This is a genomic window from Halalkalibacter suaedae, from assembly GCF_017939705.1.
In the GTDB taxonomy this organism is placed as follows: Bacteria; Bacillota; Bacilli; order Bacillales; family Bacillaceae_D; genus Halalkalibacter; species Halalkalibacter suaedae.
This window is the reverse complement of sequence record NZ_JAGKSQ010000003.1, coordinates 228,231-557,583: the sequence shown is the minus strand read 5'-3', so window position 1 is coordinate 557,583 and position 329,353 is coordinate 228,231. Positions and strand designations below refer to the sequence as shown.

Annotated in this window: 346 protein-coding genes, 4 tRNA genes, 1 other RNA gene, 3 pseudogenes, 4 riboswitches and 3 other annotated features (1 of these 361 running past the window's edge); of the genes and pseudogenes, 267 read left to right on the top strand and 87 right to left on the bottom strand. The window is 38.2% G+C overall.

From position 1 onward, the window contains the following. Positions 1–256: 256 nt before the first annotated feature. Positions 257–1,447, bottom strand: coding sequence for a DUF418 domain-containing protein (locus J7W16_RS10340; RefSeq protein ID WP_246879934.1), 1,191 nt, complete (start codon positions 1,445–1,447; stop codon positions 257–259). 89 nt (positions 1,448–1,536) lie between these two features. On the opposite strand from J7W16_RS10340, the gene nfsA reads away from it, so the two are divergent. From nfsA to J7W16_RS10320, 4 genes are all read left to right on the top strand, one after another. Next, on the top strand, positions 1,537–2,262 hold the full coding sequence (gene nfsA, locus J7W16_RS10335) for an oxygen-insensitive NADPH nitroreductase (RefSeq protein WP_210597210.1): 726 nt from the start codon (positions 1,537–1,539) through the stop codon (positions 2,260–2,262). 88 nt (positions 2,263–2,350) lie between these two features. After that, positions 2,351–3,523 carry a pyridoxal phosphate-dependent aminotransferase gene (locus J7W16_RS10330; RefSeq protein ID WP_210597209.1) on the top strand — a complete coding sequence of 391 codons (1,173 nt, stop codon included), beginning with the start codon at positions 2,351–2,353 and terminating at the stop codon, positions 3,521–3,523. A 271-nt stretch (positions 3,524–3,794) separates the two neighbouring features. Further along, complete coding sequence (gene sinI / locus J7W16_RS10325) at positions 3,795–3,914, top strand: DNA-binding anti-repressor SinI (protein WP_210597208.1); 120 nt, start codon at positions 3,795–3,797, stop codon at positions 3,912–3,914. A gap of 107 nt (positions 3,915–4,021) precedes the next feature. After that, positions 4,022–4,360 carry a helix-turn-helix domain-containing protein gene (locus J7W16_RS10320; protein ID WP_210597207.1) on the top strand — a complete coding sequence of 113 codons (339 nt, stop codon included), beginning with the start codon at positions 4,022–4,024 and terminating at the stop codon, positions 4,358–4,360. Between the two features lie 47 nt (positions 4,361–4,407). Here the strand turns inward: J7W16_RS10320 and J7W16_RS10315 are convergent, their stop codons facing one another. Both J7W16_RS10315 and J7W16_RS10310 read right to left on the bottom strand, forming a co-directional pair. Further along, positions 4,408–4,620, bottom strand: a complete 213-nt coding sequence (locus J7W16_RS10315) for a helix-turn-helix domain-containing protein (protein ID WP_210597206.1) — start codon at positions 4,618–4,620, stop codon at positions 4,408–4,410. A 15-nt stretch (positions 4,621–4,635) separates the two neighbouring features. After that, on the bottom strand, positions 4,636–5,016 hold the full coding sequence (locus J7W16_RS10310) for a hypothetical protein (RefSeq protein WP_210597205.1): 381 nt from the start codon (positions 5,014–5,016) through the stop codon (positions 4,636–4,638). Positions 5,017–5,327: 311 nt separating this feature from the next. Here J7W16_RS10310 and J7W16_RS10305 point away from each other — a divergent pair, with 311 nt between their 5' ends. From J7W16_RS10305 to J7W16_RS10140, 35 genes are all read left to right on the top strand, one after another. Beyond that, a complete protein-coding gene (locus J7W16_RS10305) occupies positions 5,328–6,038 on the top strand; it encodes a YveK family protein (protein ID WP_210597204.1) in 711 nt (236 codons plus the stop codon). Next, a complete protein-coding gene (locus J7W16_RS10300; protein ID WP_210597203.1) occupies positions 6,028–6,696 on the top strand; it encodes a CpsD/CapB family tyrosine-protein kinase in 669 nt (222 codons plus the stop codon). Before J7W16_RS10305 ends, J7W16_RS10300 begins: the two co-directional genes overlap by 11 nt. A gap of 262 nt (positions 6,697–6,958) precedes the next feature. After that, the gene (locus tag J7W16_RS22190; protein ID WP_283246038.1) at positions 6,959–7,093 is read left to right on the top strand and encodes a hypothetical protein; all 135 of its coding nucleotides are present in this window, start codon (positions 6,959–6,961) and stop codon (positions 7,091–7,093) included. Between the two features lie 18 nt (positions 7,094–7,111). Next, positions 7,112–8,929 (top strand): polysaccharide biosynthesis protein, encoded by a 1,818-nt coding sequence (locus J7W16_RS10295; RefSeq protein ID WP_246879933.1) that lies wholly within the window; start codon positions 7,112–7,114, stop codon positions 8,927–8,929. A 22-nt stretch (positions 8,930–8,951) separates the two neighbouring features. After that, positions 8,952–9,845 carry a UTP--glucose-1-phosphate uridylyltransferase GalU gene (gene galU, locus J7W16_RS10290; protein WP_210597201.1) on the top strand — a complete coding sequence of 298 codons (894 nt, stop codon included), beginning with the start codon at positions 8,952–8,954 and terminating at the stop codon, positions 9,843–9,845. Between the two features lies 1 nt (position 9,846). Further along, positions 9,847–10,995, top strand: a complete 1,149-nt coding sequence (locus J7W16_RS10285; protein ID WP_246879932.1) for a glycosyltransferase family 4 protein — start codon at positions 9,847–9,849, stop codon at positions 10,993–10,995. Then, positions 10,980–12,080, top strand: coding sequence for a glycosyltransferase family 1 protein (locus J7W16_RS10280; protein ID WP_210597200.1), 1,101 nt, complete (start codon positions 10,980–10,982; stop codon positions 12,078–12,080). The genes J7W16_RS10285 and J7W16_RS10280 overlap by 16 nt, the downstream gene beginning before the upstream one ends. A 10-nt stretch (positions 12,081–12,090) precedes the next feature. Then, complete coding sequence (locus tag J7W16_RS10275) at positions 12,091–12,987, top strand: glycosyltransferase family 2 protein (protein WP_210597199.1); 897 nt, start codon at positions 12,091–12,093, stop codon at positions 12,985–12,987. 14 nt (positions 12,988–13,001) lie between these two features. Then, positions 13,002–14,069, top strand: a complete 1,068-nt coding sequence (locus J7W16_RS10270; RefSeq protein ID WP_210597198.1) for an EpsG family protein — start codon at positions 13,002–13,004, stop codon at positions 14,067–14,069. A 16-nt stretch (positions 14,070–14,085) separates the two neighbouring features. Then, positions 14,086–14,247 carry a YwzD family small protein gene (locus J7W16_RS10265; protein ID WP_210597197.1) on the top strand — a complete coding sequence of 54 codons (162 nt, stop codon included), beginning with the start codon at positions 14,086–14,088 and terminating at the stop codon, positions 14,245–14,247. Beyond that, positions 14,244–14,858: a sugar transferase gene (locus tag J7W16_RS10260; RefSeq protein ID WP_210597196.1), complete on the top strand. Its 615-nt coding sequence runs from the start codon at positions 14,244–14,246 to the stop codon at positions 14,856–14,858. The genes J7W16_RS10265 and J7W16_RS10260 overlap by 4 nt, the downstream gene beginning before the upstream one ends. Next, complete coding sequence (locus J7W16_RS10255; RefSeq protein WP_210597195.1) at positions 14,855–15,505, top strand: acetyltransferase; 651 nt, start codon at positions 14,855–14,857, stop codon at positions 15,503–15,505. Before J7W16_RS10260 ends, J7W16_RS10255 begins: the two co-directional genes overlap by 4 nt. Further along, entirely contained in the window at positions 15,480–16,646 is a 1,167-nt protein-coding gene (locus J7W16_RS10250) for a DegT/DnrJ/EryC1/StrS family aminotransferase (RefSeq protein WP_210597194.1), read from the top strand. Before J7W16_RS10255 ends, J7W16_RS10250 begins: the two co-directional genes overlap by 26 nt. Before the next feature lie 12 nt (positions 16,647–16,658). Then, entirely contained in the window at positions 16,659–17,390 is a 732-nt protein-coding gene (locus J7W16_RS10245; protein ID WP_210597193.1) for a glycosyltransferase family 32 protein, read from the top strand. A gap of 15 nt (positions 17,391–17,405) precedes the next feature. Beyond that, complete coding sequence (locus J7W16_RS10240; protein ID WP_210597192.1) at positions 17,406–18,359, top strand: glycosyltransferase family 8 protein; 954 nt, start codon at positions 17,406–17,408, stop codon at positions 18,357–18,359. Positions 18,360–18,381: 22 nt separating this feature from the next. After that, positions 18,382–19,581 (top strand): glycosyltransferase, encoded by a 1,200-nt coding sequence (locus J7W16_RS10235; protein WP_210597191.1) that lies wholly within the window; start codon positions 18,382–18,384, stop codon positions 19,579–19,581. 11 nt (positions 19,582–19,592) lie between these two features. Continuing rightward, a complete protein-coding gene (locus J7W16_RS10230; RefSeq protein ID WP_210597190.1) occupies positions 19,593–20,630 on the top strand; it encodes a glycosyltransferase family 2 protein in 1,038 nt (345 codons plus the stop codon). Further along, positions 20,627–21,808, top strand: a complete 1,182-nt coding sequence (locus J7W16_RS10225; RefSeq protein ID WP_210597189.1) for a glycosyltransferase — start codon at positions 20,627–20,629, stop codon at positions 21,806–21,808. Before J7W16_RS10230 ends, J7W16_RS10225 begins: the two co-directional genes overlap by 4 nt. Before the next feature lie 26 nt (positions 21,809–21,834). Further along, on the top strand, positions 21,835–22,953 hold the full coding sequence (locus J7W16_RS10220; protein ID WP_210597188.1) for a polysaccharide pyruvyl transferase family protein: 1,119 nt from the start codon (positions 21,835–21,837) through the stop codon (positions 22,951–22,953). Continuing rightward, positions 22,950–24,125, top strand: a complete 1,176-nt coding sequence (locus J7W16_RS10215) for a glycosyltransferase (protein ID WP_210597187.1) — start codon at positions 22,950–22,952, stop codon at positions 24,123–24,125. The genes J7W16_RS10220 and J7W16_RS10215 overlap by 4 nt, the downstream gene beginning before the upstream one ends. A gap of 19 nt (positions 24,126–24,144) precedes the next feature. After that, a complete protein-coding gene (locus tag J7W16_RS10210; RefSeq protein WP_210597186.1) occupies positions 24,145–25,305 on the top strand; it encodes a glycosyltransferase in 1,161 nt (386 codons plus the stop codon). A gap of 39 nt (positions 25,306–25,344) precedes the next feature. Beyond that, entirely contained in the window at positions 25,345–27,132 is a 1,788-nt protein-coding gene (locus J7W16_RS10205) for an ABC transporter ATP-binding protein (protein WP_346726917.1), read from the top strand. Positions 27,133–27,207: 75 nt separating this feature from the next. Beyond that, a complete protein-coding gene (locus J7W16_RS10200) occupies positions 27,208–28,290 on the top strand; it encodes an acyltransferase family protein (protein WP_210597185.1) in 1,083 nt (360 codons plus the stop codon). A 61-nt stretch (positions 28,291–28,351) separates the two neighbouring features. Beyond that, positions 28,352–29,383: a UDP-glucose 4-epimerase GalE gene (galE, locus tag J7W16_RS10195; RefSeq protein WP_210597184.1), complete on the top strand. Its 1,032-nt coding sequence runs from the start codon at positions 28,352–28,354 to the stop codon at positions 29,381–29,383. A 3-nt stretch (positions 29,384–29,386) separates the two neighbouring features. Beyond that, positions 29,387–29,896 (top strand): type II secretion system protein, encoded by a 510-nt coding sequence (locus J7W16_RS10190; protein WP_210597183.1) that lies wholly within the window; start codon positions 29,387–29,389, stop codon positions 29,894–29,896. 205 nt (positions 29,897–30,101) lie between these two features. Next, positions 30,102–32,039 (top strand): asparagine synthase-related protein, encoded by a 1,938-nt coding sequence (locus J7W16_RS10185; protein WP_210597182.1) that lies wholly within the window; start codon positions 30,102–30,104, stop codon positions 32,037–32,039. Positions 32,040–32,055: 16 nt separating this feature from the next. After that, entirely contained in the window at positions 32,056–32,190 is a 135-nt protein-coding gene (locus tag J7W16_RS10180) for a paeninodin family lasso peptide (RefSeq protein ID WP_210597181.1), read from the top strand. 283 nt (positions 32,191–32,473) lie between these two features. After that, positions 32,474–33,397 (top strand): phosphoenolpyruvate carboxykinase (ATP), encoded by a 924-nt coding sequence (locus J7W16_RS10175; RefSeq protein WP_210597180.1) that lies wholly within the window; start codon positions 32,474–32,476, stop codon positions 33,395–33,397. After that, complete coding sequence (locus J7W16_RS10170; protein WP_210597179.1) at positions 33,394–33,690, top strand: lasso peptide biosynthesis PqqD family chaperone; 297 nt, start codon at positions 33,394–33,396, stop codon at positions 33,688–33,690. The genes J7W16_RS10175 and J7W16_RS10170 overlap by 4 nt, the downstream gene beginning before the upstream one ends. A 14-nt stretch (positions 33,691–33,704) precedes the next feature. Continuing rightward, on the top strand, positions 33,705–34,187 hold the full coding sequence (locus J7W16_RS10165; RefSeq protein WP_210597178.1) for a lasso peptide biosynthesis B2 protein: 483 nt from the start codon (positions 33,705–33,707) through the stop codon (positions 34,185–34,187). Beyond that, positions 34,180–35,343, top strand: a complete 1,164-nt coding sequence (locus J7W16_RS10160; protein WP_210597177.1) for a nucleotidyltransferase domain-containing protein — start codon at positions 34,180–34,182, stop codon at positions 35,341–35,343. The genes J7W16_RS10165 and J7W16_RS10160 overlap by 8 nt, the downstream gene beginning before the upstream one ends. Then, positions 35,340–37,130, top strand: a complete 1,791-nt coding sequence (locus J7W16_RS10155) for an ABC transporter ATP-binding protein (protein WP_210597176.1) — start codon at positions 35,340–35,342, stop codon at positions 37,128–37,130. The genes J7W16_RS10160 and J7W16_RS10155 overlap by 4 nt, the downstream gene beginning before the upstream one ends. Positions 37,131–37,194: 64 nt before the next feature. Further along, positions 37,195–38,097 carry a metallophosphoesterase gene (locus J7W16_RS10150; protein WP_210597175.1) on the top strand — a complete coding sequence of 301 codons (903 nt, stop codon included), beginning with the start codon at positions 37,195–37,197 and terminating at the stop codon, positions 38,095–38,097. Positions 38,098–38,226: 129 nt separating this feature from the next. After that, positions 38,227–38,370 (top strand): paeninodin family lasso peptide, encoded by a 144-nt coding sequence (locus J7W16_RS10145; RefSeq protein ID WP_210597174.1) that lies wholly within the window; start codon positions 38,227–38,229, stop codon positions 38,368–38,370. 59 nt (positions 38,371–38,429) lie between these two features. Further along, positions 38,430–39,035, top strand: coding sequence for a hypothetical protein (locus J7W16_RS10140; RefSeq protein ID WP_210597173.1), 606 nt, complete (start codon positions 38,430–38,432; stop codon positions 39,033–39,035). A gap of 116 nt (positions 39,036–39,151) precedes the next feature. Here the strand turns inward: J7W16_RS10140 and sinI (J7W16_RS10135) are convergent, their stop codons facing one another. Then, positions 39,152–39,328: a DNA-binding anti-repressor SinI gene (gene sinI / locus J7W16_RS10135; protein ID WP_210597172.1), complete on the bottom strand. Its 177-nt coding sequence runs from the start codon at positions 39,326–39,328 to the stop codon at positions 39,152–39,154. Between the two features lie 17 nt (positions 39,329–39,345). Then, positions 39,346–39,430: riboswitch (cyclic di-GMP riboswitch) on the bottom strand. 231 nt (positions 39,431–39,661) lie between these two features. Between sinI (J7W16_RS10135) and J7W16_RS10130 the strand changes: the two genes are divergently transcribed. Beyond that, a complete protein-coding gene (locus tag J7W16_RS10130) occupies positions 39,662–40,285 on the top strand; it encodes a fumarylacetoacetate hydrolase family protein (RefSeq protein ID WP_210597171.1) in 624 nt (207 codons plus the stop codon). 118 nt (positions 40,286–40,403) lie between these two features. On the opposite strand, the gene J7W16_RS10125 is transcribed toward J7W16_RS10130, so the two are convergent. From J7W16_RS10125 to J7W16_RS10110, 4 genes are read right to left on the bottom strand one after another with little or no spacing between them, the layout of a single operon-like run. Beyond that, positions 40,404–42,827, bottom strand: coding sequence for a glycogen/starch/alpha-glucan phosphorylase (locus J7W16_RS10125; protein WP_210597170.1), 2,424 nt, complete (start codon positions 42,825–42,827; stop codon positions 40,404–40,406). Next, positions 42,763–44,253 carry a glycogen synthase gene (locus tag J7W16_RS10120; RefSeq protein WP_210597169.1) on the bottom strand — a complete coding sequence of 497 codons (1,491 nt, stop codon included), beginning with the start codon at positions 44,251–44,253 and terminating at the stop codon, positions 42,763–42,765. Before J7W16_RS10120 ends, J7W16_RS10125 begins: the two co-directional genes overlap by 65 nt. 10 nt (positions 44,254–44,263) lie before the next feature. Then, the gene (gene glgD, locus J7W16_RS10115; protein WP_210597168.1) at positions 44,264–45,367 is read right to left on the bottom strand and encodes a glucose-1-phosphate adenylyltransferase subunit GlgD; all 1,104 of its coding nucleotides are present in this window, start codon (positions 45,365–45,367) and stop codon (positions 44,264–44,266) included. A gap of 19 nt (positions 45,368–45,386) precedes the next feature. After that, positions 45,387–46,541, bottom strand: coding sequence for a glucose-1-phosphate adenylyltransferase (locus tag J7W16_RS10110; RefSeq protein ID WP_210597167.1), 1,155 nt, complete (start codon positions 46,539–46,541; stop codon positions 45,387–45,389). A 259-nt stretch (positions 46,542–46,800) separates the two neighbouring features. Between J7W16_RS10110 and J7W16_RS10105 the strand changes: the two genes are divergently transcribed. The 3 genes from J7W16_RS10105 to J7W16_RS10095 all read left to right on the top strand — a co-directional run bounded on the left by J7W16_RS10105 (position 46,801) and on the right by J7W16_RS10095 (position 49,720). Continuing rightward, complete coding sequence (locus tag J7W16_RS10105; RefSeq protein WP_210597166.1) at positions 46,801–47,499, top strand: DUF2225 domain-containing protein; 699 nt, start codon at positions 46,801–46,803, stop codon at positions 47,497–47,499. Between the two features lie 102 nt (positions 47,500–47,601). Further along, a complete protein-coding gene (locus J7W16_RS10100) occupies positions 47,602–48,060 on the top strand; it encodes a chemotaxis protein CheX (protein WP_210597165.1) in 459 nt (152 codons plus the stop codon). Positions 48,061–48,175: 115 nt separating this feature from the next. After that, positions 48,176–49,720, top strand: coding sequence for a bifunctional GNAT family N-acetyltransferase/carbon-nitrogen hydrolase family protein (locus J7W16_RS10095; RefSeq protein ID WP_210597164.1), 1,545 nt, complete (start codon positions 48,176–48,178; stop codon positions 49,718–49,720). A 645-nt stretch (positions 49,721–50,365) separates the two neighbouring features. Here J7W16_RS10095 and J7W16_RS10090 read toward each other — a convergent pair. Beyond that, positions 50,366–50,542, bottom strand: a complete 177-nt coding sequence (locus tag J7W16_RS10090; RefSeq protein ID WP_210597163.1) for a hypothetical protein — start codon at positions 50,540–50,542, stop codon at positions 50,366–50,368. Positions 50,543–50,721: 179 nt separating this feature from the next. Here J7W16_RS10090 and J7W16_RS10085 point away from each other — a divergent pair, with 179 nt between their 5' ends. The 6 genes from J7W16_RS10085 to J7W16_RS10060 all read left to right on the top strand — a co-directional run bounded on the left by J7W16_RS10085 (position 50,722) and on the right by J7W16_RS10060 (position 60,414). Beyond that, the gene (locus J7W16_RS10085) at positions 50,722–51,255 is read left to right on the top strand and encodes a FixH family protein (RefSeq protein WP_210597162.1); all 534 of its coding nucleotides are present in this window, start codon (positions 50,722–50,724) and stop codon (positions 51,253–51,255) included. Positions 51,256–51,411: 156 nt separating this feature from the next. Continuing rightward, positions 51,412–53,148, top strand: a complete 1,737-nt coding sequence (locus J7W16_RS10080) for a phospho-sugar mutase (protein WP_210597161.1) — start codon at positions 51,412–51,414, stop codon at positions 53,146–53,148. Between the two features lie 423 nt (positions 53,149–53,571). Further along, a complete protein-coding gene (locus J7W16_RS10075) occupies positions 53,572–54,975 on the top strand; it encodes a SpoVR family protein (RefSeq protein ID WP_210597160.1) in 1,404 nt (467 codons plus the stop codon). Between the two features lie 428 nt (positions 54,976–55,403). Then, positions 55,404–57,158 carry an ABC transporter ATP-binding protein gene (locus J7W16_RS10070; RefSeq protein ID WP_210597159.1) on the top strand — a complete coding sequence of 585 codons (1,755 nt, stop codon included), beginning with the start codon at positions 55,404–55,406 and terminating at the stop codon, positions 57,156–57,158. Between the two features lie 14 nt (positions 57,159–57,172). Next, positions 57,173–59,011: an ABC transporter ATP-binding protein gene (locus J7W16_RS10065; protein ID WP_210597158.1), complete on the top strand. Its 1,839-nt coding sequence runs from the start codon at positions 57,173–57,175 to the stop codon at positions 59,009–59,011. 203 nt (positions 59,012–59,214) lie between these two features. Continuing rightward, positions 59,215–60,414: an aminotransferase-like domain-containing protein gene (locus tag J7W16_RS10060; protein WP_210597157.1), complete on the top strand. Its 1,200-nt coding sequence runs from the start codon at positions 59,215–59,217 to the stop codon at positions 60,412–60,414. Positions 60,415–60,908: 494 nt separating this feature from the next. On the opposite strand, the pseudogene J7W16_RS10055 reads toward J7W16_RS10060, so the two are convergent. The 4 genes and pseudogenes from J7W16_RS10055 to J7W16_RS10040 all read right to left on the bottom strand — a co-directional run. Further along, positions 60,909–61,318: pseudogene (locus J7W16_RS10055) on the bottom strand (transposase); the annotation flags it as partial. A gap of 333 nt (positions 61,319–61,651) precedes the next feature. Continuing rightward, positions 61,652–63,031 (bottom strand): sodium-dependent transporter, encoded by a 1,380-nt coding sequence (locus J7W16_RS10050; RefSeq protein ID WP_210597156.1) that lies wholly within the window; start codon positions 63,029–63,031, stop codon positions 61,652–61,654. 143 nt (positions 63,032–63,174) lie between these two features. Further along, positions 63,175–63,552 (bottom strand): hypothetical protein, encoded by a 378-nt coding sequence (locus J7W16_RS10045; RefSeq protein ID WP_210597155.1) that lies wholly within the window; start codon positions 63,550–63,552, stop codon positions 63,175–63,177. Then, positions 63,549–63,854 (bottom strand): antibiotic biosynthesis monooxygenase family protein, encoded by a 306-nt coding sequence (locus J7W16_RS10040; protein ID WP_210597154.1) that lies wholly within the window; start codon positions 63,852–63,854, stop codon positions 63,549–63,551. Before J7W16_RS10040 ends, J7W16_RS10045 begins: the two co-directional genes overlap by 4 nt. 97 nt (positions 63,855–63,951) lie before the next feature. On the opposite strand from J7W16_RS10040, the gene iadA reads away from it, so the two are divergent. From iadA to J7W16_RS10025, 3 genes are all read left to right on the top strand, one after another. Continuing rightward, on the top strand, positions 63,952–65,124 hold the full coding sequence (gene iadA / locus J7W16_RS10035) for a beta-aspartyl-peptidase (protein ID WP_210597153.1): 1,173 nt from the start codon (positions 63,952–63,954) through the stop codon (positions 65,122–65,124). Between the two features lie 93 nt (positions 65,125–65,217). Beyond that, a complete protein-coding gene (locus J7W16_RS10030) occupies positions 65,218–65,427 on the top strand; it encodes an alpha/beta-type small acid-soluble spore protein (protein WP_210597152.1) in 210 nt (69 codons plus the stop codon). A gap of 72 nt (positions 65,428–65,499) precedes the next feature. Beyond that, positions 65,500–65,745: a hypothetical protein gene (locus tag J7W16_RS10025; protein ID WP_210597151.1), complete on the top strand. Its 246-nt coding sequence runs from the start codon at positions 65,500–65,502 to the stop codon at positions 65,743–65,745. A 32-nt stretch (positions 65,746–65,777) separates the two neighbouring features. Here the strand turns inward: J7W16_RS10025 and J7W16_RS10020 are convergent, their stop codons facing one another. The 4 genes from J7W16_RS10020 to J7W16_RS10005 form a co-directional block, all read right to left on the bottom strand. Further along, complete coding sequence (locus J7W16_RS10020; RefSeq protein WP_210597150.1) at positions 65,778–66,878, bottom strand: ABC transporter ATP-binding protein; 1,101 nt, start codon at positions 66,876–66,878, stop codon at positions 65,778–65,780. 104 nt (positions 66,879–66,982) lie between these two features. Continuing rightward, complete coding sequence (locus J7W16_RS10015) at positions 66,983–67,870, bottom strand: PucR family transcriptional regulator (RefSeq protein ID WP_210597149.1); 888 nt, start codon at positions 67,868–67,870, stop codon at positions 66,983–66,985. A gap of 466 nt (positions 67,871–68,336) precedes the next feature. Then, positions 68,337–68,513 (bottom strand): hypothetical protein, encoded by a 177-nt coding sequence (locus tag J7W16_RS10010; protein WP_210597148.1) that lies wholly within the window; start codon positions 68,511–68,513, stop codon positions 68,337–68,339. 73 nt (positions 68,514–68,586) lie between these two features. After that, a complete protein-coding gene (locus J7W16_RS10005) occupies positions 68,587–69,054 on the bottom strand; it encodes a hypothetical protein (RefSeq protein WP_210597147.1) in 468 nt (155 codons plus the stop codon). 113 nt (positions 69,055–69,167) lie between these two features. On the opposite strand from J7W16_RS10005, the gene J7W16_RS10000 reads away from it, so the two are divergent. Together J7W16_RS10000 and J7W16_RS09995 are read left to right on the top strand one after the other, a co-directional pair. Next, positions 69,168–70,310 carry a DUF445 domain-containing protein gene (locus J7W16_RS10000; RefSeq protein WP_246879930.1) on the top strand — a complete coding sequence of 381 codons (1,143 nt, stop codon included), beginning with the start codon at positions 69,168–69,170 and terminating at the stop codon, positions 70,308–70,310. Between the two features lie 90 nt (positions 70,311–70,400). Continuing rightward, positions 70,401–70,754 carry a YlbF/YmcA family competence regulator gene (locus J7W16_RS09995; protein WP_210597146.1) on the top strand — a complete coding sequence of 118 codons (354 nt, stop codon included), beginning with the start codon at positions 70,401–70,403 and terminating at the stop codon, positions 70,752–70,754. 141 nt (positions 70,755–70,895) lie between these two features. Here J7W16_RS09995 and J7W16_RS09990 read toward each other — a convergent pair whose 3' ends face one another. Continuing rightward, positions 70,896–71,081: a hypothetical protein gene (locus tag J7W16_RS09990; protein ID WP_210597145.1), complete on the bottom strand. Its 186-nt coding sequence runs from the start codon at positions 71,079–71,081 to the stop codon at positions 70,896–70,898. Positions 71,082–71,237: 156 nt separating this feature from the next. Here J7W16_RS09990 and J7W16_RS09985 point away from each other — a divergent pair, with 156 nt between their 5' ends. The 9 genes from J7W16_RS09985 (at position 71,238) to J7W16_RS09945 (ending at position 79,807) form a co-directional block, all read left to right on the top strand. After that, positions 71,238–72,080, top strand: a complete 843-nt coding sequence (locus J7W16_RS09985; protein ID WP_210597144.1) for an HAD family hydrolase — start codon at positions 71,238–71,240, stop codon at positions 72,078–72,080. A gap of 208 nt (positions 72,081–72,288) precedes the next feature. After that, positions 72,289–74,139, top strand: a complete 1,851-nt coding sequence (locus J7W16_RS09980) for an LTA synthase family protein (RefSeq protein WP_472924497.1) — start codon at positions 72,289–72,291, stop codon at positions 74,137–74,139. A 131-nt stretch (positions 74,140–74,270) separates the two neighbouring features. Beyond that, positions 74,271–74,540 carry a hypothetical protein gene (locus J7W16_RS09975; protein WP_210597143.1) on the top strand — a complete coding sequence of 90 codons (270 nt, stop codon included), beginning with the start codon at positions 74,271–74,273 and terminating at the stop codon, positions 74,538–74,540. Between the two features lie 26 nt (positions 74,541–74,566). Further along, positions 74,567–75,337, top strand: a complete 771-nt coding sequence (gene yidC / locus J7W16_RS09970) for a membrane protein insertase YidC (protein WP_210597142.1) — start codon at positions 74,567–74,569, stop codon at positions 75,335–75,337. A gap of 300 nt (positions 75,338–75,637) precedes the next feature. Continuing rightward, positions 75,638–76,057 carry a hypothetical protein gene (locus J7W16_RS09965; protein WP_210597141.1) on the top strand — a complete coding sequence of 140 codons (420 nt, stop codon included), beginning with the start codon at positions 75,638–75,640 and terminating at the stop codon, positions 76,055–76,057. 265 nt (positions 76,058–76,322) lie between these two features. After that, entirely contained in the window at positions 76,323–77,009 is a 687-nt protein-coding gene (locus J7W16_RS09960; protein WP_210597140.1) for a response regulator transcription factor, read from the top strand. Beyond that, positions 77,006–78,400, top strand: a complete 1,395-nt coding sequence (locus J7W16_RS09955; RefSeq protein ID WP_210597139.1) for a sensor histidine kinase — start codon at positions 77,006–77,008, stop codon at positions 78,398–78,400. Before J7W16_RS09960 ends, J7W16_RS09955 begins: the two co-directional genes overlap by 4 nt. Before the next feature lie 109 nt (positions 78,401–78,509). Beyond that, the gene (gene yhaM, locus J7W16_RS09950; RefSeq protein WP_210597138.1) at positions 78,510–79,469 is read left to right on the top strand and encodes a 3'-5' exoribonuclease YhaM; all 960 of its coding nucleotides are present in this window, start codon (positions 78,510–78,512) and stop codon (positions 79,467–79,469) included. A gap of 59 nt (positions 79,470–79,528) precedes the next feature. Then, the gene (locus J7W16_RS09945; protein WP_210597137.1) at positions 79,529–79,807 is read left to right on the top strand and encodes a sporulation YhaL family protein; all 279 of its coding nucleotides are present in this window, start codon (positions 79,529–79,531) and stop codon (positions 79,805–79,807) included. 37 nt (positions 79,808–79,844) lie between these two features. Here J7W16_RS09945 and J7W16_RS09940 read toward each other — a convergent pair whose 3' ends face one another. After that, positions 79,845–80,846: a peptidylprolyl isomerase gene (locus J7W16_RS09940; RefSeq protein ID WP_210597136.1), complete on the bottom strand. Its 1,002-nt coding sequence runs from the start codon at positions 80,844–80,846 to the stop codon at positions 79,845–79,847. Positions 80,847–81,024: 178 nt separating this feature from the next. Between J7W16_RS09940 and J7W16_RS09935 the strand changes: the two genes are divergently transcribed. Together J7W16_RS09935 and J7W16_RS09930 are read left to right on the top strand one after the other, a co-directional pair. Further along, on the top strand, positions 81,025–81,111 hold the full coding sequence (locus J7W16_RS09935) for a YjcZ family sporulation protein (RefSeq protein ID WP_210597236.1): 87 nt from the start codon (positions 81,025–81,027) through the stop codon (positions 81,109–81,111). 94 nt (positions 81,112–81,205) lie between these two features. Then, positions 81,206–81,289: a YjcZ family sporulation protein gene (locus tag J7W16_RS09930; protein WP_210597235.1), complete on the top strand. Its 84-nt coding sequence runs from the start codon at positions 81,206–81,208 to the stop codon at positions 81,287–81,289. Positions 81,290–81,552: 263 nt separating this feature from the next. On the opposite strand, the gene J7W16_RS09925 is transcribed toward J7W16_RS09930, so the two are convergent. After that, positions 81,553–81,732 carry a hypothetical protein gene (locus J7W16_RS09925; protein WP_210597135.1) on the bottom strand — a complete coding sequence of 60 codons (180 nt, stop codon included), beginning with the start codon at positions 81,730–81,732 and terminating at the stop codon, positions 81,553–81,555. Between the two features lie 137 nt (positions 81,733–81,869). Here J7W16_RS09925 and J7W16_RS09920 point away from each other — a divergent pair, with 137 nt between their 5' ends. Beyond that, positions 81,870–82,460 (top strand): YpmS family protein, encoded by a 591-nt coding sequence (locus J7W16_RS09920; protein ID WP_210597134.1) that lies wholly within the window; start codon positions 81,870–81,872, stop codon positions 82,458–82,460. Between the two features lie 42 nt (positions 82,461–82,502). Here the strand turns inward: J7W16_RS09920 and J7W16_RS09915 are convergent, their stop codons facing one another. The 3 genes from J7W16_RS09915 to J7W16_RS09905 all read right to left on the bottom strand — a co-directional run bounded on the left by J7W16_RS09915 (position 82,503) and on the right by J7W16_RS09905 (position 84,311). Next, on the bottom strand, positions 82,503–83,042 hold the full coding sequence (locus J7W16_RS09915) for a DUF3267 domain-containing protein (protein ID WP_210597133.1): 540 nt from the start codon (positions 83,040–83,042) through the stop codon (positions 82,503–82,505). Between the two features lie 179 nt (positions 83,043–83,221). Next, positions 83,222–83,812, bottom strand: a complete 591-nt coding sequence (locus J7W16_RS09910) for an HTH-type transcriptional regulator Hpr (protein ID WP_210597132.1) — start codon at positions 83,810–83,812, stop codon at positions 83,222–83,224. Between the two features lie 154 nt (positions 83,813–83,966). Then, positions 83,967–84,311 carry a YtxH domain-containing protein gene (locus tag J7W16_RS09905; RefSeq protein WP_210597131.1) on the bottom strand — a complete coding sequence of 115 codons (345 nt, stop codon included), beginning with the start codon at positions 84,309–84,311 and terminating at the stop codon, positions 83,967–83,969. 75 nt (positions 84,312–84,386) lie between these two features. Here J7W16_RS09905 and J7W16_RS09900 point away from each other — a divergent pair, with 75 nt between their 5' ends. Further along, a complete protein-coding gene (locus J7W16_RS09900; protein ID WP_210597130.1) occupies positions 84,387–84,578 on the top strand; it encodes a hypothetical protein in 192 nt (63 codons plus the stop codon). A 37-nt stretch (positions 84,579–84,615) separates the two neighbouring features. Here the strand turns inward: J7W16_RS09900 and serC are convergent, their stop codons facing one another. Both serC and J7W16_RS09890 read right to left on the bottom strand, forming a co-directional pair. Beyond that, entirely contained in the window at positions 84,616–85,692 is a 1,077-nt protein-coding gene (gene serC / locus J7W16_RS09895) for a 3-phosphoserine/phosphohydroxythreonine transaminase (RefSeq protein ID WP_210597129.1), read from the bottom strand. A 140-nt stretch (positions 85,693–85,832) separates the two neighbouring features. Then, positions 85,833–86,267: an HIT family protein gene (locus J7W16_RS09890; RefSeq protein ID WP_210597128.1), complete on the bottom strand. Its 435-nt coding sequence runs from the start codon at positions 86,265–86,267 to the stop codon at positions 85,833–85,835. A gap of 321 nt (positions 86,268–86,588) precedes the next feature. On the opposite strand from J7W16_RS09890, the gene J7W16_RS09885 reads away from it, so the two are divergent. Genes J7W16_RS09885 through J7W16_RS09875 form a run of 3 tightly spaced genes read left to right on the top strand, consistent with a single transcriptional unit; the run spans position 86,589 to position 89,311 of the window. Next, positions 86,589–87,332: an ABC transporter ATP-binding protein gene (locus tag J7W16_RS09885; RefSeq protein WP_210597127.1), complete on the top strand. Its 744-nt coding sequence runs from the start codon at positions 86,589–86,591 to the stop codon at positions 87,330–87,332. Further along, positions 87,329–88,537 (top strand): ABC transporter permease, encoded by a 1,209-nt coding sequence (locus J7W16_RS09880; RefSeq protein WP_210597126.1) that lies wholly within the window; start codon positions 87,329–87,331, stop codon positions 88,535–88,537. Before J7W16_RS09885 ends, J7W16_RS09880 begins: the two co-directional genes overlap by 4 nt. A 21-nt stretch (positions 88,538–88,558) precedes the next feature. Further along, a complete protein-coding gene (locus J7W16_RS09875; protein ID WP_210597125.1) occupies positions 88,559–89,311 on the top strand; it encodes an EcsC family protein in 753 nt (250 codons plus the stop codon). Positions 89,312–89,662: 351 nt separating this feature from the next. On the opposite strand, the gene modB is transcribed toward J7W16_RS09875, so the two are convergent. The 3 genes from modB to J7W16_RS09860 form a co-directional block, all read right to left on the bottom strand. Continuing rightward, the gene (gene modB / locus J7W16_RS09870; RefSeq protein ID WP_210597124.1) at positions 89,663–90,322 is read right to left on the bottom strand and encodes a molybdate ABC transporter permease subunit; all 660 of its coding nucleotides are present in this window, start codon (positions 90,320–90,322) and stop codon (positions 89,663–89,665) included. Continuing rightward, a complete protein-coding gene (gene modA / locus J7W16_RS09865) occupies positions 90,322–91,074 on the bottom strand; it encodes a molybdate ABC transporter substrate-binding protein (RefSeq protein ID WP_210597123.1) in 753 nt (250 codons plus the stop codon). Before modA ends, modB begins: the two co-directional genes overlap by 1 nt. Before the next feature lie 143 nt (positions 91,075–91,217). Continuing rightward, the gene (locus J7W16_RS09860; protein WP_210597234.1) at positions 91,218–91,934 is read right to left on the bottom strand and encodes a cytochrome c biogenesis CcdA family protein; all 717 of its coding nucleotides are present in this window, start codon (positions 91,932–91,934) and stop codon (positions 91,218–91,220) included. Positions 91,935–92,198: 264 nt separating this feature from the next. On the opposite strand from J7W16_RS09860, the gene J7W16_RS09855 reads away from it, so the two are divergent. The 6 genes from J7W16_RS09855 to J7W16_RS09830 are packed head-to-tail and all read left to right on the top strand — an operon-like array spanning position 92,199 to position 96,608. Then, positions 92,199–92,585: a LiaF transmembrane domain-containing protein gene (locus J7W16_RS09855; protein WP_210597122.1), complete on the top strand. Its 387-nt coding sequence runs from the start codon at positions 92,199–92,201 to the stop codon at positions 92,583–92,585. A gap of 15 nt (positions 92,586–92,600) precedes the next feature. After that, the gene (locus J7W16_RS09850; RefSeq protein WP_210597121.1) at positions 92,601–93,248 is read left to right on the top strand and encodes a PspA/IM30 family protein; all 648 of its coding nucleotides are present in this window, start codon (positions 92,601–92,603) and stop codon (positions 93,246–93,248) included. A gap of 59 nt (positions 93,249–93,307) precedes the next feature. Further along, positions 93,308–94,165 carry a DUF4097 family beta strand repeat-containing protein gene (locus tag J7W16_RS09845; protein ID WP_210597120.1) on the top strand — a complete coding sequence of 286 codons (858 nt, stop codon included), beginning with the start codon at positions 93,308–93,310 and terminating at the stop codon, positions 94,163–94,165. 22 nt (positions 94,166–94,187) lie between these two features. Then, on the top strand, positions 94,188–94,931 hold the full coding sequence (liaF, locus tag J7W16_RS09840; protein WP_210597119.1) for a cell wall-active antibiotics response protein LiaF: 744 nt from the start codon (positions 94,188–94,190) through the stop codon (positions 94,929–94,931). Beyond that, positions 94,928–95,998 carry a sensor histidine kinase gene (locus tag J7W16_RS09835; protein ID WP_210597118.1) on the top strand — a complete coding sequence of 357 codons (1,071 nt, stop codon included), beginning with the start codon at positions 94,928–94,930 and terminating at the stop codon, positions 95,996–95,998. Before liaF ends, J7W16_RS09835 begins: the two co-directional genes overlap by 4 nt. Continuing rightward, on the top strand, positions 95,976–96,608 hold the full coding sequence (locus J7W16_RS09830; protein ID WP_210597117.1) for a response regulator transcription factor: 633 nt from the start codon (positions 95,976–95,978) through the stop codon (positions 96,606–96,608). Before J7W16_RS09835 ends, J7W16_RS09830 begins: the two co-directional genes overlap by 23 nt. Before the next feature lie 702 nt (positions 96,609–97,310). On the opposite strand, the gene J7W16_RS09825 is transcribed toward J7W16_RS09830, so the two are convergent. Beyond that, on the bottom strand, positions 97,311–97,769 hold the full coding sequence (locus J7W16_RS09825) for an antibiotic biosynthesis monooxygenase family protein (RefSeq protein WP_210597116.1): 459 nt from the start codon (positions 97,767–97,769) through the stop codon (positions 97,311–97,313). Positions 97,770–97,902: 133 nt separating this feature from the next. On the opposite strand from J7W16_RS09825, the gene J7W16_RS09820 reads away from it, so the two are divergent. Continuing rightward, a complete protein-coding gene (locus J7W16_RS09820) occupies positions 97,903–100,050 on the top strand; it encodes a transglycosylase domain-containing protein (RefSeq protein ID WP_419095827.1) in 2,148 nt (715 codons plus the stop codon). Between the two features lie 20 nt (positions 100,051–100,070). Here the strand turns inward: J7W16_RS09820 and J7W16_RS09815 are convergent, their stop codons facing one another. Further along, positions 100,071–101,291 (bottom strand): EAL domain-containing protein, encoded by a 1,221-nt coding sequence (locus J7W16_RS09815; protein ID WP_210597115.1) that lies wholly within the window; start codon positions 101,289–101,291, stop codon positions 100,071–100,073. Positions 101,292–101,571: 280 nt separating this feature from the next. On the opposite strand from J7W16_RS09815, the gene hemE reads away from it, so the two are divergent. From hemE to hemY, 3 genes are read left to right on the top strand one after another with little or no spacing between them, the layout of a single operon-like run. Beyond that, the gene (gene hemE / locus J7W16_RS09810) at positions 101,572–102,606 is read left to right on the top strand and encodes a uroporphyrinogen decarboxylase (RefSeq protein ID WP_210597114.1); all 1,035 of its coding nucleotides are present in this window, start codon (positions 101,572–101,574) and stop codon (positions 102,604–102,606) included. A gap of 14 nt (positions 102,607–102,620) precedes the next feature. Beyond that, positions 102,621–103,553: a ferrochelatase gene (hemH, locus tag J7W16_RS09805; protein WP_210597113.1), complete on the top strand. Its 933-nt coding sequence runs from the start codon at positions 102,621–102,623 to the stop codon at positions 103,551–103,553. Between the two features lie 6 nt (positions 103,554–103,559). Then, positions 103,560–104,990, top strand: a complete 1,431-nt coding sequence (gene hemY, locus J7W16_RS09800; RefSeq protein WP_210597112.1) for a protoporphyrinogen oxidase — start codon at positions 103,560–103,562, stop codon at positions 104,988–104,990. 708 nt (positions 104,991–105,698) lie between these two features. Here the strand turns inward: hemY and J7W16_RS22185 are convergent. Then, positions 105,699–105,830: a hypothetical protein gene (locus tag J7W16_RS22185; RefSeq protein ID WP_283246037.1), complete on the bottom strand. Its 132-nt coding sequence runs from the start codon at positions 105,828–105,830 to the stop codon at positions 105,699–105,701. Between the two features lie 132 nt (positions 105,831–105,962). Further along, positions 105,963–106,097, bottom strand: a complete 135-nt coding sequence (locus J7W16_RS09795; protein ID WP_210597111.1) for a YrzI family small protein — start codon at positions 106,095–106,097, stop codon at positions 105,963–105,965. 606 nt (positions 106,098–106,703) lie between these two features. Between J7W16_RS09795 and J7W16_RS09790 the strand changes: the two genes are divergently transcribed. The 4 genes from J7W16_RS09790 to pheA all read left to right on the top strand — a co-directional run bounded on the left by J7W16_RS09790 (position 106,704) and on the right by pheA (position 110,073). After that, on the top strand, positions 106,704–107,234 hold the full coding sequence (locus J7W16_RS09790; RefSeq protein ID WP_210597110.1) for a Spo0B C-terminal domain-containing protein: 531 nt from the start codon (positions 106,704–106,706) through the stop codon (positions 107,232–107,234). A gap of 11 nt (positions 107,235–107,245) precedes the next feature. Continuing rightward, positions 107,246–108,529 carry a GTPase ObgE gene (gene obgE, locus J7W16_RS09785; protein ID WP_210597109.1) on the top strand — a complete coding sequence of 428 codons (1,284 nt, stop codon included), beginning with the start codon at positions 107,246–107,248 and terminating at the stop codon, positions 108,527–108,529. Between the two features lie 217 nt (positions 108,530–108,746). Beyond that, positions 108,747–109,193, top strand: a complete 447-nt coding sequence (locus tag J7W16_RS09780; RefSeq protein WP_210597108.1) for an ACT domain-containing protein — start codon at positions 108,747–108,749, stop codon at positions 109,191–109,193. Between the two features lie 13 nt (positions 109,194–109,206). Beyond that, positions 109,207–110,073, top strand: a complete 867-nt coding sequence (gene pheA, locus J7W16_RS09775) for a prephenate dehydratase (RefSeq protein ID WP_210597107.1) — start codon at positions 109,207–109,209, stop codon at positions 110,071–110,073. Between the two features lie 57 nt (positions 110,074–110,130). Here pheA and J7W16_RS09770 read toward each other — a convergent pair whose 3' ends face one another. Next, on the bottom strand, positions 110,131–110,667 hold the full coding sequence (locus J7W16_RS09770; protein WP_210597106.1) for a transcription repressor NadR: 537 nt from the start codon (positions 110,665–110,667) through the stop codon (positions 110,131–110,133). Positions 110,668–110,680: 13 nt separating this feature from the next. Next, a complete protein-coding gene (locus J7W16_RS09765) occupies positions 110,681–111,802 on the bottom strand; it encodes a cysteine desulfurase family protein (RefSeq protein WP_210597105.1) in 1,122 nt (373 codons plus the stop codon). 144 nt (positions 111,803–111,946) lie between these two features. Between J7W16_RS09765 and nadB the strand changes: the two genes are divergently transcribed. From nadB to yajC, 12 genes are all read left to right on the top strand, one after another. After that, entirely contained in the window at positions 111,947–113,491 is a 1,545-nt protein-coding gene (nadB, locus tag J7W16_RS09760; RefSeq protein ID WP_210597104.1) for an L-aspartate oxidase, read from the top strand. A gap of 26 nt (positions 113,492–113,517) precedes the next feature. Beyond that, on the top strand, positions 113,518–114,360 hold the full coding sequence (nadC, locus tag J7W16_RS09755) for a carboxylating nicotinate-nucleotide diphosphorylase (protein ID WP_210597103.1): 843 nt from the start codon (positions 113,518–113,520) through the stop codon (positions 114,358–114,360). After that, positions 114,357–115,460: a quinolinate synthase NadA gene (gene nadA, locus J7W16_RS09750; protein WP_210597102.1), complete on the top strand. Its 1,104-nt coding sequence runs from the start codon at positions 114,357–114,359 to the stop codon at positions 115,458–115,460. The genes nadC and nadA overlap by 4 nt, the downstream gene beginning before the upstream one ends. Positions 115,461–115,991: 531 nt before the next feature. Beyond that, positions 115,992–117,017 (top strand): SafA/ExsA family spore coat assembly protein, encoded by a 1,026-nt coding sequence (gene safA, locus J7W16_RS22435; protein WP_210597101.1) that lies wholly within the window; start codon positions 115,992–115,994, stop codon positions 117,015–117,017. 142 nt (positions 117,018–117,159) lie between these two features. After that, positions 117,160–117,948: a hypothetical protein gene (locus J7W16_RS09740; protein WP_210597100.1), complete on the top strand. Its 789-nt coding sequence runs from the start codon at positions 117,160–117,162 to the stop codon at positions 117,946–117,948. A gap of 200 nt (positions 117,949–118,148) precedes the next feature. Next, complete coding sequence (locus J7W16_RS09735; protein WP_210597099.1) at positions 118,149–118,679, top strand: intercompartmental signaling factor BofC; 531 nt, start codon at positions 118,149–118,151, stop codon at positions 118,677–118,679. 151 nt (positions 118,680–118,830) lie between these two features. Then, on the top strand, positions 118,831–119,430 hold the full coding sequence (gene ruvA / locus J7W16_RS09730; RefSeq protein ID WP_210597098.1) for a Holliday junction branch migration protein RuvA: 600 nt from the start codon (positions 118,831–118,833) through the stop codon (positions 119,428–119,430). 19 nt (positions 119,431–119,449) lie between these two features. After that, the gene (ruvB, locus tag J7W16_RS09725) at positions 119,450–120,448 is read left to right on the top strand and encodes a Holliday junction branch migration DNA helicase RuvB (protein ID WP_210597097.1); all 999 of its coding nucleotides are present in this window, start codon (positions 119,450–119,452) and stop codon (positions 120,446–120,448) included. Then, positions 120,445–120,660, top strand: a complete 216-nt coding sequence (locus J7W16_RS09720; protein WP_210597096.1) for a DUF2905 domain-containing protein — start codon at positions 120,445–120,447, stop codon at positions 120,658–120,660. The genes ruvB and J7W16_RS09720 overlap by 4 nt, the downstream gene beginning before the upstream one ends. 67 nt (positions 120,661–120,727) lie before the next feature. Further along, positions 120,728–121,753, top strand: a complete 1,026-nt coding sequence (gene queA, locus J7W16_RS09715) for a tRNA preQ1(34) S-adenosylmethionine ribosyltransferase-isomerase QueA (protein WP_210597095.1) — start codon at positions 120,728–120,730, stop codon at positions 121,751–121,753. Positions 121,754–121,771: 18 nt separating this feature from the next. Next, on the top strand, positions 121,772–122,911 hold the full coding sequence (gene tgt, locus J7W16_RS09710) for a tRNA guanosine(34) transglycosylase Tgt (RefSeq protein WP_210597094.1): 1,140 nt from the start codon (positions 121,772–121,774) through the stop codon (positions 122,909–122,911). A gap of 32 nt (positions 122,912–122,943) precedes the next feature. Beyond that, positions 122,944–123,207, top strand: a complete 264-nt coding sequence (gene yajC, locus J7W16_RS09705; protein ID WP_210597093.1) for a preprotein translocase subunit YajC — start codon at positions 122,944–122,946, stop codon at positions 123,205–123,207. A 439-nt stretch (positions 123,208–123,646) separates the two neighbouring features. Here yajC and J7W16_RS09700 read toward each other — a convergent pair whose 3' ends face one another. Beyond that, positions 123,647–124,027 (bottom strand): TIGR04086 family membrane protein, encoded by a 381-nt coding sequence (locus J7W16_RS09700; RefSeq protein WP_210597092.1) that lies wholly within the window; start codon positions 124,025–124,027, stop codon positions 123,647–123,649. A gap of 162 nt (positions 124,028–124,189) precedes the next feature. On the opposite strand from J7W16_RS09700, the gene J7W16_RS09695 reads away from it, so the two are divergent. Together J7W16_RS09695 and J7W16_RS09690 are read left to right on the top strand one after the other, a co-directional pair. Continuing rightward, positions 124,190–125,479 (top strand): ArsB/NhaD family transporter, encoded by a 1,290-nt coding sequence (locus tag J7W16_RS09695; RefSeq protein ID WP_210597091.1) that lies wholly within the window; start codon positions 124,190–124,192, stop codon positions 125,477–125,479. A 79-nt stretch (positions 125,480–125,558) separates the two neighbouring features. Continuing rightward, positions 125,559–126,095 carry a YetF domain-containing protein gene (locus tag J7W16_RS09690; RefSeq protein WP_210597090.1) on the top strand — a complete coding sequence of 179 codons (537 nt, stop codon included), beginning with the start codon at positions 125,559–125,561 and terminating at the stop codon, positions 126,093–126,095. A gap of 40 nt (positions 126,096–126,135) precedes the next feature. Here J7W16_RS09690 and spoVB read toward each other — a convergent pair whose 3' ends face one another. After that, positions 126,136–127,707, bottom strand: a complete 1,572-nt coding sequence (spoVB, locus tag J7W16_RS09685; protein ID WP_210597089.1) for a stage V sporulation protein B — start codon at positions 127,705–127,707, stop codon at positions 126,136–126,138. Between the two features lie 115 nt (positions 127,708–127,822). On the opposite strand from spoVB, the gene J7W16_RS09680 reads away from it, so the two are divergent. The 14 genes from J7W16_RS09680 (at position 127,823) to J7W16_RS09615 (ending at position 143,337) form a co-directional block, all read left to right on the top strand. After that, positions 127,823–128,308 (top strand): COG2426 family protein, encoded by a 486-nt coding sequence (locus J7W16_RS09680; RefSeq protein ID WP_210597088.1) that lies wholly within the window; start codon positions 127,823–127,825, stop codon positions 128,306–128,308. A 14-nt stretch (positions 128,309–128,322) separates the two neighbouring features. Further along, the gene (locus J7W16_RS09675) at positions 128,323–128,610 is read left to right on the top strand and encodes a post-transcriptional regulator (RefSeq protein ID WP_210597087.1); all 288 of its coding nucleotides are present in this window, start codon (positions 128,323–128,325) and stop codon (positions 128,608–128,610) included. An 86-nt stretch (positions 128,611–128,696) separates the two neighbouring features. Further along, complete coding sequence (gene secD, locus J7W16_RS09670; protein ID WP_210597086.1) at positions 128,697–130,001, top strand: protein translocase subunit SecD; 1,305 nt, start codon at positions 128,697–128,699, stop codon at positions 129,999–130,001. Further along, positions 129,991–130,935, top strand: a complete 945-nt coding sequence (secF, locus tag J7W16_RS09665; protein WP_210597085.1) for a protein translocase subunit SecF — start codon at positions 129,991–129,993, stop codon at positions 130,933–130,935. Before secD ends, secF begins: the two co-directional genes overlap by 11 nt. A 118-nt stretch (positions 130,936–131,053) precedes the next feature. Further along, the gene (locus J7W16_RS09660; protein WP_210597084.1) at positions 131,054–131,968 is read left to right on the top strand and encodes a cation diffusion facilitator family transporter; all 915 of its coding nucleotides are present in this window, start codon (positions 131,054–131,056) and stop codon (positions 131,966–131,968) included. A 16-nt stretch (positions 131,969–131,984) separates the two neighbouring features. Further along, complete coding sequence (locus tag J7W16_RS09655) at positions 131,985–132,287, top strand: LapA family protein (RefSeq protein ID WP_210597083.1); 303 nt, start codon at positions 131,985–131,987, stop codon at positions 132,285–132,287. Between the two features lie 65 nt (positions 132,288–132,352). After that, positions 132,353–134,707 carry a single-stranded-DNA-specific exonuclease RecJ gene (gene recJ, locus J7W16_RS09650; protein ID WP_210597082.1) on the top strand — a complete coding sequence of 785 codons (2,355 nt, stop codon included), beginning with the start codon at positions 132,353–132,355 and terminating at the stop codon, positions 134,705–134,707. A gap of 1 nt (position 134,708) precedes the next feature. Next, on the top strand, positions 134,709–135,224 hold the full coding sequence (locus tag J7W16_RS09645; protein ID WP_210597081.1) for an adenine phosphoribosyltransferase: 516 nt from the start codon (positions 134,709–134,711) through the stop codon (positions 135,222–135,224). 151 nt (positions 135,225–135,375) lie between these two features. Beyond that, a complete protein-coding gene (locus J7W16_RS09640; protein WP_210597080.1) occupies positions 135,376–137,562 on the top strand; it encodes a RelA/SpoT family protein in 2,187 nt (728 codons plus the stop codon). Positions 137,563–137,743: 181 nt separating this feature from the next. After that, entirely contained in the window at positions 137,744–138,181 is a 438-nt protein-coding gene (gene dtd / locus J7W16_RS09635; protein WP_210597079.1) for a D-aminoacyl-tRNA deacylase, read from the top strand. A gap of 70 nt (positions 138,182–138,251) precedes the next feature. Beyond that, on the top strand, positions 138,252–138,428 hold the full coding sequence (locus J7W16_RS09630; RefSeq protein WP_210597078.1) for a hypothetical protein: 177 nt from the start codon (positions 138,252–138,254) through the stop codon (positions 138,426–138,428). A 54-nt stretch (positions 138,429–138,482) separates the two neighbouring features. Further along, positions 138,483–138,714, top strand: a binding site (T-box leader). A 72-nt stretch (positions 138,715–138,786) separates the two neighbouring features. Further along, positions 138,787–140,067: a histidine--tRNA ligase gene (gene hisS / locus J7W16_RS09625; protein WP_210597077.1), complete on the top strand. Its 1,281-nt coding sequence runs from the start codon at positions 138,787–138,789 to the stop codon at positions 140,065–140,067. Between the two features lies 1 nt (position 140,068). Then, the gene (gene aspS / locus J7W16_RS09620) at positions 140,069–141,856 is read left to right on the top strand and encodes an aspartate--tRNA ligase (RefSeq protein ID WP_210597076.1); all 1,788 of its coding nucleotides are present in this window, start codon (positions 140,069–140,071) and stop codon (positions 141,854–141,856) included. A gap of 57 nt (positions 141,857–141,913) precedes the next feature. Continuing rightward, positions 141,914–142,025: riboswitch (SAM riboswitch) on the top strand. 82 nt (positions 142,026–142,107) lie between these two features. Further along, positions 142,108–143,337 (top strand): homoserine dehydrogenase, encoded by a 1,230-nt coding sequence (locus J7W16_RS09615; protein ID WP_210597075.1) that lies wholly within the window; start codon positions 142,108–142,110, stop codon positions 143,335–143,337. On the opposite strand, the gene J7W16_RS09610 is transcribed toward J7W16_RS09615, so the two are convergent. After that, positions 143,314–143,628, bottom strand: a complete 315-nt coding sequence (locus J7W16_RS09610; RefSeq protein WP_346726916.1) for a hypothetical protein — start codon at positions 143,626–143,628, stop codon at positions 143,314–143,316. The genes J7W16_RS09615 and J7W16_RS09610 overlap by 24 nt on opposite strands. A 203-nt stretch (positions 143,629–143,831) precedes the next feature. Between J7W16_RS09610 and J7W16_RS09605 the strand changes: the two genes are divergently transcribed. Then, entirely contained in the window at positions 143,832–144,593 is a 762-nt protein-coding gene (locus J7W16_RS09605; protein ID WP_210597073.1) for a tRNA threonylcarbamoyladenosine dehydratase, read from the top strand. Positions 144,594–145,473: 880 nt separating this feature from the next. Here J7W16_RS09605 and J7W16_RS09600 read toward each other — a convergent pair. Beyond that, positions 145,474–146,100, bottom strand: coding sequence for an RsfA family transcriptional regulator (locus J7W16_RS09600; protein ID WP_210597072.1), 627 nt, complete (start codon positions 146,098–146,100; stop codon positions 145,474–145,476). A 224-nt stretch (positions 146,101–146,324) separates the two neighbouring features. On the opposite strand from J7W16_RS09600, the gene J7W16_RS09595 reads away from it, so the two are divergent. Both J7W16_RS09595 and J7W16_RS09590 read left to right on the top strand, forming a co-directional pair. Beyond that, a complete protein-coding gene (locus J7W16_RS09595) occupies positions 146,325–147,632 on the top strand; it encodes a replication-associated recombination protein A (protein WP_210597071.1) in 1,308 nt (435 codons plus the stop codon). 98 nt (positions 147,633–147,730) lie between these two features. Then, positions 147,731–148,924 (top strand): chromate transporter, encoded by a 1,194-nt coding sequence (locus J7W16_RS09590; RefSeq protein ID WP_210597070.1) that lies wholly within the window; start codon positions 147,731–147,733, stop codon positions 148,922–148,924. Positions 148,925–149,147: 223 nt separating this feature from the next. Here J7W16_RS09590 and J7W16_RS09585 read toward each other — a convergent pair whose 3' ends face one another. Continuing rightward, positions 149,148–150,407 carry a hemolysin family protein gene (locus J7W16_RS09585; RefSeq protein ID WP_210597069.1) on the bottom strand — a complete coding sequence of 420 codons (1,260 nt, stop codon included), beginning with the start codon at positions 150,405–150,407 and terminating at the stop codon, positions 149,148–149,150. 148 nt (positions 150,408–150,555) lie between these two features. Between J7W16_RS09585 and J7W16_RS09580 the strand changes: the two genes are divergently transcribed. The 22 genes from J7W16_RS09580 to J7W16_RS09480 all read left to right on the top strand — a co-directional run bounded on the left by J7W16_RS09580 (position 150,556) and on the right by J7W16_RS09480 (position 170,738). Beyond that, positions 150,556–151,803 carry a hemolysin family protein gene (locus tag J7W16_RS09580; protein WP_210597068.1) on the top strand — a complete coding sequence of 416 codons (1,248 nt, stop codon included), beginning with the start codon at positions 150,556–150,558 and terminating at the stop codon, positions 151,801–151,803. Between the two features lie 293 nt (positions 151,804–152,096). Then, on the top strand, positions 152,097–152,762 hold the full coding sequence (locus J7W16_RS09575; protein ID WP_210597232.1) for a YczE/YyaS/YitT family protein: 666 nt from the start codon (positions 152,097–152,099) through the stop codon (positions 152,760–152,762). Continuing rightward, a complete protein-coding gene (gene cymR, locus J7W16_RS09570; protein ID WP_210597067.1) occupies positions 152,695–153,114 on the top strand; it encodes a cysteine metabolism transcriptional regulator CymR in 420 nt (139 codons plus the stop codon). Before J7W16_RS09575 ends, cymR begins: the two co-directional genes overlap by 68 nt. A gap of 19 nt (positions 153,115–153,133) precedes the next feature. Continuing rightward, positions 153,134–154,285: a cysteine desulfurase family protein gene (locus tag J7W16_RS09565; protein WP_210597066.1), complete on the top strand. Its 1,152-nt coding sequence runs from the start codon at positions 153,134–153,136 to the stop codon at positions 154,283–154,285. Positions 154,286–154,301: 16 nt separating this feature from the next. Further along, complete coding sequence (gene mnmA / locus J7W16_RS09560; protein WP_210597065.1) at positions 154,302–155,402, top strand: tRNA 2-thiouridine(34) synthase MnmA; 1,101 nt, start codon at positions 154,302–154,304, stop codon at positions 155,400–155,402. A gap of 36 nt (positions 155,403–155,438) precedes the next feature. Next, complete coding sequence (locus tag J7W16_RS09555) at positions 155,439–156,095, top strand: tetratricopeptide repeat protein (protein ID WP_210597064.1); 657 nt, start codon at positions 155,439–155,441, stop codon at positions 156,093–156,095. A 5-nt stretch (positions 156,096–156,100) separates the two neighbouring features. Beyond that, positions 156,101–158,392 carry an SF1B family DNA helicase RecD2 gene (gene recD2, locus J7W16_RS09550; protein WP_210597063.1) on the top strand — a complete coding sequence of 764 codons (2,292 nt, stop codon included), beginning with the start codon at positions 156,101–156,103 and terminating at the stop codon, positions 158,390–158,392. Between the two features lie 50 nt (positions 158,393–158,442). Further along, complete coding sequence (locus tag J7W16_RS09545) at positions 158,443–158,913, top strand: PRC-barrel domain-containing protein (RefSeq protein ID WP_210597062.1); 471 nt, start codon at positions 158,443–158,445, stop codon at positions 158,911–158,913. A gap of 15 nt (positions 158,914–158,928) precedes the next feature. Then, positions 158,929–159,117, top strand: coding sequence for a hypothetical protein (locus tag J7W16_RS09540; RefSeq protein WP_210597061.1), 189 nt, complete (start codon positions 158,929–158,931; stop codon positions 159,115–159,117). A gap of 26 nt (positions 159,118–159,143) precedes the next feature. Continuing rightward, positions 159,144–159,275, top strand: a complete 132-nt coding sequence (locus J7W16_RS22180) for a hypothetical protein (RefSeq protein ID WP_283246036.1) — start codon at positions 159,144–159,146, stop codon at positions 159,273–159,275. A 96-nt stretch (positions 159,276–159,371) separates the two neighbouring features. Beyond that, on the top strand, positions 159,372–160,436 hold the full coding sequence (locus tag J7W16_RS09535; protein WP_210597060.1) for an AI-2E family transporter: 1,065 nt from the start codon (positions 159,372–159,374) through the stop codon (positions 160,434–160,436). A 43-nt stretch (positions 160,437–160,479) separates the two neighbouring features. Beyond that, positions 160,480–160,683 (top strand) — a binding site (T-box leader). Positions 160,684–160,775: 92 nt separating this feature from the next. Then, entirely contained in the window at positions 160,776–163,415 is a 2,640-nt protein-coding gene (gene alaS, locus J7W16_RS09530; protein ID WP_210597059.1) for an alanine--tRNA ligase, read from the top strand. A gap of 95 nt (positions 163,416–163,510) precedes the next feature. After that, a complete protein-coding gene (locus tag J7W16_RS09525; RefSeq protein WP_210597058.1) occupies positions 163,511–163,783 on the top strand; it encodes an IreB family regulatory phosphoprotein in 273 nt (90 codons plus the stop codon). After that, on the top strand, positions 163,780–164,199 hold the full coding sequence (gene ruvX / locus J7W16_RS09520; RefSeq protein WP_210597057.1) for a Holliday junction resolvase RuvX: 420 nt from the start codon (positions 163,780–163,782) through the stop codon (positions 164,197–164,199). The genes J7W16_RS09525 and ruvX overlap by 4 nt, the downstream gene beginning before the upstream one ends. A gap of 16 nt (positions 164,200–164,215) precedes the next feature. Beyond that, entirely contained in the window at positions 164,216–164,509 is a 294-nt protein-coding gene (locus J7W16_RS09515) for a DUF1292 domain-containing protein (RefSeq protein ID WP_210597056.1), read from the top strand. A 97-nt stretch (positions 164,510–164,606) separates the two neighbouring features. Continuing rightward, positions 164,607–165,770, top strand: coding sequence for an endolytic transglycosylase MltG (mltG, locus tag J7W16_RS09510; RefSeq protein ID WP_210597055.1), 1,164 nt, complete (start codon positions 164,607–164,609; stop codon positions 165,768–165,770). 71 nt (positions 165,771–165,841) lie between these two features. Then, positions 165,842–166,477, top strand: a complete 636-nt coding sequence (locus J7W16_RS09505; RefSeq protein WP_210597054.1) for an O-methyltransferase — start codon at positions 165,842–165,844, stop codon at positions 166,475–166,477. 16 nt (positions 166,478–166,493) lie between these two features. After that, positions 166,494–167,426: a peptidase U32 family protein gene (locus J7W16_RS09500; RefSeq protein ID WP_210597053.1), complete on the top strand. Its 933-nt coding sequence runs from the start codon at positions 166,494–166,496 to the stop codon at positions 167,424–167,426. Between the two features lie 20 nt (positions 167,427–167,446). Further along, a complete protein-coding gene (locus J7W16_RS09495) occupies positions 167,447–168,709 on the top strand; it encodes a peptidase U32 family protein (protein WP_210597052.1) in 1,263 nt (420 codons plus the stop codon). Further along, complete coding sequence (gene udk, locus J7W16_RS09490; protein ID WP_210597051.1) at positions 168,709–169,344, top strand: uridine kinase; 636 nt, start codon at positions 168,709–168,711, stop codon at positions 169,342–169,344. Before J7W16_RS09495 ends, udk begins: the two co-directional genes overlap by 1 nt. Before the next feature lie 123 nt (positions 169,345–169,467). Then, positions 169,468–169,947: a transcription elongation factor GreA gene (gene greA / locus J7W16_RS09485; RefSeq protein WP_210597050.1), complete on the top strand. Its 480-nt coding sequence runs from the start codon at positions 169,468–169,470 to the stop codon at positions 169,945–169,947. A 191-nt stretch (positions 169,948–170,138) separates the two neighbouring features. Continuing rightward, positions 170,139–170,738 carry a YrrS family protein gene (locus J7W16_RS09480; protein ID WP_210597049.1) on the top strand — a complete coding sequence of 200 codons (600 nt, stop codon included), beginning with the start codon at positions 170,139–170,141 and terminating at the stop codon, positions 170,736–170,738. Between the two features lie 696 nt (positions 170,739–171,434). Here J7W16_RS09480 and J7W16_RS09475 read toward each other — a convergent pair. Further along, complete coding sequence (locus J7W16_RS09475) at positions 171,435–171,641, bottom strand: DUF2536 family protein (protein WP_210597048.1); 207 nt, start codon at positions 171,639–171,641, stop codon at positions 171,435–171,437. A 97-nt stretch (positions 171,642–171,738) separates the two neighbouring features. On the opposite strand from J7W16_RS09475, the gene mtnN reads away from it, so the two are divergent. From mtnN to J7W16_RS09460, 3 genes are all read left to right on the top strand, one after another. Continuing rightward, positions 171,739–172,434, top strand: a complete 696-nt coding sequence (gene mtnN / locus J7W16_RS09470) for a 5'-methylthioadenosine/S-adenosylhomocysteine nucleosidase (protein WP_210597047.1) — start codon at positions 171,739–171,741, stop codon at positions 172,432–172,434. 89 nt (positions 172,435–172,523) lie between these two features. Next, a complete protein-coding gene (locus J7W16_RS09465) occupies positions 172,524–172,751 on the top strand; it encodes a YrhC family protein (protein WP_210597046.1) in 228 nt (75 codons plus the stop codon). A gap of 134 nt (positions 172,752–172,885) precedes the next feature. Beyond that, complete coding sequence (locus J7W16_RS09460) at positions 172,886–174,382, top strand: MDR family MFS transporter (protein WP_210597045.1); 1,497 nt, start codon at positions 172,886–172,888, stop codon at positions 174,380–174,382. A gap of 5 nt (positions 174,383–174,387) precedes the next feature. Here J7W16_RS09460 and J7W16_RS09455 read toward each other — a convergent pair whose 3' ends face one another. Beyond that, positions 174,388–174,999: an NUDIX hydrolase gene (locus tag J7W16_RS09455; RefSeq protein WP_210597044.1), complete on the bottom strand. Its 612-nt coding sequence runs from the start codon at positions 174,997–174,999 to the stop codon at positions 174,388–174,390. A 598-nt stretch (positions 175,000–175,597) separates the two neighbouring features. On the opposite strand from J7W16_RS09455, the gene J7W16_RS09450 reads away from it, so the two are divergent. The 5 genes from J7W16_RS09450 (at position 175,598) to sigK (ending at position 181,221) form a co-directional block, all read left to right on the top strand. Continuing rightward, positions 175,598–176,743: a M20 family metallopeptidase gene (locus J7W16_RS09450; protein WP_210597043.1), complete on the top strand. Its 1,146-nt coding sequence runs from the start codon at positions 175,598–175,600 to the stop codon at positions 176,741–176,743. Positions 176,744–176,818: 75 nt separating this feature from the next. Next, on the top strand, positions 176,819–177,586 hold the full coding sequence (locus J7W16_RS09445) for an MHYT domain-containing protein (protein ID WP_210597042.1): 768 nt from the start codon (positions 176,819–176,821) through the stop codon (positions 177,584–177,586). Beyond that, complete coding sequence (locus tag J7W16_RS09440; protein ID WP_210597041.1) at positions 177,583–178,857, top strand: putative bifunctional diguanylate cyclase/phosphodiesterase; 1,275 nt, start codon at positions 177,583–177,585, stop codon at positions 178,855–178,857. Before J7W16_RS09445 ends, J7W16_RS09440 begins: the two co-directional genes overlap by 4 nt. Before the next feature lie 121 nt (positions 178,858–178,978). Next, positions 178,979–180,292 carry a protoglobin domain-containing protein gene (locus J7W16_RS22620; RefSeq protein WP_210597040.1) on the top strand — a complete coding sequence of 438 codons (1,314 nt, stop codon included), beginning with the start codon at positions 178,979–178,981 and terminating at the stop codon, positions 180,290–180,292. A 221-nt stretch (positions 180,293–180,513) separates the two neighbouring features. After that, positions 180,514–181,221: an RNA polymerase sporulation sigma factor SigK gene (gene sigK / locus J7W16_RS09430; RefSeq protein WP_210597039.1), complete on the top strand. Its 708-nt coding sequence runs from the start codon at positions 180,514–180,516 to the stop codon at positions 181,219–181,221. Positions 181,222–181,364: 143 nt separating this feature from the next. Here the strand turns inward: sigK and J7W16_RS09425 are convergent, their stop codons facing one another. The 4 genes from J7W16_RS09425 to pssA all read right to left on the bottom strand — a co-directional run bounded on the left by J7W16_RS09425 (position 181,365) and on the right by pssA (position 184,781). After that, entirely contained in the window at positions 181,365–182,504 is a 1,140-nt protein-coding gene (locus tag J7W16_RS09425; RefSeq protein WP_246879926.1) for a histidine kinase N-terminal domain-containing protein, read from the bottom strand. 157 nt (positions 182,505–182,661) lie between these two features. Next, on the bottom strand, positions 182,662–183,540 hold the full coding sequence (locus J7W16_RS09420) for an SDR family oxidoreductase (protein ID WP_210597038.1): 879 nt from the start codon (positions 183,538–183,540) through the stop codon (positions 182,662–182,664). Positions 183,541–183,753: 213 nt separating this feature from the next. Further along, positions 183,754–184,029 (bottom strand): HU family DNA-binding protein, encoded by a 276-nt coding sequence (locus J7W16_RS09415; protein WP_210597037.1) that lies wholly within the window; start codon positions 184,027–184,029, stop codon positions 183,754–183,756. 212 nt (positions 184,030–184,241) lie between these two features. Continuing rightward, a complete protein-coding gene (gene pssA / locus J7W16_RS09410) occupies positions 184,242–184,781 on the bottom strand; it encodes a CDP-diacylglycerol--serine O-phosphatidyltransferase (RefSeq protein WP_210597036.1) in 540 nt (179 codons plus the stop codon). A gap of 98 nt (positions 184,782–184,879) precedes the next feature. On the opposite strand from pssA, the gene J7W16_RS09405 reads away from it, so the two are divergent. Further along, complete coding sequence (locus J7W16_RS09405; RefSeq protein WP_210597035.1) at positions 184,880–185,650, top strand: phosphatidylserine decarboxylase; 771 nt, start codon at positions 184,880–184,882, stop codon at positions 185,648–185,650. A 39-nt stretch (positions 185,651–185,689) separates the two neighbouring features. Here J7W16_RS09405 and mnhG read toward each other — a convergent pair whose 3' ends face one another. The 7 genes from mnhG to J7W16_RS09370 are packed head-to-tail and all read right to left on the bottom strand — an operon-like array spanning position 185,690 to position 191,447. Next, positions 185,690–186,055: a monovalent cation/H(+) antiporter subunit G gene (gene mnhG, locus J7W16_RS09400; protein ID WP_210597034.1), complete on the bottom strand. Its 366-nt coding sequence runs from the start codon at positions 186,053–186,055 to the stop codon at positions 185,690–185,692. Further along, a complete protein-coding gene (locus tag J7W16_RS09395; protein WP_210597033.1) occupies positions 186,033–186,317 on the bottom strand; it encodes a Na(+)/H(+) antiporter subunit F1 in 285 nt (94 codons plus the stop codon). The genes mnhG and J7W16_RS09395 overlap by 23 nt, the downstream gene beginning before the upstream one ends. A gap of 1 nt (position 186,318) precedes the next feature. Beyond that, positions 186,319–186,795 carry a Na+/H+ antiporter subunit E gene (locus tag J7W16_RS09390; RefSeq protein WP_210597032.1) on the bottom strand — a complete coding sequence of 159 codons (477 nt, stop codon included), beginning with the start codon at positions 186,793–186,795 and terminating at the stop codon, positions 186,319–186,321. A gap of 3 nt (positions 186,796–186,798) precedes the next feature. Further along, entirely contained in the window at positions 186,799–188,283 is a 1,485-nt protein-coding gene (locus J7W16_RS09385) for a Na+/H+ antiporter subunit D (protein WP_210597031.1), read from the bottom strand. Then, positions 188,276–188,617: a Na(+)/H(+) antiporter subunit C gene (locus tag J7W16_RS09380; protein ID WP_210597030.1), complete on the bottom strand. Its 342-nt coding sequence runs from the start codon at positions 188,615–188,617 to the stop codon at positions 188,276–188,278. The genes J7W16_RS09385 and J7W16_RS09380 overlap by 8 nt, the downstream gene beginning before the upstream one ends. Beyond that, on the bottom strand, positions 188,617–189,039 hold the full coding sequence (locus tag J7W16_RS09375) for a Na(+)/H(+) antiporter subunit B (RefSeq protein WP_210597029.1): 423 nt from the start codon (positions 189,037–189,039) through the stop codon (positions 188,617–188,619). Before J7W16_RS09375 ends, J7W16_RS09380 begins: the two co-directional genes overlap by 1 nt. Beyond that, positions 189,039–191,447 carry a Na+/H+ antiporter subunit A gene (locus tag J7W16_RS09370; RefSeq protein ID WP_210597028.1) on the bottom strand — a complete coding sequence of 803 codons (2,409 nt, stop codon included), beginning with the start codon at positions 191,445–191,447 and terminating at the stop codon, positions 189,039–189,041. The genes J7W16_RS09375 and J7W16_RS09370 overlap by 1 nt, the downstream gene beginning before the upstream one ends. 284 nt (positions 191,448–191,731) lie before the next feature. Between J7W16_RS09370 and J7W16_RS09365 the strand changes: the two genes are divergently transcribed. Further along, positions 191,732–191,953, top strand: a complete 222-nt coding sequence (locus J7W16_RS09365; protein ID WP_210597027.1) for a hypothetical protein — start codon at positions 191,732–191,734, stop codon at positions 191,951–191,953. Between the two features lie 48 nt (positions 191,954–192,001). On the opposite strand, the gene J7W16_RS09360 is transcribed toward J7W16_RS09365, so the two are convergent. After that, positions 192,002–192,142 (bottom strand): sporulation histidine kinase inhibitor Sda, encoded by a 141-nt coding sequence (locus J7W16_RS09360; protein WP_210597230.1) that lies wholly within the window; start codon positions 192,140–192,142, stop codon positions 192,002–192,004. A 427-nt stretch (positions 192,143–192,569) separates the two neighbouring features. Here J7W16_RS09360 and J7W16_RS09355 point away from each other — a divergent pair, with 427 nt between their 5' ends. Genes J7W16_RS09355 through J7W16_RS09315 form a run of 9 tightly spaced genes read left to right on the top strand, consistent with a single transcriptional unit; the run spans position 192,570 to position 198,482 of the window. After that, positions 192,570–193,085, top strand: coding sequence for a YqeG family HAD IIIA-type phosphatase (locus J7W16_RS09355; RefSeq protein ID WP_210597026.1), 516 nt, complete (start codon positions 192,570–192,572; stop codon positions 193,083–193,085). 2 nt (positions 193,086–193,087) lie between these two features. Further along, the gene (gene yqeH, locus J7W16_RS09350) at positions 193,088–194,197 is read left to right on the top strand and encodes a ribosome biogenesis GTPase YqeH (protein WP_210597025.1); all 1,110 of its coding nucleotides are present in this window, start codon (positions 193,088–193,090) and stop codon (positions 194,195–194,197) included. Positions 194,198–194,216: 19 nt separating this feature from the next. Beyond that, positions 194,217–195,065: a shikimate dehydrogenase gene (gene aroE / locus J7W16_RS09345; RefSeq protein WP_210597024.1), complete on the top strand. Its 849-nt coding sequence runs from the start codon at positions 194,217–194,219 to the stop codon at positions 195,063–195,065. Next, on the top strand, positions 195,059–195,349 hold the full coding sequence (gene yhbY, locus J7W16_RS09340) for a ribosome assembly RNA-binding protein YhbY (protein ID WP_210597023.1): 291 nt from the start codon (positions 195,059–195,061) through the stop codon (positions 195,347–195,349). The genes aroE and yhbY overlap by 7 nt, the downstream gene beginning before the upstream one ends. Before the next feature lie 13 nt (positions 195,350–195,362). Further along, positions 195,363–195,938 (top strand): nicotinate-nucleotide adenylyltransferase, encoded by a 576-nt coding sequence (locus J7W16_RS09335; RefSeq protein ID WP_210597022.1) that lies wholly within the window; start codon positions 195,363–195,365, stop codon positions 195,936–195,938. Then, positions 195,928–196,506 carry a bis(5'-nucleosyl)-tetraphosphatase (symmetrical) YqeK gene (gene yqeK / locus J7W16_RS09330; RefSeq protein WP_210597021.1) on the top strand — a complete coding sequence of 193 codons (579 nt, stop codon included), beginning with the start codon at positions 195,928–195,930 and terminating at the stop codon, positions 196,504–196,506. The genes J7W16_RS09335 and yqeK overlap by 11 nt, the downstream gene beginning before the upstream one ends. 7 nt (positions 196,507–196,513) lie before the next feature. After that, positions 196,514–196,864 carry a ribosome silencing factor gene (gene rsfS / locus J7W16_RS09325; protein WP_210597020.1) on the top strand — a complete coding sequence of 117 codons (351 nt, stop codon included), beginning with the start codon at positions 196,514–196,516 and terminating at the stop codon, positions 196,862–196,864. Then, entirely contained in the window at positions 196,864–197,736 is an 873-nt protein-coding gene (locus tag J7W16_RS09320; RefSeq protein ID WP_210597019.1) for a CvfB family protein, read from the top strand. The genes rsfS and J7W16_RS09320 overlap by 1 nt, the downstream gene beginning before the upstream one ends. Then, positions 197,733–198,482 carry a class I SAM-dependent DNA methyltransferase gene (locus J7W16_RS09315; protein WP_210597018.1) on the top strand — a complete coding sequence of 250 codons (750 nt, stop codon included), beginning with the start codon at positions 197,733–197,735 and terminating at the stop codon, positions 198,480–198,482. Before J7W16_RS09320 ends, J7W16_RS09315 begins: the two co-directional genes overlap by 4 nt. Positions 198,483–198,524: 42 nt before the next feature. On the opposite strand, the gene comER is transcribed toward J7W16_RS09315, so the two are convergent. Together comER and J7W16_RS09305 are read right to left on the bottom strand one after the other, a co-directional pair. After that, on the bottom strand, positions 198,525–199,364 hold the full coding sequence (comER, locus tag J7W16_RS09310; RefSeq protein WP_210597017.1) for a late competence protein ComER: 840 nt from the start codon (positions 199,362–199,364) through the stop codon (positions 198,525–198,527). A 94-nt stretch (positions 199,365–199,458) separates the two neighbouring features. Next, complete coding sequence (locus J7W16_RS09305; protein ID WP_210597016.1) at positions 199,459–199,713, bottom strand: DUF2533 family protein; 255 nt, start codon at positions 199,711–199,713, stop codon at positions 199,459–199,461. 60 nt (positions 199,714–199,773) lie between these two features. Here J7W16_RS09305 and J7W16_RS09300 point away from each other — a divergent pair, with 60 nt between their 5' ends. The 3 genes from J7W16_RS09300 to J7W16_RS09290 are packed head-to-tail and all read left to right on the top strand — an operon-like array spanning position 199,774 to position 203,328. Then, positions 199,774–200,391 (top strand): helix-hairpin-helix domain-containing protein, encoded by a 618-nt coding sequence (locus tag J7W16_RS09300; RefSeq protein ID WP_210597015.1) that lies wholly within the window; start codon positions 199,774–199,776, stop codon positions 200,389–200,391. 58 nt (positions 200,392–200,449) lie between these two features. Further along, the gene (locus J7W16_RS09295; RefSeq protein WP_210597014.1) at positions 200,450–201,034 is read left to right on the top strand and encodes a ComE operon protein 2; all 585 of its coding nucleotides are present in this window, start codon (positions 200,450–200,452) and stop codon (positions 201,032–201,034) included. Next, positions 201,031–203,328, top strand: a complete 2,298-nt coding sequence (locus J7W16_RS09290) for a DNA internalization-related competence protein ComEC/Rec2 (RefSeq protein ID WP_246879925.1) — start codon at positions 201,031–201,033, stop codon at positions 203,326–203,328. Before J7W16_RS09295 ends, J7W16_RS09290 begins: the two co-directional genes overlap by 4 nt. A 59-nt stretch (positions 203,329–203,387) precedes the next feature. Here the strand turns inward: J7W16_RS09290 and J7W16_RS09285 are convergent, their stop codons facing one another. Beyond that, positions 203,388–203,525 carry a YqzM family protein gene (locus J7W16_RS09285; protein ID WP_210597012.1) on the bottom strand — a complete coding sequence of 46 codons (138 nt, stop codon included), beginning with the start codon at positions 203,523–203,525 and terminating at the stop codon, positions 203,388–203,390. 368 nt (positions 203,526–203,893) lie between these two features. Between J7W16_RS09285 and holA the strand changes: the two genes are divergently transcribed. Beyond that, positions 203,894–204,928, top strand: a complete 1,035-nt coding sequence (gene holA, locus J7W16_RS09280; RefSeq protein ID WP_210597011.1) for a DNA polymerase III subunit delta — start codon at positions 203,894–203,896, stop codon at positions 204,926–204,928. Positions 204,929–204,944: 16 nt separating this feature from the next. Here holA and rpsT read toward each other — a convergent pair whose 3' ends face one another. Next, a complete protein-coding gene (gene rpsT / locus J7W16_RS09275) occupies positions 204,945–205,208 on the bottom strand; it encodes a 30S ribosomal protein S20 (protein ID WP_210597010.1) in 264 nt (87 codons plus the stop codon). 173 nt (positions 205,209–205,381) lie between these two features. On the opposite strand from rpsT, the gene gpr reads away from it, so the two are divergent. From gpr to deoC, 15 genes are all read left to right on the top strand, one after another. Beyond that, positions 205,382–206,500 carry a GPR endopeptidase gene (gpr, locus tag J7W16_RS09270; RefSeq protein ID WP_210597009.1) on the top strand — a complete coding sequence of 373 codons (1,119 nt, stop codon included), beginning with the start codon at positions 205,382–205,384 and terminating at the stop codon, positions 206,498–206,500. Positions 206,501–207,577: 1,077 nt separating this feature from the next. Beyond that, positions 207,578–208,750, top strand: a complete 1,173-nt coding sequence (locus J7W16_RS09265; RefSeq protein WP_210597008.1) for a stage II sporulation protein P — start codon at positions 207,578–207,580, stop codon at positions 208,748–208,750. Positions 208,751–208,765: 15 nt separating this feature from the next. Continuing rightward, the gene (locus tag J7W16_RS09260) at positions 208,766–209,104 is read left to right on the top strand and encodes a DUF3679 domain-containing protein (protein ID WP_210597007.1); all 339 of its coding nucleotides are present in this window, start codon (positions 208,766–208,768) and stop codon (positions 209,102–209,104) included. A gap of 537 nt (positions 209,105–209,641) precedes the next feature. Next, on the top strand, positions 209,642–209,779 hold the full coding sequence (locus J7W16_RS09255; RefSeq protein WP_210597006.1) for a hypothetical protein: 138 nt from the start codon (positions 209,642–209,644) through the stop codon (positions 209,777–209,779). 10 nt (positions 209,780–209,789) lie between these two features. Then, the gene (gene lepA / locus J7W16_RS09250) at positions 209,790–211,610 is read left to right on the top strand and encodes a translation elongation factor 4 (RefSeq protein WP_210597005.1); all 1,821 of its coding nucleotides are present in this window, start codon (positions 209,790–209,792) and stop codon (positions 211,608–211,610) included. Between the two features lie 76 nt (positions 211,611–211,686). Next, positions 211,687–212,844: a radical SAM family heme chaperone HemW gene (gene hemW / locus J7W16_RS09245; RefSeq protein WP_210597004.1), complete on the top strand. Its 1,158-nt coding sequence runs from the start codon at positions 211,687–211,689 to the stop codon at positions 212,842–212,844. 96 nt (positions 212,845–212,940) lie between these two features. Then, positions 212,941–213,972 (top strand): heat-inducible transcriptional repressor HrcA, encoded by a 1,032-nt coding sequence (gene hrcA, locus J7W16_RS09240; RefSeq protein WP_210597003.1) that lies wholly within the window; start codon positions 212,941–212,943, stop codon positions 213,970–213,972. A 79-nt stretch (positions 213,973–214,051) separates the two neighbouring features. After that, positions 214,052–214,606, top strand: a complete 555-nt coding sequence (gene grpE, locus J7W16_RS09235; RefSeq protein ID WP_210597002.1) for a nucleotide exchange factor GrpE — start codon at positions 214,052–214,054, stop codon at positions 214,604–214,606. 48 nt (positions 214,607–214,654) lie between these two features. Beyond that, a complete protein-coding gene (dnaK, locus tag J7W16_RS09230; RefSeq protein ID WP_210597001.1) occupies positions 214,655–216,490 on the top strand; it encodes a molecular chaperone DnaK in 1,836 nt (611 codons plus the stop codon). A gap of 161 nt (positions 216,491–216,651) precedes the next feature. Further along, positions 216,652–217,761, top strand: coding sequence for a molecular chaperone DnaJ (gene dnaJ, locus J7W16_RS09225; protein ID WP_210597000.1), 1,110 nt, complete (start codon positions 216,652–216,654; stop codon positions 217,759–217,761). 33 nt (positions 217,762–217,794) lie between these two features. After that, positions 217,795–218,730, top strand: a complete 936-nt coding sequence (gene prmA, locus J7W16_RS09220) for a 50S ribosomal protein L11 methyltransferase (protein ID WP_210597229.1) — start codon at positions 217,795–217,797, stop codon at positions 218,728–218,730. A 14-nt stretch (positions 218,731–218,744) separates the two neighbouring features. Next, a complete protein-coding gene (locus tag J7W16_RS09215; protein WP_210596999.1) occupies positions 218,745–219,497 on the top strand; it encodes a 16S rRNA (uracil(1498)-N(3))-methyltransferase in 753 nt (250 codons plus the stop codon). Between the two features lie 4 nt (positions 219,498–219,501). Next, positions 219,502–220,851, top strand: a complete 1,350-nt coding sequence (gene mtaB / locus J7W16_RS09210; protein WP_210596998.1) for a tRNA (N(6)-L-threonylcarbamoyladenosine(37)-C(2))-methylthiotransferase MtaB — start codon at positions 219,502–219,504, stop codon at positions 220,849–220,851. Positions 220,852–221,745: 894 nt separating this feature from the next. Beyond that, positions 221,746–222,420: a chromosomal replication initiator protein DnaA gene (locus tag J7W16_RS09205; RefSeq protein ID WP_210596997.1), complete on the top strand. Its 675-nt coding sequence runs from the start codon at positions 221,746–221,748 to the stop codon at positions 222,418–222,420. 161 nt (positions 222,421–222,581) lie between these two features. Continuing rightward, positions 222,582–223,256 carry a deoxyribose-phosphate aldolase gene (deoC, locus tag J7W16_RS09200; RefSeq protein WP_210596996.1) on the top strand — a complete coding sequence of 225 codons (675 nt, stop codon included), beginning with the start codon at positions 222,582–222,584 and terminating at the stop codon, positions 223,254–223,256. Between the two features lie 47 nt (positions 223,257–223,303). Here deoC and J7W16_RS09195 read toward each other — a convergent pair whose 3' ends face one another. Together J7W16_RS09195 and J7W16_RS09190 are read right to left on the bottom strand one after the other, a co-directional pair. Further along, positions 223,304–223,663 carry a protein YmzB gene (locus tag J7W16_RS09195; protein WP_210596995.1) on the bottom strand — a complete coding sequence of 120 codons (360 nt, stop codon included), beginning with the start codon at positions 223,661–223,663 and terminating at the stop codon, positions 223,304–223,306. A gap of 149 nt (positions 223,664–223,812) precedes the next feature. Beyond that, on the bottom strand, positions 223,813–224,235 hold the full coding sequence (locus J7W16_RS09190; protein ID WP_246879924.1) for a MarR family winged helix-turn-helix transcriptional regulator: 423 nt from the start codon (positions 224,233–224,235) through the stop codon (positions 223,813–223,815). Positions 224,236–224,527: 292 nt separating this feature from the next. On the opposite strand from J7W16_RS09190, the gene J7W16_RS09185 reads away from it, so the two are divergent. Further along, a complete protein-coding gene (locus J7W16_RS09185; protein WP_210596994.1) occupies positions 224,528–225,076 on the top strand; it encodes a hypothetical protein in 549 nt (182 codons plus the stop codon). Between the two features lie 99 nt (positions 225,077–225,175). Here the strand turns inward: J7W16_RS09185 and J7W16_RS09180 are convergent, their stop codons facing one another. After that, positions 225,176–226,099 carry a Na/Pi symporter gene (locus J7W16_RS09180; RefSeq protein WP_210596993.1) on the bottom strand — a complete coding sequence of 308 codons (924 nt, stop codon included), beginning with the start codon at positions 226,097–226,099 and terminating at the stop codon, positions 225,176–225,178. Positions 226,100–226,315: 216 nt separating this feature from the next. On the opposite strand from J7W16_RS09180, the gene rpsU reads away from it, so the two are divergent. The 26 genes from rpsU (at position 226,316) to J7W16_RS09050 (ending at position 250,318) form a co-directional block, all read left to right on the top strand. Next, positions 226,316–226,489: a 30S ribosomal protein S21 gene (gene rpsU, locus J7W16_RS09175; protein WP_003323311.1), complete on the top strand. Its 174-nt coding sequence runs from the start codon at positions 226,316–226,318 to the stop codon at positions 226,487–226,489. A gap of 18 nt (positions 226,490–226,507) precedes the next feature. Next, complete coding sequence (locus J7W16_RS09170; protein ID WP_210596992.1) at positions 226,508–226,951, top strand: GatB/YqeY domain-containing protein; 444 nt, start codon at positions 226,508–226,510, stop codon at positions 226,949–226,951. Positions 226,952–227,119: 168 nt separating this feature from the next. Continuing rightward, entirely contained in the window at positions 227,120–228,463 is a 1,344-nt protein-coding gene (locus J7W16_RS09165) for an NfeD family protein (RefSeq protein WP_210596991.1), read from the top strand. Positions 228,464–228,475: 12 nt separating this feature from the next. Further along, positions 228,476–229,477 carry a flotillin-like protein FloA gene (floA, locus tag J7W16_RS09160; RefSeq protein ID WP_210596990.1) on the top strand — a complete coding sequence of 334 codons (1,002 nt, stop codon included), beginning with the start codon at positions 228,476–228,478 and terminating at the stop codon, positions 229,475–229,477. Between the two features lie 38 nt (positions 229,478–229,515). Beyond that, on the top strand, positions 229,516–230,025 hold the full coding sequence (locus tag J7W16_RS09155; RefSeq protein ID WP_210596989.1) for a hypothetical protein: 510 nt from the start codon (positions 229,516–229,518) through the stop codon (positions 230,023–230,025). Positions 230,026–230,167: 142 nt separating this feature from the next. Next, the gene (gene yqfC, locus J7W16_RS09150; RefSeq protein WP_210596988.1) at positions 230,168–230,458 is read left to right on the top strand and encodes a sporulation protein YqfC; all 291 of its coding nucleotides are present in this window, start codon (positions 230,168–230,170) and stop codon (positions 230,456–230,458) included. Positions 230,459–230,493: 35 nt separating this feature from the next. Further along, positions 230,494–231,684: a sporulation protein YqfD gene (gene yqfD, locus J7W16_RS09145; RefSeq protein ID WP_210596987.1), complete on the top strand. Its 1,191-nt coding sequence runs from the start codon at positions 230,494–230,496 to the stop codon at positions 231,682–231,684. Positions 231,685–231,689: 5 nt separating this feature from the next. Further along, positions 231,690–232,661 (top strand): PhoH family protein, encoded by a 972-nt coding sequence (locus tag J7W16_RS09140; protein WP_210596986.1) that lies wholly within the window; start codon positions 231,690–231,692, stop codon positions 232,659–232,661. A 94-nt stretch (positions 232,662–232,755) separates the two neighbouring features. Next, positions 232,756–234,936 (top strand): HD family phosphohydrolase, encoded by a 2,181-nt coding sequence (locus tag J7W16_RS09135; protein WP_210596985.1) that lies wholly within the window; start codon positions 232,756–232,758, stop codon positions 234,934–234,936. Beyond that, complete coding sequence (ybeY, locus tag J7W16_RS09130) at positions 234,933–235,400, top strand: rRNA maturation RNase YbeY (RefSeq protein WP_210596984.1); 468 nt, start codon at positions 234,933–234,935, stop codon at positions 235,398–235,400. Before J7W16_RS09135 ends, ybeY begins: the two co-directional genes overlap by 4 nt. Beyond that, entirely contained in the window at positions 235,384–235,776 is a 393-nt protein-coding gene (locus tag J7W16_RS09125; protein WP_210596983.1) for a diacylglycerol kinase family protein, read from the top strand. The genes ybeY and J7W16_RS09125 overlap by 17 nt, the downstream gene beginning before the upstream one ends. Positions 235,777–235,835: 59 nt before the next feature. Continuing rightward, positions 235,836–236,573, top strand: coding sequence for a DUF502 domain-containing protein (locus J7W16_RS09120; RefSeq protein WP_210596982.1), 738 nt, complete (start codon positions 235,836–235,838; stop codon positions 236,571–236,573). Next, a complete protein-coding gene (locus tag J7W16_RS09115) occupies positions 236,566–236,967 on the top strand; it encodes a cytidine deaminase (protein ID WP_210596981.1) in 402 nt (133 codons plus the stop codon). Before J7W16_RS09120 ends, J7W16_RS09115 begins: the two co-directional genes overlap by 8 nt. Beyond that, on the top strand, positions 236,957–237,868 hold the full coding sequence (gene era / locus J7W16_RS09110; protein WP_210596980.1) for a GTPase Era: 912 nt from the start codon (positions 236,957–236,959) through the stop codon (positions 237,866–237,868). The genes J7W16_RS09115 and era overlap by 11 nt, the downstream gene beginning before the upstream one ends. A 290-nt stretch (positions 237,869–238,158) precedes the next feature. Continuing rightward, positions 238,159–238,302, top strand: coding sequence for a YqzL family protein (locus J7W16_RS09105; RefSeq protein WP_210596979.1), 144 nt, complete (start codon positions 238,159–238,161; stop codon positions 238,300–238,302). Positions 238,303–238,344: 42 nt separating this feature from the next. Continuing rightward, complete coding sequence (gene recO, locus J7W16_RS09100; RefSeq protein ID WP_210596978.1) at positions 238,345–239,112, top strand: DNA repair protein RecO; 768 nt, start codon at positions 238,345–238,347, stop codon at positions 239,110–239,112. A 38-nt stretch (positions 239,113–239,150) separates the two neighbouring features. Continuing rightward, positions 239,151–239,329, top strand: a binding site (T-box leader). A gap of 78 nt (positions 239,330–239,407) precedes the next feature. Continuing rightward, positions 239,408–240,298 carry a glycine--tRNA ligase subunit alpha gene (gene glyQ / locus J7W16_RS09095; protein ID WP_210596977.1) on the top strand — a complete coding sequence of 297 codons (891 nt, stop codon included), beginning with the start codon at positions 239,408–239,410 and terminating at the stop codon, positions 240,296–240,298. Beyond that, positions 240,291–242,372, top strand: coding sequence for a glycine--tRNA ligase subunit beta (gene glyS / locus J7W16_RS09090; protein WP_210596976.1), 2,082 nt, complete (start codon positions 240,291–240,293; stop codon positions 242,370–242,372). The genes glyQ and glyS overlap by 8 nt, the downstream gene beginning before the upstream one ends. A 36-nt stretch (positions 242,373–242,408) precedes the next feature. Continuing rightward, on the top strand, positions 242,409–243,218 hold the full coding sequence (locus J7W16_RS09085; RefSeq protein WP_210596975.1) for a pyruvate, water dikinase regulatory protein: 810 nt from the start codon (positions 242,409–242,411) through the stop codon (positions 243,216–243,218). 523 nt (positions 243,219–243,741) lie between these two features. Beyond that, the gene (locus J7W16_RS09080) at positions 243,742–244,230 is read left to right on the top strand and encodes a YaiI/YqxD family protein (RefSeq protein ID WP_246879923.1); all 489 of its coding nucleotides are present in this window, start codon (positions 243,742–243,744) and stop codon (positions 244,228–244,230) included. Positions 244,231–244,283: 53 nt separating this feature from the next. Then, a complete protein-coding gene (dnaG, locus tag J7W16_RS09075) occupies positions 244,284–246,071 on the top strand; it encodes a DNA primase (RefSeq protein WP_210596974.1) in 1,788 nt (595 codons plus the stop codon). A gap of 43 nt (positions 246,072–246,114) precedes the next feature. Continuing rightward, a complete protein-coding gene (gene rpoD, locus J7W16_RS09070; protein ID WP_210596973.1) occupies positions 246,115–247,236 on the top strand; it encodes an RNA polymerase sigma factor RpoD in 1,122 nt (373 codons plus the stop codon). Positions 247,237–247,363: 127 nt separating this feature from the next. After that, entirely contained in the window at positions 247,364–247,891 is a 528-nt protein-coding gene (locus tag J7W16_RS09065) for a hypothetical protein (RefSeq protein WP_210596972.1), read from the top strand. A 146-nt stretch (positions 247,892–248,037) separates the two neighbouring features. Next, positions 248,038–248,415, top strand: coding sequence for a cytochrome c550 (gene cccA, locus J7W16_RS09060; RefSeq protein ID WP_210596971.1), 378 nt, complete (start codon positions 248,038–248,040; stop codon positions 248,413–248,415). Between the two features lie 77 nt (positions 248,416–248,492). Further along, on the top strand, positions 248,493–249,203 hold the full coding sequence (locus J7W16_RS09055) for a tRNA (adenine(22)-N(1))-methyltransferase (protein ID WP_210596970.1): 711 nt from the start codon (positions 248,493–248,495) through the stop codon (positions 249,201–249,203). Continuing rightward, positions 249,200–250,318 carry a Nif3-like dinuclear metal center hexameric protein gene (locus J7W16_RS09050; protein ID WP_210596969.1) on the top strand — a complete coding sequence of 373 codons (1,119 nt, stop codon included), beginning with the start codon at positions 249,200–249,202 and terminating at the stop codon, positions 250,316–250,318. Before J7W16_RS09055 ends, J7W16_RS09050 begins: the two co-directional genes overlap by 4 nt. Positions 250,319–250,904: 586 nt before the next feature. Here the strand turns inward: J7W16_RS09050 and J7W16_RS09045 are convergent. From J7W16_RS09045 to vrrA, 3 genes are all read right to left on the bottom strand, one after another. Beyond that, the gene (locus J7W16_RS09045; RefSeq protein WP_210597226.1) at positions 250,905–251,846 is read right to left on the bottom strand and encodes a 4-hydroxy-3-methylbut-2-enyl diphosphate reductase; all 942 of its coding nucleotides are present in this window, start codon (positions 251,844–251,846) and stop codon (positions 250,905–250,907) included. Between the two features lie 125 nt (positions 251,847–251,971). Next, entirely contained in the window at positions 251,972–252,466 is a 495-nt protein-coding gene (locus J7W16_RS09040) for a CarD family transcriptional regulator (protein ID WP_210596968.1), read from the bottom strand. A 125-nt stretch (positions 252,467–252,591) separates the two neighbouring features. Continuing rightward, positions 252,592–253,182 (bottom strand): VrrA/YqfQ family protein, encoded by a 591-nt coding sequence (gene vrrA / locus J7W16_RS09035; RefSeq protein ID WP_210596967.1) that lies wholly within the window; start codon positions 253,180–253,182, stop codon positions 252,592–252,594. A 198-nt stretch (positions 253,183–253,380) separates the two neighbouring features. Between vrrA and J7W16_RS09030 the strand changes: the two genes are divergently transcribed. Together J7W16_RS09030 and J7W16_RS09025 are read left to right on the top strand one after the other, a co-directional pair. Beyond that, positions 253,381–254,736, top strand: a complete 1,356-nt coding sequence (locus J7W16_RS09030) for a DEAD/DEAH box helicase (protein WP_210596966.1) — start codon at positions 253,381–253,383, stop codon at positions 254,734–254,736. 21 nt (positions 254,737–254,757) lie between these two features. Further along, positions 254,758–255,654 carry a deoxyribonuclease IV gene (locus J7W16_RS09025; RefSeq protein ID WP_210596965.1) on the top strand — a complete coding sequence of 299 codons (897 nt, stop codon included), beginning with the start codon at positions 254,758–254,760 and terminating at the stop codon, positions 255,652–255,654. Positions 255,655–255,750: 96 nt separating this feature from the next. On the opposite strand, the gene J7W16_RS09020 is transcribed toward J7W16_RS09025, so the two are convergent. Next, on the bottom strand, positions 255,751–256,014 hold the full coding sequence (locus J7W16_RS09020; RefSeq protein WP_210596964.1) for a DUF2624 family protein: 264 nt from the start codon (positions 256,012–256,014) through the stop codon (positions 255,751–255,753). 166 nt (positions 256,015–256,180) lie between these two features. On the opposite strand from J7W16_RS09020, the gene J7W16_RS09015 reads away from it, so the two are divergent. Then, positions 256,181–257,287, top strand: coding sequence for a two-component system sensor histidine kinase NtrB (locus J7W16_RS09015; protein ID WP_210596963.1), 1,107 nt, complete (start codon positions 256,181–256,183; stop codon positions 257,285–257,287). Positions 257,288–257,412: 125 nt separating this feature from the next. Here the strand turns inward: J7W16_RS09015 and J7W16_RS09010 are convergent, their stop codons facing one another. Both J7W16_RS09010 and J7W16_RS09005 read right to left on the bottom strand, forming a co-directional pair. After that, positions 257,413–259,527 (bottom strand): RNA degradosome polyphosphate kinase, encoded by a 2,115-nt coding sequence (locus J7W16_RS09010; RefSeq protein ID WP_210596962.1) that lies wholly within the window; start codon positions 259,525–259,527, stop codon positions 257,413–257,415. A 67-nt stretch (positions 259,528–259,594) separates the two neighbouring features. Then, entirely contained in the window at positions 259,595–261,142 is a 1,548-nt protein-coding gene (locus tag J7W16_RS09005; RefSeq protein ID WP_210596961.1) for a Ppx/GppA phosphatase family protein, read from the bottom strand. 167 nt (positions 261,143–261,309) lie between these two features. Between J7W16_RS09005 and J7W16_RS09000 the strand changes: the two genes are divergently transcribed. From J7W16_RS09000 to J7W16_RS08980, 5 genes are all read left to right on the top strand, one after another. Then, complete coding sequence (locus J7W16_RS09000) at positions 261,310–262,074, top strand: metal ABC transporter ATP-binding protein (RefSeq protein WP_210596960.1); 765 nt, start codon at positions 261,310–261,312, stop codon at positions 262,072–262,074. A 3-nt stretch (positions 262,075–262,077) separates the two neighbouring features. Then, positions 262,078–262,932 (top strand): metal ABC transporter permease, encoded by an 855-nt coding sequence (locus J7W16_RS08995; protein ID WP_210596959.1) that lies wholly within the window; start codon positions 262,078–262,080, stop codon positions 262,930–262,932. After that, positions 262,925–263,767: a metal ABC transporter permease gene (locus J7W16_RS08990; RefSeq protein WP_210596958.1), complete on the top strand. Its 843-nt coding sequence runs from the start codon at positions 262,925–262,927 to the stop codon at positions 263,765–263,767. Before J7W16_RS08995 ends, J7W16_RS08990 begins: the two co-directional genes overlap by 8 nt. Then, positions 263,767–264,180: a Fur family transcriptional regulator gene (locus tag J7W16_RS08985; protein ID WP_210596957.1), complete on the top strand. Its 414-nt coding sequence runs from the start codon at positions 263,767–263,769 to the stop codon at positions 264,178–264,180. Before J7W16_RS08990 ends, J7W16_RS08985 begins: the two co-directional genes overlap by 1 nt. A 75-nt stretch (positions 264,181–264,255) precedes the next feature. After that, positions 264,256–264,477, top strand: a complete 222-nt coding sequence (locus J7W16_RS08980) for a DUF1540 domain-containing protein (RefSeq protein WP_210596956.1) — start codon at positions 264,256–264,258, stop codon at positions 264,475–264,477. Between the two features lie 46 nt (positions 264,478–264,523). Here J7W16_RS08980 and J7W16_RS08975 read toward each other — a convergent pair whose 3' ends face one another. After that, positions 264,524–265,099 carry a hypothetical protein gene (locus J7W16_RS08975; protein ID WP_210596955.1) on the bottom strand — a complete coding sequence of 192 codons (576 nt, stop codon included), beginning with the start codon at positions 265,097–265,099 and terminating at the stop codon, positions 264,524–264,526. Between the two features lie 161 nt (positions 265,100–265,260). Between J7W16_RS08975 and J7W16_RS08970 the strand changes: the two genes are divergently transcribed. Further along, positions 265,261–265,728: a DUF4190 domain-containing protein gene (locus J7W16_RS08970; protein ID WP_210596954.1), complete on the top strand. Its 468-nt coding sequence runs from the start codon at positions 265,261–265,263 to the stop codon at positions 265,726–265,728. Positions 265,729–265,791: 63 nt separating this feature from the next. Here the strand turns inward: J7W16_RS08970 and ispG are convergent, their stop codons facing one another. Together ispG and J7W16_RS08960 are read right to left on the bottom strand one after the other, a co-directional pair. Next, positions 265,792–266,901 carry a flavodoxin-dependent (E)-4-hydroxy-3-methylbut-2-enyl-diphosphate synthase gene (ispG, locus tag J7W16_RS08965; RefSeq protein ID WP_210596953.1) on the bottom strand — a complete coding sequence of 370 codons (1,110 nt, stop codon included), beginning with the start codon at positions 266,899–266,901 and terminating at the stop codon, positions 265,792–265,794. A gap of 118 nt (positions 266,902–267,019) precedes the next feature. Continuing rightward, positions 267,020–267,376: a hypothetical protein gene (locus J7W16_RS08960; protein WP_210596952.1), complete on the bottom strand. Its 357-nt coding sequence runs from the start codon at positions 267,374–267,376 to the stop codon at positions 267,020–267,022. Between the two features lie 109 nt (positions 267,377–267,485). Here J7W16_RS08960 and J7W16_RS08955 point away from each other — a divergent pair, with 109 nt between their 5' ends. From J7W16_RS08955 to J7W16_RS08945, 3 genes are all read left to right on the top strand, one after another. Beyond that, a complete protein-coding gene (locus J7W16_RS08955; RefSeq protein ID WP_210596951.1) occupies positions 267,486–268,718 on the top strand; it encodes an MFS transporter in 1,233 nt (410 codons plus the stop codon). 109 nt (positions 268,719–268,827) lie between these two features. Next, complete coding sequence (locus tag J7W16_RS08950) at positions 268,828–269,700, top strand: DUF1002 domain-containing protein (RefSeq protein WP_210596950.1); 873 nt, start codon at positions 268,828–268,830, stop codon at positions 269,698–269,700. 127 nt (positions 269,701–269,827) lie between these two features. Beyond that, positions 269,828–270,457 (top strand): NfeD family protein, encoded by a 630-nt coding sequence (locus J7W16_RS08945; protein ID WP_210596949.1) that lies wholly within the window; start codon positions 269,828–269,830, stop codon positions 270,455–270,457. A 65-nt stretch (positions 270,458–270,522) separates the two neighbouring features. Here the strand turns inward: J7W16_RS08945 and J7W16_RS08940 are convergent, their stop codons facing one another. Beyond that, the gene (locus J7W16_RS08940; RefSeq protein WP_210596948.1) at positions 270,523–271,299 is read right to left on the bottom strand and encodes a DUF1189 domain-containing protein; all 777 of its coding nucleotides are present in this window, start codon (positions 271,297–271,299) and stop codon (positions 270,523–270,525) included. A 248-nt stretch (positions 271,300–271,547) separates the two neighbouring features. Here J7W16_RS08940 and J7W16_RS08935 point away from each other — a divergent pair, with 248 nt between their 5' ends. The 9 genes from J7W16_RS08935 to J7W16_RS08895 all read left to right on the top strand — a co-directional run bounded on the left by J7W16_RS08935 (position 271,548) and on the right by J7W16_RS08895 (position 278,800). Next, positions 271,548–273,170 carry a Na/Pi cotransporter family protein gene (locus J7W16_RS08935; RefSeq protein WP_210596947.1) on the top strand — a complete coding sequence of 541 codons (1,623 nt, stop codon included), beginning with the start codon at positions 271,548–271,550 and terminating at the stop codon, positions 273,168–273,170. 389 nt (positions 273,171–273,559) lie between these two features. Next, positions 273,560–273,634: transfer RNA gene (locus J7W16_RS08930), tRNA-Asn, on the top strand. Positions 273,635–273,638: 4 nt separating this feature from the next. Next, positions 273,639–273,712, top strand: a tRNA-Met gene (locus J7W16_RS08925). Between the two features lie 18 nt (positions 273,713–273,730). Beyond that, positions 273,731–273,807: transfer RNA gene (locus tag J7W16_RS08920), tRNA-Ile, on the top strand. A 10-nt stretch (positions 273,808–273,817) separates the two neighbouring features. Continuing rightward, a tRNA-Ser gene (locus J7W16_RS08915) sits at positions 273,818–273,907 on the top strand. Positions 273,908–274,264: 357 nt separating this feature from the next. Then, positions 274,265–274,873 carry a superoxide dismutase gene (locus tag J7W16_RS08910; protein ID WP_210596946.1) on the top strand — a complete coding sequence of 203 codons (609 nt, stop codon included), beginning with the start codon at positions 274,265–274,267 and terminating at the stop codon, positions 274,871–274,873. Positions 274,874–275,065: 192 nt separating this feature from the next. Next, entirely contained in the window at positions 275,066–276,349 is a 1,284-nt protein-coding gene (locus tag J7W16_RS08905; RefSeq protein WP_246879945.1) for an MFS transporter, read from the top strand. 73 nt (positions 276,350–276,422) lie between these two features. Then, a non-coding RNA gene (ssrS, locus tag J7W16_RS08900) (6S RNA) lies at positions 276,423–276,603 on the top strand. Between the two features lie 91 nt (positions 276,604–276,694). After that, the gene (locus tag J7W16_RS08895; RefSeq protein ID WP_210596944.1) at positions 276,695–278,800 is read left to right on the top strand and encodes a peptidoglycan D,D-transpeptidase FtsI family protein; all 2,106 of its coding nucleotides are present in this window, start codon (positions 276,695–276,697) and stop codon (positions 278,798–278,800) included. Between the two features lie 54 nt (positions 278,801–278,854). Here the strand turns inward: J7W16_RS08895 and J7W16_RS08890 are convergent, their stop codons facing one another. Together J7W16_RS08890 and J7W16_RS08885 are read right to left on the bottom strand one after the other, a co-directional pair. Then, positions 278,855–279,304, bottom strand: coding sequence for a hypothetical protein (locus J7W16_RS08890; protein ID WP_210596943.1), 450 nt, complete (start codon positions 279,302–279,304; stop codon positions 278,855–278,857). Position 279,305: 1 nt separating this feature from the next. Then, the gene (locus tag J7W16_RS08885; protein WP_210596942.1) at positions 279,306–279,680 is read right to left on the bottom strand and encodes a DUF6115 domain-containing protein; all 375 of its coding nucleotides are present in this window, start codon (positions 279,678–279,680) and stop codon (positions 279,306–279,308) included. Between the two features lie 333 nt (positions 279,681–280,013). Here J7W16_RS08885 and J7W16_RS08880 point away from each other — a divergent pair, with 333 nt between their 5' ends. The 10 genes and pseudogenes from J7W16_RS08880 (at position 280,014) to J7W16_RS08835 (ending at position 289,589) form a co-directional block, all read left to right on the top strand. After that, positions 280,014–280,637: a DUF4912 domain-containing protein gene (locus tag J7W16_RS08880; protein WP_210596941.1), complete on the top strand. Its 624-nt coding sequence runs from the start codon at positions 280,014–280,016 to the stop codon at positions 280,635–280,637. A gap of 10 nt (positions 280,638–280,647) precedes the next feature. Next, positions 280,648–283,407 carry a 1,4-alpha-glucan branching protein domain-containing protein gene (locus J7W16_RS08875; RefSeq protein ID WP_210596940.1) on the top strand — a complete coding sequence of 920 codons (2,760 nt, stop codon included), beginning with the start codon at positions 280,648–280,650 and terminating at the stop codon, positions 283,405–283,407. A 17-nt stretch (positions 283,408–283,424) separates the two neighbouring features. Further along, positions 283,425–284,117: pseudogene (locus J7W16_RS08870) on the top strand (nucleotidyltransferase family protein); the annotation flags it as partial. A gap of 70 nt (positions 284,118–284,187) precedes the next feature. Next, complete coding sequence (locus J7W16_RS08865; RefSeq protein ID WP_210596938.1) at positions 284,188–284,817, top strand: hypothetical protein; 630 nt, start codon at positions 284,188–284,190, stop codon at positions 284,815–284,817. Between the two features lie 262 nt (positions 284,818–285,079). Then, positions 285,080–285,229 (top strand): 50S ribosomal protein L33, encoded by a 150-nt coding sequence (gene rpmG, locus J7W16_RS08860; protein WP_034624960.1) that lies wholly within the window; start codon positions 285,080–285,082, stop codon positions 285,227–285,229. Positions 285,230–285,294: 65 nt separating this feature from the next. Beyond that, a complete protein-coding gene (locus J7W16_RS08855; protein ID WP_210596937.1) occupies positions 285,295–285,855 on the top strand; it encodes a 5-formyltetrahydrofolate cyclo-ligase in 561 nt (186 codons plus the stop codon). Further along, on the top strand, positions 285,852–286,634 hold the full coding sequence (locus J7W16_RS08850; RefSeq protein WP_210596936.1) for a DUF92 domain-containing protein: 783 nt from the start codon (positions 285,852–285,854) through the stop codon (positions 286,632–286,634). Before J7W16_RS08855 ends, J7W16_RS08850 begins: the two co-directional genes overlap by 4 nt. 11 nt (positions 286,635–286,645) lie before the next feature. Beyond that, entirely contained in the window at positions 286,646–287,662 is a 1,017-nt protein-coding gene (locus tag J7W16_RS08845; protein WP_210596935.1) for a ThiF family adenylyltransferase, read from the top strand. Positions 287,663–287,728: 66 nt separating this feature from the next. Continuing rightward, on the top strand, positions 287,729–287,932 hold the full coding sequence (locus J7W16_RS08840; RefSeq protein ID WP_210596934.1) for a sodium:proton antiporter: 204 nt from the start codon (positions 287,729–287,731) through the stop codon (positions 287,930–287,932). A 127-nt stretch (positions 287,933–288,059) separates the two neighbouring features. Then, entirely contained in the window at positions 288,060–289,589 is a 1,530-nt protein-coding gene (locus J7W16_RS08835) for a rhomboid family protein (RefSeq protein WP_210596933.1), read from the top strand. Here J7W16_RS08835 and J7W16_RS08830 read toward each other — a convergent pair whose 3' ends face one another. Further along, positions 289,590–290,465 (bottom strand): hypothetical protein, encoded by an 876-nt coding sequence (locus J7W16_RS08830; RefSeq protein ID WP_210596932.1) that lies wholly within the window; start codon positions 290,463–290,465, stop codon positions 289,590–289,592. A 121-nt stretch (positions 290,466–290,586) separates the two neighbouring features. On the opposite strand from J7W16_RS08830, the gene J7W16_RS08825 reads away from it, so the two are divergent. Further along, positions 290,587–292,053 carry a spore germination protein gene (locus J7W16_RS08825; RefSeq protein ID WP_210596931.1) on the top strand — a complete coding sequence of 489 codons (1,467 nt, stop codon included), beginning with the start codon at positions 290,587–290,589 and terminating at the stop codon, positions 292,051–292,053. Positions 292,054–292,641: 588 nt separating this feature from the next. On the opposite strand, the gene J7W16_RS08820 is transcribed toward J7W16_RS08825, so the two are convergent. Continuing rightward, entirely contained in the window at positions 292,642–293,037 is a 396-nt protein-coding gene (locus J7W16_RS08820) for a YueI family protein (protein WP_210596930.1), read from the bottom strand. A 91-nt stretch (positions 293,038–293,128) separates the two neighbouring features. Between J7W16_RS08820 and J7W16_RS08815 the strand changes: the two genes are divergently transcribed. The 13 genes and pseudogenes from J7W16_RS08815 (at position 293,129) to J7W16_RS22285 (ending at position 303,186) form a co-directional block, all read left to right on the top strand. Then, entirely contained in the window at positions 293,129–293,641 is a 513-nt protein-coding gene (locus J7W16_RS08815; RefSeq protein WP_210596929.1) for a hypothetical protein, read from the top strand. Between the two features lie 19 nt (positions 293,642–293,660). Further along, entirely contained in the window at positions 293,661–293,855 is a 195-nt protein-coding gene (locus J7W16_RS08810; RefSeq protein ID WP_210597225.1) for a YqgQ family protein, read from the top strand. Between the two features lie 9 nt (positions 293,856–293,864). Beyond that, positions 293,865–294,827, top strand: coding sequence for an ROK family glucokinase (locus tag J7W16_RS08805; protein ID WP_210596928.1), 963 nt, complete (start codon positions 293,865–293,867; stop codon positions 294,825–294,827). A gap of 67 nt (positions 294,828–294,894) precedes the next feature. Beyond that, complete coding sequence (gene aspA, locus J7W16_RS08800; protein ID WP_210596927.1) at positions 294,895–296,313, top strand: aspartate ammonia-lyase; 1,419 nt, start codon at positions 294,895–294,897, stop codon at positions 296,311–296,313. Positions 296,314–296,584: 271 nt separating this feature from the next. Beyond that, positions 296,585–297,709: a YqgU-like beta propeller domain-containing protein gene (locus tag J7W16_RS08795; RefSeq protein WP_210596926.1), complete on the top strand. Its 1,125-nt coding sequence runs from the start codon at positions 296,585–296,587 to the stop codon at positions 297,707–297,709. Positions 297,710–297,763: 54 nt separating this feature from the next. Next, positions 297,764–297,868, top strand: a riboswitch (TPP riboswitch). Positions 297,869–297,937: 69 nt separating this feature from the next. Further along, positions 297,938–298,564 carry a thiamine phosphate synthase gene (thiE, locus tag J7W16_RS08790; protein WP_210596925.1) on the top strand — a complete coding sequence of 209 codons (627 nt, stop codon included), beginning with the start codon at positions 297,938–297,940 and terminating at the stop codon, positions 298,562–298,564. A gap of 4 nt (positions 298,565–298,568) precedes the next feature. Next, the gene (thiS, locus tag J7W16_RS08785) at positions 298,569–298,766 is read left to right on the top strand and encodes a sulfur carrier protein ThiS (RefSeq protein ID WP_210596924.1); all 198 of its coding nucleotides are present in this window, start codon (positions 298,569–298,571) and stop codon (positions 298,764–298,766) included. A 3-nt stretch (positions 298,767–298,769) separates the two neighbouring features. Next, positions 298,770–299,546 carry a thiazole synthase gene (locus tag J7W16_RS08780; RefSeq protein WP_210596923.1) on the top strand — a complete coding sequence of 259 codons (777 nt, stop codon included), beginning with the start codon at positions 298,770–298,772 and terminating at the stop codon, positions 299,544–299,546. Between the two features lie 26 nt (positions 299,547–299,572). Next, on the top strand, positions 299,573–300,682 hold the full coding sequence (thiO, locus tag J7W16_RS08775) for a glycine oxidase ThiO (protein WP_210596922.1): 1,110 nt from the start codon (positions 299,573–299,575) through the stop codon (positions 300,680–300,682). 14 nt (positions 300,683–300,696) lie between these two features. Beyond that, positions 300,697–301,515, top strand: a complete 819-nt coding sequence (gene thiD, locus J7W16_RS08770) for a bifunctional hydroxymethylpyrimidine kinase/phosphomethylpyrimidine kinase (protein ID WP_210596921.1) — start codon at positions 300,697–300,699, stop codon at positions 301,513–301,515. A gap of 1 nt (position 301,516) precedes the next feature. Beyond that, complete coding sequence (locus J7W16_RS08765; protein WP_210596920.1) at positions 301,517–302,083, top strand: hypothetical protein; 567 nt, start codon at positions 301,517–301,519, stop codon at positions 302,081–302,083. A gap of 14 nt (positions 302,084–302,097) precedes the next feature. Further along, positions 302,098–302,775 (top strand): annotated as a pseudogene (locus J7W16_RS22290) (DUF1385 domain-containing protein); the annotation flags it as partial. Between the two features lie 75 nt (positions 302,776–302,850). Beyond that, positions 302,851–303,186, top strand: a complete 336-nt coding sequence (locus tag J7W16_RS22285) for an MTH1187 family thiamine-binding protein (RefSeq protein ID WP_346726919.1) — start codon at positions 302,851–302,853, stop codon at positions 303,184–303,186. A gap of 413 nt (positions 303,187–303,599) precedes the next feature. Here the strand turns inward: J7W16_RS22285 and J7W16_RS08755 are convergent, their stop codons facing one another. From J7W16_RS08755 to J7W16_RS08745, 3 genes are read right to left on the bottom strand one after another with little or no spacing between them, the layout of a single operon-like run. Next, positions 303,600–304,034, bottom strand: a complete 435-nt coding sequence (locus J7W16_RS08755) for a GNAT family N-acetyltransferase (RefSeq protein ID WP_210596918.1) — start codon at positions 304,032–304,034, stop codon at positions 303,600–303,602. 7 nt (positions 304,035–304,041) lie between these two features. Further along, the gene (locus tag J7W16_RS08750; RefSeq protein WP_210596917.1) at positions 304,042–304,554 is read right to left on the bottom strand and encodes a YjcG family protein; all 513 of its coding nucleotides are present in this window, start codon (positions 304,552–304,554) and stop codon (positions 304,042–304,044) included. A 15-nt stretch (positions 304,555–304,569) separates the two neighbouring features. Further along, a complete protein-coding gene (locus tag J7W16_RS08745; protein ID WP_210596916.1) occupies positions 304,570–305,307 on the bottom strand; it encodes an esterase family protein in 738 nt (245 codons plus the stop codon). Between the two features lie 136 nt (positions 305,308–305,443). Between J7W16_RS08745 and J7W16_RS08740 the strand changes: the two genes are divergently transcribed. Then, a complete protein-coding gene (locus J7W16_RS08740; RefSeq protein WP_210596915.1) occupies positions 305,444–305,629 on the top strand; it encodes a hypothetical protein in 186 nt (61 codons plus the stop codon). Between the two features lie 77 nt (positions 305,630–305,706). On the opposite strand, the gene msrB is transcribed toward J7W16_RS08740, so the two are convergent. The 6 genes from msrB to J7W16_RS08710 form a co-directional block, all read right to left on the bottom strand. Continuing rightward, a complete protein-coding gene (msrB, locus tag J7W16_RS08735) occupies positions 305,707–306,141 on the bottom strand; it encodes a peptide-methionine (R)-S-oxide reductase MsrB (RefSeq protein WP_210596914.1) in 435 nt (144 codons plus the stop codon). Between the two features lie 11 nt (positions 306,142–306,152). Then, positions 306,153–306,683 (bottom strand): peptide-methionine (S)-S-oxide reductase MsrA, encoded by a 531-nt coding sequence (gene msrA, locus J7W16_RS08730; RefSeq protein WP_210596913.1) that lies wholly within the window; start codon positions 306,681–306,683, stop codon positions 306,153–306,155. A 67-nt stretch (positions 306,684–306,750) separates the two neighbouring features. Further along, positions 306,751–307,236: a hypothetical protein gene (locus J7W16_RS08725; protein ID WP_210596912.1), complete on the bottom strand. Its 486-nt coding sequence runs from the start codon at positions 307,234–307,236 to the stop codon at positions 306,751–306,753. Between the two features lie 303 nt (positions 307,237–307,539). After that, entirely contained in the window at positions 307,540–307,716 is a 177-nt protein-coding gene (locus J7W16_RS08720; protein ID WP_210596911.1) for a YvrJ family protein, read from the bottom strand. A gap of 1 nt (position 307,717) precedes the next feature. Next, entirely contained in the window at positions 307,718–307,933 is a 216-nt protein-coding gene (locus J7W16_RS08715) for a DUF2922 domain-containing protein (protein WP_210596910.1), read from the bottom strand. Between the two features lie 25 nt (positions 307,934–307,958). Then, positions 307,959–308,168, bottom strand: a complete 210-nt coding sequence (locus J7W16_RS08710) for a DUF1659 domain-containing protein (RefSeq protein ID WP_210596909.1) — start codon at positions 308,166–308,168, stop codon at positions 307,959–307,961. Positions 308,169–308,326: 158 nt separating this feature from the next. Between J7W16_RS08710 and J7W16_RS08705 the strand changes: the two genes are divergently transcribed. From J7W16_RS08705 to J7W16_RS08655, 11 genes are all read left to right on the top strand, one after another. Next, entirely contained in the window at positions 308,327–310,018 is a 1,692-nt protein-coding gene (locus J7W16_RS08705) for a BCCT family transporter (RefSeq protein WP_346726915.1), read from the top strand. Between the two features lie 128 nt (positions 310,019–310,146). Then, a complete protein-coding gene (locus tag J7W16_RS08700; RefSeq protein ID WP_210596908.1) occupies positions 310,147–310,467 on the top strand; it encodes a hypothetical protein in 321 nt (106 codons plus the stop codon). A gap of 150 nt (positions 310,468–310,617) precedes the next feature. Next, complete coding sequence (locus J7W16_RS08695) at positions 310,618–311,097, top strand: spore coat protein (protein ID WP_210596907.1); 480 nt, start codon at positions 310,618–310,620, stop codon at positions 311,095–311,097. A gap of 163 nt (positions 311,098–311,260) precedes the next feature. Further along, positions 311,261–312,106 carry a manganese catalase gene (locus J7W16_RS08690; RefSeq protein ID WP_210596906.1) on the top strand — a complete coding sequence of 282 codons (846 nt, stop codon included), beginning with the start codon at positions 311,261–311,263 and terminating at the stop codon, positions 312,104–312,106. Positions 312,107–312,232: 126 nt separating this feature from the next. Continuing rightward, complete coding sequence (locus J7W16_RS08685; RefSeq protein WP_210596905.1) at positions 312,233–312,976, top strand: FixH family protein; 744 nt, start codon at positions 312,233–312,235, stop codon at positions 312,974–312,976. Between the two features lie 256 nt (positions 312,977–313,232). Continuing rightward, positions 313,233–313,385, top strand: coding sequence for a hypothetical protein (locus J7W16_RS08680; RefSeq protein WP_210596904.1), 153 nt, complete (start codon positions 313,233–313,235; stop codon positions 313,383–313,385). 242 nt (positions 313,386–313,627) lie between these two features. Next, complete coding sequence (locus tag J7W16_RS08675) at positions 313,628–314,467, top strand: transporter substrate-binding domain-containing protein (RefSeq protein WP_210596903.1); 840 nt, start codon at positions 313,628–313,630, stop codon at positions 314,465–314,467. 33 nt (positions 314,468–314,500) lie between these two features. Next, the gene (locus tag J7W16_RS08670) at positions 314,501–315,157 is read left to right on the top strand and encodes an amino acid ABC transporter permease (protein WP_210596902.1); all 657 of its coding nucleotides are present in this window, start codon (positions 314,501–314,503) and stop codon (positions 315,155–315,157) included. Continuing rightward, entirely contained in the window at positions 315,150–315,872 is a 723-nt protein-coding gene (locus J7W16_RS08665) for an amino acid ABC transporter ATP-binding protein (RefSeq protein WP_210596901.1), read from the top strand. The genes J7W16_RS08670 and J7W16_RS08665 overlap by 8 nt, the downstream gene beginning before the upstream one ends. A 138-nt stretch (positions 315,873–316,010) precedes the next feature. Then, on the top strand, positions 316,011–316,979 hold the full coding sequence (locus J7W16_RS08660) for an aromatic acid exporter family protein (RefSeq protein ID WP_210596900.1): 969 nt from the start codon (positions 316,011–316,013) through the stop codon (positions 316,977–316,979). Between the two features lie 37 nt (positions 316,980–317,016). Next, positions 317,017–317,532: a L,D-transpeptidase gene (locus tag J7W16_RS08655; protein WP_346726914.1), complete on the top strand. Its 516-nt coding sequence runs from the start codon at positions 317,017–317,019 to the stop codon at positions 317,530–317,532. Positions 317,533–317,785: 253 nt separating this feature from the next. On the opposite strand, the gene prli42 is transcribed toward J7W16_RS08655, so the two are convergent. Then, on the bottom strand, positions 317,786–317,875 hold the full coding sequence (gene prli42 / locus J7W16_RS08650) for a stressosome-associated protein Prli42 (protein WP_210596899.1): 90 nt from the start codon (positions 317,873–317,875) through the stop codon (positions 317,786–317,788). A gap of 169 nt (positions 317,876–318,044) precedes the next feature. Between prli42 and J7W16_RS08645 the strand changes: the two genes are divergently transcribed. Further along, positions 318,045–319,163: a M20/M25/M40 family metallo-hydrolase gene (locus J7W16_RS08645; RefSeq protein WP_210596898.1), complete on the top strand. Its 1,119-nt coding sequence runs from the start codon at positions 318,045–318,047 to the stop codon at positions 319,161–319,163. 91 nt (positions 319,164–319,254) lie between these two features. Here the strand turns inward: J7W16_RS08645 and J7W16_RS08640 are convergent, their stop codons facing one another. Further along, positions 319,255–319,443, bottom strand: coding sequence for a hypothetical protein (locus J7W16_RS08640; RefSeq protein WP_210596897.1), 189 nt, complete (start codon positions 319,441–319,443; stop codon positions 319,255–319,257). A gap of 139 nt (positions 319,444–319,582) precedes the next feature. On the opposite strand from J7W16_RS08640, the gene J7W16_RS08635 reads away from it, so the two are divergent. The 7 genes from J7W16_RS08635 (at position 319,583) to J7W16_RS08605 (ending at position 326,615) form a co-directional block, all read left to right on the top strand. Further along, on the top strand, positions 319,583–320,773 hold the full coding sequence (locus J7W16_RS08635; protein WP_210596896.1) for a DNA polymerase IV: 1,191 nt from the start codon (positions 319,583–319,585) through the stop codon (positions 320,771–320,773). Positions 320,774–320,839: 66 nt separating this feature from the next. Then, the gene (locus tag J7W16_RS08630) at positions 320,840–323,359 is read left to right on the top strand and encodes a S1 domain-containing protein (RefSeq protein WP_210596895.1); all 2,520 of its coding nucleotides are present in this window, start codon (positions 320,840–320,842) and stop codon (positions 323,357–323,359) included. Next, the gene (locus J7W16_RS08625; protein WP_210596894.1) at positions 323,356–323,649 is read left to right on the top strand and encodes an EscU/YscU/HrcU family type III secretion system export apparatus switch protein; all 294 of its coding nucleotides are present in this window, start codon (positions 323,356–323,358) and stop codon (positions 323,647–323,649) included. Before J7W16_RS08630 ends, J7W16_RS08625 begins: the two co-directional genes overlap by 4 nt. A 59-nt stretch (positions 323,650–323,708) precedes the next feature. After that, the gene (gene fliS, locus J7W16_RS08620) at positions 323,709–324,137 is read left to right on the top strand and encodes a flagellar export chaperone FliS (protein ID WP_210596893.1); all 429 of its coding nucleotides are present in this window, start codon (positions 323,709–323,711) and stop codon (positions 324,135–324,137) included. A gap of 12 nt (positions 324,138–324,149) precedes the next feature. Next, positions 324,150–325,601 (top strand): flagellin N-terminal helical domain-containing protein, encoded by a 1,452-nt coding sequence (locus J7W16_RS08615; protein WP_210596892.1) that lies wholly within the window; start codon positions 324,150–324,152, stop codon positions 325,599–325,601. A gap of 126 nt (positions 325,602–325,727) precedes the next feature. Next, complete coding sequence (locus J7W16_RS08610) at positions 325,728–326,165, top strand: YaaR family protein (protein WP_210596891.1); 438 nt, start codon at positions 325,728–325,730, stop codon at positions 326,163–326,165. Between the two features lie 12 nt (positions 326,166–326,177). Further along, positions 326,178–326,615 carry an SRPBCC family protein gene (locus tag J7W16_RS08605; RefSeq protein WP_210596890.1) on the top strand — a complete coding sequence of 146 codons (438 nt, stop codon included), beginning with the start codon at positions 326,178–326,180 and terminating at the stop codon, positions 326,613–326,615. Positions 326,616–326,996: 381 nt separating this feature from the next. Here J7W16_RS08605 and J7W16_RS08600 read toward each other — a convergent pair whose 3' ends face one another. Continuing rightward, positions 326,997–328,100: a 5-methyltetrahydropteroyltriglutamate--homocysteine S-methyltransferase gene (locus J7W16_RS08600; protein WP_419095823.1), complete on the bottom strand. Its 1,104-nt coding sequence runs from the start codon at positions 328,098–328,100 to the stop codon at positions 326,997–326,999. 148 nt (positions 328,101–328,248) lie between these two features. Beyond that, positions 328,249–328,360: riboswitch (SAM riboswitch) on the bottom strand. A gap of 95 nt (positions 328,361–328,455) precedes the next feature. Next, positions 328,456–329,353: the 3' portion of an NADPH dehydrogenase NamA gene (namA, locus tag J7W16_RS08595; RefSeq protein WP_210596889.1), read on the bottom strand. Its footprint extends 122 nt past the window's final position; the window shows 898 of its 1,020 coding nt (coding positions 123–1,020); the start codon falls outside the window, past its right edge — the gene reads right to left on this strand; it ends in the stop codon at positions 328,456–328,458.

Below are 329,353 nucleotides of genomic sequence, written 5' to 3'. Positions count from 1 at the left end.
TTTCGATTATTCTTCATGTGGGATCCTCCTTTATGTGTGTTTGTTTTGACGACATCCGCATCATATCGGAGGATCCTTTTCTTTTCAAGAGGGGCAAAACTAATACGACAGGAATGCTCCTGCGGGATGAAAAGCCAAGGGTGAGACCCCGCAGGCGTAGACGAGGAGGCTCACCGGCTTCCCGCGGAAAGCGTAGTATATTTCAGGAGCGGTATCCGTGCACATTATATGGCTTGGGTTTACTGCTTAATGTTAATTATCGTTTAAGTTTTGGTAGCTTTAAGTAGGTGCAGGCTCTCCAGAACCACTCAAATGGACCAATATAAAATGCTTTCAACCATAAACGACTTACGATGATTTGAATAAAGAAAAATCCGAAGACAAGTAGGACACCAGAGAAGTACCCGATCTTTCCGAATAGATCTAGTCCATAACCATAGAATATACTCGTAAAGACGATCGATTGCATTAGATAATTTGTAAGTGATAATCTTCCTACATAGGCTAGCGGTTGTAGCAGCTTATTACCTTTAGGAGTGGTTGCAAGTAAAGCAATGCTACTTGCGTAAAACATCGCAACAATTGGCCCGCCAATCATCGAGTGAAGGGTTTCGGTTTGGATGTTACTGTTGATTAAGAAGGCTAGTTTACAAGGGAAACCAACTAGTAAGGTAATCCACCAAATTCTCTTAATTAACCCTCTATACTTATTGGGATCCTCTAACCATTTTTTTCTGGCGACAAATGCTCCAAGAAGAAACATACCGAGAACGCTGATCATTGCAGAGACCAACGTTATTATTTCACCAAGAAGCCCCATGCCAAGCGGGTCTGTACTTTCTCTAAAGGAAACGACCTCACTATAACTTCCTTGACTTAGCACTTCTTTTTCTTGGACCGAATACGACATCAACTGTTCATCAATTGAAGCAGTGTATTCATCCTCTCCTGATGAAGTAATAGACATTGCCATAAGTGACAGTAGGATAATTGACCAAATCAGTAAGCCCTTATCCTTAAGCTTTAAAAAGAAAAAGAGAATAAATCCACTTATTGCATAGGTGAAAAGGATATCACCGTCCCAAATAAAGAGACCATGAACGTAACCGACTATTAGGAGTATTAGCATTCTACGCCAATATATCGGTGCATAATGCAATTCTTGCTGTAATAACCTTTCCTTAAGTAAGACCATTCCATATCCAAATAGAAAAGAAAACAGGGTATAGAAACTTGCTTGTGCAAATAAAACAATAAACATTTCAGCTAGTCGATCAATCATTCCAAGTGGATAAAAAGAATGAATATCGGGATTTAAAAAGAGTCCAAATTGAAAATGCATACTATTTGCGAGTAGAATTCCTAAGAGGGCGAGCCCTCTCATCATATCAATTGCCTCAATACGTTTTTGCTCCAATACTGGGGCGGCGTTCATTTTTTTTGTCATAGACGTTCTCCTTTACAAATACTCTCTAATTATTGTAAGTTACTGTTAACACAATCACAAGAATTACAGGAAAAAAAAGGAGATTCATAATGATAGAATTAATAAAGAGTCATCGATCGATTCGTGCTTTTAAAGAAAGCCCGTTAACTGATAATCAAATTGATCTTATTACAGAGTCTGGGCAATGGGCTCCAACATCCCATCATGTTCAAGCGTATAGCATTCTTGTTATTAAGGATGAAGAAAAGAAGAAACAATTAGCGGCTCTAGCAGGTAATCAAGTATATGTAGAGAAATGTCCAGTATTTTTCGTTATTTGTGCTGATTTCTATCGTCTAAAGCAAGCAAGTGAAAAGCATGATCAGCCGTTTGAAGTAGGAGAGCAAGAGCAAGTATTAGTTGGTAGTATTGATGCCGCATTAGTTGCACAGAATATGTTACTTGCTGCTCGTGCACAAGGGCTTGGTGGTGTAATGATTGGCGGGATTCGTAATGATCCAGAAGCTATCTCAACTTTGTTAGAGTTACCACAATATACGTTCCCTGTTATGGGATTATGTGTTGGTTATCCAGATCAAGATCCAGATCAAAAACCAAGGATGCCAAAGCGGGCTGTTATCCACGAGGAACGCTATAATCAAGAAATCATAGGGGAAGCTCTTGAGGAGTATGATCAAACAATATCTTTGTACTATAGTGAACGTACAAATGGCAAAAGAAAAGATACATGGACAGAGCATATGGCCCATCACTTTTCTACACCGAAACGCAAAGAGGTTGGGAATCATATGAAGAAACAAGGATTCTTAAAATAATAGTTGATCTAATGAAAAAGAACTAAGGGAGTGTCCAAGAGGTATGTTGGCCTTAGGGGCAGCTCCCTTTTTTAGAGGTGAACTGAATATGAAAACATTTGAATTTTCGAATGCACTTGATCGATTGCCTGAACAATTTTTTGCGAAGTTAGTGAATAAGGTAGCAGAAGTAAAGAAAAGACATGATGATGTGATTAATTTAGGACAAGGAAATCCAGATCAACCCACTCCGAAAGAGATTGTAGAACAGCTCAAGAATGCTGCCGATAATCCACTTTACCATAAGTATCCTCCTTTTAGTGGCTATCCATTTTTAAAAGAGGCAGTGAGAGATTATTATAAAAGGGAATTCAATGTAACTGTAGATCCAGAGTCAGAAATTGCAATATTACCAGGTACTAAAACGGGTCTAGTTGAAATTAGTCAGTGCCTATTAAATAAAGACGATCTTGCACTTGTACCTGATCCTGGCTATCCTGATTATTGGTCCGGTATAGCACTTGCAGGAGCGAAAATGCATGAAATGCCTTTGGAAAGTGATAACGACTTTTTACCAAACTTCAATAACATTCCGATAGATGTTTGGGAAAGAGCTAAGTTAATGTTTCTGAATTATCCTAATAATCCAACGGGGGCTATTGCGACAAAAGAATTATTTGAAGAAACGATTCAACATGCAAATGAGCATAATGTTTGTGTTGTTCATGACTTTGCTTACGGAGCCATCGGCTTTGACGGAAAAAAGCCACTTAGTTTTCTTCAGTTCGCTGGAGCAAAAGAAGTTGGAGTTGAGATGCTGACATTGTCCAAAACGTATAATATGGCAGGATGGCGTGTCGGTTTTGTTGTTGGGAATCCCAGTGTAATTAAAGCGATTGAACTTTTGCAGGAACACTATTATTGTAGTCTTTTCGGTGGCATTCAAGAGGCGGCAGCTTATGCATTGAAAGCAGACCAAGAGAGCGTCAGCAAGTTGGTTGATATGTATGATCAAAGAAGAAAAGCTTTGGTTGATGCAGCACATACAATCGGCTGGAAGGTTCAAGCCCCCAAAGGATCCTTTTTCGCCTGGTTTCCTGTTCCTAACGGTTATACATCAGAGGCATTTGCCGACCTTTTGCTAGAAGAGGCTAGGGTAGTTGTTGCACCAGGTATTGGTTTTGGTAAGCACGGAGAAGGATATGTACGTATTGGTCTGTTATGTGAGGAAGAGTTGCTTCGTGAAGCAATGGATAGAATTGGAGCTTTGAAGCTTTTTTAGATAAATAGAAACCTCTGGTAGATGGAGGTTTCTATTTATTTTGTTCTTTATAAGAAACAAAGGAAACAAGAGAAAAAAAGTGAAAATGAGAGCAAATCATGAATTAGTACATGATTTCTCTAATAAGTAAAGTTTTCAATTATGAAAGAACATACTATAATCACCATAAGTTCTTTAAAAAGAACAGTGTTTGAGTGAAAGAAGACAATACAGAACCTTATTACATACATCTCTTTCATTTGAATATTAAAACTAGAAGGTGAGAATATTGATGGATAAGAAGGACTCTGTTGATTACGAATGGATAAGGCTTTTTCTAGAAGCAAAGGAATTAGGACTAACGGTGGACGAAATTAAAGATTATTTTTATAGTCAAACCTCTAAGACATAAAGTACATAAAGTTTCGAGTATCTACAATAAGCAGGGAGACTTATTTACAGAACATTCTATACCCTGCTATAATAGCAGTAACACGTCAGAGAGGAAAAGGTAACGAGATGATAGGAGAGCAAGTTAAAAGGTATAGACTTGAGAGAGGTTTATCTTTATCCGAACTAGCGGAAAGAGCAGGAGTGGCTAAATCATATTTAAGTTCGATCGAGCGAAATATTCAATCGAATCCATCTATTCAATTTCTTGAAAAAGTTGCAGCTGTTTTAGGTGTTTCAGTTGAAACATTGTTGAATATAGGACAAAATCAAGATCAAGCTCAGCTTGATGAATCGTGGATGGAGCTTGTAAAAGAGGCTATGAATTCCGGGATTAGTAAGGAACAATTCCGTGAGTACTTGGAATTTAACAAATGGCGAAAAAAACAACCTGATATTGATAACTAAAAAATTCCCCCTTACTATTAAATGTAAAGGGGATTTTTGTATCTAATCTATTGCTTTACTTCGTGCATTGATTCAAGTAAGGTGATGAATTCGATATTTAGTGCTTCTGAGATTTTTTTTAAGACGATAATACTTGGATTTTTCTGTAAACCACGTTCAATATAACTAATATAAGATTTAGATACTCCAGAAACCTGAGCTAGTTCATTTAAAGACATACCTTTACTTTTTCTCAGATCTCTTATGCTCCTTCCGTTCATGAACGAATCCCCTTCTTATTCAATTTTATTAAAAGCTTGGCTTTCATGGTACTTTTGCAAATAGCGTTTATGATGGGTAACCAATTCTCCTTGCAGCATAGGTCGTTTATTGAGGATATAAGTAAGTTCATAGAGACTAGCCTTTCCTTGATCTGACTTAAGTATTGACGTAATATTTCCGAATAATTCTAAATCTGTTTTATGTATTTTAACGCAGATCCGATAGATAACAGATTCTAGTAGAGGAAATTTTAAATCACTAACAAAAATGATAGAACTGCTTGAGAAAGTCAGTACTCTTACAATTGAAGTCTTAGAACAGGCTTCCTTTTGATTAATACTATGGATGTTTAGCTCACCATCAAGAGGTTCTCCATAGAACTCAGCTATATACACCAAATACACATCCTTTCTTTTGTTCTCTTTAAAGAACATTGTATCTGTTTTGTTCTTTATAGTAAACAAATAATCAGAAAAAATCCTTTATAATGAATTGATTGTCCTATTAAAATGTAATTACATACTATATTTAGACATTTATAGGTCTATAGGTTCGGTTTTTATTTATTGAATTAAACTATTGACACGTTCTTTATAAAGAACTAAAATGAAATAAATTAAGACGTGTGCAAGATACATTAAGGAGTCAGTTTTTTTAAAATTTTATGTGCTTTATTAAGAACAAAAATCAAAAGTGGGTGAATAGATTGGAACAAGAGGGCAAAGAAATTGAAATCAAAAAGATGATTATAGTATTAAAGAAATATTTTTGGGTTATCACGGTGTTTACGATTCTTACAACTTCGGCAGGGTTGATCTATAATTATCTTTCTAAACCAACACCACTCTATGAAGCATCTTCGAGGATTATCATTCATGAAAGTACAGACCTAATAAATACGCTTAAGGTAGTTATTAAAGAGCCTCCGATTCTCGAAGCGGTTATCAATGATTTATCTTTGAATCAATCAGTTGAATCACTTAGTAGTCAAATTAGGGTAGAGAGTGTTGAAAACTCTCGAATTGTTAAGTTGACCGTCAGTCATCCGAATCCAGAAGAAGCTGCACTCATTGCAAACACATTAGCGAATGTATATAAGCGTGAGATCGCTACAATTCTAAACTTTAATAATGTAGATCTTTTTGCTGAAGCAATTGTTAAGGATGGTCAACAACCAATTAATCCACAAACAAATCGAATTGTTTTTATAAGCTTTATGTTTGGTCTAATCGTTGGGATTGGCTTCGTTTTTCTACTTGATAGTCTGGACAATCGGTTGAAAACTGTTAGGGATATTGAGAGATTATTAGAAGCACCAGTACTTGGAACAGTCTCAAAAATCAATAATAAAAGTATAGAGAAGAATAAAATGAAGCAAACTGCTGCTCAATTAAGAGGTGAGACTATTGGTTCTTAATATGTTTTCAAGAAGAAATGTTAATGTAGTTTCTGATCACTTTAATGCAATCATAACTGAAGAGTACAACCGAATTAGGACAAATATAGAATTTTCTTCAATTGAAAATAATTGTCGCTCAATAGCGATTACCTCTCCAACTAGAGGAGAGGGAAAATCAACCACGGCGACAAATATAGCTTATTCATTAGCAAGAGAGGGAAAGAAGGTTTTACTGATTGATGCAAGTATTAAAACTCCAATGCTAAATATGTTCTTTAGAATTAAAAATACATTTGGACTCACTAATATTTTGGCTGGTCAAAAATTATTAGAAGAAGTCATTAATCAAACAGAAACGAATAGATTACACCTTCTTACAAGTGGTCCTATCCCGCTCAATACTGAAAAATTATTTAAGTCAATGCTTATGGATAAATTAATGGAAGAAGCTAAGGGGAAATACGACTTTGTGATTATCGATACGCCAGGTATTCTTGAAGACCCAGATACAAAAATTCTAGCTAACCGTTCTGATGGGGTCATCTTAGTCGTTAGAAATCGTAGGACAGAAGATGTATTAGCATTAGAAGCAAAAAAAGCCTTAGAAATAGCGAATGCAAAGTTTTTAGGTGTTATTTTAAATGGGAAACGCTCGACGAAAATATTTAAAGGTTAATCTGTCTTTTTTTTGAACATTATGTTCTTTATTGAGAACGCGTTAACTTTGTTAAGAATATATTAATTTATTGAATTGGTGATGCCTACTTACCATTATAATAGCAGGCACTCGATCATGCTGTGGGTTGTAAGACCTTAGATGCTTGTCATCAAAAGTGTGGTGTGAGGACGGGTTGAATGCCCATTATTTATTTAAGTATTTTACCGATTCAGTTAGACTGGGTCGTTAAAATACTTAAATAAATAAAGGAGTGTGTTAGATGAATCTAGACAAATATCCCAAATCAATTAGAAAGGCAGTTCGGTATATCAAGCAAGATGCGACAAAGGAACAACTAGAAGAGTTAAAAAAGCTACTAGACTATGCGATAGAAATTAGAACAATGCGTCTATAGATGAATGGAGGGAAGAAGTTGGCTTATCAACAAAGGTTACCTTTACTAATTATTATAGATTCTATTCTTATCCTATTAACCGTCCTTTTAAGTAGCTACCTTGTTCATGATACATACTTTACTACACCGGCTATCATTACTGTAAGTGCACTATTACTTAGTCATCATATTTTTTCATTTGGATATAAGTTATACAAAAAAGCTTGGGAATACGCTAGCATCGGAGAGCTAATTATTATTTGTAAAATCGTGACTTTTTCTGCGGTTTCTGTTGCAATCTCTCAGCTACTATTCACTCAAGAACTGCCCATTCGATTTCTTGTAAATACTTGGATTCTCCACATACTCCTAGTTGGGGGTTCGCGTTTTTGGTGGAGAGTTGTTCGGGATACTTATATGTCGACTGGAGAAGAAAGGGTTAGAACGTTAATTATTGGTGCAGGTGCAGCTGGTACGATGGTCGCTCGCCAGCTACTTAATAATGCGAATTCACTTCACCCGGTAGCATTTATTGACGATAACCACCGCAAACATCAACTTGATATTTTGGGGATTCCTGTATTTGGCGGCATCAAAAAGATCAAAGATGCTGTGGATAGCCTGAGCATAGAACATATCGTCATTGCCATTCCATCATTAAGTAAAAGACAATTAAATTACATCTTTCAAGAGTGTGCCAAAACATCAGCTCGGACACAAATTTTGCCGATGCTTGAAGATTTAGTCACAGGTAAAGTATCTGTAAATCAGTTTAGGGATGTGCAAGTGGAGGATCTATTAGGAAGAGAACCAATTGAATTAGATAGTAAAACGATATCTGAATCGATTACAGACAAAGTCGTTCTCGTTACGGGTGCAGGAGGCTCGATTGGGTCGGAGATTTGCCGTCAAGTCTCAGCATTTTCGCCAAAGAAGCTAGTATTACTTGGACATGGTGAGAATAGTATTTACTCGATTGAGATGGAGCTAAAGGAGCGTTATAAGCATACTGGTATTGAATTTGTGACGGAGATTGCTGATATTCAGGATGTCCAAAAAATGAATATTATTATGGATCAGTATAGGCCAAATCTAATCTATCATGCAGCGGCCCATAAGCATGTCCCTTTAATGGAACGTAATCCCGAAGAGGCGATCAAAAATAATTTAATCGGCACAATGAATGTAGCTCAAGCAGCAAGTTGGAACAATGTTGAGACATTTGTGATGATCTCCTCCGATAAAGCAGTGAATCCAACGAGTGTGATGGGGGCGACGAAGCGTTTGTCTGAAATGGTAATTCAGAAAATGGATCAAACGAATCAAACTAAGTTCATTACGGTCCGATTCGGAAACGTCCTTGGAAGTCGTGGGAGTGTTATTCCTTTGTTTAAGAAACAAATTGAAAAAGGAGGTCCAGTCACCGTAACACATCCTGATATGATTCGTTACTTTATGACGATTCCAGAGGCATCAAGGCTTGTCATCCAAGCAGGTAGCCTAGCACAGGGTGGAGAAACCTTCGTTCTCGATATGGGTGATCCGATTAAAATCGTCGACTTAGCGAGAAACCTCATTAAGCTCTCTGGTCATTCGGTTGACGAAATAGGAATTGAATTTACTGGGATGAGGCCTGGTGAGAAACTATTTGAAGAGTTATTAAATGAAAATGAAGTTCATGAAGAACAAATTCACCCGAAAATTTATATCGGTAAAACATCAGATCTATTTATTGATGAGATTGAAGAGTTGATCGTAACGTTTTCACTTATGGATAAGAAATCATTACGAGAGAGTATTGTTGGCTTAGCGAATCGCAAGAAAGAACCAAAAGAGGTTCTTTCAATATCAAGTTAACTAGCAAAAGGAGTGGGGAAATTTGAAAGTCAAAAAAGCAATTATTCCAGCAGCGGGGCTTGGAACTCGTTTTCTACCTGCAACGAAAGCTATGCCAAAAGAGATGCTACCAATTATTGATAAGCCGACAATTCAATATATTGTTGAAGAAGCCGTGAATTCAGGAATTGAAGACATTATTATCGTTACAGGTAAAGGAAAACGAGCAATTGAAGATCATTTTGACCATTCATTTGAATTAGAACAGAATTTGCTAAGTAAGGGGAAGATTGAATTATTTAATGAAGTCCAAAAATCTTCAACACTTGTGGATATTCATTACATCCGGCAAAAGGAGCCAAAAGGACTCGGGCATGCAATCTATTGTGCTAGAAAATTTATCGGAAATGAACCATTTGCTGTGTTATTAGGAGACGATATTGTTGATTCAGAGACACCTTGCTTAAAGCAGTTAATGAATCAGTTTGATCGTTACCAATCTTCTATACTGGGAGTTCAAACCGTAAGTGATGAAGACGTGTCACGCTACGGTATTGTTAGTGGTCAGAAAATGAGTGACCGTTTTTATAATGTAGATGGGTTGGTAGAAAAACCAAATCTTAATGATGCTCCATCTAATCTCGCGATACTCGGTCGTTACATTCTAACACCGAAGATATTTAAAATCCTCGAGAATCTTAAACCAGGTGCAGGTGGCGAAATTCAATTAACAGATGCCATCGCTAAGCTTAATGAATATGAAGCAGTATATGCTTGTGATTTTGAAGGAACGAGATATGATGTAGGGGAAAAAATGGGTTTCATCCAAACCACAATTGAATTTGCTCTGAAACATAATGAGTTAAAATACGATCTACTTAACTACTTGACAAAGGTTATGGAACGAGAAGTGATTAAATCAGTAAAGGGTGAATAACTTGGTGAAGAAGGTACTCTATTGTGCAACAGTTGACTATCATTTTAGCGCCTTTCATTTACCTTATATGCAATGGTTTAAGGAGCAAGGCTGGGATGTTCACGTAGCCGCAGCAGGTAATAATGAGTTACCTTTTACAGATAAAAAATTTACTATACCAATTCACCGATCGCCATTTAAACTCTCAAACTTCAAAGCATATAAGCAATTAAGAACTTTGATGAAAGAACATGACTATGACATCATTCATAGCCATACGCCACTAGGTGGAGTAATAGCAAGACTTGCAGCTCGCAAGGCACGAAAACAAGGGACGAAGGTCATCTACACCGCTCATGGTTTTCACTTTTGTAAAGGAGCACCCTTACTTAATTGGTTAGTCTATTATCCGATTGAGAAATATTTATCAAAGGATACGGATTGCCTAATAACAATTAATTCAGAAGATTATCAGTTAGCTAAAGATCACCATTTTAAAGCGAAGAAAATCAAGCATATTAATGGTGTCGGAGTCGATACCGAACGTTATAAACCAGTCAGTGAGAAGGGAAAGGAAGAAGCCAAACGCAAATTTGGGTATCAAGCTTCTGATTTCCTCTTGATTTATGCAGCAGAATTCAATAAAAACAAAAACCAGCAGCTTCTTATAAAAGCACTGGCTAGAGTAAAAGACGAGCTCCCTGTAGCTCGTCTTTTGCTTGCTGGAGAAGGTCCATTAAAAGAGCAATGTCGAGAATTAGCCGAAAACCTTGGTATAGAAGATCGAGTCGAATTTATGGGCTTTCGACATGATCTAGAACATCTCTTGCCTGCTTGTGATCTTGCTGTTGCTTCAAGCTTACGTGAGGGGTTGCCTGTGAATATTATGGAGGCAATGGCCTGTGGCCTGCCGGTTGTTGCGAGTCAGAACAGAGGTCATCGTGAGTTAATAGCTGAACGAAAAAATGGATTTTTGGTGGATCCTTATGATGTGGATGGTTTTGCGAGCAGGCTGGAAAAGGTTTACTTTCTGAAGCAGCTACGATATCAGTTGGGGGCAGGGAGCTTGGTGAAGGTGAAGGAGTATTCTATACAAAATACATTAAATCAAACAACTGCTACTTATAAGTCGTATATGGAACAGGAGGAACTAGGGTGGGCAGTCCAGTAAGGGTGTTACATGTCGTTGTCAATATGAATCGAGGCGGTGCAGAAACCCTTCTCATGAACCTTTATCGAAACATGGATCGTTCAAAAGTGCAATTTGACTTCTTGACTTGTAAGGAAGGTCTGTTTGATGAGGAGATAAAGGGAATGGGTGGAATTATACACAGAATTCCATATGTTACAGATAAGGGGCATTTTGGGTATATTAAGGCACTATCACAGTTCTTTGAAAAATACTCAAATTATCAAATCGTACATTCTCACATGGATAAGATGAGCGGATTCGTCTTACAGGCCGCGAAAAAAAACCAAATCCCTGTACGAATCGCACATAGTCATAATACGAGTAGCGAGGGGAGTCTACCAGCTAGACTCTATAAATGGTATGCAGGTAAACATATCACCCCTAATGCTACCCATTTTTTAGCTTGTTCTCAGATGGCTGCAGATTGGTTGTTTGGCAATAAAAGAGATGTAATAATCGTTCAAAATGGGATCGAAACAGAGAAATTTATCTTTTCTTTACAGGTTCGTCAGCAGATACGATGTGAGTTAAATCTTGATGACAAGTTTGTCATTGGGCATGTGGGCCGATTTAATCATCAAAAAAACCACTTATTTCTATTAGATCTCTTTAAAGAGGTTTTAGACCGCATCCCTAATGCCGAACTTGTATTAGTTGGAGATGGAGATTTAAAAGGGGAAATTGAATCAAAAATAAAGGCTTTAAACATCCAAGACCAGGTCCGATTACTTGGTGTTCGAAGTGATATTGAACGATTGCTACAAGGTTTCGACCTTTTTGTCTTTCCATCTTTACATGAAGGCTTACCAGTGACGCTAATAGAGGCACAGGGTGCTGGACTGCCATGTGTAATCTCAGATGTTATCTCTAGCGAAGTTGATATGGGAGAGCAATTAGTTCATTATTGCTCATTGAATGAACAATCAACCTGGATAAGAAGGATTGAATTACTGTCATATGAGGTTAATCATACAAGAGTAAATGCGACTCAATCACTAACAAACAAAGGTTACGATATAAAAAGTACAGCGGTGTGGTCACAAGGTTTTTACTCTGCTATATAAGAGGTGGGTTATGAAAAAGATAACGGTATTTACACCAACGTTCAATCGCGCCTATTGCTTAGGAACATGTTATGAAAGTTTGAAAAATCAGACAAACAAAGAGTTCGTTTGGCTAATTATTGATGATGGTTCCACTGATAATACAAGAGAGCTAGTAGAAGAGTGGATTTCAGAAGACTTAGTAGAGATTAACTATCATTGGCAAGAAAATCAGGGTATGCATGGAGCCCATAATACAGCCTATGAATTAATTGAAACGGAGTTAAATGTATGCATTGATTCAGATGATTACATGCCGCTTGATGCAATCGAAAAAATACTAGCCTTTTGGTCGATACATGTTAGCGATAAAGTAAGTGGAATCATTGGATTAGACTCGTACACAAACGGTGAAATAATTGGTACGAAATTGCCCGAGAACCTTGATAAATCAACGTTATTTGATTTATATACAAAGCATGGAATCACTGGCGATAAGAAATTGGTTTATCGGACAGAATTAACCAAACAGTATCCTTATCCTGTTTTTGAGAATGAGAAATACGTTGGATTAGCTTACAAGTATTATAAATTAGATCAAGAATATGAGTTGTTGTTAATGAATGAAGTCCTTTGTGTCGTTGAGTACCTGGAGGACGGTTCATCTTTAAATATGTTAAGGCAATACAGGAAGAATCCAAAAGGTTTTGCTTTCTATAGACAAGAACTAATGAAACTCCCTTATGCGAACCAAGTTTATAAGTTTCGACAAGCTATACATTACGTTTCGAGTAGTTTGTTGATGAGGAATATTCACTTTATAAAAGAAAGTCCTAATAAACTCTTAACCGTGTTAGCCGTACCCTTTGGAGTAGTGTTGTATTCTTATATTCGATTAAAAACAAAGGATGTAGTAAAAGTGGTATAGGAAAGGAATTAGCAATGACTATTCTTTATTTAAATCTTGCTCTTGTTTTTATTTTTTCACTAACTGCAAGATATTTTGCTGTGCCAGTGACGGTAACTGACTCAATGTCAATTGTGAAACCGAGTAAGTTTTGGATTATGTTAGGTCTGCTCTCATTAGTATTAGTTTCGGGCTTACGGAACACAATTGGAGATACATACTTTTATATGCATGCATATGAAATACATGATTTCACTTGGGATAGAATTCTGAATAACAAAGATATTGGTTTTGGTATCCTTCAAATGATCCTTCAGCAATTTTCCGAAGATGCACAGGTTATGATTTTTGTTACTGCACTTATTACAAATGTACTAATCGTTTTGACGTTGTACAAATATGCTAGATTAATTGAAGTGGCGTTATATGTCTATGTCACAAGCGGATTGTTTCTAGTGTCAATGAATGGAATAAGACAGTTTCTAGCGGCTTCAATCGTGTTTGCAGCAACAAAATATATCTTTGAAGGTAAGTGGAAGAGGTTTATGTTAGTTGTTCTTTTTGCTTCAACTTTTCATCAAAGTGCTCTTATTTTAATTCCTATTTATTTTTTAGTAAGAAGAGAGGCATGGACAAAATTAACCTTTATGCTTCTAGTAGTAGCCGTGTTAATCGTATTGGGCTATAACCAGTTTACACAATTACTCTTTTCAGCTATTGAAGATACACAGTATGGTCATTATGTAGGCTTTGAAGGGGAAGGGGCTAGTGTAATCCGAATAGCTGTTAGTGCAGCACCGCTAGCTCTTGCTTTTTTGGGTAGAGAAAAATTACGTGAGCTTTCTCCAAAAAGTGATTATATCGTTAATTTAAGCTTATTGAACCTGCTATTTATGATAATTTCCTCCCAGAATTGGATATTCGCACGCTTTACTATTTACTTTGGTTTATACCAGCTTGTATTAATTGCTTGGATTGTGAAACTATTCAAAGAGAAGGATCAAAAGCTAATCTATATAACTATCCTAATTTCTTATTTCATTTACTTCTTTTATGAGCATGTTATCTCTTTAAATATCTCGTATAGAAGCCCATATTTATAGGCAAGGAGAAAGATTGATGAACCAACCTGTTAACTTGAATCAAGAACAATTCAAACAAATTCTGTTAAATGTTTATTCTAAAGCTGATGATGACCAAGTGAAGCTTGAGGATGTGATGAACGAGATTAGACGCGACTTATTAATCGCTATTAGTACTGAAATGGGGGTGGGAGGATGAAAAGATCTTTCGATTTAATTGTATCTCTAATCTGTAGTTTATGTCTCATGCCTTTCGCTATCTTAATCGCTACCGGTATAAAAATAAAACTAGGATCTCCAATCTTATTTAGACAACAACGTCCTGGATTAAATGGGAAACCATTCTATCTTTATAAGTTCCGAACAATGTCTAACGAACGAGACAAGAATGGAAACCTATTACCTGATGATAAAAGACTGAATTCGTTTGGGCTTTTTTTAAGAAGATATAGCATAGATGAGATTCCTCAACTGCTAAATGTCATTAGAGGGAAACTTAGCCTAGTTGGCCCCAGACCCTTATTGATGGACTATTTACCTCTGTACACAGAGGAACAAAGAAAGAGACATCAGGTTCGACCAGGTATTACAGGGTGGGCTCAGGTAAATGGTCGTAATATGATTTCGTGGGAAGAGAAATTTGCTTTAGATGTCTGGTACGTAGAGAATCGCTCCTTTTTCCTAGATTTAAAAATAATATTCCTTACTGTTTACAAGGTGCTCAAATCTGAAGGGATTAGCCAAGAAGGGAATGTAACGATGGAACCGTTCAAGGGGTTACAATCAAAGGCTAGTGGTGGTTCAGAATGAAATTAATTTTAATTGGTCAAGGCGGACATAGTAGGGTTGTCGAGGAGACTGCAGATCAGCTAAATATTGAAGTGATAGGGTATTTAGATGATAAATACTCTTTTTTTGATTTGGAAAATGATAAATATATTGGCCCAATTCATTCTGTGCCTAAACTGATTGACTTATATAGCGATATTAAGTTTCTAATCTCAATTGGAAACAATGTTGTGAGAAAAAGGATAGTTGAGAGACTTAATCTTTCTGATACCTATTATCTAACATTAATTCATCCAACGGCTGTCATTAGTCGTTCAGCAGAGATTGGAGCCGGTACTGTCGTAATGGCTCAGTCAATAGTACAGACAAATGCCAAAATTGGCCAACATGTCATTATTAATACAGGTTCAGTTATTGAGCATGACAATCATCTAGGTGATTTTGTTCATCTATCACCAAACGCCACATTAACTGGGGGGGTATCTATTGAAGAAGGCGCGCATGTGGGTGCAGGAGCTACAGTGATTCCGAATGTAGGTATAGGATCGTGGTCTGTAGTAGGTGCGGGGGCTACAGTTATTAATAACGTTCCTAACAAATGTACGGCAGTAGGAGTTCCGGCAAAAATCAAAGTGAAGGAAGATGATACTTTTGTCCAACATCAATAAAAATAAAATCTACCTCTCTCCACCACACATGACAGGAAAAGAGGCAGTTTATATTAAAGGTGCTTTCGATACCAACTGGATTGCACCAGTTGGACCACATGTCGATGCTTTTGAGAAAGAGTTAGCAGATTATGTTGGAGTTAAAGGAGCGTTAGCGGTCAGTTCAGGAACGGCAGCGATTCATTTGGCTCTTTCTTTATTAGGAGTAAAACGGGGAGATGTTGTGTTCTGCTCAACATTAACGTTTGTTGCTAGTGCGAATCCGATACTTTATCAAGGAGCCCAACCAGTTTTTATTGATTCAGAGCCTGATACATGGAATATGTCACCACAGGCTTTGGAGCGAGCATTGATTGATTCAGCCTTAGTTGGAAAATTGCCGAAAGCAGTTATTGTAGTCAATCTCTATGGTCAGAGTGCTAAGATGGATGAAATTCTTGCGCTTTGTCATCAGTACAACGTGCCCATGATTGAGGATGCGGCTGAATCACTAGGTTCTAGCTATAAGGGGAAACCTAGTGGGACTTTTGGAGACTTCGGTATTTACTCGTTTAATGGGAATAAAATCATTACGACCTCTGGTGGAGGAATGATTGTTTCCAATAGTCAAGAAGTCTTAAGTCAAGCCCGTTTTTTAGCAACTCAAGCACGCGATCAAGCTGAACACTATCAACATAGTCAAGTTGGTTATAACTATCGCCTAAGTAATATCCTGGCGGGGATTGGTCGAGCTCAGTTAGAAGTCATTGACGAACGAGTTAATGCTAGGAGAGAGGTATTTAATCGCTATCATAATGAGTTGTCGTTTTTACCAGGTCTTTCATTCATGCCGGAACTTGAACAAACGTTCTCCAATCGTTGGTTAACTGCGATTTCGATAAATGAAGAACAATTTGGTGCTAGCTCAAAAACACTTTTAAGTGCGATGGCGGAAGAAAATATTGAAGCAAGACCAGTATGGAAACCGATGCATTTGCAACCACTTTTCAGGGAGTGTCCATTCTATCAGCATAGCAATGAAGATATCTCTAGTCCTTTATTTCATACTGGTATATGTCTACCATCAGGTTCTAATCTAAGTGAAGAGGATCAATTGCGAGTAATTAATTGCGTTAAGAAAGTAGCGAAAATCAAAGTTTAAGAGGAGCCTGTAATGGAGCAGAAGATTCCAAAGACTATTCATTATTGTTGGTTTGGTGGAAAAGAAAAGCCTCCTATTGTAAAAAAATGTATTGCTAGTTGGCGAAAGTATTTAGTTGGTTATGAGATAAAAGAATGGAATGAAGAGCTATTTGATATGAATGCGAACCAGTATGTTCAAGAAGCGTTCCAAGCTGGTAAATTTGCTTTCGTAAGTGATTATGTGAGAGTACATGCTCTCTATTACGAAGGTGGAATTTACTTAGATACCGATGTTGAGGTCTTTAAATGCTTTGATGATCTCTTGCATCATGATTCGTTCTGGGGATTTGAGCAAGAAAATTTTATAGCGACTAGTACAATAGGTGCAGCACCAGGTAATGCACTAATTAAAGAGTTTCTTGATTCTTATGAGAATAAAACGTTTTTGAATGGGGACGGAAGCTTTGATCAATTGACGAATGTGGCTATTATTACGGAGATGCTTGTAAAACAAGGACTTAAAAAGAACGGACAACAACAAACGTTAGAGAATCTAGGTGAGTTTTATCCACAAACGTATTTTTCTCCTTATGATTATATTAATTGTAGAAAGAGCATCACAAAACATACATACTCCATTCATTATTTTTACAAGAGTTGGCTTCCAATTAATTCAAGGATAAAAGGGTATATGAAAATAGCTCTATCTAAAATTATTGGTGGAGAGAATATTCTAAGAGTTCGCAAATTAATACAGAAATAATGTGGAGGAATAAACATGAAAATGGATGTTGTGTACTCTAGTGATGATCGATATGCACAGCATGTTGGTGTATCAATGGTCTCGTTGTTTGAAAAAAACCCTCACTTTAAAGAGATTAATATACACCTAATAGAAAACCAAATATCGTTGGTTAATAGAAAAAAGTTAAGATCTATCTCTGAAGAATACAATAGATCATTAACCTTTCTAAGTTTTCAAGATTTTTCAAGTGAACTAGACTTAAATATGGAACATTCAATATCGATTAGTGCTTATGCAAGATTGTTTGCTACTAGAGTTGTAGAAAAAGATATAGATACACTTCTCTACTTAGATTGTGACACGATCATTAATACAAACTTAGATGAGCTTTTCACATTAAATATAAAAGACTATTATGTAGCTGGTGTAGAGGATACAGTAAGCCCTGAAACAAAAAAGAAAGTTGGTTTAGATAGTCAAAAACGGTATATCAACTCGGGAGTCATGTTAATAAACTTGAAAAAGTGGAGAGAAGAAGGTATCGAGGGAAAGTTTATTAATTTTATCAACTATTACAAGGGAACTGTATTTCATCATGATCAAGGCGTTATAAATGGGGTTTTGAGCGATCAGTTACTGATCCTACCACCCAAATACAATGCTATGACCCCAATCTTTACGATGACACGAAATGAAATGATCGATTATTACAATCTTAAAGATATCTATAATGAGGAAGACTTAGAAAGGGCTAAAACTAAACCGGCAATCATCCATTATACCCCTGCATTCGTAAATAGACCATGGATAAAAGGCTGCAATCATCCATTAACTTATAAATATCAACAGTATTTAGAGATGACTCCTTGGAAAGGTACTCAATTGGAAAAAGACAATAGAAAACTACCAGAAAAGGTTGTGGCTTTTATTTTTAACCATTTACCATTCAAAGTAGCAAGGGGTGTAAGTAGACTTATTTTTAGTTAACCAAACTTTTGGGGGATTTCTTATGAAAAAAAGGATCTTAATTAGTATGTATTCAATGAACATTGGTGGTGCCGAAAGAAGTTTAATTGGACTGCTAGAGAGCTTTGATTATGAGTCATATGATATTGATCTGTTTTTGTATAGGCATGAGGGAGAATTTTTGTCTTTTATTCCAAAACAGGTGAATTTATTACAGCCAATAAAACAGTATACGACGTTTGAAAGACCAATTAAAGACGTGATAAAAGAGGGACATATCTACCTAGGAAGTGCTAGAATCCTAGCCAAAATTAAAGCGAATTTGAAAAATACTGGATTAAAGAAAGAACAAAGAACGTATAAGCAGATGCAATATACGTGGCATTATTCGATGCCAGCTTTGCCTAAACTAAACGTACACTATGATATTGCCATAAGTTTTTTAGGACCTCACAATTTCATCTTAGAAAAGGTAGAAGCAAAAATGAAATTGGGTTGGAGTCATACCGATTATTTTACTATTGTACATCCTGATAAACCGTTAGATGAAAAAATGTGGACACAGCTCGATTATATTGTAAATGTATCTAAAGATTGTCACACATCTTTTCTGAAGGTTTTTCCTGATTTAGAATATAAATCAATCGTGCTTGAAAATATTATTTCTTCTACTTTTGTAAAGAGACAATCTAATGAGGATGTAGGAGATGCAATACCAGAAGATGATTCCATAAAGATCTGTTCAGTGGGGAGGTTTTCCAACCAAAAGGGTTTTGATCTAGCTGTAAAGGCCTGCAAACAAATCGTTCAAGAAGGTTTTGATGTTAAGTGGTTCGTAGTTGGGTATGGTGGAGAAGAGCAGTATATCAAAGAATTAATCAGAGAAAACAAGTTGGAGGATAAGTTTATACTACTTGGGAAAAAAGTAAATCCCTATCCTTATATAAAAAAGTGTGATATCTATTGTCAACCATCTAGATACGAAGGCAAGGCTGTAACGGTTAGGGAGGCCCAAATTCTAGGGAAACCGGTGTTAATTACAAACTACCCGACTGCAAACAGTCAATTAGAGCATGGGATTGATGGATATGTCTGTGATTTATCAGTCGAAGGAATCGTAGACGGCTTAAAAACATTATGCCAAGACGTAAATTTGAGAGAGAGTCTAGCAGGGAACTGCTTACAAAGGGATTACAGTAATGGTTCTGAAATCAATAAGCTATATCAATTTGTTAACAGTTAATGGAGGTATGGATGACCCCTAAAGTAAGTGTCATAATTCCAGTTTATAATTGTGAAGACTATTTATCTGATTGTTTAGATAGTATTTTGAATCAAACATATGAAAGTATAGAGATTATTATTATTGACGACGGTTCAACTGATTCCTCAGGTCGTATTATTAGTCATTATAAGCAAATAGACCAGCGTATCATCCATATAGTTCAAGAAAATAGTGGTCCATCCGCGGCCCGTAATAAAGGGATTTCTGAATCAAAAGGTACTTACTTAGTATTTGTCGACTCGGATGATACAGTTGAAACCAATTATGTCGAGATGTTGTTGAATGAAATGCTAGCTTCTAATGCAGATTTAGTGTGTTGTGGATATATGGATTTCTCGAAGACAGGTGTGATTAAACATAGCGATTTCAAACTCCAACATCATCATGTCTTGCAAACCGATATGATGGAAATGGTCTGCCAAGGTACTGGAGGTGTATTGTGGAGCAAGATATTTAAAAGGAAAATTATCGAGAACAATCAGTTGAAGCTGGATCAAAACCTCTTTATGTGCGAGGACTTGGTTTTTGTTCTACAGTATGTCACTCATTGTCAGTCCTTTGCGTCGATACCTAACTACCTATATAAATACAATAGACTAAATCAAGGAAGCATTAGTTCTAATGTCTCTGCTGCTTATATCCAGAATTTTATTACAGTTTGGACATATATTGAGGAGATCTTTCATTCCGTTGGGGGTAGCACCCGAATGAAGGCAATCTTAGCGGAAAAAGTTCAACAAATAACGATTACACTAATTGAACTGCATAGTAAAGAGTTAAGAGAAAAAGGATTTAAAAAAGTCACTGTTAATATTAAGGAGTTATTGAGCAATCCCTATATTAATGCGTACAAGGATGCATTCTCAACAAAAAAGTATCTTTATAAACCTTATATCTTTCTAATCAAACATCAATCTACTAGCTTACTAATCATTTACTCCGTCTATATTAGTTATCTAAAAGAGGTTAAGCAGAAATTAACCCACAGGGAGAAAGTGACTATATGAAAAAGAAACTATTATTTGTTATTGATTCACTGGCAATTGGTGGAGCAGAAAAGAGTTTAATGTCGTTATTACATGTCATTGATGAGAAAAAGTTTGAAATTGATTTGATGGTTTTTAAAAAGGGTGGAGAGTTAGAAAAGTTCCTACCAACCTATGTTAATTACCTACCAATGATAGATTATTTTAACTTTCTAAAAAGGGAAAGTGGAGCTTGGCCAAGCAAGTTTTACTACTACAGGTTTAAAACATCGTTAAACCTAAGAATAAATAACATTAAAAAACTCCCATTACATAGTGAGCAGGTTGTATACAACAGCATCGGGAAAATTATGAATCACCCTGTAGACAGAATATATGATATCGCAATTGCCTACAGTCAGGGTATGCCAACGTATTTTGTAGCAAATAGAGTCAAGGCATTAAAGAAAATGGCTTGGATAAACACCGACTACGTTAATACTCTTTATGACCATAATTTTGATTATGATTCATATAAACGAATAGACAAGATCATAACCGTATCAATGAACACGAAAGACTCTGTTTCAAAAATTAGAGAAGAGTATGTGAATAAAGTCGAGTTAATTCTTGATATCGTTGACCCAGCTATGATTGATCAGATGGCAAGCGAAGGTCAAGTTGAAGAATTTGATAGGTCGACAGTGAACATTCTAACGGTTGGGAGATTAGAGTCTGTTAAAGCGTTTGATAAAGCTATAAAAGTAGCCAAAATGCTAAAAGATGCTGGGTACTATTTCAACTGGTTTGTGGTTGGGGAAGGTTCTGAACGTAGTAGGCTGGAAGAATTGATTATCACATACGGTCTGCAAAATAACTTTTACTTGCTGGGAAAAAAACTCAATCCTTACTTATATATGAGGAACTGTGACATTTACGTTCAAACATCTATTAAAGAAGGGTTTGGTCTTACTGTAAGTGAAGCAAAAATCCTGAAAAAGCCAATTGTGTGTACGAACTTTCCAACAGCCAAGGAAATTATCACTCATAGAATTGATGGACTAATCGTAGAACACGATTTAGATAGCATCTATGATGGTATTAGAACGTATATGGAAGATAAGGATTTACTTAAAAAAATAAAAGCACAACTCCATGCTACAAACCCCTATGATACAACAAAAGAAATTAATAAATTTTATCAATTAATTGAAAGTTAAAAGCAAATCAATGGAGGTGAACGGAATTGAAAAAAGTATTTGTGGATATCTATCTTCAGTTCAATCTTGGAGATGATTTATTTCTAGATATACTTGCCCAACGCTATCCGAATAGTGAATTTACCGTTAACTATCTTGGGAAAAATTATGATCGGTTCATCTCTAAGTACGGTAATGTATCCAGAAGAACGTATACACTATTTAACAAGATTGAGCAGAGGTTGAAGCTAAAGGACTCTATTACGAACTATGATCAAGTCGCTGAAGAACACGATGCGTTACTCTTTATCGGCGGATCCATTTTTAGAGAAGAAGAGTACCATGAATCACTCTATCGTGATAGGTTGAAAATGATCACTGAATTCAAGATACGACATAAACAAGTGTTCATTCTGGGAGCTAATTTTGGCCCTGTAAAGACAGAGAAGTTTCTAAACGATTATAAACAACTTTTTGAGATGTGCGATGACATTTGTTTCAGGGATCATTATTCTTATAGTCTCTTTAAAGACATCCCACAAGTCAGGTATGCACCAGATATTGTTTTTCAAATGGATACTAGCCAATTCAGCAATTCTTCAAAGAACGATAGAATAGGATTCTCCGTTATCGATGTCAATCACAAGAACGGATTAGCAAGGTACGAGGATGAATACATAGACAGCTCTGTAAAGGCGATTGAGACATTAGTAAGGAATGGGTATGAGTGTTGTTTAATGTCCTTTTGTGAAATAGAAGGGGATTTAGACGTAATAGACAAGATTCAATCTAAGCTTACGGATGAAGTAAAAAAGAAAGTGATTGTCTATGAATATGAAGGGAATTTAGAGGAAGCTATTACGTTGATAGCTTCTTTTGCATTGTTTGTAGCTGCTAGGTTCCATGCAAACATACTAGCCATGAAACTGGGAGTTGGGTTAATGCCTGTTATTTACAGTGAGAAAACAGTAAATATGCTGCAAGATAACGAATTTGCAGATGTTATGGTTACTATGGAGAATCTTCAGTTGCAGCACAGTGATGCTGTCATTAGGAAGGCTTTTACTAACATCTTAAAGGTTGATATGTTGGCGAAAAGTGCATCTGAGCAATTCCAAGAATTAGATCTCTTATTAAAGAGCAATAAGCTATCAGGTGTTATATGAAGAAAATTATCTTTATGCTAATCAATATGAATGTTGGTGGAACGGAGAAAGCATTACTAAATCTGATATCAGAGCTTGATCAAGACGATTATGAAGTTACGATCTTAATGTTAGAGAGGTATGGAGATTTCCTACCTTATATTCCTAAACATGTTCAAGTAGAGTACGTAAATGATTATCAAAATATTAAACAAGAATATGAGAATCCACCTAAGGAAGTAGTATCTTCCTACCTGAAAAAAGGCAAAGTTCTGCAAGCGATTAGTCTACTAAGTATCTACCTGTTATCAAAAATAAAAAAAGATAGAAGACCTTTCCTAAACTACTTATTAAGGAATGAACCAGTTCGAGAAAAGAGTTATGACATAGCAGTTGCTTATGCTGGACCAATGGATTTAATCTCAAATTTTGTCTTAACAAAGATAAATGCCAAGAAAAAAATTCAATGGATTCACTTTGATGTAACAAAAATAGGCTTCAATGCAGCAGTAGAATCAAAGCTATACGAAAAATTTAATCGGATTTATACTGTTTCAATTGAAGGGCGAGAGAAATTAACTAAAATGATTCCAAGAATTACTGGCAAAACAGAAGTATTCAGAAATGTGATTTCACCGGAAATGATTATAAAACAGGCTAAAGAAGGTGTGGGTTTCACAGATCAATATGAGGGCATAAGGATATTGACTGTTGGCAGATTGACAGGAGAGAAAGGTCAAGATCTCGCCATTAAGGCATTACGTCTTTTGGTGGATAACGGATACCTAGTTAGATGGTATTGTCTAGGGGAAGGGAATTCAAGAGGAAAGTATGAGAGTTTAGTAAAGCAAAATGGTCTAGAAGATCATTTTGTTTTTTTAGGTTCTAATCCTAATCCTTACCCGTATATGGATCAATGTGATATTTATGTGCAGCCGTCTCGACATGAAGGGTTTTGTATTACTCTGGCAGAGGCAAAATGTCTGAGAAAACCTATAGTGACTACTAATTTTACAGGAGCGAAGGAGCAAATTAGGGATCAAGAGACAGGATTAATTGTAGACGTATGTGACGTGCAAATCTTCAAGGCGATCAGAACTCTAATTAAAACACCACACTTAGGTAAAACGTTTTCTACAAATATTAACAATGATTTTATAGACAATGAAGAACCAATGAAACATCTAATCTAGTTTGATGGAGGCGTGGTGATTGAAAAAGGTCGTTGTGGTAACAAGAAGAATGATCATGGGTGGAATTGAGAAAGCGTTAATTTCAATGTTAGATTCTATGCCAAAAGATCAGTATGATATTACCTTACTTGTGATGGGTATGGGAGGAGAACTAATAAATGATATACCAAGCCATGTAAAGGTGCGCTGTATATTCGGTGAAGGTCACTCAACCATAGACAAAATCTGGCGGAATGTTAAAAGAGGAAATATTAATTATGCTTATAAAATTGGAAAGTACAAACTACTTTCCAAGAAAGCAAAATCCGTTTTTGAACAAGAATTGTATTTATCTAAAATGCTACCCACATTACAAACCGAGTATGATATTGCAATAGCATACCATACTCCAGCTTCGTTTCCGGTCGTGTATGTGATGGATAATATAAAAGCCAAAGTGAAAGCAGCTTGGATACATAGTGATGTTACTCAATATAAGACAGAGTTAGTTCCTTATAAAAGCTACTATGAAAAGTATGACAAAGTTTATTGTGTCTCGAAATATGCTGAAGAAAGATTCGTTCATTTATATCCCACTCTCACTTCAAAAACAAAGGTTTTTTATAACATTCTCGATAAAGAAAAATGTGAATTACAGGCCAATACGAATAGTGGGTTTTCGGATAATTTTGATGGGTTTCGAATACTGACAGTTGGAAGATTAACGGAACAAAAGGGGCAGGATATTATTCCAGCTATACTCAAGGAATTATTATCCAAAGGGTTAAACGTAAGATGGTACTTAATAGGTGAGGGTGAAAATAGACAGCTTATTAATTCCATCATCGAGAAAAACAACCTACAGGAACATTTGATTCTTTTAGGGACTGTTCATAATCCTTATCCTTACTATAAAAAGTGCGATTTATATGTACAGCCATCTAGGCATGAAGGATATTGTATTACCTTGGCTGAAGCAAGAATATTTAATAAACCAATAGTTACTACAGATTTTGTAGGTGCAAGAGAGCAGATCATCCACGGTAAGACAGGGTTAATTGTACAATTTAATCATTTAGATTTAATTGAAAACATTGTAAAGGTATTAACTGATGTTGAGTTAGCTTATGAATTCCAAAGAAATTTAGCGAATGATAGTAACAATCGGTGTTTGAATTTAAATGATTTGCTCCAAGTCTAAAGTGATACTGTAGAAATTGATGATAAAGGTGTGGGAAGTGTGAATGAATATAAAAAGTTATTCATGTTTTTAAACAGGAAAGAAAAGAAAAAGATGTTTATCCTCTTTGCAATGATGATTGTAGCTGCGATTTTTGAAACGCTAGGAATCGGTTTAATTGTTCCTATTGTTGCTATCATTACCAATCCTAATATTATTAGCGAACAACCTCTTCTAGCTTTCATTTACAACAGTATGAACCTTTCGTCCTACACCATCTTCATTATAGTGTCAGTAATATTTTTACTATTTGTATTTATTTTAAAAAATCTCTATCTACTATTTTTTAATTATATGCAGTTTAAAATTATCCTTAATCTTCAAGTGAAAATATCCCGTGAACTATTTAATAAATATTTAACAAAGCCATATGTATTCCACTTACAGCGGAATACTGCTGATTTATTGCGTAATGTAAATGATGAAGTTCCTAAAGTCTCTCAGGGAATCCTTCTTTCTGGATTTCAACTAGCAACGGAGATCCTAGTTACTATTTTTATTCTAATATTGCTTTTGACTACTGCCCCTCTTGCTACATTAGCTGTAATTGTCATTTTAGGAGGCAGTGTTGCATTATTTTTTATGATTTTCCGAAAGAAGATTTCAAAATTAGGCGTTGAACTACAAAAAGTAAATGGGAGAATAATCAAATGGGTGAACCAAGGATTAGGGGCTAGTAAAGAAATAAAGGTACAAGGAAAAGAAAGTTTTTTTATTAACGCGTATACAGAACAAAGTCAACTAAAAGCAAATAATGGACGTTATTATAAAATGTTAGAACAAGCACCAAGGTTATTTATTGAATCCTTACTTGTGTCTACCGTTTTGGTTACCATGCTGATTATTATTTTAAGAGGTACAGATACTGAGCAGCTTATATCAACGATGGCGCTATTTGCCATGTCTGCATTCAGATTAATGCCTTCGATAAATCGCGTAATGGGACTAATTACAACGATTAAATACAGCAAGCCAGCGTTAAAGGTTGTATATAATGATTTATATACTGAAAGTGACTTAGAGATTAATCAACTTAATTCCAGCAGTGAATCAGAAGTTACAAGAAAAGCATTTTTACAATCAATTGAACTAGAGAACGTTTCCTTTAGTTATCCTAATCAAGAACGTTCTACGATAAGTGATGTTTCATTAACAATTCCAATAGGCAGTTCTGTAGCGTTTATTGGTGAATCAGGGGCAGGGAAATCAACAATTGTTGATGTCATCCTTGGTTTATTAACTCCACAAAAAGGACGTATCTTAGTAGATAAGAAAAATTTAAATGATCAAAAATCAATATGGCAGCAAAGAATAGGGTATATTCCTCAATCTATATTTCTAATAGATGATACTATACGTGGGAATGTCGCATTTGGTATCGAAAAAGACCGGATTGATGATGAAAATGTTTGGAGAGCATTGGAGCAAGCTCAACTGAAGGATTTTGTAATTGAGCTTCCAGATCAGTTAGAGACTTCGGTTGGTGAAAGAGGAGTTAGACTTTCTGGTGGTCAAAGACAACGAATTGGTATTGCAAGAGCACTTTATCACAATCCAGAAATTTTATTTATGGACGAGGCAACCTCTGCTCTTGATAACGAAACAGAAACGGAAATAATGAAATCAATTGACAATTTAAGGGGAGAGAAGACCTTAATTATTATTGCCCATAGATTAAGTACAATCAAGAATTGTGATAAAGTATTCCACATTCAAGATGGGCACCTAGTTGCTACTGAAAAAAATAATAATGAAAAGGATGCGATAGTAAGACAGATAGTAAATTAATTCATAATAAAATGAGGAACCAACGTCTACAATGACGTTTTTTTTTATGTGCAATAAAAAGGAAGGAGTTAAGGCATGGAGTTATCAAAAGACGAAACAAAAATCCTAAAAGGCTTTGCGATTATGTTTATGGTATTACTTCATCTCTTTTGTAGAAAAGACATTGATGGTTATTACAATTCTTTTTTCATGATAGGAGATATACCGATTGAATATTACGTTGGTTTATTCGGAGATGCTTGTAGACCCATCTATTTATTTGTCACGGGATATGCTTTTTATACTGTATTTTTAAGTAGAAGTGTAGGAGCAAGTTTTAGGAAAAATCTAATGCGTATTTTTAAACTGTTCATTAACTACTGGATAGTTTTATTTTTGTTTCTGCTAATTGGTTTTGCTGTTGGGAAAGGGGATTTTTTTGTAAGTATTTGGAGATTTATTTTAAGTTTTACGCTGATTGATTATTCTTATAATGGTGCGTGGTGGTTTTTACAAGTTTATATAATAATAGTTTTACTTTCACCATTTCTTATAAACTTAACTAAGAAATCTCGATTTATCTATTTGTTTCTCATCTCAGGAAGTATTTACTTTACTAGTCATTTCCAAGTTCACCGTGGAATTTTTGATTTAGCGTTACCTCAGGATGTAGAGAAATTACTATTTTTGTTAGGGACCTCTCAATTTTCTTTCCTAGTCGGAGGTTTATTTGCAAAGTATAAGATCATTAGTAAATTAAGGATTAAAAGTCAACATATCAGGTTTAAAAATATGTTAGGAATTACAGGGATAGTCGGACTTGTAATTTTTCACGGTTTCATTGAGTCTGCAATTATCGCTCCCATAAATGCAGTTGGTTTTATCTGTCTGTTTACACTTATGAACAAAAGTGTTCAAGCAAATAACTTCTTAGGCTACCTCAGTAGTCATTCAACTAACATATGGCTAACGCATATGTTTTTTTACATTACATTCTTTAAAGATCTAACATTCATGTCGAAAAACCCTGTGATCATTTTCATTTGGCTCATGTTTATGTGCATCGTCACTTCTCATTTAATTAAACTTATTTACAATCCTATATCAAGTGCCATTGATAGAAGGGTGGAGCAGAGACAAATTATGCTCAATAAGGATCGTAGTTTGAAAGCTGTTTAAAATCCAAAACACTAAGGAGCATCCAGCATCTGGGTGCCTATTTATTATGGGAGGAATATTAATGCAAATCCTAGTAACAGGTGGTGCCGGCTACATCGGCTCCCACACTTGTATCGAATTATTAAAGGCAGGCTACGAGGTAATCGTGGTCGATAACCTATCAAACAGTAAACCTGAAGCCTTGGAACGGGTTTGTGAAATAACAGAAAAGGATCTAACCTTCTATCAAGTGGATTTATTAGACAAAGAGGGTCTTAGCAAAGTGTTCCTTAATCATGACATTGATGCCGTAATTCACTTTGCGGGACTGAAAGCTGTGGGTGAGTCAGTCGAAGTACCATTAAAGTACTATTTTAACAATTTAACCGGGACATTTATTCTATGTGATTTAATGGAGAAATTCAGTGTGCGTAACCTGGTATTTAGCTCATCAGCAACAGTTTATGGTGCAACTGATCAAGTTCCACTACATGAGGAACTACCGCTACATGCAACAAATCCATATGGCAGAACAAAGGTAATGACTGAGGAAATTTTACGAGATCTCTGTGTAGCAAACAACGACTGGAGTATTGCAGTGTTACGCTACTTTAACCCTGTTGGTGCACATAATAGCGGATTAATTGGTGAGGATCCTAATGGTGTACCTAATAACCTGCTTCCCTATATCTCACAAGTCGCAGTTGGCAAGTTAGAAAGGTTGAATGTCTTTGGGAATGACTATACGACACCTGATGGGACCGGGGTAAGAGACTATATTCACGTAGTTGATCTAGCGCGTGGACATATAAAAGCACTTGAGAGGCATCTGAATTCAACTGGAATTGAGGCTTATAATCTCGGCACGGGAGAAGGATATAGTGTTCTGGAAATGATACGTACGTTTAAGGAAGCTTCGGGACAAGAGATTCCTTATCAAATTGTTGAACGGAGAGAAGGGGATGTGGCGATTAGTCTAGCGAATCCTCATAAAGCGAATCAGATGCTTAATTGGTCTACACAATATGGACTGCATGAAATGTGTCGAGATGCCTGGCGCTGGCAGAAGAGTCATCCGAATGGGTTTGCCTCGAAGAAGGTTTCACGAGCATAATCCATGTTGAGCAAGCAATTGAATAGAGGTATAACACTGTCAGAGCTTTTAATGTCTATCTCTTGTATAGGTATTGTTATAATCGTTTTATTTCCAGTTGTCTCAAATACGGTTGCAGAAATGAATGATTCTCTTACGAATGTTAGTATAGGTCAAATTGAATCAGCTATTTCTATGTACGAATTAGAAAACGCAAGCTTACCATTAGGTGGTGAAGTAGTCATTAGAGAGTTGCCTGAGAATTTCAAGGATTCTTTGATGAAGCAAGTTGCAGAGAACTCAGAACTAGAGGGAGAGGAACTAGAAGTAGTTATCGATGAATTGTTAGGTAACGTCCATAAAATCAATGTGGATCAACTTACAAACTATGTTTCTGATACCTCGCTACTAAATGAGATAGTTCTAGTTGACTCATCATCCAAAATACTTTCTAGGTGTATGATTAAGGTGGAAAATAGCAGAATACTTAACATTGAAAACACGAAATTTAAGAATGGATGTTATATAGAGTGATGTTATTTAGAAGGTTGATGAATATTTTTATTACATGATTGACATTACCAGTTCTTGGTGTAAAATTAAAATTAATCCGTTCTTTAAAAAGAACACAACCTCTAAATCGTTCTTGTAAATAATTTTATAAGATCAGTGCATTTGGTGTATTTTTTTTTATATTATTGTTCTTAATTAAGAATTTAGGTCTTGAAGGAGGGGGAGTATGAGTGCAATAGTTGGTATTTATCATTCTAATCGTTCATCTGTACCAGTTGATCATTTAACCAAAATGATGAACAGTTTAGCCCAGTTTCCTGCTAATGATCTGAAATCCTGGAACAATAATAATATTTTTTTAGGATGTCTATCACAATGGATCACACCTGAATCGATAGAAGAACCCTTACCTTTTTTTGATCACGAGAGGGAAACGGCTATCACAGCCGATGCGATTATTGATAATCGTCAGGAACTGTATGATTTGTTGGGGATTGACCGTGGGCTTGGAGCAACTATGCCAGACAGTCAATTGATTTTACTTAGCTACTACAAGTGGGGCGACGAGTCTCCGAAACATTTGATTGGTGACTTCGCTTTTATGATATGGGATAAAAGAAAGAATAAATTATTTGGTGCAAGGGACTTTTCTGGTGGTAGAACACTCTATTATTTCAAGAACCAACAACAATTTGCTTTTTCAACAACGATTGAGGCCTTACTTTCTCTCCCATACGTGAAGAGACGATTGAATGAAACATGGTTAGCTGAGTACTTAGCTATTTCATCAGTGGTAGATAGTGTTGATACTAGTATTACGCCTTATATGTATATAAACCAGGTACCGCCATCTCATAGTATCACTGTAATTGGAGAGACGATTAAATTAACTCAATATTGCATGCTGACTGACGATAAGCAATTAATCCTTCATTCTGACGACGAATACGTAGAGGCATTCCAAGAAGTTTTTCAGAAAGCTGTAGATTCCCGTTTGAGAACACATCATAATGTTGGTGCTGATTTGAGTGGGGGATTAGACTCTAGTTCCGTTGTAAGCTTCGCAGCAAAAACATTAAAAGATCAAAATAGAAAATTACAAACGTATAGTTATATTCCAACAAAAGAATTTATCGATTTTACTCCAAAACAATTAATGCCAGACGAGAGGCCTTATATTCAATCGACGGTTAATTATATTGGAGGTATTCACGCTCAATACTTAGATTTTGAGGGGAAAGATTCCTATTCGGAAATTGATGAGTTTTTAAACATTTTAGAGGGTCCTTACAAGTTCTTTGAAAATTCATTTTGGTTAAAAGGAATCTTTGAAAAAGCGAATGAACAAAACGTTGGAGTGTTGCTAAATGGTGGGAGAGGTAATTTCACCATCTCTTGGGGCCACGCGTTGAATTATTATGCCGAACTTCTAAAGAAAATGCGGTGGATCCATCTTGTAAGAGAGTTAAATCAATACAGCAAAAACGCTGGAGGAGCTCGATTACGTAGACTTCCTATGCTCACTAATCTAGCTTTTCCATTCACCAAAAAATTGTACTCTTCAACGGTTACATACCCATTTCCAACTCTGATTAATGCTCAATTTGCTCTAAAGCATGATGTGTATAGCAAACTTAAACAGTATGGATTAAATAATACGGGGTGGTTCTCTTCCGATAATATCTATGAACTCAGAAGAAGACATTTTGAGGATATCTTCCATTGGAATTCTACAAATAGTTTCGCAGCGAAGCTATCACTTCGCTATGGGTTATGGAAGCGTGACTCTACAAACGATCTACGAGTTATAAAGTTTTGTTTATCCGTTCCAGAAGAACAATGTGTGCGAAATGGGATGGATCGGGCCCTCATTCGAAGGGCAACTAAAGGCTATTTACCAGATAAAGTACGCTTAAATCAACGAATACGAGGCGTACAAGGAGCTGATTGGGTTGAACGTATGAAGCCTCATTGGAAAGCCTTTATTGATGAGGCAGAACGTATGACTAAAGATAGTGGTGTTATGGACTTTTTGGACGAAGCGGTTATCTACCACGCCCTTTCAAAGGCTAAAGACGGTCCACTCTCAGATCATGCTACTGATCCAGATTACAGGGTTTTAATGAGAAGTGTAATTGTATCTAGATTTATTCATCAATTTTGAAAGGAGGTGATTAATGATGAAAAAGCATTGGGAAAAACCAGTTTTAGAAGTCCTTGAAATTAATATGACAATGTCAAATCCACATAGTGGGAATAATCTGGATCAAACATACGAAGATGGTACCCCTAGAGATCAGTTAACTTGGAGTTAGGTGTAATCATTATACGGGTTGCAAATACTAGACAGTAGGTTAGATTAGACTCTCAATGGGTATGAAGAAAGGCTTCAATCATAGAGAGTCTAGTCACTCTATGGATTACCCGGAGAGCTAGAATCGAGGGTAGCCCTTTATTTTTTGTTCATTATTAAGAACGGTACTTTTTGGAAAAGAGGGCACTAGTATCTTATCTTAAAGAAGTTAGTACATAAGACTCCTTTATATCGTAAGCAACATAAGGGAGGCGAAAGAATTTGATAAGTAAGGGGGAACCCAAATGACCGAAGTAAAAACGTACACAGCATTTGGATTACATATTTTAAGTGAAATTACACTACCTGAGTTGGTTCAGACCAACCAACATGTGTCACGAGATATTGTTATTAGGGAAAACGACTTACGATCCCTATGGCACGAACTAGCACAGCAAAATGAGTATTTTCACATTCAGCAAGATTTCATTTTATTTCACGTCCCTAATGTGGCCATTTTTCAAATGAAAAATGGAAACGAAATTCTAGTGTCACCTATGAGTGAGGCGGATCCAGACCAAGTTCGTCTCTATATCCTAGGAACCTGTATGGGTGCAATCTTACTTCAGAGGAAAATCCTTCCACTACATGGTAGTGCCATTATGATTGACAACAAGGCTTATGCAATTGTGGGGAAATCGGGTGCTGGAAAATCAACCTTAGCCTCTGCTTTTTTAAATAGAGGGTACTACTTACTTAGTGACGATGTGATACCGGTAACGCTGACCGAGCATAATACGCCAATTGTGACACCGGCATACCCCCAACAAAAATTATGGCTCGAAAGTCTTAATCAGTTCGGAATGAAATCGGATGGCTATCGGCCCATCATAGATCGTGAAACCAAATTTGCTATCCCAGTTTCAACACAGTTTGCAGATCAACCTGTTCAACTTGCAGGGGTTATTGAGCTTGTCAAAACGGATAACAATGAAATTGAGTTTAAACCAATTCGTAACCTAGAGCGACTTCAGACCTTGTTCACTCATACTTACCGAAAATTCTTCGTTACTCCAGCTGGACTAATGGAGTGGCATTTTGATATGACAGCTAAAATGGTCAACAAAATTGAGATGTATCAATTAAGACGACCTGAAGCGCGCTTTACAGCTCATGAGTTAACCGATCTAATTCTATCAACAGTTTCAAAGGAGGAAAAGGCGTTATGATTAAAAACCAAGTGATTACGATGAATACGGGTATTAAACAAAGTGCAGGGAACATCGTCTCAGATATGGACGGGGAAAAAGTAATGCTGAGCATTCATAACGGTAAGTACTATAACCTCGGTGAGCTTGGTGGTGAGATTTGGGAATTGGTGAAGGAACCAACTTTGGTTAGGGATATCGTGACTACACTTCAGTCTCATTATGAAGTTGAATCATCGATATGTCAGGAGCAAGTAATTACTTTCTTGAGTCAGTTAATTGATGAGGGACTTATGGAAATTGATACCCCTTAACGGAGGAGGACCGTATGAATGTTCTTAGGAAATTGAAATCATTCTATCATTTATCAAATGACTTTAAGGGGCTCTTACTAGAAGCCTATCTTTACCTAGCATGGGCACGGATTTTAAAGTTACGTAAATTTGGAAAAGTAGCTACATCCTTAGGTACACAAATGATGGAAACCTCACACTTGTTTGATCCAGACAAACGACGAGTGATGAAGGAGGTTTCACTGGCTATTCATATGATGAGCACATATACATTCTGGGAAAGTCAGTGTTTGGTTAAGGCGATTACGGGGATGAAAATGCTAGAGAAACGCGGGATTGAAAGTACTTTATATTTAGGAACAGCCAAGGACGAGAAGGGTGAATTTGTGGCACATGCGTGGTTGCGGAGTGGGCCATTCTATGTTTCAGGTTCAGAAGGCATGGAGAAGTTTACGGTTGTCGCTACATTTGCAAAGGAAATTAGTGCGAAAAAGATAGAAGGAGAACAGTATGGATAACACTTTTAAGTTAGATAGGATTCCAAAAGAATTAAAGCTTATCTTTGCTTTGTTAGAGGATAGAACACCCTCTATCGGCATTGACATTGACTGGGAGCTTTTTCAGACCCTTTCCATCCACCATCGTGTTTTTCCGTTGCTGCATGCCAAAGTAAAGCAGGTTGCTGATCGTTTTCCAGTTCGTTTATTACAATGGTTCGAGCGACGTTACAAACAAAATACGTTCAAGATGCTTCGGTTAAGTGCTGAAATGGAATGCATTAGTAATCTATTCTTGGCTCAGAACATCAAGACCCTTTTCCTAAAAGGGCCGGTTCTTGCTCAGGACCTGTATGGAGATCTATCCCTTCGAACGTCGAGTGATTTAGATTTCTTAATTCCAATTGAACACCTGCCACAAGCAGAAGAATTGCTTGTCTGCGAGGGGTATGAGAAGGATGATTATATTGAGACAGTCTTAAATGACTGGCGCTGGCGGCATCATCATGTGACATATGTTCATCCAGAGAAAGGGATAAAGGTCGAGATTCATTGGCGTCTACATCCAGGTCCAGGGAAAGAACCGAGATTTCACGAGTTGTGGGAGCGGAGAAAGAAGAGTGTTCTAACGAGTTCGCCTGTATATTTATTAGGTAGAGAGGATCTATTCGTATTTCTTGTCGCTCACGGGGCACGGCACGGCTGGTCACGCCTTCGTTGGCTAGTTGATATTAGACAAATGATGGAGATGGAGATGGATTGGAAAAGGGTTTGTCAGTTATTTTTCACCTATCATCATCCTCATCTTGGGGGGCAGGCGATTAGACTTGCTTCTTGTTTGTTAGATGCGAAAGTGACAGGCGAAATGAATCCCCTTCTGACAAAACGGTCAGTAAAACTAGCCAATCAAGCTATTTTTTATTTGGAAGATATGATTAACCTTCATACCGATCCCGTGCCCAAAGACGTATCTAGCTACCATGCTCGTCATCTTTTTGCTCTAATGTCATTTAATCAAAAGGTGTTGCATGTTCTTTGCTTGCTTCACCCATTACCAGAAGATACAGATACATTGCCACTACCAAAATCCTTGCACTTCCTGTACTTTCCTCTACGCCCGCTGTTATGGGGATGGAGGAAGACAAGGAAGAATGAAATATCAAGGGGGCTCTCATGAAAGATATTCTCTATTTCTTAAAACAAATTCACACATATTCTGGAAAAGTCCTCTATATCAATATGATTGCGATGGTCCTAATTGGGTTACTAGATGGGATTGGGATCTTGCTGCTCATTCCGATCATTAATATGACAGGGATTGTCAACTTTAATGCGGAAGGAACTTCTCTAGAGCGGGTGTTACAGTTTCTCGAAAATATCCCCTCTACTGTTGGATTACCGGTTATTCTAGGTACTTACGTCATGGTTGTGATTTTCTATCATCTTGTTGAAAGGCAGATCACCATCCGCAATACCAAGATCCAACATGGATTTTTTCGGTATATACGCGTAGAGACATATGAGGCACTTCTTCATGCAAATTGGAATTTCTTTATTAAAAATCGTAAATCGGACCTGGTCAATTTGTTAACTGTTGAAATTGCGAGATCGAGTGCAGGGACTCATTCCTTTTTGCAATTTATAGCCTCGCTTCTTTTCACCTTCATTCAAATTGGGCTCGCCTTGTGGCTATCTCCTAGTATTACGCTGTTTGTTTTACTATGTGGGTTAGTGTTATTGCTATTTAACCGTAAGTTCCTTAAACATTCTCTTGCGTTAGGAAATAGGAATTATATTCTCGGAAAAGAGTATATCGGAGGGATCACGGACCAAATTAATGGCATTAAAGATATTAAAAGCAATACATTGGAGGAATCCCGTCTACACTGGTACAAAGGGATTACGAAAAGGATGGAGACTGAACAAGTTCAATACACAATCTTAAAGACGACGTCACAGTTTTATTATAAGATTGCTTCAGCCGTTTTTATGGCTCTTTTTATCTTTCTTGCGGTTCAACTGTTCAATGCGCAGACTGCACAATTGATGATCATCGTCGCTATTTTTTCACGGTTGTGGCCAAGGGTTGCTGGGATTCAAGGTTCCCTAGAGCAAATTGCCACAACGCTTCCTTCATTTAAAGCAGTTAAAGCCATGCAGCATGAGTGCCGAGTAGCGAGGGAGTTTGATCAGGTTAATCAGTCAACGGTTAAGCCAATGCCAGTCAATCAGGAGATCCAATGCCAGTCGATCTATTTCAGATATATTGAATCTCAATATGCCCTGCAAAACATCAATCTCTCTATCCCAGCCAATCATATGACGGCATTTGTCGGTAAGTCAGGTGCTGGGAAAAGTACGTTAATTGATCTTCTGATGGGTCTTAATCAGCCAGAACGAGGACAGCTCTTAATAGATGGTGTTCCGCTTACAAGTGACAATTTAGTTTCCCTTAGACAAGCGATTAGCTATGTGCCCCAAGATCCATTTTTATTTAATGCTAGCATCCGAGAAAACCTTAAGCTGGTGGTTCCGAATGCAACGGAAGCTGAAATATGGGAAGCGTTGGAATTTTCATCCGCTGCTGAATTTGTTCGTAAACTGGCGGATGGGTTGGATACGCTTATTGGGGATCGTGGGATTAAACTGAGTGGTGGAGAACGCCAGCGTATTGTATTAGCTCGTGCGATTTTGCGTAATCCATCTATTCTTGTATTAGATGAAGCAACAAGTGCACTTGATACGGAGAATGAGGCGAATATCCAAGCGGCACTGGAACGCTTAAAAGGAAAAATGACTATTATAGTGATTGCACACCGACTGTCGACGATCCGTAATGCGGACCAGGTTGTTGTGTTAGAGGATGGACAAGTGATTCAACAGGGAGGATTTACACAGCTGGCGGAAGAAAAAAGGAGTGTGTTTAGCAATTTATTGCAGAATCAGATGAAGGCGACGTTGTAGGGATTTTGTTATAAAAGGGTGGTCCATATTTTGGGCTAACCCTTGTATTAGGAGGGGGTTTGCAGTGAAGAAGAAATGGAGAAGAAAAAGAATCATGTTGCTTTTAGTAGTATTTGTTGTTCTGATTTTATTTACAGTATGGGACAATCAACGGGTTGTGATTGTAGAGCAAGAAATAGTGCTAAAAGACCTTCCGGAAGAGTTTGACGGTTTTACGATTATGCAGGTTACAGATTTGCATGAGAAAGAATTTGGGGAGAAGCAGAATCGGTTAATTGAAGCTATTGAGTCAATCGATTATGACATGCTTGCTTTTACCGGTGATCTATTAGATGACAGTCGGAGTTTAAATTACCCCGTGGTTTATTCTCTTATAGAAGGATTGCAGCAGAAAGAAAATGCCTTTTACATCCCAGGTAATGCCGACCCTACTAATTACATAAGAGTTGGTGATAGATTTGAAAAGAATGAATTTGCTCAAGGGCTGGAGAAAAGAGGCGTTCAGTTGCTAGAGGGAATTCAATTCATCAAGAGAGGAGACTCAAGTCTTTTCTTTACTCATTTTGATGAGTCGGTATTTCCTGCAGATCGTGTAGAGGCGATTAACCAGTTAGATGATAATGAGACGTTGATTGCTCTTAATCACTATCCGATTGTTGACATAAGAATGGACCACCTTGCAAATGATCGCGGTATAGAAATGGGGAAATATGATCTCCTTATTGCGGGACATTATCACGGTGGCCAACTCCGTCTTCCCTTTCTAGGTGCTTTCTTTGTTCCAGAGGCATGGTACGAGCGTAGTGGGCTATTCCCTCCGCAAGACCGGGTTAAAGGGTGGTGGGAGTATCGCGGCGTACAGCAATATGTAAGTGCCGGGCTGGGTACGAGCGATGCGATTTCTTTTTTGGCCTTTAGACTTTTTAATCCTCCGGAGATTAATAAGATAGTACTTAGGCGAGGGTGAGGTTGGTTGTCCTGTTCTAGAGGGAAATTACTAGTCTGGGTAAATACTAAAATAATATTGACAATTTCTAGAAATGGTGAGAATATGAAGCTATGTTCTCAATTAAGAACAAGAGAGGGGTTTGAAGCTTTGAAGAAAGATTGGAAGCAACCTGCATTGGAAGTACTGGATGTTAGTGAAACGATGAAGTTTTGGTCACCACCTAAAAACGGTGGGGGGATCAGTGGAGATGATAGTGGCGGTGATGGCAGTGGTGGAGGATTTGGTAGTTAATAGTTAACAAGAAAACTCCTTGCAGTATGCAGGGGGTTTTCTTGTAGGAGGCAATTACTATGTATGAAATCGTACGAACAAAAAAGCAACAAAGGCAATTCCAAAATACCTGGGAATTTTTCTGTGAAAAATACGGCTGGATGAATGATCCCTATGCTAGTAACGGAATTCGCTACAATATGATTCTTCCACGTGAACACCTATTCAGAAGTAAACAAGTCATAGGTACGGTTGAATTTATTCCATATGATCCGGCTAATCCCAGTAGTACAGTGGTAGGAAGAAGTCACTTTATTGAGCAGTCCGAAATAATTACACATCAAAAGCGAGTCTGGGAGATTGATAAAATATGCATTCATGAGCACTATCAACGCCAAGGACATTTCTCAACGATATTGCAAATTTTCTATGACCATGCCTTGAAACACGACCCTAAATACTATATAGGATTGATGGAACAACGGTTCTTTCGGATGACTCGAATTGCCTTTGGTTTAGCAGTTGAACAGAAGGACGACACTTTTATAGGTCCAACTACATCGTTAGTACCGGTGTGCCTAGATATAGAAGGAATAATGAATGATACCGAGACCTTGAAAAGACTTTTGAAGATAGAGGAGGTTCATTTCCCTCCTACCAGGAAGCCGGGGTTAACAAGGGTTTAAAGCAACATATCTTTTGAGAAGTAATTAGTTAACATAAGTATGATTAAAGAAGAAAGTAAAAAAGAGTGACCATCTGAGATAATGGATCACTCTTTTTTTATAAATACGATTGTTTGTTAGAGGAATTGTTTCAGTGGATTTACCATTTGTATTTGTAAAGTATGATTGTTAGTTTGTTTGAGGAATTGCCTAATTTCATCTGGAGATAAACCAATTTCTTTTGCTTCTAATAATAATTCTTCCCATTCACGCTCATTGACTTCATTAAAATCATGGGATCGTACAGACAACATTCGGATTCCTCCATCTTTTCGGTAACCCAGCCATCATAGTGTATGTACCTTAGATCTGTGGTTTTGCGTCCTTGCTTTTCAACAAGTTTGCCCTTTTTCTTAATTTTCAGTAATTTAGAAAAAGAAGATCATTCACGATACAAATCGTTATTTATCTAAATAAATCATACCATAATTAATATGAGACGATTAGCATTATCATTCCAATTTTTCCGACAGGTCTCAACAAAAAATAAGAAATTATTTAGGTTGCTAAAAAGGGATATTTTTAAGTGTACAGCAGGTAAATAGGTCCCTATTATCGAAAGTTACTTACGTGAAGGGAGGTAACATATGTTGATCGTTCCTAAAAATATTTATTGTATAGGTCGTAATTATGCAGAGCATGCGAATGAGCTCGGAAACGATATACCTGACCAACCACTGCTTTTTTCAAAGCCAACGCATGCTTACGTTGAAACAAGCAATCAGATAATCAATTTACCTACTAATCAAGGTGAAATTCATTATGAAATTGAAATGGTGTTACATGTACAACAAAAGGTTAAGAAAGGTGACCTAGTTGAGGATGTAGTCAGTCATATGGCACTTGGTCTTGATTTAACTCTGCGTGATGTGCAGACAGAATTAAAGAAGAAGGGTCATCCGTGGCTACGAGCAAAGGGATTTAAGAATTCGGCCATCGTGACTCCATTTTGGATATTTGAGGGTAATGATGATTGCTACAATCACGATTTCTCTTTTGTTATCAACGACAAGATTGTCCAAGTTGGCAATATAAAAAACATGCTGTTTCCTTTTCAAACGATAGTTGATGAATGCCAAGAGAGTTTTGGTCTGGGCAGCGGCGATCTAATTTTTACTGGAACCCCACAAGGCGTTGGTCCGCTTAGAAGTGGTGATTGCTGCCAATTGTATTGGGGGAATGAGTTAAAGGGAAGCTTCATTGTAGCTTAATGGAAGACATCAATTAAATATTGGCATTAGCAGAATCGTCGCTTGCCTTTTATGAGAATAAGACTCATAAAAGGCATTAAATGCGACGGCTTAGCTTATTGGTTAGAGAATCGTATTTCTATCTCTGTGGTTTGATGTTCCAAATGTCTTTCGCATATTGTTGGATGGTGCGATCACTAGAAAAGTAACCTGAATGTGCTATATTAATGATGCTTTTTTGCAGCCAGCTTGATTGATTACGGTATGTTAATTCAACAGCTTGTTGTGCAGAAATATAACTATCAAAATCTTTTAATACGAAATACTCATCATTATTGAAGAGCAAGGAATAGAAAATGTCCTTAAACTCGACGTCATCATTTGAGAAATGCTCATTAACAAGAAGATCCATTATTTGTTTAATTCGTGAATCATTATTGTAGTAGTCTCTTGCCCGATAATCGCCTCGGTGCTGATGGCTAAAAACCTCTTCTGAAGATAGACCGAATGTGAAGATGTTTTCTGCTCCAACACGTTCTCGGATTTCGACGTTTGCTCCATCTTCCGTACCGATTGTCAAAGCCCCATTCATCATTAGTTTCATATTACCAGTTCCTGAGGCCTCTTTACTTGCCGTTGAAATTTGTTCACTAACGTCGGCAGCCGGAATAATCCGCTCTGCTAAACTTACCTGATAATTTTCCATGAATACAACTTTTACTTTGTCGCGGACATGGGGGTGATTATTTACCTTCTCTGCTACAGCATTTATTAATTTGATAACATGCTTAGCAAAGGTATAGCCAGGAGCTGCTTTCGCTCCAAAGATAAATGTTCTAGGGTAAAGGTCGAGAGAAGGATTCTCGATGCATTGATTATACAGATAAATAATGTGAAACAAATTTAATAATTGTCGTTTGTAGCCATGAAGGCGTTTAATATGAACATCTACGATTGATTGGTCATTTATCGTGATTCCATATTGATCTTTAATAAAGGTCGCTAATTTCTTTTTATTCTCATGTTTAACCTTTGCTATATTTTCTTGAAGCTCTGGGTTTGTAGCAAACGACTGAAGATTTTTAAGGAATTCGGGCTTCTTTATCCATTGATCGCCAATTGTCTTTGTGATTTCATCTGCTAAATCGGGATTAACATTTAGCAGCCAACGACGATGGGTAATCCCATTTGTTTTATTATTAAAACGATCAGGATAGACGATATTAAATGGCTTCATTACCCTGTTTTTTAGGATGTCTGTATGTAGTCTTGCTACACCATTAATACTGAAGCTTCCCACCATGGCCAGGTGAGCCATGTGAATATTCCCATAGGAAATAATGGCCATTGCTGGTATCTGCTCTCTTAATTCGGGAAAGTCAAACCAGAGCATTTTACAAAAACGTTCATTAATCTCATGAATGATCATATAAAGTCTTGGGAAAAGATCCTCGATCATAGCTTCTGGCCACTTTTCAAGTGCTTCACTTAATGTTGTATGGTTGGTATAAGCGACGGTCTTTTCAGTGATTTTCCAAGCTTGCTCCCAACTAAGTCCTTCGTCATCAAGTAAAATTCTCATCAGTTCAGGAACGATTAAGCTAGGATGGGTATCGTTAATCTGAAGAACAATTTTTTCAGGAAGTAAATCAAAGCATTTATATTGTTTTTTAAATCGTCTTAAGATACTTTGAAGTCCAGCTGAGACAAGAAAATACTGCTGCTTCAACCTTAATATTTTGCCCTCGTAATATGAATCATCTGGATAGAGGAATTCAGAAATTTTCTCTACCGAACGCTTGTAGTCTAAATAGTGATAATAGTCATGACCTCGACTGGAGTTGAAATGGAAATGGTTTGTTGTCGATTCGGCACTCCATAGTCTAAGTGTATTGACGGTCTTATTTTCAAAGCCAACAATTGGAACATCATATGGAATGGCTAGCACACGTTCATAATCGTGATGATGAAAGACTAATTTATCGTCCTCATACGTTGTTTCAACTGTCCCACCAAATCGAACTTCAATTGCTTTTTCTTCACGTTTCGTCTCCCACATATATTCATCACGTAACCAGTTGTCAGGTAATTCAACTTGATGTCCGTCTACAACCTTTTGCTGAAATAGTCCATATTTATAACGAATCCCCATCCCATGACCAGGTAGTTGCAGGGAGGATAGTGAATCAAGAAAACATGCGGCTAGCCGACCGAGTCCACCATTACCAAGTCCCGCATCAAGCTCCTCGTGAAAGACTTCTTCTGGATTAAAACCCATTGAGCTTAATGTGTCTTTATATAAATCCAATTCCCCAGCGTTTAGTAAATTTGTCTCAACTAAGCGACCAAGCAAAAACTCCATTGAAAAATAATAGACCTGTTTACTTTCCGCTTCGACGTATTTTTGCTGAGTTGTTTGCCAATTCGGATGAATGGATTCTTTCATGAGCAAGCATATTGATTGGAACACTTCCTTATTAGTCGCTTCGTCTACGGTCTTACCGAAGGACGAGAGTAGCTTCTCTGTAAGCAGTGGAGCTAATGTCTGGACGGTCATCGTCATGAAGATTTCCCTCATTTCCTAGTGTAACTTTTTTATAGAGTTCTTCGTATTTAGAAGCTGAATGCTGCCAGTTTAGCTTTGTTTGATAAATATTGGCGAGAAGGGTGTTGCGATGGTCTGGATTGTTATAAATCGATATGGCATAACGGATAACGTTATAGAAATCATCAGCATTATAGTTTAGAAATGAAAACCCATTTCCTGTTCCTTCGAATTCATTGTACGGTTGGATGGTATCTTTTAGACCACCAGTTTCACGAACGATTGGAACTGTTTCATAACGTAAGGCAATCAGTTGACTTAATCCGCATGGCTCGAATCTTGAAGGCATTAAAAAAAAGGTAGAGGCTGCATATAGTCTTCGTGCGGTTGATTCATTAAATGTACAAAGAAAGCGGAAATGATCTGGATATCTTTGAGAGAAAGAATGGAATTGTTCTTCAAATTGACTATCACCAGTTCCCATCACGACAAGTTGAATATTTTCGTGCATTAACCGATCAATGATATGTGTAAATAGATGAAGGCCTTTTTCTTCAACCAAGCGACTAATTAAAACAAGCATTGGCTTTTTAGGATTTAATTCAAGATGTAATTCTTCCTGAATAGCTAATTTGTTCTGTTCCTTACATAGAGGGTCATTTGAGTAGTTGGTCGGTAGTGTAGGATCACTTAGTGGATCAAATAACTCATCATCAATACCATTAACAATACCTGCTAGTTCATGGCTCCGTTGTTTAAGTAACTGATCTAACCCTTCTCCGTAATAAGATGATTGCACTTCCTCGGCATAGGTCTCACTAACCGTTGTTAGCCAATCTGAATGAATGAGTGCGGACTTCATAAAGTTGATTGCCCCGTTCATTTCAACTCCGCCTAAATGATAGGAGTCAAGATGGATTAGTTCGTCAAAGATAGAAAGAGGGAAGATACCTTGATAACGTAAATTATGAATGGTAAATATCGTTTTTATTGGCTTAGGATAAGCACCTGCTTTTATATAAGCAGGTATTAGTCCAGTTTGCCAATCATGGCAGTGGATAAGGTCTGGTTCTAGATTAAGATAGTCAAGAGATTGAAATATGGCATGAGTAAAATAGATATATCGTTCCGCATCATCGTATTCCCCATAAAGTGAATTTCGGTTGAAATAGTATTGATTATCAATAAAATAATAAGTTACCTGTTCACTTTGGAGTGAATAAAGACCGCAATATTGCTTTCTCCATTTCACAAATACATCAAAGGATCCCTCAAATACTAATTGACGGTCGATATCATCTGGTAGGGAACGGTGTTTAGGTAAAAAAACAGTAAGGGAATGCTTTTTCTTTGCTAATGCCTTTGGTAGGGAACCAATAACATCTGCTAATCCACCTGTCTTGAAAAACGGGGCACATTCGGATGCGGCCATTGTAATATTCATGATAACCTCCTCATATGACTTTGCGCTTTGCCAACAAGTAAGGATACTCTGCGACACCAACAATCGTCCGATTTACAGAAATAATACTGTCCTTGTCTATAATTGAATTTTCAACTAGAGCACCTTGATGAATGTCACATCTCTGCATCACTATCGAATTACGGATGACAGCGTCCTTGTGTACATGCACCCCACGAAAGAGAATACTATTTTCGACTGTTCCTTCGATTACACATCCATTTGCAATAAGGGAATTGTGGACATAGGATTGTCGATAACAAGTTGGAGCCTCATCCTTTACTTTTGTATAAATAGGTCTTAATGGTGTGAATAATTGTTGGAAATGTTCTGGTTTTAGTAAATTCATGCTGTGCTTGTAATAGCTCTCAATTGAATTAATTAAAGCATGGTATCCCGTATAGGCGTGCCCACGAACGACAAGGCGGTCTAAGTTTCCGAAAATACCATCTAGCAGAAGATGTTCTTTTTGTCTCGCAATACAATTATCGACGATTTCCATAAGTAATTTTTTTCTAATGATAAACATGCCCATATAAAGGTTTGAATTGGTCGCATCATTCGTGATCGCTGTAACTAATCCATCGCTATCAATCTCTAGCTTCTTTTCATAACGATGTTCACTATCTAATTGAGCTGTAGGATGATAGATCATTGTTACGTCAGCACCTGTATCTAGATGCTCTCGTAATATATCTTGATAATTAATCGAACAGATATGCTGGGTTCCTGTGATAAGAACGTAATCAGCAAATCCTCTATCAAAAAAGTCACGATTATTATGAAAATGCTGCAATTCACCCTTAGATAAGTCGGTTGGATCATTCCAATCTGGGGGTAAGATGTAAAGACCTCCGCGTTTACGGTTTAAGTCCCATGACTTTCCTGTGTCAAGATGATCCAAAAGGGATCTGTATTTTTGGCGTGTAAACACGGCAATATCTTGAATACGAGAGTGAACCATATTTGATAAAACAAAATCAATGATGCGGTAGCGTCCTCCAAAAGGTACTGCAGCACCACAGCGGAAATAAGTTAACTCCTTTAGCAAATCTTGTTCACCATCTAAATGAATGACGCCCATTAATCGATTCATAATTCCATTCCTCTCCAATTCAATTACTATTAGTTAATGCAGTGCAATACTTGTTAATGGTTTCTTTATCTATAACGATAATCTCGGATTCTGAATGAATCACAGTGTGATCAGGTATTAGCACTCCTTCCGTAACAATGACCTTATCAAGGGACACATTTGTGCCAATGGTTACATTCGGCATAATAACTGAATGGGAGATGGAACTATTTAAACCAATTTCCACTTGGTGAAACAAAATTGATTGGTGGAGATGACCTTTAATTATACATCCTTCATTTACTAAGGAGTTGGTGATCGTTGCATCTGGATAAAGATAATGCGGGGCTGGATTGTGATTTTTTGTGTAAATACGCCAATAATGATCGTGAAGCTGTAAAGAGGGGTTTTCATTTAGTAGGTCCATGTTTGCTTCCCAAAAGCTTTCAACTGTTCCTACGTCCTTCCAGTAACCAGAGTATGGATAGGCGAATAATTTACGTTTGTCAGCAAGCATTGCTGGGATAAGGTCCTTGCCAAAATCATGACTGGAATTGCTGCTTGCATCATTTAATAAATAGGATTTTAGAAACGACCAGTTGAAGATGTATATGCCCATTGAAGCCAGTGTGCTCGTTGGCTGCTGGGGTTTTTCCTCGAACTGCGTAATAACACCGTTATCTTCTGCATGCATAATTCCAAATCTCTTTGCTTCTTCTAATGGAACGTCTATCACGGATATCGTTGCCTCCGCATTTCGTTCCTTATGATAATCGAGCATCAAGCTATAATCCATTTTGTAAATATGATCGCCGGATAAAATCAGAACATATTCGGGGTCGTGGCGATCAAGAAAATCACGATTTTGAAAAATAGCATCAGCTGTACCTGAATACCATGAACCGCCTTTTTTCTCTTGAAACGGAGGGAGTATTGAAAGACCACCATTCATACGATCCAAATCCCAAGGTGTTCCAATGCCAAGGTGAGAATTCAACTCAAGCGGTTCATACTGTGTTAATACACCAACGGTTTCAATTCCTGAATTTATGCAATTACTTAATGGAAAGTCAATAATTCGATACTTACCACCAAAGTAAACGGCAGGCTTCGCAATTTTTTTTGTTAAATTCCCTAAACGCTTACCTTCTCCACCCGCGAGTAACATGGCTATACATTCTACTTTTTTGTCCATTGCGACAGCCCCCGTCATAATCAAATAATTGTAGGGACATTCTTAGCTAATAAAGAATTCCCGCTTGCTAGTCTTAAAAACATACCTATGTGTATGAGAGTGTATACGCTTACCATTCTTAAATGGTTAAAATATAGGTATATATAACTAATAAAAGGGTTAGCGATATATTAAATCGGGAATGAATAAAAAAAAGCCTAGTCCTATTAGGTACTTTTAGACTAAAATAGAAGTAAATCCATTAGACTAGGTGATAAACATGAATAATGAGATAACACCACTCTATGATAAAAATGTCATTTGCTTATTATGTAGTACTTCATTTAACACAAAGAAAATTCGCTCCCGCTTTCTAAGAGTGGAAACCACTCACAGTGATTTTTTTACAGAATATAAAAACAATCAATTGAATCCTATTTTCTACGAAGTTGCAGTATGTCCGAATTGCGGATTTTCATCATCTGATACATTTTCCTCTGACATGTCAGAGGAGTCACGTCAAAGTCTAAATCAACAATTCACTAGTTGGAAAGAACAGGATTTTGGTGAAGAAAGAAATCTTGAAGATGCCATTCATGTAACGAAGCTTGCGATTTTAAGTGGAATGTTAAAGAAGGAGAAGGCGATCGTGATGGCTGGCCTCTGTCTGAGACTTGCCTGGATGCATCGATTGAGCAATGATTGGGAGCAGGAGAGTAGATACCTACTGCAGTCGATAGATCAATACAAAAAATCATATTCACAGGTTGATTATTTGCAAACAACAATGACTGAGATGAAAGTTTTGTACTTAATTGGGGAACTCCTAAGAAGAGTCGGAAAAGAACAAGAGGCCGTTCAATATCTTTCACGTGTTGTCCAACACAAGCATAAGCATACCGACCCGAAAATTGTAGAGATGGCAAGGGAGCAATGGTACGAAATGAGGGAAAACGACAAAGAACGACGTTTTTCTTGATATTTCTCACATAGTGTTTTCTTTTTATGGTAAACTATAAATAATTTTAGATGCACTTCGTCCAGTCAATACGCTGTACGATAGGCTTTGGGGGAATACACTGTGAATGTCATTCATGTTAATGCAATATGTCGAGCAACAAAAGAAATCCTCACAAGTCACTTTGGTCTAGATGTTACTCTACTTAGTCCGAGTGCAGGAACAGGTACAATTCCTTCTGATCAAGTTGCCGTTATTCTGGGTGTTAAAGGACAACTTACAGGTCAAATTGTCTGCACGTTCTCAAAGGATACAGCAAAGAAACTAGTTGGAGTTATGATGGGTGGCATGCAAATTGATGAATTAGATGATATGGGCTGGAGTGCGGTTCAGGAGTTCGGCAATTGGGTTGCCGGAACAACTGCTACAGAGCTATCTAAAGAATCATGTATCATTGATGTAACAACACCTATTATCAATGAGGGAGAATCTAGATTACATTCTAAGAACCCTTTTGTATCTGTACCAATTAGTACTGCAATTGGAGATATTCGTATTCATATTGCAGTGAAGGAAGAATAGTATGACAAAACCACCTAACAAGGTGGTTTTTATTTTTTGATAAGGGTTATCTATTGTTCATTTAATTGGAAAAAGGGTAAACTTCAAAAAGGATACTTAAAAAGGAGTTAAGCATATGTCCAAAAAAATAGATGTTTCAAAATTTGAGAAAAAGATGACGATTAGAAATATTGAAGCAACTGATTTTGATGAAATTATTGAAATGCAGAAGCTTTGTTTCCCGAATATGGAACCTTGGGAAATCGATCATCTTCAAAGTCATATTGATATTTTCCCAGAGGGTCAATTCTGTGTAGAATATGACGGGAAAATTATTGGTTCTTGTTCTAGTTTGATTATTAATTTTGATGAGTATGATGATCAGCATACTTGGGATGAAATAACAGATAATGGCTATATTACAAATCATGATCCAGAGGGATATAATTTATATGGAATCGAGGTTATGGTTCATCCAGAATACCGTCGAATGAAGATTGGACGTCGTTTATATGAAGTTCGAAAGGATTTAGTGCGTGAATTGAATCTGAAAAGTATTATTATTGGTGGACGCATTCCTAACTATTTCAAGTTTGCAAAGGAAATGACCCCAAGACAATATGTTGAAGAAGTTACCATTCATAATATTTATGATCCAGTTCTGACATTTCAAGTCATGAATGGTTTTACACTGAAACGTATTAATCAGAATTATCTAGAGGATGATAGAGCTTCACTTCGCTATGCAACTCTAATGGAGTGGAATAATATTGATTACCGTACAACGTCGCCTAAGCGTCAGTTTAAGACATCTTTCCCTGTAAGGATTACTACAATTCAATATGAAATGAAAAAAATCTCATCATTTGATGACTTTGCAGTTCAATGTGAGTATTACACTGATGTAGCGGCAAGTTATAATTCAGATTTTGCGGTTTTTCCTGAAATTTTCACACTGCAGCTTCTTTCCTTTCTTCCAGAGAAAAGCCCAAGTCTGGCGATTAGACGACTTACTGAGTTTACCGAAGATTACTTAGATTTATTTACTCATTTGGCTGTCAAATATAATGTAAATATTGTTGGTGGTTCTCACTTTGTTGAAGAAGAAGGTAAGATTTACAATATTGCTTATTTATTTAGACGTGATGGAACGATTGAAAAGCAGTATAAGCTACACATTACCCCGAATGAGCGTAAATTCTGGGGAATTACAGGCGGCAACAATGTAAATGTTTTTGATACTGACTGCGGCAAAGTCGCTATTCAGATTTGCTATGACATCGAATTTCCAGAACTTGCACGTATTGCTGTTGATAAAGGGGCAAATATTATCTTTACTCCGTTCTGTACCGATGATCGCCAAGGGTATCTGCGTGTTCGTTATTGCTCTCAAGCACGTGCAATTGAAAACCAAGTGTACACTGTATTATCTGGAACAGTTGGAAACTTAACGGATGTAGAGAATATGGATATTCAATATGCACAATCAGGAATTTTTAGTCCTTCTGATTTCACATTCCCTCGCGATGGTATTGTTGGAGAAGGGCAGGCAAATATCGAAACCGTTGTTGTCGGAGATGTTGATCTAGAAATATTAAGACGTAATCGACGTGCAGGAAGCGTAAATCAACTGCGTGATCGCCGTCACGACATTTATCAAATTCATTACAAAAATAAGTAACAGAAACAAGAACAGAATGTCTTATTCTTTTTAAAGCGTAGGAGAAAAGGCTGGGACAAAAGTGATTTAACTAATAGAAAATCCGAACAATATAGTTGGCTGATGTAAACCGCTCCTGAAATATACTTCGCTTTCCACGGGAAGCCGCTGAGCCGCATCACGCTACGCCTGTGGGGTCTCACCTGTGGCTTTTGCATCCCGCAGGAGTCTACGTATATTTCATACGCTACGTAATTGCTTTATTCGGTATTTCAGTTAGACACTTTATATCCCAGCTTCTTTTTTGCTATTTATTAGTCTATTTGAGGTGGTAAGGCAACGGGACTAGTATTCGTACAGGTTGCTAACTGCTGAAATATTGCTATTTTAAGGCGGTATTATCGAAAAAACTGGTCAGTTATCCCTTGCTTTTGCTAGTATAGGGATTCCTAAATGAAGAGTATATTTTATTTATCCTCTATTATAGCGGACGGGATGGGTGGGCCGACTCCTGCAGGAAATAAGGGCAAAATGGAAATCCACCGGCACAGCCGGTTAGTTCCATGCCCTCCGGCTGGTGCTGCCCCCCATCCCGGGAGCGGATTCAAAGCTCTATCACCGCAATTGTCTAAGAAAAAAAGAACAGGGAAGCCTGTTCTTTTTTTCTTAGACGCCCATTTTACGTCTTGAATTACTCGGTTTTTTCGTTTGTTGACTCTTCAGCTGCTTTGTATTTGTGTTATTTCCCATTGGATTGCCAACCTTTTGTTTTTTCTTTGCTAGCAATTGTTTAGCCGCATCCACTTGACTTAGCTTTTTTGGTGCTTGTTCATTTTCACTCATATTTTCCAGACTCCTTTGTGTACGTATTCCTCCATTATAGATTATGTGTAACCATTAAGAAAGTAGTCATCCTTAAAAGATTTACCTTAAAGAGGTATCATCATATAACTTTTTTCGACATTCGTGTTTACCGTCACTTAAGGCTGGAAAGGATGTTGAAGACAACAAGGAGTGGTATGATGAAACCAGAATATAGAACGAGCCCAAGTTATAAGTTTGTAACTATTTATTTTTTAGTAATCCCTATATTTTGTGTACTAGGATTCTTAATTGTCTCATCCTACTTTTATGATGATGAGCTTGTAACGAATTGGAAAATGACATTTGCTGGTGAGGATCAAACGTTTCATACAGGGGAGGCAACAGATTTTCAGTTGTTTCTGGAAAATGAATTTGGCGAAGCGATGAATTCAGCTAGTATTTCTGTTGTTTTTGATCGACCAGAAACAGTACATCAGATTGAAAGGACATTGCATCCACTGCAAAATGGTTTATACGAAACGGAAGTTATTTTTTCGATACCTGGACAATGGATTGCTATGATTGAGGCTAAAGAAGGCAATTTAGTTTATCGAAACCAAGTTATATTTCAAGTGGATGGAGAAATTATTTCCGATGTTGATCGTGATCCCTCAGATCAATTTAATCTAGATCAACCGTTACCAGATGATATTGAATTACTATTGGACCAAATGACTAATTTTTCTCGATAAAATTGAGCCGGTTTAGGAAACTCTCCTTAACCGGCTTTTGTAATTATACTCCTTTTTTTGATGACATATGAGAAAGGTATTAATCATTCTTCAGAAAATGATATAATAGTAAAGATTGTATGGATTATCCATTGATGAATTTTAAGGAGGGCTACAATGAGCTGGCAAGTCCAATATGAAAAATGGTCAAGCTTCTCTGCACTTGAAGCTGAGTTAAAGAGGGCACTTGAAGATTTAAAAGGAAATAATGAACGAATAGAGGATTGCTTTTATAAAGACTTAGAATTTGGTACTGGTGGGATGCGTGGAGAGATCGGACCAGGAACAAATCGCATGAATACATATACGATACGCCGAGCGGCTGAAGGTTTAGCACGTTATATTGAATCAAAAGGAGAGGAAGCTAAAGCACGTGGTGTTGCGATTGCATTTGATTCTCGTCACAAGTCTAAGGAATTTGCTTTAGAAACAGCATTAACCTTAGGTAAACATGGAATTCAATCATATGTATTTCATGAATTACGTCCAACACCAGAGCTCTCATTTGCAGTAAGGTATTTAAATGCCTTTGCGGGTATTGTCATTACAGCAAGTCATAATCCACCAGAATATAATGGATTTAAGGTTTATGGAGATGATGGTGGTCAGTTACCGCCAGGACCTGCAGAAGAATTGGTATCTTTCGTGAATTCAATTGAAAATGAGCTTGAAATCGAAGTGGCCAATGAGCTTGAATTAAAAGGGGCTCAACTTTTAAAGATTGTTTCTGATGAAATTGATGAAGCTTACAATACTGAATTACAATCGATTCTTGTTAATAAAGAAATGATCTTAGAAAGTGGTAAAGATATAAAGATTATCTTCACCCCACTACACGGAGCAGCCAATATTCCCGTTAGGAGAGCGTTGGAAACGAGTGGATTTCCTGATGTAACAGTTGTAGCAGAGCAGGAATTACCTGACCCGAACTTCTCAACTGTAACTTCTCCTAATCCTGAGGAACATGCAGCGTTTAAGCTGGCGATTGGATATGGTGAAGAACATGATGCTGATGTCCTCTTGGCAACAGATCCAGATGGTGACAGAGTCGGAGTAGCTGTTAAGGATAATGAAGGAAAATACGTTGTACTAACAGGAAACCAAACAGGTGCTTTAATGCTAGACTATTTACTTACTCAGAAGAAACAACAGCATATCTTACCTGAAAATGGTGTTGTCCTTAAAACAATTGTTACATCTGAAATTGGGAAGGCAATTGCCGATCAGTATAACTTAACTACTGTTGATACCTTAACTGGGTTTAAATTTATTGGTGAAAAAATCAAAGAATACAATCAAACAGGTCAGCATACCTTCTTATTTGGTTACGAAGAAAGTTATGGCTATCTTATCGGGGATTTTGTTCGTGATAAGGATGCAGTTCAAGCTTGTTTGTTTGCGGCAGAGCTTGTTACTTATTATAAGACTCGTCAAATGAGTCTTTATGACGGTTTAATGGAGCTCTTCCAAAAATACGGATACTATCAAGAGGGATTAGAGTCTTTGACACTAAAAGGAAAAGCTGGGGTTGAAAAGATTCAGGAGATCTTAGCGACATTCAGAGAAAATCCTCCTACAAAGATGGGGGATGAAGCAGTTATCTTGGTTGAGGATTATCAAACAGGAGAGGCGTTACAATTAGAAACAAATCAGAAACAGAGGATTGATCTTCCACAATCCAATGTACTAAAATACAAGCTTGCAGACGGATCGTGGTTCTGTATACGCCCATCAGGAACCGAACCTAAGGTGAAGTTTTATTTTGGTGTTAGTAAAGAAACACTTGAAAAAAGCCAGGAGGCTCTTGAGCAATTAAAGGCCTCGGTTATGGAACAAGTAAATGAGTTAATCTAATTTTTGAGCAAGAGACTCGGACAAAAGTAATTTAACTTAGAAAATCGAAACAATGATAGTGGGTGGACCTAAACCGCTCCTGAAATATACTTCGCTTTCCGCGGGAAGCCGGTGAGCCGCATCACGCTACGCCTGTGGGGTCTCACCTTTGGCTTTATCATCCCGCAGGAGTCTACGTATATTTCATCCGCTATGTGATTGCTTTGTTCGATATTTCAGTTAGATACTTTAATTATGTCCGAGTCTTTTTTTGTCCCTTGTTATAACTGCACGAAACCTGACCAAGACGAAACTGTTTTTATAAAGTTGGAGTGGTAGACTACATGAATGTTTTTTATCAACAGTGAAATAACAAGCATACCTATCATGATTTACGTTTTCCTCTCATAAATTAAGAGAAAGCAAGTTTTAGGAGGGGTTCGGATGTCATCAGATTGGAAACAGCTTGAGCGTTCAATTGCTGAAATTACCGAGATTGCTGAAGGGTTCGGTCTTGATTTTTATGAAATGCGATACGAAATATGTCCTGCTGAAATTATCTATACATTTGGTGCATACGGAATGCCTACGCGTTATAGTCATTGGTCATTTGGAAAGCAATTTCATAAGATGAAGCTACAATATGACTTTGGATTAAGCAAAATTTATGAGTTGGTTATTAATTCAGACCCTTGCTATGCGTTTTTGTTGGATAGTAATTCACTTATTCAGAATAAATTAATTGTTGCTCATGTTCTTGCTCATTGTGATTTCTTCAAGAATAATGTTCGATTTTCCAATACGAGAAGAGATATGGTTGAAAGTATGAGTGCAACTGCTGATCGAATTGCACATTATGAACATGTTTACGGAAAAGAAGAGGTCGAGAACTTCCTTGATGCTGTCTTAGCTCTTCAAGAGCATATTGATCCGAGCATTGTTAGACCTAAGCTTGACTGGACACTTGATGAGCATCCAGAACTGATATCGAAAAGGAAAACAGGATATGAGGATTTATGGAATTTAGATGCAAAGCCTGAACCAGCAAAACCGAAGGAAAGAAAGAAGTTTCCTCCTAATCCAGAAAAGGATATTCTCTTATTTATTGAAGAGTATAGCAGGGAACTTGAGCCATGGCAGCGTGATGTGTTGACAATGATGAGAGAAGAAATGCTCTACTTCTGGCCTCAGCTAGAGACTAAAATAATGAATGAGGGCTGGGCCTCATACTGGCATGCACGGATACTCAGAGAAATGGATTTAACTAGTGAGGAAACCATTGAGTTTGCTAAGCTAAATGCGGGAGTCGTTCAACCATCAAAAACAACGATAAATCCCTACTATCTTGGATTAAAAATATTTGAAGACATAGAGGAACGTTATAATAATCCGACAAAGGAAATGCAGGAAAGACAAGGTGTCAAACCTGGTAGTGGCAGAGAAAAGATGTATGAGGTTCGCGAGATTGAATCAGATCTTTCCTTTATCCGAAACTATTTAACTAAAGACCTTGTTATGCGAGAGGATATGTACCTGTTTCAAAAACAAGGTGGTGATTATAAAGTTGTTGATAAGGAGTGGGAAAATGTCCGTGATCAGTTAGCTCTTTCACGAGTGAATGGAGGTTTTCCTTATCTAGTTGTAACAGATGGTGATTATTTAAAAAATGGAGAACTTTATATCACTCATAATTATGAAGGGACTGAACTAGATGTAGGCTATCTAGAAAAGGTTCTGCCATATTTACATCAGCTGTGGGGAAGATCGGTTCACATCGAATCAATTGTCAATGAAAAGGCGATTGTCTTTGTATATGATGGTAAAAAGGTTCATCGAAAATATCTGTAATCAACGTTCATTTTCAAAAAAGAGGTTGTACAAAAGTGATTTAACTAATAGAAAAATCGAACAGTGATAGGTGGCGGTCGTAAATCGCTCCTGAAATATACTTCGCTTTCCGCGGGAAGCCGGTGAGCCGCATCACGCTAGCCTGTGGGGCCTCACCCTTGGCTTTTTCATCCCGCAGGAGTCTACGTATATTTCATCCGCTACGTGATTGCGTTGTTCGGTATTTCAGTTAGACACTTATGTTCAAACCTCTTTTTTTATGTCATGAATGCTTCATTTCGTCATATACTAAAGACTATGAAAACGATTAATTGGTTATTGACTACCAATAGTAGTAGGGTTATGATAAAGATTCATGTGAAATAATCATTCGGGACTCTAAATAGTTTGTCTAGAGTTTGAGAATGTACATAAAATGAGGTGATATTGTGGATACATTTAAACGTTTGAAGGAGTTTTATTTACCGTATAAGTCTTATTTTATTTGGTCTCTTCTTGCTTTATTTATTGTAACAGGGATGACAGTTTTATATCCAGTCATACTAGGCTTTACGATTGATGAGGCAATTGAAGGAGAAAGGTACGAATTAATTCCATACTTAGTTCTTGCAATTGTTGTAACGATGGGGATAAAAGGTATAGCCGTTTATATTCATCAGTATTTAGGAGATATGTTTGGCATTAACTCTGTTTATAAGCTACGCAACCGGCTTTATAAAAAGTTGCAGTTTTTACCTTTTCGCTATTATGACAACGCGAAAACGGGGGACCTGATGTCGCGATTAACAGGGGATGTTGAAACCTTTCGCTTCTTCTTATCCTTTGGCTGTGCTCAGTTAGTCAATCTTGTGTTGCTAGTCGGGTTCAGTATGGCTGTTATGTTTTACTATTCTGTCCCATTGACTCTTGTCACAATGGTTACATTACCTTTTCTAGCTATTGTTGTTTCGAAATTTGATAAAAGAGTTCATCCAGGCTTTCAAGGCATTCGAAAGTCTTTGGCAAAATTGAATACAAAGGTGCAAGAAAATGTAAGTGGGATGCATACGGTAAAGGCTCTTTCGCAAGAGGATGAAGAAATTAACCGTTTCTCAACATCAAATGAAGACTATCGCAAGAAGCATATTGATATCTCAAAAATTTGGGGGAATTACTTCCCGCTAATGGAATTGCTCGGCAATCTTTCTGCGGTTCTCCTATTAGCGTATGGTGGGTACTTAGTTATCCAGGGGAGCATCCAACCAGGGCAATTAATCGCTTTTTTCAGTCTCGTTTGGTTTATCATCGGTCCAATTATGAATTTAGGGTTTATTATTAATATGTTTTCTCAATCAAAGGCATCAGGAGAGAGACTGCTTGAGATTTTAGACGAAGAAGATCGTCATGACCCTGCGGAAGGTCGGACAATTATTGAAGGTGAATTTGTTGGGGAAGTAATCTTCAAGGATGTTGCTCTTACCTATGGAAATAAAGAAAGAGCTGCCTTATCTGATATAACTTTTGAAGCGACAAAAGGAAAGACGATTGGACTTGTCGGAGCAACCGGTTCTGGGAAATCTAGTATTATTCAATTAATTACAAGATACTATGAGCGAAATGGTGGAGAGATCCTTATCGATGGACGTTCGATTGATGAATATTCGTTAAAGGAATTACGTGAACAAATCGGCGTAGTTCTGCAAGAGACGTTCCTCTTTTCTTCCACGATTCGTGATAACCTAGCATATGGTCGTCCAGATGCCTCCATGGATGAAATTATCGAAGCAGCAAAACGGGCTGACGCACATGAATTCATCTCACAATTACCTAATGGATATGAAACAGTGCTCGGAGAACGTGGACTAGGATTATCAGGAGGTCAAAAGCAAAGAATTGCGATTGCCCGTGCGATTATTATGGACCCTAGTATTCTAATCATGGATGATGCGACTAGTGCTGTTGATATGCAGACAGAGGTGAAAATACAGGAAGCGTTCCGTGAAGTGATGAAAGGCAGAACAACGTTTATTATTGCTCACCGTATATCTTCTGTAAAGCAGGCAGACGAGATTCTTGTCCTTGAAGATGGAAAGATTGTGGAACGTGGTTCGCATTCAGAACTCTTAAACAATGAAAATGGTCAGTACCGTAGAATCTATGATATTCAAAACCAAGATCAAGAATATGTACTTCAACAGGCATAGGAAGGAGGAATAATATGAATCAAGCAGAAACTCAAGCACAAACAAAGAAAAGATCTCGTTTTCATTACACCGTCGAACAAATAATTGATAAGCCATTTAACTGGTCGCAGTTGATTCGGTTATTCAAGTACATGAAGCCTTATGCACTAACAACGTTACCTAAAACCATTATTGCTATGCTTATTGTAACGGCTGTTAGATTAGCTGTTCCTATCTTCATAGGAGTTCTAGCAATGGATTATGCAATCAAGCCGGGGAATGTAACCCTAATGTACTGGTTTGCTGGTATTGTTCTAGTCATGTATTTGATTTCGTGGGTTGCGAACGTTTTTCGAATTAGGTGGATGAATGAAATCGGGCAAAATATGATCTATGATATTCGGACAGATTTATTTAATCATATCCAACGCCTGTCCCATCGGTTCTTTGATCAGCGCTCAGCTGGATCAATCCTTGTGCGTGTGATTAACGACGTAAATTCAATGCAGGATTTATTCACTAATGGTGTCGTTAACTTGATTATGGATATTGTTATGCTTGTGGGGATTGTTATTATTTTATTTACACTTAGTCCAGAGCTTGCGATCCTCGTTTTAATTGTTGTTCCAATTATGTTCTTCATTTCAACAAAATTAAGACGTGACATTCGTCGCTCGTGGCAAAATGTACGTATTAAGCAATCCAAGTTAAATTCACACTTAAATGAAAGTATTCAAGGAATTCGTGTCACTCAAGCATACGCACAGGAACATGAAAATATGGAGTTTTTTAACGGTGTAAACACTGAAACATTTGAAAGCTGGAAGGAAGCAACGAAGAAAAATGCGATCTTCCGTCCTTTCGTTGAAATGTCTAGTGCAATTGGAGCGGTTGTTTTAATTTGGTATGGTTCAACATTAATTCAATCCGATACAAGTTCACTGACATTAGGTGTCTTTATTTCCTTTGCTTTCTACTTAGGAATGTTCTGGGAGCCCATTTCTAGGCTCGGTCAGGTGTACAATCAATTACTTGTTGGGATGGCCTCATCAGAGCGTATCTTTGAATTTCTAGATGAGAAACCATCCGTTCCAGAAAAAGATAACGCACAAAGAATAACGGAAGTTAAGGGAGAGGTAAAATTCGAGGGGGTTGAATTTTCCTATGATGATTCAAGAAAAGCCCTTCATCAAATTGATTTAACGTTTGAGGCTGGTACTACTGTTGCCTTAGTCGGTCACACTGGTTCTGGTAAATCAACGATTGTTAATTTAATGAGTCGATTTTATGATCCGACAAAGGGCCAGGTGCTCTTAGATGGGGTTGATTTAAGAGATCTTAACCTTGATGATCTTAGAAAAAATGTAAGCTATGTCTTACAAGACACCTTCATTTTTGCTGGTACAATTATGGATAATATTCGTTTTGGTAAGCCAGGAGCTACAGATGAAGAAGTTGTTGAGGCAGCCAAAGCAATTGGTGCACATGAATTTGTGATCAAGCTTGAAAAAGGGTATGATACGGAAGTTGAAGAAAAAGGTAATGTATTATCAGTTGGTGAACGTCAGTTACTGTCTTTTGCTCGTGCTTTATTAGCGGATCCACGAATCCTAATTCTTGATGAAGCGACAGCTAGCATTGATACTGAAACGGAGCTGAAGATTCAAGAAGGTCTTAAGAAGCTTTTAGCAAACCGGACAGCAGTGATGATCGCACATCGTCTTTCTACCATTCGTGATGCTGACAAAATTGTTGTGCTAGAACAAGGTAATATTCTTGAAGAAGGAACACACGATCATCTAATGCAATCACAAGGAGCTTATTATCAGTTAGTTAAGTCGCAATATGCGGCAATGATGGAGCCAAGAAACTAGATACAGTCGGTTCTAATGAGTATTCAATGTGGAAAGGGTAGGATCGTGCGAGAAAGGAGCACATTCTATCCTTTTCTTCTTATATTCAGAAATTAAAAGGCTTGGTTATAAAAGGAATTGTTGTTAGGTTGATTGACATTTCATTAGGATGGAGTAGTATAATATATAATATTCTAAATTTTAGTACAATTGAGGTGCTTGTTATGAGATATGCTTTTGCCGATCGAGTTCGTCATCTACAATCCTCGGCTGTTAGAGATATTTTAAAAATTGTTGGAAAAGGAGATGTCATTTCATTTGCTGGTGGTCTGCCAGATGACGAAATGTTTCCAATGAAAGGAATTGAAGAGGCGTTTTCTCGTACATTTCAATCCGGAAAAAAATCTTTGCAATATGCTGAAACGGAAGGGTATCGTCCGTTAAGGGAAGCGATTATTGAGCGAATGGCTCGCAAAGGAATTAAAAGCTATTCTGCGGATGAAATGCTTCTAACGACAGGGTCACAACAGGCAATTGATTTATTTTCTAGAATTATGTTAAGCCCTGATGATATTGTTTTGACAGAGGATCCTACGTACTTAGCTGCCTTACAAGTGTTCAAATCATACGAGGCGAAAGTGATTGCAGTTGATTCAGATGACGATGGGATGCTTCCAGATGATCTAGAACAAAAGTTAAAACAATACAAACCTAAATGTGTCTATGTTGTCCCGACGTTCTCTAATCCAGCTGGGAGAGTCTGGTCATTAGAACGAAGAAAGACGCTTATCGATTTGGTCCATAAGCATAATGTTGTCGTGTTTGAGGATGATCCATATGGTGAACTTCAGTTTCTTGAAAACGAAACGTATACTCCATTAGCTGCGTTAGATGATGGTACGCATGTGTTATATACAAGTACATTTTCTAAAACAGCGGTACCTGCTCTCCGGACAGGTTGGATTGTAGGTCCATACCAAGTGATTCGAATGATGTCTCAAGCAAAACAAGCGAATGATCTTCATTCTAATTCACTAGCACAGCAAGCCCTATATCAGCTGTGTCGCCATTTTGACTTAGATGGTCATATTGATCACCTTATTGAAGTGTATAAAGGGCGTATGGAAATAATGGTGAAGTGTCTTGAAGAAGCCAATGTACCTGGGTTAAAGTTTGTCAAGCCAAAAGGCGGTATGTTTCTTTGGTTGGAGGTAGATGAATCGTTAGACATGGCTAAATTATTACCAGATGCAGTTTCACGTGGGGTTGCATTTGTCCCGGGCGAACCATTTTATGCTGGGAAACCAAAGAAGAATACAATGCGTTTGAATTTCACACATGCTACTCCTGAGAAAATCGAGAAAGGGATCACCCTTTTGGGGGAACTGCTAAAGGAAGTTATGGCAAAACAGGCAGTGAAGTAATTTAGGAGAAAGGGTATCTGTAAGTGGTGACAGATATCCTTTTTTAGATTTTGATTTTTCTATATAACAAAGAAGAAAGTGAGACAAAAGTGATTTAACTAATACAAAATCCGAACAATGATAGTTGACAGACGTAAGCCGCTCCTGAAATATACTTCGCTTTCCGCGGGAAGCCGGTGAGCCTCCTCGGCTACGCCTGTGGGGTCTCACCCTTGGCTTTTGCATCCCGCAGGAGTCTACGTATATTTCATCCGCTACATGACTGCTTTGTTCGGCATTTCAGTTAAACACTTTAGTTATGTCCCAGCCTCTTCAGACCGTAGACAAAACGCCTTTGAGAAAATGCCTCTCAAAGGCGTTTTTACGTAATTCCTTCTATTTTCAGTTGGTGGCACTTGAGGATGGGTGTTCCTCCAGTGCCAGTTGGCTAAGTACATGACAGCGAAAACAAGCATCGCCTGCATTGAATTTTTTCCAACCCTTTTAGGTTGGTCCAACGCATTTCGAAGAATGCGGTAAAAGATCTGTTCAAACACATCACTTTCCCGAAATCTGTGAGCATAATTCTTTCCAAAGGTTGAGAAGTGAGGGATTTTATTCTCGGATCCAAATCCTAAAAACCATCGATAAGCCACATTGGTTTCAATTTTTTTAATGGCTTGACCCATCGACCGAATACCAAAGACATATTGAATAAAGAGCATTTTCACTAAAACAACTGGATCGATACTAGGATGTCCTTTGTAGGAGGATAAAGATCTTTTACCAAATCATAGATGAAATCAAATTCCATAGAGTGATCTAATTTACGAACAAGATGGTCGTCGGGGAATAGTTTTTAAATCCAAACCATCTCCATTTGCATCCGTTTATCTTCCAATTTTTTTTGGACATCATAACCCATTCACCATAGTCTTATTTTCAATCATAATTATAGAAAAAAAACTATAAATTGTCCCCAATTTACTTCGTATAAGGGATCGTTCAAGAGGAAGTAGATTCCCATGTCTCCTCTAAAAAAGCGGACGGGATGGGGGCCGACTCCTGCAGGAGGGGAGGGCAGGTGGAAATCCACCGGCGGAGCCGGTTAGTTCCACGCCCGCCGGAGGGTGCGTGCCCCCATCCCGGTAGCGGATTCAAAGCGACTTATCTTGGCCATTCCTTTCAACTACAAAAAAGCCTGTCGACTGTCTCGCTTTTGCGAGACTTTGTCGACAGGCTGCTTCTTGGTCGTCTATTAACCAAATAATCCAATAGAGCTTAAGAATACTAAGACAATTGCAATAGGTGCGAGGTAGCGTAAAAGGAAAAGCCATGTGAGGCCAAGTCCTGTATGACCAAAATCTGAATCACGTAATGCATCGGCTTTCTTAATACCCCAACCCATGAATAGAGCAATGATTAATCCTCCAAGTGGAAGGAAGATATTAGATGCGATAAAGTCAACTGAATCAAGGAAGCCTCTGTCTCCAATAATCTTGAAATCAGCCCAAACCCCATTGCTTAATGACGATGGGATTCCAAGTAAAAAGATAATTCCACCAATGATGACAGCTGCCTTTCTACGAGACCACTCGAATTTCCGCATAAAATAGGCTACGGCAACTTCTAGTAACGATACAGCTGATGTTAAAGCAGCAGCTGCCAATAAGAAGAAGAATAAAAGACCGAAAATACCACCGCCAGTAAAGCTATCAAATACATCCGGCATAACCACGAATACTAAACCTGGACCAGAAGCTGGATCAATTCCAAAAGCAAAGACAGCAGGGAAGATCATGATACCAGCAATGATTGCAAAAAGAGTATCAAGTGTAGCTACGCTTGCCGCTGCCCCTGGGAGCTTTTCTTTATCTGATAAATAACTACCGTACGTAATAAGTGCACCCATACCCAAGCTTAATGAGAAAAATGCTTGCCCTAGGGCTGCGAGATAAATGTTAGGATCGGCTAATGCAGACCAGTCTGGTGAAAATAAAAATGCTAAGCCTTGACTTGCTCCACCTAATGTTAAACCATAAATTGAAAGAACAATAAGTAATATACCTAATAATGGCATTAAAATTTTGTTTGCACGTTCAATTCCTTTTTTGACCCCTACATAGACAATTGCTACTGTTAAGACCATGAAAATAGCTTGCCATAAGAGTGGGAAAGAATTATTTGAGATAAATCCACCAAAGAATGCTTCATACCCTTCTTCAGGTGCTGTCCAAAAGTTACCAGTTAAATAATTAACGAAGTAATATAAAATCCAACCTGCAATAACAGCATAAAAAGATAAAATCATAAATGCAGCAGCAACACCCATGAGTCCTGCTATTTTCCATGGTTGACCTGGTCCTAATTTTCCTACTCCTGTCGAGAGTTTTTCAAATGAACCAACGGCATCACTTTGTGCTTTGCGACCGATTGTGAATTCAGCCATTACAACTGGTAAACCGATAAGGATAATCATTGCAATATACACAATAAGAAAAGCTGCACCGCCGTTCTCACCCGCGACATAAGAAAATCGCCAAACGTTCCCCAGTCCAACTGCTGAGCCCATTGCTGCTAAAATAAACCCAACTCTGGAAGCCCATTGCTCACGACCTGGTTCTTGTTTTAAAGCCATATCGTTTCCCCCTTTAAAATAGTTTCACGGTCTAATATATCATATTTACTATTTGTTGAGTAGTGAATAGTATATATTTTCTAACAATTCGAAAAAATAAAGCCTGTAAATGAGCCACTAATTGTATCGATGAGTTGTACAAGTTAATCTGTATTTTCTCCCTTGGGGCTATTTATCAAATCAATAGCAGCATCTAAATATTGAGAAAAGCGTTCAACAGTTTCCTCTTCCAAATTTCCTTTGATTGCTATTTGGATAAACCTAAAGTTATCGATGAGGTGCTCAGAACTCATTCCTCTTTTTACTAATATATTATTTAGCCATAGTGCATAATCGGTGAAAATTCGAGGTTGATTCAGATGGTCTGCTGTTTCAAGATAATGAAAATGATGGACATTGTCTTCTTTACATTTGATTTTTCCTCGATCACCGAAAACTTCTTCAATTTCAGGATATTTATTGTATATTTGTATGACTACCTTATCAATGATGCTATGATATCGTTCGGCATTAAAGGTCATTGGGCAACAACCTCGTATTGATGAACTTCTGGAATGATGTTAGCTAATTCTTGATCTGGATAATTCTTTTCAAGCTCATGAATTTGTTTGAATTGCTCGCTCCGAATCCACCTCAGATAATCTTGTTTGCTATCCCATTCAATTTGAACGGTTAATTCGCCTAGCTTTTTGGAATTCTGTAATAGTCGGAACTGCCGAAATCCTTGAGCTTGGTCAACAAGTTTTGAGCGGTTTCTGTAGATTTCAATTACTTCATTGGCTTTTTCTTTTGGAACACGAAACGTAGAGTGTACAATAAACATATCAATTCTTCTGTCCTTTCTTTATGGATGTTTTTCTATTTTAGCATTCTAAAAATAATTATTAAATAAATTAAAGGTAAGCTATGGAGGGTCTAACATGTTGACGTTAATAAAAAATGGTAAGGTTTATTCACCAACGTATATTGGAAAAAAGGATATTCTTCTCTCTGGAGAAAAAATCATTGCAATTGACGATGTGATTGAGTTAACGACGTCAGTAAATCATCTAGTCATTGATGCAACTGATAAGATTATTGTCCCAGGTTTCATTGATAGTCATGTCCATATTATTGGAGGTGGAGGAGAAGGGAGTTACAAGACTCGAACGCCTGAACTAATGCTTAGTCAAGCTACAAAAGCTGGAGTCACAACAATTGTTGGTGTGATCGGAACAGACGGTACAACGAGAACGATGCCTGATTTAATTGCAAAAGCAAAAGCACTAAAGGAAGAAGGAATTAGCTGTTACGTCCATTTAGGTTCATATCAGCTCCCCATCAATACTTTAACAGGAACCATTCAAAGCGATTTTATCTTAATAGAAGAAATTATTGGAATAGGTGAAATTGCAATTGCTGATCATCGTTCCTCTCAGCCGACATTGCAGGAAATCAAACGAATTGCGGCAGAAGCTCGTGTAGGTGGGATGCTTTCTGGGAAAGCAGGGATTGTAAATATACATGTTGGTGATGGTCGTAGTCATTTACATATATTAAATGAAATTGTCAAAACAAGTGATATTCCAATTACGCAATTTGTACCAACACATATTAATCGGAATTCAGAATTATTTTGGGAGGGAGTAAAGTTTGCCAAGCAAGGTGGCTTTGTCGACTTCACAACAAGTACCATTCCAAAGTTTCTTGAAGAGGGCGAAACAAAATGTAGCTCTGGATTAAAAGTAATGCTTGAAGAAGGAGTGTTGATAGATCAGATTACCTTTACTTCTGATGCACAGGGGAGTTTACCTCATTTTGATGAATCAGGGCATTTGATTGGTTTGAAAATTGGAGAGATTGGTACCTTATTTAATGAAGTACGAGAAGCTGTCATGGTAGAAGGAATCCCCTTGGAGAAAGCTCTTCAGGTAATTACGAAAAACCCAGCAAAGATATTAAATTTAAAAAATAAAGGAGAAATAGTTGTTGGGAAAGATGCAGATTTAGTGTTATTGGATGAGAAAGAGTTATCAATTGAGACAGTAATCGCAAAAGGGAACGTCATGATTGATAAGGGACGAGCGGTTGTAAAAGGAACATTTGAAACATAAGAAGTACTTGATTTTCATATTTTACCAATAATCTTTTGCACATAATTAAAGTGAAACTAACCACACTATAAGTACACAAGGAGGTGAGACAACATGGCAAGCAACAACAGCGGTAACTCAAACCAACTTCTTGTACCTGGTGTACAACAAGCTTTAGATCAAATGAAGTATGAAATTGCTTCTGAATTTGGTGTACAACTTGGTGCCGATGCTACTTCTCGTGCAAACGGGTCTGTAGGTGGAGAAATCACTAAGCGTCTTGTTCAGATGGCTGAACAACAAATGGGTGGAACACAACAATAATTATATAACTGGAATGAAGGGGTGAGTACTGCTCACCCCTTCTTTTTAAATGATCTAATAGGGGGCGTAAGCATGGGGATGTGTCCTGTTTGTAATGGTATGGCTCAGATAGATGTCCATTGTCAACAATGTCAGCAACCATTAATTGATTATGGTCGAACGATGGACTATGGTGAAAAATATGATGCCTATCTGCCCATTGATTTAAAAAAGGAAAATGATAGTATTCCAGATGACCTAATTAATGAACAATGTCCACATTATGTAACCTGTACGAATTGTCAACAAACGTCAATCTACTTGATAAATGAGCAATGAAAAAAGCGCCCAAGAATAGGCGCTTTTATAAATTATTTTGTAATAACAAGCTCTGAATCTTTATCAAAGAAATGAGCTTTATTCATATCAAGAGCTAATTCAACAGTTTGACCACTGTCGATGTCTGTACGAGAATCAATTCGTGCAACAAGATCTTGACCAGCAACGCTAGAATAGATAATTGTTTCTGCACCCATTAATTCAGCTACGTCAATTTTAGCTGTTATTTTAGTTTCTGGTGAACCTTCTAAGAAAATCAATTCATCATGAACTGACTCTGGACGAATACCAAGAATTAGCTCTTTGCCGTCATAGCCCTTAGACTTCAAGAAAGAAAGCTTACCAGCAGGAACCTTAACCTTTACGTCACCGATATTGAAGAATTCTCCTTGAAGAGTTCCTTGTAAGAAGTTCATTGATGGTGAACCGATGAAGCCACCAACGAATACGTTAGCAGGGTTGTCATACACATCTTTCGGTGTACCAACTTGTTGAACAAGTCCTGCTTTCATGATAACGATACGAGTTGCCATCGTCATTGCTTCTGTTTGGTCATGTGTTACATAGATCGTTGTTGCTTGTAAACGCTTATGAAGCTTAATGATTTCAGAACGCATTTGTACACGTAATTTAGCATCAAGGTTAGATAAAGGCTCATCCATTAAGAATACTTGTGGATCACGAACGATTGCACGACCTAAAGCAACACGCTGACGCTGACCACCTGACATAGCCTTAGGCTTACGATCAAGCATTTCTTCAAGGCCAAGAATCTTAGCCGCTTCAGTTACACGACGGTTAATCTCATCCTTTTTGAATTTACGAAGCTTTAAACCAAACGCCATATTATCATACACATTCATATGTGGGTAAAGTGCATAGTTCTGGAAAACCATCGCAATATCACGGTCTTTAGGAGCAACTTCATTCATACGCTTTTCGCCAATGTATAAGTCACCTTTAGAGATGTCTTCAAGTCCTGCGATCATACGAAGTGTTGTTGACTTACCACAACCAGATGGACCTACGAAAACGATAAATTCTTTGTCTTTAATGTCAAGATTGAAGTCTGTAACAGCTGTAACATCACCATCATATATCTTATAAATATTCTTTAAACTAATGTCTGCCATTTGTAAAACCTCCTCTTAGTAATTAATGAAATTGTAACCCTTTTCATTAAATAAGGATATGGCAAGCTTGCACAAAAAAATGTAAGCGTTTTTGTGCAAGATTACTAGGATCGTTGGTCAAGTAATAAAAGAGCTATGTACATCAGCGTGGCTTGTGGGAATTGTCTTAAATCAAAAGTTGTCCTTTCCATGTATTTATCAATCCGGTATTGCAAACTGTTACGATGCATATGAAGTGTTTTCGCGGCAGCAGAAATATTTAAATTGTGTTCAAAGTAAACCGCAATGCTTTTCAAAAACTCCTTATCATCACGAAGGTCGTCATCAATCAGACGTGACAGAAATAGTTTGCGTTGGTCCGTTGGAATAGATTGCAACAGAAAATAGGGTACCGCTTCATGTTCAAAAAAGACGCGACGTATGACTTTACTATCGATAATAGCTTCTAGACAAGCATTTTCCCATGAAAATTGACTTAGAGATTGAGTGGCTACATGTTTAGTACCAACTAGTAATGTAATATCAACATAAAAATCTGATGAAATCGCTTGGTTTATACTATGAAAATCAGGGAGTTCCTCTTCTATGCTTACATCGACAATAATCATGCCTCTTGTCGGTGTTGTCCATAGCATCATTATTGGGGAACTAAATATGCTTTCCCATACATCGCGGAAAGAATTATAATCTTCAATTCGCTTTTCAAGAGAAAAGTGGATGAACTGGACCCATTTAGGATCATTTGGTTGGTTTCCTTGTGCGAACAAGTAATCTGCCCATTTCTTTTCGCTAGCTAGTTTCGGTCTTTGAATCGATTCATATGGATTAAAAAGCATCTCAAGTAATATCATTTCTTTCTTTGTTAACTTTGCCTTTAGAAAGCCTATTGGATTATGATGCTCATCTTCTAACCACAGAATTTCGTCATCTTTGCTATGATCTGTTTCTTTTACAATGACATCTTCAAATTGTTTTATTAGATTTTCATTCAAAGTAAACTTCTCCTTATGCTTAAGCTATTAGAGATATTATAGCAAATGTAGGAATGGAACCGTATAAAAAGAGAGTAACTAAAATTAAGTTTAATGAGGATGAAAGCTTTCTTTGTAGTAGTAATGGTTCCTAGGTGAGGTGCTTCGATTTCGCTACCGGGATGGGGGGGCACGCTTTCCGCAGGAGGGCATGGAACTAACTGGCTCTGCCAGTGGATTTCCATTTGCCCTTATTTCCTGCAGGAGTCGGCCCACCCATCCCGTCCGCTAGTTAGGCCTATTTAAAACTTTCTCCACCTATATGACAGAGCTGATAGCTTCTTCATAGTATAGATGATACGTTTCGCTATAGTTATGCTGTCAAAGAATTAAGAGGTTACCAAACCTTACGAAAAGGCACCTTTGATTTTCAAAGGTGCCTTTCTATAGAAGAAAGTAACTTTTTTAGTTCTTAGTTTGATCTTAATTACTTCTGTTCTCGTGGTGGGTCTTCTTGTTCTAGTTTTCCTCTGGACTCTTCAATGAGACCTGCATCATATTCATGAACCGTGCCACCGCCTAATCCTTCATTGATCATGCGATCAACATCAACAAATGCTTTTGCTCTAGAATCTTGGTCGGGTCCTTTACTTGGTTTAGCCATATTCGAGTTCACGTCCTTTTACTCATTTTATATAATATTAGCTTAACTCAATAATGGCTGTATTATGCAAAGACTAAGCTTCTTGCTCAATCACATCACGTGTATCCCAGTGCCCGCCTCCAAACCAAAGATAGGCATCTCCGTCTGCACCTTGCACATAAGCGAAGCAAACTAGACCTGCTTCTAATGCAACTTTGATTTTCTGTTCTTGATCATACCTAATCTTTGTATAACAAACGCCTAATTCATCAAGTAATGAAATAAATAGTCTTGTTTGAATTTGTGTATGGGCGTATCTCGGGGAGACTAAGATAGAAGAGTAGGTTGTACCATAATCTGATACGGCAGCAACTGCAACAATTTTCCCTTCCCAAAGGGCTAACTGTATACTTGTACCTGGCTGAGTGAGATCCTGTCCTTTTAAATGAAATAGCCATTTATGTGTGGAACGCTTCTGACAACTATCGTAACGTTTTACGAATTGGAGTAGTGGTCTTCGGTATTTTTCCCATTGATCATTTGAAAGTGAAAATAATTTCATTTAAAAGACCTCCTTCATATATGTTAGAACTGAAACTAGCGAGGAAAAAGGACGTATCGTATACTATGTGATAAATGCCTATTTTGTGAATGGGAAATCAAGGAGTGACAAAAATGCAAACAACAATACTAATGATAACTTTTATGGTAGTTATTGGAGCAGCCATTGGCGGAGTGACTAACTCTCTCGCTATTAAAATGCTTTTTAGACCTTATACGGAACGAAGAATTGGAAAATGGCGTGTTCCGTTTACGCCTGGTTTAATTCCAAAGCGACACGACGAGTTAGCAATGCAGCTTGGAAAGATGGTTATCGACTATTTAGTAACGGCAGAAGGTTTAGGGAAAAAGATACAAAGTCACACATTTGTGACAGGAATGAGCGAGTGGATTGAAAATCAAGTTAGATCACTGATGAAAAGTGAGTTAACTGGTGGGGAGTTAATCGAAAAAGAATTTGGACTCGCTAATCCCAAAGCATTGCTACAAGAAAAATCAACGAAACTAATTACGAGTAGTTATCGAAACTTTATCCTTACTAACCGTGAAAAAACAATGGAACAATTGATCCCTATGTCTTTACAGCAAAAAGCAGTTGCCCAAATTCCATCTATTACTACTTATGTACTAGAACGTGGTGAAGTCTTTCTGAAAAGTGAGGAAGGAAAAGAACGTTTGAGTGTAATGATTGATCGTTTTCTTATGCAAAAAGGAACAATCGGTAATATGGTTTCAATGTTTTTAGGGAATGATCGATTAGTGGACAAGGTTCAACCAGCATTGGTCAAATTTTTGCATGATGAGGAAACAAACAAACTCGTACAACAGCTTCTAGAGAAAGAATGGAATAAATTAAAACAAATCAAATTTTCTGAGATAGAGAAACATCTAAATGAAGAAGAAGTGATTACAATTCTGACAAATACGATTGAGGGAAATTTATCTGTTTTTGATTGGTTAGATCAACCGATTCGAGATTGGGCTGGAACATACGAGAATGATGTAATTAATAAGGTGATTCCAAAAGGCGTGTCCTTTCTTGTTTCCTTTTTATCTAAAAATTTAGAAGCTCTGCTTAAGCATATTCACTTAGATGAAATTGTTCAAGAACAAGTCCAAACATTTTCGGTTGAACGATTAGAAGAACTAGTTCTATCAATATCAAAAAAAGAATTTAAAATGATTACTTATTTAGGTGCCCTTCTCGGCGGGGTTATTGGATTATTCCAAGGTTTTATTGTGATCTTATTAGGGTAGTATATTAATTAGGATGTGTTTGCAAAAGATGAAATGTAGTAGTGAACATGTTATAGTCGTTAGGATACTTAATTGAGGGGGACATACATAATGTCAAATATTCATGATAAGGCACAAGAATTAAAACGTACTCTAGCAGAGAGTGAGGAATTCTCTACATTAAAATCACTCCATGAACAAATTGCTGCGGATGAAGTTGCGAACAAGATGCTAGAGAATTTCAGACAATTACAATTAGACTTACAGCAAAAACAAATGCAAGGTATCCAAATTACTGAGGAAGAAGCACAAAAAGCACAACAACAGTTTGAGCTTGTACAGCAACATGATTTAATTTCTAAGCTGATGGAAGCAGAGCAACGTTTGAGTGTAATCATTGGCGATGTAAACAAAATCATTACAGAACCATTGGAAGAAATTTACGGTAACCCTGATCAACAATAGTACTAATAACAAAGAGCTTGTCGACTGTGTCGACAAGCTCTTTGTTATTAAGTCATGTAAGGACGCTACGACTCAGCCTACGGGGGATGTGTGTTGGCTAAAAACCGTATTGTCTTATACCGTGGTAGGTAAATATAACGATTAGCTTGAAACCTTCTTCTTAATGACCATAGCTAGATGAAAGATAAGACCAACAACTAATCCAAGTAAGGTTGCTCCAAGTAAACTCATCATAATCGTATGGCCATCTTTGTTTACAAATTCGACCGAGGACAATAGGATGAAAAATGCAATTGGTAACATATAATAATTCAGTGTTTTTTTCATAATTTACTCCTTATTCACTGTATGACAAAAGTATAAAGAAACTTCAAGGCAACGTCTAGTTCTATTAAGTGAGCATCTTTCATAAGATGAGAAGAAAGAGCAAGCCTATGTTAAAAAGCTGCTCAGATGGACAACTGAGAAGGGGGACTTACAAGAATGTCATACAAACTATTAGCCCTGAACATTGATGGAATCATACCTAAGTCTAACGCTAGAATAACGAAACAAACGAAGGATGCTATTGAATATGTGAAGAGTAAGGGAGTTTATGTAACATTAGCAACTTCAAGACCTTTTCAATCCGCACAAAAAATCGCAAAAACGTTAAAGGTTGATGACTGTTTAATCACAAGTGATGGAGCTTTTATTGCCGCGGATGCAGAAAATCCGATCTTTGTCAGAAGAATTAAAGAAGAAAAAGCCTTACAAATCGTCGATTTACTCGAGCAGTACGAATGCCATATTAGAGTCATGAACGAATCTTATTCAATTGGCAATAAAGTGAGACAAAGAAATCACCTTATCGCCAAGATGACAATTGGGGTTGGGGATCCACTCTTTTATCCGATCAATTTTGTCGATTCAATTAGTGAGCAAATGATTGAAGAACCGATTGCTCCATCAAAAATTCAAGTTCAATTCTTTAATGAACAGGAACAGAAGAAAGCAATGGAGCATTTAGCAAAGATCATAGTTGGCGTTAGATTTCTCCCATCAGCTAACGGTCGAATTGATATAGTTAGAACAGGTGTCTCTAAGGCAAGAGGTTTACAAGTGTTAGGACAGAATCTAGGCATAGCGGCTGACCAGATGGTTGCAATCGGTGCACAAGACAATGACGTTGAAATGATTAATCAAGTAGGACTTGGAGTAGCGATGGGGAACGCATCTTTATCTGTTAAGGAAGCTGCAGATTGGTTAACTAGATCTACTGAGCAAAATGGAGTGTCTTATATGATTAAGGAAGTGTTTCGCAAGCAACTGCGTGTAAATATATAGAAAATAGGAAATATGTTCATTCAATTAATTACTTATAAACATAGACGAAAAATATATAAATGAGTTAATATTTTAATGATCACAAAGGTATATTCTTGTGGTCATTTTTCTTTGTGTTTTTTTTGTAAAACTATGTGAATCTGTTGACTTATATAAAGAAAGGATTAAGATTAATTAAGAATATTTAAAGAACGAAAGGGGTTAGAATGTGACTAACATTAAACGATTCTTTGCCGAAGAAAGAATGACTTGGTTAGTCGTATTTTTTTTGTGGATAAAGACTTACCTTGTTTATAAACTGTACTTTAATATACGTTCAGAAAGCATTTTTCAGGAACTGTTACTATTTATAAATCCACTTAGCTCAACTTTGTTTTTGATTGGTATTTCATTCTTCTTCAAAGATAAACTAAGAAAAATAATGATCGTTGCCTTAAGCATTTTGGGAACGACTATTCTGTACATTAATGTATTATTTTTTCGCTTCTTTAATGATTTTCTAACACTACCTGTTTTCTTCCAAACGAGCAATGCACAGGATGTCCAGGGAGGAATAACAGAGTTAATTAAGTTTACTGATCTTTTCTTAATGGTTGATATCGTTTTAATCGTTTATCTCCTTACTAAACATTCGATTAGTGGAATGAAAATTTATAAACGTCCAGCACTAGTAGTGATGGCTTTATCAGTTGGAATCTTTGTACTAAATCTCGGTCTTGCCCAAATTGAGAGACCACAATTGTTGACAAGATCCTTTGACCGGGAACTATTAGTTAAGAATATCGGGATCTTAAATTTTCATGTGTATGATGCGGTCATCCAATCACAAACGAAAGCACAGCGCGTATTTGCAGATGGATCAGAAATAAATGAAATTGTTCATTATCGCCGAGAACAATACAAAAAACCAGATATGGGTTTTTATGGTTCAATTGAAGGGAAGAATATTATTGTTCTTTCATTAGAGTCACTGCAGGACTTTGTGATAAATGAGAAAGTGAACGGAAAAGAAATCACTCCTTTCCTTAATGACTTAATTGATGAAAGTCTTTATTTTGAGAACTTCTATCATCAAACAGCTCAAGGGAAAACATCTGACTCTGAGTTTTTGGTTGATAACTCGTTATTTGGGCGTGACAGTGGGGCTGTCTTTTTTACACATTCCGGTAATGAATATCAAGCATTACCAGAAGAATTGAGGGAAAAAGGCTATTACACATCGGTCATGCATGCTAATAACAAGAGCTTTTGGAATCGTGATTTGATGTATCAATCACTAGGCTATGATCAATTTTTTGATATCAATTCATATGAGGTAACAGAAGAGAATTCCATTGGATGGGGCTTAAAGGATGCTGATTTCTTTGAGCAATCTATTGATCTACTGAAACAACAGCCACAACCGTATTATACAAAATTCATTACATTAACAAATCACTTTCCATTTGAATTAGGAGAAGAAGATCGTTTTATTGATGAATTCAATTCAAGCAGCGGTACTGTAAATCGTTACTTCCCAACAGTACGCTATATGGATTATGCGGTTGAACAATTCTTTAAGCAAATGAAAGAAGAAGGAATGTATGAAAACTCAGTTTTTATTCTTTACGGCGACCATTATGGAATTTCAGATTATCATAATAAAGCAATGGCTATGTATTTAGGAAAAGAAGAGATTACTAATTTTGACTCTATTCAATTACAAAAAGTTCCGTTGATTATTCATATTCCAGGTACTGATCCACAAACAATTGAAACAGTATCGGGTCAAATTGATTTAAAGCCGACCATACTTCATTTACTTGGAATTAATACTAAGGAGAATATTGAATTAGGTTCCGATTTACTTTCGCCTGAACGGGATTCTTTTGCAGTTCTTCGCGATGGAAGTTTTATATCTGATGATACTGTGTATACAAAAGGAATCTGTTACGACAAAGATAGTGGATTAGAAACAGAAAGTAGTCAATGTGAGCCTTATTTTGAAAGAGCGACATTAGATTTACGTTACTCAGACCAAATTGTATTTGGCGACTTACTTCGTTTCTATGATCGGTAAAATCAAAGAAGTGCTCTAAGGTCAGAAAGGATCTTAAGGGCACTTTTTTATGCAATAGATCCCATTTGAATTTATATAGCGGTATGATACAATGATTGCACTATCGAATGGAATTGAGGGGGTGGATAAGTTTGGTTGAAATTCTTTTTGATATGACGGCTCTTTGGCTTAGTGTGAGTTTGACTGTTTTACTAGTAGCGGCCTTTACAACGGCTATGCTAGTGACTGAGTGGGATCTTAGAGCAGAATGGCAGCATAATAACCGTCAGCAATCTCATATGTCTGAGAACAAGCCTCATCTTATCCATCATCTGATTACATGGTTTAAACCGAAGATTCCATCCCGTTCAGATCATTGTAATGATGATGAGAAGCCTCGCCCGTTTGTTATACAAATGTAATAACAACAAATGGGGAGGATATAAAATTGAAAAAAAAGTATATTTTTGTTTTGATTGCTTTACTTGTTTGCTTACTATCAGCATGTGGTGTTGAACAAACGCCTATTAACTCTGAATCAGCAGGTGTTTGGAATCACTTTTTTGTGTACCCGCTGTCTTGGCTACTTATCTTCGTTGCTGAGCATCTCTCAGGAAGTTATGGTTTATCGATTGTCATTGTGACAATTGCAATTCGCTCACTTTTGTTACCACTGATGCTTAAGCAACAAAAGAGTACAAGAGCGATGCAAGCATTGCGTCCGCAAATGGAAGAGCTTCAAAAGAAGTACAAAACTGCTGCTGGGAAAGCAGATCCTCAGAAACAGCAGGAAATGCAGAAGGAATTAATGGGCTTGTATCAAAAGAACGGTGTGAATCCACTAGCTGGTTGTATGCCAATGTTTGTACAATTGCCAATCCTAATGGCCTTTTACTACGCGATTATGAGAACAGAGGAAATTGCACTTCATACTTTCCTTTGGATGGATTTAGGGCAACCAGATCCTTTTTATATCATTCCACTTGTTGCTGGTATGACAACGTTTCTACAAGTAAGAATGTCCGCAGTTGAAGGCAATGATCAAATGAAGGTACTAATGTATATTATGCCTGTAATGATTATTATCGCAGGTGTGAATTTACCATCAGCATTATCGTTATACTGGGTTATTGGTAATTTGTTCATGATTATCCAGACATATTTCTTTGTTACACGCTTTAAGCAAAAACAAGAAATAATGACTAATCAACATATTTAGTCAGAGTAGACTCTCTTATTAGAAAGTCTCAGTCTGTCGACACAGACTCGCAAAGGCGAGACAGTCGACAGGCTTTTTTGTAGTTAATAGAAAGGCCGTGATGTCGATTCGAATTCGCTACCGGGATGAGGGCACGCACCCTCCGGCGGGCGTGGAAATGAGGCCACTGAAAAAGGTGTGATTTTTACTTTTTTTAGTGGCCTTGAAATCACTTTTGTCCCAGCCTATATTTTTTTGTAGACATTCACCTATAGACGTTTCGCTGCATAAAATGCAACGAAAAAGAAGGAGGAGACTACAATGTTATCTCATCATGATTCGATGAAACACCAATGTCAGCAGCACTTAAATAAACCGGTACATTTGAAAGTGAATGGACAGTTTGACTATCAAGGGATTATTGAGCATGTTGATGACGAGAATGTTTATATCATCATGCCACTCGATGACACAGGGCAACAATTTGACCTAAATCAAAATACGACATTAGACCAACAACATCATTCCTCATATTCTGATGCTTATTACCAATTCCCTCAACCTACATTAGCAAGGGGAAATGATGAACGTTTTGCATACCCTGGTTATTATCCATACCCAACTTTTCAACCATATCCTTTTTATCCTCCATACCCTTATGGTTATTTCCCTCCACGACCAAGAGGATGGGGAAGACTCATCTTACCTTTGGCAGCTTTAACAGCGATAGCAGCACTATAACTCTTCTTTTAAAGGGGAAGATCCTTATTGTTCAATTAACAAGCAGGATCTTTTTTTGTATTAACCAATAAGTTCGACATATTCACCGGGAAATAACTCGAATAAGGCAATGAAAAAAGGAATTGTTGTTCCAATAGATAAAATATGTTAAAGCATGTAATTATCATGGTATTTAGAGTGAAGTTTGTCATCTGTCTCGTGTCTATCCGCAAAATAAGATACAATATATTAAAATACATATGATCGGTAAAGGGAGGCAAAAAAGATGAATGATTATCTTGTCTATTTAGTAGAGGATGAAGAAAATCTTTCTGAAGTTTTAAAAGCCTATTTAGAAAAAGAAGGCTGGAAAATCAAAGTATTTAATGATGGGGATCAAGCTAAAGAATCGATTAAGGACAAGCCCCATTTATGGATATTGGATATTATGTTACCTGGAACGGATGGGTACCAGCTTTTAAAAGCGATAAAGGAAGAGTCTGACACACCTGTTATTTTCATTTCAGCACGTGATCAAGATTTAGATCGAGTACTTGGACTTGAAATGGGAAGTGATGATTATTTGGCTAAACCATTTCTGCCTCAAGAATTAATTATACGTACTAAGAAATTACTTAATCGAGTGTATGGTGTTACATCACAGGAACTTAAGAAAATCGAATTAAATCGTTATTCAATTGATCCTATGGCAAGAATTGTCACTGACGATGAGGTAACAAATGATGAAGCGATTATTGACTTAACTACGAAAGAAATGGATTTAATTCTATTGTTAACGGCAGATGTAGGTAAAGCTTTTTCAAGGGAAAAGATTATTGAGCACGTATGGGGAGATAATTACTTTGGTTCGGAAAGAGCTGTCGATGATGTAGTGAGACGAGTACGGAAGAAAATGCCACGTATTCATCTTGAAACATTATATGGATATGGCTATAGGATTTTATCTTCATGATTAAGGTGAATTTAACGCAACGAATCTGGCTTGCGTTTATCTCTTTAATTTTCCTTGTAGGTCTGTCTATCATTATTATTTATCCAATTTGGATAGAGGGGACACTCACTGAAGAGACATACCGAATCATTGAACAGGAGCAAAGAAGATATGCTTACCCACTAATTGATCTGATTGATCCACCTCGAAATGAGCTTGATTTTATCGAAAGGCGTGAAGCGGAACGTTCAGTTGGTCATTTTTTCATTGATACTTTCGGTCAAACGGCGGAAGGGGGTCCGTCACCACCACCTCCAGAAGTATTCACAGAGATGGCTGAAAATGCCTATTCCCAACAGGAAGTTCGGGGTAGGTATGAAATTCAATATGGTGGGGCAACTGTGTTTTATGTGATTCTCAAATCAAAGTCATCTGATATCTTTCATATTTCTTATATGTGGGATACGTATCGTGATCAAATGGTTAATCGTTTATGGGAGAGACTTATTTATATTCTGCTTTTAACATGTGCGTTAAGTCTATTGCCTGCGATGTGGCTAAAGCATTATCTGAGTCAACCTTTGTTTGTTCTAGGTAATCACCTTGAACAAATTGCTAATAGAGATTGGAAAGAGCCATTAGTCTGGAAGGGTGATAAAGACTTTGAACGGTTAGCAAGTCAATTTGAGAAAATGAGACAAAATTTGAATTTATATGATCGTTCCCAAAAAACATTTATTCAACATGCCTCCCATGAATTAAAAACGCCGATAATGGTCATAAAAAGCTATGCACATTCTGTTAAGGATGGCATACTACCTAAAAACGACCTAGGAAGTACAATGGATGTCATTATTGAAGAAGCTAATCGGATGGAGCGTCGAGTCATTGACATGCTCTATTACACTAAATTAGATTCATTAAAAGAAGAAACACCAAAGTATGAGGACATCATATTTGGCGAGATTGCGTTTCAAATTGAAGAACGCTTTCGAGTGCAAAGGGAAGATGTAAAGATCTTCATCAAAGGTGCGGAGATCAAGCTACAAGGTGATCGTGAACAGTTGGAGGTTCTATTAGAGAACTTAGTTGAAAATGCCCTTCGTTATGCGATAGATGCCATTTGGATTACCGCCCAAAAGGAAAATGATATTGTTACAATCTCAGTTGAAAATAATGGTGAATCGATACCAAAACAAGATTTGCCACAGCTATTTAACCCTTTCTACAAAGGAAATAAAGGTAAGTTTGGTTTAGGTCTAGCGATTGTTAAACGTATAGCTGAACTTCATGGAGCGATTCCACAGATCGAAAATACCGAAAAGGGAGTAAAGTTTATTATAACTTTACCTAATAAGGATTCTAAAGGTGAGGGCATTAGGAGAAAGAGGCAATCAAGTAAAAAGGTGTAGCGATGGTCTAAAAACTGTTGCACGCCTTTTTTCTGCTGATGCAATGATACTCTCTCAAAATGATCCTATGTTATAATTAATGATAGATTAATAGTGAGGTGGCGGTAAAATGGGAAAAGGCATTCGTTTTCAACAAGTGGGAGATCGTGTTGAGACGTATTACTTAATTAAAACAGCGACAAAAGGAGTTGCAAGTAATGGCAAGCCTTTTTTAACATTAATCCTATGTGATCATACGGGTGATATTGAGGCTAAGCTCTGGGGATGCTCTCCTGATGATGAGCTCGCTTTTTGTAGTCAAGTCATTGTCCATCTTCAAGGAGAGATATCTGAATACCGTGGGCGTTTACAAATGAAAATCAATAGTATCCGTCCAACGACAGCAATGGATCAAGTGAAGGTAGCTGATTTTATCCGTTCAGCACCAATATCTCCAGATGATATGCTTGAGGAGATAACTCATTATATTTTTGAAATGGAAAACGCAAATATTCAACGAATTACGCGTCATTTAGTAAAGAAACATCAAAAGGCTTTTCTAGAATCACCGGCTGCGACAAAAAATCATCATGAATTTGTCTCTGGTTTAGCTTATCATGTTGTAAGCATGCTAAAGATTGCTAGAAGCTTAAGCGAACTGTATCCTTCATTAGATACTGATTTACTTTATGCTGGGGTTATCCTTCATGATCTAGGGAAAGTTCGAGAACTATCTGGTCCTATAGATACATCGTATACATTAGAAGGGAAATTATTAGGCCATATCTCAATCATGGTGAATGAACTTACAGCAGCAGCTAGTGAGTTGAAAATTGAAGGAGAAGAGGTCCTGATGCTCCAGCATTTGATTCTTAGCCATCATGGTAAGGGAGAATGGGGAAGTCCAAAAGTACCTGTCATTCGTGAAGCTGAGATGTTACACATGATTGATAATATTGATGCAAAGATGAATATGATGGATCGTGCATTGGAGCGAGTTCAGCCTGGTGAATTTTCAGAACGTATCATGGCAATGGATCAAAGGAGTTTTTACAAACCGAGCTTTCATGAACCTCCTTTAGATGTTTAGTTCTATTTTGAGATGCTTGTACATATAGTTAAGTATCAGAACAAGCATGGAGGGATATTATGAAACGTGGATATAAGAATAAAAAGTTAGCTTTGGGATTATTAATGATTCTTGTTTTAGGATTTATTGTGACGCAAACCTCTCTTGGCTCTCTACTAATCTCAAGTCCGTGGTGGGTTTACTTTGTCCTTGCTGGAATTGTCGCAAGTGGTTATTTAGCAGTCAAATATACTCTTGAAGACCATGAAAGTGAGCAAGAGTGGATCGAACAAGAAGGAAATGTGTATATGGAACGTCTTGAGAAAGAAAGACAACAAAGACATGTTGAACGAAGCTAACAAAAAAGAAGCCTTTGGTTAGGCTTCTTTTTTTTGGTTATTCATTTTCCGTTTCAACTTCGGTCTCCGTCTCCGTTTCAGTCGCTGGAGCGTCACCCTCAGTCGCTGGTGTTTCACCTTCAGCGGCAGGTGTTTCTGTTTTGAATAGATCAGAGAATTGTTCATCTTTAATTTCAATATCTGCTTCTTTCATTAACTCAGCAAGAATTTGTTCTTGAGTTTTTGATTGTTCTTGAACAAGCTTCTCTCTAATTTCTTCTTGAACATCTTCGAAAGCTTGTTCAGTACGCTTGTTTAACTTAATAACGTGAAATCCGTATTGAGATTCAACAGGTTCACTGATTTCACCAACTTCTAAAGCTACTGCTGCGTTAAAGAATGGTTCGACCATAGCACCTTTTTTAAATGCACCAAGATCGCCTCCATTGGCTGCAGATCCAGGGTCTGTTGAAAGTTCTTCTGCTAGTGCAGCAAAGTCTTCTCCTGCTTCAAGTCGGTCTAAGACAGCTTGTGCAGCTGCTTCGTCCTCTACAAGAATGTGACTAGCTTCTAATTCAATAAACTCGTCCGTATTTTCATCATAGTATGTTTGAACATTTTCATCGGTTACTTCTACACCTTCAGAGCCTAATTTCTTTAGCGCTAATGGAGGAAGAACGTATTCGTCAACAAATTCATCCATTGATTCAAACTCTAATTGGTATTCTGTTTTAAGTACTTCTAAAATATCCTCATCATTTTCAGTACCGAAATTAGTCTGAAACTCAGTTCGGAAAACTTCTAGTTCAGCTTCAATTTCTTCTTCAGAAATTTCTACAGTTTCAATCGCCTCATCTAAAACGCGACGTTGAACCATATTACTGAGTATGTTACTTCCTCCTTGAGCTTTTAATTCTTCAACAAATTCGGCTTCTGTTATGCTTGTCCCATTTACAGTTGCAATTACTTCAGTGTCGTCTTTTGCTCCATCTTCATTGTTACATGCAGCAAGTGCAGTTAGACAAGCTAAACCAATTGCAGCTATCATACGTTTTTTCATTTAGTTCACTCCTCAGCTATCTAGCTCATGTTTACCTTGATTACTATACCACATTTTTAATAATGAGAGAAAGTCTTTCACAAATTTTGTATATATCACAAAGAACTGGGGATTTGCCTAGAACGTAACTAGTAAAAACGCATAGGATATCTTAACAATTGTAAGAGGAGGTGTTCTTATGTCTCACACATTTCACGGTGGTGGATTTTCGTTAATTGTTGTGTTGTTCATTTTATTAGTCATTGTAGGTGCTGCGTGGCTATAATGGATAGCTGATCAACATTTCTTAATGATAAGAAGCCAAGGGAAGAGACGAACACCGTCTTTTTCCTTGGCATCAATAAAGGGAGGTAACTATTATGTCTCACACGTATTCAAATGGTTTCGCTTTGTTAGTTGTGTTATTTATCCTTTTAGTAATTATCGGGGCAACTTGGATGTAACGCACTGTACTTGAAAAAAAAGGCTGGGACAAAAGTGATTTAACTAATAGAAAATCCGAACAATGATAGTTAGCGGACATAAACCGCTCCTGAAATATACTTCGCTTTCCGCGGGAAGCCGGTGAGCCTCCTCGTGCTTGCTACTCGGGGGTCTCACCTTTGGCTTTATCATCCCGCAGGAGTCTACGTATATTTCATCCGCTACGCAATTGCCTTGTTCGGTATTTCAGTTAGTCACTTTAGTTATGTCCCAGCCTCTTTTATTATGTAAAAAGAATTTTTACATAAGTGGATGTAAGTAAGATCGTAATTAGAATGTTAATCGTTCTAAAAAGCTTTGGTTGTTTATCCGACGGGATATCACGCTTATTACAGAGTGCATCCGTCATCGAATTAATAACATACAATATAAATATCGCAAATAATATGGTGAAGAAGACCATGCACTTGCCTCCTGACGAGCAATGATAGTTAAACTTTATCAAAATTTAACAAAAAAAGATAGAACTATGCTCAATGTTTTGTTTGTTAAATTGTCCCTTTCCAATTAAAATAGTTTGTAATGGAATAGAGGTGTAAAATGAAGAGTAAACAAAATAAGTGGAAGATTGCCTTTTTTAGTTTAGTTTCATTCATTGTATTGTTACTGGTTCTTATTTTTCTTCTTGTTAGAAATTTTCTTCCAAATGTAGAAGAGGAGTCCTTTATTTCTAGGGAACCAATAGAGAAAGAGGCATCATTTCTCATTCAAACAGATAAAGACAAGCTAAATCAGTTAATTGCTAGTAGGATTGAGCAAGCTCCAAGTGAGGTGCCTTATATGGTTGAGCTCATGGAAGAAGACGTCCAGTTCCGTTCAACCTTTTCCATTCTCGGACAAAATATTCCCGTCACAATTAATTTCAACCCTGAAGTTGAACAAAATGGTGACTTATTACTTTCTGTTCAGTCATTTACGTTAGGCTTTCTTCAGCTGCCCGTTGACAGAGTATTGATGATTATGAACGAGTATTTAAGTCTTGAAGATTGGATTGAGATTCTGCCTTCTGAAGAAGCGGTAATTATAAGGGTCACTGATATTCAAATAAATGAGAAGGATACAATGTTTGTTCGTTTCCAAACATTTGATCTTGAGAATGATGTTATTGAATTAGAAATGATTCTTGAATAATAAAAGGTCCAAGACAGATTCATGTCTTGGACCTTTCGTCTGTTATATTTTTCTTAGAAGGATGTTAAAGCCTTCTGAATGCTTTTCAACTAAACATCGTTTCGGTGCTTTAAGTATATAAGAAATATAGACAATATCAAAAAAGACCAAGCCAAAATGAATTGAAGTTAAAATTGAAATATAGGCAATATACATTGGATACATTGTTGAAGCCAATGCACTAGCCGAGGTAATGATAAGTCCAGGCATAAATAATGTAGCTAGATAAAGGCTTTTGGATAATGGTCCCTTTATTTTAATTGTTAGTAATGGGAAGAAATAACTCCGGTCTATTTTTAAAATTGCCTTTTTTCCACAGATCCATAGTGGAAGCAGGTGAAGTAGTTTATGAGAAAAAACTAATAAAATAATACTAAGCAAAATAGAGTGAAAGCTAATTTCAATTAATTTCGGTGTTTTAATAATACTGCTAATGACTAGGTAATAAAAAAGAAATGAAAATAATATTGTACAGCCAGAATAAATTATTAGGCGCAATGTTCCGTAGTCACGTGAAATTCTGATTGTTTTCCAACAATTCATGACGGCACCTCCTCAACAATTGATAAATTTACTCTCATTTTGAGAAGAATGCAATAGGTTTTACAAAAATAAAATGATTCGATAAATAGTAAAATTCTTGACAACCTAAAAATTTGTATTCTAAAAAGGGTTTTGACAGTTTCCTTACGAAAATAAAAATAAAAAAGAGCCTAGTTTACCTAGGCTCCTTCACTTGAATAGTCTTCTTTCGGAATAGACTGAAGCTTCTTCAGCTGTCCATTTTCTTCTTGGAAATCATCGTCAAATTTTAAAAGAGTTTCTTCAAACATATCAATAAAATCTGAGCCATAAATATGACGAAGCATACTGGTGATTTCTGAGAACTCTGGGAATTTCCCGTAGAGATCTTTGATAGGGAGAGCCCCCTTGAAAACACCATATGTATCAGGGTGGTAGGCTTCAAGCGTTTGTAGGAATAACGATTCTCCGTCAGCTGTCAATTTCACATACGTGTTTCGTTTGTCATTTTCCTTTTTTGAAAATAGAAGAAGACCTCTATCTTCGAGCTTTTTTGAAAAGTTAAACGCTGTTGAAACATGCATCACTCCATATTTAGCAATATCTGAAATTGAAGCTCCGTCTAAGTGATAGGCAATCCAAAGGATATGATGTTCGTTAATGTTTAAGTCAAAAGGTTTAATCCAGGTTTGCCAATCTTTTTCAACTGATTTCCACAAGGCCTTACTTAATTGCGCTACTTTATGGCTGAACATTACAGATTGTTTTAAAGAGTTTAAAGGCTGATCCATTTTTCTCCCCCTATCGATACGTTCTCTCTTTCTTATTCGTACTTAAATGAAATATTATTTTCGAATATTTTTTCTCTTCTATATTATGACAAGAAAACAGTAAAAAGGAAAGAGAAAAATGCCCATATTTTAAAATTTTAGAATATTTATTTTTTTATAATGCATCCTTTGATTTTTCAATGTTTTCTTGAAGTGCGTTCAAATCAGCTTTGAGTTGAGAAAGGTTTGGTTCAATATCTTGCTTCCATTTATGAATGGATTGACTAGTTTCCTTTCCGACAGCTTTAAATTGATCCTTGCTAACAGTTAGTGTTGCTTTAAATTGATCTGACGTAGTCAATGTTGATTGATGGAATTGGTCGATTAATTGACTAAGATTAGTCATATTTTTACGAAAGCGATATTGAATGTCTTTTCCGGAGGTAGGTGTTGTTAATAAAGTAAGTGCACCAGAAATAATTGAGCCAGTAATGAATCCTGTAACTAGGGATTTTTTCATGTTGAACCATCCTTTCATTATTGTTCTATATTTCCTTAGTAAACCATATAGATTAAGGATAAGGGGGGAAGCTGAATGGAGGCGCTCATTTTATTCTTGATTTCTATTTGCTTGTTAACGACGTATGGTTTGATTTATGTTGCGTCTCGTTTAATTAAAGAAAGAAGGAAAGAGCTTAACGATCCTTTTTATCGTATATCCTTGCTGTTTTTGGCTATTTTAGTCGCTAGTGGTTCATGTGCAGCTGTTCTTATCATTTATTCATAAAAGTGGTTAGGAGCTAAAGTCCTAACCACTTAATGACTTACTTTCGATAAGCATTCATAAATTCACGAAGTTGTAAACAAGCTTCAACGGGTACGGCATTATAAGTAGATGCACGACATCCGCCAACAGAGCGATGACCATTCAATCCGACGAAGCCAAATTCCTTCGCTTGTGCAAGGAATTTCTTATTGTCTTCTTCAGTCGGTAGATTGAACGTAATGTTCATTAAAGAACGAGCTTCCTTATCAGCATGTCCGGTATAGAAGCCGTTACTTTCATCGATTGCGTCATAGATTAGTTTTGCCTTTTCGATATTCTGCTTTTCAATTGCGTTAACCCCACCTTGTTCCTTTACCCATCTTAATACTTGGTTAAGCATATAGATAGAAAATGTCGGAGGCGTATGATATAGAGAATTAGATTCTGCATGTGTTTGGTATTTAAGCATTGTTGGTACATGTGAGACGTCTTCATTAAGTAAATCTTCTCTAATGATGACGACTGTTACTCCAGAAGGCCCTAGATTCTTTTGAGCACCAGCATAGATGATCCCAAATTGCTCAACGTCGATTGGGCGACAGAGAATATCACTTGACATATCAGCAATTAAAGGTGCGTGTGAGATGTCAGGAAAGTGGGACCATTGTGTTCCGTAAATGGTATTATTCGATGTTAAATGGACATAGGCATCATGCTCATTCATCTGAAGTGATGATAGATCAGGAATCGAACGGTAGCCATTTTCTTTTGTTGAGCCACCAATGGTTGTTTCCCCGATTAACTTAGCTTCTTTTAATGCTTTCTCAGACCAAGACCCAGTTAAAAGATAATTTCCAACCTTGTTCTCTTTAAGAAATTGAATAGGAATCATCGAAAACTGAAGACTAGCTCCTCCTTGTAGGAAAAGGACTTTATAGTTATCTGGAATCTTTAGTAATTCCTTCAGACTATCAATCGCCTCTTGGTGAACAGCCTCATATTCCTTGCTTCGATGACTTAATTCCATTACAGACATGCCAGTATTAGCAAAGTTCAAAAATTCCTCTTGTGCTCGTTCAAGTGCAATTTTTGGTAAAGCAGAAGGTCCAGCATTAAAATTATAAACAGCTTTCATAGTCTCTCGTCTCCTTTTTCTCTCTATAACTCATCAGAGGGCAATTTTTAATGAGAATATCGTACCATAAATTAGAAGATAATTGCCGTTGTTTTTTTGTTTTTTCAGAAAGTTTTATTTTTTTGGAATGGTAGCTGTTTTTAATCTTTAATAAATGATGAAATAGCCTTTGCTGACTCTTGTAATTCTTCTTGGGTATAGTCAGAACCGTGCTCTTTCCAAACAGCTCCGTAACCGTCTCCTTTTCCGTACCTTGGTATTAAATGGATATGATAATGGAAGACCGTTTGTCCGGCATCTTCACCATTGTTATTAACCATGTTCAATCCAATTGGCTGATAAGCCTTCTTAAGCCCTTTTGCGATCTTGGGTACGACTGAAAATAGTTGACTTGTCTCTAATGACGGTAACTCAAAAATGTCTTTATGATGATTTTTAGGAATGACTAGCGTATGACCTTTTGTTACTTGACTAATATCGAGGAAGGCAAGAACGTGGTCGTCTTCGTAAACCTTTGCTGATGGAATTTCCTCTTTGATAATTTTACAGAAAATACAATTTGAATCATGTACCATAATGAAATCATCCTTTCTTTTCCCATATTTTTCTTCCCTCACTATACCGAGTAAATAATGGAGATGCAAGTTGTTGGGAATTCACAAGATCGTTGATTCCGTGCAAGGATTAACATGATATACTGACTTTATTGACGTGCAATTTTGAAAGAATAACGAGCTAACATTTGAATGAAGAATTGAAGGGTATATGAAAAGCCGTTTTCTGTTGTTTGCAACAAAACGGCTTTTTCTGTCGAACATAGATAGGCTTTGTCGGGAGAGTAGAGAAATAGCCGAACTTTTTGGTAAGATAAACAAAAGAAGGAGTTGTAAAATAAAATGACAAAAGTATTAAGTATTGAAGAGCTGACCGGTGGTTATCAACCGAAAAAGCCTGTTCTACATAGTGTGAACTTCTCTGTTAATAAGGCGGAGATAGTAGGGTTAATTGGCCTAAACGGTGCAGGGAAAAGTACAACAATTAAGCATGTTCTTGGTTTATTACAACCAGAAAAAGGTCAAGTACGGATTAATGATATAACATTGCAGGATGACTTACATACATATCGACGATCATTTGCTTATATTCCAGAAACACCAATACTATACGATGAATTAACATTGTGGGAACATTTAGAGCTAACAGCACTTGCTTATGGTATTGATATCGATACATTCGAGAAACGAGCAGATGTGCTATTAACTGAATTTAGAATGCAAAAGATGAAACGGTGGTTTCCTAGTCACTTTTCAAAAGGAATGCGACAAAAGGTTATGATTATGAGTGCTTTTTTAGTAGAACCACCTCTCTACATAGTTGATGAACCTATTGTCGGACTTGATCCGATTGGTATTCAGTCTTTTCTTAATTTACTTGAGAAAATGAAGAAAAGTGGTGCGGCAGTACTTATGTCTACACATATCCTAGCAACTGCAGAAAGACATTGTGATCGCTTTATTATTTTACATGAAGGTAAGATCGTATTAGAAGGGACCTTAGCCGAGATGCGAGCAAAGCTTAATATGGCTAATGCGACACTTGACGACATCTATATCGAAATGACAAAGGAAGAACGCGTATGAAGGACGGTATGACATTATGGCGTACAAGAGTTAGTGCTTACTGGAATGAAGCGATCCGCTATTTAAGATTAATTGGTAATAGTGGATTTCTTTTTACTGTGTACGTTCTTATTATAATTGGTAGTTATTATTATAGTTTGTTATTGGATTGGCTGCCACCAACGTTCCCAGCACTCTGGATTTTCGTATTTGTTTTCGGACATTTCTTAACGAGAAGTGGGGTTAGGACTTTTGTTAAGCAAGGGGATGTCGTTTTTTTATTGCCATACGAATCTAAATTAGGCGATTATTTTCGTGCCTCTAAATGGTACTCAATTGCATTACAAAGTGGGGTTTTAGTTCTTGTTCTAGTTGTCCTCTCACCCTTCTTTAATCAATATTTAACTGAAGAAGCTGGGCCGATTTTATACGTGCTGCTGATGATAATCATTTCAAAGGTGTGGAATGTGTTTGCTAGTTGGGAAGAACAGCGCTTCCAGCATCCGGCTGAAAGACAATCGCATTTCCTTTTACGAGCGTTCATCAACCTTGTTTTTACCTTTTTACTATTTTCAGGTGCACATATTCTCTTGATTTTATCGATATTTATACTGAAGGTGCTCCTCTTCATCTTCTACTATTCAAAAATAGCTAAGAAGTTTACGTTGAAATGGGAGCATTTGTTGGATGTCGAACGCGGGATGCTTTTATTCTTTTACCGAATTGCGAATGCTTTCACTGATGTTCCACAGCTTAGAAACAAAGTAAGAGAGAGAAGATATTTGAATTGGTTCTTACAGTCAACAAAGCCAAGTCCAACCGTTTATCACTATTTATTTGCTCGGACATTTATACGTGCGAATGATTATGCAGGAATTTACCTAAGGCTCACTTTGATTTCTGCTGTTATTTTAATTGCTTTGCCAAGCGGTTGGCTACAACTTGCTGTTTTCTTATTATTTATGCATATGATTGTTGGTCAGCTTTCTACAATTTGGTATCATTATGACACTCATGGATTAATTGATATTTATCCAGTTGATCAACAAGTGAAGATTGATGCATTGACACAGTTAAGTTTTAGATTATTGCTTATCACAATGGCTCTTCAATTCGGAGTGTTACTTGTTACTTCAACTTGGATAATTGCTGCCTTAACACTTATCATTGGAGTGTTCTATAGCTACGTTGGTAGTCATACTCTCATTCATAAAAGAAGAAAGTGAGTGGCTTAAGGAGTGGAACGTATGTATGAAGATCAAGCAAGAGAACAGGTTATCCGTTGGAAAAGAAAAGTGACGAAACGCAGGTCAATGGTAGGCAGGTATGCTAATGGACTGCAATCAAAAATGAATCACCTTATACCTGAGAAGATGCATACTGTGGTTACTGCGAGTATTAAGAAAATGGTTCACGCGACCTTACTTGGTTCAGAATACACAATGAAAAAGCAGCCTGATGTCGCTAAAAGTTTAGAAGAGCGAGATGAAAAAGCAAAGACTTTGTTAAAGTCCTATAAGCGGACGGCTGCTATTGAAGGTGCAGGAACTGGGGCAGGAGGTTTATTGCTCGGAATGGTTGATTTTCCATTACTCCTCAGTATCAAAATGAAGTTTCTCTTTGATACAGCCTCTGCTTATGGGTATGATGTTCGCGACTACCGCGAGAGATTATTTGTCCTGTATCTATTTCAGTTAGCATTTGCAAGGGATGAAAAGAGACTAGAGTTAATTGAACGCTTGGAACATTGGGAACAAGAGAAAGAATTGCTTCCTGAAAAAGAAGTCTATTTGGCTGAAATTGATTGGAAGACATTCCAACTTGATTATCGTGATTATATTGATCTGGCAAAAATGTTTCAATTAATCCCTGGTATTGGAGCTATTGTTGGAGCGACAGCTAATTACCGATTTCTAGAAATACTAGGGGAAACAGCGATGAATGGATATCGAATTCGTTGGCTTTCTTCATACATGAGGGAAACAGATCTAAAAGGATAATAAACAAAAAACGCCTAAGGGCGTTTTTTTTGAGGTTCGAAGTAAATTTTTTGTGCTAAGAATTTAATAAAGAAAAAGACGGTTTATAGTTGACTACTTTTTTTATCCAAAAAGTTTTACTATTCTCTTGATATTTACTGTGAAGAGCAGAGAATTCGATCTTTCCTTTCATCAAAGCGGACGGGATGGGTGGGCCGACTCCTGCTGGAAGAAAGGGCAGGTTGAAATCCACCGGCAGAGCCGGTTAGTTCAACGCCCTCCGGCGGGTTTGTGCCCCCCATCCCGGTAGCGCGTTCGAAGCGGATTTGTACAGCCTTTCTCTATAAATGCCAATAACCGCCTATCTTTTGTTTATCCTTTATTAAACCATCTATGAATTGCGTAAAGAAATAATACAGTTGAAAGAGTTAAGATGATCACCATTATATGAGCGTCCATCATTCGGTCAGCCTGAACAGCATCATAAATAGCAATCGAAAGTGTTTGTGTCTTACCAGGGATATTTCCTGCAACCATTAAGGTGGCTCCGAATTCCCCCATTGCTCTGGCAAAGCCCAGTATGACTCCTGCTAGTACCCCTTTATAGGATAAAGGGATTATGATATGTACAAACACCTGAAACGGACTTGCCCCGTCTAATTGTGCAGCGTCTATTGTTTTGCGGCTTATCGATTCGAACGAAGCCTGGATGGGTCTGATTAATAACGGTAAAGAAGCAATCGTTGCAGCAATGACAGCCGCCTTCCAAGTGAAGATAATCGGTTGTCCTGTTAAGTTTTCGATCCAATCTCCTAAAGGACTATTTCTACCAATAAGTAAAAGCAAGTAATAACCTAATACAGTTGGAGGTAGGATCAGTGGGATTGTAATGATGATCGAAAGAAAGTCTGTTAATGCATTTTTCTTAAATGCAAACCACCATGAAAAAAGAATACCTAGTATAAATGCAATAAAGGTTGCGATTGTTGCAACTCTAAGTGATATGAGTAGTGGTGGAATAATTGTATCCATTATGGTGTATCAAACCCATACGATTTTAAGATTTCTTGGCCTTTAGAGCTAATAATGAAATCAGCTAGTTGTTTACTTAGCTCAGGTTGTTCCGATTGCTTCGGGATTGCTAGTGCTTGAAGGATTGGTTTGTGGTTCGCTTCATCAATTAGCTCATAGTTAAATTCTGCTTCATTCATTAGCGACAACGCAATAAACCCAACATCAGCATTTTCGGACTCAACAAATTGATAAGCTTGTCGGATATTCTCAGCAAAGACAAGCTTTGGTTGAATCTCTTCCCAAATTCCCCATGACTCTAATGTTTCTTTTGCTGCTTTTCCATATGGAGCATGTTCAGGATTAGCGATGGTGATCGTCTTAGTGTTAGGATCTAACAGAAAAGACGAATCTATTTTTTGTTCATTTGAATCCGCGGCCACAAGCACCATTCTCCCAATTGCATAATATTCCTTTGAGTTCGCGTCAACCGCATCTACTTCTATTAATTTATCTATGTATGATTCATGTGCTGCCGTAAATAAGTCGAAAGGGGCCCCCTCTTGAATTTGCTGTGTTAAAAGCCCTGTTGAACCGAATGTATATTCAATCTGGATTCCAGTCTCTTTTGTAAATTCATCCCCGATTTCAGTTAGTGCATTGAATAGGTCTGAAGCAGCTGCGACATAGAGAGTTTGTTCCTCATTAGTACTCTCACACCCGCTGATCAGGATGAAAAAAACAAGTAATCCTAAAAAGTGTTTCCATTGCATACTAAATTGCCTCCTGTATCTTCTCTAAAATATGAAGAGAGTCCACTAGAAAAGAATATCTTTTTCAGTGGACTAAAGATAGATGAACTGTTTTTGTTACAAGTTAGGAGACCTACTTATTCGAAAAACAGCCTTTGACTTTATTATATATTGAACGGGACATAGCGGACGAGGTAGGCCGTTATTAGATTGAAATATCCTGTGAAAAGCATAACCCCTAATATGACCATAACGACTCCACTGCCTTTTTGAATCGTTGGTAACCATTTATTAATCTTCCTCATTTTATCAAGAGACCTTGACCATAGCAGGGCGACTAAAACAAAAGGAATGCCAAGTCCAATTGAATAAATGAGTAGTAGGAAGATTCCAGACCACATCGTTTCAGCACGACCAGCGAGAAGAAGAATGGAAGAAAGGGCAAGACCAATGCAAGGAGACCATCCAGTTCCAAATAGAAAACCAACGAGAACAGAGTTAGTAAAACTGGTCGTTTTTTTTGGTTTAACCGATAGACGCTTTTCGCTCATTAACATACGGATGGAGATGACACCCATCATTTGAAGTCCAAACACGGCAATGATAATTCCACCAATTTGTTCAATAAGCTGTCGATTTCCCCAATATAATTGTCCAATGAAAGTCGATGAAACACCTAGTAAGAGAAAAATAAGAGTGAAGCCAATAACAAAACCAATACTTCTCGATAAGATCAACTTTCGATCAGCATTTACTTGGTTATTGGCGATATTGGTACCAGTTAGTTGAGCTAAATACGCTGGAACTAATGGAAAGATACATGGCGATAAAAATGAAACAACACCAGCAAAAAAAGCCAACCAAATCGTGACTTCCATAATGAATACCTCCCTTGCTCGTTATATTCGGACAATCATTCTAGTCTATTCTAGAACAACTTGATTGTATGAATCAATTTTTATGTAGTCCATTCTATTATAGCTGATCCTCGTTAAATAAGAAGTATCTCTAGTTATTGTTCACGGAAAGGTCATAAGACTTAGATGGTTCTCAGTCTTAAGGAGGAGTGAAAACCAATCTTAGGTGCCTCTTCAAGAAATAATCTAGCCATTACAATAAAGATAATTAAAGAAGGAGGAAATAGTATGAAACAACCTGTAAAAAAATTAGGTGGATTTTTATTCATTCTAATTGGTGTAACTGTTTTGTTAGGGCTGATCGGCATTCATCTCGGAAGTATTGTTGGCTTGGCGATTGGATCTTGGTTACTTTATTGGGGGTACTCAAGATCTCAAGAAAAAGAAAGGTGGACATTATCTAGTATCGTACTAGTAGCAGTTGGAGCCTTGATCATTTTTGGAGGATTAGGTGGTGTCGCAAGTCTACTATTCGGTATCTTGCTTGTCTATGCTGGGTACAAGTTAATTAAGCCGGAGAGTAGTCAATTAATTGACGAGCAAAGTCAGCATGGATCTTTGTCCACATATGATGTTCTAGATGATGAGATTGAAAAACTACTTGGGAATAAATAAGAGGAGGAACAATTAATGATAATGAAAAGAGTTAATCAATTTGTGAAAGCGTATGTGAATGAAGGACTAGAAAAGCTGGAAGATCCTGTTATAATGGTGAAGCAATATATGCGTGACATGCAGGAAGCGATCCATAAGTCAGTAGAACAAATTAAGAAACAAGAGGCTCTTTCGCTTACTTTAAAATCAAATCTTGATTTGACAGATGAGCAAATTCATCGACGAGACCAGCAGGCAAAAATTGCAGTTGAAAATGACAACGATTTATTAGCAAAGAAAATTATTTCTAATAAGAATGAAGCCATTGCCCAAAAGATACGTTACAAGGAATTGCTGCAAAGGAACGAAGAACAGCTTAAAGTGAAGAAAGTCGAATTAGACCAACTGCAACAAAAGTACAATCGTCTTAAGGATCGAAAACTTGAATTGGTTATGAGGCTTGAAGCAATTAAATCAGTCCAGAAACTAGAAAAGCAAACAGTAAGTAACGGTTCACTAATGAAAACAACAGTTGAGAGTGAATTTGATAAATGGGAAGATTTGGTTAATGATCTTGAAGGCAAGTGGGGGAAATCAGCAGACCCTGAAAAAGAATTACAAGTAGATGAGAAGGTTGAGGAAGAATTAACTCGATTAAAAGAAGAATTAAAAAAAGCCAATTAATAAGGAAGTAGGTTAACGTAATTTAACGTTAACCTACTTTGTCTAAGAGGAGAATGTATGTGAAAGTTCTATTAGGAATTCTTTTAATTGTTGTCGGTGTCGTCATTTTCTTTTGGAATGCACCTATCTCTATCTTGACTTCGACTAAAACGACCGATCGCTTAGTTTCTGAAGATATGGAGGGTATAAATGAAATCAACTTATCAAGCACATCTGTTGATTGGGTGTTTGAAGATGGTGATGAGAATCTTGAAGTCGAGTTAGTTAATCCTACTGATAAAATCAATGTAAATTCATTAAAAAATAACCAACAGTTAAAAATTGAAATAAAAGAGAAATCTCGTTGGTTTTCTTTTGACTTTTCACCTAGTAGAACAAAAGCTATTGTACGAGTACCGAAAAGCTACAAGGGAAAGGTTGAAATTACAACTGTATCAGGAGATATAGATTTCAAACAACTAAATCAAGTAACATCAATGAAAGCTAGAACTGTATCAGGAGATATGGAAGCAAAAAAGCTAATAGTAAAAGAGGACTACATCGTGAATACAACTTCTGGTGATCTCTCTATAGACGAAATTGATGCGAAGGTAATTAAAGCAGAAAGTGTGTCAGGAGAGATGAAGATCGAGCAGATAACAGGCAAATTAGATCTGTATTCAGTATCTGGTGACCTCCTTATTGGATTGGCACATGAAAACAAAGAAATGAAGATAAAGACCGTTTCTGGTGAGGTGGACGTAATGATTCCCTCTGCTAATGCTAATTTGACTCTTAAAACAGTATCAGGGGATTTACGTGTTTCGCAGGATATGAAAAATCAAGATATTCAAAATAAGCGAATATCGGGTATGATAGGGAAGGGCGATTACGCCTTACAAATCTCAACAACTTCAGGAGATATCATAATCAGATAATACAGGGGAAAGGAGCGGGCACATGAGAAAGCAGACATTATTTGGAATAATCCTAGGCATCATTGGACTCAATATCTTATTTAACTCAATCAATCTCTCCGTTGGATCCTTTGTTGCACCGCTCATTTTTTTTGTTTTAGCCATGTTTTTCTATCAAAGAAAACATACATTTTTGAGCCTGATATTTTTTATTATTAGTGCGAGCATTCTTTTTGATATGGTTCTTAATCTGAACTTTTTTTCTATTCTTATTTCTGCGGTAGTTATCTACTTTGGTGTTCGGCTACTTAAATCAAGCAAAAACAAAGAAGAAACGATTGAAGAGCGAAAGCAGTCACGAAATGATCAGCTAGATCAAGAAGAGCATCAAGATTATTCGACTTCCTTTGATAATGATACGCCAATTGTTCGTAAGAGTTTAATAGGAGAAGTCAATTACAGTAAATCATTTGAATTAAAAGATATGACTATATGGAACGGTATAGGCGAAGTTCGCATAGACCTATCTAGAGCAATTATTTCAGAGGGAGAGACTGTTATCATTGCTCAGGGACTAATTGGTGAAATTCACTTTTTTATTCCCGATGACCTCGCTGTTTCTATTCAAGCTTCAACTATGGTTGGAGAGGTAGCATTGCTTCATGAAAAGCACGGAGGAATTAATCAACAGCTTAGCATTACAACAAAAGGCTATAAGGAAGCTCCCCGCAGGGTAAAGTTAGTTCTATCGATGGCGATTGGTGAAGTAAAGGTACGTGCATTATGAAGAAGCGTCTAGCTCGTTTGCAGTGGCAGTTTATTCGTCATAATGTAGTTGCAACATTCCTCATTTCGTTTTTTATCCTATTCTTAATCACTTATCAAGATAAACGTGGTCTGTTATTGGTTATTGACCTAAAACTTGCAGGAATCCCATTACTTTTTTGGTTCCTTGGCGTCATTATCATTACTGGGATGATCAGTGGCTATATTCAAGCGGTCCCACTTAGAAGAAGAATTGAGCAATTGGTGCATGCTGCTGCCCGCTTTGAGAGAGGCTCCTTTTCACATCATGTTGTGATTGAAGGTGATGATGAGGTAACTGAATTAGCTGAACGAATGAACCGAATGGCTAAGAATATTGAGGAACAAGTGGCTTCTTTACAAAGACTTTCTGCTGAAAGAGCAGAAATGCAGGATACCGTTAGGAAGGCAGCTGTTACGGAGGAGCGCCAGCGCTTGGCGAGAGATTTACATGATGCTGTTAGTCAGCAATTATTTGCGATTTCAATGATGACGGCTGCAACGAAGCTTCAATTGGAAGAAAGAAAAGACCCGGCTACTGAACAGATGGCTATGGTTGAAAATATGGCAAATCTGGCCCAAGCCGAGATGAGGGCACTCCTACTACATCTTAGACCTGCTCATCTAGAAGGAAAGAATTTAAAAGAGGGTTTACAGCATTTGTTTAACGAAATGCATAAGAAATATGATATATCGGTCCAGATTCATTATGAGGAAGATGTATTCATTCCAAAAGGGATTGAAGACCAATTATTTCGTATGGTACAGGAAGCGATTTCGAATGTGTTACGACATGCAAAGGCAACTCAGCTAGAGTTCCAATTAAAGCAAACACCTCAAGAGCTAAAGGTGAAAGTAATCGATGATGGTATTGGGTTTCATGAGAATGATCTTAGTCAGAGCTCTTACGGGTTAGAGACGATGCGAGAGAGAATGAATGAAATAGGTGGAACGTTACATATTGTGTCGGTTCCGAACAAAGGAACGCAAATAGAGGCAAATATTCCAATCACTTGGGGGAAAAATAATGATCCGAATAGTACTCGTTGATGATCATGAAATGGTAAGACTTGGATTATCGGCATTTTTGTCGACACAACCAGATATGGAAGTCGTTGGTCAGGCAAGCGACGGTGAGGCAGGCGTTAGGATAGTAGTTGAGCAAAAACCAGATGTCGTGTTGATGGATTTGGTGATGGAAAAGATGGATGGAATTGCTGCAACCTCTAAGATTATGCAACAGGTAACTGATGTGAAAATAATTGTGTTAACAAGCTTCATTGATGATGAAAAAGTGTACCCAGTCATTGAAGCAGGTGCTTTTAGTTATTTATTAAAGACATCCTCTGCGACCGAGATTGCTGAGGCGATCAGAAGTGCAGCTAACGGTGAACCGGTCTTAGAAGCGAAGGTCACCAATAAAATGATGGCACGTATGAGAGGTCAAATAGAGAAGCCTTTACACGATTGCCTGACACCTCGTGAGTTCGAAGTATTACTCTTAATAGGAGAAGGAAAGAGCAACCAAGAAATTGCAGATCAACTCTACATAGGAATCAAAACAGTAAAGACACACGTCAGTCATATCCTTCAAAAGCTACACATGGATGATCGGACTCAAATGGCTGTGTATGCACATAGATCTGGATTAGTTGAGTAACACCATGCGTGAAACCGCATGGTGTTTTAATTTATTAATAAAAAGAGGTCCCTTACAGAACTAAAGTGTCTGACTTTCCGAATAAAGCATTTATTTATAAATAGAAGAATGTGGGATCAAAAAGCAAAAGGCGAGACCACAAAGAGTGGAGGAGACCACTGATAAACGTTATTTTTGAGTCTTTGTTTGGAGTGAAAAATAGGGAGTCAGGCATCTAGTCTATTAAATTCTTCTGAATGCAAGTATAAGCCATTTTTCTTTATTGAATTTTCATCACAAAAACGTCTACTTGTTCAGTCGCGTTAAAATCAAACGAGTCTTGACCAGAGGCATTGCAGACTACTTCTTTTCACCCAGAAAGTTTTATTATTCTCTTGAAATTCACTGTAAAGAGCGGAGAAAATCTATCTTACCTTTCACCTTTCATCAAAGCGGACGGGATGGGCGGGCCGACTCCTGCAGGAGGGAAGGGCAGGTTGAAATCCACCGGCATAGCCGGTTAGTTCAACGCCCGCCTGCGGAAAGCGTGCCCCCCATCCCGGTAGCGTGTTCGAAGCGACTTTTACGGCCACTCTTTAAATGCCAATAACCTGTCGGCCGCCTCGCTTCACGAAACTTGGTCGACAGGCTGAAAGTTTGATGATACCCAACTTTTCACCGCTAACTGTTTATGTTCAGGTTTAGGGTTAGTTCAACATATAATTAAAAAGAATACGTTGTGACAAATGACGGACGCGGGAAAATAGACGTTTGTAACCCAGCAGAAGTCCCACGATTTTTGTGAGCATTCTTGTAAGAGTTAGACTCTTGCCAGTTTTTAAATGATTGCTCATCATCCCAAATCGTAACAACAACATAAGTGTCATCATCTAACGGTCGTAGGATTCGAATCGTTTGAAAGCCTGGTTCTGTTTCAACAAGACCTGCCCGATTTTTGAAACGTTCTTCAAATGTAGCTCGTCCCTCTTCTGTAACGGGGATATTATTCATGACCACATAGCCACTAGCCGGAAGTTCCCCAGTCGAACTGAAGATCTCATAGTTCTTTGCAGTTGGATGTTCAATAATAGCTTCTACATAAACCAATATGTCATCATTATTCTTCATCAAGATGCCTTCATCGAGTGACGCGTGCTCTTCTAGAATTGTTGCTTGCTTCATTCTTTAATCCCCCTATGTTAAAATTTTGGTTGAAACGTTTAGCTCGTCTCGTTCGTATTTAGAGTTTATCGTATCTAAAAGATTAGTTGCAAATCTGAAGCACGGTTTTTGTTTTAAAAAGGAGGGGTTTTACATAAAAACTAAAAAGAAAATTTTACTTGGCATCGTTGTTGGTTTAGCCCTCATATTATTAGGACTACTTTTTTATTTTATTATTTTATTAACAGGCCAATATGTGATTGATGAAGAAAAGCTAGTAATGAAGACAACAACCTCTCTGGTTAGTGAGGATGGTGTCTTAATTACCCAACTGTTTGAGGAAAATCGTGAGCTCGTTTCAATTCAATCTATTCCGTCACATGTCCAGGAGGCGTTCGTAGCTATTGAGGATTCTCGTTTTCGGGAGCATCAAGGGATAGATATTCGTTCAATTGGAAGGGCCTTATACAGAGATATTGTTGCTCGCCAAGCTGTAGAAGGTGGAAGTACGATCACACAGCAGTTAGCTAAGAATGTTTTCTTAACCAATGAGAAGACGTTATTACGCAAAACAAAAGAAGTAGCAATCGCAATGAATCTAGAAAGACGCTATAGCAAAGATGAGATTTTAGAAATGTATTTAAATCAAATTTACTTCGGTCACGGAGCATATGGTATTCAAGCTGCGGCAGAGCTCTATTTTAATAAGGATGTAAGTGAATTGTCGATTGAAGAAGGAGCTCTATTAGCGGGCCTTCCAAAAGCACCTAACTCTTACTCGCCTTTTAATGATCTTAATAAAAGCAAGCAGCGACGTGATCTAGTTTTGACAGTTATGCAAAGACAGGGATATTTAAATGCGGAGGAAATGGTTCGGTTACAAGGAAAGACCGTTGCGATTGAACGAGCAGAGCAGCAGGATATAGAACCGTATCTAACTTATATTGATATGGTCATCGACGAAGCCGAGCAACGTTATCATCTTAGCAACGAAGAATTACTAACAGGTGGCTATGAAATCGTCGTTCCGATGAGTCCGTCAATCCAGGTTGATTCCTTTGAGAAAATGGCACAATCTAGTTACTTTCCTGCTGAGGATCAACAAGCGGAGGCAGCTTTTGTCTTAATGGATAATCATACAGGCGGAGTCCTGGCTGTGCACGGGGGGAGAGAATATGTTAGAAGAGGACTGAATCGTGTTAACGTAAAAAGACAGCCTGGATCAACATTGAAGCCACTTGCTGTGTATGCACCTGCCTTAGAGAAAGGTTACCATCCCTACTCATTATTAACCGACGAGTTAATTGAGTATGACGGCTATACCCCTCGTAATTATAATGGCGAATATACAGGTGAAATGACAATGTATGATGCACTCACTTATTCTGCCAATGCTCCTGCGGTGTGGCTCTTAAATGAAATTGGTGTACAGGAATCTATTAATAGCTTGGAGCGTTTTGGATTAGATGTCTCTGATCGAGGGTTAGCGATTGCCCTTGGAGGCTTAACGGAAGGTCTTAGTCCATTTGAGATCGTTTCTTCATATCGTGTATTTGCTAATGAAGGAAAGAAAACTGATCCATACTTTATCACTGCCATCTACTCTCGTTCAGGAGACCGGATTGGAGAAGCAAACACTAGTGAAGAAAATGTCATTAAGCCTCAAACGGCATGGGATATAACAAGAATGCTTGAAGCAGTTGTGCAAGAAGGAACAGGGAAAAGTGGAGAGGTTCAAAGTGCTCTGGCAGGTAAAACAGGGACAACTTCATACACTGAGGTAAGTGGTGCGACAAGGGATGCATGGTTTGTTGGATACACCCCTACAGTCGTTGGAGGTGTATGGATGGGATATGATACGACAAATGAATCGAACTATTTCCACGGAGGGAGTAGTTATCCTACCATTTTATTCAAGGATATTATCAACGATCTTCCGTCTAACTTAACTGCAACTAGCTTTACTAAACCTAATAATGTAAAAGAATTAGAAACACCAATTGCTCTCACTGAGATTAATGACTTGACGGCAACGCTCGCGATAGGTGGGCGGGGATTGATGAGTATTCGTCTTAATTGGACAGGATCTGATGACGATCGAATTCATTACACAATTTATGAAGTTGGAAAATCAGGTAGAAAAGAAATTGCAACCGTTGTTGGAGCGAATGAATATTTTATTCCAAGTCTAAATCCGTTTTCCCAGAAAACATATGAAATTGTTCCATATAATACGCAAATTGATAGAGAAGGAGTCACCTCGAATCAAGCAACGGTCAAGTTTCAGCTAGGCTTTCATTAATATAGATGAAGAGAACTGTGTTAAAGACCAACACAGTTCTCTTCATTTTTAGGTAAGATCAAATCAACAAATAAATAAGTGTTTTTGTGTACAGGAAATGAGAAGGTTTCAATTAGTTCATTTGTGTCTATATCTGTATATAGATCAGATAAGAAGCCTTTTTGGTTTAACTCCATATTGACGATATTCTGCAAGAAAAAAGGACGCCAGCTCCAATTTTTATTACGGTAATGATTTTGAATAATCCAATTAGAGTTTGTCTTTCTGTAATGATTGCCTGATAGCTGGTAGCCTAATCTGTTACAGATATATACCCGAAAACACTCTCTAGGTAATCTAGAGCAAAGATGGGTCAAGTATTGATCATAATCAAACGTAAAGGATACTGATGATAGCGTTGATTTGAGAAGGGTGTTCAATTCTTTTTCATAGTTATAACGTATTTGAAGGCGATTAATTTCTCTTTGTATCATGCGTTCAAGTTGGTCGTCGAATTCTCCGACAAACTCTGTTCGATCAATTGGAGAAGGCTGCGGTTTGGCGAATAGATAGCCCTGGTAATATTGGGCCCCGTTTTTCCATGCATTCTCAAGTAAATCAATTGTTTCTATCCCCTCAAAAAGTAGCTGAGCCCCCAGTCGTTGTGATAGGATCGATAATGCATGTAGGACATCTCGATGGGACTGGCTATTCTTGCTTTTTTGAACTAGATTTAAGTCAACTTTCATGATGTGGGGATTGAGCAAAGCGACTCTCTCTAAATTACTGAATGCTTTTCCTAAATCATCAACTGCGATTCTACAGCCTAACTGACGATACTTCTTTAGCTGATGGATGAGTTGGGTTTCGTTTGCGTTAAAATCATTTTCAGTGATTTCTAGTACAATTTGTGATGGATGACAAATATGATCGTTAAATAAAATGACAAGTTTCTCAAAGAAATCATCGTAACTTGAATCAAAGAAGTCAAGATTTATATTGAAAAAGTATGATTTGTTAGGGGAGTTTGTGATAGTAATGACTTCAATTGCTTTCATACGCACCCAATAATCAGCTATTTTCTTATCAGAAAGATTAATAGAATCTGAATGAAAATAAGGGCCAAGGCTGATAATTTTATTATTCAATTGATAGCGCCCTAATATTTCATAGCCGACAATTGATTGTTGATCAGCTCCTATAATCGGTTGGAAGTAAGGGAGAATGTTTTGTATATCTAGTGTTGAGTTGGTCGTGAACATTTCCTTTCCTCCTTAATGTTTTAGATCTTCAAATGGTTGTCCTATTTTATGCATTTGTATATATACTAACAGGATATTCTTAGCGTTGAAAAACTTTGTGAGGAAATCTCTCAGCCAAATCTGTTGAGAAACCTATAATTTAAGATTTATCGATTTTTTGACATTTAGAGTATTTGTCTATACATAGTTAAGATAGGTCATTATAGTAATGTGTAGAAAATGCATTTTTGTGCGGATTAAAGTATAGTAATGAAAGTTAACTAAATGAAGGAGTGTCAAGATGAATCAATTTAATGATACCTTTTTGAAGGCGTGTAAAGGTGAGCAGCATGATCATGTGCCAGTATGGTATATGCGTCAAGCGGGTCGCTCGCAACCAGAGTATAGAGAGATAAAAGAGAAATATTCATTATTTGAGATTACCCATGATCCTGAGCTTTGTGCATATGTAACCAAGCTACCAGTTGATCAATATAATAATGATGCAGCTATTCTTTATAAGGATATAATGACACCACTGCCAGCATTAGGGGTTGATGTTGAAATTAAATCTGGAATAGGTCCGGTTATCGACAATCCTATTCGAACAATGCACGATGTTGAGAAGCTTGGAACAATTGAACCAGAAAAGGACGTCCCTTATGTGTTAGAAACGATTAAACTACTTCGGACACAACTTTCTGTGCCTTTAATTAGCTTTGGGGGGGCACCATTTACACTTGCAAGCTATATGATTGAAGGTGGTCCTTCAAAAAACTACAACAAGACAAAAGCATTTATGTACTCCCAACCAGAAGCTTGGTATTTGCTAATGGAGAAGCTTGGTGAGATGACGATTACATATGTAAAATCCCAAATCGCAGCTGGTGCTCAGGCGATCCAGATTTTCGATTCATGGGTAGGGGCTCTAAACGTCGCCGACTATCGTACGTTTGTAAAGCCAATCATGACAAAGATATTTACTGCTCTTAAAGAGCACAATGTTCCTTTAATTATGTTTGGAGTTGGAGCAAGTCATTTAGTGAATGAATGGGATGATCTTCCGTTAGATGTCGTTGGACTTGATTGGCGTCTTTCTATTCAAGAAGCAAGAGATCTCGGTGTAATTAAAACAGTACAAGGAAACTTAGATCCTGCAATTCTACTCGCTCCTTGGAATGTAATAGAAGAACGTACGAAAGCCATTTTAGATCAAGGGTTAAAGAACCCAAATTATATATTTAATTTAGGACATGGTGTGTTCCCAGAAGTAAATCCTGCCACACTAAAACGTCTGACAGCATTTGTACATGACTATACAAAGAATAGAGTTTAAAGGAGAGTATAAAGATGTCTAAAAAGAGAATGGGTCTACTAGTTATGGCGTATGGCACGCCCAGAAGTAAAGAAGAAATTGAACCATATTACACACATATCCGCTATGGTCGTAAGCCTTCTCAGGAAGCACTCGATGACCTAACTGAGCGTTATGAAGCAATAGGTGGGATTAGTCCACTCGCTAAGATTACCGAGGATCAAGCATTTGGCTTGGAAGTGAAACTGAACGAAATGTACGACGATATTGAATTTAAGGCCTATCTTGGTTTAAAGCATATTGATCCATTTGTTGAAGATGCAGTTAAGCAAATGAAGGAAGATGGCATTGAAGAAGCAGTCAGTATTGTCCTTGCCCCGCATTTCTCGACATATAGTGTTAAATCCTATAATGGACGAGCACTAGAGGAATCGGCGAAGATTGATGGACCCGAAATCACAACGATAGAAAGCTGGTATGATGAGCCGTTATTTATTGATTATTGGGCAAAGCAAGTAAAGGAGACAATGGCGAAAATTGAAGATGAAGATAAGGCCTGTGTGATCTTCTCAGCACATAGTTTGCCAGAGAAGATCATTGCAAACGGCGATCCATATCCACAACAACTTCAAGAAACAGCTGATCTAATCGCTGAAAAGGCAGGGATTTCAACCTATGAAATCGGCTGGCAAAGCGAGGGTAATACACCTGATCCATGGATTGGACCAGATGTACAAGATTTAACTCGTGAGTTATATGAAAAGGAAGGCTATACGTCAATGGTCTACTGTCCAGTCGGTTTTATAGCGGACCATTTAGAGGTTCTATATGATAATGATTACGAGTGTAAAGTAGTAACAGATGAATTAGGAATCAATTACTACCGACCAGAGATGCCAAATGCAAAACCAGAGTTTCTTGAATGTCTAGCTGCTGTTGTTCAAAAGAAGCTAGCTGAGAAAGCGTGATTCATTGTGGAAACGAATAAGAAGCGTGTAGCGATAATTGGTGGAGGCATTACTGGGTTAGCTGCTGCTTTTACTTTGGAAAAGGCAATAAAGAATGGAAGTCAGATCCATTATGATCTGTATGAAAAGACAGATCGATTAGGTGGAAAGATCCAAACTGAACAAAGAGATGGTTTTATTATTGAAAGAGGTCCGGACTCTTTCTTAGCTAGAAAAAAGAGTATGTCTATACTAGCGAAAGAAGTTGGTATCGACCACGAAATGCTACATAATGACACTGGCCAGGCCTTTATTTTAAAAACAGGTACGCTGCATCCAATACCAAAAGGTGCTGTCATGGGGATCCCAACGGAGATGAAGCCATTTATTAAGACCGATTTGGTTTCACCGTTAGGAAAATTAAGAGCAACTAGAGATCTTTTTTTACCAGCATTCACGTCAAGTGATGAAGATATCTCTTTGGGGCATTTTTTCCGTCGGAGGCTTGGTGATGAAGTTGTTGATCATATGATTGAACCACTGCTTTCGGGAATTTATGCTGGTGATCTTGATAAGCTAAGCTTGAGAGCAACGTTTCCACAATATCAGGAAATGGAAGCCGAACATGGTAGTTTAATTAAAGGAATCACGAGATCAAGAAAACAACAACCATCAACTGGAGCGAAGCCCGACGATCAGCCTAAAAAGCAGGGAATGTTCCTATCATTTGAAAAGGGACTAGAATCTTTTGTTGATGCAATTGAGAGAAAGCTAAACAAAAAGTCAGTTCATAGACAAGCAGATATAATAAATATCAACAAAGTTGATCAGCATTTTATTATTGAGTTTTCTAATGGTGAATCAAAGCATTATGACTCAGTTATTATGGCAACACCTCCACATGTGACGGCTAAATTACTGTCTAGCTACCCTTATTTTGATTATCTAAGTCAAATAGAGGCAACATCTGTCGCTACCGTGGCAATGGCTTATAAAGAAGAACAAGTCGAACTGCCTTATGACGGTACAGGATTTGTGGTGTCAAAAAAAGGGGACCATGTCATTACTGCATGCACGTGGACACATAAAAAGTGGAAGCATACGGCTCCAGAAGGGTTTGCTTTGTTGCGTGCATATGTCGGAAGACCAAATGACTCTGCCATTGTTCATCAATCCGATGAAGATATTGTGAGTGCGGCACTTAATGATTTAAAGCAGATTATCAAAATTAAAGGGCAGCCAGAATTCTCCATTGTAACAAGATGGAAAGAGGCTATGCCACAATATCATGTAGGACATTCTTTTAAAATTGCGAAAATCAAAGAAGATGTGACTAAACATTTACATGGTCTCTATCTTGTTGGCGGGGCGTATGAAGGCATTGGCTTACCAGACTGCATAGACCAAGGTCAAGCTGCGGCAAATGATATTCTACGTGATGTGACTGAAACCGTATGATAAATTCAGCCTGTTGACACAGTCTCTATAATGAGACAGTTGACAAGCTTTTTTAGAAAATGCCATGATAAGGTGAGTTGGTGGACGTAAACCGCTCCTGAAATACACTACGCTTTCCGCGGGAAGCCGGTGAGCCTCCTTGTGCCTTGCACTACGGGGTCTCACCTTTGGCTTTACATCCCGCAGGAGTCTTCGTATATTTCATCCGCTATATGATTGCTTTGTTCGGAATCTCAGTTAGACACTTTAGTGATGTCCAGCCTCAATAAACTGTAGAAACGCCTTTGAGAGATAATTCTCAAAGGCGTTTTCACGTAATTTTGTCTATTTTAGACTGAACTAACTTTTCAATCTAAGTCTTTTCTATTTGCAACCTCTTATCTACCAAATGTCGACATCATTGCCATACTCTTCACTCTTTTTCAACGATATTATAAAAAATACCTATTACCTGGTTTCGTAAAATCACAATAGAGGATGTAAAAAAGAATGTTGATTCCATTTTCCTCCTCTATCAAAGCGGACGGGATGGGAGGGCCGACTCCTGCAGGAAAGAAGGGCAGATGGAAATCCACCGGCGAAGCCGGTTAGTTCCATGCCCTCCGGCGGGTGCTGCCCCCCATCCCGGTAGCGGAGTCGAAGCAACTGTTCGGATTTTCTACTAGTTAGGACACTTTTGTCCCAACCACGTGTCTACTTATGATAATTTTAATAAAATCGTGACATTCGTTTCTCATGTTGTCTTTGATTATGTTGTCGTCTTACTAACCGTTCAATCTCGTCTCCTGTTCGATGGCGACGTTTAATTGAAATGGTAAACAAAATAAAATATAAAGTCATATTTGGTCCCCCTATCTCACATGTAATGAGCGTATTCAGGTGAGGCCTTTCACCTGTTCATACCAATCTTGAATTAATCCACCTTTTAGAAAAATCATTTACATTACCTCCTTTTTTTTATTGTTTGAATGCCTAACGGTAATAGCGAGTCAAATGTTGTTGAACTTCACGTTCGTATTTCTTTTGACGAATAACTTCTTCTAACTCAGGACCACTTAAATATCTTTTTTTGATCGAGACTGTAAATAATAGGAATGAGAATGTCATAATATCACCACCTTTCAATGTTCTTTAATTAGTTAAATTAAGATTTTAAGCACACAAAAAGCCACAGAGAAATGTCCCTGTGGCTCTAATAACAATAAATATAGCTAAGCACAGGGAAACAAATTCACCTGCGACTTAGAACTACATTCGATTTAATTATATAAATGAATGATTAAAGTCGGCTCGAAGTGAACTGTTGAAATATGAAATTGGATTTAGTTTGTCAATACATAGCAACATTTTCTTCAGCCTCCTTTGTGCTTTTTTTGAGTACTAGGAAATTATATCCAATTAAAAAGGCTTTGTAAAGGTCAAATGTGAATTTTTTTCATCAATTTAAGAAAAGGTGTTGACAGAATAGTTTTAATCTTTGACTAAAGTTATTGTAGTAAAAAGATATTCCCTAAAACAGTTGTATTGTAGGAAGCAAAAGTAGACCTACTCCTTCATTAAATATGTGTTTGCAACCATGAAACCTGATTGAAAAAAATAACGTATATAAGGTATTGAAAGAACGGCATTCCAAGTGCTTGCTAATATGTGGTAAGATAAGCGATGGGAACTTGACTGATCGAAACAAATACTCGTGAAGGGACGAGGAAGCCAATGACACAATCAGATATCCTAAAGGCGCTTCGTCAAACGCGTCATGATTGGTTGAACGTAATTCAGTTAATAAAAGGAAATCTAGCATTAAATAGGTATGACCGAATAGAGGAAATCATTGAGCAAGTAACCCAGCAATCATTTTCTGAAAGCAAGTTATCGGCGATAGAGGCAACTAGTGTTGAATACTTTCTATTAACATATAATTGGGCAAATCATCCGACAAAGCTTGATATGGATTTAGCTGGTGATGTTTTTTCACTTTTCAAGGAAGAAGAGCGCCTTTTACGGTTATGCAGAGCAGTTACGGAGAAACTAAATGATGCGTGCACGAAGGATGCTGAAAATAACTTGTTACTTTCATTCCTGTTTAAGAAAGACGTATGTGAGTTGACCTTTGATTTTCAAGGCTCATTAAATATGTCTCTGGAGGATTGGAGTGAGGTAGTAACAGATGATGGACTAGCAGCAAAGTTAGAGGAATTAAGTGAGCACGAATGTGTAATAACAGCAAGTTTCATAAGAAGTTGAGGTGAGGAAAGATGTTTGTAGATAAAGTCAAGGTATATGTAAAAGGTGGCGACGGTGGAAATGGACAAGTTTCATTCCGCAGAGAGAAGTATGTTCCTGATGGTGGCCCAGCTGGTGGCGACGGTGGAAGAGGTTCAAGTGTTGTTTTTGAAGTAGAGGAAGGTTTACGAACGTTGATGGATTTTAGATATCAACGTCATTTTAAAGCACCTAGAGGGGAGCACGGTCGTCCTAAAAATCAGCACGGTAAAAATGCTGATGATATGATCGTTAAGGTTCCTCCAGGTACAACTGTTATTGATGATGAAACGGGACAGGTCATTGCTGATTTAACAAAACATGGCCAAAAAGCAGTTATTGCTAAAGGTGGTCGTGGTGGAAGAGGGAATACACGTTTTGCAACTCCTGTTAACCCTGCCCCAGAAATTGCCGAAAATGGTGAGCCAGGGCAAGAACGAGATATTATTCTTGAGTTAAAGGTGCTAGCTGATGTTGGTTTAGTTGGTTTTCCAAGTGTAGGGAAATCGACGTTATTATCAGTTGTTTCGGCTGCAAAACCGAAGATTGCTGATTACCATTTTACAACGATCGTACCTAACTTAGGGGTTGTTGAAACAGAGGATAGTCGGAGCTTTGTTATGGCTGATTTACCAGGTCTAATTGAAGGAGCTCATGAAGGAGTTGGTCTTGGCCATCAGTTTTTGAGACATATTGAGAGAACACGTGTAATTGTTCATGTGATTGATATGTCCGCACTTGAAGGTCGTGACCCGTATGAAGATTACCTCCTTATTAATGACGAGTTAAAGCAATACAATATGCGTTTGTTAGAGAGACCGCAAATTATTGTCGCAAATAAGATGGATATGCCTGGTTCTGAGGAAAATCTAGAGGAATTCAAGGGGAAACTTACAGATGACCATCCAGTCTTCCCGATTTCTGCTATTACTAGACAAGGGGTTCGTGATTTATTATTGACTGTTGCTGATAAGATCGAGCAAACTCCAGAATTTCCTTTACATGAGCAGACAGAAGAATCCACTCGTGTTCTTTATAAGCATGAAAAGGATGAGGTTCCATTCGTTATTAGCCGAGATGATGATGGTACATTTGTTATTTCAGGTGCTCAAATTGAGAAATTATTCAAAATGACAGACGTGACCCGTGAAGAATCAATTAAACGTTTCTCGAGACAAATGCGAGGGATGGGTATTGATGATGCACTAAGGGAACGTGGTGCCAAAGACGGAGATATTGTTCGTTTAATGAAATTCGAATTTGAATTTGTTGATTAATTTAATCGTCTCAATGCAAGCCTACTATGAAACATTCATAGTAGGCTTTTAAGTAATCACTTGCTTTTCTGTTTTCTTAGCATCTTAAAATGTTACGTTCCAATTAGTTTGTTGTTCAAGAGAGAATTAAGCTGTTTTGTTAATAGTTGTTGTCAAAAAGTTTCGGCAATTTTATAATGGGAAAGATAATGTCTATGTTGAAAGAAGGTGTGGCAGCATGACATCTCGAAAAGTTTTTTACCTTGTCCGAGAAGATATGCTTACAGAAGCAATGGAAAAAACGTTAGCAGCGAAGGAATTACTTCATTCTGGCAAAGTGAAAAAAATCAATGAGGCTGTTCATAAGGTTGGAATTAGTCGAAGTGCTTTTTATAAATATAAGGATGGGATTTTTCCTTTTCATACAATGGTTAGAGAAAAAATTGTTACACTCTCAATTATGCTAGTTGATCGTTCGGGCTCTCTTTCTCAATTGCTAGGGAAAGTAGCTGAAACAGGAGCGAATGTGATAACGATTAATCAGACCATTCCCTTGCAAGGAAGAGCACATATGACAATTACAATAGATACTTCACCAATGCAACTAGATCTAGATGAGCTAATGAATTGGATTGAGCAGCTAGAAGCTGTTGAGAAAATTGAAATAGTCGGAACAGGTTCATAAAGGAGAGTTAGTAATGAAAATTGGATATTTGGGACCAAAGGGGACGTTTACGGAAATGGCTGCCCGTGGTCTGTATCAAAAGGGGGAATTCCTTCCTTACCGAACGATCCCATCTTGTATGGATGCAGTTGCAACAGAAGAAATTGACTTGGCGATTGTTCCGATAGAAAATGCAATTGAAGGAACTGTTAATCTTACTTTAGATTACCTTATTCATAAGCAGAGATTACCAATTGTTGCTGGGATCACAGTTCCTATTGTCCAGCATTTGTTAGTACATCCATCAAATGAGCAGCTAAAAAACATTGAAAAGGTCGTTTCGCATCCACATGCCATTGCTCAGTGCCATGACTTCCTGCAAACACAACTGCCTGAAGCTGAGTGGGAGTACATGAATTCAACAGCCGCCGCGGCAGAATATGTTGCCGAACACCCTGATCTCTCAGTTGCGGCAATTGCAAATGAGCTAGCAGCTAAGGAATATGGATTGCAAATTAACCACTCAGATATTCATGATTATTCACATAATAGAACAAGCTTCGTCGTTTTAAGGAAGCAGGCGTATCAAATGAAGATTGATGGTCCCACACATGTTGAGGATAAAACAACGTTAATGGTGACACTGCCATCTGATTTCTCTGGAGCCCTTCACCAGGTTCTATCAGCGTTTGCTTGGCGCAAACTTAATTTAACTAAAATCGAGTCAAGGCCAACTAAAACAGGACTTGGCAACTACTTTTTCATCATTGATGTTCAGGGTACAATGGATGAGGTATTGATCCCAGGAGTAATATCTGAACTCGAGGCATTAGGGTGCGGTGTTGATATTTTGGGTAGCTATCCTTGCTTCTCACTTGCCTATTCAAAAGCGAACGCATAATACTTAATAGAGGCATGGATGTATTCATCCATGCCTTCCTTTGCACTTACTTACTTCTTAATCCTCAAGAATAAATCCTTTTATTCTTAATTCTTGAATCGCGTTTTCGATTTGTTCGTTAGTGTCAGCCTCGATTAAATGTAGATGAACGCCATTTGTGAGTTCGGATAATAGTGAGGAGTTCGTTTGTTCCACCTTATTACAAAAATGATCTGCCTCAACCCTAGTTGAAACCATTAATGATGCAGTAATTTCTCCGTAAATAGCATGTTCTACAATTACCTGAGAAACCGTAATACCATGGTCAACTAAAATATATAATTCTTCCCTAGTTTGATCAGGGGAATGTTGGCATGCAATCATTCGAGAAATTCGAGTTTTGGGCGAGAGTTGATTATAGATATAGCCTTGTGCTGTTGCGATAATTGGATGCTTTTGTGCCTTTAGTATTGATATATCTTGAACAATCACTTGTCTACTAACGTTTGTTCGCTTAGAGAGCTCTGTTCCGGTTAGCGGAGTTGCACTCAATGTAAGCCACTCAATCAGTAATTTCCTTCTGGCATCACCAAGTATTTTCTTTCCATTACTCATATTATTAACCCCTTTAGTAAACTGCCATAATGTCACGGATACACTTAATTAGTTTATCGACATCTTCGTTCGTTGTCCATCTTCCGAATGTAATACGAATAAGTTCATATGCCTGCTCCTTAGTCCGACCAAGACTAAGGAGAGTTGATGAGGGGTTTGTGTCACCGACACGGCAGGCTGTTCCAGTTGAAATTGAAAACCCTCTCCTACTACATTCAAGCATCATCAATTGCCCTTCAATGCCTTTAACCCTAATTGCTAAATGGAATGGCAAACGATTAATCGGATGCCCCTCTAATACAAGACGATCCTCCCCGCTAAATGCGTTCACAAACTGTTGACGTAATGATTGGAGTCGGGTCATTTCAGCATCCTTCTGAGAGGACGATTCTTCAGTTGCAGCTGCAAAGGAAGCAATTGCAGGTACATCAACAGTCCCAGCTCTGAACCCACGTTCATGTGTCGTACCGTGTAGAAAAGGATGCCATGCGACTTGGTTTCTAATAAATGCAGCTCCAACTCCCTTTGGACCATAACATTTATGGGCAGATACTGTTACGCTCGTTAAGAAATCTATCGGTATTGGCAATTTAGTAAAGCTTTGAACACAATCGCAGTGAAAAAGGATATTCTTCTCCATTAAAACTTGTCCAATTGCCCTTATATCTTGTACTGTTCCGATTTCACTATTTGCATGTCCAATTGAAACCAAAATGGTATCAGCAGTTAATGTAGATAGGAGGGAAGCAACGGTCACTTCTCCAAATTCATTAACCGGTACATATAAAATAGTGAAGTCATGATGATCACGAAGATAAGCTAATGCCTGATGAACTGAATGATGCTCTCCCTTTGTTGTTATAATCGTTTTTCCTTTTTCACTATGAGCAAGTGCAAGACCAACTAATGCAAGAAAGGTAGCCTCAGATCCTGAACCTGTAAAATAGACCTCGTGTTTATTGCAATTTAGGGCTTGAGCAATTGTATGTCGACTAAGTTCCAAAACATCTTCACTTTCTTGACCATTTGTATGAATGCTACGACTGTTCGCGAAGTATTCCGAAGCTACATGAGTATAGGTTTCGATTGCAACGGGGGACATGGGTGTTGTCGCACTATAATCTAAATAAATCAAAGCCAGTCCTCCTTTTTGAACTACTAAGTTGTAAATCTATAATTTGTTTTTGTTTAATAATGCTTCAAAGAAATTTCTTGTCACTTTCTATATTTTATGTAAAGATAGGTGACAAGACAAGTGTTAATTGACGGAGGTGGGGTCATGGCGAAAAAGAGAGCAGATGTCGTTATCATTGGTAGTGGGGTAGCGGGTTTAATGACCGCTCATTTATTAGCTGACGAAATGAATGTGATTCTTATCACAAAGTCAAATGTTGAGTCGAGCAATTCAAGTTGGGCCCAAGGCGGTATGGCAGCAGCCCTCGGTGAAAATGATGATTGGAAACAGCATTTTAAGGATACGATCCTTGCTGGTGTCAATCACCATAATGAACACCATGTTGAAATATTAGTGAAAAAAGCACCTGCTGTAGTTAAATTATTAGAAGATTTAGGTGTTCAATTTGACCACAAGGACGACGGGTCAATTCTTCTTGGAATGGAAGGGGCACATAGTCAGCGAAGAATTGTACATTCAAATGGGGATAAGACAGGGCAGGCCTTCACAAAAGCCCTAATAGAAGCTGTTCAAGATCGAGTGACTCTTTTAGAAGAGACGATGGTCAAAAGATTATTATTACTAAAAGGGAAAGTGGTCGGTGTACAAACAGAGAATGATTATATTTTTGCAAGAGCGACTGTTCTTGCAACTGGAGGGTTAGGTCAGTTATATTCTCATACTTCGAATGTGACGGAAGCAACTGGAGACGGATTTGCATTAGCGTATAGAGCCGGGGCTGTGTTGAAAGATATGGAATTTATACAATTTCACCCAACCTTATTCATACAAAATGGTGAGAGCTTTGGACTTATAAGTGAAGCCGTTAGAGGCGAAGGCGGCTATTTAGTAAATGAAAAAAGCGAAAAAATCATGAATTGGCATCCGCTGAAAGATTTGGCATCTCGAGATGTCGTAAGCCGAACAATATTTGAGCAGATGCAAGATGGGAAGCGTGTCTTTCTGGATTGTCGAGCGATTTCCAATATAGCTGAGCGATTTCCGGGACTTGTTCAACGCTGTGAAAAGGCAAAGATTGATATCGCCACCTCTCCTTTACCAGTTGCACCGGGAGCTCATTTTATAAGTGGGGGAATTAAGACAGATGCAGCTGGACAAACGTCTGTTTTTGGATTATATGCAGTGGGTGAAGTTGCTTGTACGGGAGTGCATGGATCCAACCGACTTGCTAGTAATTCGTTACTTGAAGGAATGGTATTTGCTGAAGGGGTAGCAAATGCTGTTTCGCAAATCCCTGCCAGACCCATTCAACAACAATATGACAATGTTGAAGTAATCGTCTCAGATAAGCTTCCGTCTAGGTTGGCGATCCAACAACAAATGACGAGATATGTAGGGATCAACCGAAGTGAAGTAGGTTTAGTGAAGATGAAACAATGGTTGGAACCTTTGATGCTTTCTGCTTTGACAATATCAGAAGGTGATACTCGTTCAATAATTGAAATTAAAAATATGCTTATTACTGCTTGGTTAGTTACGGAAGCTGCACTAACTAGAACCGAGAGTCGTGGCGGACATAAACGATTGGATTATCCGAAAAGCAATGATCATGATTGGTTAAATGTCTATATTGAGCTTTCAAGAAATGGAAAGTACGTGACAACTGCCGATTCGGCTAATGTAGGTTAGAGAGATAGTAAAAGGGGGATGGATTGATGAATCACTTACTGATGAAAAAACAATTAGAACATTTTTTTATTGAAGATATTGCTGAGGGTGATGTGACGACCGAATCAATTATTGGAAAAGAGAATAGGGCAAGAGCAATGATACTTGCGAAGGAAAATGGAATCATGGCTGGGTCAAATGTCGTTACATTAGGATATGAGCTTATTGATCGGTCAATTAAGGTTGATTTAAAAGTAAAGGATGGAGATCGTTTCAAAGCTGGCGAAGTTATAGGCTATATCGAAGGTCCTGTTTGTCAGTTATTAGCAGGGGAAAGAGTCATCTTGAATTTGCTCCAACGTATGAGTGGAATTGCTTCATTAACGAATGCCGTTATTAAACGATTAAACGATCCGACGATACGGATTTGTGATACGCGGAAAACAACACCAGGATTAAGACAATTTGAAAAGTATGCCGTTCGCTGTGGTGGAGGATATAACCATCGACGTACGTTAAGTGATGCGGTGTTATTGAAGGAGAACCATTTACTTGCTGGAGGAGGCATCTTAAAGTCTGTTGAATCTGTTCGAAGTAGGATAGGTCATATGGTTAAGATTGAAGTCGAGACTACAAACGAGCTGGAAGTTCTAGATGCGATTGAGGCAAAGGTTGATGTCATCATGTTTGATAATGCTAGCCCTGCAGAAGTGCTTGAGTATGTTAAGTTGGTGCCACATTATATAAGAACAGAAGTATCTGGTGGAATTAATATCGAAAATATTGAAAATTATCGAGGCTGTGGCTGTGATTACATTTCATTGGGTGCATTGACACATTCAGTCAAGGCAACAGACCTTAGCTTTTTGTTATTGGAGGGAGAAGTATGAACTTCTTAGAGAAGGTCGCAACACTAGACCGACTACCAGAGCACTATAGAGAGATGTCAACAGATGAGAAGCGAGCAAGAATATATGCAATCAAAGAGCGGCTTGGACGACGTTTATTTATTCCTGGACATCATTATCAGCGTGATGAAGTGATCGAATTTGCCGATGCAACTGGAGATTCCTTACAGCTAGCTCAGCTTTCTGAAGAGAATAAGGATGCTGAATTTATTGTGTTTTGTGGTGTGCATTTTATGGCTGAAACAGCGGATATGTTAACAACAGAAAAGCAACATGTCATACTATCTGATTTGAGAGCAGGCTGTTCAATGGCAGACATGGCGGATATTGATCAAACAGAATATGCCTGGACGAAGCTTTCGGAACTGTTTGGTGATACGATCCTACCGCTAACTTATGTCAATAGTACAGCTGCAATCAAGGCATTTTGTGGTCGCTACGGGGGAGCAACGGTAACGTCTTCAAATGCAAAGAAAATGGTTCAATGGGCGTTCACTCAAAAACAACGTCTGCTCTTTTTACCAGATCAGCACTTGGGTCGCAATACTGCTTTTGATTTAGGAATAGAACTTGATGAAATGGCTGTGTGGGATCCAATTGGACGCCAACTTGAATTTAGTGGTGATGTCGATCGAGTTAAAGTAATTCTATGGAAAGGACATTGTTCTGTCCATGAAAAATTTACGGTTGGACAAATAGAAACCTTTCGAAAAGAAGCTCCAGAAACGACGATTATCGTCCATCCAGAGTGTCCACATGAGGTTGTACAAGCGGCGGATCTCAATGGGTCAACTCATTTCATTATAGAAACGATTCGAAATGCGAAACCTGGAACGAGTTGGGCAGTCGGGACGGAGATGAATCTGGTGAATCGTCTTGGAAGTCAATTTCCTGATAAAGAGATTGTTTCATTAAACCCAACTATGTGTCCTTGTTTAACGATGAACAGAATAGATCTGGATCATTTACTATGGTCACTAGAAGAGTTAGAAAATGGTGTATTACACTATCCAATTACTGTAGATCAAAAGACATCATTAGAGGCAAGGTTAGCTTTGAAACGGATGTTGGAAAGAAAATAATTTGTATATGTGTAAAGAGGCCACTGAAAAAGGTATGATTTTCACCTTTCTTCAGTGGCCTTTAAGCAATGAGCGAAACCGTTGCATTGTCTTAAGCCTGCTATGAGTGAGTTTCTCATAGAAGGCGTGCAACGTGTGGAGCCATTGCTGCTTCCTCGAATATGCACAAAGGTACTTTTTCATTGGCCTCATGATAAAGCCAAAGTTGAGACCCCGCAGTGCGAAGCACGAGGAGGCTCACCGGCTTCCCGCGGAAAGCGAAGTATATTTTAGGAGCGGTTTATGTCCGCTAACTATTATTGTTCGGATTTTCTATTAGTTAAATCACTTTTGTCCCAGCCTCTTTTTTTATAGCGTTTAAGGAGATAATTCTTTAGGCATAAACCTTTTTTATATGACATAAGCTGTGCTGAGACCCTTAGAAATAACGCCTTTTTGACATACTGAGTACACATTTTAGGTGAACTGCTCGTGTCAATTGGCCTATTATGACATAGGATGTATAGAAAAGTATGAGGAGGGAATAGTATTATGAAAATCCATATCGTTCAAAAAGGAGATACTCTTTGGAAATTGGCACAGAAATATGGAGTTGATTTTGAACAATTGAAATCTGCTAATAACCAACTTTCTAACCCAGACATGATTATGCCTGGTATGAAGATTAAAGTGCCGACTGGAAGTGTCCCTGTTAAAAAAGAGGCACAAAAAATGCCTCAAGTGAAGGAACAACCTAAGAAAGAACAACCTAAGAAGGAACAACCAAAAGAAGTGGCCAAAGCTCCGGCGAAGGAAATGCCGAAGATGCCTCAAATGGAAATGCCACCAATGCAGCAGCCGATCATGCAACCAAAGGCGCCGAAATCAACGGTTGATGTGAATCAGAATCTGTATGAAACAAATATTAATTTCTATCAGCCACAAGCACCAAAGAAAGAACAGCCTAAAGCAAAACAGGTACCAGTTATGAAAAAGCCTCCCGTCTACAAGAAGGAAGAGCAGAAACATGAAAAGCCTAAAACAGTTGTGAAATCTGATTATAAGAAACCTACTTATCAACCGAAGCAACCAACATATCAACCCAAGCCACAGCAACAACCTAGTTATCAACCGCAGCCACAACCACAACCAATGTATCAGCCAATTAGCCAACCAGATTGTGCTCCAGTTCCTATTAGCCCAGTAATGCCTGGGTGTGCACCAAAATCACCAACGTATGCCCAACCAGTGCATCAGTACCCACCAGTACACCAAGATCCGATGCCATATTATCCACAACAATATCCGCAAATGCAGAGTCAACCGCAGCCACAACCATATTATCCATATGCAAATGATTGTCAAAGTTGTGGACCGACACCTATGTATGGAAACCAAATGATGCCAACCCAACAACAGCCACAACCTTATCCAAACCAAATGATGCCAGCCCAACCACAGTCACAGCCTAATCTAAACCAAATGATGCCAGCCCAACCACAACCACAGCTATATCCAAATCAAATGATGCAACCACCGATGAATCAGTATTATGAATCAGATGACTATGATGATTAAAACGTAAGAGATGAAAAAAAGGGTGTCTAAAAGGAGAAAAGATCCTTAAGACACCCTTTTGTTTTGGGACTTTGACCAAGAACTAACAGTGTAAAGAATCCTTTCTGAAGCCATCATAAATGGTGAAAGGGGGAATTCAAAAATGAAAAAATTCGCTATGACAATCGCAACAGCTACTATGCTTTTAGGTGGTCTTGTAGGGTGTGGGACAGATAATCAAGCAACAGACATGAATGCTAACTTTAATCGTACAGGCATTCAATCTCATGATATGTATACAACAGGTGTAGATAATCAAAATCAAGGTGAAGGACCTTTAACAGATATGATGACACCAGATCGTAATGGACAAGGTGTTGCTGGTAATCGTGGACATAACGGTACCTATGGAACAGGAACAGGAAATCATGGAATAACTGGTCAAAATGGTCAAAGAGGCACGTATGGAGTTAATGGGACTGGTGCTCAAACGGGTACCCAGACTGGACAAATGCGTAACAATGATGATCATGCTGGAATTGGTGGAACTCAAGGACGAGGGCAAGCGCATAGAGGGATGACAGGTGATGATCGTGGAATCTTTGATACGCAAGGTACAAATAGACCAGGAATGGGTCGTGCGGGGCTAAATGGCACAACAAGAGATGTTGATCTTGATACAGAACACTCTGGTATAACTGGTGGTAACAGACCAGGAATGGTTGATGAAGATGGCTATTTACGTGGCCGAGCTCGTAATGGTGTTGACACAGCAGATAATAATGGTAACCGACGTCAAGGAACTGGAGCTATGAACATGACTCCACGAATGACACGTCAAGGCCCAGTGTTAGAAAATAGTGAAACGCGTTCATCTGTTTTAGGTGATAATAATAATACGTATGAAACGTTAAAAAACAGAGCAGCTGAAGTAGCTAATAGAGACCAGTAATATATATTCGTATCGCCTTTGAGAATTTTCTCAAAGGCCTTTTTTATATTGGAGTTTTTTTGAAAGCTGCCACCTTTAAGAGAACAGTGAAACAGAGCAAGTTTTTATTTTTGGTATTTATTTGAATGGTGATTTCCATTTATGGGCAACATGAATCTATAGGAAGTACTAAATTCATACGTATAAGAGGTGAAAAGCTGATGAAGGGTATTTTGAAATTTCAGCTGTTGCTAATAGGTGTTATTGCAGTTGTTTTTATGGTCAACACGACGGAAACAGTCGCCATTCAAGAGGCTAAGCCAGAGGTATTTGAAGTAATGAGTCCTCAAAAGATAAATGTTATTTTAGAACGCGTCTATCTGGATGGAGAGAAAAGTGAGGAAAGAGTTCAAGAGACCATTCTTTCAATGGAGGACTTTTGGGCGTTTTATCAAGATTGGGATCTAATCGATCAGAATAAAAATGAGATGATATTTAGGAAAGAGGTAAAGGATATTTCTCCTTTATTAAAGATAAATGGCTATTTTGGAATTACTGATGATGGAGTGCTGTCAATTTATGAAGGCACCCCGAATCAAGAGAAAGTCATACAGTCATTTTTTAGGTTGGATACATCTAAGTTGAAAAGTAAACAACATTCTGATTTAGAAAAGGGAATTCCGGTTCAGAATTTGAAAAATTATGAAGAAGTATTACAAGTGCTAGGGCAGTATAAAGCAGCCCAGTTGTAAGAAATAAAAGTGGTTCAATAGTGAGATGCTCCTAGGAAGACTCGAATGTCTTTTTTAGGAGCATCTTATTTTTAAGTCTTGTATTAAAATGACTGTGGTCAAGGAACTATGATAAAATACAAAGTAAATGTGTGGAGAGAGGAAGAACAGTTTGATTGAGTATATTAACGGAACACTTATAGAAGTTGATATTCAGTATGTCGTCATTGACCACAATGGTATGGGATACCAGATACATTGTCCTAATCCTTTTAAATTTCAAAAATATATAGAAGAAACAATTCGTATATACACGTTTCAGTATGTCAGGGAGGATATTCTGAGGCTTTACGGATTTCAAACAAAGCAGGAAAGAGCTTTATTTGAGAAATTACTAAACGTTTCAGGTATAGGTCCAAAAGGAGCCTTAGCGATTTTGGCTACAGGAGAACCAGAAAATGTCGTTTTTGCAATTGAAAACGAAGATGAAGCATTCCTTGTTAAGTTTCCTGGTGTAGGGAAAAAGACTGCCAGACAAATTATCCTCGACTTAAAAGGGAAGTTATCTGATTTTGCTCCTAATCTGCTAACACCAGAGAATAAGAGTGTCAGTGGACAGTTGAATGAAGCATTAGAAGAAGCATTTGAGGCCTTACGTTCTCTTGGTTATGTTGAGAAGGAGCTGAAAAGTGTTCGTCCACATTTAGAGGAAGAGCAATTATCGACAGATGGATACATAAAGAAGGCTCTAAAATTAATGTTGAAAGTTTAGAGAACGGAGGTGACTTGTCTTGGATGAACGTGTCGTATCTGCGGAAGAGCAGGGAATGGAAGAATCACTTGATCAACGAGTTCGACCGCAAAGTCTAGACAACTATATAGGCCAGGAAAAGGTTAAGAAAAACCTGTCTATATTTATGGAGGCTGCGAAACTTCGAGAAGAATGCCTTGATCACGTACTTTTATATGGACCACCTGGTTTAGGGAAAACAACACTTTCAGGAATTATTGCAGCTGAAATGGGAGTGAATATGAGAACCACTTCAGGTCCTGCTATTGAACGTCCAGGTGATTTAGCTGCAATTTTGTCTTCATTAGAACCAGGGGATGTTTTATTTATTGATGAAATACACCGGTTAAATCGAATGGTTGAAGAAGTTCTTTATCCAGCAATGGAGGATTTTTGCTTAGATATCGTCATAGGAAAAGGTCCAACTGCAAGATCTGTTCGCCTAGAGCTTCCTCCCTTTACATTAGTTGGAGCGACAACCCGGGCTGGGATGCTCTCTGCCCCACTTCGAGATCGTTTTGGTGTTCTTTCACGTCTAGAATATTATTCAGAAGCTGAGCTAACGATAATTGTTAAGCGTACCGCTGAAATTTTTGAGGCTGAAATTGAAGACCAGGCCGCAATTGAAATTGCTCGTCGATCTAGAGGCACGCCAAGAATTGCTAACCGCCTCCTAAGAAGGGTGAGGGACTTTGCACAGGTTGAAGGGGATGGGAACATCACACTCACGATTGCAAAGCATTCGCTTGAACAATTGCAGGTGGATGAATTAGGACTAGATCATATCGATCATAAATTACTTTACGGAATGATTGAAAAGTTTCGTGGTGGACCAGTTGGGCTTGATACGATAGCAGCAACAATTGGAGAAGAATCGGAAACGATTGAAGATGTATATGAACCTTATTTATTGCAAATTGGTTTCATTCAACGGACACCGCGAGGGAGAGTTGTTACAATAGCTTGCTATGAGCATTTTAACTTGGAGGTACCGAAGTGAATGTTCCGAAATTGTTAATAGGTTTAGGGGCTCTGCTCATCTTAATTGGATTGCTTTGGATGGTGATTGGTCGTTTTATCCCAATTGGGAAGCTTCCAGGTGACATTTTAATAAAGCGTGAGAACACGACATTTTATTTTCCGATTATGACGAGCATTGTTGTAAGTATTGTCATTTCGCTTCTTCTCTTCATAATAGGGAGGATACGCTAACTTGCACAGCTAGCTTAGTTTAGGTATGATTACGAAAGTATAATATGAATGATAAAGGTGAAGCTGAATGAACGTAGATGATTTTGATTTTCAATTACCGGAAGAATTAATTGCCCAGACGCCTCTTCTTGACAGGACGGCGTCTCGTTTGCTTGTTCTAAATCGTAGCACAGGACAAGTTCAGGATAGCACATTTACTAATATTGTTGATAACCTTGTGGAAGGTGATTGTCTCGTACTAAACGATAGTCGCGTCCTTCCTGCAAGACTTTTTGGTACAAAAGAGGGAACCGGTGCAAATATTGAGGTACTATTGCTGAAGCAAATAGAGGGTCAGGAATGGGAGACACTCGTCAAACCGGCAAAGCGTGTTAAAAAGGGGACAGTCATTGTTTTCGGAGAAGGTCAGCTAAGTGCAACCTGTGTTGGTGAGGCTGATCATGGTGGTAGAATATTAAGAATGAACTTTGAAGGTATCTTTCATGAAGTCCTAGACCAGTTAGGGGAAATGCCTCTCCCACCTTATATTAAAGAAACCTTGCCTGATCAAGAAAGATATCAAACCGTTTATTCGAAAAATAGAGGATCTGCAGCTGCACCTACAGCTGGACTTCATTTCACAAATGAAATTTTAGACGAGATTAGAAATAAAGGAGTTCATATTGCATTCATCACTCTTCATGTTGGTCTTGGAACATTTAGACCTGTTAGTGTTGAAAATGTTGAAGACCATGAAATGCATGCAGAATTCTACCAGATGAGTGAAGAAACCGCTGCGACACTAACGGCCACTAGAAAAAGAGGCGGTCGAATTGTTGCTGTTGGCACGACCTCTGCAAGGACTCTTGAGACGATCATGAGTGAATACGGCGAGTTTAAGGAGTGTTCCGGTTGGACCTCAATCTTTATTTATCCTGGATACGAAGTCAAGGGTATTGACGGACTGCTAACTAATTTCCACTTACCTAAATCGACGCTAGTCATGCTAGTAAGTGCATTTGCGAGTAAAGAATTTGTGATGAATGCGTATCATCATGCGATCAAAGAACGCTACCGCTTTTTTAGCTTCGGTGATGCCATGCTAATTCTATAACAGAAAAGGAAGAAAAAAATGACTGCAATTAGATATGAGCATATTAAAACGTGTAAGCAATCAGGTGCAAGGCTTGGGAAAGTTCATACTCCTCATGGAACATTTGAAACCCCAATATTTATGCCTGTCGGAACGCTTGCAACGGTGAAAACGATGAGTCCAGAGGATTTAAAGAGCATGAATGCTCAAATCATTTTAAGTAACACATACCATCTATGGTTAAGACCCGGACATGACATCATTAAAGAAGCTGGTGGATTGCATCGTTTTATGAACTGGGATCGTCCGATATTAACTGATTCTGGTGGATTTCAAGTATTTAGTTTAAGTGATTTGCGTAAGATTGAAGAGGAAGGTGTTCATTTCCGCAATCATCTTAACGGTGATAAGCTCTTTTTAAGTCCTGAAGGGGCAATGGAAATTCAAAATGCTCTCGGATCTGATATTATGATGGCATTCGATGAATGTCCGCCGTACCCAGCTGAATATGATTACATGAAAGCATCGGTTGAAAGAACAAGTCGGTGGGCTGAACGTTGTGTGAAGGCACATGCTCGTCCCGAGGATCAAGGATTATTTGGGATTGTCCAAGGTGGGGAATATGAAGACCTGCGCCGACGCAGTGCGGAAGATTTAGTTTCCCTAGACTTTCCTGGCTATGCAATTGGAGGATTATCGGTTGGTGAACCAAAGGATGTTATGAACCGGGTATTGGAATTCACGACACCACATCTACCTTCAGATAAACCTCGTTACTTAATGGGAGTGGGATCAGCTGATTCACTGATTGATGGGGCCATTCGAGGGATTGATATGTTTGATTGTGTGTTGCCTACGAGAATCGCTCGTAATGGAACACTGATGACAAGTACAGGAAGACTTGTAGTACGGAATGCTAAATATGCTAGGGATTTTGGACCACTTGATGAAAACTGTGATTGCCATGTTTGTCAAAATTATTCACGTGCGTATATTCGCCATTTAGTTAAATGTGAAGAAACGTTCGGATTTCGATTAACCTCTTACCATAACTTATATTTCCTGTTAAACTTAATGGAGCAGGTCAGACAAGCAATTCGTGAAGATCGCTTACTCGATTTTCGTGAAGAGTTTTTTGAAATGTACGGTTTCAACAAACCAAATGCTAAGAATTTTTAGGTTTTTTTTATTAATGAAAGGGGGGAAATAAAATGGAGATGATAGGAACTCTTTTACCATTGATTTTAATGTTTGCGATTTTTTATTTTCTGTTAATCAGACCACAACAAAAGAAGCAAAAAGCAATACGTGAAATGCATAATGCACTTCAACGTGGGGACAAGATCGTAACGATCGGTGGATTACACGGTACAATTGATTCAATCGATGAAAACATAGTTGTTATTCTTGTTAATGACAACCGCAAGCTGACATTTGAACGCTCGGCTATTCGCGAAGTTGTTAATCCAGATTGATCCTACATAAAAAAGCACAGCATATGCTGTGCTTTTTTTTAATAATGAGGCTGGGACAAAAGTGATTTAACTAATGGAAAATCCGAACAATGGTGGTTGGCGGACGTAAATCGCACCTGAAATATACTTCGCTTTCCGCGGGAAGCCGGTGAGCCTCCTCGAGCTTCGCACTGCGGGGTCTCACCTTTGGCTTTTAGGTGAGGCCACTGAAAAAGTCCCGTTGGGCAGAATCGAGGAAGCTGCAATGGCTCCACTCGTTGCACGCCCGCCTGCGGAAAGCGTGCCCCCCCATCCCGGTAGCGTGTTCGAAGCGACTTTTTTACGCACATTCCTCTTTTAATGCCAATAACCTGTCGGCTGTCTCGCTTCACACGAGACTTGGTCGACAGGTTGAAAGTTTGATGATATCCACATTTTACTGGCCTTTAAAATCACTTTGTTAATTGTTATTGCTCGATAAATTGACTCCGACAATTCCACCTAGAGCCGCTGCCACAAGATAACCACCGTGGAACATAAGTTGCTCTGATGTGAAAATGCTGTTATAGCCTAAATACTGGATAAGAAAGGTGAGTAAAGAGAACAGAAGAGCTGTTAATGCACCTGCAAGTAATCCCTTTTCCTTTGCTTTCCCACCTGAAATTAATCCCCCGATAAACATCGTACCAAATGCAATGGCTAACACTAACCATTTCACTGAGTGTTCTGTAAATGAAGTAAAAGTTAAGACAAGTGAGATGACTAAGCTTGAAGTTAAGATAAGCACAAGAATGGTTGTAAGTCCGATTAAAATAGCTGGAAAGAAACCTCTATAAGCCATGATTTTCTTCTCTCCTTTCTTCAATTGATCTTCGTTTATTAAAGCTTATTCAGGCTTGTTCAAAATAGACTCATAATTTCTAGGAGATATCAATTTGGACATGTTTTCCTCAAGCTTGTCATAGGATGGTAGAAATGAGAGGAGAGGAGTGGAGTTCATTTAATGGAGGTAACATTAGCTTTAGTTATTTTTTTATGTAGTTACTTCTTTATCATTACAGAAAAGCTGAATAGGGCTGTAGTTGCTTGTTTTGGTGGCGTTCTAATGCTCATTTTTGGCGTATATGAAATCAATTCGGCTTTCTTGCATCATATTGACTGGCACACAATTACGTTGCTGTTAGCGATGATGATTTTAGTATCAATAACAAGTCAAAGTGGTTTTTTTGAGTTTATTGCTGTATCATTGGCACAAAAAGTCGGTGGGCGACCTCTTCCATTACTGATCGTTATTTCAAGTTTGACCGCGTTTGGTTCAGCTTTTTTAAATAATGTAACGACAGTTTTATTAATTGTTCCTATAATTTTTACTTTGACCTCATTACTGAAATTGCCAGCTGTTCCTTTTTTGTTGTCAATCGTAATGGCTTCGAACATTGGTGGAACAGCGACCTTAATTGGGGATCCTCCTAATTTAATGATCGGCCAGGCTGTAGGTCATTTAACATTTAATGACTTTTTGATCCATTTAAGTCCTGTTGTTATTTTAATTTTTGCCGTTGTTATGACTTGTTTGTCTTTTTATTATCGTAAGCAAATGGTTGTCACTGCTGCAGATCGGTCAAAATTGTTTAATATTGATGCTTCGACTTTCATAAAAGACCGTAAATTACTTGTAAAATCAGTTACAGTCTTAACTTTGACGACGGTCGGTTTTATCGTTCAACCATTTATCCAGATCGATTTAACTAGTATTGCGATGGTTGGGGCTCTCTTACTTATGTTAATTACAAATGATGAGCAAGATATGGAAGAGGTTTTTCGATCGGTTGAATGGGTCACGTTGTTCTTCTTTATTGGATTGTTTATGCTTGTTGGTGGATTAAAGGAAGTTGGAATTATTGACGAAATTGCCAAATCAATTATTTATTACACAGAGGGTGATCTGCCTAAAACAGCCCTACTGATATTATGGGGTTCAGGTATTTTATCTGGTTTTGTGGATAATATTCCTTTCGTTGCAGCAATGATTCCGGTCATCCTAGAATTTAAAGAATTTGGAATGGGGAATTTAGATCCGCTTTGGTGGGCCTTAGCTCTTGGTGCTTGTCTTGGTGGGAATGCTACAATTATTGGAGCGACAGCGAATGTGATTGTAGCTGGAATGGCTGTAAAGGCTAAGCATCCGTTCAGTTACTGGGAATTTCTAAAGGTTGGATTACCTGTTGCCATCATTTCATTTGTTATTTCAACGATTTATTTATATTTTCGTTATCTTATCGATTTCATTTAATGCCAAAAGCTTCATATCATGCGACGTTCCTCTAAGGTCATACTAAACAGAGTATGATACACGGAGGAGCGTTTTTCTGATGGATTATCTGACAATTGTTTTAAGGACCCTGTTCATTTACTTCGTCATTCTCTTTGTCATGCGATTGTTCGCAAGACGTGAATATATGAGCTTCGTTGTCGTGTTAATGGTAACACAACTAGGAGTCATGCTAATGCTTGAATACAATTGGCCACTACTTGTTTTTTTAATCCCTGCAGTTGTGTTAATCATTGTTCAATCGTTTTATTCTTGGTATATAAAGAAGGAAGAACAAGTGATAGAAACCTTAAATCTTTCGGAACTTTTAAGCAAAATAAAAGCGGAGCAGCATCATCAAGGTTTGAATAATGAGTTTGCAGAACTTGATGATTTGAAGACGATTCGTTTAGAGGCGGGCATGCTACCACTCCCCCTTATTATTGATGGGAAAATAGAAATAGATAATTTGGAAAAGATCAATCAAACAGAGCTCTGGTTAAGGCAGGAATTAAAAAAACTTGGTTATAGGGAGATTAAGAATATTTCTTACTGTGCTCTTCGTGATGGAGAAACCTTTTTTGTTGAACTAAAATAAAGGGTATACAGAGGTAATAACCTACTGTATACCCTTAATTCTACGAACGAGGTAGCAAGGTCTCAAGCCATTTCCCGATGAAAGGAACTCTTTTTAACTCATCGCTGTTTACAAGTCCTAATGCAATTGTGAGAGCACTATAGAAAATCATTGTGATTGAGATCGTTATCATCGTTTTCATTAAAAGTGAGTAGCTAGTAAATGCGTAGGACGCTAACAGATAACCGACCCAAGTCGTTGCAATAATTAAAATTACTGATTTTAAGACCATTTTTGTATCAATGGTAAAACTAATCGTTTTGGCAACCGATGCAAAATGGAGCATGGTGACAAGAACAAAGCCAATGACTATTGCCAGAGCAGCACCCATAATTCCAAGCTCTGGCCTTGTTGCTAAAGCGAAAATTGCCCCAATTTTAATAACGGCTCCAAATAAGCTGTTCATCATCGCTGCTTTGGCTAAATTTAATGCTTGTAATGTAGCTTGAAGAGGGCCTTGGAAATATAAAAAGATAGTAAATGGTGCCATTAATTTAATATAGGTAGCAACGGTTGGTGCATCGTACATTAATTTCATAATTGGTTCAGCAAACACATAAAGAATGACGACGGAAGCCCCTCCAGATATAAGAGCTAGCCGTAATGCTTGGTTAAGGCGGTAGTGCACGGTTTGATAATGGTTCCTAGCAGCGGCTTCACTTATTGCAGGGACGAGCGAGACCGAAAGTGATTGGGTAATAAAGGTCGGTAGCAGTAGTAATGGAATAGCAAAACCAGTTAATTCACCATATTGACTAGTTGCAACAACTGTTGCTACTCCTGCAATTGCTAAGCTTTGAGTGACAACAATGGGTTCGAAAAAAAATGAAATTGATCCAATTAATCGACTTCCTGTTGTTGGTATTGCGATACTCATTAATTCTTTAAACGTCTTTCTACCTTCCTTCACATAACCGAAGAACCCCCGACGGACCCGAAAGCGTTTGTTTGTTTTGAACATAAAGATCATGTAAATGAGAGAAGCTAACTCCCCAATTACAACTGAAGCCATGGCACCTGCTGCTGCATATTCAACCCCCATTGGTAAGAAGGCAGTTGTCATAACTGCAACTAATGTAATCCGAACGACTTGTTCAATTACTTGCGAAACCGCAGATGGCTTCATATTTTGGCGACCTTGAAAATACCCTCGCATGACAGATGATAATGCAACGATAGGTACAATTGGTGCAATCGCCATCAATGGATAATAAGCCCTTGGATCTGTTAGTAATGTACTAGCAACAACTGGAGCGAAAGCAAGCATGACAATTGTAAAAATAATACTTAGTATACCTGTCATTGCGAGAGATACTACTAGTATTTTTTTTATTTTTTGGCGGTCATTAGTTGCTTCAGCCTCAGCAACTAGCTTCGAAATTGCAACAGGAAGCCCGAGTTGTGTTAATGTAATAACAAGAGTTAATGTAGGAACGGCCATCATATAAAGACCGACCCCTTCTGCTCCCATAATCCTTGCTACAACAATTCTATTCACAAAGCCTAAAAATCTCGTTATAAGTCCAGCGATAATGAGAATGAAGGCACCTTTTAAAAACGTTTGCTTTGTCATAATCACCCCTACTTTCTTTTTAAAAAAATGATGGATATTTTTCGTTATTATTTATATGCTTAGTAGTGGGTCAAGCATGACAAGTAGTTAACGCAATGTAGAAAGGAAGAGTGGATTGAAAGAAGAGATTAAACAGTATATCTTTGAGAACTTTGAATTCTTGCCTCCAGAACTACTAGTGTTTTTTATTTCGGCCTTACCGATACTAGAGTTAAGAGGTGGCATTCCTGTTGCTCATCAGCTTGGTCTATCTTATTGGGAAGCTCTTTTTTATGGAATTGGAGGGAATCTGTTACCGATCATTCCGATACTCGTTTTTTTTAGACCGATTAGTAAATGGATGCTTAGATTTAATCTATATAAGCGTTTTTATGATTGGCTTTATAATCGAACAATAAAAAAGAGTGACAATGTAGAGAGATTTGGTGCAATTGGATTAATCTTGTTTACAGCAGTTCCTCTTCCAACAACAGGGGCCTATTCGGCTTGTTTAGCAGCTATTTTATTTTTCATACCAATCCGTTTTGCTTTTTTCGCTATTTGTTCAGGAGTGATTATTGCTGGAGTAAGCATTGCTAGTGTAATGTATGCGGTATTCTAAGGAGGGTTTAGTATATGAATGAAAGACAGCAATTTGAGGTATGGAGATTAGATATCCAACCAGCATTAATTAGTAAAGTAGACGAATTGCATTTATTAGGTTACGACCGTGCTAATGAGGAAGATGTATGGACATGTGTCCTATATCAATTACGTAAGAAAAAGGAATTCATGCATAAGCATGCGTTCGTAAATAGCGTATTAACACTTAAACCACAAGCATTTATGACTTGGTTGACAATCCATTCTTATAAAGAACCAACCGATTGGTTTACTGACTTTGAATCAGGTATTCAAGGGTAGAATTGACAGTGTTTTTCCTAGAAAGATATAATGACAGTATTATTGTTATATGTCGTGGTGTTGATATGAAGGAGGAAGAAGAGTAAATGGTGAAAAAAGGGCGAATAGTCGCTTTTTTTCTTGTTGTAGCCATTTTGGCTGTTTTGATAAGTCAAACAGTAATGGGAATAACAAAGGAAATAAAGCTTGGACTTGATCTTCAAGGTGGCTTTGAAATTTTATATGAAGTAAATGAGGCAAATCAAGGTGATGTGATTGATGATAGTGCCTTACAGGCAACTGTAAGTGCCCTAGAACAAAGGATTAATGTAATCGGTGTATCTGAGCCTAATATTGCGATTGAAGGAGAGGACCGAATTCGAGTACAGCTTGCTGGTGTTGATGATCAACAAACGGCAAGAGAGCTTCTCTCAACTGAAGCAGAATTGACGATTCGTAATGTCCATGATGAGGTCCTAGTAGACGGAAGCGATCTCAAACAAAATGGTGCAAGATCAGATATGGATACACAAAGTAATAAACCAATTGTCAATATTACCTTCAAAGATTCTAAATTGATGGAAGAGATTACAAGAGAATTGTATGAGGGTCCACCAGAAGAGAATATGCTTGTGTTCTGGCTTGATTTTGAAGAGGGTGTTGATTCATATGCTGAGGAATCATTAAAAGCCGATCCAAAATTTTTATCTGCTGCAACAGTTCGATCTATTATCTATAGTGATACAGCAACAATTAGTGGGAATTTCACGCTTGAAGAGACCGATCAGTTAGCAAAGATACTAAATGCCGGTGCGTTACCGGTGAAACTTGAGGAGCTTTCATCTAATTCAGTTGGTGCATCTCTTGGAGAGCAAGCAATGAAGCAAACGGTATATGCAGGTTTTATTGGGATTGCTTTAATATTTGCTTATATGCTGTTTTATTACCGATTTATGGGACTTATTGCAGTTATTACTCTTAGTACGTATGTATACCTTGTTTTGCTTGTCTTTGATTTAATGAATGCGGTTCTAACATTACCAGGAATCGCGGCATTGATTCTTGGTGTAGGTATGGCAGTTGATGCTAATATTATTACGTATGAACGTATTAAAGATGAAATTCGTTCTGGAAAGACGATTATGTCTTCGTTTAAAGCGGGAAGTAGACGATCCTTATCGACGATCTTAGATGCTAATATTACGACGATTTTAGCTGCAGCCGTCCTATTTATTTATGGGACAAGCTCTGTTCAAGGCTTTGCAGTTATGTTGATTGTTAGTATTTTGGTTAGTTTCATTACAGCGGTCTATGGTTCAAGGCTACTACTCGGCCTTTGGGTGAAGAGTAGAGCGTTAGATAAGAAGACTCGTCTATTTGGTGTAAAGGAGAGTGAAATCGATGAGCTTTAATTTTCAATCGAGCGGAATAGACTTTGTCAAACACCGCAAGAAGTTCTTTATTCTCTCTGGAGCCTTTAGTCTTATTGGAGTCATCTTGCTAATGACACTTGGACTAAATTTAGGTATTGATTTTAGTAGTGGATCACGTGTAGATATCCTTGCAACGGAAACAATCTCTGCAGATGAGATTATCGAAGATTTCGAACAGTTAGGTTACTCGGTTACTTTAAATGACGTAACATTAGCTGGAGATAATAATGAAATGGCCAATGTGCGATTTGTCGGTGTATTGGATCAAGCTGAGATTGCAACCATTCAATCATACTATATGGAAAAGTTCGGGTCGGAACCGAATATTAGTACGGTTGATCCAATGGTTGGTCAGGAATTAGCAAGAAATGCTCTAATTGCTGTATTAATTGCTTCTGTAGGAATTGTTATTTATGTGACAATACGTTTTGAATTTCTCTACGGTCTTGCAGCTGTTATTGCGTTATTGCATGATGCATTTTTTATCATTGCAATTTTCAGTTTGCTACAAATTGAAGTGAATGTGCCCTTCATCGCAGCTGTTCTGACCATTGTTGGTTATTCAATTAATGATACGATTGTAACCTTTGATCGTATTAGAGAAAACATGAAGTTAACGAAGCGCATTAGAGGCTTTGAAGACCTGGCGAACATTGTTAATATGAGTCTTGTCCAAACGTTATCACGATCTATTAACACAGTATTAACGGTGGTATTTGCGGCAGCAGCAATCTTTATTTTTGGTGGGGAAGCGATTCGTTCTTTTTCACTAGCTCTATTAATTGGTCTTGTCGCAGGGACGTATTCATCGCTCTTTCTCGCGTCACAACTTTGGTTAATATGGAAAGCAAAACAATTGGAGAAGAAGCGGTTTGACTCTCAGCCGAATTCAGAAGGTAATCCTACTGTATAATATAAATAGAGTGGCCTTTAGTTAACTAAGGGGCACTCTTTTATGCTGTGTATGAATGAATGTGGAATAGAATGGTAAAATAAGAAAAGAAAGAAACTTATATAAAGTAGGTGTTTACGTGTCTGAGGGAGAAGCAGATGTACGTTACCAAAAGGTTCGATTTGCTGCATGGGTAGGAATTATCGGCAATATTATTTTAGCGACTATAAAAGCAGTTGTCGGCATAATTGCTAACAGTCGGGCATTGCTTGCTGATGCGGTTCATTCGGCTTCTGATGTTGTAGGGTCTGTTGTTGTTTTGATTGGAGTCAGAGCGGCTAAGATGCCACCAGACGAGGATCATCCTTATGGTCACGGAAAAGCTGAGTCTGTCGCAGCTATTATTGTCTCTGTTTTATTATTTATTGTAGGGTTTGAAATTGCTCTTGGTGCATTTAAATCTTTTTTTGAGCCAGTTGTTGTTCCAAAGACGATTGCCATTTATGCAGTTGTTTTTTCAATCGTTGTTAAAGAAATAATGTTTCGTTATAAGTACAATTTGGGTAAAAAGTATAAGAGTGAAGCTTTGATAACTGATGCCTGGCATCACCGTTCAGATGTGTTTTCATCTATTGCTGCATTAGTTGGGATCGCTGCTGCTCTTCTTGGTGGCTATTTGAACATTCAATGGCTAGTTTATGGCGATGCTCTTGCCAGTGCATTTGTTGCAATGCTAATTGTAAAGATGGCCTGGTCGCTTGGTAAGCAATCGATCCATAATGCATTAGATCATGTCCTTCACGAGGAGGATGTTGTTGAAATGAAAAAGGTAGCCAGAAATGTTGATGGGGTTTTGAATATTGATGAGTTCTATGCAAGGGAACACGGGCATTATGTTATTGTAGATATTAAAATAGCAGTTGAACCTTCAATAACAGTTGAAGAAGGTCATTCGATTGGAAAGAGAGTAAAGGAATGTCTGCTCGAGGATAAACAGGTTCAAGATGTACTTGTGCACATCAATCCATATCGACCAGAAAAAAAAGCACTTTAACAAAGGAGTGAGCATAATGAGAGGACAATGGGGTTTAATTTTAAGTTTAGTTGCGGCGATTATTATAGCGATTTTTGCAATTATTAATGTTGAGGCAGTACCAGTAAATTATTTATTTGGGGTAGCGAACTGGCCATTAATCCTGGTCATCCTTGGTTCTGTTTTAATGGGCGCTATTATTGCAGGAGCGATTGGGATGGTTCGTATTTATCGCTTGCAATCAGAGCTTAGACGTCTGAAATCTGCTCAAATGTCGTCTAATCAAGTAAGCGTTGATGAGGCGTTTAATAGTGAAATAAAGGAAAAAGACCAAGAATAGTGTTAATTGAATAATTGTCACCCTTTGATAGCTCCTGTATAATGGATAGTTCAAGGGGTGTTTTTATGTTGAAATCAAAAGCTAGGTGGAAGATTAAAGAACAATCCTCACTCGAATTAGATGAATTAGTTACTAAGCTGAAGCTTGTTCCTTTAGTGGCCAAGCTCCTTATTAATAGAGGTATTACAACTGTTGAAGCAGCAAAAGCTTTTTTATATAAAGAAGAGATGCAATATCATGATCCGTTCCTGTTAGATGGGATGGATTTAGTTATTGAACGGTTACAACAAGCGATTGAGCTTGAGCAAAAAATTCTCATTTTTGGGGATTATGATGCCGATGGAGTTAGCAGTACAACCGTTTTGTATCTAGCCTTACAAACCTTAAATGCAAAGGTAGACTACTATATTCCAAATCGATTTACCGAAGGATACGGCCCCAATGAACCTGCAATCCGAAAAGCGAAGCAAGACGGTTATGGACTAGTAATTACAGTTGATACTGGAATTGCCGCAACCCATGTAGCAGAAGTGGCGAAGGAAATTGATCTTGATTTTATTATTACAGATCACCACGAAGCTCCTCCTGTTTTGCCTGATGCTTATGCAATTGTCAATCCGAAGAAACCAGGATGTAGCTATCCTTTTAAAGGATTAGCTGGAGTTGGTGTGGCTTTTAAAGTTGCCCATGCCTTGCTTGGTCGGGTTCCGTCTGAGTTTCTAGATATTGCAGTTATTGGAACGGTTGCGGATCTTGTCCCCTTAGTTGATGAAAATCGTCTGCTAGTAATGGAAGGATTGCATGCCCTACAATCAACGAATCGCCCTGGTTTGGTCGCACTAATGAAGGTGTGTGGTATCGAAGGACAAGCCGTCGGTGCTGATCATGTTGGCTTTGGAATTGGACCTAGAATCAATGCAGCTGGCCGATTGGATTCCGCTGATCCAGCAGTGGAGCTATTGTTGACTGCAGAAAGAGAGATGGCTGAGCAACTTGCTTCAGAGATTGATGCATTGAATAAGGAACGCCAACTGGTTGTAACAGAGATTACTGAATCAGCTGTAGCTGTCGTTGAGAAGCACTTTCCTCCGGACGAAAATGAAGTGCTTATCGTTGCAGGTGAGGGATGGAATGCTGGGGTAATTGGAATTGTTGCTTCTCGCTTAGTTGAGCGTTATTACCGTCCAACAATTGTTTTAAGTATTGATCGAGAAAAAGGGTTAGCTAAGGGTTCTGCAAGAAGTATTGAAGGATTTGATATGTTTGAGGAGCTCTCAAAAAGTCGTGATATCCTCCCGCATTTTGGTGGACATCCAATGGCCGCTGGTTTGACAATGAAGGTGGAGGATGTTGATCTGTTAAGAGAGCGTTTATGTCAGCAAGCAAAAGAGACATTAACGGAGGAAGACTTTAAGCCTGTAACAAATATTGATCTCGTTGCAAAGGTTGAAGAAATCTCTGTTTCAGTTATTGAGCAACTCGAGCAGCTGGCCCCGTTCGGAGTTCAAAATCCCACACCAAAAGTACTCTTACAGGGTGTACAACTTGATCAAATGAGGAAAATTGGCAGTGATGCAAACCATCTGAAAATAGGGTTAGCACAAGGAAGTACGATACTAGATGGGATCGGATTTCATTTAGGTTACTTATTTGATCAAATGACAATTAAAACAAAAGTATCTGCGGTTGGAACCCTCTCAATTAATGAGTGGAATGGACATGTGAAACCGCAGTTGATGATTAGCGATCTAGCTGTTGATGATTGGCAACTATTTGATTGGCGAAGTATTCAAAAGCAGAAAATACAAGAAAGACTTATAGATATCCCAGGTGACGAAAGAGTATTGATCAGTTTTCAAGATCAAACTCAGCAAGTGTTAGGTTTGGAAGATTGGCCCGTATTGAAACCTGAGGAGATTAAGTCTTTTACAGATAAATTTATCGTTCTACTTGATGTGCCACGTTATCGTGAGCAATTAGAGAAACTCTTTTTAGAAAAGGGCGAGCCAAGCCGAATTTATACAATCTTTCACCAAGAGGAAGATTCATTTTTTACGAGTAATCCAAATCGAGAACAATTTAAATGGTTCTATGGTTTTCTATTAAAACGCCAAACATTTAATTTGAAAAAGCACAGTGAAGAGTTGGCAACGTTTAAAGGCTACTCGCGTCATACAATTGATTTCATGGCGAAAGTGTTTTATGAGCTCGGTTTTGTTACAATAGAGGATGGGACGGTTATAGTCGCAGCTAGTCCAGAGAAAAAGAACTTAGAAGAATCAACAAGTTATCGTCAGAAGCAAGAGCAAGCATATATTGAAAATGAGTTTGTCTATTCTTCTTATGAACAACTTAAACAGCGGTTCGATCAAATGATTAGAACCGAAATCACTCAAACGATGATCAAGGAGACGGTGTAAGATGGATTTTAAAAAGTATATTACAATTGTAGAGGATTACCCAAAAGAAGGAATTCGCTTTAAAGATATTACGACACTCATGCAGGATGGCGAGGCTTACCGTGCGGCAATAAATGAAATGGCCGAATTTGCAAAAGAAAAGAAGGCTGATGTGATTGTTGGTCCTGAAGCAAGGGGCTTTGTTGTTGGTTGTCCAATCGCGTATGCTCTTGGTGCAGGCTTTGTTCCTGTTAGAAAGCCAGGAAAACTTCCTCGTGAAGTAATTTCTCAAGATTATGGATTAGAATACGGGAAGGATCAGCTAACACTTCACGTTGACTCAATTCAAAAAGGACAACGAGTTGTGATTGCGGATGATTTACTAGCAACAGGAGGAACGATTGAGGCAACGATCAAAATGGTAGAGCAATTAGGCGGAGAAGTTGTCGGTGTTGCTTTTATGATTGAATTAACTTATTTAGAAGGAAGAAATAGACTGAAGGAATATGATTTATTTTCATTAATGTCATATAGCTAATTTTTTCTTAAGAGGGCATGCTTTAACAATAAAAGTGTGTCTTCTTTTCTTATTATAATTAATAACTAGAGGTTTTCAGTTTTTTCCCTTTACATCAGGCTCAAACTTAACCATAATATAAGGAAATATTGAATCGTAAATAGGTGATTCCATGACGATAGATCAAGTGTTAGAAAGAGCGAGTTTATATTTAGGTGAACAGGACATCGCTTTTTTACAAAAGGCATATGAATATGCAGAGAAGGCTCATGAAGGACAATATCGTAAATCTGGGGAGCCTTACATTCTCCATCCGATCCAAGTGGCAGGAATCATTGTTGACCTGGAACTCGATCCAAACACTGTTGCAGCTGCCTTTCTCCATGATGTGGTTGAGGACACGGATGTAACTGTGCAAGATCTAACGGAAATGTTCAACGATCAAGTTGCAATGCTCGTTGACGGTGTAACGAAGCTCAAGAAATTTAAATACAAATCAAAAGAAGAACAGCAGGCTGAAAACCATCGTAAAATGCTTATCGCGATGGCAAAGGACATTCGTGTAATCCTGATTAAGCTTGCAGACCGTTTGCATAATATGAGAACCTTGAAATTTATGCCACCGGAAAAGCAACGAATTACATCTAATGAGACCTTAGAGATTTTCGCACCTCTTGCTCATCGTCTTGGGATATCTAAGATTAAATGGGAGCTTGAGGATACGGCCTTACGTTATTTAGATCCACAGCAATATTATCGTATTGTTAATTTAATGAAGCGTAAGCGTGCAGAGCGTGAACAATATCTATCTGAAGTAATGGATACAATTAATGAAAACCTTATTGAGGTGCATGTTGAAGCCGAGCTTTCAGGTAGGCCGAAGCATATTTACAGCATATACCGTAAAATGATGTTGCAGGATAAGCAATTTAATGAAATTTATGATTTATTAGCTGTGCGAATAATTGTTGACAGTATAAAAGACTGCTATGCCGTTCTTGGAATCATTCATACATCATGGAAGCCGATGCCTGGAAGGTTCAAAGACTATATTGCAATGCCGAAAGCAAATATGTACCAGTCTCTTCACACAACAGTTGTTGGGCCATATGGTGATCCTCTTGAGGTCCAAATACGTACGGAAGAGATGCATCGTATTGCTGAGTTCGGGGTTGCAGCCCATTGGGCCTATAAAGAAGGTAAGACAATTAACCCAAATAATAATACGTTTGAAGATAAATTAAGCTGGTTTAGAGATGTAATTGAATCACAAACAGACACTAACGATGCACAAGAGTTTATGGAATCATTAAAAATGGATCTCTTTTCTGACATGGTTTTTGTATTTAGTCCGAAAGGGGATGTCATTGAGCTTCCAGCAGGTTCGGTTCCAATCGACTTTGCATACCGTATCCATAGTGAAGTAGGAAATCGCTGTATTGGTGCAAAGGTGAATGGTAAGATGGTTCCACTAGATCACCAGTTAAAAACAGGAGATATTATTGAAGTATTAACTTCGAAGCACTCCTACGGTCCTAGTCAAGATTGGGTGAAAATTACCAAATCATCCCATGCAAAAAATAAAATTAAACAATGGTTTAAAAAAGAACGTCGTGAAGAGAATGTTGAAAAAGGCCGAGAGTTAATTGAAAAAGAAATAAAGGCAATGGAGTTTGATCCTAAGATTGTCTTAACAGATGAAAATATCAATGAGGTTGCCGATAAGTTCAGTTTTGCTGGAGAAGAAGATATGTTTGCTGCTGCAGGATATGGTGGCATCAGTGTGAAACAGATCGTCAATCGGATGACTGAAAAGCTTCGTAAGCAGATTGATCAAGAGCAAGAGGATCAGACACTTGCAGAAGCCCTATCAGATGTACAAACACATCGACCAACAAAAAAGACAAGCTCTGGTGTACGAGTCAAAGGTGTAGATAATTTATTAATCAGGCTCTCAAGATGCTGTACTCCTGTTCCTGGCGATGATATTATCGGCTATATCACAAAAGGGCGAGGTGTATCGATACATCGTGCTGACTGTGCCAATGTGAAAAATGAAGATGTCCAAGGACGATTACTCCCTGTTGAATGGGAAGGAGATCGCCAACAATCAAAATCGTATAATGTCGATATTGAGATTACTGCATATGATCGGAATGGATTACTAAACGAAGTACTCCAAGCAGTAACAGAATCAAGAACAGTTATAAATGCTGTATCAGGACGTTCTGATAATCGACAAAAGATGGCGACAATTCATTTAACCATTTCAATTCAGAACATTGATCACCTTCACAAGGTAGTTGAAAAAATAAAACATCTCCAAGACATCTACTCGGTGAGACGAGTCATGCACTAAAATGAGTGATCACCTCAAAAGGACGAATTTACTTTTTGGGGTGATTACTCATGCAATAAACGAAGCTGCTGTCGTCTATAAGTGAACTCTCATGAATATGAGGCGGCGAAGCATTGTCATCGTGCTAAAGATAATAGGCTGGACTAACCATTGCCTCTAGATAAGATGGGGGGACGTATAAATGAGGGTAGTACTTCAACGGACAAAGCAAGCATCTGTATCTGTTGATGGAGAGATTGTAGGACAGATTGATAAAGGTTTAACTTTACTTGTGGGAATTACACATGAAGACACATTAAAAGATATACAATACTTAGCAGAAAAAATTGTTCACCTTCGTATTTTTGAAGATGCAGAGGGGAAAATGAATCATTCATTGAAAGATATGGATGGACAAATTCTCTCCATTTCTCAATTTACCCTTTACGGGGACACTAGAAAAGGTAGACGTCCTAATTTTATGGATGCAGCTAAGCCTGATGTCGCACTTTTGCGATATGAAGAGTTTAATGAAGCTCTACGCTCAAAAGGGATAGTAGTTGAAACAGGGACATTTGGTGCCATGATGGATGTTTCACTTGTTAATGATGGACCAGTAACCCTTATTCTTGAAAGTTAATTCATAATGCATGTAAGTTTTCCTTTGTTTTGGGAGATGCTAGTAAAAAACAAAGCGGAGGAATGCCATCATGCGTGCAAGTATGAGACAGCAAATGCATCAAAATGCCTTAGCACCCTTATTTAATATGGACTATCACAATTTTCTTGAAAGAGAAAACCAACAAAGTAATATTGAGCTCGCGAGTGAATTCGGTTTGTCATTAAGAGATGTTAAGACACTTAAAAACAAGCTTGCTAGAAATTAAGCATTGACAGTTAATCTAACTATTCGTATGATGTAAACATCAAAAATAAATGAAACTAGTCCGAAGAAGAGGCATAGTAATTAAGGGAACAGATAGAGAAGAGAGGATTGGTCTTGGCTGAAAACCATCCATATCTGGCTTAATGAAGGAACACCTCTGAGGAGTTTTTCTGAACGAGTAATTTTACTTTAATAGGAAAAGACGTAAACAGGCGTTAACTGTCTAAAGTGGAAGCATTTATGCTTCAATTTAGGGTGGCACCACGGGTATAACTCTCGTCCCTGATGATGAATCATCAGGGATGGGGGTTTTTTATTTTATTTTATTTTATTTAATGTAAATAAAGGGAGTGAACGAAATGAGTATCCAAATTCCGCGTGGGACACAAGATCTTTTACCAGGCGAAATCGAACTATGGCAATACATAGAGGAAAAGGCGAAGGACATATGCCGAAGATACAATTACCAAGAAATACGTACACCTATTTTTGAACATACTGACTTATTTCAACGAGGGGTCGGCGATACGACAGACATCGTTCAAAGAGAAATGTATACATTTGAAGATCGAGGCAACCGAAGTCTCACATTAAGACCTGAAGGGACGGCTGGTGTAGCACGTTCGTATGTTGAAAAGAAAATGTATGGCCATGCTAATCAACCAACTAAACTTTACTATAATGGCCCGATGTTCCGCTATGAGCGCCCACAGTCAGGGAGAATGCGTCAATTTGTTCAGTTTGGTGTTGAGGCTATCGGAAGTGCAGACCCGGCAATTGACGCAGAGGTTCTTGCACTTGCAATGAGTATGTATGGCGAGCTTGGACTAACAGATGTGAAGCTTATTCTAAACAGCTTAGGTGATCAGGAAAGCCGTACTAGCCACCGACAAGCGTTAATTGATCATTTCAAGCCTAGTATCAATGAGTTCTGTGAGGACTGTCAAGCAAGACTCGAAAAGAATCCACTACGCATTTTGGACTGTAAGAAAGACCGAGAACACCCATTAATGGCAAGTGCCCCTTCCATTCTGGATTATTTGAATGAAGAGTCTGCTGAATATTTTAAAAAGGTCAGATTGATCTTAGATAAGCTTGGAATTAACTATGAGGTCGATCCTACGCTAGTAAGGGGACTTGATTACTATTACCATACCGCTTTTGAGATTATGGCTGACGGAGAAGGTTTTGGTGCTATTACTACTTTATGCGGTGGTGGAAGGTATACTGGACTCGTCGAAGAGCTTGGAGGTCCATCTACACCGGGGATTGGCTTTGCCTTTAGTATTGAACGATTAATTATGGCACTAAAAGCTAAGGGGTTAGTCGATAGTCCAGTATCAAAGCTTGATTGTTTCGTTGTTGCTTTAGGGGAAGAAGCGAAGGATAAGAGTGCAGAACTACTCTATCAGCTGCGTAAGGCAGGGATTAGTGCAGATAAGGATTACCTAGACCGTAAGATGAAAGCACAATTTAAAGCGGCTGATCGTTTGGGTGCAACATACACAGCGATTCTTGGCGAAGACGAACTTTCAAATAAGAAGATCAACGTCAAGAACATGGTTACAGGTGAACAAAAGGAAATTGATTTGGACGACTTTATTAACTATATGAGTGAACAGATTACTGGAGGTAAGTAGAATGAGTGAGAGAACACATCAGTGTGGGATAATTACCGAAGAAAATGTTGAACAAGTTGTGGCATTAAAAGGCTGGGTGCAAAGACGTCGTGATTTAGGACAAGTTGTTTTCCTTGATCTGCGAGATCGTTCGGGTTTAGTCCAGGTTGTCTTCAGTCCAGAGGTTAATAAGGAAGCTTTAGAAATTGCAAACAGAGTTAGAAATGAGTATGTTCTTGAGGTCGAAGGAACTGTTGTGAAACGTGATCCTAATACGGTGAATGAAAAGTTGTCAACAGGTCAGATTGAAGTGCACGCAACCAAAGTAACGATCTTGAATGCGTCTAAACCACTTCCATTTCAAATTGAAGCAAATACAGATGCATCTGAGGATGTTCGTTTGAAATATCGTTATTTAGATCTTCGCCGTCCTGATATGCAAGAAACATTAATTTTACGTCATAGAACAACGAAGCTCATTCGTGATTTCCTTGATCAAAGATCGTTTCTTGAAATTGAAACACCAATGTTAACGAAAAGTACACCTGAGGGTGCACGTGATTATCTTGTTCCAAGCCGTGTGCATCATGGAGAGTTTTATGCATTGCCACAATCACCACAATTATTTAAACAATTATTAATGGTTTCTGGATTCGAACGTTATTTCCAAATTGTTCGTTGCTTCCGTGATGAGGATTTAAGAGCAGATCGTCAGCCTGAATTTACTCAAGTCGATATCGAAACTTCTTTTATGAGTAAAGAAGAGCTTCTAGAAATGGCTGAGACGATGATGGCTAAGGTCATGAAGGAATTAAAGGGGATCGATGTCGTTCTACCATTCCCTCGACTAACGTATGACGAAGCAATGAATCGTTTTGGATCAGATAAGCCTGATTTACGCTTTGGCATGGAATTAGTTGAGCTATCACCTATTGTCAAGGATTCTGGATTTAAAGTATTCCAAAGTGCCATTGCAAGTGGTGGAATTGTTAAGGGCCTAAATTTAAAAGGTGGTGCCGATAAACTTTCTCGTAAAGATATCGATGCCCTAACTGATTTTGTGAAGCAATATGGTGCAAAAGGATTAGCTTGGCTCAAGGTTGAAGAAGATGGGCTAAAAGGACCGATTGCTAAATTCTTTGAAGGGGAGATACAGGAACAATTGAAGACTGCTCTTAATGCAGAAGTTGGCGACCTTCTTTTCTTCGGTGCTGATAAAAAGCAAGTTGTTTTTGATAGTCTTGGTGCACTTCGTCTACGTTTTGGAAAGCAATTTGATTTAATTGATAAGAATCAATTTAATTTCCTATGGGTAGTTGATTTCCCACTTGTTGAGTATGATGAAGACGCAAAACGATTTGTTGCATTGCATCATCCGTTTACAAGCCCGAAAAAAGAAGATTTATCACTACTTGCAACAGATCCAGCTAGTGTTCGTGCGGATGCATATGATCTTGTTTTAAATGGCTACGAGTTAGGTGGAGGTTCACAAAGAATCTACCAACGCGACATTCAAGAACAAATGTTTTCAGCACTTGGATTTAGTCAAGAAGAGGCAAAAGCTGAGTTTGGTTTCTTGCTAGAAGCGTTCGAGTATGGCACACCTCCACATGGTGGGATTGCGTTAGGACTTGATCGCCTTGTGATGCTACTCGCGGGGAAAACAAATCTTCGTGATACAATTGCATTCCCTAAGACTGCTAGTGCAAGTGATCTTTTAACAAATGCACCTAGTAAGGTTAGTGTGGAACAACTAATTGATCTGAACCTCTCTGTGATAGGCAAAAAGGCAGATAAGGTCAACCTTTAATTGACAAATGCAACAAAGTAAGGCTATAATCAGAACAAATTTATTTGAAAATTAAACAACTTATCAAGAGTGGCAGAGGGACTGACCCTTTGAAGCCCGGCAACCGTTTTGTAGGCATACAAAAAAAGGTGCTAAATTCAGCAGAATCTATGGTTCTGAAAGATAAGTAAAGGCGATGAAAAACCTTTCCTTATTGGGAAGGTTTTTTTCTTTTTAATAAGATTTTCAAGTGTTTTGTTAGGGGGATACAAATGATAAATGTTGGTTTAATAGGCTATGGTACGGTTGGAAAAGGTGTATATGAACGCATTGTTCAAACAAAAGAATTAGAGGCACTTCTTGGTGATTCTGTTGTTATTAAGACGATTCTCGTAAAGGATCGTCAGAAAACACGAGCGAATCATGAAGAGGTGGTCGTGACTACAGAGTGGGATGAGTTTTCTCAGGTAGCTGATTTTGACGTTATTTTTGAGGCGATCGGTGGTATTGAACCAGCTTTTAGCTATACTAGTTTCTTTCTGGAAAAAGGAATTCCAGTTATAACGGCTAATAAAAAGCTAGTTGCAGAAAAGGGTCATGTGTTGGAATCCTTAGCTAAGCTTAATCAAACATACTATGGTTATGAAGCAGCAGTAGCTGGCGGAATCCCCATCATTAATTCATTAAAAGGGGTCCTTGCATCAACATCGATTTCCCGAATTTCAGGAATTTTAAATGGAACAACAAATTATATTTTAACAGAGATGATTGATTATAACCGTTCGTTTGCAGATGTGTTACTCGAGGCACAGCAGTTAGGTTATGCAGAAACGGATCCAACCGACGATTTAGATGGGTATGATGCCTGGTACAAAATTCGCATCCTAAGCCGACTCTGTTTTGGCAAGTGGCCAAAGGAAGATGATTTGAAACGAGAAGGAATTTCAAGAGTAGAAGATTGGCATGTTGAGCTTGGAGAGAAATTTGGATTTAAATTAAAGTTAATTGGTGAGGCATGGAATAGTGGAACGGAAGTAATAGGTGGGGTTGCACCTGCATTTCTAACTTCAACTGAACCACTTGTAAACGTTAGGGGAGTGACGAACGGAATATCAATTGAGGGAGCGGCTATCGATCAGCTACTGTTCATAGGTCCCGGAGCGGGGAAAGAAGCAACAGCTAATAGCATGGTTGAGGATTTCTTATTTTATAAACGTTCTAAACAGTATGAGCGTGCAACGGTTACAAAAGCAGTAGAACACAATCCATATTCACATGTGTTAGTGTGCATTCCTCATGCGGAAAGAGAGCAAGCGTTGCAATGGGTGAAGAAGACGGGCCGACATGTGATTGATACTTTTGCTCATCATGAAGGGGAAGGTTGGATCATTTCAGATGATTTCCAAGAAACAACACCCTTCATACAATACCCAATTTATGGTGATGTTTCACTAAGAAAACGAGCAAAGTCATTACATTCAGCGCAATTCGGGTCGTTCTAATTTAAGCTTTTCATAGGCTTCAATCAGAGAAAAAGGCTCTTCTTTTATAAAATAGGTTCTTACCCCACTATTTGTGTGAAGATATAGAAATCCGATATCATTTGTTTGTGACTTTTTGCGAAAGGATATATCAAAGATTGAAGTTACCGGGAACTTTTCTTTTTTTACAAGTAAATAGTCATTAAATAGTTTCATTTCATATGTTGTTTCGATCGTTCTTTTTTCTGTCCAGCCAATTTCTTGACTAATCTTAATACATTGTTGTGTAGCAAGAAGATCCAAGTCGCTCACCCCTCTTTTTTGTCTTTAAGTAACCTTAACATAGAAGTAGAAATCATCAAAATGGATCGATCGGTATGAAGAGTATGAACGATAAAGAGATTCGTTATACTATAGATAGAAATAATATTGGTCGTTTAGACATTTTTCGTGAGCTATGTTATAGTCAAATGCGATAATATCCTAATTGTGAAGATCTTGGAAGGGGTAAGTATATGCTACACCAATTTTCTCGTAATGAATTAGCTATTGGACATGATGGTCTTGATAAATTAAAAAATAGCACCGTCGCTGTGCTAGGGATTGGAGGGGTTGGTTCCTTTTCCGCTGAAGCGTTAGCTCGTTCAGGAGTTGGGAAGCTCGTCCTTGTTGATAAAGATGATGTTGATATAACAAATGTAAACCGACAGATTCATGCGTTATTGTCTACAGTCGGCAGACAAAAAGTCGAATTAATGAAAGAACGCATCCAAGATATTAATCCAGAATGTGAAGTTATTGCATTGAAGATGTTTTATACAGAAGAAACATATGAACAATTTTTTAGTCATAATCTGGATTATGTTGTGGATGCCAGTGATACGATCTCATATAAAATTCATTTAATGAAGCAATGCTTAGAACGAAAAATCCCGATCATTTCTAGCATGGGTGCTGCAAATAAGATGGATCCAACAAAATTACGAATTACAGATATTTCAAAGACTAGCTATGATCCGATTGCAAAAGTAATCAGAACGAAGCTGCGTAAGGACGGGATTCATAAAGGGATTGAAGTGGTCTTTTCTGATGAACCACCAATTAAAATTCGTGAAGATATCAGAAAAGAGATTGTGTCTGAGGCAGCTGAATCAGGACCAATCCGCAAAGCTAAAATGCCCCCATCCTCCAACGCCTTCGTCCCATCCGTCGCAGGACTAATCATGGCAGGACACGTCATCACAAAACTGTTAGACGGTATTGAAATTAATAGATAAAAACAAAAAAGAAACGGTCACACTACACCGTTTCTTTTTGTTTGGGCAATAAGCGAAGTCGCTCTCGGTCTAAAGGATCTAAGAGTGGTTCCTTCAAAGTCTATGAACGAACTGTTTTTGAATTTAGTTGGAAGATAAGCTGGTAGATAACTAAGTAACTAACTGCAATACGGTAAGCATCACATAGCGTTGGTATACACGTAGACTCCTGCGCGACAAAAGCGAGGCCACTGATTAACGTCTCTTTTGAGTTGTTTGGAGTAAAAAATTGTAGTACAAGAATATTGTGGATAATCTAGATCTTTGTATGTGGGTAAAATTATTATTGATTCAATAGCATGCGATACACTCGTTCATTGTCATTACAATTACATTAATTATAAGACGAAGAGAGTGGTTTGAATTAGACTTTTTGTGATATGAATTCGATAAAGATAAGCCGCTTATACTAAACTACTTCTTTTCATCTAGAAAGTTTTATTATTCTTTTGAAATTCATTGTTAAGAGAAGTGAAATTCAATCTTATCTATCATCAAAGCGGACGGGATGGGAGGGCCGACTCCTGCAGGAGGAAAGGGCAGGTTGAAATCCACCGGCGTAGTCGGTTAGTTCAACGCCCTCCTGCGGAAAGCGTGCCCCCCATCCCGGTAGCGTGTTCGAAGCTACTTTTATGGCCACACTCTTTTAATATCAATAACCTGTCGGCCGTCTCTCTTCACGAGACTTGGTCGACAGGCTGAAAGTTTAATGAGATCAAACTTTTTAATGCATGAAATTGAGCACTTTTTCAGTGATCTCACACAAAAGCCAAAGGTGAGACCCCATAGGTAGAGGAGGTCACCGGCTTTCCGCGAAAAGTGCAGTATATTTCAGGAGCGATTATTTAGCAACCTTTTCAAGATTCCCATTCTTATCCATCTTAAACGCAGCGGTTGAAAGGGTTTCCTCGTCTTCAAGTATCGCCATCCGTCTAGCACGATTCATAATTTGAATAAGAGATTGATAATCCTCTTCAATGATACTATTATCTTGCTTAATTTTCTTTAGTTCACGTTCTAATTCAAGATTGCGTGATTGAAGCTGTTGGTTTTCTTTTACTAATTGTTCCTTTTCACGTTCTAGGTCACTAGATTGTTGGTTTGAGTGTGCCATTGTTTGAAGATAGCTAATCACGGTATCTAAAGACATATCGTCTTCTTCAACAGACGTCATTCTTGGAGTTGTTGAAATTGGATTCCACATCTGTCTCATTTGCGGGTAATAAGCAAATGACGCAGCACGTTTACGTTCTTTACGCTCTTTCTTCGCCTCAGCTATTTGTTTCATATAACGGTTTCTAACTACAGCATTCCAGCGAAATCCGCATGCTGCAGATGTTCGGTTCAATGTATCTCCTACTTCGTCAAAGGCACGAAGCTGTGTGCTTCCTTCTGTAATATGTTTAATAACGGTTTCTGCTAATAAGACATCATCTTCATGTGACCAGGCATCTTGTCTAACTTTCATTCTTGTCATCTCCTTTTTCTATGCTTTGAGCTTGATATAGATTCTTTCCATTTGTTCGTGATTTATACAAGGATAATAGAAAATTAAGAGAAATAATTGACGAGGTCGGTTATGAGCACGTTAATAAACTACCAGTCTCTAAAACATTCCAGCGAAGACAGAGTCATTGATGCTGTGTATAATTGTAAGGTAGGATAGCAGTAGCAGAGTAAGGAGGGAAATATATGTTATTTGATTCATTGATACAATCACCATTGTCTTATCGAATGCGCCCTCGAAAAATTGAAGACATTGTCGGTCAACAACATGTTCTTGGAAAAGGGACCGCTCTTTATAAAATGATCCAGAAAGGCCATGTGCCATCCATTTTGTTGTATGGGCCTCCAGGTGTTGGCAAAACATCGATCGCCAATGCGATTGCAGGAACAGTCAACAAGCCTTTTGCTGCGATAAATGCGACGACAGCAGGGAAAAAGGATATTGAGGACGCTGTTGTCCAAGCAAGAGATGAGGGAAATCTAATTTTATTTATAGATGAAGTTCATCGCTTTAATAAGGCTCAGCAGGATTATCTTTTACCACATGTAGAACGAGGGTTAATCACGTTAATAGGTGCAACAACAGAGAATCCTTTTCATGATGTTAATCCGGCTATTCGTAGTAGATGCGGGCAAATAAAGGAATTAAAGCCATTAACAAAGAGAGATATCGAAGAATTAATTAAGCATACATTAGTAGATGATCGAGGATTGGGTGGAAAGGATATCGATTTGTCTGATGAAGCGATCTCTTTAATAGCCTCTTCAACAAATGGTGATGCACGTTCTGCTTTAAATGTTCTAGAAGAAGTCGTTGCTGCCTCCGACCAGGATAATGGTAGAATTATTGTGGAACTTAGCTTAATTAAGGAAGCTGTAGAAAATAAAGGATTCTCCCATGATAAGGATGGGGATTTGCATTATTCACTTTTATCATGTCTTCAAAAATCAATCCGAGGCAGTGATGTATCAGCAGCCCTACATTATCTTGCAAGGTTATTAGAAGGTGGAGACCTTAAGTCTATTTGTCGGAGATTAATTGTTATTGCCTATGAAGACATTTCACTCGGAGCACCTGAAGTCGCTGTACATACTGTCACAGCAGTCGATGCAGTAGAACGTTTAGGTCTGCCAGAAGCAAGGATCCCGTTAGCTAATGTAGTGGTTGAACAATGCTTGTCACCTAAAACCAATAGTGCGTATAAGGCACTAGATCTTGCATTAGAAGATGTTAGAAGAGGAAACATCGGAGAAATTCCGATGCATTTAAAAGATGCTCATTATAAGGGTGCGGAAACTCTTGGACATGGGAAAGACTATAAGTATCCTCATAACTTTCCAAACTCATGGGTGAATCAGCAGTATCTACCTGATCAGATAAAAAATAAAAAATATTATCAGCCTAATCAAAATGGGTACGAAAAACAATTATATAAAGTGTTTCATAGATTGGAGGAGTTAAAACAACAGGAGAAGCCGTATTCAGATAAGTAGGTTAAGTTTATATGAATTTTCATTCTAATCCTTGTTGCTCAGAATGAAACTTTGATACAGTTGAAGCATAGCTTTTTTTGAAGATAGGAGTGTGGCATATGAATCTGTTAGGAAAGAGATGGGCGTCTTTGCTTGAAATTTTTCTTGTTTCAACAAGACTTGGTCTAACCTCGTTTGGTGGCCCGATTGCTCATCTAGGCTACTTCCATGAGGAATATGTGAGAAGAAGAAAATGGATGGATGAACAAAGCTACGCAGATCTAGTTGCACTTTGTCAGTTTTTACCTGGGCCTGCCAGTAGTCAGGTAGGAATTGGCATTGGTTTAATGCGAGCGGGGGTTTTAGGAGGGATTGTCTCATTTATTGGGTTTACGATGCCATCAGTTATCGTTCTGATTCTCTTCGCTACAGTATTACATCAATTTGGCATGACGGAAGCTGGCTGGATTGATGGTTTGAAGATTGTTGCCGTTGTTGTTGTAGCACATGCTATTTTAGGTATGGCAAAGAATTTAACCCCTGATATTAAAAGGAAGACAATCGCGTTATTTGCTGTCGTTGCTGTGTTAATGTGGCAGACTGCCTTTACCCAAATCGGGGTGATTATTATTGCGGGTCTGATTGGGTATACACTTTATCGTCAGCATGAGCTTGATGATAAATCAACAAGTGCTTCTTTCCCGGTTTCACGTCGCTTCGGAATTATTTGTTTAACGTTATTTTTTGGATTACTTTTTTTGCTTCCATTTTTAAGAGAAGCAATTGCGTGGAATTGGGTAGCGATGTTTGATAGCTTTTATCGATCTGGTGCACTGGTCTTCGGTGGTGGCCATGTCGTGCTCCCACTTCTTGAGCGTGAATTTGTTCCGACTGGATGGTTAACAGAAGAAGAGTTTCTTGCAGGGTATGGGGCTGCTCAAGCTGTGCCTGGTCCGTTATTTACGTTTGCGGCCTATATTGGTACGATAATTAATGGCTGGAAGGGTGGGCTTCTAGCGACTTTGGCTATTTTCACACCAGCTTTTCTTCTTATACTAGGTGCACTTCCTTTTTGGGATCAGCTCCGTCGGAATCATCATGTAAAGGGTGCATTAATGGGGGTAAATGCAGCTGTTGTTGGGATTTTAATTGCAGCATTCTATAGTCCAATCTGGACAAGCTCAATTATAAATTCGACTGATTTTGCCTTTGCTGCTGTGTTATTTGTAATGCTAGTGTACTTTAAACTCCCTCCCTGGGTCATTGTCCTGACAGGCGCTCTAGGAGGAACATTATTATCTATGATAGCTTAAAAAAGGAAAGGAGACCTTAGACGTTATTGTCTAAGGTCTCCTTCAAACTACGGAAGGCACTGAAAAAGTCCATTTGCAGTTTCGAGGAAGCATCAATGGCTCCACTCGTTGCACGCCTGCTATGAAAAAACCACTCATAGCAAGGCTTAAGACAATGCAACGGTTCCGCTCATTGCTTAAAGGCCACTAAAAAGGAAAATCACACCTTTTTAGTGGCCTTCTATTATGCTGATTGAACATCATTTAATTGTAAGATAACTTTTTGAATACGTCGATTGCGAACATCTTCAATGTAAAGCTGGAATGAATCATACGTGACTAACTCACCTTTTTTAGGGAGGTACCCCAACGTTTCTGAAATCCAACCGCTTAATGTAACAGAAGAAGTTTCAGGAAGACGGACATTCACAAGCTCACTAAATTCTTCTATTGGAAATTTACCGTTTAGTAATACTTTTTCATTATCAATTTGTTCGATAAGTGTTTCATTCTCATCATGTTCATCCCAAATATCACCGACAATCTCTTCAATGATATCTTCAATAGATACAATACCTAATGTTCCACCATACTCATCAAGAACAATCGCTAAGTGAACCTTACTTTTCTGCAAATCTTTGAGAACACTAGAGATTTTAACAGAACTAATGACAAAATAGGGTTTACGGATAATTGTATCAATCTTAAAGGATTGTGGATTCATTACATAATGTGCAAAGAAATCTCGATGTGAAATGACACCAATTACATTATCAATGGTTCCATCGTATACAGGTAATCGAGAATATTTTTCTTGAATGAAAATCTCTTTAATTTCTTCAATCGATGTGTCAATTGATACTGCTATGACATCAGGTCGGGGTGTTAAAATGTCTTTAACGACAATGTCATCAAACTCAATTGCATTATGAAGCAATTCTTTTTCGTTCGAGAGAAACGTTCCCTCCTCTTCCCCCATTTCTACTAATGCTTTCACATCGTCATCTGTAACAGTAGGTTCTTCCCCTGATGAGCCAAATAATCGGTTAACGCCTACTTTTAATTTAACGAAGATCCATGTGATTGGGTAAAAGAGTTTCAAGATTATCATTAATGAAGCAGAGACATTAGTTAGGAATTTATCTGCATATTGCTTAGCAAGCGATTTTGGCAGAATTTCACCAAATACGAGTACTAACGCAGTAATGACAACAGTTGTTGCGACCAATGTACTTCCTTGATTTCCAAACATCGATGTTGCAATCGTTGTTGCAATCGTTGCCATGGCAATATTTACAATGTTATTACCAATTAAAATCGTTGAAAGGGTCTGGTCATAATTTTCAATTAATTTCAACGAACGTTGTGCTTTTACATTGTTGTTCTCAGCTTGATTTCGTAACCTTAGCTTGTTCGCACTCGTTAATGCTGTTTCAGATGCAGAAAAATATCCAGAAAATAATAATAACGCCCCTAATAATATAATCGAGGGTATACTGTCCAAGAACTCATCACTCTCCTAAGTTTAGTTAATCTTACTATATATGAAGGATAAGCATTTAGGCAATACATATATCTTGGAGAATTGTTGAATAATATCCCAATGAAACTACTCATACTAACGAGAAGAACTTTTTTTGGGAGTGTTTATGTTGAATGAAATCCCTATTAATTTAATATTTTTGTTAGTTGTCTTGCTATTATTATCAGCGTTCTTCTCTTCTACAGAAACTGCTTTTTCAAGTGCCAATAAGATTAGGCTGAAGAATTATGCGGAAGAAGGAAGACGTGGTGCTAAGAATGCTTATGAGATCATCAATAATTTCGATCACGCCCTATCAACGATATTAATTGGGAATAATTTAGTTAATATTGCTGCAGCAACGATTTCAGGGAATATCGCTGCTAATATATTTGGTGGAAATACCGGACTTGTCATCAGTACAGTGATTATGACGATACTTGTCCTTATTTTTGGAGAAGTGTTACCCAAGTCATTTGCGAAGGAAAACGCAGAAATGTTGGCACTAAGCATCTCTGGCATCCTTATATTTCTCATGAAACTATTCAAACCACTAACATGGATGCTGGTTCAGTTGAAAGTACTCTTGTCAAAAATTGTTCAGTCAAAGGAAGCGATCCCGTCGATTACGGAACAGGAACTGAAAGAAATGATCAATATTAGTGAAGAAGAAGGGGTCATTGAGAACCATGAAAGAGAGCTTGTTCAAAATTCGTTAGACTTTAATGATATTAAGGTTGGTGAAATTCTAACACCACGAACAGATATTATTGCTGTTGATATTGCGAGCCCTGTTGATTCAATCAGTCGATTACTATTAGAGGAACGGTTTTCGAGAGTTCCTGTTTATGAAGGGACGATTGACAATATCATTGGTATATTATCTGAAAGAGATTTCTTAAGACATGTAATCAGGAAAAAATCTTTTGTTATCCGGGAACTACTCAGGACACCTTTATTTGTATATGAGTCAATGACAGTATCTCGCCTGTTAGCTCAGCTTCAAAAAGATCATTTGCATATGGCTATTGTTATTGACGAGTTTGGAGGGACCTCTGGACTTATTACACTTGAAGATATATTAGAAGAGCTGGTTGGAGAAATATGGGATGAACATGATGAGAAGACGAACGATTACCTAGAGATTGACGACCATACTTTTCAATTCAGTGGTGATTTCCCACTTGAAGAATTTGCAAGAATGTTAAATGTAGAGTTACCAGATAGTGCGTATTATACCTTAGGAGGATGGTTAGGCGAGGAATTTCAAAAAATACCTAGCGAAAATGAAAAGCTAACCTACGATACCTTTTCGATTACGATTACAGAAGCCGAGGAACGAAGGATTCGAAAAGTGAAAGTTACCAAATTGGACTAAGAAGCTGTCTCCAAATTGCACTAAAAGGTTAGTGTATTCCTTGAGAGAAGAAAACGAATCCTCTCAATGTTTTTAAAAGACGTAGAAGACCACTCGTTGCTTAGGGTTTGTCCTAAAGGGTTGGAATCATACCTTTAGGACAAACCCTTTAATTATATAACCAACTAATCTTATCACAATTGAAGTTTCGAACTCCCAATCATCTTGCAAATCATGCTATAATGGCTGTGAGATAAGAAGAGAGAAGGGATTTCCTTGCGTAAAGGAAAGAAAAAAATCGAGAACATCAGTGGATTCGGTGGGGAATATTTTTAGTTGGTTTATTGGTGATGTCACTAGGTATTGCTCTTATGATAAAAGCAGATCTGGGAGGAGCCCCCTGGGATGTCCTTCATATTGGATTAACAAAACAACTTGGTTTAACAGTTGGGACATGGTCTATTCTAATGGGATTGCTAATATTAAGTGCGACATCATTATTAATGAAGGCATGGCCACAATTAGGAGCTTTTCTAAATATGTTATTAGTCGGTCTATTTATCGACCTTTTTTTATGGCTATTACCAACATCAAATCATTTATTCATACAACTCGCTATGCTAGTAATTGGTGTCCTCACAATTGGATATGGAATTGGCCTATATATAGCACCAGGATGCGGAGCAGGACCTCGGGATAGTTTAATGCTCGCTCTTCAGCTGAAAACAGGGTGGAAAGTGCAATATGTTAGAGGGATAATGGAAATTATGGTATTGACCGTTGGCTGGTTACTAGGAGGACCTGTATTTATTGGGACAATTTTGTTTTGTTTTGGTATTGGTTCAGTTGTTGGATTTACCCTACCACAATGTCAGCGACTATTTAACTTCGTTATAGAAAAGAGGAATGAACATGAAGATCTCAACAAAGGGACGTTACGGCTTGACGATTATGATCGCCTTAGCGAAAAAGCACGGTGAAGGCCCGGTTTCTTTAAAATCAATTGCTAAGGAATATGATCTATCCGAACATTATCTCGAGCAGCTAATTGCTCCTCTTAGGAATGCAATGCTTGTTAAAAGTGTTCGCGGGGCTTATGGGGGCTATATGTTAGCGAGAGAAGCACAAGAAATTACTGCTGGAGATATTATTCGAGTGTTGGAAGGTCCAATTACTCCTGTAGAAGTAATGGATGACGAGGAGCCAGCGAAACGGAATTTGTGGATGAAAATTAGAGATGCGGTCAAAGATGTATTAGACCATACGACGTTGCATGACTTGGCAACATATGAAGATAATGGTGAGCAAGACCCATATATGTTCTATATTTAATAAAAAGAAGGTGACTGAAGTGGAAATGGTTTACGTCGACCACGCAGCAACATCTCCAATGCACCCGGAAGTGCTGGAAGCAATGCTCCCTTATTTTTCAGCTAGTTATGGCAATCCATCTAGTATACACCAAGCTGGACGACAAGCGAGGCAAGCAATCGATCAAGCGAGAAGAAGTATTGCAAAACAGTTAGGTGTAGATGAACAGACACTAATTTTTACTAGTGGAGGAACAGAGGCTGACAATTTAGCAATAATTGGCTATGCATCGGAGAATGAGAATAAAGGTAAACACATAATTACATCTGTGGTCGAGCATCATGCTGTCCTGCATGCATGTCAAGAGTTAGAAAAGCGTGGTTTTGAAGTAACTTATATACCCGTTGATCAGAGCGGGCTCATTGATGTTCAGGAAGTGCAAAAAGCTTTACGAGACGATACGATTTTAGTAACATTAATGTTCGGTAATAATGAGATAGGTACGGTCCAACCGATTACGGAAATCGGAAACATGTTGCTAGAACATCAAGCCGTCTTCCATACAGACGCAGTTCAAGCATGTGGTGCAGTTGAGATTAATCTTTCGGACCTACCTGTAGATATGTTATCGATATCAGCACATAAGATTAATGGACCTAAAGGAATCGGTCTTCTTTATACACGTCAAAAGCTTCGGCCTCTTTTGTTTGGAGGAGAACAAGAACGAAAACGCCGAGCAGGAACTGAAAATGTGGCCTCGATTGTAGGGTTTGCTAAAGCATTAGAGATCGCAGAAATGACTATGAATGAACGTAGAGCTAAATACCAAGAGTTTTCATTGTTATTACTTGATGAATTATTAAAAAATGATGTTACTTTTTTAGTGAACGGTCATCAGGAAAAGCGATTACCACATATTCTAAATATCAGTTTCCCAGGTGTAAATGTCGAATCAATGTTAATGAATCTTGACTTAGAAGGAATTGCGGCCTCTAGTGGATCGGCATGTACGGCTGGTTCAATCGAGCCATCACACGTCTTAGTGGCGATGTTTGGTGGTGAAGATGAGCGAGTGTTTTCTGCGATTCGTTTCAGCTTTGGGTTAAATAATACGGAAGATCAGATTAAGTATGTAGCAGAAAAAACAATAGCTATTGTCAAAAGGCTCCAGAATCAACAGCAATTTATTTAATTTAGAGGTGGTAAGCTTGAAAAAACGACCAGAGGATACAAGGGTTGTTGTCGGTATGTCTGGAGGAGTAGATTCATCAGTTACTGCATTGCTCTTAAAGAATCAGGGCTATGATGTCATTGGAATCTTCATGAAAAACTGGGATGACACCGATGAAACTGGATTTTGTACAGCAACAGAAGATTATGAGGATGTCATTCGAGTATGTAATCAAATTGGTATCCCGTATTATGCTGTTAATTTTGAGAAGCAATATTGGGATAAAGTATTCACTTATTTTCTTGAAGAATATAAAGCAGGTCGTACGCCTAACCCTGATGTTATGTGTAATAAGGAAATTAAATTTAAAGCTTTCTTAAACCATGCGTTGACGTTAGGTGCTGATTATGTTGCAACTGGCCATTATGCGCGAGTGGAGGAAGTAGACGGAGAGGTCCAATTGCTCCGCGGGGTAGACGATAATAAGGACCAAACATATTTCTTAAATGGTCTCACCCAAAAGCAACTCTCAAAAACGATGTTCCCTATCGGACATATTCCCAAAAAAGAAGTAAGGGAGTTAGCGTTAGATGCTGAGCTTGCTACAGCAACGAAAAAAGATAGTACCGGTATTTGTTTTATCGGAGAACGTGATTTCAAAGAATTTTTGAGTCAATACCTCCCTGCACAACCTGGGGATATGGAAACCGTTAGTGGAGAAGTGAAGGGCCGTCATGACGGGTTAATGTATTACACACTTGGACAACGTCAAGGACTTGGTATTGGCGGTGCTGGTGAACCTTGGTTTGTCATAGATAAGGACTTAGACCGAAATGTACTTATTGTTGGACAAGGGTTTCACCATGATGGTCTCTATTCTGAAGGCCTTGACGCGATTGGAATGAATTGGATTGGTGAGCCGAAGCTTGAGGAATTCACCTGCACGGCAAAGTTTAGATATCGTCAGTCAGATCAAGAGGTAACTGTCTATCCAAAAGAGGATGGAACGATGAGAATTTATTTCCATGAACGCCAACGTGCGATTACACCAGGACAAGCTGTTGTGTTATACGACGGCGACATTTGCCTTGGTGGAGGGACAATAGATCAAGTGATTAAGAAGTGGGAAAATGCCTAAGGGTATTTTCCTTTTTTTAAGAAAAGAGGGTATGAGATGAATTATAATGAACAAGGCATTACTTATATGAATGAACAAAAGTATGAAGAAGCAGCTAAATGTTTCAATGAGGCTGTCGAAAATGAACCGAAAAACCCAACCGGTTTTATTAACTTTGGTAATCTGTTAGGAATTCTGGGTGATTATGAACGAGCACTTGTTTTTTTCGATAAGGCAATTGAGTTAGACGAGCATGCTGCCACAGCTTATTATGGTGCTGCCACAATTTATTATAGGCAGGATCAATTTGAAGAAGCGGCGAAAATGTTTAAGAAGGCTTTAATAGAAAAGCTAGATGAACCTGATGTTCATTTTATGCTTGGAATGAGTTACTACCAATTAGGTGCTTTACCGCATGCACTTGCTTCATTAAAACGTGCAGTTGAGTTAAAGACAGACGATGTCGATGCTCGCTTCCATTATGCACTTTGTTTAGCTCAGTTAGAGCATGTTGATGAAGCTCTTAAGGAGTTAGAGCAGGTTGTACAATTAGATGATGAGCATGCTGATGCGTTTTTTAATTTAGGAGTGGCTTATGCATATAAAGAACAATTAGATAAGGCATTAGATGCATTTACAAAAGCACTTGAGATTCAACCGGACCATGCACTTGCTGCAAACGGTAAGAATACGATTGAACAAGCGATGAAGTAAGGGTGATGAATGTGAGTGAGGAGAATCAAACAGTTGAGAAAGGCTATATTAAAGGAACGGTTCTTCATATCGTTTTTCGAAATGAAGAAAACTTCTATACAGTAGCACTTATCCGTGTCCAAAAGACCAATGAAGAATTAACGGAAAAAAAGCTAACCGTTGTTGGTGTGCTTCCTCAATTAGAACCGGATGAAACGTTCTTATTTTTTGGACGACTGGTTGATCATCCTCGTTTTGGACTGCAGTATCAAGTCGATCAATTTAGGAGAGATCTTCCTCAAACAAAGAATGGCATTGTTCAATATTTGGCTAGTGATCGATTCCCAGGGATTGGGACAAAGACAGCTGAATCAATTGTTGAGATTTTAGGAGAGAGGGCAATTACTAAGATTGTTGAAGATCGTTCAGTTCTTGCTGATATTCCAAAGCTATCAAAGGAAAAGGCTGATGCTCTATATACGCAGCTTGTTGAGCAGCAGGGTGTTGAACAAGTGTTAATGACCCTTTCAAAGCATGGATTTGGGGTTGAGCTTTCTTTAAAGGTATATCAAGCTTACGGTGTTCAAGCTCTAGATATTATTCAAACCAATCCTTATCAATTAATAGCAGATGTTGAAGGGATAGGATTCAGAAGGGCTGATTTACTTGGTGCCGCTATTGGTATTACCGACAATCACCCCGATCGTCTGCAAGCCGGCTGTTTATTCTTAATCCAAGAATTATCTCTTCAAGATGGACATGTATTTCTTAATAAGACAGAGCTAGTTCCCCATGTCTTATCCCTATTATCAACAAATCAGTGCAGAATCCATGAACAGGAAATTCTAGACCGGTTAGAGACAATGGCTGAGGAAGATGTGATTTATGTTGAGGAAGATCGAATCTATCTTAAATCTCTATACTTTGCGGAAAAAGGAATCGTTACAAATATCAGACGTCTTCTTTCGGAGGAAGTCGAGGAGGAGTTTCCTGAAGCTGAATTTCTAAAGGAACTCGGAAAACTTGAGGAGGAGCAGCATATTGAATATGCGCCATCTCAAAAAGAAGCGATTCAAACTGCACTTTCCTCAGCAGTTATGATATTGACGGGCGGTCCTGGAACCGGGAAAACAACAGTGATTAAGGGGATTGTTGAATTATATGCCAGATTGCACGGGCTGGCTCTTGACCCAAAGGCCTATACAAAAACAAATCCATTTCCTGTTTTATTAGTTGCTCCAACTGGTAGAGCGTCGAAACGAATGAGTGAAGCAACCGAGCTTCCTGCAACAACGATTCATCGTTTGCTTGGTTGGAAAGGTGGGGTTGTTGGTTTTGAAAAGGGTGAAAATGAGCCATTACAAGGAGAGTTATTAATCGTTGATGAAAGCTCAATGGTTGATATTTGGTTGATGAATCAGCTACTTAAGGCTGTACCTAAGGGGATGCAGGTAATTTTTGTTGGTGATCAGGATCAATTACCTTCTGTTGGACCAGGTCAAGTGTTCAAAGATTTTTTAGACTCGAAGGTAATTCCAACTGTACCTTTAACTGATATTTACCGACAAGCAGAGGGGTCGTCTATTATTGAACTTGCTCACGCAATGAAGGATGGACGAATGCCAGATAATCTTCCTGAGCCTCAAAAGGATCGTCGTTTTTTCCCTTGTCATATGGATCAGGTGAAACAGGTCGTTACTCAAATTTGTGAAAATGCATTATCAAAAGGCTATTCCGCTCGGGATATTCAAGTCCTTGCCCCAATGTATAAAGGACAGGCGGGTATTACTGAGTTGAACCGCATGCTACAGGAATTATTTAATCCTAAAAAAGAAGAGCGCAGAGAAATAAGCTTCGGAGACGTCATTTATCGGACTGGAGATATGGTTCTACAGCTTGTGAACAACCCAGACGAACATGTCTATAATGGAGATCGAGGAGAAATTGTCGCGATTTTTTATGCAAAAGAGAATCAAGAGAAACAGGATCAAGTTGTTATCTCATTTGATGGAACAGAACTTGTGTACCCGAAAAAAGATTTGAACCAGATCACTCACGCCTATTGCTGTTCGATACATAAATCACAGGGTAGCGAGTTCCCAATAGTCGTAATGCCTGTTTTAAGAAGCTATGCAAGAATGTTGAGACGTAATCTTATTTATACTGGTGTGACAAGAGCGAAACAGTTTCTGTTATTATGTGGTGAGCTACAAGCCATTCATACGGCAATAACCAAGAATGAAGAGCTTGAAAGAAACTCAATGTTAACTGAGAAGATAAAACAAATTATTATGAGTGGAAATAGTCAACTAACATAAATCCCTTCTTTTCTTCCGACACTATAATTGTTCGGAAGGTGGCGATTTCTTTGCGAACTTTTTCAACAGTAGAGGGTTTACCGGTTCTTTCAAGAGCATCAGGAGAAGAGTGCGGTCACATGATCGATTTAATTTACCTCAACGGACATGTATCTGGTTTTATGGTCGACCCTAAAGGCTTACTTACGAGACATCTGTTTCTTCCAGTAGAGAATGTATTAAGCTTTGGCGATGACGGCATCATGATTAAGAGCTCTAGTGAATTAAAGCCCTATGTAAAGGACAAACAAGCCTTCCTGCTTAGACATGGGAAAAGACGACTCCAGGGTACAGCTCTTCTAACGAAAGAAGGAGAGAAATTAGGCTTATTGGAGGACGTATATTTTCATGAGGAGTTGGGGAGAATCGTAGGGTATGAAGTGACAGAAGGGTTAGTTGCAGACTTGATAGAAGGTCGGAGAGTTGTCAATAGTCAAGCCAATCTGACAATCGCCGGTGGTCGGGCAATTCTAACCGAATAGAAAGGGGCCTTATTCATGCGTTGTCCTAATTGCCAAAGTAAAGATATCGGGAAGATTGGTACAAACCAATATTACTGCTGGAATTGTTTTGTTGAAATGAGTCTACAAAAGGGGAAGCTTTCGATGCACCAAGTTGAGGAGGATGGCTCACTTAGCTCACTTGATGATCTGTTTGAGGATCAGGACTTACATGTTGGGATGTAATACCTAACAGACAGGTGGTGAGACATATGAACAGAGCATTAAGAAACTCTTTGATCGTTGCTGGAATTGGAGCAGCAGCGTATACAACCATGACTGATCGTAAAAAAACAAACCAATTTGATAAAATGATGCGTCCGATGAAAAAAATGTTTAAGTAAGAAAGCAAAGGTCGTTTGTATGTCATGTAGTGACTACAAACGGCCTTTTTTGTATGGATTAAGGCTGAATGCACACAATAAAAGTGGAGGTGGATTATGGACAAAGATCTACAACAGAAGTGGATAAGTCGTTTGAGTATCATTCTCCTGACTCTTCTTATTCTGCTTGTGCTCATTCAACTTGCCCCTTTATTTGCCCCATTTGTTGAGATTGGAAAAACACTACTCTTACCAGTCGGAATTGCTTTTATTCTCGCATATTTGTTGCATCCACTAGTTGAGAAAATGCATGATGCTGGTTTGTCGCGAACGATAGCTGTCTTTATTATTTTCTTACTAATTTTAGGATTAATCACGTATTTATTTACAACAGGGATCCCTACATTAATCCATCAGGTACAATTGTTTTTAGAAACATTACCTAAGCAAATGAAGGTTTTAGAACAAGCCACCTATGAAATTGAACAACAAGTAAATGATTTACCTCATCCTTTAAGAGATCAAGCAAGAGATTGGTCTGTTCAGCTAGGAGAATTAGGAAAGCATATTCTTCAACAAATTGAAACGATTGCTATGTTTCTACTTACTTCTATGTTTTCTTTGTTGGTTATTCCATTCTTAGTGTTTTATTTTTTAAAAGACTTTGATCAAATACAACGGGTCACATGGTATCTAACACCCAAAAAGTGGCGTTCATTTTTAGCGAGATATATCAAAGATGTTGATCATACGATTGGAAGTTATATTAGAGGGCAGCTTCTGGTTTCTTTAACGGTAGGGCTTTTGTCAATGATCGGTTTATGGATTCTGGGTGTGCCTTATCCGATCTTGCTCGGACTATTCATTGCTTTTATGGACCTAGTTCCTTTTTTTGGTCCAATCATTGGTGCAATTCCTGCAGTTATTTTGGCTTTTCTCGATTCATGGCAACTAGGAGCTATGACGGCAACTGTCCTATTTGTTATTCAACAAATTGAAAGTAATGTGTTGTCCCCTATTATTGTAGGGAAGTCTTTGCATTTACATCCAGCTCTGTTGATCCTTGCCTTAATAGTTGGTGCTGAAGTGGGTGGTTTTATCGGAATGCTGTTAGCTGTTCCAGTGCTCGCAATTACCAAGGTTACTTTAGTGCATATACGCTGTTTTATGATGAAAGATTGACATTTACTCACTACATTTTTATAATAAAAGGGCAAATTGACAGTATAAAACGTTGATGGAATAAGTATGATTCAGTCCACTTGTATAGAGAGGCTTATCCTAGGCTGAGAGATAGGCTAAGTGAAGGGTTTCAGAACGCTACTCCTGAGTGCAGAATAACTCTGCCGTTAACTGCGTTAAAGTTGTAAAGCGATAGACAATGTCTATAATTAGGGTGGTACCGCGTGATGAAACTCTCGCCCCTTTTCTTTTAGGGGGGGAGTTTTTTTGTTTTTGAAAGTGCTCTTTTAGTACAGTTAGCTTTTTTAGATTTTGTTTATACATAAGGAGATGGAAACGATGAAAACATTAACTTCAGCACAGGTTCGTCAAATGTATCTTGATTTCTTCAAGGAGAAAAATCATGATATTGAGCCAAGTGCATCCCTTGTTCCGCACGAAGATCCAACTTTACTTTGGATTAATAGTGGAGTAGCAACACTAAAGAAGTATTTTGATGGCCGTGTGATTCCTGAGAACCCGAGAATTACGAATGCACAAAAATCAATTCGAACAAATGATATTGAAAATGTTGGTAAGACAGCTCGCCACCACACATTTTTTGAGATGCTTGGTAACTTCTCAATTGGAGACTATTTTAAAGAAGAAGCAATTGAATGGGCATGGGAATTCTTAACTAGTGAGAAATGGATTGGATTTGATCCTGAAAAGCTCTCTGTAACTGTCCACCCAGAAGATAATGAAGCATATGATTATTGGAAAAATAATATTGGTATCCCTGAGGAAAGAATTATTCGCTTGGAAGGGAATTTTTGGGACATTGGAGAAGGTCCTAGTGGTCCTAATACTGAGATATTCTACGATCGTGGGGAGTCATATGGCAATGACGAAAATGATTCAGAATTATACCCAGGTGGAGAAAACGACCGCTATTTAGAAGTGTGGAATTTAGTGTTCTCACAATTTAATCATAACCCTGATGGTACCTATACACCGCTTCCTAAAAAGAATATTGATACAGGAATGGGTCTTGAGCGTATGGTTTCCGTTATTCAAGACGTTCCAACAAATTTTGAAACTGACTTGTTCATGCCGATTATTCGTGCGACAGAGGAAATGACAGAGGTCAAATACGGACAAGCCGTTGAAACCGATGTAAGCTTTAAGGTCATAGCAGACCACGTTCGTACAGTAGCATTTGCAGTATCAGATGGGGCCCTTCCTTCAAATGAAGGACGTGGGTACGTTCTCCGTCGCTTATTACGTCGTGCTGTTCGTTATGCAAAGCTGATTCAAATCGATCGTCCTTTCATGTATCAGTTAGTTCCTGTTGTTGCTGATATTATGAAAGACTTTTACCCAGAAGTAAAAGAAAAGACAGAATTTGTGCAAAAGGTTATTAAAAATGAAGAAGAACGTTTTCATGAGACGTTGCATGAAGGATTAACAATTCTTAGCAAAATTCTTGCAGATGCAGAGGCTGAAGGAAAGAATGTTATTGCTGGTTCAGATGTGTTTCGTCTTTATGACACATATGGATTCCCTGTTGACCTGACTGAAGAATATGTTGAAGAGAAGGGTTTAACGATTGATCGTGAAGGTTTTGAGGTAGAGATGGAGGGTCAACGAAACCGGGCACGCTCCGCTAGACAGGAATCGGGGTCAATGCAGGTTCAAGATGAAATCCTTGGACAGATTACAGTTAGCAGTAAGTTTATCGGTTATGACTCAATAAAATCAGATGCGGTAATAGAGGTCTTAATTGCGAATAAGGAAATAACAACAGAAGTAGCGGCTGGACAAACGGTGCAAGTCATCTTAAATGAAACACCATTTTACGCTGAAAGTGGTGGACAAATTTCAGATAAGGGTCTTATCCGTGGTGAAAGTGGTCTTGCTGAAGTGACAGACGTAGTGAAAGCACCAAACGGCCAGCATCTTCACACAGTTTATATAAAGGAAGGATTCTTTAAGCAAGGTGAAGAGGTAACTGCGATTGTTGAAGAAAGCGAGCGTCAAGCAATTGTCAAAAATCATACGGCTACGCATCTGTTACACCAAGCACTGAAAGATGTTTTAGGTGAACATGTTAACCAGGCAGGTTCGCTTGTTTCAGAAGAACGGTTGCGTTTTGACTTCTCTCATTTTGGTCAAGTAACTTCAGATGAATTAACGAAGATTGAAGAGATTGTTAATCAGCAAATCTGGAAGGCAACAAATGTCGATATTTCTTCAAAAAAGCTTGATGAAGCTAGAGCAATGGGAGCAATGGCTCTTTTTGGAGAAAAGTATGGTGAAACGGTAAGAGTCGTTCAGGTAGGTGATTATAGCCTTGAACTATGTGGAGGGTGTCATGTCAGTAATACGGCAGAAATTGGTCTCTTCAAGCTTGTCTCTGAATCAGGAATTGGTGCAGGAGTTAGACGGATCGAAGCTGTTACAGGTCAAGGTGCTTATGAGCATATGAATAAGCAGATTCAATTATTAAGGGAAGCTGCATCAAGCTTGAAAGCGAAACGAGTAGAGGATGTTCCAAATCGTATTGAGTCAGTGCAACAACAAATTCGAGATCTTCAAAGAGAGAATGAATCATTAACATCAAAATTGGGTAATATGGAAGCGGGGAATCTTGTTGATTCAGTTGTCCAAATTAACGGTGTAAATGTTCTAACCAAAAAAGTGAATGCAGGAGATATGGATGCACTACGTGGAATCGTTGATACGTTGAAACAAGATTTAGCTTCTGGTGTAATCGTGCTTGGATCCGTTTCTGGTGACAAAGTGAATATTGTTGCAGGGGTTACAAAGGACTTGATTGGTTCGGGCTATCACGCTGGGAAAATTGTGAAAGAAGTCGCGACCAGATGCGGTGGCGGTGGTGGCGGAAGACCAGACATGGCACAAGCTGGTGGGAAAAATCCAGCAGAACTAGAAGATGCCCTGGCTTACGTCCATGAATACGTAAATACGATTTCCTAATTAGAAGAATATGGTGTACAATGGAAATAAGACAAGCTAGTATATTCGTTGGGCATTGTTAAGGATACTAGCAAAGAATGAAAGAGGTGTTTGTGATGAGCTCTATGGACAAAACGATGCAATTTAATTTTCAAGATGATTCGGTTGGTGTTGATGTCCAAGAGGTACTCCTTTCTGTCTATGAGTCACTAGAGGAGAAAGGCTATAACCCCATTAACCAAATTGTAGGCTATTTACTTTCAGGAGATCCGGCCTACATCCCTCGTCATAAGGATGCACGTACACTCATTCGAAAGCTTGAAAGGGATGAATTAATTGAGGAATTAGTGAAATCCTATTTATCACAACACCGTAAGGAGAATGAATGAGAGCACTTGGACTTGATTTAGGTACAAAGACAATAGGTATTGCATTAAGTGACGAATTAGGTTGGACAGCTCAAGGCTTAGAAACCTTGAGACGAGATGAAGAAGCTCCAGAACAAGACATTGAGAAAATCACAACATTGGTCAAGGAGTATCAGGTCGATACGATTGTTATTGGGCTTCCTAAGAATATGAATGGCTCGATTGGACCAAGTGGTGAAAGAAGTCAGGAATTTGCAGAGGGATTAAGCAAGGTTGTTACGTGTACAATAAAGCTATGGGATGAACGCTTAACAACAGTTGCGGCCGAAAAAATGCTTATTTCTGCCGATGTGAGTCGGAAAAAGCGAAAAAAGGTCATTGATAAGATGGCTGCGGTCATGATCCTCCAAGGGTATCTTGACCATAATGGAAAATAATAAAAAGAGGTGCATTATGCAAGAAGAAGAAAAAGAACGTATCGTAATTCCAGATGAGAATGGTGATGAGCATTTATTTGATGAGCTTTTCCGTTTTCACGTTGATGCAACAAACAACTCGTATATTCTAGTAACACCAGTCGGTGCAGAAGAAGATGAGGATGAAGAAGTAGAAGTATTTGCATTCCGCTACGAGGATCGTGAAGGGGAAGAAGATGATATTGCTCTTTTCCCAGTTGAAACGGATGAAGAGTGGGAAATGGTAGAAGAGATGCTCAATACATTTAGTGAAGAAGAAGAGGAAGAATAGATTCTACAGAAAGTTGTTGAGGACAGTCTCAACAACTTTTTTTTTGGTGACATGCTTATAAAATGTAGTATAATGGTACGGTGGAAGGAGGAGAAGAATGTCAAATTCCAACGAAAAACCAAGAAGTCTCTATGATAAACGAGTTTCTCAAGCGAGAATTGTGAGACGCGTTGTCTTTTTCTGTGTCCTTGGCTTATTGATCGTCGGGACAATTTTAGGGATAAGCTCATACTATTATTTGAAAAATGCTTTAGGTCCGATTGACGAAGAATCTCCCGAAGAAATCCAAGTAACGATACCAATAGGTTCAACTGCGAATCAAATTGGAACGATATTAGAAGAAGAGGGACTTGTTCGTAATGGTACATTGTTTCGTTATTACGTCCGTTATAAAAACGAATCTGGTTTCCAAGCAGGTGAATACAATCTATCAACCTCAATGACCTTAGACGAATTAATTAGCGAATTAAAAGAAGGTCGCGTGTTAGAAGAGCCGGAGCTAGTTTTCACGATACCAGAAGGTCGTTGGCTTGAAGATGTTGCTGTGATGATAGCTAATTCAACTGGACATGCTGTTGAGGACATCCAGGCTGTCTTAAGCGATCGTGAGTATGTAGAAGCGTTAATTGATCAGTACCCTATGCTTACTGAAGAAATCTTAAATGAGAGCATTAGACACCCATTAGAAGGCTATGTGTTTCCTGCACAGTATGAATTCATGGTTGAAGATCCTTCAATCAAAGACATTATTGAAGCGATGCTGAACCGTACTCAAACAGTAGTTGATGAATTATCTAGTGAAATTGCTGAAAGTGGTTATACGATCCATGAAATTTTAACATTAGCTTCTATCATAGAAAGAGAAGCTAAGACATCAGAAGACCGCTATAAAATTTCTGGAGTTTTGCATGACCGACTTGAGAGTGATATGCCATTACAGGTTGATCCAACTGTCGCTTATGCGATTGGTGAGCATCGTTATATGACTAGCCTTACTGACTTGAAGATCGATTCACCTTATAATACGTATCGCTATAAAGGGATACCAGTTGGACCAATTGCTAATCCTGGAAAGGACTCTATTCAAGCAGCTGTCCGTCCAGAAAGAACAGGAGCTTTGTTCTTTTATGCACGGGTAAATGGTGAGGTTATTTATTCAGAAACATATGAAGAACATAATCGAGTCCACCAACAGTATAGACAAGAGTGGATCGATGCCGAGTCACAAGGTGAGTTAGAAGAAGAACAAGAAAACGAATGAAGTAATGAAGAGGGAGGTGTCACCTGACACACCCTCTTTTGCTCATTTCTATTTTAGTGACGGAGGACAATATGATTAGTCAACAACTAGATAGCTATTTAAGAGAGTTAATCCCAACCAGAAAAGCTGAGGTTGAACAAATAGAAGCCTATGCAGCAGAACACGAGATCCCGATTATGGAGCTAGTAGGTATGGAATGTTTCTTGCAGCAATTAAAATTAATAAAGCCACAACGAATTTTAGAAATTGGTGCTGCTATTGGTTATTCTGCCATTCGTATGGCTGAGGCGACAGGTGCGGCAGTGGTTACAATCGAAAGGGATCAGGTCCGCTATGAACAAGCTATTGAAAATATACAAAAGCTTAATCTAGCTGATCGCATCCATGTACACTTTGGAGACGCACTTGAATTGGCACAAAGACTTGAATCTGACCCCTTGTATGATGTATTATTTATTGATGCTGCAAAAGGACAATATCAGCGTTTTTTTGATTTGTATAGCCCATTTGTTAAACAAGGTGGGGTCATATTTTCAGATAATGTTCTTTTTCGAGGCTTTGTTGCTGAAGAAGACATCGATAATAAACGCCTGCTGAAATTAGCACAAAAGATTAAACGATACAATCAATGGTTAATGAGTCATCCTGGCTACGAAACAATGATTTTACCAGTTGGGGATGGACTAGCTGTTAGTATAAAAAAATAAAAAGAGGTGCATTACATTGGGAACAAGACCTGAATTACTTGTTACACCCAAGGATCTAGATGCGGTACAACGCTTAATTAGTGCTGGTGCAGATGCGATTCTCATCGGGGAAGAACGATACGGTTTACGTTTAGCTGGGGAATTTTCTCGTAGTGATATTACGGAAGCTGTAGATGTCGCTCACGCAAAAGGAAAGAACGTTTATGTAGCAATGACAGCTCTCTTTCATAACGAAAAAGTTGACGAGTTAGCTGATTATATTGCTTTTTTAAATAGAACGAATGTTGATGGCATTGTATTCGGAGATCCTGCTGTATTAATGACTGTTCGTGAGGTTGCACCAGCTATGAAGCTGCATTGGAATACAGAAACGACTGTGACCAATTGGTTCACGGCTAATTACTGGGGTCGAAAAGGAGCGAGTCGTGCCGTGCTTTCACGTGAAATTAATATGGAAGCAATTCTTGAAATCAAAGACAATGCAGAGGTTGCTGTGGAAGTACAAGTACATGGTATGACCTGTATGTTTCAATCGAAACGAACTCTTATTGGTCATTATATGCAGTTCCAAGGGAAAAATCTCGAGGTAGAACGTCGTGATAAAGATCGAAACCTGCTCTTATTTGATCCTGAACGTGATGCACGTTATCCGATTTATGAAGATGAGAATGGCACACATATTATGAGTCCAAATGACATCTGTATTATCGATGAACTTGAAGAAATGATTGATGCTGGTATAGATTGTTTTAAAATTGAGGGATTACTAAAATCAACAGATTACATGGAACAGGTTACATCAATTTACCGTGAAGCGATTGATTTATGTCTTGACCAACGTGGCGAGTATGAAGACCGTAAAGAACAATATTTAGACGTACTCAACAGCTTACAGCCACAGTATAGGAAATTAGATACTGGTTTTTTCTTTAAAGAAACGGTTTATTAAATCAAGAAGGGGGATATCCTATGTCAACAATGGTAGAAGTAGCAACAACAGAAAAAAGAGTGATCACCAAAAAACCAGAGTTACTTGCCCCGGCTGGTGATTTAGAAAAACTAAAAATTGCTGTGCATTATGGTGCGGATGCGGTTTTTATTGGTGGAAGAGAGTTTGGCTTACGTTCCAATGCAGGAAACTTCTCCTTGGAGGAAATGAAAGAGGGAGTTGACTTCGCAAATAAATATGGAGCTAAGGTATACGTGACAACCAATATCTTTGCCCATAATGAGAACATGGATGGACTTGAGGACTATTTGCAAGGACTGCAGGAGGTTGGTGTAACTGGAATTATTGTTGCTGATCCTCTGATTATCGAAACGTGCAAACGTGTAGCTCCAAAGGTAGAGGTACATTTAAGTACTCAACAGTCCTTATCAAACTGGCTTGCCGTTAAGTATTGGAAAGAGGAAGGCTTACACCGTGTTGTTCTTGCACGTGAGGTTGGCCTTGAAGAAATGCTTGAAATGAAAAAGCATGTTGATATCGAAATCGAAACATTTGTTCATGGGGCGATGTGTATCGCTTATTCTGGTCGATGTGTGTTGAGCAATCATATGACAGCTAGAGATTCGAATCGCGGTGGTTGCTGTCAGTCCTGTCGTTGGGAATATGATCTATATGAACTAGATCAAAATGGTGAAAGAGCATTATTTGACGAAAATGATGTTCAGTATACAATGAGCCCGAAAGATCTAAATTTACTTCAAGCCATTCCCAAAGTTATTGAGGCAGGCATTGATAGCTTAAAAGTCGAAGGGCGAATGAAATCTATTCACTATGTGGCAACAGTGACAAGTGTGTATCGTAAAGTAATTGATGCTTACTGTGCTGATCCGGACAATTTTCAAATTGACAAAGCCTGGGTTGATGAGCTAGAGAAATGTGCTAATCGTGATTTTGCACCGCAGTTTTTCGAAGGCAATCCAACATATGAAGAGCAGATGTTTGGAAATCATCCAAAGAGAACAAAGTATGATTTTGCCGGACTAGTTCTTGGCTACGATGAAGAAACAAAGATTGTGACATTACAACAAAGAAATCATTTTAAACCTGGAGATGAGATTGAATTTTTCGGTCCAGAAATAACTAATTTCGTTCAAAAGGTAGGAACGATCTGGGATGAAAAGGGTAATGAACTTGACGCGGCTCGACATCCACTACAGATTGTGAAATTTAAAGTTGATCAACAAGTCTATCCACAAAATATGATGCGTAAAGAGGTTCGTTAATGGCTGCAAAACCAATTATTATCGGCGTTGCCGGGGGCACAGGATCCGGGAAAACGACCGTGGCTAAAGAAATTTTTCATCAATTTAATGAGCAATCGATTGTCTTAATTGAACAAGATGCTTATTATAAAGATCAAGCTCATCTTAGCTTTGAGGAGCGGTTGCTAACAAATTACGATCATCCTCTCGCTTTTGATAATGACTTATTACTTGACCATTTGAAGATGCTACAAGAGGGCATGGGTATTGAGAAACCTGTGTACGATTATGCTAATCATACTCGCTCAAGTGAAGTGTTATCGATTGCACCTAAAGATGTTATCATTTTAGAGGGTATATTAATTCTTGAAGATGATCGTCTTCGAGACTTGATGGATATTAAATTATTTGTTGATGCAGATGCCGATATCCGAATCATACGTCGCCTTGTTCGAGATGTTCAGGACAGAGGAAGGTCAATTGAATCAATTATTGAACAATATATTTCAGTCGTCCGACCAATGCATTTGCAATTTATTGAACCAACGAAGCGCTATGCGGATGTGATTGTGCCTGAAGGTGGGCAAAATCAAGTAGCAATTGATTTAATTGTAACAAAAATTCGTGCAATTATTGAAGAAAAGGCAATTTTGTAATAGGATATAGTACATGTAAGGGATTTCAGAAAACTCGTCTATCGAGTTTTCGTTTTACATATGTATGATATGCTTATATTTATTTATACCTAATTATTGAAGGACCAATGAGGAGTGAACGACGTGGCAGAAGAGAAAAAGCACTATATGACGATGGATGGTAAGCGTAAGCTTGAAGAAGAGGTAGAATACTTAAAGACAGAACGACGTAAAGAAGTCGTTGAACGAATAAAGATCGCTCGTAGTTTCGGTGACCTTTCAGAAAACTCAGAGTATGATTCTGCAAAAGAAGAGCAGGCTTTCGTTGAAGGCCGTATTATTCAACTTGAAAAAATGATTAGAAATGCAGTGATGATTGAAGAAGAAACGCCTGCAGCATCTAATGTTGTATCACTAGGAAAGACTGTTAAATTTATTGAGCTTCCAGATGGTGACGAAGAAGAATATATTATCGTTGGTAGTGCTGAATCAGATCCGGCTGAAGGAAAGATTTCAAATGACTCACCAATGGCACAAAGCTTACTTGGAAAACGAGTAAACGATAAGGTTTCAGTGAATACACCTGGTGGAGAAATGGAAATTAAAATTGTAGATATTCGATAAGCTAAAAAAACTGCTCAGAAATGAGCAGTTTTTTTATTATCAGAGTCTAAACTCTTTTTGTTTGAAAATGGAATGAGTTGGACAGACAGCGAATATAGGTAAATAAGGACTATTTTTGTGTTGTTGTATCGCAGGAGTAAGTTCGTTCTAGTATAATATAGGATAGAGAATAGTAGATGGGAGTGTGTAGAATGAGCTATCGCTATAAACAACGTAAGAAGCAGAGACTGAATACAATCCTAAATATTGCTATAGTCGTTGTTATTGCCTTAATTGGGGTATTTGCAGCACAAATCTTTTTAGGTGGAAACAACAGCGAAGTTGCATTAAATGAGCAAGAGCTTGAAACTGAAAATGAAACAAATGAACAAGCCCCTGTTGATTCAATTACTGATCCTAGTGAGTCAGAAGAAGAAACGGGCACAGATACAGCGACAAATGAAGATATAGAGACAGAAGAAGAAGAGACTGAACAAGATCAAGAGCCCGTCCAAGATGGAGAGTGGGAACCGATTGGCACAGAGCAAACGGGTGAGTTTACGCCTAACTTTAGTCAAGACAGTGTAAACTGGCAAGAAATGATGGAAGCCCTACGTTATGCAACAGGTCTTGATGAAAATATGATTCCTTGGAGAGTTGAAAATGGAGGTAGTCCGACTAGAGTTCGTGGAGTCGTAAGTGACCCAGCCAATCAAGGGCAGCCCTATGAGGTTTTCATTGAATGGGTTGATGGCCAAGGCTGGACACCTGTTGAAAAGAAACAGCTAACGAGTAATCCATACCAAGGGTAGTGTAAATACGAAAAGAGGTTGGGACAAAAGTGATTCACTAATAGAAAATCCGAACAATAATAGTTGGCGGGCGTAAACCGCTCCTGAAATATACTTCGCTTTCCGCGGGAAGCCGGTGAGCCTCCTCGGCTACGCCTGTGGGGTCTCACCTTTGGCTTTATCATCCCGCAGGAGTCTACGTATATTTCATCCGCTACGTGATTGCTTTGTTCGGTATTTCAGTTAGACACTTTGCTTCTCACTTTTTAAGTTCATGATTCGTTTGAGATTAATTACGAAAATTGAGTGGTACTTTGAACTTGCATGCGGAAGAGACTAAAATTTTCATAGCCGTGTCTTGACTTTAATTTAACGTGACTGGATGCGTCTTTCTTGTAGTAACTTCTTTATAGCAGCCACATAGTAAAGGTCAGACATTGTATTTTTCACATCCAAGTAGTACTTCAACTGGGTGTTGCGATTTTGTCACAGTGATTTATCAGTTCTTTTTGTGGCTAAAGTTTTACTTGTTTTTTACTGTTAATAGGAAAAATTCTATTTTTTCTCTCATCAAAGCGGACGGAATGGGCGGGCCGACTCCTGCAGGAAGAAAGGGCAGGTTTGAAATTCACCGGCGAAGCCGGTGAGTTCAACGCCCGCCGGAGGGTGCATGCCCCCATCCCGGTAGCGTGATCGAAGCGACTTTTTACGGCCACTTTATTTTGCCTTAAAATGAACAGTGGCTGTATAAATGGGTTGCTCCGTACGTGGGTGAATATAAACACTATGATGAACAGAGTGAACTTGTAAAAGTAGAACTTTGTTTATTTCAATTTGTTCAGCTATTTGGCGTTCCAATGCTTTAATATTATCTGTTTCAAAACATTCAATCTTATCTTCCATTCTATCTAATTGCAAAGACATTCCTATCACCTTTTTTATTATTATCATATCAGAAAAAATGTGTGAATCAAATCATTAGCGTGTATACTAGCAATAGTACATAGAAAGGGTGTTATTAATGAAAATTGGAATTATTGGTGCAATGGATGAGGAAGTTGAATTATTAAAAGAAAAGTTAGATCAACGAATAGATCAAACAATTGCTGGTTGTGAGTTTCACCAAGGAAAATTAAATGGACAAGATATCATTTTATTAAAATCAGGCATTGGAAAGGTAAATGCAGCCGTTGGAACAACGTTGTTGATTCAACTATTTCAACCAGACTGTATTATTAACACAGGTTCAGCTGGCGGTTTTTATGAAAAACTTAGTGTTGGTGATATCGTTATCTCGACTGAGATCCGTTACAATGATGTTGATGCAACGGTATTTGGTTATGAATTCGGACAAGTCCCAGCAATGCCTGCTTTCTATGCTCCTAGCGAGCAGCTTGTACAAGTCGCTGAAAAGGCGGCAGAGCGTGTGGGAATTCATGCAGTCAAGGGTCTGATCCTTTCTGGTGATTCCTTTATGAGTGATCATCATCTTGTTCAGCAATTGAAGGAGCGATTTGATAATCCATATTGTGCTGAAATGGAAGCTGGAGCTATTGCTCAAGTATGTTTTCAGTTTGAGGTTCCATTTGTTATCATTCGTTCATTATCAGATATTGCTGGCAGCGATGCGAAAGTGTCATACGATCAATTTTTAGAAACAGCTTCAGTTAATTCAGCGAAACAAGTACTCTTAATGGTTGAAGAATTAAGTAAGTAAGTGGTGAAATCTTCCTCAGTTAACGATCATTACATCATCCTATCTTGATCAAACAATGATAGAATGATAGAAGATTAGGAGGAAGATAAATGGAAGATAAAAAGCAAAAGCAATTAGAAGATAAAGTTACTGATTATAAGCAATTTGGATTTATCTTATTATCACTTAGTATTTTTCTATTTATCGGTTTAGTAATTCCTACACAAGATGTTACACAATGGCAAGGTTTATTCATTGTTGGAATTTTCATGATGCTAGGATGTTCTTTTGTATGCCATCGCCTGGCTATGAAAGCACAGAAACAGCTGCATGAGTAGAGTTATTTATAGATTTACTAATAGATAGAGTGTTATCAAAGGACCTTTGATAACACTCTTTTTGATATTGTTTTCTGGATGTCTCAAATCTCATTTGATAAAATAGGTTGATATTGGTTTAGATTGGAGAAATGATGAAGAGAACTGAAACGAAACGACCTGTGGTGCTTGCTGCAATTATGTTAGCGATGTTTATGGCAGCTGTCGAAGCGACAATTGTTGCAACGGCTATGCCAAAAATAGTCGGAGATCTTGGAGGATTTGCCTTTTTCAGTTGGGTCTTTTCTAGTTATTTACTTATGCAAGTTGTAACGATTCCCTTGTATGGGAAGCTTGCTGATATTTTTGGTAGAAAAAAAGTATTCGGATTTGGTATATGTCTTTTTTTAATTGGTTCGTTCATTTGTGGTTTTTCAAGGTCAATGGAAATGTTAATTTTCTCTCGTTTCGTTCAAGGCATTGGAGCGGGGGCGGTCCAACCCATTGCAACGACCATTGTAGGAGATATGTACTCCAAAGAGGAACGAGCAAAGATTCAGGGGTATTTAGCAAGTATTTGGGGGATTTCAGCAATAGTTGGACCGCTTCTAGGTGCCTTTTTTATTGAGTACGTCAATTGGTCGTGGATTTTCTGGATTAATATTCCTTTTGGTATTCTTTCGTTGATCATTATCTTAATTTTTCTCCAAGAGAAAATAGATGAGCAAAAACAGAAAGTAGATTATTTAGGGGCGATCTTGTTATTTATAACAGTTGCTACCTTGATGTTTGTTTTAGTTCAAATAGACGGCTCTGCTCTGCTTTCAACGCTACAATTGGTGATTCTATTGATGGTCTCACTTATCTCTTTGCTGCTTTTTATTCGTCATGAACGAAAAGCCAGCTCGCCTATTATGACGCTGAGTTTATGGAAGAGAAAAGTGATACGCTATTCTAATTTAGCTTCTTTTACTGCGGGTGCTATGCTGCTAGCAATCTCGACCTTCCTACCGACATATGTTCAGGGAGTATTAGGCCAGACACCATTAGTAGCAGGACTGACGCTAACGGTTATTTCAATTGGCTGGCCGATTTCTTCAACGATTGCAGGAAAGATGATGCTAAAGACAGGATTTAGGGTGACGGCTGTAATTGGGGGACTCGCTTTGCTTGTTGGAGGTCTTTGCTATTTTACATTACCATTCGTAGCCCATCCTCTAATTGCTGGGGCTGGTTCCTTTTTTCTTGGTGTTGGAATGGGCTTCACGACGACAACCTTTATTGTTTCAATTCAATCTAGTGTTGATTGGCGAGTAAGAGGAGAAGCGACAGCGATGAATATGTTTATGAGACAGTTAGGTGGTGCAGTTGGAGTGGCCCTCCTAGGCGGTCTCTTAAATAAGGATCTACGGAGTTTCTTTGAACAAAACCAGAAGGAGTTATCCGTTGAACCGTCGATTAATGCAATAAATGTTATTCTTGACGAATCTGAGCGAAGCCTCCTTTCGACATCTGAGTTGGAGCTGTTACGAGTTGGTTTGGCTGAAGGTATGGTAACTGTCTTTGGGTCATTATTTATTCTATCAATAATCACGTTTGTCTTTATTCGATTGCTACCGAAAGATCATAACAAGCAGGAAAAACAGACTTAATTAGCTTAATCTTTTGTTAACTCAATGAAATGCTTTAAAATATTTGCTGTGAGACCCCAAATAATATAGTCATCGTAATAATAAAAGTGTTGTGAGAGGATATGGCTTCTGTTCTTAATTAATGTAAGCGGGCCATTATTGATTGGATCCAATGAAAAACTCATTTGGTGACACTCTGGTGAATGACTATAGAAATGTGATAACGGAACAGTAAAAAGATGATCAACTTCTGACAAATTGGGTTTAAGTGATTGAAATTCAATGTCTAGAGTAGCTACGAATGGATAAATAATTCCCCTAAATGGCGTGACAAGAATATCAAGGTCAGCAATTATATTAACGTGCTTTCGGTCTATTAACAGTTCTTCCGTAAGCTCTCGGATGGCTGCATCGCTTGGACTTGAATCAGTCTGATCAATTCTTCCACCAGGAAAACAAATTTCACCTGGTTGTGTGTTGAGTGTATGGGAACGGACCTCGAATAAAAGCGATAACTGGTCATTAACGTTGATTAACGGTAAAATGACTGCAGCATTTTTCATTTGATCCTGGCCAAGTATACCTACTTTCCGATTTGCAAGTTGTTTTTCAATATGGCTGATTGTCTCTCTTTTCATCTTGAGCCTCCTTATCGTGCATTTTTCAAAAAGCATCTAAAACATGTGGCAATGATTTCGTTCTCTAGGCGTCTTATGATGAGAAGGCACTCATCACAAGACTTTTAAAAGATGTGCGACTAGACTCTTATCTGTAAATTATATCATTTTCTTGTGTAGAGAAGCCCTGCTGGTTTCTTAATGATTTCAGAATAAGTTTTTTGTCAGATGATATTACAAACATGCTGTGAACATCTCTCGAATACGTTACATTGTATATAGGAAAGGTCATTGACCTAGCTTCCAAAAATGTTCTCTCTACTCTCCCCCATTGCGAGCGGTTCACATGTGAATCGCTCATTTTTTTTGTGCAAGCGAATAGTTATAAAACTATATGATATGTAACCATATTTTTATGAGTTACATTTAACTTTAGAAGGATGACAGCCACTTGAAGAATCGTGTGATAAATCAGGTGGTTTTTCTGAATGACTAAAGTTTTTTTTGTTTCCATATGCATCCTATTGCAAAAATAGACAAAATACACGAAAATATAGCATAGGTGACACATATAATAGAGATAAGATTAATGTGGATGAAGGGTAAGGGGAAGAAACAGATGGATGTTCATTTAAATGAAAAGGAAATGCTTCAGCTACTTGAGGAATTAGTGAATACAGATAGTGGTTCATTGTATAAAGAAGGTGTCGATCAAGTAGGGCAGATCTTAATGCCTTATTTTGAACAATTGGGATATAAGATTGAAATCATCACCGAGGAGAAGGTTGGTAATCACTTGATTATCCGTCCTGATTGTGATGAAGAACCAATGGTTTTAATCGTGGCTCATATGGATACAGTCTTTGAAAAAGGTACGGCCCAAAAGCGACCATTCATGATTAAAGATCGACGTGCATACGGCCCGGGTGTTATTGATATGAAAGCTAGTCTTGTTTCTGTTATTCATGCGTTAACGTATTTAAAGGAGTCTGGATCGACGTCTTACCAACGTGTTCAGATTATTTTGAATAGTGATGAAGAAATTGGTTCGCAGACGTCGCGACCTTATATTGAAAAGGAATCAAAAGGAAAATCATATGCACTTGTTATGGAACCAGCAAGACGCGATGGTTCTGTGGTTACAGAGAGAAGAGGGAGTGGTCGTTTCACAATTGAAGTTCATGGAAAAGCGGCTCATTCTGGAATTGAACCTGAAAAAGGAAGAAGTGCGATTGAAGAATTAGCCCACAAAATTGTAAAACTACATGAATTGAATGACCATGAACATGGGATATCCGTCAACGTTGGGATAATAGAAGGTGGAGATGCAGTTAACACCATTTCTGCAATGGCGATTGGTCACATTGATGTACGAGTGGCGACATTAGAACAAGCAGAAGAAATGGAGCACAAGATTGAAGAGATGTGTGCATCTTCTGATGTAATGGGGACAGAAATTGAGCTAACTGGTGACATGAGCCGTCCACCAATGCTTAAAAACAAGCAAATTGCAGAGCTTTTTAATATCGTTAAAAAGGTAGGATCAGAGCTTGGCATGACAATTAAGGATACAAAAACGGGTGGAGGATCTGATGCTTCATTTACATCTGCAATGGGAATCCCGACTATTGATGGCTTAGGACCAATTGGTGGAAATGCCCATAGTGAGAAGGAATATTTGGAAATCAACTCATTAACAGAGAGAACGATTTTGCTCGCAAAAGTAATTGAACGTTTAGTAAAAGGGAAGCATACTGAACAGTGAGCTTCTCTTTTTTTTTGTTCAAAAGCTAACTTAGCTAACTTAGATACTACTACTTAGAAGGGAAGTTGCTAGACATTGCAAGAGCTTATTCTTTTAACAAAATACTATGATCCACTCTTAGTGATCGCTTCAATAATTGTTGCCTGTGCAGGTTCATACGCATCTTTAGAAATGAATCAAAGGTTAGCACGAAATAATGAGTTTAAATGGTCAATTTTACTTATTGCTTCATGTACGATGGGGTTATCGATATGGGCAATGCATTTTATTGGAATGGCGTCATTCAGTATTCCAATAGAAATAACGTATCACTGGGGTTTAACATTTCTATCGATTGTCCCTGCTATTTTTTCGGCATTTATTGCCTTTTTTACGCTGTATCGCTTTAAACCAAAACCGTTGCTTTTATTGATTGCTGGCTTAGTGATGGGAGGAGGGATCACCTCCATGCATTATATCGGTATGTCAGCTATACAATTCCCAGGTATTCTTTCGTATAGGGACATGCCACTCCTGCTTTCCATTGTGATAGCAGTCGCTGTTTCGTTTGTAGCCCTATATCTTTTTCGTGTACTACAGAAAATAAATACTGGTTGGGTTACAGTTCCTGTTGCAATTGTGATGGGATTGGCGATATCAGGCATGCATTATACGGGAATGGTTGCCTCTGAATTCTGTCTGCCAATTGCAAATCAAGATTTGCTTGGTAGTAGTCCAGTACGTTCTAGAGAATTTCTTGGTACGATTAGTGGAGTGATTGTAGGAGCAGCAATTATTGTTCTCATTGTCTATTTGCAATCAGAACGTCGCTTCTTTAACGGTTACTGTACAGAGATGGATTGACTGGGTTTTATAATCAGAGATGGTTTGAGGAGCGAGTCAATGCCTACAGGAAAAGGAATAATCAACCTGAGGGCTCAACCTTTTTTATCCTTTTAGATATTGAGAGGTATAAGTGGATTAACGAATCATTTGGTTTTGAGAAGGGTGATGAACTTTTAGTTCAAGTTTCAGAACGTCTAAGAGAGCATTGCTCAGAAACTCATACAATCGTGCGTTATGACGGGGCAAAGTTTCTTCTAATTATAAATAAAGATAATAGAGAAATTGAAGCAACCTGTACACAGTTATTCGAATGGTTTGCTGAACCATTCAATGTGCTAGGAAACCCAATCGTTCTATCTATCTCATTAAGTGTATATCAGCATGAACGCGTTGAAATGATGTATCCGTCGAAAATTACTAAGGCATTGGAACATGCTTTAAGAGCGGCTAAGAAAAATGGAAGTGATTGGGTAGTCTACGATGAAGCAAAGCATTCAGATGAACGAGAACAGGAAATTCTTCATGAACTTAAAAAGGATATCGTTGAATTCACTGGATTTAGTCTCTATTATCAACCGAAGATTAATTTGAAAACGAGAAAGATAGATAGTGCTGAAGTGTTACTGAGGTGGGAGAACAAACAATTAGGAATGGTTTCACCGGCAGAATTCATTCCGATTGCTGAGAAATATGGACTTATTCAAGACTTAACAAAATCAATCTTTTTTAGAGCATGTCAGCAGGTGAAAAGGTGGAATCAAGAACATTTTCCAATACAAAAGCTTGCGGTCAATTTGTCTGCAACTTTCTTTCAATTGCAAAATGGGAATGAGATGATTAAAGATATTTTAGAGCAGACGGAAGTTAACCCCAAATCGATTAATATTGAATTAGAAGTGACAGAGACAGCTATCATGGAGAATGTTAATCGGGCGATTGAAATGTTAGACGACTTGAGGGGAATAGGGTTAACAATTGCGTTAGATGATTTTGGTACAGGCTTATCCTCCCTAACATATCTTAAAAATCTACCAATTGATACGTTGAAAATCGACAAAGCTTTTATAGAGGGTATCCCTGGAGACGAGAAGGATAATGGAATTACAGAGTTAATTGTTCTCATATCAAAAAAGATTGGTCTAGAGATAGTGGCTGAAGGAATTGAAATACTAGAACAAGATCAATTCCTAACAAGTATCGGTTGTGACTATGGCCAAGGGTATTTTTATTCAAAGCCATTGTCATTAGAACAACTAACGGAACGTTTTGGTAGCAGTAAGCAGAACTAGCTTACTGCTTTTTTTTGGTAATGTTAAAAAGTACTTGTTAATTAATATTTTTATGTGATAATAAGGAAAAAGCAGTGCATTTGACAAAAAACGACTTTTTTCTCGTTTAGGGGGATTAATGATGGCGTGTCCATTTTCAAAGATTAAACGTACATTTACGAAACAACCAGAAGCTCGTATTCAACAGAGTGATCAACATAAAGGAACTCTCTCATTAAGCGATCGTTCAGAACACTATGAACAATCTCTTATGATTGGATTAAATGAAGAAGACCTTGCTTTTGCACAATCCTTAAAACCGATCGTGTTGGAAAATATCGAACAGATAATTGAGGATTTTTACCGAGTACTTCTAAGTCAACCAGGTCTCAATCAAATTATTAATGAGCACAGTACAACAGACCGTTTAAAGAAAACACTCACAAGACATATAAGCGAAATGTTCGACGGTGAAATTACCGAAGAATATATGAAAAAAAGAATTCGAATTGCACATGTTCACGTATCAATTGGATTACCAACCAAGTGGTATATTCTCTCATTTCAGCTACTGACTCAATCCTTCTTAACGATGTTAAATAAAGAATTAAATAATAATGATGAATTGGTTCGGGCAATGGCTGTGATAAGTAAGCTACTAAACTGGGAACAACAAGTAGTATTAGAAGCGTATGAGTTGGAGAACGAACGAATACGTCAAGAGTTTAATGATCAAAAAAAGGCACTAACTGAAGTGATTAGACAATCAACTGAGGAGTTAGCAGCAATCTCTGAACAAACGAGTGCTTCAATGGAGGACCTTAATGCTCAGGCGAGAAAGATTGAAGATAAATCGATAAAAAATTTAGAATATGCTACTCAAGCTGAAACCGTTTCTGAGGATGGAAAAGGACAGATGACTGAACAAAGAAGAATCATTGGTGATATTCAAAAGAGTGTTACCGGAATTGTGCAAGAGTCGAAGGAATTAAGACAGACATCAAATGATATTACCGCAATTATCTCATTAATTACAGATGTAGCGGATCAAACAAATCTGTTAGCTTTAAATGCAGCAATTGAAGCAGCAAGAGCAGGAGAGCATGGTCGAGGCTTTGCTGTTGTTTCAGAAGAAGTTCGTAAGCTTGCAGATCAGACTAAACAATCGGTTTCGACTATTTCAGCATTAATTGATAAAACAAATGGTCAGATGAATCGTGTAACAAGTTCAATTGAAGCAGTTGAGAACAAAATGAATGAAAGTGTAGAGCTGGTCAATGAAACTTCGAAACTATTCGGGGATATTACTCAAGCAATGGGCTTAAGTAAAGAACAAACAACAGAAGTAAAAGAGGAATTATTGAATTTTGTTAGCACGTTAAAAGAAGTTGCTTCGGCTTCTTCACAAATTGCAGTTGCAGCTGATGAATTAAACCAATCGTCAACAAAAATATAAATTACCGCTCCATTCACCAATAGCATGGCGTGTTTCTTTGAAAGGTTGAAAAACCCTCTAGAGACACGCCATCTTTTTGTATTTTACAATAATTGTAAAAGGTATAAAGGAACTCAGTAATCCTTCGAATAGCTAAGTTTTTATCATTTTTTCTAGGTGTACAGACACGGGCAAGCCCAGTTTGACATAGGGATGAGTAACGACAAATTGGGGGTGATTTCGTGTCAACAATACTAGCTGCTATATCTTACTTTGTAAAAGAAGTCATTGTGTTTGTATCATTTGTAAAAAACAATGCCTTCCCACAACCACTAAAAAAAGACGAGGAACGCAAATACTTAAAACTAATGCAGGAAGGAGACGAGGAGGCCCGAAATTTACTAATTGAACATAATTTAAGACTCGTCGCACATATTGTTAAGAAATTTGAAAATACAAGAGAAGATACCGAAGATTTAATTTCAATTGGAACAATTGGATTAATCAAGGCGATTGAGAGCTACTCTGATGGCAAGGGAACGAAATTAGCAACCTACGCAGCCAGATGTATCGAAAATGAAATTCTGATGCACCTCAGGGCATTGAAGAAGGTTAAAAAGGATGTCTCTTTGCATGATCCGATTGGAACGGATAAGGAAGGGAATGAAATCACACTCATCGATGTCCTCCAAGAAGAAGGAGACGATATCGTTGACGTGATTCAAACGAAAATGGAGAAAAGCCAAATTTATAAATTCATCCATGTTCTGGATGGAAGAGAAAAAGAGGTTATTGTAGGAAGGTTCGGTTTGAATCTTGAAGAGGAAAGGACCCAACGAGAGATTGCTAAGGAGCTCGGTATTTCAAGAAGCTATGTCTCAAGAATTGAGAAGCGAGCCCTAATGAAATTGTTTCATGAATTTTATAAACAAAGCCAAGGAAAATCATAATGACTAAGGCTAGAGGCTGGGCATAACTAAAGCGACTAACTGCAATTCCGAACAAAGTATTTGTCTCAGGAGCGGTGTCCCTACACCGCCTTTGTTCAGGTTTTAAGTCAGTTCAGACATTAGTATCCCGGCCTCTTTTATGCTTAATCCAGATTGATTGGTATTTCGATCGTGAATGTCGTCATCTCATGAGTTGATTGACAAGTTAAGCGTCCATTATGTTTTTCTATGATATTGTTACAAACATAAAGTCCGATACCAGTTCCAACTTCCTTCGTCGTAAAAAACGGTTCAAAAATCGTTTGCTGGACTTCCTGGGGAATGATCGGTCCATTATTCACAATCGAGATAACAATATGGCCATTTTCAGATTTAGAGGCTTCAACGATAACTATTCTTGGTTTTTCTCTTTGTTGAACTGCATCAATGGAGTTCATCAATATGTTTAAAAATACCTGTTTTAACTCATCTTTATTCGCCTTTATTTCAATGGTTTGATCGATATTTAGTTTCAGACTAACATCAGTATCAACAATACTAGGATATAAAAAGTTCAAAATATCATCTAATAAGTCATAAAGGATGAAAGGTTCCTTAACATTGATCATATCAATTTTTGATGTGTGTAAAAATTGAGTGATCCGGAATTTTAATTGATCTAGCTCTAGTTGAATGATGTCTAAGTATTTCATATCTGGGTATTCTTGTCTAAGTAGCTTATTAAAACCGATAATAGAGGTTAAGGGATTGCGGAATTCATGAACAAAACTAGCGGACATTTGACCAAGGACTACTAATTTGTCACGGTGGGTTTGATTAATAATTCCATTCTTTTCGTTCAGTTCTTTGCTCTTTATGTCAGTGTAAATTGAAACAGCGTGGTAGCAGAACTCATCAAATTGTGAATTTACCTTTTTAACATAGACACGTAGCTTTGATGCATCAATATTTGCTCGCAACATATAATCAATAACTGCACTTCGACCAATATTTACATTGTAGACAAAGTCACCGATATTAATATTTGCTTCAATACGTTCTAATGCTATCTTATTGGCAAGCTCTTCAATTTCGCTTTCTGTAATTTCGTTAAATAACGTCTTTTTTGTTAATTGATACATTAAATAGCCATTCTGTCTAACCTTCTCTTTAGAAGGGTCTTCTGGATCAACGATGATTTGATTTTCCCATTCAGTTAATAATGTCGTTTCGTGTTCTTCCAAATGTTTAATTAACGTACTAAGGCTCGATTTGCTATTTTGATTAGCGACTTCCATGTACATTCACTGCCTTCAGTTAAAGATTATAAAGGAAATTTATTTTGTATTAATTTAAGCATGTATCATTATAATTTGACATTTTTTTTATTATACCTGTTTTTTTTTGAAAACTACAAAAAAAACAGTCGTTTCACAAAAATAAACGACTGTTTTTGGTGACTTAACCGTTAACAATTGAACCACCATTTACATGTAGAACTTGACCTGATACATAAGAAGAATCATCAGAGGCTAAATAAACATAGCTAGGTGCAAGCTCAACGGGTTGACCAGGTCTACCCATTGGTGAATCTGTCCCAAATTTAGCTACCTGTTCCTGTGGAAATGAAGCTGGAATTAATGGTGTCCAGATTGGCCCAGGAGCGACTGCGTTGACTCGGATCCCCTTAGATACTAGATTTTCCGAAAGGGAGCGTGTCAAAGCGATCATAGCCCCTTTTGTCGATGAATAATCCATTAATACTGGATTGCCTTTATAAGCGACAATTGATGCAGTGTTAATAATCGAGCTGCCTTTTTTTAAATGAGGCATAGCAGCCTTGATTAAATGAAAGCATGAAAAGATATTTGTTTTAAATGTACGCTCTAGCTGTTCTGTAGAAATATCTTCAATTTTTTCTTGATAATGCTGTTCAGCAGCATTATTAATTAATACATCAAGTTGTCCAAATTCAGATACGGTCTGTTTTACTGCCTCCGTGCAAAATGCTTCTTCGCCGACATCTCCTGCAATAAGCAAACAAGTTGCTCCATACTTCTCAATTTCTTCTTTTGTTTTCTTGGCATCATCATGTTCATTCAAATAGATTATGGCTAATTTGGCTCCTTCTTTTGCTAAGGCAATTGAGGCAGCACGCCCGATACCGCTATCTCCTCCAGTAATCAGAACAACTTTATTGGTAAGTTTTCCGCTACCTTTGTAGTTAGGGTCATCGTAAATTGGAAGTGGAGTCATTTCACTTTCAATTCCTGGTTGTTTAGCTTGTTCTTGTGCTGGTTGTCCATTTTTTTGGACAGATTGGATATCATTATAGTTCATACAAAAACCTCCTCTATTTTTCACTATCTAGGATGTCTAGTCTTGGCCTTTATAATCCATACCCTGAGAAGATGGTAAAATATCAAAAAACATAATTTTACATATTTTGATTTTAAATAAGCATTGGACTTTTATAATTGAAGAAGCTGTTGTATGACTATAATAATTAAAAAAAGAAAGACTGATAGGTTATCCCATCAGTCTCTTCTTCTATTATTCGTTTACAGCATCTTTAAGTTGTTTACCTGGCTTGAAAGCTGGGTTTTTAGTTGCTGGAATTTCAATTTCTTGACCAGTTTGTGGGTTACGTCCTTTACGTGCTGAACGCTCACGAACTTCAAAACTACCAAAGCCAACTAGTTGAACTTTGCCACCTTCAACTAACGCGTTTGTAATACTTTCAAATACTGCATCTACAGCTTTAGAAGCATCCTTCTTAGAAAGTTCAGCTTGCTCAGAAACTGCATTGATTAGATCGGTTTTGTTCATTAAAAAAACTCCCTTTCATTTCCTTTGATTAAGAAATTATCTGTCTATTCGACAGGCATTAAATTATTGCTGCATTTAAAATTTCTCATGAAAGCCTAGTCGTGTCAAGACTTTCCGCGGAAATTAAATCATTTTTAACCATTATTCGCTAAAAAAACGTCACTTTTTCGATATTTCTATCGAAAAGTGACGTTTTTAGTAATTTTATTCTACTATACTTTTCTAAGTTTAAAACTTGAGATCATCATGACAGAAAGAATAAGGGTGATGAACATAAAGTACGCAGGATGAAAATAAGGTACCATGAACAATTGAAAAGTTAAGACGCAGCCCGCAGCGGTTATCGGAAGGCCCACAAAGAACTGGTTATTAGTCGTCACATTGAACCGGGCAAGCCTAATTGCACCACATATAATGAAAAATATAGTTAACAGTATTCCAGGATAACCAAAAACATATAAGGACGCTTGATAAATTAAGAATGCAGGTGCCACACCAAATGAAATAATATCGCTTAAGGAATCAAGTTGTTTACCAAATTCTGACGTACAATTAAATTTTCTTGCAGCTGCTCCGTCCAAACGGTCTAATAGTGCAGCCACTGTAATAAAAACAAGTGCTAGACGTAATTCATCTTGAATAATGAATATAATAGCCAAAGCACCTAAACTTAAATTAAAAAGAGTCAGTGTATTAGCAATTTGAGCTTTGAGTTTCTTTACTGTTGGATCTATATGATGTAGAAGGAACATGTACGTCAACTCCTTGTTATTGTAATAAGTCTAATCATATCATATAGTTGATATAGTAGGATATATACTTATCATAGCTTATCTTTTGAGGTGATTTATTGAAGAAATTGTTTTTTCAATCATGTGTACAACTGACGAACCACCGATTGTCCTCGCAATTGCTGAAAGGGTTTACTAACTCTAAGCTGAGTGCTTTTACGGTTCCTTCATATGCAAAAGTATTTAATATCGATCAAACTGAAATGGCAAAGTCATTACATGAATACAAAACGTTACATGAGCTATTTACCCGTGAATTAAAGCTTGATGCTCGCGTAATTGATCAGGACTCAAACAGCATAGTTAGTCCGGTCGATGGAATTATATCGCAGTCAGGTAAGTTAATGGATGGTACGACTTTTCACGTGAAAGGTCAAAACTATTGTATTAAAGAAATGCTTGGTTCATCAGAAAAGAAAGAACGTTACAAAAATGGATCGTACCTTATTGTTTATTTAAGTCCTAGTCATTATCATAGAATTCATAGTCCGATTAATGGACAGATTGTTAATCAATGGGAACTTGGAAAGCGTTCTTACCCTGTAAACCGTATGGGCTTGGTGTATGGACAGAGACCTTTGTCAAAGAATTATCGAGTAATCACTGAAATTGCAGCAGATGGCAAGCAATTAGCTGTAGTGAAAATTGGTGCAATGAATATTAACACAATTGAATTAACTCACAAAGGTAAAGATATCAAAAAGGGGCAGGAATTAGGGTATTTTTCCTTTGGATCAACGGTTATTCTTTTAACCGAGAAGAATTTTGTCCATTTTGATAACCTTGAACAAGAAATTAAAATGGGCCAATCGATTGGTTGGTTTGAATAAAAGAGACTCCCTTCTTAGTTGAGGGAAGTCTCTTTTAGTTTACTCTGAAGCAGAGGAACGTTTTTTTGCGACTTTTTTTAGATCATCCCTAATACTTTTGTCCCACAATGGTACACCTGAGTAATAGGCTGCTCTAGAGATTAAATGTCCAGCTACTGGAGAGGTAATGAGCACAAAAAGAATTCCTAGGATTAATCTAGCATCAAGACCGTAGTCTTGATAAAAGTAAAGCAATGCACCAATAAGAATGAACATGACACCTAATGTCGCACTCTTAGATGCAGCGTGAGAGCGTGAATATACATCAGGTAAACGTAACAATCCGACCATCGTAACGAGACTAAGGAAAGTTCCTAATAGAACGCAGACGATAACAAGTAAATTAATGATCTCGTTTCCGGTCAAGGACAACACCCCTCTCTATAAATTTAGCAAAGGCTACGGTTCCTATGAATGTCAAAATACCGATTAGCAAGATGACCTCCAAAAAAGCCGATGTTTTAAGATACATTGAGAGCACAGCCACTAAAGCAATCATGGTGATCCCGATTGTATCAAGAGCAATAACGCGATCAGCCGTAGATGGCCCTTTAATGAGCCGATAAATACTTCCTAACAAAGCTAGAGACAGTAGGATTAAACATACCATTAAGACAGTTGAAAGCATATTAGCGACTCACCTCCAGGATGGCCTTCTCGAACGTATTCTTTATTGAAGAGATGGATTCGTCGATATTATCGATATTCATTGCATGAATGAAAAGCGTCTTTTGATCTTCCGAGACATCAACAACCAGAGTCCCTGGGGTCAAGGTAATCAGAAGTGATAATAAAACAATTTCCCAATCACTCTCTAGCTCGGTTTCTAAAGCGAAAATACCTGGTTTTATCTGTAACTTCGGTTGTAGTACTTGTTTGACAACCGTAATATTAGACAAAATCAATTCCTTCATGAAAAGGAGGGTTAGTTTAATCACTGCATAGATTTTAGTGACGTATAATGGGCCAGGGAAGAAACGTCGTACGATGAATAAGATGATCATACCAACGAGAAAACCAACAATGAAAGTAGAAAGATCCCAACTACTGTAAAGAAACATCCAAACAAATGTGATGATTAAATTAATTAAAAATTGAAAAGCCATTTTCTACTCCTCCTTTAAAACAGCATCAATATAGAGTTCTGGATTGAGTAAGGTGTTCGTTGCATCAGCTACATATGGATACACAGCTTCTGCTCCCATACCCATCAAGAAAGAGAGGAAGAGAAGAAATATACTAGGGTAGACAAGCCCTTTGACATTCCCCCTACGACTTACATCTGGTAAGATTTCTTCGCCTAGTATTACCTGGAAGAAGATTCTCATAACAGAATAGAGTACAAGCAAACTAGAGACTAGTAAAACTGCAACAAATACATATTGTTCAGCTGCAAAGCCACCTTGGATCAGCAGAAGCTTTCCGAAAAATCCACTAAAAGGAGGAACTCCGGCTAAGGACAAAGCTGCAGCTAAGAAAGTCCATCCAAGTAATGGGTAATTCTTAATTATTCCGCTTGCCTGACCAATCTTCGTTGTTCTAGTAATAACAACAATGGCTCCAGCTAACAAAAATAGTGCAGCTTTTATTAGCATATCGTGAAGCAAATAAAACATTCCTCCGAAAAGACCATCCTCATTAAAAGCTGATAATCCCAATAGAATAAATCCTACACCAGCAACAACATTGTATACGAGTATCTTATGGATATCATTATAGGCAATGGCCCCAACGGCTCCAACAATCATTGTGATGGCTGCCAAGATCCCAATTGTATAATGAGTAACATCTGGATGATGATAGAAAATAATCGTAAATACTCGGTAAATCGCATATATCCCAACCTTTGTTAATAGACCAGCAAAGATAGCTGAAATGACTGGCGGTGGAGCAGAGTATGCACCGGGAAGCCAGAAAAAAAGTGGGAAAATGGCTGCTTTCATTCCAAATACAATTAAAAATAACAGAGCGATCACTGTAATTAAGCCTGGTTGATTAATTTCAGCTATTCGAGCTGATAAATCAGCCATATTTAATGTACCTGTTGCAGAATATAAAAATGCTACTGCTGTTACAAAGAAAGCAGAGGAAATGACATTAATAAGGACATATTTTAATGATTCCCTAAGCTGTGTCTTTGTACCACCTAAAACAATCAGGGCATATGAAGACATCAAAAGTACTTCAAAGAAAACAAAGAGATTGAAGATATCACCAGTTAGAAATGCCCCAATGACCCCTGTTAATAAAAACTGAACTAAGGGGTAGTAATAGTAATTTTTTCGTTCAAGGTCTAAACCTCTAAACGTAAAGAGCGTTGTAGCAACCATTATGATGCTACTAAATAAGACAAGTAATGTTGCCAGAGAATCGGCAACTAGAACAATCCCAAAGGGAGGCTGCCATCCCCCAACTTGATAGGTCTTAATGCCATTCTCTAGAACATCCATTAGCAGGAAAATACTTGTCGCAATAATAGCCATTCCAGATAAAATACTTAAAGCTTTTTGAAGGATAAGTCGTTTACCTAAAAATAGTAGGATTACACCAGTAACTAGTGGTATCAGTAATGGTGCAATAGTTAAATTATTCATCAGACTTTGCTCCTTCCATCTCATCCATGTTGTCAGTACCATGGGCTTTGTAGGCTCTATAAGCTAGAACGAGAAAGAACGATGTTACCCCAAAACTAATAACAATAGCTGTTAAAATTAAGGCTTGTGGTAATGGATCCGTATAAGAGGCAGCCTTTTCACCGAGAAGTGGAGGAGCCCCCTGCTTTAACCCGCCCATAGTTAATAAGAGCAAATGGACACCGTGACTTAAAATACCGGTACCAATAATAATCCGTGTCATGTTTCTTGAAAGAATGAGGTAGACACCAACGGTAAACAAAATACCAACAACGATGGAGATTAAAATTTCCATTATTGATCCTCCCCAATCGTAAAAATAATTGTTAAAGTAATTCCGATAACAACGAGATACACTCCGATATCAAATAATACAGCTGTCGCTAATTCGGTTTCTCCTAACAGTGGCAAATGAAAATAGTCAAACGTATGACTTAAGAAATTTGCATCAAAAACAAAGGAGCCAATTCCAGTTAGCACGGCAATAAGCATCCCAGTCGCGGAAATTAACTTGAAATCAATTGGAATAATTTTTTTGACTGTTTCAATATCAAATGCTAATCCGATTAGAACAAAGGCAGCGGCTGTCATTAACCCACCAATGAACCCACCACCTGGATGATGGTGTCCAGATAAAAACACATAGATGGAGAAAATAATGATAATGAATGTCACAAGCTGTGTAACTGTTTTTAAAATGACATCATTTGTACGCATTATTGTTCCTCCTTTGCTACACGTAATTTAATCATTAAGTAGATACCAATTGCAGCAATGGTTAACACTAGAATTTCAAACAACGTGTCAAATCCACGAAAATCAACAAGAATAACATTAACCATATTTTTTCCGCCAGCTTCATCATAGCTAGCACCAATAAAGAAGTCTTTTAATGAATCAAAGAATTTTGAATGGTGTGAGGAAATAGCCAAAAGAGTGACCAGAATACCGACACCTAGGCTCACAATAAGATTACCGAGCTTAAACGGAACACTTTCAAACTTCTTCTTAAATAACGGTAAGTGGTAAAAACATAGTAAAAATAACACTGTTGAAATGGTTTCAATAACCATCTGTGTTAGGGCTAGATCAGGTGCTCTAAATAAAACAAAGAAGGTTGCTAATGAATAGCCAACTGCACCAAGTCCAATGATTGCTGTTAATCTTGTACGGGCAACTGCGACAACAATTGCGGCGGTTACCATAACAAGTGCAACAATTGCTTCAAAGGCTGAAATTGGTGCCGATTCCGTTCCACTAAACGATACAGCATCTAATCTAAAGAACATAAACCCTAGAAATAGTACAAGGAACGAGAAGATATATAACAAATAATGTCTCATGCTTCCTGTCATATAGAAAGAAGTGAAAGACTGACCTCCTCTAGCAAGTCCTTCGAGTGACCCGTCATAGAGGTAATTGATTGGATCACGTTCTTGTAAATAAAAGTGTGATTTTGCCCAGCTTTTCATCGTCAGATAAATAAGTGTTCCGAAAATAATAACTCCTAATGTCATAAATAATTCTGTATTAAAGCCATGCCAATGGTAAATATGAATATCGAACTTTTCCCCTTCTCCTAAAAGATTAGGAAGGATAGCAGCAACGGATGGTTCAATTAAAGTGTAAGCTAAAATATTTGGGAAAAAACCAAATATCACTACGAGTGAACCTAAAATAATTGGACTAATAAGCATGCCAATAGGTGCCTCGTGCACTTTAACTTGATAATTCTCAGGACGGAATTTACCTGTGAATGTTTTAAAGAACATAATGAGACAGTAAGCAAATGTAAACACACTAGCTACCCATGCAAGGATCGGAAAAATGAATCCCCATGTTTGCATATTAAAAATAGATAATTCTGTTGCTTTTAAAACCCCAGTGAAGAACATTTCCTTACTTAAAAATCCATTAAAAGGTGGTAAACCCGCCATGGAGGCTAAGCCAATAAGCGAAATCGTAAATGTGACTGGCATGATTGTCATTAAGCCACCTAATTTACGGATATCACGAGTACCAGTTTCGTGATCAATAATACCAGCTGTCATGAACAAGCTTCCCTTAAATGTAGCGTGATTAATTAAATGAAAAATCGCTGCAAGTGTTGCTGCGGTTGTATACTTCTCTGGTTCTTCTCCATATCCAAAATACAAAGAAGCAGAACCAAGGCCTAGTAAACACATAATTAAACCAAGCTGACTTATCGTAGAAAAAGCAAGAATTGCTTTTAAATCCTTTTGACGTACAGCTGAGATGGATCCCCAACAGAGTGTAATAATTCCAAATCCAGATAACAGCCAGAACCATTCAGGCACTCCTCCGAACACAGGAGTTAACCTTGCTACTAAATAAATCCCTGCTTTTACCATCGTTGCAGAGTGTAAGTAAGCACTGACAGGTGTAGGTGCTTCCATTGCATCCGGTAGCCAAATATGGAACGGGAATTGAGCCGACTTGGTAAAAGCACCTAGCAATACAAGAAGCATGGCAGGAATGAAGAGAGCATCTGTTGATATAAGAGCAACTTGATCGATGATACCCCTAATACTGAACGTACCTGTCATGAGATAAAGAAGGGCAAACCCACCAAGCATGGCAAAGCCACCCGTAACAGTGATCAGCATTGATTTTTGTGCTCCGTATGTTGATTTCTTTCGATGATACCAATAACTAATTAGCAATGAGGATGCTAAACTAGTCATTTCCCAAAAGGCATACAAAACAATTAAATTATCTGATAAAACGACTCCGAGCATTGCACCCATAAACATTAATAGATACACATAGAAATTGTTCAATTTCTCTTTTACTTTAGATAAATAGTAAATTGAATAAAGAACAACTAATGTACCTATTCCGGTAATGAGTAGAACAAATAATAAGCTTAGACCGTCGAGGTAAACAGTAAAATTAATCCCGAGGGAAGGGACCCATGGGACTTCATAAGTAACCACTCCTCCATTAGAGGTTGTTGGTAGGAACCTAAGAAAATAAATAAATAGGATGAGCGGTAGAATTAAGACAAACCATCCAGTATGTACTTGCCTGAAATACTTATAAAAGAATGGAATGAGTATGGCTAGCAAAAATGGAGAAATGGTAGCCCAGTGTAATAATGTCAAAAGATATACCTCCTTATATACATGATGTTCTCTAGCTTTGTAGCTGACCTAATCTTTTACTCACTTGAGACTAAATAAAATTATAACCGATTATGAGATTGCTTGCATCCGTCACACTTCTAGCTTTCCCCTATTTGTCAATACTTATTAAATATGAAGGAAATCCATAAAAAAAACGAAAAAAAATTTTTTGTATGTTTTTTTTAAGCTTCAATGGACATTTTATGTATAAAGTAATTTTCAAAGCGACACTCTATAGACAAACGTCAAATGGAGTGACTTGTATGAAAAATCGACATAAAGGCTTAATAGCTATAAGTATCTTTCTTGTTCTCTTTTCTGGAGGATGGGTTGCTAATGAGTTTAATAATCATAGAGTTCATGAAAAAGGACTCGATGGATTTGAAACATTGAATGTAGATGATGATCGAATCGTCCCAACAGTAACCCCTTTTGGACCAAGGGAATATATTCGGATTGGGAAACGCAATCAATTGAATGAATAAGGATAGGACAAAAAAAGTAGCTATCTAAGTTGATAGCTACTTTTTTTGTTAAGAGGATATCTTTATTTTATCAGAGAGTGAACGCTTGGCGATTTCCACGCGGATTAATTCAATGAAATCATAATTCAAATTCAGTTCAACAGCTTTGTAGTATGTCTCTATTAAAAGTTCGTCAGATAGGTTTTTCATTTCTTGTCCTGTCAACTAGCAGACAGGTTCACCTCCCTTATACAAATATTTCCTTTTTAGTCATAAATGTCTTGGTGGATAAGTAAACTAGTAAGTTACTTGTTGAAATAATCCTACCATGTTTTGTAAAATAGAACAACTGTTCTATTTATCCACACTAATTGGTGGATAAGTTGTTGATTCCCTGTTTATTAGTTTTTGAAACCCTTGATCTATCTAATGGAATAACGTGCATAACGTTATCCACAGTGTTGATTGTTGCGCATTTTTGTCGAAAAGTTTTTTTATTTGCTGAAAAATATGGAATGGATCTTGTCTAAAACGTCGTTTTTTGTCCAAATATTTTCATATAATTGAAAATAAAATGAACTAGAGGTATAGTTAAAGTTTGGTAAAGGACAATTATAGTAAAAAAGAGGTGCTCGGTTTGTTTAAAAAACTGTTACCAAGTCAATATGAGAAAAGTATTTACGATATTAAATTACAAGAGTTGAAACAAAGAGGGATTAAAGGGGTTATTACTGACCTAGACAATACATTAGTGGAATGGGATCGTGAAAGTGCAACGCCTGAAGTTCAAAAATGGTTTAAACAACTAAATGAATTGGGAATGAAGGTAACGATCGTTTCTAATAATAATTTAAAAAGAGTTCAGAAATTTGCTGATCCAGAAAAAGTACTTTTTATTCACAGTGCCCAAAAGCCTAGAACTCGTGCATTTAAATTAGCATGTGTGGATATGGGCTTAAAGCATGATGAAGTAGTTGTCATTGGAGATCAAATATTTACTGATGTTTTTGGAGGAAATCGAGCTGGTATCCATACCATCCTCGTTGTTCCAGTTGCGAAAACCGATGGACTTGCTACGAAATTAAATCGAAAAATGGAACAAGTCGTATTAAGATCGTTGAAAAAACGAGGAATGATTCACTGGGAGGATTAATAATGGAAGAAAGAGATTTAATGTGTGCAGGTTGTGGGGTAACAATACAAACAGAAGATAAGAATAAATTAGGATTTACACCACCATCTGCATTAGATAAGGATATTGTTACATGTCAAAGGTGCTTTCGATTAACTCATTATAATGAAATTCAAGACGTATCATTGACTGACGATGATTTTTTAAAGATTCTTCACGGACTTGGTGAAAAAAATGCATTGATTGTTAAGGTCGTTGACATATTTGATTTTACAGGAAGTTGGTTACCAGGCCTCCATCGTTTTGTTGGTAAGAACGATGTGTTATTAGTCGGTAATAAAGTGGACTTGCTCCCAAAATCAATTAATCATAATCGTCTTGTCAATTGGATGAAGAAGTCAGCGAAAGAACTTGGTCTTAAACCAGTTGATGTGACTTTAATGAGTGCAGTCAAAAATCAAGGTATTGAAGAAGTTGCTTCGCTAATTGATAAGCTTCGAAAAGGTCGCGATGTTTATATTGTTGGGTGTACAAATGTAGGAAAGTCGACATTTATTAATCAAATGATCAAAGCTTTTGGTGGGGATACAGAGCAATTGATCACAACATCTCACTTTCCAGGTACGACGTTAGATATGATTGATATCCCACTTGATGACGGTAAGGCATTGTATGATACACCAGGTATTATTAATCATCATCAAATGGCTCATTTTGTCGATAAACAGGAACTGAAAATCATTACACCTAAAAAAGAGATCAAGCCAATGGTTTTTCAGCTTAATGAAGAGCAAACTCTATTTTTTGGTGGCTTAAGTCGCTTTGACTTCGTCGAAGGGGAACGATCTTCCTTTACTTGTTATTTATCAAATGATCTTCAAATTCATCGTACAAAGCGTGAAAAGGCAGATGAACTTTATAAAAACCATCTAGGAAGTATGTTGACACCACCTGGAGAACTCTCAAAAGATACACTTCCACCACTAGTAAAGACAACATTCCAAGTAAGAGAGGAAAAAATGGACATTGTTTTTTCAGGGCTTGGTTGGGTGACTGTCCATGGACAGAATCTTAAAGTTGAGGCATATGCTCCCAAAGGAGTAAGTGTTACAATCAGAGAATCAATTATTTAATAGCAAGGGGAGGAGAACCTTGAATAAGTTATATGGGTTACTAGGGCATCCGGTTGGACACTCAATGTCGCCATTAATTCATAATGATGCCTTTAAAGCATTGGACATCGATGCAACCTATCAGGCTTTTGACGTCCACCCAAGTCAACTCAAGGAGGCTGTGGATGGTATTAGGGCCCTTGGGCTGTCAGGCTGCAATGTAACTGTTCCACACAAGGTAGCGGTGATGGAGTTTCTTGACGAGGTTGATGAAGAAGCTCGACTCATTGGAGCGGTAAATACAATAGTAAATGAAAATGGCAAATTAAAAGGATATAACACAGATGGACGTGGCTATGTTGAATCATTGCTTGAACAAGCTCAAACCAATTTATCCAATAAGCGAATTTTGTTGGTGGGAGCCGGAGGGGCAGCTAGAGGGGTTCTTGTCGCATTACTTAAAGAAGGCATTGCCCATGTCTCCATTACAAATCGAACTCTAGAGAAGGCAAAACCTCTTCTAGCGATTGCTAATGAGCTTCAAACAGATGCTGCACTAATCAGGCTAGATGAAGCCGAGTCTCTTCTTAATCAATTTGATGTCATTATAAATACGACGTCTGTAGGAATGAGTCCAAATATCTCTGATACACCACTTTCAATACACAGCTTGAAGCAGGGTGTTATTGTTAGTGATTTAATTTATAACCCATTAGAAACACTGTTTTTACAAGAAGCCAGCCAGCAAGGGGCAGAAATAGCAAATGGTGTCGCAATGTTTGTTAATCAAGCAGCCCTATCCTTTGAATATTGGACAGGGATCCGTCCTGATCGCAAAAAAATGGAGCAATTAGTATTAAGACAACTAGGAGGAAATGAAACATGTTAACAGGGAAACAAAAGCGTTTTTTACGTTCGAAAGCTCATCATCTTCAACCAATTTTTCAAGTAGGAAAAGGTGGAGTCAATGAGAATATGACTAAGCAAATTGCAGAGGCATTAGAAACACGGGAGCTTCTGAAAGTAAGTGTTCTGCAAAATTGTGATCAGGATAAAGACGAGGTCGCTCAAATGATCACTTCTTCAACAGGGGCGGATCTTGTCCAGGTAATCGGAAGCACAATTGTTCTCTATAAGGAATCAAAGGAAAATAAAGAACTAGTTCTCCCGTAAGGAGTGACGAATCTTGAAAAAAATCGGATTGTTTGGGGGGACATTTAATCCCCCACATCTTGGACATATGCTTTTTGCTCAAGAGGCATTATCAGCTTTTGAATTAGATGAAATTTGGTTTGTTCCAGTTAATATCCCGCCTCATAAAAAGAAAGAAAATCTGGCTTCTAACGAAGAGCGTGTTGAAATGCTTAGACGAAGCATACAATGGAATCAAGACTTCTTTGTATCAATGATTGAGGTTGAACGAGAGGGACCTTCGTATACGATTGAAACGGTCCTAAGTCTTAGGACGCAATATCCTAGCTATGATTTTTATTTTTTAATTGGTGGAGATATGATTGATTATTTACCAAAATGGGAAAAAATAGACGAATTAATGGATTTGGTTACCTTTATTGGTGTAGACCGTCCTGGGGCTCGGTCTGAATCAAGCTATGCCAAGCAGGTTCAACGTCTAGAAATGATTCAGGTTGACTATTCTTCAACATTTATTCGAAAACGAATAAAAGAAGGTAAGCCAATTACTTATATGGTTACTAGAGAAGTGGAAAGCTATATAAAGGAGAGAGCGATTTATGAATCGTGAAGAAGCCTTAGCATTAGTCAAACCACATTTAACCGATCATCGTTATACGCATACAGTAGGGGTTACTGATACTGCTATCAAGCTTGCTAAGCGTTACGGTGCCAACAGCAAGCAAGCAGAACTAGCAGGGATCTTCCATGATTATGCTAAATTTCGTAATAAGGAAGAAATGAGGACGTTAGTTAAGGGAAAACTAACTAATAATATTCTCATTTTAGAATATAGCAGTGAATTATTACATGCACCATGTGGAGCGTACTATGTTGAAAATGAAATTGGGATAAAAGATGAAGAAATATTAAATGCCATTCGTTACCACACCACAGGAAGAGTTGGCATGACTCTTTTAGAAAAAGTTATTTTTTTAGCTGACTATATTGAGCCGGGTCGTGATTTTAAGGGTGTTGACGAGGTGCGCGAATTAGCTACTATCGACTTAGACAAGGCGATTATTCAAATGTTAGTGAATACCATTTCGTTTTTGATGAAGCGACAGCAGCAGGTGTTTCCAACAACAATAGAAACGTATAACGATTTTATAAAAAAACAGAAAAAAAAGGAGAAGTGATTGATTGATGACATCAACAATTTTACATTCTACGATTCAAGCAATGGATGATAAAAGGGCAGAGAATATTGTCGCATTAGATATGAGAGGAGTCTCATTAATTGCCGATTACTTTGTTATTTGTCACGGGAATTCAGACAAGCAAGTTCAGGCAATTGCCCAAGAAGTGAAAAGCGTTGCTCAAGAAGAAGGCTTTGAGATTAAGCGTCTAGAAGGATTCGATCAAGCGAGATGGGTCTTAATTGATTTAGGGGATGTCGTGATTCATGTCTTTCATAAAGATGAGCGTCTTTATTATAATCTTGAGAAGCTTTGGGGAGATGCACCGACGGTTGAACTTGAGGGAGTATTAGGGTAATGGAATTAAAACCAGGGTATAGTGTAACGCTTGAAGCTGTTCGTAAGGCGGATTTTGGTTATTTTCTTTCAGATGGTAAGACAGATATTTTGTTACATGAGCGTGAAATAAAGGGTGACGTAGCCGTTGGTGATCAGATTGAGGTTTTTCTTTATCATGATCATGAAGGCAGACTTGCTGCTACAATGGAAACACCTCTTTTACGTATGAATGAGTTTGCCTGGTTGGAAGCTGTTCATGTCAAAACAGGTCATGGTGTCTTTTTCCATAATGGAATCTCAAGAGACTTGTTTTTATCAATGGACGAGCTTCCATATGATCGTGATCATTGGCCACAACCTGGTGATAAGCTCCCATTATCATATACATGGGATAAGCGTGGTCGTTTAATGGCGAAGTTAGTTAAAGGTGAACCAGTGGAAAAGCTAGCAATACCAGCAGATCAAACGTTGAAAAATCAGGAAATTGAGGGCTATGCATATCATTTCTTAGATGACGGAATTTTGATTTTTTCTGATGAGGGCTATATTGCCTTTCTGCATAACGACGAATTAACTAAAATTGTCCGTTACGGAGAGAGAATGAAGGTTCGAGTCTTATTTATTCGTGAAGATGGACGTGTAAATGTAACGATGAAGCCACTGCGCTCAGTTCAACAGGAAGATGATGCAGAAATGATTCTAGCCTTCTTAGAAGCCCGTGATGGATCGATGCCTTATTGGGATAAAACACCGCCTGAAGATATTGAAGCACGCTTCCATATAAGTAAAGCTAAGTTCAAGCGTGCTCTCGGAAAGCTAATGAAAGAAAAGAAAATTGAACAACGTGATGGTTGGACACACCTGAAAAAGGAGCATTCAGGAGTAGAATGAGTTATCAATCGTTTGCAGCATATTATGATCAGCTAATGTCCGAGGCCCCTTATGATAAGTGGATCGACTATGTACAGCAACAATTTTATCGCCATAATCAAACATTAAAGGGATTAACGGTTCTAGATATTGGCTGCGGTACAGGTGAGGTTATTCTTCGCTTACACAATAGAGGTGCTGCGGTAGCGGGTGTTGATCTTTCAGGAGAGATGTTAACGATTGCTCGCGATAAATGTGAGCAATCCTCCTTCACGCCTATTTTACTACAACAATCGATGGCAGAACTAGATGTCGTCGGAACATACCAATTGGTTACCATTCTCTGTGACTCTTTAAATTACTTGAAAAGTGAAGAAGAAGTTAAGCAAACATTTCAGCGTATTTTCGATTGTTTAGAGTATGGTGGAGTACTGATTTTTGATGTTCATTCCCTATTTAAAGTTGAACAAGGTTATATCGGTCAAACCTTTGCAGACGATAGAGAGGATATTTCTTATATTTGGACATCATTTGAAGGAGAGCATCCAGCAAGTGTTGAACATGAATTAACGTTTTTTGTGTTAGAAGAGGATGGCAAATATCGGCGTTTTGAGGAAGTACATAATCAGCGAACCTTTTCAATAGACGATTATCGTAAATGGTTAACAGATGCTGGCTTTGTTATCGATTCAATCACTGCAGACTTTGAAGAGAAGCCCCCGACAGCTGAAAGTGAAAGAATATTTTTTTGTGCGAGAAAAAAGTAGAAGGAATTTTGGCAACAAAAGAGAAAGATAAAGGAAGAAGCATTAGCTTCTTCCTTTAGTCTTTTCTAATAATGATTCTGTTATTAGTTCTTGATCCTCGTAATATTTAGCATGTGTTTGTTGGAAGAGGTGATCAAACATCGGACCAATTTCATTCTCAAGTACTTTAATCCCTTCACCAGTAATTCCCCCAGGAACACACACCCTTTTTTGTAAAGTTGGTAATGTGTAATGCCCTTTTTCAAGTAACTTCCCCATACCAATCATCATATTTGTCGCTAGTGTTGTCGCATCTTCCTTTGAGATATTTGTTTGACGTACGGCCCCATCAATAAATTGTTGAAGGATATAGCTAATAAAAGCAGGACCGCAGCTAACGATATCTGAAGACACCCGAGTAATATCTTCATCAATTAACAATGGCTTGGAAATGGATGACATTAGATTAGTTAAGAAATAACGATCCTCTGAGGTACATCGTTTGCCAAAGCTTAAAAGGGAAGAACCGGTTAAGGCTCGGTTTAGAATACTTGGAATTGCCCTCGCAACTTTGCAATCCACCATCTCTTCAAGTTGAGTAACTGAGATCGGACTTGTAATTGAAATAAGAAGCTTATTTTCCTCACAATAAGGGGCAATTTCTTCTAACGCACCTGGAAATTGTAACGGTTTAACACATAGGAATATGACATCGCATTGGCGGACGACATCCGTAGATTCTTGGACAACCTCTAGAACGGGGAATCGTTCTGACAAGGCTGTTGCTTTTTCAAGTGTACGATTAGTAATAAGAAGCTGGTTCTCTAAACAAACACCTGATTCAATAAATGACTCAAGTAAGATCGTACCCATACTTCCTGTTCCAATGACTCCTATTTTCATGGTAGACTCCCTCCCGCATTTACATTTTCACGAACACGTCATGACTAAACGTATGAAGGTAGCTCCGATGATATGCCAAAAGAATTGGATAATATTAGTTACGAGTGAGGAATTGGTTGATCATTTCAATTGTTACCTGTTTTCTAGCAGGGAACTGAAACCGAGTAGCGATCTGATTCATTTCATTTGTAATCTGGTTAATTTCATTTGTTTGAAACGGCTTGCCGGCTTTGGCAAGTTGAAAAACCGCTTCAATTGCTTGCTCTCTAGCGGCATCTAAAGCGAGAAAATCCTTCTGTGCTTGACGATGGTTCTTTACTTGTTCTGCTATTTGTAAGTGTACGGCCATGAATATTCGCCTCTTTCAATAAAAAGTTATCTGTATAACAGAATAAAGGATGTGGTGGAAATGATCAAGAACATTCAAGGTGAGATGTGGAAAGTAATGCTTGGTATTGCCGTGATAATAGTTGGAATCCTTTTATATCTCCACAATCAAGATACAGATGAGGCGACAACGATCGACTGGTCCTCCTCAGCTGAATCGTTAGATGAAGGAGAGGCTCTTGACGAAATTGAAACAATTGAGGAGCCCTTTATAATGATCGATATAAAGGGGGCTATACAGCAGCCCAATGTGTATCAACTACCTAGGGGGAGTCGAGTTTACGAAGCGATCAAAGAAGCTGGAGGGTTTACAGAAGATGCTGATGAAAGGCAACTGAATTTAGCCCAGTTACTAGTCGATGAAATGGTTGTCTATGTGCCGACGGTTGGAGAAGAGGGAGTAGGTGAAGCTGTAGCAGTGGGTCAAACCGATACTAAGGAAGAAGGAAAGATCAAGATCAATACGGTAGATGAAACAGAATTACAACAGCTACCTGGAATTGGTCCGACAAAGGCAGAAGCGATCATTGCATATAGAGAAGAAAATGGTCCTTTTAAAGAGATGAATGATTTACTCAACGTTTCTGGGATTGGAATAAAGTCTCTTGAGAAGCTTGAAGGATTTGTTGTGTTCCACTAATCGATTATCCAGTTATAATAGAAAATATCAAAAGACATAAGGTGAAGGAGTGTAGAAGATGGAGAGAATTGCTTGGGATCAATATTTCATGGCACAAAGTCATTTATTAGCATTAAGAAGCACGTGTGAAAGATTAATGGTGGGTGCAACGATTGTAAGGGACAAGCGTATTATAGCAGGTGGATATAATGGCTCAGTTTCTGGAGGGGCACATTGTATCGATGAAGGTTGCTATGTTGTCGATAATCATTGTATAAGAACAGTTCACGCAGAGGTGAATGCGTTATTACAATGTGCTAAATTTGGCGTCGCGACCACCGGTGCTGAATTGTATGTTACTCATTTTCCTTGTGTGCATTGCTCAAAAGCAATTATTCAAGCGGGAATTAAGAATATTTACTATTCACAGGACTATAAAAACCATCCTTACGCAATTGAAATGTTCAAGGATGCGGGAGTAATTGTGAAACAGGTTCAATTAGAAACGATGAGTTTTGACCAAAAGCATGAAGAAAAGCAACAATTTATATCCACTTTAATTGATAGATTAGATAAGGTTGGTTTAGACGAACAAGAAATGTTAGAACTTAAGCATGAAGCGAGATCGCTCTTTGAAGCTACTTCATTCCTCCATTCAAAATGATTGTCCGTTTTCTACCGCTTCTACCAGTATCTGCAACGCTCGGTCTGATATTTGCTCTAAGAGGACCGAGCATTCCCTCGATTATACTTTTATTTCTCTTGCCTATTCTCTTTTATAAGCATTTTCGGATTGTTCTCTTATTCACGTTTCTACCACTTGTTACGTATTATTTGATCGGGTTGTCTGCCGCTGAAAACCAAACGCGACTGGAGGAAGGTGAACAGGAGTTGTTTGGCACGATTCACTCGATTCCGGACCTTGACGGGGATCGTTTATCAATGCGGTTTCTTACAGAGAAAAACGAACAGGTCCATGTTCAGGCCTTTTTAAGTAATCCGGAGAAAAAGGATCAAGCAGAACGATTATCTCCCGGAGATTCCTGTCGTCTTAAGGGAACGTTAACCCCACCTAATCCCCCAACGAATTTCAATCAATTTGATTATGCACGTTATTTAAAGGAACAAGGAATTTTTTGGGTTTACTACATAGAAGATAATGGAATCGAGTGTAAGCAACATTCTCGTTCTTTTATGATGTCTTTGCAAAGCTGGCGTCAGCAACAAATGAATCGAATCGAAGCAATCGTTGACGTTGAAGTTATCGGGATTGTTCAAGCATTATTGTTTGGAAGTCGGACAAGTATGGATGAGGGTGTATTAGAGGCTTATCAGCGATTGGGTGTGATTCATCTTTTGGCTGTTTCTGGTCTTCACGTCGGAATGATTGTTTCTGGTTTGTTTTATGCTTTCATTCGTTTTGGCTTGACGAGAGAGCGTACAATTGACATTTTGCTTATCTTTTTACCTTTCTATATTTTCGTAGCAGGAGCGGCCCCTTCTGTAATCAGAGCGTCCCTTATGACGATGGTTGTTCTTCTCTGTTTAAGGCTTAGAAAAAGACCTCCTCCAATCGCTGGCATTATTCTCGTCTATTTGGCTTATTTAAGTATTGAACCATATGTCTTGTTTCAGCTAGGCTTTCAATTGTCTTTTTTAGTTTCTTTTGGGTTGATTGTTTCGGCGAAGAAAATTCGGACATACCAATCAAGGACGATCCAGCTACTCATTGTCACTCTTATTTCGCAATGCCTCTCACTTCCTATATTACTTCTACACATATTTGAAATCCCATGGCTCAGTCTACCGATTAACTTAGTATATATTCCTTTTATTACAATGATTATTTTGCCATTAACCTTTGCTGGCTTTTTCTTATCCTTCGTGACGACTACCTTAAATCTTCCGTTCATGCTACTTGATGTGATCATTCCTCCTATGCATCAAGTCTTACTACTGTTTTCTAATTCGAGGTTTGCTACCCTAGTCATAGGCAAGCCAGATGTCCTAACTATAATTAGTCTCTACATCGCGATGCTTATTGGTTTTCTTGGATGGGAAGGAAATAAGAAGGTCTTAATCTGGTCCTCTGTTGTTATTAGTGCAAGCTTGATTTCTATTCAAATGTTTCTCCCTTATTTAAATCCAAATGCGAAAATAACAATGATTGATGTTGGTCAGGGAGATAGCTTTTTAATTGAACTTCCATATCGACAAGCAGTGTATTTAATTGATACGGGTGGAACCCCATCTATCTTTGCTGAGGAAGAATGGAGGGTTAGAAGAAGAACATTTGATGTCGGAGCGGATATCGTTGTACCAGCACTCAAACAAAGAGGAATTAGGCATATAGATAGTCTCGTCCTTACACATGGACATGCAGATCATATTGGAGGGGCAAAGGAAGTCGCCAAATCTTTTTTCATTGAAACGGTTCTCTACAGTCCCGGTGTGATTGAAGGTGATTTAGAAAAGGAGATTTTAAGTCAATTAGTTAAAAAAGGAGCAAAGATTAAATATGTAGAGGATGGTTTCGAATGGAATGTAGGTGTGTCTCAATTTAAAGTACTGTCGCCCTCTGGAGTCATAAATGGATTAAACGAACGATCAATCGTCATTTTAGCTCAAGTAGAGGGTGTTTCCGTACTGTTTACAGGTGATCTTGAGGAAGAAGGAGAAAAAGGATTACTCAACCGATATCCAAATCTTCAAGTCGATCTTCTTAAAGTGGGTCATCATGGCAGCAAAACATCTACAACAGAAGCATTACTTGAACAATTAAAACCAAAAGGAGCCCTTATCTCAGTAGGAAGAAACAATCACTACGGTCATCCTAATCCTGATGTTCTCTCAAGGCTTGAAACAGATAACATCAAAGTTTGGCGAAGTGACCAAGATGGTGCAGTCCAATTGGAGCTAAGAAATGGAATGATCAAATTAACAAAGGCCAAAAAATAAAAAGAGGATATCCCTTGAGGGGGATCATCCTCTTTTTTTGAATTGCCTTTTATTCGGTTTTAAAATGCCGAAGCAACATCAATTACTGAAGCAATGATGAAAATAACGGCAAAGAAACCAAATGAAACACCAAAGGCAACACCAGAGTCAATCGCATCATTACGTTTACTTTGTACTTCTTTTTCAAAATGATTCATCTGGCACCCCTCCTTTTCCATCATTAGTATAAGCTAAGTGCCTAAAAAAAGCTAGATCGGTTCAAATGAAAACGTTCCATTATTCCCTAATGTTCATAAGATTGTCAGATCATTAACTCTACTGTAAAGAGTTGTCACCTATAGTTTATGTCTGCATAGGATACTATAAATATTGAAAGCTGATTATTGGTTATCGTCATGGGCGGGAATTCCCGGGGTCGCGCTGCATGGCGTTTATCATAAATGGGGGCCTGACCGTTTCGGTATAGGTCCCTTTATTAATCACTTGTTATTTGTTCGCTCATTGTCTAAGCTAAGAATAGGCGGTTATTTCGCATTAAATGACCAGATAAATGAGGTATGGGCAAATGTCGTATTTACAAGTAAAGAAAGACATCGATAATGGTAAGATTAAACCGATTTATTTTATGTATGGTTCACAGTCCTTTTTAATGGACGATGTTGTACAAGCTATTGTTAGAAAGGTGCTTGGTTCAACTGATGACTCAAATGTAATTACATACAGTATTCAAGATACCCTTTTAGATTTAGCTATTGAGGAAGCTGAAACGTTCCCATTTCTTGGTGGAAAAAAAGTTGTCATTGTCAAAGAATTTAACTTAGTTACTAGTCAAAAGCAAGAGGCGAAGATGGACCATGATCTCGATCGACTTGAACAATATCTCTCGCATCCATCAAGTGAATCGGTTCTGATTGTACAAGCTCCATATGAAAAGCTTGATGAACGTAAGAAAATAACCAAATCTTTAAAAAAGACAACAGTTGTTGAATGCGTCCCCTTCGATGTTCAGACAACAAACCAATGGCTTGAGGACCAAGCACAACAGAAACAGATGACGATAACAAAGGAAGCGAAGGAACATTTAGTCGAAAGAGTTGGTGTTAATTTGCTCCAACTTGCCTCGGAAATGGAAAAACTTTCGCTATATGTTGGAAGTGAGGGAGTTGTTAATGAAGACATAATTGATTTACTTGTTGCTCGCTCTCTTGAACAGGATGTCTTTGCTTTGATTGATTTTGCAGTAAAGCAACGATTAGATGAGGCGTTGGTGATCTATCATGATTTATTAAAACAAAAAGAGGAACCACTAAAGATCTTAGCACTAATTGCTCGTCAGCTCAGAATCTTTTATCAAATTAAGGAAATGAGCAGACAATCTTATTCACAAAAGCAAATGGCAGGACAACTGAAATTACATCCATATGTTGTCAAATTAGCAAGTCAACAAATGAATCGTTTTGAAGATAAATTTCTTCTGGAGCTATTAGAGGCTGCTGCAGATACAGACTTTGCAATAAAGTCAGGGAAAATGGACAAAGTTCTTGCAGTTGAATTATTACTAATGAAATTAGCGAGCAGAAAAAAACACACGATCAAATGATCGTGTGTTTTGAAAATTAAGCAGAAAGTCCGTTTAATTTTTTTGCTAAGCGTGACTTTTGACGTGAAGCGGCATTCTTATGAATAAGTCCTTTATTAGCTGCTTTGTCAAGCTTCTTAATAGCTTCAGTGTAAGCTGCAGCTGCAGTTGCATCTCCAGCTTCAACTTTAGTTTCAAAGTTCTTAATAGCTGTACGTAACGCAGACTTCACAGAAATGTTTTGAGCACGACGCTTGTCATTTGTTTTTACACGTTTAATGGCTGATTTAATATTTGGCATATCTTTCACCTCCTGATTATCACCTATCATGAACGGTTCAATACCTTGTTTTCAGGCGATTATACAACAAATTGGATTTTATCAAAAACAGCACCTAATTGCAATAGAAGAATGAAAACATAAATCGACGGAAACGATAAAAGGTAGATAAATATAGACAGGAGTGTGTAAAAATGAGCGAAGAAATTAATCTTGAACAGTATCAAATCCGGACAGACTTAGCAGTTGAAGCCCATCAAATGGTTATTGAACAGGATAAAAAAAATAATAAGCAACCGACGGGGCTTGTTAATGGTGTTGAGGTTAAAGAGGAAACGATTGATGGGGTATCAATAACACGTGTCACGATTGATGAAGTTGGAGCAAAGCGTCTTGGTAAGAAAGCAGGAAATTATTTAACGTTTGAAGCACAGGGCATCAGAAAAAAGGATACTGAGCTGCAAGAACAAATGGAGCGAGTGTTTGCTAACTCATTTAGTGCGTTTATGAAAGAGGTTGGAATTAAACAGTCAGATACTTGTCTTGTGGTTGGTTTAGGGAACTGGAATGTTACACCAGATGCATTAGGACCAATTGCCGTAGAAAATTTACTTGTAACAAGACATTTATTTCAGTTAGCACCTGAGCAGGTACAGGAAGGTTTTCGTCCTGTTAGTGCCGTAGCACCAGGAGTAATGGGGTTAACTGGAATTGAAACAAGTGATGTCATTTATGGAATTATTGAGAAGACAAAACCTGATTTCGTTATTGCAATAGATGCCTTAGCTTCTCGCTCAATTGATCGAGTGAATTCGACGATTCAAATTTCTGATACTGGCATTCATCCAGGAAGTGGTGTTGGAAACAAGAGAAAGGAAATTAGTAAGGAAGCATTAGGGATTCCAGTTATTGCTGTAGGTATCCCCACAGTCGTTGATGCGGTTTCAATTACAAGTGATACGATTGATTATGTCTTAAAGCATTTTGGTCGAGAAATGCGTGAAGGGAATTCACCTTCAAGGGCATTGGCACCTGCTGGAATGACTTTTGGAGAGAAACGAGTATTAACTGATGAAGATCTTCCAGATGAATCGAAACGTGAAACGATTATGGGGATGATTGGTACATTACCCGAACAAGAGAAGCGTCAATTGATTCAAGAAGTTCTTTCGCCACTTGGCCATAATTTGATGGTTACTCCAAAAGAGGTAGACGTTTTCATTGATGATATGGCAAATGTGATTGCAGCTGGCTTGAATGCCGCTCTGCATGAGAGTATTAACCAAGGCAATGTTGGCGGTTATACTCATTAAATGTTTTGTGTGGAGGAGAATTGCGATGGCAAGACTCTTCGGCTCCGCTACCGGGATGGGGGGCACGCACCCGCCGGAGGGCATGTAACTAACCGGCTTCGCCGGTGGATTTCCATTTTGCCCTTATGTCCTGCAGGAGTCGGCCCACCTATCCCGTCCGCTGGGGTTAGAGTAAGAAAGAGAATCTACCCTCTCTCTAACACCCTCATAAATAGATGACGGATTTTCGTCTCTTTAATGGGTAATCAAATGGTGTTTGGTGGAAAGTAAAACCATTCTGCGAATATTGATAATCTTGTTTAATCTATTTCTTTTTACAAAGTACGTCAAAACCAGAGGCCACTGAAAAAGTGCTCTTTTTAGAAGATATGATGAAGTAGCAAGATTTTCACCAGTTGAAGGTACCTCCTTATACTGAGTACGGTTTGTTGAATTCTTTATGGACATATGATCCCTTAAACCTCAATATTTCCCTTCTTTATCATGTTTACGGACATATGATCCGTTATTTCATATAAATCGTAAAGAAATGCCAGTTATAAGAGTGAATAACGAATCATATGTCCGTTACTACACGAATTCTCGTTTTTCTCATTGTTTAACGGAACCAATGTCCGTAAGCAAGTTCTAGGATCTAAACCACGTCCTTTAAAAGTAGGTAGTATCACCATTTTAGTCTTTGTTATTTGTATATTTAACGTATCTTTTATATTCGAGTAGTAATAACGTCTCCACACGTTCTACTCATAGCGGAGGTTAAGACAAAACAACTGCTTCTTTCAATGCTTTACGAGGCCACTAAAGAAACCTTTTTCAGTGGCCTCCAAAATCATTGTTTGTCAGTCGATGTGCTAATAAAAACTATTCGAGATATTGAAACTAAATTGGGGTATCGTTTATTCCGGTTTTTTATAATATCTGAGGCTCAAACAAGTTAATTAAACTTGTTTGAGTCTTTTTTTTGTTCTATTTGAGGAATCTTCGTCATAGAGATGGGATTAGTTAGTTTAGTTCCTTTCAGGCAGACATTGGACAAGGTATTCGACGCAGCACAATTCACAGTAGGAAGGTGAGAGGATGAAAAAACGAAATCAATTTCGTGGATTTACCGTTTCTCTAAACAGGACGAGCCTGAAGAAACTAATCGCTTCTTTGATTATAGGAATGATGGCCCTTTTTATTTTCACAGGAATGCTTACTTCTTTTGAACCTGGGTATGGCCTTGCGTCAACTCAGGTGCACGAGTGGGCAACAAATATTAAAGGTGAGCATTTTATGTATATTCTCGGGATGGAAAATCAATATTTCAAACAAGTTCTTCCAGAAGATAGCGAACCACCCAGTCTATCATCAATTGCCTTTGAGGTAGCGACAAGTATAAACCCAAATGATCCAAGAAGTTTACTTGGACGAGAACTTCCGGGCTTTGCCCTCTTTGATGGAACTATTTTAATAGCAGGGGAAGGGACGGATTATACGAACCTACCTGTTGAATCGGCTCCACCGATGGAAGTGATTATGGCTGAGCGTGAGGCAACGAAGGAAAGTTTAGAGAAGTTAGAACAAATAGAGAAAGAACGCGAAGAAATCCCTGAAACAACAAATGGACGGAAAGTTGTTCATATTATTCACTCACATAACACAGAATCTTTTTTACCTGAGCTAGAAACAGATGTTCCAAATGAGGCATTCCATAGAGAAATAAATATCGAACTCGTTGGGGAAAAACTTTCACAAGAGCTTGAAAAAAGAGGAATAGGTGTTGAAGTTGAGGAACGTGACGTTCAAAACAATGTGTTAGAAAAAGGCTGGCAATACGGAAAATCATATGATGCTTCTCGTGAATTTGTACAGGAGGCAATGGCAGGTAACGAAAATCTGGAATTTTTCTTTGACTTACATCGAGATACGATTTCCCGTGACAAAACGACAGTTACAATTAATGGTAAGGTTTATGCCCGTACTGTATTTGTTATTGGTGGCAACCATAGTAACTATGAACAAAATTACAAGTTAGCCGAAGATCTTCACAACTCACTTGAAAAGAAATATCCAGGTTTAAGTCGTGGGGTTATGTTAAAAAGTGGTTCATTAACAAATGGTAAGTTTAATCAAGACTTATCAGGCAATTCAATCTTAATTGAAATGGGCGGAGTGCATAACAGTCTTGATGAGGTTAACTTATCAGCTACAGCTATTGCAGAAGTCTTTTCAGAGTATTATTGGGAGAAAAATGCATCTGCTGAATAAGAGAGGAGCTATCAAATGAAAAAACTGGTTGTGATTTTCGTTAGTGTTGGTTTACTAATCTTACTTGGTTCATTGTTTGGTGTACAACAAATGAGTGAAGAGCTTGGAATTTCACAGCCAGTACCTCTCTTAATTGAAAAAGAACAGCAGCAAGAAGAGAAAGCCACTCAAGTAAAACAATCAGAGCTGGAAGTGAAAAGTCAAAAGATTGAAGAGACAGGTCGCTTTAATTTCTTCTCAGAAATGGGGAGTGATTTAGCTAAAGGCTTTAATTATGTAAGTAGGGCGATGCTAGGTCAAGTAATGACATTTGTCCATCAAGTACTAAACGGCGAACAAGAAGCTAATAGTTAATTATAACTGTTAGCTTCAGCTTGTTAAGAGGGTCTTTTGTACATAAATGCCATGATAAGATGCTTCGCTCCCGCTACCGGGATGGGGGGCACGCACCCGCCGGAGGGCATGGAACCAACTGGCTCTGCCAGTGGATTTCCATATTGCCCTTATGTCCTGCAGGAGTCGGTCCGCCCATCCCGTCCGCTTAACTGAGAGGACAAATGGAAAATAACTTACCCTCTTAAATCGAAGACATGTATGAGGCACCTCGAATGTCTATCTTGGTATACTGAATCAGACTTTAACAGGGAATGATGTTCAAAGAAGTTTTTATGTGCATTTTATTATGCCGACTTGATCTTTTCAGCCATGCACTTGAAATAGTTAGCCAATTGGCTGAATGGCATTCCGAGCAAAGCATTTAATTAGCGGATGAAATATACGTAGACTCCTGCGGGATGATAAAGCCAAAGGTGAGACCCCGCAGTAGCGAAGCGTGCGAGGAGGCTCACCGGCTTCCCGCGGAAAGCGTAGTATATTTCAGGAGCGGTGTCGATGTTTCTTTTTTTACGTATTGCTTCTAGTGTGAAAGCAATAAGAGTGAAACGATTATTAAAGCATTCTAGACAAGTATTGCTTGACTCTCAACAGAAAGGTATAATGAAAAATAGTGTACATTGTACGACATTGTAGGAGTGATGGCATGAATAATGAACAACGATTAGACCGTCAGTCGCGAATCCGCAATTTTTCAATTATTGCCCATATCGACCACGGAAAATCAACACTAGCAGACCGAATTCTTGAGAAAACAGGTGCATTGACACAGCGTGAGATGAAAGAACAAACGCTTGATGCAATGGATTTAGAGCGTGAGCGAGGAATTACTATTAAATTAAATGCAGTCCAACTTACTTACAAAGCTAAGGACGGCGAAGAATATATTTTTCATTTAATTGATACCCCTGGACACGTCGACTTCACGTATGAGGTTTCACGGAGTCTTGCGGCCTGTGAAGGAGCTTTATTAATTGTTGATGCTGCTCAAGGAATTGAAGCTCAAACATTAGCGAATGTCTACTTGGCTCTTGATAATGATCTTGAAATTCTACCTGTTATTAACAAGATTGATTTACCAAGTGCTGAACCTGATCGTGTGAAGCAGGAAGTGGAGGATGTAATTGGGCTTGATACATCTGATGCGGTTTTAGCTTCGGCAAAGAATGGGATTGGAATTGAGGAGATTCTTGAACAAGTGGTAGAAAAGGTTCCTGCACCTACAGGAGATCCTGCTGCACCACTAAAAGCATTAATCTTTGATTCACTCTATGACTCGTATCGTGGTGTCGTTTCCTTTATACGAATTGTTGAAGGAACTGTGAAGCCAGGTCAAAAAATTAAGATGATGGCGACGGGGAAAGAGTTTGAGGTTAATGAAGTTGGAGTATTTACCCCGAAAGCTGTACCGAGGGATGAACTGACAGTCGGAGATGTTGGCTTCTTGACTGCAGCAATTAAAAATGTTGGCGACACACGTGTTGGTGATACAATTACCAATGCAGTGAATCCAGCACCGGAGGCTTTACCAGGTTATCGTCGAATGAATCCGATGGTATACTGTGGTTTGTATCCAGTTGATACAAATGATTACAATGATTTACGTGAAGCCCTAGAGCGATTAGAGTTAAACGATGCCTCATTGCAATATGAACCGGAAACGTCGCAGGCACTTGGTTTTGGTTTCCGTTGTGGGTTCTTAGGATTACTCCATATGGAAATCATTCAAGAACGTATTGAACGTGAATTCAATATTACGCTTATTACAACAGCACCAAGTGTTGTGTATAAGGTACTTGCTACAAATGGAGATGAGATTCAGATTGATAATCCTTCCAACATGCCTGATCCACAAAAGATCGAACAGGTGGAAGAACCTTATGTGAAATCTAAGGTCATGGTTCCAAATGAATATGTAGGATCAGTTATGGAACTCTGTCAGCGTAAGCGTGGTATCTTTATTGATATGCAGTATCTAGATGATATCCGTGTTCAAATCGTTTATGAGATCCCTTTATCTGAAATTGTCTATGATTTCTTTGATCAATTAAAATCAAATACAAAAGGGTATGCTTCCTTTGATTATGAGTTAATTGGCTACAAGCCATCAAAACTTGTGAAAATGGATATTCTTTTAAATGGTGAGACTGTTGATGCACTTTCGATCATTGTTCACCGTGATTTTGCCTATGAGCGTGGAAAAGTAATCGTTGAGAAATTAAAAGAGCTTATTCCTAGACAGCAATTTGAAGTGCCGATTCAAGCAAGTATTGGTCAAAAAATTATTGCCCGCTCAACCATTAAAGCGATTCGTAAAAATGTTCTAGCAAAATGTTATGGTGGAGATATTTCACGTAAACGTAAATTACTTGAGAAGCAAAAAGAAGGTAAGAAGCGTATGAAATCTGTTGGAAATGTCGAAGTTCCACAAGAAGCATTTATGGCAGTGTTACGAATGGAAGATTAATGTAGAAGGGGGTGTTCTAGAAGGTGAAATAACCTTTTAGGGCACCCTCTAAGTTTTCTAAGAAGGAGGGCACCCCATGATTCAAGCAGCGTATGTCCATATCCCCTTTTGTGAACATATATGTTACTACTGTGATTTCAACAAAGTCTTTTTGAAAAACCAACCTGTTGATGAGTATATAGATGCACTGCTTCTAGAGATGGATAGAACGATGAGAGAGCAACCAACTGATAGATTGAAAACAGTCTATATTGGTGGGGGAACACCGACGGCACTTACTGCCGAGCAATTAACAGTCCTCCTAAAAGGGATGGCGAAAATCCTACCGCTAGATGACGTACTTGAATATACAATTGAAGTGAATCCGGATAGTATTGAAGAGGACAAACTAGTAGTGTTAAAGGAATTTGGTATTAACCGACTTAGTATGGGTGTGCAAACATTTGATGATGAACTTTTGAAGGAAATAGGACGTACCCATACAAACCAGAGTGTGGAACAGGCAATTGAACGTTGTCGTAGGGTAGGCTTAGACAATATTTCTATCGATTTAATGTTTGGACTTCCTAAGCAAGATCCCAATCATTTCCGGGACACGATCGACCGAGCTATTCAATTAGGAGTAGAACATATTTCAGCTTACTCATTAAAGATCGAAGAAAAGACAGTCTTTTTTAATCGTCAACGAAAAGGAAAGCTAACATTACCTCCAGAAGATGATGAGGTAATGATGTATCAGGATTTATTAAAGCTGACAGCAGATGCCGGTCTTATTCAGTATGAAATCAGTAATTTTGCTAAAAAAGGTTACGAAAGCAAGCATAATCTTTATTATTGGAATAACGAAGGGTATTATGGTTTTGGAGCTGGTGCCCATGGCTATATTGATGGATATAGACATCAAAATCATGGTCCCATCCCAAAATACCTACAGGCGATTAATGACAAAATTGCCCCCATACTAACGAAACACCAAGTGACAAAGATCGAGCAAATTGAGGAAGAAATGTTTATGGGGTTAAGGAAGCGTGAGGGAGTTAATAAGACTGCTTTTTCAAAGAAATACGGAATAACAATGGATAAATGTTTTTCAACACAAATAAAAGAGCTAGAAAAACGAGGCTTGTTACGCCAAGTAGATGATCAAGTTCAGTTAACTGAACATGGTTTGCTTCTAGGAAATGAAGTCTTTGAACAGTTTATTGCTGTTTTAAATGAAGAAAACGTAGAATAATTAGGCTTTGATGATTGACAAAAGTGAGCCCATTTGGTAATTTATCATTAGATTTAGCACTCGAACAAGAAGAGTGCTAACAGAGGTGATGAGGGGATGTTAACAGAGAGACAATTGTTAATTTTACATGCTATTGTTGATGATTATATCCGTTCTGCGGAGCCAGTTGGTTCAAGGAGTATTTCTAAAAGAGAAGACATTACATTTAGTCCAGCGACAATTCGTAATGACATGTCTGATTTAGAGGAACTAGGTTTCTTAGAGAAACCCCATAGTTCTGCAGGTCGTATACCTTCACAGAAGGGCTACCGTTACTATGTTGACCATTTGTTACTACCTCAAAGATTAACTGCTGACGAAAGATCCAATATTCGTTCGAGCTTTAATGAACGGATGCGGGAGGTAGAGGAAGTTATTCAGCATTCAGCTCGAGTCCTATCAAATATGACAAGTTATATCTCGCTTGTCCTTGGTCCTGAGATGTTTGAGGCTTCATTGCGGAATATTCAAATTATCCCGCTTAGTAAGGAGTCCGCTATTTTTATTTTAGTGACTGATACAGGTCGTGTTGAAAATCAAACAATCGCAATCCCAGAAGGAATTGAAGCTGCGGACCTTGAAAGAACGGTAAATATATTAAATGAACGTCTTATGGGTGTTCCGTTATATAAGCTTCGTACGAAACTTCAGACGGAGGTTGCAAATGTTCTTCGGGCACATGTCCAAAACTATGAGCATGTTGTTCAAGCACTTGCCTCTTCATTTGATATTGATAAAGCAGAAAAGGTTTTCTACAGTGGAAAGACGAACCTACTTACTCAACCAGAATTTCGTGATGTAGAGAAGGTTCGGATGTTGCTTAATATGCTTGAAGAAGACGACATGATGCATCAAATATTAAGAAAGCCCCAGTCAGGAATTCAAGTAAAGATTGGGCATGAGAACAATCTTGAAGCTTTTGATCATTGTAGTTTAATTACCGCTACCTACTCAATAAGTGGAAAGCATATGGGTACAATAGGGATACTTGGCCCCACTAGAATGGAATACCGAAGAGTAATTGGTGTTGTTGATACATTATCAAAGGATTTAACAAAGATCTTGACGAAGTTGTATCAGGGTAGTTAGAAATGGTAATATTGACAATTAGTGCTTACTAATTGTCAACTACATAGATGTTTTTTAATTTTATTAGGAGGTGAAATAAATGACAGAAAAAGAGACGCAAACATTAGCAGAAGAGCAAGCAGAGGAAACAACTGATGTTGAAGAAAGTGTTGAAAATGAGCAAGTTGTAGAAGAAGTAGAGGTTCAAACTACTGAAGCAAAGCTAGAAGCTGAGGTCGCTGAGCTGACAAATCGCCTTCTTCGTGCTCAAGCTGATTATGATAACTTTAGACGCCGTTCTCGTGAAGAAAAGGAAGCGGCAGCGAAATATAGATCACAAACGGTGATAGAAGCCCTTCTCCCAGTCATTGATAACTTTGAACGAGCCCTTCTAGTAAAGCCGGAAGCGGAAGAAGCAAAATCTCTTCTTCAAGGGATGGAAATGGTCTATCGTCAGTTTCAAGATACATTAAAAAATGAAGGTGTCGAAGTCATTAAAACAGTTGGAGAAGCATTTGATCCACATGTTCATCAAGCCGTTATGCAAGTAGAAGAGGCTGGGTTTGAATCAGGTCATGTTGTGGAAGAATTACAAAAGGGTTATAAATTAAAGGATCGGATTCTACGACCAGCAATGGTGAAAGTGAACGCATAGATCCTTTACATAAAAAAATCAATAGTAATTAAATGGAGGAACTAAATCATGAGTAAAATCATTGGAATTGACTTAGGTACGACAAACTCTTGTGTCGCTGTTATGGAAGGCGGGGAAGCAACGGTTATCCCGAATCCTGAAGGAAACCGTACAACACCTTCTGTTGTAGCATTTAAAGACGGTGAGCGTCTTGTAGGTGAAGTAGGGAAACGTCAAGCAATCACGAATCCAAACACAATTATGTCGATTAAGCGTCATATGGGTACGGATTATAAGGAAACAGTTGAAGGAAAAGAATACACACCACAAGAAATTTCTGCGATTATTCTTCAAAAGTTAAAGTCAGATGCAGAAGCATATCTTGGTGAAACAGTTACAAAAGCTGTTATTACTGTTCCAGCATATTTTAATGATTCCCAGCGTCAAGCAACAAAGGATGCAGGGAAAATAGCTGGTTTAGAAGTTGAGCGTATTGTCAACGAGCCTACAGCTGCTGCTCTAGCATATGGTCTTGAAAAAGAAGAAGACCAAACGATTCTTGTATACGACCTTGGTGGTGGTACATTTGACGTTTCAATCCTTGAGCTTGGCGATGGCTTCTTTGAAGTAAAAGCAACATCTGGTGATAATAAGCTTGGTGGAGATGACTTTGACCAAGTAATTATTGATCATCTTGTTGAGCAATTTAAGAAGGATAATGGTATTGACTTAGCTCAAGATAAAATGGCTATGCAACGCTTGAAGGATGCTGCTGAGAAAGCTAAGAAAGACCTTTCAGGTGTTACACAAACTCAGATTTCTCTACCGTTCATTACAGCTGATGCAACAGGTCCTAAGCATTTAGAGCTAAGCTTAAGCCGTGCTAAATTCGAAGAGCTTTCTGCAGATTTAGTTGAGCGTACACTTGCTCCAACACGTCGTGCTCTTTCTGATGCTGGTCTATCTGCAAGTGAAATTGATAAGGTTGTACTTGTTGGTGGATCGACTCGTATCCCAGCAGTTCAAGCTGAAATTAAGAAGTTAACTGGTAAAGAGCCTCACAAAGGTGTAAATCCAGATGAAGTTGTGGCACTTGGTGCAGCGGTTCAAGCAGGTGTGTTAACTGGTGATGTTAAGGATGTTGTCCTTCTTGACGTAACGCCGTTATCACTTGGTATTGAAACAATGGGTGGCGTATTTACGAAGCTAATTGAAAGAAATACGACAATCCCGACTTCAAAATCACAAACATTCTCAACTGCTGCTGATAATCAGCCATCTGTTGATATTCACGTATTACAAGGTGAGCGTGAAATGGCTGCATATAATAAGACACTTGGTCGTTTCCAATTAACTGACATTCCACCAGCACCACGCGGTGTTCCACAAATCGAAGTTACATTCGACCTTGATGCAAATGGTATTGTGAATGTTAAGGCGAAAGATCTTGGTACAAATAAAGAGCATTCAATCACAATTACTTCGTCTTCAGGTCTATCTGATGAAGAAATTGAAAAGATGGTTAAAGATGCTGAAGCGAATGCTGAAGAAGATAAGAAACGTCGTGAAGAAGTTGAACTTCGTAACGAAGCTGATCAGCTAGTGTTCACAACTGAGAAAACACTTAAAGATTTAGGTGAAAGTGTTGAACAAGAAGAGAAAGAAAAAGCTGAAGCGGCTAAAGACAAGCTGAAGCAAGCGATTGAATCAGATAATATTGATGAGATTCGTACAGCTAAAGATGAGTTACAAGAAATCGTTATGGCTCTATCAACAAAGATGTATGAGCAAGCGGCTCAAGCAGCTCAAGCTGCACAAGGAGCTGAAGGCGCTGGTACTGAAAATGCAGACGATAATGTTGTTGATGCAGAGTACGAGGAAGTAAAAGAAGAAGAGAAAAAGTAATACGGATTAATGTAGAAAAGTCAAAGTCAGATAGATGGCTTTGACTTTTTCTACGATAGCATACCAAAAAGAGGATAACAGTTCTTCTATTCTATATCTTGCAGACTTGGTTGAGATGATGATAAGATGAACGTTATGGAATAGAGTCGGGAGTGGATGACATGAGTAAAAGAGATTACTATGAAGTCCTTGGTGTCGATCAAAATGCTTCTGTGGATGAAGTGAAGAAAGCGTACCGAAAATTGGCACGTAAATATCATCCAGATGTTAACAAGGAAGCGGACGCTACGGAGAAATTTAAAGAAGTAAAAGATGCCTATGATACGTTAAGCGATCCTCAAAAGAAATCACATTATGACCAATTTGGTCATACAGATCCAAATCAAGGATTTGGTGGCGGAGACTTTGGTGGTGGCGGTTTTGGTGATATTTTCGATATGTTCTTTGGTGGAGGTGGACGTAGAAATCCAAACGGACCTCGTCAAGGTGCAGATCTACAGTACACAATGACCCTTGATTTTAAAGAAGCTGTATTCGGAAAAGATACTGAAATAGAGATACCACGTGAAGAAACATGTGAAACATGTACAGGAACAGGAGCAAAGCCAGGAACGAAACCTGATACTTGTACACATTGTGGTGGTTCTGGTCAATTAAATGTTGAACAAAATACCCCATTTGGACGTGTTGTTAATCGACGTGTTTGTCACCATTGTGAGGGTAAAGGAAAGATCATCAAGCAAAAGTGTTCGACTTGTGCAGGTAAGGGGAAAATTAGAAAGCACAAGAAGATCAGCGTGAAGGTTCCAGCTGGAATTGATCATGGCCAACAGCTACGTGTGTCTGGTCAAGGTGAAGGTGGATCCAATGGTGGCCCTCCAGGTGATTTATATGTTGTGTTTAATGTTAAGCCGCATGAGTTCTTTGATCGTGAAGGTGACGATATTTACTGTGAAATGCCATTAACATTTGCACAAGTGGCACTTGGTGACGAAATTGAAGTTCCAACGTTAAATGGTAAGGTCAAACTGAAAATTCCTGCAGGGACACAAACAGGAACGAATTTCCGTTTGAGAAACAAGGGTGTTCCTAATGTTCATGGTAGAGGTCAAGGGGACCAGCATGTCAAAATTCGTGTAGTCATTCCTAAGAGTTTAACTGAAAAGGAAAAAGACTTAATTAGAGAATTCTCAGAAATGACAGGTGGTCAACCTGATGAACAAAATGATGGTTTCTTTGCTAAGGTAAGGCGCGCTTTTAAAGGAGATTAGTATTTTTATTAGGAGATGGAGTTGGTCAATATGATGAAATGGTCGGAATTTAGCATTCATACGACAGAGGAAGCACTTGAGCCTGTTTGTAATATCTTACACGAAGCAGGTGCAAGTGGTGTGGTGATAGAGGATCCCAAAGATTTGGTGAAAGAATGGGGCGATCGCTTCGGTGAAATATATCAACTCTCTCCTGATGATTATCCAGAGGAAGGCGTCATGATCAAAGCTTATTTTCCAGTTAATAGCTTCTTAGCTGAAACGGTTGATGAAATTAAAGAATCAATTAAAGGGTTACTTGACTATGATATTGATCTTGGACATCACAAGATTCAGTTAATAGAGGTTGATGAAGAGGAATGGGCGACAGCTTGGAAAAAGTACTATAAGCCAATCAAGGTTTCAAGCTCAATTACGATTACTCCTACTTGGGAAGAGTATCAGCCGAGTGAGGGTGAAATGATTATTGAGCTTGACCCTGGTATGGCATTTGGGACGGGAACTCACCCAACGACCGTTCTTTGTATACAGGCCCTTGATAAGCTAATCCAAGGCGGCGAAGAGGTTATTGATGTTGGTACTGGTTCTGGTGTATTAAGCATCGCTGCGGCAAAGCTAGGTGCGAAAAAGGTAATGGCACTTGATCTTGATTATGTTGCCGTTGAAAGTGCACAGTTAAATGTGAAATTAAATGATGTACAAGATGTCGTCTCAGTGAAAGAGAACAATCTGCTTGAGGGGATTGAAGGGACATGCGACATCGTTGTAGCAAATATATTGGCAGAGGTTATTGTGCGTTTTGTTCAAGATGCGGCAGCGATTCTTAAACCAAATGGAGCGTTTATTACATCTGGAATTATTAAACGAAAAAAAGAAGATGTAAGACAAGCTCTCATCGACGGTGGCTTCACAATTGAGGAAGTAGTTGAGATGGAAGACTGGGTGGCTTTTGTTGCACGAAGAGGATAGAGAGGTAGCTAGGTATGCAACGTTATTTTGTTGAGCGTGAGAATATGACAGAAGACATTGTTATCGTCACTGGTGAAGATGTTAAGCATATTACAAAGGTCATGAGAATGAACATCGGTGATGACATCATATGTAGTAATAATCAATCACGGACCGTTCGCTGTCAATTAGTTGAGTATTCTGATACTGAAGTTAGAGCAAGGGTTATTGAGGAACTGATGCCAAACACAGAACTTCCGATAAAGGTTACGATTGCTCAAGGGTTACCAAAAGGAGATAAGTTAGAACTGATTATCCAAAAGGGGACTGAACTCGGGGCGAAGAGCTTCATCCCATTTGCTGCGGCAAGATCGATTGTAAAATGGGACCAAAAAAAGTCACATAAGAAGATAGAGCGTTTAGAGAAGATTGCGAAAGAAGCGGCAGAACAATCATATCGCGAACAAATACCAACAATATCTGATGTGAAGTCACTGCACCATCTAATTAATCATTCGCTCTCATACGATGCGATCATTGTTGCATATGAAGAGGCAGCAAAAAACGATGAGCAATCGAAATTTGTGCAAACATTAAATGGCTTAACAACGGGTCAGAGTATTTTAGTGATTATTGGTCCTGAAGGTGGGCTAACTTCTGAAGAAATCACATATTTAAAGGAACAAGGTGCTACAATCTGTGGTTTTGGTCCAAGAATTTTACGAACTGAGACCGCGGCACTATATGCTTTATCCGCGATTTCGTACCATTTTGAATTAATGAGGTGAGAATATGCCTACTGTTGCCTTTCATACACTAGGTTGTAAAGTAAATCATTATGAAACAGAAGCGATATGGCAACTGTTTCAAAAAGAAGGCTATGAGAAGGTTGACTATGAAGCGACCTCTGATGTTTATGTAATCAACACATGTACTGTGACGAATACAGGGGATAAGAAAAGCCGTCAAGTCATTCGACGTGCTATTCGTAAAAATCCTGATGCTGTTATTTGCGTTACAGGGTGCTATGCGCAAACATCACCTGCTGAAATTATGGCTATTCCTGGGGTCGATATTGTTGTCGGTACACAAGACCGTGTGAAAATGCTTGAGTACATTGAAGAATTTAAAACAAAGCGTGAGCCGATTAATGGAGTAGGGAACATTATGAAGTCACGAGTTTATGAGGAATTAGATGTTCCAGCTTTTACAGACCGTACTCGTGCATCACTTAAAATACAAGAAGGCTGTAACAATTTCTGTACATTTTGTATTATTCCTTGGGCTCGTGGGTTGATGCGTTCTCGTGATCCGCAAGAGGTTATCAAGCAAGCCAAGCAATTAGTTCATGCTGGATATAAGGAAATTGTCTTAACAGGTATTCACACAGGTGGTTATGGTGAAGATCTAAAGGATTATAGTCTAGCACGTTTACTAGAAGACCTCGAACATGTAGATGGTCTGAAGCGAATCCGTATTTCGTCAATTGAAGCCAGCCAATTAACAGATGAAGTCATTAATGTTATTGATCGATCAGAAAAGGTTGTTAGGCATTTGCATATACCACTTCAATCAGGTTCTGACACGGTTTTAAAGAGAATGCGTCGCAAATATACAATGGAATTCTTTGCTGAACGATTAGAAAGACTTAAAGAAATTATGCCTGGTTTAGCAGTAACCTCTGACGTTATTGTCGGTTTTCCTGGTGAGACTGAAGCTGAATTTGAGGAAACCTATCAATTTATTGCAAAGCATCAATTTAGTGAGCTGCACGTATTTCCTTACTCGAAAAGAACGGGAACTCCTGCAGCACGTATGAATGAGCAGGTTGATGAAGATGTGAAAAATGCACGTGTTCATCGATTAATCGAATTATCAAATCAACTAGCAAAAGCATATGCTTCTAATTTTGATGGTGAGGTTCTTGAAATGATTCCTGAAGAAAAGGATAAGGATCAACCGGATAGTGGAATGTATATAGGCTATACGGATAACTATCTTAAAGTTAAGATTCCAGCTACTGAAGAGATGATTGGGAAGCTAGTAAAAGTGAAAATCACTCAAGCGGGTTACCCTTATAATCAAGGAGAATTTGTTCGTATCCTAGAAGATGAACCAGTGAAGCAAGCTGTTACTATTTAAAGAACATGAACTACTTTGCTCATGATTAGCCTGTTGAATGTCTCAAAACGAGACGTTCGATAGGCTTTTTTTGATTGATAATGGAGTTTAGTTGAGGGATATATGTTGATCCACACTTAGAAATGTCTAGGTTTGAGCACTATTTTCCTCTTCGATACTATAGTGCTTGTAGCTAGGAGCTTAAATTCTTAGGGATACTGAATTGTCTTTTGCTCAAGGTTCTCGTTTGTTTTTAACGTGACTGAATACGTTGTGATTAAGCACTTCCTTTATAGCGACTATCTCGTAAAGGACAGCCCCTGCATTTCTCCACATTTAAGCAGTAATTAAATAGAGTATTGGGAATTTGTTCTCACGGGATTTTTTTTTAGATAATGGTTCAAAGTAAACTGTTGATGATAAGAATTCAATTAAGAAAATGGCTATAATTGACTAACTGCTCTAATCCAAATCCCAAAAATTATACTATTCTCTTGGTATTCATTGTTATTGTAAGAGCAGAGAAATTCGATCTACCTTTCATCAAAGCGGACGGGATGGGTGGGCCGACTCCTGCAGGAAGAAAGGGCAGGTTGAAATCCACCGGCACAGCCGGTTAGTTCAACGCCCTCCGGCGGGTTTGTGCCCCCCATCCCGGTAGCGTGTTCGAAGCGACTTTTCACGATCAGACACTTAAATGCCAATAACCTGTTTGCCCTGAAAAATGAACTTTTTTTAGTGGTAGACTTTCAGAAAATGAAACATAATGGCTTTTTGCTACGTTCTGTACAGGTTATTTTGCTGATTGGCTTTTCTTTTTTTCGAGAAAAATTCAAAAAAATTCATGAAGACTGTTCCGCTATTTCTTCTTTTGCATAGGCTGTGTGTATACCTAATCAATAGGAGGTCTTTATCATGAATCATTACGATCATCAACATTCCGTACATCCATTTTTTATGAACACAGGTGCTAACCACGGTGAGTATCAGCAACCAGACTATCCAAATTTCGAAGGTCCACTACCAGGTCCAGGTCATCAGCAACCAGACTATCCAAACTTCGAAGGTCCACTGCCAGGCCCAGGCCATCAGCAACCAGGCTATCCAAACTTCGAAGGTCCACTGCCAGGCCCAGGCTACCAGCAACCAGGCTATCCAAACTTCGAAGGTCCACTGCCAGGCCCAGGCTACCAGCAACCAGGCTATCCAAACTTCGAAGGTCCACTACCAGGCCCAGGCTACCAGCAACCAGGCTATCCAAACTTCGAAGGTCCACTACCAGGCCCAGGCTATCAACAACCAGGCTATCCGAACTTCGAAGGTCCACTGCCAGGCCCAGGCTACCAGCAACCAGGCTATCCAAATTTCGAAGGTCAATTTCCAGGAGCAGGTTATCAACTGCCTGGTCACTCGAATTTCGGAGGTCCACTAGCAGGCCCAGGTTATCAGCAACCAAGCTTTCAAAATAATTGGGGACAAATGCCGGCTCAAGGATACCCATTTGGTGGAAATCAACCAACATTTTCTCCACAGTATGGAGGGCAAGGTCCTTTAAATTATCAATATGCTGAAGTAGAGGATTTTGATTAATAACTAAACAAATAAAAATACCTAAGGTCATTGGACTTTAGGTATTTTTTTATTCGACTTCACCAGGTTGGTCAAAAAAAGCATCCGTCGGCTCGTAACTGAATAATTTTTATGCTAGTATGATAAGAGGTTCGAACAACTTATAGAAAGAAGGGTAAAGCTTGAATCAATCTATCGCAAATCTTATTGATCATACTGCTTTAAAACCAGATACAACAAAAGAACAAATTATTACATTATGTAACGAGGCAAAAGAATACCTATTTGCTTCAGTATGTGTAAATCCAACATGGGTCAAGCTTGCTGCAGAACATCTAAAGGATGTTAATGAAGTTAAAGTCTGTACTGTAATTGGTTTTCCTTTAGGAGCATCGACACCTGAGGTGAAGGCTTATGAGACAACAGACGCTATTAATAATGGTGCAACAGAGGTTGATATGGTCATTAATATTGCCGCACTTAAGGAAAAGAACGACACACTTGTTGAAGCTGATATTCGTGCGGTTGTTGATGCGGCAAAAGGTAAAGCATTAACAAAGGTAATTATTGAATCTTGTCTTCTAACTGATGAAGAAAAAGTTAGAGCATGCCAGTTAGCTGTACAAGCAGGGGCAGACTTTGTTAAAACATCAACTGGGTTTTCAACTGGTGGTGCAACAGTTGAGGATATTAAGTTAATGCGAGAAACAGTAGGTCCATCTGTTGGGGTAAAAGCATCAGGTGGGGTACGTGATCTTGAAGGGGCCAGAGCAATGGTTGCTGCTGGAGCAACGAGAATCGGAGCAAGTGCAGGGGTTTCGATCATTAATGGGGAAAAAACGGACTCTGATTATTAATAAAAAGAAAGACTACTGAAAAAGCAAATCTTTTTCAGTAGTCTTTTTTATTGTTTTTTCATTTTGTAAATGGCCTGCTCAGTTTGTAAATTTAATTGATTCTGATCTAGGGATGAAGTGACCTCGCCTTTAAGCGGGATCTCAAAAGCGTGTTGGGGAATAGTAACCGTTCCCTCATCGCTCATTATCGTACCTTCGCCATGTAAGATAACCTCATCTGTAGCAAGGTAATCATCAATTGGGTCTTCGCCGTTTGAAACAAGTGAAATATGATCTAATTTAAAAGTGACATGGTCTATATCAAATAAGTCTTCTTTGCCCGTAGTGATTTCTTGCTTTTCGATAGAGAGTGTCGAACCTTTTTGACTTTCTAGCCATTGTCTTAATTGTTCAATATGATTATCCATTTGTTCCCCTCCTCTTTTCCGTAGTATGCCCTTTTTCGCAACAATAAAACATCATTGAAGTGAAGAAGGGAAAGGAGAAGAGATAGAAAAAAGGCCACGGAAAAAGGTGAATCATCCCTTTTTCCATGGCCTGTCCAACACAGTTCAGATTAAAATTCTTGTTTGGCGTACACGCCAGCTTTCTTTAGAAGGTGAATAGCCTGGGTCATTTCTTCTTTCGTTAATCCCTTAGTAGCCTGTTCAATTACCTTTTCATGTTCTGGGAAAATTTTTTCAATAAATTCTCGACCTTTATCAGTAAGTTCAGCATAGATTGTTCTACGGTCAGTTGAGCAACGTTTACGTATTAAGTATTCCTTTTTTTCGAGCTTATCAATGACATATGTTGTATTTGCATTTGATGTTAAAATCTTCTCACCAATTTGTTGTAGCGGCTTCGTGCCTTTATGATAAAGAAGCTCTAGCACAGCAAATTCTGTTGTTGTAATGCCATGTTGACTAATGTGACGGTCAGAATGCTTACTAATCCAAATTGAGGCTCTTGATAAAACAATGAATAATTTCAACTCCAAAGATTCCTCATCTACTGTTTCTTTATTAATAATGAATCACCCCTTACTAGTATGTCTAGAAATGGCTATACACCATGTGGAATATTTAATTAAATATTAAACTATTCGATACTTGATATACATGTAATCATATAATATTCCTGATTGGATCATTTGTCAAATTGAATATGGAAATCACATTTATTGATATGGAAGATGAAATGATAAATATAAGAAAGTTTGTAGCAAATAATAAACATGTTTTAAGGAGAAGGTTGTAAAAAATAATTTGGAGGTGGATACAATTAACGGCATGTTATTTTTCACGGTGATCGTTCTGATAGGTATTGTAGCTATACTAAGTTTTGTCAGCAAGAAAAGAGTAGTTCCTGCATATGCAAAGCGTTCAAATGCTGGAGGAAATGATCGACTATACATGGAGGAATTTGCTATGGAGGAGAATACTACTCAGTTAGAAAAACAGAGTACAAGTTATCTTGAGGAAGAAATTGGTGAAGACTTAAGTCCTTTTGCAGGTCAAATTACTAGTATCCAATCAGCACTAAGTCAGTTACAGCAACAGTCTGAAGAGGAGAATACTGCGATTTCAGAAAATGAAAATGTTCAAAGTACCGATATTCTCCAACAAATTCAACAGATAAATAGTCAGACACAGCAGCAACAGCAAAATGCAATACAGGAGCTTCAGCAATCAATTGATCAAGCAACACAAATGCTTGGAAGCGTTGGTCAGACGATTCAAACGATCACTACATTAAACCAAATAACGCAACAAATTAACCAAATACAACTACAGGTTGAGGGAGTAAACAATAATTCATCAAGTGACTTGAAAAACTGATTAGTAAAAACGAAATCAATACACTAGTGCCTTAAGGTGGCTCTTGTCAATTAGACTAAGAGCCACCTTATTGAATTTAGCTAGATATGTAACTCATGATTAACGATGAATGCGTTCAATAAATCCTGCAAATCGATTCACGAATGGCAGCATGACAAGAGAACAAATCACATTAAATAAAAGGCTTGCATGAGCGAGTTGAACCATTGGGAGTGGGGTCATATTCGTCACCGTTACCCCGAGCCAATTAATAAGTGGCAAAAAGGCGAGTACACCAAAAACATTTAACCAAATATTTGCATACGCAACTAGCTTCGAGCTATGCCCTGTTCCAATGCTTGCGAGATATGCAGTAATACAAGTTCCGACATTAGCTCCTAGCATAATGGAAATACCTGCATTTAAGCTGAGAATATTATCGTTCATAAAGCCCATAGCAAGAGCTGTTGTGGCCGTGCTTGATTGTATAATGGCAGTCAATATTGCCCCAACACCAATGCCAAGTAAGTTATGATCATTGGTCAAATCAAAAAAAGAATGGACTGAAGGAATAGAGGACAAAGGATAAGCAAGTGTTTCTAAACCATTCATAGCAATGAAAATACAAGCCAAACCAAATGATAGACAACCAATGGAATATGCATTATCTAATGGAATCAGCAAACCAATTAATCCGATTACTAGAAGCGGAATAATGAGTGAGGATAAATCCAAAGCTAGTAACTCTGTTGTCATTGTCGTGCCAATATTGGCACCAAGGATAATACCAATTGAATGTCGAAATGCAAGGAGTCCCGTCGCTACCAAGCCAACTACCATAATGATGATCGCTGAGCTACTCTGAAGAATAGCGGTTGCGATTGCCCCAACAATTAACCCCTTCCAAGGTGAATCCGTTAATTTTTGGATCATCACTTGAAATGATTCTTTTCCTAGGTTGAGAAGACCTGCACGCATGATCACCATTCCAAATAGAAATAATGCTATAAAAACCGCTAATAACGAAAGTAATTCCTTTATCACTGCCAATCACCTCTACTTAAACTCTATGGACAAAGATGAACAAGCATGACAGGAATTTTGAGCAAAAGGGTGAATTTGGTTAAATTAAGGAAAATGATTAAGGAACTGTTCATTTTGAGTTGACCAACAGATAGTGATATATTATAATTCTAAGAGACGTACACATGAATGTTAAGTACGTTCTGAGTTGGTTTGTTTCGGAGGGAGGGAAATATAATGGCAGAAACTCGTGTTCGCAAAAACGAATCGATTGATGCTGCACTTCGTCGCTTCAAGAGATCACTCTCTAAAGAAGGAACGTTGGCTGAGGTTAAAAAGCGTAAGCACTATGAAAAGCCTAGTGTTAAGCGTAAAAAGAAATCTGAAGCAGCAAGAAAACGTAAGTTCTAGTAGGAGAGGGTGTTTTCATTGAATCTTCTTGACCAATTAAATCAAGACATGAAGAGTGCGATGAAGAACAAGGAAAAGGATAAGCTCTCTGTCATCCGTATGGTAAAGTCGTCGTTGCAAAACGAGCAAATTAAGCTCGGGCGTGAGTTGACGGACGATGATAGCCTTACGGTGCTTAATCGCGAACTGAAACAACGCAAGGATTCCCTCCATGAGTTTGAACAAGCAAACCGTGAAGACTTAGCTTTGAAGCTTCGGGATGAAATTTCTGTGCTAGAAGTTTATATGCCGGAACAATTATCTGAGGAAGAAGTAGCAGAGATTGTGAAAGAGACAATTACCGAAGTTAATGCTTCGTCGAAAGCAGATATGGGTAAAGTCATGGGAGCAATCATGCCTAAGGTTAAAGGCAAAGCTGATGGTGGTCTTGTGAATCGCCTTGTGCAACAACACTTATCATAACAATGACACAAGCGTTTTATCTCATTTGAGGTAAAACGCTTTTTGTTATTTGTGATAGAATTTAAAGAGAATAGAGAAACTATACTAGTGATAAATATAATTTGATCTAATTTGAAACTAAATTATATTTCATTCGTACATAAAGTATTGATTAGAAAGGAGGAAGCTATGTTTAGCAGACGTCAAAGGTTAGCTGTTTATTTGGCTTTTATTCTTGTGGCTTGTATTCTGTTGCCGGTTCAATCAGTCTTAAGTAATGAGGAAGCGGACGATGGTCAACCGGTTATTTATTATATTCCTGTTGAACAAACGGTTGAACGTGGATTAGAAGCTTTTATGTCGCGTTCATTTGAAACCGCTAAAGAAGAAGGTGCCACACATATTGTCTTAGAAATGGATACCCCGGGTGGAGCAGTAGATGCTGCAGGTAATATTGCGAATCTCATACGTAACACCGAGATTCCAGTGATTACCTTTGTTAAGAACAAAGCCATTTCTGCAGGAGCTTATATTGCTCTTAATACAGATACTATTGTGATGGCACCAGGTTCAACAATGGGTGCTGCGGCCGTTATTGATGGTGAAGGGAATGCCGCTGACAAGAAAACACAAACTTATTGGCTTGCAGAGATGAGGGGATCAGCTGAATTAAACGGCAGAGATCCGCAATATGCTCTTGCGATGGCTGATGAGAGGATTGACCTACCAGAGCTTGGTGCACCAGCGGGTGAGCTTCTTACGTTGACACATACTCAAGCGTTGAGCGTTAACTATGCTGATCATATTGCCTCCGATCGTGCGGAGCTTATCGAAGCGTTGGGATTAGAAAATGTTATTGAGAAAGAGATGGAAGTGAGCTTCTCTGAAAAAGTAGCGAGGTTTGTTACTAATCCTATCGTCATTCCGATATTGCTTTCAGTTGGAAGTCTAGGTCTTGTTCTTGAGCTGTACTCACCTGGCTTTGGGGTTCCTGGGATTATGGGGATTTCTGCACTGATGCTGTTCTTCTTTGGTCATATGATTGCTGGTTTCGCTGGATGGGAATCATTGATTTTATTTGTTATTGGCTTTTTGCTCATCATGGTTGAAATATTTGTGCCTGGCTTTGGCATATTTGGATTACTTGGCATTGGTTCAATCATTGGAGGGATGTTATTAGCATCTTTTTCAACGGCATCAATGCTAATTTACATCGCAATAGCCATAGTGATCACGGCAATTTCAGCGATTTTGCTATTCCGTTATTTCGGTTTTAGAGGTCCGATGAAGAAAATGATTCTTTCTGATTCTACTAGCACTGAAAAAGGCTATATATCGAATCGAACTAGAGATGAGTTAATGGGGCAGGTTGGTGAAGCGTTAACACCTCTTCGTCCGTCAGGCTCAGCGGTATTTGACCGTGAGCGCCTTGACGTCGTTACAGAGGGAGGATATATTGAACAAGGAAGACAAGTAGAAATTATCTATACGGCAGGCTCACGTATTGTTGTACGTGAAAAAAAGGAAATATAAGGAGGAATTTTAATGGTATTAGATGCAAGTAGTATTTCATTATTAGTTGGTTTGGCTATTTTACTAATTCTGTTAGCGGTATTGTTTACGTTTGTTCCAATCATGTTATGGATTTCAGCATTAGCTGCAGGGGTTCGCGTAGGTATTTTTGAATTAGTTGGAATGCGTTTACGTCGTGTTATCCCAGCTCGTGTAGTTAATCCGTTAATTAAAGCGGTAAAAGCAGGACTAGATTTAAGTACATCAAAATTAGAAGGACATTACTTAGCGGGTGGTAATGTAGACCGCGTTGTAAATGCACTAATCGCTGCTCAACGTGCCAATATTGATTTAAGCTTTGAACGTGCGGCTGCAATTGATCTTGCTGGTCGTGATGTATTAGAAGCTGTTCAAATGAGTGTTAATCCAAAGGTTATTGAAACACCTTTCATTGCCGGTGTAGCGATGGACGGGATTGAAGTGAAGGCAAAGGCTCGAATTACTGTACGTGCAAATATCGACAGACTTGTCGGTGGTGCTGGTGAAGATACGGTTATTGCACGTGTTGGTGAAGGGATTGTTTCGACAATCGGGTCTGCTGTTAATCACAAAAAAGTGTTAGAAAACCCTGATATGATTTCACAAACGGTTCTTTCAAAAGGATTAGATGCAGGGACTGCTTTTGAAATTCTCTCGATTGATATTGCTGATATCGACATTGGCAAAAACATTGGTGCTGAGCTTCAAACGGATCAAGCTGAAGCTGATAAGAAAATTGCTCAAGCTAAGGCAGAGGAACGACGTGCAATGGCTGTTGCAAATGAACAAGAAATGAAGGCTCGAGTTGAAGAAATGCGTGCGAAGGTTGTTGAGGCAGAAGCAGAAGTACCGATGGCTTTATCAGAAGCATTACGTAAAGGGAATATGGGTGTTATGGACTATATGAATTACCAGAACGTAATGGCAGATACGGATATGAGAGGGTCAATTAGCAAAGCAACGGACCAAGATTCAACAGGCCCTAAAAGAGATTAAGTAGCATCCTCCCAAAATAGAAAGGAGGAAGAATGAATATGGAAGGCATTTTAGATTTAATACTTGGAAATTTAGTTCCAGTCATTATCGTTATTGGTGGTTTATTTAGCTTCTTTGGAAGGATGTCTAAGGGAGAACAATCAGATGAGAATTCTCCGAGTAAGAAGCCAGCTCGTCCCAATACAGGTAAAGTTGATTGGCGTGAGATTTTCAAACAAGAGGAAACGACCTCATGGCCAGGAAGTGAACAACCGAAAGATCAACCACCAGCTGAGAAAACGGAAGTGTATTTTGATATACCAGAAATAAAGGATGAACAAGAAGATAGACAAGAAAAAATGGCACAGAAATATCGTGAAACAAAACAGTATATTGAAGATCGCCAACGAAGTCCTATCTTAGACAATGAAATTGGTCGTAAAGCCCCACTTGATTTACAGTTAAATCGTTTATCTAATCAAGAAGCGATGAAAGCAGTCGTCTGGTCAGAAGTTCTCGGGCGCCCTAGAGGAAAGCAACCGCACCAAACATTCGTAAGGAAAAGTTAATACTAAAAAAAAGCAGTGCCACTATGGTGCTGCTTTTTTTGTTTTGGAGCCCTTAAAAAATAGGATAAGAGCATTTTTTCTTGAGATTTCGGTGATAACAGATTGGTCAATATCATAAAGATGAAAGAGAGGGGGTTCGAACATGAAGAAGATGAGACAGCAGATGAGTAACTGGATGACAAAGCAGATGCAGCTCCCTGCGGACGTCATGATGGACCTACCAAGAATTACAATGATAGGTCAGCTGCATATTTATATCGAAAATCATCGCGGTGTTCTGCGATTTTCTAACCAAGAATTACGTCTCTTACTAAAACAAGGCCAGTTATTAATAAAGGGAGATCATTTTGTCATTAAGACAATTCTTCCAGAAGAGCTTTTACTTGAGGGACGAATTGATCAGGTCATTTATTTAGATGAGAAGAATACATAGAAGTATAGGCAGGTTAGAAGGAGGAGAAACTACAGATGAAAAATAACTGGATGAATGTAGTTCGTGGATATGTTCGTGTTAGGATTAATGGTCCATATCCTGAAAGATTTCTAAATCGTTGTATGGAAGAGGATATTTCGATTTGGCATATAAAGAGAATAAGTGAGGATGAAATTGTCTGTTTCATGGATGTTGAAGATGCGAAGCGAGTCCGTCCACTACTAAGAATGACTCGGTGTAAAATAACCTTCACTAAGAGGTGGGGGGGACCATTTCTGTTAAGAAGGATGATAAGTCGGTCTGGCTTCGTATCTGGAATCCTAGTGTTTCTGGCGGTAATGGCTGTTATGTCAAATATGGTGTGGAATATTGAAGTGAAGGGAGCTTCACCAAAGGTAGAACATGAATTACGTCAAGTTATTACCGAAATGGGGATAAAGCGAGGCTCATTTCAATTTTCCTTACCAAGTGTTGAATATATTCAAAGAGATGTTAGTGAGCTTGTGTCTGGTGCGACATGGATAGGTGTGCGTCAAAAAGGGACGACCTATGAATTTGAGGTTGTTGAACAGAAGCTTCCGGAAGAAGCTGAGAGATATAGTCCAAGACATCTAATTTCAACGAAGGAAGCCATTATCCATAGTGTCTTTGTTGAACATGGTCAAGCTTTGGTAAGACCAAATGATTTTGTCCGTAAGGGAGATATGTTAGTTTCTGGTTATATTGGAAAAGAGGACGGAGAGCAGGAGCTAGTTCCTGCAAAGGCTACTATTCTTGGTGAAATTTGGTACAAGTCTGAAGTGTCTATTCCTTTAGAGTCAGTTACTACGTCATTAACAGGTGAGAAGAAAACAAAACATTACTTTTCTTTTGCCGGATTAGACATACCTATTTGGGGATTTGGTAAAAATAAATATCAAACCTTTGAAGAGGTTGACCACAAAAAACCAATTAAGTTCTTCAAATGGTCACTACCTATACAGTATCGTAAGCTTGAGCTAATGGAGTCTTCCGTTCACGATCGTGTTTATACGAAAGAAGAGGCGATCAAAGAGGCCAAGAAGAGAGCGAAAGTTGACTTAACGAAACATATACCAAAGGATGCGGAAATTATTGGAGAAAAAGTTTTGCACGAAACTGTCGAGAATGGTAAAGTTAACTTACGGATACATTACCAAGTAATAGAAGATATTACATCGGAGCAACCGATTATTCAAGGAGATTGAGTCTATTGTCAGAAGCCAAAACGATCAAGCTAGAAGTCAAGAATGCTAATGAGACACAAGCTCTTATTGGTCCGAATGACAGACACCTGAAACGGATGGAAGAACATCTCGGTGTAAGTCTAGTGACTAGAGGTGAGGAAGTTCTAGTTACTGGTAGTGAAAAGCAAGTAGAGTTTGTTCAACAAATCCTCAATGCTCTGGTTCAGCTTATTCGAAAAGGGATTTCCATATCAGAACGTGATGTCGTGTACGCTGTGCAGCTTGCTGAGCAAAATCGTCTCGAAGAATTATTGGAGCTGTACGATGAAAAGGTTGCAACGAACGTAAAAGGTAAACCAATTATTGCCAAGACGTTAGGGCAACGTCATTATGTTTCTGCTCTACGGAAAAAGGACATGGTCTTTGGGATTGGTCCTGCAGGTACTGGTAAAACGTATTTAGCCGTTGTGATGGCTGTTACAGCTCTAAAGGATGGATATGTGAAACGGATCGTCCTTACAAGACCAGCAGTCGAAGCGGGAGAAAGTCTTGGGTTCTTACCTGGTGACCTTAAAGAAAAAGTGGATCCTTATTTACGTCCACTCTACGATGCACTTCATGATGTGCTAGGAACAGAGCAAACAGCAAGGTTAATGGAGAGAGGAACAATTGAAGTCGCTCCCCTTGCCTATATGAGAGGAAGAACTCTTGATGATGCTTTTGTTATCTTAGATGAAGCACAGAACACAACAAAAGAACAAATGAAAATGTTTATAACTCGCCTTGGGTTTGGATCAAAAATGGTCATTAATGGTGATCTTACGCAAATTGATCTACCTCGGGGCAAAAAATCAGGGCTAAAGGTCGCCTTGGAGATTTTACAAAACGTTCATGCCATTGGCTTTATTTTCTTACAGCAATCAGATGTTGTCCGTCATACATTAGTGCAACAGATTATTGAAGCATATGACCATGAAAACAAAGAAGAAGACAATTAATCTGGATGTAGCCTTGCCATGAGGAGGCACGATAAGAAGACCCTCTTCCACTTGAGGGTCTTCTTTCGATAATAGAAAGCAGAGGTGACTTTTCTTGAAAAGACAATCACCAATTGATCAACAGAAGTGGTGGAGGCGGCTACGTAACCATCCATACATAAGAGCAATTCTATTTGTATTAATTGGAATAAGTCTTTATTTAATGATGCTGGGAAATGTCATACCAGATACCTTAGATGTACGTTTGTCACAAATTGCTGATCAAGATATTCGCTCTCCAATTACAATTGAACATAAGACAGCTACTGAAATTCGTCGGGCCGAAGCAAGGGATGCCATCGGTCCTGTTTATGAACAGAAAAAGGAATATGCTCAAAATCAAGTTCGAAAGGTACATGATATTTTTGATTTGATTATTCAAGTGAATGAAGAAGTACCTCAGATAGAAGAGACAACTGAAGGAGAGAGAGAAGAAGTTGTCCTAACTGAAGAAGAGATTCTTGAACAGCGTCTAGCCTATGTTGATGAAGTCCTTTCTCCAGGGACAAGCAATGACTTATCTGAGGAAACGATTATTACCTTTATAGAGGCGAGTGATTCGCAATTACAAATAGCACGAGAAACAGCTACTAATGCAGTATTTGAAATCATGAATCAAACGATCTCCATTCGTGATTTGGCAGAGTCAAAACGCGAAGTGAGTAATCAAATTGCGATTTCTACTGTAAGCAATGAATTATTAAAAGCGATGATTGAAATCGCTCAGTTTGCTATCATTCCCAATTACATCTATGACGCTAATGCGACCCAACAGTTAAGACAGGAGGCGGCTGAGAATGTCGAGCCTGTACTTATACGTGAAGGAGAGCTATTAGTGAGGGAAGGGGAAATGATTACCCACGAGATCTACGAGCAGTTACGTGTCGTTGGACTTTTGGATGATCGGATTAATGTCTTTCCATACATCGGGCTGGCTCTGCTTGTTCTTTTAATTGTATTAATGCTCTCTTATTATCTAAAAGAAGCGGAAACGACTGTACAAAAGAATAATAGTCATTTACTAATGTTTACAATTATTTTTCTTTTGACGGTTGCTCTAATTAAGATAACTAGCCTTCTGCAGATTATTGAAATTCAAGGTCTTGGTTTCATCGTTCCGGTATCGATTGGTGCTATGCTTATTACGTTACTGATTCACACAAGGGTAGCTATCTTTGCTAGTATGATGTTTGCAGTGATCGGAAGTGTTATTTTTAATAATGATACGGCAGGAACATTTAATTTCACTTATGGGTTTTATATTTTGTTTAGCTCATTTGCTGGAGCTTATTTTCTAGATCGATCAAACAGAGTATCTCGTATTTTAAGTGCAGGTCTATTCGTTGCCGGTATTAATATCGTTGTAGTCACTGCTTTACTGTTTCTAAAAACAGTTCAAACAGAATGGCTTGAAGTTGGTATGCATCTAGGTTTTGCTTTCTTGTCTGGTTTCATTGCTGCTGTTTTGACAATCGGATTACTTCCATTTTTAGAGGCTGGATTTGGCATTCTTTCAACAACACGCCTAATTGAATTATCTAACCCTAATCATCCTTTGTTAAGAAAGATCCTTGTTGAAGCTCCTGGGACTTATCATCATAGCGTAGTGGTTGGTAATCTATCGGAAGCTGCCTGTGAATCAATTGGTGTTAATGGTTTACTTGCTAGAGTTGGATCATATTATCATGACTTAGGCAAGACAAAGAGACCACATTTTTTCATTGAAAATCAAATGAAAATGGGCAATCCGCATGATAAGATTTCACCACAGCTTAGTCGAACGATTATTATTGCACATCCTTATGACGGGGCTGACTTGTTAAGAGAACACAAGATGCCTAAGGAGATTATTGATATTGCTGAGCAACATCATGGAACAACCTTATTAAAATACTTTTATCATAAGGCCAATCAAGATAGTGACCATCCTATTCCTGAATCTCAATTTCGTTACCCGGGTCCGAAAGCCAAAACAAAAGTTTCAGCTATTGTCGGCATTGCTGATAGCGTTGAGGCTGCCGTTCGAACCATTCAAAAGCCAACGCCAGATAAAATTGAAACATTAGTACGGAAAATAATTCAAGACAAGCTTGAGGATGGACAATTTGATGAATCCGATCTTACCTTAAAAGAATTGGATCAAGTCGCTATCTCCATTTGTGAAACATTGAAAGGGACATTCCATGAGAGAATTGAATATCCAGAGGATGTAAAAGGGAAGGGAGAAAAAGAATGAATGTAACTGTCGATTTAAATGATGAAACAGATATGATTAACGAACATCATCAAAAGCTAGTTAATGACGTAGTAAATAAAACATTGGAGTTTGAACAAGTAAAAGGGGAGATCGAAGTCTCAGTTACATTTGTAAGTGAGGAGCGTATTCAAGCACTTAATGCCGAATATCGTGGCAAAGATCAACCGACGGATGTCATCTCTTTTGCCCTTAATGATGAGGTGGAAGGCGAGCTTGTCATTTTAGATGATGTACCCAATATGCTAGGAGACATTATTATCTCGGTTTCACATATCAAGCAACAAGCTGAGGAGTACGGCCATTCCTTTGAGCGAGAGCTAGGCTTCTTAACGGTTCACGGAATGCTTCATTTGTTAGGGTATGATCACATGACAGACGCCGAAGAGAAGGATATGTTCTCAAGGCAAGAGAACATATTAGCAGATTATGGGCTTACACGATAGGAACAAACGTGGATTTAAGCGATTATTAAAATCCTTTTATTATGCAACACAAGGGTTAGGCCATGTATTTAAGCATGAACAGAATATGAATATTCATGTGGTTGTCGCGGCATTAATCATCATTAGTGCGTACTTATTAGATTTACCTCTTACGCATTGGTTAATTCTTCTTATAGTTATAGCAGGAATTTTCGCACTTGAGATCATGAACACGGCTGTCGAGCGCACTGTTGATCTGGTTACAAAGGATTATCATCCAATGGCAAAGCTTGCTAAGGATATTGCAGCGGCTGCTGTTTTTGTTTACTGTGTGTTTGCTGTTGTGATCGGTTTAATTATTTTTATACCACCACTTTTACATCTATTAAATCTATAAAAGAAGGTCGGATCGGTTAGCCAGGCCGTTTGAGTGGGTCGAGAGGTGTGTACTCGAATATGTGGAAAAGATTTCAAAGGAATATTATTGCTGGAATTATTTTTTTGTTACCAGCTATAGCAACAATTTACGTTATTCAGTTGTTATTTGGCCTGGTGGATGCATTCCTTGGGTCGTTTATTACATCCATTCTTAAAGGATTAAATATTATTACGAGTATTGATGGTCGTATCTACTTTCTCGGTGTATACACGCCTTTTTCTGAAAGGCTCTTAGGAATAGGATTTGTCCTAACAATCTTACTTGTTACATGGGTAGGCGCACTAAGGATTCAAGGTAGAGGGTTACGTTTTTTCGGAACGATTGATCGAACGTTTCGTCGAATTCCGATTGCTAATTCCATTTATACATCGGTGGAGCAAGTGATTCATGCGTTTGCACAAGAGCGTTCATCATTTAAAAATGTTGTTCTAGTTGAATACCCGAGGAAAGGTCTCTATACTGTTGGCTTTCAAACGGGTGAATCAAAAGGAGAAGTACAACGTATAACCTCAAAGGAGTGTGTAAATGTATTTCTGCCTACAACACCAAATCCCACTTCTGGATGGCTTGTGCTTGTCCCAAGAGAAGATGTCACTATTCTTAATATGAGTGTAGAGCAAGGATTAAAATTTATAATATCTGGTGGTGTTGTTGTGCCGCCAGATCCTGAAGTGGATAATGATATAGCTACAGACGTAGACTATGATAATATGGTAGTACGAGTCCGAAAACGAAAGGATGATTGGAATGAATGAGCAACAACTAATAGAGGAAGCTAAAAAAGCAAGAGAGAATGCCTATGTCCCTTACTCTAAATTTCCTGTAGGAGCTGCACTTGAAATGGAAAATGGAGAAATTATTCATGGGGCCAATATAGAAAATGCGTCCTTCGGGTTAACAAATTGTGCTGAAAGAACTGCTTTATTTAAGGCTTACTCAGAGGGCAATCGATCCGTTAAGCAAATTGCTGTTGTTGCGGATACTGATCGGCCAGTTTCACCATGTGGGGCTTGCAGGCAAGTGATGGCAGAGTTAGTGCCTCAAGATACAAAAGTTATACTGACAAATTTAAAAGGTGATGTACTAGAAATGACTGTAGCAGAATTGTTACCAGGTGCCTTTATTGCGGAGGATATGAATGGAAAATAAGAATGAATTTAAATCGGGATTTGTCTCGATTATTGGTCGACCAAATGTTGGGAAATCAACACTGATTAACCACGTCATCGGTCAAAAAATTGCAATCATGTCGGACAAGCCACAAACGACACGTAATAAAATTCAAGGTGTGTACTCGAGTAATGAATCACAGATCATATTTATTGATACACCAGGAATTCATAAGCCTAAGCATAAATTGGGCGATTTTATGATGAAGGTAGCACAAAATACATTACGTGAAGTTGATTTGGTCTTATATGTTGTTGATGGAACCGAAGCATTTGGTGCTGGCGAGGAGTTTATAATTGAACGCCTACAAGCAGCCTCTCCTAAAACATTTTTAGTAATTAATAAGATTGACAAGATGGATCCTGAAGCTGTTTTTAGTGTAATTGAAACTTATCGAAAGAAATTCGATTTTGAGGAAGTAGTTCCCATTTCAGCATTAGAGGGAAATAATGTTACGACATTGATGGAACAGATTACGAAATACCTTGAGCCTGGTCCTCAGTACTACCCTAGTGATCAAGTAACAGACCATCCAGAACGTTTTGTTGTTGGTGAATTAATTCGTGAAAAAGTGTTGCATTTAACACGTGAGGAGATTCCGCATTCGGTAGCTGTGAATATAGAACAAATGAAGCGGCGCGGAAATAGTGAGACAGTATATATTGGAGCAACCATTATTGTCGAACGAACCTCTCAAAAGGGGATTATCATTGGTAAGCAAGGAACAATGTTAAAAGAAGTTGGGAAACGTGCACGAGCGGATATTGAAACCTTACTCGGATCTAAAGTATTCCTTGAGCTTTGGGTCAAGGTCCAGAAAGATTGGAGAAATAAAGCCGCACATTTAAGAGAGTACGGTTTTAGGGAAGATGAGTACTAAATTTAAATAACGGTGCTTTTTCTGCTATTTTTTTATGCGATAAACGGTATCGAGCTTCCTGCTAAAAAGTGAAGTGTAACGATATTAATTTGTAATAGGACTTTAACAATGACTACATCTTGTAGCCATTGTTTTTTTATTTTTAAAAGATTATGATAAAAGAAAGAAAAGAGGTTTCAATTTTTCTTGTCAAGGGAATTAAATTAACAATATTTCCTTAACATGTTTATAAGAAACTCGGTCATCATACTAGTATAGAGCGTTAGTCTTACAGAAAGGTGGAATCTGATATGCTCGATTTTTCGTGGAAAGTGTTTTCTATGACTGGTAACGTAGATACGTATTTACTGTTAAAGGAGCTTGAGCGCGATTCAGATGATCAATTCGAACAAGATGACGTGGAGGGTAATGCGTTAGATACTCCAACCCATTAATGACGTATGTTGACACCTCACTTGAAAGTGTGGTGGTAGAAATTGATGCAGAAGGTAGAAGGAATTGTGATTCGCACCATTGACTATGGTGAATCAAACAAAATCATTACGTTGTATACAAAAGAGTTAGGAAAAATTGGTGTAATGTCACGTGGTGCTAAGAAACCAAAGAGCCGTTTGGCAGCTGCATCTCAATTATTTATGCATGGAACATTTGTGATTCAAACTGGCCAAGGACTTGGGACTCTAAATCAGGCCGATATTGAGAATTCATTTCGTGAAATTAGAAACGACCTTATACGGGCAGCCTATGCGACTTATATTTTGGAATTAACCGATAAATTGACTGAAGAAAAGGTACGAAATCCCGCTCTGTTTCATTTACTATATCAAACGCTCTATTATTCAAATGAACTGATGGATGCTGATGTACTATCTAAGATCTTTGAGATGAAAATGTTGGCAGTTGGTGGGATTAAGCCTGAACTAGATCAATGCGTCGTTTGTGGTTCAACTGAAATTCCATCGGCTTTCTCCGTAAAAGAGGCAGGCTTTCTATGCGGAAGATGTGTGTATAAGGATGAAAGAGCTTTCCATGTAACTACACAAGCAGCTAGACTACTTCGTTTGTTCTATTATGTGGATTTAGACCGACTCGGACAGATCTCACTAAAGCAGGAAACCAAGAAAGAGCTTCAAACCATTATTTCAGCTTATTATGATGAATACTCAGGATTGCGTCTTAAGTCAAAGCGCTTCCTTGAACAACTTGATCGAATGGGTGATCTTGGTTTTTCTAAAGGTGATTGACACAGGATGAGAAGTTGGGTATGATGCTACTAATAGAATATGGTGCGTAGAAGGAAAGTAGTATTTATTTTTTCTTAAGAAAGCGAACCTAGAATTGGTGAGAGCTAGGGCTTAAGAGGATAAAGAAGGCGTTCTGGAGCATATAACGGTGAAAGTGATTAGTCCTTATTGTGACTAATAAGTAGGGTGGAACCGCGAGATAGCTCTCGTCCCTATGTCGATCAGACATAGGAACGAGAGCTATTTTTTATGCTTATTTTTACGTATTTCATATATAAAAAAGGGAGGCTAAATGATGAACGTACAAACAATGATATTAACGTTACAAGAGTTTTGGGCAAAACAGAACTGTATGATTATGCAAGCCTATGATGTTGAAAAAGGAGCAGGGACGATGAGTCCTTTTACATTACTACGTACAATCGGACCAGAACCTTGGAATGTAGCCTATGTTGAGCCGTCAAGACGGCCTGCTGATGGTCGTTATGGAGAAAATCCGAATCGCCTATACCAACACCATCAATTTCAAGTTGTAATGAAGCCATCACCATTAAACATTCAAGAATTGTATTTAGAAAGCTTAAAAGCCCTTGGCATTAATCCATTGGAGCATGATATTCGATTTGTTGAGGATAACTGGGAAAATCCAACACTTGGTTGTGCTGGTCTTGGCTGGGAAGTTTGGCTTGATGGTATGGAAATTACGCAATTTACATACTTCCAACAAGTTGGGGGTCTAGAAGCAAATCCTGTTTCTGCAGAGATTACATATGGATTAGAGCGACTAGCATCTTATATTCAAGATAAGGAAAATGTCTTTGATTTAGAATGGGTTGAAGGATTTACGTATGGTGATATTTTCAAACAACCTGAGTATGAGCACTCGAAGTACACGTTTGAGGTGTCTGATAGCCATATGCTTTTTTCACTTTTTAGCACTTATGAACAAGAAGCCAAACGAGCACTTGATGAACAACTTGTGTTTCCGGCATATGACTATATTTTGAAATGTTCACATACATTTAACCTTCTTGATGCACGTGGAGCAATATCAGTAACAGAAAGAACAGGATATATTGGTCGAGTTAGAAATCTAGCAAGAACAGCGGCAAAGTTATATTTTGATGAAAGAGAACGTCTCGGTTTTCCTATGTTAAAAAAGAAGGAGGAAACAAACCATGAGTAAGGATTTTCTATTAGAAATAGGTCTTGAGGAGTTACCAGCACGATTTGTGACGCCTTCAATGCAACAGTTAGAAGCTAAAGTCAAAGAGTGGTTAAAAGCAGAAAGATTAGAATACAAAGAAATTGCAGCGTATGCGACGCCTCGTCGACTAGCGTTAGTTATTGAGCAACTATCTGAAACTCAACCAGATATTGAAGAAGAAGCAAAAGGACCTGCTAAGAAAATTGCTTACGATCAGGATGGTAATTGGAGCAAGGCTGCACAAGGATTTGCACGTGGGCAGGGTGTATCGACCGAGGATCTATTCTTTAAAGAAGTGAACGGTACTGAGTATATTTTTGCTAATAAGTTCGTTGCCGGGAAAAAGACGATTGAGTTATTACCAGCAATACAAGAAATTATTACATCATTACATTTCCCTAAAAATATGCGTTGGGGTTCATATAATCTTAAGTTTGCTCGACCTATCCAATGGTTAATTGCTCTATTCGGTAAGGAGATTATTCCTTTTTCAATTACGGATATTGAAACGAGTAATACCACATACGGACATCGTTTTCTAGGAAAAAAAATAACGATAAATGAGCCAAGTGAATATGTACGTTCATTATTAGGTGAGTATGTCATCGTTAATCCACATGAACGAAAAGAAGCAATACGTAACCAAATTCAAGCAATGACTGATGGGAACGACTGGGTTATTCCTATTAATGAAGATTTGCTTGAAGAAGTCCATCATCTAGTTGAGTATCCGACAGCTCTATCGGGAAGCTTTGATAAAGAATTTCTATCATTACCAAAGGAAGTTCTTATTACGTCAATGCGTGAGCATCAACGGTACTTCCCAGTTGAAAGTAAAAATGGAGAGCTTCTACCTCATTTCGTTACGGTTCGTAATGGGGATCATCAGCATTTAGAGAATGTATCAAAAGGAAATGAGAAAGTGTTAAGAGCACGACTATCTGATGCTGCGTTCTTCTATGCAGAGGATCAGAAACTAGACATTTCTTCAGCATTAAGTCAGCTTGAACAAATCGTCTACCATGAAGACCTTGGATCAATTGGAGATAAAGTTCGCCGGGTTAGTAAGGTGGTATCTTTGTTAACAGATGAACTTAAGGTGGATGCAAGTACAAAAGTTACAGCCGAGAGAGTTGCTGCGATAGGTAAATTTGATCTAGTCACACAAATGGTCTATGAATTCCCTGAACTACAAGGACGTATGGGGGAAGTCTATGCTGAGCTTGCTGGTGAAAAGATCGAGGTTGCCAATGCGATTAATGAGCACTATCAACCACGTTTTGCAGGTGATTCAAGTCCTAGTACACTTGCGGGAACGATTGTAAGTATCGCGGAGAAGCTAGATACAATCGTTGCATGTTTTGCAATTGGACTAATTCCGACAGGTTCTCAAGATCCTTATGCACTTAGACGACAAGCGGCGGGGATTGTCCAGATGCTCAACGATTATGAGCTCGATATTTCTTTTGAAGAAATCATTCAGTTTACACTTAATGTTGTTGAAGAGAAACAACTGCTGAAACGTACAAGAAAAGAACTTGAGAAAGACCTTGTTGAATTCTTTAAGTTACGATTAAAAGCCTCGCTTCAGGAGAAAAATGTTTCATATGATGTGATTGATGCCGTGTTACAAGAAAAGGTTGGTCATATTCCGACATTAGTCAAAAAAGCTAAGATTATTACTGAAGAGCGTTCAAATTCAAGCTTCAAATCAATGGTAGAGGCTCTTAGTCGTGTCACAAATATCGCTAAAAAAGCAGAGAATACTATCGCAATCGATGAAAAATTATTTGAAAAAGAAGAAGAAAGACAATTATATCTAGACTATAAAAATCTTGAAATGGTCGTTTCTCAGGCATTAAGTCAAGGTGATATTGAGAAAGCTTTTTCAGCTTTGAATGATATTGTTCCGTCGATAAATAACTATTTTGATCACATCATGGTTATGTCCGAGGATCAAAGACAAAGAGACAATCGATTAAGTCAAATGGAAGAATTAGCGTCAGTTATCTGCTCATTTGCCAACTTCCAAGAAATCGTATTTGCTAATTAAGCTCTTACCTTTAATTATCCCAAAGAGGTGATGTGTATGGAAGGAAGCTCAACCAAGCCGATTGTTTATGTCGTGTCAGATTCAGTTGGTGAAACGGCAGAGTTAGTAGTAAAAGCGGCTACTAGTCAATTTAATGGTTTGGGGATTGAGGTAAGAAGGATTCCTTTTGTTGAAGATGAGGAAACGATTATGGAAGTAGTCCGACTTGCAGAACGTGCCCATGCCTTAATTGCGTTCACCCTGGTTATTCCTGAAATTCGAAATTTTTTAGTGGAAGAAGCGAACAAGGTTGGGGTTGAAACTGTTGATATTATTGGTCCTATGTTAGAAAAAATCTCTGTCTTAACAAATGAAACACCACGTTACGAGCCAGGATTAATCTATCGCCTAGATGAAGATTACTTTCGTAAAGTTGAGGCGATTGAATTTGCTGTAAAGTATGATGATGGTCGCGATCCAAGAGGGATTGTCCGTGCTGATATCGTCTTAATTGGTGTTTCAAGAACATCTAAGACACCTTTATCTCAGTATTTAGCTCATAAAAGATTAAAGGTTGCCAATGTGCCTTTAGTTCCAGAGGTGAATCCACCAAGAGAATTATTCCAAGTATCAGCGAAAAAATGCATAGGACTTAAGATTAGTCCTGAGAAGTTGAATGGCATTAGAGCAGAACGTCTTAAGGCCTTAGGTTTAAAAGAAGATGCTAATTATGCTAATGTTGATCGAATAAAAAAAGAACTCGCATACGCTGAAGGCATTATGAAACGAATTGGTTGTCCAATCATAGACGTTTCGAACAAAGCAGTCGAGGAAACAGCTAATTTGATTTCTAATATGTTTAGGTAATGTATTTAGAGGCTAGGACATAATTAAAGTGTCTAACTGGAATAGCGAACAATGCTATCATGTAGCGGATGAAATATACGTAGACTCCTGCGGGATGTAAAAGAGGACACTGAAAAAGGTGTGATTTTCACCTTTCTTTAGTGGCCTCATGATAAAGCCAAGGGTGAGACCCTACAGTGCAAGGCACGAGGAGGCTCACCGGCTTCCCGCGGAAAGCGAAGTATATTTCAGGAGCGGTTTACGTCCGCCAACCACCATTGTTCCTATTTTCTGTTAGTTAAATCACTTTTGTCCAAGCTTCTTTTTTATACAAAAAGAAGGGAAACTAAAGTATAATGAAGAATTGTGTTTAAAAAGAAGTTTGATTTTTTAGGAATAATGGAAAAAAGAACAAATAAATTTTAAAAGTCAAGACTTTTTATTTGTTTTTTGGTAATGATAGTAAGGATAAAAGGGTTAAGGACTGCCTAAGGCATTAAATTCGACAAGAATCAACGATTTTCTTTATTATGTAAGCAGGAGAATGCAAGGAGATGTTGAACTAATTAAGATGAACATATTAAAACCAGCTGTATATGTCGATGCAGATGCTTGTCCTGTGAAAGATGAGATTATAGAAATATGTCAAGAGTATCAGGTGGACATGATATTTGTTTCGTCATATGCCCATCAGTTAACAATACCAGCTCCTGCTAAAGTAGTGACAGTTGACTCGGATAAGGAGGCTGCCGATTTATATGTTATGAATCACATTAAAATCGGTGATGTCTGTGTCACTCAGGATCATGCATTAGCATCTATTTTACTTCCGAAGAGAACGGTAGTGCTTTCTCCAAGGGGAATTGAATATGATGAAAGTAAAATGGAGCAAATGTTAGATGCAAGATTTGTCTCTGCTAAACAAAGGAGAATGGGGAAACGAACAAAAGGTCCTAAACCATTTAGTAAGGACGATCGTGAACGGTTCAAAAGAAATTTCGAAAAAATTATTGCAGAAAAAGCAGGAATTTAGCAAAAAAACTCGAATGTAACATTCTTGACTTAAAGTAAGATGGTGATTAGAGGATGTCCAAACGAATCCCAGAAGAAAAAGTAGAACAAGTAAGACGTTCCGCAGATATTGTCGAGGTCATAAGTGATCATGTTCAATTAAAAAAACAAGGTCGACAATATATTGGTTTATGTCCTTTTCACGGAGAGAAATCGCCGTCCTTTTCCGTCTCGCCAGATAAACAATTGTATCATTGTTTTGGTTGTGGAGCTGGAGGGAATGCATTTTCATTTCTAATGGAACTGGAAGGGTTGACGTTCGTTGAGTCAGTTTCTCAGTTAGCGAAGCGATTTAATATTGAATTGCCTGAGACTGAAATAGGTGAACACTCTTCAGGTGATAGACCTCAAGAAGCAATGAGAAGTGCTCATGAAATAGCAGCAAGCACATACCACCATGTTCTTATGCTAACAGAGCAAGGAAGTAGTGGGCGTCAATATATTAAGGAACGTGGTTTTTCTCGTGAGCAACTTGAGCATTTTCAAATAGGCTTTGCCCCCGACCGTTGGGATGCACTTACGACCATTTTAACTAAGAAAGCATTTGATTTGAAAATGATGGCAAGTGCAAGTTTGTTAGGGGAGCGGGAGTCTGGTGGACAGTTTTATGATCGTTTCCGAAACAGGGTGATGTTTCCGATTTGGGACGGTCAAGGAAATGTGATTGCATTTGGTGGACGAACGATCACGGATGAGAAACCAAAATATCTAAACAGCTCTGAATCACCAATCTTTCAAAAAGGGAAAACATTGTACGGCCTACACTTAGCTAGACCTTCCATTCGTAAACAAGGATCAATTGTTTTGTTTGAGGGTTATGTTGATGTAATTGCAGCTTGGGGTGCAGGTATTGCAAATGGTGTCGCAACACTTGGTACCTCATTAACAGAAGAACAGGCAAAGTTGATACGCAGGAATGCAGAATCTGTCTTACTGTGTTATGACTCTGATAAGGCTGGAACTGAGGCAGCATTTAAGAATGCGAATCTTTTACAACAGGAAGGCTGCATTGTTAAGATTGCTCAAATGCCTGAAGGAAATGATCCCGATGACTACATTCGCCAATTTGGAGCGGAACGTTTCAAAAACGATGTAATAGGGTCCAGTTTAACGTTAATGGCATTTAAAATGCAATTTCTTCGAAAGGGCAAGAATCTGAATGATGAATCAGAACGGATGCAGTATATAGAGTCTGTGCTTGCAGAAATGTCCTCATTAACGAGGGCTGTTGAGCGAGATCATTATTTACGACAGATTGCTGAAGAATTTTCACTGTCTTTAGATGCATTAAAACAAGAGCAAAATCAATTATACCGTGCAAAGGAGAAACAATATAAGGCAAAAGAAAACAGATCTCCATTAAAAAAGCCACTTGAATCAAAAAAACTCTTGCCAGCTTATCATAATGCAGAGCGATTACTACTGGCACATATGATGAGAGAGGAGCAGGTTGCAGAACTAGTTCAAGAACGGCTTGGCGGTGCTTTTAATATAGATGAACACCAAGCAATCGCAGCTTATTTGTTCGCTTTCTACGGGCAAGGCTATGAACCGAATCCTAGTCAATTCATCCAGGACTTAACTGATGAGAAACTAAGACGTATTGCAACGGAACTAGCGATGCTAACAATTAATGAAGATTATCAGGAACAGGAAATAATTGATTACATGAGACAGATTGAAACATACCCAAAAAGGGTAGAGATTCAACAAAAGGAAATTGAAATGAAGAGGGAGAAGGATCCCTTAAAGGCTGCGATGTTATTACAGGAAATCCATCAAATGAAACAGTTATTATCTTAAAGACGATAAAGTATGTTTGTGAACAACGGAAGGAGGGGATCGAATGGCTGATAAACCATTACGCCCATTAGCGGAAGGTGAATTATCTATCGATCAAGTAAAGGAACAATTAGTAGAGGTTGGTAAAAAACGCGGTGTGTTAACATATGCTGAAATTACAGAAAAGTTAGCTGCGTTTGACCAAGACTCGGATCAAATGGACGAGTTTTTTGAATACCTAGGTGAACAAGGTGTAGAAATTTTAAATGAATCAGAAGATGTTGTTCCGAATCTTCAACAGGCTGCAAAAGAAGAAGAGGAATTTGATTTAAACGATCTAAGTGTTCCACCTGGAATCAAGATCAACGATCCTGTTCGGATGTATCTCAAGGAAATTGGTCGTGTACCACTTCTTTCTGCAGAGGAAGAAATTGAACTAGCAAAAAGAATTGAACAAGGTGATGAAGAGGCCAAGCGTCGATTAGCTGAAGCCAATTTACGTCTAGTTGTTTCAATCGCTAAGAGATACGTTGGTCGTGGAATGTTGTTCCTTGATTTAATTCAAGAAGGTAATATGGGTTTAATAAAAGCAGTTGAGAAGTTTGACTACGAAAAGGGATATAAATTTAGTACGTATGCAACGTGGTGGATTCGTCAGGCGATTACTCGTGCTATTGCAGACCAAGCACGTACAATCCGGATACCTGTTCATATGGTTGAAACAATTAACAAGCTAATACGTGTACAACGCCAGTTATTACAAGATTTTGGACGTGAACCAACTCCAGAAGAAGTAGCTGAAGAAATGGAATTAACTCCTGAAAAGGTTCGTGAAATATTGAAAATTGCTCAAGAACCTGTTTCTTTAGAAACCCCAATTGGTGAGGAAGATGATTCGCATCTTGGTGACTTTATTGAAGACCAAGAAGCTCTTGCTCCATCTGATGCAGCAGCTTATGAGTTGTTGAAAGAGCAACTCGAGGATGTACTCGACACGTTAACTGATCGAGAAGAGAACGTATTACGTTTAAGATTTGGTCTAGATGATGGTCGAACTAGAACATTAGAAGAAGTCGGTAAGGTATTTGGCGTTACTCGTGAGAGAATTCGTCAAATTGAGGCTAAAGCCCTGCGTAAGCTGAGACATCCAAGCCGCAGTAAACGATTGAAGGACTTTTTAGAATAGGCTAATGGTTAAGTGTATGGGGAAAAAAAGATAATCGTCATTTAAGCAGGGGCTGTTAGTATAGACATGAACATTCGTGTCATATCAAGCAGCCTCTGTTCTCTTTTTATCCTGATGGAGGAAGAAAATGAAGAAAGAGAGAAAAGAAATTGTTGTAAATGAAATAAAATATTGGAAGAAAAACAAATTATTACCTGAGCAGTATTGTAACTTCTTATTGACCCTCTATACTGAGGGTGACGAGCAAGGAACTAGTAAATCATTTCGGTTTGATAAACAATTCATCCTACCATTTATCATGGTGCAAGTTCTCTTTTTATCTGCAACTCTTATTTTTTATTTTACTGATATTCCAATCATAATGCAAATAGTAATTGGAATTCTTTTTACAATAGCTATATGGTATATAGCTAAGAAGACAAAAAGTTTTTCGCGTTTTCTTGCTTCTCTTTACCTTTTAATGGGAGTATTTCTTCTCTATTTCTTAACATTACAAGTAGGCGTATGGACTGAAGCAGAGAATGGTTTATATATTAGTGTTGCTACAGTTATTCATGGGTTGCTGTGGTTGACGATAGGATGGTTTCTGAAGATTAGACTATTTCTTATCATTGGTATATTAGGGATAGTTATTGCTGTCTATCTCGCATTCTAGGGGAAGAAAGAGTGACAAAAAAAGCAAAAATTAATGTAATCTCTTTTCATTGTCTTTAAATTCAAGTAGAATGAAAAGGGAAATCTTAAGCGTCTACATAATTAGTTGACGAGCTATATTGATTACAACTGAAGGAGGATATAACATTGAAGGGAAGACCGCTATTACCTTTTGCAATTACTGCGATTATTGGAATTTTGTTGATGGTTGCTCTCTCATTTGTTGGGTTAGACCAACGTGCAGATAGAGAGGCAGGAGAAGAAGGTGACACTGGAGAAGAAATGGTTATAGATGACCCGATTGTAGCTGGACAAGAGTTGTATACTAATTCTTGCGTTTCCTGTCACGGGGGAAATCTTGAAGGTGGTGTCGGTCCAGCATTAAACGCACTTGAAGGCGTTTATTCAGCTGAAGAGATCGTGGATATTATCCATAATGGACGTGGAGCAATGCCTGCATTCTCGAATTTAAGTGATGCAGAAGCAGATGCAATCGCTCAATATGTGTTATCGCAATCGCAATAAAATAAAGACGAGAGTATAACTCTCGTCTTTTCTGTGTTTACTAAAGATAGACATACATAAATAAGGAAGGTGTAAAGATGAACGAATCGCAATTATCGGATCGATTGATTCGTGTAGCGAATTTTGTACCAACTGGCATGACTGTTGCTGATATAGGTTCAGATCATGCTTACTTACCGAGCTATTTGTGCTTGCAGAAGCACACACCTTTTGCTATTGCTGGCGAAGTGAACGATGGGCCATATCAATCAGCCTTATCCCAAGTAGTCCGTGCTGGCTTACAATCACAAATTTCTGTACGTAAAGGAAATGGTCTAGCTGTTATTTCACCAGGAGAGGTTGATGTAATTACGATAGCTGGTATGGGTGGTGGATTGATCGCTACGATATTAGATGAAGGGAAATTGAAGCTAGATGGGGTAAAGAGACTTGTTCTACAGCCGAATGTATCTGCTGACCTCATTAGAAAATGGTTAAGGGAAAATAATTGGTTTTTGCAAGCAGAAGATATTCTAGAGGAAGATGGCAAAATTTATGAAATACTAGTGGCTGTTCCTGGTGATGATCTGGAGCTTTATCTAAGTGAAGAAGAAAAGAAACTGTTGCTGGGGCCTTATCTGCTCAAGGAAATGAGTGAACCTTTTCAAAAAAAGTGGAAATCTGAACTTGAAAATTGGAAACGGATCCTAACACAATTTGAACAAGCGAAAGAGAGTAACGAAAAATTGAATCAAAAACGGTTAGAGTTTGAAGAATTAATTAAAATGGTCGAGGAGGTTTTATCATGAGTTTTGTTAATGGACAAGCACTAATTCAGCATTTTGAAGCATGGTCTCCCAAATCATTTGCTGTTGAAGGAGACAAAAATGGATTGATGATTGGCACATTAAATAAACCAATTAAAAGAGTTATGATTGCTTTAGATGTATTAGAAGAAGTGATGGACGAGGCGATTACAGAACAAGTTGATTTAATTATTGCACATCATCCAATTCTCTTTCGTCCTCTAAAGAAAATCGATGTTTCGACAACACATGGACGTATTGTTGAAAAAGCAATCAAACATGATATAACGATTTATGCTGCACATACTAATTTAGATGTAGCTGTCGGTGGAGTGAATGATATGATGGCAGAAGCATTGGGACTTAGTGAGACAGAAGTATTAGCACCGATCCAAGAAACATCGCTAATAAAGCTGGCTGTATTTGTCCCTCGTGAAGATGCGAACAATGTCAAAGAAGCAATAGGGAATGCTGGAGCCGGGCATATCGGTAACTACAGCCACTGTACATTCAATACAGAGGGGATAGGAACATTTATCCCTGAAGAAGGAACAAACCCTCATATCGGTTCTGTAGGTGCGTTTACGGAGGTTGAAGAAACGAAGATAGAGACAATTTTTCCAACTCACCTGCAAAAAAGAGTGATCAACGCTTTAATTAAAGCACACCCATATGAAGAACCTGCGTATGATCTGTATCCTTTAGCAAATAAGGGAGAGGTACTCGGACTCGGACGAATCGGTAGCCTTGAGAACGAAATGTCATTAGGTGAATTTACTGCACATGTGAAAGCAGTGTTCGATGTAACTGGTGCCAGAGTAGTGGGGGATATGGATCGTCGTATCAAAAGAGTAGCTGTCCTTGGTGGCGATGGGAATAAGTACATGAAAGACGCAATTTTTAAAGGGGCAGACGTGTTTGTTACCGGTGATGTCTATTACCATGTTGCACATGATGCAATGATGGATGGACTAAGTATCGTCGACCCAGGTCATAATGTAGAGAAAGTCATGAAGGAAGGCGTCAAAAAGGTTTTTGAACAGTTTTTTGCACAGAAAAAGTATGACACAACTGTCATAGCTTCAAAGCTAAACACTGATCCATTTAGATTTGTTTAAAAAAATTGCCATGATGAGACGCTTCGACTCCGCTACCGGGATGGGGGGCACGCTTTCCGCAGGAGGGCATGGAACTAACTGGCTCCGCCAGTGGATTTCCATATGCCCTTTTTTCCTGCAGGAGTCGGCCCACCCATCCCGTCCGCTTTGGTAGAGGCGAGATTGGAACTTTCTTGTGATATTGTTACTATCAGAAGTGAAGTGTGTAATTAGTCGAAAAAGTATGAAGGTGAGTTTCTGAAGAATCTTGCATTTTCGTATTCCTATGTTTTTATTTTAGTACAGAGCAGGAACATAGTTGATTGTAGCGAAGCGTGCGAGACTTCTGCGGGAAAAGCGTGACAAGGTGAGAACCCGGAGGTGCTTGTCCGAGGAGGCTCACGGTCCGCCCGTGGAAAGCGAGCTAAGTGTAGCGAAAATCAACGGGCTATCCACCAACCAATTTTTACTGGAATAAACTGAAATTGTAACCAACCTGGAAAAATACAACTTATTCAAAATACAAAAAACGACTTTGAGAAATTAATTCTCAAAGTCGTTTTTTCGAAATCATGAATGAGTAACCTCTTCATGATCTTTCGTTTATTTATTTTACCTTTACTTTCGGTAAGATCTTTTTTAGTGCTACTTTTTTTTCTAAGCCCCAAGTTGATTCATCTTCAGGATTGTATTGCTCAAGGAAGTTGATGACTTCTTTTGTAATCGGAGTAGGTGTAGATGCTCCTGAAGTTACACCGACAGTTTCAATTCCTTGTAACCACTCAAGCTTAAGCTCTGAAATATCTCCAATCCGATAAGCCTTTGTACCGGCAATTTGTTCGGAAACTTGAGCAAGGCGATTAGAGTTATTGCTTTTAGGATCTCCGACAACAATGACAAGATCACATTCTTTCGCTTGTTCGGCAACGGCTTCTTGTCGAACCTGTGTCGCAAGACAAATTTCATTATGAACCTCAGCTTGTGGATATAGTTCCATTGCTTTTTTCATAATATCACTTACGTCCCATTGGCTCATCGTTGTCTGATTTGTAATAATGATTTTCTTAGCAGAAAGATCAAGGTCAAGTACATCTTGAACTGATTCAACTAAGTGAACAGCTTCTGGAGCAACACCAATCGCTCCTTCAGGCTCAGGGTGTCCCTTTTTGCCGACATAAATAAATTCATATCCCTCTTCTTGTTTTTCTCTGATAAGGTCATGGGTCCTAGTTACATCTGGGCAAGTTGCATCAACAACTGTTAACCCTTTATCTTTTGCAAGCTTTCTAACCTCAGGGGATACACCATGTGCAGTAAAAATTACTGTACCCTTCTCAACCTTTTTAAGAATGTCTACACGATTTGGTCCATCTAAAGAAACTATTCCATCTTCTGAAAATGCATCGGTTACGTGTTTGTTGTGGACGATCATTCCAAGGATATAAATCGGTCTAGGCAAGTCTAGATTTGCAGCGGCTTGACGAGCAAGAACCATTGCATCTACAACTCCATAACAATAGCCTCTTGGCGATATTTTAGTTACTTTCATCATTCATTAGGCCTCCTAAATGAGTTCCTTTATCACAATTCTACACATAATACACCATTCGAATAAACGAATGGTGTATTGATGTTCCTATTTAGTATAAAGGACTTTGCTTCATGTGACAATGATTACGCCTGTCTTAACTCAAGTAAGGCATCATCAATAAATTCATATGCCTGTTCTTCAGTAAAGTCGTTAACCAACACAAGTTCACTTGCGATCATTTGACGAGCCTTTTGTAGATGATTACGGTCTTGAATATGGAGACCGTTTGCCCGTTCTGTTTGCTTCCTTGAAAGAGAAGAAATAAGATGGGCTGCATCAATTATGCTACCACTCTTTAAAAGGTTTTCGGTTTCACGAGAGAAATGACTTGTAGATGGTGGAATGTCTGGACCGTTTTGTAAGGCATCTACAAGATTATCCAACTCTGATTGGTCTATCACTTTACGTAATCCGGAATCGTTAATCTTGTTTTCAGGTAGCATTAGCTTCACATCAACAAGTGGGAAATTAAGGATAAAGTATGAATGTGTTTCACCTAGAACATCTTTCTCCTCAATGTCCTGAATCGTTCCTGCACCGTGATAAGGATAGACTACGTGGTCACCAACTTTAAACATGGGCATACCTCCAATCGAGTAATACCAATAGTGTAACATAAAAAAATATAAAAGTAAATTTTACTATCCTTACTCGATTTTTGTCAACAAAAATATCTCTATTTTTTGTACTTAATTTTAAACTCTTAAATATAGAGTTTCGGTAAGGGAATTCCCTCTACAGTCTTTGGTTTGAATATTTTCTTTTGAGTTGAGGATACATCCGCAAAATTAGGTTGTTCACTATCCATATTATTACTAAATTGTATTTCATCTATACTAGAATCTTGAGTGGTTGTAGGCTGGATTTCCTCTCCTGAAAGAGGGGTTTCTTCAACATCGGAACTATTATTACTTCTCATGATTTTCCATATCATCGGCATGTTGCGAATTAATGGTCCGTACTGATGCACCATCGGCATTACTTGTTGGGTTAATCCAACAACCTTTTGAGCATTTGTAAGCATTGAAGAGAAATTCATTCCGCCACTCGCTGCTGCAGATTGAAGTCCTCCTCCGAGAAGAGAAGACCCAGCTGATTGAGCTGCACCTCTTCCAAATAAACGAGCTAATAGTCCACCACCCCGTGCTGCACCACCGACTCCTCCTGGCATATTACTAAGTCCTGTTGAAAGAGGGCCAGTAGCTGAAGTGAACGGCGAGGAGGGTGAGAACATGCCTCCGGTCATTGCCGATTGCATTGGGATCGAACCAAAGGGTGGTCCAAATTGATACATAATGTAAACTCCTTTCTTCTTACTAGTGTAGTACTCATTAAAATGGGTAAGAGTATAAATATAATGAAATGTTATTCCTTATAAGTAGTTATATGCACCTTGGTAGAGAGCTGTGAGAAAGAATAGTCAATAGCCAAAAGACGACAATGTATGATAAAATGAACTATTGCAAAGATGCAGGAAGAAAGTGGGAAGAAAATGAAATCTGATAATTTTAAGCGTTTTGAATTAAAGCCATTTTTAATTGAGGCACTAAGTGAACAAGGATTCACGTTACCAACTGAAATACAGGAGCGACTGATTCCAGCAATTAAAAACGGACGAGATGTCATCGGACAATCTCAAACTGGAACAGGAAAAACACTTTCCTTTTTATTGCCAATTATCGACCGAATTGATGTAACTCGCCATGAAGTTCAAGCAGTGATTACTGCACCAACACGTGAATTAGCAACACAGTTATTTGATGAACTAAAGAAACTAATTGATGTTGCACCCGAAGATGAACGGGTTCAAGCCAAACTATTGGTTGGTGGAACGGATCGGGCTCGAACGATTGAACGACTTAAGATCCAGCCACAGATTGTTGTTGGGACAACTGGACGGTTAGCTGATCTAGTAAAAGAAAATGCTCTTCAAGTATTCACTGCCAAAATGCTTGTTGTTGATGAAGCAGATCAAATGTTAGATATGGGTTTCATTGATGACGTTGATAAGGTTGCCTCAAAGATGGCTGAAAACCTACAAATGATGGTTTTCTCGGCAACGATTCCTGAGAAGCTTCAACCATTTTTGAAGAAATACATGACTGACCCACGTCATGTACATGTTGAACCAAAGCATGCCACCGCAACGAAAATTGAACACCGTATTGTGTCATTACGTCATCGTGATAAGTTAGATTTTGTTGTTAAAATCGCTAAATCGCTAAATCCCTATCTCGCCATTGTGTTCACTAATACGAAAGAACAGGCAGATGAAGTTGCGAATGCAATGGAAAGTGCTGGTTTAAATGTTGATAGACTTCATGGTGGACTACAGGCTAGACAACGTAAACAAGTGATGAAGCTCGTTAATGATGTGAAAGTTCAATTTCTCGTAGCGACAGACCTAGCTGCTAGAGGGATTGATATTAAGGGTGTTACTCATATTATCAATTTCGGATTACCGAAAGATCTTGATTTCTATGTCCACCGAGTTGGACGTACTGCTCGTGCTGGGGCTGATGGAATTGCATTGACGATTTATGAGGATTCCGATCAAGAGTCAATTGAGAAATTAATTAAAAAGGGTATTCGCTTTACGTACTATGATTTTAAAAATGGAGAGTGGACGAAGCTCGACAAAGCTCCATTAGGTGTACCAGGTAAGCGAAGACATGTTAGAACAAGTACGACGATTAAGCCAACTCAGAGTAAGCCAGCTGAGAAAAAGGCAACTGGTGGAAAAGCAACGGCAAAGCCGAGAAAAGTTAAACCAGCATATAAAAAGAAAGCTAAGTACAGACAAAATAAAGAAGAACAACGCCAAAGACGAATTAATAAGAAAAAGTAAGGGTTCAAGGGAGAGTAGAATATGACAGTGAAAATTGGTTCGCATGTATCCATGAATGGGAAGAAAATGCTGTTAGGTGCGAGTGAAGAGGCAGCATCTTATGGAGCCTCAACTTTTATGATCTATACTGGTGCTCCTCAGAATACTCGAAGAAAAGCGATTGAGGAGTTAAACATCGAAGAAGGAATGGCCCATATGAAAGAGAACGGGTTAGCTGATATAGTTGTACATGCTCCATATATTATTAATATTGCTAATACAACAAAACCAGAAACATTTGAGCTTGGTGTTCGATTTCTTCGCTCTGAAATTGAAAGAACAGAAGCTTTAGGAGCAAAGCAAATTGTTCTTCATCCAGGTGCACATGTTGGAGCTGGAGCTGAAGAAGGTATTAAAAAGATTATTGAAGGATTAAATGAAGTGTTTGAAGAGAAGCGTGACGTTCAAATTGCTCTTGAAACAATGGCAGGGAAAGGCTCAGAGTGTGGACGTACATTCGAAGAGTTGGCAGCCATTTTTGATGGAGTCACTCATAATGAGCGATTATCCGTATGCTTTGATACTTGTCATACACATGATGCAGGGTATGACATCGTTAATGATTTTGATGGGGTCTTAGATACTTTTGACCGAATCATTGGAATAAACCGATTAAAAGTATTACACGTGAATGATAGTAAGAATGAACGTGGTGCAGCTAAAGATAGGCATGAAAATATCGGATTTGGTCATATCGGATTCAATGCACTCCATTATATCGTTCATCATCCTCAATTAAAGGACGTACCTAAGATTCTCGAAACTCCTTTTGTGGGTGAAGATAAGAAAAATAAGAAACCCCCTTATATGCATGAAATTAATATGCTAAAAGAGGGTAAGTTTATTGAAGACATTCGTATGAAAATGCTAGAAGCTTAAGTGAAACCCGTAATGAGTAAATGCTCATTACGGGTTTTTTCTATGGTATTACTGAAGATAATTAAAGGATAGATAGCGTCTTTGAAAATAGGAATTCTATAAGTATTGACTAAATTGTTGAAGTAATTGCCGGATTACGGATGACACATGACTGTCAACCTCAGTTTGGAGCCGCTGAAGAATTCGTTGAATTTGGGCTTGGTCAGCCACATTAATTTGTTCGGATCGAAGGATCGCGATAACTTGATCCGCCTGTTTTGTTGACAGTGAGATATTGTACTGTGCAGCTAGTTGAAGAAGGTCTTGAGACGAAAGTGAATTTACCTTTTGATTAACCAATTGTTGCATAATGGCATTCATTTTAGCACCCCTTTTCAAAACTAAACATGTAGACAGTTTATGTGCGATTGAAAGAAATTGTGCAGAAAAAAAAGGAAAACTTAGAAGTTTTATCGAATTAGGTGTCATGTCGTATATTTTTTGTATAGCCAATGCAGCAGTTTAGGAGAAAGAAGGGGTAGGGCTTATGGATGAAAAGCACCTAAACAACCAGGTAGCCCCAAGAGGGAGTAAGACGTCTATGTATGCAACGAGCTGGAATGATCGAGTTGCAATCTCAGATGAACATATTATTGAACAACACTTTCTTATTGAAGAGCTCGGAATTCCTTTTCTTAAGGTTAGTAACCAATTACATACATTAAAATGGAATCGAGCCTTTTTAGAGTTAACAAACATACTAGAATCAGAATTAAATGAATTCTCGATTGAAGACTTGGGCTCAAGAAACCCACTTTTTTTGCGGACACTTTCTCTTATTCATGAATCACTGTTAAGTCAGAATAAAGTTGAGCAAGATTACGAGAATGGTGATGTTCTCTGTAGGATTCGAGTTATTCCTTTCCAAGCAGATGAAATAGTCTATGTTATCTATGAGGATAAGTCACTACAGAAACAATTCCAAAGTCTACTAACATTCCATCACCAAATGGAAGCAGTCTCTCATATTGCAGCTGGTGTTGCTCATGAACTAAGAAACCCATTATCCGTTATCAAAGGGTTTATTCAACTGGCTGATTTAACAAATGATTATAATAAATACTATGAAACGATATTAAGTGAGTTAGATCGAATGAACCTTATCATTGAAGATTTTCTGTCTGTGTCACGGAAAAAAATCGAAAGAAAATATCAATCACCCGTAGACATTATGCAATCATTAGTGGAAATTATGAAGTCCGAATGCTTACTGCATGGGGTTCGGTTACAGTATGATTTTACAGATACCTCAAAGAAGGTGCATGTTAATGAATCAATGATAAAACAAGTGATGTTAAACCTACTGAGAAATTCAATTGAGGCGTTTGAGAAAAGTGATTCGGAGAAAAACCTTCAAATTGAGACAAAGATAGAAGATAATATGTTTGTTATACATGTGAAGGACAACGGACAAGGAATGCCTGAGGAGATTCTGAGTAAACTTGGAAGACCGTTCTTTACAACAAAACCAAGTGGGACCGGAATTGGAATTCCGCTATGTAAAAAGATTATTGAAGATCATGGTGGGGATTTCAAGGTTGACAGTACATATAACATTGGAACAACAGTAACGCTAGGATTACCGTTGGAATAATAGATGTTAGATAATTCCCTATTGTAATTATAGGGTATGATTTCTCTGCGTTTATACACAAAGATTTAAGGGTGATTCAGATGACGCCGATACAGGCAACCTCTGAATCACCCTATTTTTCATTCTCACTCTGCATTGCTTTCGTTAAAACGGGACGCTAACTCATAAAATTGTAGCTGACTTTGAATGGGTTGGTCATGATGAGGCCGATTAATATAATGGTAAATCCCATCAGAATCTTGCTCACGAGCCTTTGTATTATCAATTAAGGTAATGCTTAATATTTCTTTAATACGATCTTTAATACGGACATTAATGATCGGGAAAAGAATTTCTATCCGCTTTTCCATATTGCGTGTCATCCAATCAGCAGAGGAGAGAAAAATTCTATCTTCTCCTGCGTGATGAAAATAGAAAACGCGACTATGTTCAAGAAAACGATCGACGATACTAACAACACGAATATTATCACTGACACCTTCGATCCCTGGTCGAAGACAACAGATCCCACGAATAACTAAATCGATTTTAACTCCTGCTTGTGACGCCTCGTATAGCTTTAAGATGATAGGTTTATCAGTTAGTGAATTCATTTTTGCGATAATGCGCCCAGTTCCTGTTTCTTTGTGTGATTGAATTTCCTCATCAATTAATTGTAAGAAACGCTCACGAATATCAAAGGGCGCGGTCGATAGGTGATACCATAATGGCTTTTCACTATAACCGCTTAAATGATTAAAGAAATTTGTGGCATCAATTCCCATTTTTTCATCAGCTGTAAAAATCCCCATATCTGTATATAACTTCGCTGTAGAATCATTGTAATTGCCTGTCCCAAGATGAACAAAACGTTGAATTTGATCTCTATCATGACGAATGACTAGAGTAATTTTACTATGTGTCTTTAATGAAGTAATTCCATATATAACATGCACTCCAGATTTCTCTAGCTTTTTTGCCCATTGAATATTATTTTCTTCATCAAATCTAGCCTTCAATTCAACAAGTACAGTTACCTGTTTTCCTTTTTCTGCAGCGAGAGCGAGTGCATTGATAATTGGTGAGTCACCACTAACGCGGTAAAGAGTTTGTTTAATTGCTAACACATTGGGATCTTCGGCAGCTTTTGTGATGAAGTCTATAACTGGTTGAAATGACTCATATGGATGGTGCAGAAAAATATCTTTTTTTAGGATCGATTGAAAGATATCGTCCTCTCCAACAAGATCTTCAGGGGGTTGAGGGATAAGTGTTTCATTAGCTAAGTGCTCGTACTCAACCGATAGTTGTTGAAATAACTTAAATAGAAACGTCAAATCTAAAGGTCCCTTTAAGGAATAGATATCATTTTTGTGAATTTCTAGAACATCAAGAAGAAGGTTAAGAACGTTAGTATCCATCATTCCTTCTTGCATTTCTAAGCGGACAGCAGCGCCCCATTTGCGTTTCTTTAATTCTTTCTCGATTTCACTTAAAAGATCTCTAGCTCCTTCTTCATGAATCGTCATATCCGCATTTCTTGTTATTCGAAATGGAGAAACAGATTTCACAAGAAAACCGTTAAATAACTCACCGATAAAGTGACTTATCACATTTTCGAGAAGAATAAATTGTTCTTTTCCACCTGAAGGAGGTAGCTTAATATAACGAGTTAGAACAGCTGGTACTTGTACAATCGCCAATTGATCCTTCTTGCTTTTATCTTGTTTCTGTAAAAGGACAGCCAGATTTAAGCTTTTATTTAATAGCATCGGAAATGGTCGATATGCATCGATTGCCATCGGTGTTAAAACAGGGAAAATGTAATGGTTAAACCGATATTCTAAAAAAGAAAGCTGCTCTTCGTTACATTCATCCATGGAGAGAAATTGAAATCCCTCATGGTAAAGCATAGGGAGTAGCGTCTCATTAAAAACCGTATCCTGTAATTTAACAAGTGTTTGGTTTTTTTCAGAGATTTTTTTTAGTTGTTGCTTTGGTGTAAGACCGGCTTTATTTTCAGGACGATTAAAGCCAGCCTTTACTTGGTCCTTTAGTCCTGCTACCCGAACCATAAAAAATTCGTCGAGATTAGAACTGAAAATCGCTAAAAACTTTAAACGTTCAAGTAATGGATTACGTTCGTCGATAGCTTCTTCTAACACGCGTTCATTAAAAGCGAGCCAACTTAACTCACGGTTGTTATAAAAGGTTGGATTATTTAGGTCGATTAGTTCTTTTGTTATTTGTTCGTTATTCATGATCCTCAACCTCTCTACAATTATTCTTCCATTTTAACAGGTAATTGTAAATTTTATGTAAAGATTTCTAGTTAAGAACTGACAAATATCTACAATCAACTATTTTTTTCATCGATTTCTCTAAGTGTTTTAAATTTTTTTCTGCGTATAATTCCTCGAAATAACCATCTTTTTGATAGAAAATCGGAATGGTTAATTTATTCTTTGTCCTCTCAATTACGCCAATATCGGTAACCGCTTTTCTTTGGGTACGATCAAGGGCGTAGGCTAATTTCATAATTGCTCCTAGAAATTCATATAGCTTAAGCTGCTTTTTTGTAAGTAGTTGCTTAAATGGCTTTGCATAGTGGTACATTTGAGATTTTGATTTAAATGAAGATATTAAAGCGATCGCTAATCGTTCTTGATGTGATACCCCTTCAATCGTCATATTTGTCAAAAGGTAAAAGGTATTTTGACTACTTGCTTCACTATTAATGAATTGACCGATATATAAGACTCTTGCACTTTGACTTATGAGTCGCTTTGCTTCTGTATCGTCAGTTTCTAGTGGATGATATGGAGAAAGTCCTGCATATAATTTTTGTGCAATATAATTAATCTGATTAATGTGATCAATGTTTACTTCATACGTATATGAAAGCTGAAAGAAACTTTCCTCAGCTACGTTTGGGAAATGTGTTGTTTCCATCTTTCTTAGAATTTCTTCATAAAAGACACCATCGCGAAGGCCTTTGCCACTCATAACAAACGTATCAGCACCCACATAATGAACAATTGAAGAAATAACCTCTGCGGCTGGGACAATAATATCGGCACGTTCTTTTGATAATCCGTCAATATTTAGTCGTTCTTCATATGACGACATTTGTAGCAATTGATTGATATTGTAAAGGTCTTTAGCAGGAAATTCATATTGATGAATTCCGCCAAGAGGATAGCCGACTTGGCGTTGATGGATCAACGATAAATTTCTGGCACTCCCACCTATCCCAATGACAGCATTTGTTGATTTTAATTCTTTTAGCCATGGCAAAGTTTGTAACTGCTCTAAGATATATCTCTTTATTTGCTTAATCTGAGATGAAAGAGGTTCTGAACTCAAGAAAAATTGTTGCTGTAAAGTGACTGCCCCAAACGGAAAGCTGTGATAGTGCTTAAGCTGTCGATCTTCAAAGAGCGTCACTTCAGTACTCCCACCACCGATATCAACCGTAATTCCATCAATAATATTGGTAGAATTAACTACTGCTAAATAACCGTAGAATGCCTCTTCATATTCGGTTAAAATCCGAATCTCAAAACCAAGCTGGTTATAAATGAGCTCAGTAACCTCTTCGCGATTTTGTGCTTTTCTCATTGCAGCAGTTGCAATTGTCGTCACTTTTTTAACATTGTGATATTCAATAACTTCCTTAAATCGTTTTAGTGTATCAACAACAATCATTTTACCATTATCTGTTAAAAACCCTTCGTCATTTATATGGGAGCTCAACCTAGCCACTGTTTTATAATTATGTAGCTCTTTATAGCGGCCATTCTTATCAATCTCGTTAATCACGAGTCGAATTGAATTCGAACCCATATCAATAATTGCAAATAACTTACCTGTCATCTAACTTCCACCCCTTGCTAGTTGCTCTATAGGACAAGTATAACAAAAAGAAATGGAAGATGCTTATGTCTAGACAGATACTGAAAAAAGTCTATAATAGGAAAGGACATATATAAATCGTAATTGTTCTTATAATGGATGAGAAGACTTAAAATGAGGGGATATAAGTGGATAATGAAGTTATTAGCATTGATGGGGTCACTTTTCAATATGGCCAACGAGATGTTCTTGAACAAATAACACTGAAAGTGAATAAAGGGTCTTTTTTAGGCTTGGTCGGACCGAACGGTTCAGGCAAATCAACACTAATTAAACTAATGCTCGGTTTATTACCACTGCAACAAGGAGAAATTCGATTATTTGGGACAAATATAAGCAAGTTTCGGAAATGGGATAAGATTGGTTTTGTTTCACAAAAAGCTAATAGCTTTAACAGCGGATTTCCTGCAACCGTATTTGAGGTTGTATCAATGGGGCTTTATGGAAAAGTAGGTCTTTTTCGCTTTTTAAACAAGAAACATAAACAAAAGGTACGAGAAGCGGTCGATTTAGTTGGAATGGGTGAGTTCTTATACCAGAATATTGGCGAATTGTCTGGTGGGCAACAACAACGTGTATTCATTGCTAGAGCGTTGGTGAGTGATCCTGAGCTTCTGATTCTGGATGAACCAACTGTTGGAGTCGATGCAAACAGCGTCAAACAGTTCTATGATTTACTTGATCGACTTAATCGTGAACGTGGGATTACCCTCATCATGGTAACTCATGATATTGGGGCGATGACAGATCATGTCACAGATGTTGCTTGTTTGAACAAATTCCTTCATTTCCACGGAAATACTGCACAGTTCGAGTCAAGTCAAGATTTATCAACATTCTATGGACATGATGTTCACCTATTGACACATAATCATAGCCATGGAGGACATTAAAGAATGTTGGATCTTTTCTTAAAGTATGAATTTCTACAAAATGCATTTTATACTGGATTAATGATTGGGCTTTTAGCACCTTTGTTAGGTGTTTTTCTCGTTGTTCGTCGCCTATCTCTAATTGCTGATGCACTCTCACATATTGCACTTTCAGGAATTGCAGCAAGCCTTTTACTGACCAAGAGCTTCCCGGCTTTTGCGACGATTAATCCTTTAACGATGGGGATTATTTTTTCCATCGGAGGATCTCTATTAATTGAAAGATTAAGAAAGGCATACAAATTTTATAAAGAGATTGCGATTCCAATTATTCTATCTGCGGGGATTGGATTAAGTGTTGTTTTCTTATCTCTTGCTGGTGGTTTTAATAACGATCTATTCCAATACTTATTTGGTAGCGTTATCGCAGTTAGCCGTTCTGATCTATGGATGATCACTAGTATTACAATTTTGGTACTAATCACTATTATTTTCTTCTTTAAAGAATTATTCTTTCTATCCTTTGATGAAGAGCAAGCGATTGTTTCAGGAATCAATCGTAAACTTGTCGATTTCATCTTCATCATCATCGTTGCATTAGTGATTGTTGCCTCGATGAAAATTGTTGGGATTTTACTTGTATCAGCCTTAATGACACTACCTGTTGCGGCTGCTATGCGTTTTGCTAAAGGTTTTAAGCAAATGTTCGTATATTCGATTTGTTTTGGAGAAATTTCGGTTATTGCTGGTTTGATTTCTGCTTATTATTTTGATGTTGCTCCTGGTGGGATGATCGTACTCATTGCTGTATTTATTTTATTGTTATCTATTACAGTGAAATGGCGACCGAGGGGAAGGAAGGTGGCCGTAAATGATTGAAATAGGTTTTATTGAACGAGGGATCATTGCTGGATTGATTATCGGTTTAATTGCACCGTTAGTAGGATCTTTTCTTCTTGTGAGAAGAGTCTCTGTGATTTCAGAATCAATTTCTCATATTACGCTTACTGGAATCTCTTTTGGTGTGTTTTTAGGTACTATCGGTCAATTTTTCCAAGCAATAAACCCTCTCTATTTTGGTTTGATTTTTGCTTTGGCAGGTGCACTTATTACTGAAAGATTGCGAGTCGTTTATAAACATTTTCAGGAACTAGCTGTCCCAATTATTTTATCGACAGGAATTGGTTTAAGTGCGATATTCATTAGCCTTGCACGTACAGGATATACTGAATGGTATTCTTATATGTTCGGAAGTATTGTGAGTGTAACCTCAGATGATGTAAAATTTATAGTAATAACGGCATTATTGGCACTAGTTCTTGTACTGTTTTTTTATAAAGAATTCATCTCAATTTCATTTGATCAGGAGTTTGCCAAAATTTCCGGAATTCCTGTAAAAAAGGTTAATCTTATCTTCGCTGTCTTGACTGCTCTCGTTATCTCAATGTCAATGAAGATTGTTGGAATCCTATTAGTTGGTGCAATGGTGGTCATTCCAGTTGCAACAAGTATTCAGCTTGCCAAAAGCTTTAAGCAATTAATTGGTTTAGGAATTTTGTTTTCTGAGTTAGCTGTCATAATTGGATTGTATCTTTCTTATCAATTCATGATTGCTACAGGTGGAATGATTGTCCTTGTTGCGTTAACTATTTTGTTACTCGTCCTACTGTTTAAAAAAATACGTTTTTATGGCTTGAAAAGGAGGGCTGCTTAATGAATGTGAATGATGCTATGGAACGATTAAAAGAACTTGGTTATAAGCATACAGGTAAGAGAGAGGATATGTTACATCTTTTTGCTGAGCAAAAACGCTATTTATCGGCAAAGGATGTGCTAGAAAACCTTCAAAGTGATTATCCAGGAATGAGTTTCGATACGATTTACCGAAATCTGTCACTATTCTCAGAGTTAGGTATTCTAGAGGCTACTGAATTAGAGGGAGAGAAGCGTTTTCGCTTCAGTTGCTCGACAAGTCATCATCACCATCACCTTATTTGTTTAGATTGCGGTAAGACGAAGCATATCCATGATTGTCCAATGGAGGCATTACAAGAAAAGTTCCCTGAATTTCAAATTACCGGTCATAAATTTGAAATATACGGCAAATGTGAACAGTGTATGTCTTAAGCATTATTACCAATATTTTTAGTGATTGAATGTCCGTTAATCCACCCATTCTATTAGTAGGGAGGGGATGATTTTATGGACAAGCCACTTGTGAAATGTAATGTTGCTAACTGTACCTTCTGGGGAGAAGGGAATAAGTGCCAGGCAGATTCGATATTAGTTGAAATTGATGCACATGCCAATCGAGACTATACGATGGAGGCAGGCGAGGAACCTTACGAAATGGCTGAACATAAGGACAAAGCCAAGAACATCGCCCAGACCTGCTGTCATACGTTTAGACCAAAAGAATCATAGTAACGAAGAAGTCCCAAGGGTATTCACCCTTGGGACTTTTTATTGTTTATGATTCTTTGATCCAGTTGTCAACCCAATCCTTTGCCTCAAACCAATTATGTGCACGAATAACATTTTTGGGTGCTGGAAGCCTATTGTACGGCGTGTCCATTAAAATAACGGGAATGTTGAATTCTTCAGCAATCGCTACAGCATTATCATGTTTGTCTTCAAAAAAGATATCAAGCTTATGCTTTCTAACAGCGTCAAGTTTATCGTGCTTACCGACCAACTCAATATGATCATAAGGGAGTGATTTAGTATCAAACCATTGATGAGTGATTTCTGCTAAATGCTCTCTTCGTGCCGTTATATAAATCAAGTCATGAACTTTTGTCCATTCATGAAGGATTTGTTCAGCGTTTAGAGCGATAGGAGCTTCTTTGTAGATAGTTGCCTCATGAAGTCCCATCCAATCCCAAAATTCAATTTCTGTAATTCCAAGAATTGAAGTTAAATCATACTCAATTAAATCATCAAGAGTTAATTGTTTTTTGAAATGCTTATTTAAATAGGGTATAAACGTATTAGGATCGGTAATCGTTCCGTCGATATCAAGACCCATTCTTTTCTTTTTGTTCATTATAGTCACCTCAATTCATTCATTCATTAACGATACACGAATTTACAGCAATGGTCTAGAGTGATTTCCTTAGTATGAAATTGTTGGCACCCATAATTGAATGTTTGAAACGGCATACTAATTAATGTTCCCCCAAAACAAAAGGAAAGTGAGGGATTCGTATGGCAGATTATAGAGACCGTGAAGACAAGGAACCGATCCGTCTAGTAGATGAAGATGATCGTTCACTTACGCTTGTAGATAATCATGTGGAAGGTAGCGATGATGGTGAGGGATTAAGTGCATATCCTGATCTTAATCCAAACGACCCAAGAGTCACTCCTTCATATGAAGAGGAAACGGCAATTGAATATGCTAATGGAATGAATAGTGCAACATTTTATGATAAAGAGAGCAGGGAAACAGCAGAAATGAACCCTGATGATGTTACCGCTGGTCGTGGTGTGGGGACATTTGCTATTGTGCTTTCTATCCTATCCCTATTCTTTTTACCGATCTTACTTGGAGCAGCTGGAATTGTAATTGGATTCATTTCCAGACGTGCTGGTTCAACTGGTCTAGGTAATTGGGCAATAGGGATTGGTGCAATATCGATACTCATGACCGTGTTTTTTTCCCCGTTTTTTTAACATAACAATGGGGTAGAGGGGAACAAGAAAAGCATAGGCCTATGGCCTATGCTCTTTTTAAGGTTATACGGTTGTTTCAGCAGCTTCACGTTGTTTCTTGTAGTGTTCTTCTGCAATAATATCTATTTCTTTCTTCAATTCTTCAACCATAATGCTCTCAGGGACTTTACGAACAATTTCGCCTTTGCGGAACAATAAGCCTTCGCCACGTGCACCAGCTATCCCAATATCAGCTTCGCGAGCTTCACCAGGTCCATTAACTGCACAACCTAACACAGCCACTTTTATCGGTGCTTTGATCGTAGCAATATAATCTTCCACTTCGTTAGCAATGCTGATTAAGTCAATCTCGATTCGCCCACATGTCGGACAGGAAATTAATGTAGCGGCATTTGCTGCGAGTCCAAATGATTTTAAAAGTTCTCTTGCCACCTTTACCTCTTCAACTGGATCAGCACTTAAAGAAATTCGTACAGTGTTACCGATTCCCATGTTTAAGATGGCTCCAAGACCAGCCGCACTCTTGATGGTACCAGCGAATAAGGTACCTGATTCTGTAATACCAAGGTGTAGAGGATAATCAAAAGCCTTTGCAGCCTTTTCATATGCTTCAATCGCTAAATTAACATCAGAGGCTTTCATCGATACGATAATATCATGAAAGTCGAGTTCTTCAAGGATTTGGATATGATGCAAGGCACTTTCAACCATACCATCAGCAGTTGGATAGCCATACTTTTCAATGATTCGTTTTTCTAATGAGCCGGCATTTACACCAATTCGAATAGGAATTCCTTTTTCCTTAGCAGCCTTTACAACGGCTTCAACCTTATGTCTTTTACCAATATTACCTGGGTTAATTCGAATTTTATCTGCTCCGCCCTCAATTGCTTTCAAAGCTAACTTATAGTCAAAGTGGATATCAACAACAAGGGGGATATTTATTTGAGCCTTGATATCAGCTATTGCTTCAGCTGCTCGCATATCAGGGCAAGCCACCCTGACTACTTGACATCCTGCTTCTTCAAGACGTTTAATTTCCGCTACAGTTGCTTCGACATCATGGGTCTTAGTTGTTGTCATACTTTGAATGACAACCTCATTGTTTCCACCAATCGTCAAATTGCCGACCTTCACAGGACGTGTTTTTGTACGATGTACTAATTCGGTCATTGACCAATCGCTCCTTTGTATGAAGAAAATTCTTCAGCAAATTCTATATACAGAATTGTATTCATTTTATCAATGACCCTCTTTGTTTGGCAAGGATTATGTTTAGGTGAAGTAAGATTTACTGGTACAAGGGGAATAAATACTCCTCACCAATCTGCATTTCTTCCGGTTCAATCCCATTTAGTTCCTTAAAATCATAAATAATGTCTTGGATTGTGGCAGGGTAAGGGCCTTCATGTAAGTGCTCTACGATAGAGAGAACCGTATTTCCGGGTTCTACGGTAACTGCTTGAAAGGGCTCAGACATTGGCTCTTCGGTCATTGTATCCTCCTCAGTTGACTCTACACTGACCTTTTGTTCATTTTCCGGCTCGGATGCTTTTGAGATTTCGCTGGGTAAAGTACCAATTGTAAGATCATAATAAGTGCTATATAAAAAAATTAAAATGATAAAAATCCCGGCAATCCGCTTCATATACTTGTCCCCTTTGCTTCCTTTTGTTAAGAGTATATGTTTTGTCCAACGAGATTATGACAAGATTTGGAGAAAATTTCTTGTTATTTTCTAAGAAGGAGTGAATAGTATGAGGAAAGACACTCGTCCATTCTATATGTTGTTCTTTATAGGGATGATTCCACTTATTATGGCAATTGGAAATTCAATGTTTATTCCGCTACTACCCCAGATGCAATATGATTTAATGTTAACAACTGTTGAGAGCGGTTGGCTTTTAACAAGTTTTTCTATTCCGGCTGCCCTATTCGTGCCAATAGGTGGTTTCTTGTCTGATCGCTTCGGGAGGAAGAAAGTTGCTCTACTTGGGTTAATGACTATAGCCTTTGGTTGTTTTATTGCAGCAATTGCCAATATGCTAGTTATAGATGTTTTCCCATTTCTATTGATCGGCAGGGTGATCCAAGGGCTTGGGGCAGGGACTGTTACACCTCTAGCAATGACTATGGTTAGTGATTTATATCAAGGAGAACAACGAACGAGAGCATTAGGTAGTATGGAGGTCTTCAATGGAATAGGTAAGGTAATTAGTCCGGTAATTGGTGGTGTGATATTGGGGGTATCATGGACAATAAGTTTTGTCCTTTTACTAGCCATGAGCGTGCTTGCTATGACAGGAATTATGATTTTTATTCAAGAACAAGCTGAAGATATAACAGAAGCGGAACAGACTTGTAATAGAAAAAAGCAATTAATGAACGAGTTTAGGCTTCAATGGCGTTGGCTTGTTCCGATATTTCTAAGTGGTGGGATCGGCATGCTATTATTATTTGGTTTTTTATTTTACTTTTCTTTTTTAGTTGAAGAGGTTAATATAACTCACTCCTTTGTTAAAGGTCTTATTCTTTCACTACCTTTACTTGGTTTAACGATAATTTCTTATTTAACTGGAAGGTATTTGAAAGGGAATGAAGATTCCTACAAGCGTATAATGATTTATAGCATATGTGTAATGATAGTTGCTGTGGGGAGTTTATTGTTAGGAGATGGACTAGCTCTTGCTATTATAGGGTTAATGATATATGGCTGTGGTTTTGGAAGTTTTTTACCTGCAGCTAATGCAGCTCTAGCTTCAATTATCACACCCTATCTTCGAGGGAGAATCTTTTCGTTCTATGCCATGTTTCGATTTTTAGGCGTTGCTTTTGGTCCACTGATTTTTGGATTCTGGGTTGGGGATACTTTGCAAATGGTTTATAATGCACTGTTTTTACTATGTTTTAATGGGGTAATTATGCTATATAGTTGGCCATGTTTACCAATTGGTAAGCCGTGTGGTCAAGATAATTTTTCACATATTTAAATTAAATAAGTCCAAAGCCTCTTTTTTTATGCTTTTAAAAAGTGTTTCTTTATGAGTAGTGCCTTCGTCTAATTTAATGGCCAAAGCAAGCCAATAAGGAGTGGATTTAATGAAGAGCGTCTTAAGAAAGTGCATTGTCTTAACACTGTTATTTACATTAGCCTTACCAATAGTTGTACTAGCTGATGCAATACCAGGAGATATCATTGTTACTTTAGGTGAAGATTTAACAGAAGCCCAAAAAAACCAGTTGATGACAGAAATGGGCGTGACAGCAGAAAATAATATTATTTATGTAACGAATGAAGAAGAACATCAGTATTTAGGTAGTTATATTAGTGCTGCACGAATTGGAACTAATGCACTATCCTCTTCTAAGATCACGCTAGGAGAAAACGGTTCAGGTCTTATTGTTGAATCAAACAATATTGATTGGATTTCAGACGAAATGTATGCGAATGCTCTTATAACAGCAGGTGTTGAAGATGCAGAAATTTACGTGACTTCGCCAATTTCTGTTTCAGGTACAGCTGCTCTTACTGGATTAATCAAAGCATATGAAATTGCAGCAGATATTGAGATACCTGAGGAACAAAAACAAGTCGCAAATGAAGAAATGGTCAAAACTGGTGAGTTAAGTCGTTCAATTGGTGTAGAAGAAGCGACTGATCTAATGAACAGAATTAAAGAAGAGCTTGCGAGTAATCCAGTGGAAAATGAAGATGATCTACGAGCGTTAATTCAAAGAATTGCAAATGAAATGGGAATTACGCTTACTGAAGAAGAATTAAATGGTCTGGTTTCTTTATTTATGCGAATGAAGGATCTTAATATTGATTGGGACCAAGTTCAAGATCAAATTACAAAGGTTAGAGATAACCTAGGAGAATATTTGAATAGTGAGGAAACTCAAGGGTTTATTCAACGTTTTCTTGATTTGATAAACAGCTTGATTGATTCGATTCGGGGTATCTTTAGTTAATATCCAACAGGTTGATTCAGAATCTCGAGAATTTCTTAATCAACCTCTTTTTTCGATCTTGTATTTATTTGAAACGTAACGATTCTCTCCTGCGTATATGGAAATAACGAATAAAGGAGGTCAAATGATGGAGTGGTTAAACTCAGAGTCAGTAGGGTTTCTCGTTGTCTTTTTAGGGACATTGTTTCTGATTGGGGAATTACTTGTTAGAGCAAAGGGTCTTTTTGGTATACTAGGGATTGCAATAATGGCATGCTATTTTTCATTTCATTTAACAGGAGATGTTGGTCTTTGGGTCGTTATTCTATACGTAGTGGGACTATTGCTTATTATTATTGATGGTAAGGTCATTACGGACGGAACAGTCGCTCTGTTAGGAGTAATAATGATGATTATTGGACTGGCGATCCCTGCTCCAACATTAGTATATGGAATACTTGTTTCAATGGGATTTCTAGTAGGGGGATTTAGTTCCATCCTTTTTCTAAAAGTCTTCCCTTCAAGAAATTTATGGGCGAAAATGACCCTGAAAGATCGTTTAACAGGAGAGCTTGGTTATAATTCAATTAATGAGAAATACCTTGGTCTTGTAGGAGAAGAAGGAAAAACGATTAGTCCTTTTCGTCCAACAGGTACAGTAGAAATTAATGGTCAGCAATATAGTGCAACAAGTGGTGGTCAATGGCTGGAAGCGAATATGGAAGTTATTGTTTCGGCAGTGGATGGAACGAGAATTGTCGTTAAGAAGAAAGAATAGGATGAATGAAATGATAAGGGCATTGAAAAAGGTATTACACTTTTTTCAATGCCCTTTTTCAATTTTTAGTTAGCTTTCGCTTTATTCTTGCGATTTGGAATGGTTCGTATTGAAAGGTAAATTACTAATAAACAAACGATAAAATAAACAATGCTTGGTAACGATAATAGTAAAACATCAACCCAATAGTACAAAATTGTTGGCAATGTAATGGCATGTGCAGCTATATTCCACAAATGTCTATATTCTAGTGAGCGTCCACTTCTCAAGAATAAACTGAACATTGCAATGATCGTAATACCGAGAAAAGCAAGTCCAGCAAGGGCAACATATAGTCCTAAGGTAATAATACCAAGAAGAAGTGGTAAGAATCCTTGTAACTGGTCGATACGTTCTATGATTTCAGCTGTAGTCAATTGCTCAATTCCGAGTAGTGTATAAGGAATCGATTGGATTTGCTCGTTTTTTACATATAGAAGCTGATCTTTCCCAAAGGTAATCCCTGTACCAAGCACAAGAAGGTCTTCATTTGTGTAAGAGTTTGTCGGATCGAATAGAAGAAATCCGATGTCACTATTTTGATTAAGGATATACACATCCGAGCTATCCATTTGCAGAACCCCATCATCAATTGTAAAAGAAGGGAGATCGCTATGGAGTGATTGTTCAAGATCATTCACTGCAGAGTAAATAAAAGTATTTATTGAAAATAAATAAGGGATACTTGCAATAAATGTTAAAAATAAAATATGCCATATTGTGGAAGTTATTGGCCGTAGACGGCTGTAAGCAATTATTTTTAATTGATAGAGACTTTTAGTAAACCAAGTAAGAAAATGCATAAGAACCCCTTTCTTTTACTATGTTTTATTTTATCGAACTAGCAAATAAAATGCTATTAACAATTTCAAACAAAGCATTTAGTATAACTTTAATTGAACTGCTAAAAGTAAGATTAAAGAAATTAAGATATTTTTGTTTACAAAACCTTTGTAAATACTTAATAATAGACAAGGTGTCCGTGTTGATGTTTGTCGAAAAAAGAGAGAGGGAACATTAGCATGACTTTCAAATGAAGGGATGAGGATTTGTGGATTTACAGACGCTCTTGTTCATGTTTTTTGGAGGCCTAGGGATTTTCTTATTTGGTATTAAATTTATGGGAGATGGATTACAGAAGGTTGCAGGGGAGCGACTTCGTGATTTGCTTGATAAATTTACTACGAATCCAATTATGGGGATTATTGCAGGACTCTTTGTTACGATCTTGTTGCAGACTAGTTCGGGAACAACGGTTTTAACGATTGGACTTGTTAATGCAGGTTTTATGACGTTAAAGCAGGCAATTGGTGTTATCATGGGGGCCAATATCGGTACAACGGTAACAGCTTTCATTATTGGAATTAAAATTTCTCAGTATGCTTTACCTATTATTGCTGTAGGTGCTGCTTTTATTTTCTTTTTCAAGAGCAAAAAGATAAATAATTATGGCCAAGTTATTTTTGGGTTTGGAGCACTTTTTTACGGATTGGAATTAATGGGTGACGGAATGAAGCCATTACGTGGCCTTCAAGCTTTCACGGATTTAACGATTTCAATGAGTGAATCGCCGTTATTAGGTGTCTTTATTGGGACGCTCTTTACAATGGTTGTTCAAAGCTCAAGTGCATCGATTGGGATGCTACAACAATTATATGAACAAGGAGCAATAGGGCTAGATGCTGCATTACCAGTGTTATTTGGAGACAATATCGGTACAACAATAACAGCTGTTCTTGCCTCAATAGGAGCTTCTGTAGCAGCTAAGCGTGCTGCATTAACCCATGTAATCTTTAATTTGATAGGGACTGTTATTGTCTTAGTTTTATTTGTTCCTTTCCTAAACCTGGTTAGTTTCTTGGCGGTAGAGCTTGGTTTAAATGAAAGTATGCAAATTGCATTTGCACATGGTATTTTTAACGTTTCCAATACGCTTATACAGATGCCGTTTATTGCATTGTTGGCTATAATCGTCACAAAGTTAGTGCCAGGTGAAGAATTTAGTATTGAATATAAAGCGAAGCATCTTGATCCGAGGTTTATTGGAAGTTCTCCTGCGATTGCTCTAGGACAAGCAAAACAAGAGGTTCTACGTATGGCTGACTTTTCCGAAAAAGGGCTTATCGAAGTAAGTCATTACCTTGAAAACGGTCAAAAGAAACATGCAGAAATGTCTGTTCAGTTTGAAGAAGCAATAAATAATCTAGATCGTAAAATCACTGATTATCTAATCCAAATATCCTCTCGTTCATTATCAGAGCAGGACTCGAGACTACACTCGATGCTCCTTGATACAGTAAGGGATATCGAGCGAATTGGTGACCATATAGAGAATATTGTTGAATTAAAAGATTATCAAAAAGCCAATAAGGTTGTTCTTACTGATGGTGCAATTGACGATCTAAAAGAAATGTGTGAGTTAACATTATCAACACTTCAAGCAGCAATCCGAGCACTTGAACATGTTGATGTCGAGATGGCTCGTTCTGTTATCGAGAAGGAAGAGATGATTGATCAGATGGAACGCAAGCTAAGAAAGAAACATATTCTTCGTATTAACGAGGGCAAATGTTCTGGTGCAGCTGGAATTGTTTTCGTTGATATTGTCAGTAATTTAGAACGTATTGGTGACCACTCAGTGAATATTGCTGAAGCGGTTATCGAGGAATACTAAAATACTATGGGACTGGGACATAGCTAAAGTGTCTAACTGAAATACCGAACAAAGCAATCACGTAGCGGATGAAATATACGAAGACTCCTGCGGGATGATAAAGCCAAAGGTGAGACCCCACAGGCGTAGCCGAGGAGGCTCACCGGCTTCCCGCGGAAAGCGAAGTATATTTCAGGAGCGGTTTATGTCCGCTAACTATCATTGTTCGATTTTTCTATTAGTTAAATCACTTATGTCCTAGCCTCTTTTTAATTTAATTTTTTAAAAAGGCTTGTCTATTTCAAATGTTTATGTTAATTTAGGAAAGCAGTGTTTTTGAAAGCAAATAAAATAATATGTTGACTTATGTTCAAGTTATATGTTATTATAATTCTTGTCTTTCTTATTATTCCACAGTAGCTCAGTGGTAGAGCTATCGGCTGTTAACCGATCGGTCGTAGGTTCGAGTCCTACCTGTGGAGCCATTATGGCGGTGTAGCTCAGCTGGCTAGAGCGTACGGTTCATACCCGTGAGGTCGTGGGTTCGACTCCCTCCGCCGCTACTTCTTTTTTGAAAGTGTGGACCCTTAGCTCAGTTGGTTAGAGCAGTCGGCTCATAACCGATCGGTCGTAGGTTCGAGTCCTACAGGGTCCACCAATAAGCTTATGGAGGAATACCCAAGTCCGGCTGAAGGGATCGGTCTTGAAAACCGACAGGCGGGTCAAACCGCGCGGGGGTTCGAATCCCTCTTCCTCCTTCATGTTAGAAAAAGCCTTTGAGAATTTATTTCTCAAAGGCTTTTTCTGTTTTCATTAGTAAGTCCTAATTGATGAATTCCTCTTGATCTACATCTGTTTACAAAAACGTTAGCCTTTATCAACATAAATGTGTTCTTATCAGATAGGAGCTCAGTTTAAACCTTAGTGAAGATGGGTAAAGTATAAAAGGCTTTATTCCAGTCTTGTGATAAGGTTTAATCATTGCAAGAATGAGAAAATTTTGGTAATGTATGAATGGAAAGACTTAGTAAACATTCTTGTTTCTTAAGTCTAGACTTTTTGGAATAAAATGTTCCAAAATAAAAAATTGAACCTATTTTAGGAGGAGATTTAACATGGCATATGAACTACCGCAATTACCTTATGCAGCAAACGCACTTGAGCCACATATCGATGAGGCTACAATGAACATTCACCACGGTAAGCACCATAACACGTATATCACTAAGCTAAATGCAGCTCTAGAAGGACATGATGAGCTTGCAAGCAAGAGTATTGAAGAATTAGTTTCAGATCTTGACGCTGTACCTGAGAGCATCCGTGGAGCTGTTCGTAACAATGGTGGAGGTCATGCTAACCACACATTCTTCTGGCAAATCCTTAGCCCAAATGGTGGTGGTGCTCCAACAGGAGAACTAGCTGCTGCAATTGATGAAGCATTCGGTAGCTTTGATTCTTTCAAAGAAGAATTTGCTAATGCAGGTGCTAATCGTTTTGGTTCTGGGTGGGCTTGGTTAATCGTTGATGGCGGAAAGCTTGCTGTAACAAGCACACCAAATCAAGATACTCCACTTATGGAAGGTAAGACACCAGTTCTAGGTCTTGATGTATGGGAGCACGCTTACTACCTTAACTATCAAAACCGTCGTCCAGATTACATAAATGCATTCTGGAATGTTGTAAATTGGGATGAAGTATCTAAGCGTTTCAATGCAGCTAAATAAAAAGTTGAAGTAACAAATTTCAACTGAGGGGCCTAGACATATGTCTAGGCTTATTTTTTTGCATACATGAATGTTTTTAAAAATGTGTTTACAGTAATTTGAGAAAAAGACGTTTTAACACCGGCTTTTTGTATATCCGCATTTTTAGGTGACACACTAGATATGAGGGTGGTGGAGTCAGTGAGAACGTCAATGATTAAAAAAGTAATTGGTGATATAGAAATTACAAGGGAATTGACCTTACTGCTTATCGTAGGTGGATTATACGCACTAAGCATTGCACTTTCAAATACGTTTGTTAATGTTTATTTGTGGAAGCAGTCAGGTGAATTTGTTGATTTAGCCTTATATAATTTAGGCTCAGTGATTATGCAACCTATTGCTTTTATTATTGCAGGAAAAGTTGCCAAAAAAATTGACCGAGTTATTGTTTTGAGAATAGGGGTCATTTCTTTGGCAATTTTTTTCTCAACCGTTTTATTTTTAGGTGAGCACGCCAATCAATTTATCATTTTACTTGGTGTACTGATTGGAACAGGTTTTGGTTTTTACTGGCTTGCATTTAATGTATTGACATTTGAAATTACAGAGCCCGAAACAAGAGATTTCTTTAATGGTTTTTTGGGGTTGCTTACTTCATTTGCGGGGATGATTGGTCCGATCCTATCAGGCTTCATTATCACAAGAATGGAGGAATTTACTGGTTACACGGTTATTTTTACCATTTCATTGGTCTTGTTTGTTGGAGCGATTTTAACAAGCTTTATGTTAAAACGTCGAGCAGCTGAAGGGAAGTTTTACTTTCGAAAAATAATTGCAGAGAGAAAGAAGAATCCCAATTGGAGAAATATATTATTTGCTCATTTTTTCCAAGGGCTTCGAGAAGGTACATTTGTCTTTGTCATTGTCGTTTGGGTGTTCGTATCGACTGGCAGTGAACTAGCGATAGGTACATATGGGTTAGTTGCATCTGCCGTCCAATTTGTTGCGTACTATGTAGTTACAAGAGTGATTAAATCACATATAAGAAAAAGACTTATATTATTTGGAGGTCTGGTCCTTTATGGAGCCATCTTTATTATTGTGCTAGGAGATTTGACCTTCACAAAACTCATTATTTATGGAATTGTTGTCTCGATTGCTTATCCAGTCCTTCTTGTGCCATATGTTTCACTTACGTTTGATGTTATAGGAAAAGGCTGGAAGGCAGCTGAAATGCGGGTTGAGTATATCGTTGTGCGTGAGTTGTTCTTGAATATGGGAAGAATTAGCTCAGTCTTAGCCTTTTTAGCAACAATTACTTTTTTTTCAGAGGAAAAAGGGATTCCTATCCTATTGTTAGTACTCGGAGCGGGTCACACGGTAATTTACTTCTTTGTCCGCAAAGTATCATTCAAAGACAATATTGGCGGTGAAGGATACGCATTTGCAAGGCAGGATAAGGGGGAAGGAGACTCTGGGGGGACAACTGTATAAGCAAAAATTGGCTACGTTATCATTTTGACAATGTATCTCGATATGGTATAATAAAACCAATTAGAAGAACGGACGTTGCCTGCCGTGTTAGTTAGCTTCTCCTTGTTTCGAACCTTGATTTTAAAAAGGGAGCTTTATATTGAACCTCAGACAGCATGCCAGCTTGCTCTGGACGCTGGACGAGATTCTGCGAGCACCCACCTACGAGTGTAGGTTCATGAAACAACTGAAGCAACGGCATACGCGGGTTACAATTTATTACATCCAACTAGGCACCTAAATATGTAGGTGTCTATTCTATTGTATAAAAATGACTAAAGACTAATTGAAGAGGAGGAGCTAGGTATGGGGAAATCAAAAAAGAAAAAATATCATGTTCCCGCCAGACTGAATATTCTATTCTTTGCTGTATTTATTTTATTTTCTGCCTTAATTCTTAGGCTTGGAATTGTACAGATTGTTGAAGGTGAAGAGTTCACAAAGGAACTTGAACGAACGAGTAATACAACCGCACGTATTGATGCACCACGAGGACTTATGTATGATCGCTTTGGTAATGTAGTGGTGGATAATGAGCTTGAGTTATCTGTTACATACACAAATCCAGGTGGGATCTCGAACAAGAAGATGCTCGAGATTGCACGTGACCTAGAACCCTTATTAGAAGTTGAAACAGATAAGTTACTAGATAGGGATAAACAGGATTACATCCTATTGAATATGACGGAAGAGGAAAGGTATGAGCTTGTGACTCGTGAAGAGCGCGGCGACCTCGACAATTCCGAGCAATATAAATTAGAGATTAAAGCTATCACTCAAGAAGATCTTGACAAGCTTACAGAGAAAGATGAGAAGGTCATTGCGATATTTAGAGAAATGGTACGCGGGTATGCTAACTCTCCTCAACGAATTAAACGAAATATTACTGAGGAGGAAGTTCATATTATAAGTGAGAATCTCTACCGTCTACCAGGGATTGATATACTAAGAGATTCACGACGAAGCTATGCATATGGTGACTCTTTTAGAGGCTTCTTCGGAAGCACGGGGTCCATTCCTAAAGAAAGCGTAGATCATTTTCTTTCAAGGGGATATGAACGTTCTGATATTGTTGGCACTAGTTTTCTTGAAGAACAGTATGAGGAGGTTTTGCGTGGTCAGAAGGCTGTAGTTGAGAGTATTATGACTTCAACCGGTGGCCAAACGATCGACAGCTCTGTTAATGAGAAGCTAGGTCAACGGGGAAATGATTTAATGCTAACCCTTGATATGGAGTTACAGCAGGTAACAGAAAATGCGATTAATAATGAACTTAGTAAGCCAGGAAATCCGTTTATACGTGATTCATCAGCATATGTTGTTTTAATGGATCCACGAACAGGCGATATTCTGTCTATGGCAGGATTTTTAGATAACGCTGGTGAAGAGCAAACGAGTACCGCTGATCACATCGGAAACGTGAACAAAGTATTCGAGATGGGTTCTTCTGTTAAAGGTGCAAGTGTGTTAACAGGGTATCAGGAAGGAATTATTAGTCCTAACTCAAGACTAAATGACCGTGTGATTCGACTACCAGGTGGAATTGAAAAGAGTTCGTTTGGTAAGAATGAATATGGTCTAATTAATGACCGGTATGCTTTGCGGGTTTCTTCAAACGTATATATGTTTGAAATTGGTTTAAGAATGATGGGGTGTTATAATTCAAATCCAATGAATTGTTCTTTCCCGACAAAGTCAACTTTAGAAAGTTATGAAAAGGTACGATATAATTTCAGCCAGTTTGGATTGGGTTCTGAAACAGGGATTGATTTACCTTCAACTTCAAGTGGATTTATTGGCGAACCAGGACTTCCAGGGACCCTTCTGGATTTGCTAATTGGACAGTACGATGCATATACGCCACTTCAATTGGCCCAGTATATCTCGACGATTGCTAATGACGGTTATAGGATGAAGCCGAGAATTGTAAGTGAGGTGCGTGAGCCTGTTACAGATCCAGAACAAATAGGTGCAGTTTTGCATAAATTTGAACCAACGATTTTGAATCGAGTCGATATGTCTGATGCGTTTATTAATCAGGTTCAGTTAGGTTTAAGAGATGTCGTCACAGGAGCAAAAGGAACAGCTAATAAAACTTTTGGAAATAAACCATATCAATTGGCTGCAAAAACAGGAACTGCTCAGACAGCTCTAAATGGTATAAAAGGTAACAACCAAACCTTTGTGGCTTATGCACCTTTTGACAACCCAGAGATAGCGATAGCTGTTGTCGTTCCAAAAGTTAAACTAAAAGGTAATGGTGGACGAGATGGAATGGCTCAAAACATAGCTGAAGAGATTTTAGATCAGTATTTCATCGAAATGAAAAAGGCTCGTCAAGGTCCGCAAAAAGTTGCTGAGCCTTTATTAGAAAATGTCGATGAAGATGAGGAACAAATGGAAGTTGAATAAATAATTTAAAAAAGGATGCGTATGGTTATCTGACCATTGTCGCATCCTTTTTTCTTATGTGATTAACTCAACGATTTCCGCTATCGTCATTGTACTCGTTAGCTCATATTCTCCTGTTCGGATTACCTGTGTTAATTGTTGGTCTTGTACAAACTCGGTAAACTCTGAAGAATCATCAATGATGTTGCCACGGACAAGGATTGCAGCAATTTCCTGACTTGTCATTCCTTCGCGGATCTGTAGCAGCATTGTATACCTGATTTCTACCTCAGTCTCAACTTCTGTTGGAGTCACTTCCTTTGTTTCTTCATATTCTTCAGCCGTTAGGACAATATATCCTTCATCTTCCAATGTTTCTTTCATTTCTGCAGATGTTGGAATGATTTCCTCGACTACAGTTACTGGTTCTTGTGTTTCAGTAGAGTTGTAGTAGTAGGCCCCAGCTAAGAGCGATGTTGCTAGAAAAATTCCACCAGCGAAGTGTTGAATGTTTTTGGCACTCACATTACTCATCCCTTTCTTTTTCAGCTGAAAGATATGAGTCAAGAAAGAGTTCGACTTCTCCATGCGTTAAGCTTGTTTGTTGGGCAATGTCTTCAATTTGGAATCCTTGAGTATACAGACTTATCACTTCTCTTAATAATTGCTGCTTCGAATTTGATTTGGCTTGTCTAATAAAAGTCGTTTGTTGCTCGTCAAGGGTTGCCTGCTCTTCTAGTGATCGAATCTTCTTTTTTAATATATACAACTCTTGCATCTGTGTAATCGACATTTCTTCTAATTGTTTCTCAAGCTCTTTTATTCGGTCCTTTTTGAAATAAGCCAGAATAAAGAGCAAAAGAGACAAGCTAAATAAAACAATGATCATTATGTCTATCATGAATAACTGTGCTCCTTTTTCTTCAACGTATTAATTAGTATTACACACGGTTTTAATTCAATCAAGAAGGTGTCATTTTTTTGATTCATAATACGTGGCTAATCGACAATTGTCTAAAAGAGTGAATACATATGGTAATAGCAGTGTTCGTTTCGCTATATTTCGACGCTGGTTACTGACAAATTTAACTAGCGAAAATAGTCGATTAATTTTTTTCGTAAATTGAACGTATGGTGCATATAGACCCGACAAATTAGGACAAATTCGACTGCTTGTTCCTTGAAAATGAGCAGGGTATGATGAATTTAACAGAAATACAGTAGGGGTGGCCAAATGATTGAGCAAATTCTTCCGCTAAGAGAACAAGGGTATTCATTTAGAAAAATCGCTCGTGAACTTGATACAACTGTTGGAAAAGTACAATACTGTTTCCGGAAATATGAGGAAACGAAAGACATTCAAAAAAACGACAATAGTATTGAAAATCCACCGACAGTTTACCGAGAGGATGAATGTACGATTATTGCCCAAAGTCCGACCGTCATTTATGCTTATTGGGATATTAGCTTTGATTTAGAAAAGATGGTAGAGCACCAGTGTCGAACGCCTTGGGCTAAGTTAAAAAAAGTGCTTAGGGTATATGATGTGACAATGATTTTGTTTAATGGTCATAATGCTCATCGTTATTTTGATATTGGCTTACCTGAGATGACAAATAATTGGTTCGTACGAGATCTAGAGCCGAATTGTACGTATGTTGTAGATGTTGGCGTGGAATCAAAGCAAGGTACATTTTTATCACTTTTACGTTCAAATCCAATAGATACACCAAGACAAATTGGTGAAGACAATCATTATCATGTAGATGCCGTCATGAACTGGAAGAATGGTCATGTCGATGAGCCGCAATGGTTAGAGCATTTTAGTACATATTCCTATTATGAAAAGTTGAAGTAGGAGGGGTTCGATGAAACAAGGATACTACTCATTGGTTTTGCATGCCCATCTTCCATACGTTCGTCACAATGAAGAAGGTAGAATGGAAGAACGTTGGCTTTTTGAAGCAATAACCGAATCATATATACCACTATTAATCGAGTTAGAAGAAAAACAGGTAGAGGATGCCATAACCATTTCATTTTCTCCACCCGTCATGGAAATGCTTTCAGATCCACTAATGCAAGAGCGCTATCTGGCGTATCTCACGATGACGATTCAATTGCTTGAAAAGGAAATTGCCGAACCGAAGGATGATAATGAACGTTCATTAATGATCTACTATCTTAATCGTTATCAGAAGATTAAAAAAATATACCTAGATCTTGGTAAAAATATATTAGTTGGCTTTCAAGCCTTAAAGAATGCTGGCATGATTCGTTGTATTACGAGTTCTGCAACACATGCATTCCTGCCATATTTAAAAACGAAGGCAGCTATTCGCTCCCAAGTTGTTGAAGCAATTCGTTGTTTTGAGAAATACTTTGGAGAAAAGCCAAAGGGTTTTTGGTTACCAGAATGTGCAATAGCTCCTGGTATTGATCGGATTTTGGTAGAAGAGGGTATTCGTTACACCTTTGTTGATGAGCATACAGTGTTAACAGGGGACCCAACACCTTCGAAAGGGATTGGTGCACCAGTATATTCTCCACATGGGCTCATTTTATTTCCTCGTCATTCGGTTCTATCAAGTCAGATTTGGAGCTCGACCACCGGATATCCTGGTGATGTTGATTATCGTGAATTTTATCGCGACATTGCTTATGAAAGAGACTGGGAGGAAATTAAACCATTTCTACCAGAAGGAATCCGAATTGATTCAGGAATCAAACATAAACGAATTACAGGTGATTCTGAGCACAAGGAGGGATATGTGCCTGAATGGGCGTTGAACAAGGTGCACAAACAGGTAGATCATTTCATTGAATCCATTCATTCTGAAACTGCCAAGCATGGTGATCAATGTTTTCCACCTTACTTGATGGTGACCCCATTTGATGCTGAATTATTTGGTCACTGGTGGTTTGAGGGTCCAGCTTGGATTGGTCAATTATTAGCAAAAGGACAAGAGAGCATTGCATTTATTTCTCCTGAAACATATTGTGAGCGGTATTATCAAGACTTTGAAACTGTACATGTTTCTTTCTCTACTTGGGGGAGAGACGGTTATGGTCATGTTTGGATTAATGAAACAAATGAGGAATTGTACCGCTACCATCATCGAATGGAAATAGATTTAGCAACAATGGTTGCTCTCTATTCTGAACCTTCAGATGAACAAAAACGGGTATTAAAGCAAATGGTGCGGGAATGGATGCTTGCCATCAGCAGTGATTGGGCATTTATTATCGATGGACAAACCTCTGTACAATATGCTAAAGAGCGTTTTGATACGCATATGAATCGTTTTTATTTACTAAAGGAAAAATTGCATACTTCAGCGATTGATGTTAGATGGCTTGAAGAAATGGAAAATGGATTTCCGTTTTTAGCAGATGTGAATGAACAAATCTTTTTTTCACCACATGACGCATATGTCTTAGCAAAACAAGAGCAAATCACTTCTGATAAGCGGTCGATCTTGCTATTAAGTTGGGAATACCCGCCATTAGTAGTTGGTGGACTGGCTCGGCATGTCTATGACCTGTCTCAAGCTCTCGTGAGGCTAGGGCATGAGGTTCATATTGTGACCTCTTCTGTGGAAGGAGTACCAGACTATGAGCTTGATCATGGCGTCCATGTTCATAGGATTCAATGTTTACAACCGCATACGGATATCTTTTTTGATTGGGTTGGAAGCTTGAATTTTGCCATGGTCCACTATGTTAAGAAGCTAACGAGAAAAATACAATTTGACTTTATTCATGCACATGATTGGTTGGTTGGAGTAGCAGCAAAAGCACTAAAAAACCAATTAAAAATCCCATTATTAGTCACAATCCATGCGACAGAGCATGGTAGAAATAATGGAATTCATACAGATCTACAATACGAGATCAACCAGAAGGAATGGGAGCTCACACATGAAGCTGACCAGATTATTGTTTGCAGTGAGTATATGAGAGAAGAGCTTCAAACTGTTTTCTCATTATCTCAAGAGAAGATAACTGTCATACCAAATGGTGTTGATATGAGTGTGTTTTTAACACCTTCAACTCATTGCGTAACAACAAATCAGTTTACGATCTTTTCTGTTGGACGATTGGTGAAGGAAAAAGGGTACCAAACATTAATTGAAGCTGCAAAGCAATTAAAAGAAAAAAATGTTCAACTGAAATTTGTAGTTGCTGGTAAGGGGCCAATGCTTGAGGATTATATGCATCAGATCAACGAACAAGACCTTACCTCTCATATTGAATTTATTGGGTATATTAGCGATGAAGAAAGAAATGCTTGGTTCAGACAGTGTGATGCAACTGTATTTCCGAGTCTCTATGAACCATTCGGCATTGTCGCTCTAGAAAGCTTAGCAGCGGGCAAGGCAACGATTGTAGCAAACACAGGTGGAATGGCGAGTATCATTCGTCATAACGAGAATGGCGTATTATTCGAGCCTGGAAATCATGATGATTTGGTCAAACAGGTGCTCTATTTATATAATCATCCAATTTTAAGAGAAGGATTAGCGACACAAGGTCAGCGCGATGTGAAATCAACCTTTCACTGGGATGCGATTGCTTCTTCTACCGAAGTGGAAATGGAACGCTGTCTCGCTAAACAGCAAGCTTAACTTAAGGAGGGGTTGTCATGAAGGGTGTCATTCTTGCAGGTGGAAAAGGTACGAGATTACGTCCGTTAACGAGTTCTATGCCAAAACCAATGGTTCCGTTAATGCAGAAACCAGTGATGCAATATAGCATAGAGTTGCTCAAAAAACATGGAATTACTGATATTGCAGTGACTGTTCATTATCTTCCTGAAGTGATTCGAGATTATTTCGGTGATGGATCTGATTTTGGAGTGAGACTAACCTATTTTGAAGAATTCACTCCACTTGGAACAGCAGGAAGTGTGAAACAGGCAGAAACTTTCTTGGATGAACCTTTTGTTGTCATTAGTGGTGATGCATTAACGAATTTTAATTTAAAGGAAGGTATTGATTTTCATCAGAGTAGAAATAGTCTAGTAACTGTTTTTATGAAAGAAGTTGATAATCCTTTTTCCTTCGGTGTCATTCAGACAAATCAACATAACCAAATTATCCGATTTCTAGAGAAGCCTAAGGTAAGTGAATGTTTTAGTAACACTGTGAATACCGGTATTTATATTATGGATCCTAGTATTTTCTCCCACATGCAAGAAAAGGTTCAACTCGATTTCAGCTTAGATGTATTTCCAAGAGTAATTGATAGTGGACAGTTGTATGGATACCATGCAAACGGATATTGGTCTGATATCGGAACATTAAAGCAATATCATCAAGCACAACATGATTGGCTCCAGATGATTGACCCTGAAGAATTAGCGATCTAATTTGATATACAAATACAAAAGGTAGGTGACCGTAATAATGTACAATTATAATCAAACACTTAAACCGTTTGGAATATGGATGGATGGACATTGTTCTTGGTTAAATAGTCTCGAGTGGGATATTTCCCCTACTGAAATGAAAGAAACGAATGTGACTGTGATTGCTGCCTTTCATAAAGTATGGAAAATACATGTAACCATCTTACAAGAGAGATTACATCAAGCTTCCCATTTTGATTATACGTTTACAATAAAAAATCATTCTAATCGCGATAGAGTAATAAAATTTGTTTATCATCATAATAGCAATTCCAATGATGAACAAGTCGTTTCAATGGTGTCATCATCAGAGAAAACAGTGATGCATTATAATGGGAATAAAATATCTCTTCTTGCTACTCACTTTTTTCAGCACGAGAATTTTCATTTAGCTGTTGGTGAGAGAGGAACGATTTGGAACGAGAAGACAGGAAACCTAACGTTGTCTCCGATCTGGCGTGGGTCTCAAGAAAGTATGATGGTGACTGAATTGCACATGTCCAAAAATGAAGAAAGAGTTGGTAGGGTCTGGGGAGTGCAAGGAGAAACAGAAGAAGACGTTCAGCAAGCTCACTTCCAAAGATTAGAATACAACCATCTTGGATTTGTTGCTAAACAAATTTTATAAGTGCTTAGTAAAAAAGGAGAAGGTCATTCCTTGCGTTATTAATAAAAGGCAAAGGCTTAGATCGATGCCCGAGGGCAAAGAGAAGGCCACTCGCCGCTAACTAAAAAACGGCATCGTCTAGCGCCCATTGCACAGTGTTTAGTGAAAAAGGGAAGGGCATTCCTTTTTTACTAAACACTGTAAAGAAAAAAGACTTGATCCTGTCGGGAAGATTTGCTATCATATTCAAGTATGAACAAAGCACAGTTTGGAGGGATAGCACATGCGTGTACAAGTAACTCTTGCTTGCACTGAGACAGGCGATCGTAATTATATTACTACAAAAAATAAACGTACGAATCCTGAGCGTATTGAATTCAAAAAATATAGCCCAAGATTAAAGCGTCATACGCTTCACCGCGAAACAAAGTAAGCAGTTGGATCTTCCACTGCTTTTTTTTGTTTTTATAGACTAATTTGATGAGGGAGCGGCCTTTCATGTCATTAAAACAAGAATGTCGGAATCAGATTCAAAGAGAACTGAAAACAATGCCAGACCAATTATTTGATAGAGCCTGTCAAGAGATCGCTGAACATTTGTTTAGGTCTGCTTATTGGCAAGAAACAACTAGAATTGCTACAACAATTTCCCGAGACCGAGAGATCGATACATCAGCTATTATTCAACGAGCTTGGTCTGAAGGAAAGCAGGTTATGGTTCCTCGGACAAATTTCAATAATAAGACAATGGTCTTTTACATAATTACTCATTTCGATCAGCTTGAAACGCGTTCATATGGGATCAAGGAGCCAAGGCCAACTGAGACGATCGAAATCCCACCTAGCCAAATTGATCTTTTGCTAGTACCAGGAGTTGCCTTTGATCAACGTGGTTATAGGCTTGGCTATGGTGGTGGATTTTATGATCGCTTTTTACAAATTTGTAATGCTAGAACATTGTCACTTGCATTAACGGAACAAATTCTACCGGAAATCCCACTCGATTATCATGATCTACCTGTTGATCATCTCCTTACACCAAATGGGTTCATTAAATGAGTATGCTGATACCAGGAATTTTATTGCTTGCCTATTATGCTTATAAAACAGAGAAGCTTACCCGTTCAGGTGCCGTGACAGCAATGATTGTTGGAGTTGCTATCGCATATGGTTTAGGGTTAGAAGGTCTTTTTGTTTTAGGTTTGTTCTTTTTTAGCTCTAGCTACTTAAGTTCATTTAAGAAAGAGAGCAAAGAAGAAGAGATTAATGAAAAAGGTAGCAGACGCGATGCAATGCAGGTGTTAGCGAATGGAGGAATAGCTGCTCTATGTGCAATGATGTATAAGCTTGATCCATCATCCATTTGGATTTTGGGTTTTCTAGGTAGTATAGCTGCAGCAACTGCTGATACATGGGCATCAGAGATTGGCCCTTTAAGTCGGAGAAGACCTTGGCATATTAGAACGTGGCAACATGTCGAGAAAGGAACCTCGGGTGCGATTTCTATTAGAGGTACACTAGCTGCTATAGTAGGTAGCTTGGTCATTGCCCTTACATCATTATTATTTTTTGACTTTGGTAGTTTGGTTCTAGCCTTTGTTGTTCTTATTACAATTGCTGGCTTCCTTGGAAATTGTTTCGATACTGTATTAGGTGCTTACGGACAAGTTACTTACCGTTGCCATATATGCGGGATGGAGACAGAGCGATTGTCGCATTGTATGCAACCTACTGAGCAAATAAAAGGATGGAAATGGGTAAACAATGATATCGTGAATATAACCTGTACTTTTGTAGGAGCATTAATAGCGATCATGACGAGTTGGTCCGCATTTTGAGGAGGGAAATCATGGGAGAGAAAAATGAACGATATTCAAGACAGATGCGCTTTTCACCAATTGGTGAATTAGGACAGGAACGTTTATCAGAAAAGGCCGTTCTCATTGTCGGTGTTGGAGCATTAGGAACAGTACTTGCTAACCATCTTGTTAGGGCGGGTGTTGGCCTTGTCCGCCTTGCAGACAGAGACTACGTAGAAATGAGTAATCTCCAAAGACAAATGCTTTTTGATGAACACGATGTAGAATCGAGTCTACCGAAAGCGATTGCTGCCAAAAATAAGCTGAAAGCAATCAACTCTGATGTTGAAATAGAAGCAGTGGTAACAGATGTAACGATTGAAAGTTTACCAGAGCTTATTGAAGGAATCGATCTTGTTCTGGATGGAACAGACAATTTCAAAACTAGATTTCTACTTAATGATATGTGCTATAAATTGGGTGTGCCGTTTGCTTATGGAGGAGCTGTAAGTTCAAGAGGTATGTCAGCATTGTTCATTCCAGGTCAAACACCTTGTTTACGCTGTTTTATTGGGCAAGGAGCAGGAAGTGGACAAACATGTGATACGATTGGCGTTATTAGCCCTGTTGTTGATATTGTTGCCTCGTATCAGGTTGTAGAAGCAATGAAGTATCTTGTCGGAGATATAAAGTCACTAAGACATACCCTCAAAAGCTTTGATTTGTGGGGAAACCATCAATTTGATTTAAAAATGGACAAGCCGAAAGACAATTGTCCGACATGTCAGCTTAAGAACTATCCCGCGTTAACCGAAGAAGACGATCATATGACAACGCTTTGTGGACGAGAAACGGTACAAATTCAAGCTGGACACCCTTTAGAGTTAAATCTATGGGCAGAAAGACTTGGTAAGGTTTCAGATGTTAAGGTTACGCCTTTTTTAATTCGGGCACAGCTTGTTGAGGGAGAAAGATTCGTTTTGTTTCCTGATGGCAGAGTTTTAGTTCAGGGTACAGAGGATCTTGTGAGGGCAAAATCATTATTTAATAAATACATTGGTGGCTAAAGTAAGAAGGAAGGATGGATAAAATCGAGAATATCGTTGCACATTAATAGCAAAGGAGGGCTAAAAATGTTCCAACGTTTATTTTCGCTTGTATCGTTTGTTATTTCTTTTTACTTTGCTTACAAATATCGTTACAGAGTATTAAATGCGTTTTTAGGGCGTCGTATTTTACGGAAGCTGGCAGTAAGCCTTGCGATGCAAATCCCGTTTATTCGTGATAAGGTTCTTGGATCAGTCCTACAGTACAAACGTCCACAGATGAATAACTAGCCTTGAAGGGTCTGTCCGAGAATCATTACAAGGATAGGCCCTTTTAATTACAATGTGGTTGCTTTTCATGTGCACAACGGTGCATCGTTGATATAATGAATGAAAAAGAAATAAAGAGAGGTTATCAATGAACATACTTAAACAAGATTACCTTTTCTGGAAAATTGTTCACCATTATGTGTTTACATTAAAATGGCGTGTATTAGACCAACGCACAAATGAAATTTGGCTGGAAAATGAAGGATCTAAGCCTCGAGAAGTCATTCGTGTTATTCGAACTGACATTGATTGGGCAAATTCATTAAGAAATAATGTCATTCAGTCAGTAAAAGCATTTGAACGTATTCGTCAGCATTTAAGCGTCAGAGAATTAGTAGGGAAAAATCTATTCATATCAGTATATCCGCCCGTTGATTCATGGGAGGATATTGTTAAACCCTTTTTCATTAACGAAAAACAAAAAACAAAGGTTGTTACTTCATTACTGACAAAAGAGGGAGAAGGGCATTTGGATAAGGATGATTCCGTTTTACTTGCCTTAGATACTCTACAATCAAATGAAGATGTTGAACAATTAGAACAGCAGATACAGAAGTTGAAACAAGAGGTACAAACGGGAATTAGAGCACGTCTTGAAAACGAGAAGAACTTGTTTCTATTTGGAAAACCAATTGCGACTTATCTTTTGTTAGCCACGGTAGCTATTTTGTTCTTTTTTCTTGAAAGAAGTGGCGGAAGTACATCAATCCTGACCTTGATCGAGTTTGGTGCGAAATATAATCCTCTCATTATTGAAGGAGAATGGTGGCGCTTTTTCACAAGCATGTTTTTACATATTGGCTTTGTTCACTTAGCTATGAACTCATTAGCCCTCATTTATTTAGGTGGGGCAGTCGAGAGGATGTACGGGACCCGTCGCTTTTTAATTATTTATCTCATTGCTGGGTTGATTGGTTCGATTGCAAGCTTTGCATTTAATACAAAGGTATCAGCTGGGGCTTCTGGAGCAATCTTTGGTTGCTTTGGTGCATTACTCTACTTTGGTACGATTCATCCAAAGCTTTTCTTCCGAACGATGGGGAAAAACCTTTTTTTCGTGCTGGCCCTTAATCTTATCTTTGGTTTCTCGGTTCAAGTGGTTGACAACGGTGCCCATATCGGCGGATTAGTTGGAGGATTTCTTGCTTCTGCAATGCTACATTTACCAAAACATACTCGTTCCTATAAGCAATTTCTAGCTGCGATTGCTACTGCAGCGACAATGGCTATCCTTTTGTTTTATGGGTGGAACAATGATCAAAAAACAGTGGATCCACTAACGGAGCTCTCGCTTGGGCAGGAATATTTGATGGCTGAGAATGTTGATGAGGCCTATCCTTTTTTACAAAGAGCTGTCGAGATTGACCCAACGATGCCTGAGGCAACATTTTTACTTGCATACGCTGAGGCAATGAGAGGGAATTATCAAGAAGCACATCAGCTTTTGGAAACGACAATTACGGAGCGACCAGATTTTCATGAAGCCCACTATAACCTAGCTCTAGTATATCTAGAATTTAATCAAATAGAAAAGGCTCGGGAGGCCGTTTCCCGAGCAATGGAACTCGATTCAAATCAACAGTATTTAGATTTGTATAATGAATTGTCAAACGAATAGCTACGGTGAGATTGTTTGCAGTAGTTGAACTGGTTCACCGTCAGCTGTACGAAATAGGACAAAGAAGTGATCTGGTTTCTCTGGAATCAATATGAGTGGGACGGTACTCCCGATTGGACTGACGGTTGTACCGTCTTGTTTTCTAATACCGAGAACATAGTTCTTGTATAATCCTTCCCATAATCCGCCTAGAAATGTTGCTGTTTGTTCCTCGCTAAGCCCTGGTAGTGCATTCTCATAATCAGCAAGAGCCGTTAAAGGAATTTTCTCGTATTCTTCAGCAGGTAGATTAAAGTAAGTAAATAATTCCTCCCAGTCAAATGTTTGTTGCTGAGAAAGGATATAGTCTAGGATTCGTTTACTTTCATGTTCTTCTTCTGTATCTGGAACACGAAAGGAATGAAGTGGACTTAATGGTGAATCAATCACATAGAGCTGATCAAAGCTTAGAGACTGAGCACTTTTGATTTCTTCATTTGGATAATGAAGTTCAGCATGATGGAAGGTTACAACACGATAGTGGCCACTATCATCTGATTGGACCTCCTTTTCCATTTCTACATAGTCTGTTTTCTCCTTCCATTTTGATAACGTATCTTTTAAATAGCCATCTTCAAATAAAAGAGAAACATCCTGCCGTAAATAAGCCTCTTGGTCAAGCTTTGAAGATACCTCCCAATTCAAACGGTATTCATCCTCATCCTCAAATGATTGAAAATTAATGGAAGAGTGCTTCTCACTAAATGATGCATTCGAATCAATTGGGAAGAAGATGAGGGCATCTTTTAATGGTTCAGGTTTGATCGAAAAAACAAGAAATAATCCAACTAAAAATGACATGATAACTAGAACAATCGTGAATGTTATTTTTTTCATGGTGTCCCTCCAATGGACAAACTATTTGCGACATTTATATGTCTGAAAAAGCTCTTTTATGCTTTGATGAATGGAATTTGGCACAAAAGCAAATAATGTAAGAGAATTGGGGGCTATTATAATGACTACGAAAACAAATATTAAAAACCCGGTGACATCAAATTTTGATCAGAATATCGCTTTTCTAAAAAAAGAATTGGCTGTCGATGATAGCTTTGATTTGATTCATCTAGAGCTTGAATATGCTGAACGACAAATGGGCTTATTTCTTGTTGATGGTTTTGGAAAAGATCAGGCCATCACACAAATTCAACGTCAATTGATATTGATGAAGGCAGAAGACCTTGATGAGAAGCCGCTAGAGAAATTGATTAAGCATCATATTCCTTATGTAGAGATTGAAGCTGTCGATGATTTAGATAAGGTCGTCGATCTAGTGTTATCAGGTCCGGCCGCATTAGTTGTTGATGGGCTTGATAAGGTCATCCTTATTGATACAAGAGAATATCCTGTTCGTGGTCCAGAAGAACCAGACACTGAGCAAGTTATTCGTGGATCGAAGGATGGATTTGTTGAAACGATTGTAATGAATGCGGCTCTTATTCGACGTCGAGTTAGAGATCGAACGATGAGAGTGGAATATATTCAAATTGGTAAGCGTTCCAAAACGGATATTGCTGTGTCTTACATTGCTGATATTGCTGACCCAGGGTATGTAAAGCAAATAAAAAAAGCAATAAAAAAAATAGACACAGATGGTTTGTCAATGGCAGACAAAACGATTGAAGAATTTGTTTTCGGACATCATTCCAATCCATACCCATTAGTTCGTTATACGGAAAGACCAGATGTAGCTGCCTCGCATTTGTTTGAAGGACATATAATCATTATTGTGGACGGGTCTCCAAGTGTTATGATTGCCCCTGTTACCTTCTGGCACCATCTTCAGCATGCGGAAGAATACAGACAAAAGCCTGTTGTTGGTGCAAGTCATAGATTGGTTCGTTATGTGGCGGTATGGGCTTCGTTATTTCTATTACCTTTATGGTATTTGCTAGCTACAAATTCTTTTTATGTGCCGGCAGCACTTGAATTCATAGGCGAAGAAAAGACCGGAGCAATTCCGCTATTTGTCCAGTTCTTGATTGCTGAAATGGGGATTGAGATGCTAAGGATGGCCGCGATACATACTCCGAATGCGCTAGCGACAGCACTAGGATTAGTGGCTGCATTGCTTATAGGAGACGTTGCAATTAATGTTGGGCTGTTTTCACCTGAGGTTGTATTGTACCTAGCAGTTGTCGCAGTAGGGTCATTTGCTACTCCGAGTTATGAGTTAAGCCTAGCAAATCGTCTTGTCAGAGTGGCATTACTTGTTTCAACAGCAGCATTTGGGATGGCAGGACTGGTGATTGGTATAACGGTATGGATCCTAATGCTTGTCAATTTAAGTGCCCTTGGTACACCATACCTATGGCCATTCCTACCATTCAAACCAAAAGCCTTTTTAGATGTACTAGTAAGAAGAGCCATGCCACACAGAAGACAGCGCCCTTCAGTTCTCCATCCTCAAGATAGCGATCGCTAAGAGAAAATATAAATCGTAGAGCTGAATTTCTTTTGAATATGTAATGTATAGTAAGAGGCTCGACATAACCAAGTGGATGAAATATGCCACTGGTAAATGTCCATTTTTGAGCTGTTTGGAGTAAAAAATAGGAGTACAGGAAAAGATGACCCACATTATGGATGATCTAGACCTGTCTCCTTATTTTTGTTTTTTGGTTTCATGATTCGATTCAGATTAACTAGAAAATTGTAGTAGCACCCTGAACTTGCATATGCATGCCATCCTTAGGAAAAGATTTTTCGTATCACTTTTATTGAATTTCTCGTTTGACTTTAACGAGTCTGAATAAGTAGACGTTTTGTGATCAGAAGACCCATCCAAAAAGTTTTACTAATCTTTTGAAATTCACTATTAAGAGAAGAAAGATTCTATCTTACCTTTCATCAAAGCGGACGGGATGGGCGGGCCGACTCCTGCAGGAAGAAAGGGCAGGTTGAAATCCACCGGCGTAGCCGGTTAGTTCAACGCCCGCCTGCGGAAAGCGTGCCCCCCATCCCGGTAGCCTATTCGAAGCATCTTTCTACGTATCAATTGTTCGGATTTTCTTTACTCTTCCTTAAAATCCTTCTCGTACAAATCATCCTTAATAAAAATTTCCTTCTCATCAACTGCCTGTGACTCATGTGCTAATACTAGACCAATTGGTGTATCTTGTTGAGGATTAACGATCGTATAGCGAATCCCTAGTTTTGACGCCTCTTGGATGTAATTTGAATAATGGGGGTAGCTTAAGTCATTATTTATGTATAAATGTGCATTTGGTTTTGTTTTCATTTTCGTAATAACCTCAGGGTAGGTCCCTTTTTTGAATACTTGCTTTTTGGTTAAAGCAATGTAGATTCTTTCAATAATGGTTGTAAGAAATAGGCTACGCTCCTCTGATTTTATTTCTGGTGCACCATAGATACCTCGGTCAAGAATATCCTTCATTTTCTGGTCCATATCTATCCCTCTTTCCTTATGTTTGTCCTTCTTATCTTATCCTTATCGACATAAGATATAAAGTGAATAAAATATGAAGGAGATGTTGCTGATGTGGTTAATAATGTTAGTACTGATTTTTATTTTTACAATCGGCGTCACTATTGGAGGATTGCTTGCAGCACCGAAAGACCCCCCAAGACCCATTCACCTATTTCTGTTTTCATTATTTTTCTCGATCCTTTGTTATATAGGTATGCTAGCAGGTATGTTTTTAACTGGGTGGATCGGTTTTCGTTTTATTGAAATTATTCTATCTATTTTTGCTCTGCTATTTATTGTAGCAAGTATATCAAGATACCATCCAACATTTGGATTTTTTCATCCCGAAGACAAAGTAGTCCTACTGGTTCTGGCGGTTATTTTCTTTTTGATTGGTTTTGAATACGGATTACTTGAAATGAGGACATTTTTTACGTTGACTGCAGGTGTTATATTTACAGCTGCTCTTGCCTTTGGTCTATTTATTCAAATTCGATTCCTACAGATGGCCCGTCGATCTACCTATATTTCATTCATTCCATTAGTCTGGCTTCTTTTCGTAACAGTAATTAAACTGTTATAATAGGAGTGAGGTGAGTATGATGAAGACGATGTACGATGTCCAACAATTACTAAAGAAGCATGGGACAATTATTTATACTGGCGATCGTGCACTAGATCTTGCTCTAATGGAGGAAGAATTAAGAGAGTTGCACGAATGGAATATAATAGAGAGGACATTGTATATCGCAGGTCTTCGCATCTTACGAAATGAAATGAGCACAGTACGAGAGTAGAGGGTGGATATGATGGAGAAGTGGTTTGTAGGGGTAGATATTGGCGGTACAACAATTAAGATGGCCTTTGTAACAGGTGAAGGAGAAATTATTTCAAAATGGGAAATACCGACTAATACCGCCAATGGTGGAACGGAAATTCCAGAGGACATTGCTGAGGCAATTCGTCAAAAATCTGCTGAATTGGGTGAATCTGTAGACCACCTTCAAGCAATTGGAGTAGGTGCACCTGGATTCATTAATATGGATACAGGCTTCATTTATCAAGCGGTTAATATAGGATGGAAAGATTTCGCGTTAAAGGATCTACTTGAAAAAGAAACAGGATTGCCTGTAACCGTAGACAATGACGCAAATATCGCTGCCCTTGGAGAGATGTGGCGTGGATCAGGTGATGGGGCACGCGATCTTCTTTGTGTCACACTAGGCACAGGTGTTGGTGGGGGAATTGTTGCCAACGGACAGATCTTAAATGGAGCGAACGGGATGGCTGGTGAAATCGGCCATAACACAGTGATCGCTGAGGGTGGAATGCCTTGTAATTGTGGCAAGACTGGTTGTCTAGAAACCGTTGCCTCTGCAACTGGGATTAAAAGACTTGCGATGAACGCTTTAGCAGATGGTTCACCATCGACTTTAGCTGATCTATTGGAGCAGCATGGAGCTATTAGCTCAAAAGAAGTATTTGAAGCAGCTGAATTAGGTGACGAAGTAGCGCAATCGGTTGTCCATGAAGTTTGCTTCCATTTAGGATTAGCGTTGGCTAATTTAGCGAATGCCCTAAATCCTGCGAAAATAGTCGTCGGTGGGGGAGTTTCAAAAGCAGGTCAGCACCTTTTAGATCCTCTAGAGTCTGAATTTAGACGATTCGCTCTGCCAAGAGTAGCTGAAGGAGCAGAATTTAAAATTGCAACACTCGGAAATGATGCTGGTGTCATTGGTGGGGCTTGGATAGCGAAGCAACTATCATAATTACTCGTTCTCCTTTATACATATATGGTATGACTTGTTAAAGTTGATGTATAAAGGGGACTAGAGGATGTTAGAATACCGTACAGAGCGAGATCTTCTGGGTGAGAAGAAGGTACCAAAAAGTGCCTATTACGGCATTCAAACGATGCGAGCAGTAGAAAACTTTCCGATTACAGGCTATCCCCCGCATCCAGAGCTTATTAGAGCATTTGGCTATGTAAAGAAAGCAGCAGCTCTTTCGAATAAAGAGGTAGGAACTCTAAAGAAGGATATTGCTGATGCCATTGTTAAAGCATCTGAAGAAGTCATTGAAGGTCTTCTTAATGATCATTTCATTGTAGATGCTATACAAGGAGGAGCCGGCACTTCTTTTAATATGAATGCAAATGAAGTGATTGCTAATCGAGCAATCGAGCTTCTAGGTGGAGAAAAAGGTGAGTATTTACGCGTTAGTCCAAATACACATGTTAACATGGCACAGTCAACAAATGATGTATTTCCAACTGCCATTCATATTTCTTCGCTAAGACTTGTTAATCAATTATGTGATGAGATTAAAAAGTTCATTCATACATTAGAAGAGAAGGAGCGGGAATTTCATTCTGTCCTAAAGATGGGTAGAACGCATTTACAGGATGCTGTACCAATAAGATTAGGTCAAGAGTTTGGGGCGTATCGCCGTGTTATATCTCGTGACTTAAAACGAATTGAGCAATCTAGCAATCATTTATTTGAAGTGAATATGGGTGCAACTGCGATCGGGACCGGTTTGAATGCTAAGGTTGATTATATTAAAAAGGTTGTTTTTCACTTAGCACAATGTACGGGCTTTCCATTTAAAACTTCGGAGGATCTAGTAGATTTAACTCAAAATACAGATGCTTATACGACATTATCAAGCACGTTAAAGATCCTTGCCATTAATCTTTCTAAGATGGCTAATGATCTGCGTTTGATGAGTTCAGGGCCTCGAACGGGGTTCAATGAAATTAATTTGCCATCAAGGCAGCCTGGTTCTTCAATCATGCCAGGGAAGGTTAATCCAGTCATGTGCGAAGTGATTAACCAAATCTCCTTTCAAGTGATTGGGAATGACCAAACCATTACAATGGCGTCAGAGGCTGGACAACTTGAACTTAATGTTATGGAACCTGTTCTTATTTTTAATTTATTACAATCATTGTCTATCTTGAAAAATGGAATACATGTTTTTCGAATCTATGCAGTTGAAGGGATTACGGCCAATATTGATCGTTGTCTCGAACAGGTCGAACGAAGTGTTGGGATCATAACCGCGATTAATCCTCATGTCGGTTATGAAATGGCCTCACGTGTTGCGAAGGAAGCGATCAAGACAAATCGTTCTGTTAGAGAGATTTGCTTAGAAAGAGGGATCCTTTCAGAAGAGGAGCTAAATGAGATCCTTGATCCTAATGAAATGACTAGTCCAGGTATTGCTGGAGCTAGATTTATAGAAGGCTCATGACAGACGTGGTTGTCTCAAAGTACCAAAATAAATAAGTAGATTCCCTTTTTATCACACATATTGCAAGGTTCCTGAAAGATACAGTAACACCATCAGTGCTTAGAGATTTGTCCAAAGGTTGCATTTATTCCTTTTGTGACAAATCTTTTTTTGTTTTTTTAGAAAAAAGTGAAACGTAATAGGGAAAAAAATCGTCTAATATACATAAAGAAGAAATTGTCGTTTAAGATAGAACATGAGATAATGCGGTGAGGAGGGGGAGAAAGTCATCTTGAGATACATCTTTTTTTATATGATTGTTTTATTTGTACTTACTGCATGTTCAACCGCGGAACCACTTGAGGTAACTCCATCCCCATTAACAAAGAAAGAGAAGTCAGAAAAGGTTGAAGTTCCTGAATCTTTCGTAGAAGCTTCGGCAATTATCCCTTTACAAAAGAGGTCCCCATCTTTTATTGAAGTAGTAGGGTGGGTTAATGATGAAACGATTCTTTATTTAGAGGAAAACGAGCAAGGTTCCAAGCTTATGACTTACGAGCTATACACAACTCAATCTTCTGTTTTTTTCGAAACGGATGATTGGATTATTGATACACAAACAAATGAAGACTCAACTCTTTTTGCTATTCAGACACTAAGTGAGACAGAGGGAGCAAAATTGACCATTGTCAATCAATTAGGGGAAGAAAAATTGGTTATAAGAGATTTAGGAGAGGAGTATTCTGTCTTCTGGAATCCTTATAACATAAACACTTTTGTTTTAGTCGCTTTCTTACCGGATTGGCAGTTCACATCTTATGTTGTCGATGTAACGGAAGGTTCAATTGATGAGATTGATCTAGAACAGTCCTATATGCAATGGGTTGATGACACAAAGGTCGCCTATTTGAAGTGGGATGAAATTGAACCAACGTATTTTGCACCACTCTTTGAACTTGATATTGAAACTGGAGAGAAATCAATTTGGAAAGATGACGTCATTGCCTATATGAGTTTCTCTGAAGGTCTCTCTCTTACTGTGACGGTCGACCGACCAGATGCTCTGTACTCATCATATACTTTTTATAAGGACCAGGAATCCTTTAGAGAAATTGAAATGCCGATATTGAATACGTATTCCGAACAATGGTGGGTACCTTATTACACATATGACAAACAATTAAATCTCTTTTATTACATGCGTCCCAAATACAGTAGTGATTTCTTTAGCTATACTGATGGATATGAATTGATTGCCTATAACGTAGAAGAAGATTCAGAAAAGAAGCTTGCAACGTTCGAACGTAATCTTCCATTAAAGATATCACCTTCTGGAAAAGCGATTTTACTTGGAGAGCAATTTGAACAAGTATATGATGTCAATAAGGGATCAATCATTAATCTTCTAGGAGAGTAGTCTCTTGCATTTTAAGGTCATTCTGTCATAATGGAGACAAAGAATAGCACTTAAAATGAAGACTAGGGGTGTCGATTTTGACTGAGAAAAAGGATCAATCCTTTTACCCTCGTACCTGATCTGGCTAATACCAGCGTAGGGAAGTCGATGCAAATGAGAGTATATCATCTGTAGCCGTATTCCGTATGTTCGGGATACGGCTTTTTAATTTATAAGGGGTGGAAGGTAATGAGAGAATTTAAGTTATATGCAATTACAGGAGAAGAGTTTCATCAAGGGAAGAGCTTGCTGGATGTAATGGAAGAAGCCATTTTGGGTGGAGTTGATATCATCCAGCTCAGAGATAAAACGAGTAGCAAAAAAGAAGTATTCGAAAAGGCAAAGCAGCTGCGGGAACTTACGAAAAAACATAATGTAACGTTTATCGTCAATGATCACATCGATGTTGCATTAGCTGTTGATGCAGACGGAATTCATATTGGACAAGATGATTTACCGATTCAAGAAGCGAGAAAGCTTGTTGGAGATAAGATTATTGGCTTATCTACACATCATATTGAGGAAGCCCGCCTAGCGGAAGCAGAAGGTGCGGACTATATTGGTGTTGGTCCAATATTTGAAACAAAAAGTAAAGTCGATGTGGTTGACCCTGTAACAACAGAATATATTAGACAAGTTTCATCAGAGATCAAGATTCCTTTTGTCGCAATTGGAGGGATTAAACTTCACAATGTCGATCAAGTTCTTGCAGCTGGTGCAACTAGAATTTGTATGATCAGTGAAATTGTTGGTGCAGAAGATATCCAGTCTGTCTGTAAACAATTCATACAGAAATTAGAGACTAAGGGAGTGTAAGTAGATGCAATTGATTGTCAATGGTGATGAGCATCATTTAGTTGTGCGTACTCTTGCAGAGGTTGTTGCTCATTTTGAACTAGAATCCCAACTCGTTGTAACTGAGGTTAATGGGGAAATTATAGATCGATCACAGTGGGAAGCGACAGAGATTGAAGATGGAATGAAGATTGAATTAGTTCAATTTGTTGGAGGAGGATGAGCCATGGAAAAGAAACTTACAATAGCTGGAAAAGAGCTTTCATCTCGTTTTTTCCTTGGGACGGGAAGATATCCTAATCCTTTTGTTCAGAATGAAGCGATTAAGGCATCAGGAGCAGAAGTATTAACGTTTGCCATACGTCGTGTCAATTTAGAAGCACCTAGTGAAGATGCTATTTTGCAACATTTAGAAGATATGCCGTTCACTTACTTACCTAATACCTCTGGTGCGAAAACTGCTGAGGAAGCAGTAAGGATTGCCAGATTAGCTAAAGCTTCGGGATTAAGTGATTGGATTAAGGTTGAGATTAGTGTTGATGAAAAAACATTACTACCAGATCCAATTGAGACATTAAAGGCAACTGAAATTCTTGTAAATGAAGGTTTTATCGTTCTTCCATATACTTCGGATGATCCTGTTCTTTGTAAGAAATTAGAACAAGCTGGTGCTGCTGCAGTTATGCCGGGCGGTGCACCTATAGGGACTGGACTCGGGATTTTGAACCCATATAATCTTCAGTTAATTATCGAACAATCTAATGTGCCAATTATTGTAGATGCTGGCTTGGGTTCGGCAATGGATGTGGCTCAAGCAATGGAGCTTGGGGCGGATGGTGTGTTAATGAATACACCAGTAGCGAAAGCGAAGGATCCTGTGAAAATGGCTCAGGCGATGAAGTATGCAATTGAGGCAGGTAGACTTTCATTTGAAGCAGGTCGAATACCGAAGAAAAAGTATGCAACAGCTAGTAGTGGACTTACATCATTTATCTCTAACTAGTAGCAGTGAAGCAAGGGGTGAGTTTTTTGGGGGAACATGTTCTTGTTTTAGGTGGCGGTGTCATTGGTCTTGCAACAGCCTTTGAATTAAATAAAAGAGGACATCAAGTGACGATACTAGAGAAAAACGTCTGTGGTGGACAGGCATCTGGTGCAGCAGCTGGAATGCTCGCACCTTTTTCAGAAATAGGGGAGGACCCAGACGATTTCTTCCAGCTTTGTTTAGATAGTTTACGTCTTTTTAAAAGGTGGCAGCAAGAGGTGAAAGCTGCTTCAAAACTAGATTTTGAATATAGTGAAAGTGGCAGTTTACATGCTGTCTATCATGAAGCTGATGTGCTAGCACTAGAAACACGTAAATCCTGGCAGAAAGAGTGGGGAGCTGAGGCTGAGCTTATTTCTGGCAATCGCTTACGGCAAATGGAGCCACTTCTTTCAAAGGATTTAATTGCAGCAATGTATTATCCTGAAGAAAGCCATGTCTTTGCTCCTGACTATGTCAAGGCTCTTGAGACTGCCTGTCGGTTGAATGGGGTCATTATTCATGATCAGCTAGAAACTGTTGAAGTGGTTGAATGGCAAGAAAGGGTAGCATTAAAATCAAAGGATAATCAAACATTTACTGGTGATCGCCTAGTCGTTTGTTCTGGGGCATGGTCTAGTGAACTTCAGGACACGTTTGGCCTTAGAATACCTGTCTACCCAATTAGAGGTCAAATCTGTGCATATGATCTTCCAGAAAATGACATAAAACATATTGTATATACAAGCCAAGGGTACTTTGTTCCAAAGGCTAATGGCACTCTTGTGAACGGGGCATCTGAGGACATTGCAGGGTTTAGAACAGATGTGACTGAAAAAGGGATTGCCCGTTTAACGAATTGGAATAAAAAGGTTTTCCCTCACTTGGAAACGAGGACACCTTTTCATACTTGGGCAGGTCTACGTCCAGCTACTCAAGATGGGTTCCCACTGATAGGGAAACTCGATCAAGCATCACATGTCATTTTTGCAACAGGACATTACCGAAATGGAATATTACTTAGTCCAGTTACCGCAATTGCTGTTGCCGATTTAATTGACGAAAGTAAGATTTATGGTCCGTTAGCATCGTGTAGACCAGAACGATTTTCATAAAAGGAGAGAAAGGCATGACAATTGCTAAAACACTAACAATTGCCGGTTCAGATAGTGGTGGAGGTGCTGGGGTTCAAGCAGATCTAAAAACGTTTCAAGAGCGTGATACGTTTGGAATGAGTGTGATAACAGCATTAACAGCACAAAATACACTCGGGGTACATGGGGTATTTCCACAGTCACTTGAAGCAATTGAAGCTCAAATTGATGCCGTCCTGTCTGATATCGGTGCAGATGCAGTCAAGACAGGAATGCTGTTTTCAGCAGAGATTATTACTCTAGTTGCTGAGAAGTTAACACAATATAATGTGAAGAATGTTGTCGTTGATCCAGTTATGATTGCGAAGGGCGGTGCAAAATTACTTCAAACAGAAGCAATAGAAGCCCTTGTTACAAAACTATTACCGGTTGCGACAGTAATTACTCCAAATCTACCTGAGGCAGCAACATTACTTGGTCTAGAAGAAATCGTTACAATTGAACAAATGAAGAATGCTGCAATTGAACTTCACAAAATGGGTCCGGATTATGTTGTGATCAAGGGTGGGCATTTACATGAAGGGCCAGCTGTAGATTTATTATATGATGGTCAAGACATTCATGAATTAGCAACAGAACGTATTGAAACAAAGCATACACACGGCACAGGGTGCACATTTGCAGCGGCTATAGCAGCTGAATTAGCCAAAGGCAAACCGATTAATGAAGCTGTTCAAACAGCAAAGGAATTTATTACATCTGCGATTTCTCATTCCTTAGAAATCGGAAATGGAATTGGGCCGACTAACCACGCAGCCTATCGGACATTAGCTAATAAAAAAGGTGTTCTTTAATATGTTTAGTGGAAATAAGCCAGTACTTATCTTACCAGGTATTTTAATGATTATTATGTTTATAGGTGGATATTATTTCTTAGGTGATACTGATACTTTTACAAATGAAGAACTTAAAGAGGTCATTGAGGTTGATGTGCAAGTGGACGAACAATCCCAAGGCTTGCGTATTCAAGGAGAATGGGACTGGACAATTATGCCTTCAGAAGGGATATATGGAGATGATTATATCAGTGTTTTTATTGAATCGGATGAATCATTTAGCATAGAGACTGCCGAGCTAAAGCTATTGTATGCTGGTGATGTGATCGAAGAAACCGCTGGTAAGGTTGTCGAAAACGGTGTAATTTTTTCGTTTAGTAATCAATTGGTTGAGCAAATTAGCTATGGCAATAGCGGTGAATTTGAAGTCGTAATGTCAGGGGAGAATGTAAAAGCAGAAGACATCTCGATTCGCTATCTTCATACATGGACTAATCATCTTCCTTTAGACTTAGATGATGCCAGTTTTCAAGATCCGACTTTTGGAGAAGCTGAAAATGTTCCATATTGGATACTAATTAAATAAAGGTGGGTTGATCATTGGTTGTCAAAGGACTTTCCTACCAAAAGGGCATTTTTTATATTGGCAAAGAATATGTATCATGTGCCTACCATGAAGGTGGCCGTCTACAGAGTTGGGTGAAGCCGGTTAATGGGAAAACGATGGCTTTAATGATGAAGCAAGTATTTCTAGCCATGCCGCTGTGGTTTAAAATCATACCGATTCTTCTTGTTACCCTTATTTTTTTACCGAAGATGTCCTCTGCTTTACAATGGGAAGGACTACCGTATTACCTTTTAATTTATTTCATGTTAGGAACTCACTTTATATTCCCGAAACAACTCAGAAAGTATCATGGGGCGGAGCATAAAGTATTCAGCTACAAAGGTCTTATATCAAGAGGAAGATTATCACTTATTAAAAGAGCAGCAATTACGAATCGACACTGCTCAACGAATGCCGTTGTCATTTATTTCTTGAGTGTTCTATTCATTAGTCTTGTACTTCTAATTTTACAATTTCCTTTATTTCGGGCAATAGAGCTGGCATCATACAGTAGTGTACTGATGATCCCAGTTGTTCAGAAATCTATGAAATTACCGCACGTTGGTTTTCTCTTTAGGAAGCCTATTCTTACTATTTCCTATTGGCTTCAGGTCTATGTCACTACGGAGGAGCCTGAGCGCAAGCATCTCCTCGCATCAATTGAATCCTATCGCAAGCTAGCAGCAGAAGAATTTCCAGAAAGATTAATAGTAAGAAGGAAATCAACAAAGAAGGAGGAGAAATCATTGGCTATTGTAGATGTAACGATTATCCCAATCGGTACCGAAACACCTAGTGTCAGTCAGTATGTTGCAAAAATTCAAGAGGTCCTTCAATCATACGAAGGAAAAATAAACTATCAGCTTACACCGATGAGTACATTAATTGAAGGAGAATTGCCAATCTTATTTGAAGTAATTCAGGCGATCCATGAAGTACCATTTACATATGGTATTAAGCGAGTGGCAACAAATATTCGAATCGATGATCGACGTGATAAACAATCAACGATGGCAGGGAAGCTAGAGGCTGTACAGTCTAAATTAACCGAAGCCAATCCACAACAGAATTCAGCGGAATGATTGAAAAAGCCATTAAGAATGTCATAGTGGGTTCGGTTAATCCGGGAAATCAGTAAATAACGACTTAACAGAGGGCATAATTCGCATATGAATGGGTGTCCTCTTTTTTGTTGTTATAGAAATAATTTGACGTTTACTATACTAATTAGCAGATCAACACCCATGCAACTTAACAACACCGCATAAAATTTATGCGATGTTGTTAAGTCTGTGCTAAAACTAATCTAAGATAGTTCACTAAACTAAGCGAGTTGTTTTTCTGAGCGTTTAAACTTGCATTATATTGCCAATTAACAGTTAATATATATGCTGATTAGTATAATATTTTCATTGTGATTTGCATTTTTCTCCCCGTCAACTTAACCGGTTAAGATCACCTAATGGCTTTTAATTATAGACAGAAGTTCTTTAATTTAGCCACGATTCAATCGTTTCACCATTGTCACGTGTGGGATTCCTGCGTCAAGGAATTCGTCTGAAACCGTTTCATATCCAAGCTTCGCATAAAATGGCTCAGCTTGTCGTTGAGCATTTAACTTTGCTTTTGTGAATCCTTTATCAGAAATGGTTGTTTCAATGTCCTGCATAAGCAATCGTCCTACTCCTGTACCACGAGCGACTTTGGCAATGCAGATTCGTTCGATTTTACCATAGCCATCCACAAAACGTAGTCGACCTGCTCCAGCAGGTACTTCTTGATCATTATATACGACAAAGTGGATAGCCTGATCTTCATATTGATCAATTTCCTCTTCAATAGGCACATGTTGCTCTTCGACAAATACCTCTGTTCTGATTTTGTAAGCATCTTCTAGCTGTTGTTTATTTATAACCTGTTGGACTTTCATAAGTATCTTAAGCTTCCTTTCCTAATCGAAATGTTTCATAAACGGTCCAAGAACCATTTTCAAGTTGATATAAAAGTTGCATGCGGTCAATCGTTTCCTCATGCTCGAACTCTTTCATCTTTAAGCGACCAACAATATCTGCATGCTCATCTTCTGATAAATCTTGACCAATTGTTAAATGGGGGACGAAGCTGTAAGGCTTTGTTTCCTCTGAATCCTGGTGTAATGCTTTATATAAATAGGTTAAGCTTTCATGCTCTTGAATTTTAAAGAAGATTGTATTTGACTGTGGATAAAAGCTGTCTACCTTATATACTTTAATATAAGCAGGATCAGCATTTTTCGCTATTTCTTTCAATGACTTAAGTAATTGAGGAAGCTGATCTTCCTCTAGCTCAAATGGATCCTTCAATGTGATATGCGGTGGGATCTGGGCATAATGTGTGTCATAGCGCATCCGAAATGAATTCGCTTGATCCTGTAATGGTTTTGAAGGAAAAAGAGCAATTCCGTATTTCATCGTAAAACCTCCCTTTTATGTATACGAAAGTAATGATTTTAGTCCACGTGGTAAATCCTTTTGCCAATAAGTCCATTTATGATCCCCATCAAACTCATGATAATAATAAGTGAAATCCATCTCTTCAATGAGCTCTGTTAATTGACGATTGGGCGGTATAAAATCAACAATGTTTCCGTCTGTTGTATTCACTGCTGTTTCCTTTAGACCAATAACATGATAGAGTGATAATTCTTCAGGCTTTTGACAAGCCTTCACCTCAGTCAAGACATCTTCATTTACGAATGGTGAGTGCATCATTACTTGCCCAAATAAGCTCGGATAGCGGACCGCTGTCATTAAAGAAACCGTTGCAGCAAGCGAATCACCAGCTAATGTCCGTGCTGAGGCAAGTGGTTCAAGTGGGTATTCCTCGTCAAGAAATGGTAGTAACTCATGTGCTAGAAAGCGTATATATGCTTCGTTCTTTTTTGCTCTTGGAAAGTAACGCTCTCTTCTTTCATCGACTGAAGGGTAGGGAACACCAACAATAATCGTTTCTCGTATGTCGCCTTCCTCCATTAGCGCCTCTGCTTGCCTAGGAATTCTACCAATTTGGAAATAATCATTTCCGTCCTGACATATAAGCAGATCATATGTCTTTAAAGGTGTAAAATCAGGAGGTGTATAAATAAGTAGTGAAATATCTTCTTTTAGCTCATTACTTTTGATTACAGCGTCAGTAATTGACCCTTGTAATGGTTTTTTAGCCATCAACTCAATTCCTTTCTTGAAATATGTCTTGTTCTTAGTTTACCTAATTTGCCAGAAGAATGCTATGATGAACGAATTGAGTAGTTGCGACATATTTTGTACAATAAGATAAATGAAATACGAGAAAGGTGAGGGCATGAAAAAGCTACCAAAGTGGATTTATTATAAACAAGTGTTCTACTCGAAGTTTCAAGCTGGTTGTGTAAAAGCAAAAATTGAAGACAATTGGATGAATGGGTATGAAATTGGTCCTCTAGTTGAAATAAAGAAACTACAATCAGAAAAATATATTGTTCGTTATACATATGACGAAATTATTTAGGGATCTTTCTTGAAGTTCTTCATGTTTTATTGTAAGTGGAAAAACGATCTTGGAGTATTTCTCCAAGATCGTTTTTTTTAATCAAATAATTTTTTGTATGTGCTGTAGCCTTCTTTTTCTAAGTCTTGTTTTGGAATGAAACGTAAGGCTGCAGAGTTGATGCAGTAGCGCAATCCATTTGGTCCGGGACCATCATTAAATACATGTCCAAGATGAGAATCGGCTTCTTTGCTACGGACCTCTGTTCGTACCATGGAGTGACTGAAGTCTTCTTTTTCTATAACTTCTTCTTCAACGATAGGTTTCGTGAAGCTTGGCCAGCCACACCCTGCATCGTATTTATCATTAGAGCTAAATAGTGGTTTGCCAGATACGATGTCAACATAGATCCCATCTTCTTCGTTTTCGTAGTATTCATTTCGAAATGGAGGTTCAGTTCCATTTTCCTGTGTGACATGATACTGCATCTCTGTTAGTTTCTGTTTAAGTTGTTCCTTCTTTTCGTTACTCATTCTAATTCCTCCTAGCTCCAGTGGCGATTAATATAGTCTTCTCGTCCAGACCCTTTTCGATATCTTGAATAATGTGCAGGATTCTTTTGATAGTAGTCTTGATGATAGTCTTCAGCTGGATAAAACGTCGACGCAGGTAAGATTAATGTGGCTATTGGCTTTGAAAAGCGTCCACTATTTTCAAGTTTCTCTTTTGAGTTTTCAGCAACTATTCTCTGTTCTTCTGAATGATAAAAAATAGCGGTTCGGTATGAATCACCTCTGTCAAAAAACTGTCCACCTGCATCAGTCGGATCGATTTGTTGCCAGAAAATATCAACAATTTTTTCGTAGGAAAAGATTGCTGGATCAAATGTAATTTGTACTGCTTCAAAATGTCCAGTTGTTTCGGAGCACACTTCTTTATACGTTGGATTTTCAGTATGGCCACCTGTATAACCAGAGATAACAGATTCAATCCCATCGTATTGATCAAATGGCTTGACCATGCACCAAAAGCAGCCGCCAGCAAATGTTGCCTTCTCAAAGGAAGATGTTTTCATTACGCCTTACCCCCTTTTTCTTTGTCCTTAGTATAGCATGTCACATCCTTGTTTACTTAGTAGATGCTCATAGTGGATTTTTGTTTAGGTTTGAGTCAATCCCCATCAAAATCAGCTTTCGGACGAGCATACCAACAACATAACCGCTTATATGAAAGAGGATAGGTGCCCAGATAACACCGAGTATGTGGTTAAATATGGAGAATGTTGAAGAGTACACAACCCCAACCGTTCCGAAATAGGCCGATATCGCAAATGGAACAAATGCGTAGCGTATCTTATCGCCACCAGCATCCCGGTAAGCATCATACATTGAAAATAAGTACAAACATGGGTAGAACATAATCCATTGGTAGTTCACAACAGCGTTCGCTGCTTCACCGTTGCCATAAAAGCTAGGAATAATGGCTAAATTTAATCGAGCTTGAACATTTACTGTAAATTCGAGGATTACGAAAAAGAAACCTTTTGCGTACTTTTTATTTAAAAATTGCCCAAACCCAGGAAAGGCAATACACCAAAACAAGACTTCCATCCTTTTTTCTTTTTCCATACATTCTCCCTTCTGAAAAGACGCCGCATAAGCTGGGCGGGATCAAAATGAATCTGTTAATTGTGAAATATACTTAAGATAAGGAGTGGGAGATCAAAAGTAATCATTCTATGGTTGGAAGAAGGGGCTAAATAAATAGATCTGTGTTTTCATAAGATGCCTCCAGTTTATTTCTGTTGTTCTAGTTTGGCACTTAAATAATTTTCTAACCGAGTCAAACAGAATTTTCTTGGATCAAAGAAATTGAACACAAAAAAGCCACCGAAAAAGAGTTTCTTTTTCAGTGACTGCTGATCTAATCTTTTACTTTATAGATCGAATCGTGACATCTTGATTGGAAGAAAGCTTCTCGGGTAAACGATCGATTGCTGTCGTTACATTATCAATCTTCTGCTCGAGCCGGTAGAGTAAATAGATTGTAACCATGACAGGAAAACCGTATTCTCCGAGTAGTGGCATCCAAACATTAAGACCATCCATATTACAACTCTACAGGTGTGACATTTCTTTCAACAACACGTGCTCCTATAATAGCAACCAGGTTTCCACCACTTGTCACAATTGTATCCCCTGCAATAATCTCATTCATTGAGTTCGTAATCAAAACCTGATCAAGTGGTTCGATTGGATCGTCAACGGATAAAGTGACTGAACGACCTTCCTCATTTTTAAACAATAGTTCTAAACGTTTGCTCATTGCTATTCCTCCTCATTTTCATATTTTAGATAACTGAGTAATGATTGTTACGAACAGAGTCTGCAAGTGGATGCTGTTGAAGACTTACTAAGGCGTTAGTCAGTGCAACCAAGCTTTCGTCTGTAGCACTACCTTTGACATTGCTAAAACTTTTAGTCTTCGTGATGTTTTTCCCTTCCTCATTTACACCGGTAATAAAAACAAGTGAGAGTCGAGTTTGTTGTGCTTCATTCATGTGATCACCTCCTTTCATTATTTATATAGCTTGGTTGAATAGTTTCTGGTGAAGTGATAGAAAATAATTTATTGATGAGTTTGTAATAAGATGTTAGTGGGTAATTAATAAAAGCTAGGAATACCTATAAATTCTTCTGATGGGAAAGGGTGGAAGGCGTGAAGATAAATCAATCAAATGTTGAATCGAGACCGAGTAGTGTCTTAATTATTTCAGCTATTCTTGTCGGTCTTTTTGTTGCATGGGGAGCACTTGCACCAGAATCGCTAGACAGAGCAGCTGGTGAAGGATTAGGCTGGATGATAAATAATTTTGGCTGGTTTTATATGCTTGTTACAGCATTTTTTGTTTTGTTTGTTATTATTTTAGCTATTAGTCCATTTGGAAGAATTCGACTTGGTAAGCCGGATGAGAGACCAGAATATTCATGGTACTCATGGATTGGGATGCTGTTTGCAGCAGGAATTGGGGTTGGATTTGTTTTTTGGGGAGTTGCAGAGCCTGTTTTGTACTATTTAGATCCACCAATGGGCTTCACTGCTGAAACACCCCAGGCAGCGGTGGCTGGTTTACGTTATGCTGTCTACCACTGGGCCCTTCATCCATGGGCAATATTTTCAATTGTCGGTTTAACCTTGGCTTATGTGCAATTTAAAAAGGACCGACCGGCCTTAATTAGTTCTGCATTTTATCCACTAATCGGTGATCGTGTAAACGGGTGGTTTGGTCAAGGGATTGATATATTAGCTGTAATTGCTACGTGTACAGGGGTTGCAACCACATTCGGGTTAAGTGCACTTCAGATAACAGGTGGTCTATCCTACATTTCACCAATTCCAAATAATGTTTGGACACAGATTACTATTATAACAATCGTTACGTTTCTATTTATGTTCTCCGCTGCAAAAGGCGTGGATAAAGGAATAAAAACACTAAGTAATATCAATTTAGCAGTTGCTGGTTTACTATTGATTTTTGTTATTATTGTTGGGCCTACATTATTTATCGCTGAAAGCTTTGTCACGACACTTGGGGGCTATATTACCAATGTGGCATCAATGAGTTTAACGATGACTCCATTCACAGAGAGTGCATGGCTTGGTACAAATACGATTTTCTTTTGGGCGTGGCATATTGCTTGGGCACCTTTTATGGGGATATTTATTGCCCGCATTTCTAGGGGGAGAACGATTCGAGAATTCATGATTGGTGTTCTTCTAGTGCCAACTGTTCTAGCTGTTATATGGTTTACTACCTTTGGGGGTACTGCCCTTAATATTGAAATTGCAGGCACTGCTCCAATTGGTGATTTGGTTATGAATAATGTGGAACTAGCTTTGTTTGCAACACTTGGAGAACTTCCGTTAAGTGCGATAACGAGCTTCCTTGCTGTCCTATTAATTCTTATTTTCTTCATTACATCAGCTGATTCAGCTTCATATGTTCTAGGAACAATGACCTCTCGCGGAAGTTTAAATCCTGGTCTCATCGTTAAGATGATTTGGGGATTATTGATAGCCGGAACAGCTAGTGTATTACTACTTAGTGGTGATGGAGGCCTTGGAGCACTGCAAACTGCATCGATCATTGCCGCACTTCCATTTGCAATAATTATGGTGTTCATGATTCTAGCTGTTCTAATGATGTTAGGAAAGGATTTTAAGATAGAGGATCGGAAACGGAAGTCAAAGAGGCGTGAATCAATAACAAAAGAAATTCGTGAAGAGATATATGAAGAATTGAAAGAAGAATTGGTGGAAGATATGAAGAAAGAAATTAAAGAAGATGTTTATGAGCAAGTAAAGGAAGAGATTTATAATGAGATAACTACAGATAAGAAAAATAAATAAGGAAATAGTTTCGAGGGTATTTCTTGAGTAAATGCAAGAAATACCTGTTTTTTTACACCAAACATTCATTACTTTCATAAGCTAATAATGCTAATAGGTAGAGATTGATTATGAAAGGGTGTATTTAATTGGAAAATTACGAAAAAGACTTGATTAACCTAATGGTTGGTAAAGTCTTAAAAAAGCACGATGCTAAGTCAACTGCTGAACTGTCTGAAGAAGAAAAAAATAAGGTTAAAGATGTTGTGGAACAAATACAGAGTGAGGTTGAGAAATTTCTACAAAATCAGAATAAAACGGTTGATGAAACTGATTTTGAACAATCAAATCAAGCTGGAGGAGAGCCAGAAATAAATCCACTTGTTCAAGAAACACTTAATAAATTAACGAACAGTAATAATGATGTTAGTAATGTGAAGACATTTATCAAGGATGAAAAAGAAGAGTAATGTGGTGGAAGTGTCACAACGGTCAAATTGATCGGTTGAGGCACTTTTTTTATTTGACTAACAAAATAGGCGTTTGATTTAGGGCAATTGACCACGCAAAAATGTCTAGGTTACATAGAGTAAATTAGAAACCGAAAGGAGGAATTGAAAATGAATCAAGATGTATACTACTCAACAGAATCAACAACGAAATCAGCAGGGTGGTCAGCATTAGACCCGAAATCAACACACCCTTGTATTCCAACTTGTGAAGAAGGTGATGATGTCGTGCAAGAAGCTGGTCAAGTAAGCAAAACATTACAACATTCTGAGGAGCTAATCTTCATTAAGGATTCTTGTGATATTACAGTAAATACAACAGATACGAAAGCGGCTGTTCAATTACAAGCTTCATTACAAGCGGCAATCGCATTAGTAATTAGCATTTCAATTGCAGATAGCGACCAAGCAGAAGAAATTACACAAGAATTACTTCAAAGCTCTAAAATTAAGCAAATCTCAGTACAGAAAACAGTAATTGAGAATTCAAGAAACGTTGAAGTAACAACAACAGATACTCAAATTGGTGTAAACATCCAATTATTACTTCAAATTCTTCTTGCGTTACTAGTAAACTTAGACATTCTTTAAGTTTATGGAAAATGAAGAAGGGCAGGGATTTTTCCTGTCCTTTTTCTCTTTTTCTACATTTAAATCCTTGTATACATAAAGTATTAAAAAATTTTTGTAACAATTGGGCGTTTGACTGAATAGAGTAGCAAAGAAGTCATTTTTATTTAAAGGGGATGAACGAATGTTTTATCATGTTAAAAATTTGCAGTACAACGCTAAGCCAACTAGACCGGACGCCGTTTACGCGAAAAAGCTTCAAGAGATTTTAGGGGGGCATTTTGGGGAAATTTCTGTAGCGATGCAATATCTATTCCAAGGATGGAATTCACGTGGAGATGAAAAATACCGTGATCTATTATTAGCTACTGGTACAGAAGAGCTAGCGCATGTTGAAATGCTTGCAACGATGATTGCTCGTTTGCTAAATGATGCCCCTATTGGTGATCAAGAGCTTGCGGCAAAGGATCCAGTGATTGGAGCTGTCTTAGGAGGGATGAACCCACAGCATGTTATAGTTTCTGGTCTAGGTTCATTGCCTGTTGATAGTGCAGGAAACCCATGGACTGCTTCATATATTGGAGCAAGCGGTAACCTATTAGCAGACTTTAGAGCTAACTTAACTGCTGAATCAATGGGGCGCCTACAAGCTGTTCGTTTATATGAAATGACGACAGACCCAGGCGTGAAGGATATGCTCTCTTGGTTAATTGCTCGTGATACGATGCATCAGAACCAGTGGTATGCAGCTATTTGTGAATTAGAGGAGAAAGAAAACATTGTCGTACCTAGTACATTCCCTCGTTCTTTAGAGAAACAGGCAGTCTCATATGAGTACTACGATTTATCTGGTGGCACAGCTAGTAAGGAAGGGCGTTGGGCTCACGGGCCAAGTATGGATGGATTAGGACAGTTCCAGTATGTTCATAATCCAGAACCTTTCGGCAAAAAACCGAGATTAAAGCCAGCTCCTCTTTATGTACATGATACTGTTTTACCAAATCCTCCACATATGCCTCCTATGTATTAAGTTAGATAAGATGTCCCCAGTGTATTGGGGCATCTTTTTTAGTTCACAAAATCTTCAACGCATCATTTAGCAAATCATATGCTACTATGATATCCTTTATATGGAATAAGGAAGGGAAGGTAAAGTATGAAAAAATATATCATGTTGCTCTTAATTGTTTTGCTATCAGCTTGTGGACAAGATGAGTTGAACTCCGGTGGCCAAGCAGTAGAGCTACTACCAATTGAAGTTGAGTTGGTGGCTCCATTAGAAGCAAATACAAATGAGGAAATTACATTTGAGGCAAGTGTTACACAAGGTGAGGAACTAGTTGATGATGCAGATGAAGTTCTGTTTGAAATTTGGTTAGAAGGTCAAAAAGAATCTGGTCAGACCTTAGAACCATCTGAACAAGAGGAGAACAATTATTTTATAACTCATACCTTTACAGAGCCTGGCACCTATCATGTACAGGCACATGTAACAGCTAGGGAACTTCACCGGATGCCAGTAGCACAAATAACGATTAGTGAAGAGCCTCAAGAACAAGCTCACGCCGAGCATGATCATGAAAATGATAGCACTGACAATGAACAGGCTGAGAAACATGAGCATCAACATCATCACGGCGAAGTAGAGATTGACGCCCAAGTGGTTGATTCTGAATTGCTGCTTTCAGCTACCCTTGATGGATCAATGCTTAAAGGAGCTAAGTTGACAATCGAGGTAAAAGATTCTTCAGGGGAAACGGTGAAGTGGCTTGATCTTTCTGAAAAAGAGGCGGGTATTTATGTGGGAAGTGAATCCGATTTAGAGGGACCAACAGATGTCGTTATTCATATCGTGAAGGATGAATTCCACGAACATGTTGAAAAAAACATAGCATTTTAGAAAACTGCATACTCAGACAAGGCCCTGAAGCTTGGACGATACCTTATCAGAGGCCCTTTCCGTGTCTGGTATATTTTATTTTATATTTGTAAAAACAATGTATGAAAATATTGAATCAATCTGAAAAAATAAGGAACGAGCAAGAGAAAGGTTGTAAAAACGCGTTAATCAGTTCAATTTAGCCAATACCTTTAGTAAGATGAATGTAGTTGGAAGCACATCAAATTCCAACTCCAAACTAAAGGAGGAATTTAAGATGAGCAAGAAACTACTTTACACATTATTAGCAGGAGCACTTTCATTAAGTGTACTTGGAGCATGCAGTGAGGGTTCTGACCCAGCAGACACTGAAGGGGTAGATCCAGTAGAAGAAGCACCAGCTGAAGAGACAGAGGAAGCAGACGAATAAAAACAAACATACTATCTTCATAGAAAATTACTTATCTGAAAGCGACTCTTATTGGTCGCTTTCTTTGTTTTGCATCATAAAAAAAAATTGGCAGAAAACTTACTAGAACAATTGTAAAAGTAAAAATATTCTGATACAAATTTATTGTAACAAAACTATTTTCAATTCAAATAACTATGTGTTAATATGCATATGCGAGCATAAATATTATATTGATAGAGAAAATTATAGGGGGTATTCGAATGAAAAAGAAATGGTGGATGTTATCATTATCGGCAGCATTATCAATTGGTTTACTAGCTGGTTGTGGAACAGCAGAGGAAGAAGAAACAACTGGAGGTGGAGACACTCCGACAGATACAACTGATACAGAGGACACGGCTGAAGCTCCTGCAGAGAAAGTTACGCTTGTTATGGGTACATCTGCAGATTATCCACCGTATGAATCGGTTGATTTAGAGACAGAGGAAATAATTGGTTTTGATATTGATATTGCTAAGCATATTACTTCAGAATTAGGATATGATTTACAGATTGAGAATATTGATTTTGAAGGACTTATTCCGGCGATACAAGCTGACCGAGTTGATTTTGTTCTATCAGGTATGACTCCAACTGAAGAAAGAAAGGAAAATGTTGATTTCTCCGATATTTACTTTACAGCAGTAAATTTAATTGTTACGACAGAGGATGCTGGTATTGCTTCAATGGAAGATCTGGAAGGCAAGAAGGTTGGTGTTCAGTTAGGTTCAATTCAAGAAGGAGAGGCTGACAAATTATCTGAAGAACTAGGTTTTGAAGTTGTGAAGTTAAATCGAATTCCTGAAATTGTTCAAGAATTGATGACAGGACGTATTGATGCAATTATTATGGAGGACACTGTTGCTGCAGGTTATATTGAAGCACAAGACCTTTCAAGCTTCGAACTTCCTGTTGAAGACGATACTGAGCTAGGATCAGCGATTGCATTTCCTAAGGGAAGCGAGCTTCAAGAGCCGTTTAATGAAAAATTAAATGAAATGATTGACAGTGGATTAATGGATGAATTAATCATTAAATGGTTTGATGATCAAGAAGAATAATAGATAAGTTTTATACAGGAAGGATAATAGGGCATGAATTTGGATTTTAGCCAAATCGTGCCCCATATCCCTTTTATTTTAAAAGGGATCGGGGTCACGTTACAGTTTGTATCTGTATCATTAGTGTTAGGTCTTGCGTTAGGAACGATCTTATCGATTTTCAAGATTGGTCGTTTTGCTTTTTTAAGGTTTTTAGCGGATGCGTATACGTCTTTATTCCGTGGGACCCCATTAATTTTACAATTAATGATTTTGTATTACGGAGTACCACAATTCGGGATTGACATCTCAGCATATGTAGCAGGAGTTTTAGCGTTTGGATTGAATTCAGCAGCGTATGTGTCTGAGATTATTCGAGCGGGGATAAGAGCAGTAGATAAGGGACAACAAGAGGCAGCAGTTGCACTAGGCATTCCATATCGTCAAATGATGACGAATATTATATTACCACAAGCATTTAGAAATATTTTACCAGCACTTTTTAATGAATTTATCAATCTAACAAAAGAGTCAGCAATTGTTTCTATTATTGGTGTGATGGATTTAATGCGTCGTGCCCAAGTAGTTAATGCACAGATTTATAGAAGCTTTGAATCACTTCTTCTTGTAGGTCTTGTTTACTATATACTTGTGATGCTCCTTACAATCATTGGGCGTCTCATTGAAAGGAGATTACAGCGTAGTGATTAAGATAGAAGATCTTCATAAATCATTTGGTAAAGTAAATGTACTAAAAGGGATTACGACTGAAATAAAAAAAGGTGATGTTGTAGCAATTATTGGTCCTTCTGGTTCAGGTAAGTCAACATTTCTAAGATGTCTTAATCTTCTTGAACCACCGTCAGCAGGAAAAGTCTGGGTGCAAGGTCAAGAACTAACCGATCCAAAAACGAATGTACGTCGTGTAAGGCAGCATATCGGGATGGTCTTTCAGCATTTTCATTTGTTTCCGCACAAGACTGTCTTAGGAAACTTAATCTATGCACCAATGACAGTAAGTGGTCTTTCGAAACAAGAAGCAACAGATCGAGCTGAGGCTCTACTCGCGAAAGTTGGACTTTCTGACAAAAGAGACGAATATCCTAACCGCTTATCTGGTGGACAAAAGCAGCGTGTTGCCATTGCTAGGGCTCTTGCGATGGAACCAGAAGTTATGTTGTTTGATGAACCTACATCAGCATTAGATCCAGAAATGGTTAAAGAGGTACTAGAGGTCATGAAGGACCTAGCTGAATCTGGAATGACGATGGCCATCGTGACACATGAAATGGGCTTCGCCAAAGAAGTAGCTGATCGCGTGTTATTTTTGGATCATGGAGTATTGATGGAGGACTCACCACCTGATGTTTTCTTCACTGAACCTAAATCTGAACGTGCAAAAGAATTTTTAGCCAAAGTATTATAAATGATCGAAGTATGTTTGGACTGAATAGTAAGGAAAATAAAACGACTTGTATAGCTACAGGTCGTTTTTTGTCATTTAATTAGTCATAAATTAGTGTGAAACTATGCTACACTACAAAAAAACAATTGAGGTGTCTCTATGCCATTTCGGATAGGCTATCGAACGTTGAAAACGGGGGTCGGAGCAAGTCTGTCAGTATTTATTGCTCAGGCATTACAGCTGGACTTCTATGGTTCTGCAGCAATTATTACTATCTTATGTATCTCTGTTACGAGAAGAAGCTCTTTGCAAGTGTCTTGGTATCGTATAGCAGCATGTCTTGTTGCGATGTTGTTTTGCGGAGTATTATTTGAATTACTTGGCTATGAGCCGTGGATACTTGGATTATTAATTTTATTATTTATACCAACTGTTGTCATGTTAAAAGTGAGTGAAGGGATCGTAACGAGTACCGTTATTATTTTACATATATACACAGCTGGATATCTGAGCTGGGAATTAATTATTAATGAGATTTCCCTCATCGTTATAGGTGTAGGTATTGCCCTTCTAATGAATTTGTATATGCCTAGTAATGATAAGAAGCTGAGATATTACCACAAAGAAATCGAAGAGCATTTCAAGAGGATTTTAAAGGAGTTAGCGATTTATTTACGAAATGGTGAAAGTGAATGGGACGGGAAGGAAATTCCTGAAACGGTTGAATTGCTTACAAAAGGAAAGAGTCTTGCCTTTTTAAATAGTCAAAACCACATTTTGCGCTATGACGATCAATATTATTATTATTTCAACATGAGGGAAAAACAGTTTGAAATCTTGGAGAGGGTCATTCCACATGTTTCAAGAATCCATCAGATCGTTGAACAGAGTGAAGTGATTGCGGATTTATTTGAAGAATTAAGTCAATCAGTTAGCCCTGCCAATAGAGTCCCATATTTTTTAGAACGACTTGATCAAATAAAAAAGCAGTTTGAGGCGATGCCTTTGCCATTATCGAGGGAAGAGTTTGAAGTAAGATCAACATTGCTATACATTATGTACGAATTAGAAGAATACCTTCGTATAAAGGATCGCCTGTGGAATCATGCGGATAAAAAGAAGATGTAAGAGATAAACTAACGGAAAAAGAGAAGGGGGCTTTAACGTGCGACTTTCTATTCTGTCACTGTTAGTATTTCTCGTTGCTTCACCGATTTGGCCGGTAGGAGAGAACCCGATCAATGGGGACCCTTTCATTATTGTGAATGTTGAGACAAATGAACTTGCTTATATAAATGATGGTGAAATCAAAGAGGTTCATCATGTAGCTACTGGTAAGGATGGTGATGAGACACCAAAAGGGGTCTTTCAAATTATCGTAAAAGCTCAAAATCCATATTATCGTAAGAAGGATATTCCAGGGGGGGACCCTAACAATCCACTTGGAACTAGATGGATCGGATTCGATGCGAATGACACAGATGGTCGAACATTTGGAATTCATGGGACAAATCGTCCAGATTCAATTGGACAATCGGTTACCGCTGGTTGCATCCGGTTACCTAATAAGACGGTAGAAGCATTATTTGACTATATACCACTTGGGACAAAGATCGCCATTACAGATAACGTGGAGCACACCTTTTTAGAACTAGCAAAAGAATATGGTGCTGTACAATAACAAAGAGGCTGGGACAAAAGTGATTTAACTAATAGAAAAACCGAACAATATAGTTGGCGGACGTAAAACCGCTACTGAAATATACTTCGCTTTCCGCTGGAAGCCGGTGAGCCTCCTCGTCTACGACTGTGGGGTCTCATCCTTGGCTTTATCATCCCGCAGGAGTCTGCGTATATTTCATCCGCTACGTAATTGCTTTGTTCGATATTTCAGTTAGACACTTTAGTTATGTCCTAGCCTCTTTAGGGTTAAATTAGAAAAATGAGACACCCATTAAAAGTGTACCGACAACCATTGTAATAATCATAATATAAATAATTGTTTTTTGAAATTTACGTGGCATTTCATAACCCTCCTCTATCATCCTCTAACTATATTTTACTTGCTTCTTGAACTTAGGACAAGGGGATTTGATGATTAGTAACAAAATGGCAGAACTTAATGGTTTGAACTTGCACTTTTGCGAGGAGAACGATACGATTTATTATAATGAAAAGTAGGAGGCTATACATATGATTAACGAAAAACGTTTAGTAGAGGAATTCCTCGAATTAGTCCAAATTGATTCAGAAACAAAACATGAGCAATTAATCGCTCCAGTATTAAAAAAGAAGTTCGAGGATCTTGGTTTAACGGTTGTCGAAGATGATGCTGCAGCAAAGACAGAGCATGCAGCAGGTAATCTCATTTGTACGTTAGAAGGGTCAAAACAAGGGGTAGAGCCAATCTATTTCACATCACATATGGACACAGTTGTTCCAGGACAAGGAATTAAGCCTTCCATCAAAGATGGATATGTCGTGACCGATGGAACAACGATTCTTGGAGCGGATGATAAGGCCGGAATTGCAGCAATGCTTGAAGCGATTCGGAGCTTGAAAGAAGAAAAGATTGAACATGGCTTAATTCAATTTATTATTACTGTTGGGGAAGAATCAGGACTCGTTGGAGCTAAGGCGCTTGATCCTGCACTATTAAAAGCTTCTTTCGGTTTTGCTCTTGATAGTGATGGTCCTGTCGGAAACATTATTGTTGCTGCACCAACTCAAGCGAAGGTACATGCAACGGTGCTTGGCAAGACAGCTCATGCTGGGGTTGCACCAGAGAAGGGGATTTCTGCTATTACAGTTGCTGCCAAGGCGATTTCTAATATGCCTTTAGGCCGAATTGACGAAGAAACAACAGCTAATATTGGACGTTTTGAGGGTGGGACACAAACGAATATTGTTTGTGATCATGTATCCATTCTTGCGGAAGCTCGTTCATTAATCGAAGACAAGATGTTAGCCCAAGTTGCTAAAATGAAAGAAGCATTTGAAACAACTGCTGAGCAAATGGGTACCTCTGCTATTGTTGAAGTCGATATTATGTATCCTGGTTTCAAGCTAGGGGATGGAGACAAGGTTGTTGAAGTAGCTAAAAAGGCAATGGAAGCAATCGGAAGAAAGCCTGAATTACTACAAAGTGGTGGCGGAAGTGATGCGAATATTTTTGCAGGGCATGGCGTCCCAACTGTCAACCTTGCTGTAGGATATGAAGACATTCATACAAAAAATGAACGTATGCCAATAGGTGAGCTAGTAAAATTATCTGAGGCTGTAGTTGCAGTAATTAAAGAAGTATCTAAATAAAAGAGGAAAACCGATCCCATTTATGAGATCGGTTTTTTTATCATTCGTTGAGTGGTTATATTCGAGGAATCAAGCACAAGAAAAACAAAGTCTAATGAATTAGGAAACAGGAGGACTTGTTTGTTCCAAACTCCATACTTTCTAAAATATGTTCTTCTGTATCCCCAATCATTGCAGCCATTTCTGCAACGGATGGTGAATGCTTTTCTTCGACTTTTGCTAGTTTTTGGATGGCGTTCACTTGTTTAAAAACATCAATGTAACTTAAATGACAATACATGAAAGCCACTCCTTTTTAATCAATTTCAATTAATGATCTTACCTCTTACTCTATAGAAATTACTGAAAAACTGCAAGCTCATTATTCTGTTAAAAACGAACGTATTTTCGTATAATAAGAAGAGAGAGGGGGGAGTTTGATGAATCAAGCCCGTATTATTTTTCATGTTGACATGAATAGTTTCTTTGCCTCAGTTGAAGTGGCTCATAACCCGAAGCTTAAGGGCAAACCACTTGCAATTGCTGGTAATCCAGAAGAAAGAAGAGGCATCATCGTTACAAGTACGTATGAAGCCAGGGCAAAAGGGGTCAAAACAACAATGCCGATTTGGCAAGCGAAGAAACTCTGTCCTAATTTGTTAATCCTTCCCCCGAACGGTGAGCGGTATCGAACGGCATCCCAAGCAATATTTGACATTTTATTTTCATATACACCTTTAGTTCAGCAAGTCTCTATTGACGAGGGATATATGGATGTGACGAGTTATAGTAAGGAGATCCATCCATTACAATTAGCCAAAGAGATACAAGCAAGGATTTTTGATGAGCTTAGACTACCATGTAGTATTGGAGTTGCTCCGAATAAGTTTCTAGCTAAAATGGCTAGTGACATGAAAAAACCAAACGGAATTACCGTTCTAAGAAAAAGGGACATCGATTCAATGCTTTGGCAGCTGCCAATTGAACAGATGCACGGAATTGGGAAAAGAACGGTAGACACGTGGAAAAAACATGAGATCCACACGATTGGTGATTTGGCTAAGGCAGATAAGCAAAAACTTGTTCAGAAGTTTGGTGAACGGGGATTACAATTATGGAGTCGAGCGAATGGAATAGATGTTCGTCCGGTCAATCCTCACGCATATAAGGAATTTAAGTCAATTGGGCACTCAACGACACTAAGGGCTGATACAGATAACCTCGCAGTCATTCAAGCAACTTTTGATCAGCTTGCTTTGAGAGTGAACGAACGTCTCAGGAAAAATAATGTTTATGCGAGAGGTGTACAAATAACGATCCGGTATCATGATTGGAAAATGGTAACAAAGAGCCATAAAGTCGAGCATCCTATTCAATCAATAGAGGATTTACGAAAAGAAGCGAGGCTCTTATTTGATAAGGGGTGGAATCATGAGCGGATTAGACTTCTTGGAATTAGTACGTATGATTTAGTTGATCAACAATATGCCTATAAACAACTGGATTTATTTACGTACAAAGCAGATATCAAAAAGGACCAATTAAATGCAACAATAGAAAAAATTAGACAACGTTATGGTAGTGATAGTTTAAATATCGGTTGGAAGAAACAAAAGGGGGAACAAGAATAAGTAAACATCGATCCTATTTGGTCCGATATACAAAGTAGAACTTTGAATGAGTGGGAGTGTAAACCAATGCAAATACAACATCAAGGAATGACCTCTTCGCCTCAGGTTGAGCGTGGAACGCAGCTTAAGGAAGGCGATATCTATAAAGCCACAGTCAAACAAATCAACAAAGAAGAAGCGGTTTTGTCGATTCGTGGTAAAGAGGTACCAGTTAAATTTGAAGGATCACTCCCAACAAGTGATCGTGTAAATATCCAAGTGATTGATAATAAATCTGATGTCATGAAAGTAAAGGTTGTTGAAGACTCAAAAGGATCTGCTCAGACAAATGCGAGTGAGGGCAATCAGTCTAAGCGACAGTCTGATGTCGTGCAAACATTACGACAGCTAGGGGTAAATCAACCAACCGCTGAATTGAAACAGGCCGCATCAACCCTTCTTAATAAGGGTGTTGACCTATCGCCAGAGTCTGTTCAAGAATTACAGCGTTTTTTAAGCAAAGGACCAATTGAACAGAAAATGCGAACAATTGAGGCACTTGCTAATAAACGTCTGGATGTCACAGCAAATCATCTGAAAGCAGTTGACGAAGCTCTAAATGGTCGTTCCTTCAATCAGGTTCTAAGTGATCTAGCAAAAGAACTTGATCAAGACTTTAACGTACAGCCACGTGAACGACATGCGCAAGGACAGGAAGGGAGTAATAAGGTAACCTCCCCACAAGAAATTCGAAATCTAGTAAACAATGGTTCTATCAAGCAGGCCGTCGAAAAACTAGGTACTGTAGTGAACGATCTACCTAACACATCAGATATAGATGGAATAAAAAGAAGTAGTGAACAGTTATCAGCAGAGGCTCGCCAATTAAATAGGGTAGCCATTGACCGAGTGGTCCAAGCATTACCTCAAGATGTAGCAGAGAGTGAGATGGTTCAACAACTGCGAAATCTCATTGCACGAGAAGGAATTACTCCAGAGGTAAGAAGTCAATTATCAGCCTTAACGGAAAATCAATCAAATGAGTTATTAAATAGAGCAGTAAAACAAGCTCTACAACTTCAACAAGTTGCTGGGGAGAAAATTCTTCAATCGCTTAATTTAATTGAGCAACTTTCATCAAGTAAAAATATAAACTCGGATCAAGTGAATAAGCCTAATGCTACTTTCCTTCAGCAAACAATGAGCATGTTACAGAAGGAACCAGTGTTTGAGAAAATCCTTCAATCCATTCAGGCGCAACTTGATGGTATGGAGTTACCTGAAAATAGCAAACAATCATTACGTCAAATCATTGAGCATGCAGCTAGTCTTAATACACAAGGAAGGGAACTTAAAGCTCGTCAAGAACTGTCAAATGGACTGCAACAACTCGAGCAGACGATCCAAACTAATCAAGCGTTAGCAGTACCAAAGGAAGCAGCATATGCCCAGGATGATCTTCTTCATAGCATGCAGGCAGCAAGTAAGGCAATAGCTGTTACGACGGTTACTGAAAAGATGGCTCAAATGACAGGAGATTTTAAATCTCTTCAACGTGAAGTAAATCGAACATTAGATCAAGCAACTCGATTACTTGATCAATTTAGAAACCAAGCACAGTCACAAGTGAAGCCAATGCTTGAGGCAACGATCAAGAAATTAGATCATGCGATATTAAAAAGCGAAATGATGCTTTTTACAGATATGAAAACAGAGCGACAACTCATGCAAGCGAGCAGCCAGCTTACGGAGGCGAAGAAGCTTCTAGCAAAAGGACAGCATGTAGAGGCAAATAAAATTGTTAAAGAAGTTACCCAGCTTATTGATAAGGTTCACTTTCAACCTTCTGACACGAAAGTAAAGCATTATACAGCAGCAAGAGAGATGGCATTACGTGATTTATCTCCAGAACAAGCTGTCCCGAGACAGATTGCTGAGATAGCGAGAGGTCCTGTTCAAGAGAGCTCACCACGTGCAATGCTTGAAATGGTAAGAATGCTCGGATTAAATCGTGATAGTGAAATGGCACAGCAATTAGCAAATGGTGGGCGTGAACAGCAGCAAAATGCTGATCAAAACTTGAAATCAATGCTGCTCCAATTAGCCCGTGGTGAAGAAGAAGGTTCACGTGTACAGCAACTAGCAAATCAGGCCCTAAACAATGTAACTGGCCAACAATTACTTAGTCGTTCAGATCAACAGGGCATGCAAAGCATATTTTTCCAACTTCCGATGTTGTTAGAAAATAATGTTGAAAACTTGCAAGTCTTTGTGAATTCGCGTAATGAGGGGCAAGAAGTTGATTGGGAGAATTGCAGCATTTATTTTTTAATGCAGACACCTAAGATGGGCGATATTGGTATTTTGGTTTCAGCTAAAGACCGCCAATTGTCTGTTACGATGAAAAATGATCAACAGGATTTCAAACAAAAAATGACGCCACTTGTTCAACACGCTGTTGATAAATTGGTTGATATTGGCTACTCAATTAATGATATTAAGTATTCTCCTTTAAAGACTGAAGAGGAAAAGAAGGAGCTATCAATAGATAAGAAACAGAGCAATGCTGCTACAAGTTATGGGAAAGGATTTGACTTGAAAATATGATGATTTCAAAACATATAAACCAAAAACAACGACGACATATTAATGGTCCCTCTGCCGCAGTTATTCGTTATGATCATAATGAAAGTCCACAGGTTGTTGCACATGGAAAGGGACAAGTTGCTAACCAAATTATCGATTTAGCCAAAAAAAATAATATTCATATGCAAGAGGACCCGATGTTGGTTGAGAACCTACTTGATATGGACTTAGGCGACAATATCCCTCCACAGCTCTATTCAGTCATGGCTGAAATTTTGCTGCTTATTGAAGAAATGGAGAAAAAGTATTAAAGAATTTGTCGAAAGAACCGATAATAGAATTATGAAAGATTTAGTCGGAGGTGGAAGCTTTGACAGCGTTCCTCACAAAGGAAGCATTACATCAAAAATCATCGCAAGAATTAACTGCTCTTCTATATGAAGCGTGTATCAATAATTTAGAAGAAGCAATTACATTAATTAATAATAAAGACTTTCTAACTGCGAACGAAAAAATGCAAAAGGCTGGCGATATTATTCATCGCCTTGGTGCTGGTATTAACTATGAAGCTGGCATTATCGCAGACCAATTAGAACAAGTGTATAACTATATTGCAGATAAGATCATTGAGGCTAACTTTAAAAAGGATCCTTCAATCCTTCAAGAAGTGATGAACCTGCTATTAACGATAATGTCATCTTGGAATGAAGCAATGAAGATGAAACGAGATATGCAAGCTTCGACAGTTAAGTTGAAAACAAGAGCCTATGAAACTAATTCAATTTATGAGAAAGAATAGAGGAGTCTGACGATGAAAATAAACAATAATATTCAAGCACTTAACGCGTATAGAAACTTAAATAAAAACCAATTTCAAACTTCAAAAAATTTAGAAAAGCTTTCTTCTGGTTTACGTATTAACCGTGCTTCTGATGACGCCGCTGGACTAGCAATCTCTGAAAAAATGCGTTCACAAATTCGTGGATTAAAGATGGCAGAGCGTAATGCGATGGATGGTATTTCTCTAATGCAAACGTCTGAGGGAGCTATGCAGGAAGTTCATACAATGCTTCAACGTATGCGTGAGCTTGCTGTTCAGGCAGCCAATGATACAAATACAGAATATGACCGTGCACAGATCCAAAAAGAAATTGACCAGTTAAAGCTAGAGGTTGATGATATCTCAGAAAAGACGGAGTTTAATACACGTAAATTACTTAATGGGTTTAGTGCTGTATTGACGACGTTTAATGCTGATGCCAATAATGTGAACCTAGAAGGATTTCCATTAGTAAATGATGCTAATCTTGAATCTGGAGACTATCAAGTTATTCTTAAAGAAGTTGGTCCAAGTCCTAAAATCACTCAACCTGCTTCTGGATTAGGCGATAGTGTAAATGATATTCAGTTTGAGAATTTTGGAGCAGATGCAGAAGCGGATCCTATGAAATTAGGTGAATACACTCTACTTGTTCGTGATGTAGAAGAAAATGAATTTGCAAGAGTTGAAATACTAGATCCAGATGGTTTATCAATAGGGAGTAAGGTTGTAGGGATTGGCTCCAATGCAGCCGACCCAACTGCGGCTGGCTATAATGCAGATGATAGAACTGTAGCTGGTTTGTTAATTGATACGAGTAAGATTAGTGGTGCTGGAACAGTTAAAATTACGTTGGAAGCTAAAGCGGAAATTGAGTTACGAAATGTAACGGATAACGGACCTGTTACAATTCAAGCACCACGTGATCTTGTAAGCACAAACGGTGTTTTCAAACACGGTGGAATTGAATACAATTTTAATTCTAATATTAAAAATAGTCCTGTTGCAGCAGATGGTACTGTTGATCCATTTGACTTCACGATTACAAATAATGCTCTTTCATTCCAAATTGGTCCAAATACAAACCAAAATGTAATGATCGATATTCCTCGCATGGATATTGTTACACTTGGAATTGAGGATGTAAGTGTTCTTACTAATGATGATGCGAATCAAGCGATCTTCAGCTTAGATCAAGCGATTAATAGTTTATCTGATGCTCGTTCAAAGCTTGGGGCAGTTCAGAATCGTCTAGAGCATACAATCAATAATCTTCAAGTAACTCATGAGAACTTAACTGCTTCTGAATCACGTATTCGTGACGCAGATATGGCTCTTGAGATGACTGAGTTTACACGTAACAATATCTTAAACCAGTCTGCAACAGCAATGCTTGCTCAAGCCAATCAATTACCACAAGGTGTTTTACAGCTTTTACAATAAACTTTTTCTTAACTGGCGAGAGGACTTGTTCTTCTCGCCAGTTTTTCCATGATATTCATTTTCTTCTTGTGAATTTTATATGATAAACTCTAATCAGTGATTGAAACGAAAGTGGAGGTGTGTGATTTGGATATACAACGAATTGGCAAAGCAGGACTAGGGCGTGTCGAGTCTAAGAAAACTGGACCTGAGGCTAAAGTATCGTTCCAAGAGGTCATTGGCAAACAACGTGATGAAAAGGCATATGAGCGTCTATCGCAGCTCATGCAAAAAATAGATGATCAAGGAAAGGTTCTTTCAGAAACACGAACGGTTGACGAGCTTAGAAAATATAAGCAGCTCGTGAAGGATTTCATGGAGGATGCTGTTCAATTTGGATTAAGCCTTGAAGAGAGACGTGGTTTTAACCGAAGAGGAAGAACGAAAATATATAAAATTGTTGAGGAAGTGGATCGTAAACTTCTAGACCTAACAGATGCTGTATTAAAGAAAGAGAAAAAGGGATTAGATATTTTAAATATGGTTGGAGAAATTAAGGGATTGTTAGTAAACATTTATGCATAGGGTATCTGTGCTATGAAATATACATTCACTTACAAAACGACCATTGAGGCACCAATTGATGACGTGTGGGATTTTTTTTCTACAGCTGAGAATTTGGCAAAAATCACGTCTTTCCCCAAAATAAAGATTGAATCAGATCCTCGGACTATGCAAGGCAATGAAATAGTGATGAGCTTAGGCTTTTCGTTGATTCGAATGAAGTGGATTTCTCTAATTGAAGATGTCGAAGCACCATTGCTATTTGTTGATAAAGGACTAGTAATGCCTTTTCCGTTTACGTATTGGAAGCACAAGCATGCATTTGAACGTTATGAAGATCGACCTGACAAAACGTTAATGACAGATAGTCTTGTTGTTGAAGCATATCTACCAGAGAAACTAATTCATCTCTTTCTTAATCAAATGTTCAAGGGGAGAGAGAAAGCTTTAAAGGAAGTATTTCATAGCTAATACAAATAGAACGCTGCTGATAGCCTCGGCAGCGTTCTTTCGCATCCATTTATGATTTCTAGTTATAAGGCTGTTAAAGAAAAATTAAGGGTGCCCCCATCCCGATAGAGGTTTGAAGTGCCTTTTTATGCCTATTTTCTCTATTACAAAAAAGTATCTAATTGAAATACCGAAAACAGCAATCACGTAGCGGATGAAATATACGTAGACTCCTGCGGGATGCAAAAGCCAAAGGTGAGACCCCACAGGCGTAGCCGAGGAGGCTCACCGGCTTCCCGCGGAAAGCGAAGTATATTTCAGGAGCGGTGCTTCTATACCATTTATAATAGTACGGTTTTTCATTAGTTAAAACACATTTGTCCAAGCCTCTTTTTATTAATCTTATTTCCAAACATCCTCTGCAATTTGAACAACATGGCGTATCTTGTCCCACTGTTGTTCTTCAGTAAGAAGATTACCTTCTTCAGTTGAAGCAAATCCGCATTGTGGGCTTAAGCAAATTTGGTCCAAGCCGACATATTCACTAGCTTCTTTAATACGTGCCTTGACATTCTCAGGATTTTCTAACTCGCCAAATTTAGACGTAATCAATCCTAGTACAAGCTGAAGATCATCTCGTTTTACATGTCTTAAAGGTTCAAATCCACCAGAACGCTCATCATCAAACTCTAGAAATAATCCGTCAACATTTAAGCCACCGAAAATCGTTTCTGAAGCATTTTCATAGCCACCTGTTCCGACATAGGTCGATTTGAAGTTACCTCTGCAAATATGCATTGTAATCACTAAATCCTCAGGTTTGTCTGCAATTGATTCGTTAATTCCTCTAGCGAATAATTGAGCTAGTGCCTCTGTTTCATGTCCACGGGCTTTAATTAATTGTTGAGACTCTTCAGAGAAGAATAGTGACCATGATGTGTCGTCTAACTGAAGATAACGGCAACCTGCATCATAAAATGCTTGTATCGCTTTCTTATAAGCAGCAATTAAATCATCAAACAATTCTTCTTCAGTTGTATATGGTGATAAATCAGATTCCTCTCTGAAAAATAACATATTTGGACTAGGGATTGTAAATTTAGCAAGATGGTCACCGGCAACACTATGTAAGAATTTATAATCGTCAATCATTGGATGATTTGTAAAATCAATTTTGCCAATTATTCTAATTCCATGAGCACTTGTTTCTACCCCATTAAATTGAATTCCAGATTCTGTATCGAAAAGTTCGACCCCATCTAGTCCTGCAAGGAAATCATAATGCCACCAGCCGCGTCTGAACTCTCCGTCAGTTACACCTTGAAGGCCAACTTCCTTTTGCTTTTCAACTAGCTTGGTGATCTCTTCATCTTCAATTGAACGTAATTGTTCAGCAGAAATGTCCCCATTTTGTTTTTGTAAACGTGCATTCTTTAAACGTTCTGGTCTTAGGAAGCTTCCTACATGATCAGCCCGAAATGGTGCTTGTGTTTTAACTGTGCTCATTTTCTCCATCTCCTCTTTTATTATCTTTTTCTTTTCTAACAACTGATCTTTTGCTAGCCCCAAGTCCTGTTCCATGTTGCCGACTTTTTGGGTAATAAAAAAAGTCTTCACCATTTAAGAAGAAGACTTTTTTAAAACTATAGTCATCTTCTTATCTTTCAAGTCGGCTAAACTTGTTGGAATTAGCACCTTACAATGAAAGATCATTGTTGGTTGCTGAGGTGTCATAGGGCCATACCCTCGACCTCTCTTGATAAGAAATCAGTATTATTAGATTTTTCACTACTTTATATCATTTACTTAAAATTTGCAACAATTACTTTTACTAGAAAGGAATGTCTTCATTCATACATTTCTACCAACCTCGTTCATAAGGAGTTGGTGCTTGAATGTTTGTATTAAGTTGTTCGGCAGCGACTCGAGCCCAATAAGGATTACGTAGTAGCTCCCGAGCTACGAAGATTAAATCAGCTCTATCATTCTGGAGGATTTCCTCTGCTTGAAGACCAGATGTGATTAAACCGACTGCACCTACATCAATCTTAGCTCCTTTTTTGATTTCTTCTGCATGCTTTACTTGGTAACCAGGGTAAACATTTGGTGGACCAGCAGGAACAACGCCTCCTGTGCTTACATCGATTAAATCGACTTCTAAATCCCTCATCCATTGAGACAGCTGAACAAAGTCAGATAATGTATTCCCGCCTTCCATATACTCTTCAGCAGATATCCGCACAAATAGAGGTCCTTCCCACTCCTCTTTCACAGCTAGAATTGTTTCCTTTAACATACGGAAACGATTCTCCAAAGAACCTCCGTATTCATCTGTTCGTTTGTTTGTTAGTGGCGATAGAAATTCATTTAATAAATAGCCATGGGCAGCATGAATTTCAATAATATCAAAGCCAGCCTGCTTGGAACGACGAGCTCCCGCTTGGAAAGCGGCTATTTTTTGATGGATTTCTTCAGTTGTTAATTCCTTTGGCATCGCCATTTTTTCATTAAATGGAATCGCAGAAGGGGCATAAATTGTTCCTGATACAGTTGCTTTACGGCCGGCATGAGCTAATTGAATAGCGGCCTTAGCGTCATGGGCATGAACACGTTCAACTACAGTTTTGTGTCCAGAAATATGTAAATCATCCCAAATCCCTAAGTCTTGATCGGAAATTCGCCCCTGCGGTGTTACTGCTGTTGCTTCAATCATAATAAGTCCAACTTGTCCAATTGCTCTTGATTCGTAATGAGTAATA

What these genes read in the sequence shown, in the direction of transcription:
- hemH (WP_210597113.1), top strand. Translation starts at nt 102,621, where the DNA reads ATGTCTAAAAAGAGAATGGGTCTACTAGTTATGGCGTATGGCACGCCC.
- J7W16_RS09695 (WP_210597091.1), top strand. Translation starts at nt 124,190, where the DNA reads ATGGAGGTAACATTAGCTTTAGTTATTTTTTTATGTAGTTACTTCTTT.
- pssA (WP_210597036.1), bottom strand. Translation starts at nt 184,781, where the DNA reads ATGTTCCTTCTACATCATATAGATCCAACAGTAAAGAAACTCAAAGCT.
- yqeK (WP_210597021.1), top strand. Translation starts at nt 195,928, where the DNA reads ATGAATCGTGAAGAAGCCTTAGCATTAGTCAAACCACATTTAACCGAT.
- J7W16_RS08805 (WP_210596928.1), top strand. Translation starts at nt 293,865, where the DNA reads ATGATGGAGAAGTGGTTTGTAGGGGTAGATATTGGCGGTACAACAATT.
- gpr (WP_210597009.1), top strand. Translation starts at nt 205,382, where the DNA reads ATGAGCGAAGAAATTAATCTTGAACAGTATCAAATCCGGACAGACTTA.
- J7W16_RS09480 (WP_210597049.1), top strand. Translation starts at nt 170,139, where the DNA reads ATGAGCTATCGCTATAAACAACGTAAGAAGCAGAGACTGAATACAATC.
- nadB (WP_210597104.1), top strand. Translation starts at nt 111,947, where the DNA reads ATGGCGAAAAAGAGAGCAGATGTCGTTATCATTGGTAGTGGGGTAGCG.
- queA (WP_210597095.1), top strand. Translation starts at nt 120,728, where the DNA reads ATGAACGTAGATGATTTTGATTTTCAATTACCGGAAGAATTAATTGCC.
- J7W16_RS08635 (WP_210596896.1), top strand. Translation starts at nt 319,583, where the DNA reads ATGAATCAAGCCCGTATTATTTTTCATGTTGACATGAATAGTTTCTTT.
- J7W16_RS09255 (WP_210597006.1), top strand. Translation starts at nt 209,642, where the DNA reads ATGTTTCTTTTTTTACGTATTGCTTCTAGTGTGAAAGCAATAAGAGTG.
- J7W16_RS10255 (WP_210597195.1), top strand. Translation starts at nt 14,855, where the DNA reads ATGAAATTAATTTTAATTGGTCAAGGCGGACATAGTAGGGTTGTCGAG.
- J7W16_RS09300 (WP_210597015.1), top strand. Translation starts at nt 199,774, where the DNA reads ATGATCAAGAACATTCAAGGTGAGATGTGGAAAGTAATGCTTGGTATT.
- J7W16_RS09675 (WP_210597087.1), top strand. Translation starts at nt 128,323, where the DNA reads ATGAATGAAAGACAGCAATTTGAGGTATGGAGATTAGATATCCAACCA.
- dnaJ (WP_210597000.1), top strand. Translation starts at nt 216,652, where the DNA reads ATGAGTAAAAGAGATTACTATGAAGTCCTTGGTGTCGATCAAAATGCT.
- yhbY (WP_210597023.1), top strand. Translation starts at nt 195,059, where the DNA reads ATGTTAACAGGGAAACAAAAGCGTTTTTTACGTTCGAAAGCTCATCAT.
- nfsA (WP_210597210.1), top strand. Translation starts at nt 1,537, where the DNA reads ATGATAGAATTAATAAAGAGTCATCGATCGATTCGTGCTTTTAAAGAA.
- pheA (WP_210597107.1), top strand. Translation starts at nt 109,207, where the DNA reads ATGAAAATTGGATATTTGGGACCAAAGGGGACGTTTACGGAAATGGCT.
- J7W16_RS09630 (WP_210597078.1), top strand. Translation starts at nt 138,252, where the DNA reads ATGCGTGCAAGTATGAGACAGCAAATGCATCAAAATGCCTTAGCACCC.
- J7W16_RS09965 (WP_210597141.1), top strand. Translation starts at nt 75,638, where the DNA reads ATGTTATCTCATCATGATTCGATGAAACACCAATGTCAGCAGCACTTA.
- J7W16_RS08615 (WP_210596892.1), top strand. Translation starts at nt 324,150, where the DNA reads ATGAAAATAAACAATAATATTCAAGCACTTAACGCGTATAGAAACTTA.
- J7W16_RS08600 (WP_419095823.1), bottom strand. Translation starts at nt 328,100, where the DNA reads ATGAGCACAGTTAAAACACAAGCACCATTTCGGGCTGATCATGTAGGA.
- J7W16_RS09540 (WP_210597061.1), top strand. Translation starts at nt 158,929, where the DNA reads ATGCGTTGTCCTAATTGCCAAAGTAAAGATATCGGGAAGATTGGTACA.
- J7W16_RS10125 (WP_210597170.1), bottom strand. Translation starts at nt 42,827, where the DNA reads ATGACGATGACCGTCCAGACATTAGCTCCACTGCTTACAGAGAAGCTA.
- yajC (WP_210597093.1), top strand. Translation starts at nt 122,944, where the DNA reads ATGGAGATGATAGGAACTCTTTTACCATTGATTTTAATGTTTGCGATT.
- J7W16_RS08815 (WP_210596929.1), top strand. Translation starts at nt 293,129, where the DNA reads ATGTGGTTAATAATGTTAGTACTGATTTTTATTTTTACAATCGGCGTC.
- J7W16_RS10250 (WP_210597194.1), top strand. Translation starts at nt 15,480, where the DNA reads ATGATACTTTTGTCCAACATCAATAAAAATAAAATCTACCTCTCTCCA.
- J7W16_RS09290 (WP_246879925.1), top strand. Translation starts at nt 201,031, where the DNA reads ATGATTGTCCGTTTTCTACCGCTTCTACCAGTATCTGCAACGCTCGGT.
- J7W16_RS09605 (WP_210597073.1), top strand. Translation starts at nt 143,832, where the DNA reads ATGCTACACCAATTTTCTCGTAATGAATTAGCTATTGGACATGATGGT.
- J7W16_RS09415 (WP_210597037.1), bottom strand. Translation starts at nt 184,029, where the DNA reads ATGAACAAAACCGATCTAATCAATGCAGTTTCTGAGCAAGCTGAACTT.
- J7W16_RS10095 (WP_210597164.1), top strand. Translation starts at nt 48,176, where the DNA reads ATGTCCAAAAAAATAGATGTTTCAAAATTTGAGAAAAAGATGACGATT.
- J7W16_RS09690 (WP_210597090.1), top strand. Translation starts at nt 125,559, where the DNA reads ATGGATTATCTGACAATTGTTTTAAGGACCCTGTTCATTTACTTCGTC.
- J7W16_RS10225 (WP_210597189.1), top strand. Translation starts at nt 20,627, where the DNA reads ATGAAAAAGAAACTATTATTTGTTATTGATTCACTGGCAATTGGTGGA.
- J7W16_RS09645 (WP_210597081.1), top strand. Translation starts at nt 134,709, where the DNA reads ATGGATTTTAAAAAGTATATTACAATTGTAGAGGATTACCCAAAAGAA.
- aspS (WP_210597076.1), top strand. Translation starts at nt 140,069, where the DNA reads ATGAGTGAGAGAACACATCAGTGTGGGATAATTACCGAAGAAAATGTT.
- J7W16_RS09395 (WP_210597033.1), bottom strand. Translation starts at nt 186,317, where the DNA reads ATGCTTTCAACTGTCTTAATGGTATGTTTAATCCTACTGTCTCTAGCT.
- J7W16_RS09465 (WP_210597046.1), top strand. Translation starts at nt 172,524, where the DNA reads ATGGAAGATAAAAAGCAAAAGCAATTAGAAGATAAAGTTACTGATTAT.
- spoVB (WP_210597089.1), bottom strand. Translation starts at nt 127,707, where the DNA reads ATGACAAAGCAAACGTTTTTAAAAGGTGCCTTCATTCTCATTATCGCT.
- J7W16_RS09990 (WP_210597145.1), bottom strand. Translation starts at nt 71,081, where the DNA reads ATGAAAAAAACACTGAATTATTATATGTTACCAATTGCATTTTTCATC.
- J7W16_RS10030 (WP_210597152.1), top strand. Translation starts at nt 65,218, where the DNA reads ATGGCAAGCAACAACAGCGGTAACTCAAACCAACTTCTTGTACCTGGT.
- tgt (WP_210597094.1), top strand. Translation starts at nt 121,772, where the DNA reads ATGACTGCAATTAGATATGAGCATATTAAAACGTGTAAGCAATCAGGT.
- J7W16_RS09425 (WP_246879926.1), bottom strand. Translation starts at nt 182,504, where the DNA reads ATGTACATGGAAGTCGCTAATCAAAATAGCAAATCGAGCCTTAGTACG.
- J7W16_RS10240 (WP_210597192.1), top strand. Translation starts at nt 17,406, where the DNA reads ATGAAAATGGATGTTGTGTACTCTAGTGATGATCGATATGCACAGCAT.
- J7W16_RS09005 (WP_210596961.1), bottom strand. Translation starts at nt 261,142, where the DNA reads ATGACAGGTAAGTTATTTGCAATTATTGATATGGGTTCGAATTCAATT.
- J7W16_RS08750 (WP_210596917.1), bottom strand. Translation starts at nt 304,554, where the DNA reads ATGAAATACGGAATTGCTCTTTTTCCTTCAAAACCATTACAGGATCAA.
- J7W16_RS09795 (WP_210597111.1), bottom strand. Translation starts at nt 106,097, where the DNA reads ATGACATTCTCATTCCTATTATTTACAGTCTCGATCAAAAAAAGATAT.
- J7W16_RS09915 (WP_210597133.1), bottom strand. Translation starts at nt 83,042, where the DNA reads ATGAATTGTTGGAAAACAATCAGAATTTCACGTGACTACGGAACATTG.
- J7W16_RS09265 (WP_210597008.1), top strand. Translation starts at nt 207,578, where the DNA reads ATGAAAAAACGAAATCAATTTCGTGGATTTACCGTTTCTCTAAACAGG.
- J7W16_RS10245 (WP_210597193.1), top strand. Translation starts at nt 16,659, where the DNA reads ATGGAGCAGAAGATTCCAAAGACTATTCATTATTGTTGGTTTGGTGGA.
- J7W16_RS09385 (WP_210597031.1), bottom strand. Translation starts at nt 188,283, where the DNA reads ATGAATAATTTAACTATTGCACCATTACTGATACCACTAGTTACTGGT.
- ispG (WP_210596953.1), bottom strand. Translation starts at nt 266,901, where the DNA reads ATGACCGAATTAGTACATCGTACAAAAACACGTCCTGTGAAGGTCGGC.
- J7W16_RS08910 (WP_210596946.1), top strand. Translation starts at nt 274,265, where the DNA reads ATGGCATATGAACTACCGCAATTACCTTATGCAGCAAACGCACTTGAG.
- J7W16_RS09025 (WP_210596965.1), top strand. Translation starts at nt 254,758, where the DNA reads ATGACAGTGAAAATTGGTTCGCATGTATCCATGAATGGGAAGAAAATG.
- J7W16_RS08885 (WP_210596942.1), bottom strand. Translation starts at nt 279,680, where the DNA reads ATGATAGACATAATGATCATTGTTTTATTTAGCTTGTCTCTTTTGCTC.
- J7W16_RS10120 (WP_210597169.1), bottom strand. Translation starts at nt 44,253, where the DNA reads ATGAATATTACAATGGCCGCATCCGAATGTGCCCCGTTTTTCAAGACA.
- J7W16_RS09770 (WP_210597106.1), bottom strand. Translation starts at nt 110,667, where the DNA reads ATGAGTAATGGAAAGAAAATACTTGGTGATGCCAGAAGGAAATTACTG.
- J7W16_RS09450 (WP_210597043.1), top strand. Translation starts at nt 175,598, where the DNA reads ATGGATGTTCATTTAAATGAAAAGGAAATGCTTCAGCTACTTGAGGAA.
- J7W16_RS08720 (WP_210596911.1), bottom strand. Translation starts at nt 307,716, where the DNA reads ATGGATGGTCTTAATGTTTGGATGCCACTACTCGGAGAATACGGTTTT.
- holA (WP_210597011.1), top strand. Translation starts at nt 203,894, where the DNA reads ATGTCGTATTTACAAGTAAAGAAAGACATCGATAATGGTAAGATTAAA.
- J7W16_RS22190 (WP_283246038.1), top strand. Translation starts at nt 6,959, where the DNA reads ATGAATCTAGACAAATATCCCAAATCAATTAGAAAGGCAGTTCGGTAT.
- ruvX (WP_210597057.1), top strand. Translation starts at nt 163,780, where the DNA reads ATGAGAGCACTTGGACTTGATTTAGGTACAAAGACAATAGGTATTGCA.
- J7W16_RS09380 (WP_210597030.1), bottom strand. Translation starts at nt 188,617, where the DNA reads ATGGAAATTTTAATCTCCATCGTTGTTGGTATTTTGTTTACCGTTGGT.
- recJ (WP_210597082.1), top strand. Translation starts at nt 132,353, where the DNA reads ATGTTGAAATCAAAAGCTAGGTGGAAGATTAAAGAACAATCCTCACTC.
- J7W16_RS08825 (WP_210596931.1), top strand. Translation starts at nt 290,587, where the DNA reads ATGACTACGAAAACAAATATTAAAAACCCGGTGACATCAAATTTTGAT.
- rpsU (WP_003323311.1), top strand. Translation starts at nt 226,316, where the DNA reads ATGGCAGAAACTCGTGTTCGCAAAAACGAATCGATTGATGCTGCACTT.
- recD2 (WP_210597063.1), top strand. Translation starts at nt 156,101, where the DNA reads ATGAATGTGAGTGAGGAGAATCAAACAGTTGAGAAAGGCTATATTAAA.
- J7W16_RS09260 (WP_210597007.1), top strand. Translation starts at nt 208,766, where the DNA reads ATGAAAAAACTGGTTGTGATTTTCGTTAGTGTTGGTTTACTAATCTTA.
- J7W16_RS10140 (WP_210597173.1), top strand. Translation starts at nt 38,430, where the DNA reads ATGTATGAAATCGTACGAACAAAAAAGCAACAAAGGCAATTCCAAAAT.
- J7W16_RS09320 (WP_210597019.1), top strand. Translation starts at nt 196,864, where the DNA reads ATGGAATTAAAACCAGGGTATAGTGTAACGCTTGAAGCTGTTCGTAAG.
- J7W16_RS09700 (WP_210597092.1), bottom strand. Translation starts at nt 124,027, where the DNA reads ATGGCTTATAGAGGTTTCTTTCCAGCTATTTTAATCGGACTTACAACC.
- J7W16_RS10200 (WP_210597185.1), top strand. Translation starts at nt 27,208, where the DNA reads ATGGAGTTATCAAAAGACGAAACAAAAATCCTAAAAGGCTTTGCGATT.
- J7W16_RS08710 (WP_210596909.1), bottom strand. Translation starts at nt 308,168, where the DNA reads ATGAATGAAGCACAACAAACTCGACTCTCACTTGTTTTTATTACCGGT.
- glyQ (WP_210596977.1), top strand. Translation starts at nt 239,408, where the DNA reads ATGAACGTACAAACAATGATATTAACGTTACAAGAGTTTTGGGCAAAA.
- J7W16_RS09295 (WP_210597014.1), top strand. Translation starts at nt 200,450, where the DNA reads ATGGAGAGAATTGCTTGGGATCAATATTTCATGGCACAAAGTCATTTA.
- J7W16_RS08605 (WP_210596890.1), top strand. Translation starts at nt 326,178, where the DNA reads ATGAAATATACATTCACTTACAAAACGACCATTGAGGCACCAATTGAT.
- J7W16_RS10165 (WP_210597178.1), top strand. Translation starts at nt 33,705, where the DNA reads ATGAATGTTCTTAGGAAATTGAAATCATTCTATCATTTATCAAATGAC.
- J7W16_RS08695 (WP_210596907.1), top strand. Translation starts at nt 310,618, where the DNA reads ATGAATCAAGATGTATACTACTCAACAGAATCAACAACGAAATCAGCA.
- J7W16_RS09305 (WP_210597016.1), bottom strand. Translation starts at nt 199,713, where the DNA reads ATGGCCGTACACTTACAAATAGCAGAACAAGTAAAGAACCATCGTCAA.
- J7W16_RS10075 (WP_210597160.1), top strand. Translation starts at nt 53,572, where the DNA reads ATGTCATCAGATTGGAAACAGCTTGAGCGTTCAATTGCTGAAATTACC.
- glgD (WP_210597168.1), bottom strand. Translation starts at nt 45,367, where the DNA reads ATGAATCGATTAATGGGCGTCATTCATTTAGATGGTGAACAAGATTTG.
- J7W16_RS09740 (WP_210597100.1), top strand. Translation starts at nt 117,160, where the DNA reads ATGAAAAAATTCGCTATGACAATCGCAACAGCTACTATGCTTTTAGGT.
- J7W16_RS09205 (WP_210596997.1), top strand. Translation starts at nt 221,746, where the DNA reads ATGAATCATTACGATCATCAACATTCCGTACATCCATTTTTTATGAAC.
- J7W16_RS09165 (WP_210596991.1), top strand. Translation starts at nt 227,120, where the DNA reads ATGTTTAGCAGACGTCAAAGGTTAGCTGTTTATTTGGCTTTTATTCTT.
- J7W16_RS09830 (WP_210597117.1), top strand. Translation starts at nt 95,976, where the DNA reads ATGATCCGAATAGTACTCGTTGATGATCATGAAATGGTAAGACTTGGA.
- J7W16_RS10130 (WP_210597171.1), top strand. Translation starts at nt 39,662, where the DNA reads ATGTTGATCGTTCCTAAAAATATTTATTGTATAGGTCGTAATTATGCA.
- iadA (WP_210597153.1), top strand. Translation starts at nt 63,952, where the DNA reads ATGTTGACGTTAATAAAAAATGGTAAGGTTTATTCACCAACGTATATT.
- J7W16_RS10060 (WP_210597157.1), top strand. Translation starts at nt 59,215, where the DNA reads ATGAGATATGCTTTTGCCGATCGAGTTCGTCATCTACAATCCTCGGCT.
- J7W16_RS10185 (WP_210597182.1), top strand. Translation starts at nt 30,102, where the DNA reads ATGAGTGCAATAGTTGGTATTTATCATTCTAATCGTTCATCTGTACCA.
- J7W16_RS09780 (WP_210597108.1), top strand. Translation starts at nt 108,747, where the DNA reads ATGACATCTCGAAAAGTTTTTTACCTTGTCCGAGAAGATATGCTTACA.
- J7W16_RS08680 (WP_210596904.1), top strand. Translation starts at nt 313,233, where the DNA reads ATGAGCAAGAAACTACTTTACACATTATTAGCAGGAGCACTTTCATTA.
- sinI (WP_210597172.1), bottom strand. Translation starts at nt 39,328, where the DNA reads ATGTTGTCTGTACGATCCCATGATTTTAATGAAGTCAATGAGCGTGAA.
- J7W16_RS08640 (WP_210596897.1), bottom strand. Translation starts at nt 319,443, where the DNA reads ATGTATTGTCATTTAAGTTACATTGATGTTTTTAAACAAGTGAACGCC.
- J7W16_RS10105 (WP_210597166.1), top strand. Translation starts at nt 46,801, where the DNA reads ATGAATAATGAGATAACACCACTCTATGATAAAAATGTCATTTGCTTA.
- J7W16_RS08715 (WP_210596910.1), bottom strand. Translation starts at nt 307,933, where the DNA reads ATGAGCAAACGTTTAGAACTATTGTTTAAAAATGAGGAAGGTCGTTCA.
- J7W16_RS09525 (WP_210597058.1), top strand. Translation starts at nt 163,511, where the DNA reads ATGAGCTCTATGGACAAAACGATGCAATTTAATTTTCAAGATGATTCG.
- J7W16_RS08660 (WP_210596900.1), top strand. Translation starts at nt 316,011, where the DNA reads ATGCCATTTCGGATAGGCTATCGAACGTTGAAAACGGGGGTCGGAGCA.
- J7W16_RS10320 (WP_210597207.1), top strand. Translation starts at nt 4,022, where the DNA reads ATGATAGGAGAGCAAGTTAAAAGGTATAGACTTGAGAGAGGTTTATCT.
- J7W16_RS09390 (WP_210597032.1), bottom strand. Translation starts at nt 186,795, where the DNA reads ATGGCTTTTCAATTTTTAATTAATTTAATCATCACATTTGTTTGGATG.
- J7W16_RS09105 (WP_210596979.1), top strand. Translation starts at nt 238,159, where the DNA reads ATGCTCGATTTTTCGTGGAAAGTGTTTTCTATGACTGGTAACGTAGAT.
- J7W16_RS09825 (WP_210597116.1), bottom strand. Translation starts at nt 97,769, where the DNA reads ATGAAGCAAGCAACAATTCTAGAAGAGCACGCGTCACTCGATGAAGGC.
- J7W16_RS08990 (WP_210596958.1), top strand. Translation starts at nt 262,925, where the DNA reads ATGATTGAAATAGGTTTTATTGAACGAGGGATCATTGCTGGATTGATT.
- dnaG (WP_210596974.1), top strand. Translation starts at nt 244,284, where the DNA reads ATGTCCAAACGAATCCCAGAAGAAAAAGTAGAACAAGTAAGACGTTCC.
- J7W16_RS10155 (WP_210597176.1), top strand. Translation starts at nt 35,340, where the DNA reads ATGAAAGATATTCTCTATTTCTTAAAACAAATTCACACATATTCTGGA.
- J7W16_RS09940 (WP_210597136.1), bottom strand. Translation starts at nt 80,846, where the DNA reads ATGAAAAAACGTATGATAGCTGCAATTGGTTTAGCTTGTCTAACTGCA.
- aspA (WP_210596927.1), top strand. Translation starts at nt 294,895, where the DNA reads ATGTTAGAATACCGTACAGAGCGAGATCTTCTGGGTGAGAAGAAGGTA.
- J7W16_RS09875 (WP_210597125.1), top strand. Translation starts at nt 88,559, where the DNA reads ATGTATGAAGATCAAGCAAGAGAACAGGTTATCCGTTGGAAAAGAAAA.
- yqfC (WP_210596988.1), top strand. Translation starts at nt 230,168, where the DNA reads ATGAAGAAGATGAGACAGCAGATGAGTAACTGGATGACAAAGCAGATG.
- prmA (WP_210597229.1), top strand. Translation starts at nt 217,795, where the DNA reads ATGAAATGGTCGGAATTTAGCATTCATACGACAGAGGAAGCACTTGAG.
- J7W16_RS08980 (WP_210596956.1), top strand. Translation starts at nt 264,256, where the DNA reads ATGGACAAGCCACTTGTGAAATGTAATGTTGCTAACTGTACCTTCTGG.
- J7W16_RS09420 (WP_210597038.1), bottom strand. Translation starts at nt 183,540, where the DNA reads ATGAACTATAATGATATCCAATCTGTCCAAAAAAATGGACAACCAGCA.
- J7W16_RS08765 (WP_210596920.1), top strand. Translation starts at nt 301,517, where the DNA reads ATGTTTAGTGGAAATAAGCCAGTACTTATCTTACCAGGTATTTTAATG.
- J7W16_RS10180 (WP_210597181.1), top strand. Translation starts at nt 32,056, where the DNA reads ATGAAAAAGCATTGGGAAAAACCAGTTTTAGAAGTCCTTGAAATTAAT.
- J7W16_RS08865 (WP_210596938.1), top strand. Translation starts at nt 284,188, where the DNA reads ATGTACAATTATAATCAAACACTTAAACCGTTTGGAATATGGATGGAT.
- yhaM (WP_210597138.1), top strand. Translation starts at nt 78,510, where the DNA reads ATGGGAAAAGGCATTCGTTTTCAACAAGTGGGAGATCGTGTTGAGACG.
- J7W16_RS08675 (WP_210596903.1), top strand. Translation starts at nt 313,628, where the DNA reads ATGAAAAAGAAATGGTGGATGTTATCATTATCGGCAGCATTATCAATT.
- J7W16_RS09535 (WP_210597060.1), top strand. Translation starts at nt 159,372, where the DNA reads ATGGACAAAGATCTACAACAGAAGTGGATAAGTCGTTTGAGTATCATT.
- J7W16_RS09600 (WP_210597072.1), bottom strand. Translation starts at nt 146,100, where the DNA reads ATGAAAGTTAGACAAGATGCCTGGTCACATGAAGATGATGTCTTATTA.
- J7W16_RS10080 (WP_210597161.1), top strand. Translation starts at nt 51,412, where the DNA reads ATGAGCTGGCAAGTCCAATATGAAAAATGGTCAAGCTTCTCTGCACTT.
- J7W16_RS08755 (WP_210596918.1), bottom strand. Translation starts at nt 304,034, where the DNA reads ATGAAAGTCCAACAGGTTATAAATAAACAACAGCTAGAAGATGCTTAC.
- J7W16_RS08625 (WP_210596894.1), top strand. Translation starts at nt 323,356, where the DNA reads ATGATGATTTCAAAACATATAAACCAAAAACAACGACGACATATTAAT.
- era (WP_210596980.1), top strand. Translation starts at nt 236,957, where the DNA reads ATGGAAAATAAGAATGAATTTAAATCGGGATTTGTCTCGATTATTGGT.
- J7W16_RS09655 (WP_210597083.1), top strand. Translation starts at nt 131,985, where the DNA reads ATGAGAGGACAATGGGGTTTAATTTTAAGTTTAGTTGCGGCGATTATT.
- J7W16_RS09955 (WP_210597139.1), top strand. Translation starts at nt 77,006, where the DNA reads ATGATTAAGGTGAATTTAACGCAACGAATCTGGCTTGCGTTTATCTCT.
- udk (WP_210597051.1), top strand. Translation starts at nt 168,709, where the DNA reads ATGGCTGCAAAACCAATTATTATCGGCGTTGCCGGGGGCACAGGATCC.
- hisS (WP_210597077.1), top strand. Translation starts at nt 138,787, where the DNA reads ATGAGTATCCAAATTCCGCGTGGGACACAAGATCTTTTACCAGGCGAA.
- J7W16_RS10275 (WP_210597199.1), top strand. Translation starts at nt 12,091, where the DNA reads ATGAAAAAGATAACGGTATTTACACCAACGTTCAATCGCGCCTATTGC.
- J7W16_RS22180 (WP_283246036.1), top strand. Translation starts at nt 159,144, where the DNA reads ATGAACAGAGCATTAAGAAACTCTTTGATCGTTGCTGGAATTGGAGCA.
- thiE (WP_210596925.1), top strand. Translation starts at nt 297,938, where the DNA reads ATGAGAGAATTTAAGTTATATGCAATTACAGGAGAAGAGTTTCATCAA.
- J7W16_RS10020 (WP_210597150.1), bottom strand. Translation starts at nt 66,878, where the DNA reads ATGGCAGACATTAGTTTAAAGAATATTTATAAGATATATGATGGTGAT.
- J7W16_RS10065 (WP_210597158.1), top strand. Translation starts at nt 57,173, where the DNA reads ATGAATCAAGCAGAAACTCAAGCACAAACAAAGAAAAGATCTCGTTTT.
- rpsT (WP_210597010.1), bottom strand. Translation starts at nt 205,208, where the DNA reads ATGCCAAATATTAAATCAGCCATTAAACGTGTAAAAACAAATGACAAG.
- J7W16_RS09495 (WP_210597052.1), top strand. Translation starts at nt 167,447, where the DNA reads ATGTCAACAATGGTAGAAGTAGCAACAACAGAAAAAAGAGTGATCACC.
- hemE (WP_210597114.1), top strand. Translation starts at nt 101,572, where the DNA reads ATGAATCAATTTAATGATACCTTTTTGAAGGCGTGTAAAGGTGAGCAG.
- J7W16_RS09285 (WP_210597012.1), bottom strand. Translation starts at nt 203,525, where the DNA reads ATGAATCATTTTGAAAAAGAAGTACAAAGTAAACGTAATGATGCGATT.
- J7W16_RS09590 (WP_210597070.1), top strand. Translation starts at nt 147,731, where the DNA reads ATGAATCTGTTAGGAAAGAGATGGGCGTCTTTGCTTGAAATTTTTCTT.
- floA (WP_210596990.1), top strand. Translation starts at nt 228,476, where the DNA reads ATGGTATTAGATGCAAGTAGTATTTCATTATTAGTTGGTTTGGCTATT.
- J7W16_RS10260 (WP_210597196.1), top strand. Translation starts at nt 14,244, where the DNA reads ATGAAAAGATCTTTCGATTTAATTGTATCTCTAATCTGTAGTTTATGT.
- J7W16_RS09155 (WP_210596989.1), top strand. Translation starts at nt 229,516, where the DNA reads ATGGAAGGCATTTTAGATTTAATACTTGGAAATTTAGTTCCAGTCATT.
- J7W16_RS08820 (WP_210596930.1), bottom strand. Translation starts at nt 293,037, where the DNA reads ATGGACCAGAAAATGAAGGATATTCTTGACCGAGGTATCTATGGTGCA.
- msrB (WP_210596914.1), bottom strand. Translation starts at nt 306,141, where the DNA reads ATGAGTAACGAAAAGAAGGAACAACTTAAACAGAAACTAACAGAGATG.
- J7W16_RS09365 (WP_210597027.1), top strand. Translation starts at nt 191,732, where the DNA reads ATGAAAAATCGACATAAAGGCTTAATAGCTATAAGTATCTTTCTTGTT.
- J7W16_RS08905 (WP_246879945.1), top strand. Translation starts at nt 275,066, where the DNA reads ATGATTAAAAAAGTAATTGGTGATATAGAAATTACAAGGGAATTGACC.
- J7W16_RS09890 (WP_210597128.1), bottom strand. Translation starts at nt 86,267, where the DNA reads ATGGTACATGATTCAAATTGTATTTTCTGTAAAATTATCAAAGAGGAA.
- J7W16_RS09960 (WP_210597140.1), top strand. Translation starts at nt 76,323, where the DNA reads ATGAATGATTATCTTGTCTATTTAGTAGAGGATGAAGAAAATCTTTCT.
- mtnN (WP_210597047.1), top strand. Translation starts at nt 171,739, where the DNA reads ATGAAAATTGGAATTATTGGTGCAATGGATGAGGAAGTTGAATTATTA.
- J7W16_RS08950 (WP_210596950.1), top strand. Translation starts at nt 268,828, where the DNA reads ATGAAGAGCGTCTTAAGAAAGTGCATTGTCTTAACACTGTTATTTACA.
- grpE (WP_210597002.1), top strand. Translation starts at nt 214,052, where the DNA reads ATGACAGAAAAAGAGACGCAAACATTAGCAGAAGAGCAAGCAGAGGAA.
- J7W16_RS09555 (WP_210597064.1), top strand. Translation starts at nt 155,439, where the DNA reads ATGAATTATAATGAACAAGGCATTACTTATATGAATGAACAAAAGTAT.
- thiS (WP_210596924.1), top strand. Translation starts at nt 298,569, where the DNA reads ATGCAATTGATTGTCAATGGTGATGAGCATCATTTAGTTGTGCGTACT.
- J7W16_RS09125 (WP_210596983.1), top strand. Translation starts at nt 235,384, where the DNA reads ATGGGCTTACACGATAGGAACAAACGTGGATTTAAGCGATTATTAAAA.
- cymR (WP_210597067.1), top strand. Translation starts at nt 152,695, where the DNA reads ATGAAGATCTCAACAAAGGGACGTTACGGCTTGACGATTATGATCGCC.
- lepA (WP_210597005.1), top strand. Translation starts at nt 209,790, where the DNA reads ATGAATAATGAACAACGATTAGACCGTCAGTCGCGAATCCGCAATTTT.
- obgE (WP_210597109.1), top strand. Translation starts at nt 107,246, where the DNA reads ATGTTTGTAGATAAAGTCAAGGTATATGTAAAAGGTGGCGACGGTGGA.
- J7W16_RS08880 (WP_210596941.1), top strand. Translation starts at nt 280,014, where the DNA reads ATGATTGAGCAAATTCTTCCGCTAAGAGAACAAGGGTATTCATTTAGA.
- sinI (WP_210597208.1), top strand. Translation starts at nt 3,795, where the DNA reads ATGGATAAGAAGGACTCTGTTGATTACGAATGGATAAGGCTTTTTCTA.
- J7W16_RS22185 (WP_283246037.1), bottom strand. Translation starts at nt 105,830, where the DNA reads ATGACTTTATATTTTATTTTGTTTACCATTTCAATTAAACGTCGCCAT.
- dtd (WP_210597079.1), top strand. Translation starts at nt 137,744, where the DNA reads ATGAGGGTAGTACTTCAACGGACAAAGCAAGCATCTGTATCTGTTGAT.
- J7W16_RS09910 (WP_210597132.1), bottom strand. Translation starts at nt 83,812, where the DNA reads ATGGATCAGCCTTTAAACTCTTTAAAACAATCTGTAATGTTCAGCCAT.
- J7W16_RS09615 (WP_210597075.1), top strand. Translation starts at nt 142,108, where the DNA reads ATGATAAATGTTGGTTTAATAGGCTATGGTACGGTTGGAAAAGGTGTA.
- J7W16_RS09020 (WP_210596964.1), bottom strand. Translation starts at nt 256,014, where the DNA reads ATGAATGCCATTATGCAACAATTGGTTAATCAAAAGGTAAATTCACTT.
- J7W16_RS10340 (WP_246879934.1), bottom strand. Translation starts at nt 1,447, where the DNA reads ATGACAAAAAAAATGAACGCCGCCCCAGTATTGGAGCAAAAACGTATT.
- J7W16_RS09040 (WP_210596968.1), bottom strand. Translation starts at nt 252,466, where the DNA reads ATGTTTAAAGTTGGTGACCACGTAGTCTATCCTTATCACGGTGCAGGA.
- J7W16_RS10330 (WP_210597209.1), top strand. Translation starts at nt 2,351, where the DNA reads ATGAAAACATTTGAATTTTCGAATGCACTTGATCGATTGCCTGAACAA.
- liaF (WP_210597119.1), top strand. Translation starts at nt 94,188, where the DNA reads ATGAGAAAGCAGACATTATTTGGAATAATCCTAGGCATCATTGGACTC.
- J7W16_RS10215 (WP_210597187.1), top strand. Translation starts at nt 22,950, where the DNA reads ATGAAGAAAATTATCTTTATGCTAATCAATATGAATGTTGGTGGAACG.
- J7W16_RS10025 (WP_210597151.1), top strand. Translation starts at nt 65,500, where the DNA reads ATGGGGATGTGTCCTGTTTGTAATGGTATGGCTCAGATAGATGTCCAT.
- glyS (WP_210596976.1), top strand. Translation starts at nt 240,291, where the DNA reads ATGAGTAAGGATTTTCTATTAGAAATAGGTCTTGAGGAGTTACCAGCA.
- J7W16_RS09215 (WP_210596999.1), top strand. Translation starts at nt 218,745, where the DNA reads ATGCAACGTTATTTTGTTGAGCGTGAGAATATGACAGAAGACATTGTT.
- J7W16_RS09515 (WP_210597056.1), top strand. Translation starts at nt 164,216, where the DNA reads ATGCAAGAAGAAGAAAAAGAACGTATCGTAATTCCAGATGAGAATGGT.
- J7W16_RS10110 (WP_210597167.1), bottom strand. Translation starts at nt 46,541, where the DNA reads ATGGACAAAAAAGTAGAATGTATAGCCATGTTACTCGCGGGTGGAGAA.
- J7W16_RS08855 (WP_210596937.1), top strand. Translation starts at nt 285,295, where the DNA reads ATGTCATTAAAACAAGAATGTCGGAATCAGATTCAAAGAGAACTGAAA.
- J7W16_RS08995 (WP_210596959.1), top strand. Translation starts at nt 262,078, where the DNA reads ATGTTGGATCTTTTCTTAAAGTATGAATTTCTACAAAATGCATTTTAT.
- J7W16_RS09835 (WP_210597118.1), top strand. Translation starts at nt 94,928, where the DNA reads ATGAAGAAGCGTCTAGCTCGTTTGCAGTGGCAGTTTATTCGTCATAAT.
- J7W16_RS08850 (WP_210596936.1), top strand. Translation starts at nt 285,852, where the DNA reads ATGAGTATGCTGATACCAGGAATTTTATTGCTTGCCTATTATGCTTAT.
- secD (WP_210597086.1), top strand. Translation starts at nt 128,697, where the DNA reads ATGGTGAAAAAAGGGCGAATAGTCGCTTTTTTTCTTGTTGTAGCCATT.
- J7W16_RS09375 (WP_210597029.1), bottom strand. Translation starts at nt 189,039, where the DNA reads ATGCGTACAAATGATGTCATTTTAAAAACAGTTACACAGCTTGTGACA.
- J7W16_RS10270 (WP_210597198.1), top strand. Translation starts at nt 13,002, where the DNA reads ATGACTATTCTTTATTTAAATCTTGCTCTTGTTTTTATTTTTTCACTA.
- yqfD (WP_210596987.1), top strand. Translation starts at nt 230,494, where the DNA reads ATGAAAAATAACTGGATGAATGTAGTTCGTGGATATGTTCGTGTTAGG.
- J7W16_RS10045 (WP_210597155.1), bottom strand. Translation starts at nt 63,552, where the DNA reads ATGACCTTTAATGCCGAACGATATCATAGCATCATTGATAAGGTAGTC.
- J7W16_RS09935 (WP_210597236.1), top strand. Translation starts at nt 81,025, where the DNA reads ATGTCTCACACATTTCACGGTGGTGGATTTTCGTTAATTGTTGTGTTG.
- J7W16_RS09050 (WP_210596969.1), top strand. Translation starts at nt 249,200, where the DNA reads ATGAGTTTTGTTAATGGACAAGCACTAATTCAGCATTTTGAAGCATGG.
- prli42 (WP_210596899.1), bottom strand. Translation starts at nt 317,875, where the DNA reads ATGCCACGTAAATTTCAAAAAACAATTATTTATATTATGATTATTACA.
- J7W16_RS09985 (WP_210597144.1), top strand. Translation starts at nt 71,238, where the DNA reads ATGTCATACAAACTATTAGCCCTGAACATTGATGGAATCATACCTAAG.
- J7W16_RS10010 (WP_210597148.1), bottom strand. Translation starts at nt 68,513, where the DNA reads ATGGCTAAACCAAGTAAAGGACCCGACCAAGATTCTAGAGCAAAAGCA.
- J7W16_RS10160 (WP_210597177.1), top strand. Translation starts at nt 34,180, where the DNA reads ATGGATAACACTTTTAAGTTAGATAGGATTCCAAAAGAATTAAAGCTT.
- J7W16_RS09815 (WP_210597115.1), bottom strand. Translation starts at nt 101,291, where the DNA reads ATGTTCACGACCAACTCAACACTAGATATACAAAACATTCTCCCTTAC.
- galE (WP_210597184.1), top strand. Translation starts at nt 28,352, where the DNA reads ATGCAAATCCTAGTAACAGGTGGTGCCGGCTACATCGGCTCCCACACT.
- J7W16_RS08740 (WP_210596915.1), top strand. Translation starts at nt 305,444, where the DNA reads ATGAAAAAGCTACCAAAGTGGATTTATTATAAACAAGTGTTCTACTCG.
- J7W16_RS10235 (WP_210597191.1), top strand. Translation starts at nt 18,382, where the DNA reads ATGAAAAAAAGGATCTTAATTAGTATGTATTCAATGAACATTGGTGGT.
- dnaK (WP_210597001.1), top strand. Translation starts at nt 214,655, where the DNA reads ATGAGTAAAATCATTGGAATTGACTTAGGTACGACAAACTCTTGTGTC.
- J7W16_RS09790 (WP_210597110.1), top strand. Translation starts at nt 106,704, where the DNA reads ATGACACAATCAGATATCCTAAAGGCGCTTCGTCAAACGCGTCATGAT.
- J7W16_RS09595 (WP_210597071.1), top strand. Translation starts at nt 146,325, where the DNA reads ATGTTATTTGATTCATTGATACAATCACCATTGTCTTATCGAATGCGC.
- thiD (WP_210596921.1), top strand. Translation starts at nt 300,697, where the DNA reads ATGACAATTGCTAAAACACTAACAATTGCCGGTTCAGATAGTGGTGGA.
- J7W16_RS09080 (WP_246879923.1), top strand. Translation starts at nt 243,742, where the DNA reads ATGCAAGGAGATGTTGAACTAATTAAGATGAACATATTAAAACCAGCT.
- J7W16_RS09185 (WP_210596994.1), top strand. Translation starts at nt 224,528, where the DNA reads ATGTTATTTTTCACGGTGATCGTTCTGATAGGTATTGTAGCTATACTA.
- serC (WP_210597129.1), bottom strand. Translation starts at nt 85,692, where the DNA reads ATGAAAGCTGTTTATAATTTTAATGCTGGACCTTCTGCTTTACCAAAA.
- J7W16_RS10265 (WP_210597197.1), top strand. Translation starts at nt 14,086, where the DNA reads ATGAACCAACCTGTTAACTTGAATCAAGAACAATTCAAACAAATTCTG.
- msrA (WP_210596913.1), bottom strand. Translation starts at nt 306,683, where the DNA reads ATGAAAACATCTTCCTTTGAGAAGGCAACATTTGCTGGCGGCTGCTTT.
- mtaB (WP_210596998.1), top strand. Translation starts at nt 219,502, where the DNA reads ATGCCTACTGTTGCCTTTCATACACTAGGTTGTAAAGTAAATCATTAT.
- J7W16_RS08940 (WP_210596948.1), bottom strand. Translation starts at nt 271,299, where the DNA reads ATGCATTTTCTTACTTGGTTTACTAAAAGTCTCTATCAATTAAAAATA.
- J7W16_RS09010 (WP_210596962.1), bottom strand. Translation starts at nt 259,527, where the DNA reads ATGAATAACGAACAAATAACAAAAGAACTAATCGACCTAAATAATCCA.
- J7W16_RS09015 (WP_210596963.1), top strand. Translation starts at nt 256,181, where the DNA reads ATGGATGAAAAGCACCTAAACAACCAGGTAGCCCCAAGAGGGAGTAAG.
- J7W16_RS08845 (WP_210596935.1), top strand. Translation starts at nt 286,646, where the DNA reads ATGGGAGAGAAAAATGAACGATATTCAAGACAGATGCGCTTTTCACCA.
- J7W16_RS09505 (WP_210597054.1), top strand. Translation starts at nt 165,842, where the DNA reads ATGATTAGTCAACAACTAGATAGCTATTTAAGAGAGTTAATCCCAACC.
- J7W16_RS10000 (WP_246879930.1), top strand. Translation starts at nt 69,168, where the DNA reads ATGCAAACAACAATACTAATGATAACTTTTATGGTAGTTATTGGAGCA.
- J7W16_RS08745 (WP_210596916.1), bottom strand. Translation starts at nt 305,307, where the DNA reads ATGGCTAAAAAACCATTACAAGGGTCAATTACTGACGCTGTAATCAAA.
- J7W16_RS09055 (WP_210596970.1), top strand. Translation starts at nt 248,493, where the DNA reads ATGAACGAATCGCAATTATCGGATCGATTGATTCGTGTAGCGAATTTT.
- J7W16_RS09735 (WP_210597099.1), top strand. Translation starts at nt 118,149, where the DNA reads ATGAAGGGTATTTTGAAATTTCAGCTGTTGCTAATAGGTGTTATTGCA.
- J7W16_RS09065 (WP_210596972.1), top strand. Translation starts at nt 247,364, where the DNA reads ATGAAGAAAGAGAGAAAAGAAATTGTTGTAAATGAAATAAAATATTGG.
- J7W16_RS09315 (WP_210597018.1), top strand. Translation starts at nt 197,733, where the DNA reads ATGAGTTATCAATCGTTTGCAGCATATTATGATCAGCTAATGTCCGAG.
- modB (WP_210597124.1), bottom strand. Translation starts at nt 90,322, where the DNA reads ATGGATACAATTATTCCACCACTACTCATATCACTTAGAGTTGCAACA.
- J7W16_RS10005 (WP_210597147.1), bottom strand. Translation starts at nt 69,054, where the DNA reads ATGAAATTATTTTCACTTTCAAATGATCAATGGGAAAAATACCGAAGA.
- J7W16_RS09945 (WP_210597137.1), top strand. Translation starts at nt 79,529, where the DNA reads ATGAAACGTGGATATAAGAATAAAAAGTTAGCTTTGGGATTATTAATG.
- J7W16_RS08840 (WP_210596934.1), top strand. Translation starts at nt 287,729, where the DNA reads ATGTTCCAACGTTTATTTTCGCTTGTATCGTTTGTTATTTCTTTTTAC.
- J7W16_RS08975 (WP_210596955.1), bottom strand. Translation starts at nt 265,099, where the DNA reads ATGAACAAAAAGAAAAGAATGGGTCTTGATATCGACGGAACGATTACC.
- J7W16_RS08690 (WP_210596906.1), top strand. Translation starts at nt 311,261, where the DNA reads ATGTTTTATCATGTTAAAAATTTGCAGTACAACGCTAAGCCAACTAGA.
- J7W16_RS10170 (WP_210597179.1), top strand. Translation starts at nt 33,394, where the DNA reads ATGATTAAAAACCAAGTGATTACGATGAATACGGGTATTAAACAAAGT.
- J7W16_RS09455 (WP_210597044.1), bottom strand. Translation starts at nt 174,999, where the DNA reads ATGAAAAGAGAGACAATCAGCCATATTGAAAAACAACTTGCAAATCGG.
- J7W16_RS10040 (WP_210597154.1), bottom strand. Translation starts at nt 63,854, where the DNA reads ATGTTTATTGTACACTCTACGTTTCGTGTTCCAAAAGAAAAAGCCAAT.
- J7W16_RS09640 (WP_210597080.1), top strand. Translation starts at nt 135,376, where the DNA reads ATGACGATAGATCAAGTGTTAGAAAGAGCGAGTTTATATTTAGGTGAA.
- J7W16_RS08955 (WP_210596951.1), top strand. Translation starts at nt 267,486, where the DNA reads ATGAGGAAAGACACTCGTCCATTCTATATGTTGTTCTTTATAGGGATG.
- J7W16_RS08875 (WP_210596940.1), top strand. Translation starts at nt 280,648, where the DNA reads ATGAAACAAGGATACTACTCATTGGTTTTGCATGCCCATCTTCCATAC.
- J7W16_RS08970 (WP_210596954.1), top strand. Translation starts at nt 265,261, where the DNA reads ATGGCAGATTATAGAGACCGTGAAGACAAGGAACCGATCCGTCTAGTA.
- rpmG (WP_034624960.1), top strand. Translation starts at nt 285,080, where the DNA reads ATGCGTGTACAAGTAACTCTTGCTTGCACTGAGACAGGCGATCGTAAT.
- J7W16_RS10230 (WP_210597190.1), top strand. Translation starts at nt 19,593, where the DNA reads ATGACCCCTAAAGTAAGTGTCATAATTCCAGTTTATAATTGTGAAGAC.
- J7W16_RS09195 (WP_210596995.1), bottom strand. Translation starts at nt 223,663, where the DNA reads ATGGATAATCATATTGAACAATTAAGACAATGGCTAGAAAGTCAAAAA.
- J7W16_RS08830 (WP_210596932.1), bottom strand. Translation starts at nt 290,465, where the DNA reads ATGAAAAAAATAACATTCACGATTGTTCTAGTTATCATGTCATTTTTA.
- hemW (WP_210597004.1), top strand. Translation starts at nt 211,687, where the DNA reads ATGATTCAAGCAGCGTATGTCCATATCCCCTTTTGTGAACATATATGT.
- nadA (WP_210597102.1), top strand. Translation starts at nt 114,357, where the DNA reads ATGAACTTCTTAGAGAAGGTCGCAACACTAGACCGACTACCAGAGCAC.
- J7W16_RS09885 (WP_210597127.1), top strand. Translation starts at nt 86,589, where the DNA reads ATGACAAAAGTATTAAGTATTGAAGAGCTGACCGGTGGTTATCAACCG.
- J7W16_RS10090 (WP_210597163.1), bottom strand. Translation starts at nt 50,542, where the DNA reads ATGAGTGAAAATGAACAAGCACCAAAAAAGCTAAGTCAAGTGGATGCG.
- secF (WP_210597085.1), top strand. Translation starts at nt 129,991, where the DNA reads ATGAGCTTTAATTTTCAATCGAGCGGAATAGACTTTGTCAAACACCGC.
- J7W16_RS08670 (WP_210596902.1), top strand. Translation starts at nt 314,501, where the DNA reads ATGAATTTGGATTTTAGCCAAATCGTGCCCCATATCCCTTTTATTTTA.
- J7W16_RS08645 (WP_210596898.1), top strand. Translation starts at nt 318,045, where the DNA reads ATGATTAACGAAAAACGTTTAGTAGAGGAATTCCTCGAATTAGTCCAA.
- J7W16_RS08725 (WP_210596912.1), bottom strand. Translation starts at nt 307,236, where the DNA reads ATGGAAAAAGAAAAAAGGATGGAAGTCTTGTTTTGGTGTATTGCCTTT.
- J7W16_RS09925 (WP_210597135.1), bottom strand. Translation starts at nt 81,732, where the DNA reads ATGGTCTTCTTCACCATATTATTTGCGATATTTATATTGTATGTTATT.
- J7W16_RS09360 (WP_210597230.1), bottom strand. Translation starts at nt 192,142, where the DNA reads ATGAAAAACCTATCTGACGAACTTTTAATAGAGACATACTACAAAGCT.
- J7W16_RS09920 (WP_210597134.1), top strand. Translation starts at nt 81,870, where the DNA reads ATGAAGAGTAAACAAAATAAGTGGAAGATTGCCTTTTTTAGTTTAGTT.
- J7W16_RS08835 (WP_210596933.1), top strand. Translation starts at nt 288,060, where the DNA reads ATGAACATACTTAAACAAGATTACCTTTTCTGGAAAATTGTTCACCAT.
- J7W16_RS08780 (WP_210596923.1), top strand. Translation starts at nt 298,770, where the DNA reads ATGGAAAAGAAACTTACAATAGCTGGAAAAGAGCTTTCATCTCGTTTT.
- safA (WP_210597101.1), top strand. Translation starts at nt 115,992, where the DNA reads ATGAAAATCCATATCGTTCAAAAAGGAGATACTCTTTGGAAATTGGCA.
- J7W16_RS10085 (WP_210597162.1), top strand. Translation starts at nt 50,722, where the DNA reads ATGAAACCAGAATATAGAACGAGCCCAAGTTATAAGTTTGTAACTATT.
- rsfS (WP_210597020.1), top strand. Translation starts at nt 196,514, where the DNA reads ATGACATCAACAATTTTACATTCTACGATTCAAGCAATGGATGATAAA.
- nadC (WP_210597103.1), top strand. Translation starts at nt 113,518, where the DNA reads ATGAATCACTTACTGATGAAAAAACAATTAGAACATTTTTTTATTGAA.
- J7W16_RS09475 (WP_210597048.1), bottom strand. Translation starts at nt 171,641, where the DNA reads ATGTCTTTGCAATTAGATAGAATGGAAGATAAGATTGAATGTTTTGAA.
- vrrA (WP_210596967.1), bottom strand. Translation starts at nt 253,182, where the DNA reads ATGTATCAATTTGGACCACCCTTTGGTTCGATCCCAATGCAATCGGCA.
- J7W16_RS08685 (WP_210596905.1), top strand. Translation starts at nt 312,233, where the DNA reads ATGAAAAAATATATCATGTTGCTCTTAATTGTTTTGCTATCAGCTTGT.
- J7W16_RS09880 (WP_210597126.1), top strand. Translation starts at nt 87,329, where the DNA reads ATGAAGGACGGTATGACATTATGGCGTACAAGAGTTAGTGCTTACTGG.
- J7W16_RS10190 (WP_210597183.1), top strand. Translation starts at nt 29,387, where the DNA reads ATGTTGAGCAAGCAATTGAATAGAGGTATAACACTGTCAGAGCTTTTA.
- ybeY (WP_210596984.1), top strand. Translation starts at nt 234,933, where the DNA reads ATGAATGTAACTGTCGATTTAAATGATGAAACAGATATGATTAACGAA.
- J7W16_RS09905 (WP_210597131.1), bottom strand. Translation starts at nt 84,311, where the DNA reads ATGAAAAAATCCCTAGTTACAGGATTCATTACTGGCTCAATTATTTCT.
- J7W16_RS09045 (WP_210597226.1), bottom strand. Translation starts at nt 251,846, where the DNA reads ATGAAAGTAACTAAAATATCGCCAAGAGGCTATTGTTATGGAGTTGTA.
- J7W16_RS10315 (WP_210597206.1), bottom strand. Translation starts at nt 4,620, where the DNA reads ATGAACGGAAGGAGCATAAGAGATCTGAGAAAAAGTAAAGGTATGTCT.
- J7W16_RS08945 (WP_210596949.1), top strand. Translation starts at nt 269,828, where the DNA reads ATGGAGTGGTTAAACTCAGAGTCAGTAGGGTTTCTCGTTGTCTTTTTA.
- J7W16_RS09995 (WP_210597146.1), top strand. Translation starts at nt 70,401, where the DNA reads ATGTCAAATATTCATGATAAGGCACAAGAATTAAAACGTACTCTAGCA.
- J7W16_RS09085 (WP_210596975.1), top strand. Translation starts at nt 242,409, where the DNA reads ATGGAAGGAAGCTCAACCAAGCCGATTGTTTATGTCGTGTCAGATTCA.
- J7W16_RS09030 (WP_210596966.1), top strand. Translation starts at nt 253,381, where the DNA reads ATGAAATCTGATAATTTTAAGCGTTTTGAATTAAAGCCATTTTTAATT.
- J7W16_RS09115 (WP_210596981.1), top strand. Translation starts at nt 236,566, where the DNA reads ATGAATGAGCAACAACTAATAGAGGAAGCTAAAAAAGCAAGAGAGAAT.
- yqeH (WP_210597025.1), top strand. Translation starts at nt 193,088, where the DNA reads ATGGAAGAAAGAGATTTAATGTGTGCAGGTTGTGGGGTAACAATACAA.
- J7W16_RS10050 (WP_210597156.1), bottom strand. Translation starts at nt 63,031, where the DNA reads ATGGCTTTAAAACAAGAACCAGGTCGTGAGCAATGGGCTTCCAGAGTT.
- alaS (WP_210597059.1), top strand. Translation starts at nt 160,776, where the DNA reads ATGAAAACATTAACTTCAGCACAGGTTCGTCAAATGTATCTTGATTTC.
- rpoD (WP_210596973.1), top strand. Translation starts at nt 246,115, where the DNA reads ATGGCTGATAAACCATTACGCCCATTAGCGGAAGGTGAATTATCTATC.
- modA (WP_210597123.1), bottom strand. Translation starts at nt 91,074, where the DNA reads ATGCAATGGAAACACTTTTTAGGATTACTTGTTTTTTTCATCCTGATC.
- J7W16_RS09460 (WP_210597045.1), top strand. Translation starts at nt 172,886, where the DNA reads ATGAAGAGAACTGAAACGAAACGACCTGTGGTGCTTGCTGCAATTATG.
- J7W16_RS09850 (WP_210597121.1), top strand. Translation starts at nt 92,601, where the DNA reads ATGATAATGAAAAGAGTTAATCAATTTGTGAAAGCGTATGTGAATGAA.
- mltG (WP_210597055.1), top strand. Translation starts at nt 164,607, where the DNA reads ATGTCAAATTCCAACGAAAAACCAAGAAGTCTCTATGATAAACGAGTT.
- J7W16_RS08895 (WP_210596944.1), top strand. Translation starts at nt 276,695, where the DNA reads ATGGGGAAATCAAAAAAGAAAAAATATCATGTTCCCGCCAGACTGAAT.
- J7W16_RS22620 (WP_210597040.1), top strand. Translation starts at nt 178,979, where the DNA reads ATGGCGTGTCCATTTTCAAAGATTAAACGTACATTTACGAAACAACCA.
- J7W16_RS09120 (WP_210596982.1), top strand. Translation starts at nt 235,836, where the DNA reads ATGTGGAAAAGATTTCAAAGGAATATTATTGCTGGAATTATTTTTTTG.
- J7W16_RS10175 (WP_210597180.1), top strand. Translation starts at nt 32,474, where the DNA reads ATGACCGAAGTAAAAACGTACACAGCATTTGGATTACATATTTTAAGT.
- J7W16_RS08985 (WP_210596957.1), top strand. Translation starts at nt 263,767, where the DNA reads ATGAATGTGAATGATGCTATGGAACGATTAAAAGAACTTGGTTATAAG.
- J7W16_RS09855 (WP_210597122.1), top strand. Translation starts at nt 92,199, where the DNA reads ATGAAACAACCTGTAAAAAAATTAGGTGGATTTTTATTCATTCTAATT.
- hrcA (WP_210597003.1), top strand. Translation starts at nt 212,941, where the DNA reads ATGTTAACAGAGAGACAATTGTTAATTTTACATGCTATTGTTGATGAT.
- J7W16_RS08810 (WP_210597225.1), top strand. Translation starts at nt 293,661, where the DNA reads ATGAAGACGATGTACGATGTCCAACAATTACTAAAGAAGCATGGGACA.
- comER (WP_210597017.1), bottom strand. Translation starts at nt 199,364, where the DNA reads ATGAAAATAGGAGTCATTGGAACAGGAAGTATGGGTACGATCTTACTT.
- J7W16_RS09900 (WP_210597130.1), top strand. Translation starts at nt 84,387, where the DNA reads ATGGAGGCGCTCATTTTATTCTTGATTTCTATTTGCTTGTTAACGACG.
- J7W16_RS08630 (WP_210596895.1), top strand. Translation starts at nt 320,840, where the DNA reads ATGCAAATACAACATCAAGGAATGACCTCTTCGCCTCAGGTTGAGCGT.
- J7W16_RS08960 (WP_210596952.1), bottom strand. Translation starts at nt 267,376, where the DNA reads ATGAAGCGGATTGCCGGGATTTTTATCATTTTAATTTTTTTATATAGC.
- J7W16_RS09930 (WP_210597235.1), top strand. Translation starts at nt 81,206, where the DNA reads ATGTCTCACACGTATTCAAATGGTTTCGCTTTGTTAGTTGTGTTATTT.